Annotated in this window: 461 protein-coding genes, 5 pseudogenes and 2 riboswitches; of the genes and pseudogenes, 328 read left to right on the top strand and 138 right to left on the bottom strand. The window is 38.0% G+C overall.

Features of this window, described 5'->3' with window-relative positions; all coding sequences use genetic code 11:
- The first annotated feature begins 1 nt into the window (after nt 1).
- Both ACY9Z2_RS03575 and ACY9Z2_RS03570 read left to right on the top strand, forming a co-directional pair.
- A complete protein-coding gene (locus tag ACY9Z2_RS03575) occupies nt 2-553 on the top strand; it encodes a matrixin family metalloprotease (RefSeq protein ID WP_463608226.1) in 552 nt (183 codons plus the stop codon).
- Between the two features lie 23 nt (nt 554-576).
- Nucleotides 577-1,182, top strand: coding sequence for a hypothetical protein (locus ACY9Z2_RS03570; protein WP_463608225.1), 606 nt, complete (start codon nt 577-579; stop codon nt 1,180-1,182).
- 271 nt (nt 1,183-1,453) lie between these two features.
- Here ACY9Z2_RS03570 and ACY9Z2_RS03565 read toward each other — a convergent pair whose 3' ends face one another.
- The 4 genes from ACY9Z2_RS03565 to ACY9Z2_RS03550 are packed head-to-tail and all read right to left on the bottom strand — an operon-like array spanning nt 1,454 to nt 4,050.
- Nucleotides 1,454-2,068, bottom strand: coding sequence for an ATP-binding cassette domain-containing protein (locus ACY9Z2_RS03565; RefSeq protein WP_463608224.1), 615 nt, complete (start codon nt 2,066-2,068; stop codon nt 1,454-1,456).
- A gap of 16 nt (nt 2,069-2,084) precedes the next feature.
- Nucleotides 2,085-2,762, bottom strand: a complete 678-nt coding sequence (gene modB, locus ACY9Z2_RS03560; RefSeq protein WP_463608223.1) for a molybdate ABC transporter permease subunit — start codon at nt 2,760-2,762, stop codon at nt 2,085-2,087.
- A gap of 18 nt (nt 2,763-2,780) precedes the next feature.
- Nucleotides 2,781-3,548, bottom strand: coding sequence for a molybdate ABC transporter substrate-binding protein (gene modA / locus ACY9Z2_RS03555; RefSeq protein WP_463608222.1), 768 nt, complete (start codon nt 3,546-3,548; stop codon nt 2,781-2,783).
- Nucleotides 3,549-3,558: 10 nt separating this feature from the next.
- Nucleotides 3,559-4,050 (bottom strand): hypothetical protein, encoded by a 492-nt coding sequence (locus ACY9Z2_RS03550; protein WP_463608221.1) that lies wholly within the window; start codon nt 4,048-4,050, stop codon nt 3,559-3,561.
- A 281-nt stretch (nt 4,051-4,331) separates the two neighbouring features.
- On the opposite strand from ACY9Z2_RS03550, the gene ACY9Z2_RS03545 reads away from it, so the two are divergent.
- The 12 genes from ACY9Z2_RS03545 (at nt 4,332) to ACY9Z2_RS03490 (ending at nt 19,854) form a co-directional block, all read left to right on the top strand.
- Nucleotides 4,332-5,279 (top strand): YybS family protein, encoded by a 948-nt coding sequence (locus ACY9Z2_RS03545; protein ID WP_463608220.1) that lies wholly within the window; start codon nt 4,332-4,334, stop codon nt 5,277-5,279.
- Between the two features lie 28 nt (nt 5,280-5,307).
- Nucleotides 5,308-7,281 (top strand): DHH family phosphoesterase, encoded by a 1,974-nt coding sequence (locus tag ACY9Z2_RS03540; protein WP_463608219.1) that lies wholly within the window; start codon nt 5,308-5,310, stop codon nt 7,279-7,281.
- On the top strand, nt 7,278-7,724 hold the full coding sequence (rplI, locus tag ACY9Z2_RS03535; RefSeq protein ID WP_463608218.1) for a 50S ribosomal protein L9: 447 nt from the start codon (nt 7,278-7,280) through the stop codon (nt 7,722-7,724). Before ACY9Z2_RS03540 ends, rplI begins: the two co-directional genes overlap by 4 nt.
- 359 nt (nt 7,725-8,083) lie before the next feature.
- Nucleotides 8,084-9,454, top strand: a complete 1,371-nt coding sequence (gene dnaB, locus ACY9Z2_RS03530) for a replicative DNA helicase (RefSeq protein WP_463608217.1) — start codon at nt 8,084-8,086, stop codon at nt 9,452-9,454.
- 176 nt (nt 9,455-9,630) lie between these two features.
- Nucleotides 9,631-10,920, top strand: a complete 1,290-nt coding sequence (locus tag ACY9Z2_RS03525) for an adenylosuccinate synthase (RefSeq protein ID WP_463608216.1) — start codon at nt 9,631-9,633, stop codon at nt 10,918-10,920.
- A 517-nt stretch (nt 10,921-11,437) separates the two neighbouring features.
- Nucleotides 11,438-12,874, top strand: coding sequence for a LysM peptidoglycan-binding domain-containing M23 family metallopeptidase (locus ACY9Z2_RS03520; protein WP_463608215.1), 1,437 nt, complete (start codon nt 11,438-11,440; stop codon nt 12,872-12,874).
- Nucleotides 12,875-13,032: 158 nt separating this feature from the next.
- Nucleotides 13,033-13,737: a response regulator YycF gene (yycF, locus tag ACY9Z2_RS03515; RefSeq protein ID WP_463608214.1), complete on the top strand. Its 705-nt coding sequence runs from the start codon at nt 13,033-13,035 to the stop codon at nt 13,735-13,737.
- A gap of 6 nt (nt 13,738-13,743) precedes the next feature.
- A complete protein-coding gene (gene walK, locus ACY9Z2_RS03510; RefSeq protein ID WP_463608213.1) occupies nt 13,744-15,576 on the top strand; it encodes a cell wall metabolism sensor histidine kinase WalK in 1,833 nt (610 codons plus the stop codon).
- Complete coding sequence (locus tag ACY9Z2_RS03505; RefSeq protein WP_463608212.1) at nt 15,573-16,901, top strand: YycH family regulatory protein; 1,329 nt, start codon at nt 15,573-15,575, stop codon at nt 16,899-16,901. The genes walK and ACY9Z2_RS03505 overlap by 4 nt, the downstream gene beginning before the upstream one ends.
- A complete protein-coding gene (locus ACY9Z2_RS03500) occupies nt 16,882-17,823 on the top strand; it encodes a two-component system regulatory protein YycI (RefSeq protein WP_463608211.1) in 942 nt (313 codons plus the stop codon). The genes ACY9Z2_RS03505 and ACY9Z2_RS03500 overlap by 20 nt, the downstream gene beginning before the upstream one ends.
- Nucleotides 17,820-18,617 carry an MBL fold metallo-hydrolase gene (locus ACY9Z2_RS03495; RefSeq protein WP_463608210.1) on the top strand — a complete coding sequence of 266 codons (798 nt, stop codon included), beginning with the start codon at nt 17,820-17,822 and terminating at the stop codon, nt 18,615-18,617. The genes ACY9Z2_RS03500 and ACY9Z2_RS03495 overlap by 4 nt, the downstream gene beginning before the upstream one ends.
- 28 nt (nt 18,618-18,645) lie before the next feature.
- Nucleotides 18,646-19,854, top strand: a complete 1,209-nt coding sequence (locus tag ACY9Z2_RS03490) for a S1C family serine protease (protein WP_463608209.1) — start codon at nt 18,646-18,648, stop codon at nt 19,852-19,854.
- A 131-nt stretch (nt 19,855-19,985) separates the two neighbouring features.
- On the opposite strand, the gene ACY9Z2_RS03485 is transcribed toward ACY9Z2_RS03490, so the two are convergent.
- The 3 genes from ACY9Z2_RS03485 to ACY9Z2_RS03475 form a co-directional block, all read right to left on the bottom strand.
- Nucleotides 19,986-20,804 (bottom strand): DUF2935 domain-containing protein, encoded by an 819-nt coding sequence (locus ACY9Z2_RS03485; RefSeq protein ID WP_463608208.1) that lies wholly within the window; start codon nt 20,802-20,804, stop codon nt 19,986-19,988.
- A 63-nt stretch (nt 20,805-20,867) separates the two neighbouring features.
- Nucleotides 20,868-21,242 (bottom strand): DoxX family protein, encoded by a 375-nt coding sequence (locus ACY9Z2_RS03480; RefSeq protein WP_463608207.1) that lies wholly within the window; start codon nt 21,240-21,242, stop codon nt 20,868-20,870.
- A gap of 159 nt (nt 21,243-21,401) precedes the next feature.
- Nucleotides 21,402-21,764: a c-type cytochrome gene (locus ACY9Z2_RS03475; protein ID WP_463608206.1), complete on the bottom strand. Its 363-nt coding sequence runs from the start codon at nt 21,762-21,764 to the stop codon at nt 21,402-21,404.
- A 179-nt stretch (nt 21,765-21,943) separates the two neighbouring features.
- Between ACY9Z2_RS03475 and ACY9Z2_RS03470 the strand changes: the two genes are divergently transcribed.
- From ACY9Z2_RS03470 to ACY9Z2_RS03265, 42 genes and pseudogenes are all read left to right on the top strand, one after another.
- Nucleotides 21,944-23,659: an ABC transporter ATP-binding protein gene (locus ACY9Z2_RS03470; RefSeq protein ID WP_463608205.1), complete on the top strand. Its 1,716-nt coding sequence runs from the start codon at nt 21,944-21,946 to the stop codon at nt 23,657-23,659.
- A gap of 288 nt (nt 23,660-23,947) precedes the next feature.
- Nucleotides 23,948-24,205, top strand: a complete 258-nt coding sequence (locus ACY9Z2_RS03465; protein ID WP_463608204.1) for a hypothetical protein — start codon at nt 23,948-23,950, stop codon at nt 24,203-24,205.
- A 20-nt stretch (nt 24,206-24,225) separates the two neighbouring features.
- Entirely contained in the window at nt 24,226-24,411 is a 186-nt protein-coding gene (locus tag ACY9Z2_RS03460) for a hypothetical protein (protein ID WP_463608203.1), read from the top strand.
- Nucleotide 24,412: 1 nt separating this feature from the next.
- Complete coding sequence (locus ACY9Z2_RS03455) at nt 24,413-24,841, top strand: NUDIX domain-containing protein (RefSeq protein ID WP_463608202.1); 429 nt, start codon at nt 24,413-24,415, stop codon at nt 24,839-24,841.
- Nucleotides 24,838-25,254 carry a GNAT family N-acetyltransferase gene (locus tag ACY9Z2_RS03450; protein ID WP_463608201.1) on the top strand — a complete coding sequence of 139 codons (417 nt, stop codon included), beginning with the start codon at nt 24,838-24,840 and terminating at the stop codon, nt 25,252-25,254. Before ACY9Z2_RS03455 ends, ACY9Z2_RS03450 begins: the two co-directional genes overlap by 4 nt.
- A gap of 96 nt (nt 25,255-25,350) precedes the next feature.
- A complete protein-coding gene (locus tag ACY9Z2_RS03445) occupies nt 25,351-25,557 on the top strand; it encodes an isochorismatase family protein (RefSeq protein ID WP_463608200.1) in 207 nt (68 codons plus the stop codon).
- 14 nt (nt 25,558-25,571) lie between these two features.
- Nucleotides 25,572-25,838 (top strand): hypothetical protein, encoded by a 267-nt coding sequence (locus ACY9Z2_RS03440; RefSeq protein WP_463608199.1) that lies wholly within the window; start codon nt 25,572-25,574, stop codon nt 25,836-25,838.
- A gap of 290 nt (nt 25,839-26,128) precedes the next feature.
- Nucleotides 26,129-26,770, top strand: a complete 642-nt coding sequence (locus ACY9Z2_RS03435; RefSeq protein WP_463608198.1) for a hypothetical protein — start codon at nt 26,129-26,131, stop codon at nt 26,768-26,770.
- Nucleotides 26,764-27,090, top strand: a complete 327-nt coding sequence (locus ACY9Z2_RS03430; protein WP_463608197.1) for a hypothetical protein — start codon at nt 26,764-26,766, stop codon at nt 27,088-27,090. Before ACY9Z2_RS03435 ends, ACY9Z2_RS03430 begins: the two co-directional genes overlap by 7 nt.
- Before the next feature lie 3 nt (nt 27,091-27,093).
- Nucleotides 27,094-27,519, top strand: a complete 426-nt coding sequence (locus ACY9Z2_RS03425; RefSeq protein ID WP_463608196.1) for an ester cyclase — start codon at nt 27,094-27,096, stop codon at nt 27,517-27,519.
- Between the two features lie 30 nt (nt 27,520-27,549).
- On the top strand, nt 27,550-28,149 hold the full coding sequence (locus ACY9Z2_RS03420) for a hypothetical protein (RefSeq protein WP_463608195.1): 600 nt from the start codon (nt 27,550-27,552) through the stop codon (nt 28,147-28,149).
- A gap of 21 nt (nt 28,150-28,170) precedes the next feature.
- The gene (locus ACY9Z2_RS03415) at nt 28,171-28,899 is read left to right on the top strand and encodes a metallophosphoesterase family protein (protein WP_463608194.1); all 729 of its coding nucleotides are present in this window, start codon (nt 28,171-28,173) and stop codon (nt 28,897-28,899) included.
- Nucleotides 28,900-29,116: 217 nt separating this feature from the next.
- Nucleotides 29,117-29,605, top strand: a pseudogene (locus ACY9Z2_RS03410) (sigma-70 family RNA polymerase sigma factor).
- Nucleotides 29,595-29,804 carry a hypothetical protein gene (locus tag ACY9Z2_RS03405; RefSeq protein WP_463608193.1) on the top strand — a complete coding sequence of 70 codons (210 nt, stop codon included), beginning with the start codon at nt 29,595-29,597 and terminating at the stop codon, nt 29,802-29,804. The pseudogene ACY9Z2_RS03410 and the gene ACY9Z2_RS03405 overlap by 11 nt, the downstream one beginning before the upstream one ends.
- A 156-nt stretch (nt 29,805-29,960) precedes the next feature.
- Entirely contained in the window at nt 29,961-30,503 is a 543-nt protein-coding gene (locus ACY9Z2_RS03400) for a hypothetical protein (RefSeq protein WP_463608192.1), read from the top strand.
- A 24-nt stretch (nt 30,504-30,527) separates the two neighbouring features.
- Complete coding sequence (locus tag ACY9Z2_RS03395; protein ID WP_463608191.1) at nt 30,528-30,812, top strand: hypothetical protein; 285 nt, start codon at nt 30,528-30,530, stop codon at nt 30,810-30,812.
- A gap of 42 nt (nt 30,813-30,854) precedes the next feature.
- A complete protein-coding gene (locus ACY9Z2_RS03390) occupies nt 30,855-31,061 on the top strand; it encodes a hypothetical protein (protein ID WP_463608190.1) in 207 nt (68 codons plus the stop codon).
- Between the two features lie 56 nt (nt 31,062-31,117).
- The gene (locus ACY9Z2_RS03385; RefSeq protein WP_463608189.1) at nt 31,118-31,462 is read left to right on the top strand and encodes a hypothetical protein; all 345 of its coding nucleotides are present in this window, start codon (nt 31,118-31,120) and stop codon (nt 31,460-31,462) included.
- A 46-nt stretch (nt 31,463-31,508) separates the two neighbouring features.
- The gene (locus tag ACY9Z2_RS03380) at nt 31,509-32,018 is read left to right on the top strand and encodes a hypothetical protein (RefSeq protein ID WP_463608279.1); all 510 of its coding nucleotides are present in this window, start codon (nt 31,509-31,511) and stop codon (nt 32,016-32,018) included.
- On the top strand, nt 31,909-32,295 hold the full coding sequence (locus ACY9Z2_RS03375) for a DinB family protein (protein WP_463608278.1): 387 nt from the start codon (nt 31,909-31,911) through the stop codon (nt 32,293-32,295). The genes ACY9Z2_RS03380 and ACY9Z2_RS03375 overlap by 110 nt, the downstream gene beginning before the upstream one ends.
- Complete coding sequence (locus ACY9Z2_RS03370) at nt 32,283-32,825, top strand: GNAT family N-acetyltransferase (RefSeq protein WP_463608188.1); 543 nt, start codon at nt 32,283-32,285, stop codon at nt 32,823-32,825. The genes ACY9Z2_RS03375 and ACY9Z2_RS03370 overlap by 13 nt, the downstream gene beginning before the upstream one ends.
- A gap of 121 nt (nt 32,826-32,946) precedes the next feature.
- Nucleotides 32,947-33,072 carry a hypothetical protein gene (locus ACY9Z2_RS03365; RefSeq protein ID WP_463608187.1) on the top strand — a complete coding sequence of 42 codons (126 nt, stop codon included), beginning with the start codon at nt 32,947-32,949 and terminating at the stop codon, nt 33,070-33,072.
- 32 nt (nt 33,073-33,104) lie between these two features.
- The gene (locus ACY9Z2_RS03360) at nt 33,105-33,485 is read left to right on the top strand and encodes a hypothetical protein (protein ID WP_463608186.1); all 381 of its coding nucleotides are present in this window, start codon (nt 33,105-33,107) and stop codon (nt 33,483-33,485) included.
- Nucleotides 33,486-33,501: 16 nt separating this feature from the next.
- Nucleotides 33,502-33,840, top strand: a complete 339-nt coding sequence (locus ACY9Z2_RS03355) for a hypothetical protein (protein ID WP_463608185.1) — start codon at nt 33,502-33,504, stop codon at nt 33,838-33,840.
- A gap of 12 nt (nt 33,841-33,852) precedes the next feature.
- Nucleotides 33,853-34,269, top strand: a complete 417-nt coding sequence (locus ACY9Z2_RS03350; RefSeq protein WP_463608184.1) for an NUDIX hydrolase — start codon at nt 33,853-33,855, stop codon at nt 34,267-34,269.
- Between the two features lie 20 nt (nt 34,270-34,289).
- Complete coding sequence (mntA, locus tag ACY9Z2_RS03345) at nt 34,290-34,694, top strand: type VII toxin-antitoxin system MntA family adenylyltransferase antitoxin (protein WP_463608183.1); 405 nt, start codon at nt 34,290-34,292, stop codon at nt 34,692-34,694.
- A gap of 103 nt (nt 34,695-34,797) precedes the next feature.
- Entirely contained in the window at nt 34,798-35,250 is a 453-nt protein-coding gene (locus ACY9Z2_RS03340; protein WP_463608182.1) for a GNAT family N-acetyltransferase, read from the top strand.
- Between the two features lie 68 nt (nt 35,251-35,318).
- Nucleotides 35,319-35,786, top strand: coding sequence for a GNAT family N-acetyltransferase (locus ACY9Z2_RS03335; protein WP_463608181.1), 468 nt, complete (start codon nt 35,319-35,321; stop codon nt 35,784-35,786).
- Nucleotides 35,779-36,669 carry a metallophosphoesterase gene (locus ACY9Z2_RS03330; protein ID WP_463608180.1) on the top strand — a complete coding sequence of 297 codons (891 nt, stop codon included), beginning with the start codon at nt 35,779-35,781 and terminating at the stop codon, nt 36,667-36,669. Before ACY9Z2_RS03335 ends, ACY9Z2_RS03330 begins: the two co-directional genes overlap by 8 nt.
- A 7-nt stretch (nt 36,670-36,676) precedes the next feature.
- Entirely contained in the window at nt 36,677-37,123 is a 447-nt protein-coding gene (locus tag ACY9Z2_RS03325; RefSeq protein ID WP_463608179.1) for a GNAT family N-acetyltransferase, read from the top strand.
- Between the two features lies 1 nt (nt 37,124).
- Entirely contained in the window at nt 37,125-37,391 is a 267-nt protein-coding gene (locus ACY9Z2_RS03320) for a hypothetical protein (RefSeq protein WP_463608178.1), read from the top strand.
- A 17-nt stretch (nt 37,392-37,408) separates the two neighbouring features.
- Nucleotides 37,409-38,134: a hypothetical protein gene (locus ACY9Z2_RS03315; protein WP_463608177.1), complete on the top strand. Its 726-nt coding sequence runs from the start codon at nt 37,409-37,411 to the stop codon at nt 38,132-38,134.
- Nucleotides 38,135-38,151: 17 nt separating this feature from the next.
- Nucleotides 38,152-38,859, top strand: coding sequence for a class I SAM-dependent methyltransferase (locus tag ACY9Z2_RS03310; protein WP_463608176.1), 708 nt, complete (start codon nt 38,152-38,154; stop codon nt 38,857-38,859).
- 359 nt (nt 38,860-39,218) lie between these two features.
- Complete coding sequence (locus ACY9Z2_RS03305) at nt 39,219-40,118, top strand: hypothetical protein (protein ID WP_463608175.1); 900 nt, start codon at nt 39,219-39,221, stop codon at nt 40,116-40,118.
- 15 nt (nt 40,119-40,133) lie between these two features.
- Nucleotides 40,134-40,340: a hypothetical protein gene (locus ACY9Z2_RS03300; protein ID WP_463608174.1), complete on the top strand. Its 207-nt coding sequence runs from the start codon at nt 40,134-40,136 to the stop codon at nt 40,338-40,340.
- Nucleotides 40,337-41,242 carry a hypothetical protein gene (locus ACY9Z2_RS03295; protein WP_463608173.1) on the top strand — a complete coding sequence of 302 codons (906 nt, stop codon included), beginning with the start codon at nt 40,337-40,339 and terminating at the stop codon, nt 41,240-41,242. Before ACY9Z2_RS03300 ends, ACY9Z2_RS03295 begins: the two co-directional genes overlap by 4 nt.
- A 174-nt stretch (nt 41,243-41,416) precedes the next feature.
- A complete protein-coding gene (locus tag ACY9Z2_RS03290; RefSeq protein ID WP_463608172.1) occupies nt 41,417-42,028 on the top strand; it encodes a class I SAM-dependent methyltransferase in 612 nt (203 codons plus the stop codon).
- Nucleotides 42,029-42,257: 229 nt separating this feature from the next.
- Nucleotides 42,258-43,091, top strand: coding sequence for a P-loop NTPase family protein (locus ACY9Z2_RS03285; RefSeq protein WP_463608171.1), 834 nt, complete (start codon nt 42,258-42,260; stop codon nt 43,089-43,091).
- 103 nt (nt 43,092-43,194) lie between these two features.
- Entirely contained in the window at nt 43,195-43,749 is a 555-nt protein-coding gene (locus tag ACY9Z2_RS03280) for a GNAT family N-acetyltransferase (protein WP_463608170.1), read from the top strand.
- A 14-nt stretch (nt 43,750-43,763) separates the two neighbouring features.
- Nucleotides 43,764-44,183, top strand: a complete 420-nt coding sequence (locus tag ACY9Z2_RS03275; protein ID WP_463608169.1) for a hypothetical protein — start codon at nt 43,764-43,766, stop codon at nt 44,181-44,183.
- 240 nt (nt 44,184-44,423) lie between these two features.
- Nucleotides 44,424-46,061 (top strand): GAF domain-containing sensor histidine kinase, encoded by a 1,638-nt coding sequence (locus tag ACY9Z2_RS03270; protein WP_463608168.1) that lies wholly within the window; start codon nt 44,424-44,426, stop codon nt 46,059-46,061.
- Between the two features lies 1 nt (nt 46,062).
- Entirely contained in the window at nt 46,063-46,713 is a 651-nt protein-coding gene (locus ACY9Z2_RS03265; RefSeq protein WP_463608167.1) for a response regulator, read from the top strand.
- Between the two features lie 48 nt (nt 46,714-46,761).
- Here ACY9Z2_RS03265 and ACY9Z2_RS03260 read toward each other — a convergent pair whose 3' ends face one another.
- Together ACY9Z2_RS03260 and ACY9Z2_RS03255 are read right to left on the bottom strand one after the other, a co-directional pair.
- Nucleotides 46,762-46,986 carry a hypothetical protein gene (locus ACY9Z2_RS03260; RefSeq protein ID WP_463608166.1) on the bottom strand — a complete coding sequence of 75 codons (225 nt, stop codon included), beginning with the start codon at nt 46,984-46,986 and terminating at the stop codon, nt 46,762-46,764.
- 274 nt (nt 46,987-47,260) lie between these two features.
- Complete coding sequence (locus ACY9Z2_RS03255; protein ID WP_463608165.1) at nt 47,261-47,419, bottom strand: hypothetical protein; 159 nt, start codon at nt 47,417-47,419, stop codon at nt 47,261-47,263.
- A gap of 222 nt (nt 47,420-47,641) precedes the next feature.
- Here ACY9Z2_RS03255 and ACY9Z2_RS03250 point away from each other — a divergent pair, with 222 nt between their 5' ends.
- The 8 genes from ACY9Z2_RS03250 (at nt 47,642) to arsC (ending at nt 52,089) form a co-directional block, all read left to right on the top strand.
- Nucleotides 47,642-47,827: a hypothetical protein gene (locus tag ACY9Z2_RS03250; protein ID WP_463608164.1), complete on the top strand. Its 186-nt coding sequence runs from the start codon at nt 47,642-47,644 to the stop codon at nt 47,825-47,827.
- Nucleotides 47,828-47,841: 14 nt separating this feature from the next.
- Nucleotides 47,842-48,309, top strand: coding sequence for a VOC family protein (locus tag ACY9Z2_RS03245; protein ID WP_463608163.1), 468 nt, complete (start codon nt 47,842-47,844; stop codon nt 48,307-48,309).
- Nucleotides 48,310-48,344: 35 nt separating this feature from the next.
- Nucleotides 48,345-48,704: a VOC family protein gene (locus ACY9Z2_RS03240; protein WP_463608162.1), complete on the top strand. Its 360-nt coding sequence runs from the start codon at nt 48,345-48,347 to the stop codon at nt 48,702-48,704.
- A gap of 15 nt (nt 48,705-48,719) precedes the next feature.
- Entirely contained in the window at nt 48,720-49,124 is a 405-nt protein-coding gene (locus tag ACY9Z2_RS03235) for a VOC family protein (protein WP_463608161.1), read from the top strand.
- 16 nt (nt 49,125-49,140) lie between these two features.
- The gene (locus ACY9Z2_RS03230; protein ID WP_463608160.1) at nt 49,141-49,821 is read left to right on the top strand and encodes a VOC family protein; all 681 of its coding nucleotides are present in this window, start codon (nt 49,141-49,143) and stop codon (nt 49,819-49,821) included.
- Nucleotides 49,822-49,995: 174 nt separating this feature from the next.
- Nucleotides 49,996-50,340 (top strand): ArsR/SmtB family transcription factor, encoded by a 345-nt coding sequence (locus tag ACY9Z2_RS03225; RefSeq protein WP_463608159.1) that lies wholly within the window; start codon nt 49,996-49,998, stop codon nt 50,338-50,340.
- 12 nt (nt 50,341-50,352) lie between these two features.
- On the top strand, nt 50,353-51,654 hold the full coding sequence (locus ACY9Z2_RS03220) for an arsenic transporter (protein WP_463608158.1): 1,302 nt from the start codon (nt 50,353-50,355) through the stop codon (nt 51,652-51,654).
- Nucleotides 51,655-51,669: 15 nt separating this feature from the next.
- Complete coding sequence (gene arsC / locus ACY9Z2_RS03215) at nt 51,670-52,089, top strand: arsenate reductase (thioredoxin) (RefSeq protein ID WP_463608157.1); 420 nt, start codon at nt 51,670-51,672, stop codon at nt 52,087-52,089.
- Between the two features lie 128 nt (nt 52,090-52,217).
- Here arsC and ACY9Z2_RS03210 read toward each other — a convergent pair whose 3' ends face one another.
- Together ACY9Z2_RS03210 and ACY9Z2_RS03205 are read right to left on the bottom strand one after the other, a co-directional pair.
- Entirely contained in the window at nt 52,218-53,519 is a 1,302-nt protein-coding gene (locus tag ACY9Z2_RS03210) for an NAD(P)-binding domain-containing protein (protein WP_463608156.1), read from the bottom strand.
- A gap of 52 nt (nt 53,520-53,571) precedes the next feature.
- Entirely contained in the window at nt 53,572-53,898 is a 327-nt protein-coding gene (locus ACY9Z2_RS03205) for an ArsR/SmtB family transcription factor (protein ID WP_463608155.1), read from the bottom strand.
- A 171-nt stretch (nt 53,899-54,069) separates the two neighbouring features.
- On the opposite strand from ACY9Z2_RS03205, the gene ACY9Z2_RS03200 reads away from it, so the two are divergent.
- Nucleotides 54,070-54,975, top strand: coding sequence for a hypothetical protein (locus ACY9Z2_RS03200; protein WP_463608154.1), 906 nt, complete (start codon nt 54,070-54,072; stop codon nt 54,973-54,975).
- 55 nt (nt 54,976-55,030) lie between these two features.
- The gene (locus ACY9Z2_RS03195) at nt 55,031-55,606 is read left to right on the top strand and encodes a hypothetical protein (RefSeq protein ID WP_463608153.1); all 576 of its coding nucleotides are present in this window, start codon (nt 55,031-55,033) and stop codon (nt 55,604-55,606) included.
- A 158-nt stretch (nt 55,607-55,764) separates the two neighbouring features.
- On the opposite strand, the gene ACY9Z2_RS03190 is transcribed toward ACY9Z2_RS03195, so the two are convergent.
- Together ACY9Z2_RS03190 and ACY9Z2_RS03185 are read right to left on the bottom strand one after the other, a co-directional pair.
- Entirely contained in the window at nt 55,765-55,968 is a 204-nt protein-coding gene (locus ACY9Z2_RS03190; protein WP_463608152.1) for a YczO family protein, read from the bottom strand.
- 65 nt (nt 55,969-56,033) lie between these two features.
- Nucleotides 56,034-57,482 carry a DUF2254 domain-containing protein gene (locus ACY9Z2_RS03185; RefSeq protein ID WP_463608151.1) on the bottom strand — a complete coding sequence of 483 codons (1,449 nt, stop codon included), beginning with the start codon at nt 57,480-57,482 and terminating at the stop codon, nt 56,034-56,036.
- A gap of 227 nt (nt 57,483-57,709) precedes the next feature.
- Here ACY9Z2_RS03185 and ACY9Z2_RS03180 point away from each other — a divergent pair, with 227 nt between their 5' ends.
- From ACY9Z2_RS03180 to ACY9Z2_RS03160, 5 genes are all read left to right on the top strand, one after another.
- Nucleotides 57,710-58,663 carry an ABC transporter permease gene (locus ACY9Z2_RS03180; protein ID WP_463608150.1) on the top strand — a complete coding sequence of 318 codons (954 nt, stop codon included), beginning with the start codon at nt 57,710-57,712 and terminating at the stop codon, nt 58,661-58,663.
- Entirely contained in the window at nt 58,653-59,603 is a 951-nt protein-coding gene (locus ACY9Z2_RS03175) for an iron chelate uptake ABC transporter family permease subunit (RefSeq protein WP_463608149.1), read from the top strand. Before ACY9Z2_RS03180 ends, ACY9Z2_RS03175 begins: the two co-directional genes overlap by 11 nt.
- The gene (locus ACY9Z2_RS03170; RefSeq protein WP_463608148.1) at nt 59,597-60,355 is read left to right on the top strand and encodes an iron ABC transporter ATP-binding protein; all 759 of its coding nucleotides are present in this window, start codon (nt 59,597-59,599) and stop codon (nt 60,353-60,355) included. Before ACY9Z2_RS03175 ends, ACY9Z2_RS03170 begins: the two co-directional genes overlap by 7 nt.
- A 212-nt stretch (nt 60,356-60,567) precedes the next feature.
- Nucleotides 60,568-61,500, top strand: coding sequence for a siderophore ABC transporter substrate-binding protein (locus ACY9Z2_RS03165; RefSeq protein WP_463608147.1), 933 nt, complete (start codon nt 60,568-60,570; stop codon nt 61,498-61,500).
- Between the two features lie 204 nt (nt 61,501-61,704).
- Nucleotides 61,705-61,998 carry a 4a-hydroxytetrahydrobiopterin dehydratase gene (locus ACY9Z2_RS03160; protein WP_463608146.1) on the top strand — a complete coding sequence of 98 codons (294 nt, stop codon included), beginning with the start codon at nt 61,705-61,707 and terminating at the stop codon, nt 61,996-61,998.
- Between the two features lie 51 nt (nt 61,999-62,049).
- Here ACY9Z2_RS03160 and ACY9Z2_RS03155 read toward each other — a convergent pair whose 3' ends face one another.
- The 4 genes from ACY9Z2_RS03155 to ACY9Z2_RS03140 all read right to left on the bottom strand — a co-directional run bounded on the left by ACY9Z2_RS03155 (nt 62,050) and on the right by ACY9Z2_RS03140 (nt 63,830).
- Nucleotides 62,050-62,427, bottom strand: coding sequence for a group-specific protein (locus ACY9Z2_RS03155; protein ID WP_463608145.1), 378 nt, complete (start codon nt 62,425-62,427; stop codon nt 62,050-62,052).
- Between the two features lie 6 nt (nt 62,428-62,433).
- On the bottom strand, nt 62,434-62,976 hold the full coding sequence (locus ACY9Z2_RS03150) for a GNAT family N-acetyltransferase (protein WP_463608144.1): 543 nt from the start codon (nt 62,974-62,976) through the stop codon (nt 62,434-62,436).
- 163 nt (nt 62,977-63,139) lie between these two features.
- Nucleotides 63,140-63,499: a Lin0512 family protein gene (locus ACY9Z2_RS03145; protein WP_463608143.1), complete on the bottom strand. Its 360-nt coding sequence runs from the start codon at nt 63,497-63,499 to the stop codon at nt 63,140-63,142.
- A gap of 88 nt (nt 63,500-63,587) precedes the next feature.
- Entirely contained in the window at nt 63,588-63,830 is a 243-nt protein-coding gene (locus ACY9Z2_RS03140; RefSeq protein WP_463608142.1) for an RNA polymerase sigma factor, read from the bottom strand.
- 98 nt (nt 63,831-63,928) lie between these two features.
- On the opposite strand from ACY9Z2_RS03140, the gene ACY9Z2_RS03135 reads away from it, so the two are divergent.
- Nucleotides 63,929-64,684: an AAA family ATPase gene (locus ACY9Z2_RS03135; RefSeq protein ID WP_463608141.1), complete on the top strand. Its 756-nt coding sequence runs from the start codon at nt 63,929-63,931 to the stop codon at nt 64,682-64,684.
- Nucleotides 64,685-64,790: 106 nt separating this feature from the next.
- On the opposite strand, the gene ACY9Z2_RS03130 is transcribed toward ACY9Z2_RS03135, so the two are convergent.
- The gene (locus tag ACY9Z2_RS03130; protein WP_463608140.1) at nt 64,791-65,207 is read right to left on the bottom strand and encodes a YuzC family spore coat inner layer protein; all 417 of its coding nucleotides are present in this window, start codon (nt 65,205-65,207) and stop codon (nt 64,791-64,793) included.
- 112 nt (nt 65,208-65,319) lie between these two features.
- Here ACY9Z2_RS03130 and rlmH point away from each other — a divergent pair, with 112 nt between their 5' ends.
- The 4 genes from rlmH to ACY9Z2_RS03110 all read left to right on the top strand — a co-directional run bounded on the left by rlmH (nt 65,320) and on the right by ACY9Z2_RS03110 (nt 70,495).
- A complete protein-coding gene (rlmH, locus tag ACY9Z2_RS03125; protein ID WP_463608139.1) occupies nt 65,320-65,799 on the top strand; it encodes a 23S rRNA (pseudouridine(1915)-N(3))-methyltransferase RlmH in 480 nt (159 codons plus the stop codon).
- A gap of 247 nt (nt 65,800-66,046) precedes the next feature.
- A complete protein-coding gene (locus ACY9Z2_RS03120; RefSeq protein ID WP_463608138.1) occupies nt 66,047-67,042 on the top strand; it encodes a virulence RhuM family protein in 996 nt (331 codons plus the stop codon).
- Between the two features lie 666 nt (nt 67,043-67,708).
- Nucleotides 67,709-67,879, top strand: coding sequence for a hypothetical protein (locus tag ACY9Z2_RS03115; RefSeq protein WP_463608137.1), 171 nt, complete (start codon nt 67,709-67,711; stop codon nt 67,877-67,879).
- Between the two features lie 522 nt (nt 67,880-68,401).
- Entirely contained in the window at nt 68,402-70,495 is a 2,094-nt protein-coding gene (locus ACY9Z2_RS03110; protein WP_463608136.1) for a tetratricopeptide repeat protein, read from the top strand.
- A 133-nt stretch (nt 70,496-70,628) separates the two neighbouring features.
- Here the strand turns inward: ACY9Z2_RS03110 and ACY9Z2_RS03105 are convergent, their stop codons facing one another.
- Nucleotides 70,629-71,036, bottom strand: coding sequence for a MerR family transcriptional regulator (locus ACY9Z2_RS03105; RefSeq protein WP_463608135.1), 408 nt, complete (start codon nt 71,034-71,036; stop codon nt 70,629-70,631).
- Between the two features lie 262 nt (nt 71,037-71,298).
- On the opposite strand from ACY9Z2_RS03105, the gene ACY9Z2_RS03100 reads away from it, so the two are divergent.
- Nucleotides 71,299-72,339 (top strand): NAD(P)-dependent alcohol dehydrogenase, encoded by a 1,041-nt coding sequence (locus tag ACY9Z2_RS03100; protein WP_463608134.1) that lies wholly within the window; start codon nt 71,299-71,301, stop codon nt 72,337-72,339.
- A 72-nt stretch (nt 72,340-72,411) separates the two neighbouring features.
- Here the strand turns inward: ACY9Z2_RS03100 and ACY9Z2_RS03095 are convergent, their stop codons facing one another.
- Nucleotides 72,412-72,999: a DUF1062 domain-containing protein gene (locus ACY9Z2_RS03095; RefSeq protein ID WP_463608133.1), complete on the bottom strand. Its 588-nt coding sequence runs from the start codon at nt 72,997-72,999 to the stop codon at nt 72,412-72,414.
- A gap of 532 nt (nt 73,000-73,531) precedes the next feature.
- Between ACY9Z2_RS03095 and ACY9Z2_RS03090 the strand changes: the two genes are divergently transcribed.
- Nucleotides 73,532-74,293 carry a MerR family transcriptional regulator gene (locus tag ACY9Z2_RS03090; protein WP_463608132.1) on the top strand — a complete coding sequence of 254 codons (762 nt, stop codon included), beginning with the start codon at nt 73,532-73,534 and terminating at the stop codon, nt 74,291-74,293.
- Nucleotides 74,286-74,771 carry a hypothetical protein gene (locus ACY9Z2_RS03085; RefSeq protein WP_463608131.1) on the top strand — a complete coding sequence of 162 codons (486 nt, stop codon included), beginning with the start codon at nt 74,286-74,288 and terminating at the stop codon, nt 74,769-74,771. Before ACY9Z2_RS03090 ends, ACY9Z2_RS03085 begins: the two co-directional genes overlap by 8 nt.
- Before the next feature lie 247 nt (nt 74,772-75,018).
- Here the strand turns inward: ACY9Z2_RS03085 and betA are convergent, their stop codons facing one another.
- Complete coding sequence (betA, locus tag ACY9Z2_RS03080) at nt 75,019-76,701, bottom strand: choline dehydrogenase (protein ID WP_463608130.1); 1,683 nt, start codon at nt 76,699-76,701, stop codon at nt 75,019-75,021.
- Between the two features lie 286 nt (nt 76,702-76,987).
- The gene (betB, locus tag ACY9Z2_RS03075; RefSeq protein ID WP_463608277.1) at nt 76,988-78,445 is read right to left on the bottom strand and encodes a betaine-aldehyde dehydrogenase; all 1,458 of its coding nucleotides are present in this window, start codon (nt 78,443-78,445) and stop codon (nt 76,988-76,990) included.
- Between the two features lie 583 nt (nt 78,446-79,028).
- On the opposite strand from betB, the gene ACY9Z2_RS03070 reads away from it, so the two are divergent.
- From ACY9Z2_RS03070 to dptH, 5 genes are all read left to right on the top strand, one after another.
- A complete protein-coding gene (locus ACY9Z2_RS03070) occupies nt 79,029-79,928 on the top strand; it encodes a glycine betaine ABC transporter substrate-binding protein (protein ID WP_463608129.1) in 900 nt (299 codons plus the stop codon).
- Nucleotides 79,929-80,138: 210 nt separating this feature from the next.
- Nucleotides 80,139-80,717 carry a choline uptake/conversion transcriptional regulator CudC gene (cudC, locus tag ACY9Z2_RS03065; protein ID WP_463608128.1) on the top strand — a complete coding sequence of 193 codons (579 nt, stop codon included), beginning with the start codon at nt 80,139-80,141 and terminating at the stop codon, nt 80,715-80,717.
- Between the two features lie 446 nt (nt 80,718-81,163).
- Nucleotides 81,164-83,434: a DNA phosphorothioation-dependent restriction protein DptF gene (dptF, locus tag ACY9Z2_RS03060; RefSeq protein ID WP_463608127.1), complete on the top strand. Its 2,271-nt coding sequence runs from the start codon at nt 81,164-81,166 to the stop codon at nt 83,432-83,434.
- On the top strand, nt 83,431-84,837 hold the full coding sequence (dptG, locus tag ACY9Z2_RS03055) for a DNA phosphorothioation-dependent restriction protein DptG (protein WP_463608126.1): 1,407 nt from the start codon (nt 83,431-83,433) through the stop codon (nt 84,835-84,837). Before dptF ends, dptG begins: the two co-directional genes overlap by 4 nt.
- Nucleotides 84,818-90,076 (top strand): DNA phosphorothioation-dependent restriction protein DptH, encoded by a 5,259-nt coding sequence (gene dptH / locus ACY9Z2_RS03050; protein WP_463608125.1) that lies wholly within the window; start codon nt 84,818-84,820, stop codon nt 90,074-90,076. Before dptG ends, dptH begins: the two co-directional genes overlap by 20 nt.
- A gap of 32 nt (nt 90,077-90,108) precedes the next feature.
- Here dptH and ACY9Z2_RS03045 read toward each other — a convergent pair whose 3' ends face one another.
- The 8 genes from ACY9Z2_RS03045 to dndB form a co-directional block, all read right to left on the bottom strand.
- Nucleotides 90,109-90,474 carry a hypothetical protein gene (locus ACY9Z2_RS03045; protein WP_463608124.1) on the bottom strand — a complete coding sequence of 122 codons (366 nt, stop codon included), beginning with the start codon at nt 90,472-90,474 and terminating at the stop codon, nt 90,109-90,111.
- Nucleotides 90,475-90,486: 12 nt separating this feature from the next.
- Nucleotides 90,487-92,487: a DNA sulfur modification protein DndD gene (dndD, locus tag ACY9Z2_RS03040; protein WP_463608123.1), complete on the bottom strand. Its 2,001-nt coding sequence runs from the start codon at nt 92,485-92,487 to the stop codon at nt 90,487-90,489.
- The gene (locus ACY9Z2_RS03035) at nt 92,488-92,682 is read right to left on the bottom strand and encodes a DNA modification system-associated small protein (protein ID WP_463608122.1); all 195 of its coding nucleotides are present in this window, start codon (nt 92,680-92,682) and stop codon (nt 92,488-92,490) included.
- A 70-nt stretch (nt 92,683-92,752) separates the two neighbouring features.
- Nucleotides 92,753-93,871 carry a cysteine desulfurase family protein gene (locus ACY9Z2_RS03030; RefSeq protein ID WP_463608121.1) on the bottom strand — a complete coding sequence of 373 codons (1,119 nt, stop codon included), beginning with the start codon at nt 93,869-93,871 and terminating at the stop codon, nt 92,753-92,755.
- Nucleotides 93,872-93,873: 2 nt separating this feature from the next.
- Nucleotides 93,874-94,266, bottom strand: a complete 393-nt coding sequence (dndE, locus tag ACY9Z2_RS03025; RefSeq protein WP_463608120.1) for a DNA sulfur modification protein DndE — start codon at nt 94,264-94,266, stop codon at nt 93,874-93,876.
- A complete protein-coding gene (gene dndD / locus ACY9Z2_RS03020) occupies nt 94,263-96,254 on the bottom strand; it encodes a DNA sulfur modification protein DndD (protein ID WP_463608119.1) in 1,992 nt (663 codons plus the stop codon). Before dndD (ACY9Z2_RS03020) ends, dndE begins: the two co-directional genes overlap by 4 nt.
- A gap of 14 nt (nt 96,255-96,268) precedes the next feature.
- The gene (dndC, locus tag ACY9Z2_RS03015) at nt 96,269-97,831 is read right to left on the bottom strand and encodes a DNA phosphorothioation system sulfurtransferase DndC (RefSeq protein ID WP_463608118.1); all 1,563 of its coding nucleotides are present in this window, start codon (nt 97,829-97,831) and stop codon (nt 96,269-96,271) included.
- A gap of 3 nt (nt 97,832-97,834) precedes the next feature.
- Nucleotides 97,835-98,923 carry a DNA sulfur modification protein DndB gene (dndB, locus tag ACY9Z2_RS03010; RefSeq protein WP_463608117.1) on the bottom strand — a complete coding sequence of 363 codons (1,089 nt, stop codon included), beginning with the start codon at nt 98,921-98,923 and terminating at the stop codon, nt 97,835-97,837.
- 266 nt (nt 98,924-99,189) lie between these two features.
- Between dndB and ACY9Z2_RS03005 the strand changes: the two genes are divergently transcribed.
- From ACY9Z2_RS03005 to ACY9Z2_RS02910, 20 genes and pseudogenes are all read left to right on the top strand, one after another.
- The gene (locus ACY9Z2_RS03005) at nt 99,190-99,426 is read left to right on the top strand and encodes a M48 metallopeptidase family protein (protein WP_463608116.1); all 237 of its coding nucleotides are present in this window, start codon (nt 99,190-99,192) and stop codon (nt 99,424-99,426) included.
- A gap of 114 nt (nt 99,427-99,540) precedes the next feature.
- A complete protein-coding gene (locus ACY9Z2_RS03000) occupies nt 99,541-100,662 on the top strand; it encodes a DUF4917 family protein (protein WP_463608115.1) in 1,122 nt (373 codons plus the stop codon).
- Between the two features lie 344 nt (nt 100,663-101,006).
- Nucleotides 101,007-101,210, top strand: coding sequence for a hypothetical protein (locus ACY9Z2_RS02995; protein WP_463608114.1), 204 nt, complete (start codon nt 101,007-101,009; stop codon nt 101,208-101,210).
- Nucleotides 101,211-101,290: 80 nt separating this feature from the next.
- Nucleotides 101,291-101,467: a hypothetical protein gene (locus tag ACY9Z2_RS02990; protein WP_463608113.1), complete on the top strand. Its 177-nt coding sequence runs from the start codon at nt 101,291-101,293 to the stop codon at nt 101,465-101,467.
- A 12-nt stretch (nt 101,468-101,479) separates the two neighbouring features.
- Nucleotides 101,480-101,731 (top strand): annotated as a pseudogene (locus tag ACY9Z2_RS02985) (DnaD domain-containing protein); the annotation flags it as partial.
- Entirely contained in the window at nt 101,721-101,855 is a 135-nt protein-coding gene (locus tag ACY9Z2_RS02980; protein ID WP_463608112.1) for a hypothetical protein, read from the top strand. The pseudogene ACY9Z2_RS02985 and the gene ACY9Z2_RS02980, both read left to right, overlap by 11 nt.
- Before the next feature lie 203 nt (nt 101,856-102,058).
- Nucleotides 102,059-102,397 (top strand): PadR family transcriptional regulator, encoded by a 339-nt coding sequence (locus ACY9Z2_RS02975; RefSeq protein ID WP_463608276.1) that lies wholly within the window; start codon nt 102,059-102,061, stop codon nt 102,395-102,397.
- A 1-nt stretch (nt 102,398) separates the two neighbouring features.
- On the top strand, nt 102,399-102,737 hold the full coding sequence (locus ACY9Z2_RS02970) for a DUF1048 domain-containing protein (RefSeq protein WP_463608111.1): 339 nt from the start codon (nt 102,399-102,401) through the stop codon (nt 102,735-102,737).
- Between the two features lie 382 nt (nt 102,738-103,119).
- Nucleotides 103,120-103,893, top strand: a complete 774-nt coding sequence (locus tag ACY9Z2_RS02965; RefSeq protein WP_463608110.1) for an ABC transporter ATP-binding protein — start codon at nt 103,120-103,122, stop codon at nt 103,891-103,893.
- Complete coding sequence (locus ACY9Z2_RS02960) at nt 103,883-104,632, top strand: ABC transporter permease (RefSeq protein ID WP_463608109.1); 750 nt, start codon at nt 103,883-103,885, stop codon at nt 104,630-104,632. Before ACY9Z2_RS02965 ends, ACY9Z2_RS02960 begins: the two co-directional genes overlap by 11 nt.
- Nucleotides 104,633-104,974: 342 nt before the next feature.
- On the top strand, nt 104,975-105,148 hold the full coding sequence (locus ACY9Z2_RS02955; RefSeq protein WP_463608108.1) for a hypothetical protein: 174 nt from the start codon (nt 104,975-104,977) through the stop codon (nt 105,146-105,148).
- A gap of 97 nt (nt 105,149-105,245) precedes the next feature.
- Nucleotides 105,246-105,725, top strand: coding sequence for a hypothetical protein (locus tag ACY9Z2_RS02950; protein WP_463608107.1), 480 nt, complete (start codon nt 105,246-105,248; stop codon nt 105,723-105,725).
- A 94-nt stretch (nt 105,726-105,819) separates the two neighbouring features.
- Nucleotides 105,820-105,954, top strand: coding sequence for a hypothetical protein (locus ACY9Z2_RS02945; RefSeq protein WP_463608106.1), 135 nt, complete (start codon nt 105,820-105,822; stop codon nt 105,952-105,954).
- A 107-nt stretch (nt 105,955-106,061) separates the two neighbouring features.
- Nucleotides 106,062-106,724, top strand: coding sequence for a hypothetical protein (locus ACY9Z2_RS02940; protein WP_463608105.1), 663 nt, complete (start codon nt 106,062-106,064; stop codon nt 106,722-106,724).
- Between the two features lie 163 nt (nt 106,725-106,887).
- A complete protein-coding gene (locus ACY9Z2_RS02935; RefSeq protein WP_463608104.1) occupies nt 106,888-107,310 on the top strand; it encodes a VOC family protein in 423 nt (140 codons plus the stop codon).
- Nucleotides 107,311-107,316: 6 nt separating this feature from the next.
- Nucleotides 107,317-108,099 carry a DNA alkylation repair protein gene (locus ACY9Z2_RS02930; protein WP_463608103.1) on the top strand — a complete coding sequence of 261 codons (783 nt, stop codon included), beginning with the start codon at nt 107,317-107,319 and terminating at the stop codon, nt 108,097-108,099.
- 13 nt (nt 108,100-108,112) lie between these two features.
- Nucleotides 108,113-108,700, top strand: a complete 588-nt coding sequence (locus tag ACY9Z2_RS02925; protein ID WP_463608102.1) for a TetR/AcrR family transcriptional regulator — start codon at nt 108,113-108,115, stop codon at nt 108,698-108,700.
- Between the two features lie 155 nt (nt 108,701-108,855).
- The gene (locus tag ACY9Z2_RS02920) at nt 108,856-109,287 is read left to right on the top strand and encodes an SRPBCC family protein (RefSeq protein ID WP_463608101.1); all 432 of its coding nucleotides are present in this window, start codon (nt 108,856-108,858) and stop codon (nt 109,285-109,287) included.
- A gap of 242 nt (nt 109,288-109,529) precedes the next feature.
- Complete coding sequence (locus tag ACY9Z2_RS02915; protein ID WP_463608100.1) at nt 109,530-110,648, top strand: RNA-guided endonuclease TnpB family protein; 1,119 nt, start codon at nt 109,530-109,532, stop codon at nt 110,646-110,648.
- A 127-nt stretch (nt 110,649-110,775) separates the two neighbouring features.
- Nucleotides 110,776-111,000 (top strand): annotated as a pseudogene (locus ACY9Z2_RS02910) (VOC family protein); the annotation flags it as partial.
- A gap of 181 nt (nt 111,001-111,181) precedes the next feature.
- Here the strand turns inward: ACY9Z2_RS02910 and ACY9Z2_RS02905 are convergent.
- The 3 genes from ACY9Z2_RS02905 to ACY9Z2_RS02895 are packed head-to-tail and all read right to left on the bottom strand — an operon-like array spanning nt 111,182 to nt 112,621.
- On the bottom strand, nt 111,182-111,532 hold the full coding sequence (locus tag ACY9Z2_RS02905; protein ID WP_463608099.1) for a DUF2200 domain-containing protein: 351 nt from the start codon (nt 111,530-111,532) through the stop codon (nt 111,182-111,184).
- 58 nt (nt 111,533-111,590) lie between these two features.
- A complete protein-coding gene (locus tag ACY9Z2_RS02900) occupies nt 111,591-111,965 on the bottom strand; it encodes a DoxX family protein (RefSeq protein ID WP_463608098.1) in 375 nt (124 codons plus the stop codon).
- Between the two features lie 29 nt (nt 111,966-111,994).
- A complete protein-coding gene (locus ACY9Z2_RS02895; RefSeq protein WP_463608097.1) occupies nt 111,995-112,621 on the bottom strand; it encodes a class I SAM-dependent methyltransferase in 627 nt (208 codons plus the stop codon).
- Nucleotides 112,622-112,771: 150 nt separating this feature from the next.
- Between ACY9Z2_RS02895 and ACY9Z2_RS02890 the strand changes: the two genes are divergently transcribed.
- Nucleotides 112,772-113,524: a PRC-barrel domain containing protein gene (locus ACY9Z2_RS02890; protein ID WP_463608096.1), complete on the top strand. Its 753-nt coding sequence runs from the start codon at nt 112,772-112,774 to the stop codon at nt 113,522-113,524.
- 121 nt (nt 113,525-113,645) lie between these two features.
- Here the strand turns inward: ACY9Z2_RS02890 and ACY9Z2_RS02885 are convergent, their stop codons facing one another.
- From ACY9Z2_RS02885 to ACY9Z2_RS02875, 3 genes are all read right to left on the bottom strand, one after another.
- Nucleotides 113,646-113,972 (bottom strand): YflT domain-containing protein, encoded by a 327-nt coding sequence (locus ACY9Z2_RS02885; protein WP_463608095.1) that lies wholly within the window; start codon nt 113,970-113,972, stop codon nt 113,646-113,648.
- A gap of 105 nt (nt 113,973-114,077) precedes the next feature.
- Entirely contained in the window at nt 114,078-114,281 is a 204-nt protein-coding gene (locus ACY9Z2_RS02880; RefSeq protein WP_463608094.1) for a DUF2188 domain-containing protein, read from the bottom strand.
- A gap of 100 nt (nt 114,282-114,381) precedes the next feature.
- Nucleotides 114,382-114,930, bottom strand: coding sequence for a DUF488 domain-containing protein (locus tag ACY9Z2_RS02875; protein ID WP_463608093.1), 549 nt, complete (start codon nt 114,928-114,930; stop codon nt 114,382-114,384).
- Between the two features lie 316 nt (nt 114,931-115,246).
- Here ACY9Z2_RS02875 and ACY9Z2_RS02870 point away from each other — a divergent pair, with 316 nt between their 5' ends.
- Nucleotides 115,247-116,701, top strand: a complete 1,455-nt coding sequence (locus tag ACY9Z2_RS02870) for an RNA-guided endonuclease InsQ/TnpB family protein (protein ID WP_463608092.1) — start codon at nt 115,247-115,249, stop codon at nt 116,699-116,701.
- A gap of 118 nt (nt 116,702-116,819) precedes the next feature.
- Here the strand turns inward: ACY9Z2_RS02870 and ACY9Z2_RS02865 are convergent, their stop codons facing one another.
- Entirely contained in the window at nt 116,820-118,007 is a 1,188-nt protein-coding gene (locus ACY9Z2_RS02865; RefSeq protein ID WP_463608091.1) for a spr1629 family repressor/antitoxin, read from the bottom strand.
- Between the two features lie 27 nt (nt 118,008-118,034).
- Nucleotides 118,035-118,784 (bottom strand): spr1630 family ClpXP-sensitive toxin, encoded by a 750-nt coding sequence (locus tag ACY9Z2_RS02860; protein ID WP_463608090.1) that lies wholly within the window; start codon nt 118,782-118,784, stop codon nt 118,035-118,037.
- 461 nt (nt 118,785-119,245) lie between these two features.
- On the opposite strand from ACY9Z2_RS02860, the gene csaA reads away from it, so the two are divergent.
- Nucleotides 119,246-119,578, top strand: coding sequence for a chaperone CsaA (gene csaA / locus ACY9Z2_RS02855; protein WP_463608089.1), 333 nt, complete (start codon nt 119,246-119,248; stop codon nt 119,576-119,578).
- 60 nt (nt 119,579-119,638) lie between these two features.
- On the opposite strand, the gene ACY9Z2_RS02850 is transcribed toward csaA, so the two are convergent.
- On the bottom strand, nt 119,639-119,764 hold the full coding sequence (locus tag ACY9Z2_RS02850; RefSeq protein ID WP_463608088.1) for a DUF6254 family protein: 126 nt from the start codon (nt 119,762-119,764) through the stop codon (nt 119,639-119,641).
- 8 nt (nt 119,765-119,772) lie between these two features.
- Nucleotides 119,773-119,949 (bottom strand): hypothetical protein, encoded by a 177-nt coding sequence (locus ACY9Z2_RS02845; protein ID WP_463608087.1) that lies wholly within the window; start codon nt 119,947-119,949, stop codon nt 119,773-119,775.
- Between the two features lie 273 nt (nt 119,950-120,222).
- Between ACY9Z2_RS02845 and ACY9Z2_RS02840 the strand changes: the two genes are divergently transcribed.
- From ACY9Z2_RS02840 to ACY9Z2_RS02815, 6 genes are all read left to right on the top strand, one after another.
- Complete coding sequence (locus tag ACY9Z2_RS02840; protein ID WP_463608086.1) at nt 120,223-121,725, top strand: malate:quinone oxidoreductase; 1,503 nt, start codon at nt 120,223-120,225, stop codon at nt 121,723-121,725.
- A 152-nt stretch (nt 121,726-121,877) separates the two neighbouring features.
- Complete coding sequence (locus tag ACY9Z2_RS02835) at nt 121,878-122,024, top strand: hypothetical protein (RefSeq protein ID WP_463608085.1); 147 nt, start codon at nt 121,878-121,880, stop codon at nt 122,022-122,024.
- 333 nt (nt 122,025-122,357) lie between these two features.
- A complete protein-coding gene (locus ACY9Z2_RS02830) occupies nt 122,358-122,891 on the top strand; it encodes a glycerol-3-phosphate responsive antiterminator (protein WP_463608084.1) in 534 nt (177 codons plus the stop codon).
- A 252-nt stretch (nt 122,892-123,143) separates the two neighbouring features.
- The gene (locus tag ACY9Z2_RS02825) at nt 123,144-125,162 is read left to right on the top strand and encodes an alpha/beta fold hydrolase (protein ID WP_463608083.1); all 2,019 of its coding nucleotides are present in this window, start codon (nt 123,144-123,146) and stop codon (nt 125,160-125,162) included.
- A 122-nt stretch (nt 125,163-125,284) separates the two neighbouring features.
- The gene (glpK, locus tag ACY9Z2_RS02820; RefSeq protein WP_463608082.1) at nt 125,285-126,775 is read left to right on the top strand and encodes a glycerol kinase GlpK; all 1,491 of its coding nucleotides are present in this window, start codon (nt 125,285-125,287) and stop codon (nt 126,773-126,775) included.
- An 89-nt stretch (nt 126,776-126,864) separates the two neighbouring features.
- Complete coding sequence (locus ACY9Z2_RS02815) at nt 126,865-128,418, top strand: GNAT family N-acetyltransferase (RefSeq protein WP_463608081.1); 1,554 nt, start codon at nt 126,865-126,867, stop codon at nt 128,416-128,418.
- A gap of 430 nt (nt 128,419-128,848) precedes the next feature.
- Here ACY9Z2_RS02815 and ACY9Z2_RS02810 read toward each other — a convergent pair whose 3' ends face one another.
- Nucleotides 128,849-129,523, bottom strand: coding sequence for a RibD family protein (locus ACY9Z2_RS02810; RefSeq protein ID WP_463608080.1), 675 nt, complete (start codon nt 129,521-129,523; stop codon nt 128,849-128,851).
- A gap of 18 nt (nt 129,524-129,541) precedes the next feature.
- Entirely contained in the window at nt 129,542-129,850 is a 309-nt protein-coding gene (locus ACY9Z2_RS02805) for a hypothetical protein (protein WP_463608079.1), read from the bottom strand.
- Between the two features lie 274 nt (nt 129,851-130,124).
- Here ACY9Z2_RS02805 and ACY9Z2_RS02800 point away from each other — a divergent pair, with 274 nt between their 5' ends.
- The gene (locus tag ACY9Z2_RS02800; RefSeq protein WP_463608078.1) at nt 130,125-131,420 is read left to right on the top strand and encodes a Na+/H+ antiporter NhaC family protein; all 1,296 of its coding nucleotides are present in this window, start codon (nt 130,125-130,127) and stop codon (nt 131,418-131,420) included.
- Nucleotides 131,421-131,519: 99 nt separating this feature from the next.
- A complete protein-coding gene (locus tag ACY9Z2_RS02795) occupies nt 131,520-132,287 on the top strand; it encodes a tyrosine-protein phosphatase (RefSeq protein WP_463608077.1) in 768 nt (255 codons plus the stop codon).
- 159 nt (nt 132,288-132,446) lie between these two features.
- Here ACY9Z2_RS02795 and ACY9Z2_RS02790 read toward each other — a convergent pair whose 3' ends face one another.
- Nucleotides 132,447-133,001, bottom strand: coding sequence for a flavodoxin family protein (locus tag ACY9Z2_RS02790; protein WP_463608076.1), 555 nt, complete (start codon nt 132,999-133,001; stop codon nt 132,447-132,449).
- 126 nt (nt 133,002-133,127) lie between these two features.
- Between ACY9Z2_RS02790 and ACY9Z2_RS02785 the strand changes: the two genes are divergently transcribed.
- Both ACY9Z2_RS02785 and ACY9Z2_RS02780 read left to right on the top strand, forming a co-directional pair.
- Nucleotides 133,128-133,985, top strand: coding sequence for a LysR family transcriptional regulator (locus tag ACY9Z2_RS02785; RefSeq protein ID WP_463608075.1), 858 nt, complete (start codon nt 133,128-133,130; stop codon nt 133,983-133,985).
- 25 nt (nt 133,986-134,010) lie between these two features.
- Complete coding sequence (locus ACY9Z2_RS02780; protein WP_463608074.1) at nt 134,011-134,904, top strand: GNAT family N-acetyltransferase; 894 nt, start codon at nt 134,011-134,013, stop codon at nt 134,902-134,904.
- 264 nt (nt 134,905-135,168) lie between these two features.
- Here the strand turns inward: ACY9Z2_RS02780 and ACY9Z2_RS02775 are convergent, their stop codons facing one another.
- The 6 genes from ACY9Z2_RS02775 to ACY9Z2_RS02750 are packed head-to-tail and all read right to left on the bottom strand — an operon-like array spanning nt 135,169 to nt 139,576.
- Complete coding sequence (locus ACY9Z2_RS02775) at nt 135,169-135,669, bottom strand: hypothetical protein (protein WP_463608073.1); 501 nt, start codon at nt 135,667-135,669, stop codon at nt 135,169-135,171.
- A 47-nt stretch (nt 135,670-135,716) separates the two neighbouring features.
- On the bottom strand, nt 135,717-136,067 hold the full coding sequence (locus tag ACY9Z2_RS02770) for a MaoC family dehydratase (RefSeq protein ID WP_463608072.1): 351 nt from the start codon (nt 136,065-136,067) through the stop codon (nt 135,717-135,719).
- Nucleotides 136,064-136,459, bottom strand: a complete 396-nt coding sequence (locus ACY9Z2_RS02765; protein ID WP_463608071.1) for an FAS1-like dehydratase domain-containing protein — start codon at nt 136,457-136,459, stop codon at nt 136,064-136,066. Before ACY9Z2_RS02765 ends, ACY9Z2_RS02770 begins: the two co-directional genes overlap by 4 nt.
- Nucleotides 136,456-137,553 (bottom strand): acetyl-CoA C-acyltransferase, encoded by a 1,098-nt coding sequence (locus ACY9Z2_RS02760; protein ID WP_463608070.1) that lies wholly within the window; start codon nt 137,551-137,553, stop codon nt 136,456-136,458. The genes ACY9Z2_RS02765 and ACY9Z2_RS02760 overlap by 4 nt, the downstream gene beginning before the upstream one ends.
- Nucleotides 137,507-139,012: an AMP-binding protein gene (locus ACY9Z2_RS02755; RefSeq protein ID WP_463608069.1), complete on the bottom strand. Its 1,506-nt coding sequence runs from the start codon at nt 139,010-139,012 to the stop codon at nt 137,507-137,509. The genes ACY9Z2_RS02760 and ACY9Z2_RS02755 overlap by 47 nt, the downstream gene beginning before the upstream one ends.
- A gap of 12 nt (nt 139,013-139,024) precedes the next feature.
- Complete coding sequence (locus ACY9Z2_RS02750) at nt 139,025-139,576, bottom strand: biotin transporter BioY (RefSeq protein ID WP_463608068.1); 552 nt, start codon at nt 139,574-139,576, stop codon at nt 139,025-139,027.
- Nucleotides 139,577-139,866: 290 nt separating this feature from the next.
- On the opposite strand from ACY9Z2_RS02750, the gene ACY9Z2_RS02745 reads away from it, so the two are divergent.
- Nucleotides 139,867-141,621: a methyl-accepting chemotaxis protein gene (locus ACY9Z2_RS02745; protein ID WP_463608067.1), complete on the top strand. Its 1,755-nt coding sequence runs from the start codon at nt 139,867-139,869 to the stop codon at nt 141,619-141,621.
- Between the two features lie 292 nt (nt 141,622-141,913).
- On the opposite strand, the gene ACY9Z2_RS02740 is transcribed toward ACY9Z2_RS02745, so the two are convergent.
- The 4 genes from ACY9Z2_RS02740 to ACY9Z2_RS02725 all read right to left on the bottom strand — a co-directional run bounded on the left by ACY9Z2_RS02740 (nt 141,914) and on the right by ACY9Z2_RS02725 (nt 149,219).
- On the bottom strand, nt 141,914-143,137 hold the full coding sequence (locus tag ACY9Z2_RS02740) for a hypothetical protein (RefSeq protein ID WP_463608066.1): 1,224 nt from the start codon (nt 143,135-143,137) through the stop codon (nt 141,914-141,916).
- Between the two features lie 295 nt (nt 143,138-143,432).
- Nucleotides 143,433-146,618 (bottom strand): SNF2 helicase associated domain-containing protein, encoded by a 3,186-nt coding sequence (locus tag ACY9Z2_RS02735; RefSeq protein WP_463608065.1) that lies wholly within the window; start codon nt 146,616-146,618, stop codon nt 143,433-143,435.
- Between the two features lie 256 nt (nt 146,619-146,874).
- Nucleotides 146,875-148,101 (bottom strand): zinc-dependent alcohol dehydrogenase, encoded by a 1,227-nt coding sequence (locus tag ACY9Z2_RS02730; protein ID WP_463608064.1) that lies wholly within the window; start codon nt 148,099-148,101, stop codon nt 146,875-146,877.
- Nucleotides 148,101-149,219, bottom strand: coding sequence for an MBL fold metallo-hydrolase (locus tag ACY9Z2_RS02725; protein ID WP_463608063.1), 1,119 nt, complete (start codon nt 149,217-149,219; stop codon nt 148,101-148,103). Before ACY9Z2_RS02725 ends, ACY9Z2_RS02730 begins: the two co-directional genes overlap by 1 nt.
- A gap of 142 nt (nt 149,220-149,361) precedes the next feature.
- Between ACY9Z2_RS02725 and ACY9Z2_RS02720 the strand changes: the two genes are divergently transcribed.
- Nucleotides 149,362-150,279 (top strand): LysR family transcriptional regulator, encoded by a 918-nt coding sequence (locus tag ACY9Z2_RS02720; RefSeq protein WP_463608062.1) that lies wholly within the window; start codon nt 149,362-149,364, stop codon nt 150,277-150,279.
- Nucleotides 150,280-150,467: 188 nt separating this feature from the next.
- On the opposite strand, the gene ACY9Z2_RS02715 is transcribed toward ACY9Z2_RS02720, so the two are convergent.
- Nucleotides 150,468-151,661, bottom strand: a complete 1,194-nt coding sequence (locus tag ACY9Z2_RS02715; RefSeq protein ID WP_463608061.1) for a PLL family lectin — start codon at nt 151,659-151,661, stop codon at nt 150,468-150,470.
- Nucleotides 151,662-151,807: 146 nt separating this feature from the next.
- Between ACY9Z2_RS02715 and ACY9Z2_RS02710 the strand changes: the two genes are divergently transcribed.
- A complete protein-coding gene (locus tag ACY9Z2_RS02710; RefSeq protein ID WP_463608060.1) occupies nt 151,808-152,431 on the top strand; it encodes an NUDIX hydrolase in 624 nt (207 codons plus the stop codon).
- Between the two features lie 103 nt (nt 152,432-152,534).
- On the opposite strand, the gene brfA is transcribed toward ACY9Z2_RS02710, so the two are convergent.
- Nucleotides 152,535-152,780, bottom strand: coding sequence for a ribosome rescue factor BrfA (brfA, locus tag ACY9Z2_RS02705; protein WP_463608059.1), 246 nt, complete (start codon nt 152,778-152,780; stop codon nt 152,535-152,537).
- Between the two features lie 124 nt (nt 152,781-152,904).
- Here brfA and ACY9Z2_RS02700 point away from each other — a divergent pair, with 124 nt between their 5' ends.
- From ACY9Z2_RS02700 to ACY9Z2_RS02665, 8 genes are all read left to right on the top strand, one after another.
- Complete coding sequence (locus tag ACY9Z2_RS02700; protein ID WP_463608058.1) at nt 152,905-153,177, top strand: helix-turn-helix transcriptional regulator; 273 nt, start codon at nt 152,905-152,907, stop codon at nt 153,175-153,177.
- Nucleotides 153,113-153,646, top strand: a complete 534-nt coding sequence (locus tag ACY9Z2_RS02695) for a C45 family autoproteolytic acyltransferase/hydrolase (protein WP_463608057.1) — start codon at nt 153,113-153,115, stop codon at nt 153,644-153,646. The genes ACY9Z2_RS02700 and ACY9Z2_RS02695 overlap by 65 nt, the downstream gene beginning before the upstream one ends.
- Nucleotides 153,647-153,805: 159 nt before the next feature.
- Nucleotides 153,806-154,072: a Sec-independent protein translocase family protein gene (locus ACY9Z2_RS02690; protein WP_463608056.1), complete on the top strand. Its 267-nt coding sequence runs from the start codon at nt 153,806-153,808 to the stop codon at nt 154,070-154,072.
- Nucleotides 154,024-154,488, top strand: a complete 465-nt coding sequence (locus ACY9Z2_RS02685; RefSeq protein ID WP_463608055.1) for a TMEM164 family acyltransferase — start codon at nt 154,024-154,026, stop codon at nt 154,486-154,488. The genes ACY9Z2_RS02690 and ACY9Z2_RS02685 overlap by 49 nt, the downstream gene beginning before the upstream one ends.
- Before the next feature lie 4 nt (nt 154,489-154,492).
- Entirely contained in the window at nt 154,493-155,089 is a 597-nt protein-coding gene (locus ACY9Z2_RS02680; RefSeq protein WP_463608054.1) for a class I SAM-dependent methyltransferase, read from the top strand.
- 23 nt (nt 155,090-155,112) lie between these two features.
- Nucleotides 155,113-156,024, top strand: a complete 912-nt coding sequence (locus ACY9Z2_RS02675; protein ID WP_463608053.1) for an aminoglycoside phosphotransferase family protein — start codon at nt 155,113-155,115, stop codon at nt 156,022-156,024.
- Nucleotides 156,025-156,054: 30 nt separating this feature from the next.
- Nucleotides 156,055-156,660 carry a class I SAM-dependent methyltransferase gene (locus tag ACY9Z2_RS02670; RefSeq protein ID WP_463608052.1) on the top strand — a complete coding sequence of 202 codons (606 nt, stop codon included), beginning with the start codon at nt 156,055-156,057 and terminating at the stop codon, nt 156,658-156,660.
- A gap of 474 nt (nt 156,661-157,134) precedes the next feature.
- Entirely contained in the window at nt 157,135-157,452 is a 318-nt protein-coding gene (locus ACY9Z2_RS02665; protein ID WP_463608051.1) for an RNHCP domain-containing protein, read from the top strand.
- 39 nt (nt 157,453-157,491) lie between these two features.
- On the opposite strand, the gene ACY9Z2_RS02660 is transcribed toward ACY9Z2_RS02665, so the two are convergent.
- The 5 genes from ACY9Z2_RS02660 to ACY9Z2_RS02640 are packed head-to-tail and all read right to left on the bottom strand — an operon-like array spanning nt 157,492 to nt 161,690.
- Entirely contained in the window at nt 157,492-158,073 is a 582-nt protein-coding gene (locus tag ACY9Z2_RS02660; RefSeq protein WP_463608050.1) for an LOG family protein, read from the bottom strand.
- A 13-nt stretch (nt 158,074-158,086) separates the two neighbouring features.
- Complete coding sequence (locus ACY9Z2_RS02655; protein WP_463608049.1) at nt 158,087-158,839, bottom strand: energy-coupling factor transporter transmembrane component T family protein; 753 nt, start codon at nt 158,837-158,839, stop codon at nt 158,087-158,089.
- 7 nt (nt 158,840-158,846) lie between these two features.
- On the bottom strand, nt 158,847-160,511 hold the full coding sequence (locus ACY9Z2_RS02650) for an ABC transporter ATP-binding protein (protein WP_463608048.1): 1,665 nt from the start codon (nt 160,509-160,511) through the stop codon (nt 158,847-158,849).
- Entirely contained in the window at nt 160,508-161,089 is a 582-nt protein-coding gene (locus tag ACY9Z2_RS02645; RefSeq protein WP_463608047.1) for an ECF transporter S component, read from the bottom strand. The genes ACY9Z2_RS02650 and ACY9Z2_RS02645 overlap by 4 nt, the downstream gene beginning before the upstream one ends.
- On the bottom strand, nt 161,082-161,690 hold the full coding sequence (locus ACY9Z2_RS02640; protein ID WP_463608046.1) for a YkoF family thiamine/hydroxymethylpyrimidine-binding protein: 609 nt from the start codon (nt 161,688-161,690) through the stop codon (nt 161,082-161,084). Before ACY9Z2_RS02640 ends, ACY9Z2_RS02645 begins: the two co-directional genes overlap by 8 nt.
- A gap of 92 nt (nt 161,691-161,782) precedes the next feature.
- A riboswitch (TPP riboswitch) is annotated at nt 161,783-161,889 on the bottom strand.
- A gap of 417 nt (nt 161,890-162,306) precedes the next feature.
- Here ACY9Z2_RS02640 and ACY9Z2_RS02635 point away from each other — a divergent pair.
- The 5 genes from ACY9Z2_RS02635 to ACY9Z2_RS02615 all read left to right on the top strand — a co-directional run bounded on the left by ACY9Z2_RS02635 (nt 162,307) and on the right by ACY9Z2_RS02615 (nt 166,621).
- Nucleotides 162,307-163,128 carry an ABC transporter permease gene (locus ACY9Z2_RS02635; protein WP_463608045.1) on the top strand — a complete coding sequence of 274 codons (822 nt, stop codon included), beginning with the start codon at nt 162,307-162,309 and terminating at the stop codon, nt 163,126-163,128.
- Between the two features lie 20 nt (nt 163,129-163,148).
- Nucleotides 163,149-163,928, top strand: coding sequence for an ABC transporter ATP-binding protein (locus ACY9Z2_RS02630; RefSeq protein WP_463608044.1), 780 nt, complete (start codon nt 163,149-163,151; stop codon nt 163,926-163,928).
- A 20-nt stretch (nt 163,929-163,948) separates the two neighbouring features.
- Nucleotides 163,949-165,049, top strand: a complete 1,101-nt coding sequence (locus tag ACY9Z2_RS02625; RefSeq protein ID WP_463608043.1) for an ABC transporter substrate-binding protein — start codon at nt 163,949-163,951, stop codon at nt 165,047-165,049.
- 93 nt (nt 165,050-165,142) lie between these two features.
- Nucleotides 165,143-166,309, top strand: coding sequence for a TraB/GumN family protein (locus ACY9Z2_RS02620; protein ID WP_463608042.1), 1,167 nt, complete (start codon nt 165,143-165,145; stop codon nt 166,307-166,309).
- A 24-nt stretch (nt 166,310-166,333) separates the two neighbouring features.
- Complete coding sequence (locus ACY9Z2_RS02615) at nt 166,334-166,621, top strand: hypothetical protein (RefSeq protein WP_463608041.1); 288 nt, start codon at nt 166,334-166,336, stop codon at nt 166,619-166,621.
- A gap of 91 nt (nt 166,622-166,712) precedes the next feature.
- On the opposite strand, the gene ACY9Z2_RS02610 is transcribed toward ACY9Z2_RS02615, so the two are convergent.
- The gene (locus ACY9Z2_RS02610) at nt 166,713-167,273 is read right to left on the bottom strand and encodes a sugar O-acetyltransferase (protein WP_463608040.1); all 561 of its coding nucleotides are present in this window, start codon (nt 167,271-167,273) and stop codon (nt 166,713-166,715) included.
- A 240-nt stretch (nt 167,274-167,513) separates the two neighbouring features.
- Here ACY9Z2_RS02610 and ACY9Z2_RS02605 point away from each other — a divergent pair, with 240 nt between their 5' ends.
- Both ACY9Z2_RS02605 and yhbH read left to right on the top strand, forming a co-directional pair.
- On the top strand, nt 167,514-169,409 hold the full coding sequence (locus ACY9Z2_RS02605; RefSeq protein WP_463608039.1) for a PrkA family serine protein kinase: 1,896 nt from the start codon (nt 167,514-167,516) through the stop codon (nt 169,407-169,409).
- Between the two features lie 370 nt (nt 169,410-169,779).
- Nucleotides 169,780-170,949 carry a sporulation protein YhbH gene (gene yhbH, locus ACY9Z2_RS02600; RefSeq protein WP_463608038.1) on the top strand — a complete coding sequence of 390 codons (1,170 nt, stop codon included), beginning with the start codon at nt 169,780-169,782 and terminating at the stop codon, nt 170,947-170,949.
- 267 nt (nt 170,950-171,216) lie between these two features.
- On the opposite strand, the gene ymzB is transcribed toward yhbH, so the two are convergent.
- Nucleotides 171,217-171,570, bottom strand: coding sequence for a protein YmzB (gene ymzB, locus ACY9Z2_RS02595; protein ID WP_463608275.1), 354 nt, complete (start codon nt 171,568-171,570; stop codon nt 171,217-171,219).
- Nucleotides 171,571-171,899: 329 nt separating this feature from the next.
- Between ymzB and ACY9Z2_RS02590 the strand changes: the two genes are divergently transcribed.
- Entirely contained in the window at nt 171,900-173,294 is a 1,395-nt protein-coding gene (locus ACY9Z2_RS02590) for a SpoVR family protein (protein WP_463608274.1), read from the top strand.
- Between the two features lie 132 nt (nt 173,295-173,426).
- Here the strand turns inward: ACY9Z2_RS02590 and ACY9Z2_RS02585 are convergent, their stop codons facing one another.
- The 5 genes from ACY9Z2_RS02585 to ACY9Z2_RS02565 form a co-directional block, all read right to left on the bottom strand.
- Nucleotides 173,427-174,119, bottom strand: coding sequence for an ABC transporter permease (locus ACY9Z2_RS02585; RefSeq protein WP_463608037.1), 693 nt, complete (start codon nt 174,117-174,119; stop codon nt 173,427-173,429).
- Nucleotides 174,119-174,967 (bottom strand): ABC transporter ATP-binding protein, encoded by an 849-nt coding sequence (locus ACY9Z2_RS02580; RefSeq protein WP_463608036.1) that lies wholly within the window; start codon nt 174,965-174,967, stop codon nt 174,119-174,121. The genes ACY9Z2_RS02585 and ACY9Z2_RS02580 overlap by 1 nt, the downstream gene beginning before the upstream one ends.
- A gap of 101 nt (nt 174,968-175,068) precedes the next feature.
- Complete coding sequence (locus ACY9Z2_RS02575; protein WP_463608035.1) at nt 175,069-176,010, bottom strand: LytTR family transcriptional regulator DNA-binding domain-containing protein; 942 nt, start codon at nt 176,008-176,010, stop codon at nt 175,069-175,071.
- A 71-nt stretch (nt 176,011-176,081) separates the two neighbouring features.
- Nucleotides 176,082-176,501 carry a DUF2569 family protein gene (locus ACY9Z2_RS02570; protein ID WP_463608034.1) on the bottom strand — a complete coding sequence of 140 codons (420 nt, stop codon included), beginning with the start codon at nt 176,499-176,501 and terminating at the stop codon, nt 176,082-176,084.
- A gap of 132 nt (nt 176,502-176,633) precedes the next feature.
- Nucleotides 176,634-176,789 (bottom strand): hypothetical protein, encoded by a 156-nt coding sequence (locus ACY9Z2_RS02565; RefSeq protein ID WP_463608033.1) that lies wholly within the window; start codon nt 176,787-176,789, stop codon nt 176,634-176,636.
- Between the two features lie 119 nt (nt 176,790-176,908).
- On the opposite strand from ACY9Z2_RS02565, the gene ACY9Z2_RS02560 reads away from it, so the two are divergent.
- Nucleotides 176,909-177,628: a hypothetical protein gene (locus ACY9Z2_RS02560; RefSeq protein ID WP_463608032.1), complete on the top strand. Its 720-nt coding sequence runs from the start codon at nt 176,909-176,911 to the stop codon at nt 177,626-177,628.
- Between the two features lie 361 nt (nt 177,629-177,989).
- On the opposite strand, the gene ACY9Z2_RS02555 is transcribed toward ACY9Z2_RS02560, so the two are convergent.
- The 4 genes and pseudogenes from ACY9Z2_RS02555 to ACY9Z2_RS02540 form a co-directional block, all read right to left on the bottom strand.
- Nucleotides 177,990-178,193, bottom strand: a complete 204-nt coding sequence (locus tag ACY9Z2_RS02555) for a hypothetical protein (RefSeq protein WP_463608031.1) — start codon at nt 178,191-178,193, stop codon at nt 177,990-177,992.
- Nucleotides 178,194-178,215: 22 nt separating this feature from the next.
- The gene (locus tag ACY9Z2_RS02550) at nt 178,216-179,058 is read right to left on the bottom strand and encodes a VanW family protein (RefSeq protein ID WP_463608030.1); all 843 of its coding nucleotides are present in this window, start codon (nt 179,056-179,058) and stop codon (nt 178,216-178,218) included.
- A gap of 28 nt (nt 179,059-179,086) precedes the next feature.
- Nucleotides 179,087-179,623, bottom strand: coding sequence for a hypothetical protein (locus tag ACY9Z2_RS02545; protein ID WP_463608029.1), 537 nt, complete (start codon nt 179,621-179,623; stop codon nt 179,087-179,089).
- A 468-nt stretch (nt 179,624-180,091) separates the two neighbouring features.
- Nucleotides 180,092-180,472, bottom strand: a pseudogene (locus ACY9Z2_RS02540) (CAP domain-containing protein); the annotation flags it as partial.
- Nucleotides 180,473-180,988: 516 nt separating this feature from the next.
- Between ACY9Z2_RS02540 and ACY9Z2_RS02535 the strand changes: the two are divergent.
- Both ACY9Z2_RS02535 and ACY9Z2_RS02530 read left to right on the top strand, forming a co-directional pair.
- On the top strand, nt 180,989-182,098 hold the full coding sequence (locus ACY9Z2_RS02535; protein WP_463608028.1) for a GGDEF domain-containing protein: 1,110 nt from the start codon (nt 180,989-180,991) through the stop codon (nt 182,096-182,098).
- 14 nt (nt 182,099-182,112) lie between these two features.
- On the top strand, nt 182,113-182,460 hold the full coding sequence (locus tag ACY9Z2_RS02530; protein WP_463608027.1) for a DUF4260 domain-containing protein: 348 nt from the start codon (nt 182,113-182,115) through the stop codon (nt 182,458-182,460).
- Between the two features lie 268 nt (nt 182,461-182,728).
- On the opposite strand, the gene ACY9Z2_RS02525 is transcribed toward ACY9Z2_RS02530, so the two are convergent.
- Nucleotides 182,729-183,199: a DinB family protein gene (locus tag ACY9Z2_RS02525; RefSeq protein WP_463608026.1), complete on the bottom strand. Its 471-nt coding sequence runs from the start codon at nt 183,197-183,199 to the stop codon at nt 182,729-182,731.
- Nucleotides 183,200-183,331: 132 nt separating this feature from the next.
- Here ACY9Z2_RS02525 and ACY9Z2_RS02520 point away from each other — a divergent pair, with 132 nt between their 5' ends.
- Nucleotides 183,332-183,958 carry a CGNR zinc finger domain-containing protein gene (locus tag ACY9Z2_RS02520; RefSeq protein ID WP_463608025.1) on the top strand — a complete coding sequence of 209 codons (627 nt, stop codon included), beginning with the start codon at nt 183,332-183,334 and terminating at the stop codon, nt 183,956-183,958.
- A 99-nt stretch (nt 183,959-184,057) separates the two neighbouring features.
- Complete coding sequence (locus ACY9Z2_RS02515) at nt 184,058-184,636, top strand: YpjP family protein (protein WP_463608024.1); 579 nt, start codon at nt 184,058-184,060, stop codon at nt 184,634-184,636.
- 170 nt (nt 184,637-184,806) lie between these two features.
- On the opposite strand, the gene ACY9Z2_RS02510 is transcribed toward ACY9Z2_RS02515, so the two are convergent.
- Nucleotides 184,807-185,586: a GNAT family N-acetyltransferase gene (locus tag ACY9Z2_RS02510; protein ID WP_463608023.1), complete on the bottom strand. Its 780-nt coding sequence runs from the start codon at nt 185,584-185,586 to the stop codon at nt 184,807-184,809.
- 146 nt (nt 185,587-185,732) lie between these two features.
- Here ACY9Z2_RS02510 and ACY9Z2_RS02505 point away from each other — a divergent pair, with 146 nt between their 5' ends.
- A complete protein-coding gene (locus ACY9Z2_RS02505; protein WP_463608273.1) occupies nt 185,733-185,819 on the top strand; it encodes a putative holin-like toxin in 87 nt (28 codons plus the stop codon).
- Nucleotides 185,820-185,988: 169 nt separating this feature from the next.
- On the opposite strand, the gene ACY9Z2_RS02500 is transcribed toward ACY9Z2_RS02505, so the two are convergent.
- On the bottom strand, nt 185,989-186,951 hold the full coding sequence (locus ACY9Z2_RS02500; protein WP_463608022.1) for a phosphotransferase family protein: 963 nt from the start codon (nt 186,949-186,951) through the stop codon (nt 185,989-185,991).
- A gap of 108 nt (nt 186,952-187,059) precedes the next feature.
- Between ACY9Z2_RS02500 and ACY9Z2_RS02495 the strand changes: the two genes are divergently transcribed.
- From ACY9Z2_RS02495 to pruA, 3 genes are all read left to right on the top strand, one after another.
- Entirely contained in the window at nt 187,060-188,172 is a 1,113-nt protein-coding gene (locus ACY9Z2_RS02495) for a metallophosphoesterase (RefSeq protein WP_463608021.1), read from the top strand.
- Nucleotides 188,173-188,178: 6 nt separating this feature from the next.
- A riboswitch (SAM riboswitch) is annotated at nt 188,179-188,280 on the top strand.
- Between the two features lie 72 nt (nt 188,281-188,352).
- The gene (locus ACY9Z2_RS02490) at nt 188,353-188,556 is read left to right on the top strand and encodes a hypothetical protein (RefSeq protein WP_463608020.1); all 204 of its coding nucleotides are present in this window, start codon (nt 188,353-188,355) and stop codon (nt 188,554-188,556) included.
- Between the two features lie 235 nt (nt 188,557-188,791).
- On the top strand, nt 188,792-190,339 hold the full coding sequence (pruA, locus tag ACY9Z2_RS02485) for an L-glutamate gamma-semialdehyde dehydrogenase (protein ID WP_463608019.1): 1,548 nt from the start codon (nt 188,792-188,794) through the stop codon (nt 190,337-190,339).
- A 46-nt stretch (nt 190,340-190,385) separates the two neighbouring features.
- On the opposite strand, the gene ACY9Z2_RS02480 is transcribed toward pruA, so the two are convergent.
- Complete coding sequence (locus tag ACY9Z2_RS02480) at nt 190,386-191,135, bottom strand: GDSL-type esterase/lipase family protein (protein WP_463608018.1); 750 nt, start codon at nt 191,133-191,135, stop codon at nt 190,386-190,388.
- Nucleotides 191,136-191,404: 269 nt separating this feature from the next.
- On the opposite strand from ACY9Z2_RS02480, the gene ACY9Z2_RS02475 reads away from it, so the two are divergent.
- The 5 genes from ACY9Z2_RS02475 (at nt 191,405) to ACY9Z2_RS02455 (ending at nt 193,690) form a co-directional block, all read left to right on the top strand.
- On the top strand, nt 191,405-191,956 hold the full coding sequence (locus tag ACY9Z2_RS02475; RefSeq protein ID WP_463608017.1) for a GNAT family N-acetyltransferase: 552 nt from the start codon (nt 191,405-191,407) through the stop codon (nt 191,954-191,956).
- A 5-nt stretch (nt 191,957-191,961) separates the two neighbouring features.
- On the top strand, nt 191,962-192,621 hold the full coding sequence (locus tag ACY9Z2_RS02470; protein WP_463608016.1) for a Type 1 glutamine amidotransferase-like domain-containing protein: 660 nt from the start codon (nt 191,962-191,964) through the stop codon (nt 192,619-192,621).
- A 100-nt stretch (nt 192,622-192,721) separates the two neighbouring features.
- The gene (locus ACY9Z2_RS02465; protein ID WP_463608272.1) at nt 192,722-192,802 is read left to right on the top strand and encodes a putative holin-like toxin; all 81 of its coding nucleotides are present in this window, start codon (nt 192,722-192,724) and stop codon (nt 192,800-192,802) included.
- A gap of 183 nt (nt 192,803-192,985) precedes the next feature.
- Nucleotides 192,986-193,330 carry an NIPSNAP family protein gene (locus ACY9Z2_RS02460; RefSeq protein ID WP_463608015.1) on the top strand — a complete coding sequence of 115 codons (345 nt, stop codon included), beginning with the start codon at nt 192,986-192,988 and terminating at the stop codon, nt 193,328-193,330.
- 87 nt (nt 193,331-193,417) lie between these two features.
- On the top strand, nt 193,418-193,690 hold the full coding sequence (locus tag ACY9Z2_RS02455) for a hypothetical protein (RefSeq protein ID WP_463608014.1): 273 nt from the start codon (nt 193,418-193,420) through the stop codon (nt 193,688-193,690).
- A gap of 117 nt (nt 193,691-193,807) precedes the next feature.
- On the opposite strand, the gene ACY9Z2_RS02450 is transcribed toward ACY9Z2_RS02455, so the two are convergent.
- Nucleotides 193,808-194,611 carry a TerC family protein gene (locus tag ACY9Z2_RS02450; protein WP_463608013.1) on the bottom strand — a complete coding sequence of 268 codons (804 nt, stop codon included), beginning with the start codon at nt 194,609-194,611 and terminating at the stop codon, nt 193,808-193,810.
- Between the two features lie 150 nt (nt 194,612-194,761).
- On the opposite strand from ACY9Z2_RS02450, the gene ACY9Z2_RS02445 reads away from it, so the two are divergent.
- The 3 genes from ACY9Z2_RS02445 to ACY9Z2_RS02435 all read left to right on the top strand — a co-directional run bounded on the left by ACY9Z2_RS02445 (nt 194,762) and on the right by ACY9Z2_RS02435 (nt 196,665).
- Nucleotides 194,762-195,172, top strand: coding sequence for a hypothetical protein (locus ACY9Z2_RS02445; protein WP_463608012.1), 411 nt, complete (start codon nt 194,762-194,764; stop codon nt 195,170-195,172).
- Complete coding sequence (locus tag ACY9Z2_RS02440) at nt 195,162-195,737, top strand: GNAT family N-acetyltransferase (protein ID WP_463608011.1); 576 nt, start codon at nt 195,162-195,164, stop codon at nt 195,735-195,737. The genes ACY9Z2_RS02445 and ACY9Z2_RS02440 overlap by 11 nt, the downstream gene beginning before the upstream one ends.
- A 196-nt stretch (nt 195,738-195,933) precedes the next feature.
- Complete coding sequence (locus ACY9Z2_RS02435) at nt 195,934-196,665, top strand: hypothetical protein (RefSeq protein WP_463608010.1); 732 nt, start codon at nt 195,934-195,936, stop codon at nt 196,663-196,665.
- A 113-nt stretch (nt 196,666-196,778) separates the two neighbouring features.
- On the opposite strand, the gene ACY9Z2_RS02430 is transcribed toward ACY9Z2_RS02435, so the two are convergent.
- The 4 genes from ACY9Z2_RS02430 to ACY9Z2_RS02415 are packed head-to-tail and all read right to left on the bottom strand — an operon-like array spanning nt 196,779 to nt 199,743.
- Nucleotides 196,779-197,255: a thioesterase family protein gene (locus ACY9Z2_RS02430; RefSeq protein ID WP_463608009.1), complete on the bottom strand. Its 477-nt coding sequence runs from the start codon at nt 197,253-197,255 to the stop codon at nt 196,779-196,781.
- A 40-nt stretch (nt 197,256-197,295) separates the two neighbouring features.
- Complete coding sequence (locus tag ACY9Z2_RS02425; RefSeq protein ID WP_463608008.1) at nt 197,296-198,264, bottom strand: L-carnitine dehydrogenase; 969 nt, start codon at nt 198,262-198,264, stop codon at nt 197,296-197,298.
- A gap of 2 nt (nt 198,265-198,266) precedes the next feature.
- Entirely contained in the window at nt 198,267-199,160 is an 894-nt protein-coding gene (locus ACY9Z2_RS02420) for a beta-keto acid cleavage family enzyme (RefSeq protein ID WP_463608007.1), read from the bottom strand.
- A gap of 28 nt (nt 199,161-199,188) precedes the next feature.
- On the bottom strand, nt 199,189-199,743 hold the full coding sequence (locus ACY9Z2_RS02415; protein WP_463608006.1) for a GbsR/MarR family transcriptional regulator: 555 nt from the start codon (nt 199,741-199,743) through the stop codon (nt 199,189-199,191).
- A gap of 272 nt (nt 199,744-200,015) precedes the next feature.
- Between ACY9Z2_RS02415 and ACY9Z2_RS02410 the strand changes: the two genes are divergently transcribed.
- From ACY9Z2_RS02410 to ACY9Z2_RS02390, 5 genes are all read left to right on the top strand, one after another.
- Complete coding sequence (locus ACY9Z2_RS02410; RefSeq protein ID WP_463608005.1) at nt 200,016-201,161, top strand: betaine/proline/choline family ABC transporter ATP-binding protein; 1,146 nt, start codon at nt 200,016-200,018, stop codon at nt 201,159-201,161.
- A gap of 15 nt (nt 201,162-201,176) precedes the next feature.
- Nucleotides 201,177-201,830 carry an ABC transporter permease gene (locus ACY9Z2_RS02405; protein ID WP_463608004.1) on the top strand — a complete coding sequence of 218 codons (654 nt, stop codon included), beginning with the start codon at nt 201,177-201,179 and terminating at the stop codon, nt 201,828-201,830.
- Nucleotides 201,831-201,849: 19 nt separating this feature from the next.
- Entirely contained in the window at nt 201,850-202,764 is a 915-nt protein-coding gene (locus ACY9Z2_RS02400; protein ID WP_463608003.1) for an osmoprotectant ABC transporter substrate-binding protein, read from the top strand.
- Between the two features lie 21 nt (nt 202,765-202,785).
- Nucleotides 202,786-203,463 carry an ABC transporter permease gene (locus ACY9Z2_RS02395; RefSeq protein ID WP_463608002.1) on the top strand — a complete coding sequence of 226 codons (678 nt, stop codon included), beginning with the start codon at nt 202,786-202,788 and terminating at the stop codon, nt 203,461-203,463.
- A gap of 99 nt (nt 203,464-203,562) precedes the next feature.
- Nucleotides 203,563-205,311, top strand: a complete 1,749-nt coding sequence (locus ACY9Z2_RS02390) for a CocE/NonD family hydrolase (RefSeq protein WP_463608001.1) — start codon at nt 203,563-203,565, stop codon at nt 205,309-205,311.
- Between the two features lie 213 nt (nt 205,312-205,524).
- Here the strand turns inward: ACY9Z2_RS02390 and ACY9Z2_RS02385 are convergent, their stop codons facing one another.
- Nucleotides 205,525-205,881: a hypothetical protein gene (locus tag ACY9Z2_RS02385; RefSeq protein WP_463608000.1), complete on the bottom strand. Its 357-nt coding sequence runs from the start codon at nt 205,879-205,881 to the stop codon at nt 205,525-205,527.
- Nucleotides 205,882-206,015: 134 nt separating this feature from the next.
- On the opposite strand from ACY9Z2_RS02385, the gene ACY9Z2_RS02380 reads away from it, so the two are divergent.
- From ACY9Z2_RS02380 to ACY9Z2_RS02360, 5 genes and pseudogenes are all read left to right on the top strand, one after another.
- On the top strand, nt 206,016-207,470 hold the full coding sequence (locus tag ACY9Z2_RS02380) for an RNA-guided endonuclease InsQ/TnpB family protein (protein ID WP_463607999.1): 1,455 nt from the start codon (nt 206,016-206,018) through the stop codon (nt 207,468-207,470).
- 114 nt (nt 207,471-207,584) lie between these two features.
- Nucleotides 207,585-207,995: pseudogene (locus tag ACY9Z2_RS02375) on the top strand (MFS transporter); the annotation flags it as partial.
- A 259-nt stretch (nt 207,996-208,254) separates the two neighbouring features.
- The gene (gene cbpA, locus ACY9Z2_RS02370; RefSeq protein WP_463607998.1) at nt 208,255-208,884 is read left to right on the top strand and encodes a cyclic di-AMP binding protein CbpA; all 630 of its coding nucleotides are present in this window, start codon (nt 208,255-208,257) and stop codon (nt 208,882-208,884) included.
- Between the two features lie 139 nt (nt 208,885-209,023).
- Entirely contained in the window at nt 209,024-209,881 is an 858-nt protein-coding gene (locus ACY9Z2_RS02365; RefSeq protein ID WP_463607997.1) for a DUF1028 domain-containing protein, read from the top strand.
- Entirely contained in the window at nt 209,874-210,074 is a 201-nt protein-coding gene (locus ACY9Z2_RS02360; protein WP_463607996.1) for a CDGSH iron-sulfur domain-containing protein, read from the top strand. The genes ACY9Z2_RS02365 and ACY9Z2_RS02360 overlap by 8 nt, the downstream gene beginning before the upstream one ends.
- A gap of 53 nt (nt 210,075-210,127) precedes the next feature.
- On the opposite strand, the gene ACY9Z2_RS02355 is transcribed toward ACY9Z2_RS02360, so the two are convergent.
- Genes ACY9Z2_RS02355 through ACY9Z2_RS02345 form a run of 3 tightly spaced genes read right to left on the bottom strand, consistent with a single transcriptional unit; the run spans nt 210,128 to nt 212,378 of the window.
- Nucleotides 210,128-210,631: a hypothetical protein gene (locus tag ACY9Z2_RS02355; RefSeq protein WP_463607995.1), complete on the bottom strand. Its 504-nt coding sequence runs from the start codon at nt 210,629-210,631 to the stop codon at nt 210,128-210,130.
- 21 nt (nt 210,632-210,652) lie between these two features.
- The gene (locus tag ACY9Z2_RS02350; RefSeq protein ID WP_463607994.1) at nt 210,653-211,795 is read right to left on the bottom strand and encodes a hypothetical protein; all 1,143 of its coding nucleotides are present in this window, start codon (nt 211,793-211,795) and stop codon (nt 210,653-210,655) included.
- Nucleotides 211,788-212,378 carry a sigma-70 family RNA polymerase sigma factor gene (locus ACY9Z2_RS02345; protein ID WP_463607993.1) on the bottom strand — a complete coding sequence of 197 codons (591 nt, stop codon included), beginning with the start codon at nt 212,376-212,378 and terminating at the stop codon, nt 211,788-211,790. Before ACY9Z2_RS02345 ends, ACY9Z2_RS02350 begins: the two co-directional genes overlap by 8 nt.
- A gap of 204 nt (nt 212,379-212,582) precedes the next feature.
- Here ACY9Z2_RS02345 and ACY9Z2_RS02340 point away from each other — a divergent pair, with 204 nt between their 5' ends.
- The 3 genes from ACY9Z2_RS02340 to ACY9Z2_RS02330 all read left to right on the top strand — a co-directional run bounded on the left by ACY9Z2_RS02340 (nt 212,583) and on the right by ACY9Z2_RS02330 (nt 217,658).
- Nucleotides 212,583-214,853 carry a putative bifunctional diguanylate cyclase/phosphodiesterase gene (locus ACY9Z2_RS02340; protein WP_463607992.1) on the top strand — a complete coding sequence of 757 codons (2,271 nt, stop codon included), beginning with the start codon at nt 212,583-212,585 and terminating at the stop codon, nt 214,851-214,853.
- Between the two features lie 164 nt (nt 214,854-215,017).
- Nucleotides 215,018-215,992 carry a 2-hydroxyacid dehydrogenase gene (locus tag ACY9Z2_RS02335; RefSeq protein ID WP_463607991.1) on the top strand — a complete coding sequence of 325 codons (975 nt, stop codon included), beginning with the start codon at nt 215,018-215,020 and terminating at the stop codon, nt 215,990-215,992.
- 13 nt (nt 215,993-216,005) lie between these two features.
- A complete protein-coding gene (locus tag ACY9Z2_RS02330; RefSeq protein WP_463607990.1) occupies nt 216,006-217,658 on the top strand; it encodes an FAD-binding dehydrogenase in 1,653 nt (550 codons plus the stop codon).
- Nucleotides 217,659-218,114: 456 nt separating this feature from the next.
- On the opposite strand, the gene ACY9Z2_RS02325 is transcribed toward ACY9Z2_RS02330, so the two are convergent.
- The 3 genes from ACY9Z2_RS02325 to ACY9Z2_RS02315 form a co-directional block, all read right to left on the bottom strand.
- Entirely contained in the window at nt 218,115-220,505 is a 2,391-nt protein-coding gene (locus ACY9Z2_RS02325; protein ID WP_463607989.1) for an immune inhibitor A domain-containing protein, read from the bottom strand.
- 298 nt (nt 220,506-220,803) lie between these two features.
- Complete coding sequence (locus ACY9Z2_RS02320; protein WP_463607988.1) at nt 220,804-221,712, bottom strand: YitT family protein; 909 nt, start codon at nt 221,710-221,712, stop codon at nt 220,804-220,806.
- Between the two features lie 131 nt (nt 221,713-221,843).
- On the bottom strand, nt 221,844-223,061 hold the full coding sequence (locus tag ACY9Z2_RS02315; RefSeq protein WP_463607987.1) for a dicarboxylate/amino acid:cation symporter: 1,218 nt from the start codon (nt 223,059-223,061) through the stop codon (nt 221,844-221,846).
- 215 nt (nt 223,062-223,276) lie between these two features.
- Between ACY9Z2_RS02315 and ACY9Z2_RS02310 the strand changes: the two genes are divergently transcribed.
- From ACY9Z2_RS02310 to ACY9Z2_RS02290, 5 genes are all read left to right on the top strand, one after another.
- Entirely contained in the window at nt 223,277-223,711 is a 435-nt protein-coding gene (locus ACY9Z2_RS02310) for a CBS domain-containing protein (RefSeq protein WP_463607986.1), read from the top strand.
- Nucleotides 223,712-223,789: 78 nt separating this feature from the next.
- The gene (locus tag ACY9Z2_RS02305) at nt 223,790-224,344 is read left to right on the top strand and encodes a CBO0543 family protein (protein WP_463607985.1); all 555 of its coding nucleotides are present in this window, start codon (nt 223,790-223,792) and stop codon (nt 224,342-224,344) included.
- A gap of 266 nt (nt 224,345-224,610) precedes the next feature.
- Nucleotides 224,611-224,760: a hypothetical protein gene (locus tag ACY9Z2_RS02300; protein WP_463607984.1), complete on the top strand. Its 150-nt coding sequence runs from the start codon at nt 224,611-224,613 to the stop codon at nt 224,758-224,760.
- Nucleotides 224,761-224,918: 158 nt separating this feature from the next.
- Nucleotides 224,919-225,707 carry an ABC transporter ATP-binding protein gene (locus ACY9Z2_RS02295; RefSeq protein ID WP_463607983.1) on the top strand — a complete coding sequence of 263 codons (789 nt, stop codon included), beginning with the start codon at nt 224,919-224,921 and terminating at the stop codon, nt 225,705-225,707.
- Nucleotides 225,700-227,325 carry a hypothetical protein gene (locus ACY9Z2_RS02290; RefSeq protein ID WP_463607982.1) on the top strand — a complete coding sequence of 542 codons (1,626 nt, stop codon included), beginning with the start codon at nt 225,700-225,702 and terminating at the stop codon, nt 227,323-227,325. Before ACY9Z2_RS02295 ends, ACY9Z2_RS02290 begins: the two co-directional genes overlap by 8 nt.
- Before the next feature lie 21 nt (nt 227,326-227,346).
- Here ACY9Z2_RS02290 and ACY9Z2_RS02285 read toward each other — a convergent pair whose 3' ends face one another.
- A complete protein-coding gene (locus ACY9Z2_RS02285; protein ID WP_463607981.1) occupies nt 227,347-227,619 on the bottom strand; it encodes a phospholipase in 273 nt (90 codons plus the stop codon).
- A gap of 404 nt (nt 227,620-228,023) precedes the next feature.
- Nucleotides 228,024-229,085 (bottom strand): NAD(P)/FAD-dependent oxidoreductase, encoded by a 1,062-nt coding sequence (locus tag ACY9Z2_RS02280; RefSeq protein WP_463607980.1) that lies wholly within the window; start codon nt 229,083-229,085, stop codon nt 228,024-228,026.
- 272 nt (nt 229,086-229,357) lie between these two features.
- Here ACY9Z2_RS02280 and ACY9Z2_RS02275 point away from each other — a divergent pair, with 272 nt between their 5' ends.
- From ACY9Z2_RS02275 to cypC, 5 genes are all read left to right on the top strand, one after another.
- Nucleotides 229,358-229,837: a PaaI family thioesterase gene (locus ACY9Z2_RS02275; protein WP_463607979.1), complete on the top strand. Its 480-nt coding sequence runs from the start codon at nt 229,358-229,360 to the stop codon at nt 229,835-229,837.
- Between the two features lie 261 nt (nt 229,838-230,098).
- The gene (desA, locus tag ACY9Z2_RS02270) at nt 230,099-231,151 is read left to right on the top strand and encodes a Delta(5) desaturase DesA (RefSeq protein WP_463607978.1); all 1,053 of its coding nucleotides are present in this window, start codon (nt 230,099-230,101) and stop codon (nt 231,149-231,151) included.
- A gap of 161 nt (nt 231,152-231,312) precedes the next feature.
- Nucleotides 231,313-232,446 (top strand): sensor histidine kinase, encoded by a 1,134-nt coding sequence (locus ACY9Z2_RS02265; RefSeq protein ID WP_463607977.1) that lies wholly within the window; start codon nt 231,313-231,315, stop codon nt 232,444-232,446.
- Entirely contained in the window at nt 232,443-233,042 is a 600-nt protein-coding gene (locus ACY9Z2_RS02260) for a response regulator (protein WP_463607976.1), read from the top strand. The genes ACY9Z2_RS02265 and ACY9Z2_RS02260 overlap by 4 nt, the downstream gene beginning before the upstream one ends.
- Nucleotides 233,043-233,489: 447 nt before the next feature.
- Nucleotides 233,490-234,752 (top strand): CYP152 family fatty-acid peroxygenase CypC, encoded by a 1,263-nt coding sequence (gene cypC / locus ACY9Z2_RS02255; protein WP_491737600.1) that lies wholly within the window; start codon nt 233,490-233,492, stop codon nt 234,750-234,752.
- A gap of 112 nt (nt 234,753-234,864) precedes the next feature.
- On the opposite strand, the gene ACY9Z2_RS02250 is transcribed toward cypC, so the two are convergent.
- The 3 genes from ACY9Z2_RS02250 to ACY9Z2_RS02240 form a co-directional block, all read right to left on the bottom strand.
- Nucleotides 234,865-235,836, bottom strand: a complete 972-nt coding sequence (locus ACY9Z2_RS02250) for an LLM class flavin-dependent oxidoreductase (protein WP_463608271.1) — start codon at nt 235,834-235,836, stop codon at nt 234,865-234,867.
- A 183-nt stretch (nt 235,837-236,019) separates the two neighbouring features.
- Complete coding sequence (locus ACY9Z2_RS02245) at nt 236,020-236,259, bottom strand: hypothetical protein (RefSeq protein ID WP_463607974.1); 240 nt, start codon at nt 236,257-236,259, stop codon at nt 236,020-236,022.
- A 151-nt stretch (nt 236,260-236,410) separates the two neighbouring features.
- A complete protein-coding gene (locus tag ACY9Z2_RS02240; protein ID WP_463607973.1) occupies nt 236,411-237,652 on the bottom strand; it encodes a GGDEF domain-containing protein in 1,242 nt (413 codons plus the stop codon).
- A gap of 268 nt (nt 237,653-237,920) precedes the next feature.
- Between ACY9Z2_RS02240 and wrbA the strand changes: the two genes are divergently transcribed.
- The 3 genes from wrbA (at nt 237,921) to ACY9Z2_RS02225 (ending at nt 239,605) form a co-directional block, all read left to right on the top strand.
- Nucleotides 237,921-238,526 carry an NAD(P)H:quinone oxidoreductase gene (wrbA, locus tag ACY9Z2_RS02235; protein WP_463607972.1) on the top strand — a complete coding sequence of 202 codons (606 nt, stop codon included), beginning with the start codon at nt 237,921-237,923 and terminating at the stop codon, nt 238,524-238,526.
- 358 nt (nt 238,527-238,884) lie between these two features.
- The gene (locus ACY9Z2_RS02230; RefSeq protein WP_463607971.1) at nt 238,885-239,421 is read left to right on the top strand and encodes a DUF6773 family protein; all 537 of its coding nucleotides are present in this window, start codon (nt 238,885-238,887) and stop codon (nt 239,419-239,421) included.
- Nucleotides 239,408-239,605, top strand: a complete 198-nt coding sequence (locus ACY9Z2_RS02225) for a helix-turn-helix transcriptional regulator (RefSeq protein ID WP_463607970.1) — start codon at nt 239,408-239,410, stop codon at nt 239,603-239,605. The genes ACY9Z2_RS02230 and ACY9Z2_RS02225 overlap by 14 nt, the downstream gene beginning before the upstream one ends.
- 39 nt (nt 239,606-239,644) lie before the next feature.
- Here ACY9Z2_RS02225 and ACY9Z2_RS02220 read toward each other — a convergent pair whose 3' ends face one another.
- On the bottom strand, nt 239,645-240,202 hold the full coding sequence (locus ACY9Z2_RS02220) for a DJ-1/PfpI family protein (RefSeq protein ID WP_463607969.1): 558 nt from the start codon (nt 240,200-240,202) through the stop codon (nt 239,645-239,647).
- Between the two features lie 287 nt (nt 240,203-240,489).
- Here ACY9Z2_RS02220 and gltB point away from each other — a divergent pair, with 287 nt between their 5' ends.
- The 5 genes from gltB to ACY9Z2_RS02195 all read left to right on the top strand — a co-directional run bounded on the left by gltB (nt 240,490) and on the right by ACY9Z2_RS02195 (nt 249,599).
- Nucleotides 240,490-245,052 carry a glutamate synthase large subunit gene (gltB, locus tag ACY9Z2_RS02215; protein WP_463607968.1) on the top strand — a complete coding sequence of 1,521 codons (4,563 nt, stop codon included), beginning with the start codon at nt 240,490-240,492 and terminating at the stop codon, nt 245,050-245,052.
- Between the two features lie 75 nt (nt 245,053-245,127).
- Nucleotides 245,128-246,615 carry a glutamate synthase subunit beta gene (locus ACY9Z2_RS02210; RefSeq protein WP_463607967.1) on the top strand — a complete coding sequence of 496 codons (1,488 nt, stop codon included), beginning with the start codon at nt 245,128-245,130 and terminating at the stop codon, nt 246,613-246,615.
- Between the two features lie 90 nt (nt 246,616-246,705).
- Nucleotides 246,706-247,611, top strand: coding sequence for a DUF4097 family beta strand repeat-containing protein (locus ACY9Z2_RS02205; protein ID WP_463607966.1), 906 nt, complete (start codon nt 246,706-246,708; stop codon nt 247,609-247,611).
- Nucleotides 247,612-248,055: 444 nt separating this feature from the next.
- Entirely contained in the window at nt 248,056-248,574 is a 519-nt protein-coding gene (locus ACY9Z2_RS02200) for a sigma-70 family RNA polymerase sigma factor (protein ID WP_463607965.1), read from the top strand.
- The gene (locus ACY9Z2_RS02195) at nt 248,571-249,599 is read left to right on the top strand and encodes a DUF4030 domain-containing protein (protein ID WP_463607964.1); all 1,029 of its coding nucleotides are present in this window, start codon (nt 248,571-248,573) and stop codon (nt 249,597-249,599) included. The genes ACY9Z2_RS02200 and ACY9Z2_RS02195 overlap by 4 nt, the downstream gene beginning before the upstream one ends.
- 94 nt (nt 249,600-249,693) lie before the next feature.
- On the opposite strand, the gene ACY9Z2_RS02190 is transcribed toward ACY9Z2_RS02195, so the two are convergent.
- Both ACY9Z2_RS02190 and ACY9Z2_RS02185 read right to left on the bottom strand, forming a co-directional pair.
- A complete protein-coding gene (locus ACY9Z2_RS02190) occupies nt 249,694-251,736 on the bottom strand; it encodes an ABC transporter permease subunit (protein ID WP_463607963.1) in 2,043 nt (680 codons plus the stop codon).
- A gap of 9 nt (nt 251,737-251,745) precedes the next feature.
- Nucleotides 251,746-252,204 carry a hypothetical protein gene (locus tag ACY9Z2_RS02185; protein WP_463607962.1) on the bottom strand — a complete coding sequence of 153 codons (459 nt, stop codon included), beginning with the start codon at nt 252,202-252,204 and terminating at the stop codon, nt 251,746-251,748.
- A gap of 446 nt (nt 252,205-252,650) precedes the next feature.
- Here ACY9Z2_RS02185 and rlmN point away from each other — a divergent pair, with 446 nt between their 5' ends.
- Nucleotides 252,651-253,721, top strand: coding sequence for a dual-specificity RNA methyltransferase RlmN (rlmN, locus tag ACY9Z2_RS02180; RefSeq protein ID WP_463607961.1), 1,071 nt, complete (start codon nt 252,651-252,653; stop codon nt 253,719-253,721).
- A gap of 233 nt (nt 253,722-253,954) precedes the next feature.
- Complete coding sequence (locus ACY9Z2_RS02175; RefSeq protein ID WP_463607960.1) at nt 253,955-254,560, top strand: DUF421 domain-containing protein; 606 nt, start codon at nt 253,955-253,957, stop codon at nt 254,558-254,560.
- Between the two features lie 12 nt (nt 254,561-254,572).
- Here the strand turns inward: ACY9Z2_RS02175 and ACY9Z2_RS02170 are convergent, their stop codons facing one another.
- The 4 genes from ACY9Z2_RS02170 to ACY9Z2_RS02155 all read right to left on the bottom strand — a co-directional run bounded on the left by ACY9Z2_RS02170 (nt 254,573) and on the right by ACY9Z2_RS02155 (nt 256,277).
- The gene (locus ACY9Z2_RS02170) at nt 254,573-254,944 is read right to left on the bottom strand and encodes a VOC family protein (RefSeq protein WP_463607959.1); all 372 of its coding nucleotides are present in this window, start codon (nt 254,942-254,944) and stop codon (nt 254,573-254,575) included.
- Nucleotides 254,945-255,008: 64 nt separating this feature from the next.
- Nucleotides 255,009-255,320 carry a DMT family transporter gene (locus ACY9Z2_RS02165; RefSeq protein WP_463607958.1) on the bottom strand — a complete coding sequence of 104 codons (312 nt, stop codon included), beginning with the start codon at nt 255,318-255,320 and terminating at the stop codon, nt 255,009-255,011.
- Nucleotides 255,320-255,637, bottom strand: a complete 318-nt coding sequence (locus tag ACY9Z2_RS02160) for a DMT family transporter (RefSeq protein ID WP_463607957.1) — start codon at nt 255,635-255,637, stop codon at nt 255,320-255,322. The genes ACY9Z2_RS02165 and ACY9Z2_RS02160 overlap by 1 nt, the downstream gene beginning before the upstream one ends.
- 55 nt (nt 255,638-255,692) lie before the next feature.
- Entirely contained in the window at nt 255,693-256,277 is a 585-nt protein-coding gene (locus ACY9Z2_RS02155; RefSeq protein WP_463607956.1) for a TetR/AcrR family transcriptional regulator, read from the bottom strand.
- Between the two features lie 137 nt (nt 256,278-256,414).
- Here ACY9Z2_RS02155 and ACY9Z2_RS02150 point away from each other — a divergent pair, with 137 nt between their 5' ends.
- Nucleotides 256,415-258,451, top strand: coding sequence for a catalase (locus ACY9Z2_RS02150; RefSeq protein ID WP_463607955.1), 2,037 nt, complete (start codon nt 256,415-256,417; stop codon nt 258,449-258,451).
- Nucleotides 258,452-258,733: 282 nt separating this feature from the next.
- On the opposite strand, the gene ACY9Z2_RS02145 is transcribed toward ACY9Z2_RS02150, so the two are convergent.
- The 6 genes from ACY9Z2_RS02145 to ACY9Z2_RS02120 all read right to left on the bottom strand — a co-directional run bounded on the left by ACY9Z2_RS02145 (nt 258,734) and on the right by ACY9Z2_RS02120 (nt 265,698).
- A complete protein-coding gene (locus ACY9Z2_RS02145) occupies nt 258,734-259,177 on the bottom strand; it encodes a DinB family protein (protein WP_463607954.1) in 444 nt (147 codons plus the stop codon).
- A gap of 338 nt (nt 259,178-259,515) precedes the next feature.
- A complete protein-coding gene (locus ACY9Z2_RS02140; protein ID WP_463607953.1) occupies nt 259,516-260,772 on the bottom strand; it encodes a GGDEF domain-containing protein in 1,257 nt (418 codons plus the stop codon).
- Nucleotides 260,773-260,907: 135 nt separating this feature from the next.
- Nucleotides 260,908-262,320: an alanine/glycine:cation symporter family protein gene (locus ACY9Z2_RS02135; protein WP_463607952.1), complete on the bottom strand. Its 1,413-nt coding sequence runs from the start codon at nt 262,318-262,320 to the stop codon at nt 260,908-260,910.
- A gap of 80 nt (nt 262,321-262,400) precedes the next feature.
- On the bottom strand, nt 262,401-264,203 hold the full coding sequence (locus tag ACY9Z2_RS02130) for an adenylate/guanylate cyclase domain-containing protein (protein ID WP_463607951.1): 1,803 nt from the start codon (nt 264,201-264,203) through the stop codon (nt 262,401-262,403).
- 12 nt (nt 264,204-264,215) lie between these two features.
- Nucleotides 264,216-264,560 carry a DUF3307 domain-containing protein gene (locus tag ACY9Z2_RS02125; RefSeq protein WP_463607950.1) on the bottom strand — a complete coding sequence of 115 codons (345 nt, stop codon included), beginning with the start codon at nt 264,558-264,560 and terminating at the stop codon, nt 264,216-264,218.
- Nucleotides 264,547-265,698 carry an HD domain-containing phosphohydrolase gene (locus tag ACY9Z2_RS02120; RefSeq protein WP_463607949.1) on the bottom strand — a complete coding sequence of 384 codons (1,152 nt, stop codon included), beginning with the start codon at nt 265,696-265,698 and terminating at the stop codon, nt 264,547-264,549. The genes ACY9Z2_RS02125 and ACY9Z2_RS02120 overlap by 14 nt, the downstream gene beginning before the upstream one ends.
- 392 nt (nt 265,699-266,090) lie before the next feature.
- Between ACY9Z2_RS02120 and ACY9Z2_RS02115 the strand changes: the two genes are divergently transcribed.
- The 4 genes from ACY9Z2_RS02115 (at nt 266,091) to ACY9Z2_RS02100 (ending at nt 269,685) form a co-directional block, all read left to right on the top strand.
- The gene (locus tag ACY9Z2_RS02115; protein WP_463607948.1) at nt 266,091-267,263 is read left to right on the top strand and encodes an Alp7A family actin-like protein; all 1,173 of its coding nucleotides are present in this window, start codon (nt 266,091-266,093) and stop codon (nt 267,261-267,263) included.
- Between the two features lie 9 nt (nt 267,264-267,272).
- Nucleotides 267,273-267,812: a hypothetical protein gene (locus ACY9Z2_RS02110; RefSeq protein WP_463607947.1), complete on the top strand. Its 540-nt coding sequence runs from the start codon at nt 267,273-267,275 to the stop codon at nt 267,810-267,812.
- A 266-nt stretch (nt 267,813-268,078) separates the two neighbouring features.
- Entirely contained in the window at nt 268,079-269,116 is a 1,038-nt protein-coding gene (locus ACY9Z2_RS02105) for a methyltransferase domain-containing protein (protein WP_463607946.1), read from the top strand.
- Nucleotides 269,116-269,685: a GNAT family N-acetyltransferase gene (locus tag ACY9Z2_RS02100; RefSeq protein WP_463607945.1), complete on the top strand. Its 570-nt coding sequence runs from the start codon at nt 269,116-269,118 to the stop codon at nt 269,683-269,685. Before ACY9Z2_RS02105 ends, ACY9Z2_RS02100 begins: the two co-directional genes overlap by 1 nt.
- Nucleotides 269,686-269,930: 245 nt before the next feature.
- On the opposite strand, the gene ACY9Z2_RS02095 is transcribed toward ACY9Z2_RS02100, so the two are convergent.
- Nucleotides 269,931-271,355: a Na+/H+ antiporter NhaC family protein gene (locus ACY9Z2_RS02095; protein WP_463607944.1), complete on the bottom strand. Its 1,425-nt coding sequence runs from the start codon at nt 271,353-271,355 to the stop codon at nt 269,931-269,933.
- Between the two features lie 125 nt (nt 271,356-271,480).
- Between ACY9Z2_RS02095 and ACY9Z2_RS02090 the strand changes: the two genes are divergently transcribed.
- From ACY9Z2_RS02090 to ACY9Z2_RS02070, 5 genes are all read left to right on the top strand, one after another.
- Nucleotides 271,481-272,548 (top strand): AI-2E family transporter, encoded by a 1,068-nt coding sequence (locus tag ACY9Z2_RS02090; RefSeq protein ID WP_463607943.1) that lies wholly within the window; start codon nt 271,481-271,483, stop codon nt 272,546-272,548.
- 364 nt (nt 272,549-272,912) lie between these two features.
- Nucleotides 272,913-274,133 carry a carboxylate--amine ligase gene (locus tag ACY9Z2_RS02085; protein ID WP_463607942.1) on the top strand — a complete coding sequence of 407 codons (1,221 nt, stop codon included), beginning with the start codon at nt 272,913-272,915 and terminating at the stop codon, nt 274,131-274,133.
- A 47-nt stretch (nt 274,134-274,180) separates the two neighbouring features.
- On the top strand, nt 274,181-275,665 hold the full coding sequence (locus ACY9Z2_RS02080) for a UDP-N-acetylmuramoyl-L-alanyl-D-glutamate--2,6-diaminopimelate ligase (RefSeq protein WP_463607941.1): 1,485 nt from the start codon (nt 274,181-274,183) through the stop codon (nt 275,663-275,665).
- 252 nt (nt 275,666-275,917) lie between these two features.
- The gene (gene cuyB, locus ACY9Z2_RS02075; protein WP_463607940.1) at nt 275,918-276,640 is read left to right on the top strand and encodes a cysteate racemase; all 723 of its coding nucleotides are present in this window, start codon (nt 275,918-275,920) and stop codon (nt 276,638-276,640) included.
- 104 nt (nt 276,641-276,744) lie between these two features.
- A complete protein-coding gene (locus tag ACY9Z2_RS02070; protein ID WP_463607939.1) occupies nt 276,745-276,945 on the top strand; it encodes a hypothetical protein in 201 nt (66 codons plus the stop codon).
- 397 nt (nt 276,946-277,342) lie between these two features.
- On the opposite strand, the gene ACY9Z2_RS02065 is transcribed toward ACY9Z2_RS02070, so the two are convergent.
- A complete protein-coding gene (locus ACY9Z2_RS02065; protein WP_463607938.1) occupies nt 277,343-278,980 on the bottom strand; it encodes a BCCT family transporter in 1,638 nt (545 codons plus the stop codon).
- Between the two features lie 236 nt (nt 278,981-279,216).
- Between ACY9Z2_RS02065 and ACY9Z2_RS02060 the strand changes: the two genes are divergently transcribed.
- Nucleotides 279,217-280,545, top strand: a complete 1,329-nt coding sequence (locus tag ACY9Z2_RS02060; RefSeq protein WP_463607937.1) for a phenylacetate--CoA ligase family protein — start codon at nt 279,217-279,219, stop codon at nt 280,543-280,545.
- A gap of 11 nt (nt 280,546-280,556) precedes the next feature.
- Nucleotides 280,557-281,075 (top strand): gamma carbonic anhydrase family protein, encoded by a 519-nt coding sequence (locus ACY9Z2_RS02055; protein WP_463607936.1) that lies wholly within the window; start codon nt 280,557-280,559, stop codon nt 281,073-281,075.
- Nucleotides 281,076-281,303: 228 nt separating this feature from the next.
- On the opposite strand, the gene paaX is transcribed toward ACY9Z2_RS02055, so the two are convergent.
- Nucleotides 281,304-282,143 (bottom strand): phenylacetic acid degradation operon negative regulatory protein PaaX, encoded by an 840-nt coding sequence (paaX, locus tag ACY9Z2_RS02050; protein ID WP_463607935.1) that lies wholly within the window; start codon nt 282,141-282,143, stop codon nt 281,304-281,306.
- 159 nt (nt 282,144-282,302) lie between these two features.
- Between paaX and paaA the strand changes: the two genes are divergently transcribed.
- The 16 genes from paaA to ACY9Z2_RS01970 all read left to right on the top strand — a co-directional run bounded on the left by paaA (nt 282,303) and on the right by ACY9Z2_RS01970 (nt 296,071).
- Nucleotides 282,303-283,289, top strand: a complete 987-nt coding sequence (gene paaA / locus ACY9Z2_RS02045; protein ID WP_463607934.1) for a 1,2-phenylacetyl-CoA epoxidase subunit PaaA — start codon at nt 282,303-282,305, stop codon at nt 283,287-283,289.
- Nucleotides 283,290-283,313: 24 nt separating this feature from the next.
- Nucleotides 283,314-283,673 carry a 1,2-phenylacetyl-CoA epoxidase subunit PaaB gene (gene paaB / locus ACY9Z2_RS02040; RefSeq protein ID WP_463607933.1) on the top strand — a complete coding sequence of 120 codons (360 nt, stop codon included), beginning with the start codon at nt 283,314-283,316 and terminating at the stop codon, nt 283,671-283,673.
- The gene (paaC, locus tag ACY9Z2_RS02035) at nt 283,670-284,485 is read left to right on the top strand and encodes a 1,2-phenylacetyl-CoA epoxidase subunit PaaC (protein WP_463607932.1); all 816 of its coding nucleotides are present in this window, start codon (nt 283,670-283,672) and stop codon (nt 284,483-284,485) included. The genes paaB and paaC overlap by 4 nt, the downstream gene beginning before the upstream one ends.
- A 199-nt stretch (nt 284,486-284,684) precedes the next feature.
- A complete protein-coding gene (paaD, locus tag ACY9Z2_RS02030) occupies nt 284,685-285,191 on the top strand; it encodes a 1,2-phenylacetyl-CoA epoxidase subunit PaaD (protein ID WP_463607931.1) in 507 nt (168 codons plus the stop codon).
- Nucleotides 285,192-285,580: 389 nt separating this feature from the next.
- A complete protein-coding gene (locus ACY9Z2_RS02025; protein ID WP_463607930.1) occupies nt 285,581-285,886 on the top strand; it encodes an EthD family reductase in 306 nt (101 codons plus the stop codon).
- Entirely contained in the window at nt 285,879-286,652 is a 774-nt protein-coding gene (locus tag ACY9Z2_RS02020) for an enoyl-CoA hydratase-related protein (protein WP_463607929.1), read from the top strand. The genes ACY9Z2_RS02025 and ACY9Z2_RS02020 overlap by 8 nt, the downstream gene beginning before the upstream one ends.
- A gap of 3 nt (nt 286,653-286,655) precedes the next feature.
- Nucleotides 286,656-287,432 (top strand): enoyl-CoA hydratase/isomerase family protein, encoded by a 777-nt coding sequence (locus ACY9Z2_RS02015; RefSeq protein WP_463607928.1) that lies wholly within the window; start codon nt 286,656-286,658, stop codon nt 287,430-287,432.
- 18 nt (nt 287,433-287,450) lie between these two features.
- Nucleotides 287,451-288,326 carry a 3-hydroxyacyl-CoA dehydrogenase gene (locus ACY9Z2_RS02010; RefSeq protein ID WP_463607927.1) on the top strand — a complete coding sequence of 292 codons (876 nt, stop codon included), beginning with the start codon at nt 287,451-287,453 and terminating at the stop codon, nt 288,324-288,326.
- The gene (locus ACY9Z2_RS02005; protein WP_463607926.1) at nt 288,323-289,528 is read left to right on the top strand and encodes an acetyl-CoA C-acyltransferase; all 1,206 of its coding nucleotides are present in this window, start codon (nt 288,323-288,325) and stop codon (nt 289,526-289,528) included. The genes ACY9Z2_RS02010 and ACY9Z2_RS02005 overlap by 4 nt, the downstream gene beginning before the upstream one ends.
- Before the next feature lie 11 nt (nt 289,529-289,539).
- Nucleotides 289,540-290,316: an enoyl-CoA hydratase-related protein gene (locus tag ACY9Z2_RS02000; RefSeq protein WP_463607925.1), complete on the top strand. Its 777-nt coding sequence runs from the start codon at nt 289,540-289,542 to the stop codon at nt 290,314-290,316.
- A 22-nt stretch (nt 290,317-290,338) separates the two neighbouring features.
- On the top strand, nt 290,339-291,307 hold the full coding sequence (locus ACY9Z2_RS01995; RefSeq protein ID WP_463607924.1) for an NAD(P)H-dependent flavin oxidoreductase: 969 nt from the start codon (nt 290,339-290,341) through the stop codon (nt 291,305-291,307).
- Nucleotides 291,304-291,702 (top strand): thioesterase family protein, encoded by a 399-nt coding sequence (locus ACY9Z2_RS01990; RefSeq protein ID WP_463607923.1) that lies wholly within the window; start codon nt 291,304-291,306, stop codon nt 291,700-291,702. Before ACY9Z2_RS01995 ends, ACY9Z2_RS01990 begins: the two co-directional genes overlap by 4 nt.
- Nucleotides 291,703-292,020: 318 nt before the next feature.
- Nucleotides 292,021-293,163, top strand: a complete 1,143-nt coding sequence (locus tag ACY9Z2_RS01985; RefSeq protein ID WP_463607922.1) for a Leu/Phe/Val dehydrogenase — start codon at nt 292,021-292,023, stop codon at nt 293,161-293,163.
- A gap of 103 nt (nt 293,164-293,266) precedes the next feature.
- Complete coding sequence (locus tag ACY9Z2_RS01980; RefSeq protein WP_463607921.1) at nt 293,267-294,262, top strand: ABC transporter substrate-binding protein; 996 nt, start codon at nt 293,267-293,269, stop codon at nt 294,260-294,262.
- Nucleotides 294,263-294,300: 38 nt separating this feature from the next.
- Nucleotides 294,301-295,275 carry an ABC transporter permease gene (locus tag ACY9Z2_RS01975; RefSeq protein WP_463607920.1) on the top strand — a complete coding sequence of 325 codons (975 nt, stop codon included), beginning with the start codon at nt 294,301-294,303 and terminating at the stop codon, nt 295,273-295,275.
- 1 nt (nt 295,276) lies between these two features.
- Nucleotides 295,277-296,071 carry an ABC transporter ATP-binding protein gene (locus tag ACY9Z2_RS01970; protein ID WP_463607919.1) on the top strand — a complete coding sequence of 265 codons (795 nt, stop codon included), beginning with the start codon at nt 295,277-295,279 and terminating at the stop codon, nt 296,069-296,071.
- A gap of 175 nt (nt 296,072-296,246) precedes the next feature.
- On the opposite strand, the gene ACY9Z2_RS01965 is transcribed toward ACY9Z2_RS01970, so the two are convergent.
- Entirely contained in the window at nt 296,247-297,329 is a 1,083-nt protein-coding gene (locus ACY9Z2_RS01965; RefSeq protein WP_463607918.1) for an N-acetylmuramoyl-L-alanine amidase family protein, read from the bottom strand.
- Nucleotides 297,330-297,538: 209 nt separating this feature from the next.
- On the opposite strand from ACY9Z2_RS01965, the gene ACY9Z2_RS01960 reads away from it, so the two are divergent.
- The 7 genes from ACY9Z2_RS01960 (at nt 297,539) to ACY9Z2_RS01930 (ending at nt 308,128) form a co-directional block, all read left to right on the top strand.
- Entirely contained in the window at nt 297,539-298,951 is a 1,413-nt protein-coding gene (locus ACY9Z2_RS01960) for an amidase (protein WP_463607917.1), read from the top strand.
- A gap of 189 nt (nt 298,952-299,140) precedes the next feature.
- On the top strand, nt 299,141-299,857 hold the full coding sequence (locus ACY9Z2_RS01955) for a sulfite exporter TauE/SafE family protein (RefSeq protein ID WP_463607916.1): 717 nt from the start codon (nt 299,141-299,143) through the stop codon (nt 299,855-299,857).
- 122 nt (nt 299,858-299,979) lie between these two features.
- Entirely contained in the window at nt 299,980-300,075 is a 96-nt protein-coding gene (locus tag ACY9Z2_RS01950; RefSeq protein ID WP_463607915.1) for a putative holin-like toxin, read from the top strand.
- Between the two features lie 283 nt (nt 300,076-300,358).
- Nucleotides 300,359-301,567: an MFS transporter gene (locus tag ACY9Z2_RS01945; protein WP_463607914.1), complete on the top strand. Its 1,209-nt coding sequence runs from the start codon at nt 300,359-300,361 to the stop codon at nt 301,565-301,567.
- 189 nt (nt 301,568-301,756) lie between these two features.
- Entirely contained in the window at nt 301,757-303,784 is a 2,028-nt protein-coding gene (locus ACY9Z2_RS01940) for an ABC transporter permease subunit (RefSeq protein WP_463607913.1), read from the top strand.
- A 667-nt stretch (nt 303,785-304,451) separates the two neighbouring features.
- Nucleotides 304,452-307,598: a DEAD/DEAH box helicase gene (locus ACY9Z2_RS01935; protein ID WP_463607912.1), complete on the top strand. Its 3,147-nt coding sequence runs from the start codon at nt 304,452-304,454 to the stop codon at nt 307,596-307,598.
- A gap of 380 nt (nt 307,599-307,978) precedes the next feature.
- A complete protein-coding gene (locus ACY9Z2_RS01930; RefSeq protein ID WP_463607911.1) occupies nt 307,979-308,128 on the top strand; it encodes a hypothetical protein in 150 nt (49 codons plus the stop codon).
- A 653-nt stretch (nt 308,129-308,781) separates the two neighbouring features.
- On the opposite strand, the gene ACY9Z2_RS01925 is transcribed toward ACY9Z2_RS01930, so the two are convergent.
- Entirely contained in the window at nt 308,782-310,074 is a 1,293-nt protein-coding gene (locus tag ACY9Z2_RS01925; protein WP_463607910.1) for a hypothetical protein, read from the bottom strand.
- Between the two features lie 66 nt (nt 310,075-310,140).
- Nucleotides 310,141-310,920 carry a serine hydrolase gene (locus ACY9Z2_RS01920; RefSeq protein WP_463607909.1) on the bottom strand — a complete coding sequence of 260 codons (780 nt, stop codon included), beginning with the start codon at nt 310,918-310,920 and terminating at the stop codon, nt 310,141-310,143.
- 312 nt (nt 310,921-311,232) lie between these two features.
- On the opposite strand from ACY9Z2_RS01920, the gene ACY9Z2_RS01915 reads away from it, so the two are divergent.
- The 4 genes from ACY9Z2_RS01915 (at nt 311,233) to ACY9Z2_RS01900 (ending at nt 314,794) form a co-directional block, all read left to right on the top strand.
- Nucleotides 311,233-312,315: an NAD(P)H-dependent flavin oxidoreductase gene (locus ACY9Z2_RS01915; protein ID WP_463607908.1), complete on the top strand. Its 1,083-nt coding sequence runs from the start codon at nt 311,233-311,235 to the stop codon at nt 312,313-312,315.
- A 186-nt stretch (nt 312,316-312,501) separates the two neighbouring features.
- On the top strand, nt 312,502-313,101 hold the full coding sequence (locus ACY9Z2_RS01910; RefSeq protein ID WP_463607907.1) for a lysozyme family protein: 600 nt from the start codon (nt 312,502-312,504) through the stop codon (nt 313,099-313,101).
- Between the two features lie 132 nt (nt 313,102-313,233).
- Nucleotides 313,234-313,611 (top strand): RidA family protein, encoded by a 378-nt coding sequence (locus ACY9Z2_RS01905; RefSeq protein ID WP_463607906.1) that lies wholly within the window; start codon nt 313,234-313,236, stop codon nt 313,609-313,611.
- 16 nt (nt 313,612-313,627) lie between these two features.
- Entirely contained in the window at nt 313,628-314,794 is a 1,167-nt protein-coding gene (locus ACY9Z2_RS01900; protein ID WP_463607905.1) for an iron-containing alcohol dehydrogenase, read from the top strand.
- A 29-nt stretch (nt 314,795-314,823) separates the two neighbouring features.
- Here the strand turns inward: ACY9Z2_RS01900 and ACY9Z2_RS01895 are convergent, their stop codons facing one another.
- Entirely contained in the window at nt 314,824-315,069 is a 246-nt protein-coding gene (locus ACY9Z2_RS01895) for a YuzB family protein (protein WP_463607904.1), read from the bottom strand.
- 264 nt (nt 315,070-315,333) lie between these two features.
- Nucleotides 315,334-316,536, bottom strand: a complete 1,203-nt coding sequence (locus ACY9Z2_RS01890) for an MFS transporter (RefSeq protein WP_463607903.1) — start codon at nt 316,534-316,536, stop codon at nt 315,334-315,336.
- A gap of 174 nt (nt 316,537-316,710) precedes the next feature.
- Between ACY9Z2_RS01890 and ACY9Z2_RS01885 the strand changes: the two genes are divergently transcribed.
- Nucleotides 316,711-317,616, top strand: coding sequence for a DUF1002 domain-containing protein (locus ACY9Z2_RS01885; protein WP_463607902.1), 906 nt, complete (start codon nt 316,711-316,713; stop codon nt 317,614-317,616).
- 543 nt (nt 317,617-318,159) lie between these two features.
- Nucleotides 318,160-319,689, top strand: coding sequence for an MFS transporter (locus ACY9Z2_RS01880; protein WP_463607901.1), 1,530 nt, complete (start codon nt 318,160-318,162; stop codon nt 319,687-319,689).
- Here the strand turns inward: ACY9Z2_RS01880 and ACY9Z2_RS01875 are convergent.
- Complete coding sequence (locus ACY9Z2_RS01875) at nt 319,655-320,026, bottom strand: DUF3899 domain-containing protein (protein ID WP_463607900.1); 372 nt, start codon at nt 320,024-320,026, stop codon at nt 319,655-319,657. The two genes, ACY9Z2_RS01880 and ACY9Z2_RS01875, sit on opposite strands and share 35 nt — an antisense overlap.
- A 298-nt stretch (nt 320,027-320,324) precedes the next feature.
- On the opposite strand from ACY9Z2_RS01875, the gene ACY9Z2_RS01870 reads away from it, so the two are divergent.
- From ACY9Z2_RS01870 to ACY9Z2_RS01845, 6 genes are all read left to right on the top strand, one after another.
- The gene (locus ACY9Z2_RS01870) at nt 320,325-322,007 is read left to right on the top strand and encodes a peptide ABC transporter substrate-binding protein (RefSeq protein ID WP_463607899.1); all 1,683 of its coding nucleotides are present in this window, start codon (nt 320,325-320,327) and stop codon (nt 322,005-322,007) included.
- 174 nt (nt 322,008-322,181) lie between these two features.
- Nucleotides 322,182-323,111 (top strand): oligopeptide ABC transporter permease, encoded by a 930-nt coding sequence (opp3b, locus tag ACY9Z2_RS01865; RefSeq protein ID WP_463607898.1) that lies wholly within the window; start codon nt 322,182-322,184, stop codon nt 323,109-323,111.
- Nucleotides 323,112-323,113: 2 nt separating this feature from the next.
- Nucleotides 323,114-324,259: an oligopeptide ABC transporter permease gene (gene opp3C, locus ACY9Z2_RS01860; RefSeq protein WP_463607897.1), complete on the top strand. Its 1,146-nt coding sequence runs from the start codon at nt 323,114-323,116 to the stop codon at nt 324,257-324,259.
- Nucleotides 324,260-324,277: 18 nt separating this feature from the next.
- On the top strand, nt 324,278-325,351 hold the full coding sequence (locus tag ACY9Z2_RS01855; protein ID WP_463607896.1) for an ABC transporter ATP-binding protein: 1,074 nt from the start codon (nt 324,278-324,280) through the stop codon (nt 325,349-325,351).
- Nucleotides 325,341-326,282, top strand: coding sequence for an ABC transporter ATP-binding protein (locus tag ACY9Z2_RS01850; RefSeq protein ID WP_463607895.1), 942 nt, complete (start codon nt 325,341-325,343; stop codon nt 326,280-326,282). The genes ACY9Z2_RS01855 and ACY9Z2_RS01850 overlap by 11 nt, the downstream gene beginning before the upstream one ends.
- 482 nt (nt 326,283-326,764) lie before the next feature.
- A complete protein-coding gene (locus ACY9Z2_RS01845) occupies nt 326,765-327,532 on the top strand; it encodes a LysM peptidoglycan-binding domain-containing protein (RefSeq protein ID WP_463607894.1) in 768 nt (255 codons plus the stop codon).
- Between the two features lie 85 nt (nt 327,533-327,617).
- Here ACY9Z2_RS01845 and ACY9Z2_RS01840 read toward each other — a convergent pair whose 3' ends face one another.
- Nucleotides 327,618-327,746 (bottom strand): hypothetical protein, encoded by a 129-nt coding sequence (locus ACY9Z2_RS01840; protein WP_463607893.1) that lies wholly within the window; start codon nt 327,744-327,746, stop codon nt 327,618-327,620.
- A gap of 252 nt (nt 327,747-327,998) precedes the next feature.
- Here ACY9Z2_RS01840 and ACY9Z2_RS01835 point away from each other — a divergent pair, with 252 nt between their 5' ends.
- From ACY9Z2_RS01835 to ACY9Z2_RS01825, 3 genes are all read left to right on the top strand, one after another.
- On the top strand, nt 327,999-329,192 hold the full coding sequence (locus tag ACY9Z2_RS01835) for a glycine C-acetyltransferase (RefSeq protein WP_463607892.1): 1,194 nt from the start codon (nt 327,999-328,001) through the stop codon (nt 329,190-329,192).
- Nucleotides 329,193-329,606: 414 nt separating this feature from the next.
- Nucleotides 329,607-330,563, top strand: coding sequence for an L-threonine 3-dehydrogenase (locus ACY9Z2_RS01830; RefSeq protein ID WP_463607891.1), 957 nt, complete (start codon nt 329,607-329,609; stop codon nt 330,561-330,563).
- Nucleotides 330,564-330,879: 316 nt separating this feature from the next.
- Nucleotides 330,880-332,559 carry a M4 family metallopeptidase gene (locus ACY9Z2_RS01825; RefSeq protein ID WP_463607890.1) on the top strand — a complete coding sequence of 560 codons (1,680 nt, stop codon included), beginning with the start codon at nt 330,880-330,882 and terminating at the stop codon, nt 332,557-332,559.
- A gap of 109 nt (nt 332,560-332,668) precedes the next feature.
- Here the strand turns inward: ACY9Z2_RS01825 and ACY9Z2_RS01820 are convergent, their stop codons facing one another.
- Complete coding sequence (locus ACY9Z2_RS01820) at nt 332,669-334,291, bottom strand: ABC-F family ATP-binding cassette domain-containing protein (RefSeq protein WP_463607889.1); 1,623 nt, start codon at nt 334,289-334,291, stop codon at nt 332,669-332,671.
- 257 nt (nt 334,292-334,548) lie between these two features.
- Between ACY9Z2_RS01820 and ACY9Z2_RS01815 the strand changes: the two genes are divergently transcribed.
- The 3 genes from ACY9Z2_RS01815 to ACY9Z2_RS01805 are packed head-to-tail and all read left to right on the top strand — an operon-like array spanning nt 334,549 to nt 336,672.
- A complete protein-coding gene (locus ACY9Z2_RS01815; RefSeq protein ID WP_463607888.1) occupies nt 334,549-335,172 on the top strand; it encodes a hypothetical protein in 624 nt (207 codons plus the stop codon).
- A 60-nt stretch (nt 335,173-335,232) separates the two neighbouring features.
- Nucleotides 335,233-336,228, top strand: coding sequence for a helix-turn-helix transcriptional regulator (locus ACY9Z2_RS01810; RefSeq protein WP_463607887.1), 996 nt, complete (start codon nt 335,233-335,235; stop codon nt 336,226-336,228).
- Between the two features lie 21 nt (nt 336,229-336,249).
- On the top strand, nt 336,250-336,672 hold the full coding sequence (locus ACY9Z2_RS01805) for a hypothetical protein (protein ID WP_463607886.1): 423 nt from the start codon (nt 336,250-336,252) through the stop codon (nt 336,670-336,672).
- Nucleotides 336,673-336,993: 321 nt separating this feature from the next.
- Here the strand turns inward: ACY9Z2_RS01805 and ACY9Z2_RS01800 are convergent, their stop codons facing one another.
- The 3 genes from ACY9Z2_RS01800 to rarD all read right to left on the bottom strand — a co-directional run bounded on the left by ACY9Z2_RS01800 (nt 336,994) and on the right by rarD (nt 339,696).
- Nucleotides 336,994-337,620: a YpmS family protein gene (locus ACY9Z2_RS01800; RefSeq protein WP_463607885.1), complete on the bottom strand. Its 627-nt coding sequence runs from the start codon at nt 337,618-337,620 to the stop codon at nt 336,994-336,996.
- 163 nt (nt 337,621-337,783) lie between these two features.
- Complete coding sequence (locus ACY9Z2_RS01795; RefSeq protein WP_463607884.1) at nt 337,784-338,695, bottom strand: GDSL-type esterase/lipase family protein; 912 nt, start codon at nt 338,693-338,695, stop codon at nt 337,784-337,786.
- Nucleotides 338,696-338,790: 95 nt separating this feature from the next.
- Nucleotides 338,791-339,696: an EamA family transporter RarD gene (rarD, locus tag ACY9Z2_RS01790; protein WP_463607883.1), complete on the bottom strand. Its 906-nt coding sequence runs from the start codon at nt 339,694-339,696 to the stop codon at nt 338,791-338,793.
- A 277-nt stretch (nt 339,697-339,973) separates the two neighbouring features.
- Here rarD and megL point away from each other — a divergent pair, with 277 nt between their 5' ends.
- Nucleotides 339,974-341,206 (top strand): methionine gamma-lyase, encoded by a 1,233-nt coding sequence (gene megL, locus ACY9Z2_RS01785; RefSeq protein ID WP_463607882.1) that lies wholly within the window; start codon nt 339,974-339,976, stop codon nt 341,204-341,206.
- Here the strand turns inward: megL and ACY9Z2_RS01780 are convergent.
- Nucleotides 341,155-341,706 (bottom strand): Rossmann-fold NAD(P)-binding domain-containing protein, encoded by a 552-nt coding sequence (locus tag ACY9Z2_RS01780; RefSeq protein WP_463607881.1) that lies wholly within the window; start codon nt 341,704-341,706, stop codon nt 341,155-341,157. The two genes, megL and ACY9Z2_RS01780, sit on opposite strands and share 52 nt — an antisense overlap.
- A gap of 181 nt (nt 341,707-341,887) precedes the next feature.
- Here ACY9Z2_RS01780 and cls point away from each other — a divergent pair, with 181 nt between their 5' ends.
- The 7 genes from cls (at nt 341,888) to hutG (ending at nt 351,915) form a co-directional block, all read left to right on the top strand.
- Nucleotides 341,888-343,321 carry a cardiolipin synthase gene (gene cls, locus ACY9Z2_RS01775; RefSeq protein ID WP_463608270.1) on the top strand — a complete coding sequence of 478 codons (1,434 nt, stop codon included), beginning with the start codon at nt 341,888-341,890 and terminating at the stop codon, nt 343,319-343,321.
- A gap of 19 nt (nt 343,322-343,340) precedes the next feature.
- Nucleotides 343,341-343,859: an acyl-CoA thioesterase gene (locus tag ACY9Z2_RS01770; RefSeq protein WP_463607880.1), complete on the top strand. Its 519-nt coding sequence runs from the start codon at nt 343,341-343,343 to the stop codon at nt 343,857-343,859.
- A 340-nt stretch (nt 343,860-344,199) separates the two neighbouring features.
- Complete coding sequence (locus ACY9Z2_RS01765) at nt 344,200-345,624, top strand: alanine/glycine:cation symporter family protein (RefSeq protein WP_463607879.1); 1,425 nt, start codon at nt 344,200-344,202, stop codon at nt 345,622-345,624.
- Between the two features lie 672 nt (nt 345,625-346,296).
- Nucleotides 346,297-347,826, top strand: a complete 1,530-nt coding sequence (gene hutH, locus ACY9Z2_RS01760; RefSeq protein ID WP_463607878.1) for a histidine ammonia-lyase — start codon at nt 346,297-346,299, stop codon at nt 347,824-347,826.
- A 226-nt stretch (nt 347,827-348,052) separates the two neighbouring features.
- Nucleotides 348,053-349,705 (top strand): urocanate hydratase, encoded by a 1,653-nt coding sequence (gene hutU / locus ACY9Z2_RS01755; RefSeq protein WP_463607877.1) that lies wholly within the window; start codon nt 348,053-348,055, stop codon nt 349,703-349,705.
- Nucleotides 349,706-349,720: 15 nt separating this feature from the next.
- Nucleotides 349,721-350,974, top strand: coding sequence for an imidazolonepropionase (gene hutI, locus ACY9Z2_RS01750; RefSeq protein ID WP_463607876.1), 1,254 nt, complete (start codon nt 349,721-349,723; stop codon nt 350,972-350,974).
- The gene (gene hutG, locus ACY9Z2_RS01745) at nt 350,971-351,915 is read left to right on the top strand and encodes a formimidoylglutamase (RefSeq protein WP_463607875.1); all 945 of its coding nucleotides are present in this window, start codon (nt 350,971-350,973) and stop codon (nt 351,913-351,915) included. The genes hutI and hutG overlap by 4 nt, the downstream gene beginning before the upstream one ends.
- 270 nt (nt 351,916-352,185) lie before the next feature.
- Here hutG and ACY9Z2_RS01740 read toward each other — a convergent pair whose 3' ends face one another.
- On the bottom strand, nt 352,186-352,515 hold the full coding sequence (locus ACY9Z2_RS01740) for a winged helix-turn-helix transcriptional regulator (RefSeq protein WP_463607874.1): 330 nt from the start codon (nt 352,513-352,515) through the stop codon (nt 352,186-352,188).
- A 238-nt stretch (nt 352,516-352,753) separates the two neighbouring features.
- Between ACY9Z2_RS01740 and ACY9Z2_RS01735 the strand changes: the two genes are divergently transcribed.
- On the top strand, nt 352,754-353,992 hold the full coding sequence (locus ACY9Z2_RS01735) for an aminopeptidase (protein ID WP_463607873.1): 1,239 nt from the start codon (nt 352,754-352,756) through the stop codon (nt 353,990-353,992).
- A 390-nt stretch (nt 353,993-354,382) separates the two neighbouring features.
- Nucleotides 354,383-355,621, top strand: a complete 1,239-nt coding sequence (locus tag ACY9Z2_RS01730) for an aminopeptidase (RefSeq protein ID WP_463607872.1) — start codon at nt 354,383-354,385, stop codon at nt 355,619-355,621.
- 437 nt (nt 355,622-356,058) lie between these two features.
- Here the strand turns inward: ACY9Z2_RS01730 and recQ are convergent, their stop codons facing one another.
- Nucleotides 356,059-358,200 (bottom strand): DNA helicase RecQ, encoded by a 2,142-nt coding sequence (recQ, locus tag ACY9Z2_RS01725; protein WP_463607871.1) that lies wholly within the window; start codon nt 358,198-358,200, stop codon nt 356,059-356,061.
- Between the two features lie 240 nt (nt 358,201-358,440).
- Complete coding sequence (gene brnQ / locus ACY9Z2_RS01720) at nt 358,441-359,739, bottom strand: branched-chain amino acid transport system II carrier protein (protein ID WP_463607870.1); 1,299 nt, start codon at nt 359,737-359,739, stop codon at nt 358,441-358,443.
- Between the two features lie 310 nt (nt 359,740-360,049).
- Here brnQ and ACY9Z2_RS01715 point away from each other — a divergent pair, with 310 nt between their 5' ends.
- On the top strand, nt 360,050-361,891 hold the full coding sequence (locus ACY9Z2_RS01715; protein WP_463607869.1) for a cation:proton antiporter: 1,842 nt from the start codon (nt 360,050-360,052) through the stop codon (nt 361,889-361,891).
- A 102-nt stretch (nt 361,892-361,993) separates the two neighbouring features.
- Here the strand turns inward: ACY9Z2_RS01715 and ACY9Z2_RS01710 are convergent, their stop codons facing one another.
- Nucleotides 361,994-362,182, bottom strand: coding sequence for an SE1832 family protein (locus ACY9Z2_RS01710; protein ID WP_463607868.1), 189 nt, complete (start codon nt 362,180-362,182; stop codon nt 361,994-361,996).
- An 81-nt stretch (nt 362,183-362,263) separates the two neighbouring features.
- On the opposite strand from ACY9Z2_RS01710, the gene ACY9Z2_RS01705 reads away from it, so the two are divergent.
- On the top strand, nt 362,264-363,130 hold the full coding sequence (locus ACY9Z2_RS01705; RefSeq protein WP_463607867.1) for a GNAT family N-acetyltransferase: 867 nt from the start codon (nt 362,264-362,266) through the stop codon (nt 363,128-363,130).
- Nucleotides 363,131-363,440: 310 nt separating this feature from the next.
- Here the strand turns inward: ACY9Z2_RS01705 and ACY9Z2_RS01700 are convergent, their stop codons facing one another.
- Complete coding sequence (locus tag ACY9Z2_RS01700; protein ID WP_463607866.1) at nt 363,441-364,529, bottom strand: AI-2E family transporter; 1,089 nt, start codon at nt 364,527-364,529, stop codon at nt 363,441-363,443.
- 189 nt (nt 364,530-364,718) lie between these two features.
- Here ACY9Z2_RS01700 and ACY9Z2_RS01695 point away from each other — a divergent pair, with 189 nt between their 5' ends.
- Together ACY9Z2_RS01695 and ACY9Z2_RS01690 are read left to right on the top strand one after the other, a co-directional pair.
- Entirely contained in the window at nt 364,719-366,461 is a 1,743-nt protein-coding gene (locus ACY9Z2_RS01695; protein ID WP_463607865.1) for a phospho-sugar mutase, read from the top strand.
- 614 nt (nt 366,462-367,075) lie between these two features.
- The gene (locus tag ACY9Z2_RS01690) at nt 367,076-367,438 is read left to right on the top strand and encodes a DUF488 domain-containing protein (protein ID WP_463607864.1); all 363 of its coding nucleotides are present in this window, start codon (nt 367,076-367,078) and stop codon (nt 367,436-367,438) included.
- A gap of 110 nt (nt 367,439-367,548) precedes the next feature.
- Here ACY9Z2_RS01690 and ACY9Z2_RS01685 read toward each other — a convergent pair whose 3' ends face one another.
- Both ACY9Z2_RS01685 and ACY9Z2_RS01680 read right to left on the bottom strand, forming a co-directional pair.
- Complete coding sequence (locus tag ACY9Z2_RS01685) at nt 367,549-367,722, bottom strand: hypothetical protein (protein ID WP_463607863.1); 174 nt, start codon at nt 367,720-367,722, stop codon at nt 367,549-367,551.
- 111 nt (nt 367,723-367,833) lie between these two features.
- Nucleotides 367,834-368,523 (bottom strand): Na-translocating system protein MpsC family protein, encoded by a 690-nt coding sequence (locus ACY9Z2_RS01680; protein WP_463607862.1) that lies wholly within the window; start codon nt 368,521-368,523, stop codon nt 367,834-367,836.
- Between the two features lie 267 nt (nt 368,524-368,790).
- On the opposite strand from ACY9Z2_RS01680, the gene ACY9Z2_RS01675 reads away from it, so the two are divergent.
- From ACY9Z2_RS01675 to ACY9Z2_RS01660, 4 genes are all read left to right on the top strand, one after another.
- Nucleotides 368,791-369,228: an OsmC family protein gene (locus tag ACY9Z2_RS01675; RefSeq protein ID WP_463607861.1), complete on the top strand. Its 438-nt coding sequence runs from the start codon at nt 368,791-368,793 to the stop codon at nt 369,226-369,228.
- A gap of 61 nt (nt 369,229-369,289) precedes the next feature.
- Nucleotides 369,290-369,892, top strand: a complete 603-nt coding sequence (locus tag ACY9Z2_RS01670; RefSeq protein ID WP_463607860.1) for a flavin reductase family protein — start codon at nt 369,290-369,292, stop codon at nt 369,890-369,892.
- Between the two features lie 333 nt (nt 369,893-370,225).
- Nucleotides 370,226-371,251, top strand: a complete 1,026-nt coding sequence (locus tag ACY9Z2_RS01665) for an acyltransferase family protein (RefSeq protein ID WP_463607859.1) — start codon at nt 370,226-370,228, stop codon at nt 371,249-371,251.
- Between the two features lie 28 nt (nt 371,252-371,279).
- Entirely contained in the window at nt 371,280-372,107 is an 828-nt protein-coding gene (locus ACY9Z2_RS01660; RefSeq protein WP_463607858.1) for a sugar nucleotide-binding protein, read from the top strand.
- A 46-nt stretch (nt 372,108-372,153) separates the two neighbouring features.
- Here ACY9Z2_RS01660 and ACY9Z2_RS01655 read toward each other — a convergent pair whose 3' ends face one another.
- The 3 genes from ACY9Z2_RS01655 to ACY9Z2_RS01645 form a co-directional block, all read right to left on the bottom strand.
- Nucleotides 372,154-373,503: a YjiH family protein gene (locus ACY9Z2_RS01655; RefSeq protein WP_463607857.1), complete on the bottom strand. Its 1,350-nt coding sequence runs from the start codon at nt 373,501-373,503 to the stop codon at nt 372,154-372,156.
- A gap of 417 nt (nt 373,504-373,920) precedes the next feature.
- Nucleotides 373,921-374,646: a choice-of-anchor J domain-containing protein gene (locus tag ACY9Z2_RS01650; RefSeq protein WP_463608269.1), complete on the bottom strand. Its 726-nt coding sequence runs from the start codon at nt 374,644-374,646 to the stop codon at nt 373,921-373,923.
- A 68-nt stretch (nt 374,647-374,714) separates the two neighbouring features.
- Nucleotides 374,715-376,043 (bottom strand): hypothetical protein, encoded by a 1,329-nt coding sequence (locus tag ACY9Z2_RS01645; protein WP_463607856.1) that lies wholly within the window; start codon nt 376,041-376,043, stop codon nt 374,715-374,717.
- A 236-nt stretch (nt 376,044-376,279) separates the two neighbouring features.
- Between ACY9Z2_RS01645 and ACY9Z2_RS01640 the strand changes: the two genes are divergently transcribed.
- The 9 genes from ACY9Z2_RS01640 to ACY9Z2_RS01600 all read left to right on the top strand — a co-directional run bounded on the left by ACY9Z2_RS01640 (nt 376,280) and on the right by ACY9Z2_RS01600 (nt 385,119).
- Nucleotides 376,280-377,884, top strand: coding sequence for an ABC1 kinase family protein (locus tag ACY9Z2_RS01640; protein WP_463607855.1), 1,605 nt, complete (start codon nt 376,280-376,282; stop codon nt 377,882-377,884).
- 18 nt (nt 377,885-377,902) lie between these two features.
- Entirely contained in the window at nt 377,903-378,205 is a 303-nt protein-coding gene (locus ACY9Z2_RS01635; RefSeq protein ID WP_463607854.1) for a phasin family protein, read from the top strand.
- 176 nt (nt 378,206-378,381) lie between these two features.
- A complete protein-coding gene (gene coxB / locus ACY9Z2_RS01630; RefSeq protein ID WP_463607853.1) occupies nt 378,382-379,068 on the top strand; it encodes a cytochrome c oxidase subunit II in 687 nt (228 codons plus the stop codon).
- Nucleotides 379,069-379,103: 35 nt separating this feature from the next.
- Nucleotides 379,104-381,026, top strand: coding sequence for a cytochrome c oxidase subunit I (gene ctaD / locus ACY9Z2_RS01625; protein ID WP_463607852.1), 1,923 nt, complete (start codon nt 379,104-379,106; stop codon nt 381,024-381,026).
- The gene (locus ACY9Z2_RS01620) at nt 381,019-381,594 is read left to right on the top strand and encodes a cytochrome c oxidase subunit 3 (RefSeq protein WP_463607851.1); all 576 of its coding nucleotides are present in this window, start codon (nt 381,019-381,021) and stop codon (nt 381,592-381,594) included. The genes ctaD and ACY9Z2_RS01620 overlap by 8 nt, the downstream gene beginning before the upstream one ends.
- Before the next feature lie 856 nt (nt 381,595-382,450).
- The gene (locus tag ACY9Z2_RS01615) at nt 382,451-384,025 is read left to right on the top strand and encodes an FMN-binding glutamate synthase family protein (protein WP_463607850.1); all 1,575 of its coding nucleotides are present in this window, start codon (nt 382,451-382,453) and stop codon (nt 384,023-384,025) included.
- 135 nt (nt 384,026-384,160) lie between these two features.
- On the top strand, nt 384,161-384,304 hold the full coding sequence (locus ACY9Z2_RS01610; protein WP_463607849.1) for a hypothetical protein: 144 nt from the start codon (nt 384,161-384,163) through the stop codon (nt 384,302-384,304).
- 117 nt (nt 384,305-384,421) lie between these two features.
- The gene (locus tag ACY9Z2_RS01605) at nt 384,422-384,724 is read left to right on the top strand and encodes a DUF5327 family protein (protein WP_463607848.1); all 303 of its coding nucleotides are present in this window, start codon (nt 384,422-384,424) and stop codon (nt 384,722-384,724) included.
- Between the two features lie 26 nt (nt 384,725-384,750).
- On the top strand, nt 384,751-385,119 hold the full coding sequence (locus ACY9Z2_RS01600) for a DUF423 domain-containing protein (RefSeq protein ID WP_463607847.1): 369 nt from the start codon (nt 384,751-384,753) through the stop codon (nt 385,117-385,119).
- On the opposite strand, the gene ACY9Z2_RS01595 is transcribed toward ACY9Z2_RS01600, so the two are convergent.
- The 4 genes from ACY9Z2_RS01595 to hemQ form a co-directional block, all read right to left on the bottom strand.
- Complete coding sequence (locus tag ACY9Z2_RS01595; protein WP_463607846.1) at nt 385,114-385,365, bottom strand: hypothetical protein; 252 nt, start codon at nt 385,363-385,365, stop codon at nt 385,114-385,116. The genes ACY9Z2_RS01600 and ACY9Z2_RS01595 overlap by 6 nt on opposite strands.
- A gap of 280 nt (nt 385,366-385,645) precedes the next feature.
- Entirely contained in the window at nt 385,646-386,065 is a 420-nt protein-coding gene (gene gerQ, locus ACY9Z2_RS01590) for a spore coat protein GerQ (protein WP_463607845.1), read from the bottom strand.
- A gap of 32 nt (nt 386,066-386,097) precedes the next feature.
- Nucleotides 386,098-386,520, bottom strand: a complete 423-nt coding sequence (locus tag ACY9Z2_RS01585) for a cell wall hydrolase (protein ID WP_463607844.1) — start codon at nt 386,518-386,520, stop codon at nt 386,098-386,100.
- Between the two features lie 299 nt (nt 386,521-386,819).
- On the bottom strand, nt 386,820-387,572 hold the full coding sequence (gene hemQ, locus ACY9Z2_RS01580; RefSeq protein WP_463607843.1) for a hydrogen peroxide-dependent heme synthase: 753 nt from the start codon (nt 387,570-387,572) through the stop codon (nt 386,820-386,822).
- A 184-nt stretch (nt 387,573-387,756) separates the two neighbouring features.
- Between hemQ and pta the strand changes: the two genes are divergently transcribed.
- Entirely contained in the window at nt 387,757-388,728 is a 972-nt protein-coding gene (gene pta, locus ACY9Z2_RS01575; RefSeq protein WP_463607842.1) for a phosphate acetyltransferase, read from the top strand.
- A 359-nt stretch (nt 388,729-389,087) separates the two neighbouring features.
- Here pta and ACY9Z2_RS01570 read toward each other — a convergent pair whose 3' ends face one another.
- A complete protein-coding gene (locus ACY9Z2_RS01570) occupies nt 389,088-389,945 on the bottom strand; it encodes a lipoate--protein ligase family protein (RefSeq protein WP_463607841.1) in 858 nt (285 codons plus the stop codon).
- A gap of 86 nt (nt 389,946-390,031) precedes the next feature.
- Here ACY9Z2_RS01570 and ACY9Z2_RS01565 point away from each other — a divergent pair, with 86 nt between their 5' ends.
- The 3 genes from ACY9Z2_RS01565 to ACY9Z2_RS01555 all read left to right on the top strand — a co-directional run bounded on the left by ACY9Z2_RS01565 (nt 390,032) and on the right by ACY9Z2_RS01555 (nt 392,487).
- Nucleotides 390,032-391,339, top strand: coding sequence for an HD domain-containing protein (locus ACY9Z2_RS01565; protein WP_463607840.1), 1,308 nt, complete (start codon nt 390,032-390,034; stop codon nt 391,337-391,339).
- Nucleotides 391,339-391,836: a YwgA family protein gene (locus ACY9Z2_RS01560; protein ID WP_463607839.1), complete on the top strand. Its 498-nt coding sequence runs from the start codon at nt 391,339-391,341 to the stop codon at nt 391,834-391,836. The genes ACY9Z2_RS01565 and ACY9Z2_RS01560 overlap by 1 nt, the downstream gene beginning before the upstream one ends.
- 135 nt (nt 391,837-391,971) lie before the next feature.
- Nucleotides 391,972-392,487 (top strand): YwhD family protein, encoded by a 516-nt coding sequence (locus tag ACY9Z2_RS01555; protein WP_463607838.1) that lies wholly within the window; start codon nt 391,972-391,974, stop codon nt 392,485-392,487.
- A 507-nt stretch (nt 392,488-392,994) separates the two neighbouring features.
- Here ACY9Z2_RS01555 and ACY9Z2_RS01550 read toward each other — a convergent pair.
- Nucleotides 392,995-395,040, bottom strand: a complete 2,046-nt coding sequence (locus tag ACY9Z2_RS01550; protein WP_463607837.1) for a transglycosylase domain-containing protein — start codon at nt 395,038-395,040, stop codon at nt 392,995-392,997.
- 157 nt (nt 395,041-395,197) lie between these two features.
- On the opposite strand from ACY9Z2_RS01550, the gene speE reads away from it, so the two are divergent.
- From speE to ACY9Z2_RS01405, 29 genes are all read left to right on the top strand, one after another.
- Nucleotides 395,198-396,025, top strand: a complete 828-nt coding sequence (gene speE / locus ACY9Z2_RS01545) for a spermidine synthase (protein ID WP_463607836.1) — start codon at nt 395,198-395,200, stop codon at nt 396,023-396,025.
- 11 nt (nt 396,026-396,036) lie between these two features.
- A complete protein-coding gene (gene speB, locus ACY9Z2_RS01540; RefSeq protein ID WP_463607835.1) occupies nt 396,037-396,909 on the top strand; it encodes an agmatinase in 873 nt (290 codons plus the stop codon).
- A 126-nt stretch (nt 396,910-397,035) separates the two neighbouring features.
- Entirely contained in the window at nt 397,036-397,473 is a 438-nt protein-coding gene (locus ACY9Z2_RS01535; protein WP_463607834.1) for a YwiB family protein, read from the top strand.
- Nucleotides 397,470-399,137 carry an arginine--tRNA ligase gene (argS, locus tag ACY9Z2_RS01530; RefSeq protein WP_463607833.1) on the top strand — a complete coding sequence of 556 codons (1,668 nt, stop codon included), beginning with the start codon at nt 397,470-397,472 and terminating at the stop codon, nt 399,135-399,137. The genes ACY9Z2_RS01535 and argS overlap by 4 nt, the downstream gene beginning before the upstream one ends.
- Nucleotides 399,138-399,596: 459 nt before the next feature.
- Nucleotides 399,597-401,702: a (Fe-S)-binding protein gene (locus ACY9Z2_RS01525; RefSeq protein WP_463607832.1), complete on the top strand. Its 2,106-nt coding sequence runs from the start codon at nt 399,597-399,599 to the stop codon at nt 401,700-401,702.
- 159 nt (nt 401,703-401,861) lie between these two features.
- Nucleotides 401,862-403,049, top strand: a complete 1,188-nt coding sequence (locus ACY9Z2_RS01520; RefSeq protein ID WP_463607831.1) for an acetyl-CoA C-acetyltransferase — start codon at nt 401,862-401,864, stop codon at nt 403,047-403,049.
- Between the two features lie 178 nt (nt 403,050-403,227).
- Nucleotides 403,228-404,079, top strand: a complete 852-nt coding sequence (locus ACY9Z2_RS01515; RefSeq protein ID WP_463607830.1) for a 3-hydroxybutyryl-CoA dehydrogenase — start codon at nt 403,228-403,230, stop codon at nt 404,077-404,079.
- Between the two features lie 239 nt (nt 404,080-404,318).
- The gene (locus ACY9Z2_RS01510; RefSeq protein ID WP_463607829.1) at nt 404,319-405,461 is read left to right on the top strand and encodes an acyl-CoA dehydrogenase; all 1,143 of its coding nucleotides are present in this window, start codon (nt 404,319-404,321) and stop codon (nt 405,459-405,461) included.
- A gap of 15 nt (nt 405,462-405,476) precedes the next feature.
- Nucleotides 405,477-406,616, top strand: a complete 1,140-nt coding sequence (locus tag ACY9Z2_RS01505; protein WP_463607828.1) for an acyl-CoA dehydrogenase — start codon at nt 405,477-405,479, stop codon at nt 406,614-406,616.
- A 346-nt stretch (nt 406,617-406,962) separates the two neighbouring features.
- Nucleotides 406,963-407,898 carry a methylmalonyl Co-A mutase-associated GTPase MeaB gene (gene meaB / locus ACY9Z2_RS01500; RefSeq protein WP_463607827.1) on the top strand — a complete coding sequence of 312 codons (936 nt, stop codon included), beginning with the start codon at nt 406,963-406,965 and terminating at the stop codon, nt 407,896-407,898.
- Nucleotides 407,899-408,534, top strand: coding sequence for a TetR/AcrR family transcriptional regulator (locus ACY9Z2_RS01495; protein WP_463607826.1), 636 nt, complete (start codon nt 407,899-407,901; stop codon nt 408,532-408,534).
- Nucleotides 408,535-408,549: 15 nt separating this feature from the next.
- Nucleotides 408,550-411,792 (top strand): fused isobutyryl-CoA mutase/GTPase IcmF, encoded by a 3,243-nt coding sequence (icmF, locus tag ACY9Z2_RS01490; RefSeq protein ID WP_463607825.1) that lies wholly within the window; start codon nt 408,550-408,552, stop codon nt 411,790-411,792.
- Between the two features lie 528 nt (nt 411,793-412,320).
- Nucleotides 412,321-412,842, top strand: a complete 522-nt coding sequence (gene rpoE, locus ACY9Z2_RS01485; RefSeq protein WP_463607824.1) for a DNA-directed RNA polymerase subunit delta — start codon at nt 412,321-412,323, stop codon at nt 412,840-412,842.
- 213 nt (nt 412,843-413,055) lie between these two features.
- On the top strand, nt 413,056-414,657 hold the full coding sequence (pyrG, locus tag ACY9Z2_RS01480; protein ID WP_463607823.1) for a CTP synthase: 1,602 nt from the start codon (nt 413,056-413,058) through the stop codon (nt 414,655-414,657).
- Between the two features lie 176 nt (nt 414,658-414,833).
- Nucleotides 414,834-415,199 (top strand): response regulator, encoded by a 366-nt coding sequence (locus ACY9Z2_RS01475; protein ID WP_463607822.1) that lies wholly within the window; start codon nt 414,834-414,836, stop codon nt 415,197-415,199.
- A gap of 117 nt (nt 415,200-415,316) precedes the next feature.
- Entirely contained in the window at nt 415,317-416,180 is an 864-nt protein-coding gene (gene fba / locus ACY9Z2_RS01470; protein WP_463607821.1) for a class II fructose-1,6-bisphosphate aldolase, read from the top strand.
- Between the two features lie 315 nt (nt 416,181-416,495).
- Nucleotides 416,496-417,131 (top strand): fructose-6-phosphate aldolase, encoded by a 636-nt coding sequence (fsa, locus tag ACY9Z2_RS01465; RefSeq protein ID WP_463607820.1) that lies wholly within the window; start codon nt 416,496-416,498, stop codon nt 417,129-417,131.
- Between the two features lie 274 nt (nt 417,132-417,405).
- Complete coding sequence (gene murA / locus ACY9Z2_RS01460) at nt 417,406-418,692, top strand: UDP-N-acetylglucosamine 1-carboxyvinyltransferase (protein ID WP_463607819.1); 1,287 nt, start codon at nt 417,406-417,408, stop codon at nt 418,690-418,692.
- Nucleotides 418,693-418,975: 283 nt separating this feature from the next.
- On the top strand, nt 418,976-419,944 hold the full coding sequence (glpX, locus tag ACY9Z2_RS01455) for a class II fructose-bisphosphatase (protein ID WP_463607818.1): 969 nt from the start codon (nt 418,976-418,978) through the stop codon (nt 419,942-419,944).
- A gap of 405 nt (nt 419,945-420,349) precedes the next feature.
- Nucleotides 420,350-421,630: a transcription termination factor Rho gene (gene rho, locus ACY9Z2_RS01450; protein ID WP_463607817.1), complete on the top strand. Its 1,281-nt coding sequence runs from the start codon at nt 420,350-420,352 to the stop codon at nt 421,628-421,630.
- 158 nt (nt 421,631-421,788) lie between these two features.
- A complete protein-coding gene (locus ACY9Z2_RS01445; RefSeq protein WP_463607816.1) occupies nt 421,789-422,034 on the top strand; it encodes a type B 50S ribosomal protein L31 in 246 nt (81 codons plus the stop codon).
- Between the two features lie 538 nt (nt 422,035-422,572).
- A complete protein-coding gene (locus tag ACY9Z2_RS01440; RefSeq protein WP_463607815.1) occupies nt 422,573-423,193 on the top strand; it encodes a thymidine kinase in 621 nt (206 codons plus the stop codon).
- A gap of 94 nt (nt 423,194-423,287) precedes the next feature.
- Nucleotides 423,288-424,859: an FMN-binding glutamate synthase family protein gene (locus tag ACY9Z2_RS01435; RefSeq protein ID WP_463607814.1), complete on the top strand. Its 1,572-nt coding sequence runs from the start codon at nt 423,288-423,290 to the stop codon at nt 424,857-424,859.
- 415 nt (nt 424,860-425,274) lie between these two features.
- A complete protein-coding gene (locus ACY9Z2_RS01430; protein ID WP_463607813.1) occupies nt 425,275-425,535 on the top strand; it encodes a hypothetical protein in 261 nt (86 codons plus the stop codon).
- Nucleotides 425,536-425,745: 210 nt separating this feature from the next.
- The gene (gene prfA, locus ACY9Z2_RS01425) at nt 425,746-426,816 is read left to right on the top strand and encodes a peptide chain release factor 1 (RefSeq protein WP_463607812.1); all 1,071 of its coding nucleotides are present in this window, start codon (nt 425,746-425,748) and stop codon (nt 426,814-426,816) included.
- Nucleotide 426,817: 1 nt separating this feature from the next.
- Complete coding sequence (gene prmC, locus ACY9Z2_RS01420) at nt 426,818-427,657, top strand: peptide chain release factor N(5)-glutamine methyltransferase (protein WP_463607811.1); 840 nt, start codon at nt 426,818-426,820, stop codon at nt 427,655-427,657.
- A gap of 260 nt (nt 427,658-427,917) precedes the next feature.
- Nucleotides 427,918-428,520, top strand: coding sequence for a stage II sporulation protein R (spoIIR, locus tag ACY9Z2_RS01415; protein WP_463607810.1), 603 nt, complete (start codon nt 427,918-427,920; stop codon nt 428,518-428,520).
- Between the two features lie 53 nt (nt 428,521-428,573).
- Nucleotides 428,574-428,978 carry a GNAT family N-acetyltransferase gene (locus ACY9Z2_RS01410; RefSeq protein WP_463607809.1) on the top strand — a complete coding sequence of 135 codons (405 nt, stop codon included), beginning with the start codon at nt 428,574-428,576 and terminating at the stop codon, nt 428,976-428,978.
- 164 nt (nt 428,979-429,142) lie between these two features.
- A complete protein-coding gene (locus tag ACY9Z2_RS01405) occupies nt 429,143-430,171 on the top strand; it encodes an L-threonylcarbamoyladenylate synthase (RefSeq protein ID WP_463607808.1) in 1,029 nt (342 codons plus the stop codon).
- A gap of 59 nt (nt 430,172-430,230) precedes the next feature.
- On the opposite strand, the gene ACY9Z2_RS01400 is transcribed toward ACY9Z2_RS01405, so the two are convergent.
- Nucleotides 430,231-430,626 (bottom strand): hypothetical protein, encoded by a 396-nt coding sequence (locus tag ACY9Z2_RS01400; RefSeq protein ID WP_463607807.1) that lies wholly within the window; start codon nt 430,624-430,626, stop codon nt 430,231-430,233.
- Between the two features lie 246 nt (nt 430,627-430,872).
- Between ACY9Z2_RS01400 and ACY9Z2_RS01395 the strand changes: the two genes are divergently transcribed.
- The 29 genes from ACY9Z2_RS01395 (at nt 430,873) to spoIIID (ending at nt 459,704) form a co-directional block, all read left to right on the top strand.
- On the top strand, nt 430,873-431,427 hold the full coding sequence (locus tag ACY9Z2_RS01395) for a manganese efflux pump MntP (protein WP_463607806.1): 555 nt from the start codon (nt 430,873-430,875) through the stop codon (nt 431,425-431,427).
- 102 nt (nt 431,428-431,529) lie between these two features.
- On the top strand, nt 431,530-432,135 hold the full coding sequence (locus ACY9Z2_RS01390; protein WP_463607805.1) for a low molecular weight protein arginine phosphatase: 606 nt from the start codon (nt 431,530-431,532) through the stop codon (nt 432,133-432,135).
- Nucleotides 432,136-432,189: 54 nt separating this feature from the next.
- A complete protein-coding gene (gene rpiB, locus ACY9Z2_RS01385) occupies nt 432,190-432,630 on the top strand; it encodes a ribose 5-phosphate isomerase B (protein ID WP_463607804.1) in 441 nt (146 codons plus the stop codon).
- A gap of 31 nt (nt 432,631-432,661) precedes the next feature.
- Nucleotides 432,662-433,237, top strand: a complete 576-nt coding sequence (locus tag ACY9Z2_RS01380; protein WP_463607803.1) for a TIGR01440 family protein — start codon at nt 432,662-432,664, stop codon at nt 433,235-433,237.
- 62 nt (nt 433,238-433,299) lie between these two features.
- Complete coding sequence (gene glyA / locus ACY9Z2_RS01375) at nt 433,300-434,535, top strand: serine hydroxymethyltransferase (protein WP_463607802.1); 1,236 nt, start codon at nt 433,300-433,302, stop codon at nt 434,533-434,535.
- A 442-nt stretch (nt 434,536-434,977) separates the two neighbouring features.
- On the top strand, nt 434,978-435,607 hold the full coding sequence (upp, locus tag ACY9Z2_RS01370; RefSeq protein WP_463607801.1) for a uracil phosphoribosyltransferase: 630 nt from the start codon (nt 434,978-434,980) through the stop codon (nt 435,605-435,607).
- Nucleotides 435,608-435,624: 17 nt separating this feature from the next.
- A complete protein-coding gene (gene wecB / locus ACY9Z2_RS01365) occupies nt 435,625-436,743 on the top strand; it encodes a non-hydrolyzing UDP-N-acetylglucosamine 2-epimerase (RefSeq protein WP_463607800.1) in 1,119 nt (372 codons plus the stop codon).
- A gap of 534 nt (nt 436,744-437,277) precedes the next feature.
- Entirely contained in the window at nt 437,278-439,464 is a 2,187-nt protein-coding gene (locus tag ACY9Z2_RS01360; protein WP_463607799.1) for a S8 family serine peptidase, read from the top strand.
- Nucleotides 439,465-439,945: 481 nt separating this feature from the next.
- A complete protein-coding gene (locus ACY9Z2_RS01355) occupies nt 439,946-440,314 on the top strand; it encodes an ATP synthase subunit I (protein ID WP_463607798.1) in 369 nt (122 codons plus the stop codon).
- A 24-nt stretch (nt 440,315-440,338) separates the two neighbouring features.
- Complete coding sequence (gene atpB, locus ACY9Z2_RS01350) at nt 440,339-441,061, top strand: F0F1 ATP synthase subunit A (RefSeq protein ID WP_463607797.1); 723 nt, start codon at nt 440,339-440,341, stop codon at nt 441,059-441,061.
- Nucleotides 441,062-441,157: 96 nt separating this feature from the next.
- A complete protein-coding gene (gene atpE, locus ACY9Z2_RS01345) occupies nt 441,158-441,364 on the top strand; it encodes a F0F1 ATP synthase subunit C (RefSeq protein ID WP_089530638.1) in 207 nt (68 codons plus the stop codon).
- A gap of 305 nt (nt 441,365-441,669) precedes the next feature.
- Nucleotides 441,670-442,197, top strand: coding sequence for a F0F1 ATP synthase subunit B (atpF, locus tag ACY9Z2_RS01340; protein ID WP_463607796.1), 528 nt, complete (start codon nt 441,670-441,672; stop codon nt 442,195-442,197).
- Complete coding sequence (locus ACY9Z2_RS01335; RefSeq protein WP_463607795.1) at nt 442,194-442,739, top strand: F0F1 ATP synthase subunit delta; 546 nt, start codon at nt 442,194-442,196, stop codon at nt 442,737-442,739. Before atpF ends, ACY9Z2_RS01335 begins: the two co-directional genes overlap by 4 nt.
- Before the next feature lie 18 nt (nt 442,740-442,757).
- Entirely contained in the window at nt 442,758-444,266 is a 1,509-nt protein-coding gene (atpA, locus tag ACY9Z2_RS01330) for a F0F1 ATP synthase subunit alpha (protein ID WP_463607794.1), read from the top strand.
- A gap of 100 nt (nt 444,267-444,366) precedes the next feature.
- Nucleotides 444,367-445,227 (top strand): ATP synthase F1 subunit gamma, encoded by an 861-nt coding sequence (gene atpG / locus ACY9Z2_RS01325; RefSeq protein WP_463607793.1) that lies wholly within the window; start codon nt 444,367-444,369, stop codon nt 445,225-445,227.
- Between the two features lie 39 nt (nt 445,228-445,266).
- Nucleotides 445,267-446,676 (top strand): F0F1 ATP synthase subunit beta, encoded by a 1,410-nt coding sequence (atpD, locus tag ACY9Z2_RS01320; protein WP_463607792.1) that lies wholly within the window; start codon nt 445,267-445,269, stop codon nt 446,674-446,676.
- Between the two features lie 104 nt (nt 446,677-446,780).
- Nucleotides 446,781-447,176: a F0F1 ATP synthase subunit epsilon gene (locus ACY9Z2_RS01315; RefSeq protein WP_463607791.1), complete on the top strand. Its 396-nt coding sequence runs from the start codon at nt 446,781-446,783 to the stop codon at nt 447,174-447,176.
- 77 nt (nt 447,177-447,253) lie between these two features.
- Nucleotides 447,254-447,457 carry a hypothetical protein gene (locus tag ACY9Z2_RS01310; RefSeq protein ID WP_463607790.1) on the top strand — a complete coding sequence of 68 codons (204 nt, stop codon included), beginning with the start codon at nt 447,254-447,256 and terminating at the stop codon, nt 447,455-447,457.
- Between the two features lie 211 nt (nt 447,458-447,668).
- Complete coding sequence (locus tag ACY9Z2_RS01305) at nt 447,669-447,902, top strand: DUF1146 family protein (RefSeq protein WP_463607789.1); 234 nt, start codon at nt 447,669-447,671, stop codon at nt 447,900-447,902.
- A 143-nt stretch (nt 447,903-448,045) separates the two neighbouring features.
- On the top strand, nt 448,046-448,765 hold the full coding sequence (locus tag ACY9Z2_RS01300) for a YwmB family TATA-box binding protein (RefSeq protein ID WP_463607788.1): 720 nt from the start codon (nt 448,046-448,048) through the stop codon (nt 448,763-448,765).
- 33 nt (nt 448,766-448,798) lie between these two features.
- Nucleotides 448,799-450,127: a UDP-N-acetylglucosamine 1-carboxyvinyltransferase gene (gene murA, locus ACY9Z2_RS01295; protein WP_463607787.1), complete on the top strand. Its 1,329-nt coding sequence runs from the start codon at nt 448,799-448,801 to the stop codon at nt 450,125-450,127.
- A 452-nt stretch (nt 450,128-450,579) separates the two neighbouring features.
- A complete protein-coding gene (dppA, locus tag ACY9Z2_RS01290) occupies nt 450,580-451,404 on the top strand; it encodes a D-aminopeptidase DppA (RefSeq protein ID WP_463607786.1) in 825 nt (274 codons plus the stop codon).
- Nucleotides 451,405-451,446: 42 nt separating this feature from the next.
- Entirely contained in the window at nt 451,447-452,370 is a 924-nt protein-coding gene (locus tag ACY9Z2_RS01285) for a S66 peptidase family protein (protein ID WP_463607785.1), read from the top strand.
- 25 nt (nt 452,371-452,395) lie between these two features.
- Complete coding sequence (locus ACY9Z2_RS01280) at nt 452,396-453,499, top strand: dipeptide epimerase (protein ID WP_463607784.1); 1,104 nt, start codon at nt 452,396-452,398, stop codon at nt 453,497-453,499.
- 3 nt (nt 453,500-453,502) lie between these two features.
- Nucleotides 453,503-454,423 (top strand): C40 family peptidase, encoded by a 921-nt coding sequence (locus ACY9Z2_RS01275; RefSeq protein WP_463607783.1) that lies wholly within the window; start codon nt 453,503-453,505, stop codon nt 454,421-454,423.
- 775 nt (nt 454,424-455,198) lie between these two features.
- Complete coding sequence (spoIID, locus tag ACY9Z2_RS01270; RefSeq protein ID WP_463607782.1) at nt 455,199-456,326, top strand: stage II sporulation protein D; 1,128 nt, start codon at nt 455,199-455,201, stop codon at nt 456,324-456,326.
- 120 nt (nt 456,327-456,446) lie between these two features.
- The gene (gene spoIIQ / locus ACY9Z2_RS01265; protein WP_463607781.1) at nt 456,447-457,391 is read left to right on the top strand and encodes a stage II sporulation protein SpoIIQ; all 945 of its coding nucleotides are present in this window, start codon (nt 456,447-456,449) and stop codon (nt 457,389-457,391) included.
- 240 nt (nt 457,392-457,631) lie between these two features.
- Nucleotides 457,632-458,660: an AimR family lysis-lysogeny pheromone receptor gene (locus ACY9Z2_RS01260; RefSeq protein ID WP_463607780.1), complete on the top strand. Its 1,029-nt coding sequence runs from the start codon at nt 457,632-457,634 to the stop codon at nt 458,658-458,660.
- A 732-nt stretch (nt 458,661-459,392) separates the two neighbouring features.
- A complete protein-coding gene (gene spoIIID, locus ACY9Z2_RS01255) occupies nt 459,393-459,704 on the top strand; it encodes a sporulation transcriptional regulator SpoIIID (protein WP_463607779.1) in 312 nt (103 codons plus the stop codon).
- Nucleotides 459,705-459,984: 280 nt separating this feature from the next.
- Here the strand turns inward: spoIIID and ACY9Z2_RS01250 are convergent, their stop codons facing one another.
- Entirely contained in the window at nt 459,985-461,010 is a 1,026-nt protein-coding gene (locus ACY9Z2_RS01250; protein ID WP_463607778.1) for a nuclease-related domain-containing protein, read from the bottom strand.
- Between the last annotated feature and the right edge of the window lie 363 nt (nt 461,011-461,373).

The following is a 461,373-nucleotide window of genomic DNA, read 5'->3' as shown; positions in this document are numbered from 1 at the left end:
AATGAAAAAATTGAGAGTATCATTATTATGTTCACTTATATTATTTGTATCAGCATTTTTTTCATATAGTGTCAGTGCAGCAATTACTCCTTGGAGTTGGCCATCTGGAAAGTATATATTAATTGACAATGTTACTTCTACAACATCCTATAATACAGCAATTGACAATGCTGCAGATAGATGGAGAGCTGTTAGTGGTGCAGCAATTTATCCAATCTTCAAATCAAATTACAGCCAATATAATGAGGTACATGTAAGTCATGCTCCTTCTGACATAAATGGTTTTTACGGATACGCATTAACATATGATTCAAACGGTAACTTTTTAGAAGATAATGCTAGCGGAAGAGCAGCATCTGGTAAAATTAGAGTATACTCTTCTAAAGTGGATAATTTAACCACAAATCAAAAAACATCTGTCTTTTTACATGAAATGGGGCACATATTAGGTTTACTACATACCTCAAGAGCCTCAGTAATGAATAAATCAACAACTTTAGATTATGTGTATCCTACATCATATGATAAATCGGAATTAGCGCGTAAATACTAAAAGATAAGGAGATGCAAGTTAAAATGAGAAAAACAACAAAAATTTTACTTTTATCCTTCACTGTAATTATTGGTTGTATAGCCGGAATAGCCTATTTTAACCATTCGCAACAACCAGTAAGTCAAAGTACAAATGATAGTACAGACTCTGGGGTTGGCCTTAAAGTTTCTGCAGAAAAAGACTTTAAATCGCTAAAGAAAAATTCAGATTTGATTGTAAATGCGACAGTTGATGAAAACTTCGATACTGATATGGTAGTTGAAGATAAAGAGTTTGATTTATATCTTGTCCGTAGAATTTTCACAGGGACTGTGAATAAAAATTTCAAAGACTCAAATGGTACCAAATATAAAAAGGGAGATGAAATTAAATTTGTTTATCCAGTAGGTTTTCAACAGATTAAAGACGGACAACTCGTTGATGAGTTAGCCCCACTGGATGAGGTTATTTCATTTGAATCTGGTGAATATTTACTATTTTTGGATGAAATCAATGGTCAGTTTTATTTTTCTAATATTAACCACGTCTATAAAAAACAAAATACAAAGAAAAATGGGAATCAAGAATATTATAATAATATAGCTACTGATTCTATACCAACTCTAACTGAAGATGCCTTAGACAATTAAATTAGAGCAATTACAGAAGGCCGCTTATCAACCTTTTGTAGTTGCCCTTTTTTGTTAAAGTCTACGAATAATCTGTTCTCCGTTTAGGTGAGATTTGAGGTATTATATACTCCAATTGCTATAATACTCAATCATGGTCAATTAGAACGGATTGTCACAAGGCGTCTGCATATACCTGTTCGTGCAAGGTAAAAAAATTCAAATACTATCAACACTTACTACTGAATTTATGATTGGAACATTAAAAGACATAACATCCGTTAGTTATTCCTTATCTTAATTTTCCATTTTCTATCAACAGCATTTGATCCCCAACTTTTTTAGCTTCTGCATGATCATGCGTGACCAAAATAACAGGAATTTCCCATAATTGGTGTAATCGCACTAATTCATTATGGCATTCATTTCGTGTTTTTCCATCTAAGGATGAAAATGGTTCATCGAGTAATAGAGCATTTGGTTTTGAAGCTAGTGCACGAACCAATGCAACTCGTTGCTTCTCTCCACCAGAAATATGCTTCGGATAATGATCCATTAAATTTTTAATTCCGACAGCATCTACTAATATATCCACTAATGGCTCATCTTTTATGCCGTAGCGAATATTTTTTTCAACGGTCATATGTGGGAAGAGAGCATAATCTTGAAATACGTATCCAATTTCACGCCTTTGTATAGGTAAAGGTTTTTCGTCCTCCTGAAAAAGAATGCTATTGTTCAATGTAATCTTGCCTTTATCTGGTTTGGTAAGACCAGCGATACAGTTTAAAACAGTTGTTTTACCAGAACCAGAGGGACCGAACAAGACAGCAATTTCGTTATCTACGTGAAATGCCATTTCTAATGTGAAATTTTTCAACTTTTTACTTATTGCTACTTGAAGCATCCCGTATACCTCCACATTATTTATCACTTGTAAATCGCAATATGTTTTTCCCGCTCCACCAGTTAAGCCATAGAATGGCAGAAAACCCGATAATAATCATACTGATAACCCAAAATACAGCCATATCTGTGTTGCCAGATTCAACAGCGAAGTAAATAGCTAACGGAATCGTATTGGTTTTACCTGGAATAAATCCCGCAATCATTAGTGTAGCGCCAAATTCACCAAGCGCTCGAGCAAAGGTTAATACAACTCCTGCTAATAGCCCTGGCCATGCGAGTGGAAAGGATACCGTCCAAAACACACGCCATTTAGATGCGCCAAGTGTATAGGCTGCATTTTCTATAGAAGGATCATATGTATGAAATGCTGCGGATGCACTTTGATACATTAAAGGAAACGCTACGACAGTTGCAGCTATTACAGCTCCTATCCAAGTGAAGACTACTTGAAAATGAAAAGCACTTTGAAAAAAGCCACCAATCGGTCCGTTATTTCCAAACAGATACAATAAGCCAAAACCAACAACAGTAGGTGGCAGCACTAATGGAAGCATTAACAACGATTCGATAATGCGCTTACCAGCAAATTGGGCGCGTGCAAGTATTCGAGCAAAAAGAATTCCGAATACAAATACGATGCTAGTAGCAATACCAGCAATTTTTAATGATAAAAGAAGCGGAGTAAAGTCCATTAATGGTGCACCTCCCGTCTAGTTACTAAAGCCATATTTTTCGAGAACAACTTGTGCCGAATCTGTTTTTAAGTATTCTATAAATCGTTTTGCTACTTCTGGGTGGTCACTATTTGATGTTACTGCAGCTGGATAGACAATTGGTTTATATAGGTCAGAATCAATTGTTGTAACAACTTTGACTCTACTTGCACGCTTAAGGTCACTCTTATAAACAAACCCAAGTTCGACATTACCAGATTCTACATATGTAAGTACCTGCCGGACATCTTTAGCATATACAAAGTGCTCTGTGAGCTCGTCCCATATACCTGCATGAGTCATTGCTTCTTTTGCATAGCTACCTGCCGGAACGCTTTCAGGATTTCCAATTGCTATTTTATCAACCATCGAAGGGTTAATGGTATTTAAAGAATTTGCTTTAAGTGTAGCGTCTTCCTGTGTAATCAAGACAAGCTTATTTTTTATAAAATTCGTTCGTGTGTCAGCTAGTAAGAGGTCATTCTGTTCAAGAACATTCATCCAATGTTGATCTGCCGATAAAAATAAATCAACTGGGGCTCCCTGTTGAATTTGTTGTGCCAACTTTCCTGATCCACTAAAATTTAGTGTAATACTGACATCTTGGTACTTCGTCTCAAAGTCCTTACTAATTTCCTTGAGTGCACCAGATAAACTAGCTGCAGCTGAGATAAAAATTTCGGTATTTGTTTTTGTCTCAGATTCATTATTACAGGCTACTAATGATAAAAGAAGAATTCCTATCATTAACAATTGCTTTAACATATTAGACTCCTTACGCACTTCTTTTTCTTCGTTTTGGATAAACAGTAATTATTTTTAGTAATACGACCAAAGAATAAATGAAGAATACCCACAACAAGCTATCATATATCGTAAATAAGAGAGCGATAATCGTGTAAATCAAAAAAGGCAATGTTGTTGTATAAGCGGACATTTTCCATAATAGAGGAAATCGCACCTTCCGCTTGAGACTTTTAGCAATCCAAGTAAATACATAGGCAACTCCAGATAATACAACAAAAACAATTATGGTTAAAGGTAAATAATAAAACATAAAAAAATAGATTAGCATAAAGAAAAATGCCATGTCAGATCCGGGACCATTCGTATTGGCCAACCGATCTACCAATGCAGGCAAGGCAACAATCGTCATTAGTATAAACATATAGACCACTGTGACGTCCATCCCGATTCTGTTTAGTTGAAAAACGGCGTTCTTGCTTGGTAATTTAATACTATGTAAAAAGGCTTTTAGAAAAGTCATGAATTGTCATCCTTCAAAAATTTTATAGCATCCCCATCTATTATAGTAAAAAAAGCAAACAAAGTCGCACGCCGATGTTGAAAAAATGATGACAATTTGATTTCCTCGATGGAATTCGACAATTATTGCCCGGGAAATAATTGGGCAATATCGAAATCATTCACATCTGACCTAAAAATCGTGTTATCATATGTTAATGACACTAAAAAAAGAGTATGCGATGAAGCTAATAAACGCAAGAAATCGCTGGAACATAATTTACTAATGAGGTGCAAAAATAAATGAATCGATCCAAATTAATAACAGATGGTGCACTTCTTACGGCAATCTATATTGTCCTATTGTTGATAGCAGTGTTTGTACCTATCATAGAATTAGTTGCCATATTTTTATTACCCATTCCTTTTATTATATTTGCACACAAGTATGACTGGAAACCTTCTTTCGTTATGTTTGTCACTGCTATCATACTTACATCGTTATTTGCTACCTTCCTTTCTATACCAGTTACCGTTTTAATGGGCTTAGGTGGAATAATGATAGGTAGTGCAATGCATAAAAAGCTTTCACCATATGAAACATGGGCTAGAGGAACACTTGGATTTATCGTTGGTTTATTATTTGTTTTTCTGATAAGTCAGGTGTTATTTGATGTAAATTGGATAGAGGAAATTGACCGTTCAATAGACCAGTCTATGGAAATGAGTAAGGATTTAGCCGAACAAGTTGGCATGGGTGAGCAGATGGATGAGCAGCTTGAGTTAGTTGAGCAGCAGATGAATATGCTTAAGGATCTACTCCCTGTCGTTATTGCATTTATCGCCATACTTTTGGCGTTTGTTAGCCAATGGGTTGGTTATAAAGTAATAAATCGTTTAGAAAAGAAAAAATTTGCATTTCCGCCATTTCGAAATGTGCGCTTTCCTGTATCCATTGTTTGGATTTACTTTTTTGCATTAATGCTAACACTATTTGATCTTGATCCTTCCAGTCTTTTTTATCACGCTATTAATAATGTACTTGTTTTAGCGGGAATGTTAATGACAATCCAAGGGTTTTCATTTATTTTTTTCTATGCACATATAAAAAATAAGTCAAAAGCATTTCCAATTGGGATTGTTATTGTGACATTATTACTTCCATTTCTTTTACTTTATCTTGTTCGTATCTTAGGTATAATAGATATAGGATTTCGACTACGTGATCGTTTGACAGAAGGTAAAAAATAGCAGGATTAAGGTGTAGGAGTTGAATTCCATGCCAGATTTACAAAATAAGCCAACCCTTAGTGGGCATTTATGGATGATTTATCTGTTATCCATTATATTGTTAGGATTTATTTGGTATTTTCAATGGATAATAGGTCTTATTATGACGGTTATTTTGTTTGGATCCTTTTACTATAGTATCCAAAAAGAAAAGTCGTTAATGAATGAGACAGAAGAATATATATCTACGCTCTCTCATCGTGTTCGTAAAGTTGGCGAAGAGGCGTTGTTAGAAATGCCAATCGGAATTGTTCTTTTCAATGAGGATTATTTTATCGAATGGGCAAATCCTTATATGAATCGTTTCGCAGAAGAAGATACGCTAGTTGGCAAATCGTTGAATTTGTTGTCGGAAGAATTAGTTCCGATGATTAAAGAAAATAAAAATGAGATTTGGTTTGAATTAGAAGGCTATCAATTTCAGACCTCGATTAAAAAAGAAGAGCGATTATTATATTTATTTGATCGTACTACTCAAACGGAAATTCAACAGCTTTATCATAACGAACAAACGACTCTTTCGATTATTTTCTTAGACAACTATGAGGAAATCACACAAAACATGGATGACACAATCAAGAGTCAGTTGAACTCAAAGGTTACATCTGTTTTGAATAATTGGGCACATGAAAATGGTATGTATCTTAAACGAACTTCGCAGGATCGCTTTATTGCGGTTGGTACGAAGGAGATTCTAGAACAACTGGAAAAATCTAAATTTGATATATTGGATGAAGTAAGAGAACTTAACGCTGAACAAAACATTCCTATTACACTCAGTATCGGAATTGGTCTTGGAGGGGTAGATTTACCTTCACTTGGTGAGCTTGCCCAATCGAGTCTTGATTTAGCATTGGGTCGAGGTGGAGACCAAGTAGCAATTAAAGATGACACAGGTAAAGTTCGTTTTTATGGTGGTAAAACAAATCCAATGGAAAAACGCACACGAGTTAGAGCACGAGTTATTTCACACGCATTAAAACAGCTCGTTAAAGAAAGTGACAATGTTATTATTATGGGCCATAAGGCGCCAGACATGGATTCAATTGGTGCTGCAATTGGAATTCTAAACATCGCAAAAACAAATGGTGTTGAAGGTTATATCGTTTTTGATCAGAATGATGTAACTACCGGTGTGCATCGTTTAGTAGATGCAATTCAAGAAGAAGAAACCTTATGGCAGCACTTTATTGACCCAGAATCAGCTGAAGATATCATTTCTAACCGAAGTCTGATTGTTGTAGTGGATACGCATAAACCTGCACTAGTTTCGAATGAACGTTTATTAAACAAAACGGAGTATAAAGTGGTTATTGATCATCATCGTCGGGCAGAGGAATTTATTGAAAATCCAACGCTTGTTTATATGGAACCATATGCATCTTCCACTGCAGAACTAGTGACAGAATTATTGGAATATCAACCGAAATCATTAAAGCTGAAAATGCTTGAAGCAACAGCACTTCTGGCTGGAATTATTGTTGATACGAAAAGCTTTACATTGCGTACCGGTTCACGTACATTTGATGCTGCTTCGTATTTGCGCTCAAAAGGTGCAGACACCATTCTTGTACAACAATTCTTAAAAGAAGATTTAGATGTTTATATAAAACGAAGTAAGCTTATTGAACGAGCAGAAGTATATCGTGACTCCATTGCTATTTCAAAAGGAGACCATGGGGAAGTCTTCGGCGCTGTACTAATCGCACAAGCTGCTGATACACTTTTAACAATGAGTGGAATAAATGCTTCGTTTGTTATCTCTGAACGCAGTGATGGCAAAATCGGAATAAGCGCTAGATCGTTAGGTGATGTCAATGTTCAGGTTATCATGGAAAAAATGAATGGCGGTGGCCATCTGACAAATGCAGCAACACAAATTGAAGATACAACGATTGATGATGCAGAAGCATTACTAAAAGATATATTAGAGGAATATTTTGAAGGAGGAGACGTACAGTGAAAGTAATTTTTCTAAAAGATGTTAAAGGTAAAGGCAAAAAGGGCGAAGTGAAAAATGTCTCTGACGGATATGCACGAAACTACCTATTAAAAAATAACATCGCTGAAGAAGCAAATGCCGGCAACATGAAGGCTTTAGAAGCGAAGCAGCGCAAGGAAGATCAACTAGAACAACAAGAAAAAGAAGAAGCAATTGACTTAAAAGATAAATTAGCGGATTTAACAGTAGAATTGAAAGCAAAGTCAGGTGATGGCGGCCGTTTATTTGGCTCGATTACGAGTAAACAAATTGCAGAAGCATTAGAGAAAGAACATGGATATAAAATTGATAAGCGTAAAATAGAACTCGATCAACCAATTCGGGCATTGGGGTATACGACTGTACCAGTGAAACTGCATCCTGAAGTTTCGGGTTCTGTAAAAGTACACGTTTCTGAAAAATAATACGCAGTAAATGGATGGCTCTTATCACTTTTTAGTGTGAGCCTTTCTTATTACTTTCTGTTATTGAGAAGAATTTATTGGAAAAATTGAAATCAGCGGACAGAGGATACCTTATTCGGGCAAAATTGAGGCAAATTTGTCTGTTAGCGGACAGAGGATACCTTATTTAGTGAAAAAAGCCTGATTTCATCCCGATATTACCCAAATAAGGTATCCTGAGTCCGCTTCACCCATAAAACAGGTGTAAAAAGTAAAAATAAGGGCTTCTGTGTCCGATGCTAAGTAGCATCGGACTCTAACCTTGGACTAGTTCGTCGAAAAACGCATGTAAATATACCTCTAAGTGAGGGGGAATTAGAATGAATGATACATGGACTGATCGTACACCACCACATAATATTGAAGCGGAGCAGGCAGTAATTGGAGCCATTTTTTTAGAGCCGGAAGCATTTTCGACTGCCTCTGAATTGCTACTACCAGAAGATTTTTACCGTGCAAGTCACCAACGCATTTATGAAACGATGCTAAAGCTGTCTGATAAAGGTGAACCAATTGATTTAGTGACGGTTACGACCGCTTTATCAAATGCAAAAACGTTAGACGAGGTTGGCGGTGTTTCGTATTTAACGGATGTTGCTGGTAGTGTACCTACTGCTGCAAATATTGGTTACTACAGTAAAATCGTTGAAGAAAAATCAGTGCTACGACGCTTAATCCGGACAGCGACAGATATTGTAACAAACAGTTTTTCAAAGGAAGACAATATTGAGGATGCGTTAAACGAAGCTGAGAAAAATATACTTGAGGTCTCACATCGCAAAAATTCTGGTGCATTTAAAGCCATTAAAGATGTACTAATTGATGTGTACGATAATATTGAAAGCTTACATCACCAAAATGCAGATTTAACTGGTGTTCCTACTGGTTTCCGCGATTTGGATCGTATTACTTCTGGCTTCCAAGCAAACGATTTAATTATTATTGCAGCACGACCTTCCGTTGGTAAGACGGCTTTTGCCTTAAATGTTGCGCAGAACGTAGCGATTAATACCGATGAAAATGTTGCTATTTTTAGTTTGGAGATGGGTGCAGAACAGCTTGTCTCAAGGATGCTATGTGCTGAAGGAAACATTGATGCGCAAAGACTACGTACGGGAAGTCTTGAAGCAGAGGATTGGAGTAAACTGACCATGGCAATGGGAAGTTTATCGAACGCTGGTATTTATATTGATGATACACCTGGTATTCGTGTCAGTGAAATTCGCTCCAAGTGTCGTCGGTTAAAACAAGAACACGGACTTGGGATGATTCTGATTGACTACTTGCAATTAATTCAAGGTAGTGCCAATTCAAAAGAAAACCGACAGCAAGAGGTTTCTGAAATATCTCGTTCATTAAAAGGATTAGCACGTGAACTAAATGTTCCGTTAATAGCATTATCACAGCTTTCTCGTGGTGTTGAATCTCGTCAGGACAAGCGTCCAATGATGTCTGATTTACGTGAATCGGGTAGTATTGAGCAGGATGCCGATATCGTAGGATTCTTATACCGAGACGACTATTATGATTCGGAATCAGAGAAACAAAACATTATTGAAATTATTATTTCAAAACAACGTAATGGCCCTGTTGGAACAGTTGAGCTAGCGTTTGTTAAAGAATATAACAAATTCGTCGATCTTGATCATCGTTATCAGGAAAGCGATATTCCGCCAGCAGTACAGGCATAGAAAAGTACGTCTCAGCTTAAGAGGCGTACTTTTTTTATCACATATAAATTTTTAACGAACATTATATCAAATTAAATAGCTATCGTTCGTGTTTCAACTTGACTAAATCCTTCTCTACTGATAAAATTACGCTGTTAGTTATTAAAATACAAATGATTATGTAGTGGAGGTGCACTATGTCCTCAGTAGTAGTAGTTGGAACACAGTGGGGAGATGAAGGAAAAGGAAAGATTACTGATTTCCTTTCACAGAATGCAGAAGTAGTTGCTAGATACCAGGGTGGTAATAACGCTGGACATACAATTAAGTTTGATGGCATTACGTACAAATTGCATCTAATCCCATCTGGAATTTTCTTTTCGGATAAAACATGTGTATTAGGAAATGGAATGGTAATTGATCCAAAGGCGTTTGTTGAGGAATTAGCTTATCTACATGAGCGAAACGTTAACACGGATAATTTGCGTGTAAGTAATCGGGCACATATCATTCTGCCATATCATTTAAAATTAGATATTTTACAAGAAGAAGAAAAAGGAATTAATAAAATCGGAACGACAAAAAAAGGAATTGGACCTGCATATATGGACAAAGCTGCTCGTGTGGGGATCCGAATTGCTGATCTTTTAGATAAAGAAACGTTCCGTGCAAAAGTTGAACAAAATGTAAATGAGAAAAACCGTTTATTTGAAAAGGTATATGAGGTTGAGCCAGTTAATGTTGAAGAGATCGTAGAAGAATACTACGAATATGGTCAACAAATTGCGAAATATGTGGTGGATACATCAGTAGTTCTGAATGATGCGTTAGATGATGGTCGTCGCGTTTTATTTGAAGGTGCTCAAGGCGTAATGCTCGATATTGACCAAGGCACATATCCATTTGTTACATCCTCTAACCCAATTGCTGGTGGGGTAACAATTGGTTCCGGAGTTGGCCCGACAAAAATTAATCACGTTGTTGGTGTATCAAAAGCATATACAACACGCGTCGGTGATGGCCCATTCCCAACAGAATTACATGACGCTGTTGGCGATCAGATCCGTGAGGTTGGCCGTGAATATGGTACAACAACTGGAAGACCGCGTCGAGTTGGCTGGTTTGACAGTGTCGTTGTGCGTCATGCTAGAAGAGTAAGTGGTATTACGGATTTATCACTTAATTCCTTAGATGTTTTAACAGGAATTGAAACATTGAAAATCTGTGTATCCTATAAATATAAAGGTGAAATCATGAATGAGTTTCCTGCTAGCTTAAAGGTATTAGCAGAATGTGAACCAGTTTATGAAGAAATGCCTGGCTGGACAGAAGATATTACGGGTGTGAAAAGTCTTCATGATTTACCTGCAAATGCTCGTCATTATTTAGAGAGAATTTCCCAGTTAACGGAAATTCCATTATCCATTTTTTCGGTAGGACCTGACAGAACACAAACAAATGTAGTTCGAAGTGTATACAGCTCATAACAAAAAGGGTAACTCTTCCTTGTCTTTGGACAAGACAGGGTTATCTTTTTTTATACTGATAGCAAAGTATACGTTTTTATGGATATCAGTATAAGGGCAACTAAGGCTTTCGCCATTAAAACTTGGCGATAAGCCAAGTTTTCCAATAACATCAGAGAGTATAAATTATGGTAGACCTTATAAGAAAAACTTCGGCATTCGCTATTAAGGACGAGGCGGATGCCGACAATTCTAACAATCGACAGGATTCTGGGTATTTCGTCACGAATCTAGTGCCTGTTTTGTAATAGAAATGTAATGTATGTCGATACAAATTCTACTAAAATAGTATTTTTAAACAAAAAGTGTATTTTTACACTAACATTTGTGTAAAAAATTGTAAGAAATTATACAGTTGCTTTACAGTTCTTTATACCCTATTACTTATTTCCTAAACCTATGGTAGATTGAGAAAGGACATCGTGGAAGTCGACCTTATTAAGAGAAAGTGTTTAGGGAATCAGGGGGAACGATCATCGTGTTAAATCATTTACAAGTTTTAAGAAATATTTCATTTGTCATTTTTATCGTTTTTAGTTTAACTTTTGCTACTACTGTATCAGCTGAATCTAATGAATTAGAAATGGTCTACCACGTCTATCTTGATGGAGAACACATTGGAAAAGTAGATAACAAGGAAGTTGTACAGAAAATAGTAGACGAAAAAATAGCAAAAGGAAAAAAGAAATACAGTACATACACAATCGTACCAGGTAAAACAGTTTCATATATTCAAGAAAAAGTTTTCAATCCTACATATAACAATGTAAAAGTTATCGAAGCTGTTACAAACGGGGTTTCTATCAAGGCAGAAGCGATGGAACTTAGAATTGCCGATGAAACGGTTGGTTTTTTTACAGATAAAAATACAATTCAACAAGTACTATATACATATAAAAACAAATTTGTAAGCAAAGAAACGTTAGATAAATTAAATAGGTCTAGTGAACCGAAATCAAACGGATCTCTTCGGATTAGTGGTGACGAACCCTCTCTTTCCGTTGGAGATTCAAATGTTATCGAAGTGTCTTTATCTAAAGAAATAGCTACTGTAGCAACAAAAGTAGACCCTGAGAAGATTCTGACTGTAAAACAAGGTGTCAAAATGCTGGAAAAAGGCACATTGGAAGAAAAAAAGCATACGGTGGATGAGGGTGAAGTTCTAGGCGAAATTGCAAGTATGTATGATATGTCTACAGAAAAACTGCTGCAATTAAATCCAAATCTAACCGAAGAATCTATTCTTAACATCGGCGAAAAGTTACAAGTAACAGAATATGCACCTTTTGTAAATGTAATCGTTAAGAAGGAAGCGTTAGTCGAAGAAACAATTGAGCATAAGAAAGAAGTTATTGAATCGGACGATTTATACAAAGGTGAAGAAAAGGTAAAGCAAGAAGGATCTGATGGAAAGAAAAAAGTACATTATACAATTGAATTGATTAACGGTAAGCAAACATCTAAGAAAATAATCGAAGAAACAGTAATAGATGAACCCGAAAAGGAAATTGTCATAGAAGGTACAAAGGTAATTTCATCACGTGGAACAGGAAATCTTCATTGGCCGACTATTGGTGGTTATGTTTCTAGTGGAGTTGGAATGCGCTGGGGCAGAATGCATAAAGGTATGGATATTGCCCGCCCAAGTAATAGAGCTATTTTAGCAGCAGACAATGGTGTTGTTGTAGAAGCTGGATACGATGGCAGCTTTGGTAATAAAATTGTTATAAATCATAACAATGGAATGAAGACAATCTACGCGCATTTATCTTCTATTCATGTTCGCCCAGGACAAACGGTAGAACGTGGTAGCCAAATAGGAGTCATGGGAACGACAGGAAGATCAACCGGCGTTCACCTACACTTTGAAGTTTACGTGAACGGGGTATTAAAAACTCCTGCTAGCTATTTTTAATAAAAACAGAAGGTTAACTCAATCGAGTTGGCCTTTTTTCGTATAGAAAAAGACATTTAAGGGAAAGTACGATAAAATAGAGAATAAGAATGTCTTAAAAATGTGTGTTCAAAAATGGTAATTTGCCTTTTTGAACATCGTAAAAGGATGTGGCGGATTTGAGTCAAAAAATATTAGTTGTAGATGATGAACAACCAATTGCAGATATATTGAAATTCAACTTAGAAAAAGAAGGTTATCAAGTAGTTTGTGCGTATGATGGTGACGAAGCAATTGAACTTGCGGAAACAGAAAAACCAGATTTGGTTTTATTAGACATCATGTTACCTGGTAAAGACGGAAATGAAGTATGTAGAGAAATTCGTAAAACACAATCAATGCCAATTATCATGCTTACTGCTAAGGATTCAGAAATTGATAAGGTTTTAGGGCTTGAGCTTGGAGCGGATGATTATGTGACAAAGCCTTTTAGCAACCGTGAACTTGTAGCACGTGTGAAAGCTAATTTGCGTCGTCAACAAAACGTTCCAGACGACTCGGTGAAAACAACAAAAGATATTGTAATCGGAAGTTTAGTCATTCACCCTGATGCTTATGCGGTAACACGTGATGGTGACCAGGTGGAACTAACACACCGTGAATTCGAGCTTCTACATTATTTAGCTAGACATATTGGTCAAGTCATGACCCGTGAACATTTACTAGAAACGGTTTGGGGCTATGACTATTATGGTGATGTCCGAACAGTAGACGTAACCGTGCGTCGTTTACGCGAAAAAATTGAAGAAAGTCCAAGTAATCCAAGTTGGATCGTAACACGTCGAGGTGTTGGGTATTATTTACGTAATCCTGAGCAGGAGTAGGTTTTTATGAAAAAAGTAGGCTTTTTCCGGTCAATACAATTAAAGTTTATAATAATCTTTATTCTACTGTTGCTAGTGGCGATTCAAGTTATTGGATCTTATTTCGTGGACAATTTAGAACAAAAGCTAACGGAAAGTTTCAAGGATTCAGTGGAGGACCGGGTAGGCTATTTAAAGGTCAATCTTGAACAAATTTTTATGAAAGAGAGAATTGAAGGCGAAGGGGAAATGACTCTTCAAGAAGAAGTGAATAATTTTGTACAAGATGTTGATACCGATGATATTACAAGTATACAAGTAGTTGATCTACAAGGTCGTATACTTGGGACAAATGACTTTAGACTGTACGACAGGATTGGAAAGAAGTCATCCGAAGATCTTATATCTAAGGTCTTATTATTTGCTGGAAGTGCTGATTATGATAAACGTTTAAGTGCAGATAATACGCGATATTATATAGGAGCAGTGGCACTGAAGGATAGCGCGGGAGAAACGATGGGTGCGATTTACATTGAGTCTTCCATGGAGGATGTTTACAATCAGCTGAAGGAAATCAACAAAATCTTTTTACAAGGATCGATTTGGGCAGTTTCCGTTTCTGCGTTAATCGGTGTATTAATTGCCCGAACAATTACCAAGCCAATCAAAGAAATGCGTAGACAAGCTCAAACAATGGCAAGAGGAGACTTTTCTCAGAAAGTTAACGTTTATAGCACTGATGAGATTGGGAATCTTGCTGAAACGTTCAATGATCTAAACGATAAATTGAGACATTCTCAAGCCACTACTGAAGAAGAACGGCGAAAGTTAAGCTCTGTTCTTTCGAATATGTCAGATGGGGTTATCGCTACAGATAGTAAAGGTGCGGTAACACTGATGAATGACGCTGCTGCAGTGCTTATTGGACAAGACCCAGACGATATTAGGGGAAGTTTCCTACTAGATGTCCTACAGTTAAGTGATAAAGTAGTAGATATTTCAGAGCTGCAGGATACTGGATCATTAATTATTGATTTTAGTGAGGATGATGAGATCTTCCTGATTCGGGCTAACTTTTCGATTATTTTAGATGAGTATGAGGAAATTAGTGGATTTATTACGGTTATTAGTGATGTAACCGAACAAGAAAAAGTAGAGCAAGAGCGACGTGAATTTGTTTCGAATGTATCACATGAGCTCAGAACACCATTAACAACAATGCGCAGTTATATAGAAGCACTGACAGAAGGTGCGTGGGAAAACAAAGATATTGCACCTAAATTCTTAAGTGTTACCCAAAATGAAACAGAGCGCATGATTCGAATGGTTAATGATTTGTTGCAACTATCGAAAATGGATCATAAGGATTATGGGTTGCATAAAGAACGGACTGATTTTATCGGATATATGCACCATATTGTTGATCGTTTTGATATGAACGTATCTGAGAAAATCAATTTGATTCGTGATCTTCCCACAGGTCAATATTTTGTATACTTAGATAAAGATAAAATGACGCAAGTGTTGGATAACATCATATCGAACGCAGTTAAATATTCGCCAAATGGCGGTTCTATTCGGTTTAAGGTAGAAAAACAAAAATATCAACTAATTGTTAGTATTCAGGATGAGGGTCCTGGCATTGCATATGAAAAATTAGATAAAATTTTTGAACGTTTTTACCGTGCGGATAAAGCCCGTAATCGCAAGGTTGGTGGCACTGGTCTCGGACTGGCTATTGCAAAAGAATTGGTTGAGGCTCATCACGGTAAAATATGGGCGAAAAGCAAAGAAGGTAAAGGGACTACTATTCTCTTTACACTTCCGCTAATGAATAAGAAGCGGAGGAATGCATCGTGAAGTTTGAATCTGTTAAATCCTTAACATTAGCATTCTTAGTAGGTGTAAGCCTGCTGCTCACATTTGGTCTTTGGGATTACGAATATAATTCAACAGCTTTGGATAATAAACCAAAAAAAACTGTGGATATAGGTGGACAGGCCATCGATAATGTTCGAGAATTAATCCAACCTGGCGAAATTAAGTTTCATATTGGGGATGAACATTATCAGCCTGAAAGACCGGCTCAACAAGAGACCTACTTTTTAGATACACTGTACCAAGATATGAGTTCATGGAAGCTCTATGACTTTCAACAGGTGGAAAAGCAAAATGATTTTAGTAATAACTTTATTCATGCGACGATAACCTTTCCGGAATCAATTCCAGTCGACTTGCTACCATCGTTGTTCAGGTTTACCAATTTTGAAACTGAAGTACCACAAAGTTGGTTTTTTAACAACATTACGTTAACGTTTAATGAGAAATTTAAAGAAATGAAACTGTGGTTTATTTTGGATAACCAACAACAAGCTGTTGCAACTGTAAACAATGAAAGTAAATATAACTTGGTAATGAACTTTATTTCGAATGAAAAAAATCTTCAACCACTCGTTTTATTTGAAAAAGGGCAAGAACCGATTTATATTCCGGCGAACAGTGAAATGCTCGAAACACACCGGACAGTTGAGCGAATAGAGACTGATAAGATAGTAGATGCATTGTTCCCCACAATCGTCGACAGGGCAGGAAACCATTTTAATGACGGCATCAGAACAATGGAATTATTAGACGAAGGACAGAGCATACGCTTTATTAATCCATCACAAACGGATACCGTTTCTATTAATAAACAACAGCTAGTGGAATGGAGCATGAGTAACATTAGTGATCACCAAGGATGGACCGATGATTACCACCTCTTTAATATTGATCTTAATTCCAATTCAATTCAGTATCGCATGTATTATAAAGGATACCCTGTATTTGGTGATGATTCGCTAACAACCATTTATCAACAATGGCGTAGTATAACACAACTTTATGAGTATCGACGACCGTTAGTTAATCTAATGAGTGATATAAGTAAAGAAAAAGTTGAATTAAAATCAGCAGAGGAGCTAATTTCATATCTGACTACAGAATTCGCAAAAGAAAACAAACTAGAAGACATTCAAGATATTAAATTAGGCTATCGATACTATAATAAGAACGAAGATACCTCTTTTTCGGTAGCATTGGAACCATCATGGTATGTACAGGTGGACAATGAATGGAATCGTATTGACTTCATGCCAATAGAACAAGAGATAGGAGGGGCAAAGGATGCAATGGACGCAAATTAAAACACTATTTATTCTTTGCTTCCTTATCTTAGATATCTATTTACTCGTTCAATTTGTTCAAAAACAGGATGAGGAAAATATACGAACCCTAAATGAAGGGCAGGAGCTGTCCATTGAACAAAATCTTAAAGCAGAAAATATAACGATAACTGCTGAGGATCCTCCAAAGGTAAAATTAAATGAAGCGTATATTTCTGTAAAACAACAGATTTATACAGAGGATAGTATTGCAATGGTTATGGGTGCAGAAAATCAAGAAACTGCTGTAATCGATAAGGAATTTGTTATTTCTAGGTTAAAGGAAACCATCCAAATACCAGAGGATGCAAAAGACGGTGAAATTGAGACATTGGTAAAAAGTAAATTAAAAATCATTTCACCGGGTGATTACAAGTTCTGGGATTGGAACAAGGAATTCAATATTTTGGTTTTCTTTCAGGAAAAGTATGATTTACCAATCTATTATAACCAGAATGGCTTAATTCTCGTTTTTTTAAACGATGAAAATGAAATCAGTTTTTATACGCAATCCATGCTTGGTGATGTAACAAATACAGTATCTATGGATAATTTGTCGCAAGCGATACAAGCAATTAATAAGCTATATCAGGAGAACGAATTGAACCCAGATGAAGAAGTGACAAATGTTGATCTAGGCTACTACACACGAATTACGCTGGAGGATGCAAAACAGGTATTTGCTCAAACGTGGAAGATAACGATAGATGACAAGCAGAGCTACTTTGTTAATGCGCTTGAAGCATATATTTTTCCAAGTAACGACAAGGCATTTTTGCAGGAAACAATCGAGAGTATTATAGAAAAAGTTAACACCATTTCAGGTAATAAGGATTTGAAAGAGTACTTTTTAAGTCTTTTAACCAAACGAACGGAAGCAGCGAATCGGAGTGAAACAGAATGACGTTACGTTTTAGTGTATTAGCATCGGGCAGTACGGGGAATGCTTTTTATATTGAATCAGAAAAAGAAAAGCTTTTAGTCGATGCAGGTTTAAGCGGTAAACAAATGGACAGGCTATTAGGAGAAGTGCGTGTTGATCCTACTAAATTGACTGGCATATTGGTTACGCACGAGCATAGTGATCATATAAAAGGTCTAGGAATCATTGCGCGTAAATATAATTTACCTATCTACGCAAATGAAAAAACGTGGAAAGCAATGGAAGGGTCTATCGGTACGATTTCTTTAGATCAGAAATTTCATTTTGGTATGGAAGAAGTAAAAACGTTTAGCGATATGGATGTAGAGTCGTTTGGTGTTTCGCACGATGCAGCCGAACCGATGTTTTATACATTCCATCATGACAATAAAAAAGTTGCATTAGTAACGGACCTTGGTTATGTGTCGGATCGCATTAAAAAAACTGTGGAGGATGCAGATGCGTATATCTTTGAGGCAAATCATGATGTAGGTATGCTTCAAATGGGGAGGTACCCATGGAATGTAAAGCGTCGTATTCTTGGAGACTCAGGGCATGTTTCGAATGAAGATTGTGGCTTAGCGCTTTATGATATTATTGGAAATCGCACAAAACGTATTTATTTGGCGCATTTAAGTCAAGATAATAATATGAAAGACCTAGCCCGGATGTCGGTTAGCAATATGCTGGAGGAACGTGGTGTGCAGGTTGGTAAAACCGTAAATATTATGGATACTGACCCTAAAACTGCTACTGATCTATACGAGGTGGGCTAGGCGCTGTAAAAACGAAAGGAATGATCGGATGGACGATTTTTATAATCAATATCCACCACCAGAACGACGACCTAAGCGTAAAAAGAATTGGTTAGTGCCTGTTCTTATAGGTGTTGTTATTGGTGTCCTAGTCGTGATTATTGCCATGCCTTCATTATTGCAATCAAATATGCTTCCACAGACATGGATGAACGGAAATGAGAACCAGGATAATTTTATTCGTCAGGAATCAGGAAACAGTTATGTGAATGTGGATGTGTCCACCCAGGTTACAGATGTAGTTGATAAGGTGGCTCCGGCAGTCGTTGGTGTTATCAATATTCAACAACAGATGGAGTATTGGCAGGAACAAGAAAGTGAAGTCGGTACTGGTTCCGGAGTTATTTATAAAAAGGAAGACGGCTATGCATACGTGATTACCAATCATCATGTAGTCCAAGGTGCCGATACAGTGGAAGTTGTCTTATCCGATGATACGCACATAGAAGCAGAAATACTGGGTAGCGATTTATTTTCTGATCTTGCTGTTTTACGGATGGATGGCGAGCATGTTACACAGGTAATTGAAATGGGATCGTCTGAGAGTGTCAAAGTAGGTGAACCTGCAATTGCAATTGGAAATCCTTTGGGAATGCGGTTTTCTGGTTCCGTTACACAAGGAGTAATAAGTGGTAAGCAACGAACTGTTCCACAAGATTTTAATCAGGATGGGCGTGCAGATTGGCAAGCGGAAGTAATTCAAACGGATGCAGCCATTAACCCTGGTAACAGTGGTGGTGCTCTTATCAACATAAAAGGGCAGTTAATCGGAATTAATTCAATGAAAATTAACGAAACAGCTGTTGAAGGAATCGGGTTCGCCATTCCTATTGATATTGCAAGACCACTCATACATGAATTAGAAACACAGGGAGAAATTACTCGACCATATTTAGGTGTAGAAATCTACTCGCTGGAGGAAGTACCACAATCAGAGTGGGATAGTACATTAAATCTTCCTGAAGGTGTAGAAGGCGGTGTCTACATCTGGAGTGTAGAAAAGTTATCCCCAGCTGACCAAGCAGGATTGGAACGTTTAGACGTTATTACACATGTGGACGGTCAAAAAATAATGAATATGATTGATTTGCGAAAAGTTCTTTATCAAGAAAAAGAAGTTGGAGATAATTTGAAAGTTACCTTCTATCGCAATGGTAAACAACAACAAACAACGATACGATTAGGTCAGCAACGTTAGTTTTTCAAACCACTTCCATACGGAGGTGGTTTTTTCATGAGAAAAATACGAACACTTGTGCATATGTGAATAAGTCTGTGGATAACTAAAAAAGAATGCAATACCAGCACGTTGGTATCACATTCCGTAATTTAGTAAGTTGGCTTTGTTAGGTTGCACGAAGGGAAGGTTATTTGCGGGACATAATTATTAAGTTTTTTGAGAAAATAACAGGCTTCAGGTAAATGGTGTTCTAAAAATCGAAGGGTAGTTTGATTAAGGACAGTATCATTTTTGTACATCGTAATAACGTCCTTAACAATTTGATTGAAGGCATTTACACTAACCGAAACTTCCCTAGCAAAATGCTCTTGTGCAGGAAAGCCAGGATATTTGAATCGCAAATAACCTTTCATTGCTTCATTTTTAACCATGTGTGCCTGAAATAAACTTTTTATTTTTCGTAGCTCCTCAACAAGAATCGTTTCAATGAGATCAAGCGCCTCTATTAGCAAAGCCGCGTGACCTAACTGATCCTCCAACCATAAATCAAGTAAATCGACTAAATGAAGTAGTGGTGGCTTTTCTCCTTTTACATAGTAACTTAGTTGGCGAAGGTATTCCTCGTTTTCATTTAAAGTACCGTTAAAATATGTTGGTGATAAATGAATAACTACCTCATTTGAAATCCGCAAACTTTGAATGTGACCTTCTAATGTGTAATAGCCGTGTGCAACTGGATATGCTTGTTGCGCGAATTGGATTGCGATATCTGACCCTGCATCAATTTGAGGATCTATTGTCGTTAATGTATTTCTTAATTGCTGAAACAGTTCGATGTATTTATTCGCTTCATTAAGTAACTGATCTTCCTCCGCCCCAAGAAAGTTACGAACAAATACTGCATGATCTTGTAATATTTCTAGCAAAAATTGATGTTCCTCCCAGACAGATATCTCCTTATTTCCCATAGCCTTCACTCCTTTTAACTCGTTAGTAAAAGATATGAGAAGAAGATCCTGAATAGTAGTATCCTACTTAAACTTTCTACCTCGCACATGATTAAATAGTAAAAGTAATAAGATCAACAATACAATATCAAGTCGAGCTTCATACAAAAATTGAAAAACTCCACTTGCTGTAAGAATAGGCAGCTTGGTAATAATAATGGCTGCAGCAATGATTACAATAAGCGGGATCGATGCTTCCTTTACATAAAATCCTCCAGCAATTAGCGCACCACAAACGATTTCTGTAACCGCCACAAGTAGAAGCAATGTAGCTGGAAAAGGCAAATCCAAGTTGCTAAATATCGTCTGAAATTGATCAAATAATAATTTTACAAGTCCGGTAATGATGAAGACATAGCCTACCGTGTAGCAAAGCCAGTTTGTTATTGGCATTCTCATGCATGTACACCTCCAGGTCATTTTGATTCATGTATATGCATAGGTTGGCCAAACATTCACAACTATTTTGGACAGGTAGTTGATTGGGAAGTTGAACTAGAATTGCTGAATTCCATCAAAAAAGCTATCCCCTTAACGCATTCAGAGGATAGCTCAAAATTACTTTGCAATTTCATCAATAATATACTGTGCTACAGCATCAATTTCTTCTTCTGATAATTGACCTTCAAAAGCTGGCATACCGCCGCCACCTTTTTTAATTTGTTCTACTACAGCAGCTTTATCTGTACTACTTTGAAGGCTTGGACCACTACCGCCAGCACCATTAGCTGCGTGACAGGACATACAGTTATTCTCATAAATTGCTTTACCATCTACAGCTTCTGTAGCAGTACCGCCTTCTTCTTGACCTGCTTGCTCATCGGTAGCTTCTTCATTTCCACCACCGCCACCACAAGCTGTAACCACTACAATTAATAGCAGTAACATAAAGGTGAGAAGGAATCCCTTTTTACTTTTCAATGGTATCACTCCTTTTTCATAATTGTTATTAATTAGGTATTACCCCATTACTATTATTTCTAAAAGCGTTTTTGCCTATCCATTTATTTTCGAATTAGTCGGAAAGCCTTCCTGTTGCCATTCGACAGAATTAGACTTATAATTTGCTTTATGAAACAAAAGAAAAGGAAGTGCACCACGTGATTAAACGTTTTTTCTCGTATTATAAACCGCATAAGCGACTGTTTATTATAGATTTTAGCTGCGCAGTAGTTGTTGCACTGCTTGAATTAGCCTTTCCAGTTGCTGTACAAAAATTTATCGATAAGCTTTTGCCGAGTAGTAACTGGGATGTCATCGTACTTGTTAGTGTTGGGCTTTTATTGATCTACCTACTCAGTACTTTTTTACAATATATTGTTACATATTGGGGTCACAAGTTAGGTGTTAACATCGAGACGGACATGCGCCAACACCTATTTAATCATGTTCAGTTACAATCATTTCGATTTTTTGATAATACGAAAACCGGACATATTATGAGCCGGATTACGAATGACCTATTTGATATTGGCGAACTTGCCCATCATGGGCCAGAGGACTTTTTCATCGCTATCATGACATTTATTGGTGCGTTTTGGATTATGTTCACCGTTAATGTGAAGCTAACATTAATTATATTAATCGTTGTGCCAATTTTAATTTGGTTGATCACGTTTAGTAATATAAAGATGAACGCTGCGTGGAAGCGGATGTACAAGGATATTGCAGAGGTTAACGCACGTGTGGAGGATGCTGTTTCAGGTGTACGAGTTGTGCAATCTTTTACAAATGAAAAGCACGAAATGGCACGTTTTACAAAAGACAACTATAGCTTCCGAGCTGCTAAAATTACGGCGTATAGAGTGATGGCTTTCGTACATTCTAATATTTATATGATGATGCGTTTAATTGTCTTAGTTGTACTTGTAGTTGGTTCGTGGTTAAATTTCCAGGGTGAAATTTCAAATGGTGACTTGGTTGCCTTTATTTTATATACGAATGTACTTTTTAAACCGATTGAAAAAATTAGTGCACTACTTGAGTTATATCCAAAAGGAATGGCCGGATTCAAGCGCTTCACTGACTTATTAGATGTTGCGCCGGAAGTAGTAAATCGCGAGGGTGCAGAAGAAATCAAATCGCTACGAGGCGATATTACGTTTGACCATGTCACTTTCGGTTATGAAAAAACACAAGCACCAGTTTTAAACGACTTGAGTTTTTCAGTAAATGCTGGTGAAACGATAGCCTTCGTTGGACCATCCGGGGCTGGTAAAACAACCATTTGCTCATTAATCCCAAGATTTTATGATGTAGAGGAAGGTAGCATTAAGATTGATGGTATCGATCTGCGTGACATGACAAAGGAATCACTGCGCCACCAAATCGGAATTGTGCAGCAGGATGTTTTCCTATTTACTGGTACGCTACGTGAGAACATTGCATACGGTCGACTGGATGCAACAGATGAAGAAATCAAACAAGCTGCTAAAGCGGCACATATGGAAGAATTCATAAAAGAATTGCCGCATGGCTATGAAACGCAAGTTGGTGAGCGAGGACTGAAACTTTCTGGTGGTCAAAAACAACGGATCGCAATTGCACGGATGTTTTTGAAAAACCCTCCAATTTTGATTTTGGACGAAGCAACATCAGCACTTGATACAGAAACAGAAATGATTATTCAAAAAGCGTTAACAGAGCTAGCAAAAGACCGTACAACTTTGGTCATCGCCCATCGTTTGGCGACTATCAAGAACGCTGATCGCATCATGGTAGTGACCAAGGAAGGCATTGCAGAACAAGGAAACCATGATGAATTGATTGAAAAAGACGGCATATTTGCTAATCTGCATAAGGTACAGATGACGTAGAACTCAGCTTAGTGGCTGGGTTCTTTTTTTGTGTAAAGTGCTAAGAAAATCCTGATAAAATTGTGGTTTTTCCTGATAAACGAAAAAAGTTCCCGATAAATATGTCAAAGTTCCCGAGAAATGTAAAGAAGTTGCTGATAAATATAAGAAACCTACTGATAAATTATCCCTACCCCGTTAAACAGGTCTATGTCAGACGATAAATAATCCGAAATATTATAATAATCAAGTTAAATTCATGTTAAAATAGAATTAATATAAAACGCACGTATAAGGAGGATCGCATCAATGAATAACTTCAACTTTTTCTCGTTTGTATTATTTCTTTTATTTGTTGTATTGTTCGTTCTAATGGGAAGCGGCTTTACGTTTTGGTCACTTGGAAAAGTCGTTATTATTGTGATGGCCATTTTCCCGATTATTGGGTTTCTTTTAGCCCTTAAGGGTTCAGGATGGACAAAATGGTTACTTATGTTACTAAACCTGGTTGCATTCGGATCGATTGTATATATTTTATTACTTGCGTTTGGAATCGGTGAGGCATAACAGATAATGGAGGAATTCTGATGGACGATAAAACGAAAATCTATATTGGTTTATTCGGCTCATTATTACTAGTTCTTGTCGGGCTATACCGCCTCTTGTTTGAGGAGTTAAACATAACTGCCACTGTCGTTTCTGTTATTTTTTTCCTATCTGGAATGATTGGTGCTATTGGAAACACATATAAATTAAGAAAGGCAGATTCCTAATATGATATTTGGAGAAAAAATCAAGGGATTGAATTATCGCGTTAGAAAAGGGGTTTATGCTGTAATTCTTGATTCATCAAAGGATAATGTAGCTATAATTCGTGGTTCAAGAGGTAAATATTTTTTACCTGGTGGTGGAATGGAACAAAACGAAGAACATCCAGAGTGCCTAGAAAGAGAGCTACTAGAGGAGACAGGATACGAAATAGAAATGGGTACATATATAGGGCGTGCACAGCGTTACTTACTACATTCTACTACACAAGAACCGATCTTAATTGATGGGTACTTCTATTTTGCACAGCTTAAAGGTAAAATTCAAGAGCCTGTTGAGGATGATCACTTTTTGGAATGGCACACTGTAGAAAAAGCTTTGCAGTTACTTGAAAATGACAATCAAGTATGGGCAGTGAAAGAAGGATCATCGTGATTGTAGAAGTTGATGTAGACAAAAACTGCGACGCTTTAATTCAGCTTTTATCCTACGCAACGTCTAATCCAGAACAAGCATATTCCGAATACAAAAAGTCTAAACATATGAATCTATTTTCTTATCAACAAGACGGTAATGCAATAGGATGTATCGGGATTGAATGGGAAAGCGATACGGAATGCGTAATTAAGCATATTGCTGTTTCACGTGAAACACGGGGGACAGGTATTGGGAGGAAGTTGTTTCAGTTTCTTTGCGAGCGCTATTCCCCTGATAAAATTACTGCGGAAACAGATAAAGATGCCGTGGATTTTTACCAGACACTTGGATTCAGAATTACAACGTTAGGTGAAAAATACCCTGGTGTGGAACGATTTCGATGTGAATACTTGGATGAAGGTGGTGACTAGATGGAAATTGAATTTGTATTAATTGCCATGGCTGTCGCATTGATAATTGCGTATTTGCTGCATCAGTTTCATAAAACAACATGGTAACACATCTTGGTGACAAGATTTTCACATACATTTCAATCGTATCCATCATATTGTTTCATCTCCAAAACTACCCCAAGCTCCTTCCACAACACAGAACTCACAAACACAATAAATGAAAAGAAGAACATTAATCATTTATTTATAACTGGCTTAAGTACAGAATACTGCTGCTTATTTATCGCAATTGCAGCATATGATCGAGGCTATAACATTTAAAAAGGAGGAGTTTTTTGATACCAATCATACTAACTAGTGTACTTCTCATTCTATTGATTATTTCGGTTTCAGTAACAATCAAAAAATATAAAAGTACTAATGTAACAGGAATAAAAAGCGTTTTAACCACAATGTGCTTTTACCTAGTTGGGTTAATTAATCTTGTGGGATACTGGTTTAACTTTTTTGGGTTAGTAACTTGGACTTTGTCAGTTGCGCTTATTTTAGTTGGTACCTATTTTACGAAGTATTTACCAAAGAAAAACGTAACTACTGAATAAAAAGGAGTGGTTATATGTACAAAAATAGTTTAAAAGTAAACTTAATTATTATGAGTGTATTGCTAATTGGGAGTGTAATAACGGCCATTATGAGCATCGAAAATAGACGAGGCATAATAGCTTGTTTTATCGGGTTATGGTGCATCTATTTGATTTATGGAATAATCGGGAACATCGTGGCTCATGTGAAGGAAAGGAAATATACTGGGACCAATAACTAGACTGACAGACTAGGTTTATCGATATAAATAAAAGAAATAAACCTGTTAATTTTTATAGGGGGAAGAATTTTGAAAAACAATTATCACTGGATCATTCCCATTTGTATCCTGTTATTTGGAATGATTTTCATGTACAAATTTACCGATGATGATGTAGCTAAATTTAGTGAAAGCGAAGGTGCAATCATAACGATTGAAGCAAAACCCAATTCTGAATATATGCATGCCTTTAAAAGTTTAGGATTGGGTACATTGTTTGACTTCTCTATTAACCTTCCTCAATCAAATAAATACTGGTTAACGATGTGGGTTGAAGGTTATAAGGATGGAGAGGAAATAGAACCAATTTTATTTAAAAGTGCTGGGGAAGTAAATCTTAAAAGTGAAGAAGATGTACATTTAGGATTCGGTATTTTAGATGTCGGAAAAAATGAACACGAATTACTCATGTATAGCCCAAGTGGAAGTAGTAGGCAATTCAGTACAGAGAGAAGTTTTTTGAATTCTAAAGGTGGTAGTACATGGGATTACGCAATAGGTAATGAAAAAGTCAGACTGAAACTGGGTGAATCTAAACTATTAGCCATATACAGGCAAGTGGGAAATTCCTTTAGAACATACAACCCACAAGACATAGAACAATTAAAGAAAATGATAGAGGAAGATGAAGCGGTTCTATTGTTCAAGATTAAGGTGGAAAGTAATTGGTGAAGTGGGATAATGAAAAGGAGGAATTGACACAGCCAGAGTGGTTTTGGTGGATAATTGGTACGTATCTTGTGGTGGAGTATGGTGCATTAATAACTTTAGCTTTGTTAGGGCATTCTCCAGCTAATTTACTAGATTTTGCAATGTCTATTATTTTTATTTATCCATTCTTTTTCTTTACGATGTTATGGATTTTACCTAAAAAAGATAAGTTCAACCTAACCACTATATTTTACTTACTTATCCCATTTTTATTATATATGCCAAATTTAATTTTGCTTTCGGAAATAGGGAATGAAATTTTTCAGTATTTGGGGGAATAAAACATGCCAACTCACGAAAAAGAAACAATCGTTAAAAAGTGGTTTGATGATATTTTTACACAGGGAGATTTGCAGGTCGTTGATGAAATTGCTGCTGAAGATATGGTGACATTCTCACAAGGTCATGATGAAGGCTTTGTTGGTAGGGATAATTTTAAAAATTGGTTGACTTGGTACCGAAATGCTTTTGTTGATAGCGAATGGATTGTAAATGACATGGTTGAAGAAGGAAATAAGATAGTTGCTAGGTACACCGGTTTCAGTACATACAAAGGCGGAATGCTTAAGATTCCATCTAAAAATCAACGAATTAAAGAAACTGGAATTATTATTTTTGAAATCGAGAACGGGAAAGTAGTTAAACAATGGTGTGAGATGAGTGATCTTCAGGTTGTTCAGCAACTAGGTGTGGAGTTTGGGGTTGAATGATTCTAGTAGTGTGAGGAGGAGTTTTAGGTTGTGACTAGATTATCTAATAGTAAGGATAGGAAATTCAAATGGCGTTATTTATTCTTGTTATTACTAGCATTAGTAATGTTCTACCTCATTCCAACACTAGCAAGTAATTATTCTTTTGATGAACGAAAAGCTGTAATGGAATCATTTCCGTACACAACGGGAGAAATAGTGTATGAACGAGAATATGGTGATAAAAGCGTATATATTTTAGAAACGGAGAATAGAAGCTATGTAAAGTTAATTGATCGTGTGTGGGGAGTAGTCTATAGGGCTAGTAGTGTTTCTGCTCTTGAAGCTGTGTCCGACGATAAAAAAATGCATTTATCCTGGAATGCTACACAACGAGATGATGGAGGGTATGATGTCTTATTCGCTGCTGAAATAATAGACGATGACATTGTAACGGTAGTTGTTAGTAATGATAAAAACTCTAAAAAAAGCAAAGAAATTTCCAAAGTAAAGCAGACTTCCTCGGTATTTATTCAGATGGAGGTTGTAGATGGGTATGCTGCTAATTATAGTAGGTTAGGTAATTCTAATATTGGTAACTTTGTTTTTCGTGGTATTAATTCCAAGGGAAAAGTTATTTCAATAGATTAATGTATTAGGTGGGTTGAAATTATGTACCGAATAGCAATCATTACCGATATTCATGGCAATATACATGCCTTGAAAGCAGTCATTAAGGACCTAAGAAATAAATCAATTGATCATATTTATTGTCTAGGGGATATGATTGGCATTGGTCCATTTTCAAATGAAGTATTTGAAGCATTATTGGAATTTGATAATATTTCTATGATTACCGGAAACCACGACGAAGCTGTTCTTACTGTAGTGAATAATGAACCCTATCCTCCAAGTAGACAGAATGTGATGCCGCACCATGAGTGGATAGCAGAACGAATGGAAAGGAAATATATTACGTATTTAAGCAATCTGCCGCGCATCATCAATAAAAACATTAATGGAGTAAAGCTTCACCTAATTCATTACCCAATGAGCCCTCTTTTACATAATGCACACCTATGCGAAGATCCTTTCGATCAATCGGGAATGCCTTCAGAAGAAAATTTCTCCTGTATCAGTGGCTTGGATGCGTATTCGTTAATTTCTTTTGGCCACGATCATAGTGAACATTATTTTACTTGTGATACAAAGACATTCTATAATCCAGGATCCCTTGGCTGCTTTAATCAACCATACGCTCGGTATGGAATAATTGATATAGATTACAATGGTTTTAAAGTAAACCAAAACTATGTGCCATATGATTTTGATTCGTTTGTAAAAGGTTTAAAAGAAACGGATATACCGAGGAAGGAAAGTGTGTTGGATATTTTTTATTAATAGAGATAACGATGTAAGCGGAACATTAAATAAATTACCAGTCGGAATAAGAATATATATAATTGATTGAAGGATAATCCATGTAAAATTTTTAGTAAAACGGGACTTTTCCAACGCTTAAACCGTCTAAAGATTACTAAACAAAAAAAGTAGGTGTTTATTATTGCTGCAACAAGAGAGAGATAGTGAAATCTTAGAAAAAACCACAGAAGAAATAATGCATTTTATTATGGATGCTTATGGGGAGGAAATCAAGAGATTAATTTTCACCTACGTGAAAAACCATGCGCAGACGGACGATATTTTTCAAGAATTCCTCATTAAAACTTTTAAAAGTCTAGAAAGCTTTCAAGCAAATTCCACCTTGAAAACTTGGCTATACAGAATCGCTATTAACAAGTGTAAAGATTATTTGCGTTCTCCGATCCACCGAATTATTCAGCTTAACGAACAGGCAAAAACCTCTAGAAGATAACATTCCATTGAACAAACCTCGTTAGAAAAGGAAAGGCAGGAAACAATTGCAAATGCTGTATTTGTCTTACCGATAAAATATCGTGAAGTAATTGTATTAAAGTTTTACAAAGATTTCAGTATCAGGGAAATTAGCCAATCACTAAATGTGAACGAATCTACAGTTAAAACAAGAATCATGCGTGGGAAAAGTAAGCTAAAAACGCTGTTGGAGGGTTACGATGTTGAATAAAAAAAATAAAAGTCTCGAAAAAGAAATTGACAACTACATTGGAAATGACCCTTTGCTAACGAAAAATGACAAAGATAAATTTTTTCAATGGTTTCAACAACAAAATGCAAATACGCTTCGTGGTAAATTATTCTATAGACTACTATCAATCATTATATTAATCGGCTTTGTAGCCATTCTGTATATAATTCTTGTATAGAACAATAAGTATTGATCAGCATTATTTTTATTACCACTCCAAACTTTTACTATTAATAAATTCTGACAATTTAATCTTATCTGAAACTTTTTGTTGTTTAAAACGTATATATTTTATATAAAGCTATCTTCGAAAAATAATGAGAGGATTGATTTTATGTTTTATATCTTTGTCGGTTTTGCTATTATTCTCGTTATTGCTGTCCTATGGTTCATCGATCGATACGCGAGTGCCTCTGAAATGATGAGTAATTTCTCAAATAGTGCATTTAAAAAACTAATGATTGGACTTTCCATTGCGGCTGTATTGTCCTTTGGATACGGAATTTATGCCAAGATCACGTACCAACCACCTTTCTTAGACATTAGTGTAAATGGTGGAGAATATACCGTTTTTGGTGATATTGGTTATATTGGCTATTATGCAGATGACCTCGTGTATAAAGGTGAAAAAACAACAATACGCATCGTAACATGGGAAGAATTAAACCTTAATGAAAAAACGGAAATAATGATTAGCTACCCTTCTGGAAAAGAGGTACTTTGGAAACCAAGCGTATCTAAGGTAGACGTTAAAATTAATGAAATTGCAGGGATTTATAAACTTTCTCCTTATACGTTTGAAGAAACAGGAAACGTTGAGTTAACGATAAGAGGAACGGAATTGAATTTTACAATTGACGTGAAGGGAAAGGAATAGTTCATTTTAGTAGGAGGAGAGGCGATGCTTAGACTATTTATCTATGTAAATTTCCCTTTTATTATATTTATTATGCTAGTCATGATCTTAAGCGGGGTAGTAAGTTTTTTATTACCCCGCTTTTTCTCCTACTTGGTGATAATTGTAAGTGGAGTAGCGGGATATGCATTAGCAATTTACGCCGGTTTCAAAGAATTGGCAGTCTCCACGTCTATAACTACGGTTGTTTTTTCATCAATAGTTGTTGGTCTAATTAAGTATTCGTTATATCTAGGAAAAAAAGCTGATGAATTAGAGGAAATTGAATAAGTTAGGAATAATCTTTTAGCTATACACTTTTGAGGTGAAGTCATGAAGAAGAAAAAAGTAATTGAATTTAAAGATATTCATAAATCTGTCGTAATTACACTTTGGTTTTATCAAATCGCATTATTAGCGCATTCAATTTATACAGTCATCACCACGGGTGAGATAGGGATAACATTTATCATTTTAAATGCTGGTCTCTTATTATTTTGGTTTACTCAGTTTGGTGGAAAGAATAAAAAAGCAGAGTAGGAAGATGTATAAGTTTTTAAATAGGTAGATGTCTAGATTTATAAGGGGGGAGGAAAATGAGAAAACTTCTATTGCTTTTATTGATAGGAATTTTCTTAGCTGGATGCTCGGATCAAAGTCTAGAATCACGTAAATATAAGAATCTTTTGTCTGAGGATGAAGGTGGTTACTCGATTTACATGGTTGCTAGCAAAGAGTCAACTCTTACTTTCGAAGAATTAGAAAAGCATAATTTGTCGGGAGATGTCAGTTCTATTGTTCATGAGATGTCTGTTGAAAGTGCAAGGCTAGATGTAGAAGAAATCCCTGTCTTTATGGTATTTGATACAGAGAAAAAAATTTATGAAACGAACGAAAGAGAAAAGCTGATAACCTTTTTAAAAGAAAATAAAATAGAATGAACTATAAACAGGAATAAGCTTGAATTGACGGTAAGGAGTTGATTCCATGAAGTCACTTTATATTCTAATAACCTTTTTAATAATCGCTACTTTTCTTATAAGCTGTTCGCCGGGTCATGGTTATGGTGGTGAGTTGAACAAAGAGCAAGTATTGGAGTTAAATTCTGATGCAAATCTCTTTGAGTTTGAAGGACGTGTTTATAGTACTGGTGTAGACTGGATTGAGGATAAACAGTTGACTAAGGATGAAAAGCTTGGCCAAATAACCGAGGGTATGGCAAACAGACTTCCATTAGGGGCAGAAATTTTTTCAACAGAGGAACTTGAAGCTATTTTGATTGTGGAATATGGCGGTATTCAAAAAAAGATATTTAGTACAGCTAGGAGAGTGAATAACTTTTATGAATATAGACGGCTTTATTTATGCAGCAACACTGACAAATCAGTTGGCGGAGGAGGTTTCAGAAAAACACTGGGATCAAAAGCTAATTGCGGAGTTGGGTACCCTGAGGAAGTTGTTTCTTCATATGGTAAGAGTACGGGATATTTATTGTGATGCTTTGCATACTGGAGTTGTAAATTTTCCAGGAGAATTTGTCGCATCTGATTCCGATATTATTACCGAATTAAGAAGAAGCAGTACTAATTTAACACGTATGTTCAGTGAAACAAAGATTGTAAAAGTGAAAATTGGAGCAGAAAATTTAACAGTTGAAGAGTTATTACATACAGCAATTCATCACGAAGGAATCCATCAGGGGCAATATTATGTTGCTTTTAAACAAGCGGGAATAGATCTTCCAAGACAATGGCAAGTCGATTGGAATATGTAGTGTTATTAGAGGTGAATACATTGGATATTGTTATTCGTAAAGCAAGAGAAGAAGATGCAGAAGGTATTGCAAAAGTGAGTGTAAGTAGTTGGAAGTCTGCCTACAAAGGAATTTTATCTGAGGATTTTTTAGCTTCTTTACACTACCAATCTAGAATAAAAAAGTGGCAAACTATCATAGCGAATAACAAGAACAATTTCATTTTTATAGTAGAAAATCAACTCGGTCAGATTGTTGGTTTTATTCATGGTGGTAGAGAACGAACTAAAAAATATAAATATAAGGGTGAGCTTTATGCAATATACCTACTCGAGAGCTACCAAAGTACCGGGGTAGGAACCAAATTAGTTTCAACTCTAGTTAGAAGTTTAGAAGAAAGTAATATTCATTCCATCATGGTCTGGGTTTTAAAGGACAACAAGTATCGACGTTTTTATGAAAAACTTAAATGGAATTTAATAGACGAAAAGCAGATCAATATTGGAGACAGTGAGCTAATAGAAGTTGCATACGGATGGGAAGAAAGTTAGGTGATATAGGGTGCATATGAAGAACTTTATTTTACACGGAGATATTTTAATAGTTGAAGCGAAAATAAATGAAGAGGATTATATAATTGGCGTGAGATGGTAGAAACCTAATAAACCATACGTGGATACGTGGAAACTTGAATCGTTTGCCAATAAAGAGACTGGAGAAAAGAACATATCAAAGCAAGAAATTGATGAATTTATGGAAACAATCAATGCAAACTGGAATTGGCGTATGAGTAAATAGGTTACCAACAGGAAAACTTGAGGAGGGTTTGTATGGGCAGGTATTTAATCATCATTTTCTTTATTCTCACCTTAGTAGTTGCAGCATGCGGTAAACATGCTACCAACAATCCATCAAGTCCTGAACTTAATACCCAAACTGTACCCACGACTCTCTCTCCAAGTAGCGCACATTTTCAAGGCATCATTCTCGAAATTAACAATGGGAGTATCATGGTAGGTACAGATGATGTGGACCCTGAAGCATCGTACCCAGCTTATGAGATCTTAATTGATGATAATACTGAAATCAAGGGGAGTGTGCATACTTTCAAAGAGTTAATAGTGAATCAAAAGGTGAAAATTTGGGTTAACGATCTTGGACCAAATAATGAAATTGATAATAAGGTGGCTAAAAAAATTCAAGTGCAATAAAAATGGAGGGTTAGGTGTGAAGGCAGGAAAAATTGTAGGTTTAGTTGCTGGCGTTTCTAGCATTTTTCTATGGATAGTTCTTAACTATGCAAATCCCTATAACAATGTAGGTGATCTGGATGTGGTCATTAATACGTTCTTTATGCTACTCCTCCCTGCCTGTCTAGCTATAGTTGCATCTTTATCATCAAGATATCAATTGATGATAATAGCGTTTTTGTGGTCGTTACCTATTAGCTTATATCTTGCACTGACACCTAGTATATTTAAACTTTTTATAGTCACCAGTTCGCTTTATCTTATTAGTTCAATAATTTTATATAACAAAACGGAAAAAATAGAAAAGCATTATTAAATGGAGGTTCTTATGGAAAAGTGGTATGGTGCAGCAGGAATTTGTGTAAACGAAGAAAATAAAATTCTCATGGTCAAGCAAGGGCTACCGGAAGAAAAGAAGCTTTGGACTATTCCATCTGGCGGCAAGGAAGAAAATGAGACGTATGAGGATTGTTGTATGAGAGAAATATGGGAAGAAACAGGATACAATGTAGATATCGTAAAACACTTGTTCAAAAAAGAAGGAACATCGTTTGGTATTCCTGTAGAAGTTCATTATTATGAGGTAAAGTTACATAGTGGCGAGGCAAAAATCCAGGATCCGGATGAACTAATTTATGAAATTGCGTGGAAATCCGCTGATGAAATAGAAAATCTGGAACTTTCTTTTCCAGATGATAAGGAATTGCTGATAGAGTATGCTACGGGTGCCAAGGTTCACAAATGAAGTAGAGATGAGGCGAGTTAATGAAGAAAGAGACAGAACAACTTATTAATATGTTGACTGAAAAGCTTTCTCCATATGTTATCTATGTGTTTGGATCAACTGTTGATGGTACAGACCGACCGGATAGTGACATTGACATTGCCTTTGTAGGAGATGGCAAACCAATCGATAAGTATGACCTTTTTATAATTGCTCAGGAATTGGCAAGTAAGTTAGATCAGGATGTGGATTTAATTGATCTGAATGATTCCAGTACGGTTTTTCAAGCACAGGTTGTTCATACAGGAAAAGCTATTTATTGTTCAGATGATAATAAAAAAACTATTTTTGAAATAAAAACATATAAAATGTACGCTAGGTTAAACGAAGAACGAGCACAAATTATTAAAGAAGTTTCTGAAAGAGGGAAAATCTATGGAGAATGATATTGTATTAAGAGGGAGGCGATAATGTTTATGCAATTAATCATTCTAGTGGTAGGAGTCATTGCAACAGCAGGTTTTCTATATTATTGGGGGAAGCCAGACAATGAATAAGAAACCTACCATTACCCCAATTACCAATCTATTTGAAAAACACCTAGAAAATCTAGTAACGCAAAGTAAAAAGGAAGGCTTCCGGTTTCTAGAAAGGCTGGTAAATGATTATAAGACTGGAACAAATACTTTCAGTCGCCCAGGAGAAGCTTTGTACGGAGTTTATTCCGAAAGCGGAGAAATAATTGCTTTAGGTGGATTGAATATTAATCCCTATTCAAATGACAACAAGATAGGTAGACTAAGACGGTTTTATGTAGCAAAAAATCAACGAAGAAATGGGATTGGAAAAGCTTTAGTCGAAAAGCTGCTAAGCCATGCGAAATGCAATTTTACCACAGTAGTGCTAAATAGTACCCCGGAAGCGGATGATTTTTACGTTGCCATGGGATTTATAAAAGATACGAAATATCCTAATTCCACACACTTTAAACAGTTAGAATAGAAGGTGGATTTTTTTGTTGGAGGAAATAGGAAACTTGTGGTATCGATTTCTAATTAAGGATGATCAATATGCAGTTTAAAAAGATAAACATCAAAACCGATTGCCATACAATTACAAATTTCCGTCGTGATTCATTCCTCGTTAGTTTTGGCGAAACTACTAATTTCAATGAAACAGAATACATAGATTGGATAAAGAAAAAAGCAAGTGAGTTTCCTGAAGGATTCGTGATAATTGAGGAAAGTGGAAAGCCAATAGGACAACTGGAACTATCGATTCGAGAATATGAAGGAAAGAAGATTGGATATGTTCATTTGTATTACCTAAATCCTGAATCTAGAGGTAAAGGGAAAAGTCAGAAGTTACATGATTATGCGATGAAATTTTTTGTTCAGAATGGTGTGAGTGAATACCATCTTAGAGTGGCTCCGAGAAATAAACGGGCAATTGCTTTTTACAATAAAAACGGTATGGAAGCGGTTGGAAGAGAAATAGATGGAAAAGTAATTCGGATGCGAGGGAATGTTCATGGCTGAGGAAAAAGAAAAATCCGATACAAACGATCGCATATCTAAGTTCTTTAGTAAGAAATGGTTTATTATTAGCTTAATAAGTATAGTACTCGGTGTCAGTTTTTCCTATTACCAAAATAACTTTTTAATGACTACTAAAATACAAGTAAGTTCAGATTCTATCCCAAAAGGGTTTGACAGTTTTAAAATTGTTCATTTATCTGATTTGCATAGTAAATGGTTTGGGGAAAATCAAGAAAGGCTTATAGATAGGGTAGAAAATGAAAAGCCAGATATAATTGTTTTTACAGGCGACTTAATTGATGGTAAAAACCCAAAACTAGAACCTGCTGTAAATTTAATGACTCAACTTGAGGACTTAGCACCTACTTATTTTGTAACAGGGAATCATGAATGGTGGTCACAAGAATTAAATAGTTTAGAAAAAAAATTAAAAGAAATCGGGATAAGTGTTCTCAGAAATTCAAGTGAAGTTCTTACAAGGGGTAATGACGAAATAACAATTATAGGAATCGATGATCCTGCTAATATAGAAGAGTCCTATGCTGAAAATGATGTTGTTCGCCAATCCTTAAAACAAACTATGGAAAATAGTACTAAGACCGATTTCACTATTCTCTTGTCACATAGACCAGAAATGTTTTCTTTGTATCAGGAATTCGATGTTGACCTTACTTTTTCTGGTCATGCTCATGGTGGTCAATTTAGACTTCCTTTTATAGGTGGTTTGATTGCACCAAATCAAGGACTACTTCCTAAATATACCGCTGGCAAATATACAGAAAACGGCTCAACAATGGTTGTAAGTAGGGGTTTAGGAAATAGCGTTATTTCCCAGCGAATCTTTAATCGGCCGGAAGTGGTCAGTGTAACTTTAGAAAGGTAGTGTGATAATGACTTTTAATAGTGTTATAGAATTAAAAACTGATGAGGAAGTAATGAAGGCATTTCCTGTTATTAACCAACTTAGAACTCACCTATATGAAAGAACCTACCTAGATTTAGTAACAGAGGCTAGAGAAAAAGATATGTACCGATTATTTGCGCTCTACGACAATAACAAAATTGTTGCAGTTGTCGGTTTTAAACCGATGGTTACCCTGTATTATGGTCGTTTTGTCTGGGTGTGTGACCTCGTAACAGATAAACGGATTCGGTCAAAGGGTTACGGTGAAAAGCTTCTCTTTTTCGTGCACGATTGGGCACGGCAAAACGGGTATGATTCGGTAGCATTGTCATCAGGTTTACAGCGTACAGATGCACACCGTTTTTACGAAGATAAAATGAATTATGATAAAGTTAGTTATGTGTTTAAGAAAAATCTAGATGGAGATGTTTGAGTTGTTATTTATCTTATGTACAATTTTAGGCGTGCTTGCGGGCTTATCGGTAATCAAATTAACCCGACAATTTCGTGAAGCAAATAAATCAAGAATAATCATTTTCCTACCATCGAGTATAGCCATTATAAGTGCCGTTATTTTGATGTACATCGGAAATGTGAAAATAGAAGGAATTGACGGTGCAGCGTATATGCTTCTATCCATGATTATCTTTGTATTCGGTGGAACAGTTTTGTATCTAACTGACAAAAAAATGAGTAAGTAGCTAGGGAGGCTCATTCAGTGTGGGGATTAAGTATAAACGAATGGATCCAAGTTGTCTCTGCTATTGGAACACTTGGTGCAGGAGTAGCAGCTTGGATGTCAGCTCATGCAGCAAATAAGTCTGCAATAAGTTCTTCTGCTCAATTAAAAGAAATGAAACAACAGCGAATTTCCCAAAGCAGACCGGATATTTATATTACTAACGAAAAGATTCGTTTAAAGTATAATCCCAATAAAGGATATGGAAATTTTATAGAACAGGGTCGAATGCCTGCTTTAAATGTTATCAATGCAGGTGAAGGCCATGCCAAAAATGTGGATATTAATTGGTATTTTGATATAGATAATTTCATCAGGATTATTCAGCGTTTTGATATCGGCAAATACATTTATGAATTTGTCGAGGGAAAACAACTGCATACGGAGAATGGGGTTACCTTTTTAGATAAAGATGTATCGGGATATGTTCCAGTTTTATTGAAAGATTCAACGACTAAAATTAATATACCTTTTTCCTATCTAGAGACGTTGTCTTTCTTGTTTCATTTGTATGTAGAAGATCACTATGAACCAGCAGAAATCCCTTCTATCCAACTGACAATAAACTATAAGGATATATACAGTAACGTAACTAAAAAAGAGATTTTAGTAACTCCCAAGATAATTAATCAAAAAGCGAGTTTTAGCGATAAGAAAGTTTCCGATTACGATATAGAAATTTTATTTACAATTGATGAGAATTGAGCGAAGGAGGTACTACATTGAATAAATCAACCAAAGAAACATACAACGATTTAGCAAAAACATATGAAGAGAATGTAGATCATGCTAGTCCGTACAATACAGATTATGAACGGCCAGCTATGATGAATCAGATTCCAGACAATTTAGATGGATTAAAGGTTCTGGATGCTGGATGCGCAGCTGGTTGGTATTCGGAAGCGTTGGTTCAGCGAGGTGCAACGGTTACTGGTATAGATTTGAGCGCAGAAATGGTTGAGGCTGCTAAACGGAGGCTAAAGGATAAAGCAACTATCTTTTGCCATGACTTACAAGAAAAGCTTCCTTTCCCAAATGAAGAGTTTGATATCATTATCAGCTCATTAACCATGCACTACTTAAAGGATTGGGAGTTGACCTTTGAAGAATTTAGTAGAGTGCTAAAGCCGGGTGGGACATTTTTATTTTCAACACATCACCCATTTATGGATTTCACTCGATATGATGAAGTGGAGAATTATTTTGAGAAGAGACTTCTAACGGAAACCTGGCATAAGCCAACTATAAGCATCGATGTAAGCTTCTATAGAAGATCAATGCAGGACATCATCGCAAGCACTACAAAATTCTTTACGTTAACATCATTAATTGAACCAAAACCTCTAGAAACGATGAAGGATAAGAAATCTGATTCCTACAACTATCTGATGAAAAATCCACACTTTTTACTTATCAAGGGAAAAAACTAAATTGACGTTCATTCAACTAGATGATACAATTTTCTTACAATTACGGAGGGGAGTGAGACACGGCTTTATGGAAAAATTCACAAAGATAACCTTGAAGAATAAATTAATTGCCGCTCACTCATACGGACAGAAGTAATACATATTTTTGACGAAATGAAATGGGCCTAGGTATGGCATAGGCTTGTTCAGCTGGAATGAAACGATCGTAAGCTACAGGGTTATGCTATATAATTCTGTAGCTTTTTCTATGCCAATTTAGTCTTCAATTGTTAAGTATCCAAAGTGGCTACAGGAATTAAGTGAGGAACTCATAACAAGCTAGATCACTATAGAAAATCATTATGAGGAGGAGCGCATTGATGGCAAACTTATCGACGGAACGTTTTGAAAAGGCAAGAGATTTCTTAAGGTCAAACGGGAGAGGGTTAGAAAGGGCTATTTTCGAATATGAGTTTGAATCAGGGAGCCGAGAAGCCGTTTTACATGAACTAGCAAAATTTCAAAATGAAGATGGTGGCTTTGGAAATGCCTTAGAACCAGACTTCCGTTGTGCAGCCTCATCAGCTATAGCCACATCAATTGGATTAAAGCTATTGTCACAGGTAAAGGCGGATGCGCAGAATGAAATGGTGCAAAAAGCTATCAACTACCTTATTGATACATTCGAGGAGAATTCAATGGGTTGGAAACAGGTACCAAGAGAGGTGGAGTCAGCTCCACGCTCTCCTTGGTGGAATTACAAAGAGACCCGCGAGGACTGGGGAAATCCGAATGCAGAGTTGCTAGGTTTTTTCTATGAGTATCATTCGCTGGTGCCAGAACAACTAATTCGTGATATAGCAAAAGTTGCGACAGAACATTTAGATGACTTAACGGAGTATGAATTCCATGAATTGCTGTCTTACTTGCGGTTGGAAGAAAGAATGCCTAAACAGGAAGCAGCGTCTATTTCGAAAAAACTGAACGAAATTGTTTTGGAATGTGTGGAGATTAATCCAGAAAAATGGCAATCGTATTGCCTACAACCGATTCAAGTAGTGACATCGCCAGCATCTCGTTACTACAGACTTTTTTCAGATGTTATACCTACTAATCTGGACTATTTATTAGAAAAACAGCTGGAAGACGGAAGCTGGGAACCAACATGGACATGGGGACAATACGAGAATGTTTGGAAACGGGCAAAAGTAGAATGGCAGGGTGTGCTGACATTGGATTATTTGCTGTTGTTCAAAGCGTTTGATCGAATTGAAAAATAACAAGGTGGTGGTGAAGTGAATGTATTTGGTGAGGTAAGAAAATGGTTTAGTCCGAAGTGGATAAAGGTGATCAGTATCATAGTCAAAACATTCCTCGCCTTAGCGGTATTTGCCGTGTTTCTTTTTTGTGCAATTATGATCTATTTACTAATTCAGGATTACTTTCATGATGGTAGTGATTTTCAAGAAAGTAATGATGTGAAAGTGGAGATTAGTAGATGAAGCGAGTACGAGGTTGTAGGATATCAGAAAAGACGTTGAAAAGCTGGGATGAAAAATTAGTACCAGCTTTCGATCTATTTTACTTTAAAGAAAAACCTGATTACATAAAAATAGAAGAAATAGATGAAACACGTAATAATTTTAATTTAGATACTCGTACTTCTTTTGAAACATGGTCAGTAAGCGAGGATGCCAACTATATGAGTATCTTGAGCAATGAGGATTTTCTAAGATTAGACCAAGAACACCAAGAAGAAATCGTTCATCAACAATGGCTGTTGAAACGAGGTATGGTATTCGGAAAGCGATTGTTTCGAGAGTTACTTGGTGAGTATCACGAATCTGTCGATAACTTCCTTTCTACTAGGTTGAAGACAGAAGAGGAAATTCTACTATTGCAAAAATATGCTTGGAAGCAGTTATCAATAGAAGTAAGAACTACCTTTCTATTAAACTATGCAGCTTTATGGACAGACGAAATTGCTTCAGTCGGACAGGAACAGTTTGTAGAAACCACATTTCCATATTTGGCTTCTTTTGTGAATCATTTTCCTTCAATTAACGGACCTAACTGTTTTGCGGCCGTTGCTACAGCAGTGACAAAGAATATGGACTATATTGTAGAGTGGATGCAAACGGACGCGTTTTTACATGTATTACGCGAAAATGATTTTGTCCAAATGGAAGTAGCGGAAATGACAAAACAGGATGTTTTAGTCTGGTTTACTAACCAAGGAGCTCCAGTACATGCAGCGTTTATGTTAGACGATGAATTAGTTTTCAATAAACATGGTCAAACAATGTTTAACCCATGGCAGATAGTCGATATAACCGATTTATTAGCTGTATGGAGTGACGAGGATTTTCAGTTAAGAATTTATCGAAAAATGGATGTGGTTTAATTTGTGGTTTTTAGTTTTAGTTATGGCATGTATTACATTTTGTATCAATTTAGTATCCATAATGAAAAAAATCAGATATGAGTAGATACGAAAAATAACACCATTTTTTTAACTATCTCATTTACTTTTATTATCTTATTTTTATCTTTAGGGGTACTTTTGGGAGGTTAACCTATGACAAACAAAACAAACATAATCAATTCATACAACAAAACTGCGAAAGACCGTGATTCATCGCAGCAACAACAATGGAAAATAGATGTGCGGGATACGTTTTTTGCTTTATTAAAAAAGGAAAAGAAGCAAAGTATATTAGAGGTTGGTGCAGGGCCAGGTAAAGATAGTTTATTTTTCCATCATGAAGGATTGAATACATATAGTACAGACATATCGCCAGAGATGGTAAATCTGTGTAGGGAAAAAGGGCTTAAAGCAGATGTGATGAGCTTCGAAAAGCTAGATTTTCCGGATAACCATTTTGATGCAATTTGGGCAATGAACTGTTTGCTGCATGTACCAAAGGATGAAATTAGGGATGTGTTAACAGAGATTAAACGTGTATTAAAGCTATCAGGGTTATTTTTCATGGGCGTTTATGGAGGTAAGGATCAGGAGGGCGTTTGGGAAGACGACTTTTACGAGCCGAAGCGGTTTTTTTCTTTTTATGAAGATGAAGCGATTCAAGCGTTACTATCTGAATTTTTCACAGTGGAAAGCTTTGAGGTCGTGCCTGCTGATGTGGTTGGAGGAACGTTTGCTTTCCAGTCGATCTTGTTGCGAAAGTAAACTCGGGGAAAATTTTTATCAGCGAGTTTTGGCGATTTATCAGTCAGTTCCACGGGATATCAGGAACTTCCGAGGATTTATCAGCGACTTCAGAGTGGTTATCAGTCAGTTTCATGGATTTATCAGGATTTGAGTAAATCATGCTGCGAAAATACAACAGTGGAGGTGATCCGAATGATTGATATTACAAATAAACTACCAGATTAAAATACAAGGAGAAAAATAATAGATGAACACGAAATTACTATTAATTGAAGGTCTACCTGGGTTTGGCAAAACCACTACTGCTCAACTTATTCGTGAAATTTTAACAGAGAAAAAGGTTAACGTGGATCTTTTTCTTGAAGGAAACTTGGATCATCCTGCCGATTATGACGGTGTAGCGTATTTTACACAGGTTGAATTTGATGAATTGTTAGCCATGAGTGGTGAGTTCAAACAATTATTAATGAACAAGGCATATTTTAAAAATGAAGGCTATATTTTACCTTACCAAAAGATGATTGAAGAGCTTGATCCGAAGCTACCTGACAATTTGATTCAGACTTTCTATGAGAAAGATATTTATGAATTGCCACTAGGAAAACATATGGAGCTTATAACCAACAGATGGCGGGAGTTTGGACGGAAGGCACAGATGGAGGATAAAACGTACATTTTCGAATGTTGTTTTATTCAAAACCCTGTTACCATTGGAATGATTAAGTTTAATGCGGATAAACAAATCATCATAGATTATGTTAAGCAACTGACAGATAGTATTAAAGATCTGAACCCCATTCTAGTATACGTGGAGCAAGATAGTGTAGAGCGTTCCTTTAAAAAAGCAGTTAAAGAGCGTTCCAAGCAGTGGTCTGAAGGATTTATACACTACTATACTAGCCAGGGTTATGGTGAAGCGCATGGATTAAGCGGATTGAATGGAACAATTCAAGTGCTAAAGGATAGATTTGAGCTTGAAAATGAAATAATAGAGTCGCTCGGGATCCAAACTATTCATATAAATAATACGTGGTATGACAGGCTTGGACATAAATCTGAGTTGACGAAGTACCTAAAATAAAACCAAGGGGACTGGAAAGCTTCCGGTCCCTTTATACCGCCTTAACGGGCAGTAAAACTCCACTGAATGTAGTTTCACTTTATAACGAGAGGCGGACAATTTCATGAGAAAAGAGTTTCCAATCATTGAAACTAGTAGGTTAATCCTTAGACAGGTAAGAAAAGATGATGCAAAAGATATGTTAGTCTACCTTTCTGATCAAGCTGTTGTAGCACATATGGGGTTAGAACCTTTTCAATCGATAGAAGATGCAATAGACGAAATTGAATGGTACAACTCCATTTATGACAAAGATTCTGGAATTAGATGGGGAATTACATTGAAGGAGTCAGATAAGGTTATTGGAAGTTGTGGATTTTTGAATAGGAGCTCCAAACATTATCGAACCGAGATTGGGTACGAATTAAGCAATAGCTACTGGGGAAAAGGGATAGCCAGTGAAGCGCTAGAAGCAGTTGTTGCATACGGTTTTGACTACTTTCAACTTGAACGAATTGAGGCGTTAATCGAACCAGCCAATCTTCCCTCATTAAAGCTCGTTGAAAAACAAGGCTTTCAACGAGAAGGTTTACTGCGGCATTACGAGTATACATGTGGAAAGTTCGATGACTTGTACATGTATTCGATTTTAAAAGATGAATATAAGAAAAATGTGTAAAGGGGGCATTTGTATTGAAATACGTTTTAGGAATTGTATTGATTTTAGCGTATGCTATAGCTTTCTCTGTAAATTTGATACCATCTATAAAATATCCAGACGGAGAGTTGAATTTTTCCAACCTGATTGCTAGTATCCTATTTTTAATAGTTTTTGTAGGGATTTCTATGAAAGGAAATAAAAAAGGCTTGCTAGTACTAACTGGCGGAGGGATTATAGCTGGAATTATTGTGTATATAACAAAAGTATTTGAAGAAATTATTATGAATAATGCTTTGTTGGATGCAATCGCTTCGGTGCAATATCCTCTATATTTGATCTTTATTACGCCCTTATTTGGAGGAAATAGTTTACTAGCTCTAGGTTATGGTACATATGCGTTAATCATGTCAATTGTATATTTGGGGCTGTTTATTTTGGTGAAGGTAAAATAGTCTTTTCCGTGTTCTTGATTTGGCTTGTATTTTCAAAATATGGCCAGTATTTCTTGAGAACTGGCTTGTATTTTTTCAATCTCGCCAGTATCTTTAAACAATTGGCCAGTATTTTCGGAATCCAGCCAGTATCTCATTTTCGTTCCCCAATTCGACACGTATAAACGATACACTAGACCTAACCTTTACAATGATTGATAATATACATACAAGTTTTTTCGGAATAAGTAGGTGGAGAAAGTGTCTGTGAATGCGAATGAAAACGATTTAAACGTGTTAAAGATTATTGCCGAAACGTTAAACCGTTCAAATAATTTGGATAAAATGCTTCAGTCCGTGCTTGCTGAGTTGTTAAAGGTAACCGGTTTGACAACGGGCTGGATTTTTTTAGTGGATGATGAAAAACCGTACTATAACTTTGTGGCGAGTCACAATCTTCCTCCAGCATTATCATGGGAAAATAATAAACCAATGTGTAAGGGCACTTGTTTTTGCTTGAATAAATACTGGGATGAGAAGCTTACCAAACCAGTTAACATAATTGAATGCAAACGGTTGGAAGATGCCAACAAGTATTCATGGGGAGAAACGAATGGGCTGACACATCATGCGACCGTTCCGTTATCTGCTGGTGAAGAACGTTTTGGTATTTTAAATGTTGCTGCCCCTGATAAACAGCATTTTACGGAGGAAGAGCTTACCTTACTACAGTCGGTAGCTTATCAAATTGGAACAGCCATTAAGCGAACCAAACTTTACCAATCGCAAAAACAACGAGCGGAGAATTTTGCATTACTAGACGAGGTTGTTCGTTTCACATGGGGAATATCTGATTTGAAAAAGCTTCCGCAAGAGGTTGTACAAAAATGTTCGGATATTTTTAGCTGGCCGCTTGTTGCTTTTTACATACGAGAAGGCAACAGACTTCGGCTAAAGGCAATCAACAACGGTCAATCAATTTCCGATGTTAACCCAATTTTTTTGGATAGCGAAAATGATGCCGCGAAAGCCTTATCGGAAAATAAACTTATCGTGAATCGGTCTGCTCGCCATCAGTTACAGGCGTTAGGCGTTACACCATATCAATCGTCTATTACGGTGCCGCTAGTGTCTTTGAACGGTGATCGATATGGTGTAATCATGGTTGCTGATAACGGGTATAATGTTTTTTCTGAAAGTGATAGGGAAGTGTTGAAGGCACTTGCTGATCACATTACATTAACCATTGAGAGTATTCATGTTACCGAAAAGCGTGAGGAGTTTTTAGTTTACGATGAACGAAATCGACTTGCGAGGGATTTACATGATTCTGTTAATCAAAAGCTATTCTCGTTGTCCTTAACAAGTAAAGGTATGAAAGAAATGCTCCCGCAAGATGATGAAGCGCTCCAAAACGCACTTGATAGTATGAAAGATTTAGCACAGCGTGCACTTGCAGAAATGAAATCATTGATTTGGCAATTAAGACCTGTAGGATTGGAAGAAGGCTTAATTACTGCATTGAAAACATACGGGGATACGCTTCGATTAACCGTTTTAGATGATGTTTCTGGCGTTCATAATTTGCCACGTGCTGTTGAAGAAACGTTATGGCGTATTGGACAGGAAGCATTCAACAATGTGACTAAGCACGCTGCCACGAATAAGGTATCTGTAAAACTTCAAACGAACGACGATAGCGTATACTTTGAGGTTTCAGATGATGGCAAAGGTTGCGACCTCGCTACGAAAAAGAATAGTGGATCACTCGGATTAGTTACAATGCGAGAACGCGCAGAGTTGCTAGGAGGTACATTTTCCATAAAAAGCAATCCCAATAACGGAACGACGATAAGCGTATTTCTTCCTATAGGAAACAAAGAAGCGGGTGAACAGTGAAATGGCAATTAACGTGTTGCTAGTAGATGATCATTTGGTTGTTTTACATGGATTACGATTTTTCCTGAATACACAGGATGACATCGAAATTGTAGGTGAGGCAAGTAATGGTCAAGAAGCACTTGAAGCAATAGAAAAAGTAAAACCTGATGTAGTATTAATGGATCTGATGATGCCTGTTATGGACGGTGTGGAAGCGACTAAACAGATAGCTTCCAAGTATCCGAAGGTCAAAGTAATTGTGTTAACTAGCTTTTCCGATCAGGATCATGTTCTGCCTGCACTTAGAGCGGGGGCTGTTGGTTATCAGCTGAAAGATATTGAGCCGGAGGAACTCGTTAAAACCATCTATGCTGCATGTAAAGGGCAGAAGCAGTTGCATCCTTCAGCTACTGATCTTTTATTGACTCATATGTCGACAGAGGATAAAACAAATGAGGTTGAGGCTAACATTTCTGGATTAACGAAGCGGGAAAAGGATGTATTGTATCAACTGACGCTTGGTAAAAGTAATAAGGAAATTTCATCAGAATTATATATTACCGAAAAAACGGTAAAAACGCATGTTAGTAGCATCTTAAGCAAGCTTGATTTACATGATCGAACACAGGCAGCAATTTTTGCGGTAAAAAATAAACTGTTTGAGGACTAGAAGACGATTAAACCACTACATTTCCCGTAGTGGTTTATAACTAGCATTCTACTGATTCTTATTTCTTTTTTTCTGTTTAACTTGTTCAAGCCATTCGTCGAGTTGTTCTTTTGTCCAGCCTGCTTTGTCTCCAATCATAACTGTTGGTTCGGGTAATTGGCCCCTCCCTTTGTATACGGACAATTGCCGTGTGCTGTAGGCGATTCCTTCTTCTTTGGCAAGATCGGATAGTTCCTTTAGTCCGTAATACTGTACAGGCTTTTTGGAAATCATAACACTTACCTCCATTTTTAATTATTTCTTCTTTTGGCAGATAAGAAAGCATAAATTCTTTCTTACTGCATAAGTGCAACTAAGGCTTTGGCGATAAGCCAAGTTTCTAATACTTGGATAGAATGGCAAATGTGATACGACTTATCACTATTGAGGCAATACTAATAATGAAAGTGGCAGTTTGCAATGAGTCCAGCTTCTTGACAAAAATAGAATAGTAAGGATATTATATGAATATAATAGTGGATGAGGAAAGGGGTTTCCCCCTTAAACCTCAGTGGTGTTTTTTAGAATCCTTATCCGGTTGGCTCGGAGAAGGATTCTTTTCTTTTCGGCTACGTAAATCGCGGTACGTTGTTACAATAGACGTAACAAGTCCAACTACTGCCGTAACGAGACCGATCATGGCCGTTAGAAGTAATATCATATCCACTATCATCACCCCCTTCCAAAAGGGGTAGGGCATTTTCATACCCTTATGTAAAATATATTGCATACTGTTGAATAAGTCAACTTTATATATCAGACCAAAGTCGTAGAAACCCTTACTAGTAAAGTAGGGGTTTTTTTAATGCAAAATTCATTCCATTTCCCGACGACTAAGGTGGAAATAACTCGTATGATAATCGTAGAAGTACTAAGGGAGGAACGCACAATGACTTTTAACGAATACGCATTTAACTTTGAAGTTGCAGAACGAAAAGTCCAGCTTGAAAAGGTCAGCTGTATGGAAGAGTTGAAGATTGAAAAACTAAATGAGAAAGCTCGATATAAGAAGGATAAAACCATGCTTTCTGCTATTCCATTTTTACAATTTAAAAACAGATGTTGCTGTATATAAAGGAGTTGGAACGAGTGATTGAAGGATTATACGAAGCGCATTTACCAGTTAAGAATCTAGAAAAATCTATCCAATTTTATGAAAAGTTAGGTCTGGAACAGGCATGGCAAAATAATGGTTCTGTTTTTTTCTGGATAGAAAAAGGTAAGTCATGGCTTGGTCTTTGGGAAGGGGACCAATACAAAATAGAATATCATCCTTCCTTGCGTCATATAGCTTTCCGGGTATCCTATCAAAACTTAAAAGAATCCTTGTCATGGTTGGAATCATTGGATATTGAACCAGTACCATTTGGTAGTAGAAAATCAGTTGAACCGTTTATTAGACCATATCAAAGCAATGGTTCTGTTTATTTTAAGGATCCGGACGGTAATAGTTTGGAATTAATGTGTTATGTCGATGTACCAGAAGGGTTAAAGCAGATAAAGGAAAAATTGTGGATTGGCGAGTGGGAAGAGTTACTATCGCAGTATTCGCTTTAAATGGATCCTATTAAAAGGAGAGGAGGAGTAACCATATGATTTATCAAGAATTTGGTGTCATTCTATTCGTAGAACGTTATGATGAATGTGTTGATTTTTACAAAAATAAATTGCAGTTGCCAGTAAGAAAGGTAAAAGATGATCTCGTTACGTTTAATGTCGGCAATGGTTACTTTATGGTGGAACGGGATGGATTTGGATTAGACGGAGAAAAAAACAGAAAACAAAACCCTACAGTAATTCGGTTTAATTCTAATTCACTACGAGATTCGGTTAGTGAGTTAAAGGAACAGGGTGTAAGGTTTATTGAAGAAGAGCTAGCCTTCGACTGGGGTACGATTGCCGTTTTCGTAGATCCAGATGGAAATAGAATTGAGATAAATAGCATTGATTAGGAAGGAAGAATGATCATGAAGTTTACTAATTTCACAGCAGCACAATTTAGGATAGCAAGACCTACGGACAAATTTGAAGAAGTTATCGATTTCTATGAAAATGGACTTGGTTTGAACCGACTGGGTGATTTTTCTGGGCATCGTGGATATACAGGTTTGATCTATGGATTACCTGACCTACCGTATCATTTAGAATTTACAAAACATGTTGATGGAAGTCCGTGTCCAGCACCAACCAAAGACAATTTACTAGTCTTTTATATTCCTGAAAAACAGGAGATTAACAGTGTGTACAAAAGGCTTCAACAAATGGGTTATGAAGCAACAGAGCCTGAAAATGAATATTGGCAGGAAAAAGGTATAACGATTGAGGATCCAGACGGTTGGAGGATCGTTCTCATGAATACGGAAGGGATATAGTAAAGGGGAAAAGCGTATGTTCATTAATAAAGTAATATTATATAGCAATGCCTTAGATGAATTAAAAGATTTTTACGTTACAAAACTAGGATTTAATCTATTAGAAGCTGTTGGGGAAGCTTTTACCATTCAAGTGGGTGATAGCGAACTTACTTTCCAAAAGAGTGCTCCACAGGAAGATCCTTTCTATCATTTCGCTTTTAACATTCCGCAAAATCTATTTGAAGAAGCGAAGGAATGGGCGAAAAGTAAGGTCATGTTAAATCGAGAGGATGGTTACGACGAGGTTTACTTTGAGCATATGGATGGTTATTCTTTTTATTTTTTAGATCCCGCTAACAATGTTGTAGAGTTTGTTGCTAGAAACACGAATCCAGAAGATAAAACGAATATCTTTTCAACGCAATCCATCCTAAACATAAGTGAAATAAATATTACGACGGATAAGGTTTATGCGGTAGGAAATCAACTAATGAAATTCGGAATCCCTGTTAGAGACAACGAACCCTTAGAAGAAAGTGGATTGAATTTTATGGGAGAGCGACAGGATGGTGCATTCATTTTGCTTGGGCCGCGAAATCGTCGTTGGTACTTCTCGGATTTATTGGCGGAGTCGTATCCTCTTTCGATTCAGATTGATAAGGAAAAGAACATCATAATGAACAGAAACGGTAAAGTGACTACTTATAAGGACTAGATTATTCTGGTTCTTTTTTTACACTGATAGGAAAATATAAATTTTATGGATATCAGTATAAGGGCAACGAAGGCTTTCGCCATTAAAGCTTCATGGAAGCCAAATTTTCTAATTGCAATATATAAGTAAATTGTTATATAATAATATACGCATGATAAAGGAGGTCTATATAAGATGTTACAAACAATCATGGATACAGAAAAAGCAGCGCTAACCTTAAAATTGTTGGGTGATAAAACCCGGTTAACAATGGTAGGGCTGTTAAAAGATAATGAATGCTGTGTGTGTGAATTTGTAGAGGTATTTCAAATGAGCCAGCCTTCCATCAGTCAGCATTTACGAAAGCTTCGAGATGCTGGAATTGTAAAAGAACGAAGGAGTGGACAGTGGATATTTTACGCGTTGAATAAAGAGAGTGAAAGCTATCCATTAATTATGTCTGTACTAAATCATATACCAGATCAGAAAGAAAAACTGGATTGCCTTGAGGAAGAGGGCAAGAGGATTTGTTGCAACTAGGGAGGAATTGAATTGGATTTATCGGTTTACTTAGCCATTGGGATTTTTATCATCACGTTGGTATTGGTCATATGGCAACCAAAGGGATTAGGCATAGGATGGAGCGCGTGTGGAGGTGCAATTTTAGCATTAATTGTCGGTGTCGTCACATGGGGTGATGTCATTACGGTAACAGGAATTGTGTGGAATGCTACGTTAACGTTTGTTGCAGTTATCTTAATATCACTAATTTTAGATGAGATCGGATTTTTTGAATGGGCTGCACTGCACATGGCGCGGGTTGCGAAAGGTAATGGCGTTAGAATGTTCATTTACATTATTTTATTGGGTGCGATTGTAGCAGCATTTTTCGCCAATGATGGTGCTGCATTGATATTAACTCCTATCGTGCTTGCGATGGTACGAAATTTGAACTTTAAGGAAAAAATGATTTTGCCATTCATTATGGCTAGTGGGTTTATCGCTGATACGACATCGTTGCCGTTCGTAGTCAGTAATCTCGTAAACATTGTTTCTGCCGACTTCTTTGATATTGGGTTTGTTGAATATGCTTCACGCATGGTTATGCCGAACTTATTTTCTATTGTTGCAAGTATTTTGGTATTGTATTTATTTTTCCGAAAAAGTATTCCAAAAAGCTATGACTTATCACAATTAAAGAAACCAAAGGAAGCGATTAAGGATCAGAGGATGTTTAAGCTATCTTGGTTTGTATTAGCTGCATTGTTGGTCGGATATTTTGGAAGTGAATTTTTATCGATTCCAGTGTCCATAATAGCTGGAATTATTGCGATATTATTTTTAATCATGGCTAATCGGAGCCCTGCAGTTCATACTTCGCAGGTTGTAAAAGGAGCTCCATGGGCGATTGTTTTCTTTTCACTAGGAATGTATGTTGTCGTTTATGGACTACAGAATGCTGGATTAACAAGTGTATTAGCAGTACTTATTCAGTGGACAGCTGATCAAGGGTTATATGTAGCAACGATCGGCATGGGTTTTATTGCTGCTATTCTTTCATCGATTATGAACAATATGCCAACTGTTATGATTGACGCTCTCGCAATTTCAGAGGTGCAAACGACACCAATGATTAAAGAGGCGCTAATTTATGCGAATGTCATTGGATCAGATTTAGGTCCAAAGTTAACGCCAATTGGTTCATTAGCCACGTTATTATGGCTACATGTATTGTCACTAAAAGGGTTTAAAATTTCATGGGGATACTATTTCAAAGTAGGCGTTGTTTTAACTATCCCGACGTTGTTCATAACATTGTCTGGATTGGCGTTATGGCTTTGGATAATTCTATAGAGGAGCGTGTAATTTATGTCTAAAAAAACAATTTACTTTTTATGTACTGGTAACTCCTGTAGAAGCCAGATGGCTGAAGGTTGGGCAAAAAAATATTTAAACGACGATTGGAATGTGAAAAGTGCAGGAATTGAGGCACATGGATTAAATCCAAAAGCAATAGAGGCAATGCAAGAGGTAGGGATTGATATTTCTAATCAACAATCAGAAATCATTGATTCAGAAGTCTTAAATAACGCTACGTTAGCTATTACATTGTGTGGGGATGCGGCTGACAAATGTCCAATGACGCCTCCACATGTGAAACGCGAACACTGGGGATTTGACGACCCAGCAAAAGCAGAAGGAACTGATGCAGAAAAGTGGCAGGTTTTTCAGCGCGTTCGCGATGAAATTGGAGCTAGAATTAAACAGTTTGCGGAGACTGGCGAGTAATAGAGTTAGAACGTTAATAGAATTCATCATTCAATTAATCATCGAAACAATGAAGAACCAAACACAGAGAAAAAGAGATAATCTAGGTCGAATCTAGACCCAGGTTATCTCTTTTTGTATAAAAACTTTTAACAACAATTATTTCCGCCACAGGCACTGCCTGAGTTCTCCCCAATAATTTGTAATTGTTTCGGTGTTGGATTAACTCGGCAAACTCCTGTTTCTGGAAGCTTTAATTTAACTTTCTCCGCTCCCTCGATATCCCCTGAGAGATAAGCAACAATGGAGCGGACCTGTTCATAACCAGTAGTCATTAAAAATGTTGGTGCACGGCCATAACTTTTTACCCCTGCAATATAGAAACCTGGCTCGGGTTGACGTAATTCTTTTACACCATGTGGTCGAACAGTACCACAGCTATGAAGATTCGGATTAATTAATGGAGCAAGCGCTTTTGTGCTCTCTACAACCGGATCAACGTCCAGCCTTAATTCGTTTAAAAATGAAAAATTAGGTCTTGCACCTGTGTTGACAACGACTTCATCCACGTTATTTATGGAAACGCCGTCGCTACTATGAATACTGAACGATCCTTTTAGCTCGCTTATATCTTCCACGTAAAATCTAGAATGAACAGTTACCAGTCCATTGTCAACCACTCGGTGCGTCTTTGACCCAAGTTCACCCCTAGCCGCAAGCTCATCGTTTTCTTCTCCACCGAAGGCTTCTTGTGCATGTTGTTTACGCACAATCCATGAGATTATAGTTTTTGGGTACTGTGTTTTTAACTCTGCTAAATCATTCAATGTATTCAATGCGGAATGCCCACTACCGATTACAGCGATGTGCTTGTTTTTAAAGGTATCAGCTTCTTTTTCAATGTCTGGAATAGACGTATGCAATCGTTTTTTTAGATCTTCATTTCGCCAAACACCATCAGCAAACGGAGGGTTCGGTGTATTCCAAGTTCCAGTTGCATCAATCACAGCACGTGCTTCTATTTTTCTCATCTTCCCATTTATGTTTACATAAAGCACAAAAGGTAGTTGTTCACGGGAGTTAGACTTCATTTTATCGATATTTTTCTTTGTAATAGATAAAACTTCCGCACGGTAACGCACATTTTCTTTGATTTGCGGATGGTTTGCTAAAGGTTCCAAATACTGTGTGACTAATTCATTTCCAGTGGGTAATGTATTTGCTTCTGGCTCTACCCAATCTGTTTGTACTAATAGCTTCTTTGCTGCTTGATCTACGTTAAATTCCCATGGCGAAAATAATGCCACGTGTCCCCACTCTAAAATGTTGCTTCCAGCCGATTCGCCTTTTTCAAGAATTAAAAATGGCAGGTTGTATTCGTGTAAATGTGCAGCAGCTGCAAGCCCAATGGGACCTGCTCCAATAATAACAATGGGTAAATTGGTTAACATGTTAATCACTCCTTACTATTAATCAAAAAAAGTTGATTTATTGAATAAAATTTTAGCAGCCAGGTGGAACGAACAGACAGCAAAGTTCCTCACTAAGTAGATGTCTTATTTCTTCTCTATTTAAACTGTAGTAGCTCCAGGTTCCGCGAGTATCTTTTGTGATAATATCTGCATTAAGTAAAATTTTTAGATGATACGAAAGCTTTGATTGCGTCATACCCATTAAAGGCTCAATATCACAAACACACATTTCTCCGTTATTTGTAAGCAGGTTCATGATTTTTAGGCGTTTTTTGTCAGCAATCGCTTTATACTTTAATTCGTATTTTTCAAAGGTCTGTTCAAGGTTTTCATTTTGTAGTATGTTAAATTCCTTCACGTCTGCACCTCTTCATCAACTTTTGTTGATTTAATCATATACTACCATTTTATGGTCGTCAACTAATAAATCAAAAAAATTTGATGTACAAGGAGCCGCCTTTTAAGACAGGTCTACATCATAAAGACGAGCATACGATACTAACAAGGATAATTCGCTGGAGGCGGTTAGATGAATAAAAAATTGTTGGTTTATTCTATAGTGATTGTCGCTTGTATTCTTGTGTACCCATTGATTATAGCTGGTTTCTCTGAGGATGAGTTGACACTTATGGAAAGTATGAAAGAAACGGAACAAGAGCGAGCAAAGGTGAGCCAGTTTTTAGAAAAAGCAACTACGGCATTTCGCAAAAAGTTTGATTTTAATGCATCTATTGGTTATGAAAATAATAATGAAGTATTTGTTCTAGTAGATTCAAATCAGCTCGTACAAGAGAAAGAGGATGAGATGAGATCCCTAATCCATGACATCGCAACTCAGCTTGAACTTGATGATATTACGATAAAAATAGAAACTAATAACTACGAACCGAGTGCGCAACAAAAATATCACGACGAACTTTTTGAAGAAGTAGCTCAACTAACGAATAAAGCATTAAAGCAAACGGATTTAGAATTAGATAGTCTATTGATTACACCTAATAATTCAGCATTTAACCTTACTATCACCCTTCCGCATGATTCGGTTGTGAGTGACCTGAAAAAAACAGAGGAACTTGTTAGAAAACAACTTTTGGAGAAAACGAATGAGGAGTTTGAAGTTACAATAAAGAAAAAGACGAAAACACAAGAAATGGATGAAACGTGGGGTCCAATATTCAACGCAATTACAGTAGAAACAGAAAAGAAATTTGAGGAGTACAGAGGATTTGCATACTCCTTTCATCCAATGCCATTGCAAATTATTATTAAAACAGAATTAAAGGAATCTAATTGGTTGGTACCCACAGATAATAAAGTACAACAAATTGTGGCGTATGTTAAAGAAATTATCCAAATAAAGAGAGAAGAAATAGGTATCAAAAATATCCCATATAAGATTATCATCAGAGGCGAAAATAACAAACAATTAAACTAATTAGTAACCTTTTCCATTAATCCATCGTCTAATTTAATAAAGGGGATTGTTGTGAATGAAATGGATTGCGAAAGTTTTAGTAGTAGTGTTGCTGTTGACCGTAACCTCTCTATATATTCCTACGAAAAACTCCGCTTGTTCTTGTGCTAAACCAGAACCGGTCGCGAGTCAATTAGACGATAAAAATACGGCAATTTTCTCAGGTAAGGTAATTAAAAAATCTGACCCCAATTTTCTGGATAACATTCAATCATCGGCAGATCCAATTTCTTATTTATTTGAGGTTGATAAAACGTGGAAAAAAGTTGATCATTCTCAGGTAATTGTTACATCTGTTCGTTATTCTGCCAGCTGTGGTTATGAGTTTGAGGTAAACAAGGAATACCTTGTATATGCATTTGAACGTGGCGGCGATTTAGAAGTAAGCTTGTGCTCTAGAACTGTAGAATTATCAGCTGCTCAAGCTGATTTAAAGCAATTAGGAGCAGGTGCAGAGCCAATGAAAAAAGTTGATCTTTCTGATTCGATGGAGGGTATGGGGATACTGTCGATAGGTATTTGGACAGTAGTTGGCATAGTAGTGGTTGGTGGTGTTTTAGTATTTCGGGCAAGAAAGGGCAAATCAAAATAATCATTTTACAAAAAACTACACTTTAGAAGCGGCTCATATGCTCTCGTGCTTCTAAAGTGTAGTTAGTTTTAAGACGAAAAATTGCCTGAAGTATTCAGGTTGTCCGTTTATCCCGCGCCTTAACGGGCCCTAAAACCCCTACTGAATGAAGTTTCACTTTATTTTTTGTCTTTGTGATGCTCTTTTTCACTCTGTGACTCATTCTTTGATTTGGATTTCTTCTTCTCATCTCTTTGATCTATTTTCAAATCTTCCAACGGGATATCATCTACCAATTGTTGTTCTTTGAAATCGTCTAGTTTGGGCTTTTTTTCAACATGCTTACCCTTTTTATCTGAGGATCTTTTTTCATTTGGTTTCATGATTTCACTCCTCCATTCACGTAGTGCATATCTTTATCCTATTTCTGATTACAATAAACATCAATTTATCGATTAGTGTTTGCTAATGCCCAGGCATGTTCGTTTATCGAAGATTCATTCCACTCCGCGTATGAATGATCTGCCTGTTTTGTTATTTTTTTAATAAGGCTCTTGTATTCCTCTTCATTATCCGTTACTTTTGCGATGTTAAAGAGAGCATGGTAAAACTTTCGTTTATCTAATTCCTGCATATATTTATATTCAAATCCACTTGCTGTATAAACGGCAAATTCCCATACGGGTTGGGAATTTCGTTTGCTTACTCCTTGTGCAATTGCCTGAAGAACTTTCAATAGCTCAACGGTAATGACCACGTTATCCCTTGAGTAGTGCTTTATAGAAGCGAATCCGATATATAAATAATCATCAAAGGTAAGGTTTTGCAAAATAAGACGGAGATTATAGTCTTTATCCGTTAAATAAGGAGTAAATTTTGCCTTCTGAGAAATGTTTATCAGTAAATCTCCAATCTCATAAATGGTGCCCGTTGCCGTTTTAGGGTCATCATTACCCAATGCCCGAATGGCAATCTCAACAAATTTATTGATACTGAATTCAATATCTTGAATTTCCGTTTGACTATTTCCCATATGAAACATGTTTTTATATTTAAATTCATCAATAGTCGCATTTTCTTGCTTCCAATAGGTTAACAATGGCGTTGATCCAAATACAAAATTTCCTACTTTATACTCTAACCGAATGATGAGATCATCCTTACATGCTTCCTCGATTAATGGAATAAAATCAATGGTCTGTAAATAACCCGAATCATCAACCCATATTTGTTGCCCTTCACATTCCGGAATTTGTCCATTTATTCTTCCTACATCATCTACCCTGTAAGGCTCAAGTTCACTAAGCAAAGAATTATCAATGATATCAAGGGATTCTCTTTTCATATCACCCGTCATATTCGATACTTGTAACCACGTGACAATGTGATTTATAAAAAAAGCAAATGTACCTAAGCATAAAGCTGTCAATAGTGTAGCTGTTATCGGTATTAGGGAATACTGGGAGGCTTTTTCTCCATTAAGAAATAATAAACAAAGCAATACATATAAGAAGCTCCCATTAAAGATTCCTAGTGTTCGCTGCGTAGCCTTGGTCATCATAAAATTTTTGAGTATTCTGGGTGAAAATTGACCAGCGAAAGTAGTTAAAGCGGTTAATACACCATAAAAGGTAAAGGCATTTAATGATAGCAGTCCTGCTGTGATCGTACTTAAAATCGTTTTCGTTAATTCAAAGTTTGCACTAAGAACGGAAGGAATCATGTTACCAAATTCCATCTGAAGATCTGCCCATACGGTTACAATAAAAAGCATTAAAGATAACCCCGCATACATAATAGGTGTCACCCAAAGGTTTGAATAAATCTGGTGCCATTTCTCGCGTTTGGACATGTTTTTGTACTTCTTAATTTTCTTTTGGAATTTATTCAAGTTCATTTCGACACCTCGATTGTTTATGATATATCTTCCTGTACCCCTTTTCAGATGTTCATTAATCTTAATTAGAAAAAGTTTTGGCTCTCCCCTATTTAATTAGACATCCAATAAATGTTCACAAAAATTTGTTGAACTTACATTTTATTATGCTATAATCAAATTGTGTTTCTAATTGATAATGAATTTCATTACCAATTAATAATACAATCTAGATAAGAAGGTTCAGTATGAAAATTATTTATCTATTCATTACGGTTACGGTGTTAGCGGTTATTTCTCTATTCATTGGAGTATCGGATATTAGGCCGTGGGATATTTTTAGCCTCTCGAAGGACCAACTGGATATATTGATGATCAGTAGGGTCCCTAGACTAATTAGTATCTTAATCGCAGGAATGAGTATGAGTATTTGTGGGTTAATCATGCAGCAGCTCAGTCGTAACAAGTTTGTATCGCCAACAACGGCAGGTACACTTGATTCCGCTAGGCTGGGGATTTTAGTAGCATTAATGGTTTTCACTTCAGCTAGTCCATTGCAAAAAATGCTCGTATCATTTGTGCTCGCATTAATTGGGACGTTCATCTTCATGAAAATTTTAGAGAAGATTAAGTTCAAGGATGCCATCTTCATTCCGCTAGTTGGTTTAATGTTTGGGAATATTATCAGTTCAAGTGCTACATTTTTTGCTTACAAAAATGATCTAATCCAGAATATGTCTTCCTGGATGCAGGGCGACTTTTCCATGATTATGAGTGGGAATTATGAACTGATGTATGTCAGTATCCCAATTCTTATCATTGCCTATTTGTACGCAAATAAATTCACGATAGCGGGTATGGGGGAGGACTTTTCCAAAAACCTTGGGCTGAACTATCGTCAGGTCGTCAACATTGGACTTGTAATTGTTGCGTTGGTAACCGCATCGGTTGTGCTGTCTGTTGGCGTGATTCCGTTTTTGGGCCTTATTATTCCGAATATCGTTACCATCTATCAAGGCGATCATTTGAAAAAAAGCATCTTACATACAGCGTTGCTAGGAGCAATTTTCGTATTGTTTTGCGATATCATCGGTCGCATCATTATTTATCCGTATGAAATCCCAATTAGCCTTACCGTTGGCGTAATAGGAAGCGGAATATTTATTTACCTGCTTGTAAGGAGACGGAAATATGGGCTATAAGAAAAAAACAATCATCCTAGCAGTTATTGCAGTGATCATCACCGCGCTTTATATTCTTTACGATCTAAATGGTAACATCGGATACATTTTACCGAGGCGAATCATGAAGGTTGTCGCAATTATTATAACTGGTATAGCAATCGCCTTTTCAACAACTGTGTTTATGACAATCACCAATAACCGAATTTTAACACCGAACATCTTGGGATTAGATTCACTATATCTCCTCCTACAAACATTTATCGTATTTGTTTTCGGATCACATTCATTAGTCATGATGAGCAGCAGTATTAACTACTTTCTCTCACTTGGCGTGATGATCCTATTTTCACTAGCACTTTATCGATTCTTGTTTCGAGGGGAACAAAACAATATTTACTTTTTATTACTCATTGGAATGATACTCGGAACATTTTTTGGTAGCTTCACATCCTTTATGCAGGTTTTGATTGATCCAAATGAATTTATGATTGTGCGGGATCGCATGTTTGCGAGTATTAACAACGTCAATGAAAACTTGGTCTATCTTTCTCTTGGAATGATGGTTCTCATAACCTTGTACTTTATGAAATTTTACAAATACTTGGATGTGCTTGCTCTCGGTAAGCATCAAGCAATCAATCTAGGTGTCCCCTACGATTATGTTGTAAAACGACTACTCATTATTGTTGCGATTCTCATTTCGATTGCGACAGCGTTAGTCGGGCCGATAACATTTCTCGGTTTGCTAGTGGTCAACCTAGCGTATGAGTTTTTGAAAACGTTTCGCCATTTTTACCTGATTGTCGGTTCATCCTTAATTGGTATTATCGCCTTACTCGGCGGTCAGTTCATCGTGGAGGAAGTGTTCACGTTTCAGACGACGGTTAGTGTGATTATTAACTTTGTGGGTGGCATTTACTTTCTTTATCTTTTGTTAAAGGAGAATAAGTCATGGTAGATCTTAAGAATGTGTTTAAAAAATACAATCAAAAAAGTGTCATAGATGATGTTTCATTAACAATCGAAAAAGGCACCATCACGTCCTTTATCGGACCAAATGGCGCTGGTAAAAGTACGTTAGTTTCCATGATTAGTAGATTAATTACGAAAGACGATGGAATGATTACGATTGATGGAATCGATATTACGAAGGCAAAAAATACGGAGTTAGCCAAAAAAATCTCGATTTTAAAGCAATCCAACAACATCAATCTAAAGCTTACCATTCGCGAGCTCGTTTCGTTTGGTAGATTTCCTTATTCGCAAGGAAAGCTGACGAAGGACGACTGGGATAAAGTAGATGAAGCAATCACATACATGGAGCTTGGAGACATGCAAGAAAAGTATCTGGATGAACTAAGCGGTGGACAGCGCCAGCGCGCATATATTGCGATGGTTATTGCACAGGATACGGAATACATATTACTTGATGAACCGTTAAACAACCTGGATATGCGCCATTCCGTTCAAATTATGAAAACGTTGCGTAGATTGGTAGACGAACTGGGCAAAACAATCTTAATTGTCATTCACGATATTAACTTTGCATCGTGCTACTCGGATCAAATTGTTGCGTTAAAGGATGGGCAAATTGTCAAGCATGGCCGCACTTGTGATGTTATTGATGAGTGTGTGTTGAAGGATATTTATGATATGGATATTAATATAAAAAATATAAACGATAATCGAATTTGTGTTTATTTTGCATAGACTCAAATGGTTAGTATTGTTACATGCCGCAGGGGAAATATACTCGCTTTCCGCGGGCAAGTGACAAGCCTCCTCAGCTCGTTCCGAGCCTGCGGGGTCTTGTCTATCTTGTTCTTCCCGCAGGAGTCTCGCATATTCCCCCTGCTGGTGAGATTAAATTCCCAATTATTTAATAAACAGCCAAATTTATTATAAAAGAGAGGTTGGATGAAATGAAAAGGTTATTATTCGTTATGTTATTAGTTGCATTGTCTGTTATTGCTACTGCTTGTGGGGGTTCGGATGCTAGTGGAAGCTCTGAAAATGCAGAAACTATTACGATTAAACATGAGCTTGGGGAAACAGAAGTTAGCAAAAATCCAGAAAAAGTTGTTGTGTTTGATTATGGAACGCTTGATACGTTAGATAAACTTGGAATTGATGTTGCAGGTGTGCCTCATGGAAGTATTCCTTCTTACCTTGAGAAATACGAAAGTGACGACTATGCAAATGTAGGTAGCCTAAAGGAACCTGACTTTGAAAAGCTTTCAGAAATCGCTCCAGATTTAATCATTATTTCTGGACGCCAATCATCACTATATGATCAGCTAACGGAGATTGCGCCTACTATCTTTTTAGGTGTGGACACGACTCGCTACATGGAATCATTTAAAGAGAACCTACAAACTATCGGTAAAATTTTTGACAAACAAGAAGCAATCGATAAAGAACTAGCGAAAATCGAGGATTCCATTGCAACATTACAGGAAAAAGCATCAAGCAGTGATAATAAGGCACTTATTATTCTTGCTAATGATGATAAGATTAGTGCTTATGGACCAAGTTCTCGTTTTGGAATAATCCATGATGTGTTTGGTGTAGCACCTGTGGATGAAAATATTGAAGTATCTACACATGGTATGAACGTAACATTTGAGTATGTTGTAGAACAAAATCCAGACTTACTATATGTGATTGACCGCGGTGCAGTGGTTGGAAGTGAGTCCTCGGCTAAGCAAGTTGTGGAAAATGAACTGACGAAAAAGACGAACGCGTACAAAAATGACAACATTGTATACTTAGATCCAGATTATTGGTACTTATCTGGTGGTGGATTGTTGTCAGTGCAAGCAATGGTTGATGAAATCGCGAAAAGCTTGAAGTAAATAATCGTCGTTAGAAGGTGACTGTTATCGGTCGCCTTCTTTTTGTTTTACGTCTTATCAACAGGGAATAGGATAATAAACAACATATTCACAGACTAAAAACATATTTTCCACATAGTTATCCACCATTTTCTGTGGATAACGTGTGTATAAACGTTATTTTATCCAGAATTTTACGTAATTCTGTTGAAAGGAGGAAAAATGATGAATCGTTTAACATCGGAACAAATCAGGGATTCTTTGACTAATTCACCGAATTGGGAGCTTGTTGATGGGAAGATTGTAGGCGAGTATCGTTTTGAAAAGTATTTGAACGGAATCAAATTTGTGGATAAAGTGGCACAAGATGCTGAGAACAAACAGCACCATCCGTTAATCTCGATCAACTACAAAAAAGTCAACGTAACGTTCTACTCTTGGCAGGAGAAGGGATTGACAGAATTGGATTTTGAAATGGCAAAACGGGTTGATGAAGTGTATGAAGTTGTGGATAAGTAATGAAAGGACATCATTCGTTTAATTAGGAGCGAATGCTGTCCTTTCTTTAGTTTACACAACGCCAATCAAATCAATAAAACTATCAATATCTCCAGTAATACGATGAACACCATCAACATAATAAAAAGTTGACGCGTTTTCCATATTAATTTCTTCGGCTGAATAAATATACACCTGTTTGCCCAACCCTAGGGCAATGCCTAACTCAACGTGACTACTTTTGCCAGCTGGGTGTAGCATAATGAAACTATCACAGCTACTAACCGCCCGTTTTTCTTGTTCACCAATTGCTCTAAGTGTAGTAGGATCCACAGCTCGCTGATTTATTGTCCAGTCGTATGTATGAGTGAATCCTCTAGAAATTAGTTTTTGCGAAACATAACGAACCGTATGTTGATTCTGAAAACTAGAAGCTATATAAAATCGCATGCGCCCCTACTCCTTCCACTCACTTGCGAGCATTCCATAAACAACATGGTCAACGTAGTGATCATACAACCATTCAGCTTGTCTGATTTGTCCTTCTTTTACAAATCCAAGACGTTCTGGTATTGCGCGACTTTTTTTGTTACCATATGCTGCGCGAATGTCTACTCGATTTAATTCAAGTTCGGTAAACGCATAGTCTGTTAATGTCCGGGTCACACGCGTCATTATTCCATTACCTTGGTAGTTTTGGCCAAGCCAATAGCCAATATATGCTACCTTATTCGTCCAATCCAAATTGTTGTAGCCAGCAGTGCCAACAAGTTCACCTTTAAAACGTATTGCAAGAGCCATACTTTTTTTATCCTCAAAGCTTCGTACCGTATGCTCGATAAAGCTACGTGAATCGTCTACCGTTTTCGTACCATCTACCCAAGGTAACCATTCACGCAAATATTCCCTTGAGGCATCTGTTTGTGCAAATAATTCCTCAGCATCATCTATATCCATTAATTTTAAAGAAAGATCATCGTCAATTTCGCGGAAAAACATGTCAAACGCCCCTTATGTGTGTAAGTATAGACACTATCATAACATAGATATAGTCGGAAAATAACAACTTTATTTGCTGAAACAATGCCACCTAACGGCCATTTGATTCGATTAGTATAGGTAATAGGAAAAAAAGAGAATGATGAGCTATAAGCACATCATTCTAGTATCCAACTTCCACCGCCGCATTTACAATATACATTAAATCATTCTTATCCTGTTTATCTTCTAATAAGATGCCGCTAGTCGTAGCCATCCCACCAGTAACAACCTCCACGTTTACGTCACCATATGGAATCATGTCCTTGACCGCTTCAACGTCTAACTTATCATGGTCAAGTGGAAGTGCTAGTTTTACATTTACTTTCATATTTTCCAGTCGTTGATCGGGAAGGCTCTTTTCAATTCCAGGCATTGAATTATAGTGAATCGCATCCTGTATGGCGCGTGTTGAAGCTTTTGTAATGTTTTGTCCGTGTACATCTATTCCTGTTCCAGTTTGGATAAATAGTATTTGTTGCATGATATCGTTCCTCCTTGAATGAGTTTGTAATCATGTTACCCGTCCAAGAAGCAGTACAAACCCAGCTGCGATTTTGGTAAACTATGTATTAGATATGCTTCATGCAATATTTGGTAAGGGAAATGGAGACATACTTCTCCTGCAGAAAATAATGAGGATGATGCCAGATTTCTTGAAATAGTTGTTTGATTAACCTGATGACTTTCTTCGCGTCATTGATTTTACGTTTGATAAGATTATATAAATAAGTGCTGTATCGATTATATAGCTCCTCTAGCGCTTTCGACTCACCTTCTTGTATTCGCCTAACTAATACCTGATCGGTATGCATAACAAAAACTCCTCATGTTGCGCTACTTTCTGCAACATAATTGTAATACCCTTGTAACAAAATGTTCAAACACTTAATTTAGTGGGAAGTGGTTATCGATGAAGTTAGATCAGACGTCACAGTTTGTGAAAAATGTTGATATAAAAAGAGACACAGTTCCGTCGTATGAAGTGTTTCCATTCAATTTGCCAGTAATAGAAAACTTTAAGCCAATTGCTTTTCACCCTAATGTAACGTATATCGTTGGGGAAAACGGGATGGGTAAGTCTACTTTATTGGAAGGAATCGCGGTTGCACTTGGGTTTAACCCAGAAGGTGGAACGCGTAATTTCAATTTTTCTAGTTATGACTCCCATTCGGAGTTGGATCGGTACTTGCGGATTGCAAAAGGTGCACAAAGAGCAAGAGATAGCTTTTTCTTTCGTGCAGAAACGTTTTACAATGTATCGACGAATATTGAGGAACTAGATCGTGAACCATCATTTGGACCAAAGATTATCGAGTCGTTTGGTGGAAAGTCATTGCATGAGCAATCTCACGGCGAAGCATTCTTTTCAGCGTTTATGAATCGGTTTTCAGGTGACGGGGTATATATTTTGGATGAACCAGAAGCGGCATTGTCCCCGTTACGGCAAATGTCGATGCTGGCACGCATTCATGAATTGGTAAACGCTGGGTCACAGTTCATTATTTCCACCCATTCACCAATCATCATGGCATATGAACATGCCAAAATTATTCAGCTTACTGAGGAAGGAATAGCCGAAGTTAGCCTAGAGGAAACAAGTCAATATACGATTATGAAACAGTTTTTTGAGGATAAGGATCGGTTGTTGCATCATTTGTTCCGCTAATAGGAAATGGATAGAAGTATATGTACCGCTAGTAAAAAATCTGAGATAAGCAGGTTTTCTAACAATAAAAAACGGCTATTCTGATGGAAGTAGCCGTTTCTGTTCATTAACGCCATCGGAGTGCCATGGTTAGCTTACAGCATTCTGTATCTTCTACCTCAGATTGCATGGATAAGTTAATACCATCTGGATTATAGCTAACCTCCACATCAGCAGGAATTCCAGTTGACTTAATAAGTTCCTTCACTTTTTCAGTTTGACCCTGCTGGGCAGCATCCATGATTTTATAAGCAAACTCCTCCGAATCAGAAAGCTTATCAAGCACAATAGATGCATCGTCCAGTAACTTTCTAAACGCAGTAGCCGATTGATTAAAAAGCGTCGGATCCACTTCTGGATACGTTTCGGGTCTAACATTTCCATAGTAATATGCGTAAGGATCTGGATGCCAATAGTGCTGTTGCTCGTATAGCCGGCTATACGGGTATCCATAGACAGGATAAGGCTGCTTAGGGTAATACATCGTAAAAAATACCTCCTTGACTAAACTCCCTACAGTCTATTCCTAGGACTAGGCTCACGTGCCAGTTGTTTGGTAAACTTAAATCATCAATCAAAAGAGGACGGAATCGTACATGAATATTAAAATAATTGCAGTCGGGAAATTGAAGGAAAAATACTTAAAACAGGGTATTCAGGAATATTTGAAACGGTTATCTGCCTATGCAAAGGTTGAAATCATTGAAGTAGCCGATGAAAAAGCCCCAGAAAATATGAGTGAAGCGGAAATGCTGGAAGTGAAACAGAAGGAAGGCGAGCGGATCTTAGGGAATATCGGAGCGGATACATACGTGATTACACTAGAAATAGGCGGAAAAATGCTAAGCTCGGAGCAGCTAGCAGCTAAAATGGATGAGCTTGCGACGTATGGAAAGAGTAAGATTGCATTTGTGATTGGCGGATCGCTTGGAATTAGTGAAGCGGTACAGAAGCGAAGTGACTTGGCGTTGTCTTTTTCTAAGATGACGTTTCCGCATCAGTTGATGCGCTTGGTTTTGGTGGAGCAGGTTTATCGGAGTTACAGGATTATTAGGAATGAACCGTACCATAAATAGTGGTAAAGCAAAGGGTAGAAATAGAATTAAGTAAAACTTTATTAGAACAAAAAATAATAGGATTCAGCTCCTATGAACTCTTGAACAAGTTTGAAGGGGTTATTTTTTATACCAAAATATAAAATTACAATTATGGGAATAAATGTTCCTCTTTAATTAAGTTATCCAATGTTCTAATGGTATAATAGTACATACAAGAAGGTTTAGAAGGTGGTAAATTAAATTCTATTAAAAGGGAGTGAAGATAATGCAAAATGAAACTGACATCCTAATCTATCAAACAGAGGATGGAAACACCAAAATAGATGTTAGGTTGGAAAACGAGACAGTTTGGATGACACAAAAAGCAATTGCGGAATTGTACCAAAAAGGAGTAAATACAATTAATGAGCATATTAAGAATATATATACAGAAGGGGAACTTCGAGAATCGGCAACTATTCGGAAAAGCCGAATAGTTCAATTTGAAGGAAAGAGAGAGGTTGAACGTGAAATAGCATTCTATAATCTTGAAATGATTATCGCAATCGGATACCGAGTTCGCTCCCATCGAGGTACACAGTTCCGGAAATGGGCAACAGAACGTTTGAACGAATATCTCGTTAAAGGATTCACAATGGATGATGTCCGTCTGAAGGAAATGCGTAACTTCGGACAAGATTACTTCGATGAATTACTTGAAAGAATCCGTGATATTCGTGCTTCAGAGAAACGATTTTATCAAAAGATTACAGATATTTATGCAACATCGGTTGATTATGATTCAAGGGCATATATCACCCAAGAGTTTTTTGCAACGGTTCAGAATACACTTCACTTTGCAATTCATGGTCAAACTGCTACTGAACTCATAGTAAATAGAGCAGATGCAAAAAGTAAAAATATGGGGATTACCTCATGCAAAGGTGATAAAGTACGTAAGCGAGATGTGACAATTGCTAAAAATTACTTAAATGAAAAAGAATTAAGAGCACTTAATCGGATCGTTACTAGGTATTTGGATTATGCAGAAGACCAAGCAGAAAGAAAAAGACCGATGTATATGAAGGATTGGAAAGGAAGATTAGATGCTTTCCTAGAGTTTGATGAGCGCGAAATTCTTCATGATGCTGGAAAGGTAGCAAAGGCTGTAGCAGACAAAATAGCCATTGAAGCATATGAAAAATTTAATCAACATCGAATTGAGCAGAGTTCTTCTAATGATTTTGATCAGTTTATTGAGAATAATAATTTGAAAAAGTAACTTCATCAGTATTAGGATCTGAACTCAAAAAATGGCAAAGCAGAAAATTAAAATAATCCGTCAGCAAAGGTAGGCTAAACAAAGTTTAATTAGGATGCTCCAGTGTGCGTTGATATCTATGAAATTATTATCTGTAAAGAATTAGTAGTGTAGGAAAGTTCTAACTCTTCTTCAATTAAAACCAATAGAACAACCCCTACTCTTCCAACTATTATAATTGATCTTATTCGGTCTTATCGGTGTGCCGCACCTTCTTAACAAGTTTGAGAAGTTTTATTATTAACTAGAAAGATAAATAACCGACTAAATTCTCTCTGAAATGATGTTCTTAAATTAACGAGTGCGTTACTTTAAGAAGGATTAAATGGAATTTGGACAACTATGTTATTTTAAAAAGAGATATTGAAGGATAAAATGAAGTTTTTCATAAATTTGTTGCCTTTGATTTTGGTATTTTCGGGGTTCTAAATTATGTGTCTTTTGCTAAAGACATTGTTTCAACAGTTGTACTTTTATCTCTTAGTGTTATGGTTTCGATATTTAATCTGATAAGAAAGAAAAATATGATTGCTTTATTAAGCATTGCAATTATAATATGTTTAAAGGAACAATGTCATTATTCTTAAAGAAAGACTATTAAAATAAAAGAATGGGAGGATGGATGAAATGACTAGAGAATGTCATGAGTGCGGGAACACAAACGAGGAAGAGATTGAGTATAAGACGGTAACTACTGACGAAGGTGACGGGAACGAAAAAAAGATAAAACTTTGGTTATGCATAGATAACGATGATTGTGAAATGAGAGTGTATAACAAGTACTACGCTAATAAGTAAAGTAACAATTTGAGCAAGACCACAGTGGAAGAAGTATAATTTTGATTTGTGAGTCGTTCTCTTGCAGAAACCTGTAAAGCATAAGGTGGAAAATAAGATTAGAAAAGGTATTTTCATGGTTAATACCAGTTAGATAATTTAAAAACCTTTTGAACTTCTTAACAAGTTTGAGAGGTTTTAAAATTAACTAAGAAGATAAATAACTGAATAAATGTTCTCTTATTAAGATTCCCAACAATTCTAAGGACTCCCATTTTCTACAAAAGTCTTTTCAATCAAATTCAACTTTCCACCCTCGCTCCAATTCTTCTCCATAGTCCCCTATTTATTATAAAAATTCTTTTGTCCCATAAAATTGAGGTTTAATCCGAATACAATAAGTAGCTGTAGTTTTTTAGTGAAACGTATGTAAATACTTTTAGTTTGTGAATGGTACAAGAAAGGTATGAATAGGAATAGATATGTATGTTAGAAAACCAAGATTAAAGAATCATAATGAAACTAACGATTTGAGGGATTAGCGTGACAACGGAGAATAAATTCATTAATAAATCCTATTATGAAGCGATCATAGATGAAAACAAACATGGCCATCCTATCAGGGTACTGGGTGAGATGTATACGGAGGAAATGCAAAAACCACGGCCAAATTTATCTTTTATTCGCTTTGCACAAGGGGAAGTTTATTTCCTGAATAATGATTATGAAGCAGCAATTTACAAATGGGAACATCCTTTAGAGGAGGAATTCATCCCATGGGCACAGAAAAACATAGCGGATGCACACTTAGAAATGGGATTATTGAAGGATGCAGAAAAATTTTATAAGCAGGTTGATTCTACATCACTTGTATTGCAATCGGAAATCCTCTTGCAACTGTTTTCGTTGTATCTACAACAGGATGATCAAGAAAAGGCTGTTGATACAATTAAGGATGCTGTTGAGCTTAATCCGGATTATTCCGATGTAACGGAAATAGCCCAAAACTATTTAGAGGAAATAAATGATTGGGATAATGCGGTTGAACTAGCGATTGGTGAGGCAATAAGAACGAAGTCACTTTCTTGGTTTGATGTTTTAGCAGGCTATGTCAAGCAAGGTAGAACGTCTAACTATAAACCAACCTATTTTAACGAAGTGCTAGTGACTTTACTGCAACTGGATCAGAATCGATTTGAGCGTTTTACGGAAGTATTGGGGAACAGCTATAGCCAAAGCGATTTTTATATTGAGTGGCTAGAATTGATTAACCGGCTACTTTGGAATAATAGCAATGAAAATTCGTATGATTGGGAGAGACTCCCCATCGTATTTAAAGAGGCATATTACGAATTAATTGGTGGAAAGTTTCTAATCAAGGACATTTCAGGATTAATGCAGCGCCACTTACCAAACTGGTTAAACGTTTCTTCTGAATCGGATCTTTTCATTCCCGCTACTGCCACCCTTGCATGGAATGAAACGTTTCCTTCCCAACTGGATGCAGTATTGATTCGTGAAGCGGAATCCCACTTTGAAAATGCAAATCCGAATCAAGATGGTAGAAAAGATGGTATAGAGTTATTTGATTCCATCAAGATATGGGCAGAAGGAGAAGGTTTGGCAGATGATTTGTCTCAAATGACAAAGCCAATGGTAGAGGAATCCAATATTAATGTGGCAAGTCCGTCAAAAATCAGGGATTTGGTTAAAGACTCGATCGGTTTTCTGCTGGAACAAAGAGTAGCATTGGAAAATGCTGAACAGGAAAAAATAATTCGAAATGAAGGGTTACTCACAAACCTGCATGATGCCCATCAGCAGATAAGTGAAATGGAGAAAGAGATGACGAATGACATAACGGATTCGTTTCGTATAGTAAAAGAATCTACCATGCAACAGGTTATTCGTGAGCTGCCTAAACGATTACAAAATTGTTCTGAACTTGTTCGGGAAGACAGTGACTTTTCAAAGCTCCATGTAGACCTAAATGAAGAAATGAATAGACAGATTGCCGATTATCTCAAAAGTTTTGTCTTGAATGATCTGAATCGTACTGTTCGGAAGTGGATCGAGGATTGCAAAAAGGGCTTCCAAGACAGTCAAATTACGTGTAATGAACTAAGCGAGAATATGAATCAAAACGATGATGAGAACATTGTATTACAGGGTGATTTTAAGGTGCTAGATGATTGGCAGCGGGACCTAGAACGGATATCCCGTGGCTTGCTACGTCTAGAAAATGTAAATGTTTTGTTACGTAATACTCCTTCCCAATTATTTTTGAAAGGGGCGGGAAAACTATCAGGGTCTATTTTTAAAAATAATGAAATTCTCTATAGTAAATACAAAAACTACATTGAAAATGCAGATTATAGTCAAATAGCAAACGATATCATCACCCCGTTCGTGCAACAATTGGAATTGTTCGAAGGGTCAATAGAGTGGGACGTTAGCAGGTTTTTCCAAGATCCACTAGATGAACTAGGGCGTAAAATGGATGAAGTACAGGTGAATATTGAAAGGCATGAGGATTCGTTAAATAAATTGCGTGATAAACCTGAAATCTATCGTGATCCACTCATTTTGTTCGAGCTAAGACTTCGGCAGTATGAGTTGATGAATACGATAAGTTGAATCTGATTGGTAAATTGCATAAAGCCTTTTGTCCGACTTAAGGACGAAAGGCTTTTTATTGTTATGAAGGATGATTAAGTTTCTTGCCAATGGTTGTGCCAATTATAAAAGTGCCAACCTTTTTATCTAATAATCACGTAATCTCTATCCTATCACCTTTATGAACATCCTCTGTTCCAGCATCCAACGCAGTTTTGTAATAGAAACATTTATGTTCAATAAGTTCCATTGTCTTTTTTAATTCTTCCATCTGTGCTTCTACTGTAGCTTTCCTTTCTAAAAACATATCATATCTTTGTTGCAATGAGGTATCCCCTTCTGAACACCAATCAATAAAATTCTTTATTTCCTTAATTGGCATCCCGGTTGCTTTTAAACATTCAATGACTTTTAACGCCTCAATATCCGACTCTTTAAATACTCTTGTACCACTATCTGTACGTTCTACAAATGGCAGCAGTCCTTCTTTGTCATAGTATCGTAACGTGTAGACGGTAAGATCCAACGCTTTTGCAACCTGGCTAATGGAATATTTTTTCATCTTGTATCTTCCTCCTAAAGGTATAAACCTCGAGTTAACTTGAAGTTTGAAGCGAATTTTACCATGGCCGATGAGGGTTGTCAAAACTCCTTATGAATCTATCATAGTAAAAATTGAGTTTTCTACTTGACCTAGAGTTAACTCTAAACATTAACATGTGTTCAAAGAGAATAATCGATAAATGAAAATATCTTTTAACTAAGCAATTCATTTGTCTAAAAAAGCATGTTCTCTTAAAAAATACGTCATAGGAGGAATTTATATGGTAATTGCTAAAGCAAGAGCTGTTGACGGACCGGATAAATCATTCCGATCAGCTGAAATTCAACGACGTGAGTTAGATTCAAAGGATATTTTAATCGAGATAAAATATGCAGGGATATGTCATTCAGATATTCATACTGCAAAAGCTGAGTGGGGAGAAGTAAACTACCCACTTGTTCCTGGACATGAGATTGCAGGTATTGTGACAGGTGTTGGCCCTGAAGTAACCAAATACAAAGAAGGCGATCGCGTTGGTGTAGGTTGCATGGTCGATTCTTGTGGTGAATGTGAGAATTGCCGTAAAGGTGAGGAACAATACTGTTTAAAAGGGAATGTCCCAACATACAATGGCGTTGATAAATACGGTGAGCCAACACAAGGTGGCTATTCTACCCATATCGTTGTTACAGAGGATTTCGTATTAAGCATTCCAGATGATATTGAATTGGATGCTGCAGCACCGTTACTTTGTGCAGGTATTACGACGTTTTCTCCATTAAACCACTGGAATGCTGGACCTGGAAAGAAAGTCGCTGTCGTTGGCATGGGAGGCCTTGGGCACGTGGCTGTTAAAATTGCGCATGCGATGGGTGCAGACGTTACCGTGTTGTCACGGACGTTAAATAAAAAGGAAGATGGATTAGAGTTTGGAGCGAGTGCATATCATGCCACAAGTGACCCAGCTACATTTGAGAAACTAGCTGGAACATTTGACCTGATTATTAATACAGTAAGTGCAAAGATCGATGTAGATGCATTTCTCTCCTTGTTAACATTAGATGGTACGCTTGTGAATGTTGGTGCGCCAGCAGAACCATTGTCAGTAAATGCATTTTCGTTAATTGGTCGTCGTCGTTCGTATGCAGGATCGTTAATTGGAGGTATTCGGGAAACACAGGAAATGCTAAATTTCTGTGCAGAACATAACATTGCTCCTAATATTGAGGTCATCTCTGCAGATCAAATTGATGAAGCGTATGAACGCGTTTTGGGATCCGATGTGAAGTATCGATTTGTCATTGACATCAGTACTATGTAATGAAGTAAATGATTTGTTAATAAAATAGAGTGTCTTTAAAGCATTGCTTTTTAGACACTCCATTTTAATTTATCACTGATCAATTTTGTACCAGTCACCTATGACCGTGATTTGTAGATTATCGATAACCTTGTTCTTCTTATTCATGTTTGGACTTAGTAAAATAGCTTCTTTTTGAAACATTTTATTTATTTTTGACCTTGAAATGCCAAAGATTTCTGCGAGTAATTTATCTATTCGCAGACCAAAATCATATTTATAGCAAAGTCTGATCGTGACTTCCTCGGATAGTGAATCCGGTTTATCTTTTCTTAACTCGTAACGGATATCTGTATTCACATTGTTACATAGCTTTCTTAGTTTATTGATTTGAAAGGCATAGTACCAGATTGTCTCTCGATCATTATTCATAAACTTTTGAATGAGCATAGCGTCAATTTTACTAATATTTACCCTCGATAAAATCGGGTAATTCCAAGTTCCTTCACAATGTATACAGCTATAAATAAGCCAAATATCAACTAGTTTCTGATTCGCATTTACCCTAAACTTCTCACTACAATAAAATTCTGTGTTCATTTTACACTTACTGCAGTTTCGATTTATATGAGGTGTTTCCTGAGCAATGATCTCATACGTAAATAGATTAGTTAAATCCATAAAGTGGTTCCTCCTATTTTGCAGAGGAACGCAAAAAACGATTGAATGGAGAAAATTTCCCACTAAAAAAGCGGAATACCTTATAGGTACCCCGCTGGAATTGAAATACAACTGAATATCCTGCGCTCCCTGTAATGGTTAAAAATAGGCACACTTCTCCCGTCGTTGAACAACAGTGTTCAAAAATAGAAATGTACTATGCTGCTACGAAACCATTACAAGTATGTTGGCAAACCAATTCCACCTTCCGTACTTCTCCTGTATGTGTAGTATACCAGTTTTATCCTTTAAATCAATATTGTTTAATTACTCCATTGGTATTCTATCAAACATATTTGTCGCATAGCTTCATAGAGGAATGGAAAAACAACCAAAACTAATAATATGTTTGTTTACAATTGTTTTATACGTTCACGAATATGTATTTTACTTCTGGATATAATAATTAATGATTATATATAAATCGTTAATTAGTAAAAATAGACATTTCGTTAACTATAAGCTATAATGGAGGTGGAAGAGGGTGAAGATGATGACCACAACAATATTCGAAGAAACTGAAAAAGATATTGAAAACGCTTATAAGTTACAAAGTAAGTCAAAGATGGAAAAAGAGACAAGCTATGTGTTGAGCCAAATTATCGTCATCATGTTAGGAACTTTTAAGGATCGCCTAAAGGAAATCACCTTTGATACTTTCTACCTTCATTTCAATGAGCAATATATTTTATCGGATAAAAACCGTCTGGCGTTATTAGATTGGTTAAAAAGGTTAATGATTCTTAGTTCGCCAATTAGTGATTTAGAGTTTGGAAAACTTAAGTTGGATTTAGAGGATTGGTATTACAAAATTAGTGGTCAAGCTATTGAATTTGAATATCGAGAGGACTACTTGATTAAACCAAAACAAGCAGCAGAACTTCTAGGTGTATCTAACGTAACATTGAATAAATATATGAAACAGGGATTTGAACATATAGATACGTCTTCTCATAATAAGATTCCGATACATGCGGTAGAACTCTGGAAAGACCCCGTGTATTGCATTAAAATGCAATATCTTTTTCAAGAGAAGAAGCGATTACGTCAAACTCCTGAAGAACGGTTGAGTGAAGTTTACGAAGAATTGATGCACTATAAGAAAAAATACAAAACTCCTTACTTTGAAAACGCCTTTAAAGGAGTAGATATTGATGCAATGGATGATCCATCTGATTACTATGAATGGCGTGATCTTCTTGAAGAGGAAGAGGAGTTAACCATTCAAGTTATAGGAGAGAAGGATTTTGACTAGAGATACTGAAAAAACCCTTCTTCCCGCTGACATCCCAGAGATACTAGGGAAATATGGTGACTTGTTATGTAATTATCCTCAATTGCCACCAAATGATTCGATATATGGTAAATATAAGCGAACGAATAAAAAGTTATCTGTATTATTTCCACTGATTGAGCACCCTGTTCATGGAAAGACTGGATTACATGCAACAGAAAAATATCAAGAGGGCGTTGTTATAGAGTACCATTACCAATGGAAAATTATTGTCCCAAAAATGGGCAAGCTATATCATCATATTTCGGCTTGGGAAAATGAATCACATGATGCGCCAGGAACCCCAGAGAAATACAGGATTAAATCAGAACCTCACCACCATCATCATGTACCCGGTGACAGGAAGCAGCGAAAGGAAAACTGGGACATTTTAACTTTAGATGAAGCTTTTTCATTTGTAGCCTATTACCTACGTAGCGGTGAAGAGTATAAGCTGTAGAGAACACCAAACCTCTTTTTACCTACATAGCACTTACTTCAACTGGGAATAGGGTTGGAATCCTCCAATAACATTAGAAATTATAAAATGATTGTAGATCATATAAAAAATTCGGCATTCACTATTAAGGGCGAATGCCGAATTTTTTATTCTAGCTATGCAGTGAGCATCATAATTAAGGTGTTTGCAAAAAACTACCGCAACTTAGTACGGGAGGTAATGGCACCCCAACAAACCGCCCCTATTACTACTTAACCGTACCCGCATCCGCCGCATGAACGCCATGACGGTAAAACTCCTTATACTCAGGCTTCATTGGTCTTTGACCACGGATAATATCTGCTGCTTTCTCTGCCAGCATTAACACTGGTGCGTGGATATTTCCGTTTGTTGTATGTGGCATAGCAGATGCATCAACAACCCGTACATTTTCCAGGCCATGGACTTTCATGGTTTCTGGATCTACAACTGCCATCGGGTCGGAAGCTGGACCCATTTTTGCCGTACAAGATGGGTGAAGTGCTGTTTCTGCATCTTTCTTAACCCATTCTAGAATTTCCTCATCCGTTTGAACAGATGGCCCAGGTGAAATTTCACCGGTGCTGTATGGTGCTAATGCTGGTTGCGATAGGATGTCCCGAGTAACGCGTATTGCTTCAATCCATTCTTGTCGATCCTCTTCGGTAGATAGATAGTTACATACAATACTTGGGTACTCGAAAGGGTTACGTGAACGGATTTTCAGGCTACCTCTGGAGTTGGAGTACATCGGTCCAACGTGTACCTGGAAGCCGTGATCAGTATCTGCTTTTTGCCCATCATATCGAACCGCAAGCGGTAGGAAATGGAACATAAGATTTGGATAATCAACTTCATCATTTGAACGGACGAATGCGCCACCTTCGAAATGGTTTGATGCCGCGGGTCCTTTACGTCCAAGTAACCATTGCAAGCCAATCCACGGCATTTTCGCTTTATTTAAGCTAGGCTGCATGGATACTGGCTGTGGACAAGCGTGCTGAATATATACTTCAAGATGATCCTCTAGATTTTCGCCTACACCTGGCAAATGAAGCACCGGATCAATACCAAGTGAACGTAAATGCTCTTCGTCACCCACACCAGACAGTTGTAATAATTGCGGCGTGTTGAATGCTCCTCCAGAAAGAATGACTTCGCCTGCGTTAACCGTATAGGTTTTTCCATTTTGTTGATAGGTTACACCTTGTGCTTTTTTGCCATCAAAATTGATACTCGTAACAAAAGCACGTGTTTCTACGGTAAGGTTTTTGCGCTTCATTGCAGGACGTAAATATGCTCGTGACGCAGAAACGCGTCTGCCGTTGTGCACTTGACTGTCAAATGGACCAAAGCCTTCCTGGCGAAAACCGTTTACATCTGGTGTTTTGGAGTATCCAGCCTCAACACCGGCATCGAAAAAGGCTTGAAATAAAGGATTCGTTGCTGGTCCACGCTTTAATTTAACAGGACCATGATGCCCACGATATTCATCATCTGGATCTGCACCAAAGGTTGTTTCCAGTCGTTTAAAATATGGTAGACAATGTGCATAATCCCAGTTTTCCATACCTTCTTCGGCGCCCCATTTATCATAGTCCATCGGGTTACCACGTTGATAGATCATGCCATTAATTGAACTTGATCCTCCAAGTACCTTCCCGCGTGCATGCGCAACACGACGTCCATCCATATAAGGTTCAGGGTCGGTAGAATAGATCCAGTCATAGAGTTTGTTGCCTGATGGAAACATCAACGCTGCTGGCATTTGAATAAATAAATCCCAAAAATAATCATTACGGCCAGCTTCTAGAACAAGCACACTTTTATTTTTATCTATACTTAGACGGTTACCGAGTACAGAACCTGCACTACCACCGCCAACAATTACATAATCGTATGTTTTATTCATTTAAATTACCTCCTTGAGAATGGTTACTGCTTGCAAGGAAGATGAAGTCATTTACCCTAAAATATTGTGCTGAACGAATCTAACACTCCAGTTCATCTTCTTGTTTTTATTATTTTATTTAGTTTGTTAAATATATTTTTAACGTATCAAACAATATTAATATAACACGTTATGGATAACTTGTAAAACATCGGCTAGTTTTTTAGGTAAAACAAGGTATACCGTGCTATAAACGTAATATAGCTCCAAGCCTTATTGGAAAAAGGCTTGGAGCTATTGATTGTGTTTACTTAAACCAGTTAACCGGTTCAGGTCGCTTGTTACGATAAATATGCTTCACTTCGGTATATTCATCCATGCCTTCTCGACCAAGTTCACGGCCAATACCTGATTGCTTGTAACCGCCCCACGGTGCTTGTGCAAAGTAAGGGTGGAAGTCATTAATCCACACGGTACCCATTCGTAAGCGCGCTGCAACAAATTCTGCTTTACTCAAATCTTCTGTCCAGACGGCTCCAGCTAAGCCATAAATCGTATCGTTCGCCAACTTGACAGCTTCCTCTTTCGTTTTGAACGTTTCTATTGTCAATACCGGGCCGAATACTTCTTCCTGAACAATTCGCATATCGTTTGTACAGTTTGTAAAAATGGTAGGTAAATAGAAAAAGCCGTTCTGTAATGAAGGACCATCCGGGCGTTTTCCGCCTACAGCTAGCTTAGCTCCTTCGTTCTTACCGATTTCCACATAGTTTTCCACCTTTGCGCGGTGTTCTGCCGAAATCATCGGGCCACTTTCTGTATTTTCGTCAAAACCATTGCCTAGTTTGATACGTTTTGTGCGTTCAACAAGTGCTTCAACAAATTCATCGTGGATGCTTTCTTCAACTAACAGTCTAGAACCTGCAGAACAAACTTGACCTGCATGGAAAAATACAGCATTTAACGCCTGATCAACCGCTGTTTCAACGTCAGCATCGGCAAAAACGATATTCGGGTTCTTTCCGCCAAGCTCAAGTGCAATTTTTTTCACATTATGACTGGCTGCCTGCATGATGGTTTTACCGGTTTCAATGCCACCGGTGAATGAAATTAAATCAACTTCATTACTAGTAGCAAGTTCAGCACCAACAGATGCCCCGGAACCAAGTACTAAGTTGGCTACACCCTTTGGTACGCCAACCTCTTCAATTAGTTTAAAGACTTTAACGGTTGTTAAAGGTGTGATCTCACTCGGTTTCATCACAATGGTGTTACCTGCTGCTAAAGCCGGTGCAATTTTCCATGCCGCCTGCAATAAAGGATAATTCCAAGGTGTGATTTGGCCGCAGACACCAACCGGTTCGCGAACCACTTTACTTTCACTGTTTGGGATTGGCGAGGCAATGACTTCACCACCATCTTTATCGGCTAATCCACCGAAGTAAAAGAACACGTTCGCGATGTCAGCCATATCAGCACGGCTTTCTTCGACTGTTTTACCTGTATCCAATGTTTCTAATTTAGCTAGTTCTTCCAAGTCACGCTTGATTAAAGTGCCTATTTTGTAAACCAGCTCACCACGTTCACTAGCAGGTAAAGTGCTCCAGCCGCCTTTATCAAATGCTAACCTTGCTGCTTGAATAGCTGCTCGCGTATCTTCCGCATTTCCTTCTGCAGCGGTCGCGATGACTTCTTGATTGTACGGGTTAATGATTTCACGTGTTTCCCCAGATTTGGCGTTAACCCACTCACCATTTATATACATTCTTTGTAAGCTCACATTCTCACTCCTTTATGGAATTATGTTAAATTTGTTAAATAAAAATTAAATATTGTTAATGGTTTTATCCTAACAGTATGTTTCATCACTTGTCAAACAAGACTCCGTTTAGGTAGTACTACCTGAAATTCAAGGTGGGTTTGAAGAGAGCGGACACACAGTTCCTTATTTGTGAATAATAGGGGTGAATCCGGTTGTTCGCGGACTGAGGATCCCTTATTTAGGTGAAAGTAGGTGGAAATTGTACATTGCATACTGAATAAGGAATCCTGTGTCCTTTAATCTTCAAAAACACACTCAAAATGCAAAATAAGAGATTCTCTGTCCGTTACTGTATATAAAAAGGCATAACAGCACCATAGCAAGACAAAATGAACCGTTTCAATTTGACAAAACGAAATCTTTCGTTAACCTATTAGGTAGAGTAAAAACATTCAAAAAAAATTAAATGAATTTATTTTATTTAATAAAAAGGGGGACGTAATTAGATTGAAGAGCACTTCTGGCAAAGGTGTATGTTTTTACTAAATGTTTGCCACTATAAAAAATAGAAAGGGTTTGACAATCAATGAATTTCCGTAGAATTACGCAATTAATATTATTTACAATACTTCTCTTTGGACTAGCAGCTTGCGGTTCAACTAGTGAAAGTGAAGAATCAGGTAGTGCAACCGGTGACTCAAGTGAAAGCAAAGGGACAATCACGATTGGTCAGATTAATTGGCCAGAAAATATTGCAGTTACAAATTTGTGGAAGGCCATTTTAGAAGATAAAGGCTATAGTGTAGAGTTTAAGCTTCTGGACATGGGTCCTCAGATGGCTGCTTTGGCTTCAGGAGATTTGGATGTGGCACCGGAAATTTGGTTGCCTGTACAGGATAAGACTTACTATGAACAGTATAAAGACGAAGTTAATTTTTTCGAAAATCCGTGGTATGAAAATGGGAAGGTTGGATTGGCCGTTCCAACGTATATGGAAAATGTAAACAGCATTAAGGATTTAAATGAATACAAAGAGAAATTTAACGGCGAAATAATTGGCTTTGAATCTGGCGCAGGAACAATGCTAGTAACACAAGATGTAATTAAGGAATACGGTCTTGATTATGAATTGGTAGCGAGCAGTACTGCAGCAATGATCGCATCCATTAAGGATGCGGTGAAAAATAAGGAACCAATCGTTGCACCGCTATGGAAACCACATTATATCTTTTCTGAAGTGGACTTAAAATTCTTAGAAGATCCGAAGAAAACCTTTGGTGGAGTAGAAAAAATCTATATGGCAACTCGTGATGGATTTGCCGAAGACAATGAAAAAGTGAGTAAGTGGTTGAAAAACTTTAAACTAAGCGACAAGCAACTTGGTGAATTAATGATTAGTATTAAAGATAATAGAGACAACCCGCTTAAAGGCGCGCAAAAATGGGTGGAAGAAAATCAAGATTTAGTTGAAAAATGGATGAAGTAAGATAGTGAAAAGAGACGGTACTCGATAGGAGAATCGTCTCTTTTTCTTCAAGAATGAAACTTTTTTGCTAGGAATTTTATAGGAAAACTATTGCTGAACTTGAGTTGCATCTTCGTATTATTAACTATAAAATGAAAGAAACATTTAATTTATTATTAATCAATTTAACAATGAAAATGTTCTTATTTACCACAAAAAAGAGGTGCCACAATGGAAGGAAAGCAAAACAATTTTACGAATGAAAAAGCCAAAGAAAAAATTGACCAAGCTGAAGGTATGATGGTAAATACGATTTCAGAGACGATGGACCTTTATGGTATTACCCCTTCAGTTGGACGTCTATACGCAACCATGTATTTTAAGCATCAACCAATTACCCTGGATGAAATGAAAGATGCACTCGGGATGAGTAAACCAAGCATGAGTACATCGGTTAGAAAACTTCAGGAAATTAATATTGTTCAGAAGGTATGGCAAAAGGGTTCCAGAAAAGATACCTTCATGGCAGAAAAAAACTTTTTCAATTATTTCTCACAGTTCTTTGGTACGAAATGGGAACGGGAAGTAAGTATGTTTATGGTTAGTATTAAGAAGTCTCAAGAACAACTCAAAGAGGTAATGGAAGATAGTGAAACAGATGAAACATTACGAGAAAAAGCTAAGTTGCATTATCAACAGCTCGATGAAGCCTTAGTCTATTATCGTTGGTTGGATAAGCTTACGAAGCTTACTAAGTCAGGTGAGATATATGATTATATACCTGTGGAAGATGCTGGGAAGAGAGGTTAGTTAGAATAAGGATATTTCTGAGCCGTGAAAATAACCATCATGAAAAGGGTCAGTGCCTCAATGCGCTAAAGTGTAAGCGTTGTGGGGCTGACCCTTTAATTCACAGAATAATTTTAAGAACTAGCTAGTATTGATGATTAATATGTAATGGATAGCAAGTATTCGAAATGTGAGTGTGAATAATCATATTAATAGGCTCGTCCAAACGTCCAGTTAACAAAAAGGAACACAAGGCGCTTATAAATAAATAACAATTGTAACACAATAAGTCAGCTACCCTTTTGGTATCAGCCTCTTGGTACCTCGATACAACTGGTAATGTTAAATTCCTCAATCATTATAACAGCCCCTACGCCTATTAAATTAAGGTTTTATATGATAAAATTACAAATATGTTACAATTAAAAATAATTTAAATTAATAGTCGGGAAATAGGAGCGATACCTATGAGTGAATTAGTAGAATTTATTAATAAATTTAATAATCAGGCTGCTAGAGAAGTTAAATATATGGAAGAAACTATTTTTGATTACCCAAGTAATTCAATTGTCAACGCAAGGAAATTTGCTGAAATTATAATCGATAGGGTTATGGAAAAGGAAGGTATGTACATAGAATATGCAAAACTATATGAGAAAATATCTAAATTAAGTCGTGAGGATCTTCTTAATAAAGAAATTCAAAAATCATTTTACACCATACGAATTGCAGGTAATAAAGGAGCACACGTTGGTAATGAAGTAGAACTTGCTGAAGCTTTTAAAGTTCATAAAGAAATATATAAAATTGCTGTATGGTATGCAGAGTTATATTTATATGAAGAAATTATTCCACCAGTTTATTCTGCACCAAAAAACAATTCGGAAGAAAAAATGGAAGCAATTATTCAGCGGAAATTGCAAGAAATGATGAAGAAAAATAATTTACCTAAACGCAATGTTGAAGGTTCAAAGTCAGGATCCACAAATAAAGAAGAAAAGACACCGAAGCAAGTTATTGAAAAAAATTTGGAACCAAATCAAAGCTATTTATTAAGGGAAATTATGCGTTTAAAAGATTCGTCAAAAGAAGCAATTGAGAACCCACGCCAATTTAGTAAGTTTAAAAAGTATCTACATGTAGATCGAAAGATACAATTAGACCTCGAAGAAGCCTTGGAAAAACATAGTGGAGAGTCTAGACATTTGATTTTATTATGCGGGAATGTGGGGGACGGTAAATCCCACCTTTTATCTTATCTAAAAGAAAGAAGACCAGATTTGGTAAAAGACTATGATTTCCATAATGATGCTACAGAGAGTTTTTCACCTGAAAAGACAGCAATTGAAACTTTAGATGAAGCTCTAGTTGACTTTTCTGACCGATGTGCTAATCAACCCAGTAAAAAGCTTATTCTTGCTATTAATATGGGTGTGCTAAATAATTTTATGAATCAGGAGCATATTGAGGATAAATATAACAATTTAAAACAATTTGTTATAGACAGCAAACTGTTTACCGAAGAAATAACAACTTTCTATGAAGAAGGCAACATGACGTTACTAAGTTTTGGTGACTATCATTCTTATGAGCTAACTGAAAATGGAGCGGTTTCTAGTTTTTACGAGGGCTTATTGGGAAAAATTACTAAAGTAGATGTTAAAAATCCCTTCCATGCCGCATATGAAGAAGACATTAAAAACAGTAAGATTACTATGTTACATGATAATTATCAGTTCCTTAGAAATAAAAATGTACAAAGGATGGTTGTTAGTTTAATTTTGCAGGCAATTATAAAGAAGAAATTGATTATTTCTGCTAGAGCATTTTTAAACTTTATTTCAGACATCCTAATACCTAGAAAACAAGAAGATACTAGTCACTTATCTGAATTTGAGATTCTGGATAATGCACTTCCGAATCTGCTGTTCACTAAGCCAGACCGTTCGGAAATCAATGCAGCTATTCAGGAATCTGATCCGATCCATTATCGGATCAGTTATATTGATAGCCTTATCATGCAGTTGAATGTATTAGACAACTGGAAGTCACTTAAGCTTCATTTAAAGGATGAATTAGCTGTAAAATGGTTATCCCCTTTTATAGAATTAGATGATCTAGAAGGAAATGTTTTAAACTTTTTTACAGAATCATATATACGCTTGATCTACCTTTCAAATGAAGTATTTGAAAAGGAAATGATCGACAATTCCTACAAAAGTTACTTAAGGTTTTTATATGCATTCAATACTGATAATAAAGAAAAAATTAGAAAGTTTTATGATTCTGTAAAGACTACAATTTTTAAGTGGAGAGGTTCACCAAAAAAAGACTATATCTTCATTAACCATCCGGATGAAAATTATAGGTTAGCCCAGAAAATAAAATTAAAACCCTTTCTTCAGAGAATAAACACTCATAAAGATCCAACTTTACTAAATTCCTTTAAGGATTATATTTATTTCTGTTATCAAGATGAGAATACTAAAGAAATAGCTAGTTTAGAGATTGACTATATTTTATACGAGTTACTTCGGGACGTTGAAAATGGATATCGTCCAAACAAGCGGGATGAGGAAGAAGCGATTAAGTTTGTAGAGTTTATTGACAAAATTTCTGCATGGGGAAATAAAAAAGAGGAAATATTGATCTATCATAAAAATTCACAGGAAATGTTTACGTTACTTAAAGATGATTTTGGCAGTGATTTCATATTAGAAAAGGAAGATAAAACATGAGTAAGGTTTTATATTGGGACTGGTTAAAAGAACAGTTTGAAAAGAAAAACAAACATGATGACAGCTTTGCCCTAGATACTGTTCCTTTTTTAACAAAACGACCTGGAGGTGTTAAAAAAAATTTCAAAGGTGTTATTGGGGAGTACGTTAGAAATGTTTGTAATTACGAAGTTGATTCCGGAAAGCTTAAGCAACAGGTATATTCTTATGAAGGTAATGAACATCCTTTTACACACTGCGTAGCTGATAGTATTAAGTTTAATAATGAAGATGATAAGTATGCCTTTGTAAAATTTCTCAATGAATATATATTTAATGGAACTAATATAAAACTCATTCATCCGCATCTTTTCAATTATGTCATGACTGGAAAAAACCACAATGAATTTAGAAAGTATGGAAAGTTTCTTAGTGAATTATTCGTAGATGGAAAAGAAGATGAAATTGCAAGGATTTTTAATAATAAGCAGTCAAATGATATTTTAACGGAATTGATTCTTACTAAGCTGGATGTTTTGAAGGCGAAAAAGAAGCTAAATAGAGAGTACCAAATATTATTACCGAAAATCCCAGACCTTTATCAGGAAGATCTTCTGTATCTACAAAATTATAAAGAAAGCTTTATTCAGTGGTTCCCTTTATTAACACAGTATTATACATTCATGTATATAAATCAATTAATTCTACAGTTGGAAAAGTTCGAGGAAGGTAAATATAATGACCTCGAGCCGCTATACTTCACACTTGAATGGGAATCGCTGACAAAAAGAAGAAAGGCATATAATGATTTAGCAAGCTATAAAACAATAAAATCTTACCATGAAAATCTATTTCCACATCTCCATACGTTGGCGCATCTAAGCTATAATACGTTGAACGATTCAAATATTAGTCAAAATGAAAAAATAAGGTTATTTACTTATAGGGATATTCTAAATCATATCAATAGCGGTGAATTAGATGAGGAAAAATATTTAGATGACTTAAACAAATGGTTACTCGAATATAATAATCTACATAATCTAGAGCTTCATTCTGAGTTTTCAAGTGTAACAGAAGCAATGAAGGCATTGTTTACTTCATTAAAAAAGGGTACTAGTAGACGAGTAGCACAAAGATTTGGAGAAAATCAGGAAGACCTTGGTGCAGGTGAATTTTTAAAGAATAGAGGTAGTTTAGGTGGTGTTTTTAATATGAAATATGATTTCTTATTATTGATCACCGCTGTTAGTGTGAAAGATAGAAGAATACCTTTAAATGATTTATTCAAAGAGTTTGAACGAAGAGGTATAGCAGTAGACCGCTATACCAAAAAAGAAATTATTACATTATTTAATAAGCTGAATATTATTGATAAAAAAAGTGATAGTGGTGATGCCCAATATGTTAAACCAATTCTATAACTACATTACGAATATTTTAACAGAATATTTTATTTCAAATTCACCTTCTCCAGGGGATCGATTTTATATTTCTATGGATTCCGAGAAAGAAGTGGAGAACTTGGTGAACTCTTTTAGGGAAACGAAAGATGTTGAAACTTTTTCTTATAAGCATAGCCAAGGTAACGAATATAAAACATTTGGAATTTCTTTTAAAGATTCTTTTCTGATTATTTCTAGCAATTCTGCAGAAGTTAAAGCTGATTATTTAGTAACTCTACGAAACATGGTTGGTGAACAAACCAATAAGTTTGAAAACACATCTATTTTATTTATCGTTTCCGAAGACTTGGATTCTGTAAAGGGCGGGAGTAGCAATCTTGAGCATGAAGGTATGCCGTTGCACACAGAGTCTTTATATCAGACGATGAAAAAAGATATTGAATATAGTAATTTGAAAAAGGTAGAAAAAATCATTCTACAAGATCACCTAAATAATATTATGAGAGACCAGTTTTACAAGAATATCTCAATCTTCGAATTTGAAAGTATCTTTAAGACTCTTGAACAAGGTCGGATTGATGATAGGGAATATGCAGAATTAGGGTTATTCAAAGACCCTGATCTTGACAGATTTAAGGGCAGTGAATTACGAAATAGGTTGGAGGAAAATAGTAAATTATTTGAACAAGTATATAAGGCTCATCAATATGGCCATGGAAAATATGAATTAGAGAAATTGTTTTCCCCAACCGGTGCTAATGAGTTAATTAAAGATAATTGGGAATCGACTTTGTTTACAGACGTATTTAAATATCGAGAGGATTACACTAAAAAATATGAAAGAAAAACAGTAAAATTTCATAAAATAGACCCTTTAACGGATCAGAAGATATGGGAGAGGCCTTTAAGTGAAAGGGCTGCAGGCAAGAGAAAAAGGCAAGTTGTTTTTTTTAACGCTCAACATGAGAAGGAACTAAAATTCCAGGTTCAATTTGAGCTTTCATCAAATGTAAAGCTATCACGTGAATTCTTTAAAGTCACAAGCAATAACATAAATGAAAAGCAAGTTTTATTTAATATCCAAAAAGAAAAATTAGTCATAACAATTAATTTAGAAGGCACTGATTGGGATAGGAGAGCTAAGTTTTTCAAGTTAAATTATAAACACGATAATGAAAATACACTCGGTACAGAATTGCACTGCGTGGTATTACCGATAGAACCACTAAAACTTGAAAGTATTAAATCAAATTACATTGTTAATACAAATAAAAACTTTCTTGAAGTGAAGATTAATGATACCAATATATTAACAATCGGGGACGGTTATGAAAAGAAAGAAATTGAACTGGCAGACGGAATCGACCTTCATTTTACTGAAGGTCTGCAATTAAACCTTGTTACAACAATAGATTCTTTCAATGACAATGATGAATCTAAATTCTATCTTTACTTTGAACATTTTGGATTACCAATACTGATAAAAAATGAAAACTATGTAGCTACACCAATTACCGGAAAGAAAATTTGGACATTAATTAGAGAATTATCCAGTGATATGCTGTGGGATAAGAACAATAATAGACTACAAATTGAAAATAGAGAATTCTATGTTCAGCAAGATTATCAGAAATTTTTCAAGTGGGAAGACCAATTTTTGAGTGAGAATTTAAAATGCGCTGAAATTGTTTCTGATAAGTTAGTTGCGGTTGACATCAATTTAAGCGTTGAACTGATGGAAAGCTATAGTAGGTTGATGAATTACTTCAAAAGTAATGCAACTATTCCTAGTCTATCGTATGTAACTAAGAAATATAAAGAGTTGGCATTGGAATACATCAAAGCATATATAGATGAAATTAAATCTTTTACAGATGGCAATCCTGCCGGTCTAAAAGGAACTGATCTATTTAAACTTGGTCGAGTTTATTCTCAAAATGAATCCTATTTAACTCCTTTTCATCCACTTATTGTTTCATATAAGCTGAAGTTATATGAAATGTTAGAGGATAGAGAAATTGATTCAAACATTTTAAACCGTTTAACACCTGAAGGACTTTTACCTTTTATTTATGATGAATATGGGAAACTTTTAAAGCCTGAATTTGAATACACTGTAATGGAATGGCTTCCATATAAACCTGTAAATCAAGTTTCTGTTGCTGATGCAGACAATTATTTGTCTAATGTAGTGGAAGATAAATTAACTCAGTTTAGTAAACACTTTCAATATTTGTTTTTAACCAATTCCAATGCGCCAATAAAAATAAATGTTATTAATATTAATAATGATAAAGAAATTTTAAAGGGTGTTTTGAAGTGGATGAACAAGCAGTTAAAAACCAAAGGTGAGGATGGATTAATTCCAGTAGAAATCTCTTTATTTAGAGATGAATCTTTAGAAAGCGCATTTGATTATTTTTCTCAAGTTGAATCTTCTGATGAATTCTTTAAAGAATATGAATTAAGTAAAGAAGTAAAAGATTACAATGAGGAGGATGTTATTAGAATCTTGAAAGAAAAACTATTCTTTTATAAACAGGATTCTTTTGGAAAGCAACATTATGCGCATATCAGTTTCTATAATATGAAGGCGCGGGAAAATATAGCAATTCTTCCAATGGATGAGATGCGTTCTGGCGTATCTTTGGAAGGGTTAAGTTCTTCTTTGCCTTCGATGAAAGATGAATTAAGTTACAGAAGTGGATTTGGTACTAGAACCTATCATGTAGATGACGGAAACTATGTAACAAGCACTGCCTATTATTTGAACGAGTTAGCTGCAAATTTAAGAAATGATGGTAATGATAGTTATCATAAGAATTCCGGAATTTACTCAAGAACTACACAAATGGACCAAGAAGAATTGGAAGAAATTTATAAATCATCATATTGGGTCACTTTTGTTGATCCGAATGTAGATTTAGATTTTTTTAATAATCAATACGATGACCTAATTGTTATTCATTATAGTGACCAGTATTCATCCTCTAGTCGTTATGATGCAATTACCGTGACGAATAAATCAGACCAATACCGATATGTTATCAAGGAATTCTTAGAAAAAAAGGGTGTAGAAAGTACTGCGGGTAATATCAATAATGCCATACAGGCATTTAATAGTTTCAATGGTGAGTGGTTATTAAGAATCATTGGTTCTAAGGGGCATATGGATCGAGAAAAATTAAGTATTATCTCTGGAATAAAATATTCACTAGCATATTTGGACCACCCGGATATCTTATGGGTTCCAATCTCTTTAGAGGAAATCCTACGAGTTGCTGGAGCGGTTAATTTAACCCGTGGAAATGGTGTTTTTAGTGCAAAAAATTTAGGCTCTAAAGGAGCACACAGTGATGATTTACTTCTAATAGGTATTAACCAAATTAATAAAGAACTTTATTTTTATCCTGTTGAAGTTAAAATCGGGGTCAATCAAAGTTCTGTCATTGAAAAAGCAAAGATCCAAGTTGAAAAAACAGCGAAATTATTAAGCGAAACATTAACAAAAGAAATAGATGATTTATTTGTTACTAAATTTTATAGGAATTTCTTTATCGATCTAATTATTTCAAATGCAAATAAATTACATCAAAATGAATTTTGGAATGAAAAAGGTTACGAATTATCCAATAAGGTCTTAGAGGATTTGCTAAAGGATCGATATACGATTTCATATGTAATAGAACCTTACATTGGAAAAGGGGCGGTTTTATCCTTTAGTAAGGGAGTTTTTCATAGGAGTGCTAAAAAGGAGGATTCCGTTCTTAATCTGAATTTGACTGAATTGGATGGTTATGAAGGGGTATCGCAAAATATAGTTGATATTCATGATTGGATTCAACATCAACCAAATGATTTCATCGCAGATCAATTTCTTTCTAATAATTACGTGGTTGAAAAGAAAGATGAAGAGCATTTTAATAATGAATTGGTGAAAGGCGACAAAGATTCAAACAATGAAGAGCTGTCAATCAAAAGTAATATCGATGAAACCAATCATAAGGAAAAAACGACTAATTCGGATGAGGGAGTAAGTAATCCAAATTCCTCTATCTCCAAAAATGAGGAAGTTAAGCATGAAAATGAAAAAAGTAGATCTCCAAGTGAACTGAATGCGAAATTCAAACAATCACTAGAAGATATTCGCTTACCAATTGGAAAAATTGATGGTTCGAATAAAAAAATATATTGGGAATACGGTAACAAGGGGTTAGCAAATCGCCATTTATTAATATCTGGAAAGTCAGGACAGGGTAAAACTTATTTTATGCAGTGTTTGCTCCTTGAAAAAGCTAAGCAAAATATTTCAAGTATAGTAATTGACTACACAGAGGGTTTCCTTCCAAATCAATTAGAACCTGAGTTCAAGGAATACATGGGAAATAAGCTTAAGCAACAAATTGTATATAGTGATCAATTTCCGATCAATCCATTTAGTAAGAATGAGAGAGATATAGGTGGTATTCGAATTCCAGAGTCAAATACAGATGTAGCTGAAAGAGTTCAAAGTGTTTTCAAATCTGTTTACGCCTCATTAGGTATCCAACAATTGAATGCTATCTATGAAGCCACAATCAATGGCTTGGAGCAGTACGATAAAGAAATGAATTTATCAAAGTTAAAAGAAGTGTTAGAAAATGATGGTTCAAATTATGCTAAAACTGCTCTTTCACAAATTAGACCATTAATTGACCGTAATCCATTTAGCCATGAAGATACAATTAGCTGGGAAAAGATTATTGATGGTGAGGGAGAAGTATTCATCATACAATTAACAGGGTTTCCAAGAAACGTGCAGTTAATTATAACGGAGTTTATCCTTTGGGATCTCTGGAACTATTCGGTTAGAAACGGTAATAAATATAAGCCAATGCCAGTTATAATGGATGAGGCTCAAAACCTTGACCATACAGAGAAGTCGCCTTCTGCGAAGATTCTAACAGAAGGTAGAAAATTTGGATGGTCGGGATGGTATGCTACACAATTTTTACGTTCACAATTAGATAAAGGCGAATTAGCTCGTTTACAAAATTCTTCTCAGAAAATTTACTTTGCCCCACCTGAACAAGAATTATCTAATATTGCAGCAAGTTTAACGAACGATCCTTCTGAAAAAAAAGTGTGGGAAGAAAAGTTACTTAGTCTAAAAAAAGGGCAATGCATTGTTCATGGCCCTACTATAGACCAAAAAGATAATCTAACAAATCCAATTGCAAATGTTGTAAATATTACCTCATTATCTGAAAGAATATAAAAATGCTTCCCTTCTTAATAAGGGAGCATTTTTTATATTATAGCAAGTCTACTATCCTCTAATGATGTTTTCTCCTGGCTTATTTTAAGAAGGATTCTCAGTCCCTCCTCAATAAAATACTCAAAATACCTTTGAACTTCTTGGTCATTAAGATGTTTTTGGATTTCTTCAATAGTAAGGTGCTTAAAAAGTAAATACTCACTGTCTTTTATAATCCCATCTGGAACAGTCCATCCTTTGTCATAGTCTTTAAATTTAATTTCAGCAGAATTATTTTCCGCAATCCCTTTAGCTAGAGCAACTTTTAATAATTCAGGTCTAACCATATCTAAAATATCAACTTGTCTATCTAATATTTCTTTACCTACTTTCGAAAGGTTAAGTTTTCGGTTACTCACATTTATCACACCTTATACAAAATTGAAGTATCCCTCTCTGATTATTGTATATTTTTTTTCTTCGTTATAGTCCAGCATATACTGTTTATAAGAGTTTTCCTTCATCAATCCAACATATTCACTAGTTACTTCTGTATCGGTCGATAGTATAATAACTTGCTCACTGAGGTACTTATAGTAATAATTAATTAAGTGATTACGATGGAAACTGTCAAGTCTACCTAGTGGTGTGTCAACAACAATAGGCAAGCTTAAATCAGAGACCCTTGTCAGTGCCCAAATAAGTGCAGAAGAGATCATTTGCATTTCTCCAGCTGAGCGATCATTTACACTGATCTCCTGTCCATGATCATTGAAAAGTTTAATGGTAAATGTTTCGATATCAAACCTGATCTCACCGAACTCATCTTTTTTACGAATGAGTTTATTTAACATTTTTGAAAACTCTTTTTGAATTTCATTAGCCTTTAGAAGGGTAACTTTTTCAATATATTCTTTCAACATTTTTATGGTAGGTTCAAGTAATTTTTTTTGTTGCATTAATTCATCTATATTTCCTGATTTATCCTGTAACCGGGTAAGTTTATTTAGGATATTCTTTTTCTCTATACTAAATGAGTGGTGTTTTTTCCTGAGTTTAGACAGTCTTGATTCAATTTGGCCAATATCCTTATTTAATCCATCTATTTTATTGTTTTCTTCATCAATACTTTCTTCGGTTGGAGCGTTTCTAATCTCTTCTTCTACATTTAAAATTTCAGACTTTAATTGATCAATTTTCTTTACCATAGAGATTACGTCTTCTTTATTACCTATTTTGAAATTATTTAACGTCTGTTGTTCTCTGGAAGGAAGATCATGGATAATTGGCATCTCTTCTTTAAGTTCAATATTAGACATTTTTGCCCACAATTGATTCCCGATTTTTTCAATTTGTTCAAATTGAACTTGTGATAGAGGAGGTGTAATCTGTTTAGTTGATAACTGCTCAATAAAATCATTAAATGGTTTTAATTTTGTTTCACGTATGATCTGTTGTTTTTTTGATGTCTCTTCATTTGAAATACTACTTCTTAACTTTTTATATTTAGTAGAAAGAATAATGTTTACTATATTTTGTTTATAATAGTTGTTATATTCTTTTGTTTTCATTTCCACTTCAGTTTCTAATCGTGATAGCTTCTTAATAATAACTTCTCTAGATTTGTTATTCGACGTAAGTTTTTCATTTCTTATAGCTTTTATTTTTGATAATTCATTTATTAGCTTCCGTAACTTATTACTATCTTTATCAATTATTCTGTCGTATTTTGTTATATTTAGATCTATATCTTCTAATTCATTATTTAGGTTGTTTAATTGAGACTGGCTAACAGCTGAGGTAATTTTTCTGTCAATATTTCTCTTCAAGTATTCTAGGTCAGTTACTAAAATGGAATAAGAATTCATTCCAGATATCTTATGAATGGCTTGTTTCATTTCAGAGCTATTTTGTCGTAATATAATTTCTTTTACCTCTTCGCCGTCAAAAATAAAAAAAGGTGCAGCGTGGTAAGGAATTATCTTATCAATAAATTGATTATATATGTCAATATTATTAATATTAACTTGTTTCTTAATCTTAGAGCCGATAGGCAGTATTGATATCTTTCTTTCCTCATGGGTAATTTTTTTATTTCGGTCGAAGTAAAATTTAACAGTCAGCGTCCATTCTTCTTTTGTATCCGTTTCTAATATTAATGTAATTGAACAGTTTTTCCCACCTTCATCAAAATAATAGTTGTTAATAGCATTTGAAAACATCTGAGTGTATTCTTGTTTTGAAATACCACGCTTACCGAATAGTACATATAAGATAGCCTTTAAAATAGTGGTTTTTCCCGCTCCGTTTAGCCCACCTATTAAAATGATATTTTTGTATTCACTTCGGACGTTTTCAGGAATATATAAATTTACTTCCTGTATACCATAATACGTTTTATAATTATCGAATGTAAGTTTCTTAAGAAGCATTTAATCACCTTTTCTATTCTTACTGTGAAACTTCAATAATTTTTCATATTCTGCAGCTCTATTTTTCTGAGTGAAATTCTCATATGCAAAACGTTTTGATTCTTTTAATAGGTCTTTTGCAAATTTAAGGGGAATATCCTTGTCATAACACAGACTTGCCAAAACTTCTATCTCCTGTTGCTTTGCCTTATTCATAAGGTAATACACTCCAATAATTTAATATAGTCATATAGATACAAAGTATGTGGCATTTTTGTATATTATTTTATAAGGATTCTAGTATATCAATATCTTTTTGATCTAAATAGGGTGAAAGTGAAAATCGAACCGATTCTCTTACGTGTTTCAAGTCATATCCCATTGCTTGCAATACATGTGATGGTTTCGAACTACTGCAAGCTGAACCACTTGATGCAGCTATTACAGGAGCTAATTTTTTGAGTAATATTTCGTTATTTAATCCATAAAACCTTACATTTAAGATGCCGGGTATTTTAGTTGTTTTTGGTGAATTAAAGTAAACTTTCTTCCCGAACTTTTTAATAAGAATTTCTTTCGTTGATTCTTCTAATTTTTGAAGATTGTTGCTGTTTTCTTCTAATCTATTCTTTGCAATTTTTGCCGCTTCTCCAAATCCTACAATATTATGCACAGCATAGGTCCCACTTCTAATGCTTCCTTCTTGTCCACCGCCATGTAACAACGGGGTAATAGGGGTAAGTTTACCATATTCATCGCTCTTTATGTAAGTTACCCCAACGCCTTTTGGTCCATGTACTTTATGTGCCGAACAAGACAGAAAGGTAATTCCACTGATAGAAGATAAATTGATAGAGATTTTACCAAGTAATTGTGTTCCATCGGTATGGAAGAATATATTATTACTCTCACATATTTCGGCAATTTCTTGTATAGGATTTAATGTACCTACTTCATTATTTCCCCAGATCAAGCTTACTAGAATAGTATTTTCTTGAATAGCTTGCTTTAACTCCTCAGTGTTTATTTTTCCTTCCTGATCAACATCAAGGTAAGTTACAGTAAAACCTTCTTTTTCGAGAAATGAGAATACATCTAGAACAGAGTTATGCTCTGCCTTTGAGGTGATTAAATGTTTCCCTTTCTTTTTATAATAATGCGCTACTCCTTTAATGATCATATTGTTACTTTCCGTCGCCCCGCTTGTAAAAACGATTTCCGATTCATGGCAACCAAGTAGAGTGGCAATATTAGCCCGACCTTCTTCTATCGCTATCTTTGACTGGGTCGCTTTTTGGTAATATTTACCTGAAGGGTTCCCGTATTCTTCAGTCAGATATTTATACATTTTATTGGCTACCTCAGGTAGGACTGGGGTCGTTGCACTATTGTCTAGGTAGAGCATGTTTAAGCCTCCTTGATATGATCCTCAGCTAATCCAATTAAATTATTTAATAGCTTATTATAGTTGCCTGCATGCTTGTACTCTTGTTCTAAAAGCTTAACGCCTCTTTCTAAATGAGAATTAAATAATGAAGGAAAGTACTCTGTCTCTTCAACAGTTTTTCCAGCATGTTCAGTTATTAAAGCTTTGTAGATATAATCCTGATTTCCTGTAAGTGTATTCCGATTAAATTCCAATCCTTGACTATCTGTGGTCACATTAGCAGGTAGAGTGGGATCGGCTAAAGACAGTGATATAGATAAGCGTGCAAGAATATTCGGCGTTAGACCTGTTGAACTATACAGGTTTTTTAAAATTTCACCTGTGTTTTTAGAGGTTTTCAAACGGAAATTCATGATTGTACAACCCCTTCATTTTTGTATTCAAAGAAACGATTTTCAATGTTAGTTCTATTTTCTTCATTATTGTAATTTAGTGTAAATTCATTTGATAAATTATAAGTTAATTCCGTATAAAGTTGTTGGTCAATTTCAGAATCAGTAGATAAGATAATTGTTTGATTACTAAAATATGGAACTAGATGTTTGATAATTGAAGCTTTATGCTCCACATCTAATCTACCTAGCAGCGTATCTAAGACAAAAGGAATTTGTTTTTTTGAAGAAGAAATAGTACCCCAAATTATTGATAGTACCAATAATTCTTTTTCGCCGGCAGATAAAATTTCCTTGCTTATATTATTATTTTTACGATCGGTTAGCTTGATACTAAAATTGTCTTTATCAATGACTATTTTCTCTATAAAGTCTTTTTTACGCATTAAAGATTTCAACATTTTTGTTGAAAAATATTCAACATCAGCTATTTTCTTATTCAATTGTTTCTTTTGAAACCTACGACTAATATTAATTATTTTTTCAGCCTCTTTGAAGGAAGAGTTGTTTTTGTAGGAATTATATAATTCTTTTTTAACTTTCTCATATAATAGAGTTAACTGATTTACTTCTTTATTTATTTCACCAATATATGATTTTAAGTTTTGAATTCTACGATCGGAATTGTCTATCTCTTGTCTATAATTTTCCATTTGATGGATCATCGTAGAGAATTCAGAGGTATTCTCGTTATTTTTCAATTGTTTTTTGTATAGTTTTAGAGTCTCTAACTTTTCTCTGTTCATAGCAAGAATTACTTTTTTTTCTTTTAAATTTTCAACAGTAATACTATTCTTCAAGTTATAAACTTGATTTGCTTCGGATCCAGAAGCGTTATGCTTTATTTCAACTTCCTTGGTTGGTGCTAGCTGATTTGTAAGCTTTTCCTTAATTTCTCTTTCCTGGTCTTCTGACAAGGATTCAATGAAACTTCCCAGCAGGTTCTGAATAGATAATTCCTTAATATTTTGATTTATAAATTGGGATATCTTTTGATTTTCTTCATCTTTTAACTGTGTTATTAACCTCTTTAATAAAGGAGAAACAAGAAAAAGCGGTAGCTCTGTAGCGATAAACTCTTTAATTCTATCGCCTTGTTGTTTTCGGCTCGCTTCAGTGTGCGCGATTTTTTCATGAAGTTTTTGTCTTTCCTCATGAATTAGCCCGCCATGTAAAGAGAAATACCTTTTAATTTTTTCATATTCTTTTTTTTGATTTGAAAGGTTTGTCAATTCTTCCTCTAGATTTTCATTTTGAAGTTTTAATTGAGCAATTTTATTTGTAAGCTCCATTTTCTTTTCTTTATTATCTATTTCCAGTTGATCTTGTATTTCGGTTGTGGAACCCTGTGATAAGTATTTCAAAATGTCGTTTTCCAGGCTTGAAAATAGATCTAAATTAAAGAGTTTAGCTGATAAAGATTGAATATACATAGATAAATTATTCTCATTACTAAGTTTTGCAATGTCTTCACCATCGAAAAAGCATAACTCTAAGAGAGATGGGGGAAAGTCATTTCGCAAATGCTCGTAAAACTCTTCCTTTTCCAGTTCACTTAAATGAACATTATTTTTAATGATTTCTACTCTTTCATTTAGTTTTGCTTGATTCTTTTGCTGCCAAATGCGTGTAATTTTATATGTGTTTTCTCTTAAATTATCATTATTTGTAAAAGTAATTTGGATAAAAAATTTACTAGTTTGAGTTTCTTTGCTTTTTGAGTTTAATAACTTTTCAACCTTATTAAGGTACTCTTTAGTCTGTGTTTTAAATCCATAGGCAAGAGAGCCATATAAGGCTAAGCGGATTCCATTTAAAAGAGTCGTTTTTCCTGCTCCATTTTTCCCTCCAATTAGCACAGTGTTCTTTCCTTTAATATTATTGAATTTAAATGTATTCGTCCCTTGATAGGGGCCAATATTGTTAAGGGTTAATTCTGTAAATATCATTAGTCACATACCTCTTATAAATGTAAGTAGTCTTGTTTTAAAGCAGAAGACAACTGTTCCATTAATCCTCTCTTAACTTTATAACCTGAATATTCTTTTTCAATTAATAACAGTTTTTTCATTAGTCTGAAATCTAAATCCTCTTCTTCACATAATAACTGTAACTGTGAAAGGTCTTCATTTTCAAACATTAGCCTTTCATCCTTTTCCCAGTTAAGTTCGTAACCAAATATGTCAAGGTGTATTTTAGGAAGACTATCCTCAAAGTCACCGTCATTAAACCAAATTTTTCGTATTTCTTTTAATTCATCCTCTTGTATTAATTCATAATTTTCATCGCTTGGATGTTTAAGGTTTTTTTGTACCTTTAAGAGACGTTCCAAGATTTCTTTACGTGCCTCTAAAGTAAAACCACCAAGACCCAATCGGCAGTATTGCCCCTTATCATTGATAATTAATACATCTGGGTCATCGGAAGAAGCAAGATCAATATTATTATTTTTAACATAGTCCTTCAGTTCAGAGTGATGTATAGTATCAAATTGTTCAAGTGGGTAGTACTTTTTTTCACGGCTACCCTTTTTAGGAATTAGTATATGATCCCCATCATCCCTTTTCACAATTTGAACAGGAAGAAAATATACTTGACCGTTCATTCTGTATTTCATTCTCATTGATCGATCATCTCGAATAGAAGTTAGCCAATTACGAAAGTTTAATAAAGGTTTCATCCAATCATGCCCATTATTAATAAAGCCAGTTAATGCTTTGTCTTCATTTACAACTGTGCATACCCAGCATCCAAAGCGAGAGTTTCCACAGGATCCGGCTGATTCCTTTACTGTTTTATCTACTACAAGTGGACACTCTCCACTACTAGAATCACTATATAAACGATACAGCTCATTATTATCGTCACCCCACGGGGAGTCGTAGGATAACAGGTAATTCCATACGTCATCTACATCAAACTTTTTAATAGGAGCAAATACATAGGCGTTCGATAGAGTAGAATGCCTCATTAATACTTTTCCTTCTGTTGAGTGCGATTTAATAACGTTTGCTCTCGTTTTACTTTCTTTTTCTCTGACACCTAGTAACATGATTACCTCTCCGAATGAATTAACCTTTTCCTTTATAAATCTATTTGCTGGGTCAATCTTCATGCGATCTGTACACCATCTAAATTGTTGGTTTGGAGAGGGGTAACCTTTACCAATAATATTAGTCCAAAAAGATTCTTCGATCATTGGTTTAACCTTATAAGTTTCAATTGGTAAGCCTAATTCAATGGCTTTTGTTTCAATCCTTCTAAGTGTTGTATTAATAGATTGTATAATTAAAGGTGTTTCTACCAAAGTATCTGAAGAAATAACGTACACTTTTTTATTTAATTCAACTGGATCAAGTTCTTTCAAAGATTCAAAGACAAGTTGAACGACTACTGTTGAATCTTTACCACCACTGTATCCAATAACCCAGGGTCTTTTATCTTTCTTATAAACTGTTTTGATTTCTTCTTTTGCTTCATTAAACAGAGTGTTTTTTGTGTTATATAAGTCGGAAATGATAGACATAAATTACCCTCCAAATACGGATTTTTCTAGCTCAACCTCACTATTGGTGAGAGGGAGTTTCAGTTGTTGTTTGATTTGTATTGCAGTCAGTTTAATCGTTTGGGCATTTTTTTGAGCGCGGCCATTTTTAATTGCTCTTCCTTCCCAGAGAGAAGTATTATCACGTGACCAGTCAACTTGTTTCAAGTTTTTAATGTAAAATTGCCAGTCTACCGGATTATTATTTCTTAAATAATTTCCAACTACCCCCAAAGCTTCTAGGAATATACCGTGACCCACAATGAAATTCATTCGCAACTCTTTTGGTGATAACTCCTTGTTAAGAACCTGTTGCCATTCATCTATAGATTGTGTAAGCAGCTGCCAGAATTCTATTAAAAATTCTTCATCGTTTTGATTGATAGTGTCCCCTTTAGAAACTCCCACTAATTTTAAATTAGTATTAAAAATATGATTTAGGGCAATAATTTTCGGTGAATTCTTAGATAACGAAACTTTTTCCCTGTCTGTATATCTTTTAAGAAATGGTATAGATTCCGTAAGGTTCTTCGTTAAAATTGCTAGCTTATCCCTATGATCATATAGAATTCCAATAGAAGAAGTAGTATTGACCGCGTGTCTATTGAGATCTGAAAATATCTGTTGGGAATTCTTTAAACCTTCATCAACAAAGAAAACGACAGAGATCGTTTCAGATCCTAGTTCTGGATTAATTCGTAAAGCTTCTTCAATTGCTGCTCTTCTATGTTGTCCATCATTAATTAAAAATTTTGCATCCAATGCGATGCTTAATGTACCGACGTCACTAAAAGCGGGTTCTTCAGAAACAGAATTAAATTCTAAATCACCATCAATGGATGCTGTAAGAGATGAAAACACATAGTCATCGGGGTTGTTAACTATATAATTGGTTATTTCAGGTATTCTGTTTTTGTTTATAATGCGCTGTGAACGAAATTCCGGTGGCACCTCTTCTTCATCAAATAGAAATATTTTTGGAATAATCCTCAAAGGGCACATTGCTATAAAATAATCCTTTCCAGCTTGTTGTCCTTTAATAGAAGGAAAGTTATAAGTGAAACCATTTTCCATGTAATCCTTCCCCTTTACGTACGTAATATGATAATATTATTATGAATAATATCGACATTATTTTCAAGTATTAGATGCTGATTTAAATGAATTATTATTTTAACCATTCGGAATGGGTTTCTGGTTATTTAATGAAGGGAAGTTATCTGGAAACCTGAATGATGGTAGAGTAATCAACTGAGGGGGTTCTATTGTCTTTTACCGAACTGTGCCAGGCACTGTTCAAGTAATATCCATTAGTTGAAAAGTACAGGCCGGCAGTTGATATGAAAATAATGAAGGCACGTTGGGGTTCATCATTACTAGAGACCAATACGGTTTTACTGAACTTTAAATTTATTAAAGCATCAAAACATTGCATTGAATATGTCGTTTTACTTGAGTTAATTCATTTTAAGTATAATGTTCATAGTGAGAAATTTTATAACATGCTATATTCCCTTATGCCCGATTGGGAAAAGAGAAAGGCAATCTTGGATGAAGTAGTAGTAAAGGAATTGTAGTGATGAACTCGATAGAATTTTGACAACATAATTTTACATTGACAGGTAGTTCATAAAGATTGAACTGCCTTTTGTATATTCTCTTGTGTTTAAAAAATAATTAGGAGTGGTTTTTTGAAAAAAGTAATACTAACTGGTAATGGTCTTTCTGTTGGGTTGAATGAAGCATTCTCGTTAAAAAATATAACTCAAATTTTTTATGATCGCTTATCCCAAGAACATAAGAAATTTGTTGAACATCATATGAAGAGGATCCAAAAAGATGAATATATTCAAGTTGATTTTGAAGAGGCTATAGCAAGCGTGGAACAAGTTCACGATTCTTTGGACAGTTACGTTAATTTTTTATTAAAGGAGGAAGAAGGCAGGAGGTATCTTGAAAAAGAAAATCTATCAGCCGAGGAAATACAGAAGCATTTAAGTAAAATAAAAGAAATCATTTTGACTTATACTACATCAATTGTAGAAATAATTGATGGGAATATTCATTGGGATCAAATTGATGATCAATTATCAGGGTTTATAAATTGGTTAGAAGCACAATTTGAAGACAACCAAGGTGTAGATATCTTCACATTGAACTTTGATCTTTTGCTTGAAACTATACTTTTAGAATTAGTAGGTGCAGATAGGCTCACTGACTTTCATGTTAAAAGGGGTACGTGGAAAGGTAACGATAAGTTTAATTTTGATCCTCAGCAGACTTTGTTAGATTTCGGAAAAAGGGATGTTCGCTTGCATCATCTGCATGGTTCACTTTCTTCATTTAAAAGGCTCTCTGATGGTAGGGTTTTTAAATTAAGAACTGAGGATATTAGATTAACAAACATGTACAAAAATATAGATGCAGATGAAATTTTCCCTGCTATCATAACGGGGGGGTTTAAGAGTAGAAAGGTTCAAACCTTACCTTTCAGCTACTATTATTCTAAATTTAAAGAGAAAATGGTCGATCCAGACAATCTTTGCGAGGAACTTTATATCATCGGGTATAGTTTTAGAGACCAGCACATCAATGAGGCTATCATTGAAAGGCTAAAACTGACAAGATCAAAAAAGAATCCCAAACTATTAAAAAAGTTCATAATTGTAGATTATAAGTCTAATGAAGAGCAGGACAAGTTTGTGGAGGAAGTAAATCAATCCTTGGGTTTAAAAAGAAATAAATTGAAAAAAGAAGAACATTTTATTTTTAATGGTGCAAATTCGATTGAGGATATTCTTCAAGATGCATAAAAAAGTTTTGAAGACATTTGCTAATAATTAGCGATAGATTATAAGAGGGCGGAACTTTTGGGAAATGCGGTAAACCAATGGGGTATCATCTCTATTTGCTGTTACCTTTAAATTAATACAGAGAACCGTGCCATAAGGAATTAGATATTCGTGGGCGACTGTTTCACTCCCCTGCATTGTGTAGGCTAAAACTATTAATAAGAGATTAATACGTCTTTTGAATAATCAAGAGTCTTTTTCCATGAAATGAAGTTTTTAATTATTTTATTGCCCATGCCATCTAACCCCAACTTCCAACGATTATAAATATAGAAAACTATATTTTATTCCAAGGGTGGCAGACAATGAACTACGTTAAACAATTAAACGAATTTCATTTTAAGATTAATTTAGAGCCAATTTCTGTGTATGCGCGATCGCTTTGGTATACGTTGATAGATATTAATAATAGACTTAGCTGGCGAGAGGAATTTACGGTTGCAGCGTCTAAATTGATTGAGAAGGTTGGATTATCGGATAGTAGTTTAAACGTGCGCGTAAGGAATTAGAGGATAATGGGTATATTCAGGTAACATCTAGAAGCGGGAATCGGGCTGCGTTATATAAGATGATTTGCTTGTACTAGAATGTGGGTCATCATACATGTGCTTCAACCCTGCAAAAAGACCAAAATCTGCACCCTTTAATTAAACAGAAACAAGAAACGAAACAAAACAATAAAACAACAACTACGACGGACGCGATTGCATTTTTTCAGGATAATTTTGGTGCAATGATACCTTATGTTGCGAATGATATGATTTAGTGGGTTACGGATTTAGGTAAGCAACTAGTTTTGCATGCGATGAAGCGGGCTTTGGATCAAGGTAAAAGTAATTGGGGGTATGTGAAAGGTATACTGCAAGCATGGGCGAAAAAAGGAATTACGGAGGTTGATGCTGCTAATGCGGAAGCAAGAGATTATCAGACTGTTACTGAGAGAAAGGTACAATCTTATGATAGAGGAAGGTCGGATGAGGTTGTACCGGATTGGTTCAGAGCAGAAGCGCAAGAAGAAATTGAAGCGTGAACAGGCGGGATTAGTGAAAGAGGTTGTGGATCCTGCTATAGAAAAACAAGAAATGGAAGAGGCTCTTGCAAGAATAAGAAAAAAATCAGAAGGATATGCTACTATGGCTTATCAAAAGTTATAAGTAAGGGTATGAGTAATAAAAAAATATTTGGGTCGATTCTTGAAAATACGCTGTGGCCAGGTTTTTTGGAGAAAAATTTATTCTTGACTGGATTAACTACTCCGTGATACTATATACTGGTATTAAGTAATACTAAATAGTTGAAACATAAAATACCTGTGTTACAGCGTACTGAAAAAATATATACAAATGAGGGAGAAAAAGTGGAAAATATCACAGAAATGCTGAAAGGGGTGCTTGAGGGTTGTGTGCTTGAGATTATCAGTCGTGGCGAAACGTACGGTTATGAAATCACACAACAGTTGCGGGGACTTGGCTTCACGGATGTGGTGGAAGGTACAGTTTATACAATTGCCATGCGGCTTGAGAAAAACAATTTGGTAGACATCAAGAAAAAGTCATCTACTAAAGGACCACCGAGAAAATTTTACACACTTACCGCAGCAGGAGAAGAGCAACTTGAAGTTTTTTGGGAAAAATGGGAATTTGTATCAAGCAAAATTAACGAACTCAAAACGAAAAAAATTCAAAAGGAGGATTAGTATGCGTATTTTTGAAAAAATTATCGGAAGTCTGGATGACAAGCGTGAATGGAAGGCGATGGAGGCACGTGCTAAGGCACTTCCAAGTGATTACCACAACGCTTATAATGCGATTAAAAAATATATGTGGACCTCTGGTGGTCTTACCGATTGGAAGGAAATCAGCCGTATCTTTAACTGCATTCTCGATCTTTTTGAGGAAGGGGCAGCGGAAGATAGAAAAGTCACTGACCTTACGGGTGATGATGTGGCTGCTTTTTGCGACGAACTAATGAAGGATACGAAAACCTGGATGGACAAATATCGTGCGAAATTGAACGATACGATTGGTCGAGGTTAAGGCGTATTCATAGTGAAAATTGCCTTACAGCGATATTAACGACAGAACACTTAAATTCATTTTGGATAGATTGGTGTAAATCCGAGTCAGCGTGTCATGAAGTAAATGTAAAAATTGGAAATTTAATAGATATTAGCGACTGAATAGTTGGTTACAAATAGAAATTGCTACCTTCACTGTTCAGTTATATTTTTAACTTAGTAGTAAGTGACACTGATTACCAGTCAGACTAAGTAGTGAATTATAGGCTATCAAGCATTGCAAGGCGTTTGACGGGATATTTCTCCACTTGTTTGTGTGCAATCGGCTTGCACCAAACGAAACTTACTCATTTCCGAATCTCGCAGGCGTCCTTGTTACATTTTTATAAGGAGGAAAAAATATGAGCAATGGAGCGATTTCTGTAAAAGGGTTAAAAAAATCCTTTAAAGAAAAGGAAGTTTTAAAGGGAGTAGATGTTGAGGTGCGGCGTGGTGAGATTTTTGCTTTGCTGGGCTCAAATGGGGCGGGTAAGACTACAATGGTTAACATTCTCTCGACACTGATGAAACCTGATGGTGGTGAAGCAAGGATTTGTGGCTTTGACGTCCAGCGTCAACCAGATCATGTTCGCCAAAGTATTAGCTTGACAGGGCAGTTCGCAGCATTAGACGGTATGCTTACCGGCCGGGAAAACTTGATGATGATCGCCAAGTTGCGCGGAGTTTCTAATCCTGCACAAGTTGCTGACGATCTGCTAACTAAGTTCAGTTTGAATGAAGCAGCCAACCTTCGTGCTGACAAGTATTCCGGTGGAATGAAGCGTCGAGTTGACATCGCCATGAGTCTAATCGGAACACCAGCAGTCATCTTTCTTGATGAACCGACGACTGGTCTTGATCCTGAGGTGCGTATTGAGGTCTGGGATACCATCAAGGAGCTTGCTGGTGGGGGCACGACCATCTTTCTGACCACGCAATATTTGGAGGAAGCCGAACAACTTGCCGATCGTATTGCTATCCTGCATGGAGGAAAGATCATCACGACAGGTACACTTGCGGAGCTCAAAGAAATGTTTCCGCCGGCTAAAGTGGAGTATATCGAGAAGCAGCCGACACTGGAAGAAATTTTTCTCGAAATTATCGGCAAAAAAGGAGGAGATGTAATTGAAAAGTAAAACTGGTGTATTACTAGGACGATTAATGCGAACAATCATGCGTAGCCCGGATACAATTATTACAGTGGCAATTACGCCGATTATGATGATGTTGCTTTTTGTTTACGTGTTTGGCGGTGCCATTGAAACCGGCACTGACAACTACGTCAATTATTTATTGCCGGGAATCCTGCTGATGGCAATCGCATCCGGTATTGCCTACACTTCCTTGCGACTGTTTACCGATGTAAAAAGTGGGCTAATGGCTCGTTTCGTCACGATGCCTATCAAGCGTTCGTCGATATTGTGGGCTCACGTGTTGACCTCTCTTGTTTCTAATGCACTTACTGTCGTGGTGGTTGTCCTAATTGCGCTCTTGATGGGATTCCGTTCCAACGCTGATATCTTAGATTGGCTCATGGTAGCCGGGATACTCGGTCTGTTTACGCTAGCTCTAACATGGGTGGCGATTATTCCTGGATTGACAGCGGGATCTATGGAAGGGGCCACGGCATATTCGTACCCGCTGATTTTCCTACCGTTTATCAGTTCGGCTTTTGTCCCCACGGAAACCATGCCTGACGTTGTTCGTGTGTTCGCTGAGAACCAGCCTGTTACTTCGATTGTGAACGCGATTCGTGCCCTATTATATGAAGGGTCTGTTGGCAGTGATATCTGGACCGCGCTAGCTTGGTGCGTCGGCATTATGGTCGTTGCTTACTTCTTCGCAATTAAAAAATTTAAACGACAGTCAGGATAGGTGCATCATGATGGTGTAGTCATTTCGATATCCAATTACTCCAGTGAGTGTAGTTGCTAGAACATCTCTAGAGAATATCATTAATAAACAAGGCTTTTTACGATAAAAATCTTGTAACAAACAAGGATATTAAACCAAAGTCAGTCCATCATTTAGAAAAAATACGTTGATCAAGTGTATATATGGTTCTTTTGTATATTTATATACGGAACTAGGTTGGTATCGCGAGTCAACTCGTCCTTAGATTAGGGGCGAGTTTTTTGTTTATCAAACCTCGCCTTGTCTTACTGATACGGGGAGCCTAAAGACTCCGATACGCAGTTCATCGTTCTAATTCCTTTAATGCTGATGGTAGTTTGTGGAATTGGATTGTGCTTTGGTATGATGGGAGTATCAACCCTTCGAATTTTTACAAATGTAATCCAAGCAGGTCAGAATTCCGGGGTATTCAGCAACCATTCTGATGGTGAACAGATTTCTCGGTCTATTATTACATTCAATGATGGTCTTCACTAGATGATATAACCTTGCCGGACGGAGTCATTCCATTAGATGAACAATCTAAGCTGTTGGTTATTTGAAGACGACTAGGTGTATGAAAGGGGGGAGAGGTTTGAACTATAGTACAGTATTATCGAGAAAAGTTATAACAGCCGCGTTTTCAAGTATATTATTCGCTGTTCTATTAGCTCTAATTGAACCTAATCCCTTTGGGCAAAGACCGAACGCATTGGGAGATTTCCTTCAGACATTCGCAATTGCTGTTCCTGGATACCTTTTATATATCTATCCAGTTATTTTAGTATACGGGACAATAACTTCTACAATTAGTGATTTTGTAGCTTTTTCTGTATCAAACTATACAAAAAAACCAATTGAATTTTATGTCTCAATCGTTCTCCATTTAATTTTTGGCTTGATACTACTATGGTATAGTTTATCGGCATGCGTTATTTTTCTAGTGATTGATAAAATGTTAAGTAAAAAAAGAAGTTATGAATGGATCGATGCATTGAAAAGTGTAGGGGTACCTGTTTTAGTTTATATTGCGTTTATGTTTGCTGTTAATGTCCTGGATATTTTTCTTAGATAAAGAGTTGCAAACTTGAAGATATTTTTAATCAATAGCAAAGGGGTTTCAAGTGAGTCGAAAATCTGCATAATATGAGCAAATTGGAGGGTCTTAAATGAAGAAGCAGACTTTATTATTATTTGGTATTGTATTTTTCGCTGCAGGTATTTTAGATATCAAATATAAGGGACAGTTGTTTCAAGCACTACCGAAATCTGTCCAAGCATACTTATCTGATAGGTTGAACTAGCTGAGAGCAAGCAGTTGAGCGTACTGACTCAAGAGCTAATCGTCATTTCTAAGGAAGGTTAATACATTTTGAGTTAAATTTAGTCTTACTTGTTTAGGAGAGGTTATATGCAAAAGTTATACTTGTCAGTAATAGCGTTATTGATGCTTGCCTTGTGTGTGACATTTATTAATTCAAATAACGAGAAAAATTATGATGAATTACAAAACGAAGAAAGTCAGGAATCGCAAAGCAAAGAAAACCAGGACTCTACAGAAGTATTCAAATCATCTAAAACCTATGGAATCACAATTAACACAAGTGAATTTAAGAATTACTTTTCAGGTGTGGAAGCGAAGAAAAATATATTAGAAGGTCAAAAAGGTGTGGCTATAAAGACCGAAAGTATACCCCCAGAAAGTCGAAAAGAAGTGGCGTTAGGGTTACTTCTGGAATCAAGAAAGTCTATAAGCGTAACGGGAGAATTGAGAATACCCAAACGTGAAAATCAAGAAGCTTTTTTCCAGCCTTCTGATAGCCAATTAAGAGAGTTGATAAAGTTAAGACATAATAAACTAGCGACTAATATTGTTCAAAGAACTGTAATATTAAGAGATGCAAATGATTTAATTGATAATGATGTCATTAATAAACAAATAAAATCCGTAACGGAAAGATTAAAGCGAATAAAAATTTATGAAAAGGACACCTTCTACAAATTCAGTCTAGCATACAATGAATATAAGGAGTGTATGTTACTAATTTTAAAAATGACACGAGAAATTGGATAATTAAAGACGACAAGGTTACTAACTATAAATGTATAAAGTTAGGTGTTTCAGTGGAAACAGTTTAGGAAGAGTTTAATTGGAAAGACACAGTAGCATATGCATATTTACATACATACTGAATGTATGTTAAAATAACGTTACTTATAATAAGGGAGTGAAGAAATTGAAGCTTAGCAGTTTTTATCCAGTATTGATGACAAATAAAGTAAAGGAAACAAGTGCATTCTACCAACAGAATTTTGGGTTCTCAGTTGTTTTTGATGCGGATTGGTACGTGAGTTTGAAGCAAGAAGTGACAGGTGATGAATTGGCAATCCTGCAGGCTACTCATGAAACCGTGCCCAGTTCTTTTGGGAAGTCTGTCCAGGGATTGATACTTAATTTTGAAGTAGAAAATGTAGATGAAATGTATCAACAATTGATTAAGGAAAAGCAACTTTCCTTACATCTCGATTTACGTAACGAGGCATTTGGTCAAAGACATTTTATTACAAGCGATCCTAATGGTGTGTTAATTGATGTCATTACAGTTATTCCGCCTGATGAGTTCTTTCAAGAGCAATATAAAGACGAAGTGTGGGATTAGGATCACATGAGTGAGTATGTACCTTTAAAATATTATTTTGATCGGAAATTGGCACTTCGACTATCAGATTTAATCCATCCGCATTATTGTCGTTTTAACAATAAGTCTTTTGTAGAATCTGTAACTAGAGAAGTAGAAAATAAAGAGTTGAAGGCTCGCGTTGGGGTGATATCGAACGCATTAAAACAACACCTCCCAACTGATTATGAGGAATCCTTAGCTATCTTGCTAAAGATTTTAGGGCCAGAAAATAAAACAGAAAAAGGTATGTTTACCAATGGCTATTTTCTCATGCCGGTCGCTTTGTTTGTCGAAAGGTATGGACTGGATCACGTTGATTTATCTTTACATGCAATGTATGAAATTACAAAACGACATACATCAGAGTATGCTATCCGTCCTTATTTAATAGCAAATATCGATCGCTGTATGGCATGTTTTCACTATTGGATAAAAGATCCTAACCCACACGTTAGGCGATTAGTGAGTGAAGGAACTCGACCAAGACTCCCGTGGGCTAAAAAGATCTCTCCATTAAAGGATAATGTACAAAACAATTTACATTTACTGGAGAAATTAATGCATGACCGCTCCCGCTATGTTCAAAAGTCTGTAGCCAACCATATTAATGATTTAACAAAAGAAAATCCCATCATGGTACTTAATTGGATGCATCAATATATAGTAGAAAATAATAATATAAATCCTAAAATCATAAAAAATGGATTAAGATCTTTGATAAAATCAAAGGATGAACAAGCAGTGGAGTTATTGCATCAATTAGATTGAGGAGTGTAACAGCATGAGAAAAAATAAATTAGAAACAGAGAAAACTATACAAGACTTAACGGAAATAGCACGAAAACATTTTACTGAGTATGGGTATGCGAACGTTGCCTTAGATGAGGTCGCAAAAGAAGCAGGTTTAACAAGGGGTGCTTTATATCACCATTTTAAAAACAAAAAAGGGCTTTTTCTCGTCGTATTTGAAGCGGTTCAAAAAGAAGTAGGGGATAATGTAGAAGCGGCTGCAGCAAAAAGTAATAGTAGCTGGCAGCAATTAATCAACGGGTGTCGAGCTTTTCTCGAAGGGGCAGTAGAATCCCATAATCAACGAATCCTTTTGATTGACGGACCAGCTGTATTAGGTTGGGATACCTTTCGAAAAATGGATGAAAAATATTCGATGAATTCACTAAAGGAACAATTACTGTTGATGCAGAGGGAGAATCTAATAAAGCCTATTTCTGTAGATGCAATGACGCGTTGTCTTTCTGGTGCAATGAATGAAGCAATATTATGGATTGCTGATCACCATGATCAGAAAGACGTAATAGAAGAAGCGATGATTGTTTTACAGAACTTGTTAGAAGGTTTGAAAAATAAGTAAGACAATATAGTTGGGAGAACGACTTCGAAAAATTAAAAGGAAACCATTTATAATTGTAGCTTTTTTATGTAAAACAATGATCTACATATTTATATTGAATATTACAACATCTACATATATGATTAACTTAAATCTAAAATAGCGAGGTGTTAACAATGGAAACAGGTAAGAAAGAAACAATAACGGTTGAAGCCACAGTTCATGCACCAGTTGAAAGGGTATGGGAATATTGGACGGAACCAGAACACATAAAGCAATGGTCTAATGCTTCTGATGACTGGCATGCTCCAGTTGCAGAGAACGATTTACGTGTTGGCGGTAAATTTCTGACACGAATGGAAGCGAAGGACGGTAGCTTCGGGTTCGATTTTTCTGGCGTTTATGATGATGTGAGACAGCATGCGTTTATTTCTTATACGATGGGGGACGGAAGAAAGGTTGAAATTGCCTTTGTTGGTCAGGACAATGACACAAAGGTAGTGGAAACTTTCGAAGCGGAAGACACCAATTCCATTGAGATGCAGCAAACGGGCTGGCAGTCTATCTTGGACAATTTTAAAAAATATAGTGAAACACAAGAAGGTTAGTGTCTATTTTACACGGACAGGAAAGCATAAGTTTTTATGGTCAGTATAAGGGCAACTAATTTAGTTTTGGAAAACGATAGAATAGCAGTCTTCCTCTTCAATCGAGTGAAAGGCGTAGACCAACGATAAGGGGGAGATGAATTTCAGTTGGCGTAGCCAAAATGTATTGCAGCCCCCTAAGTTACGTAGTATAATTAAATAACAGAACATACATTCCCCTTAGTGAGATTTGGTGATTTGATATGGTAAAACAAAATAAAGCGTATAAATTTCGTTTGTACCCAACGGAAGAACAAGCTTTTTTGATTCGCAAAACTTTTGGATGTGTACGATTTGTTTATAACAAAATGTTAGCAGAACGAATAGAAATTTATGAAGCATTTAAAGAAGATAAAGAACAACTAAAAAAACAAAAGTTCCCGACACCTGCTAAATACAAAAATGAATTTGAATGGCTGAAAGAAGTGGACTCTTTAGCGTTAGCTAATGCGCAAATGCACCTTCAATCAGCTTACCAAAATTTCTTCAAAGGCAGTGCGAAATTTCCAAAGTTCAAATGTAAGCGTCATCAACAAAAATACACAACAAATGTAGTAAATGGAAACATTGCATTATCGAAGGATCATATCAAGTTACCTAAACTAAAAAAAGTTAAGTTAAAACAGCATCGTGAAATCCCGGCTGAATATATCATTAAATCGTGTACGATTTCTGTAAATGCCTCAGGAAAGTATTATATATCTATTTTGACTGAATACGAAAAGGATGTTATACAAAAACAAGTAAAAACGATTGTCGGACTAGATTTTTCGATGGATGGGCTATTCGTTGACAGTGAAACAGGTAAGAAAGCCAATTACCCACGTTTCTATCGTCAAATGTTAGATAAATTAGCAAAGGAACAACGAAAATTCTCCCGTAAAAAAAAGGGTTCTTCAAATTGGAATAAACAACGAGTTAAGGTGGCTAGACTACAAGAAAAAGTAGCAAACCAACGAAAAAATTATCTCCATCATAGGTCCAAGGATTTGGTGTCAAGTTATGATGCAATTGTAATTGAAGATTTGGACATGAAAGGTATGTCACAAGCTCTAAAGTTTGGTAAAAGTGTGGCAGACAATGGTTGGGGAATGTTCACTTCCTTCCTACATTACAAGCTAAAAGAACAAGGAAAACAACTGATCAAAATAGATAAATGGTTTCCGTCTACGAAAACATGTTCAGGTTGTGGAAGTGTGCAAGACATAGCATTGTCCGAACGTACCTATCAATGTGCTTGTGGTAACAAAATGGATAGGGATTACAATGCAGCACGCAATATAAAAAAAGAAGGAATTCGCTTGTTAGCATTATACGAATGAAACAACTCTTGGAACAAGAGGGTTAGCTTGGTCAATTTAGTCAGCTATCAAAAGTGGCTATTATCCAAGAAGCCCCCACTTCAATCAGATCGTTAGGTCGATAAGTGGTGGGTAGTTCACTGAAGCATTTTCTTTCATTGTAAATTGTAAGAATCAAGAAGAGATTGATTCTTACTGGGACAAGCTTTCTGCCGTGCCTGAAGCGAAACAATGTGGTTGGGTGAAGGATAAGTTTGGTGTATCATGGCAAATCGTTCCGGATAACATGGAAGAGGTTTTGTTTAAGGGGCCAAAGGATGAAGCGCGTCGAGCATCTGAAGCAATGCTGAAAATGAAGAAAATTGCGATATAGGTGCTTTGGAGAGGGCGCGTTTGGGAAGTTGATTTGACCATATTGTTGGTTAACCTTGATTACTGTACATGGAAAAGGCTAGCTTCTCAGGAAAAGAACTGAGGAACTAGCCCTTCGTTATTCATATCGCATTACTATTTCGAGTTTAAAAATGGAATCAGTTTTTCTCCGTATTTAACTATTATTTCCGCAAAATCTTCTCCATCTTTTTTCCTTTTGCTAACTCATCAATTAGCTTATCTAAATAGCGAATTTCCTGCATGGTTGGTTCTTCAATATCTTCTACTCGAATGCCACAGATTACCCCTTTGATCAAATCACGCGCGGGATTCATTTGGGGAGCTTCCGCAAAGAAGGTCTCAAAGTCTGTTTGTTTTTCCAGTTGTGCTTCTAACTCTTCTTGGCTATATCCGGTCAACCAACGGATGATTTCATCGACTTCTGATTTTGTACGCCCTTTTTTCTCTGCTTTCGTAATATAGTGGGGATAGACACTTGCAACACTCATTGTATAAATTTTATGTTTCGGCATAATACACACTCCTTCATTTTTCCATTAGCTTATTTAGAGAACACTAAACCTTAACTGCCTATTCGTTATCTGTTCTTCCAAGCTTTAACGCCCCAATTATCAGTGGAAGTTGTAACGGTAAACGCAACCATAGAATCCAAGGATTTGCTTGTTTTCCCGGCTGGAATGATATTCTTTTCACAGCCATATATACATTACCTGGAAAAACAGCGACCATAAAAAATGCTAATAGTTTCCCTGTGAGTTCCTGTCCTTTTTTCACCCAAAGCAAGACAGAAAAGGCCATTTCAAAAGCTCCTGTGACTAGAACGATGGCCCGCCTAAAGGGAAGTGCTTTTGGGACAATCCTACGGAAGCTTTGTTCATGGACAAAATGCAAGACACCAGCTCCGAATAAGATAATTGAATAGAGTATGCGGAAAAACAATCTCATATGTATGCCCCCTTTTGTAATTCCTCTTACTATGATTCTTTCTTACATTTTACAAGTATAAAGTTTATTGGAGGTTTATTTTTCTTGTCCTTATTTGGCTCGTCAATTTCTGTAAATTCCACCAATCCATATTCTCCAAATTCTTGTTTTATGGAATTTGCATCATAAAAGAACATTTTTACGCCTTCCATAATTTCAAAATAGTCCTTATCTAATTGTTTACCCTTCCCAAACATTGGAGCCTTTTGGGAAACCGTTGTAAAAATCATATAACCATTCGGCTTTAATTGATTATAGCATTTTTTAATAAACTGCTCTCTCTCACGATTATCCAATAAATGAATTAGTGCATGGCAAAATATACCGTCATAAAGTTTGTTATCAAAAGGCATATTTGTTACGGAACCATGAAAAATATCAATACCTAGACCATTTTCTCTCGCTAAATCAATCGCTGTTTTTGAAATTTCAATACCTGTAACATCTATTCCGTTTTCAATAAAAATCTTTGCATTTCTTCCATATCCGATCCCTGGTAGGAGTATGTCTTTCACATTCTCTTTAAGGAAAAAATCCTTTGTTAAAATTGCAGAATCTGTAGGTTCAAAACCCCACATCGTTTGTTTTTCAATAAAACTTGATTCCCAGAATTCCATGTTAAGTCTCCTTTTGTCTATATTGTATCAATCCTACACTAGTAAAATTTCCTTATTCAACTAATCTGATTCGTTACTAGTAAAACGTTTATCATTCTATAAACCGGGAAGCGTCAAATATATTCGGATTATTACAAGGAGGTAACATTAATGTTTCACAATGAAAAGAAAATTCATGGATACAAAATAAATGCTAGTGATGGGGAATTAGGGAAAACGCATGCTTTTTTATTTGATGATGAGAAATGGTCTATTCGCTACCTTGTGGCTGATACGCGTAAATGGCTCCCGGGTCGGAAGGTGTTGATCTCACCAATATCTGTCAATGCGGTCAATCATGAAGAAGAGCATGTCTCTGTTAATCTAACAAAAGATCAAGTAAAAGATAGTCCTGATATCGATACGGATAAACCGGTTTCTAGAGAACAGGAGTTAAGATTAAACCAATTCTACGGTTGGGGAAATTATTGGGCTGGTCAAGGTACTTGGGGACCAGGCATGTATCCGCCTCATTTACTGAGGGAAGAACTGCCGCAACTTACCCCAGAGCAAAATGAGGATTTGGAAAGCTCCCATTTAAGAAGTACTTCCGAGATAAAGGGATATGAAATCCAGGCATCAGATGGAGGAATCGGCCACGTTGAAAGTTTCCTAATAGATGATGAAACATGGAACATTCGCTATATTATCGTTGACACAAAAAACTGGCGGTCTGGAAAAAAAGTACTTGTTTCTCCGGCCTGGATAACTAGTGTAAGATGGAACGACAGTACAGTTCACGTTTCTCTCGATCAGAATTCGGTTAAAAATGCTCCAGAATATGATCCTGATGCACCGATCACAAGGGTCTACGAAGAAAATCTCTACAGCAATTATGGAAAATCACCTTATTGGGATAAGTAGATAATGAGCGGTAATAGTTTCTGTAAGAAGAAAAAGCGATTCATATTGAAATAGTATTGTTTCAATATGAATCGCTTTAGTATTTGAATTCTTTTATAGTTTTTGTTCAGTAACCACTACATTATTTATCGTCAATTAACAATAATATTTTTCCGTGGTCTAGCTTTTCTTCTAAATCATTAGCTTCAGCTTGATCGAACCCAAGTTCTTTAAATTTGGCGCGCAACTCATCACCTTTTTTACGAAAGATATTGCTGACAGCAGATCCTAATCCTTCTTCATTAACACCAACCGTATTTGCCTCCACATTATCTGCTACTCTATCGGTACGATCGTCATCATGAGAAATGACATACAAGTTTTCTTTCATAACACCCTTAGCAGATTGTGTTTTAACTTCTTGCATTAATGCTGTGTCATCTTGAAATTCCTTAACCATTGGTTTCATTGGATCGTCCTCCTTGTGTAAAAATAATGTGGTGTTCCTTCGTAATGAATGTTCCCGCATGTTCAGACTTCAAACTTAAAACCAAACTTAATCCTTCTTTTTTACTTAATCCTCAAATTTCCGTGTTTCTTCCTCTTCATGGTATTTGTTTAATATAGTTAGTTTACTTGGCTTGTGTTCCTCTGCAATACGTTCCCCAGCTTCAATTGCCTCATCTAAATTATCATATTCTTCCGCTACGGCAACATCCTCGAGTTTGATAAACCATGCTGTCGCATCTTTATTTGGTGCTATACTGTAATTTTTCATCATGAAAACTCCTTTTTGTTTTTAAGTGGAATTAATTGTTTCATAAAAAATTATTCCCCATAAAATTAACGTCGCAAACATGCTATTAATCTTATCGGGTTTAAAGTTTTGGGTAGACAACAGTTCCATTTTTTTCGATAATTGGCATGGCTCCCCACTTTCCAAGTTCATGATTAATTACGTCAATTTGATTATTGCTTTGGTCTATGATGTGTTTTACGTTCCACCCATTTGCTGTGAGCCAGTTACTAATGATCAAACGATGGCAACGTGCTGGATGTCGCTCAGCACAAAAAATGGCGGTGCTATTTTTTGAGGTATATTCACTGAGTATGTTGATCCCTTCCTGGAAAGGCTTTGTGAGGGTGTAATCAGCATAATTATGAAACGACTGGTTATTCCAGCCATCATTTAAATTTACACCGATTTCTTCTGATTTATTTCTACGGCCACCCAGCTTCGGTATATGTTGATATTCCACTCCAGCCTTGTGTAACCAATCTGGCATTGCATTCTGGGAAAATTGCGGAAACTTACGACTGCCTGGAAATGTACGAACATCAATTAGAACATCAAGATTCACATATTCGAGCATTTTTAAAAATGTTTCTTTTGTATGGGATGAGTGACCAATTGTGTAGAGTTGCATTTCCTTTCACCTCTTAACTATCCAATTACCCGACGAATAGCATTAAGAAACAGTTGATGTACCAATCAGGTAATAGGAATACATGTAATTTACCTGGTGTGTTTTAGTGGTTTTGAATGTGAAATTCCCACCCTTTTTAGACTCTTGCTAACTCCAAAAAGGGTGGGAATTGTATTTAAACTTTTGTCAAAAATGGCGTAAAACCCCTGCATTTATGTATGGGGATAGAAGCCGTGATGGTTTAAACTAGCTTTCGATTCTTGTATGAGGTATACTTGCATAAAAGGGAACAAACGTTCTTTGATGGGGTGATATCATGTATAGTGCCTATAAGATCGAAATCCACGAAAACCATGAGCTCTTTTCCTATTTTGATTCGCTGTGCTTTCAAGCGAAAAACTTGTACAATACGACGAACTTCTACTATCGACAGGTGTTCACTGCTATGCGAAACAGGACATCAAATGCCAATCAGCAAGAGGTCATGGATGCTATCACTTACCATCTTCCGTTGATGAATGCGATAAAACAGGCGAATTTCGAGAAAAGGAAAGCGAAGAGTCCAGACGATGAATCAGTAAAGCTTCATTTGTTTACCCCACCATCCGAAGTGAAAAAGACACTTGGCTACGGTCTTTTGGACGGGCTTTTCAAAGCCATGAAACAATCGGACTACCGGGCGCTCTCAGCACAAACGAATCAGCACGTCATCAAAAAGGTATTGGAAGACTGGTCCTCGTTCTATGAAGCGATCAAGGATTACAACTTGCATCCGGAGAAGTACACAGGACGACCAAAAATTCCTCGCTATAAGAAGAAAGACGGACGGACGGTGTGCGTTCTGACTAACCAGACAGCTAGAATAGCATCCAATCACACATTGAAGTTGCCGAAGACCAAAAAACGGCTCCATATCGGAAAACTAGCTGAAACGAAAGGTCGTTTGCAGCAAGTACGCATCGTGCCGTTTTACGGACGCTATGTGGTCGAATTGATTTTCAAGAAAACCGACGAAAAGGCATTGGTGCGGCCGAAAGATAACAAGAACGATTTTCTCTTTGCTCCGAAACGGATCATGGGAGTGGATATTGGTGTTGATAACCTTGCAGCCATTGCAGATAATACAGGCGGTCAGCCTGTCATTGTCAAGGGCAAGGTGTTGAAATCCATCAATCACCGGTACAACAAAGAACGGGCGGGAATGGTTCGAATCTTACGGAACGGACTGCAGGAAAAAGAAGGGCAATACATTTCAAGGAAACTGATAAACTTAGATCGCAAACGAGCGTACCGCGTCACCGACTACATGCATAAAGCAAGCCGTGCGATTGTCGACATAGCAATCGAACGAGGAATCGACACGATTATCATTGGAAAGAACGACAAATGGAAGGCGAAGGTCAAGATGCGGAAAGCTGACAAGCAGACATTCATTCAACTTCCATTCACGAAGCTGATCACGATGATCACGTATAAAGCGGAATCGGTTGGCATTCAAGTCGTGACGCGGGAAGAAAGCTACACGTCGAAAGCGTGTTTCTTAAGTGTGGACCCAATTCCCGTCTATAACGGTGAGAAGAACGGAATAATCTTTTCTGGACGCCGTATTTGTCGCGCCTTTTATCGGGTGAAAGGAACGAAGGTTCAAATCAATGCGGATATCAACGCTGCGTTTAATATCCTGCGGAAGCATTGCGGCATTGATAGCCCATTCGGCACATTAGGACGGAAAGATTTCCTTCTGTCACCAAAACGAGTACGCATCCAATAAGCAAAGCTGAAGGCTATCTAGCCTGATGTGTAAGGGGGCTTGTGGTCGCCCCTCAGTCGGACAATGCAGTATTTTATCTGTATTCCACTGAAACCCCTGGATTTATCCATGGGGAGTATCATTTGCTAATATCCTTAACATTAACTAGCTCAAAATCTTGTTCAATCACCATGTAGTTTTTAAGAAAACCCAAATCAATACCTGTTATTTGATGAAAAAAAGGTACCTCAACCATCCAATCGTTTTCAATCATTTGACGAATATCAATCATACTTTTTTTGGCAACTAAGTCAATAATTGATTTTACCTTTTGCGGTTTTTGGATAGGTAATGTTTCGTCTAATGGTTCTCTTTTTAGATAGCCTTTTCGATGTAGGGCGGCGTAAAAATTGCGATGATTTTTTGCATCTAATATACCTAAATTAGCTGCGCGATACCCTAATACTTGCAATGATGTTTTCCATTTTAACTTTAGATCAATATAAGCATCTGGATTTGTCACATGAATAACCGTTTGCATATCCTCTATAAATGATTTATCAGGTAAAAGAAATGCTCCAGCAAACAGATTTGCTTCCTTCTCAATTGCTTTATGCTCTTTTCGGTCTAAATTAGTAAATTCAACTTTGTAGTGAAGGAGCAAATGACCAAGTTCATGTGCTATATCAAAATTTCTACGAACAGCTGAACGTTTTAAATTGCCTAAGATAACAAATGGTCGATCTTGATTTGTCCATAAACTATACGCATCAATTTCTTCTCCGATAGCTTTTTCAAAAATAAATACACCACTTTTTTCAACTAAAAACATTAAATTATCATTTGTATTATTGCCAAGCCCTAGTTCTTTACGTGCAACCTTGGCAATGTTATAAATTTGTACTGACCTGTCTTCAACAGAAGAATTTAAGTAATCAATTACTTTGTTTCTCAAATGAATAATTTTTTGTGTAGGATAAGATATTTTGGCAGTTAAATAGTTAACAAAGCTGTCTAAGAATTCAATATGCTTAGCTTCAGCCTGTGTTTTGGATATTACATTCAATACTTTTGAACGGTATGCAATGTTCATAACTGGAATATTTTCTGGTTTATAGTACCGATTAAGTACATCTGTTTTATAAAAATATTTACTCTTGACATGAAAAATAGCTTTTAAATCATTTACAATCTGCATCTTAGGTGAGGTATAATTATTCTCGTATTGCCAAACTGCTTGTTCTGTTATATTTAAAACATCAGAGAGCTGTTTTCGTGAATACCCATGCAAAATACGGAGGTTCGTTAAATTTTCACCAATAAACATTATGCTCCCCCTTATCTATCAAAAGATCTAATTACTTTCTTCTTCATCATCAAAGATCCCTATATCAAATGCCGCAGGATCGATTATCTCATTTTCTTGTTCTGGAGCAATTACTTCTCGTTCTTCATCAGTTAATTCGGAACCAGAAATGTATTGTGATAGATCTTCTATTTTATATGCTATATTATCTTCCGGGTTAGGTAAATAATGCATGACCTCGGAAATTTGATAAGCTTCATCAATTCTGTAGGTAAGAATATGAAATTCATTAAAGGATGATTGAATTTCTTCAAGTTCATCTTTTACTTGGTTCTCTGGAACAAACCACGAAAGTTGCTCACTTTGTTTAAACGAATCCTCTTGGCGATGAACAAAATTTGCAAATTCAATGTGTTGATTTATTTTTGAGAGTTCATGAAGATAAGTGCGTTTAGGTCCCCGCTTTTTATTTTTATTGGGTAAAACAGCTTGTGAGAAACTATTTTCATTAAAATAAGCAGCATTTTTGATAAGGAATAGTTTCTTAGTTTCACCATGAATAAATTGCAAGTAATCCCATGTTAACCCTGCCTTTGCCTTCTTGTAAAATAAATTAAGATCATCACTATTATCAGCAATTTTGCTTTCAATAAAATTTCCTTTAGTCCAAGCAAAGGCAGAGCTGATTTTCATGTTATTATGACGATCCTTACGATGATCCACATAATCTCTATACCCTTCAACGATGGAGTTAACAATAACTTTGCTATCTATTGCATCAAATTTGTACTGTTCCATTAACCACCAACTCCTAAAATTTATCTTACATATTATTTTAATTCAAATAGAATCAAAAAGATATGATTTTTTTTCATATTCTTAAAGTATTGGTGATAAATTGACATTTTTTTATAGTTTTATTTGTTTTTCTTACTTCTTTTCTCAAATCCTTTATTACAGCTTTGCTTCGAATTATAATGTATATAAAAGTTTGTTAATTGGGAAGGAATGTTTCCACAAAAGTATAGAAATCTTAATAATGGATAAAAAGGATAGTAAACTTGGTAAAGAAGATCCTCGAGAATTTTTTTAACCGATAGGAACCATAAGTTTTGTGGGTATTAGTATAATGACAATTAAGGCTTTCGCCATTAAAGCGTGGCGATAAGCCAAGTTTGTTAGTTATTCTTTTTATCTGTCACAAACGTGAACTTAGGAAGATTTAGCGGGCAAAAATTGTACAAAGGTGGTTAAATTAAATGGCTGAGATTGAAGACTTTCAAAATCTAGATATTCGTATTGGCACAATCATAAATGCAACACCTTTTCCTGAAGCGAGAAAGCCAGCTATAAAATTAGAAATCGATTTTGGAGAAGAGATTGGCATCAAATATTCATCTGCTCAAATTACACGTAGATATGATCCGGAACAACTTTCTGGACGTCAGGTGGTAGGCGTTGTTAATTTTCCACCAATGCGAATTGCCGGTTTTAAATCGGAGGTATTGGTAATAGGTGGGGTTCCTGAAGATGGAGATGTCGTTCTCTTGAAGCCTGATGAACACGTTAAGAATGGAACAAGCGTATCGTAATATATTGTAAGTAAAGCAGTGGTGTGCGCCTCCACTGCTTTCTTTTGAATTATTTTATGATTACTTGTTTTCATCCCTCTTTTTTTCATCAGCTAGCTGCTCAAAAGATTTTACTTTTCCGTGTGGGTTTTGTGATTCTTTTCTACCTCTCCATTGTCGTTCTTGTTGTCGTTTCGGTTTAGACATATTTACAACTACTCCTTTTCGTTAGCTTTTTGCTTTGAAGCTCTTTCTTTTTTTGCTCTATTTTTGTGTGCCCGATTTGCATTTGCACTACCAAATTCATTAGAGAATTCCGAATCCGTTTTACTGGAATCAAAACCTTTTTTATTCTTTTGCTGTGGGTCATTTTTCTTTGTACGTTTAGCCATAAATCTTCCTCCTTTTTTGCTTTAGTATAGGACAAGGGACATGAAATATTCGTACATAGTGATCATATCTAGATGGAATTGATGGCTCTAATGTGAACATTATCCAGGGTGACAATTTTTTTCTCCATTTTTACAGCACAAATATCAACTTTTATTAAGCCATACTTAAAAAAATTGTGATACACTATAAAGAGGAGTATAATGGATACGGTGTAAGACTAGCTTACGCCTACACCTTTTTGGTAAATTAAATGTTTTAAGGATGGTTAATATATGAGCAAGTTACCTAGAGAAACAGACGTTATCTTAATTGGTGCTGGAGTTATGAGTGCGACTTTGGGATCATTGTTGAAGGAATTAGCACCAGACTGGGACATTACTGTGTTTGAGAAACTCGATAGAGCAGGGGAAGAAAGCTCGAACGAGTGGAATAACGCAGGTACTGGCCATTCTGCATTGTGTGAGTTGAACTATACATCGCAAAAACCTGATGGGTCTATTGATTGTAACAAAGCAATAAAAGTTAATGAACAATTTCAGCTTTCTAGACAGTTTTGGGCTCACCTTGTAAACAGCAAGCTGATGGATAACCCACAAGACTTTATTATGCCGTTACCTCACATCAGTATGGTGCAAGGCGCGGACAATGTAGCATACTTGAAAAAACGTTTTGAGGCATTATCTAACAATCCTTTATTTGAAGGGATGGAATTTTCCGATGATCCGGAAACACTGAAGGAATGGATTCCGCTCATTATGGAAGGCCGTACATCAGTTGAGCCGATAGCTGCTACAAAAATCGATTCTGGTACAGATGTGAATTTCGGTGCGTTGACGCGCAAGATGTTTGATCACTTGGAGAATGAAAATGTCGAAGTAAACTACAAGCATAGTGTTGAGAATATTAAACGTACAAGTGACGGAAAATGGGAAATTAAAGTACATGATATCGATGGCGGTAAAATCGAATACCATACTACAAAATTCCTCTTTATCGGAGCTGGTGGAGGCGCACTACCTTTACTACAAAAAACCGGTATTCCTGAATCAAAGCATTATGGCGGATTTCCGGTAAGCGGACTATTCATGGTATGTAACAATCAAGAGGTTATCGAACAACATTTTGGAAAAGTATATGGTAAAGCTAAAGTTGGAGCTCCACCAATGTCTGTTCCACATCTTGATACACGATACATCGATGGCAAACAATCATTATTATTCGGACCATTTGCTGGCTTCTCGCCGAAGTTCCTAAAAACTGGCTCTTATTTCGATTTAATAGGTTCAGTAAAGCCCGATAACCTTGTAACGATGTTAGCTGCAGGTGCTAAAGAAATGGGATTAACAAAGTATCTGGTTCAGCAGGTTATGTTGTCGAATGAAAAGCGAATGGATGACCTACGCGAGTTTATTCCGACTGCTAAGAGCGAGGATTGGGATGTCGTGGTAGCAGGTCAACGTGTCCAAGTTATCAAGGATACTGAAGCAGGCGGTAAAGGCACGCTTCAATTTGGTACGGAACTTGTCAGTGCAGAAGACGGATCGATTGCTGCATTACTTGGTGCATCTCCTGGTGCGTCCACTGCCGTACATGTAATGCTTGAGATTTTTGCAAAATGCTTCCCAGAGCAATTGAAAGAATGGGAGCCAAAAATAAAGGAAATGATCCCTTCTTACGGTAAGTCATTAGTAGACAATCCAGAGTTGTTTAAAGAGATTCATGCGTCTACTGCGAAGGCACTTGGTTTGAGTGAGAAGGAAGTTGTATCTAATTAAGAATAAAAATAAACAAACCCCTTTGAACTATAATAGGTTCGAAGGGGTTTTAGTTTGGTTGAAAAACACCTGTCACAACGATCCTCTTTCTTCAAAAAATTACATATTACAAATATAGCTGGGAAATTACTAAGGAAAAGGAGGTTCAAAAAATGAAAAAGTTATTATTAATGTTTGTTTTAACCTTTTCCGTTTTCTCGTTAGCGGGTTGTGGAGAAGAAGCGCCGGATGAGGGAGAACAAATAGAAGATATTGAAGAAGAGGACGAACTTGGTGACGGCGAAGTAAATGATGAATAAATGTTAACATAAAGGCACTTGGATTAAATCCGGGTGTTTTTATGTGTATTATTAAATTTCGCTTACTGGATAACGCTTTTTTGACGTCTATTTTTAAACCACAAGAATGTTGAACCTAAAATTCATCAAAGTCGATTTATCGAGTTTTGAAAGAAAACTTGAGGTAAGCAATATAAAAAAGAAGATATTAAATAGCTTTTAGTTAGTATATCATTTAAAATAATAAAACCTTCAACCTATTTATTGAAGATTTTTTCTCAAAGTGCGCAAGTAATTCTTAGATTTAACTATCTATGGCAAAGTAATATAATAGATCTATTCTGGGGTGATTATTTGTTTAGTAGCGTAATACCGGCAGTTCGTAATATGAAGGATTTCGAGGCAGTTCTTGAGACAGATCATAAATATGTCATTTTTTTAGAGACACGCCTTTCTCAGGTTGAAAGTATGGTTAAGTATGCCAAGCAACATAAGAAAAAGGTGTTAATACATGCAGATCTTGTACAAGGGTTAAAAGTAGACGATTACGGAATTGAATATTTGATTAATAATGTAAAAGTAGATGGGATTATTTCAACAAGGGTAAAGGTTGTTGGGACTGCTAAAAAAAATCATAAAATTGGCATTCTACGTTTATTTGCACTAGATAGTCATGCACTTGATCATAATTTAAAGGTTTGTAGAAGAATTCAACCGGACTACATCGAGGTTTTACCTGGTATCGTTCCAGAGATTATGAAAGAAATTCATGATGAGACTGATATTCCTGTTATTGCTGGTGGATTAATCCGTTCAAAAGAGGACGTAGTAAAAGCGTTTAAAGGTGGAGCTTTTGCGGTTACAACCTCAAATAGAGAACTTTGGTAATTATCTAACGATTTGATAACATCATATATTGACAACGTTTTCAATAACTATTATACTAATTTTAAAGTTAATAATTTTGTGAAGAGACTTAGGAGACACATTGGGGTCCTTGGATTATTGTATTCAAGGGTATTTCATGTGTCTTTTTTTATGAATTTAATAGACGATTATAGTAGTGCCTTCATGTCTATTATTGGTAATAGAACCTATATGGTTTATGCACAAAATTTATTAATGAAAAAGGGGGATAATATGAAAAGTCTAAAGAATCCAGTCGTATGGGTAGTGATTTCTTTACTGTTAATTTTGGTAGGAAGTGTATCTGCATATCAATTTAACAGTTCTAGTGGGGAAGTGGACGTTTCACGAATTTATTTTGATACGCCTAGGGGTGAACTTTCTGGTCTGTTGTATAAACCAGATGGTGCTGATCAAGAACCGAGGCCAACTCTCGTAACAACACATGGGTATCTTAACTCTGCTGAGATGCAGGATGCTCAGGCTATAGAGATGTCAAAAAGAGGATTTGTGGTTTTAGCATTGGATCAATATGCACATGGTCATTCAACAGGCACAATGGAGAAAAAAGTGCCATTCCTATCTTTTTGGCCACATTCCATCTATGATGCTGTTCAATATATGTATGAACAAGACTATGTGTTGAAGGATGAAAATGGCAACGGAATTATTGCTGTTTCGGGACACTCAATGGGCGGTTTTTCTTCAACTCATGCAGTCATGTTAGATGAAAAAGACTTTCAAAAAACGGGTATTAGAAAAATACACGCTTCATTGACTATGGGATCCGATTATTCATGGTTGAATACGATTGGATACAGCGATGAGGATATTAATAATTCTTATGGGCCAAGATTTTCCGGAAAAGTTGCCGGTCAATATGATGAATTTTTCTTTGATGCAGAAGCAAGTGCTACTGGAGCAACGGTTGTGAAGAAAAATTACGTTGGCACAGAAGAAGGACAAGGTTTTTTAGGTAATCCAGAAAATCCAGAAGCTGGAGAAGTTTATGAGGTTGATGGTGGAAAAAGGATAATCTATCAGCCTAATGAGATTCACCCGTGGAATCACTTTTCAACAGAATCTACAGGCTATGCAATTGATTTTTATGGTATGGCATTTGCTAATTATAGTGACGTTGTGTCACTTGATGAAAAAGGTCAAACATGGATGTATAAAGAGTACTCCGAGTTTGTTGCTTTAATTGGATTCTTTTTACTCTTTATTCCACTTATTCTATTATTATCGAAGTTACCATTTTTTAAGAACATTTATACGAAAAAACCAGAACCACTACCAACACCGAAAACAAATGGTGGTAAGTTAGCAAATTATATTTTGATTATTATTGGTGGTTTGTTCCCTGCGTTATTTTTTGCTGCATTGTATAGTGGAGACGTTACCGGAATGAGGTTATTAAGACAAATTAGCATGATATTGATTGCCTCATCAGCTATTTTCTTGATCTACTCCTATTTAAAGAAAACTGATAAAACGATTAAAGCATGCTCGATGATTATGCTAATTTTAAGTCTGATTCAATATATATTCTTAAGATTTCAGGATAAATTCATTGCTACAACAGAGTTTTTTGCATCACCAACAACCAATCCAATTGCCTACTGGGCCATTAATGTAGCAATCGTAATAGTAATGATGCTGGTCTGCAATCACTATGTTTCTAAAAAAACAGAAGGGGCAACAATTGCTAATTATGGTGTGAAGGCAAGTGCGAAGAGTGTTTTTGCATCCCTCATCGTGGCTGTCGTATCAATTGTAATTGGATATGCAATCCTTTATATCGTTGATGCTGTTTTCGCAACAGATTTCCGTATTTGGACAATCGCTGTAAAGACATTTGAAGAACAACATCTGATAGCTTTACTAAAATATGCACCGTTATTCTATATTTTCTACTTTACCATCGGTATTTCGGCCAATATGAATACTACTGGAGCTAAGTACGAAGGGATTAAGGGATATATAATTTCTATTTTTCATTTCGTAGGTGGTTTAATCCTTTACCTGGGTTATCACTATGGATTATTGTTTATAACTGGAACAGCAGGATATCCTGAACAGGCTCTGTCTTCCATTCTTGTGATTGCTCTCGTACCACTGTTGACAGTTGCCGCTATCTATAATAGATTCCTATATAGAAAAACTGGAAACGTTTATGTTGCAGCTTTCCTAAATACTCTACTTATAACATTAATAACATTAGCAAATTCAGCGCTTTATACAAATTTTTAATCGTTTTTAACTTGTAATAGAAGCCAATAAAAAGAGCAAGGGTAAAGGCCCTTGACTCTTTTTTATGGTTTCTTTTATACCGACTATTCATGTTACAAACTTTTTTTGGAGATGAAAGCTGTATGGAAAAATTTATCTTAGCTCTTGACCAAGGTACAACAAGTTCTCGTGCTATTTTATTCAATCAGAAAGGAGAGGTCGTAGAAACTGCACAGCAAGAATTCGAGCAGTTCTTCTCAAAGCCAGGTTGGGTGGAGCACGATGCAAATGAAATCTGGACTTCTATTCTTGCCTGTATTGCCGAAGTTCTACGCAAGGCAGATATTACGCCAGAGAATATAGTTAGTATAGGAATTACAAATCAACGTGAAACAACGGTTGTTTGGGAAAAAAACAGTGGAAAACCAATTTACAAAGCAATTGTCTGGCAATCCCGACAAACAGAAGATATTTGCCGTGAATTAAGAGAAAAGGGTTACAATGACTTATTTAATAAAAAAACTGGACTGCTTTTGGATCCATACTTTTCTGGTACTAAGGTAAAGTGGATCCTTGACCATGTGGAGGGTGCTAGAGAAAAGGCAAATAACAATAACTTACTATTCGGTACAATCGATACCTGGTTAGTCTACAAGTTATCGGGTGGAAAGGCTCATGTAACCGATTATTCAAATGCCTCCCGTACATTAATGTTCAATATTTATGATTTGAAATGGGATGATGAACTACTTGAAATTTTAACGGTTCCAAAAAGTATGCTTCCTGAAGTACGTCAATCATCAGAAGTATATGCAAATACGGTAGATTATCATTTCTTTGGTTACAACGTCCCAATTGCGGGGATTGCGGGCGATCAACAGGCAGCTTTATTTGGACAAGCGTGCTTTGAAAAGGGAATGGTTAAAAGTACTTACGGAACTGGTAGTTTTATGTTAATGAATACTGGTGATGAAGGTGTTAAATCGAAACATGGTTTACTTACTACTTTAGCTTGGGGGATAAATGGGAAGGTAGAATACGCTTTAGAGGGAAGCGTTTTTGTAGCTGGTTCTGCAATTCAATGGTTACGCGATGGTTTACGAATTATTAATAATGCACCAGAAAGTGAAAGATATGCTATAAAAATTGATTCTTCGGAAGGTGTATATTTTGTTCCAGCATTTGTTGGTTTGGGAACGCCGTATTGGGACAGTGATGCTCGAGGGGCTGTGTTCGGCTTAACCCGTGGAACAACAAAAGAAGTTTTCATTCGTGCAACACTTGAATCATTGGCATATCAAACAAGGGACGTTTTGGATGCAATGGTTGCAGACTCGGGAATTAACTTGAAATCTCTTCGCGTGGACGGTGGAGTAGTTAAAAATAATTTCTTAATGCAATTTCAGAGTGATATTTTAGGTGTTCCAGTTGATCTTCCTGTTGTTAATGAAACAACAGCGGCAGGTGCTGCATTCCTTGCTGGGCTAGCGGTAGGATACTGGTCGAATATAGAAGAGATTACTGAAAATTGGAAAGGGGGACGTACATTCTCAAGAAAAATCTCTAAAGTTAAAAGTGAGGAACTATACAATGGCTGGAAGAAAGCAGTTGCTGCAACAAGAGAATATAAATGATCTTTTGTATTCCATTTGTCCAACCACCTTTCATCAAGTAAAATTGAGGTTGAGCAAGTTACTCAATTACCCGAAAGGACAGAATTTCTATGTCTACTAAATTGGACTTATCGAACTTTGAAAAGAAAATGGAAGTTAGAAATATACAGAATGAAGATATCGACCAAATTTTAGAACTACAAAAGGTCTGCTTTCACAACATGGATCCTTGGAAGCGTGAACAATTGGAAAGTCATTTAGAAACCTTTCCAGAAGGTCAATTTTGTGTAGAATATGACGGTAAAATTATCGGAAGCTGCTCGAGCTTAATTGTTAACTTTGATGAATACGATGATCGCCACACATGGGATGACATCACGGATGAAGGATATATTACCAACCACGATCCAGAAGGCTATAATCTGTATGGAATAGAGGTTATGGTTGACCCAGAATTTCGGGGGATGAAGATTGGCAGAAGGCTTTACGAAGCAAGAAAGGATTTAGCTAGAGAGCTGAATTTAAAAAGTATTATTATTGGTGGACGAATTCCGAATTACCACAAATATAAGGATCAATATTCACCAAGGGAATATGTGGAAGAGGTTGGCTATCAAAACATCTATGATCCGGTGTTAACGTTCCAAATCATGAATGGATTTAATGTGATGCGGATTAACCCTGGTTATTTACCAGATGATGAAAAGTCGCTGCAATATGCGACGTTAATGGAATGGAATAATATTGAGTATCGGGCAAAAACGAAGCGTCATTTTAAGACTGCCTATCCAGTTCGAATAACTGTTATTCAATATATGATGAAGACGATTGAGTCGTTTGAGGAATTTGCCAAGCAAGTCGAGTATTACGTTGATGTTGCGTATGACTTTGGATCGGACTTTGCTGTTTTCCCGGAAATATTTACGACGCAGTTGATGTCATTCTTAGAGGAAAAAGTTCCATCGAAGGCTGTTCGTAAGCTAACGGAATACACCGAGGATTACATTGAACTTTTTACTAACTTAGCAGTAAAGTACAATGTAAATATCATTGGTGGATCACACTTTGTAGAAGAAGATGACCACGTTTATAACATTTCTTATCTGTTCCGACGAGATGGAACGATTGAGAAGCAATATAAGATTCACGTAACGCCAAACGAGAAAAAATGGTGGGGAATCAAACCGGGTGATGCAGTTAAAGTGTTTGATACAGATTGTGGTAAAATTGCCATTCAGATTTGCTATGATATCCAATTCCCAGAGCTTACACGGTATGCAGTTGACCAAGGTGCTAACATCATTTTCGTTCCGTTTTGTACCGATGATCGTCAAGGATATTTACGCGTGCGTTACTGTGCACAGGCTCGTGCTGTAGAAAACCAAGTATACACGGTGATCGCGGGTACTGCCGGTAACTTAACGCAAGTGGAAAATATGGATATTCAGTATGCGCAGTCTGGCATCTTTACACCTTCCGATTTTGAGTTTGCTCGTGATGGAATTATCGGTGAATGTAACCCAAATATCGAAGCGGTTGTTGTGGGGGATGTAGATTTAGAGATTTTGCGGAGACAACGAAAGTCTGGTACAGTGAGACAATTGCGTGATCGACGTCGGGATCTATTTGAAGTGAAGTATAAAAAGAATGATACGGTGTTGTAGGTTATGGAACGCTCATTTGCTGTTTAGTAGGTGAGCGTTTTTTTTGTATTAAAATAAGATTTCTATAAATATGTAAAAAAGGAGAGGCCGGGACAAAACTATTTTTATCAATGAAAATCTGAACATAAGATAATTAGTGCAAATAACTCGCTCCGGAAATATACTCGCGCACCTTAGGGCGGCTGGTGAGCCTACTCGTGCTTACGCACTGTGGGGTCTCACCGATGCCTGTCTTCCCGCAGGAGTCTACGTATATTTCCGGAGCTAATACAATTCATTGTTCGTATTTAAATTGGTAGTATTAGTTTTGTCTCAGCCTCGTTCGTGCAATTACGAAACAATCCAATAATTAAAATTGGTGATTTACTGACTTAAGAGGAAGCCATAACTATTGTATTGTTATAGTTATGGCTATATTTATCTATCTGAATTATTCATTAACCTTATAATGAACCCAAACAGAACCCTCTCCTACAACCTTCGTATCCAGCAATTTCAAGGCAGTTACCCCTTCCAGGCCCTTCAAATCTTCACAATCGAACACAGTAGGGGTAGTCTTTCCGCCAACTGCTAAAGGAGCGAGAACCAGACTAACTTCATCTATCAATCCTTGGCGTAAAAATGCGCCATTAATCGATGCTCCACCACTTAGACCAAGTGTGCAGAATCCTAGTTCGAATAATTTTTGTAAGGCTAGGTGTAAGTCTATGTATTCACCACTACCTGCTTGAATATAGTTGATTCCCTTGCTCTCTAATTGGTTAATATAATCTACAGATACATTTTCCTTGGTAACGACAAGCAATCCCTCTGTTTGATGCCAGTCAATTTTTCCTTTTCCGTCAAAAACAATGTATGCTTTTGACTTCGTTGGTTCGTAGAGGGGTTTCGGTAGATCTATCCAATGATTGCCGTACACCATCAATGTTTCGCTACCTGAAATTAGCCCATCACATTCCAAATCATCGTATAGTCGATTGGCTATTTCATGGGCTTCTCCGTCAATTCCTGCAGCTGTCCATTCCGATACATTCCTGTTTGGTCCTGTGGTGATTCTTCCATCTACTGAAGAGAAAATGTTAAGAATTACGTTAGGCTTTGCCAAATTAATCGCTCCTTTAGTTTATGTGATGAATAATGCTACCAACGCGCCAAGAGTATACAAAACAGCTACATACAAACTCGTTTTCGGGGAATTGTTTCCATCGTAGTCATTGTTATTAGGTGGAGCAACATAACTCATGGTTTGTGGGTCAACATTGTTACTTGCTCCACCAGAATAAGAGGTTGTAAACGCTATGCTGATTGTAGCTAGACCGCCAACTAGTATAGCGAAGTCCACAAAACGACCATTAAAAAGGGCAGCAATACCAGCTGTTATTACTAACAAAATTAGTAATGTAATGCCTGCTTTTACTAACTGCTTTTTCAATGAATCTCCTCCTAAACAAATTGTCTTAGTCAATTTTCAACTAACAATTGAAATTTTTGGAAACTTCTACCTGTATTTTATCACAACTAGTAAAAGCTGTGTCATCGCCTATGCCTTGAGAAAAGAAGTGAAATATTGTATTCTTGTTTTATTTTCAATATATGCTTTGTCGAAATGGATGTATAGTTTTTCTTGCAAAAACTGATTTACAAGACCTCTTCTCATTGTTTGATACAAGAGGTCTTTCCAAGTGGAAAGAAGAAGGGTGTTTTTTATGAATAGAGATAGAAAAGGGAATCCATGGGCATTAGTCCCATTTGTGGTGTTTTTACTATTATTTATTGGATCAGGTGTTATAACAGGAGATTTTTATACATTTCCAGTGATTGTGGCTATCGCGATTGCGGCTGTCGTTGCGTTAGCTATGAATCGAAAAGAGCGGTTTGATCAAAAAGTTGAAGTTTTTTGTAAGGGTGCTGGAGACAGGAATATTATGTTAATGGTCCTCATTTTCCTTTTAGCAGGGGCTTTTTCCGAAGTAGCAAAAGGGATGGGTGCGGTTGATTCTACGGTGAATCTTGCACTATCAATTGTTCCGCAAAATTTATTGATGGTTGGTATATTTATTATTGCTTGCTTCATTTCTTTAGCTATGGGGACTAGTATGGGCACAATTGTAGCACTAGCACCAATAGGGGTAGGAATTAGTGATCAAACGGAGATTTCGTTAGTGCTTTCAATGGCAACCATTATTGGTGGGGCAATGTTTGGGGATAATTTGTCCTTCATTTCAGACACGACAATTGCGGCAGTGAGAACACAAGGTACAAAAATGAAAGATAAGTTTAAAGTGAATTTTTTCATTGTATTACCAGCGGCGATAATCACATGTATCATTCTTATGTTTTTAACAATGGGTGAAGAAACGTCTATCACACAACAATCTTATAGTTGGATTATGGTTTTGCCATATATATGTGTACTTATCACCGCACTAGTAGGGGTCAATGTTTTTCTTGTTCTTTCAATTGGAATTGCGTTTGCAGGAATTATCGGGCTAGTAGATGGCAGCTATCAGTTAATGACTATCATCCAAAAAATTGGTGAAGGGATGGCTGGGATGTATGAAATTTCGTTCCTTGCTATTTTAATTGCTGGTATGGTGGCAATCATCAATCATAATGGTGGTATCGACTATCTGCTATATCGGTTAACGCGCAATATAAAATCAAAAAAAGGCGCTGAATTCAGTATTGCAGGTCTTGTGGGATTGACGGATTTATCGACAGCAAATAATACAATATCGATTATCACTACTGGTCCACTTGCCAAAACCATTGCTGATAATTATGGAATTGATTCGCGTAAATCGGCAAGCTTGCTTGATGTATTTTCATGCTGTGTTCAAGGTTTAATACCGTATGGAGCGCAATTGCTTGTTGCGGCAGGGGTTGCAAAAATATCGCCAGTGAGCATTCTGCAATATTCGTTTTATCCAGTATTAATTGGTATATGTGGAATAATAGCTATTTTGATTGGCTATCCACATTTCAAGAAGGAAAAGGTTTAGTTAGCGCTATATCTTATTTAAAAAGGTAGTATGGTTTTATCTCATTTGCTTTTTCCTCTTGTATAATAAAACTAATTAGAATTGTAGGGGGATCCTTTCATGCAACAGAATAGACGGGAAATTACACTTGAAGGAAGTTTTAACTTCCGCGACCTAGGTGGGTATCAGACGGAAGATGGCCGAATAGTAAAGTGGGGTAAACTTTTTCGATCGGGAAATTTAAGTCAATTGACAGAAGCGGATATAGAAGTGATTCGTCAACTTGGCATTAAGAAAATTTGTGATCTTCGTGGAGTTGATGAGATTGAAAAGTTTCCGGATCCTCTTTTAGGCGATGCTTTATGGATTCATACACCAATTGTTTCAGATGTAAAAACAGTACGACAGGTTGGCGATGTTCATTCAGTAACACTTGAAAACAGTAAGCCTGGAGAATTGTTGATATCCTTGAATCGGAACATGGTGGGCTACACAAGCGCATTTAAAAAAGTATTTGATGTTTTATTAGATGAACCTGATAAACCAATGCTTTTCCATTGTATGGCTGGAAAAGATCGAACAGGTGCAGTATCTGCGTTAATATTAAGTGTACTCGGAGTCCCACGGGAAGTCATTGATCAGGACTATATGTATACAAATAATGCTGTTGAGAAAATGAAAGCAAACTTTGATGCATTAGGCGTAACCAAAAATCCAAATGTTGAGCAGGCTGTTATGGATGCGATGGTTGAGGCGCGTGCTGAATACATCAATACATTCTTTGATGAATTGGAAAACAAATATGGAACTGTGGAAGCGTACATGAAGAATTCAATTGGATTAACTGATGATGATATACAGGTTCTGAAAAACAATTTGTTGGATTAAAAGCGAATTTTGTTTTGATATAGAAGGTCGGGGATATTGATCATCTCCGACCATTTTTATAACGTCAGAAAGCATAAGTTATGGTAGACCTTATAAGAAAAACTTCGGCATTCGCTATTAAGGACGAGGCGAATGCCGAGTTTTTCTAATAATTTTTTTCTATCTAACCGTCATTTTGTTAAGGTTTTCATTCCACAAGTCAATCTTCGTTAGTGCAACTGGGTCATTTAGAACCTCATTTGGTTTGTTTCCTTTTCCAATTATATAGTCAGTAAAATCCATTCCTACATATTCGAAGATGTGATTAAATTGCTGAATAACTGGTAATGCAGCAATCTTCGGATCTGGATTTTCACCGGTTACTATTACATAAGCACTTTTTTTACTCAATTCTTCTTTTAGATTAAATCGATCGTCCTTTAAATATTGACTCCAACGGTCAAAGAATATTTTCAACTGTCCCGACATGCCAAACCAATATAAAGGCGAGCCAAAGATGATAATATCTTGCTTCAAAAACTCGAAAAATAGCTTTTCATAATCATCATCTACATAGCTAAAACCTTCTTCTGTATGTCGTTTATCAACGATAGGATCTACCTTATGGTCCAATAGATAAACCGTCTGGTGTTCGATGCCTTGAAGCCCCCTTTTGATGAGGTATTCCGTATTTCCATCTCTTCTTGAACTTCCTAATAGTGCCATAATTTTCATATAAGCTCACTCCTTATTAACTTGAATTACGTGTACTTACAGTGTAAAGTACTTATTGGGTTCAGTAAAATAGATATTTTAGATAATTTGATTCAGTAAAAATGATAATGGGGAGGAGTATGTGATATGGAGCTTCGTCACCTTATTACATTCAGAACAATTGTTGATGTAGGAGGGTTTAAAAAAGCAGCGGATGAGTTGGGGTACGCACAGTCTTCGATTACCGGTCATATGAAAGAACTGGAAAAGGAATTGGGGCAACCTCTTTTTGATCGTCTAGGTAAACAAATAACCTTAACGCAAGCTGGTAGAAATTTTCTTCCCTATGCATTAGATATTATAAAACTCTATTCCAGATCGAAAGAGGTCATCAACATTGCAGATGAACCAGCTGGTCAACTAACTATCGGTGCAAGTGAATCGTTGATGATTTATTGGTTACCAACAATTATTATGAATTTCATGGAAGAATTCCCTAATATTGAGTTGACGCTCAAGTCGCTTAATTATGATGACCTATCAAGTCAGTTAAAAAAGGGTGATATTGACGTTGCCATCATTGTGGAGCAGTCAGAATGGTATGCAAGGGATCTAACAATTGAAAAATTACGAGATGAAAAGCTATCATTGGTCCATTCTGTTAAAAATTTAGATAATGTTCGGACAGAAACCATGCTTGTTACCGAATATTCCTGTAGCTGGCGTCAAGCTGTCGAGGAACATATAAAAAAAGAAGGAAAACCTGCAATTTCAAGAGTAGAATTACCAAGTGTAGAAGCAATTAAACAATGTGTTCTGTGTGGACTTGGAAAATCCATGCTCCCACAGTTTGTTGTGAAAGATGAAATTGATCAAGGTAACTTAAAAGAAACTCCAACAGGTGAGGAAGGGTATGGTCTTGGAATATATTCAGCCATTCATAAAGATAAGTGGTTATCGGTTAATTTGGAAGTGTTTCTTAATTTATTGAAGAATACAGGTTAGAAAATATAATATGGAGGTCATCCCAATGAAAGCTGAACAATTAACGAAAGAAAAAGTAGAAGATTTTATTACCTATTGTAAGAAACACAAATACAAAGTGGATGATTCCTTTCTGTACGATGAGGACCTAAGAGATTTTGAACCAAATGAAGAAAACCCCACCTATATTAGTAGAAATCAAGAAGGAGAGATTGTAGCGGCTGCATCTCTAATACTTGATGATTATGCGAAACGAGGCAAGAAAGCCCGATTTCGAATTTTTCATTCAGAAGTAGGTGATCAGGAACACTACCAGTTGTTGATGGAAGCTATTTTAAAGCATGCAGAGGGGCTTGATTCTATTTTCGTATTTGTCCCGGTTATGAACGAGGAATTGGATCAATCGATTAAGCGGTTAAATTTTGCGTTAGACCGATACGCATTTCTGCTCGTGCGCGATGACTTGGTTGTTCCTAATTTTCATTTCCCTAAGGATTATGAACTTCGGCTATTTCGACTAGGAACCGATGAAGAAGCATGGTGTGAAGTTAGGAATGCAAGTTTTGCAACGCTTAAAGGAAGTGAGACACCGCAAACTGTGGAAATGATTACGAAAATGATGACGGCAGAGGAGTCAATTGAAGGTGGGGCAAGAATTCTCTACCACGGGGAGCGACCAGTTGGCGTAATCAAATGCTCAGATGATGAGTATGAAAATGAACCTATTATGGATATTGGTCCGATCGCATTATTACCTGAGTATCAAGGCAAGGGCCTAGGAAGAAATATGTTGCGTGCAATGCTACACTTTGCTAAAGAAAAATCGTATGATCGAACCGTTCTGTGTGTGAATGCTGATAATCAAGGGGCAAAATCACTGTATTTGCAAGAAGGATTTAAGCAAGTAGAAGCAGTAGCTTGTTATCATTATTATTTATAGTAGTGACCTGGAAGGGAGGGGTATGCGGACACAGAATCCGTTATTTAGCATAAAACAGGTGAATTTTTGATTTACCGGACTTAGGATTCGCTATGTCATGATTTGATGGTTGGTTTAACACAATTTTTATGAAATAGGGTCTCTGGTGTCCGGTAACGTGCCAAAAAGGAAGTGTTAGGAGCAAATAGCGGATTGTGTGTCCGCGAAACTCCCTTATGGGTGAAGCGGGCTACTTTTAATTTTTAACAAGGCATGAGCTGTAACTTATGTAGCTGCGCTGCTCTGTTTGCGTTTTTCAATTGCATTAACTCCCATAACAACGATTATCAGTTCTTCAGTGGGCATTGGATTGCCGTAATTATTAAGTTCATATGCCGAGGAAGAGAAAAAACTGCTAGTTCGTTTAAACGTTGCTACCTCATTTGACCGATCATCATGGATTGTAAAATCTTTTGAAAATGCGGGGGATGAAATTTTGTAACTACTACCGTTTGCTTTCGTGTATGTATATTTTTTTGAAAATGCAAACCAACTTGTTTTTAACACGCCAAGTTCTACGTTGTTCTTATCACTTACAATCCACTGATTGGAAAAGGTTTTAAATCCTCCAGAAGTCAATAAAGACTTATCTTCTCCATAAAAAGAAACTCCTGATGAGAAAGCACTTTTCAAGTCAAGGTAACCGATTTCCCGGTTGTCTGGATTCTTAACAATTGTTTCGCCTGCTGAGAAAAAGTTGTCTGAAACATAAACGGTATTTTCCATTTGAGTGACCTCCTTAACTATAATACGTATAAGTTGGTATTTTTGTTTCATCGATTCATTTGAATGAACCCTTTTGCCAAAACTTTATCCTCACACGTGGCATTGAATAGAAGTTTGTCTTTCTGGAATGTAATTTTTAACGTAATCAAATCACCTGGATAGACTGGTGCTGAAAATGACAGTTCATATGTAGATGGAAAATCGTTTGGGTGAACTAGATTGGATGAGGAAAGTACCGACCAAATTTTTGCCATTGTTAACATGCCGTGAGCTATCTTCCCAGAGAAACCATGCGTTTTTGCATACTTGTCGTCAAGGTGTACGGGATTAACGTCGCCAGAAATCTGTGCGTACGTGTTAATATCCTGTTCTGTGATAAAAAACTGTAATTTTTTCATCGTATATCACCTGAGACAATGTGAGAAATTCCACTGAAACAGACGGTGTTTGTATCATCATACAAGTAAAGGGTCTGTTTACTAAACGTATTGTCGTTCCTTTTGCGAATATCAGATAATATGACAAAGCCTTCGTAGCGTTCATCAATGAACATCTGTTGATGAATTTTACATTGTTGTTTTCGATGAATAATTGGTGCTTCCATTGACCACGGTATGTCAAAAGATTGATAGACAATCATGGGCATTGTCGGTGGAACTGGTATGTTTCGGAAGCCTAAGCTTTTTGCGTTATTGATGTTTTCGTATATTGGGTTTCGGTCTCCGAGAACATCAACAAATTGCTTCACTTGTTCCTTCGTAAAAATGAACGTTTGTTTCTCCGTTTTCATGTTATCACCTCAAAAAGAACTGCCAGTCCAACGCCACCACCACTGCCAATGGCAGCAATCACATATTTTGCATCTTTTCTTCTTTGAGCCTCATAAAATAATCGGTTCACCAAAATGGCACCTGATGCTGCATATGGGTGGCCGATCGTTAATGCGCCACCAGAGACATTCAATTTTTCATAAGGAATGGAGAGCTCCTGTGCGCATGCTACAACTTTGGAAGCAAACGCTTCGTTAATCTCAAATAAATCAATTTCGTCAACTGATAACTCGTTCCGCTTCAACAATTCTCTAACTGTTGGTACAGGTGATATCCCAGGATAATTAGGGTGGACACCACTTGCCACGCTGTCAATGAACCGGAGAATCGGCTTTTTATTAAGTTTTGTTGCTAAGCCTTCTTCCATCACCACGACGGCAGCGGCACCATCATGAATCCCACAGCTATTAGCTGCGGTTACTGATCCATTTTCTGGAACAAAAATTGGTCTAGCCCGTCTTAATAATGTCTCCATATTGCGCATTTTATGAAAACCTTCATCTGTTTGTATGCCTTCAATCGCTACTAATTCTTGATCATAATAACCTTTATTAAAAGCGTTCCAGCTACGTTGATAGCTTAATAGAGCATATTCATCCTGCATACCTCTTGAAATGCCATATTTGCGGGCGACGTTTTCAGCTGCCATTCCCATATCGGGATCGCCTATTGAATCAGGTGAAAAACGTGCACGCTCTGGATATGGCGAGGTACTTGTACTTTCTATTCCGCCAGCAACATATAAATTACCAGCATCCCCTTGAATGAAATGACATGCTGTACGTATTGCTTCAAGCCCTGCACTACACTGTCGATCAATAGTCATTCCGGGGATTGATAATGGTAATCCAGCTTCTAAAGCAGTTAGGCGGGCAAGATTGCCTCCTGGTGCGACCGTATTTCCAATAATAACTTCATTTATTTCTGTTTCTAGACCTTTTGCCAACTGCTGGATTATAGGTGCCGCTAGTACATGTGGCTCCATTTGTTTGAAAATCCCATTTCTTTTACCGATAGGTGTTCGCTTTGCGTTTACGATTACTGCTCTGTTCATGTACGTTCACCTCGGGTTTGATTAATTCTTTTACAGCTGTTCGGGCTATTTTGCCGGTTGTTGTGTGTGGTATTTCATTCACAAAATGCCACTTTCTAGGTAGTTTGTAAGCTGAAAGATTTTTCTTGCAATGTTTTTTCAACTGACGTGTAGAGGGAGTTCCTTTAATGACGGCAACAGGTATTTGGCCCCAATAATCATGTTGGATACCAATGACAGCTACCTCTTCAACATCTGGATGATCCATTAAAACAGACTCAATTTCTTCTGGGAAAACATTGACACCGCCGTATAAAATCATATTTTTTTCACGGCCATTGATGTATAAATAGCCGTCATGATCAAGGTAGCCCATATCATCTACTGTAGCCCACCCGTTTTCATCAATAATCGAATGAATGTCATGAATGTTTTCATGAATGTATCCAGAAATAATCATATTACTTCGGACAAAAATCTTACCTGTCTTTCCAAGCTTAGCTTTATCTCCATTTTCAAGTCGTATTTCGATTTCAACATTATGAAAGGATTTACCGACCGAACCTGGTTTTGCTTGGTGATCCTCATCACGTAAAAGCGACACGTAGCTTAGTTCGCTTGCTCCATAAAATTCGAATAGGGTTACATTTAAAAACTGTTCCCGAAGCTTTTCTTTGGAGGTTGTCTCCCATTTTGCACCGGACGAAATAATTTTTAATGGCTTATGTATCGTGTGTTTTTCTATTAACATTGCCTCGATCATAGTGGGAACGACGTATAACACTGTTATAGGGAAATCTTCTAGAAGATTTAGCGCGTTTGTAGGTGAGAATTTGTCCATCAAATAGATTGTTCCACCTAAATACAACGTACTGACTGCCCCGTATAGAAAATGAGAGTGGATGAGCGAACCTGGAATTAATACGTGATCAATTTCAACCATGTGAAAGTCACTGCGGTTGCACGCAAAGCTCGAGATCCAAGATTTATGATCGCGGACAAAAGCTTTTGGCTTACCAGTGGATCCAGAAGTGAATCCCATGTAAAATAACGTGTCTTCACTAACATTCTCGTTCCAAGTAGCATCACAATCTTTCATTTGTATTGTGGCATCTTCCCAATATACGATTGTTGAATCTGTATCAAGGCGAGTAGCTAGTTTTTTCGTTGTAATGATTATAGATGGTGAAGAAACAGCGATGCGCCCGTAAAGTTCTATTCGTTTCCACTTTGCGTCAAACGTGGCAGCTATACAGCCGGCCATTGCTGCGCCAGCAAAAAGCTGTAAATAAGCAATTCCGTTCGGCATAAAGATCCCAATTGTTTTTTCTGAACCAACGTTTGTGCGCAACCAGCTAGCTGTTTTACAAACCATGCTATACCAATCACTGTAACTAACCGTTTCAGTAGCAGTTCGAATCGCAGTTTTATCAGGGTTTTTTAAAGCATGATGGGCGTATGAACCTGTAATTGTTGACACGTGCATTCTCCTTTAATTCGCAATCGGTCTCCTTTTAAAGACGGAGTAATGTTGAAGTTTATAGATTAAAAAAGATGCAATTGTTGCTTTCAAGGCATCTCCTGGTAAGTATACTAGACTCATCTTGGCAGCTGTTAAAAGATCGATGTTCATCATAAATGCTTGTACAGGAACACCAATTAAATAGATTAAGAAAATTCCTATCGTTAGGTTGATTAGTAGAATGTTAGCTAATCGTAGGTTTTTAAAGTGAGATTGGATGTAACCTAGTACGTAAGCCGTTATTGGATAGGATAGCAAATAACCTGCGCTAGGTCCAAAAAACACTCCCAGCCCACCGCGGCCACCTGAAAGAAGTGGAAGACCTGCTGCAACAAGTGCCAAGAAAACAAGCATACTCATACCACCTAAACGGGCACCGAGAAGTCCACCTGCCAGAAGCACACCTAGCGTTTGCATTGTGATTGGTACGGGTGTAAAAGCAAGGAAAATTGGAGGAATAAAGCCAAGCGCCCCCATAATTGCCGCAAATAAAGCAACATATGTAATTTCACGTATGTTCATAACGAATCTCCTATTCTATGTTAGTAGGTTGCATACCTATTAATGTAATGTGATTTACCCTTTATGTCAACCAATTATTTCACTAAGTTAACATAAACAGTTTGTACCATTGGAATGATACAAACTGTGACTAATTTCCATTTTAAATAATATACAGGTTTGATTACATAATCTGAGTAAATCATCCGGATTTAGTAGGGTGTAAAGATTGTGTAAAGTTACGTTTAATCCTCTTCTTCTGGGTTACTAGTTTATGTATGATAAATGTATAGGTCTAAAGGAGGGTGCGTATGAAAAAGGGGTCCGTATTAAAGAGAGTAGCAAAGAAAATAAATACCTTATCTATACGATCACGTGTAATAGCGAGTTTTTCTGCCGTACTTTTATTACTGATCGTAATGAGTAGTATTATCTATTATTTCATGCATACCATTTCTAATAATGATAAAGAGATTGACCAATTGGCATTACCAATCATGATGGAAGCAACTAGTATAAATAATGATATGTTGAAAATAAATAAATATTTGAATGAGATATCTAGCACGACCTTAACCGTTTCTATTAAAAAATTAGAGAGTGATATACATACTACGATAAAAAACTTAGAAGCAAGTAGAAAGAGGATTGAGCCTTTAATTGTTAAATTAGGTGATAGCAGTGTGAAAAATTCATATAAAGATTTTATAAAGCAGTGGGATAGCTATAAGGAGTTAACGAATAATGCTGTTAGCAACTCATTAAATGGAGAGCATAATGTAGCAAAAAATGATGCGTTTAAGAGTATAGCATATTTTGATCGGGCAAATATCTCGATATCATCTATTGTCGATACTGCTAAACAAAGAATAGCTGATAGAGTGGAATATTCCGTTCAATTAAGCAAGGCTGGTATAACATGGGTCCTAATTATTTGTGTTAGTTCAATTATTATAACAATCGTTCTTGTGTACATAACGTTACTGCTAATCACAAAGCCACTAGCAAGAATTTCTTATCAGGTCGAAAGAGTAGCTTCTGGTGACTTTACTGTACCATCTTTAGAGGTAAAGACGAAGGATGAACTTGGCAAACTAACGAGTAATTTTAACGAGATGACTAAATCGCTGAGGTCTATTTTCAAGGATGTTAAGAATAATATTAAACATGTTAATCATACTGCAGAACAGCTTTCTATTAATACTGTAGAGACAAAGGCTGGTATCAATCAAGTAGCTGTTTCAATTGATGAGGTATCTTCTGAGACAATTCAACAGTTTGACAGTATGGCGCTAATGGAAAATTACATGAATGATATTGCGAAGGAGGTTGAGGATGTAGAGGGAAATATTAAGACCGTCATGGATCTCTCAACTATTGCAACCAACAAGGCCAATGTAGGTAAAACAGATATAAATGTGATTGTCTCTAAATTTAACGAGATTGAATCAAACGTAAAAAAATCCGTACATAAGATTGATGTACTTGGAGAAAAAACAGGTGAAATCGATACGATAGTAGCTGTCATTAGCGATTTAGCTAGTCAAACAAATTTGTTAGCGTTGAACGCGACTATAGAGGCGGCAAGAGCTGGTGAAGCAGGTAAAGGGTTTGCTGTAGTAGCTGATGAGGTAAGGAAATTAGCTAGTCAATCATCTGAGGCTACAGTTAATATAAGCTCTATTATTGAAGCTATTCAGCGGGAAACAAAAGAAGTAATAAACGTGATGAGGAAGACAAATGATTCGACTGATAACAGTAAAGAAATCATTATGAAAACAGGTAGTAATTTTGGCGAAATTGTTGACGCCACAACGAATGTTTCGACTAACGTAAGTAGAGTTTTAGACAACATGGAGAAGGTAACGAAGAGAACGAAAGAAATATCATCTATGATTAACCAAATGGGAATAGCCGCAAAACTGAGTTCCTCTAATGCAGAAACAGTTGCTGGTATTTCTGAAGAAGTAAATGCGTCATTTGAAGATGTATCGAATAAATTAGAAACGTTAACAGCTATGAGTAATAGGCTAAATAAGAAAGTTGATACGTATGTGACTGAATAATATGTATTCAATATAATACGAGGCTGAGACATAAGTATTTTTATCAAAGTAAATTCGAACAATAATATAAATTGCGTAATAAAACCGCTCCGGAAATATACTTCGCGCACCTTAGGGAGACTAACCGATGCCTTTCCTCCCGCAGGACAAGGAATGCTTCCCTAAAAAGCATCGCACGCAGAAAAAGTGATTTTCTTTTTCAAGGAGTCTGCGTATATTTCCGGAGCTAATATAACTCATTGTTCGTGATTTTACTTGATTGATTTCTTTTGTCCCAGCCTCGTCTTACTATTTATTTAGTACTGTTTTTATAAAATTTTTCATACCCCTCAGAAATTTGCTCCAAAGATCCATAATGTTTTTCAATCGTTTTAAGTAATATTTCTTCCATTTGCTCTGTTTTATGGGCTATTCGTTTATCGATATAAGGATAATTCTTTAAATCTGATAGCATCCCCATAAACTTTTCCATCGAGTGTTCCTGTACTAAGTAGTTAATGAAGAGGTATCCGTACACATCAAGATACTTTTCCTCGCTTATAGCGGAAATCTTAGGGAACGATACTTTGCCTTCCAGTCGATCAAGCATGGTTTGTGATGCCTTGTTGCTTTTGTTTAAATCAAATGAAAACATACCGCCTGACTCTTTAAGTCCTTCTGGTAAGAAGTTTGCAAAGCCTTCTTGGAACCATATTGGGGAATTATCGTTTGTTAAATCGGATAAAAGCTGATGCGCAATTTCATGAGCTAAAATGTACTGGGTAGCTTCTTCATTGTCATTAACTACTACTTTTATCGCTTCGTGGTATTCATTCCAGCCCAGAGCTTTATCCGTCCAGAAGGGAATCGTTGCGACTAGCTCATTACTATTTTTGAAAAGTTTTACGTCAACTCGCTCTACCTGCCATTTAAAACTATTTTTATATGCCCCAACCACTTTTTTTGCATGATCTAGTACGTTAGTAGCCGTCTCCTTTTGTGATTCCAAATAATTAACAGTAAAAATTCCATCTTTTATTTCCCTAAATGGCATGCCGTATATTTTCCACTCGTCTGTATCATTAATCGCGGTAGAAATGCCGTAAGTAACAGAAGCATTTAATGTTTCTCCAGTTGGTCGTTCGATGTAAACGGTGAAACTAACCTGCCCTTTTTCAGAAGATGTTAGTGTAATATCTTTTATACTTGCTTCGATTTTATAACCGTCATATAACAAATAAACATATTCTTCAAACCATCTTTCTTGTTCTTTATAAAACAATTCATCACGTTTACTGAAAAGTTGAAGGAAAGCTTCTTTGTCTTGGTTTTTTAGGCCAGACTCTAATCCTTTAGTTAATTGTATATCAACTTGTTTCTCAGCCTTTTCTAATGTAATTTTTTCATTCTCTTTAGGATTGTCTTGTGTGGTTTGTTCGGTTTTCTCATTTTTCTCTTCGTCCGCTTTTGGTTCATTCGAACAGCCGTATAGAATTAGTGCGAGGGCAATACCAATAAATAGAACATATCTGTTCACTGCACTTCACTCCCTAAAATGGATTTCGATCCTGGTGGGGAATCATTGGAGGTTTTGTAGTGTAGGTTTCTCATTAAGGATATGTTTATATGAATTTTGCAAAAATTACACCTTAACTATATCACAATCTATTCAGTAATGATAATTAAAAAATAATCTAATCATTGGATCAGAATTATTTTAATTATAACGTCAGAAAGTCTAAGTTAGGATAGACATTCTAAAAAATTCGGCATTAGCTACTGAGTGCCAATTGAATGCCGAATTTTTCTAATGAGTGATCTGTAAAAGGAAGCTATACATTCAATATTTCTCGAATGTCTTCTTCCGTAAGCATAGCAGCAGACTTATCTTCAGGATCAATAACCTCTGCTATTAAATGCTTCTTCTTTTCCTGTAGTGTGTTCATTTTTTCTTCAATAGTACCGCGTGCAACCAGTTTAATGACCTGAACAGCATTTGTTTGGCCGATGCGATAGGCACGGTCAGCAGCTTGTTCTTCAACTGCGGGATTCCACCAGAGATCGTACAGGATGACAGTGTCTGCCCCGGTAAGATTTAGTCCTGTACCGCCTGCTTTTAAGGAAATAAGGAAAATTTTTCGTTCTCCGGAATTGAATCGGTTGCTAATTTCTACGCGTTCCTTTGAAGGAGTTTGTCCGTCGAGGTAAAGGTAGGATTGACCTTGTCTGGATAGATTTCTGCCGATCAGTTCAAGCATTTTGGTGAATTGGGAAAATATCAAAATTCTTCTACCTGCAAGTCTTGATTCTTCTATGATTTGCATCAACTGTTCAAATTTCGCTGAGCTTCCGTTATAGCCATCGACAAACAATGCTGGGTGGCAACAGATTTGTCTTAGTCGGGTTATGCCAGCAAGTATTTTGATACGGTTTTTTCGAAGCGTATTCTTGTCCAAATGCTTCAATGTGTCTTGTCTTAGTTTCGCTAAATATGCGCCGTACAGTTTTTTCTGATCTGGTAATAACTCTGCTGTTTCAATTGATTCCATTTTTTCTGGGAGCTCTAATAGTACATCTTTTTTCAATCTCCGAAGTAAAAATGGACGGATTCTACGAGAAATTTTCTTTTTTGTAAGATTGCTGAATTCTTTTAATCCCTGAAATAATTCCGGAAAAACTACGTGAAAAATCGACCATAATTCTTCTAGAGAATTTTCAACAGGTGTACCAGTTAGGGCAAAACGATAGTCCGCCCGAAGTTTCTTTACTGCTCTGGCAGTTTGGGTTACTGGATTTTTAAATGCTTGAGCCTCATCAAAAAAGATTGTGTGAAAGATTTGTTTCTTGTACCAATTGATGTCTGAACGAAGAAGCGGATAAGAAGTAATTACTACATCGCTATCCTCCATAACATCCATCTGTTTCGCAACTCGCTCTCGTATACTTCCATCCATCACTTTTGCATTTATTTGTGGCGCAAATTTTTTCATTTCGCTGAGCCAGTTATACGTCAATGATGATGGACAAATAATAAGGACGGGTTGCTTCTTTTTTCGGACTTCCAGTAGCTCCGATAAAATAAACGCGATACTTTGCAAGGTTTTGCCTAGCCCCATATCATCAGCCAATATGCCACCGAATCCGAAGCTGGAAATTTTTTTCATCCAGCGATATCCATGTGCTTGATAGTCTCTTAATACGGGTTGCAGACTGTCCGGTACTTTGTATTCTGAAGGATTAGGATTCTGGATACTTTCTATAAACTTTTGGAAAGACTCTTCGAATGTGAATATATCGTGCTTATTGGTAGTGTCGAGAAGCCGAAGACCTTGAACAATTGGCACATTCAAGCGGCTTTCCAAGTCCTCTTCCTGCACTGGAGCTGCATGTAAAAAACGTTTGATTTCTTCAAATTCACGCGTTTCAAGAGATAAAAGCGACCCACTTTTTAACCGATAATATTTTCGTTTTTCCTCTAATGCAGCTAATATTTCTCGAATATGTTTTTCATGGATGCCTTCCATTTCAAATGTAAACTCCAGCCAATTCGTGCGTTCTTTATTTACTTTGACCTTAATCTGTGGATGCTCGTTTTTTTTGATAATCCGGTTTCGGACCGCTGTGGTTGCGTAAATCGTAACGTGTTTTTCGAGTTTCGGAACGATATGGTACAAAAATGCGTACTCCAATGCTTCATTATGTAGAAAATAGCCTCCCTCTGTTTTGGAGAATGAAGCGTCTTCCATCAATTCTAGAATTGTTTCTTCTTTTTCGACGTCACGAATAACGTAGGAATTGGAAGGAAGTTCTCTACTTTCTAAAGGATTGGTCATTGTTTGATCATAATGAAATTCGAGTCCCGCGAGCAGTCGGTTTTTGACCCGATCCAAATATAGTTTAGCAACTAAAGGAGTCTTTTTAAGCTTTGTTGCGATGGCGTCAGAAATACGGATTTCGCCTAATCTTTTTAATCCAGCAAACACTTTTTCTAAAAATAAATTTAGTTGTTCTTGACGTATTGGTATATCAGTCGTACCCGAGGAATCCAACATCTGTTTTAATTCGAAAAGTCTTTTACAATCTTCGCTTTTCAGTGAGATTAATTTGTTATCAACTAAAACAGATTGATAGGCATTTAAAATAACTATTCGATCTAACCCTTTTGTTTGCAGTTGATAGTCTGTGTTATCGCCTTGTGTAAAGTAAAACTGTAAAGGAAGTCGCTCGTTTGTTACGTTAAGCCCGTCAAATATATTTCCGTTATACGATAGCTTTACTAAGGGTGCTTGTGGAAGCGTTGTTACAAGCCTTGCCCATGAAGATGGTGGGATAAGTAAAGTCTGATTACCAATTGGAAGGTCTGATTTGTCTGATAGCCCGTCTATATACACGCTTTCATCATGTACTACATGAATAAGTTGCTGCATGATGTTGTCCGTTTCTTTTTGAAAGCAATGAAGGCTTGGATCGTAAACAAATGAGGGAGTTACTGAATTTTTACCTTGTTTCAGTTGGATCAAAAAGTCTCGAATATTTACCACATCTGTTTGATCAACTTTTATTTCGATGCCAATAAGCTGTTCGCCTTTCGATACAGTTACTGGTTTGCACCTGAAAATTACATCTAGTATTTCCCTGTTTTCAAAGTGTGTCTGGTGCCTTCTTGGTCTGATTGGCTGGTCGTTAAAAAGAGCTAATAGATTATCCGTTATGGCCTGATTGGAGTCTGGCCTACGCCCCTGTTGTCCCCAAATGGAAAGTAAAACCGCTGCAATATGCTGGCATTTGGTTTTTAGTGAAGGGAGTGTTGGGCAACTGCATTCTGCGCGAAAGTCTTCGTCTTTATCCTTTTCCACAATGACATGAAAGTCTTCCGTTCCTGAAACGGTCGCTTCGCATTTTTCCGAACTGTAATTAGTAAATGTTACTTTATTATTTCGATAAAAATTTTCTCCGCTTTTAAAAGAAATAGGGCCGCACATTTTTTTAATTGTTTTTTCGTCCAGTCGTATGTTCAATTGCCCTGCTCCTTTCATTATGACTTCGTTACATCTAGTTAGGATGATTGTATCACAATGCTCGTGTATATCAGAAGGAGGAAGAAGTTTTGAGATGATGGCTCCAATGAAAGGCAAATCTAGTGGAATAGTCGATTATTAACACGATGAAGATGAAAATGTAAAAGCATGTATCCCTATATAACATACTAAGATTAGTGGGTAAAATCATCCGTCGATGATTTTACCCACTAATCTTATGTTTATAAAACTATTCTTAAATCCGAAATAATGTTTTAATAGACTTGTACTTTCCACGTTCTACATTAGCAATGATCGCTTGCTGGTACTGATCAAGTGTATATTCATGTGTGGCTAAAGGTTCTAGCGGATAGCTAGGATGCCGTTCAATTAATTCCGTTAAAAGTGAGTGGGTAGAAATTTCTTTTCCTTCCCACAATTCCTTCTTTGAATACGCGTGTGTTCCTAAAACGGAAAGTTCATTTGCCCAAACAAATGTCCAATCTAATTGCTTGATCTCACCTGCACATCCAACAAGTGTTACCTTTCCACGCTCACGAGCCATTCGGAGTGTATCATCCAGGCTTTCCTTACTGCCGATACAATCGTATACCGCATCAAATCCTCCGACAAAGACATCCCGACCGATAGCGGGTTTATGCCTGGTGGTCTCAGGAATTTTTAACATCGTAGCCTCTAATTCCTGATTACTTGTCAAAGCTTCATCAACACCAAGTTTAAGACCCATTTCTTTCTGATAGTCGAGTAAACTGATATGCGTAATATGACAGTCAATTTCAAGCATGCGAATGGCTGCAATTACCGTGTACGCGATCATACCACCACCAATGACTAGAACACTTTCGCCCTTTTTAGGTGGTTGTCGTAGTACTGCATGTAATCCTACACTTAGCGGTTCATACATTGCAGCTACTGTATCTGTAACGGTATCTGGAATAGGGATAATCATCGATTCATGTACAACAAGTGACTCACTCCATCCTCCGGGTAAATCCTTACAAAATCCAAGGATCATCCCGGGACCGAACGTATCGGCTCCGCTTTTATACCGACATAGGCTGTGCATCCCCTTTTTACAAGCCGGACAAAGTTCTTCTCGTCCACGGACTTCACACGTGATATAGGGGTCAACGGAAATGCGTTGCCCAACCTCTATGCCTCGAACATTATTCCCGACCTTGGTAACTATTCCAACAACTTCATGGCCCAAAACAGATGGGAATGAGTTGAAGGGTGTGAGTGCTGGAGAAGTTTTATAAAATATTGCCCCCATATCTGACCCGCAAACACCTGCATAGATTGGTTTTACTTTTACCCAGTTTTCGTTCGGTAAGGTAGGTTCATCCACCTCTTGCATGGATAGCGCAGATGGCTTCCCATAATACAACGATGGAAAACGTTTCCCAAGTGCTTTTGCTGCAATATACCTTGGTACGGAAAAGTCGTAAACAATAGCCTTCATTATTTTCCACTTCCTGGTCGTTGAATAACTCCAAATGCCACCTTTTTATGCATGAAAGAAGGCTTTGTCCCAATAGAAAAACGACTTGGGGTTAGCTCTGAACTTGGGAAAAACTGTGGTATTTTCGGATTCCTCTTGCATGGATCGGCCATTAGTTTTTCCTGTACCATCGAATTGTATTGTCTTGCTGTTCCCTCAAGCGTATTACCGTTAATGACAACCTCGAATCCAGTGTGTTTTGCATATTTTTTCAAGCCAGGTATTCCACTTTCCTCTGGTACAAAACATTCAGCTGCAATGCCATTTTCACTACTTACCCAAATTCCAGAATTCGTATTTACAACTAGCGAGTGGTTTCCTTGTGTGTGTCCTGGGGTCCATATTAAGGAAACACCAGGTCCCAACAGCACATCACCTTCTATAAACAATACGCGATCCATCGGGATGTCAGCGTATTTTTCAGGTTGGTACCATTGCGTTTGCATTGGATGCAAGCAAGGTAAAATATCCCACTCTTTTTGCTGAACAATTAGCTTTGCATTTGGAAAATAGGCTTCCACTGCAGAATTCGGACTTATATCAGCTTGTGGTTTTGTCGTTCCTAGCCACCGACGTACATCCTGAGTGTGAAGATGATCATAAGTGATAAAATCGATGTCTTCTGGTTTCAATCCGACTTCTTTTAAATAACCTTCCACTGTTCCATAGCGCTTCGTTAGTACACTTTTACTTAAAAAATCCCCATAGTTTTCGATTAAGGAGCTATAAAAAGGAGTTCCTTCCGCTAATTCTGTTTCAGAGGGTTCATTAAGTAGTGTCCATGTTCGTCCTTCTGCTTGCCATTGAACGATAAACATGCGGTTTGTGAACCATAAAAATGGTGACAAACTACTTCCTGCCCGCCATAGACCGTATTTGGTTGGATATGGTACTTTAATTAAATCAAATGAATGAAATGCTGAAGCCATGCCTGTTGATTTAAACCATTCTTTAAACGCTGGAACAGTTTCTTTAATCTTTTGTAGCTGGCGTCCTGGATTATTATCAATATGCACCTCATCAAAGTGCGTTATTTTTTGAAAAGTAGTTTCTGATATTACAGTTTCCATCGTTTTCATTCAAATACGCCTCCTCATTTAAATAATCTAAGCATTAATATTTCGGAACTTTCTAATTTAATTATACAAATCGTTGGATATAAAGTATATTTAAATATAATAATATTTACTTAAGCTAAATTAATAATAAAGGAGTAATTTTGTGAAATTAGATCAGCTTGAATATGTTGTGGAAGTTGCTAAATATGGTTCGATATCAGTTGCCTCTAAGAATTTACATGTGACACAGTCAGCGATTAGCCAATCAATTACCAATCTAGAAAAGGAATTGGGGGTAAAACTTTTTGAGCGGTCACGACTTGGAGCCACACCAACAGAAAGAGGAAGTAAAATTATTAAAAAGGCATTAGAAACATTAACGAAGCTTCAAGAATTAAAGGTCGAAGCGGATTCTAGTGTGAAAGCAATGCACGGTAAATTACGGATAGGTACCATTCCTAGCCCATTGATGTACTTACCGCGAACGCTTTCCGTTTTTAAAAAGGATTATCCAAACGTTGAGCTGGAGACTTCGGAAAAAGCTTCTCAGGATATAATTGATTCGATCAAGCAAGATAAACTTGACCTTGGAATTATTGGTTTGACAAGACGTGGAAATGAGTTGAAAGATAAAAAAATTGCGACAGAAATCATTCTCCGTGGAGAAATGATCGTTGCTGCAAGTAAACAGTCTTCTTTGAGTCTCACTGAATCTGCAACACCCGAGGAATTAAAAGAATATGATTTTGTTATTTACAATGATGATCGAATGTGGGAGTTCGTGGATTACTTTGTATCCCAATTTGGTCCGATAAACATCTTATTTTCTACGAATAATTTGGATGCGATTCGTAATGCCCTCCTGGAAAACATAGCAATTACAATTGGTCCTGATTACACGGTGAAAAATGATCCTTGTGTAAAAACAGGTCAGGTAGTACCTGTGACAATTGCTAACCTGGAACAGGATTATCCTGGCATGGCCCTAGCGTGGTCAAAAGAGAAGCAAAGCACAAGCCTTATCAATGATTTTGTCTCAAGGCTTAAGCTTGATATGATTAAATTGAAGGAATCTACTTGATGTTTTATAAAAAGGGAGAAAGTTATACAACTAGTAAGCTTACATGTCAGTGGAAAGAGGCTACATCGTAGCTGATCAACACTTGCTTCAATCGAAACAACTTGGAAGAAACAGAGTAACAGCTAGTATGGAAAAATAGGTTCCTGACACTTTTCTAAGCTTTCTAGAAAAAGTGTCAGGCAATGTTTTTAGCGGTAGATGTGTATGAGGCTATTGTCTTGCCCACGCGCGAAAACGTCGATTCGATTTGGCCCCCATGATACGGCAGCTGGCTCTGAAGTGAGTGTTCCGTTAAGATTTTGCCAACCAGACCAGCGCGATCCATTCCACGTTTTTACATATAAATCATTACCCGTTCCACGCACAAATACTTGCAGTTGGTTTGAGCGGGTAGATGAAACTGCTGGTGCTGAGGTGAGAATACCGCCGAGTGATTCCCAGTTACTCCAGCTTGATCCGTTCCACCATTTATGAATTAAGTCACGATTTTGTCCTTGAGCAAAGACATCGATTCGGTTAGGTCCCCACGAAACAGCTGCTGGTGCTGATGCTAGGTTACCACCGAGGTCTTCCCAGTCTTCCCAGTTAGAGCCGTTCCATGTTTTCTTATACAATCGATTATTTGTTCCTCTAACAAAAACATCGAGTTGATTGGATTTGCGTGATGAAACTGCTGGTGCACTTGTTAGCACGCCACCAAGGCTCTCCCAATCACTCCAGTTGGATCCGTTCCACCATTTGTGATATAAGCTGTTGTCGGTTCCTCGAACGAATACATCAATACGGTTTGGCCCCCACGAGACAGCTGCTGGTGAGGAAGTCAATACACCACCAAGACTTTCCCAATTGCTCCATTGTCGACCATTCCACCAAATATGATATAGTGCTTGGTCTGTTCCTCTAGCAAAAACATCCAGGCGATTTGGTTGCCAAGAAGCGGCAGCTGGCCCTGATGTCAGTACTCCACCTAAGCTTTCCCAATTTGACCAATCATTATCTGGTTGGCCGCCGTCACCATCTGTGATTAAATTTAATACGATTTCAATAATGGTAAGAAAAGTACGATCTACCACGTTTTGTGGAATGTTAAATCTACCGAGGAAAAAGTTAATCCATGGAACTTGGCTTTGAAACTGATTGTATATACGGTTTGCGGATTGGTTTGTATTCGCTTGATTAAGTGTGAACCTAACTACTAGTGAGAAAATGTAATCGGTAATAGCTCGGTTCATTCCTGCTTGCTCAAACGTTGTATATAAATTGCCATGACCAGTACGAAGCATTTGCATGACTTCTTGAACGCTTGGCTGTTGGCGGAAAAGTTCCTGTGACTGCTGTTCGTTGTAATTTCCCATTGGTATAAATTTTGGTTTTCTAAACATCTAGATACCTCCCGAATTTTTCACGGTCAGTATATGCGAACATGGGCAATTTGGATAACGAACAAGTAGTTAATTCTAGTAGTCTCTGCATTTTAATTTTGCCTAATTTTCGCTATACTAGTAGGAATAGACTGGAGTGAACGCTCATGGACAAAAAAAGCCTTTTAGATAAAGTTAACAATCATATACCTTCTATTCTTGGAAGTGAACAATTTTCGAAGTATGCTATTTTGCTCCCACTTGTGCAACAGGACGATGGTATCCATGTACTATTTGAAGTACGTTCTCGTAATTTACGCCGACAACCAGGCGATATTTGTTTTCCAGGTGGAAAAATGGATAAACGTGATCAATCAGAAAAAGCTACTGCACTTCGTGAAACGGAAGAAGAATTAGGGATTAGTAGGGAAAACATTTCGGACGTCTCTCCACTAGATTACTTCGTCTCTCCATTTGGCATGTTTATTTATCCGTATGTGGGGTTCGTTCATTCCCCAGAACTAATAAAGCCGAATCCTACTGAGGTGGAAGATACATTTAGCGTTCCGTTATCCTTTTTCTTAGAAGAAAAGCCGCAAATCCACCGCGTTCATTTGGATGTACAACCAGAAGAAGATTTTCCATATGAACTGATTGCGGGAGGGGAGAATTATAACTGGCGCACAAGACACATTGATGAATATTTTTACGTTTACGAGGACCGGGCTATTTGGGGATTAACGGCTAAAATTTTATCCCATTTTGTAGAGGTAATAGACGATAAGGCATAGATCGAAAGGTGGGATGATGAATGGATGCGTAATTTGTATGATGAGGTAACGGATGAAAAAGTGAAGGATCAGGCATTGGGATTAATTGACCTAGAGAAAGATCCTAAATATCAAAAGAAGTATCGAACGGTTTGGAAAAACACATTGAATAAACAAAAACACAAGAATCGTCTTCCCATTGTTTTGGATTACGGTTCTTGTGTTTGTTTCGGTATAGTAGATCCTTTTTTGTTTTTGTGCGCTGTGTTCGTAAATCTAGCTGAGCAAACGGACTTCTGCTTTTCTCCGGATTGCGCCTTCCTTCACGAATTAGTTTCTCGCGTTTTTTCCGCGCGTTCGATTTTGCCATGAATATCACTCTCCAATTTGGATTTGTTTTTTATTATACATAAACTAAAAAATTTATAAAGAGATAAAAGAGCAAAATTAATCAAGTACAATCATTTCCATTATGACATAATGAAATTGGGTGATTGTTTAAAAAATCCACTGGTGAAACCTTTCAACGATTTATGGATGACCAACGACTCTCCTATTCCGCTAATGAATTGACCACCACAGGAAAGCGAATTATTGATATTGCATTGGACTATAACTTTGGTTCGCATGAAGTGTATACACGTTTATTTAAGAAAAATTTCAATGTATCACCGTCCGCGATTAGGAATAAACAAGAGATCTATGCCTATTTTGAACCAATCTGGTCTTGTCGTAGGACTTCATTTTGTCAGTTACGCTGTATATAAAAAGGGACTCTTATGTAGTACAATTGTCCGGTTGCTACTAGAAATGTGCGAGAATACTAGTCAAGCAATTGAATTATTAAAAAAAGTACCTCATGCAGCTAGTTACAATTATTCACTTCTTGATAAAAATGGAAACATGGCAGTATTTGAGGCGACTCCAAAAAGTTATTCCGTTCGTATAGGTCAGAAAAAAATGGCATGTGTTAATTCCTTTGAATCAGATGCATTGAAAGTCTTTAATCGTTCAGAAACTACGTCAAATGAACGCTTGCAAGCATTAGAACAAGTTGATGTGAGGAAATCGGAAGTAAGAAGTATTCATCAACATTTTAGTGACGAGAGGTCTCCGTTATTTTACACCGATTACGACAACCTCTTTGGAACGCTTCACACAGTTTCGTACATTCCTAAAGATAGAAAAGTTTTACTTACCGCGGCAGGGAACGAAATGGAAGAGTTGTATATTTGAATATAAGCACACGTAACTAATTACGTAGATCTTATAAGAAAAATTCGGCATTCGCTATAAGACGAGGCGAATGCTGAATTTTTCTAATCTAAATAGAGCGAATACTACTATTATTTTGATATAATAAGCTTAACAGATTTGATGAAGGGATCTAGGCTTATGATTAGCTGGTGGAGTGAGGAAGCGGAATTTATTCAGCCATTTGATTGGCATCATTTCATTTATATTTTGATAGTGGTTGTGGCGTTGGCCATGCTTCTGTTGAATCGCAGTAAGGTTAAGGCGAACCGTAAGAAAGTCGGAGATACTATTTTAGTAGTGTTGATTTTTCAACAACTTCTACTTTACGCGTGGTATTTTTTGAGACTGGCTTCAACATGGCTGAATCGCTTCCGCTTCACATTTGTCGCATATCTAGCTTGTTAGGTATATATTTTCTTATTACGAAGAATACAAAAGTACTTGAGATTATCTTTTATTTTGGGCTTTTCGCATACGGTTCGTTTTTGTATCCACAACGCATTTATCCGATTGACCATGTGATTGGAATTTCGTTCGTTATCAATCACGCAGTTACCATACTGATGCCCTATTTCGCCTATATTGCCTATGATTGGCGACCAGAATTCAAGAGTGTGTTGAGAACATATAGTTACTTTCTCGTCTATTTCGCGTTCGTCTATTATGTCAATCCACTAATTAAGGGCAATTATTTTTACCTAAAGTATCGACCGTTTTTACATGACTGGTCTGAAGCAGTTTACATAGCAGGTGTTCTTGCTGTCACATTTGTTGGATTTATGGTGGCATATTGGGTTATCAAAACAATAAGTAGAAGGTGAATGGATGAAGGAGTATTATTACGACAAATTGCTAAACATCAACACGGGTGGTTATCAAAAGGAAACCCGTAAGTCTTTTCACTATCATCCGTACGAACCAACGCAGTATAGTGCACTCGAGACTTTGTTTGAAGCGTACGAAGTAAAGAGCAGTGACCGTGTAGTGGATTTTGGTTGTGGAAAAGGGCGGCTGAATTTTTACATCAATTATTTTTTTGATGCATCCGTCGTTGGAATTGAGATGAATGAGGTCTTCTACCAAATTGCTCTTGAAAATCAGCTTAGTTATCTTCAAAAACATAGACGGAGCAATATCTATTTTCATTGTGGGTTAGCTGAATCATACGAGATTGATCCACGCGATAATCGGTTTTATTTTTTCAATCCGTTTTCTAAAGAAATATTTATTGGTGTTGTGAACAGGATTTTGCGTTCGGTGGAGGAAACGGAACGACAAGTGGACATTATTCTATACTATCCACCGGATGATTATATTTTTTTCTTAGAAAATGATACTGCATTTGAATTAAAAAAAGAGATTCAGTTGGATACTTATGATAACGATATGTATGAGCGGTTTTTGGTGTATGGGTTGGGTTAATAGATAAGAAGAGGAGTTTTTACATGAACATTCCATGTGCTTTTAAAGAAAAAATAATTGGCTGTTTTGGTGATGAAGGGAAGTCCTGGTTACATACACTTGAGGAACAGGTACAAACCTATCTGAAGAAGTGGAACCTGACATTAGTTGGCCCTGTTTCCAACTTATCGTATAACTATGTGGTACGAGTACTAGATTCAAAGGAGAAACCATGTATATTAAAATTAGGCGTCCCTGGTTTCGATTTTAAAAATGAAGTTCGAACGGTTCAACTTTATAATGGTGAAGGCTGTGCAAACGTTTTGAAGGCAGACCCTGAGCAAGGTGTGATGTTGCTTGAACAGCTTGTCCCGGGAAATATGCTTTCTGATGAAAAGGATGAAGCAACAGTTATTGAGCATTACGTTAAGGTTTGGAAGGCTATTCGACGTCCATTGCCTGAGGACAATTTGACTCCGATGATGAGTAATTGGGTGAATAGTCTTGGTAAGTATCGTGATAGCTATAAAATTGATGACGGGCCAATCCCCCATAAGCAAGTGATTCGTGCTGAGGAGTTTTTTCAGGAATTAATTAAGACATCCGAGCCGGAACTTCTACACGGTGATTTACATCATGAAAACATTTTGTATTCCGCGGAGCATGGCTGGATGGCCATCGACCCAAAAGGTGTTGGCGGCGATCCATATTTTGATTTGATTTCATTTTTGTTTAATCATTTGCATGAAAAAGATGATCCGAAAGCATTGCTGAAATATCGGATTGATGCTTTTTGTGAGAAATTAGAGCTTGATCGTGATAGGTTGCTGAAAGCTGCCATTGCAATGTCTATGCTTTCTGCTTGTTGGGGCATTGAGGATAACGATCCAGATTGGGAACAAACGTATCTGTGCGTCGAGTGGTTGGCGGAGATTTTGGGTGAAGAAGTAGCATAAAGTATCTTGTTGCTCGATAGGAGTGTTTGAATGGAAAACGAAAAGTTAATCCGGAAGTTTAACAAACAAGCTCTAAAAGATGACAAAAAGAGAACGCTCCAATCGAACAACAAATGGCGGAAGAAAATCTTTAAGTCAGTTAATGGTAAGACACTTGAAGTGGCAGTTGGTGCGGGTATGAATTATGCTTTTTTTCCACCATCAATTGAATATACTGGAGTCGATTTTAGCCCAGTCATGTTGGAGAAGGCTAAGGAAGCAGCAAGAAACTATCACTTCAAATCAGAATTTATCTTATCAGACGTTGAGGCATTGTCTTTTACGGAAAATACGTTTGACACGATTGTTTCATCAGGAACATTGTGTGGTTATGGAAATCCAGTTGAGACACTGAATTTGTTTAATTCGTGGTGTAAAAACGATGGACAAATTTTACTGTTAGAGCATGGGTTGTTTGAAAATAAAATTTTGAAAGGTCTTCAACGGGTAATAGATCCATTTGCTCACAAAGTGATTGGATGCCATCAGAATAGAGATATATATGATATAGTCAATCAATCAGAACTTGAAATTGTTACATGTGAACGTGGGATTTTAGGTTCGTTGTATTTAATATGGGCGAAGTCAACAGAATAAATTAAGTGACACAGTTTTATTTTAACAGGTGTTTGATTATAGACAGAAGTAAATACGTATAAATAGTCATAAAATCGATTGATTCTTCTACTAAAATCAATCGATCTTTACGTTTTTTAGTCAGATTCTAGTATAATTATTTCTACCAAGGAGGTGCACGAATCCAATGAACAATCGTCTTACTGCTCACGCCTAATTGGGGACGATGCCAAAGCCAGTGCGGTGATACTACACTTACCGATGGAAGGTGGGGAAGCCCGTCTTACAGTGGCCGTGATAAATAAACAAACTCGGTCGTGGTCCGGATTCAATGATGAAAGATGCGTTGATGAAGATGGAACCGGAAGTAATCGCTGACCCTAAAGGAACGGCGGTGAATCTGTCACTAGTTCAACCAAGCCTGGAAACTTAAGTGGAAGAGTATACGGAACCCGCTTCCTAAATTGATGAAATTCAATTTTAGGAGGTAGGATCGTGAGCAAGAAAACAAAAGAAAATAATGGCTTTATCTGTGGGTATTGTCAAGGAGAAATTATGCCACTGACAAATGGCAGTTATCGAAATCACTGTCCATTTTGTTTACATTCCAAACACATGGATATCAAACCAGGAGATCGTTTGAATGATTGCCAAGGTATAATGAAACCCATTGGTATGAAATATAAATCAGGTAAAGGGCATCAGATTATTCACCAATGTATGAAGTGTAAAATGATCACGGTGAATAAAGTTGCCCAGGATACGGAACAGCCTGATGATGTTGATGAATTAATTTTGTTACAAAATGTATAGTTGAACCAAAAATGCAGCGTGTGCGTCACGCTGCATTTTTCAAGTTTCTTCCTTATCCATCCATTTCGTCACGTGTGGTGCTTCATACTGTGAAAACCTAGCTAGAAGCTGTTTTGGTTCATCTTCTGTTAGCACCATTTCACGATACTGATTCTTCATAAATCCCTGTTCAATCATATGGTCAAACAGTGATAGAAGTGGTGTGTAATAGCCATTAACATTCAGTAGCCCACAAGGCTTTTGATGTTCTCCTAACTGTGCCCATGTGAAAATTTCAAAGAATTCTTCTAACGTTCCTGGACCACCTGGTAAAGCAACAAATCCATCAGCCAGTTCAGACATTAATTTTTTCCGCTCGTGCATCGATCCGACAACGTGAAGCTCGGTTAGTCCGGTATGGGCAATTTCACGATCCTGAAGCATTTTTGGAATAACACCAATAACTTTTCCACCAGCTTCAAGTACCGCATCTGCAACGGCTCCCATTGTGCCGACACTTGCTCCTCCATATACTAAGGTTAGGTTTTCCTCTGCTAATGTACGTCCAAGTTTCCGAGCGCTCTCCTTGTATGTTGGACTAGCACCCATACTCGATCCGCAAAATACACAAATATGTTTCATGTTATCTCTCCTTTTATAACTGTCCACTGTACCACTTGAAATAACCTAAGTACCACGATACATATACAATGGCAAGAAAAGCAACAATCATAATGCCGAAAAATACCCAATCTTTTATGGAGGTAGAAAAAGTACGGTAAAACGTTCGATTCTTTTCTCCAGTAAACCCTTTAGATTCCATTGCCATTGCGGTACGCTCCGCTTTTCGAATGGCACTCGCTAATAATGGTATCGAAAATTTTTTGTATTGATTCCATTTCTCGCGTAACGTTTTTGCTTGGTTCATTCCGCGAACACGGTGGGCGGAACGAATCAGGAATAATTCATCTTTCATCATTGGCAAAAAACGATAGCCTGCAAGAACCCCGTATGCGATTTTCGGTGATACGTTTAATTGCTGGATTAAGCTTAAAATAAAATCCACTTTGTTTGTGGTAAAAATGAATAACAGTGATAGTGCTGCAACGCTCATGACTCGTAAAGCGAGCGCAAGTGCTGTTAAAAATGATTCCTCCGGAAAGGTCATACCTACTATAGTAATGACATTGCTGGGATCGGTAGGTTGATCAGCAAATGCAATTGTCGTCCAAAGCATGCCAAAAGCGATGATGGTAAAAGGTAAAAAGTACAGGCAATATTTTTTTATACTAACCTTACCACCAATAAATGTTAGTGCGATTGTCCAAACCAAAAATAAAAATGGTGTGATCGGATCAAAAATTAGTGCAAGCAAAATCATGATGACACTTATTGTTAACCCCTTCATGCTTGGATTAAGATGATGTAGGAACATAGCGATTTTTCCTTTCTGCTATCTCTTTCATTTGAACCTGTACCGGTGTTTCCAGTTGCCAAGCGTTAAGTGTACTTGTTGGTTTTTTCCAAAGCTCAGCAGGATGATCATCAAACGCGATCGTTCCTTGATTCATTACAATGACACGATTGGCATAGTCATCAACGATCTCCATGTCGTGCGTAATCATGACGACTGTGGTGCCATCTTCGTGGCGCTCTTGGAGCAAATCCATTAATCCCTCGGTTGAGTTTGCATCCTGTCCAAATGTCGGTTCATCTAGCAAAAGGATTTGCTGGTTATCAACAATCATTGTCGCGACACTAAGACGTCGTTTTTGACCCTGACTTAGGGTGAAGGGGTGTTCGTTTTCGAGTTGTTCTAGGTTACATATAGATAGGATTACATCTACCTTTGCACGAATCTCTGCTTCTGCCACGCCGCGTAGTCGCATGCCAAAAGCTATCTCGTCAAACACCGTATGCATGATGAACTGATGCTCTGGATTTTGAAAGACATATCCAATTTCATCGCGTAGATATGCTTCCTTCCATTGCGTCAACGGCCTTCCTTTAACATCAATACTTCCGCTAATAGGCTTTTGAATGCCAGCTAGAATTCTAGATAACGAGGTTTTCCCGCTCCCATTTGCCCCGACTATAGCCACAAATTCTTGTTCATATAGATTTAATGATACATGTTGAATGATTTGTTTATTACCTTTTGACCAGATTAGATCGTTTGCTTTAATAAGAATTTTTGTATCTATGTTAGGTGACTGGGCATAATTACCGTTCAAGGGAGTCCAATCCTCAGTCCCTTGCTCAAATTCCTTCATCGTTAATGGAATAAAAGTTGAATTTAATTGCTGTTCTAGTACGAATTGTGTTATTTTTGGTAGCCAAATTCCTTGTGACGTTAGCTCTGGCAAAATTTTTGCAATTCCTTCTCGTAATGAACCATCATAGAAAACTTCGCCGTTGCGATTTAAGAGTAAGCTCCGATCACATAGATCCATCCAACCATCTAGCTGATGTTCAATTACAATCATGGAAAAGTTTTTTTGCTCTTTCAATCGTTGAATAGTTTTGATTAATTCTTTTGATGCGATAGGATCTAAATTGGCAGTCGGTTCATCAAGGATAAGTAAATCCGGCTCCAGTGCGAGAATGCAGGCAAGTGCCAGTTTTTGCTTTTGACCGCCGGAAAGGGAAGCAATTTCCGTTGTACGAAATGCTGTTAAACCGACTAACGCCAATGCATCTGAAATTTTTTCATCCATTTCCTGACGAGGTATACATAAGTTTTCCAAGCCGAATGCTATTTCATCCTCCACTGTCAGCATACAGAATTGCGTTTCTGGATCTTGAAAGACTACACCTACATGCTTGCTTAATTCGCCGGGTTTGTAGTCAGTAGATTTTTTTCCGTTGATTAGGATGGTCCCTTGCATGGTGCCATCCAGTTCACGGGGGTACAACCCGTTCAAACAAAAAGTCAGTGTACTTTTGCCACAACCACTTGGGCCAAGTAATAAAAGTGTTTCCCCTTTGTCTAATTCAAAGGCGATAGTTGAGAGTGTCTCTTTATCTAGTTGACTTTCAAATTGCAAGCTTACGTTTTGAACAGATAATAGGTTAGTCATGCTGCTTGCTTTTTCCTTCTATATTGCTTTCCTAATGCATAGCTAGATAGGACACCAGTTTGTGCTAGACCATCACTAAGCGCTTTACCAAGTAAACCAGCAATTAATGCACCACTAATCATGCGGGTAACAAACATTCCGATTACATATGGAGTCGATAGTGCGGCAAATCCTCCAAGGAAGTAGCCGTAAATGAAGCTTGTTATCGCGGATCCAACCCCTGCCATCATTAACACCCACGTGGAATAATTTTTCCAACGGGTTGCTGCAAAAGCGGCTTCCGCTCCAATTCCTTGAATCATCCCAGATACGATTAGCATCGGTCCGACAGCATTCCCGAGTAATACCTCCACCATTGCAGCGATTGTTTCAGAAATAAATGCTGCACCAGGCTTTTGAATAATGTAGGCTGCGATGATCGAGACGATAAACCATATTCCGAAAATAAGGTCATAACCAATTGGCCCGAAGAAGCCGGTCAGAAGCTTTCCAACTGGTAAAAACGCTAAATATACGACAGCAAAGACAACTGCCAATGCAGACATGACAACGATTTCCTTGAAACGCCAATTATTCATGGTTGTTAGCTCCTTTATGTGATGGGCTATTTGCCGAGATGGAAACAGTCATAACAGTATGACTGGAGCCGCCGTCTACGGTTGCATTGAAAACCTGTTCTAATCCGTCAAAAATGGCAACTGATTCCCCGTCAAGTCGTGTCGCATAGTGTGCGTGTGATACGTCCACGTGCTGTTTCATCGCTTCAATCTGCTCCATAATTACGTCCATATAGTTTCCGCCCCCAAGTGGATAGAGTGAAAATTTTGCCGCGACGGGTTGATGAATGTCATTTACTTTCTTTTTGTTCACAGGAATATCATCCTCTGCCATATAAACATCGCCTGCGGAATCACCTGGACATCCTAGTGACAATGTTCCTTCAAATGCAACATGTGCACCCGTTTTTGCTGCATGGATAAAGATTGCTTTTGTCACATCAAATACGTGCGTTAATCTTCCTCGTACCGTAGTCGTTACATCATCTGTGTGCATCCAAACCTTTGATGTATCTACATTTTCTAGTGCGCTTGTGATAATTTTAATGAAATCATCACGCATCGGGTGAATGGAAAAGCTGCACCCCGCAATTCCCGTTCCTAAACACTGTTGATTTGTCATAACTAATTCCTCCCTAAATTTTAAATTCCATTAAAAAAACTGCATCCGTGTGGAATGCAGTCTGTTTGTAAGTATTTGCGCGCATAAAAATGCATGCTTCGACTACACTTCCCCACGCTAGTATTATCTAGTTCGGGTTCAAAGGGTCAGAACAAGCATGTTCTTCTCAGCCGCTTACACAGCTCCCCTAGTGATAAACGTACTATGCAGTTTTCTATGTTTATCTTAACGAGTCTCAATTATTTTGTAAAGCCAATTGTTATTTCAGATAAAAAACATTCGTTTACATTAATATTCTGCACTGTGCTAGGTAGCGGACAGAGGATCTCTTATTTTCCTTTTTCTGCGTGATTTTGAAGATTAACGGACACAGGATGTCTTATTCAGTGAAAAAAGCATGATTTCCACCTGTTTTAACCCAAATAAGGTATTCTCTGTCCGCAAGCTGCCTCGTTTGCCATTGTTTTTCAAGGATAAGGTATCGTGTGTCCGCAAGCTCCCCATGCAATCACTTTGGTACCTGAAAAAACGATTCACTGCTTAACACACAATATTCTTTTTACCCTTTCACACATCTAGGCAGATGCACATATTATTTGATTAGGGGTGGTGAAGGATGAACAAATCAAACGATAATGTAGAACGCGATCCTGTTGCTATAGAGCAAGAAGAATGGAGAAAAAGGCAAAAAAGAAATCAATTTAAACAATTACTTACGATATCATCTCCTATTCTTATCTTAGTTTTATGGGAATTTTTATCTAGAACTGGTCTAGTGGATGCACGATTTTTTCCTGCACCAACGGAAATAATCGCAACACTTTTTACGATGGGAGCAGAGGGAGAATTATTCAGCCATGTTGGCATATCACTTTTTAGAATATTTGCCGGGTTTTTACTAGGTGTAATACCAGCTGTTGTACTTGGTTTATTAATGGGATTGTATTCACCACTACGGCATTTCTTTTCTCCATTGATAATGGCACTTATGCCAATACCAACGCTCGCCTTGTTACCGATTATTTTAATGATATTTGGCATCGGGGAAGTATCGAAAATCGTAACGATCGCTGGAAGTGTATTTTTCCCGGTAATCATTAATACGGTAGCGGGTGTTGTTAATATCGATAAAACGTACTTGGATGTCGCGAAAAACTACGGGGCTAATTCGAAGGACTTTTTCTTTAAAATTGCTTTACCTGGCTCCCTTCCAGTCATGTTAGAAGGAATTCAGATGGGGCAGGCGATCGCGTTATTAACAATTGTCGCAGCAGAAATGATGGGTGCAAACTCTGGTATTGGTTATTTAATATGGACCTCCTATAGTGCATTTTTACTAAATGAGATGTATGTGGGTCTTGTATTAATATCGTTTTTTGGCTACATGTTCTCGCTTATTTTACGAGGATTTCAGAAAAAGTTATTGCCATGGAAATAGGTTAGTAGAGAGGTGATAAGGTGACAAAAAATACGAAGATTTCCATCAACAATCTTACAAAAGTATTTTATAAGAAGGATAGAAATGTAACAGCGGTTGAGGATATTTCCATAGACATTAAAGATGGTGAATTTGTTTGCTTAATTGGACCGAGTGGTTGTGGGAAAACCACGTTACTGCGCATTCTAGCTGGGCTTGAGAAGCCGAGTGTCGGTGAGTTTACCATAGAACAGGCTAAAAAAGATCGGCCATTACAATCAATGGTTTTTCAGGAACAGGGGGTCATCCCATGGTTAACGGTTGAAGAGAATGTTGCGTTTGGGCTCAACATGCGTCATTTGCCTAAAAAAGTAGTAAACGAAAGTACGTCTTATTATTTAAAAAAAGTTGGGCTAGAGAATTTTAAAAAGCATTATCCAAAGGATTTATCGGGTGGTATGAAGCAACGCGTCAGTATTGCACGTGCATTTGCAAATGATCCAGAAATTTTATTAATGGATGAACCGTTTGCTGCGTTAGATGAGCAGAACAAATTTATTTTGCAGGAAGAATTATTAACCATTTGGGCAGAAATGAAAAAGACGGTTTTGTTTATTACACATAGCATCGATGAAGCGCTGTTACTTAGTGACAGAATCCTACTCATGAGTTCGCAGCCAGGCAAGATTATTGATCAAAAGGTTATCGATTTGCCTAGACCGAGAAATATGGAACAGGTACGTGCTAATAAAGAGATGGCAACTAGTTTTGTTGAGATATGGAATCATTTACATGATGAAGTACAAGGGTCAAGAATTTAGATTAGGGGAGGAAAGTTAACGTGAGAAAATGTAAGTTTCTGTTTTTCATTCCATTGTTTTTTATTGCACTGCTCATTAGCGGTTGCTCTTCCGGTTCAGAGGATAAGACCGGCCAGGACGAGAAATTGAATGTCGAAGTAAGCAAGGATAACCCTTCTGGCGATTTAGCTCCGCTTGAGGAAACGGCAACAGTTGTAATTGCTGAGGATGGATCGGCTTCAGGCGCAGGCTTCTATATTGCTAAAGAAAAGGGCTATTTTAAGGATTACAACATTGAGGTAGAGTTCGCCAAATTTGCTAACAGCGATGATATGTTGCCAGCTTTAGCGTCAGGTGAAGTAGATATTGCTGGAGGAATCTCGTCCGCATCATTTTTTAATGCAATTGCTCAAGGAATAAACGTTAAAATTATTGCCGATAAAGGGCATAATATTAAAGGAGACTCTTACTTTTCGTTTGTAATCGATAAAGATTTGCAAGATGAGATGGATGAGTACGCCGATTTTAAAGGAAAGCGGATTGCCGTTTCCACTAAAAACGCGGTGGATGATTATATTTTTCATAAAATGATAGAACATGCTGGGTTAACCGAGGATGATGTAGAATTTGTACTTATGTCGGACTTTGGGAACATGCTTGCATCCATTCAAAATGGTTCGATTGACGCTGCACTTCAAATAGAACCGCTCCTTACACAAGGAATTGAAGAAGGAATCCATGTGCGCTTTGGTGATACAACTGATTATGCGCCAGAGGCTCAAATTGCGATGGTTTTAGGTTCACCCAAATTTATAAATGAGGAAAAGAATGTTGCCTTACGATTCATGGCTGCTTATTTAAAAGGTGTTCGTGATTATAATGATGCTTTCATAAAGGGCGAAGGAACCGATGAGATAATTAAAATTATGACGGAGCATACACCGTTAAGTGATCCGGAAATATGGGAAAAGGTTGCTGTTACAGGGCTGAATCCGAATGGTGAAATGTTTGTTGATGATATTAAGAGCCAATATAAAATGTACCAAGAAAATGGTGCTATTCGTGGCGAGCTAGATTTTGATAAAGCTATTGACACATCTATCACGGAAAAAGCGGTAGAGATTATTGGAGTGTATGAATAAGAATTTTTCGATTACAGTAAGAGAGAATTAGTTCTCTTTTACTGTAATCTAGTTTATTATTTTAGATAGGACTTTATAGAAAGTTGGTCGTTTATGTCGGAAGAAAACATTACCAGAATCCAAATGAATGGAAAAGAAATCATTTTAATTGGAACTGCACACGTTTCCAAACATAGTGCAGAACAAGTAAAAGAAGTAATTGAAGCAGAACAACCAGACACCGTATGTATTGAGTTGGACGAGCAACGTCATCAATCAATTACAGATGAAAATAAATGGCGCGAAATGGATATTTTTAAAGTTGTAAAGGAAAAGAAATCATCACTATTGCTGATGAATCTAGCCATTTCTTCTTTTCAAAAACGAATGGCCAAACAGCTTGGAATTAATGCTGGTCAAGAAATGATTCAAGGAATGGAATCGGCTGAGGAGATTGGTGCCGAACTAGTACTTGCCGATCGAAATATCCAGACAACCTTTTCCCGTATTTGGAAAGGAATTGGACTGTGGGGAAAAACTACCTTGCTAACATCGGTCATTATGAGTATTTTTAATAAGGAAAGCGTGACGGAGGAAGAGCTTGAGCGAATGAAATCGGAGGATATGCTGAACTCGATGCTACATGACTTCACTGAGAATTTTCCAAAGTTGAAAAAACCATTAATTGACGAACGTGATCAATATTTGGCTCAAAAAATCAAAGAGGCACCAGGTGATAAAGTTGTTGCGGTACTAGGGGCGGCACATGTTCCAGGGATTAAGGAAGAAATACATAAGGAACATGATTTAGAAAAGCTTAATGAAGTTCCACCAAAGTCGAAATTACCGAAGATTATCGGATGGGCGATTCCAATTTTCCTTATTAGTGTAGTGGTATACACATTTATGTCAAACCCTGAAGCTGCATTACAACAAACGATTAGCTGGGTTCTGTGGAATGGTTCGCTGTCTGCGCTTGGCGTCATACTCGCCTTCGGACATCCATTAGCAGTTGTTACGGCGTTTGTTGCAGCACCGATTACATCGCTCGATCCGATTACTGCTGCTGGCTGGTTCGCGGGCTTTGTACAAGCTTACTTTGCTCGACCAAACGTTTCTGATTTCGAAAGTCTTTCTGATGATGTAACATCATTAAAAGGATTTTGGAATAACAAGGTAACACGTGTTTTACTTGTAGTAGTATTTGCGAATCTCGGAAGCTCGCTCGGTACCCTTATTGGCGGGGTTGATGTCATTCGTTTATTTTTCGAAAATTTGTAAGCGTGAAAGTTTTGGAGGGTTACCATGCAATTGTTAGCCAAACAGCCTTATATTAAAGTTGAGCGAGAGGTAAACAGTATAGAGCAACGAAAAATTGTTGATGAACGGATTATCTATTTGTACGACGAAAAGATCGTTACTAGGCATCGAGAGTTTCAATTAAGTGAGATTTTGGATATTTCTTTCCGGACGTTTGGTGCAGAAGGTGGTCTCTTATATATTCATACAAAAGGTGGTCAATTCACATACACAGTTGAATCCTCGCCAAAAGCGTTTATTGAAGTATATGAGGCGCATATCGGAAAAAGATAGCAGGATTGTAGGTTGGAACAAATAAGAAAACGCACCATACTATGGCGCGTTTTCTTTATTTAGATAAAACCTAGCACGATAAGAAAATAAATTAAACTTCAATTTGTTTGATTATTTTAGCCGGATTACCGCCAACTACTACGTTATCTGGTACATCCTTCGTGACTACTGCACCTGATGTGATAACAACATTATCTCCTACAGTTACTCCAGGATTTATGACTGCACTTCCACCGATCCATACGTTATTGCCAAAAGTAATTGGTTTTCCATACTCTTTCCCAGAGTTACGTTCAATTGGATTGAGGGGATGTGTTGCAGTGTAAATGTGTACGCTAGGGCCAAGCATACAATTATCGCCAAAACGCACCTCACAAACATCTAGGATGGTACAATCAAAGTTTGCAAAAAATTTTTCTCCTACATAGGTGTTATAACCATAATCAAATCGTACATTAGGTTCCATATATACGTCTTCTCCAGTGGAACCGAGTAATTCCTCTAATAACTTTGTACGTTTCTCTCCTTCATATTCAAAAGTTTGATTATAGACGCTAACTTTACGTCTTGCTTCCTCGCGTTCTCTTAGTAATTCTGGGTCAGCAGGATTATACATTTCTCCAGCCAGCATTTTTTCTTTTTCCGTTTTCATTTAAATGACCTACTTTCCACGAATCTAATAAATATACGTTCAATATACTTGTATATACAAATATATTTCAAGTTTAATTGTTTTTCTAGTCGTTATATAAGTTTTTTAATCTTCCTATTTTATTTCTTATCCTGCCTAACTCAAAAACTAATCAGTTTGTCCTACAAACTTCTCGGTATCATGACGTGTACCCATGCATAAGCTATATAAACCCTGACATAGATGGAGGGAGTTAGGAGCATGGATATACTAAATAAGGTAAGGAATTACAGGGACGAAGAAAGACGGCTACAGTGGGAAGGAACATTTGCGGAGTATTTAGAGATTGTGAAGGAGAAGCCTGAGGTTGCTCAGACTGCCCATTCACGCGTTTATAATATGATAAAAAGTTCTGGATTAACCGAACGAGATGGACGAAAAATGTATCAGTTTTTCGGAGAGGAAATTTTTGGACTAGAGGATGCGATTGAACGATTGGTTGAAGAATATTTTCATCCAGCTGCGAAACGTCTCGATGTCCGGAAGCGGATTCTACTGTTAATGGGTCCAGTAAGTGGTGGTAAATCTACCATTGTGACCATGCTAAAGCGTGGACTAGAACAGTATTCCAGAACGGAAGAAGGTGCAGTATACGCGATTAAGGGGTGTCCAATGCACGAGGATCCACTTCACATTATTCCGCATCATCTTCGGGAAGACTTTTACGAGGAGTATGGGATTCGAATCGAGGGAAGCTTATCGCCGCTAAACCGGATGCGACTGGAACAGGAATATGACGGTAAAATTGAAGATGTAATGGTCGAACGAATCTTTTTCGATGAGGATAAACGAGTGGGAATTGGAACATTTAGCCCATCAGATCCAAAGTCACAGGATATCGCTGATTTAACTGGTAGTATTGATTTTTCTACGATTGCGGAATATGGGTCAGAATCCGATCCACGGGCGTATCGCTTTGATGGAGAATTGAATAAAGCCAACCGTGGAATGATGGAATTCCAGGAAATTTTAAAATGTGATGAAAAATTTCTATGGCACTTATTGTCACTAACACAGGAAGGGAATTTCAAGGCAGGTCGGTTTGCACTGATAAGTGCGGATGAGCTTATTATCGCACATACGAACGAAGCAGAGTATCGATCGTTTATTTCGAATAAGAAGAACGAGGCATTGCATTCGCGAATTATCGTAATGCCAATACCATACAACTTACGCGTTAGCCAGGAAGAACGAATCTATGAAAAAATGATTAATGAAAGTGATATGGCCCATGTGCACATTGCGCCACACGCGTTACGGGTAGCAGCGATATTTTCTATCTTAACAAGATTAAAAGCATCGAAAAAACAGAGTGTTGACCTTGTGAAAAAAATGAGGCTGTATGACGGGGAAAGTGTAGAAGGCTATAACCAGGTGGATGTCGACGAATTGCGAAAAGAGTATACGGATGAAGGGATGGAAGGTATCGATCCTCGTTACGTGATTAACCGAATTTCGTCTACAATTATTCGCAAGGAAGTACCAGCAATTAACGCGCTGGACGTTCTGCGGTCATTGAAAGATGGATTGGATCAGCACGCGTCGATTTCACAAGAGGATAAAGAAGATTTCATGAACTACATCGCAGTAGCGCGTAAGGAATATGATGACATTGCCAAGAAGGAAGTACAAAAAGCATTTGTGTATTCGTATGAGGAATCAGCGAAAACATTGATGAATAACTATCTTGATAATGTTGAAGCGTACTGCAATAAAAATAGATTACGAGACCCTCTAACTGGTGAGGAAATGAATCCAGACGAGAAGCTAATGCGATCGATTGAAGAGCAAATTGGTATTTCGGAAAATGCAAAAAAAGCATTTCGTGAGGAAATTTTGATTCGTATTTCGGCTTATGCTAGAAAAGGTAAACGGTTTGATTATACGTCGCATGAACGCTTGCGAGAGGCAATACAGAAGAAGTTGTTTGCTGACTTAAAGGATGTTGTAAAAATTACCACGTCAACGAAGACTCCAGATGAGTCACAGCTTAAAAAGGTGAACGAAGTAATTGCGCGGTTAATTGATGAATATGGCTATAATTCTATTTCCGCGAATGAGTTATTGCGTTATGTTGGTAGTTTGTTGAATCGATAGAGTTGAAAAAATAACAAGACTGATGTGCAGCTGGTCTTGTTATTTTTTTACCCTTTTGTATGAGGGGTAGGAAACCCATGTGCGGACTCAGGGTTCGTTATTTGATCGAAATTGGCATTTTTGGAGGTGTTCGTGGACATAGGATACCTTATTCACTAGTTTGGAGTAGATTTTAATACGATTTTTAGTGAATAAGGAATCTGGTGTCCGATTGGCACCAGAAAATAGGGTGTTTTGTGAAAATAATGGAATGTGTGTCCGCCCAATCAGTATGAAAGGCTAATTTTATTTAAAAAGGAATATAGATTAGCCGACAACAACTTGTTTGCTGTTGCATAAGCTAAAAAAAGCATAGATAGGAGAGGATGGTATGCAAGAAGAGCGCAAGAACAATTTTGTCGTCTCCAAGGAAAACTGGTCCCTCCATCGCAAAGGCTTTCAAGATCAACAGCGCCATATGGATAAAGTAAAGGAAGCGATAAAAAATAATTTACCCGATCTCATTAGTGAGGAAAGGATTATTATGTCAAATGGTCGAGATGTCATTAAAATACCGATTCGGTCATTGGACGAATATAAAATTCGATACAACTATGATAAATCAAAGCATGTTGGTCAAGGCGATGGTGATAGTCAGGTTGGAGATGTAATTGCTCGTGATCCGAGTGGTGGTGACGGTAAAAGCGGTGCAGGAAAAGGAAAACAGGCTGGTGATCAACCTGGATCTGACTACTATGAAGCAGAGGTATCACTCGCTGAATTAGAGCAAGCTCTATTCAAAGAGCTGGAACTTCCAAACCTACAACAGAAGGAACAAGCTGAGATTAAAAATGAAAAAATAGAGTTTAACGATGTTCGTAAAAAAGGGTTAATGGGCAATGTAGATAAGAAGCGAACAATTTTAACCGCGTTAAAGCGAAATGCTCGCGAAGGGAATCCTGGAATCACACCTATTTATAATGACGATTTACGATTCAAAACCTGGAATGACGTAACAAAACCAGAATCAAAAGCAGTTGTGCTTGCGATGATGGATACGAGTGGTTCAATGGGTAATTTCGAAAAGTATATCGCCAGAAGCTTCTTCTTTTGGATGACGAAGTTTTTGCGAACAAAGTATCAGACAGTGGAAATTGAATTTATTGCGCATCATACCGAGGCAAAGGTTGTTACGGAGGAATCATTTTTCTCCAAAGGTGAAAGTGGCGGAACGATTTGTTCGTCTGCATATAACAAGGCGCTTGAACTAATCGGAGAGAAGTATCAACCTTCACGCTATAATATTTATCCGTTTCATCTGTCGGACGGTGATAATATCGCATCCGATAATGCACGTTGTATCAAGTTGGTGGATGAAATGATGGAAGTGTCCAATATGTTTGGCTATGGTGAAATCAATGAACGAAGTCGCAATACGACGCTCATGAATGCATTTCGCTCCGTTGATAATCCGAAGTTCCGTCATTATGTTTTTAAAGATAAACGAGATGTGTACCACGCAATGAAAAGCTTCTTCCGGAAAGAAGAAGCGTTGGTTTAGTAAAAAAGCACCTAGGTTGGTGCTTTTCTACTGTGTTGGATTTGTGCTGCGCCAGGCAGTCATTTTTGGGTCTGAGCTGCTTATCTTCAATTTCAACTGTTGCAGAAAAACGTGATTTCGCCGTTGATTGGAAGCATACCGCCGATGGCAACGTAATTTTCGCTGATAAATTTGTCAAACCCGCCGATGTTTTACTGCAGACCGCCGTTGATTCAATAAAAATCGCCGATACCCTCTGGCACATCCGTAATTCGCGAGCATCCTCACTTAATCTACCAACTCAATCGTATACGCACCGCGATCGGTATTTAGTGCAAATCGTGCACCATCATATTGATATTCCGTAGAATCCTCAAGTGGTATTTCATAAGTCGACAGTGGAAGAGGACTAAAATTGTTATCCTCGTTTTCAATTTTTCCAGAGCCGTTTAACTTAAGGGAATGCATCGCCTCGTAATCATCTATACGGCGTGTGTCGGTCGAGTAGGTTATGTCCTCTAATTTCATCATCATTTCGTCATTATCGCGTAACTCATGCTTGGAAATTTTGATGTTTTTACCTGTCCATTTGTGTAGCATTTCATTAAATTCTTCAACTGATAATTGATTCAAGTTTATCACCTCTACCATATAGCGTTTCCTGGATGGCTAAAAACATACGAATGGAAAACCGCGTGCTCCAATATAAACATGCGGCGAATAAATAATCTTTTACAGCACAAACCTTGAGAAAACGTTCAAGATTTCAGAATAGTATCATAAACTATAAAGTAAAACTTCATTCAGTGTGGGTGTTCCTTCCCGCTGAATGTTAGTTGAACAGAATCGGACCTTTACGGTCAGTTGAACCCCTATTCACCGTACCCTATTTTTGTCAACTTGAAGTGGGGGTTTTACTGCCCGTTAAGGCGGGATAAAAAGTACTTCTTGGAGGGATCACGTTGACAGAAATGAAGGCACTCCAATACGCGATTGATGAGATTACGGAAATTGCTACCGACTTTGGACTTGATTTCTATCCAATGCGGTATGAAATTTGCCCTGCAGAGATCATTTATACATTTGGTGCATATGGTATGCCGACAAGGTTTACTCATTGGAGCTTTGGAAAACAGTTTCACAAGATGAAGCTGCAGTATGATTTAGGTTTGAGTCAAATATACGAGCTCGTTATAAACTCTGATCCATGCTACGCATTTTTACTTGATACGAATAGTTTGATTCAAAACAAGTTAATTATTGCCCACGTACTGGCACATTGCGATTTTTTCAAAAATAATGTGCGTTTTTCTAATACGCGGCGTGATATGGTTGAAAGTATGACCGCGACAGCTGAGCGAATTGCAGATTATGAAATGATTCATGGCAAGGACGAAGTAGAAAAGTTTCTAGATGCGGTGTTATCGATTCAAGAACATATTGATCCATCGATTGTTCGACCAAATTTATCAACACATAATTCGGAATATGAAAAAGAAATGGAGCGACCTGCGACTCCTTATGACGATCTTTGGAGCTTGGATGGAGACAATTCAAGGAAAAAGCCACTAGAAACTAAAAAGAATAAGTTTCCGCCTAGTCCAGAAAAAGACTTGCTACTTTTCATCGAGGAACATAGCCGGGAACTGGAGAACTGGCAGCGTGATATTTTAACAATGATGCGTGAGGAAATGCAGTATTTCTGGCCGCAGCTGGAGACGAAAATTATGAACGAAGGCTGGGCTTCATACTGGCATCAACGTATATTAAGAGAAATGGATTTAACGTCTGATGAAGCAGTCGAATTTGCTACATTGAATGCCAATGTTGTGCAGCCATCTAGGCAGCAAATTAATCCGTATTATCTCGGAATAAAAATTTACGAGGATATTGAGAAGCGCTATAATAATCCAACGAAAGAAATGCGCGAACTCGGTGTGGAACCAGATTCTGGTCGCGAGAAAATATTCGAAGTACGCGAAATCGAATCCGATATTTCGTTCATTCGTAATTACTTGACGAAGGACCTTGTTCAACGGGAAGATTTATACCTTTTTGAAAAACAAGGGCGGGATTACCGCATTACCGATAAAGATTACGAGCAAGTAAGAGATCAACTTATTTCGATGCGAGTAAATGGAGGGTTTCCGTTTATTTCTGTTGACGACGGTGACTATATGAAAAATGGTGAACTGTATTTAGTACACGGTTATGAGGGAATTGAGCTTAATTTACCTTATCTAGAAAACGTCCTTCCATACATTTATCAGCTATGGGGACGCATCGTCCATATGGAAACATTCGTGGAAGAGAAAAGAGTGCTCTACACGTATGATGGTAAACGTGTTAGTCGGAAATATATGTAGCAGAAAAGGTGCCTGGTTCCTGTCTAGAACCTGGCACCTTTCTTAATAACGTCAGAAATTATAAGTTATGGTAGACCTTATAAGAAAAACTTCGGCACTCGCCATTAAGGACGAGGCGAATGCTGAGTTTTTCTAATCTTTCGTTACTTTTTTAAAACACACGTACATAAACACTCCTGCTGCAATTACCCAAATTAAAACGACACCTAATGGAAGCCAGGAACCGGAGTCGTGCATTCCGATCAACACCATAATTGGGAAAGTATCAAAAATTTTCATTACCAAACTGTCCTCACCAAGCCTTAGAAAGTCGACCATTGGTGTAAATCCGAATAAAAACATAATCGGCATTAAATATGCTGACGTTGCGGCAACAGTCTTGATGAAAAGTCCAAGGCCGATCCCGAGAAATAAAAAGAACAAAAATAGTAATAGTAATCCGATAAGTGGTCGTACAGCTAAGAACGGATCAATGCTGATAATGATAAGGGAAATAACTAACGTAATCACGGTCATAAGTCCAGCCACGAGGCTTTTTCCCACGATAATGTCCGCCATCGAAGCAGGTGACAAAATTAGTCCGCGTAATGTTTTCTTTTCGTTTTCTTCAGCCATCATCGTCATGATACAGCTAGTCGTAACCGAGGAGAAGGTAACACCTACGATTAGATAAATCATTTCAATTGGCATTTCCTCACCGTCGCCTAACCTGCTATACAAGATTGCTAGAATGATAGGAATAATCGGCATCATTAATAGCATCATATTTTTCATAAAATCTTTTATATCTTTTTCAAAAATGGCACCAATACGTTGCGTATTCATTATACTAACTCCTTCCCAGTTACGCTTAAAAAGATTTGGCCAAGCGTCGGATTGTCTGTATGCATCGATTTGACTCGCCCAGCTGCGATTAATTCTTTTATTTTATCCGCATTTCCAGGCTCATTTTCAATAACGATTTGTTGCCCGTCGATGGTCTCAATGTGAAATGCGTGAGTGGAATGTTTGTAGCGCAAAGAATTTGGATTATCTAATTCTTGTAATTTACCATTATTCAAAAATGCTACTCGATCACATAGATCAGTTGCTTCTTCCATGTTATGTGTGGTTAGGAAAATCGTTGTCCCAGCTTCGTTTAACTTCTGCAACCCGCGGTGAATGTGTGCAACATTTCCAGGGTCTAACGCAGATGTCGGTTCGTCTAAAAAGACAAGCTTTGGCTTATGGATTAATGCTTTCGCAAGTAGTACACGTTGTTTCATTCCTTTTGAAAGCTTTGATACCACTTTATTTCTTGCATCCTGCAAATTTACTTCTTCGAGCATCACATCAATTTGTTCAAGTGGCGCACTGTATAACTTACAAAATAATTTTAAATTATCGTAAACAGTTAGGCGCTCATACAACGCACTATTATCCGATAAAATACCAATTTGTGATTTGAAATCGGCTGATTTGAAGGCATTTGATTGATAACCTAGTACCGTTGCTTCACCATCCGTTTTTTCTAATTCACCAGTCAAAATCTTAATCGTGGTTGTTTTACCAGACCCACTAGGACCTAAAAACCCAAAAATTTCACCCTTTTTCACATCAAAACTTATACCGTTAATCGCTGTAGTTTGATCAAAAATTTTACGTAATCCACGTACTTCAATCGCATTTTCCAATAAAATAACCTCCCCTGATGATCTACACCAATTCTATAACTTATTTCTCGTAAATGCAGTCATATCAAGGTGAGTTGTAACAAAGAGAGGCTAAAATGTACCTATTTCAAGTTGAAAATATCCTGTATATCTTGTAATTTTGTTCGTGATAATGGGATTGTCGATTGGATTTTATTATCCAATTTAAGCGAGTATGTATTTTTTGACCACGTAATGATTTCCCGTACCTTTTGCAAATTCACAATGTAGGAGCGATGACATCGGTAGAATCCGTAAACCTCCAATTTTTTCTCGATTTCTGCAAGTGTAGAGTCCATTGCGAACGATTCATCATTAATAACGATTTTTGATTTTCCGTCTTGACTTTCAATGTAATCAATTTCTGGAGGATCGAAAAGAATAACTTTATCCTCTATCTTCGCAGGAATTTTAAATAAATTGGCTATTGTAGGTGATGATTCCGCTATTTTAGTTGTACTTTCTTCTTCTGTTTCAATTTCAATCTGATTTGCCCCTTTTTGGTGAAGCCTGTAAGCAACATCGCCAAGCAATAAGGCATGTTCCATGTTCGATACAAGGACAAGCACGGGAATTTGTTCCTCGGTCAACTTCTTTAACATCTCGATAAATGTATTGATGGTTAAAATGTCGATGCCATGAATTGGTTCCAGAAAAACAGAAGGATTTCCGCCCGTCATGAAGTGCTTTGCGTAATGAACTCGAGCAAATTCTGAAACCGAGCAATTCTTCAGCGGTTTTTCAGCACAATTATGTAAATTAAACAGTACAAGAATTTCAGATAGTGTTCGTTTACAACCAAACCACTTACGATAAAAAGCAACATTCTCTTTAATTGTTAACCGGTCATACAAGCCGTCTTGGCGATCACAGATAGCTATTGTTTTTCGTAGTTCTTTCACTAGTTCCGCTTGCATGTCTACATCACTATAAATCGCAGTTGTATGTGAATCATTTACCACAATTGAGAACTCAGGGAATATTTCACTTTTTACAATTTCGTTATCTATTTTATAATTAGCCATAATAAAAACTCCATTCCATTAAGTGAGAAAAAAATGAACCGAACAGCGTTTAGCTTCTCGATTCATTGTACTTAATTTATTGAATTTGTGAAAGTGGCTTTTACACGTTCTGACTTGAGAAAATATCCGATCCAAATGAAATTAAAGAGGATGTTCAACCAATTTACCTCTTGCATCTCTGATTGGTAAATAATAAACAACCCAAAGATAATGTTTGATATGTAGTTTATTATCATCAATGTGGGCAGTACTTTTTTTCGCTTGACCCAAAAGTAAAGAATAAACAAGTAAAATACAAAGTACAATGCATTGAAATAGTAATCAAAAGGATAAGCAGTAGGATCAGCATAGATAATGAGTATCAACGAAGCAAGTAAAGAGAAAAAGACTCCAATTGCAGGAAGGAGAAGCCAACCAGCGATGATAGCATAGCGACTTTCGGTATCGAACTTCGGCTCAATAGAAACAGCCATTTGCTTGTTTTTCTGCATTCTAAATCCCCCATGAATTTTTTTAAAAACGTCAGAAACTATGGTAGACCTTATAAGTAAAACTATAACATAACTGTCAGATATTTCTATACAATAAAAAAATGCCCCTGTTCATGCACAGGAGCAATTAATTTACTTTCGTTTTCGTTTATTTCGTTTACCATCTAAGTTTAAGAATTCACTCTCATCTTCTCTAGAAAATTCAACATCACCACGAGTTTTATCGTGCTTGTTTTTGTTGTTTTGCCTTCCCTTATCCTTGTTACGGTTTTTATTTTGTTCAGACATATCATCCCTCCTGCCATTAGTTTGACCCTTTTTGAAAAAATTATTTAGAGTGAGTGCTGGGTGAGACGCTTTTGACATTTGACTACCGGAAAATTACTATGTAGTAGAGGTGAAGTTCAATGGGACTAAATAGAATTTTGATTGTGCTGAGTATATTGTTAATAGTTCTTAGTGGATGTGGTGGAGAAGATCAGACTACAGAAACGAATGAGAATAAGGATAAACAAGAAGTAACACAGAAAGAAAATGGTTCCACTGGCGACCAAGAGAATACCGAATCTTCCGCTAAACAGGAGAAGGAAGTGGAGGAAGCAGATGATCTCTCACTTGCTCAGTATGCACCAAGAGAAAATATCGTTAAGCAATTCAAAGGTACAGGTAATGAATTTGCTACGTATAAAGTCGAAACCTACACACAACAAGGCGATCTATTTGGTGTGGTACAGTATTCTGGTACAAATATGTTAAAGATCTATCAAGTTAAACCAGAGAGCATTACGTTATTACATATGGAGCCAGGGTTTGATCAGGAAAAACTCCCTGAATTAGCTAAGCTTGTTCAGAAAGATCAACGAAAGGACGAGATTATGCTGGCAGCCCCAATTAAAAAAGGTGCGTCATTTGGTAAATGGACTATCCAGGAAACAGAAGCTACTGTTGAACTGCCCTACAAGACACTTGAAGATGTAATCGTCGTAAAAAACGAGTCCAATGGATCAACTGTGACCTATTACTGGGCAAAAGACTTAGGTATTGTAAAAACTGAGTATTCGGATGAAACGCCAGATGGTCAGCTTTTTCAAGTAATCTCGGAGTTAGAAGCAGTGAAGGAAAAATAGCTTTCTATCAAGGTACAAACACGTTCCTAGGAGTGGAAGTTGGGCGAGAGGAGGCTGACGGGCTTCAGCAGCGGACACAGAAGCCGTTATTTTACGTAAATCACCCTTTTTTTAGCACGAAGCGGACAGACGATATGCTATTTGCGTAAAAACACATTAAAAACACTGTAGTTTAATAAAATAAAGGCTCTGATGTCCGCAAGCAACCATAATTGGCCAGTTTTTATATTAATAAGGTACCTGATGTCCGCCAATCATAAAGAAGGATTCTAGAGATTGCCGATACTGGGAACTCACTGAAGAATTTATTTCAGGAATGGGTTCTTAAAAAGAAAGTGAACGTAAAGCAATTCGAAAAAAATTAAAAGCCACCTCCACCGATACCTCCAGGTGGCCCATTTCGTCGCGATTTCTCTTTTTCAATTGCAATTTCCAATTCTTTTTCTTGTTGGGTTTTCTCCAGGTATGGATTATTAATTCGCTTTTTCTTTTTTCGTTTGTCGCGGTAAACCAACAGCACAATAAATATCAATAGAAATAATCCCCATAATATATTTGTAAGCAATTTATCAACTCCTTTGTAAAAATTAATTAGCTTTATTTTCATTCTCAAGAAGCGGATTGTACATCATAATCGCATGATTTTCCGTAACATATTGATCGTCTATCATTTCATTTCGGCCATTGTAAACCCTACGATATATAGTATTATGCCGCATATATCCTCCCCAGCTTTCGGAAGTTATTTTATGTTCTTTTTCATATACTTCATAGGACATAATCTCTGGATTTATAGCACGCCACTCTCCTATTAGGTGTTTATCAGTTAAATAAAGGCAAAGCTGAAAAGTATTGGCGGAGTTATTCAAAATTTGAAGATCTAAATAATTGTAGTAGCAGGTTGCTCCACTACCAAAAGGTTGTGTGCGTTTCGAGTCCGGAAAAACATCATAGCTATGTCGGTGGCGTTCTGTAATAGACAGAGGTGTATGTAAGGTAATCCAATAAATGAGGTTTGAAAGTTGGCAAAGCCCACCACCTATTCCTGGTTTGAAGCCACCATAATGAAGAATCATTCCTTCTATGTAACCCTTTCTTTTCGTTGGATTTCCAATAAGCTTCCAATAGGAAAAAGTCTCGCCTGGTTTAATGATGACGCCGTTCAGTTTTTCCAAAGCAATTTTTAAATTACTAATTTTATTTTCCTGATACCACATATCCACATCCTTAAGTTGTCTTCGTAAAAGGGTTTGATGCCTTTTGACTTCAAATGGATAAAGCGTTTTGTCCTTATCTTTAACGTAGATTTTTTTATCTGTATACCATTCGATTGATCTTTTGAGACGATAATAGCTCGTTCCAAGGTAGATTCTAATTTTACTTCTGTTTTTCGGCTTAAATTTTTGTGATTGAAGCCAGTTCCATTGCATAGGAAATATCCCCTCTTATAATAATTGTTCAAAGATCTGTGAACCCAAAAAATTCTTGTTCTGGTTTCATCAATTTCGTAGTACAAGTTGTAACAGTTGAATCGTTGTAAATGCAAATGATCTCTGGAGGATTATTAATCCATGTTGTTGACGTATGAACAGGCCTTCGATCAAACATAACTCTAGTTTGTTCCTCAATTTGATCATAATGTGATGAAATCCACAATTCAAAGTCCATCGTATCTTTTTCCCAACGGGACATAAAGCCGCTCCAATCGTTTTCCATGTCATCATCGTCCAGTGCCGAACCCTCATACTCAACTTCCCAACCATACTTCGGTAACTCGTTTATATAAAATTTATAAATATCCTTCCAATGATCACCTTTGATAATATAATCATACTCAGTTGGTTCCAAACCATTATACAGTGGTATATCATCATGCTGTTCAGGTATAATCGTCATTCCTTCATATGTAGTATCAGTTAGTTTTTGATAAATAAGCCAACTGCCAGAAAGTAAGATAATTGCTAAAGCGGAAATCAACCATTTTCTTTTTGTCATCCAATCAACTCCTTTATAAAGGATCAACAAAGTCACCATGAATATATTTTTAAAAATTAAAAACAATAATTCCGAAACCACATTGTTTGGCCAAACGAAAAGCTTTCTTCCTTAATGGTTATGAAAGATAATACAAATATAAAAAGATTTTGATAAGGGGATATTTGGTGGTGGTGGATTTTTCGAACCAGGTGCTGAAAGACATTTTCATGCGGAATATCAAATAAAAGAAAGTGCTGATTTTGACAAAGTAAAAAAGCGAGCGTTTGATTCGACGTTGCTTATTATAGATGGGATAACTGTTTCTAAGGAATTTCCATTAAAGAAATTTAGCACTAAAAATTGAACGTTTAACCACTATGACATTTCCATAGTGGTTTCTTCTTGCTTGATAATAACATAAGATTAAAAATATTTATATAACTTTTTACATTAAAAAAGGGATGCGAGTTGCATCCCTTTAGTCAGCTATTTCTCAATAAACATCTGCGTCCAATAGTCGCCATTTTGCACGTATCCAACGCCTATGTGCGTGAAGTCGTTGTTTAGTATGTTTGCACGGTGGCCTTCACTACCCATCCAAGCGTTTACTACTTGCTCAGGTGTTTGTTGGCCATAAGCAATATTCTCACCAGCAGATTGATAGGCAATACCAAATTCACTCATCATATCGAACGGGGAACCATACGTAGGGCTTGTGTGTGAAAAATAATCATTACTTACCATATCCCTTGATTTTAATTCTGCAACTCTGCTTAAGGAAGTGTGCGCCTGTAGTGCTGGTAATCCTGCTTTTTCTCTTTCAGCATTTGTTAGCTCGATTACTTCCGTTTCAAATTCATTTAACTGTTCAGCAGAAAGTGGTTGGCTATCACCATTGTCATTTGTTTGGCGTTGCCGTGGTTGTTCTCCATTCTGTTCAGTGGCATAATCTTGTCTCGTTTGGCCCCTGTCTTCGTTATTTTGCCTTTCCCACTCCGGGCTTTTTTCATTATCATTGTTGGGTTGCTCATTGGGTTGTCCAGGAAAACCTTCGTCCAAGTTGAATTCAAAGTCATTGGGGAAATGGACCTGCTCCATGTTGGAAAGCTGAGCATCATTTGAAGATCCTGTAAATATACTCGAAATATTACCATCGTTTGCAGGTTGATCATCTGGATGTTCTAACGCATTTTCATTGTTAGCACATGCCACAAGTACAAATAATAGAAAACCAATAATACTAATTCGCATCTACTTATCTCCTTTGCATATTTTCTTTTATCTTTGCTTAATTTTAAAAAAATATACCACTTCAAAATACCTACAAAAACGTAGCGATATAACCGATAAGTAATTTATAGGCAAGCAAAGGGAAGCATCGAGATGACAGACAAAACAAAGGTTATGGACACAACGAATTTAAATCGTAAAATTCTCAATGGCTGTTGGTGGCTGACGCTCATTGTCATCGTTATTTCCATATCCGGCATTCTTTTTTCTCTTACAAAAAACAGTTCAGCAATTGCATGGGCAAGATTCATTACATTCGTTTTAATCCCACAATCTACAATTATTATCGTGCTATTCTTGATGGAATTCCTAACGAAAAAGCTCAAAAGCATGAGCGATTATATTATCATTTTTGGGATATTTTCTATGTTGCATGTGCATATATTTATGGCACCAACTGTCGAGGGTATCCAATATATCCTCTTCGTTCCAATTCTTGTTTCAGCGTTGTATTTTCATAATGCAATTGTATACATTACCGGATCAGCATGTCTTATTTCGCTTATAAGCCTTTACTATTTTTATACACCATTAGCTAGCCAAGTTTCGATTAGGGAAGTGCTTGCAAGTATTGGGGTTTTTGTATGTTGTACCTTTATATCGGGAGGTATTATAAAACGGGGTCAGTATTTACTTGAGCATTTAGAGGAATCGATTAGAAACCAAAAAGATTTACTAGTTCAAAATATTATGATGGATAAAGCAAGTAAGCTGGATCCATTAACCAATCTATACAACCACAAGACTTTCCATGAGTATTTAGAAAAGTTAATTGAACAGAGTGAAAGCACGCACTTTCCTTTACAATTAGCTATTATCGACATCGATAATTTCAAGCGGGTCAATGATAATTATGGGCATTGGGTGGGTGATATTATTCTGAAGCGTGTCGGTGAGAATATTCAATCACACATGACTTCAGACGATTTCGCTTCACGTTATGGTGGGGAGGAATTTGCTGTTATTTTGAAGGATAAAGACGCTGAAGAATCCTATGAGTTCATTGAAAAAATGCGGGTTAGTGTCAGCATTATGAATCATGAAGAACTAAATGATCAGCCAGTCACAATCAGTATAGGAATGTGCAATTATAGCAGGGACCTTGGTAAAGAACAGTTTTTCAAGTCCGCTGATGAAAGTCTTTATCAGGCAAAACGTAATGGAAAAAATCAAACCATGGTTGCAAAAAATATTAGCTACTAGTTTGGAGGAATCTTATGAATAAAGTTGTCTTGCATGTAGAAGGGTTAGCAATTTTGGTGTTAAGTATATATTTTTATGCAAGTCTCGATTACAGTAGGACATTGTTTTTCATTCTATTTTTAGCCCCGGATTTAGCTATGCTAGGATATTTAAAGAACAGCCAAGTTGGTGCTGTCGTATATAATCTTTTTCACACATATAGTGTGCCGATTGCAATTATTATGCTGGGACTCTTATTGCAAGATCAGGTCATGCTAGCTGTTGGTCTGATATGGATTGCTCATATTGGGATGGATCGTATGGTTGGATATGGATTGAAGTATCCGACTGAGTTTAAGGATACGCATTTAAATCGAGTGTGAACATGACGTATCATAATTTATGTTCTAAATTTTATGCCATCCTTTGTTAATTTGATATTACTAAATTTATGGAACAGTAAAACGAGATTAGACCTTTCATGGTCCAATCTCGTTTTTTTTAAGAGCAAAGAAAGTATAAACGAAAAGCTGTCTAACTACATCGCCCAGAAGCTGCCGTCATAAGCAATGGACACTTCGAACGCTAAACCCATGCGTTCTACGGTCCCTTGCTTATGCGTCCGCTTCTAAAAGGGCGCTTGCGCTTTTCTTATCTATTTTGCGGCCATGATCCTTGTTGTTTACGTAGCAGGACGATTTGCCCAGTGTGATAGGCGTCGTGCATCATCCATCTTGGAAGCACCTCAGTTAATGACAATCGATCTAATTCATCATCATTTAACTTTTCTAATGCAGATCGAAGTTCATCTTCAATTTTACGAGTTCGTTCAACAGTATCTTCCCAGCATTCTGTGTCGTCAGGATTTCCAGGTTTACCAAATGTAGCATCGTTTGATATGTCTGATTCCTGTGGATTCCCGTTCAAAGCGGAAAGCACCATTTCGTTCCAATAGTTTAAATGATTTACCGTTTGCCATATTGTGTTACCACCTTTTTCAGGTTGCCAAGCAGCTTCAGCAGAACGTAATCCTTCTAACGCATCAGCTAGTGGCACGAACCAGCCTTCTTTTTCCCAACTGTACACTCGTTGAAAACGCAAAAGTTCCACTTTACTTTGCATAGTTGTTACCTCCTCTTGGTAAATTGACATAACAATTATAACCGTCTAAACTCATGTTAGTGGTTATAGTATAAACTTATGCTTTCTAACTGTCAATATTCATTTAGAGGGTTATATTTTAGAAAGGGTGAGATGGTGCAAAGACAAGAGAAGTACACTTTTTACCGACTCAATGAGAATATATGCTTAGATTTTATTAACACTGTCGGATACCATTTCAATGAAAACCCTAATGAATGGCTAACTAGTTATGAAAAGTTAGTAAGATGGGGATTTGAAGTGGATGCTTTGCAGGGAGATAATCAGATTGAATCGCTAGAAAGATTGGCAGCAGTCCATGATAAGAGAGCCGAGCATGTTTTGAAACGTGCCATTGAATTAAGAGAAGCGTTATTCCGAATTTTTTGTGCAAAGATACAAGGAACGGAAGTCAGTTCAAAAGATCTGTTCATTTTAAATAAGCATTTGCGAAGGGCGAATAAATTTTTGGAAGTTAAATGTAACAATGAAAACGAGTTTACTCTAGATTTTCGTCCAAACAGTTCGGATCTTGATTACATGCTGTGGCCCGTAGCAAAATCTGCTGTCAATTTATTAGTTTCTAAAGAAATTAATCGCGTAAAGGTATGCGAAGGTGGTACTTGTGGCTGGTTGTTTCTAGATACGAGCCGTAATCGCAGTCGCCGCTGGTGTTCAATGGACGATTGCGGAAATAAGGCAAAAGCTAAACGACACTACCAAAATAAGAAAAAACTGTAAAAATATTTTTACAAATTTGTTAAATAGTAAAAGTATTATAGACAATTCTCTGTAAAGTGATAAAATAATAGCTAAGTATATTTGCGGGGAGAAATTGTTATGAAGCTCTGGTTGAGAAAAATATCCGTAATCCTAATCACATTTATGACACTTGGAGTCTATATCCCACCGACGTATTTAAATGCGGAGGAAAATACCGAAACGGTTACTTCGGAAGTAGCGACTGAAACTCCAACTGCAGAAAATAGTGAAGAGGATAGGCTAGAAGAATCTGAAGAAGTTGACATAATACATGCATTAACGGAACAGGCTAAGGCTCAAACTTTAACCAAACTAGGGCCAAAAATCATGCATCAAGTGGAAGATGATTTTACAAATACGATTTTACCGAATATGGAACTCGTCCTTCAGAGTATACTAGAGGAAGCGGGAAAAGAATCACCGTATCTTGCCATTACTGAAATGCCAGCCCGAGGCTATGGAGAAAAAATCTTTACCATTTATGACTATCAAACGAAAGAGGATATTGTACGATTTGACGTCCGTCGTGATAAACGTCCGAAAGAAGGGTACTGGTTTAATTTCCATTATCACGTAAACAAAGATAGCTTTGAGGAGCACCACAATATTGGTGAAATCTACTGGGATAAAAATGTTCCGCTGAAGTGGATGTCTTAACTAACCATTGAATTTGATGGTTAGTTTTTTAGTTTTGAGACGGTTCCAGTCGGGAGTTAATTGGAAATACTGGCCAAATTTTTAAAATACAAGCCATGTAGGAAAAATACAGGCTGAATTTCACAAAATACAAGCCGAATTAGAGAAATACGAGCCACCACAAAATATACCTATTTACTAAATGAGGGTGACTGGCATCCGTATGAATACCCAAGAAATGTAAAACCGCAGCGCTCTAAGATTGGTCTGCTCATCGGGCTTGCATCAACGGTTAGAAAAGGATGCCCCTTTTCAAACGCTCTACTCGCGCGGGTAGCTAGTATTGCACGATAGAAGCCTTTTCCACGATATTCTGGAAGTGTTGAGCCACCCCATAAACTCGTAAAGGAAGAGTTTGGCTCGATGTACATCCAGGCAGCACTTACTAGCTTTTCCTTATCATACATGCCGTAAAGATATAACGACTCAGGATCGCTCTGTTTATCGCGCCATAGTCTCTTGCCAAGTTCTGCATGTGACTCATTCCAAATAGTGTCCTCGAGTTGGACAATATCCTGAATGCCCATTTCGTCGGTGATTTTTGTTACATTTTGCCCTCCTGAATGGTGAAGCAAAGAATGTGATTCATCCAGTTTCATAACCATCAGGGCTTCGGGATCATCAATTGTAAATCCCTTTTGGGAAAGCAACTCAGTTAAATTTGCAGGCTGGTCGTAGCTATACACTTTCCATTCAAATTCCTGTTTACGATCCCGGAAATAGGCTAGTTCCGCTTCTATTACTTTCTTTGCATTTGCGTCCGTCAAACTAGATGCAATAATGAAGTTTTTCTCGCCACCTTGTGATAGATGGCGCACCACATAATCCGTCTCTTTCCGTTCGTATCCGAGTGTTTTGGCATTTTGACGTAGTTCTTCATGGAAAGTCGCTAGTAACTCGTTTTTGTACATATAAATTTCTCCTTATAACTAACAAAATAATAGGAACGTTCGTTCGAATATGCTATAATAGATTAATCAATAGACTAGCTTCATATGAGGGATTTTGGCATACGCTTTACCTTCAGGGCTTTTGTCCATGAAGGGAGGTGCTGCCTATGGATATAAAAGATGTATTAACGCTAATGATTTCATTCGGCATGTTAATAGCGTTTATTATGTCCGAAAAAAGTAATAAAAAATAATCCCTCATATGCTTTAGCGAGACAGTGAGGGATTATTTCCAGAGCTGTGCCACCCCTCTTGATGGGGTTGGACTATTGTAACCGTATCATGTGATTAGCATGGTACGGTTTTTACTATATTATGAACTTCTGTATTTATTATACCATGAATTGGAGTTTTGTACACATTTCAATAATCATCCCAGTTATCGATCGTTTGCATGACTAATCGTTTAACGTCGCTAACCTTGTTGACTCCTCCATGTTTATTATTTAGCAGATCACATAAAGCAATTAAATCAACTAACTTTGCGAGCTTCTTCCAATCTTTCTGCAACATGACGCCACCAGATTGTAAGCCGTCAATAAAAGCTTTCTCGAAATCAGTAATAGAGGAGAAGTTTTCATAACGCAACATATTTCCAATGTCTACATGAACTGGACCAGCAAAAGCAAATTCCCAGTCGATAATACCAGTAACTTCTTTTTCCGCAACCACTATATTCAAGCCGTTGTAATCACTATGTACAAGTGCAGGTGTCGGATCAATATCTTTTAAAAGGTGACTGTTCATTCGTGTGAAATTCCACAGTTTTTCAGTTAGCTCTTCCCCTAGCCAGTGACCCGTATGGCCGTCTATTAAAAATTCTTCCATAAACGAAAGAAACGTGTCAGGCGTTACCTTCATCGGTACGGTCACTTCTAAATTTTCATTGAAAAGTCCTGCTTGAGTAAATGTATTTTTTCTCATTTGAGCAAGCCAATAGCCTGTAGAATAGGCTGCTTTTTTCAAAAAAAGAGTATCGTTACTATACATCGTATCCTTCAGGTGTATCCCCTCTTTCCATTCCATGATGGAAAAGGATGCATTTCCTTGATAGTGACTATAATAGATTTCTGGAACAGGCAGTGACTCGTGCAACTTGGTGTGTAGTGCGCTCTCGAACCTACACTTCTTTTCATCACTAATTCGCAATACCAATGGTTTTTCACTAGAATTAATTTTTACTTTGTAATTTGTATTACTAAATCCCCCACTTAATAATTGAACAGATTCTAATTGCATGCCTGGCGAAAAATGGTGGATCATTTCTTCAAGTTCATGATTCGGAAGTGAATAAAGCGGTTTTACTCGTTCCCAGTTTTCCTTCATATTTCTCCTCCTCATTGGACTCAACCCTAAGTCTATCACTATTTCACTTTGCGGAATAGTGCGAAAGTATAGTAACCTATTGATAGATAATTAAAAGGGGAAATGACAGTGAAAAAAATCAATCAACTATCCATACCAACTAACGCAAGGGTAATCGTGATTTCGGATATTCACGGGGAGTTGGAGCTATTCAAAAGGCTATTAACAAAAGTAAATTTCAGCGAAGAAGATTACCTAATTATTAACGGTGATCTTTGTGAAAAGGGTCGTGACAGTATTGGGGTTGTAAATTATGTAATGGCACTGCAAGCTTCCAATGCTAACGTACATGTGACAGAGGGAAACTGTGATTCGATTGTTGAAAATCTACTAGTAGAGGATCCAAGGCTCATCCATTATGTTTTGAAACGTAGATCAATTATAGGCGAGTGGGCAGAAAAGATTGGTTTTGAAATCAATGAAGATACAGATGTTAAAGAACTAAAGGTAATTTTGCTGGAGCATTTCGGAAAAGAAATCACTTGGCTTATGGAACTTCCAACTGCAATTGAAACGCCAAACTATATCTTTGTTCACGCAGGAATTGAGGATGTGGAAGATTGGAAGGACACAGAGCGTGATTTAGCTATAGCGATGCCGACGTTTTTAGAAAAAACCCACCGCGCAGACAAATACGTAATTGTGGGCCACTGGCCAGTGGCAAATTATGCAACAGACGCACCAGCAAATAATCCAATTATCGATACCGATAAAAAAATCATTGCAATCGATGGCGGGAATGTGATTAAACCAACAGGACAATTAAACGCGTTTATTATCAAAACTGCTACAAACGGAGATGCATTTTCGAATACATATATGGACCATTTCCAAACACGTGAAGTGCAGGAAGATTTTCGTACCGAATCGGAAATGACGGGTGCCATTACGTATCCGCACTATGAAATTGTTCCTATTGAAACGGGCGATAGTTTTTCGCTTTGTAAGCAATTAGGGACAAATAAGCATTTTTACGTAAAAAACGAATATGTTAAACAACAGGAAGATGGAAACTATACCGTCAAAACAGACGTATCGTGTACGCAACTCCATGTCAAAAAAGGTGATATCGTTTCGATCGTGGATGATAGCTGTGAGGATTACACGTTGATAAAAAAAGATGGAAAAGAAGGTTGGGTTCGAAAAGACATTTTAGCGAATTTGTTGTATACTACAAATTAAGTGAATAGGTTATCAAGAGTGACTGAGAGATCTGGCTCAACGACGTCACAGCAACCTGCTTAAGCAAGGTGCTAACACCAGCAAAGTGTATGCTTTGGATGATAAGTCGGTAGGAGACCCCTTTATGCAATCCAAGCATAAAGGGGTTTTTATATATTTTTTTAAAAGGAGATGATTTTGGTGAAGCGAATTTTTGTGGAAAATGGAAAGGTAAGAGAATTAAGTGAGGAAGAGTTTGAAAAATTGCCTCCATCAACATCGGTGTCTGATATCGTAAAGGAAATGACTCCAGAAGAGATTGAAGCGTTTCATTGGGAACGATATGAAAGGTTTATTAAACCATTGATGGAACATAACCAGCGTGAGTTGAAGCGATTAAAATAATTCGCGCATTGTTATGGTCAAAACGCGCAGCAAACAAAATAAATCGATCAATAATCCATAGAAAACGCGCGACAGCACAATTGCTGCGCGTTTTCAATCTGTTCATGCGCGGTTATAACGCAGGTTCGATCGTTCTACTTTACATTATGCTCGATTTGCTAACTCTTCTATGTTTAATACATCCCAGAACGTGAAACACCTATTATAGAGTAACCATTTCAAGGAGGTAATCGAGTTGGTAGTACCGTTTAAACATGAACCGTTTACTGATTTTACAAATGAAGAAAATCGAAAAGCATATAAGATTGCATTGCGTGAGGTGGAGAACCGTTTAGGTAAGGATTATCCACTTGTAATTGGAGGAGAACGTGTTTTTACCGAAGACAAAATGACATCGGTAAATCCGTCAAATAAAGAACAAGTAATCGGATATGCTTCAAAGGCAACAAAGAAGCATGTAGATCAAGCGATGGAAAAAGCCCAGGAAGCTTTCAAGAAATGGCGAGGATTTACTCCAGAGGAACGAGCTGAGGTATTGTTCAAGGCAGCAGGAATTGTCCGACGCCGAAAACATGAGTTTTCAGCGACGATGTCTTTTGAAGCCGGGAAGCCATGGGGGCAAGCTGATGCCGATACCGCGGAAGGAATTGACTTTCTTGAGTATTATGGCAGACAAATAATTGAACTTGGTAAAGGTAAGGAAATTAACGATCGAGAAAATGAAAACAATACTTATTTCTATCAACCGATGGGGCCAGGTGTCGTAATCCCACCATGGAACTTTGCGTTTGCGATAGTTTGCGGGACAACTGTAGGGCCGGTTGTAGCAGGTAACCCTGTTCTGTTGAAGCCAGCTGAGGATACGCCAGTTATTGCATATATGCTAGTGGAAGCTTTAGAAGAAGCGGGCTTACCAAAAGGCGTAGTAAACTTTCTTACTGGCGATCCAAAAGAAATCGGTGATTATTTGGTTGACCACCCTGAAACCCATTTCATCAACTTTACAGGTTCACGTGGAACAGGAACACGTATTTATAAGCGTGCTGCTGAAGTCCAAGAAGGGCAAAACTTCTTAAAGCGAGCTGTTATAGAGATGGGTGGTAAGGATACGATTATCGTTGACGATAATGCTGATTTGGACTTGGCGGCTGAATCAATTGTCAACTCCGCATTTGGATTCCAGGGCCAGAAATGTTCGGCTTGTTCGCGAGCGGTGATTCACAAAGATGTTTATGACGAAGTGCTTGAAAAGTCAATCCAGCTTGCTAAGGACGTAACAGTTGGGAATCCAACGGAAGAAGATCCGTATATGAGTGCGGTTATTAACCAGAAGCAATTTGATAGAATTAAAGGATATATCGATACAGGAAAAGATGAGGGAAAGCTCGTATTTGGTGGTGAAACCGACGATTCGAAAGGGTACTTCGTCTACCCAACGATTTTCGCTGATGTTGATCCAAAAGCAACTATTATGCAGGAAGAAATTTTTGGACCAGTCGTTGGTTTTACTAAAGCAAAAGATTTTGATGAAATGTTAGATATCGCAAATAATACAGACTACGGATTGACTGGTGCAGTGATTTCGAATAACCGTGAGCATTTAAATAGAGCGCGGTATGAATTCCAAGTTGGAAATCTATATTTCAATCGTGGCTGCACAGCGGCTATTGTAGGATACCATCCGTTTGGCGGATTCAAAATGTCCGGCACCGACGCAAAAGCTGGTGGACCAGATTATTTATTAAACTTCCTTGAAGCGAAAACTGTATCGGAAATGATGTAAAAGAAATGGCAGCCTAGCTTAGCTGGGCTGCTTGATTTATGGGCAGTTACTCTAGCCCCAATACTTCCAAACCAATCTCAGCAAGCTTCATTTGCCCTTTGATAGTTGGATGGATGTCACCTTGAATTACATAAGCTGCTTGGTTTTGACCAAATGCGGTATAGGCATCAGCCAGTAATACATCATCGTAAGTTGCATTGTAATAAGCGGTTAGTCCAGCAAAATGATGATTTATACTAGGTAGAATCTGTATTCCAACCGTATGCAATGGATCCTCCACCTGGAATGGATTATAAACGTTGTACATAACAATCGGTGCATCTGTAAGTGTCCGCGTTTCCGCAATGATTTTGCCGATATTACCGAACAAATTACTGCTTTGAATTTGTTGCTGTAGTGACTGCATAAATAATTCCGGATTGCCGTTACTCGAATCCTGAGCAGCCCTTAACGCCTGTAGTAAGTCATTATTTCCGATCGTTAACGCAATATAATCTGCATGTCTAACAGCTTGCCGATATTTTTGATCAGATTTTAAAGCAATCAACATTTGCTCGGTTTGCCAGCCAGGAACGCCAAGATTCCGAACACGAAGTTCAGCATTTTCTCCAATCAAAAATGGATAGGCATACTTGGAAGGATGATGGTTGTTTTGCCCTAGGTTATACCCGAAAGGAATCGAGTCGCCTAAAGCTACAAGTGATTCTTTAGCCTGGTCACTTTTTGCAAAAGCAGTTGATGAAAACAGTAAACTTAAGATTAAAAACAATGCCAACAACTTAACGATTATCTTCAATGGAAACACTCCCTTTTTATGTAGCATGTCTTCATTATAATTGAGCTTTGAGGAATAGTATGTCGAAATAACGAACACAAGAAATGTTTATTATGGTATGTAATCCATTAGTTTCGCTTTAAACATCTTATCCTTATGAAAGAACAAGTACTTTATTCGTTTTCATTGGTTAAAAGAAATTAAAGGCTAATATTATGATAAAATAAATTTATTAAAATCATTTTGAAAATGAATGTTTTTATTATTTAAATAAGAAATGAGTGATTAACGTGAACATTTCCCCAACCATAAAAGGTAAATCCGTGCTACTTCGAAAGCCTATGGACAGTGATGTTCATGATCGTTTTAAATGTGGACGGAGTGTAGAACTTATCAGATTGTACGGTGGCAATACTAAAAATTTAAAACCTTTCACGATGGAAGGTGCACAGTATTTTGTAGATCAAATTTTGTCACAAAAATTAAATTGGTGTGTGGAATACCAGGGTAGATGTATAGGCGAAGCTAGATTAACTGTTTCTGATGAGGATAATCGAGCAAGATACGCTATTGGCCTGTTTGATACTACAGTTTGGGGAAAAGGATTGGGTACTGAAATAACACAATTAATTTTGCAGTATGCTTTTGATGAACTTAAACTTCACCGAGTTGATTTGCGGGTATTAGAGTACAATCAACGAGCGATTGCTTGTTACGAAAAGTGCGGTTTCATAAAAGAAGGATTCGAACGTGAAGGTGCGTTAATCGAAGGCAAATATGAGACCGATGTCATGATGAGTATTTTAGATAGGGAGTATGCAATACTTAAGGATAATGGGTGATACGAATGAACAAACATTTATTTTTGTTCGGTGGTGGCCTGCCGTTTACACCAAGACTAGCAAGGGAATTTAGTTTGATTGTGCAAAAAAGCAATAAACCTGTTTCGATCTTGTTTATCGAACGTGATGGCTGGGAGGAATACATATCCCGGGTTCAAAGTGATTTAATGGAATTTGGGTTAACAAATTTTCATGCTATTCCTCTTCCATCGACTCCTCACGAGGATGCTGTTCAGAGGATACAAAACAGTTCTGGCATTATCATTCTTGGTGGTAACACAAATTTGTATGCCGATTACATCGTTGACACTCCTATTTCACAAGCAATTAAAGCTGCCTATGATGATGGAGTACCTGTAACAGGTTTTTCAGCTGGCGCACTTATTAGCCCGGAAACGTGTATCATTTCAGCTAAAGATAATGATCAGCAGGAATACCAGGAGCGGATAGGCTTAGGGTTGATTTCTAATGTCATCATTGCCGTACATTTTTCTCAATGGGGCGATGAAGGTCATATACGGCAGGCAGTCAGCAAACATCCAAACTATATAAACTATGGAATTGATGAGGATACTGGTATTTATCTGAAAAATAACCGCCTTATGGACATGGAAGGTTATGGTGTATACAGCATAGAAAACGGTGAATTAATAGGCATAAAGTAATACAGAATACCCGAACACTTTTTGTTAAAATTAAATACAGGTGCAAGAAGGCTTTCATGGGTGGTGGCTCATTCCCTTTTTGAAAGGGGGTGATGCCTGGATGACAGTATTTGAGACTATTTTTTTGATGATTTCGTTCGGAACTCTAGTCGTTGCGATTCTGTCAAACAAAAACAAATAACCACCCTAGCCTGGTGAGCAAGTAGGTGGTTATTTTCCACTTTGTGAGCCGCCGCTTTTGAAGGGCTATTGCACTCGGCCGTATGGTGTAACAGCACCATGCGGTCTTTTGTATAGCATATGATTTTCTATTTATAGTATACCTCATTTGTATGTAATGTTAAACCTGAATGGAGTTGAAGCTATGTTTTATCGGAGAAAATTTTATATTGTGAGAAATGAATTTGTAGAGGTTTTCAACGAGCATTTCAATAAAACCAACCTGCCTAATCAATTAAAACATGGAACGAGGTTGATCGGTCGGTGGATGAAACCGAACGATGATGATACGGTTGAGATATTTGCCATTTGGGAGTACGACAGCTATGAGGACTACATTGAAATTGAGTCTAAGATTAGAAATGATGAGGATCATTTGCAGCGAATAAAAGCGTGGTATGAAAAGTATGGGGGAAAAGAATATATTACTAAGAACTACATACTCGAAATAAGGAATGAGGAATTAGAATCCACTGTAACAAAAGTGTAAAGTTTATGTTTCTTCTTTTATGGGAATTTCTCCTATAGCAGGATGCATGCTGTGATAGAAAAATCAAAACATCTAGGAGAAGAAAACATGAAAAATATATTATCATTCAAAGTCCAATCTAACTCGTTAACCACTTCTGATACATTAAGTTTTTATCAACTGTGTAAAACGTCTAATTGTATTATTTATCTGCTAAGAAACGGTATTTCGTGTCGCGTTGAAAATATCCCAAATCTGATGTCTTTCATTTTAACACAAAGGGAACAAGACTTACTTGTTGTAATCGAGGGGAATGATGCGAAATCGTTAAAAGAACGACTTTCTGCGTTTTTCAATCGACAAAAAATTCTAATCGGTTAATATAAAGATGAGCCCTTGAATAAATAGATCATATTAAAAACCTACGCAACTTACGATAGATGCGTAGGTTTTATCATGTTCTATAAACAAAAAAAGAGCAAAATTGGTGTTTACTTACTAGTTATTATTTGTAGATAGGGAAGCATCATCACGATCATCATTGTCTGTATCTGGACCTTTCATTTTTGCCAGAATGATTGAGACTGCTACAATCAACAACATTACACCCCAGAAGGTAACCTTCCACCAAATGCTATGCGTGAATTCTTCCGTTATTAATCCAAGCTTAACATCTGGGTGAGCTAATGTATGCATCGCTAGTTTTACACCTACCCATGCAACGATAATGAATGCCGCTTTTTCGAGTACTGGATATTTTTTCATGAATTTTACAACATAGTTTGCTGCAATTCGGATGAACGCGATTCCGATCAACATACCGATGAAGACAACAGCAAATTTTCCACCATCCATGCCCCCGATCGTTGGAAAACCGGTATTTGGTAGAGCGACTGCAATTGCAACTGCTGCTAAAATCGAGTCGATTGCGAATGCGATATCGGTAAGTTCAACTTTTAAAATGGCTTTCCATAAACTTTGATCACCGTCGATCGACGAATTAGACGAATTAGATTTTGACTCTTTTTTCTTCTTAACAATGCTTTTTACCCCTAAGTAAATTAAGTAAGCAGCACCGATTGCTTGAATTTGCCATATGTTCACGACAAATGAGATCGCGAATAAAGCAGCGAATCGAAAAATGAATGCTCCGACTATGCCATAAAACAATGCTTTTTTGCGCTTTTTTTCTGGTAAGTTTTTAACGATCACACCCATGACAAGTGCATTGTCAGCGGAGAGTAAACCTTCTAGGCCAATAATGACAAGTAATGCCCAGCCATATTCGAGCCATAATCCCACTAAAAATCACCTTTCTTTCTTTGCTGATTGTATGTTCCCTCATTCGATTTAAGGTAAACGTACTAGCGTTATCGTGTTAAACTGTATGTAATGTTCTGAAAAGTGAAGGGTGAGACGATGGGATTTAAGTATCGTTATCAGAGTATGTGGATGAAGAAGGGGTTTGGGTCTTTTGTCGGTGCAATTATTGCATTGGGGATGTGTGCTTTCTCCATTTATACAATGGAGGGAGCGCCAGGAATTGCTGTATATGTATTTACTGGTATTGCTTGTGTAATTGAAATGTTGTGGGGTATTTATTATATAAACTTACCGGATAAGGATTACATACTACTTGAAGATCGTGCGCTTACAATCTATCAAGGCTTGATTTTTCCTAGGAAGAGAATTGGCTTTGAATCGATTGAAAAAGCAATTGAAATAAATACGATCATTGAACTGAAACTAAAGGATGATGACGAGCAAGTGTTATATATGGAATGGCTTGATAAAAAAGATGAAAAAGAACTAAAAAAGAGACTTAAGGAAAAAGTAAATTGGAGGACTGCCGATGTCAGTTGAGGCGATTTTCACTAAAGTTCCATTACTAGAAACGGATAGATTTTTGCTACGAGGGTTAACATTGCATGACAGTGCTGCGTTATTTGAGTTTATGCAGGATAAAGAAACGATGAAATTTATCACACCTCACCCAGTTGAGACGTTGTCAGCTATGAAGGACAAAGTTCAAGATCAATTGTATCGTTATGGGAAACGAAAGGAAATTCCATGGGTAATTATGGATAAGGAAAATGAAGCAATTGTTGGCGATTTCCACTTACATAAAATTCATTTGTGGCATATGAAGGCGGAAATGGGTGTAGTCATTAAGAAAGAATACCAAGGCAAGGGAGTCATGAGTGAGATCATGGAGAAAGTTCTTGACTTTGGATTTAATGAACTTGGTTTAAATCGGATTGTTGGAGACATTTTTGCAGGAAATGTTCGTTCTGAAAAAATTTTACTAAAGTATGGTTTCAAGAAGGAAGGAGTTCTTCGGCAGACGGATTTTGATGGGAAACGGTTCCATGATACGGTTGTTTTTTCGATGATGCGTGATGAGTATGAGAAGTTGTATTTTAAATAGACAGATACTGGTGGCAGGTTGATTACGGTCCGGTATATCTATTTTGTAAATTAATCCTCGTTTGTTTGTCTAAATTGTCTTTCAAGGGATAGTAAAAGTTCTAGTTAATAGTTCTTATTTTTTATTCATTTAATTCCTGGATTGGGAAATACTACGTAATAGAACGTAATTTCTACATCAGGAAGGATGAAACAACATGAAAAAGAGTTTAATTTATTCACTAATACTCGTTCTAACACTAGGAATAGGAGCACCCTCCGTAATGGCTGCTTCTGATGACGCCTCTAGTATGGAGCGTGGTATTATTAGTGAAACGCATAGGAAAAATGCCATGTTAAATAGACATAAGGCAATGATCATTATTCAGGCAAAGGAACTGGGAATTGAAACGAGTGGAAAAGAACTTAATGTACTGGCAAAGGAAGTAAAAGAGGCACGGATAAAACGAGCGGCAGAAGAACTTAGCATTGATACGAAAGGGAAATCGTACGAGGAACTTGCCAAAGAGGTACATCATGCACGTGTAAAGGAAAAGGCAAAAGAGCTCGGAATTAGCATTGAAGGTAAAGACCCGAAAGAGCTAGCAAAAGAGGTTTATGAAACAATGCTAAAGCAACAGGCAGATGAATTAGGTATTCAAGCTAAGGGTAAAGAATTCAAGGAATTACAGAAGGAAGTATCCGAGCGTATGATAAAAGATGAAGCAGATGCTCTCGGAATCAAAACGAAAGGAAAAAGCACACATGAGTTAATGAAGGAAATTCATGAGAAGAAAATCTTCCAATCTGCTGAAAGACTAGGCATTGAAACGAAAAATAAGGATGCTCGGCAGTTAGTTGAAGAGATTATTAAAAATCATTATGAAGAAGCTAAAGAACGTAAACTTTATCCATTTGGTGAAAAGAAAAAAGGGCATATGAATTGGTAAATTCAATTCATATGACGCAAATGATTAGTAATTATAGTGAGATGCCTCCATTTACGTCGGAATAATAAAAGGTACGCGATAACTGGTCACTTTAAAACCATTATCGCGTACCTTTATTTTTTTCTGATGCCAATTTGTCGGCCGACTTCATTGGGGATTGGGTACGTCTGATGCAGCTTCGCCATATCGATTATATTTGCATCAATGGTGTCTGGAAAAGGCGCCGGTCGACCGCTTTCCATATTCATACCCATAAGCATTTGCTCGCTTGTAGCAAGACGTTCTCCTGCCTCATTTTCCATCACGAAAAATGTGTGTAATCGTTTTGCATCATTGTCTAATAGTTGAACCGATACGTTAATTGATTCATTAATATGGGCCTCTGCCAAGTAGCATACGTGTGTTTCCAAGGTGAAAATAGAATAATTTTCTCGCTCGCGGAACTTTTCGTCTATGCCAATTTCGATCATAAACTGGTCAACCGCCATGCTAAAAACACGTGAATATTCAGCATCGTTCATATGTCCATTATAGTCAACCCATTCAGGGCGTACCTGTTCTTCTAATAAAGTGTGCTTATTCAGAGTCATTGATGTACTCCTTTCCAGCTGTTTTCTGTATACTGCTGAACTATATCTTTCCGTTTAAATTTGCTGCTGGCCAATACTTTTCGAGCAGTTGTTGAAGTTCTATTAAAAAATCATCACGGCGCTGTTCCAGTTCGGTAATGGAATGCCCCTCTGTTTGTTGTTCACAACCTTCTACAACACGTTCTGTTAGTTCATCAGTTAACTCAGGTGCAACAAGTTTAGTCCATGGTAATTTCAATGCTGGCCCAAACTGTTCAAGCATATGACGCATACCCTGCTCTCCACCTGCTAAATGTAAGGTTAAAAAAGGTCCCATCAGTGCCCACCGTAAGCCAGGTCCGTAGACGATTGATGCATCAATTTCTTCCGTTGTCGCGATGCCGTCATTCACAAGGTGCAGAGACTCACGCCAAATAGCTTCCATCAATCTGTCTGCAACATGACCGTCAATTTCTTTGGAAAGGACGAGCGGCTTCATGTTTATGGATGTATAAAAAGCTTCAGCCCTTTTTATATTCTTGGGATCCGTATCCTTTCCCCCAACCAATTCAACAAGCGGCACAAGATATACTGGATTAAATGGGTGTGCAACGATCACCCGCTCGGGGAACTTGCAATCTGCCTGCAAGGTACTTGGCATAATACCAGAAGTGCTGGATGCAATGATGGCATCAGGTTTAGCTAAGCGATCGATATCAGCTAAAAGCTTTCGTTTCAAATCTTCTCGTTCTGGTGCATTTTCCTGTATCAAGTCAGCTTTTGCTACGGCACTCTCAAGGTTTGCGTCAAAATGTAGGCGATCTCGTGATGCTCCATCAACTAAACCGTGCTTTTCTAAAGCTGGCCATGCATTATCAATTGATGCTCGCATTTTTGCTTCGGCGCCAGGTGCTGGATCGGTTGCGGTTACGTCATATCCTTGTGAAAGGAAACGGCCAATCCAGCCATTCCCTATAACACCTGTACCTACTACGGTTACATGCTTGATGGTATTTTTGATTTCGTTCATTATTATTCAGCCTTTCTTTGTGAAATTCTTAACCCTAGCTGCTCGCGCGCTTCTTTTGGTGTCATTGGTTCAGAACCTAGGCTTTCCATGATGGATACAGCTTTCTCAACTAGCTGGCCATTTGTCGCAAGTACTCCTTTTTTCAAATATAGGTTATCTTCTAACCCTACGCGGACATGACCACCAAGTAGAATGGATTGTGCAACCATTGGCATTTGCATACGTCCAATTCCAAACGCTGCCCAGTGTGCATTTGCTGGAAGTTTATCACGCATGTAAAGCATGGTCTCTGTATCAGCATCGGCTCCCCATGGGATCCCTAAGCAAAATTGAAACATTGGATCTCCGTCAATGAGGCCTTCATTGATTAGCTGTTTTGCGAAGCGAATGTGTCCAGTGTCAAAACATTCTAGTTCTGGCTTTACACCACTTTGCTGAATTAATTGAGCTTGTTTACGTAACCAATCAGTAGGGCTAATATATAGCTGATCACCAAAGTTAACGCTACCGCAGTCTAGTGTACAAATTTCAGGTAAAAATTTCCCAACGGGTTCATGGCGTTGTTCTGGAGTCTGAATATCTGTACCTTCTCCACCTTTAGTGGGGTCTTCTTCACTAGGAATCCAGTCACCTCCACCCCCGGCTGTAATGTTAAGGACAACATCTGTTTCAGATGCGCGGACTCTTTCCACGACTTCGCGGAATAACTCAGGGTCATGGCTAAGCTCTCCAGTTTTTGGGTCACGCACGTGAATGTGGGCAATCGTAGCCCCTGCTATAGCTGCTTCAATTGCTGAATCTGCTATCTCTTTCGGTGTTACCGGTACATGTGGGCTTTTTTCAGTAGTAGCTCCAGCACCTGTTATTGCACATGATAGAATGACTTTTCTTGGCATGATAATTCCTCCTAGCATTTGACTAACGTTATTTTTCTTCGCGAATAGGCACGTGTTTAAAGACCTCGCCACTTTCAAAAAACTCTGTAAGGCGATCAATCCAGTCATAGTAATCGAGCCATATACGCGTTTCCTTCAATAATTCATTAACTTTTTGTTCGGTTTCTTCATCTAAGGCTTCATTTTTCTCTATATTTGCAAGCTCTCTTTGAAGCTTCTGTTCGAACATTTTGCTTTTATTTATAGCTTTGCGCCAGTTAGACGTAAATAGAGATATAAAGGTCTGATAATAATCACGCTCAACATTGTAAAGGTCTTTTCTTATCCCTTTTTCGAATACCTTTTCGGCAATGTTCAGGTCTAACATTTCTCGTACAACTTGACTCATTCGAGTTTTGCTCATTCCAATGCTTTCTGATAATTCATCTAGGGTCATTGGTTTTCTATTCATATAAATAGTTCCAAGAACTCGTCCAACGGTTGATGAGATCCCGAATGTATGCATATTTTCAGCAATTTTTTCTACAAACTGCTCTTCAATTTTAATCGTTTTGTCGAACGGTTTTTCTTCCACGCTCTTCATCCTCTCGACTGCCTAATGTATATAAGATAATGTAACATACCTGGTTAAAAAATGGAAAATGAGCATTTTAGAGTATTTTGAAGTAAATTTACGTAATTCTACGCAAAACCACTTATAAACTTTATGCAATAAAAAGTTTATAAACTTTATAAATTATACGTACAATAAATAAGGTTTTTATTTTATGAACTATCCTTTATACTTATTATTGTCAAATTAGTATGACCGAAAACAGCTAAACTAGATAAAAATTATTTGGAGGTGTCTTTCACTTGCTGAAATTCAATCACGTGTCAAAAACATACGATGGAGGAAAGAAAGCGGTTGATGGTATGACCCTAGAGGTAGATAGAGGGGAATTTATTGTTTTTATCGGACCAAGTGGTTGTGGGAAAACAACAACTATGAAAATGATTAACCGTTTAATCGAACCTTCTGAAGGAAGCATTCACATAGAAGGAGAAAACATTTTGGAAAAAGATTTGGTCCAGCTTCGACGAGAAATAGGTTATGTCATTCAACAAATTGGACTATTTCCACATATGACAATTGAGGAAAACATTTCTCTTGTTCCAAAACTATTAAAGTGGCCAGAGGATAAACGACGGGCTCGTGCAGAAGAGCTATTGCAGCTGGTGGGCATGGAGAAAGCTTATCTAGATCGCTATCCACATGAACTTAGTGGCGGACAGCAACAGCGTATTGGTGTGTTACGTGCACTGGCGGCAGATCCTCCCCTTATCTTAATGGATGAGCCATTCGGTGCTTTAGATCCAATAACGAGAGATGCATTACAAGAAGAATTTAAAAAACTACAACAATCATTAGGGAAGACAATCGTTTTTGTCACGCACGATATGGATGAGGCATTAAAGCTTGCTGACCGAATTGTGATAATGCGTGATGGGGAATTAGTACAAGTTGGAACGCCTGACGAAATACTACGTAACCCAGCCGACGATTTTGTAGAAGAATTTATTGGTAAGGAACGATTAGTACAAGCACGACCAAACATTCAAACTGTTGAACAGATTATGAATGCAGATCCAGCGACGGTAACTGTCGACAAAACATTGTCAGATGCAATTCAAATTATGAAGCAACGTAGAGTTGATTCATTACTTGTTGTGGACGAGCATGGTCAATTAAAAGGATATATTGACATCGAAATTATCGATCAAAATCGCAAAAAGGCTACACTTGTCGGTGATGTATTAGAAATGGAATTATATACAGTTCCAGAAGGTACGTTACTCCGTGATACGATTCATAAAATTTTAAGAAGAGGTATGAAGTATGTACCAGTAGTAGATGAAAATCAGCGACTTAAAGGTATAGTAACGAGAGCAAACCTTGCGGATGTAGTTTACGACTCTATCTGGGGTGAAGAAGACAATCTTCATACATCGAATGTATAGAAAGGAGGAAAGGATATGGATCAATTAGTGGAGTTTTTGGCCAACAACAGCGGTCAATTATTAGTGAAAACATGGGAACATTTTTATATTTCCCTTATTGCAGTTGTTCTTGGTGTAGTCGTAGCAATACCACTTGGCGTGGCACTTACACGTGTCCCTAAAATAGCTGGGTTTGTAATTGGTACGGTCGGAGTTGTTCAAACCTTTCCAAGCCTTGCAATTCTCGCCTTTTTCATTCCAATACTTGGTGTAGGGAAAATTCCAGCGATTGCTGCATTATTCTTCTATTCCATGCTACCGATGTTGCGAAACACATATATCGGTGTAAAAGGTATCGATAAAAATTTATTAGAAGCAGGGCGCGGTATGGGAATGAGCACATGGCAGCGTATCCGTAGTGTTGAATTGCCATTAGCCGTTCCTGTAATTATGGCGGGAATTCGTGTATCAACCGTTTATTTAATTGGTTGGGCAACACTCGCTTCCTTTATTGGAGCAGGTGGGTTAGGTGATTATATATTTAATGGCCTTAATCTATACCGACCAGATCTTATTATTGCAGGCGCTGTACCTGTTACATTACTAGCGTTAATTACAGATTTTCTTCTTGGGCGCTTAGAAGGAAAGGCAACGCCAAATGGCATAAAAGGTTCAGAGGAAGCCATTTAGAGAGGGGGATGATTAGAAGATGTTCACGAGAAAAAAGAAGTCAATTCTCGCATTAATACTTACTTCAGTATTACTCAGTGGTTGTTCATTGCCTGGATTAAGTGGACCTGCTGAGAAAACAGTTACGATTGGGACGCTTGGCACAGCTGAATCAGCAATCATGGGCAACATGGTGCGCCTGATGATTGATCATTATACAGATCTCCAAACAGAAATGATTACGAACATGGGATCATCTACCGTGCAACACAAGGCGATGATGGCTGGTGAAGTAGATATAACGGCAACTAGATATACTGGTACGGATTTAGTAGGAGCGCTTGGGATGGAACCCATCACTGATCCAGAGAAAGCTCTTAAAACCGTGAAAAGAGAATTTGAGGAACAGTTTAATCAGACTTGGTTTGATTCATACGGTTTTGCCAATTCATATGCTTTTACGGTAACTAGTGAACTAGCTGAAAAGGAAAATTTAAAAACTGTTTCAGATCTTGAGCCTATTGCTTCCGACCTGAGGTTAGGTGTAGACAGTGCATGGATACGCCGTCCAGCTGTAGGATATGAATCATTCAAAAAAACATATGGATTTGAATTTGGACGAGTTTTTCCAATGAATATTGGTTTGGTTTATAAAGCAGTGGAGAGCGGAGAAATGGATGTTGTACTCGCCTATACAACGGACGGACGCTTAGAAGCATTTGACTTGGTAACATTGAAAGACAATAAGCATTTGTTTCCACCATATGATAGTTCTCCTGTAGCTCGAAATGAAGTATTAAAGAAACACCCAGAGTTACGTGAAATTCTTCAAAAGCTAGCAGGGAAAATTTCAACGGAAAAAATGAGGGAAATGAATTATTTAGCTAATGTAAAAATGAAGGAGCCACGAATTGTGGCAGAGGAATTTTTAGAGGCACATAACTACTTTGAATAAACACTTTCAGGAGGTGAGAAAATGGTAGAGATACTGGCAGATTTAGGAGTGTATTATTCACAGAATATAGCGTATGTATGGGAACAATTTGTCCGGCATTTCTTGATGTCTGCATATGGGGTGCTGTTTGCGGCAATTGTTGCGATACCAGTAGGAATAGTAATTGCTCGCCACGCTAAGCTTAGTGCTTGGGTTATTTCGTTAACAAATGTCATTCAAACGATACCAGCACTAGCGATGCTAGCAGTGCTAATGCTAGTTATGGGACTCGGTGCTAATACAGTGGTGTTTGCGTTGTTTTTGTACTCATTATTACCGATTCTCAAAAATACGTATACCGGAATTCGCGGAGTTGACAATGCATTACTTGAATCCGGTCGTGGTATGGGAATGACCAAATTTCAATTATTGCGGATGGTAGAACTACCACTTGCATTGTCTGTGATTATGGCTGGACTTAGAACGGCTCTCGTCATAGCAATTGGAATTGCCACAATCGGTACATTTATTGGTGCAGGAGGATTAGGGGATATTATTATCCGCGGAACGAATGCGACCAATGGAACAGCAATCATTCTAGCTGGTGCCATACCAACTGCATTGATGGCAGTTATTGCAGACGTAGCAATGGGCTGGATGGAACGCATGCTTTCACCTATTAAAAACAAAAGTACACAGAAATCAGAAGCAACCTCATAAATAGAAGTTCCCAATCCGAAGATGGTTGGGGACTTTCTGCATGGGTGAAAAAAGTAGTAACTGGAACATAACTACTTTTAATCAAAGGAGGAACCAGAGATGGAGATAATCGTTGAGAAAAATGTTGCATGTACAATGCGTGACGGTTGTGTCCTGTATGCGGATATCTATCGTCCTAGCGAAAGTGGAACATTCCCAGTATTATTAACACGACTTCCTTATAGTAAAGATTTGCCCTTATATTCTCATCGTTATCTGGATACACACCGGATTGTACAAAGTGGATATGTAGTAATAGTTCAAGATGTGCGAGGAAGATTTCAATCTGAGGGAGAGTTTGAACCGTTTGTTCATGAAGCAAATGACGGTTATGATACTGTCGAATGGGCTGCATCTTTACCATATTCCACTGGTAAGGTGGGAATGTTTGGGCTTTCCTATTATGGATTCACCCAATTATTAGCAGCTTCCAAACGACCACCTAACCTTCATGCTATTTTTCCAGCACAAACGCTTAGTGATCAACGACATGGTAATTTCTATTACAATGGAGCGTTAGGGTTAGGTGGAACGGAAACATGGGTGTTAGAATCCATTGTACCAGACCTTTTAAAGAGGAAATACACAGATACTGGAGAGTATGCGGACCTAATGGAAAAATGGGCGGACAGTGTAGACCAAATCGAATCTTGGTATCGGCATACACCGATTGATGAATATCCACCAGTAAAAGAACTCGGTATCGCTACATATTTCTTTGACCAGCTGGGGCGAGAAATGACAGATGAGAGTTGGCTGGATACGAGCATCACGAACAAATATGTTCAGATGAATGTTCCGGCATATCATGTGGCTGGTTGGTATGATAGTTTACTAGGTTCTACAATAGAAAATTATGTAGGAATGAAGGCAAAAGCTGATGGTGTCAGGGCTAGAGAAAATCAGAAGCTTATTATTGGACCATGGGCACATGGGAATTTTGGATCAGTGATTGGCGAGCGGAAGTTTGGAGTACATGCCTCAGAAGACTGGATTAATCATAAAGAAGATCTAACAAACTTGCATATACGCTGGTTTGATTACTGGTTGAAAGAGAAAAATACCGGTATTGTCGAAGAGGCGCCTGTTAAAATTTTCGTAATGGGAATTAATGAGTGGCGTGATGAACAGGAATGGCCACTAGCGCGTGCAAAAGAAGTACCTTTTTATTTACACAGTGAAGGAAATGCGAATACGAGGTACGGCGGTGGTACGTTATCTGTAAAAAAACCAGGTGATGAACCAGAAGACAACTATAGCTATGATCCTAAAAACCCAGTGGCAACAAATGGTGGGGGAACTTTGTATGATGGCGTCAATACCACTGGCCCTCACGATCAACGTAACGTTGAGGAAAGGGAGGATGTATTGGTTTATTCGTCAGCCCCCCTAAAAGAAAATTTGGAAGTAACTGGATATATTAAAGTTAGGTTGTGGGCTTCAAGTGATGCGAAAGATACTGACTTTACCGCGAAACTGATTGATGTTTTACCTGACGGGACAGCATATAATTTAACTGATGGAATTATACGAGCGAAATATCGGAATGGATTCGATCCTGAAGATGAACTGAGTGGTGAAGTAGTAGAATATGAGATTGACCTTTGGGCAACGAGCAATGTATTTCTAGCGGGACATCAGATACGGGTTGAAGTTTCTTCTAGTAATTTTCCAAGGTTTGATACGAATCCTAATACGGGTCAATCCTTAATTAGCACTACTGAAGTCAAAACAGCCATTCAAACAATCTATCACAATCAAGCATATCCATCACATATTATACTTCCCATCATTCCAGTAAAAAACTAAATGAGAAAAATAGAAAAAGGTACCGTGTAATTAGTTACTATTGGTAATCAAATACATGGTACCTTTTTTAAAAGAAAAGAATGTATAAAATCTGTCTAGCGCAAGCGGACTAGACACTCGAGACATAAGCGATCCACTTCCGTGTGGCAAAAATCACCGCACTGCAGCGTTCTGCTTATGCTTGTCGTGTCTTGTAAGGCGCTTGCGCTTTTCTTAGTACTCTAGCTTCCATATCAGGTTTATAATTTGCTGGATTTCATGTTGGAACGTTGATTTCTCAAATGCTTGTTCTAAGGACATTAGAACGCTCTCTATTAAAAAGGAGCGTGGACTGTCTGATTGAAGTTCAACTAACAAAAACTCGATATAGTTCTTACGTTTAGACTCATTTTCCTTGCCGAGTTTTTGGACGATTTCCTTTAACTCTAACTTCCAAACATGTCCCAAATGATGCGCGATGCCAATGAGCATTACAGCATGGTCTAGTGTATACGGCTTAGCCTCAACAGGATAAATTTCGTCAAGTCGTTTTGCAATCCATTGAATTTCAGTTTGGTGTTGTTTCTTCATGAAAGTCTTTAATTCTAAAACCCCTGCATTCATTTATGGGGATATAAACCGTGGTGGTTTAAACTAGCTTTCGATTCTTGTAAGAGGTATAATAATATTGATATAGAACAAATGTTCTAATGCGAGGTGATACCATGTATAGTGCCTATAAAATCGAAATCCATGAAAACCATGAGCTCTTTTCCTATTTTGATGCATTGTGCTTTCAAGCGAAAAATTTGTACAACACGACGAATTTCTACTATCGACAGGTGTTCACAGCCATGCGAAACGGGACATCGAATGCCAATCAAAAAGAAGTCATGGATGCGATCAACCACCATCTTCCGTCGATGAATGCGATAAAGCAGGCGAATTTCGAGATAAGGAAAGCGAAAAGCCCAAACGATGAATCAGTAAAGCTTCATTTGTTTACCCCACCATCCGAGGAGAAGAAGTCGCTCGGCTACGGATTTCTGGACGGGCTTTTCAAAGCCATGAAACAACCTGACTACCGGGCGCTCTCAGCACAAACGAATCAGCACGTCATCAAAAAGGTATTGGAAGACTGGTCCTCGTTCTATGAAGCGATCAAGGATTACAACTTGCATCCGGAGAAGTACACAGGACGACCAAAAATTCCTCGCTATAAGAAGAAAGACGGACGGACGGTGTGCGTTCTGACTAACCAGACAGCTAGAATAGCATCCAATCACACATTGAAGTTGCCGAAGACCAAAAAACGGCTCCATATCGGAAAACTAGCTGAAACGAAAGGTCGTTTGCAGCAAGTACGCATCGTGCCGTTTTACGGACGCTATGTGGTCGAATTGATTTTCAAGAAAACCGACGAAAAGGCATTGGTGCGGCCGAAAGATAACAAGAACGATTTTCTCTTTACCCCGAAACGGATCATGGGAGTGGATATTGGCGTTGATAACCTTGCAGCCATTGCAGATAATACAGGCGGTCAGCCTGTCATCGTCAAGGGCAAGGTGTTGAAGTCCATCAATCAGCGGTACAACAAAGAACGGGCAGGAATGGTTCGAATCTTACGGAACGGACTGCAGGAAAAAGAAGGGCAATACATTTCAAGGAAACTGATAAACTTAGATCGCAAACGAGCGTACCGCGTCACCGACTACATGCATAAAGCAAGCCGTGCGATTGTCAATATCGCAATCGAACGAGGAATCGACACGATTATCATCGGCAAGAGCGGCAAATGGAAGGAAAAGGTCAAAATGCGTAAAGCTGACAAGCAGACGTTCATCCAGCTTCCATTCATGAAGCTGATTGCAATGATTACGTATAAAGCGGAATCGGTTGGCATTCAAGTTGTGACGCGGGAAGAAAGCTACACGTCGAAAGCCTGTTTCTTAAGCCTTGACCCGATTCCCGTCTATAGCGGCGAGAAAAACAAATTTATTTTTTCTGGAAAGCGTATTTGTCGCGCTTTCTATCGGGTAAAAGGAACGAACATTCAGATCAATGCGGATGTTAACGCTGCGTTTAATATCCTGCGGAAGCATTGCGGCATTAACAACCCATTTGGCACATTAGGACGGAAAGATTTCCTTCTGTCACCAAAACGAGTACGCATCCAATAAGCAAAGCTGAAGGCTATACAGCCTGATGTGTAAGGGGGCTTGTGGTCGCCCCTCAGTCGGACAATGCAGGACATTATCTGTATTCCACTGAAACCCCTGGATTTATCCATGGGGAGTATCATGATGCCAGTAATGACAAATGGTTTAAATCAGTTGTCGCCGAAAAATAACCCACACGGTACTGCGATGAATAGTACGTTGCAACAAGTTTCTGGTGCAATCGGGTCTGCGTTGCTCATTACAGTGATGAATAACCGTACGGAAGCAGAGGCTAAAGACTTAACTGCCGATGCAATGGCAAATATGGCTGCAACACAACCCTCTGCACAGGCTGCCGCTGAAGTGAAACAAGAGATTATGAACCAAGCAATGCTTCATGGTATTAATTTCACCTTTTTCGTTTCAACATTGATTGCGTGTGTAGCGTTAATTCTTGCCTTTTTCATAAAACGCGTAAAGCCCCACCAGCAAGATAAAACAGGTGAAGAAGTTGTTGTAAATTCGAATAATACAGTGACAGAATAAAAAAACGGATGATGCCTAGTTGGTATCATCCGTTTTTTTCTCAATTGCTTTCGTAATCATACCAACCGTTCCAGCAAGAATATTACGTTCTTGTAGAAGGAAAAATCAAAGAAATGTCGAATGGATATAATATGCGCTCATTTTAGTGGTTCGTACAATTGGTTTAAACACTGCAATTGAGTGTATAATAAATAAACATCATGAGCTATCATATTTAGGATTTAATATGAATAACTTAGACCCTGGGAGGTATGTGAAAATGCTTGTGAAAAATGATTACGTGGAATTTCAGAATGTAATAAATGTAAAAGAAAGTGACGACCTTAAAAATGCACTAGGTAAGCTTGAGGAATCTGGATATCGTTGTATACCAGTACTCGATGAATCAGGAAAAAAGTTTTTAGGTAATATTTACAAGGTTCATATTTTGGAACATGAAAAAAACGAGGGGTCATTAAGTGACTCTGTTAAAGAACTTGTGCAAGACCAAGAGGGCTCTGTACGAGAAGATGATTCTTTCTTTAAAGTCTTTACGAGTATTAAAAAACTTCCATATTTAGCAATTGTGAATGCTGATGATGATTTCTTAGGAATATTAACACATGCAAATGTCATAACTGTTCTTGAAAACGCTTGGGGTGTAAATAACGGCGGATATTCCTTAACGATTGGTACGGTTGAATTCGCTGGTGCACTACAAAAGATGTTAAAAACAATTAATAAGCATTGCAACGTGCAAAGTGTCATTTCACTCAATAACAATTCCAAGTACGCACGTCGTGTGTTAATCGTTTTACCAAAAGAAGTTGACCTAGATGAAGTTGAAACAATTAAGAAAGAGTTGTATAAGAAAAACTTTATCGTAACTGATGTGGAAAAATTAAATTAAAAATTTGGGCCCTAAGTGGGTCCTTTTTTATTTCAGTAACGAATATTTAAACTGAAATATTACTGGAAACAAAGGAATCCCAAGCAGTCCTGTCGAAAATAAATAATATAGATTTTGTACAACGAAGGGGAGTATTTGGATGACATTTTCAATTGTAGGTTTTGATCCAGAGACGAAAGAGCTTGGTGTGGCTGTCCAATCAAAGTTTTTAGGTGTCGGGTCCGTAGTTCCATGGGCGGAAGCTGGAGTTGGAGCTGTCGCAACGCAAGCTTTTGCGAATCCCGCATATGGTCCTGATGGACTGAAGCTTATGAGTGAAGGAAAGACGGCACAGGAAACGGTAGATATTTTGACTGAACAGGACGAAGGAAAAGCTGATCGACAAGTTGGAATCGTTGATGCAAACGGAAATTCAGCATCCTTCACAGGGGAGAAATGTTACGACTGGGCTGGTGGAAGGGCTGGTAAACATTATGCTGCCCAAGGAAATATCTTAGTGGGCAAAGAGACTGTTGGTGCAATGGCAGAAACGTTTGAGCAGGCAAAAGGAACATTGGCAGATCGTTTATTGCAAGCACTGGACGCTGGGCAGGCGGCTGGTGGTGATAGTCGCGGAAAGCAATCGGCTGCAATTTATATTGTGAAAGAAAAAGGTGGGTACTTAGAAGCCAGTGACCGATACATCGATTTGCGTGTCGATGATCATCCAGATCCATTTAAGGAATTGATGCGTATTTATCAACTGCAACAGCTATATTTTGGTACCACGAAGGAAGAAAATATTCTGGAAATAAAGGGACTAGTTCGCGAAGAGGTTGAATTGCAATTAAATAAATTGGGCTTTCTCGACGACGAGAACGTTGATAACGAAACACTTTTAAATGCCCTAACTTCATTTCTCCATGTAGAAAACTTTGAGGAACGCGAATTGGAAAAAGGGAAAATTGATAAGGAAGTGTTAGATTTTATGATAAACAAGGGGGATGCACATGAGTGATAAATTGCAAATAAAAGTGAATGACAATGGATCGCTACGAGTATCTGGTGACATCGAGTTAGTGGACGGCGAAGGAAATGCATACACAACAAAGCGAATCTTTTCACTGTGCAGGTGTGGGCAATCATCAACAAAACCATTTTGTGATGGTACGCATAAGAAAATTGATTTTGAGAGTAGGGTAAGGGTTTAGTTATAGGTTAAGGCACCTGTGTGAAAAAATTAGACAGGTGCCATGCCCTTAAGTTATTTAAATGACTTTGCTGTTTCGATTAAATCCTCTTTTGTTACTTTCACATCAGACCTTACTTGAAAAAACTTCAATCTATAATGGATGTTTTCTTCCTTCCAAGCTAGTTCTTTAATTTTCATTTCAGCTTCTTTCTCGAAGTATTTCCCATCTAAATTGCCGATTTTAACATGTTCGTAATCAATGGAAGAACGAACTGTCCCGCCGTTTGTAATACTCATCGCTATGTGTGCACCTTTTTCACCGTAGAAACTTACAACGAACGTATCGATTGGCCTATGTGGTGGCGGAGTAAAATCTGTTTCTTCAACCTCAAATGGCATTGTTGTTGGTAATTTCGGGTTATAGTCTAAGTTTAAATCTTTAATTTCTTTTTTCCAAGCTGTGTTTTCCAATTTATTTTCATTTTGCTTTTCTGCGCTTTCACTATCTGTTTTCTGGTTACTGCAAGCTACCATCACTAATGTCAATAGAAATAATAATAAGATTGTTTTTTTCAAAATAAACGCTCCTTTATTGATTTATTGATAAGGCATGTAATTAACTTTCCAAACATTTTTAGTACTATTTTTAGTAAGACTGAAGTAGATTTCGCTCCCCCTGCCAGCATCAAGTATGAAGCTTATGTTTGCTTGATTCTCACCATAAGAGGTTTCAAGTGACTTTAAATTCTGCAGGTCTTTATAGAAAATTTTTTTATTAGGAGCAGCGTATTCATTCTCTGATTTTATAAAGAAAGTATCAGTGAAAAATCTCTCTTTTGTAGGTGTTCGTGTGCCCATATCTTTTTTGGTGTACAATGCGTATTCAACCTCTCGATTTCCATTATTAATGGCATGAAAATACAATTTAAATACTTCTATTGGGGTTAGACTACGTAATAGATCATCATCAAAAGAAATAGAATAATCCTCGTAAATAGTTTGTAATTTGTCAGAGAGTCCTAGTAAGGTATTTGAAATGGAATAGTTTTTTTCCTTATTTAGCGTAAGATTAATTTGTGAACCATTTGGTAGAAAAGTATACTGAATTTGTTGGACCATACTTTTTGTATATTTTGCATAAAAGGACCCGCGCACTTCCTCTACCCCAAAATAGGATTCTATTTCTTTATTAACATGAAAAAAGAATGGAATTTTTTTGCCTATGTCACTTTCTGCAAAGGGAATGCTTTTTAATGATTGATCATCGGGCATCATCATTAATCTATCATCTTTGAATACTACACCTGTCATTTCAAACTCTCCATTGAACGTTATAATAGTGCTTTGGCCATCTCGTTGGACATCCACTACCTTCATCTCAGCAACAACATCACCAACCGCTATTGACTGAGGGTTAAACGTTTGATAAGGGACATCGTCAGCTTCAATTAACGTACTATACTCCTTATCATCTGGAATAGAGGATGTATGGTTTGAATCAGAACTTTTTCTACCACTATTCATGAATCCAAATTCGTCACTCATAACATTAAACCCTACAAATAAAAGAGCTGTAACAACAATAGCGGACATTGCTTTTGGAAAAAAATGAGAAACCCTATTATTCTTTGGCTTCCTTGCTTTTATTTTTCTTCGGATTGATTGTCTGTCTTTTTCCGTAAAAGTTGTAGGAGATTCTTTCTCAAATTGATCCTTTAACGCTTTTAGCTGTTCATCCATGGTTCACACCTCTTTCTGTTGCTAAGAGTTGTTTTAGTTTTTCTCTACCTCGAGTTAATCTTGTTCGGACAGTGGCTTCATTTAGCCGGATGAGTTCACTGACTTCTTTCGTCGTAAACTCCTTAAAGTAATAAAGAATAATTATTTCACGATACTTAAGAGGCAGTTCCATGACTTGTTGCAATAGCTCATTTGATTCCGCTTGATGAATGGATACATCTTCAGGTGTAACGCTCGCCGTTTCATTAACGTGTACAGCTTGCATTAGTTTCTCTTTCAATCTTCTGTTTCTCGACTGCCAGCTTCTTAGATAGTCCTTACATTTGTTAATTGCAATGGAATAAATCCAGCTTTTAAGTGAGGAATTGCCCTTAAATGTATGTAGCTTTTGATATACAGTTACGAAGACTTCCTGTGTCACATCATCTGTATCTGCATTGTTTTTAACGTATGTATACACAAGTCGCTTAATTTCCTCACCGTATACGTCCATAATCCTTTCAATCGATTCATCAGGGTTCATCTGAATGGTTGAGATATCGAGATTAGTGGGTGGTGGATGTAATGATTCGGAAAATTCCATGCTTTTCTCCCCCTTTGCAAGGCAGTCATATGTAAGACGTAACGACTTTATAAAATGCTTCATTTCTGAAAAAATATCTTTATTTACTATTAGTTTACCTGATAGTAAAGGGAATTAGCACTATTCGCTAAAGAACTTGTCTCTTTTTGTCGATAAAAAAGTATACTAGCATAAAGAGAGTTTATTTGGTGTGGGGTGGAATTTGTGAAAGCAGTCAGGCATCCAGCTACTTTATTTGTTATCATCTATACTGCGGTTTATTATTTGTGGATACTTATATTTAGAGGGAACGATAATTTATTAAATATAGGATTTTTGCTATTTTCTATACTAGCTGGGGGCGTTAGCTTTTACTGGTTGAATAAGTCTTATCGCGTTATTCAGTCAAAACAACGCTATTTTTGGCTATGGATGAGTTTTGGTGTGTTGGCATATTCGATTGCTAATATAGCGTGGTATTTTGAATATGGCTTGTTTGATACTAATAATATAAATATAAGCTCTGCTGATTATTTTTGGCTTGTTTCTTATGTTTTTTTTATCATAGCGTTTTTCTACCAAGCAAAACGTCTGGTGAATGGGGCATCCATTATTCCAGTTATTTTTAATATCGTTATTTTTCTAACGGTGGTTTATTCAATTAATGCATATTATATAATGCAACCTATTATTGAGTACACGTCCCTACTAGAAGAAAGCACTTCGATGAACCTAGCATATCCAATTTATAATTTAGGTTTTCTGTTTGCGACAATTAGTATTTATTTTTTATCGTATGGAACGGAACGAAAGTTTATCTCGTATATAATTACTGCGCTAATCATACAAAGTTTTGCTGACCTATTATATGCATATTCCATGTTAACGGGAAGCTATCATGCAGGTAGTCTTGTCGATCCATTATGGCAACTTGTTATCCTTGTATTTGGGCTAGGGGGGATATCGGATCGAAATAGAAAAGTTGACCAACCGCCTAGACTTCAAGATATTCAAAAGGCACAGGGTAGTCTTATTCCCTATATAGGTGTGTTAGTTCTCTTTGCTCTTGTAATTATTAATCACAGAGATGATATAAACGCTCTAAATGTCGGTCTTAGTATCTCGTTTATTTTAATTATAGCGAGGCAGGTTTATGTACTAAAGTCGAATGCCAAATTGCTAAGAGAGTACAGGGATTTAGCGCATATTGATACATTAACTGGATTAAATAATCGATGGAAGTTTGAAGAGGATATGTCTAAAAATATTGCTACGGCAAAAGCTGTAGACAATACAGAAACACTCATGCTTTTAGATATTGATCGATTTAAATATATCAATGATACGCTTGGACATAGCACAGGAGACCACATCCTTGTTGAATATGGATACCGATTACGCAAAATTATAGGAAATACAGGAAATATGTACCGGGTAGGTGGAGATGAATTCGTTCTAACCTTTACTAATCTACCACCGAACGAAGGGGTTTGTTTGGTTCAAAATTTGGTGAAAGAACTTAAACTACCATTTATTGTTGATGAAAGTGAGATCGTAGTTACACCTAGTATTGGAATCAGTATGTTTCCTGAAGATGGTTCAACCATCCAAGATTTGATGGATAAAGCTGATGCAGCTATGTATTTTTCTAAAGAAGAAGGTAAGGAAAGCTATCAATACTACAATGAGGAATTGAATAATCGAATTGCTAGAAAACGAATGATAGAGAACAGTATTAAGGATGCACGAATGAATGGTGAGCTGGAACTTTTTTACCAACCACAAATAGAACTAGAAACGAATAAACTGATAGGTATGGAAGCTTTATTACGTTGGAATCATCCTGTATTAGGTTTGATTCCACCTAATGAATTTATTCCACTAGCTGAAAAGACGGGTCATATTGTTTCGATGGGTGAGTGGGTTATAGAAGAAGCGTGCAGACAAAATATGCGATGGCAAAATGCTGGGCATACGGATCTTTGTGTATCTGTTAATGTGTCAGCAAGACAGTTTAGACATAACAATTTCGTACAAGCTGTTAAGCGAACTTTGGAACAATCTGGTTTAAACCCAAAGCTACTCGAGCTCGAAATAACGGAAAGCGTCATGCAGGACGTGGATGAGTCTATTATGATTCTTAGCCGTTTACGAGAACTTGGAATTACAGTATCAATTGATGATTTTGGCACAGGTTATTCATCACTATATATGTTACGACAGTTGCCAATTGATACGATTAAAATTGATAAGTCGTTTATCGATAACATTATTGACTTCACTAACCAATCTATTGTAAAGACAATTATCGATATTGGAGATAGTCTAACATTAAAGGTTATAGCTGAAGGAATTGAAACGGTTGATCAGGTTGATGTACTGAAGCACCACGGATGTACTCTTGGACAAGGATATTTGTTTAGTAAGCCACTACCGGCTAGAGGTTTTGAAGAAATTCTACAAGAGAAACGTAATGATTTGTCGCCTATATCTTAGATGTTTATGAAAGAGTGCCGAGAATTCACGTTGGTGAAACGGTGCTCTTTTTCTGTTCGTTGCTGTATAATAGAATGAATAAATTGAAAATTATAAAAGGACAACTACCAATGACTTAGAATTGATTGGAATGTTAAGTAAAAATATAGGAGGGTTTATTGATTATGCAAAAACCAAAAGTAATTGCTTATCATGGCTTGCCAGCTGTAGCTATTGAAAAGCTACAGGAGTATGTTGATCTTGTACAATTCGAGAATGTTACAGAGCATTATGGAAGTTTTTTAGATGAACTAAAAGACTGCCAAGGATTGATCGGTATGGGATTGCCGATTAATATGGAACTTTTAGAGCATGCCTCTGCCCTGAAAATCGTTAGCAATATCTCGGTTGGGTATGACAATTTAAATTTAGCAGAAATGACAAAGCATGGCGTTATGGGAACGAATACACCCGATGTGCTTGATGATACAACAGCTGACGCAATGATGGCACTAATACTTGCTGCAGCAAGACGAATACCAGAGCTTGACCAATATGTGAAAGATAAAAAGTGGTCAGATATGATTGGTATCGAACATTATGGTGTAGACGTTCACCACAAAAAGCTAGGGATTATTGGTATGGGACGGATTGGAGCAGCGGTTGCAAAACGAGCACATTTCGGATTTGATATGGAAATTTTGTATCATAATCGAACACGAAACGATGAAGTAGCTGCGGATTTTAATGCACAGTATTGCGAGTTTGATGAACTGTTAACTGAGGCAGATTATGTCTTGTTAATGGTACCGGCAAATGCAGAGACGAAGCACATAATAGGCACCACGGAATTTTCCAAAATGAAACAATCTGCCATTTTTGTGAATGGGTCACGTGGGGAGAATGTTGACGAAAAAGCGTTAGTAACAGCACTGAAAGCGGGTGAAATTCGTGCAGCTGCATTGGATGTATTTGAAAAAGAACCGATCCCGGTCGAACATCCATTGTTGGGGTTGTCAAATGTGATTACTGTTCCTCATATTGGATCAGCAACGTTTGAAACACGCATGAAAATGTTTGAGCTGGCTATGAAAAACTTAATTCAAGGATTGAACGGACAGGAGCCTGTAAATCTTTTAAATAAAGAATTATTTAAATAAGGGGGATGTATAAATGGATGTAGACGTAATCGTAGTAGGTGCTGGACTTGCGGGATTAGTTGCGTCGGCTGAGCTAGCGGATGGGGGTAAGAAAGTATTACTTCTTGATCAAGAACCTGAAGCCTCGTTTGGGGGACAAGCATGGTGGTCATTTGGAGGGTTATTTTTAATAGATTCGCCAGAGCAACGTCGAATGGGAATAAAGGATTCAAAAGAATTAGCGTGGCAGGATTGGGTTGGAACTGCAGGTTACGATAGCGAGGACGAGGATTACTGGGGAAAGAAGTGGGCAGAAGCGTACGTAAATTTTGCAGCAGGTGAGAAACGTAAATGGTTACGCGAGATGGGTGTGAAATTTTTTCCGGTAGTTGGTTGGGCAGAACGTGGTGGTTACCTTGCTGAAGGTCATGGAAATTCGGTACCGCGCTTTCATATCGTCTGGGGCACTGGTCCTGGAATAGTGGCTCCTTTTGAAGCCCGTGTGCGTGAGCATATGAAGAATGGCAAGATTGTCTATAAGCCACGTCATCAGGTCGATGAGTTGATTTCCGAAAATGGAGCGATTGTTGGAGTGACTGGATCAGTTTTAGCTAAAAGCCTAGCAGCTCGAGGTGAGGAAAATACGCGCGAGGTAATTGGTGATTTTGATTATCGAGCAGAAGCGGTATTAGTATCGAGTGGTGGTATTGGAGCTAACCATGAGTTGATTCGAAAAAACTGGCCGAAGCGGTTGGGTGATGCGCCGAAACATATGATATCTGGCGTTCCAGCGCATGTCGACGGACGTATGCTTGCAATCACGGAAGCTGCTGGAGGGCGAATCGTGAATCGTGACCGGATGTGGCATTACACAGAAGGTATTAAAAACTGGAATCCAGTTTGGCCAGCGCATGGTATTCGAATTTTACCTGGTCCATCGTCACTATGGTTAGATGCGGAGGGGAATCGTTTTCCAGCACCTAATTTCCCTGGGTTCGACACGTTAGGGACGTTAGAAACCATTCAAAAGACTGGCTATGATTATTCGTGGTTTATTTTGACACAAAAAATTATTGAACGTGAATTTGCGTTATCGGGATCCGAGCAAAATCCAGATTTAACTGGTAAAAGTATTAAGAAGGTATTAAGCAGGGTAATGCCTGGTCCGACATCGCCAGTTAAGACATTCATGGATAAGGGCGAGGACTTTGTAGTAGCAGATAATATTGATAACCTTGTAATTGGTATGAATAAATTGACTGGAGCGGGGTTGTTGGATCGTGAGCAAATTTTACGTCAAATAGAGGCACGTGACCGCGAAATAGACAACGCGTATACAAAGGATTTGCAAATCACGGCAATACGTGGGGCGCGTAACTATTTGGGTGACAAGCTAATCCGTGTCGCGTCCCCACATAAAATTCTTGATCCGAAAAATGGCCCACTCATTGCAGTACGGTTAAATATTGTCAGTAGAAAAACGCTAGGTGGACTTCAAACCAATTTGGAAGGACAAGTATTAAATGATGCAGGAGAGGCTGTTCCTGGGCTTTATGCAGCAGGAGAGGTGTCAGGCTTCGGCGGCGGAGGATTACACGGCTATCGAGCGTTGGAAGGTACATTCCTAGGAGGATGTCTTTTTACTGGACGAGAAGCAGGAAGAGCAATTGTAAAAAAATTAACCTAAAAAAAGCGTAAGCGCCCTTACAGGCTAAAAACGCGACGTCCTCGAAAATACAAAGCAATTTTCATCGTGCGATGTTCATTCAAAGGAGTTTTCCTTATCCTGTCGCAACGCCTGTACTAGCACGTCCTGTGCGTCGTAGCAACGTACAAACTGCGCCCACGCAACGTGGGTGGTTCGATGTTGCACGCAAAGTGCGGTTTTAATCGAACTTCCTTTTTGTACGAACCGGTGTTGACTTTCACCGCAAGGGTATAAGTGCGACTAAGCCTCTGGTTTTACCAATCGGCAAGTCTTCTAATCGCAGTGGAGGAGTGTGAAGTTTGGGGCTGCGCTAAATGCTCGCCCCACCAAAACATCTGATAGTTGCTGGGCGCTGGAGCTAGACAGATTTTATATATTTTTATCTTTTAAAAAAGATGACCAAGGCTACATAAGCCTTGGTCATCTTAATTGTACTTATTTGTAAATCAATACCTTACCAACAGTTTCGTCAGCGCTTTGACCTACAACACGGAACTTCAATCCGTATTCAGGTACATTACGTCCAGCGTCAACTAAACTTGGGTTACTCCAGTCAGCGCTGTCGTCAAACAATGGAATACGCTTCGTAAAGTTGTCTTTCATAGTAAGACCTAAAAGATCTGTGTAATCAATGAACATTTTTTCTTTCTTATCTAGGCTAAATGCAGCATCGTGGACTTGATAACGAGTAGATGCTACTGAGCCATCACTCCATTTTACCGCATGTTGATCAGCGTCAACTACGCCTAGGAATCCATCACCAGGGTGAACACCTGTCCAGTTGTTGTCGTATGATTCATCTACATACCATACTACTAAACCTGGATCAAAACTCATTAAACTGTCTCCACGACGGATGTGAGCAAGCCCTTCGTCAATACCATTATGTGTTCTCCACTCAAGTAGGTAATAATGATCTGTCTTATATTTACCGTCATGCTTTTCAAAACCGTTTAGGTCAAACTTAAGATCTCCTTCAGCTCCATCAAAGAATACTTCGTTACCATCAGCAGTAACTGTAATATTGTCAGCGAAGAATCCATCTAAGTTTGTTGCCCAGTCAGTCATAGAACGGAATTGAAGCAGAATTTCTTGACCAGCATATTCGCTTATGTCAATAGTTTCATGTACCCATCCATCACTTGAACCAGTATAGCCAGGTAAATTTTCCTTTATCGCAGGGTATCCATTTGGATCAAGTTGTGTTTGTGTACGCTCACTTGATAGTGATGTCCAAGTAGCACCATTGTCTGTTGAAACTTGAACCATTGCATAATCCCAATATTGCTCGATATTATACCATGCATCGAAATCAAGCGTTGCATTTGTTGCATTTGTTAAATCGATGGATGTTACCATTTTGTGGTCAACTTCATCGCCTTTTCCACCATAGTATTCAAATTCTCCAGCTGCTGGAGTGTTTAGTATGTTAACCTTTTTCGGTAAATCAACGCGTACTGCGTCATTGTTTGTTCCTTTTGTGATGGCTTGGTCGAGAAGAACCGATGTTCCTTCACTTGTAATTTCAGAAGAATTCAGGGTAGTTCCGCTTAACCAGTTACCACCGTGATTAGTTTGTAACATTTGTCTTGCATATGGGCTAAATCCAGTAGGTTCTGTTCCAGGTACTTTACCAGCCCAGCTTCCGCTTGACATGATTGACCAGTAAGATACCGGTTCGCCAGCACCACTGTAAACGGTGTCATATTCATCTGGAAGACCTAAATCATGACCATATTCGTGAATGAATACACCAGCAGCTCCGTCTTCAGGCTCAATTGTGTAATCTAATGCTGCTAATTGCCCGTTGAAGCGGTCACTATCAGATGTACCACCAGGAACTGCAATAAGACCACCTAAGTTCCAACGGTGTGACCATATCGCATCACCGCCAAGTGATCCACCGCCAGCCTCTTCACCGACACCTGCGTGAATTACCATTAAGTGATCAATTACACCATCTGGCTCAGCTTTTACGCCGTCACCATCATAATCATAACGGTCCCAAACATCGTACTCACTTAAGTCAACATTCGGATCTGCACCAGCTTTTGATAGTGCTTCAAATACCAATTGACGCGGACGTGCATCACTGCCATCTGGAGCTGGGTAATTTCCGCCATAGTAAGCAGCTGGATGATCTGCCGTATACCAACCAGCAACCGTTCCATCTACCGTATAGCTACCGCCAGATTGTTTTTCGTAGTATTGTTTCATCGAAATAAGGTTTTTACCGTTTGGTCCTTCATATCCGTTTTCACCAAAAATCATATCTTGGAAATGAGATAGTGGATAATTTTCATACCACATATCTGTTTCCTCTTTTGTGATTGAACTATGTTTGTAGTCAGGGAATTCGATTGCAAGAACTAATACTTTATCAGAGCGAACTTCACCATTCCAATCTTCTTCCACTACAGAATCTGGTTTGTTTTTCTTAGCATGGCCAAGTTTATTACCTTTGCCATTTGTTAAAGCGTTGTTGTGCTTCTTATCTTTACCTGCTAAATCAGCATCAAGACCTTTCGGAAGCTTGTCCCTCGTCTTTTTCGCATTTTCAGCTTTGCCTTTTAGGTATTTTTTTAACGCTTTATTCGCCTCTTTAGGCGTAGCATCCTTTGCGATTGTGCCGTTCTCTTTCAGCATCTCTATTAATTTCTCATCGTTTGCAATGCCTAAATCTACTGGTGAACTAACCGAATGTGGTACTTTTGCCGTTAGGTCATTAGATTCAGAAACACTTGCTGTCGCTGCACTAATATTTGTTGCCCCTAAACCTAGCGTAAGTGCTAGAGTTGTAGAGAGAATAAATCCCTTTTTCAACATAAGTTTCGTTTCCTCCTGTTTTTTTAGATTTAACTGCCCTTAAATCGTATGTAAACCCCCTCTATAGATTAATAGTTTAGTTGTTTACCTTTAACCTCTTAATTAAAGAAGTTTGGTAACAATCTAATAATAAAGTCTAGGCTAAATATTGTAAATATTTTCGACGGAAAAGGACAAAAATAGTCCTAATTTACTGAAAATAAATTAAGTAATTTGACCTATTTATACATGTTTATACATAAAAAGACTCACATAGATATGTGAGTCAATCATTATTACTAGTTTTACTATTGTAAGTTTAATGAATAGCTCTTTTCTTAAAACGCCCACCTTTTACATCATGAATATCACCGACAGCTAGAAAGGCTGATTCATCTTTTTCTTCAACGATGCTTTTTACTTTGGCTTCTTCAAGACGTGTTATGACAGTGAAAATTACTTTTTTATCATCGCCAGAGTATGCCCCTTCACCATTGAGATAGGTCACGCCACGACCAAGCCTAGCATTTATGGCATCACCAATTTCTTCGTGTTGATCACTGATAATCCACACTGACTTCGATTGGTCAAGCCCTTCAATAGTGAGGTCGATTGTTTTAAACGCAATGAAGTATGCAATTAAGGAATACATGGCACGATCCCATCCGAACACGAAACCGGCACTTCCTAAAATAAAGATATTGATAAACATAACAACTTCACCGACCGAAAAGGGAGTTGCCTTGTTGAATAAAATTGCCATTATTTCTGTTCCGTCTAATGATCCACCATGACGTATAACTAAACCTACACCTACCCCTAGACAAATTCCACCGAAAACAGATGCAAGTAGAAGATCTTCTGTTATTTCTGGAACGTGATGAAGAACTGCCACACCAATTCCGAGAATGATATCGCCTATAACTGTAGTAATTGCAAAGGTTTTCCCGATTTGTTTATATCCAATTAAAATGAAGGGAAGATTGAAGAGGACCAATAAAAGTCCTAGGTTAAAGTCGGTTAAATAGGATGTGAGGATGGAGATTCCGATGATGCCTCCATCGATGATGTTATTTGGTACTAGAAAGATTTCTAGCCCAACTGCTACTAACATAGCACCTAATGGAACAAAAATCATGCGCAGTAACAGCTTTTTTTTAGTTAGTCTTTTTTGCCGATTAGCCTTTTGGATGCTTTCGAAATTCTCCGGAATAGTTTCATCTTGCATAGTTTTCCCCCTATATATTCATCCACAACGATTGAATGTCCATTATCTATTATAACACTAATTTGGAAAACTCTGTATAAATAAGGTGTCTGGTATGTTGTTTTAGTGTAACCAACTACCAGACACCTTATCTAAGCCTTTTTTTCTTCTGATTTATTGATAATACTTGTTCCGACTAAATCGCCAGTTACGTTTAACGCTGTACAACCCATACCTACTAAAGCATCAATTGCAGTTAGAAGACCGACAGCTTCCATCGGGAGCCCAAGTTGTGCGAAAACGGTGGCAATCATGATAATTCCTGCCCCTGGCACACCAGCAGTTCCTACTGAAGCCAATGTTCCTACCAATACAACCTGAAGCATTTCTGTAAAACTTAAGGGGTCTCCGATAATATTCGCAGCAAACACTGCTGATACAGCGATACGGATTGCAGCTCCGTCCATGTTAATTGTCGCCCCAAGCGGTAAACTGAATCCATATAAACTTCTTGATAAACCAAGATTTTTTGCTGCATCTAAGGTGAGTGGTAAAGTGCCTGAGCTACTTTGCGTAACAAATGCTGTAATCATTGGTGTCCGAGCGTGTGAAAAGAACGTTGATGGTTTTATTTTGGATAAAAGCATGAAAATAATATAGATACCAACCTGGACAATCAACGCTACATAAAGAACCATTATCATATTACCGAGTGAAATTAGTGTATCTGCACCCTGATTCCCGACAGTTTTTGCTATAATGGCAAAAATCCCAATCGGAACATATTGCAGAATAACTTTCATAATGGCTAGTGTTGCTTCATTTAATCCGTTTACAACCTTGTAAACACTTTCTCCGAGTTCAGCATGTTCTTTTGACGAACGTAAGGATGAAATAGCAATACCAAACACAATTGCCGTAAAAATTATACCTAGTAAATTTAGCTCACTAAATGCGGTAATAATATTATCTGGAATAATACTAAGTATTACACTTATTGCACCTGGGTCTTCTGGTACTTCGAACTTTTCATTCGTATCCAACGTCATACCTGTGCCAGGATCGAATAAGCTCGCGACAGCTATCCCTACAATTATTGCTAAAGCAGAAGTGACTAGATAATAAGCAAATACTTTTCCGCCCATACGTCCTAGATTACCAATTCGTGTTTGATTAACCCCAACAATTAACGTGAATAGGATCAGTGGGATGATTAAAAATTTAAGCAAACGAATTAACAAGTCACCAAATGGGGCTAATACGGCTGCATCTTTTCCAAAAATTACGCCAACAATAATACCAAGAATGAGTGCAACAGTAATTTTTAAAATGAGAGATGCATCACGGTACCCTCTCCATATCGCTTTCATATTGAAACCTCCTTCAAAACTACTATTCCCTATTGAGAAAAGAATAAGTGTTCAAGTTAAAATATTGTATTCATATAAAAATACTACGAATTTCACTTTCATAAACTACATCACTGGAAGAAAAGAGTCAAAACAACTGCTTAAGAATTTGCAGAAAATCCCTAACATAAAATTTCAAAAATTAACCACCCTATATAAAGTAGGGAGGTGATGGAATGCAACAAATTCGAGAAATTATGACGGAGAACGTATACACAGTAAATGAAACACAGTCAATTCAAGAAGCAAGTTCCTTAATGAGTCAGTATAATATCGGTTCGATTCCGGTGGTTAATAATAATGGTGAAATGGTTGGTATGATTACTGACCGAGATATCACGCTTCGTTCAACTGCTCAAGGTGAGGGTACACAAACACCGGTTTCTGAAGTTATGACCGCACAACGAATTGTACAAGCAACTCCAGAAATGGATGTTCATGAAGCTGCTCATTTAATGGCTGAACAACAGGTTCGTCGGTTACCTGTTGTGGAGAACGGACAAATAGTAGGAATGATCGCGTTAGGTGATTTGGCGACACAAAATCAGTTAACCAATGACGCAGAAGAAGCACTTTCAAACATTTCTACACCATCTGACCCGCAGAAATAAAATGTAAAGCATAGAAGTAGAATGGATATGACCTTCTATTTCTATGCTTTTTAAACACGCTAAATCGAGGTGCAAAAAATGAAAGAAGAAAAGGTAGAACAGGTGGAAGGGTATTATGATGCGTTCCACCGTGTACATAATGAATTCGGTAATTATTGGCTTGATGAAACGTTTCTCCAATGGGATTGGTGGTTAGCCATTTTGGTGGGAGTGGGAGCTTGGATTATTTGGATTTTTTATCGAAAAAAAGATAGCACCCATCGACTGTTATACGCAGGGTTGTTTTCCATCTTGGTTGGAGTCTGCCTCGATTACATTGGGGCTGCGCTTGGTCTTTGGTATTACACAGGAAAACCAATGCCAACTTTCCCAGCATGGGCGCCATTCCACTTTTGTATGTTACCTGTTGCTATTATGTTTTTTATTCAAACAAAGCCACATACCGCTCCATGGAAAAAGGGATTAGTTTTCGGATTAATAACAGGATTTATAGCAGAACCGATTCTTGTATGGACAGATTATTATGTACTTACTGGATGGCAATATATTTATTCGGTGCCCATTTATATGGTTATTTATATAATTTGCGATTGGCTGGCGAATCGAGATACGTTAGAGAAGGTAGGAGTGTAATGGAAATCGGAAATGAATTCGAGTGTGCGGACACACGATCCTTTATTTTAACAAAATAAGCATGATTTTGGGATGACGCGGACACAGGAGACCTTATTCGGCGAAAAGTCAGTCCTATTCTCTAAATTGTGGGACGATAACGCATCCTGTGTCCGCTTGGACCTTGAAAATACCTCTTTTAATGGAAATAAGGTACCTGGTGTCCGTAAATAATGAATAATGTAAAGCTTTTTTCAAAAACTATTCAGTAGGAAGGGGGCATTATCATGGTCAACAAGGAGAAGGAATTTAATAATCAATTTAAAGAAAATAAGAACAATGGCGAGCATCGAAACGGGCGGAAGAGTCAATACAAAAATTACAATGCACACGAAAGTGAAGCACCAAATGAATATAATAGTAAAAAGGAAGATTAATTGGAAACCCCGCTGATTTTACAGCGGGGTTTTATTAATAACGTCAGAAAGTTATGGTAGACCTTATAAGAAAAACTTACGACTAACCATCTTATACTAAATACCAAAATATGTTAGAATTATTATAAAATTATGTACTAAGGGTGGTTAGGGTTGAAGTGGAAAAAGTATTATCAATAAAGGATTTGACCAAACATTTTGGAGGAACATCTGTATTGAATGGAGTAAACCTGGATGTGTATAAAGGACAGATAATTGGTTACATTGGCCCAAACGGAGCCGGTAAAAGCACAACAGTTAAGATTATGCTTGGTTTAATCGAGAATTATAGTGGCACGGTAGAAATTTTTGACCAGGATATAGCTACTGGCGATCATACATATAAAAAAAGAATCGGTTACGTTCCAGAAAGTGCAGACGTATATGATAACCTAACAGCAAGCGAATATCTTACGTTCATGGGTGAGCTGTATGGAATGGATAAAGAGGAAGCAAGTTTAAAAGCAAGTCAATTAATGAATCAATTTGAAATGGACGACGTTTTCCATACACGAATCTCTTCATTTTCAAAAGGTATGAAGCAAAAGGTTTTAATTATTTCGAGTCTATTGCATGATCCTGATCTGTTATTTTTGGATGAACCATTAAACGGATTGGATGCAAATAGTGTGATGATCATTAAAGAGGTTCTCGCCCAACTATCGAAACAGGGAAAAACGATATTTTATTCCTCACATATCATGGATGTCGTGGAAAAGATCAGCAATCGGATTGTTTTACTCGTCGATGGAAGAATTGCCGCAGATGGCACCTTTGAAGAGCTAAGGAAGCAAAGCAAGGAAGGTACACTAGAAGAGATATTCAACCAGTTGACTGGGTTTGATGAGCATAAGGATATCGCTGAAAAGTTTGTTGGAATTGTTAACCGAGGTAATCATCATGAGTGATTTTCAATCGTTAAAAATTGTTGATGCCTTTAAATTTCTTTTCAAGAAGCTTGGTGTCGATTACGAAGCAATGCGAAAGATTCTTGAGTTAAAGTTAATAATGGACGGGCGGCGAGCCCCAACAGTTTTTGAAGCATCTAATTCTAAGAAAAAGAAGGAAGGGAATCAATTTTTAAAATCATTATGGCTGTATGCGCTATATGGACTGATTATAATTCCTTTTCTATTTCTTGGTGACAATTATATTTTTCAAATGAGTATTGTGTTCGGAATCATTATGTTTATCTTGATGACCTCGATGATTTCAGACTTCTCATCGGTATTATTAGATGTTCGGGATAAAAGCATCCTTGGTACGAAGCCAATTCATAGGCGGACAATAAGTGCAGCAAAAATGGTGCACGTTATCATCTATATGACACTGTTAACTGGCGCTTTTATCGGTGTTCCGTTTATCGTTATGCTTGCGACAAAGGGTACTGCATTTTCGTTATTATTTTTAGCTGTATTATTCGTTAACGTGTTATTCGCTGTTGCATTGACTGCATTGATTTACATCATAACATTACATTTCTTCAGCGGGGAACGACTAAAAGACATCATTAATTATGTACAAATCTTATTATCGATAGCAATCTTTGTTGGGTACCAAGTGTTAGTGAGGTCGTTTGAATTTGTTGATCTAACTATTTCTTATACTTTTAGCTGGTGGCATGTTTTTATTCCGCCTATTTGGTTTGGTGGACCATTTGAGCTGTTGCTCAACCAAAATTACTCCGGTGTAATCGTTGGATTTTCTCTTCTTGCGTTGATCATTCCAATTTTATCGATTCTAATTTATTACAGGTTGATGCCTTCCTTTGAACGGAATCTGCAGAAGCTATTAAATGATACTGGAAGAGGGAAGAAAAAATCTGGTAAATGGAATGAAATTTTGGCACGAATGGTTTGCTTTAATCGAGAAGAACGTGCGTTTTTCCAATTTGCGGCGTTATCAATGAAGAGAGAACGCCAATTTAAGTTGAAGGTATATCCTTCGTTAGGATTTGCATTCATTATTCCATTTATTTTTCTACTAAACAGTGTACGCGATGGTTCATTTGCTGAAATTGGTGAAAGTAACATGTACTTTTCTATTTATTTCAGTAGCATTATGATTCCTATGGTTGTGCATATGCTTAAATTCTCGGAGAATAGTGATGGAAGCTGGTTATTTCATGTAACACCTATTACGGATTTGTCAGCGTTGAATCGTGGTACTATCAAGGCTTTTATCATTAAAATCTACTTACCAATCTTTTTGATTTTAAGTGCAATTTTCGTTGGGTTTTTCTCGGTGAAAATTATACCTGACTTGTTTATTGTTTTTTTAGCGGGGTGCCTGCATACGATTATAGCTTTTAAACTGTTAAACGATGAAGTGCTGCCTTTTTCGCAGTCGTTTGAATTTGCTCAGGATATGAATACGGCAAAAAATATATTGCTAACCTTATTCGCTGGATTTTTCTGGTTAGCACATTATTTAATGTCTATGGTTGACTACGGAATTATTATCTATATGGTCATACTTGGAATCGCAAACGTCGTTGGCTGGAAGCGAACAATGACATCCCGCTAGGTACTGAATTGTAATCGTAGGTTAGAAGCCACAAGTAAAAAGCGCTTGGGCACGCATGTACTGATAGAGAATGTTTGCTTGTCGTCCTTCTTTTGTGTGCGGATTACGGCATGCTTGCAATCGTCGGATAAATTCAACGTCACATTTACAGCGTGGCTCGTTTCTGCGATAGCAATAATCATGTTCTTTGCAGGCCGCATCTACCCTGTTTATTGGTGCACCTGGGCCGCTGCATCCTGGTCCACACCAGTTGTAGCCTGGAAAAATGCAAAAACGTGGGAATGAACGGTTCATGCGATCGAACCTCCTCGTACTAGAATAGTACATAATATGCTTTTTCTAGTAGAAATGGGAGGTCAAATGCCTAGGAATGACTTGGAGATTTCTAGCTCTGTTTTTCTATCACAGTGGAATGGAACTTCAGTCTAGTTGTTGTGTAACTATGGTTATTTCATATATTTTTACGGAAAAAAGGCGTTAGCTACTGTTCGAGATGTAGCTGACGCCTTATGTTATTAGGATTTGTCTAGCTATCTATTTGTACGCCGCTAAGCAGTCGCCTACGCTTTTCTTTTGTCTAGCTACGGCTCCTAGCGCCTAGCAAATAGGTAGTCAGGATGAACGTATGGAAAGGGCACCCTACGATTCACCTGCCTAACTATTTGTACGGCACTAAGCAGTCGCCTGCGCTTTTCTTTTTAATGTCGTTTATTCAGCCAAAGGACACCGGATTTTGCTAATCGTGGCAATAACCCTGTTGCAGGCTTCTGGAACATGTTGCCGAAGCCATCTGATTTACCAAGCGAACCTAGCGTTCCTTTTAATTTAATTTCCTTTGGTTGTTTCACCGTCTCATTTTTAAATACAGAAGCCAGGATGTCAGCTATTTGCTCACCTTGTAGTCTAGCTAATTGAGCACTTGGTGAATGTTCGGATGATGCGCAGTCACCGACAACATATACATTCGTATTCGTCGGTACCTGATAAAAGTCATTCACAATAATTTTTTCTTGTTCGTCTTTTTCAAAATCCAATTCGCGCACTAGATAGTTTGGCCGTACACCTGCTGTCCAAACGGTTACATCATTTACATAGCACACGCCATTATTGCAGACGCCGTCTTTTTCTACATAATCGACATTTGCGTTATGCAATACTTGTACATCATTTTTTACGAACCAGTCTTCAACATATTCCTGTATTTTCGAATCAAAAGGTCGTAATACAGTTTCTCCTCGATCAAGCAGTCGTATATTTAGATCGGGTCTACTTTCACGAACCTCAGACGCTACTTCAATTCCACTTAATCCTGCTCCTACTACGGTAACTTTTCCGTATGCCTTTAAGTTATTTATCGCAAGTCCTGCATTCCGAGAGTTGGAGAAAGTTTGCACGCTCTTCGTGAATTCACTTGCTCCTGGAACACCATGGTAATTATCCTCACAGCCAAGCGCTATTACTAAATAATCATAACTAACAAATTTACTGGAATCTAGGAATGAAATTTGCTGATTTTCGGTATCAATTTTTGCAACTTCACCAAATTCATATTCCACTTGATTATGTTCGGGAAAGTCGATACGTACATCACGATCGGACTTTGTCCCTGCAGCTATGGCGTAATATTCCGTTTTTAACGAATGATAGGGATTACGATCTACTACTGTAATATGTATATCCTCGGGTAGGTTGCTGTCTAGCAGATTCGATAATATTCGTATACCACCATATCCGCCACCTAAAATGACTAATCGTTTCATGAAAAACCCTCATCTCTGTTAATAAAAGTGCTTCTACCATACAGATTACCAAAAAAATAAAAAGAAGACTAGAAAATCAATGCTTTTGTATAGTTTTGCAGAAATTAATTTATTTTATCCGCAAAAACAGTTGCATTAAAAATGTATAATAGGAGTAACATTAGAAAATTTAGTTTTAATCGTCAAGTCTTTATGACGAAAGCCTAAGTTGCACTTATGCAGTAAGAAAGGATTTATAGTTTCTTACCTGCCAAAAAAGGAGAGGGAAATTTATGACGGAAAAATTGCTACATGCTATTCAGGATGAATATCCAGAAGACTTTGCTTGGTGCTATGGATGTGGGAGAATGAACGAAAGTGGTCATCATTTTCGTACAGGCTGGCAAGGGGACAAAACGGTCACTACATATACACCACAAAAAGAACATACTGCGATTCCTGGGTTTGTTTACGGTGGTCTAATTGCATCACTGATCGATTGCCATGGAACAGGATCAGCTTCGCTTGCACTACACAGAGAAAATGGTCACGAACCAGGTGATGGAGTTGAACCACCACGTTTTGTTACTGGATCGTTACACGTTGACTTTATGAAGCCGACGCCACAAGATATACCATTACAAGCTATTGGTACAATTGAAAAAGTACATCCGAAAAAGTGGAAGGTACACACAGAAGTTTTTGCTGGCGATACACTTTGTGCCAAAGGTGAAGTTGTCGCGGTTGTAATGCCTGATACATTTGCGAAGTAGTTCTGCAAACGGAGACAGTGCGTGTTGATTTTCATTCACTCATCAAGTCAATGTAAGCCAAAAAATTGCGGGAACCTGAAAAAATTTTTGGTGTGGTATGCTAGTCATAATTTACCGCCACTACGGCATTGTACTTACAAAAAATCGTAGCATACATGACATTTGTCATGTATGCTACTTGACGTTTATGACTTCTTCCATGAATGGATTTTCTTTATTATAGATAATACTATAACTATATCCTTTTCATAGGAGGAAATGATGAGTAAACAAAAACAAGCACAATTACGAAAAGACGTTGCACAATTTGAAAAAGCAGATATGAAAGCAAGTATAAAACAATTAATTAATACAATATTACCGTTCATTGCTCTTTGGTTTCTTGCCTATCAGAGCTTAGCGGTTTCTGTTTGGTTAACATTGGCACTAGCCGTTGTTGCTGCAGGATTCGTTGTTCGAATCTTTATCATTTTTCATGATTGCACACACATGTCCTTCTTTAAAAATAAAAAAGCGAATCGTGTTGTCGGAACCATTACTGGTATCATTACCCTGTTCGCATTTGAAAAATGGAAACGGAACCACGCGATTCACCACGCAACGAGTAGTAATCTAGATAAACGTGGAACTGGAGATGTCTGGGTAATGACAGTGGACGAGTATGTTGCTGCATCGTTTTGGGGGAGATTGGCTTATAGATTATACAGAAATCCGTTTGTGATGTTCGGGTTAGGACCTTTTTATCTATTTTTAGTTTCCAATCGATTTAACCGTAAAGGTGCTAAAAAGAAAGAACGCTTTAACACCTATTTAATAAATGTATCGATAGTCGTTTTGTACACGCTGATGATACTTGCGATTGGCTGGCAAGCATTCTTAATCATTCAGCTTCCGATTCTTTTCGTGGCAGGATCAGCAGGTATCTGGTTATTTTACGTACAACATCAATTTGAGGATTCCTATTTTGAAAACGAAGATGAATGGGATTATGTAAAAGCTGCGGTAGATGGTAGTTCGTATTATAAATTGCCAAAAGTAATGCAATGGTTGACTGGTAGCATCGGATTTCATCATGTTCATCATTTAAGTCCAAGAGTACCAAACTATCATTTGGAAAAGGCGCATGAATCAACACCACCACTGCAAAAGGCAACCACAATTACATTTATGTCTAGTTTACAATCGATTCGTTTTCGTTTGTACGACGAGGCAAGTAAATCGTTTAAAACTTTTAAAGAAGTGAAGGAATTAATGAAAAAACCTTCAGCACGTGTGAATTTGAATCCTACTAGGTCTAGCGTGCAGGAAAAATAGATTTAATTATCCGATTGCCCTTCTGTTATTAATAGGAGGGCTTTTGTTGGTATAATAAGTATAGAAAGTATAAGCGCCTTGCAAGACGGGAAGAGCATAGAAGTGCGAGTTGCCTTCTAAGCGCTATCACTAGACAACGTTGAAACAAAGGAGGGTTTTACATGCAAAATTGGTTTCATATTATCCCCAAAAATACAGGGCTCAGTGCGTATGCTTGGATTATATTTTGTGTATTACCCTTCTATTTTGTATTTCGTTCGTCATCTACACTGGAGATCATTATAGGGATCTTTATGATTCTAATCTTTTTTGCCACGTATCGTTTATCTTTCATTTCACAAGGGTGGACGGTATATCTATCCGTTGGAATAGAAATGACAATTAGTATTGTGATGACGCTGTTTTTAGGATATGTGTATTTTTCATTATTTCTAGCATTTTATATAGGTAATATACAAAATAAAGCTGGTTTTATTTCGCTTTATGTTGTTCATCTCGTAACCACAATTGCGGCAGTAAGCATAGGCTTTTTTACACATACTGAAGCTTTCTTTATGCAGTTACCATTCATCATTATGTGTATTGTAGGAGTTATCTTGCTTCCTGCAAATATGTACAATCGAAACAAACAGGAGAAATTAGAGGGGCAATTGAAAGACGCCAACAAACGAATTTCCCAGTTGGTTGTAATCGAAGAGCGCCAACGAATTGCGCGTGACTTACATGATACGTTAGGTCAGAAGCTTTCGTTAATTGGATTAAAAAGCGATCTTGCTGGTAAGCTCATTAACTTAAATCCCGAAAATGCGAAGGCGGAAATGAATGATATCCATCAAACAGCAAGAACTGCATTAAAGGAAGTGCGGGAAATGGTTTCTGATATGAAAGGAACAAGACTTCAGGATGAAATTATTCGTATTAAACAAATGTTAACTGCAGCACAAATCAATGTTGAAATAGAAGGTAGTCCGAGTCTAACAAACACTCCTTTATTGGTCGAAAATGTTATCAGCATGAGTTTGAAGGAATCTGTTACGAATATTGTGAAGCATAGTCAGGCGGAGAATTGCTTTATTCTGATTGAGCAACTACCAAAAGAAATGCGTGTTACGGTAAAGGACGATGGTATTGGTCTATCTGAAAATGCGGCTTATAAAGGACATGGGCTACAAGGGATGCGTGAGCGACTTGAATTTGTAAACGGTAAGCTTGAACTTGAGTCTAGGAATGGAACCACGCTTATCATTCGGGTTCCAAATGTTATTAAAGAATCAGATGAGGAGGGGTTGTTGTGATTCGTATTGTTATTGCGGAGGATCAGCGCATGTTACTCGGGGCGCTTGCATCATTATTGGATTTAGAGGAAGACATGCAAGTAGTTGGAAAGGCTAAGAACGGGGAAGAAGCGTTGGCACTTGTCCACCAGCATGACCCAGACATCTGTATAATGGATATTGAAATGCCCTTGAAGACAGGACTCGATGTAGCAGAGGAATTGAAGGATCACCCATGCAAAGTGATTGTATTAACAACATTTGCCCGTGCAGGTTATTTCGAACGCGCACGAAATGCCGAGGTAAGCGGCTATTTGCTAAAAGACAGCCCAAGTGAGGATTTGGCCAATTCAATCCGTACGATTATGGATGGCCGTAAAATATATGCACCCGAATTAGTAGATATGGCGTATAGCTCGGGAAGCCCGCTAACTGAGCGCGAAGAACAAGTCATCCAATTAATTGCTAACGGGAAAAACACAAAAGAAATTGCGAACCAGCTGTTTATCACAACAGGTACAGTCCGAAATTACGTATCTGTTATCTTAGACAAACTTGACGTGACCAACCGAATTGAAGCAATCTCGCGGTTTAAGGAAAAAGGTTGGTTTAAGTGAATAAATAAATCCAGGAAGATCTGACCACTAATGGCAGGTCTTTTTTTACTGTGCATATTAGCGCTTTTTAGAAACCGAAGCTAGTAGAGAAAAGTGGTAATTGAGGTCTGGCCGGTAATATACGGACTCAGAATCCCTTATTTCACGTAAATTGATCTTTTTCAAGCCTGAAGCGGACACCAAAGACGTTATTTACGTAAAAAAGCCTTTGAATCACTGATTTATAACAAAATAGCGTCTCTGGAGTCCGATAGGCAACCAAAATTAGCCCATTTTATACCAATAGGGAATCTGATGTCCGCCAATCGTAACTTAAGTACCATTCGTTGCAGTAAATTTATAACGGAACTAGAAACATGCCGGTTTTCCTTTTCTTGTTTGATGCAACTATTTTCGGGAAACATAAAAAGACGATTTGCTAAACAAGGAGGAATTGTACAAATGGGTATTAGAAACCGTATTCCCCGTGATAAAAAGCTAGATAATAGTCTTGCTCTCCTCTCAGAAGGCTTCTTATTTTTACCGAATAGATTTCGCAGATTCGATACGAACATTTTTCAAACACGTCTCCTAGGTGGTCAAAAAATAATCTGTATTAACGGCAAGGAAGCAGCCAGTATCTTTTATGACAATGAAAAATTTCAACGGAAAGGTTCAGCACCAAAACGTGTTCAGAAAACGTTATTTGGTGAAAATGGTGTGCAAACGATGGACGGTATTGCACATAAGCATCGTAAGGAATTATTTATGAAGTTGATGACACGAGAAAGTGTAGCGCGGATTGCTGAACTTACGAAAGAACAATGGAATTTGGCACTGAATAAGTGGGAAACGAAAAATAGCATTGTCTTATTCGATGAAGCAAAAGAAATCATGTGTCGGGTTGCATGTAAATGGGCTGGGGTCCCGTTAAAGGAAAAAGAAGTTACAGAACATGCCAACGATCTAAGTGCGATGATTGATGCATTTGGAGCTATTGGTCCAAGACATTGGCATGGAAGACAAGCCCGCAAACGATCAGAAAAGTGGATTCGTGGTATTGTTGAACAGGCACGTGCAGGGAAAATAGAAGCCTGTGACGGTTCCCCATTATTCGAAGTTATTTGGCATCGTGATTTAGATGATAAGCTTTTGGATACACAAATGGCAGCAGTTGAACTGCTAAACATTGTGCGGCCGATTGTAGCAATCACACGGTATGTAACGTTTGGAGCTTTAGCAATTCATGAGCATCCTGAAACGAAAATGAAGCTACAACGTAATGAAGATAATTATCGTCAATTATTTGTACAGGAAGTTCGCCGTTATTACCCATTTGGTCCATTTTTAGGTGCCCGAGTGCGTAGAGATTTTATTTGGAAGGAATGTAAATTTAGGAAAGGTAATCTGGTGTTATTAGATGTTTATGGAACGAATCACAGTCTAGAACTTTGGAAAGATCCTGACGAATTTAATCCAGAAAGATTTAAGCATTGGAAAGGTAGCCCGTTCGACTTCATACCACAGGGCGGTGGTGACTACAAAAATGGTCATCGTTGTGCTGGAGAATGGCTCACAATTGAAGCAATGAAAGCTAGTTTGGCGTTTTTAACAATTCAAATGAATTACGAAGTGCCCGAACAGGACTTAACGATTAATTTGGCGCGGATGCCCACTATTCCTAAAAGTAGATTTATTATGGATGGGGTTAGAAGAAAAAGTAACTACTAAAAACGCCCTTCATACGAAAACTCGTTTAGGGCGATGAAATTTATGTGTCAAAACCACCATGAAAAAAAGGATGTCACATTTGGTTCACCTTTACCTAATGTGACATCTGCATTTATTTCATCAGTTCGGAAACAATTTCATATGAATGTAATCTTGCTTTTTGATCATAGATTTGCGCATTAATAATCAGTTCGTCTGCTTCCGTTTTCTCAATAAAGCTTTCTAACTTTTGCTTCACGGTTTCGGGACCACCAATAATAGTTGCTCCTGCATCTAGTGTTTTTTCAACAGTTGCTCGTTCCATTTCCGTCCACACCTCATCTATGTTATCGATAGGAGGTTGTAATTTGGTAGGCTTTCCTCTCCGAATGCTTAAGAATTGTAGTTGTTGTGAAGTAGCTAATCTTTTTGCTTCTTCATCTGTGTCAGCCGCAATTACATTAACCCCAAGCATCGCGTGTGGTTTTTCCAATGCACTTGATGGTTTAAAGTTGTCTCGATAAAGATTTAAAGCCGGAATGGTATAGTCAGGCGCAAAATGACTAGCAAAAGAAAAAGGTAGTCCTTTATGTGCAGCGAGCTGTGCACTAAATCCGCTCGAACCTAATAGCCAAAGTGGAATATCTAGCCCTTCACCAGGGACAGCACGAACACGTGCCTCTCCTGCAAAATATTCTTGAAGCTCGTCAACCTGTAGCGGAAAATCCTCTACACGCATATTTAACGTACGTCGCAGTGCATAAGCGGTTGCTTGATCACTACCTGGCGCTCGTCCAAGACCAAGGTCGATTCGTCCTGGGTAAATTGTTTCGAGCGTCCCAAATTGCTCAGCAATTACGAGTGTTGCATGATTCGGTAGCATAATGCCACCTGCACCTACTCGGATTTTACTAGTTGCACCAGCGATATGGCCGATGATTACCGAGGTTGCTGAACTTGCAATTCCAGGCATGTTGTGATGTTCAGCTAGCCAATATCGGTTAAAACCCCATTTTTCTACATGCTGTGCTAATTCTACGCTATTACGAAACGACTGTGCGGCGTTCCCACCTTCTATGATAGGGGCGAGATCCAAAACAGACATTGGTATATGATTAAACTGTTTACAATTTGTTCGCGCTAAAGACACATTACATCACTCCTTGATAAGAAATGATACGCCCCAACTAAAAAACCGTCCAGTCATCTGCTCCATGGAAAATGGGGATAATAAAAAATCCAAGGAGTGAACATAACTTAGTTCATTTCTTGGATTTTGAATGTATAGTTAATCCTTTTTTCTAGAAAACTTTCCTTTTGCACTTTTGAAAGCTTTTGAAGAAGTATCTGATGCTTTACCAATGACGCTGTTACCAGTATTCGAAACCCCTTTTATTACATTAGATGAAGCATCGGATGCCTTACCTACAAGGCCGCCTCTACCAGATACTGATTTAACAAAATCATTAGCAGTATCTACTGTTTTGTGCACTAAGTCATTCGCATCATTTGAAGTATTCTTAACCAAATTTTCTTTGTTGCGCTTATTCTTGTTGCTTTCTTCAGAAATAAGAATCTCCTCCTTAAAGGTTATACTTATTACTTATGATTCGGTATTGTGGAAAATACCAATTGTCCTTAAAAAGACAGGCATTCTCCGGAATTTTATATGTTTTCCACTAGTTGATTGTACCGTTTCTAACTGAGATTCGATTTCTTCCATGTCTCTTCGATTGTAGTAATAGTTGATCTGCTTGGATGTAGCCTTTTTCCATAGAAACGTGTTCATTTGCGACAAAATAGTACAGACCAAATGACGCAGTAAAAGAAATAGATACTGTTTGTTCATTATATTCCGCGCTCACAGAACTAGTTTCTGTATGATGCTTAACTTTTTTCACAAAGTCAACAGTCTCCTTAAAATTTCTCTTTCTAAGGAACAGTGTGAATTCTTCCCCGCCACTTCGGAATACATAATCGTCCTTATTCAAAAAGTCTTTAAGTGTTGATGCAAATTGTTTAATGACATGATCACCTATTGCATGGTTATACGTATCATTGATTTTTTTAAACATATCAATGTCCGCAACAACAATACCTAATGGTTCATTTGAATGATCTAATTCGTTCATTTTCAGATCCATATATGCACGGTTATGTAAATTTGTTAAAAAATCGCTATAGGCCATCATTTCAAATTTGTCCCGTTCAATTTTGTTTTGCATACTTTGCGACTTGTCCAAAAAAGAACGACTAACAAGATAGTTTAAAATAAGCAAACTAATAATTATTTCCCATTGTTGCTCTTGAAGAAAAAGCAGTAATAAACCATTCGTAAATGAAATTTTGCCCATATCAAGGATGGATCGCGTTTTAATAAAATCAACTGCTTCTTTCATTGTATTCATTTCGCCAAGAAGCTTAAAAACGATAATAATGAAAATATCAGATAGGAGTGACATGACACCTATAATAAGAAACAATAAAATCCAAAATCCGAATGGAATCGTTTGAAAATATGGATGAAGCCAATAGAATATGTAATAGCCTAAAGTTCCATTAAAGGTAAAGGAACCAATGTTATAAATGGTATGCCGTATTTCATCTGGTTCGGCAGTATTCGTTCGTTTTTTATTAACAAACTCGGTAAATCGCAATATCGTTTCATAGATAAGCAGACCAATTGGTCCGGAAAATAGTGCAATTGCAAGGCTATAATTAATCCCGTAATCGATGTATGCACCTTCACCTTTTTTGCTTGTAACAACTAACTTGAAATGATCGTAAAGACTTGAAAAAAGCCATAATAATCCAAAAGCTATAAGATACGTTTTCCAATCAGCGATGGGTTCCTTGGATGTTATAGCAAATACTGCAGCAACGATAAATAAACCATATATAAAATTTCTAGCCTCGTGCATAACAACTACTTCTCCCCTTTAATACCCTTACTAATTATTTTACACGACAAATTAAAGTATTAGTAGAAATATTTTAAAAATTATTGGATTAATTTTCCTAAATAACTTACTTGACAATATTATGTTATATAAATATACTTAATTACGTAAAGTAACCTGTGTTATATACTTTATCTTAATAAAAGTCGACTAATTGGTAAAAATAAAAGGAGTGTAATTCATGGGTTTTTTCACTAAAATGTTTAAAAATAAAAAGGAGATAGAGACTATGTCAAATGTTAAATTAGCGGTTATTTACTATAGTTCAACAGGTACGAACTATCAAATGGCAAAATGGGCAGAGGAAAGTGCAAAGGAACAAGGTGCAGAAGTTCGCGTATTAAAAGTAAATGAACTAGCTCCAGATGCAGCAATTGATTCTAATCCTGCATGGAGAGCACATGTTGACGCAACAAAAGATGTTCCAGTGGCATCATCTGACGATTTAGATTGGGCAGATGCAGTAATCTTCAGTATGCCAACTCGTTTCGGTAACCTTCCATCTCAAATGAAGCAATTCCTTGATTTACAAGGTGGATTATGGGCAACAGGTAAAACAGTTAATAAAGTAGTAAGTGGAATGACTTCTGCTCAAAATCCACACGGTGGTCAAGAAGCTACATTACTATCTCTTTACACATCCATGTTCCACTGGGGTGCGATTATTGCATCACCTGGATACACAGATCCAGTATTATTCGGCGCTGGCGGTAACCCATATGGAACTAGTGTATCTGTAGACCAAGACGGAAATATGGTTGAAGATGTTCAAGGTGCGGTTAAGCATCAAGCAAAACGTACAATTGAAGTAGCTGCAATGGTGAAAAACGGCTAATAATATAGTTGAAAGATAAATCAGATCTTCGCATGTAATGTGAGGATCTGATTTTTTTATTTGCGGGGTGAAAATTGCGTCCAATACAGCTTTCGTTTAGGCCGGTTTATTGAAATACGATCGAGATTTCAACATTTACGATCCTAATTTTAAAAATACGATCCGAATCAGATGAAATACGATCCAAGCACAAAATACGGTGCTACCTCAATCCATAAATTAATTACACCTCAAATACATCTTCTACTACTACAAATGGTCTAATGATTTTTTTATTGTTCAAAATGTAATATATATATTGCAAAAAGTAATAAATAGTATATAATAGGATTACAAGATAAAATTGGAGGTATGCTTAATGAATTATTTGAGGTTTACTAACAAGGTAAAAGATGAACGTCTAACACAAATGCAAAACAAAATTTATCGTGAAATGTACGTTTTAGTAGTAATTATTTGTACCCTATCCTTAATCGTAAAATCGATTGTCTATGGGGTGGAGATCGAAAATGTTGCAACTGAGCTAATCATCTTGTTCGTTCAGGGAGTATACTATGTGTTTCGGTCAAGTAACATGGGACTCTTTTCAGCAGAAACAGAACTGCATGATCAGCAACACAAGACGTCTCTTTCTAAAAAGAATGTGATAGGAGGCATTGTACTAGGTATTGTATTTGCGGTTATGATGGGCTTACACAGTGCAAGATATGCTGAAGCGATTGATACAGCTGTCACTTATTTTATCATTACGTTTTTGGTTTCACTTATGATTTATATTCCATTCTTCTTACTATTTTTCGGCGGTAGCTTTGCCTTTTTCAATAGCCGTAGTGAGCACGTAAATGAAAAAGAACTAAACGAAGATGAATTTGGTGACGACGATGAAAAATATTAAAATGAAAATGGCGCGTGTGGAAAAGGACTTGTCACAAGAAGAACTAGCTAAGCGAGTAGGTGTTACGAGGCAAACGATTGGTCTCATAGAGCTTGGTAAATATAACCCAAGTATCAGTTTGTGTATTGCTATATGTAAGAATCTTTCGAGAACGCTAGATGATTTGTTTTGGGAGGAACAATAAAAACAGGCCAGCCAGCACGAAGCTGGTTGGCCTGTTTGTTTAGTCTCGTAATTGGTTTTTGAAAAACAATACCGTTTCTAATACGTCTTCTCTGTCTTCAAAAATGGAAAGCTTTTTACCAACAGAAATTGCAAATTCGATATATGCATTTCCTTCAGCTGTAATTAAATTTTCGCAGATTGTTACGTCCGCATCACGTTTGTATTCCCTATTAAAATACTCCGGAAATTCATGTTCTTCCATTGACGTGGAGTAGTTTCTTTCCCGTAAAACACCAGCGGCAGCAAGAAATGTTGGCCCACCACAAATTGCTGCAATGAACTTTCCTTTTTCATCGAATGATCGAATGAGATCAAGCAATCGTTTTTCTTCCACTAGAGGTTCAGGGTTTCCGCCTGGAATAATTAACATATCATAAGCTTCTGGATCACATTTTTCAACCTGTTTATCAACCATAACCTTGAAATTTCCTTCGTGTGTCACTACCTCAGTTAACGCTGTTGTCTCGATTTCAATATCGGAAATGTTCAACATGTACGATAAAGGGCTGATTTCCCAATCGACATAACCATCGTATAAAAAGAATAATACTTTCAATTGTCCAACTCCTTTATTTGTTTAGACTACCAACAGAACAACTAAACTTTACCACCTTTTTCTTGAATATCATGCAAACCAACCCCTTTCCGATCGTTTTGAAAATTCTATAAATGATTATACCACAGTAAAATTTTTATTAAAATGAGATTGGCTATATTAGAACTTTTGGTAACGCTTCCATAAATTTTTCAAAAGAAATAACAGTCAGAATTTTATGTTAACATTAATTTTATGCTATACTATTAGTTACTAGAATTTTTTGATAATAGAAAGGGGTTGTTGTGATGACAAGAAACGGATTCCCTGCATTGCAGGGCCTGTATGATCCTGCCAATGAACACGAGGCATGTGGAATTGGTATGATTGCAAATATAAATGGAGAAAAAACACATAACATCGTGCAAAATGCGATTAACATTTTATGTAATTTAGAGCACCGAGGTGGTCAATCGGCAGATACCAGTACGGGAGATGGTGCTGGCATCCTTACGCAGATTCCACATCGTTTTTTTAAAAAGCAGTGTGAAAAGGAAAATATCGCGTTACCCAACGCAGGAGAGTATGGAGTTGGTATGGTATTTTTACCTACTGCTCACGAAACAAGGATTCAAAGCAAGGATCTCTTTGAACAGATAATTCTTGAAGAAGGACAGACCTTCCTCGGTTGGCGCCCTGTGCCAATTAATGATTCTTTCATCGGAAAAGTAGCCTCTAAAAGTAAACCCGTAATTCGTCAGGTTTTCATTAAAAAGTCAGACGATCTCCCTGATCAAATGGCGTTCGAACGCAAGCTATATGTCATACGAAAACGCGTGGAAAAGGAAATGGCAAAGAATCCCGCGTTTGATGATGTTTATATTAGTAGCCTATCAACACGAACAATTGTATATAAAGGCATGTTGATTCCGGAACAACTGGATTCATTCTATATCGACTTAAATCATCCAGATTTTCAATCGGCACTTGCGCTGGTACATTCTCGCTTTAGTACAAACACATTTCCTAGCTGGAAGCGATCGCATCCGAACCGCTATACGATTCATAATGGTGAATTTAATACGTTGCGTGGAAATGTTAATTGGATGCGTGCGCGAGAGCAGCTTTGCGCATCTGAAAATTTTCCTCGGGAAGATTTGCAAAAAGTTCTTCCAGTTATTGATGACGATGGTAGTGACTCGTCCATGTTTGATAACTGTTTCGAGTTTCTTCATCTCTCTGGTAGGTCACTTGCACATACAGCAATGATGATGATTCCAGAGCCTTGGGCAAATGATAAAACCATCGCACAGGAGAAGCGCGATTTTTATGATTATCATAGTTCACTAATGGAGCCGTGGGACGGACCAGCGGCATTGGTGTTTACAGATGGTAAGCAAATTGGTGCATGTCTCGATCGTAATGGGCTTAGACCTGCCCGTTATTATGTAACGAAAAGTGGCATGATTGTACTCGGTTCTGAGGTCGGGGCTCTGGATATTTTTGCGGATGATATTGCCTATAAAGACCGATTGCAGCCAGGCAAAATGCTGTTAGTTGATTTAGAGAAAGGCGTCATTATACCAGATGATGAGATTAAGTTGCAGATTGCTTCAGAGGAGCCGTATAAAGAATGGTTGAATCATAAGATTGACCTCGACGCTATCCCAGAGGTGTTACATGAGAAAAAAGCTATTGAAGGAGAAGAGTTACGAAAGCAACAGCTTGCGTTTGGCTATACAAAGGAAGAATTAAATAAAATTATTAAGCCACTCGTTTTAGATGGAAAAGATCCAATTGGTTCGATGGGCTATGATTCTCCGCTAGCTGTTCTGTCGAAACAACCACAGCTTTTGTACAACTATTTTAAACAGCTTTTTGCCCAAGTAACGAATCCACCAATAGACGCAATTCGAGAAAAGATAATCACGATGGTAGAAACGACAATAGGTAAAGAAGGTAATCTCGTAAATCCAACACCCGAAAGTGCTAGACACATTCGACTGAAAACACCGGTGATAACGAATAATCAACTGGAAAAACTTCGCGTGGAACAGGTAGATAACTTTGATGTGGAGGAACTTTCTATTCTTTTTGATTCAGACGAAGAAGGTGCAATGGAAAGAGCGTTAGAAAAGATGTTTATAGAGGCGGACGCAGCCATTAATCAGGGCGTAACCCTTCTTATTTTGTCTGATCGTGGTACAGGCAAGGGGCGTGCCGCAATTCCAGCGTTACTAGCAGTGTCTGGTCTACACCATCATCTTATTCGTAAGCGGACACGTACCACTGTTAGTATATTGCTAGAATCGGCTGAACCACGAGAGGTACACCACTTTGCTGCGCTTTTAGGGTACGGAGCAGAAGCGATTAATCCGTATCTCGTATTTGATACGATTGGTGATTTGGTTGAAAGAAAAGAAATGGAACCATTTAATAAAAGTAAAGCCGTTGAGCGATATATTCAATCTGTTACGGATGGAATCATTAAGATTCTATCAAAGATGGGAATTTCAACTATTCAGAGCTATCGAGGTGCACAGATTTTTGAAGCGGTTGGTATTCATCAACGTGTAATCGATAAATATTTTACCCGGACATCATCACGTCTTGGAGGCATCGGGATTGATATTATCGAAAAAGAGGCAAGAATGCGACATACACGAGGGTTTGGCGATACACGTGGCGACTTGCCCCGTTTAGCGGCAGGAGATGAATTTCAATACCGAGAAGACGGGGAGGATCATCAATATAATCCACGTACCATTCATCTTTTGCAACATGCTTGTCGGACAAATGATTATGCCCTTTTCAACGAATATACAAATCTATTAACCGATGAAACGAATAATCTCCAGTCACTCCGAGGGCTGTTAAAGTTTAAAAAACAAGCGTCTGTACCTTTGGAAGAAGTAGAATCAGTCGAATCGATTTGTCAGCGTTTTAAAACAGGTGCGATGTCTTATGGTTCTATCAGTAAAGAAGCACACGAAGCACTTGCTATTGCTATGAATCGCGTTGGCGGATCAAGTAATACAGGTGAAGGTGGGGAGGATCCGGATCGTTTTTCTATGGATACGAATGGCGATCTAAGACGTAGCTCGATTAAGCAGGTTGCATCTGGACGCTTCGGTGTAACAAGTCATTACTTAGTGAATGCCGATGAAATACAAATTAAAATTGCACAAGGTGCCAAACCTGGTGAAGGTGGTCATTTGCCTGGTAAAAAGGTGTATCCATGGATTGCAGAGGTACGTGGGTCGACGCCAGGAGTAGAGTTGATTTCACCACCGCCTCATCATGATATCTATTCAATAGAAGATTTGGCTGAGTTAATTCATAACTTGAAAAACACAAACCCAAAGGCGCGAATTAGTGTAAAACTAGTTTCAGCAGTAGGTGTCGGTACCATTGCAGCTGGTGTTGCTAAAGGGCGCGCTGACCTTGTGTTGATTAGTGGGTATGACGGTGGAACTGGTGCAGCACCACGTACAAGTTTAAAACACACCGGACTTCCGTGGGAAGTTGGACTTGCGGAAACACATCAAACATTACTTTTAAACGGATTACGAGACCGTATTATCGTTGAAACCGATGGGAAAATGATGACAGGAAAGGACGTCGTAATGGCTGCACTTCTAGGTGCAGAGGAATATGGCTTTTCAACGGCTCCTTTAGTTGTACTGGGCTGTGTTATGATGCGCGTTTGCCATCTGAATACGTGTCCTGTTGGTATTGCAACACAGGATCCAGAGCTTCGCAAAAAATTTATGGGCGACCCAGAGCATGTGGTAAACTTCATGCGATTTATTGCTAGACAAACACGTGAATTAATGGCCGAGCTTGGTTTCCGTACGATTAATGAAATGATCGGTCGTACCGATGTTTTGGAAACAAATGAAGAAATGAATCACTGGAAGGCAAAAGGAATTGATCTAACACAATTGTTATACCAGCCGAATTTACCGGCGAAAGTTGGTAGATTTGCGTCGGTCAAACAAGATCATGGAATTGAAAAGTCGCTTGATTATCAAGAATTAATACCAAACTGTCAGCGAGCATTGGACTACCAAGAACCAGTTGAATTTACAACGGCGATTCGAAATATTAACCGCGTGACTGGAGCGTTGCTTGGAAATGAAATAACACGCCGCTATGGTTTGGAGGGCTTGCCAGAAAACACAATTCGATTAACATTGAAGGGTTCGGCTGGTCAAAGCTTCGGCGCATTTATTCCCCGGGGAATAACGCTACGTTTAGTTGGTGACTCCAATGACTTCGTTGGTAAGGGCTTGTCAGGAGGAAAGATCATTGTTCATCCAGATCCAGTAAGCACGTTTCAACCTGAGAAAAATATAATCATCGGAAATGTTGCTTTTTACGGTGCATCATCTGGTGAAGCGTATATTCGGGGTATTGCCGGTGAACGTTTCGCCGTCCGAAATAGCGGTGCAAGCATTGTTGTAGAAGGTATCGGTGATCATGGGTGTGAATATATGACAGGTGGAACAGTTGTGATTCTTGGATCAACAGGTCGAAATTTTGCTGCAGGAATGTCTGGTGGTGTAGCGTATATTTACGATGAGGACCAAACGTTTCGGGAAAAAGTAAATGAAGAGTTGGTTTTTGTGGAATCATTCCTTGATGAAGCAGAACGACAGGTGGTCTATGATCTGATATTCAAACACATTAAATATACAGATAGCGCCCATGCAGAACGCATTTTAGCATACTGGGAAACGCATATTGAAAAGTTCATCCGTGTTATACCGAAATCATACGTGAAAATGCAAGGGCGAATTCAGGCATTAAAGGATAGTGGTCTTGAGAAATTTGATGCCGAAATGCAGGCGTTTGAAGAAAGCATTTAAAGTATGGAAAGCCGTTCTAAGCTTATAATCCTGGGACGGCTGTTATCTTAGTTCGAATGTATAAGGAGGAGTTCAATGGGAAAGATTACGGGCTTCATGGAGTATGAGCGACAATCACAACGCGAGCGGGATCCGATACAACGAATTAAAGACTGGATTGACTATACAGAGCCTATGCTTGAAGAGGAAATTCAAGTACAAGGTGCACGTTGTATGGATTGTGGTGTGCCAACGTGCCATGCTGGAATGGAGATAAACGGTTCAACATCTGGTTGTCCAGTTAATCATCTCATCCCCGAATGGAACCAGCTCGCTTATGAAGGGAAATGGAAAGAAGCACTAGCACTCGAACATGAAAAAAATAATTTTCCAGAATTCACGGGAATTGCTTGTCCAGCACCATGTGAAGGTGCGTGTGTACTCGGTATCAACGAAGATCCAGTGGCAATTCGCACAATCGAGCGTTCGATTATTGAAAAGGGCTTCGATGAAGGCTGGGTTGTGCCAGAACCTCCAACTGAACGTACTGGAAAAAAAGTAGCTGTAGTTGGATCAGGACCAGCCGGACTTGCAGCTGCTGCACAATTAAATAAAGCTGGTCATTCCGTTACTGTTTTTGAACGAGATGACCGTGTCGGAGGACTGCTAACGTATGGTATTCCAGAAATGAAGTTGTCCTATTCAATCGTTCAACGACGAGTAGAAATACTAGAAGCAGAAGGGATTGAATTTGTTACCAATACGGAGGTCGGCAAAGACTATTCCATCGGACAATTGAATAATGATTTTGATGCGACTATTTTGTGTGGTGGCGCAACGGTACACCGCGACATTGAAGTGGAAGGTAGTAAGTTAAAAGGTGTACATCACGCCATGGACTTTTTGCACGCTAATACAAAAAGCTTGCTCGATTCCAATCACAAGGATGGGAACTACCTATCTGCTGAGGGGAAGGACGTTATTGTAATAGGTGGTGGTGACACTGGAACAGATTGTCTCGCAACCGCTGTGCGCCATAATTGCAGAAGCCTTACTCAATTTGATATTTATGATAAAAAAGGATCTACGCGAGATGATCTAGGTAATCCATGGCCGCAATATCCAATTATTCATCGAGTTGAGTATGGACAAAAAGAAGCGGCAAGTAAGTTTGGTCAGGATCCACGTGCTTATGCAGTAATGACCAAAAAAATCGTCGGTGATACAGAAGGAAATGTAAAAGAGGTTCACACTATTAATGTAAAGCTCGTCTTTGATAAAAATGGAAATCGAGAGCGGGTTGAGATTCCAGGAACGGAAAAGGTATGGAAAGCAGATCTTGTATTAATTGCAATTGGATTTAAAGGTCCGGAGCAAGAACTTTTAAACCAGCTAGAAATTGAAACTACTGATAGATCAACCGTTGATGCGCCATATGGGAAGTATACTACAAACCGTAATGGAATTTTTGCAGCAGGCGATATGCGACGTGGACAAAGCTTAATTGTTTGGGCAATTAATGAAGGACGCGAAGCAGCGCGTGAATGTGATCGCTACTTGATGGGAAGCACCATACTACCATAGAAAAAATCCTACCGAAGTCCAGCACTTCTCCGTCTCTAGACAGAGTACACGGTTTTCAGTTGCTGTTACAATTAAGACAAGAATTCGAAGATGGGAGAAGTGATACGGATGGCGTTGTTTGGATTAAACAAAAAGGTAGTAGACATACATCAACAGGAAGCGGTGGATGGCAAGAAAATCGATACATTGCATATTTCCACTTCATCTACCGATATTGAAATTTTGCGTGCAACGGGTGATGAAATTGGAATTTTGCTAGAAGGAGAAATGAGTGAAAATCTAGCAGAAAACTATGAGTTTAAAATTATTCAACGGGAAAACAAGCTAGAAATTAGTTTTAAAATAAATACAGGTTTTCAATTTGGTACAACGTTTAGTGACATGAACCTGCACGTATCATTACCCGCAAAAATGTACGAGGATTTGCATGTTGAAACGTCCTCGGGGGACAGTATCATTAACAATGTAACTTCCAAGTCTTACACTGGTATTTCGTCATCAGGTAGCCAGATTATATCTGGATTAGAAATTTCAAGTCGTTTATTTTTGAAGGCATCAAGCGGTGATATTGTAACGAATAATAACCGTGCTAGTTCGGTAATGATGAAGGCGAGTAGCGGAACGATAAATGTTAGAGGGATCTCGTCTCAGGAAGTAAAATTGGAAACCTCGTCAGGTGATGTAGTTTTGCATAACGAATCATTCGACGGATACTTAAAATGTAGGGCATCAAGTGGTGATATTCGAATTCAAAACGACTCCTTTACTGGATCTATAGACTGTACTGCTACAAGTGGTGACGTAGACATCCGTACGAAGCACTATCCTGATTCGTTAACGCTTGATTGTGAAGTGACTTCAGGGGATATTGAATTCCGTGTAGATGGGGTAAACTACAAAGAAAAATCTGAGCGTAAAATAGTTGGCTTTAAGGGTGATTCAGGTAAAAATACCATTAATGCGAAAACAACTTCTGGTGATATAACGGTTTACTAACTAGACTAACGTCTGGTGTCCGTAAGTGGACTCAGAATACCTTATTTCACATATTTTACCCATTTTTAGATATGAAGCGGACAGACGATACGCTATTTAGGTAAAAACACTATGTAATTAATGAATTATAACAAAATAAGGGCTTTGGTGTCCGCAAGCAACTAAAATTAGGTCATTTTTATACAAATAAGGTATCTTCTGTCCGCCAACCGGTATGCTAATTCGTAGTGCTCTGTCTATTGTCCGGGCGCACAAGGAAATAACACTACAAACGAAAGAGTGATAGCTAATTGAACCTAGTGCCAACTAGGTTTTTTTAGCGTCTAACGAGAAACTTAAATGAGTTATATACATAAATAAAGGATCCTTTTATACAAATTTTTAATTAAACGAAACGTTTTAGGTAAGTCGCCAGTCTAACAAATGAATGGAAGGAGGGTGCATATGTCATTTGAAAAAACAATAAAAAAAGCAAAACTTGGAAATAAGAAAGCTTTTCAAGAGTTGATAAAACAAGAAAAACATAAATTGTATCGCATGGCTTACCTATACGTAAAAAATGAAAATGACGCATTAGATATTGTCCAGGAAACCATTTATAAAGCATACATATCCCTGAAAAATCTAAACGAAACAAATCATTTTTCCAGTTGGCTTACCCGTATTCTAATCAATAATGCACTAGACTTTATCAGAATAAGTAAGCGAATAGTTCCTTTTGAAGAGATAGGTGATTTTCAAAAACAGGAAAAACAACCTGTAGAAGAGCGAATGGATGTAATGAACGCTATTGATCGGTTAGATGAACGGTACAAAACGGTTGTAATTCTTAGGTACTACAATGATTACACGCTAAAGCAAATCGCTGATGTATTGGAATGTCCAGAAGGTACGATAAAAACGCAGTTGCATCGAGCAAACCAGAAACTAAAGTCGGATCTAAGGGAGGAGTATATGCGATGAAAGATTCTTTTCCTGAGTTAAAAAGGGAAATCAATTCAATTGATGTCCCAGAAGAAAAGTTAGAAAATGCGATTATAAATGGAATGAATAAAGGGAAAAAGAAGTGGTCGTCTGGAAAAAAATTCACTTACTCACTTTCAGCTGTTATTGTTTTCCTCGCCCTATTGATTGGGTCTGCCTTTGTATCCCCAACCGTAGCGAATGTATTAGCGAAAGTACCGTTTTTAAGTACCATTTTTGAATCGGATCCAGCAGTAAGTGGAATAGTTGAACAGTTGGATAATAAAGGGTATGACATACAAGGAGCAAGCTTTCGCGTCAAAGGGAAGGAACTAAGCATATCAGTCGGAGGTTCTGATGAATACTTTAACGATGTGAAAGGTGAGATTGAAGAAATTGCCCGTGATATGTTGGAAGCTAAAGGGTATGATGCGTATACGCTTAAGGTTGAAAAATATGAGCCATTCGTGCCAGATGTGAGTGAAGAAACAAAAGCATATATGCAAGAAACCGAAAAATTAATGGCTGCAATTGATAAAAACTTAGATACACAAACATTCAAAGATATAAATCTTGGCATTAGAAACAACAAAATTGAGAGTTTCATTTCATTGGCTATTCCAGATACCTATACGGAAAAACAAATTGCTGAAATAAAAAGTAAAATAAACAAAGGTATCCGAGAAGCAGATGTTGGGGAATTTCCAATCAAAGTAGACACAATCAATATGAAGATAAAAGCACAAGAACAACGTTGGATGCCTGTAATAAATACAGTATTCGAAGGTCTGTTAGCTAAAAAAGAGTATAAAGTTACGGGAGTAGGGTATTCTTTCCATCCATTACCGCTACGTCTAGAAATTCGCACTTCCGTAAAGTCGACACATCCAGAAGCAAAAGAACTGGGTAAAAAGATAGAAGATACAATCCGTAACTTCATCGAATCAGACGAGGTAGAAGATAATGTGAAAAATGACCCGTATCGTATTGAAGTAATGAGTAAAGATAAGAAAAAAATTAACTAGATTTGAATGGCGTTACCACTTTAGGTAGCGCCTTTTATAGGAATCATCAATTTTTCTCCCTTCCTTAAATTATATTCTTCTTGAACCATTTAATTTAATTGTTCCTTCTAATCATCTCAAAATCACTCGCAGTAGGTTTAAATTCCTTTACGTTTTCCTCTGTTTCACGCAATCTTCTTTTCTGAAATTTATAAAGTACCCCAACCTTAACCTGTTGCACTTCCTTAATGCCTTTAATAATGAATTGCATCGCAAATATACTTAACATGAAGGCTAGTAGTGGATAAACAAGTAACCATAACTGTACATCTCCGCCTTCTAGTTCATTTTTTGCACCCCCGATTAATCCAGACCACTCATTGGTCACCGAACGATCAGGACCGTCATCCACCCGAATAGTACCCCCAAAGTAAAACTCTAGAACGCCCAAATGAATTAAGACGTACAAAACTTGAATGAACTGTTGACCGAAAAGTATCGCTAACCTAGGTCCGATATGGGGGAATATGTGTCGACGTAAAATGTGTAGTCGATTACCGCCTAATACCTTGGCGCTCATGATAAATTCATTTTGCAATACATGTTTAATATCCTTGCCCACTACCACGGTGGTTAACGGGAGGACGAGTATCGTTAGAATGAAAATCTCTAACATAATTCGTTGGGAAAAAGGATAGTCAAAACCATTTATACTCCCGAGTAAAATGGGGCGAAGCAGTACATAAGCTATTAAAGTAAGTGGTAGAAAGTGTATCGAATCTACTAGATTTTCTAGAAACCTCTGTGCCTTTGCTTTAATGGTAAAGACATACACGATGCCACCTAATAATCCGATAAGTACCCTGAGTAGAGCTATTAGTAGGGTAAAAATTAGCGTATACTTTGCACCGATGATGAGTTGATCCAAGAAATCAAACCCATGTTCATCCGAACCAATGATGAATGGCTCCCCGGGTGGATGTGGGGGCATGCTTTTAATGGTAACACCGTCTTCTTCATAGATAATGTTCTTTCGATCAACATGGTTATCTGTCGTAATTGAGTACGTAAGACTAATCGCAATAACAACAAGAAAAAATAAACTACCTATCGCAAACTTCGGATTTTTCATGTGCGTTCCAAATACGTTCAGGATATAAACAAAAGGCTGCCATGGTCGAATCTTTTTCCAGTTAATCCGTTTTGTACTGTTTATCCAATTTTTAATCGACTCAATTGGTGCAAAGGATTTCTCTCTAGATAGTGTTACAATTTCACTATGCGCAGGACTATCGTAAAACCACATATCCATCACTTGGAAAAAGATAAAAAATGGCGTGAAGATCATAATCAGTGCCACTGCAATTGTCATCGGTGTAAAGCTATTAATTATAGCAAATGTAATTCCATCTACGTTGAATAAGTACTCAATCACGAATTGGCTTGATAACGTGCCCCAAATAATGATTTTTGCATGCGGCAAAATTGTAACTAGAACGTTTTTACTTACGTGTCTGGCTAAAATGCTGAACTTATGAATGCCTTTACTCTTCAAAAATATGGCATAATCCTTTAAAAACTCTTCATCAATCCGGAACAATAAAATTTTAAAAAGCGATATGGCAGGTAAGATAGCTAATGCTAAAATTGGTGCAAACAGAACCTTCTGATCCATATATCCTGCTACTCGGAAAAGGTCCACACCCCATGCTTTATATGCATATATCGTGATAGCTTGTAACAGTACAGCAATGATGACATCTGGAATTGCCTCCAAAAAGTTTAATACTCGTTTTAATCCATTAGACAAAGGCAATGGTAAAAAAACAGCAATGAATGCTAAGATAATAGCAATGAAAAAGCCTAGTGATATTGCCCCAAAGAATATTTGCATGGAATAGATAAAGGAATCCCAAAGTTTTTCAAAAAGAGGGATTTCGGCAATTAATTCAGATTCTTGATATCTATTTGGAAAACTGAATACACGGAAATTCCAAGCGTCACTGTCAAATAGATTAACGAAAAAAGCACCAAGGTAATCAACGTAACGCAGTGGGTTAGCCAACCCTTCCTCTTTAAAATACTGAGGGAACACACTTACACAGCAAATTCCAATGATTCCCATCAGATAATAGATGACTAGTTTTACAGCTTTCATATTTTCACCTTACTTTCTAGTCAAGGTAAATCTATCTGTTGTAGGATTTAACTTGACATCTAATTCTCTATCTTTCATTCGCATTTTACGATACCTATAAAGCCCCTCAACCTTAATCTGCTGTACTTCCTTAACACCTTTGATGATGAATTGCATTGCGAATATACTTAACATGAAGGCGAGTAATGGAAATAATAGAACCCAGAAGTGCATACCACCATGAATTTCCTCTTTAGAAGCTGCGACTAACCCGGACCATTCGTTGGTAACGGAAATGTCGGGGTACCCTGGTTTTGTTATAATAATTGTTCCACCGAAAAAAAGCTCCACAACTCCTAAATGAATAAAAAGAAACAATACTTGAATAAATTGTTGACCAAAGAAAATGGCCATTCTTGGTCCAATGTGCGGGAAGATGTGTATAAGTAGAATATGTAGCCTGTTTCCACCTAATACTTTTGCGCTCATAATAAACTCTTTCTTTAGAAGCAACTTTATGTCATTACCAACCAAAACAGTAGTTAAAGGTACTACAAGTACAGTTAATATGACAACCTCAATAATTACCCGATCAGCCGTTGAATAGTCGCCTGTCCCAACTGGTAAAAAATAATCTTTATTACTTTCATCGTATTTCCCCCCAAAAAAACAACTTATCTAAATCTGTATAGTTATAGAGTAAGTTTACTACCAATTCACAATTTTTACCACCCAATTTACAAATAAATCTGTCTTTTCAAAATCCTATACATAAATTCATCTCGATCTAGAGTTAGGTCTTATTAACTTGACTATCGGAAAGCAAAGTTCGGTAAGGATCTAGCAATTTTCCACCAGAAACCATTTGATTCCTTTACCTTTTTTCAGTAGTATAGGAAGGTGAAGGAATTTGTACGTGGGAAAGAAGGTTAAAAATGAGTAAAACATCCATTTATGGACTAACTTTTGATCAGTTAACAGACTGGTTGGTGGATCATGGAGAAAAGAAATTCCGGGCGCAACAGGTTTGGAATTGGTTATATAAAAAGCGTGTAACAGCGTTCTCTGAAATGAACAATGTAAACAAAGAATGCATTGCGTTATTGGAAGAAAATTTTGTGTTGCACACGCTTGGAGAAGAGATTAAGCAAGAGTCGAAGGACGGCACAATTAAGTTTTTATTCCGACTGGCAGACGGAAACTTGATTGAGACTGTACTAATGCGATTTAACTATGGACTTTCGGTTTGTGTGACAACGCAGGTTGGCTGCAATATCGGTTGTACATTTTGTGCTAGTGGATTATTGAAGAAAAGCCGTGATTTATCAAGTGGCGAAATCGTTGAGCAAATTATGAATGTGCAGAAACATCTAGATGCACAAGGTAAAGAAGAGCGTGTAAGTCATATCGTTGTAATGGGAATCGGTGAGCCATTCGATAACTTTACGAACTTAATTGACTTCATCCGTGTTGTTAACGATGATAAAGGACTATGTATTGGTGCACGCCATATTACTGTTTCAACAAGTGGGCTTGCGCACAAAATTTATGAGTTTGCTGATACAGGGATACAAGTTAACCTTGCAATCTCGTTACATGCACCGAATAATGAGCTTAGGACGCGCATTATGAAAATTAATAAAGCCTTCCCGATTGAGAAATTGATGAAGGCGGTTGATTACTATCTAGAGAAGGTTAACCGGCGAATAACGTATGAATATATCATGTTGAAGGACGTAAATGACCATAAGGAAGAGGCGGAACAGCTCGCTAGATTGCTTAAGGATAAGCGCCACCTAACTTATGTAAACTTAATTCCGTATAATTCAGTTGATGAGCATAACCAATATCAACGAAGCGATTCAACGTCCATTCAAACATTCTTTGAAACGTTAAAAGCGAACGGTATTAACTGTGGTGTGCGTTGGGAAAATGGAGCAGACATTGACGCTGCATGTGGCCAGTTACGAAGCAAGCAAATGAAGAAAAAAGAAAAGATAGGATAGATTATAATTACCTGATACCCTATTATTTTTTGAACGGGGTATTAGGTAATTTTTGTTATCGCCCTATACGTCCATACGAACATGTTTGTGTGTTTAGGGGAAGTGCGTATACCCTTATGCCATGTTTAATCAGAAAATGGGCATAGAGCATGTTTATTCATCGATTTAAAGTTAACTCACGGTATAGTATCAGATTTTAATGCCAAACTACAATTGAAAGGAGTTTGGTAGGAATGGAATTTGATTGGATTTGGAAAGCAATTATTATTGTAGTAGGTGGAACGCTCTTATTAAGATTAGCAGGTAGAAAGTCCATTTCTCAAATGACGCTTGTGCAAACAGTAATCATGATTGCTATTGGATCATTACTTGTTCAACCAGTTGCGGACAAAAACCTTTGGGTAACGCTTGGAGTTGGATCTATCCTTGTACTCACGTTAATCGCCATGGAATACCTCCAGGTAAAAGGCGATATCTTTGAAAGGTTTATAACTGGTACGTCAAAAGTTCTTATTGAAGATGGCAAAATTAATGAAAAAAACTTAAAAAAGCTACGGTTTACAGTTGATCAGCTAGAAATGAATTTAAGGCAAAAAAATGTTTCAAAATTAAGCGATGTTAAGTGGGCTACCCTTGAGCCGAACGGACAGCTTGGTTTTATGTTAAAGGATGAGGCACAGCCAGTTACAAAGAGGGAATTCAATGAGCTTTCCCAACAATTAAGCTATGTATTAAAGCAATTAAACACTGAAAACCAGGATAAAAGTAACAATCAAGATATGTTTTCAGAAGTTGAAAGAGAAGATCATTACCCTACACCACCTGAACGGCTTATGTAGGGTATATGATTCCTACTTTTCCGTAACTTCAACTTCACTTGTTAATGCATGCGTATTATCTTCTGAATCCTTAAAAAATACCATCCATGTTTCTGTATTACCCATTTTTGTAATCATATGTGGCTCATCGATAAATGGAATGCCCTTGTCGGTAAGGTCTGCGTAGGATTCTTGAATATCTTCAACGTTAAAATAGATAACGGAACTTGCATGGGCAAACGCTTCTTTTTCTGGAAGGGTTAACATGAGCCTTATGTCATTACAATCGAAAAAGGCCATTGTTTCCGTATTAAAAAGCATTGGTATTCCTAATAAATCCTGATAGAAATGAATTGCGCGTTTAATATCTTTTACTGGAACTCCTATTTGACTAATCTTATTCATCGTTTCACTCCTACATTGGTTTTCTCTATAAACTATTCCCTGTAAGAGACTAGAAATCCTGCCATTAATTCAACTTTAATCCAATGATTCCAATAATTATTAACGTTAAACAAGCTAGTTGCTTCCAGTTAATTTTTTCCTTGAACCAGAAGTAACTGACTAACGTAATACCAACGCTTCCCATTCCTGTCCACACAGCATAGGCAACCCCTGGTGTAATGCTTTTCATTGCAACAGCCATACACACAAACGAAAGTCCATATCCCGCGAAGATCACAATGAATGGCCATTTTTTCTTGTATTCATGGACATACTTTAACAAGCTCACCGCTAAAACTTCCTCCATACCTGCTACCATCAAAAATACCCATGCCATTAGTTTTCACCTTCCTTTGTGGTAAATTTCATACCTAAAACCCCGATTACTAAAATTAAAAAGAAAAATAGTTGTTTCATCGAAAAGGCTTCACCAGTTACGATCCCAACGAGGTAAATTCCGATGGTGCCAATACCGACGAACACCGTATACGCTACTGCAACCGATATCGTGCGAAACGTAAGCGTTAATAGTCCAAAACTAATGATAATAAGCAACCCAACTACAATCCACTCGCTAATTGAATTGGCATATTTCAAATAAGAAGCCCAAACAACCTCTAAAGCACCAGCGAAAATAAGTAATATCCACATCATGATGATCACCTCAAATTAATTAATGAATGACTGTCATTCATTTTAGGATTAAAAATTAAACCAATGCCCGTTTTACGAAATTAAAAACTTCTTGTTTAAGGTCGTCAATGCTCTCTACACCAGTGATACTGTTAGAAAGATACATGCGATCCGCAGTCTGCTCAATCATGTTTATAATAACGCGAACGCAAAATTCGACATTTATTTCCCGGGAAATTTCTTGTTGTTGAATAGCCTGATTTAGTTGTTGTTCCATCCAGTTATAGTAGGGGATATACATTTCTTCCCACAACTCAAACGAATGTCCATAGGCAAGGCCCGAGTAACATAACACAATTATTTCTTTGTATTTTTCCGTGTTTTCAAATGTAACATCTATAATTTCTCTAAGTTTCTGGTCAAAAGTCATTGATTCTGTTACACGTTCTAAAGTCATGTCGTACGTTTTAGATAATAATGCTTCTGCAATAGCAGGAACTAAATCATTCTTTGACTTAAAGTAAATATAAAATGTGCCTTGTGCTACGTTTGCTTGCTTTACGATGTCAGAGATGGAAGTGTTCTCAAAGCCTTGTTCTTCAATAACGTTGAATGCTGCTTCTAAAATTGCATCGTATTTTTCCTGCTTTTTTACACGCATATAATCACCTCGATTTATAATGAATGAATATCAGTCATTTTAGCACATCGTGAAAATAGATGCAAGTAGATATTGTTTTATAAATGGCTTATCAGGGAAGGAAAACTATACCTATCTAATAAGGAGGAACAATCCAAATGAGTAACAAACATACAAATAAAAATGAACAACTGGAAAAGTTTCGAGTGAAAGATAGAAATAAAAAAATGACCACAAATCAAGGTGTTAAAGTGTCGGAAGATGAATTTTCACTAAAAGCAGGAGAACGTGGACCAACACTTATGGAGGATTTTCATTTTCGTGAAAAAATGACGCATTTTGACCATGAGCGTATACCAGAACGGATTGTTCATGCTAGAGGATTTGCGGCACATGGAGAATTTGAACTTTATGATTCAATGAAAGAGTATACGAAAGCCAGTTTCTTACAAGACTCGGGAACAAAAACACCTGTATTTGTTCGTTTTTCAACAGTGGCAGGTTCAAAAGGGTCTGGTGAGCTCGCTCGCGATGCACGTGGTTTTGCTACGAAGTTTTACACAGAAGAAGGTAATTACGATCTAGTCGGTAATAATATTCCAGTATTTTTCATCCAAGATGCGATGAAATTTCCTGATTTAGTACATGCTTTAAAGCCAGAACCACATAATGGTGTGCCACAAGCTGCCTCCGCACACGATACGTTCTGGGATTTTGTTGCGAACAATCAGGAGTCAGCACATATGGTCATGTGGGCGATGTCAGACCGGGCGATTCCAAGAAGTTTCCGTATGATGGAAGGTTTCGGTGTTCACACTTTCCGATTTGTAAATGAACAGGGAAAGGCACATTTTGTAAAGTTCCATTGGAAACCTGTTTTAGGCACACATTCCGTGGTTTGGGACGAAGCACAAAAAATAAACGGGAAAAACCCAGATTTTCACCGCGCAGACTTGTTTGAAGCGATTGAAAATGGAAATTATCCTGAGTATGAATTAGGCGTTCAGATAATAGATGAAGATGATGAGTTCAAGTTTGATTTTGATATATTAGATCCAACAAAGTTATGGCCAGAAGAAGATGTTCCCGTGAAAATCGTTGGTAAAATGACATTGAACCAAAATGTTGATAATGTGTTTGCTGAAACGGAACAGGTAGCATTTCACCCTGGGCATGTTGTTCCAGGCATTGATTTTACCAATGATCCGTTATTACAAGGTCGTTTATTTTCTTATACGGATACACAATTAAGTAGGTTAGGTGGACCAAATTTTCACGAGCTTCCAATTAATCGACCAGTATGTCCATTTCATAATAATCAACGAGATGGAATGGCAAGACAAACGATCAATCAAGGGCAAGTAAGCTATCATAATAACTCGTTAGCTGAAAATACCCCAGAGCCAGCTAGTGAGGAAGAGGGTGGCTATGTTCATTATCAGGAAAAGGTAGAAGGTCGTAAAGTTCGTGCACGCAGTGAAAGCTTTAAGGATCATTTTTCACAGGCTGCACTTTTCTGGAACAGTATGAGCAAGCCAGAACAAGAACATATAAAGCAGGCATTTAGTTTCGAACTTGGTAAAGTGGAGAGTGAATCTGTAAGAAGACAGGTAGTGGATATGTTTGCGAATGTAAGCATGGAACTGGCAAATGAAGTAGCGGTAGCTATTGGTATCGCAAAACCTGACAGTGGTGGCTCAGATGTAACGAAAGCTTCACCAGCACTTAGTCAGGAAAACACGACCAAAAAAGCTACTACTCGTAAGGTTGCGGTATTACTAGGTGACGGTTTTAATGGTAAGGAAGTATCCATTGTATTGAATACATTAAAAACGGATGGTGCAGAACCAGAAATTATTAGTGAGAATCTAGGGAAAGTAGAAGGTGAAGATGGCACAATGCTTGAAGCAGACCACACTTTCTTAACGGGTGAATCCGTGTTGTTTGATGCACTGTATGTAGTAGGTGGCAAGGATGTAAGTGGTAAATTTCATGAGGATGCAGCTTACTTTATCAATGAAGCATTTGCTCATTTTAAACCGATTGGCGGTACCCATGAAGGTAAACAATGGTTAGAAGCAAGTGGTAAAGCTAAAAGCGTTGGTGTTGTTGTGAATGATGATATGGAAAAATTCAGTTCAGACTTTATTAATGCTATTCGTGCACACCGTCATTGGGAGCGAAATGTTGGATAATCAAGTAAAAAGTGACCGAACTAGAATTGGAAGTAAAGGAAGCTGGGACAAAAGTATTTTCTCAAAGAATATCCGAACTAAAATATAGACTGATGTAATAAAACCGCTCCGGAAATATACTTCGCTTTCCGCGGGTGGCTGGTGAGCCTCCTCGTGCTTTGCACTCCGGGGTCTCACCGATGCCATTCCTCCCGCAGGAGTCTACGTACATTTCCTGAGCTAATATAGTTTATTGTTCGTCATTATATATTTGATAGTATTGTTTATGTCGCAGCCCCCTTTCTATACTAATCCCCTACGAATAAGATTTGCTGATATAGGTTTTATGTCTAATTCCCGAATCCATACAGATAACTGACCAATATGGTGAATTTCATGCGCAATCACATGTCTGATTACTTCACCGTAGGTAAAAACGTCAAAATCCTTTTCTTCCCGCTCTACGTTCCATGCAGTCACAAATGCCTCAAGCTCCGGTCGGAAGGAATCTGAAAGTTTTTTTACGTCTTTCAACGTTTGGTAGTCTTGAAAATCATAGTGATTTTCAGGTTCTCCTTTTAATCCTTTGATCCACGCTTGTTCCACATCGACTATGTGGAATAATGTCTTCAATATACCTCCTAGTCCACCAGTTCGCTGGCATAAGAGTTCTTCAGAAGGGACCTGTTCCAACAACGTAAACCATTCATCTCGTACTTGCCAGTTGTACCGAAAAAATGTAATCACATGACATTCTCCTTTAGAAATCTTTTTCTACCAATTCGACACGAACAGTTGACTCTCCTTTATTTCGCAGGACGTAGCTGAAAATCAGTCTGAAGGTGGAGAGGATTTCAGGCTGTTAGCTGTTATGGAAAAATTGATTCCTGCCTATACTAAGAGTAGTAAATAGAAAGGGAGGAATTATCATGTTTAATTTGTATGAAATTGAAATTTTGGCTGAAAGCCGCCGTTCAAAATAATAATTTAAAAAAGGAGTGCTACTATTGATAAATTTAGGCGGCTTTTAAAACCTCTTCCTGATAGATGTTAGGAGGGGGTTTCATTGTTTTAGAGTACGAAGCTCACGCATCATATCTACTTGATAACGGTACATCGATCATGCCATTTTTTACAGTAACTCGGTTTCGACCAATTTTTTTTGCATCAAGTAATAGGTTGTCCGCATATATATGTGCTTTTTCTAATGTTAAATTCCTATTTATTTTGTAATAATAGAGGCCGAATGACGCTGTAAATCGGATGAGTACTGGCATATTCTTAAATGTAGCATCAACAATACTTCGCTCTACACCTTCACGCAATTTTTCTACAAGCTGAACTGTATCATCATACTTCCGATTACGAATAAATACAGTGAATTCTTCACCGCCACTACGAAATATGTAATCATCTTCACCGATATTATTACGGATAAATAAAGCAAAGTGTTGAATAACTAAATCACCAACCGCGTGATTATATGTGTCATTGATGGATTTAAAATGATCAATATCAGCTACGATCACACCAATGTATTCTCCGGAATCTTGTAGGTTTTTCATCGTTTTGTCCATAAACGCGCGGTTTGGTACACCTGTGAGGAAATCCGTGTATGCCATTTGTTCAAATTTATCACGTTCAGCACGGTCTTGAAGACTTTGAGATTTTACAATTAATGAACGGCTTACTAAATAATTTAAGATAAAGAATGAAACGATTACTTCCCATTTGCCCTGCGTTAGAAAAATAAAGAGTAATCCATTCGTAAGCGTGCCACGTCCAGTATCGAGTAGACTTCTACGGTTATAAAACTGTATGATGTCTTTTCTCGTTTTAAAGTCACCTTCTGCAAAATAGATAATCACGAGGAATGTATCAGTCAAGAGCAATGATCCAAAGACTAATACGAATAAGAGTAACCAATACATAACTGGTTCGTTCTCAATTGCAGGAAATAAAAAAGCAAATAGGTAATATGCTAATGAGTTTGCTAGAACAAAGGCTCCTATGTTGTAAAAAAGGTGAGTAAATTCTTCAGGACTAGCTGTTTTCGTTCTTTTTTTATAAATATATAGAGCTACACGGTGAATCACTTCATAAATTAACAACCCTAATGGCCCAGTGAAAAGAACAAACGACATGTCATATGATGTACCATGATTTAGGTTTAGTTTACCTTTTTTATACGTGCGAAGATTAAAGAATAGTAGACTGAAAAATAAATATAATCCTAATGCCAGTAAGAAAGAATTTGTATCAACTAACAATCTATTAAAAGGGATGGAAATAGCAATGGAAGCAATAAAGATAACTGCTATTATCAATTTTACAATGCGCATATCCCGTCCCTCCTTTTTTCGTTAATTGTATACTATATTTTGAAAAAATTCTATATCTTTTTTCATAGTCTATAATACCTATAAAATTACATAGAACACGGGCTGTTAGCATTTAAGTCAAACAGCCCGGACAAGCTACTTGTAATTCTTATTATCGGTTTTTGATGTAAATAATGTAATCGATGGTTCGCCGCCGTTTCCGTGGTATAGCCGATGAATATAATCTTCGGTGATTAGTTTCACTTCTTTACTTAAAAATATCATCGGAATGACGTTGCATAAGACAACGAATGCTAGCATTAGATCAAGAAATTGCCAGACAAATTTAAGACCGCCAATTGCACCAATATAAACAGAAACAATATACACAATTCGCATGAACCTTGCAGTTTTAATACCATACAAATATTCTGCTTGTTTTTCACCATAGAATACGAGAATTCCAATCGTTGTAAAGACAAAGAAGAAAAGGAAAATAGCGATAAATGTACCCCCAAAAGCCTCGCCGTATAACGACGAAAAGCCTACTGTAATCATACTTGAAGCTTCTCCTGGTCCGACCATTTTCCATGCACCAGTCACTAACACGACTAATCCTGAGACCGTGCAGATGACGATTGTATCGACAAATACACTAAAGATACCCCAAAATGCTTGTTTTGACGGATGATCTGTTTGAGCAGCTGAATGTGCTATTGGTCCCGTACCAATTCCTGCCTCATTTGAATATAAACCGCGAGCCACTCCCCAGCGAATAGCCTGCGCAATACCTGCACCAGCGAATCCTCCTGCTGCGGATATTGGAGTAAATGCATTTGTGAAAATAAGACTAAAAACGTGTGGTAATTGTTCTGCATTTACTACGATAATAATCATCCCAAATAGTAGGTACGTAATGACCATAAATGGAACGAACTTATCTGTCACTTTAGCAATTCGTTTAATTCCGCCAAATACGATTAGTGCGATGAACACCGCCATAATAGCTCCTGTTAATTCAACTGGCCAGCCAAACGCACCTTCAACTTGAGTAGTAATAGAATTCGATTGCACCATGGCGCTAGGGATTAATTCTAGCATTAGGAAAAATGCGAATAGGGCTGCCACCTTATCCCATCCGAGAGCTTTCTTAATATAGTATTGAGGTCCGCCTACCCAAATGCCATTTTCGTTTTCTTCTCGATATTTCATACCAAGTACAATTTCACCATACTTGGTTGCCATACCAAAGAGAGCAACTGCCCACATCCAAAATAGGGCACCAGGTCCACCTAATGCAATTGCTACTGGTACACCAACAATATTTGTTGCTCCTGCAGTAGATGCAAGTGCTGAGGTAAACGCTTGAAAGGGTGTAATTGTTCCTTCATGTTTGTTTTTTGAAAAGATTTTTCCGATTGTATTATGTAAAACATGTCCAAAAAACCGAAATTGGAAAAACTTCAGACGTATGGTATAAAGTAATCCAGTAAAAATGAGTAGAATAGATAGTAAATACGTCCAAAAGAAGTTTGATATATTTGCTATTATTGATTCAAAAAATGCCAAATGACTCAGTCCTATCTCGTTGTATTTTTAATCTAAATACCCAATTTGTGGATATTTCAATCAATAGGCCGAGTCATTTATTATTTTTTGTTCACTATTCGTACTAATTCCATTTCATCTTCAATTCCTTTGAGAAGGGCTGTAAATGAATGCTGGACAATCTTCTTTTGCTCGAGTAGTAGTCGAATCGTTTCATTTTCTAAATAGGAACGATGTACTACAATATCCGCACCGATACTTTTATTCTGTATCCGTGCTGCAATGTTAACTGTCCGACCGAAGTAATCTAATCGATCATTCGAGTTCACAACGATAGCGGGTCCGCTATGGATACCTATTTTCAATACGATAGAATCACCGTTACTTTTGTTAAATTCGTTAATGTGCTGTTGTATAGAAACTGCTGCTTTTATACCATCCTCTGGTCTATAAAATACAGCCATTACCGCATCACCAATTGTTTTCACGATACTACCATTATTTTTCGATATCCACTCTGTTAAATAGTCAAAATGGCGACGGACTTTGCCATACGCATTGGCATCACCAACCTCTTCATATAAAGAAGTTGACCCTTCAAGGTCACTAAATAAAATGGTTACATTTTCGATTCCAACCTGTTGGCCAGGCGCCAATACCTCTGACGAGAATAAGTCTCTGAACTCTTGCATAGCTGTTACTTCAGCAGCTGTTGTTGCCTCATCATTCCAATTTGTTCTTTCAATTACTGCAACAATTTCTCGACAGCTTGCGTTTTTTACTGTAAGTATATCTTTACTGGTCTGATGGGATATAGTAAATCCGTCATTTGTGTACGTAAGTCCGTTAGTTGAACCGTCCGAGTTAATTGTAATGTCCTGTTTATGGTTCGCTTGTAACACCCGTATCTGTAATTTCTCTTGGGCAGGGGAAAGTGGTAGTTGGACAGTTTCTCCAGCTTTAATCACATGTTGAACGATAATGTGTGGTGTTATCATAGGTCCGCCAACACAGTAGGATTGGTCATAAGCTTTACGAATAGATGGATGTACGGAAAACTTTAACTCCACATAGTTCTCAAAGTTAGCATTGTAATCTACACCACATAAATCACAGTGAAAATTATTACTTACGTTTGATAATGATGTATATTCATCTTTAGAAACGCGACAGTTTGGGCAAATAAGGTTCCAGCTTAATGATAGGATTCCTGCCTTCGTAGCGAATAGAAACAATCGTAAAACCTCATCACTTGCTCTGTTCCACCTATTTGCAATGCTTTTTGCACGCATATTAATAACTTCTTGGTCTGGACGAGAGGTGATGTGTTGATGAAGTAGTTCAATGAGTTCAACCTCCGCTATCATAGCTTTTAACTTTTCTTCTAATCTATTCAGTTCTGCCTCTGCAATGTTATGATTCTTGTTTTTTTGTGGGGAATAGTTTTTCTCTGGATTGCGTACAAATTCATCCATATACTTCAACGTGTTTCGCATTGATTGTAGTCCTGTTACTGGAATAGCTCCGATCCCAAGTATATTACGTGGTGTGAATTCACCTAAGAGCCTTACCTTTGTTCCACCTTCCGAGGTATCTGTTAATTCGATACCACCTACAAAGTGTTTTAGTGGACCACTTAAATATCTACGTTCTACCGAATAATAATCGTTTTCAACCCACTGAAAGGGCATTTCTTCCCATTTTAGTGGGATTGCGCCAGCGACCTTTGCATTTGCTTCCCGGTAGAATACATGAAACGTTTTATTTTTTGCAGGTGTAAACGTAACAGGAAATAGGCCGATAAATCGGTTTAAGCTATCTGTATCACTCAAAAGCCGCCAGACTGTCTCTCGAGAGATTGGATACTCTTTTTCAAGTACATATTTTTTTGCTTTAAAATCCATTGAAATTCCCCCTTAGGACAGATAGATTGCAGCTGCTAATAGGATGATATGAAAAATTTGATCCGTCATGATGGATAGCCATCGCCGATTTGGTTCTGTTGCTGTTTGTACATGGGTAACCCATATTCTTACAAATGTGCCACGGTCAAGAATTATATGTCCGATAAAAATTAATAAGATTCCAATAGAGGATAAACCGCCCTCTAGTAAAGAAACGAGTAGAATGACAATTGTGTATACTGTTGAATGAACGAGTAGGGGAGTCCACTTTGTTGCTTTATATGTTGCCATCCAGTTTGTTTGAAATAGGAAATCTCCTATAAAATGGCCAATTAATAGAATGCTAAATATGTTCAAATGGATTATCCCCTTTCGTGTTTTTATCAATTGTGTAGTTACATCGTTCTAATATGCTAATGAAAGTATCTACAATTTCGCCATCATAAAGGGTATCCTTGCAACGAATTAGTTCCTCTGCTCCCTCTCGAATTGTAAAACCTTTACTATATGGTCGTACAGTAGTCATTGCATCAAAGGAATCAGCAATACCTACGATTCTTGCAAAAAGGGGAATATCATTCTCCTTTAACCTATCCGGATAACCACTCCCGTTTACTCGTTCATGATGCCAACGAGCTGTGGTAATTGCGTTCTCCATAATGTTCTTTGGTTCCATGTTTGATAGAATATTAGCCCCAATAGTTGTATGACTCTTTATTGTATCGAATTCTTCATCTGACAGTCTGGTAGTCTTTCTTAATATATCGTCAGGAATTCCTATTTTACCTATGTCATGTAATAAAGCAGCCTTGTATAGGTCATCTAACGTATCTTGGTTTAGTCCGAGTTCCTTACCTATCCATAGCGAATAGGTAGCCACTCGTTCTGAATGACCCGCAGTGTATGGATCCCGGGCATCAAGTGTCATAGCCAGTGTTTTAATCATGCTCATAAACATTTTGTACAAATCGTCATACATTTGACTATTGTGTAGGGCAAGTGTTGAGTGATTGGCAAATGTTTCTGCGAGTTTAACATCAGCCTCTGAAAAATAGGTGCAATCCTTCTTGTTTAGCATTTGAAGTGCACCAATTGTTGTCCCTTTTGCAATGAGTGGAACAGTAATCATGGATTTAGTGATAAAGCCACTCTTTTTGTCTACACGTTTTGCCCAATCCTTTTCTTTTGTTACATCTTCTATGTAGTGTGTCTTACCTGTACGAATAACTTGACCTACAATGCCTTCGTTTTTATTTAATTTTAAGTTCTGTATAGATGAGGCAGATGGGCCATATGCAGCTGTTGCTTCGATTAATTCCTGTTCGTGGTGGACAACCCATAGTGTTGCTGCTTCTGCACCAACTACTTGTACCATTTGTAGTAGTATATTTTGAAAAACCTCTTGTATTTCGATATGAGCATTCATTTCTTTAAAAGCTTCCAGTAATCCAAGTAATTCATCCACTTTTTTCTCTAATGCTTGGATTTGATCCATCTTTACATTCCTCTTTTCAGTAAATTCAGATCTAACTCTATCAATTTATTATCGGCTAAAACACCTAGATTGTGTACTTTTTTATTTCACTGATAAGAAATTATATTTTTTATGGATATCAGTATAAGGGCAACTAAGACTTTCGCCATTAAAGCTTGGCGATAAGCCTAGTTTTCTAATGTATACAAATGCGTTTACGTGTAAACAAAATGTTTTCTTAAAGTTTGCAATACCGTATACATGTAAACAAACACGCACGCATGTTGGTTTATAGGTGTTTGCGATAATGTATACAAGTACACAAAAAAGAATACGAGAAAAGTCTGATTGCCTAATCTAGCAAGATAAACTATTATTATAATGTAAGAACTTTGAGAGGAGATTGATAGAATATGACTAAATCTAGAATTGCAGCCGTTGATGTTGGAAATGACGCACTGAAAGCAAACTTTGGAAAACTAGAAAATGAATTGTATATACCGAATGTAATTGCACGTGATATGGAAGATCGTCCAGTAATCGGAATTGAGGAGCTTGATGAGAAGGACCCGCTAGATAATATACATATTAGAGTCCACTCCCCTGCCCTAGAAGAAAATAACGCAGTATATAGAGTAGGAAACTTAGCTACAAAGACCAATAACTCAACTGAGCTTGATCCTGGTAGCAGTAAATCAGAAGAGGATCAAACAATCGTTATGTTGATTGCATCTCTTGCATTAGATGCGGTAAGCAGCGGAGAATTTAAAGCTGGTAAGAATGATGTAATTGATGCTACGTATACGCTTGGTACAGGATTACCGCTTCGTGAAGTGAAGGAAGGAAAAGATGTAGGGTATCGATCACAATTGTTAGGATCCGTACATCAAGTGGAATTTTTAGTTACACCGAAGTACCAAGGAAAAAAAGTAAATATTAAATTTGATGAAGTGAAAGTATACCCTGAAGGCTTCGCGGCATACGTGAACTTAATAATGGATAATGATTTAAAGGTAATTAACAAGGAATTGATCGATAAGCAAATATTGATCCAAGATATCGGTGGACTTTCAACGGATATAGCAGTAATCCGTAACCGTAATGTGGATGACGATAAAGCACAAGGCTTTAACTTAGGAGTTGCTGAATCATTAGAAGAAATTCGCGAAGAAATTCGCACGAAGCATGGTGTGGAACTAGATAGTCGACGTGATGTAGTTGACATTATTACGAGAAAAAATGACCGTCATCACATTATGGTAAAAGGAAGCCGTACGAACGTTCATGACATTACAGATAGAATATTGCTTGAGCTTGCTAAGAAGGAATATCGTTATTTACGTAATGTTTGGGCGAAAAACTCACAGTCAGAAATCTGCTATTTTGTTGGTGGTGGATCAGCTGTATTGAAGGATTACTTGAAGGCGCTAAATAATAAATTAGACGGCTTCAACATTGAGTTTTTTGAAGACGAAAATGAAAGTATTTGGATGATGGCAAACGCCTATTATAAATTAATTTCCGATTTCGTTGCTAAATCAACAAAAGATACAAAGGAAGAAAAAACTGCAGAAAAAGCAAAGTAGGGTGATGGTATGTCAGATACGAAAAAAAGTATAGAGCGCGGGCAATCGATAACGTTCCGCGTTCCTTCAGATACGCCAGACCATATTTTAAAGCTACTGCAAAAGCTAAAAGAAACAGAACGCAGAAACTTTTCCAGTAAAATTGCTCAGTATGTGCTAAAAGGGGTAAATGAAACGTATACACGAGAACGAGAAACCTTAACAATCCCACTACCGAAGCAATTATCAAAAGAGCAAAAAAGCTGGATAAAACACGAGCATTCGGAGGCATTGATTGGGAGTATTGTTTATCAATTATTAAGTGATCCGTTGCGCGCCACATCGTTAATGGCATCGTTAAGTGGTATGCAAAGTAACTTTGAAGAAGAAGATTTTTTCGAAGAGGACTTTTATCAAAAAAACGATGAGGTTGCAGCTTCAACGGAGGATCGGCTTGGAGATATCGACCTTGACGATATGCAACAGGATATACACGAGCAAAAAGAAGAAAAAGAAATTGAGCTTGATGATGACCCATTAAGTGACTTTTTCTCTAGTATGAATAAATGAACAGTGAGGTGTAGCCATATTTGTGGACTACACCTCATTTTTATGAGAATTGCTCGGACAGTAAATTTAAATATTTGGCCAGTAAATATGTTATTCGGCTTGTATTTTTTCTAATCTGGCAAGTAAAAGTATAAATTTGGCCTGTTATTCAGAGAATCGGCCAGTAAAATAAACTTTTACGGAAACCATTGCACGAAAAAAATTAAAAAAACACTTTACCTTGACGTTACGTTAACCTTTATAGTGAATGCAAGGAGTTGATAAACATGCATATAAAAGAAGTAGCAAAACGATTAAATACGACATCAAGAGCAATACGTTTTTATGAAGAGAAAGGGTTAATAACACCAAAAAAAGATACAGAAAATGACTATCGGTCGTTTACTGACAGCGATATTGTTCGGCTGAGTACGATACTCACAATGAGGGAGATTGGTGTAACAGTTAATGACATTGGGAAAATTTTAAGCAATCCAGAACTGGGTAGGAAAGAATATTTAAACATTCAGCGTTCGGTTTTATTCGAAAAGTGGATTGAGATGAAAGACATGATCGAAACCATTGATGAAATGATGGAAAGAACAACCTATACCAATGAAGAACTTTTCGAATTGGCGCAGCACTTGAAAGGTATGAAAAATGCTAGAAAGAACTGGCATGATAAATGGAATTTTGACAACCAAGCTGCTGATTATGATCAAAACATTAAAATGCACGGATATCGATTCAATGTACATCAAGATTATGAAAAAGCACTTTCAATGGTTACTGAAAAAGTTGATGTTCAACCTGAACATGTATGCGTTGATATTGGGGTTGGAACAGGTAATCTTGGTGCGAAATTTCTAACAAAAAAATGTAAGGTAATCGGTATTGATCAATCAGAAAAAATGTTACAAATGTGCGAAGAGAAGCACCCGGCAATCGAAACAAGAAAAGGGCATTTTCTAGCATTACCAATTCTGGATAACCAAGTAAATAGCGTTGTATCAAGCTATGCACTTCATCACCTACCAGACGAAGAAAAACTTCTAGCGCTAAAGGAGATGGATCGTGTACTAAAACAGGGTGGCCAAATATGTATTGTTGATTTGATGTTTTTGAATGAAGAAAATCGCAAAATAGTAATAGAAAACTTTCGAAAAAACGGAAACACAGAAGCGATTGCCGCGATAGAAGATGAATTTTACGCAAATAGATCTCTCTTAACTGACTGGCTAACTCGTAACGGATACCGCGTTGAAACGCATCATTTTAATGATATCTTGAGTTTGGTTTATGCACGAAAAGAGGTGGTGATGTAATGGAGATTAGAGGAGAAAGAGTGACGCTACGTGATATAACTCGGGAAGACGTTGAGCGAATTTATTATTGGAAGTATGAAGCAAATGACCGAGAGCATTTAAACTGGAATGCACCATACAACCCACCACAATCCATGACGCTTGATGAATTTTTTGTAGGAAAAATAGCTGAAAACGTGAAAATGGCAGGGACAGAAGAAGTTCGCTCCGAGTTAGTTATTGAAGCTGATGGCAAGTTAATAGGTACAGTAGGATGGTACTGGGTCGATGAACAAACAAACTGGCTAAATAATGGAATTGTCATTTTTGATTCGAACTATTGGTCTGGAGGATTTGGAACAGAGGCATTTAAACTGTGGACTCATTATATTTTTGAGAAAACGAATGTGGTTAGGGTTGGGATATCGACATGGTCTGGCAATGAACGGATGATGAGGCTTGCTAGAAAAACAGGTATGATCGAAGAAGGTCGGATTCGTAATGCCCGTATTGTGAATGGTGAATATTACGACTCTGTCAAGATGGGAATGCTTCGTGAAGAATGGGAAGCGATGAAGATTAGAGCATGATAGTAGACCATGGTGGACAGTAGATTCCTTAATTGCGAAAAAAGGGGCTAATTCTTTGCGTTTGCGGACACAGATGACGTTATTTAGTGAAAAGACAGTGATTTCATTGTGATTTTAGTCAATTAGCGTACTCTGTGTCTGTATAGTGGCTAAATCTAACCATTTTATACAAATAGCGGATTCTCTGTCCGTATAAAAATTAACGCTCAAAGAGAAAATCGTTTGAGCGTTAATTTACTTTGATGTCAAGTAAAGAAAAATCCGATTGCCAAATATAACGCAATTGCAATTCCAGCACCAACGGAAGCTAGCTTCAACTTATATCGTGCGTACTCAACAAGATCCATTTCTAGAATAGATGCGGTTGTAATCGTTGTGTCACCAAGCGGGGAAGTCAATGCACCAAATGAACCGCTAGCGAATACTGCACCGACTGTAATTGGTAATGAGGCTCCAGTTGCTGTCGCAAGTGTAAAGCCGAGAGGCATGAACAAGCCCCATGTACCCCAAGATGAACCGATAAAATAGGCAACTATCGCACCAATTGTAAAAATGATGGCTGGAATTGTAAAACTAGGTAAAAACGTTCCAAGTGTTGAACTGATAAAGCTAGAAAAACCTAAGTCCTCCGCAACCAACGAAAGCGACCAAACAAGTATTAGCAGAATAATTGCTTGCATTAACTGGTTACCACCTTCGAAAAAGTGATAAATGGTTTCATCGATTGATTGTCGGCGAATCATGTAAAAAATAAACGTTATAATAAGTGTTATAAAAATGGCAAGAACCATAACATAGGTAGCATCAGCCATCGAGAACGCCTCGAAAAAAGTTTGTGCCCCTTTATTCATTCCATCAAGCCACAATAAATAGAGAGACAATCCCAATAAGAGAAACAGGGGAACGATTAAATTCCAAGGCTGCGCTTTAACCATGGACAGTTCTTTTTTTCGCCCGAGTGTATGGAAATCATGCCCTTTCTCTTCGTTGTCCGGTTTTTTCTCAGCTGCATTTTTTCTTTTCTTACCTGAACTCCAGAACGTGCGAATGAGCCCGATAACCAGCATGGTAATGGCGAATAAATTAAATGGAATACTAAGTAAGAAAATTTCATATGAAGATGCGGCTAACTGTTGTTTTTGAATACCACTTTCAACTAATGAAATCATGAATCCAACGAAAGCAGTGGCAACTGGAAGTAATACGATAACCGAAACCGTCGAAACATCCATGGTAAAGCCAACTTTTTGTTTGGATAGCTTCATTTTTTCCATTATCGATTTAATGACTGGTCCAATCATCATGATCCGGAACATCGGCATCATAAATGTAAATGGAAGTGTCAGCCAGATTAATGTTAGTAATCCACGCTGTGAATCAATCTTTTTGCCAATCCATTCAGCAAAACCCTTAATCCCACCAGAAATTGTCATCATACCAACTAAGCCGCCAAAAAGATATAAAAATCCAATGATTTTAATATTGGTTTCATCCGATAATGTAGTAATTATGTATGTAATAGTTCGTTTTATTCCATCCAAAAGATCCATTTCAACGAGTAGCGATCCAACTAACAAGCCAAGTACGAGACCAGGTAAAATCTTTCTCAACCATATAGACATACCGATAACGATTAAAAAAGGGATTAACGACACCCAGGTTTGATCCATGTTATCAACTCCTTCCACTGATACTCTGTCCTAATTCAAGAATTTCATTCATGTATTTTGGTTTAGTAACATAACAAAAAAGGTACAGAATAAAGATAATACATACCCGTAGAGAAGGTGTTCACATGTGGATTAAACATCCTTTTTTTAAATATGCAATAGGTACGCTAATCGTTTTATTGTGTATATATTTTTTGGGAAAAGTTGATTTTTTCTTAGATCCATTCCAAAAATTAATCGCGATTTTGTTTTTCCCAATTATAATTTCTGGGTTATTTTATTACATATTGCGTCCAGTAGTTCGTTTGTTTTCTAAATCAGCATATATGAATCGATCAGTTGCAATTCTCACAGTTTATGCGCTAGTTACAGTTTTAATTGTTTTATTTGTGCGTTTTGTTGGTGGTAATATCGTTGACCAAGCGCAGCAGTTGAGTGAGGAGTTACCATCAAAAATAGAGGCGACTGTCGAGAAAACGAAAACAATCATTGAGAAAAATGATTTTGGAATGTTTTCATATGAACAGTTAAAGCAAAAAGCTATTACGTTTTTAAGCGATCTAGCCCAAACGATTGGAGATAATATAACAGCAATTATAGGTGCGATTACAAGTGTTGCTACGGTGCTCATATTAGTTCCGTTTATCCTCTTTTATTTTTTAAAGGATGGAGAGAAACTTTTACCGTATTTGCTTAACTTTATTCCGAAAAAACATACCGTAGAAGGGAAACGGATTTTAAGTGATATTGACCGTACATTAGCATCCTATATTCTTGGACAGCTAACAGTTGGTTTGGTAGATGGAACGTTGATGTATATCGGTTATTTAGTTATCGACTTGAATTACGCGCTTGTACTCGCATTGTTTGTGATAATCACGGCGGTTGTGCCGTTAGTTGGACCAGCACTTGGTGTGTTACCAGCTATTTTAATTGCGTTAATTCAAGATCCGATTATGGTTGTGTACGTACTATTTATTCTATTAATCGTACAACAACTTGAGGGCAACCTTGTTTCACCGGCTGTTTTTGGGAAGCGACTACAATTACATCCACTAACAATCATCTTGTTACTCGTTGTCGCTGGTTCTCTCTATGGATTTGTTGGAATACTAATTGCAATCCCGCTTTACGCTGTATTAAAAGTTACCATCAAGAATTTTTATAAATTCTATAAGTTGCGTAAAACATAAGGGTGTGATTTCTTCAAATGTTAGCCCACTTGTAACAAAGTGGAAATTAGCGGACACCAGAGCCCTTATTTGGGCAAAATTAGGGTGAATCTGTTTGTTAACGGACACAGAAGACCTTATTTCGTAAAAAAGACTGATTTCAACCTGTTTTTACCTAAATAAGGCATACTGAGTCCGCTTAGCCCATAAAACATGCCCGAAAAGTTAAAATAAGGGCTTCTGTGTCCGATACGGAGCAGTGCCTGGTCACTGTTGATTGGTTCGCCGTTTCCGGATCAATGGAAACAACAACCGATAGAATCCAGTCGGCAACCAAAACAAGTCAAATTCACCAGAGGCTATCATATTCATTAAACGAAATTTCATGTATAATGGAATTAAACGTAACGTAGATAATCAAGGAGTAGATCGTATGCAGAACAAAGCAGTCATTCTAGGAAATAACTATTATATTGGGTTAAGTACAATTCGTTGTTTGGGAGTCCATGGAATCCACACAGTTGCAATAGACTATACAGAAGAAAATCGATACGGTGCGGAATCAAAATATTGTTCGGAAAAACTGATCGCACCACATTACAAAGATGATTCGGAAGCTTTTCTTGATTTTTTAATTGATTATGCAAAAAAACAGGATGAAAAACCAGTCCTAATCCCTTGTCACGATTCGTATCTTGAGGTAATTGACACGAAGTTGGACGAGCTTAAAAACTATTATCTTATTCCACAAACTGAGCAAGGACTTTATACAAAGGTTATGAACAAAGACACGTTACATCAATTGGCTCTAGAAAAAGGTATCAAGGTACCAGAGACTGTACAAGTAACTGATCCTGATTTTTATCAAAAAATAGAATCAACTATTCAGTTTCCTTGTCTAGTAAAGCCAACAGATTCACCAAGTTTCGTTGCTAAGTTTAGACGTAAATTGTTTAAGGTTCATACGCGAGAAGAATTAGACGAGGCGATACAAAAAGCAAAGGACGCCAATTTAGAAGTAATTGTGCAACGAATTATTCCTGGTTTTGATAATCATATGTATACATTCGATGCGTATTTGAACCAAGACGCTAAAGTAACCCATTGGGCGACTTGTCAAAAACATCGTCAGTATCCAATTAATTTTGGAGCATCTGTTTATACTGTGCAAAAACATGTTCCAGAACTGTATAAGCTTGGATCGAAGTTTTTGGAAGCAACCGGCTTCAAAGGCTTTGCTGAAATTGAATTTAAAAAAGATGCTCAGACTGGTGATTATTACTTGATCGAAATCAATGCTCGGATTACTAATTTTAATCACATGTTAGCTAAAATTGGCATGAATGTGCCTTACATCACATATATGGAGCTAATAGGGAAACCTTTAGAACCAAAAGCTATTCAATCAGATACCAATACAGCATTTTGGTATGGGTATGAAGATATGTTAGCGGTGAAAGACTACGTAAAAACGAAACAGTTATCTATTGGCACAGTATTGCTGTCGTTAGTGCGACCTAAGGTTAATGCAATATGGGATATTAATGATCCTAAGCCTGGTATAGCGTTTGCAAAGTCAAAGGTTAGTAAACTTATTTCTAGGTAAATATAAGCGAAGATAGCGGTGATAACCGCAAGTGAGGAGCTGAGACGATGTTATTATCCTCTGTAGTGAACGGTCTTGAATATACAATTGTAAAAGGTGAGTTAGACAAAGATATCCATGCAATTACCTATGATTCTAGGGAAACCACAACCAACGATATATTTGTGGCTATTTCAGGGTTTGCACTTGATGGCCACAAGTTTATTGAAAAAGCTATTAAACAGGGTGCATCCACGATTATTTTGGAAAAAGATATGCCAATTGATGAAGATGTTACCGTTTTAAAAGTAGCTAACTCACGCGACGCTCTAGCACGAATTTCAGCGAACGTATATCACAATCCAACTGAGCAGCTCAACCTCATTGGAATAACTGGAACAAATGGAAAAACATCTACGACATACTTTATTAAATCTATTTTTGATCAAGCAAAAAAATCCATGGGTTTAATCGGAACAACTGGAACGGTAATTGGTAACGAGGTTATCCCGACCAAAAACACGACCCCTGAATCGTTAAATTTGCAGCAATTTTTTGCGAAAATGGTCGAGAAGGAAACGGACAACTGTATTATCGAAGTTTCTTCCCATGCATTGAACTTGAATCGGGTTGCGTATAGTCAGTTCAACACTGGGATTTTTACTAACTTATCTCCGGATCATTTGGAATTGCATAAGGACATGGATGAGTATTTTCAGGCGAAAGCAAAGCTGTTTAACCTGACAAATGAGTTTAATATAATCAATGCGGATGATTCGTATGGAAGAAAACTGATTAATCAGGTCAAGGAATATGACACCGTACTTATTACGTATGGAATCGAAGAAAAAGCAGATATTTATCCAACGAATATCCGTTACACGTTTGACGGAACAACATACACGGTGAATACGCCATCGGGAAGCATGGAGATTACAGTTAACTTGCCAGGCATGATTTATGTTTATAATAGTTTAGCTGCAATTGCTTGTGCTTATTGCAACAACATTCCACTAGATGTAATCAAACATGGTGTCCAGAATGTGAAGGCAATAAAGGGTAGAATGGAAACTGTTTATAAAGAAGATGCCTATAAGGTGATTGTTGATTTTTCCCATACAGAAGACGCATTGGAGAAAGCTTTGACCACCATTCGACCGTATGTAAAAGGAAAACTAATATTAGTATTCGGTGTCTATGCTGATGATAGTGATATGGGGAAAGAAAAGCGGATTGGTATGAGTCGAACAGCTTCACAGTTTGCTGATTTCTCTGTAGTTACATCAGATAATCCGAAACATCATGATCCAGTCGTGATTCTTAATGAAATATCCGATGCAATGAATCAATTTGATGGCAAATTCAAGGCAATCCTTGACCGTGAAACAGCCATACAATACGCGATTGAAATTAGTGAGAAAAATGATGTTATATTAATCGCTGGTAAAGGTCATGAAACGACCCAAATTGTCGGAGATAAAGAAATACCGTTCAATGAACGAGAAATCGTTTTAGAAGCGTTAAAGAGAAAGAAACAATTTGTACAGTTATAGAATGTATAACCACCCAAAAGCAATTGTTTCTAACGAATGACATATAGTATGTGTTCAATAAAACGAATAAGAAGGACCTAAGATCTCAGGTGTACATGAAAATGCAAAGCAACTTTCTTCGTTGTGATAAACTTCTTTGCCTGTTGCGAGATTAAATTTTCGCCTTCCAATGCGTGGTTGTTCGCCGCATTTTATCGAACATGTTGAACATCTACATATATGTATGAACTTGATAAAGCAGGTGGTTTACCAATGGAACAAAAAAAATTAGGCGTACTCGGTGGTATGGGGCCAATGGCTACATCGTTGTTTTTCGAAAAAGTCATTGAGCATACATTAGCAAAAAAGGACCAGGACCACTTAGACATGATTATTCTTAACCATGCAACAATACCTGACCGTACCGATGCAATTTTAAACGAAAATGAACAAGCCTTTTTACATGCTGTAAAAAAAGACTTTGAGCTCTTTGAAAAAACGGATGTAGCTAATATTGCGATACCCTGTAACACGTCCCATTATTTTTATGATACTATGCAGGCGATGACCAGCATAAACATAATTAATATGATCGATGAAACGTCAAAATACATTTATCAGAACTATGGAAAAGGCGCTAAGGTAGGGATTTTAGCAACAAACGGGACGATAAATACTGGTATTTATCAACAAGGGTGCCAAAAGTTTGGGATGGATGCAGTTGTTCCGAGCAAGCAAATACAAGATAACGTAATGCAAATTATTTATCGGTTTAAGGCAGACGAATCAATTGATCCAAGTGAGTTAGATAGGATTATAAACGAGCTTGTATTTCGTGAAGGCTGTACGTGTATAATTCTAGGATGTACGGAACTGTCCTGTATTCCAGTTAGTGACGAAGCGCGTAGGTACACCGTCGACGCAATGCAGGTATTGGTGGAACAGTCTATTATTCAATCAGGAAAACAGGTAAAAGAAAGTACGAAAGTCCTTTAAATGCGTGTTCATTAAGCCGGGAAAATTGAGGAACGAAGATATCCGCAGTTTATCATTTGATGGCTTTTTGAACAACTTCTTTAAATTGATTAGGAGGAATGATGATGAACCATCAGAAGGATAAGAAATTTGATGAGTTTTTGTCAGAGTCGTTTAAGGACGGAGCATGTGTGAGGGAGTTACGGTTATCAACCAAAGAGTTAAAGTATATTCAACTTAAATTTCCGAAATCGCAAGTTACTAAGTTATCTGATCCCAGCAATCAAGCCCCAAAGAAAGTATGGTATGAAGTAAGAATAAAATAAAAATGTGCCTGGCGTCTTTTCCGGATTCAAGGAAATGATGCCAGGCACTACTTTTTTTAGCAACGTCAGAAAGTATAAAATTCCTTAAAAGAAAAACTTCGGCATTCGCTATTAAGGACGAGGCGAATGCCGATTTTTCTAAAAAGATAATGTATAAAATCTGTCTAGCTCCAGCGTCCAGAAGCTGCCGTCATAAGCAATGGACATTTCTGCCCCACAGGACGTGGGGTAGTTCGATGTTGCCACAGGACAAGGATAGCTCCCTGAAATACATCGCACGAAGAAAAAGTGATTGTCTTTTTCGAGGATGTGGCGTTTTTAGTCGAACTTCCTTAAATCCATGCGTTCTATGGTCCCTTGCTTATGCGTTCGCGTCTAAACAGGTGCTTGCGCTTTTCTAATCGTCAATTTGTTTGTCTTCTAATGCTTCCAAAGCTGACCTTCTTTTTTCTCGCTTTCTTATCCGCTCAACAATTTCTTTTCGATTGATATGAATCGTCGGTGATTCGTAGCCTTTTGATTCTTTTATATCTGTATTTGATGCTTTCATAAATGACCAAGCTAGTAATAGCATAATAAAAATAACCGGGAAACCTGCGACAATACTAGCAGTTTGCAACGTCTCTAGATCGCCAATATACATTAATACGAGTGGTAATAAGCATAATGTGAATGCCCAGAATAAACGATTCCATCGTAATGGCTCAGACTGAACTTCTTTTTGTACAACAGCAGCCAGTATATAGGATGACGAGTCGAATGTTGTTGCTAGGAAAATAATTGCTAATACAGTAAATGCTGCAACCATCACATTAGCCATCGGAAGTTGGTGCAGAATGGCAATGATTGCCGCTGGTGCTCCAAATTCATTCATGAATCCAATGACATCAAAGGATCCTGAAAGCTGTAAATAAAGTCCAAAGTTACCCATGATACCAAAGAATAAAATACAACCGATTGTACCATATATCATGGTCCCAAGAATCATTTCCTTTATTGTTCTACCACGCGAAATACGTGCTACGAAAAGCCCAACAAATGGTGCATATACTACCCACCAAGCCCAGTAAAATACAGTCCAAGCTTCTGGGAATCCAGTTTCACTAAATCCTGCCAAATTTTGAAATGGTTCGAGCCAAGTTGCCATTCGGAAAAAGTTATCCATAATAATTCCGAGACTGCTAATAGTTGTTTCGCTAATAAATAAAGTTGGTCCGAAAACAAAGATAAATACTAATACAAAAACAGCAAGCCAAAGGTTGATATCACTTAGAACTTTTATTCCACGGCGTAGCCCAGAATATGCGCTTACTGCAAAGATTGCCGTACATAGTAACATAATTACCGTTTTCATTCCCAGTGTTACCGGTATGCCAGTAATATCGTGTACACCTTGAGCAATCATCGGCGTACCAAGTGCCAAAGTTGTACCAGCTCCGCCCATTAATCCGAACATGAATAAAATATCGACGATAACACCTATAGGGCCGTCAACTAAATTTCCTAAGACTGGTCGTACTGCTTCACTAATTTTGAGTACAGGTTTTTTTCGAACGTAATAAAAGTATGCAATTGGTAAGGCAGGTAAAGTGTAAATTGCCCACGCAATTGGTCCCCAATGAAAAATACCATATGCAGTAGACCATTGAATGGCCTCATTTGTCCCCCCTTTAATTCCAAAGGGTGGTCCTTGATAATAATAAGCCCATTCAATCATTCCCCAATATAAAATACTTGATCCAATTCCAGCAGCAAACAACATTGCTGCCCATGATGCTGTATTGAATTCCTTTTTATCTTCCGCATTTCCAAGCTTAATTTGTCCATTTTTACTGAATGCAACATAAATCAAAAATGCAAAAGCTGCAAGCCCAACTAGTAAATAGAGCATACCAAAGTTACCTGTTACAAAGTCATTTGCCTTACTAACAACTGTCGCTCCACCTTCCGGAAACAATATTAGTGGAATGGATACTGCCAACAGTAAAAATAAGGCGCCAATAAAAGTTGGCCAATCAATAACACTTTTCTTCATCTTGTATCAACCTTTCCTTATACAACACTCTATTATACATTATCTTTTGCGGAGGACAAAAATCCATACATTTCAAATGGATGATGTACATTACGTTATTGACTATAATATTCTAAATTAAATTGACATTCAGATATGTAGGCGCTATTATTTTCATAACGATTTTATTACGATATGGGCTAGTGGCGTTATGTAGTTGGGTGAACCTATAAAACTGTGTGCAAGGGGGATTCAGAATGATTTTTAATGAAAAGATGGAAACGTTAGAACGAGATGAAATGAAGGCACTCCAATTGAAAAGACTGCAACAAACTGTTCGACGAGTGGATAATCACGTTGCATTTTATCGAGAAAAGTTTAGCGATTTAGGTATTGAACCTGAAGCTATTCAATCACTTGAAGACATTAAAAAGCTTCCTTTTACAGAAAAAAAGGATCTACGTGACCATTATCCATACGGGCTTTTTGCTTCGCCAATGGAAGATATTATTCGATTACATGCCTCATCTGGGACAAGTGGAAAACCAACTGTTGTCGGGTACACAAAAAACGATATCAATGTTTGGGCCGAAATTGTAGCTAGATCGATTGCAGCTGCAGGTGGAACAGCAAATGATGTGATGCATAACGCGTACGGATATGGGCTGTTCACAGGTGGTTTAGGGCTTCATCATGGTGGGGAAAAGCTAGGGATCACTACTGTTCCAGTATCTGGCGGTAATACGAAACGACAAGTCATGATAATCGAAGACTTTAAACCGAAAGTCATTTGCTCGACACCTTCTTACGCACTGCGGATTGCAGAGCAGATGGAGGCAGATGGTAAGGACCCGCGTTCGACAAGCTTGCAATATGGAATTTTCGGCGCTGAACCTTGGTCCGAAAAAATGCGTGCGAAGTTAGAAGAAAGACTGGATATTAAAGCGGTGGATATATATGGATTAAGTGAAATCATTGGTCCAGGAGTTTCCATTGAGTGTCATGAACAGCAAGATGGTTTACACATTCAAGAAGACCATTTTTTTGTAGAAGTAATTGATCCGAATACGCTAGAGGCTGTACCGAACGGTGAATACGGTGAGCTAGTTTTTACTAGTTTAACGAAAGAAGCTTTTCCAATCATTCGCTATCGTACTGGTGATATCGCATCAATAAATAGAAGTGTGTGTAAATGTGGGCGGACGACAACACGGATGTCGCGGATTAAGGGTCGAATTGGGGATATGATGATTATTCGAGGAGTGAATGTTTTTCCTTCCGAAATGGAGCGTTCATTATTACAAGTAAAAGAATTAGCTCCACATTACCAAGTATATTTGAAAAAAGATGGGTATATGGATACAGTAGAATTACGTGTGGAATTGTCTGATGAAGCATTTTTACAGTGTGAAGGTAATCCAGAACATATAAAGATAGTAGAATTAAAAGAACGAATACAAACAGTGATCAAGCAAGAATGCCTTGTGACAATTGACGTTAATGTCCTGTCACCAAAGTCAATTCCTAGATCAGAAGGGAAGGCAGTTCGTGTGGTTGATCAGCGCGAGAAACAAACCGTGAATTAAGGAGGATAAACATGTTATATCGATATAAGGAGCAGTCGCCACGTATTCATGAAACAGCTTATGTGGCAGATAATGCGACAGTGATTGGTGATGTAGAAGTAGGTGCATATTCCACCATCCTGTTTAATGTTGTCATTAGAGGCGATGAAGGTCCAATTCGCATTGGTGAACGCTGCAATATTCAAGATAATTCAACGTGCCATCTTTATGAAAAGTTTCCGTTAATAGTAGAGGATGAGGTGTCTGTTGGGCATAATGCGATCATCCATGGATGTACATTACGTAGAGGTGCATTAGTTGGCATGGGTGCAACTGTACTAGATGGAGCTGAAATAGGTGAGTATTCAATTGTTGGAGCCAATAGCCTTGTTCCTTCAGGGAAAAAAATACCACCTCGCTCACTCGTGTTAGGTTCTCCTGGAAAGGTAGTCAGAACGTTGACAGACAAAGATATGGAAATGATTGAAGAAACGATTAATACGTATGCAGAAAAAGGACAGGAGTTTAAGAATCTTGAGCCGATAAAATAAGGAACCCAGTACTCGGTAGCTTCTTAACCGAGTGCTGGGTTCTTGTTGATGATGTGACGTGCAAGATGACGGATGGTAAATATAGGTAAAAATGTCAGTTAAATATTAATACTGGCCAAAGGAACGAAAATACTGGCTAATTTTTTTAAATACGAGCCGATTTTCAATAATACGAGCCAAATCAAACAAAATACAAGCTGATTTTCAAGAATACAAGCCAAACTACCATTATGATTCATGATCAATTTTCTCAAAGACAGATTCAAAAAAGCGTGTTGCTGGCTTTTCAAGAATGCGATAATAGTCCGCAAATAAATCAGCCGCAGCGTCCCCAATCCATTTCCCGGGTAATAATTCTTTCGGTAAACTAGGGTCAATGAATAAAAACTTCCGGTACTGATGGACAAGCAATGATCGTTTTACAAAACAACTCCCATCACTCATTTCACCGTTTTCGATCAACTTCTTATCCTCAACATAGTCTAGTTTGTATTCCTCAATAAACTCGGAGTACCTTTCATCTATTGCATCCAAATCCCAGCACTTTTTCACCAAATCCTTATAATTTCCCATTCCTTCATGGGTAGCACGGAAAAAAGTAACGTACGGTTCTACTCCATATTTCTCAATCATACTCTCCATTTGTTTCTCCATTGGGTTTGGTGTGATCCAACAGCTAGTTGATAAAGCACCGAAACCACTCCAAATCAATTCCTGTCTTAATTCATCACGTAGACGGCGCTTTTCCTCAGGAATTGTATAGATAAGCATTCGCCACTCCCCGTCCCACTCTGGGGATTCTAATTTATATATTCGCTTAGAAGCTTCTTCCATGCGCGCTCTCCCGCGTTCGGTTAACGAATAGTAACTTTTGTTACCTATTTTTTCTGATTGAACCCAGCCTTGTTTATTCATACGCGAAATTGCAGCACGTACAGATTGTTCGTTATGCCCAAACTCCTGAAGCAAGCGAATCAAGCTTCCAATCCAAATATCATTTCCATAACGGCTTATATAATCGCCATATAGTGTAAAAATCATTGAACGAGTATTAAATAATTTTTCCATGTTACTTCCTTCCCATTAACGCTGTAAACGGTAATAAAATAATCTGCTTAACATTGTACCACATTCCTTTTGTAGAAAAATAACGAAAATTTAGTTATTGATAACAATATGACACTTTGGTATACTGACGTTATATAAACGTGATAAGGAGTTGGTATGATGTACAACTATGTGGAAGATGGAGATTCCGTTTCAAATGCGTATGTTGATGACGAAGAAAAGTACGCTGCGTTTATGGCTCGAATCGAAGCAGGAGAAAAGATAGAAGCAGATGATTGGATGCCTGAAGAGTATCGAAAATCACTTATTAAACTTATTTCCATGCATGGAATTAGTGAAATAATGGGGGCACTTCCTGAAAAGGAATGGACACCGAAAGCACCTACGTTAAAAAGAAAATTAGGTATTATGGCAAAAGTACAGGATGAAATGGGACACGGGCAGCTATTATTACGTGTGACGGAAGATTTAATGCGACCTTACGGAAGAACGAGAGAAGATTTAATGCAAGACTTATTAACAGGAGATTTGAAATTCCATAATGTTTTTCATATGCCAACGAAGACGTGGGCGGATGCTGGAATGGTTGGTTGGCTCGTTGATGGGGCTGCAATCATTTCCCAAACAAATATGTTAGACGCATCGTATGGTCCTTATCAGCGAGCACTACAACGTATATGTAAAGAAGAAGTTTTTCATGCGCAACATGGTGAATCTATTATTATGGCACTTGCAGAAGGCACGGAAGAACAACGTGCTATATTACAAGATTCATTGAATCGTTGGTGGGAGCCAATCTTAATGTTCTTCGGACCTAGTTCAGCCGCAACTACAGGTTCATCAAAGCAGGACATTATGCAAAAATATAAAATCAGAAAAAGTTCAAACGAAGAACTGCGCCAAGCATTTTTGGATAAATATTTGCCGCGTGTGTTTTCACTAGGGCTTACCATCCCGGATGAAACCATTCACTATGATGAAGAAAAAGAGGAATGGGTTTATCAGCAGCCAGACTGGAACAAATTCAAACAAATCATTAAGAATAATGGGCCGAAATCACAGGATCGATTGAAGCTACGGAAAATTGCTTATGAAAATAACCAGTGGGTACGTCAAGCACTAGCACAAGAGCCTGTTGGATCATAAGCAGGCAGATAGGAGGCATACATTATGGGAGAGAGCAGTGAATCTAATTTTTACAAAGAATATGAAGTATTTAGTAAAAAAAGCGTTAAGTCACCGATCCAGCATCAATTTAGTTTATTAGCACCAAATGAGGAAATGGCGTTAAACATGGCCTTAGAAAATTTCATGCGCCGCGAAGATATTTTAGATGTATGGGTAGTTGAGCGTAGAAATATCCGTTCGCTTTCAAGTGAAGAACGTAGGCAGTGGACAAATCGTTTAGATAATAAAGATTATCGGACAACAAAAGGCTACGGCTACTTAAGACAAAAGTGGAAGGAAAAAGAGCAAGGAATGTTAGATGAAAATGAAATCATGTCTTGGAAAGAGGTGAAAAAGCGATGACACATATCGAAACAGCAGAACAAGCAAAACAGGATCCAGCTTACGTAAAAGCGTTAACAGAACTACTTTACCAATTAGCAGATGATGATTTTATTATCTCATTTCGTGGATCAGAGTGGTTAGGCCTTGCTCCACATGTAGAAGAAGATGTTGCTTTTTCATCGATTACACAAAATACAATGGGGCACGCGACACTATTCTATAATCTATTAGAAGAACTAGGTGAGGGAGATGCCGACGCACTGGCTCATGACCGACCTCCACATGACCGAAAAAATGCGATTTATTTTGAAAAGAAAAATGGTGATGGTTCGTATCTAGACGATCCTTATTATGACTGGGCATTAACAGTGGTCAGACAATACTTTTATGAGACGTTTAAAAAAGTGAAAATGGAAGCGCTTTCGACAAGCTCGTATGAACCACTTGCGAATGCTGCGAAAAAAGTATTGATGGAGCAGCCATATCATCTGGCACATTGGAAAATTTGGATGAAGCAGCTACAAGGATCTACAGAAGACGCAAAAACACGCCTACAATTCCGAATAGAAGAAGCGTGGAATGAATTCCAAGATGTACTGGAATTAGGTGCCCATGCACTGGAAATGGAAAAGCATGGGTTAATCGACGGAGAAGCATCTTTGAAAGAACGCTGGATGGAAGAAGTAAAGGCAACTTTAGTTGAAATCCCAGAATTTGATATTGGAAAAAGATCTGGCTCTGGTCGAGGTGGAGAGCATTCCACCGATTTGAATCAGGCATTGGCAATACTTTCAGAAGTATATGTAACGGATAAAAAAGCAGTTTGGTAGATTTTAACCCTGTTAATCGCGCAATAAATGCGTGAAGTCGCGCGATAAAACAGTCGAATCGCACAATCGAGCAATGTTTTCGCGCAACAACGAATAAATTGCGCGATTATCAGATATTATTGCGCGATAGTAACAATAAGATGCGCGATTTACTCGTGATACCGGTCGATTTAGTAAAGGTCATAAAGGGGGTTGTCAGATGGATGGTACAAACAAACAAGAAGAAATCTACGCTGTTATGAAAACAGTTGATGATCCAGAACTTCCTTCCGTAAGTGTATACGATCTTGGAATGGTTCATGACATTTTGGTTATGCAAAATAATGTCTTTATTTCGATGGTTCCAACGTTTGCAGGGTGTCCTGCGCTTGATTTTATTGAAGCTAATGTAAAAAAAGCCGTTGAAGCAGTAGGGTGGGTTAACGAATGTCATGTAGAGTTTTCCTATAAACATATGTGGTCTACTGACGCGATAACGGAGGTAGGACGAGTGCAATTGAGGAAACACGGTGTCTCACCGCCGCCTGAAGATTATCGGCCAGGTGATGAATGGACGGTTGATTGTCCATTCTGCGGATCTGACTATACATCAATGGATAACGTCTTTGGCCCAACTGCATGCCGCAGCATCCTATACTGCAAGTCTTGTAAAAACCCATTCGAAGCAATGAAACCAGTAGTAGTTAGTGAACAAAGATTAGGATAATTCGGTTTTAATACTTTCTACCAGCCGTAGTCGTATATACTACGTTTTCAGACGAGAGACAACTGAAAAAGTGATGGATTTTAAGACTTTTTCTTTCACCTTAACTTAGCATCTTGAATATACGGAGACTCCTTGAAAAAGAAAACCGCTTTTTCTGCGTGCGATGCTTTCTCAGGGAAGCTTTCCTTGTCCTGCGGGAAGTAAGAGATCGGCGAGACCCCGCAGGACGGCAGTCCGAGGAGGCTCGACACTCGCCCGCGGAAAGCGCAGTATATTCAAAGATGCGATGGTAGATCCACATATTTTATCTACATATTTAGTATGTAGTAATTTTTAGATATATCATCAGCCGTTAAGAAAAAAATCCAAATAAAAAGGAGTTTTTAATTATGGTAAAACTTATTGCGTTGTATAAACAACCCGAGGACAAAGAAGCTTTTGATGAGCATTATTTCAATACACATACACCAATTACAAAAAAGATACCTGGTTTACGAGATATGAAGGTAACGAAGATAGTAGGTTCGCCAATGGGAAAAAGTGAGTATTACTTGTTGTGTGAAATGTTTTACGATGACCATGAGTCGTTACAAAAGGCGATGAAAACAGATGAAGGAAAGGCTTCCGGAAAAGATGTAATGAAGTTTGCAGGTGACATCGTAACCTTAATGATTGGTGAAGAGATTGATGAGTAATTCACTGATTAAGGTAACACGTGAAGATGAGGTCGGTATAATTCAGCTCAACCGGCCTCAAGTGTTAAATGCCTTGAACCGACAACTAGTAGAAGAAGTTGTCAATCAAATGGAGGATTTTGATAAAGATGACGCCATTCGAGTAATCGTTGTAAAGGGCAATGAACGAGCATTTGCCGCTGGTGCTGACATTGCGGAAATGCAGGATGAAACTGCCTTATCTTTGGAAAAGGCAAATCCATTCGCGGATTGGGATCGTATGATGTTAATTAAAAAGCCGATCATCGCTTCTGTTAACGGATTTGCTCTAGGTGGAGGATTTGAGTTGGCACTTCATTGCGACCTGATTGTTGCAGCTGAAAACGCAAAGTTTGGTTTTCCAGAAGTAACACTTGGCGTATTACCTGGTGCAGGTGGAACACAGTATTTAACAAAAGCGATGGGCCGTGCTAAAGCACTTGAGTGGATTTGGTTAGGTGAACCGATGAGTGCCCAGCATGCACTTGACTACGGTGTAATCAATCGAGTGGTAGCACCAGAATTAGTAGAAGAAGAAACGTTGCGTCTTGCAAAGAAACTGGCCAACCGGGCACCGATTGCTTTGCGGTTGATTAAAGAAGCGGTCTATGCAGCTGATGATTTATCATTAGCCGAAGGTATGCGCGTCGAACGGAAAAATTTTTACGTAGCATTTGCTTCTGAGGATCAAAAAGAAGGAATGAAGGCGTTTATAGAAAAACGCAAGCCTTCGTTTAAGGGGGAGTAACAAATGGACTATCAAACGATTGCATATGAAAAAAATGCTCAGGTTGCTTCCATCGTTTTAAACAGACCTTCTTCCTTTAATGCATTTACGGAAGCAATGAATAAGGAAATTATCCATGCATTGAAACAAGCGAGCAAGGATGAGGAAATCCGCTGTATCGTCTTTACTGGGGATGGAAAAGCTTTTTGCGCTGGGGAAGATTTAGCTGGCGTCGATGAAAATACGGACCACGGTGAATTTCTACGTAGTCGCTATCATCCAATGATGAAAGCTATTAAGGAAACACCTAAACCGATTGTTGCGGCAGTTAATGGGATTGCTGCAGGGGCTGGAATGAGTCTGGCGTTAGCCGCGGATTTTCGATTAGTAAAACCTGATTCTAAATTTGTAAGTGCCTTTATGAACATTGGTCTTATTCCTGATTCGGGCTTTTTGTATGTTTTACCTCGCCTAATTGGTTATGCCAAAGCACTTGAAATATCGGTGCTAGGTAAGCCCATTACTGGCGATGAAGCATTTGAACTAGGGCTTGCAACGGAAGTGATTCCAGCGGATGAATGGGATGAAAAAGTTTCTGACTTCGCTAATTCGCTTGCGACAATGCCAACCAAAGCCTTTTCATTAATTAAGCGAACAATGATGGATAGCATGCACCAACCGTTCGACGAAATGCTAGAAAAAGAGGCACAGGCACAGCGAATAGCTGGTAATACAATCGATCATCAGGAAGGGTTACAGGCATTTAAGGAAAAACGTCGACCGAATTTTTTAGGTAAGTAACAGAAAGGAAGGCTAACGATGACAATACAAAACGTTACGATAATGGGAGCTGGTGTCATGGGGCGGGGCATCGCATATGTTTCTGCTCTAGCTGGTTTTCATACGACATTAGTAGATATAGCAGAAGAACAGTTACGTGAAGCGTATGAACATGCAGAGAAGACAACGAGGAAAGGGATTAAACGAGAAAAATTAACAGAGGAAGAGGCACAAAGTCTGTTAGAAAATCTACACACCTCCCTAGATTTCCAAGCTACGATGAAAACTACTGATCTATTAATTGAAGCGGTTCCGGAAAAATGTGAAATAAAAAAGAAGGTTATGGAAATTGCTGAAGATCACGCTCCTAAACATACTATTTTTGCTTCCAACACCTCGACCATTAGTCCGACAGAATTAGCGTCTTACTCAAAACGTCCAGAGCAAGTGGCTGTCATGCATTTCTTCAATCCTGTTCATCTAATGCCGCTAGTTGAGATTGTGAGAGGTTTAGAGACTAGTGATCAAACGGTTACTGCAATTCGTGAAACAGCTGAAAAAATGAGAAAAGAGACGGTTGAAGTCAATGAATTTCCTGGTTTCGTTACAAGTCGTATAAGTGCACTTGTCGGAAATGAGGCATTTCATATGCTACAAGAAGGTGTAGCGACAGCAGAGGATATTGATAAAGCAATTCGCCTCGGATTAAATTACCCAATGGGACCGTTTGAGCTTGGGGATTTAGTTGGATTAGATGCACGACTGAACAATTTGCGTTATTTACATGAAACGTTAGGCGAGAAATATCGACCTGCACCACTATTGGAACAATACGTTAAAGCTGGTCGCCTCGGACGGAAATCCGGGAAAGGTGTATATGACTACACAAGTAAAGACGAGTTGGTTCAAAAATGAGAGAAGTAGTTATTGTTGATGCTGTACGAACACCTATTGGAAGATATAAAGGAGCTTTAAAAACAATTCGCCCAGATGACCTTGGTGCGATAGTAATTAAAGCCTTAATCGAGAGAAATCCCGAATTGCCAGCAGAACAGATTGAGGAAGTCATATTAGGAAACGCCAATCAAGCTGGTGAAGACAACCGAAATGTCGCTAGAATGTCTGCGTTATTAGCGGGATTGCCAGTTAGTGTCGGGGGTTCGACGATTAATCGCCTTTGTGGATCTGGTCTTGATGCTGTCATGTCAGCTGCTCGAGCAATTGCTGTTGGCGAGGGTGATATTTACATAGCTGGTGGTACCGAAAGCATGTCTCGTGCACCACTTGTAATGGCAAAGCCTGAAAAAGAATTCCCACGTGGTAACATGGAGCTTTTTGATACCACAATTGGATGGCGTTTCATCAATAAAAAGCTAGAAAATATGTATGGTACCGATTCTATGCCACAAACAGCAGAGAACGTAGCTGAACAGTTTACTATTTCGCGCGCGGAACAAGACCAATTTGCCATTACAAGTCAGCAACGCGCTAAAAAAGCAATCGAGGAAAATTGTTTTAAAGAGGAAATTATTCCAGTTACATATAACGACCGAAAAGGTAATGAAATAGTGGTGGATACAGATGAGCATCCGCGGCCAGAAACAACGATTGAAAAACTAGCGAAACTAAAACCGTTGTTTGATGATGGAACGATTACAGCAGGAAACGCATCAGGTGTTAACGATGGGGCTTCTGCTTTACTCGTTATGAGTGCAGAGAAGGCAAAAGAACTTGGCCTTAAACCGTTAGTAAAATATGTGGTTAGTGCTACGGCAGGGATAGAGCCCTCTGTTATGGGACTTGGACCAATTTACGCATCAAAAAAAGCAATTGGTCGAACGAAGCTATCGATGAACGAAATTGGACTTGTCGAATTGAATGAGGCTTTTGCTTCTCAATCCATAGCATGTATAAACCAATTAGAGCTAGACCCAAGCAAGGTGAATGTAAATGGTGGAGCAATTGCGTTCGGGCATCCGTTGGGTGCTAGTGGTGCACGTATATTGACCACGTTAATTCATCAAATGAAAAAACAGAAAACACAATTTGGTCTTGCAACGATGTGTGTTGGAGTAGGGCAAGGAATCGCAACCATTGTTGAAAATGTATCAGAATAGCAGGTGAAAAAATGAAAACGGTATTACTGGAAATTAAAAATAATCTAGCGTACGTTACCATTAACCGAGAAGAAGCATTGAACTGTTTTAATTACGAAACACTTCATCAGCTTCAAGAAATAGTTGATACGATTCACCTTGATCCGGAAATCAAGGTGGTAATTTTTACTGGTGCTGGAGAAAAAGCGTTTAGTGCTGGCGCAGATTTAAAGGAAAGAAAAAATCTATCGGATAAAGAAGTGCGGCGTAATGTTAAAGCAATCCGAGATGTTTTCAATAGCATTGCTGAATTGCCTCAACCAACCATTGCAGCAGTTAATGGCTACGCTTTCGGTGGTGGATTTGAATTGATGATTGCTTGTGACTTTTCTATAGCGGTTGAAAGTACCAAGATGGGGCTGACAGAAACAAGCTGGGCAATTATTCCTGGAGCAGGTGGGACACAACGTCTTCCACGCTTAGTAGGAGAAATGAGAGCGAAAGAATTAATTTTTACTGCTAAAAAACTGACAGCAGACGAAGCATTTGATTTGGGCATTGTTTTAAAAGTAGTAAAAAAGGAAGAACTGATAAACGCGTGTGAGCAATTGGCTTCAGCAATCATGAATAACGGACCAGTTGCGGTTAAACAAGCAAAGTATGCGATATCACAGGGAATGAATACCGACTTGCAGACAGGATTGGCAATCGAAGCAAAGGCATATGAGTTAACCATTCCTACTGAAGATCGTCTTGAAGCTCTGCATGCATTTAATGAAAAGAGAAGCCCTCAATTTAAAGGGAAATAGCCAGATGGAGGGAAGGACAACCATGAATCCAGTATGTGAAATCCTACAAATTAAATACCCAATCATCCAAGGCGGAATGGGAAATATAAGTAACGCGCAGCTAGCAACAGCTGTATCCGAGGCTGGTGGACTTGGAACAATTGGGTGTGGAACATTGCACCCAGATGAAGTGGAAAAGATGATCGTAGAAACGAAGCAGAAAACGGATAAACCATATGCGATAAATATTGCGGTGAGTGTAACACCACACGTAAAGGAATTAATTCAATTAGTAATTAAATATAATGTTCCAATTGTTACACTATCAGCTGGTAATCCAGCACCATACATTCCACTACTACACGAGCATAATATTAAGGTCGTTGCAGTTATAGCATCCGTTAAACATGCGAAAAAGGCGGAAGAAGCTAATGCTGACATGCTAGTAGCAGAAGGTTTTGAAGCGGCGGGGATCAATTCTAGTCTTGAGCTGACTACATTTACATTAATACCGCAAATCGTTCAGAACGTCTCGATTCCTGTATTGGCAGCAGGAGGTATTGGTGATGGCAAAGGCTTGGCAGCAGCATTGACGCTTGGTGCTATGGGCGTCCAAATTGGCACGCGATTTATCGCAACTACTGAAGCACCATTTCACCCCGATTATAAAAAGCGAATTATTGATGCAGAAGATACGGGAACGACTGTTATTGGTCGACCGGTTGGACGGGTAAGGCGAATACTTAAGAACCCGTATGCTAAACAATTAGTAGACATAGAAAAACAAGGCATATCACTTGAACAATATGCAAAATTAACGTCAGAAACGCAACACGTACTAGGTGCGATTCAAGGCGACATGGAAAAAGGGTTTATGAACAGTGGCCAAGTCGCTGGTTTGATTCATAACATTCCAACGGTAAAAGAGTTATTGGATGGAATGATGATAGAAGCAAAGGAACAAATGAACCGAACTGCAAATTTATTAATGAGCGAGGAGGGAATTCGATGAAACCAGGAATGGAAGTAGGCAGAACCGAAACAATCGAAATCGAAGTGACAGAAGATATGTTTGCCAGCTTTGAAGGGAACGTTGTGCATCCAGTCTATTCTACCGTGGCAATGGTTTATCACATGGAATGGGTTTCAAGAAAGATCATTCTCCCTTTTCTAGAAGAACATGAGGAAGGCATGGGTGGTGCTGTTAAAATGAAGCATATCAATGCCTCTCCTTTGCATTCCAAGGTTAAATTAACAGCTACCTTAACCGAGTATAAAAATAATATTGTAATTACAGAGGTTGAAGCATCTAATGAAAAGGGTCTAATCGGAAAAGGCGAAGTGAAGCAAGTAATTATGCCAAAAGAAATGATTAATGAGAAGTATTCATCATCAGAAACGTACTAAATTAGTTGCAACAAGTTGAAGAAACTGACTTGTTGTTGTTAGTATGCGGACTCAGAATACCTTATTTCACTGAATTTGCCTGTATTTACGTATGAAGCGGACTCCTGATACCTTATTTACATGAAAACACAATAAAATCACTGTTTTTTTCAAAATAACGGCTCTGGTGTCCGCGAGTATTAAAATTTCACTCATTTTTATTCAAATAGCGTATCTGATGTCCGCATAGAGCAAACTAAAAGAATGAAGGATACAACTAAATTGCGAATTATTTTAAGTTCGTAATTTGAAACCGCTTACAAAAAAGGAGGCGTTAAGATGAGCTTAATAACGGAATCAACCACACATGATGATTTTGCTTTATTGGATAAATTTGCAGAGCATGAACAAGTAGTCTTTTGTAATGACAAAAGTACTGGGCTACGGGCAATCATTGCTATACATAATACAACACTTGGCCCGGCACTTGGTGGCTGTAGGATGCAACCATATAAAAACTTAGACGCTGCACTTAATGATGTTCTTCGTTTATCAAAAGGAATGAGCTATAAATGTGCAGCTGCAGATGTGGATTTTGGTGGCGGTAAAGCCGTTATAATCGGAGATCCAAAAACAGATAAAACACCCGAACTTTTTCGGGCATTCGGTCAATTTGTCGAATCACTAAACGGACGTTTTTACACTGGCACGGATATGGGAACTACAATGGATGATTTTATCTATGCAAAAAAGGAAACGAATCACATTGTGGGAGTCCCAGAAGCATATGGTGGTAGTGGAGATTCTTCCATTCCTACAGCGATGGGTGTTATCCGTGGGCTTCAAGCAACCAATAACGTATTATTTGGAAAAGACAGTCTTGACGGTGTTACTTATGCGATACAAGGGCTAGGCAAGGTAGGGTTTAAGGTCGCTGAACGTTTACTAGAGAATGGTGCTAATCTTTACGTAACAGACATTAATGAAGAAAATATTACATCACTTCAAGAAAAAGCGAAAACATTGTCTGGTTCGGTAAAGGTTGTTGATAGTAATGCTATTTATTCCCAAGAAGCAGATATATTTGTTCCATGTGCGTTAGGGGGTGTGATAAACGATAAAACAATTGATTTGCTAAAGGTAAGGGCAGTTGCTGGATCGGCTAACAATCAATTACTAACAGAGGAACATGGGGTACGCTTATCTGAAAAAGGAATTTTATATGCACCAGATTATATTATTAATTCTGGAGGGTTAATTCAAGTAGCGGATGAACTATACGAGCCAAATAAGGAAAGGGTGTTAATGAAGACGAAGGAAATCTATTCTATTATTCTTAATATCTACCATGAGGCTGAACTTCATAACATAACCACAGTAGAGGCAGCCAATCATATATGTGAGAAAGTCATAGAAAACAGGGGGAACAGAAATAACTTTTTTACACCATCAATTAAACCCAAATGGAATATTCGAGGGTAGTGAAAATCTCCAATATTCAATAAACGCTTGACTCAACTTCAGGTTCTGCTATAATGTTAGAAATTATTCTAAAAATTATAAAATTTATTTAGGGGGAAGCGGAATGAAAAAAGGTCTACTATTACTTGTCTTAGCACTAATTAGTATGATGGTTTTAGCAGCATGTGGGACAGATGATTCTTCTGAAACAAGTGGAGATGGTGAAGGAAAAACGTATACCATTGGGGCCACTCAAATTGTTGAGCATCCTTCATTAGATGCAGCATATAAAGGATTTCAAGACGCGTTAAAGGATGCTGGATTAAATGTGGAATATAACTTCCAGAACGCACAAAATGATCAAAATAATGTTGCTTTAATTTCTGATAACTTTGTTGCAGATCAGGTAGACTTAATTTTTGCAAACTCTACACCTAGTGCACTTGGGGCAGCACAGGCAACAGATGAGATTCCAATCGTATTCACATCAGTAACAGATGCGGTAGGTGCAGGATTGGTGAAGTCATTAGATGAACCAGGTAAAAATATAACCGGTGTTCAAGATCTTCATCCAGATGCTATCGCTAAAACGGTAGAGTTTATTGATAAAACATTTGAGGGAGCAAATGTTGGTTTAATTTACAATGCCGGCGAGCAAAACTCAGTTAGTCAAATTAAAGACGTGAAAAAAGCGGCGGAAGGAACTAGTCTTACTCTTTCAGAGCGCACAGTATCGACTTCAGCAGAGGTTAGTCAGGCTGCGACTACATTAGCTGGAGAAGTAGATGTTTTTTATATCATTACAGATAACACAGTAGTTTCAGCATTGGACAGTGTAATAGGTGTTGCAAATGAACAGGACATTCCACTAATCGTTGGTGAGCCAAATTCATTGAAAAAAGGTGGATTTGCGACATTTGGTATTGACTATCATACAATTGGGTATCGTGCCGGAGAAATGGCAGCTGCTATTTTAACTGGTGAAAAAACAATTCAGGATTTTCCAGTAGAACATCCACAGGAAATTCAATTATTTATTAATAAAGAGGCTGCAGATAAGCAAGGTGTTGAATGGAATAAAGAATGGGATGAAAAAGCAAAGATTGTAGAACAAGAGTAATTACATTGCAACTTTGTTAGACGCGGGGGGATTACAATATGTTTTATTCATTATTTGGAGCTGTCGAATCAGGAGTAATCTATGCAATTATGGCATTGGGCGTTTATTTAACATTCCGCGTCTTAGATTTTCCTGATTTAACGGTAGATGGAAGCTTTGTGACAGGGGCAGCTGTTGCTGCAATCACGATGATGAATGGTGTACCACCAGCCATTGCAACATTGCTAGCAGCAGTTGCTGGATTTTTGGCAGGTTGTGTAACAGGTGTACTTCATACAAAGGGTAAAATTAATGCATTATTAGCAGGGATTATTATGATGATTGCCTTGTACTCTATTAACCTACGAATCATGGGACAACCTACATTATCACTTTTACGAGAATCAACCATTTTTAAACAACTAGAATCAGTTTGGGCAGCAACTGGAATTGATGCATTTTTAAATGGAATTGTGCAATTTTTTGGTGTAGAACAGCTTCCTGGAACGTGGGCAATTGTTATACTCATGATCATCGTGACATTAGCAATTAAGTTAATAACTGATTATTTCCTGAAAACAGAAGTGGGACTAGCGATCCGCGCTACTGGTGATAACCAAAAAATGATTAGAAGTCTCTCAGGTAATACTGATTGGCTTATTATCTTCGGGGTCGGGATATCAAACGCGCTAGTTGCTTTCTCAGGGGCATTAATTGCCCAACATGGTGGATTTGCAGATGTTGGAATGGGAATCGGGATGATTATAATCGGACTCGCTTCCGTAATCATAGGTGAAGCATTGTTTGGAACGAAAACGATTGCCAGAACGACACTAGCTGTAATCCTTGGTGCAATTGTCTACCGAATTGTAGTTACGTTAGCATTACAGGTTGAATTTTTAAAAGCAGGTGATATGAAAGCAATTACAGCCATTTTAGTAATTGCGGCGCTAGTAGCACCTAAACTATTGTCAGCTCGAAAAGAGAAAAAACGACGGTTGCGAAAACAAGCACATTTAAAAATGGAGGTGTAGCATGCTTCGTCTACAAAATATCTCAATCACATTTAACGAAGACACCCCCGATGAAAAAAGGGCTTTACAATCAATAAATTTGTCATTGAATAAAGGGGATTTTGTTACGGTAATCGGTAGTAACGGTGCTGGAAAGTCGACTCTCATGAACGTTATCTCGGGAAACCTAAGCCCGGACATTGGCGATGTTTTCATTGATGATAAACAAGTCGTTCACATGCCGGAATACAAGCGTTCGGCATTTGTTGGAAGAGTGTTCCAGGACCCTATGTCCGGAACTTCTCCATCAATGACTATTGAGGAAAATCTGGCAATGGCGTATGCGAGGGATAAAAAAAGAAGGCTTAAACCTGGCGTGACAGCGAAGAGAAAGGTCATGTTCAAGGAATACCTGAATACGTTGAATCTAGGACTAGAAAACCGATTGAACGCAAGAGTTGGTTTGCTATCAGGTGGAGAACGACAAGCGCTTTCGTTGTTGATGGCGACGTTCACAGAGCCTGAGATCTTATTACTAGATGAGCACACTGCTGCTTTGGATCCTGCGCGAGCGGAACTGATCACAACATTAACGAGAGATGTAGTAGAGAAGTTTGAACTGACTACACTAATGGTTACCCACAATATGCAACAAGCGTTAGATTTGGGGAATCGATTAATTATGATGGATAAGGGACAAATAATTTTTGATGTAAAAGGCTCTGAAAAACAACAATTGACAATCGAAAAGTTGTTACATGAGTTCAAACGGATTCGTGGAGAACAATTTGAAAGTGATCGAGCAGTGTTAGGATAAAGAAAAGGCTGGGGCAAAAGAAATCTTATCAAGTAAAATCATGAACAATGAGCTATATTTCCGGAGCGGTTTTATTACGCAATTTATATTGCTCGAATTTACTTTGATAAAAATACTTATGTCTCAGCCTCTATTCTTTCGTTTGGAACCAATAACAGTGACAAACCTCGTTAATTTATCTCAGAAAATAATTTTTCACACCAGCGGTAATCGCCTGTGCTACATTGTTTTGGTATTGACTTGTTTGAATGATAAATAAGTCATTTGGATTTGTGATAAACCCAAGCTCGATTAGAACCGACAAGTCACTGTTTTCGCGTAATACATGATAATTACCATAATGAATTCCTCGGTTATTTAGTGAAACACGCTCGGCAATCTCCTGTTGAATGGAACGAGCAAGACCTTCTCCACTGTTATAGTAGTAAGTGCCAACACCATTTACGGCCATAAATGGATAGGCATTGTAATGTAAACTGATGAATGCGTCTGTCGCAAATTGGTTGCTAAACTGCACCCGCTCTTCTAAAGACAAATAGTAATCGTTTTCGCGTGTAACTTTTACTGTTGCACCAGCCTCACGTAAATAAGATGCAACAATTTCGGTAGTTGAAAGCGTTAAATTTTTCTCCATAATTCCATTGAAACCAATTGCTCCAGGGTCCTTACCCCCATGGCCGGGATCTAGTACGATATTGTACCCGTCTAATGAACCATTTGTTGATTTATTTGATTGCAGTACCATTTTTTCATTGTTGTTATCTGGTGTTGGTGTATTTGTTAGCCATGCTGCAATCCACCCTGTCGACCCATCCTGTAACATTACCTTATGCCAGTCATTTTTTGTTTCTATTTTCGTGTATGTATCTCCTGTTGTAGTGAAGCCTTTAATAGAATAATCCGTCCCTGGGCCGGTTCGTATATGAACTCCTGCAACATTTACCGTTATGGTCTCATCTAGGCTCATGTTAGGGCTATCCGATTGCTTTGTAGGGTACAGAAATTGTGATGCAACCCATGCAACCTGGCCATCATAATAAGTTTGAATCCAACCATAGCGCTCCTCAAAAGCTACAACTTGATCACCTGGTTGTAAACTACCGATGATGGTAGCATCATGTGATGGAGCACTCCTTACATTTAGGGAGGATGTTCCTACTTCATACGTGTTTCCATTGTGTGCGTAAATAGTCGGTGAAATAATAAAAAATAATAGCAAAAATGCCATGCCAAATAATAAATACCTTAAGTCTTTCATTGTGTCCTCCTTTCATAAATTGGTAAAAACATGTAATAAATTATTACCTATTATACAACCTTCCAAACGATTTGTGGGAAAAATCATGCTATTTTACTAGTTTTTTTAACAGTAGGTCCTAGTATGTACGCACAATCGTTTGAATTCCTTTATAAATGGTAAAAATGATACAATTGATATTGTCGAAAAAAGGGAAATGAGGTGCACAAATGGATAAAAATTACACCGTAGAAAAAATAGCACAAGACATACGTACAAATAAAATTTCACCAGTTGAAGTAATGGATTTTTACATAAATCAAATTGAAAAAGAAAACAAGAACGTAAATGCATTTGTTACGCTAAATTCTCATGCAATGGATGAAGCGAAGAAGGCTGAAGAGGCAGTTTTCCAAGGGAAAGGATTAGGACCGCTACACGGAGTACCTGTTGGCATTAAGGATTTAACTCCTACAAAAGGCTTGAAAACATCATTTGGAACAAAGGTTTTTGCCGATCATGTGCCTGATCGTGATGCGACATTAGTCAAGCGTTTAAAAGCAGCTGGGGCAATTATCATCGGAAAAACAAATACACCCGATTTTGGTCATAAAGGAACAACAGATAATCTACTATATGGCGCAACAAAGAATCCTTGGAATGTAGAGAAAACTGCAGGTGGATCTAGTGGCGGATCAGCAGCCGCAGTGGCTGCCAATATGGTTCCGTTTGCAGAAGGAAGCGATGGTGGTGGATCCGTGCGTATTCCGGCAAGCTTTTGTGGTGTTTACGGCTTTAAACCATCATATGGTAGAATCCCAATGGATAATAGTCTAGTAAACGCATTTGGTTCAAATAATCCATTTGTTAATCATGGACCACTAACACGAACAGTACGAGATGCAGCACTTTTTGTAGATGTAACACAAGGACCATCAACTACAGATCCATTTTCGCTCCCACGTTTTGATAAAGACTTACTAGAACAAGTGGAAGGTGACTTAGCGGGAGTTAAAATTGCGTATACAAGGGATTTTGGGATGTACACGGTTGATAATGAGATACTTGAAGTAATTGATCAGCAAATACAATTATGGAAAAAGCTAGGTGCAGAGGTAGAAGAAGTTTCTATGGACTTTGGAATGACGCTACACCAGTTCCTTGGTTTTTTCAAAAATACGTGGTATGCAGCAGCGGCTGCGGGTGGAGCAACCATGCTACGCGATACACCTGAATTGTTAACGCCATCCTACCACACGATGATTGAACGCGGATTTGACGTCTCAACAAGTGAATATATCGGCTATCAGCAAAAGCGGACGACAGTGTGGAGAGAACTTCAGAAGCATTTTGAGAAATACGATTTGGTGTTATCACCGACTCTCGCTGTTCCAGCTTTTAATTACAATCTGCTTGGACCTGAAGAAATCGAAGGTAAAAAAATTGAAGCTGATTCTGATTGGATGATGACACATATATACAATATGACTGGACTACCTGCCGCATCAATACCAGCAGGTTTTACGAAAAATAGGTTGCCAATTGGCATGCAGCTTGCAGGTAATCGATTTAATGATGGACTAGTATTACGAGCAAGTCACGCGTACGAAAAGTTAATTGAAGGATTTAAGACGATAGACTGACGAAAGCGCTACGAAACCGTAGCGCTTTTTGACTGTTATTGAAGTAGATAGATTGATAGTTGATATTAACTCCTAAGTGCCACATAGAATAGACATAGTGGCTAAAACCGCTTACTTCATCTCAAAATAAAAATGTTCTTATGATAAACTAGTAACAAGATTCAATTCAGATAGATTGCAGGTGTTTTCTTGGATACGTTAATAATCTTTTCTATCATTATATTAATAGCTTCGATTCTTCAAACTAGCACTGGATTTGGTTTTTCTATCATGGCTACACCTTTTTTATTACTATTGTTTGAACCACGAGAAGCCATACAAATCAATTTAATTTTATCGTTAATTATTTCTATCGCCTTGATTGCCAAAATTAAACAAGATATTGATTACGGGATTATGAAACGTTTTATAATGGGGAGTTTACTAGGGCTACCAATTGGAATTACGGTTTTCAGTTTACTGGATATGACGTTTTTAAAAATATGTGTAAGTGTGCTTATATTAATGTTAACTACTCTGTTGGTCCTTAACTATCGAATCAAACAAACAATCAATCGTGACTTCATGATTGGTGGATTTTCAGGTGCTTTTACAACGAGTATTGGGATGCCTGGGCCACCAATTTTACTTTATTTTTCTGGAACGAATACGTCAAAAAATACACTTCGGGCAACTACTCTAGCCTTTTATTTGTTTATCTACTTAATAAGCTTAGTCATTCAGATTATCGTTGCAGGTACTTCTCAACTAATCTGGGTTTCAAGTGCAAAAGGTTTGCCATTGGTAATCGTTGGTTTAATTGTTGGCCAACTTCTATTTAAACGGATTAATCAACAACTATTCCGGATTATTACGTACATTCTACTATTTTTCACGGGATTGTATTTGCTCATACAGCAATTGTAAAAATGGACATGCATTCTGTGTGAATGTACGTTTCCGATTAAGAACTTGATTAATATACTACTAGTAGATAATGTTTCCTTAGGGAAGTCAGGCTAGCCTTCCGAAATAGGAGGTGGTGCCTCATGAGTTTATACGAAGTATTGATGGTACTAATTGGATTTGGTTCCTTGTTGATTACTCTCCTCGCGTTCGTAATAGCCTTGATCAATAGAAAATAGACCTCCATAACACCTTTCTTAACTAATGGAGGTCTATCGCATAGAAAGCTGACTCCCTCGTGGGAACCGCTTATCTAAAGACCACAGTTTTTAGGCTGTGGTCTTATTATATATAGTAATGAAGTGGGTCAAATATACCACCTATTCCATCCAATTTTGAACCGCTATCCCCTCGCTATCTCGGTAAAATGTCCACCTAGTTTTATCGCTCAATACATTTCTTTTCCTTCAGAACTCGTGTATACTTATATTTCGAGTATCGAAAGAAAAAGGGGGATAAACCATGAGCATGCAAAATACTGCGACAAGAAATACTCCTTTGCCTGATAAAATTTGGACACGGGATTTCGTTCTCGTTTGTTTGGCGAATTTCTTTATATTTCTTGGATTTCAAATGACACTTCCGACTATTCCGTTATTTGTAAAAGAGCTTGGTGGAAGTGATCAGTTAATCGGTATTATAACCGGAATATTTACTTTTTCAGCATTATTGTTACGACCGTACGCCGGACATGCACTTGAATCAAAAGGTAGACGGTATGTATATATGATCGGACTGGCTATATTTGTTTTATCAGTTGGGACATATGCATTTGTTGCAAGTATACTCTTTTTATTTTTGATGCGGATTGTGCAAGGTGTCGGATGGGGCTTTTCAACAACTGCCACCGGTACGGTTGCTACTGATTTAATTCCACCTAATAGAAGAGGAGAAGGAATGGGCTACTTTGGTTTGTCCGGTAACATCGCTCTGGCATTCGGCCCTTCACTTGGATTAACGCTCGTTGGCATTATGTCTTTCCGTGAGTTGTTTTTAATATGTGCAGCACTCGGTTTAACAGCATTTTTATTATCATCAAAGATTCGATATAAAAAAGTGGAACAGTCTCCCAATAAAACGACTACGGTTAAGTTTGATATTTTTGAAAAAACTGCTATCCAACCATCGTTACTGTTATTCTTTATTACCGTTTCATTTGGTGGAATTGCATCATTTCTTCCACTCTATGCGGCAGAAAAAAATATTGATGGTATCGAGTCTTATTTTCTAGTATTTGCGATCTTTCTAATGATTTCCCGGACATTTGCTGGGAAAATTTATGATACAAAAGGGCATTTTTATGTATTTGTTCCAGGTACTCTATTAATTTTTGGAGCAATGTGTTTGCTTTCTTGGCTACCAAGTACACTAGTTATGCTTATTGCTGGAGGAATGTACGGTCTTGGCTTTGGTAGTGTTCAGCCAGCACTTCAAGCATGGGCTGTTGATAAGGCTGCAGACAATCGAAAAGGTATGGCAAATGCAACATTTTTCTCCTTTTTTGATTTAGGGGTTGGAATTGGTGCAATAACCTTTGGGCAGCTTGCCTTCATGTATGATTATAGTGTGATTTATATTACCTCAGCCGGATCGGTAATGCTTTCTATCATTCTTTATATTTATCTATTAATACGAACAAAAAAAATCATGGGTGGTCAGAATAGTCGATAAGTAGTAGACTAGTCTTACCGAAATTTTTAAATAAATAGATAAAATGTCTAGCTTTAGCGCCTAGACACTCGAGTTATAAGTAGTTCGTTGCCGTGTAGAAAAACCATCTACACAGCACCACTCTGCTTATGCATGGCTTGTCTGTCCAGGCGCTTACGCTGTTCTAACAATTTTGGTTGGGGGGAGTCTATGCGTTTCGTAAAAATAGGGGTTTTTTATTTGCTTGGAGTTTTCGGAATACTTTGTATAAGTGTATTTCCGCGATTTTTTGCTACAAAGGGAATATCAGATCCGTTAGCTTACTTTTCTGATTTAGGATCGTTTCTTGTAACGTTTATACAACCGGATTCATGGCTTTATCAAGTACCCCTTTCACCAGGGAAATTTTCACTTATCGGTACGTTATGGGATCCATTTATATACTCAATGGAAATCTTAATTGGTGCATTATTACTCGGTTTTTCTTTAGCATTTATTTTTGCTTTTCTAGCAAATTTTCTTCCAAAAAAGATATTACAGAGTATAAAAAGTAGTTTAGACTTTTTGGAATCTATTCCAGACATTGTGATCGCTGCTATTTTACAAATTATCGTAATCTGGGCGTATCAAACGTATGGTGTAGATTTATTTAGAGTTGCATCATATATGGACAAACAAGCTTATCTTGGTCCAATTATCACATTAGCAATTTTACCGATGGTATCGTTATTTAAGATTCTACTCCTTACAATTGAAGAGGAATTTTTAAAAGACTATGTAGGATTTTTAAAAAGTAAAGGGATTAAGAAAGCAGGAATTTTGGTTCGGCACGTTTTGAGAAATATACTGCCAACAGCATTTCAACATTCAAAAGTAATTATTTGGGCGACATTATCAAGTCAATTTATTATAGAGCGAATGTTTAATGTTCATGGTTTAACCTATTATATAGTAGAGAGCTTTACACCAATGACAATCGCTGCCGCATTGATCTTGTTGTTTACACCATTCTTTTTAATCTTTCAAGTGGTTGATTTTTGGACTGATCAAAATACAATAACTGAGAATCAATTAAGGATGAAAAAGAAATATTCTTATAACCCAATACTATGGGTGAAAAACTTAATTCAGGAATTCAAACAAATCAACTGGAAAAAAGTGAAACCGTGGAAACCATTTACAGATACAGTAATTACGTTTGTTAGACATATGAAAAATGTAAAGTTTGCGATTGGTAGTATATTTTTCATTGGTTTAATAAGCTATAGTTTGATTTACTCGATGACTACCAATAATCATATTGATCAGGCAGGAATTATTTACGAAGACGATGGGGTAACGATTAAAAGTTCCCCCCCACATGACCCACCTGTTCCCTTCTTGTTGGGTACAGACGGTGCCGGATTTAGTATTTTTGACATGCTAGTTATTGGTGCAAAATATACACTATTTTTCGCACTATTAATAGCTTTGTTACGTGTGTTTATTGGGTTAATTGGTGGAGTATTTTTCGCATTTTCACTAGGGCCAAAACGTCAAAGTTGGCTGGAAAAATTAGTCGATTCCATTCACTTTCTCCCATTAAGTGTTATTGCATATTTATTGCTTTCACCGATTCTGCTCGAACAGCTTAATGGATTCGCATATTCATTTACAGAGCGGATTTTACTGGAAATTTTAATTCTTACCATTTTAGTTGTTCCGTTAACCACAGTGTTATTAGGTAATGAAATGAAGCGGGTATTGAACTATGAGTTTATTTTGAGTGCAAAAGTACTTGGTGGGAGCAAATTCCACATCTTTTGGCGACACGTGCTTCCTCATATTGGAGCGAGGATGACTATTCTCTTTGGTCAACAATTCATCCAAGTGTTATTAATCTTTATGCACTTAGGTATCTTTAACTTTTTCTTTGGTGGGACAAATGTAAGCTTTGGACTAGTACAAGATCCACCTAGGTCAATAACGTATGAATGGTCAGGAATGATTGGTTCCACGATGTATGCAATATCAACAGGACAATACTGGTTGATTGCTTCTGTACTTCTTGCGTTTATGGTAAGCATTTTTGCGATGCAACTAATTATACAAGGAGTAAAAGAAATGCAACAAATTAAGGTCGGCGTTATTTTTAAGCTTCGTAAATCGAAGCAGAACAAGGTAATCAATGATGACAGCTCATCAAATTATCAGCCGACCGCGGAAAGCTTTGAGCGAATTGAACCAAATAATCAATAATAGTAAATTCCTTTTAGCGCCTACATTCGTAAGGCAAACTTCTATGTGAGCTTATAGCCACTGAAGTTTAGTTGTGTATCGGCCAACCAGAATGCAGTTAGTGGAGAAATTATATTAAGCGGACTCCAGAGCCCTTATTTGAGTAAAATCAGGTCAAAACTGTATGTTAGCGGACACAGGATGCTCTATTTAGTGAAAAAAGCATGATTTCAATCTGTTTTTATCTAAATAAGGTATCCTGAGTCCGCTTAACGTTTAAAACAGGTGTGAAAAGTAAAAATAACGACTTCTGTGTCCGATACTGCGCAATCTTTGGGTTCTAATAACTCCAGATGGATTATCTCGCAGTTTATGAAGCATGTGTTAACTAGGTTTTTCTAACAAGCAAAGAAAGTATAAACGAAAAGCTGTCTAGCTCCAGCGCCCAGCAACTAGCAAACTTCACACTTCTCCACTGCGATAAGTCAACATCGGCTCGTACCTCACCGTGTTTCCTTTATCTCATTTCGGAGTGCTCTAGTTTGTACGTTGCTAAACGGGCGCTTGCGCTTTTCTAACAAAATAGGCAGTCATTTGTTTCAAAAGTTTCGCATCTCATATACAATAGAAGGATACTGTATACAAGAAGGTAGGGTCACCTGAATTGAAAAGCTACGATATTTTCCATATGCAACGTTTGTTTCCTTCCCAAGTATATGAACGTGGATTAGAGTATTTTCATCAGGGAAGAGTAACCGAATTATTATACGATATTAATTTTCATGTCTGGACCGCAACGGTTTACGGTAGTGAAAATTATTTTGTTGAAGTAAATACGAAACGAATGCCACATGAGCTATCAGATGCCTATTGTGATTGTCCTGCATTTAAAACCTACAATCAATGTAAGCACGTTGTAGCGGTTTTGTTTGCAATTGGTAGAAGACACCGTGAACAGGGTGTTGGACGACATGTTGATAAGTTTCGGACAACAAAGGATTTTATCCAATCAATCTCTGACATTCAACAACAAAAACGAGCGTCAAGCCTAAGTATCAATCGCCAGTTATTGCAGGTAGAGTATATTTGTAAATGGGCTTATGGTGATACACTTTTTCTTGAAATGAAGGTTGGAGAGAACCGACGACTAGTCGTAAAAGATATTTACAGCTTTTTGCAGGATGTGTTTCAAGAACGGGAGCATTATTTTACCAAAACATTCACTTACAATCCTGAACTGCACTATTTTGCACCTGAGGATTTAGATTTGTTTGAACAAATCATGGCAATTGTACAGAATGAGCGGTTATATGAAGGCCACTCGTTATATCGTTACCAGTCACATATATCAGAAGGTCGCTCGATCTCCATTTCTCCATTATTAGCGAAAGATTTACTGAAAAAATTGGTCGAACATGATTTTATTGTCGACACCAATCGGAATATTTACCAAAACATTTCCGTCGAGGAAAACGACCTTCCATTTGAATTTAAATTAGAAAAAAATAATGGAAATGAACTAGCACTTGCCATAAAAGGGATGGAGGATGCTATTTATTTTGGCAATTATCAACTCTTATTTAATAAAGGAACTTTTTATTTCCCGGGAAAAGATCAAGTGCCACTGCTGGAACAGGTAAGTAAGCTTGTAAATAATAACACGAGCTTGCCCATTCCTAAGGATCAAGCGGATGTGTTTCTTTCCGAGGTTGTTCCTTCCTTGAAAAAGGTAGGCGAGATGCAAATAGATGAAAATGTTGCATCAGAAATCATACAAGTTCCTTTGAAGGCAAAACTATACATTGATTTGAAATCCGATTTGGTTACAGGTAAATTGGAATACCATTACGGTACTTATCAACTTGATCCGTTTAACGGTAAAAAGGAAGAAGACGTCCTCATTATTCGTGATATAGAAAAAGAGCAACAGATTATGCAATTAATCGAACATGCAAATTTTCATTTTAATGGTAAAGAATTGTATATTGGTGCAGACGAAGAAACCCTTTATGAATTTTTATATGATGTACTACCGCTGTTTGAGTCATATGTCGAGCTATTTTTAACCTCTGACATTCGTAGATTTTATGTGGAAAATGAACCAATTCCGAGTACGAGTGTGAGGTTGGAATCCTCGAACAATTTGCTAGAAATAGGCTTTAGCATGGATGGAATTAATGATAATGAAATTAATGACATTCTCCGCGCGGTATTGGAAAAAAAGCGCTATTATCGCATGGATAGTGGAGCGTTGATGTCGCTTGAGGGCGATGAATTTACTTCCATCCAAGAGTTGATGACTGAACTCGACCTAAAAAAAGATGACTTACAAGACGGAAATGTTCAACTGCCAGCATTTAGAGGTGCTCAGGTTGATCAATTAATTGGAACAAAGAAAAACTATGATCCAACATTTCGCAAGCTTTTACATCATTTGAAATCTCCAGAAGAACAGGTGTATGAAATCCCTAATAATTTGAACGCATCACTACGCAATTATCAGGAAACAGGATTTCAGTGGTTTAAGTCATTAAGCCATTATCGCTTAGGTGGCATTTTAGCGGATGATATGGGGTTAGGGAAAACAATTCAAAGCATTGCTTATTTACTATCTTTAGAGCAGGAACTGCCACACCTAATTGTCGCTCCATCATCAGTATTGTATAACTGGAAAAATGAATGTGAAAAATTTGCACCAGATCTGCGTGTCCGTGTCATCGCGGGAAATCCGCAAGAACGAATGGCAATGATTGATCCAACTGTTGGAGATGACGTATGGATTACATCTTACGCAACATTAAGACAGGATATTGAATTATATCAGGATATAACGTTCCATTCACTGATTTTGGATGAAGCGCAATATATTAAAAACTATGCGACGAAAACATCGCGTGCAATTCGTGAAATAAAGGCAGGACATCGATTTGCGTTAAGCGGAACGCCAATTGAAAATTCTATTGATGAACTGTGGGCAATTTTCCAAGTCATATTACCTGGACTAATGCCTAGCCAACGTGATTTCAAGCAGCTATCAAATGAGAAAATTGCAATGCTGACAAAACCGTTTATTTTAAGACGATTGAAATCGGAAGTATTAAAGGAACTACCGGAAAAAATCGAAACCGTTCATGTGTCTGATTTAACGAAACAGCAAAAAGAACTTTACCTTGGATACTTGCGGGAACTCCAACAGGAAACCGCACAAAGCTTAAATAACCAAGACTTTCATAAAAATCGTATGAAAATATTGGCGGGGCTTACCAGACTGCGACAAATTTGCTGTCATCCTTCCTTGTTTATCGAGAACTATACAGGAAAGTCAGGAAAATTAGAGCAGCTTATGCAAACGGTAAATAATGCGGTAGAGAACGGAAAGCGTATGCTGATCTTCTCTCAATTCACGAGCATGCATGAAATTATTAAAGGAAAGCTAGATGATGATGGAATTGAGTATTTTTATTTACATGGCCAAACACCATCGCAGGAACGAGTTCAGATGAGTGAACGCTTTAATAATGGAGAAAAAAGCGTCTTTCTGATTTCCTTAAAGGCAGGCGGTACTGGTTTAAATTTAACGGGTGCTGATACCGTAATACTATATGACCTTTGGTGGAATCCTGCGGTCGAGGATCAGGCTACCGGTCGTGCTCATCGATTTGGACAGAAGAATGTCGTTCAGGTCATTCGCATGGTTACGGAAGGTACGATTGAAGATAAAATATATGCACTCCAACAAAAGAAGCGTGAATTAATCGACCAAGTTATCCAACCAGGCGAACAAATGCTATCTAGTCTAAGTGAAGAGGATATTAGAGAATTGTTGAGTATATAAAAGAGCGTCTAGCATGTGGCTAGGCGCCTTTTTGGGCAGGTAAGAAAGTATAAATCCTTTCTTACTGCATAAGTGAAACTAAGGCTTTCGCCATAAAGAAAGGCTTGGCGACAAGCCAAGTTTTCTAATGAATTTCCACCAATGTAGGAGTACTATTATCTTGAAGAGACCGGCTACACTGAACTTTTTTAATGCACTCAAAAAAACACCTGAAATATTTTCGGTATGGTGATAAAATGAATATACCTTTTTAAAAAGGAGGCAACGTCAACATTAAAAGAACCAATGCGTATGATGGTAAATAGCAAGGTAATCTTTTCGGCAATGTGTTTCATGCGAAGGAATAACGGGAATATATAAGTACAAAGGGGATGGAACTAATGAAAAAAATCGCTCAAGGATTTACGAAGTTCTTAGTTGCTAATCTTGCAGTAATACTTGCAATTCTATTATTACCAATCTTTTTAGTGACAGATGATGTTGCATTATTTGAACAAATTATGAGTTATTTGTTTAATGATAAAGGATAAAGCAGATACCCGTAATTGGGTATTTTTTTGTTTGTAGCAAAGAAAGTATAAACGAAAAGCTGTCTAGCTCCAGCGCCCAGCAACTAGCAAACTTCACACTCCTCCACTGCGATAAGTCAACATGGGTTCGTACCTCACCGTGTTTCCTTTATCTCATTTCGAAGTGCTCCAGTTTGTACGTTGCTAAACGGGCGCTTGCGCTTTTCTAAGTAAAATCCCCTGGTTGTTTTTGGACAAAAAGTTAAGGCGCAATGTTGATTTTTTCTTACCGAGCAACGCTGTAACTTCGGGATCGATCTAATTGGCCGCGGTGAAATCCCAACACGGGACGAAATAGAAAAGGTATTTGCGATTGGCGGACATCAGGTACGCTATTTGGATAAAAATGGGCAAATTCTGGATGGATGAGGACACAGGAGACCTTATTTTGCTAAAAAGCAGTGATTTCCCTGTCTTTTCGATGAATAGCGAACCTGGTGTCCGCTTCGCGCTTAAAAAGCGGGTATTTAAGTAAAATAACGGCTTCTGAGTCCGCTTACTGACGCCAGCAACCAAAGCGTCCACTTGAAGTGATGAAAACAGCGTACATAATGGCGAAGAGACTTATTTTACAGGTTAAAAAAGAAGCTAGGTGGAGTACCTAGCTTCTTACCTTATAACGTTAATTCAAATAATTTCCGTGGGCGACCTTTGACGTAAGGTTTTTCCTCACCTACAACACGGATCACTTTGCCAGCTAGAAGCTTATGGATTGTCCGTTCAGCACTGCGCTTCGTAACCTGGTAATAATTTGCGATATCGTTGGCAGAAAAAGCTTCATTGTTCCGTAAGTTAATAAAATCAATAAAATTATAGGATAGCTCATTGTTTAATTTGGCACGATGAATAAGTGCATGGTAAAGCTGAGAAGTATCCACATGCTTTGTTACGCCAAGCGGTCCAATTGTTTCTCTTCGTTCATTTACAATAAAGCAGCTGCTTTCCTCTGAGTGATTGCATGTTTCCAGTGCAACTTTTGCATTGTCTTCTGCTTGTCTAGCAGTAAGTCCCAATCCAAAGCCAATATCTACAGGGACACCTAAAGATCGAGCAATTTCCTGTAGTAATGGGAAATCTCGATAATGATTGGTAATGTGGTCTAATACACCTCGTGTACCGAATATAGCAAATTGATTTGTTCCATTAGATAAAACAGATGCGTATGTTTGATGACCAAATTTTAATAAGATTTGACGAAGTTTAACCTGCATTTCTTGTGCCAAAAGATCTCCCTTTTGCGAAGAAATTTTATCAAAGTCTTTAATTTGGACAAAACCTGATACAATCTGTGCACTTTTACTCTTATTTAATGTAGCAATTGACTTTGCTTGTTCAACTGCACGCTCTATGTTTAGTGTAGGAATAATCATGCAGCTAGTAGGAATTCCTTCATCCTTTAATCGTTGTTCAACTTCTTCAATTGAGGTTAAAACATAATCGATTTTTCCTGCCTCGTAAAGATCCTTATGATAATGAAAGATTTTCCCAATATCTAATACCGTGTCATCTCCATAGCTGTACGCATATATTTCATGTTCTTCCATTTTTAGCTCGGTAATTACCTCGTTCACGTATTGCTTGTCAAGTACATCAACAGAAATACGGTTTAATGCTTGGTTATGATAGTTTTTTAAACGATAGAATGATGTCAACACCATATATTCATCAAAAGCAACCTGCACTGCTGGTAAGCGCTTTCGATCAATTTTTTCTTTTGCGTATAGATAAGGAAGGGAACCACCAAATAAATAAACGTCACACATAAATGCTTTTTCGATTAAATCAATGTTTTCAACTGCTTTTGTATAAATAAAAGGAATGATTTCAATATCATCTTCATCGCTCACATAATGCTTCAATCTTTCTACTAATTCTTCCCTACCAAATACTGCAATTTTAATTTTCATTTGTAAACCTCCGTATTTATTGTCTAGCTATGCCACCGGGCAGTCGCCTTCGCATTTTGTTACTTATTAGCTTCTTATGTATTCCATTACAGCTTTGCCAATAGCTGCTAAATAATCTCTTCCAATTCCGTTATTTGCCCAGCCTTCAGATAATAGAGCCATATAAACTTCTTGCTCATGGTATGTCATGATTGCAACATCATGTTCAGCCCCTATTAATTCGCCAGATTTATGGTAAATTAACAGGTTGTCATCTTCCTCAGCATAATATGGAATCTTATCTTTAAGTTGTTGATGGAGTAAAATTTCTTTAATTTCTCTTTTACTAACATCTGATAATATGGTGCTATCAACGTGCAAGAGTTTTAGAAACTTCACCATATCGTGAGCGCTCGTGTAATTATCTACAGGTGAATCTAGTTCCATAAACCTACGTCCTAGCTTGGTTTGACTGCACCCAATTTCTCTTGCTAATTCATTCACAGTATACTTACCAATTTTGTCAAGTATAATATTCGAAGCGGTATTATCAGAAACAATGATCATGAGTTCTAATAAATTTTTGTAGCTATATACATTTGAGTTTGTTAAAAAATTTATAACGCCAGAACCGCCAGTTTTCATATCATTTTCAATGTAAACTAACGCATCCTGTTGTAAAGATTTTGTCTCAATTTGACGGAATGCTTCGATTAGAATTGGTAGTTTTATTGTGCTTGCTGCTCGTTTTGGTTCATGAGCATTAATAGAGATTTCACCGTCTTTTGTTTGGATATAGATTGAAAAATGGTCGAGTTTGTCTTGAAGAAGTTCGTAAATAGTTGATTTCAATTGTTGGAAATCCATTACTATATCCGCCTCCATATTTAATTTTAAATGTGCAAATAATAGTAAAAAATTACTGTTATGAAACATGTTGGAATTAACGAAATATTTAACGACACATTACACTAATCTCTATTATAGTACGGAATTTTCTTAATATTGTCAAGAAGGAAAGTTAGGAAAGTTGACAAAAAAGTTGATATGTGGCCAATTGAACAAATATGTTATTTTTGTGACACATAATTACAGTGGATTAATTGGTAATTTGATACAATATATATATAAGAATTTATTATCATGTTATGGTTAAATCGTAAAATTGGAGGGAAAAGCATGGGCAAATTATTAGAAGCTATTAATCTACATATACCAATTATTCAGGCGGGAATGGCTGGAGGTATTACAACGCCTAAATTAGTCGCTTCGGTTGCAAATGCTGGAGCACTTGGAACAATCGGTGCAGGTTATATGAGTGACAGTGCTTTACGCGATGAAATCCAGCAGGTGAAAAAGTTAACCGATAAACCATTTGCTGTAAATTTGTTCGCTACAAACTTAGAGGCTTTTTCGAGTGATATTGAGCCTATGCAGAATGTACTGAACAAATTCCGAACAGAACTTGGTATTGATTTAGGGACAGATTCAGTAAAAACATATGATTATTTACAGGAAAAAATTTATGTCATCATTGATGAGAATATACCTGTTGTCAGTACTGCATTTGGTGTGTTGTCTTCTGTTTTAGTTGATCGTTTGAAGAAAAATGATGTTACCTTAATAGGAATGGCAACAAATCTGGAGGAAGCAAAGCAATTAGTTGATGCGGGGTATGACATTATCGTTGCCCAAGGATTTGAGGCAGGTGGGCACAGAGGAACGTTTGATGTAACGAAGCACCCAAATGGCAGCGGTATTGGATTACTTTCCTTAGTTCAGGAATATTTGGAAAATCTGGAAGTACCTATTGTAGCAGCGGGTGGAATAACGAACAAAAAGCAAATAGATGCTTTAATGGATGTAGGTGTTGCAGGGGTTCAGCTTGGGACCAGATTTTTGGTGGCAAAAGAAGCTGGAACAAATAGCGCGTATCGACATGCATTAATCAAGGCTTCTGCTGATAACACAACTATTACCCGGGCATTTTCTGGAAGACCGGCACGAGCAATCAGAAATCGATTCATTCATGAGTTAGAACCAAGTGATTGCGCGTTATTACCATTTCCAATTCAAAATCAGTTGACCAAGGATATTCGGGCTGCTGGGAAGGAATATGGTAATTCTGATTTTCAATCACTTTGGGCGGGGCAAGGTGTTGGTTCGGTTGTTAAAGAGGAAGCTGTTGTGGATATTTTAGCAACGTTGATTGACGATACGGAGAAGGACACGAAACAAATGGAAATGGATTTTGAGAGATAGATTTCGGCTTGTGGACATTCTATGAAACTTATACACACCCTGTGGACAAACCTGAGGATAACCTCTATATTTTGTGTAGAACGTAAATTCTAATACGAAATACGGTGAAATACACACATTTTTTACTAAACCACTGGGGATAAACCTGTGAAAAACTAGAAACACGAATAAGAGGGTTGATACAACTTGAGACGTAAAACAAAGCAGGCAGTGCGTAATACGTTCATCATTGCCGGTTTGCTTATCGGTTTGTTAGTAATAATATCACTAATAACACAGCCAAATTTTAACGTAGATGAACACGTTTTGAGCGATAAGGTAATAGAATACAGACCAATTGTTGAAAAGTACGCTGAAAAATATGGGGTTGCTAAACATGTGGATACCTTACTTGCGATGATGATGCAAGAATCAGCCGGCCGTGGAACCGATCCGATGCAGGCTTCAGAGAGTTATTGTGGTGAACGAAACTGTATCAAGGACCCGGAACTTTCTATTAAACAAGGAGTCTATTATTTTTCTAAGAATTTAGAGGCGGCCAATGGGGAAGTAGAACTAGCAATCCAGTCGTACAATTTTGGTAGGGGCTTCATTGAGTATGCGCTAGAGAATAAAGGTAGATATACACAGGAGGTAGCCATTAATTTTTCGCAAAAGATGTATAAAAATGATTCAAATAAAGCAAAATATCGCTGCCCTCGTAAGGGTGCGAGGGAAATAAATGCGTGCTATGGTGACATTTATTATGTAAGAGATGTACTAGCTATGCGCGAACAGATAAAGTGAAACTCGATTCAGTGGGGGTATTATTGCCCGTCAAACTGTGATAATCGAGAATTAATTCAAGTTACTTCGCTTTTATTAAATCAAGGATTATAATGGTATTAATATAGGAAGAAACTAGGGAGGTTTTTTAAAATGGTCAAGGAAATTTACACGAAAAATGCCCCTGAAGCAATTGGGCCATATTCACAAGCAATCCAAGCAGGTGATTTTTTATATGTATCAGGACAAATTGGAATCAATCCAGCTACAGGTGAAGTAGTAGATGGAATAGAATCTCAGACAAAACAAGTAATGGATAACTTGCAAGCAATCTTAACAGAGGCAGGAGCAAGTTTTTCGCAAGTTGTTAAGTTTACCATCTTCCTTAATGACATGAACAATTTTGCTACAGTAAATGAATTGTATGGATCATACTTAGAAAAACCTTATCCGGCAAGAGCGACAGTTGAGGTAAGTAGACTCCCAAAAGATGTATTAGTAGAAATGGATGTAGTTGTCTATACAAAATAGTGAACGGAGGCAAATGATGAATAATTTCACTTATTACAATCCAACAAAATTAATTTTTGGTAAAGGTCAATTGGATGCACTAGCTGAAGAAGTGCCACAGTATGGTAAAAAAGTGTTAATGGTATACGGTGGTGGAAGCATTAAACGGAATGGCATCTATGATAATGTGATGAAAAAGTTAAACGAATTAGGGGCAGAAGTACATGAATTGTCGGGTGTTGAACCAAATCCTCGTGTAACGACTGCTCGAAAAGGAATTGAAATATGTAAAAAAGAAGGTATCGAATTTTTACTTGCAGTCGGTGGCGGAAGTACAATTGATTGTACGAAAGCAATTGCTGCAGGTTCGAAGTCCGAAGCAGATATTTGGGACATCGTTACGAAAAAGGTAGAGGCAACTGATGCGCTGCCATTCGGAACAGTGCTAACCCTTGCTGCTACTGGGTCCGAAATGAACCGTGGTTCGGTAATTACAAACTGGGAACTAAATGAAAAGCATGGCTGGGGTTCTCCACATACATGGCCAAAGTTCTCTATCCTAGACCCATCACATACAATGTCCGTTCCACGTGATCAAACAATATATGGAATGGTAGACATTATGTCACATGTGCTGGAACACTATTTCCATCAAACTTCCAACACGCCAATTCAGGATCGTTTTTGTGAAGGGATTTTGCGGACTGTTATGGAAACTGCACCAAAACTACTTGATGATCTAGAAAATTACGAGTACCGCGAAACGATTATGTTGAGTGGGACACTTGCGTTAAACGACATGCTAAACATGGGATACCAAGGTGATTGGGCAACACATAATTTAGAACATGCCGTATCAGCAGTACACGACATTCCACATGGCGGCGGTCTTGCGATTCTATTCCCGAACTGGATGTACCATGTACTAGATGAAAATGTAGGTCGTTTTAAACAGCTTGCAGTACGCGTCTTTGATGTTGACCCTAGTGGGAAGTCAGATCGAGACGTTGCCGAAGAAGGGGTTGCTAAGCTCCGTGAATTCTGGAATAGTATTGGCGCACCGAATCGATTGATCGATTATGATATTGATGACAGTACAGTCGAAACAATGGCGGATAAAACAGTTCAGGTTCGTGCTGAGTATGGTAATTTTAAAAAGTTGAATAAAGAAGATTCAATGAAGATTTACCAGGAGAGTTTATAATAGTAGAAAGAAGAAAAAAGAACTAGCTGTCACTCGTAAACAGCTAGTTCTTTTTTTATAGATTCTCGTATTTTATCTAAGCATTCCTCAGGTGTGTTGCCAGAAACCCGTTTGCCATTAACTAGTGCATAAGGTTTCAATCGGCACAACCCGCAAAATGAAAGGCATTCATTCATAAGTACTGCAACTTCAGGAAATTCTTTTTCTAAAATTTCCTCTATATTAATAGTAGTGATCGCATTTCCGTCGCAGACATCGACTATGACTATACCCATTGCTATCACTTTCTTCCTATATATTATTCCTATTAGTTGTAGCACATACAAGCAACAATTTCAATGATAATGCAAAAAAGTCACCATACATTAGGATAATGGATCGTAGCGGCATGAAATCCTTTAATTTTATAACGTCAGAAAGTAAAAGTTATGGTAGACCTTATAAGAAAAACTTCGGCATTCGCTATTAAGGACGAGGCGAATGCCGAGTTTTTCTAAGGAAATGCCCCTGATATCAAAGTTAAGAGAACACAGGACTACTTAATTTCGATTCCAAGAGAACGCATGTTGGTGCTTTCCTTCATATTCATGACGATACCACGCAATCAGCATGATGAATCCACTCAATACTAATAAACTACTAGTCACAAAGAATACAGCAGAAAATCCATAGAAACCAGCTAGCATTCCGCCAAGTGCAGGCCCTAGCACATTCCCCAAAAATCGTAAGCTCGTATTATACCCGAGAACTTCTCCTTGCATAGACAATGGTGCAACCTGTCGGATGTAAGCGATTCGTACTGGAATGATTCCACCTATCGAAATCCCTAGCAAGAAACGCAAAACAACTAACTGCCAAATGTTTGTAACGAACGCACCAGGGAAATAGACAATTCCAGCCATAAATAATAAGAAGATCATAATTTTAACGTAACCAACGCGGTCACCAATGCCGCCCCAGCGTTTTGCCATTAGTAAGTTACCGAGTCCAGCGGCAGAGAAAGCCATTCCAGAAAATAAAGCGATACTTTCTGGACCGTGAATTTCAGCGACATATAAGGATAAAATTGGTTGTATACTAAAATGAGCGACTTGTACAAGCATGGATATTAACATTACGATAAGCAATACAGGGTGCCGGACAATATGTGATAGAACTTGTTTGCTCGTATATGCTTTATGCTCTTCGTCGTCTGAGAAACTAACACGTAGTTCCCTAATCCCAACTAGAACGATAATGGCAGATAAAAAGATTGTAATAGAAGTAAATTTAAATGTTGTTGAATAGCCAAAGATGTCTGCCAGAGCTCCGCCAAGAAGGGGGCCGGCTAATGAACCTGTAATACTACCAGTTTGTAATGTACCGAGCACACTTCCAGCAATTTTTTTAGGTGTCTGCGTTGCAATCATTGCCTGTGAAGTTGGGATAAATCCAGTGAAAACACCCATAAATAAACGCAAGAAAAATAACTGCCATACAGAAGTGGCGAATCCCATAAGTAATACTGACAATCCTAAACCCGTTCCGGATATAATGAGAATTTTTTTGCGCCCAAATTTATCGCCAATTCTTCCCCACATTGGTGAGAAGATAAAGGCAGAAACAAATGTTACACCGAATATCCAACCCGACCAACTTTGTACATAGGAATCAGAAAAGTGCCCAAATGTTTCTATATACAGTGATATAAATGGAAGTATCATCGTCATACTTCCAGCAATAAAAAAGTTGGCAAACCACATAATTATTAAATTCCGTTTTACATCAGGGTGTTGATCAATGATGACAAAGACCTTCCTTCTAATATTTCGGTACCCTAAATATATATAAACCCGAAATAAAATTAAAGTTATATGCTCAAATGGAAACGTGTATTTTTATGGTAAAATGAACAATAAAAGGAGTGACAATTCTAGATGAAAAAGTTAACAAAAATTACAATGATAATCAGTGTTTTTGCATTAATAATAGGCTTAACCCAACCCGCATTTGCTTCTACCAGCATAAATGAAAAGTTAGGTGTTCCAATTGTTGTACTTGGTGCCAATTTATCAGACGCTCAAAAAGAGGAAGTTAGAGAATTACTAGAGGTTAAAGATGACCAAGAAGTGGAAGAATATACGATAACTGGTGAAGATGCAGCAACCTATATTAACGGAAATCCAAATGCGCGCATGTTTTCTTCAGCAAAAATTGTCCGCCAAGAAGAGGGGGCAGGACTTACGATTAATATCGTAACACCTGAAAATATTACGGAAGTAACTAGCGAAATGTACGCGAATGCATTGTTAACTGCTGGTGTGGAAAATGCAACAGTTGATGTAGCTTCTCCGGTCAAAGTTAGCGGACATTCCGCGTTAACTGGTATATATAAAGCGTACGATGTTCAAGGTGTAGAACTTGACAAAGAACGGATGGAATTGGCAAATGAAGAATTAGGCGTCGCTACCGAGCTAGCACAAAAAGAAGGATTGAGTCAAGAAAAAGTTAGTCAACTTTTAACAGAAATTAAAAAGGCTATTGCTGAACAAAACCCTGCGACAAAAGAGGAAGTCGAACAAATTGTGAAGGATCAGTTAAGTAACCTCAATATTTCATTAAGTGAAGCGGATCGTCAAATGCTAATCGATCTATTTAATAAGATGCGTGATTTAAACATTAATTTTGATAATGTAAAGAATCAATTAGAAGATTTAACAAATACCATTAAAGATAAAGTAGACGAGCTAGGCTTAGATGAAGGCTTCTGGGATAAAGTAGCAAACTTCTTTAGCGAGTTCTTCCAGGCGCTAAGTAATTTCTTTAAAGGATTGTTTAACTAAGGGTAAGGGGGAGGCGGGACAAAACTATTCTTAGCAAAGAAAATCCGAACATAAGATAATTAGTGCAAATAACTCGCTCCGGAAATATACTTCGCTTTCCGCGGGCGGCTGGTGAGCCTCCTCGTGCTTACGCACTGTGGGGTCACACCGATGCCTTTCCTCCCGCAGGAGTCTACGTATATTTCCGGAGCTAATACAATTCATTGTTCGTTGTTTAAATTGGTAGTTTTAGTTTTGTCTCATCCTCATTTTAAAAGTCAGAAAATATAAACGAAAAATTGTCTAGCTCCAGCGCCCAGCCCCTAGCAAATAGTTAGTCAAGATGAACGTAGGTGAAAAGCGCCCTACTTTTCACTTGCCTATCTATTTGTGCGGTGCTGATCGGGCGCTTGCGCTTTTCGTGTCTAGCTCCAGCGCCCAGCCCCTAGCAAATAGATAGTCAAGATGAACATAGGGGAAAAGCACCCTACTTTTCACTTGCCTATCTATTTGTACGGTGCTGATCGGGCGCTTATGCTTTTCTTAATTGATGGAGGTGAATAGATGGCCAGACAAAGTGACCAATCACAAAAATGGGCAATAACACTTTTCACTATCGGTGTATTTATGGCTGGATTAGATAATGGAATTATTAGTACAGCACTAACAACCATAAATGACTCATTTAATGTATCTCCGTCGTGGGGAGCGTGGAGCATAACCATTTATACACTTGGTATTGCGGTAAGTGTACCGATTATTGGTAAGTTATCGGATCGATTTGGCCGTAAGCGGCTTTTTATTATAGAAATAAGTTTGTTCGCGCTTGGATCCTTATTAGTAGCTTTAAGTCCTTCCTTTACTTTTCTTATAATTGCACGTTTAATCCAATCCATTGGTGGAGGTGGAATATTTATAATAGGTAGTTCCTATATTCTTGCAACACTACCAAAAGAAAAACAAGGGCGTGCACTTGGATTATTGGGTGGTATGAATGGTATAGCAGCAGTAATCGGTCCCAACTTAGGTGCGGTTATTCTAGATTTAACTGGATCATGGCATTGGTTATTCCTGATTAACCTTCCAATTGCATTATTTTTAATCGTCGCTGGTATTACTAAACTTGAAGAAACATTTCCAGGGGACTCAAAAGCACTCGACTTTGTTGGGAGTGTTCTATTAGCTGGAGCGATTCTTTCATTTATGTATGGAATTACAAGTTTGGGTGGACAAAACCTTATACTGACAAGTGGAATTTTTATTGTACTTGGAATAGTACTATTTGTGTTTTTTCTATTATATGAACGAAAACTAGAATTAGGTGGGGGAGACCCAATAATTGCATTTTCGTTAGTTAAAAGAAACTTGTTTCAGATGACTTTGTTACTAGGATTATTATCAGGTGGATTTCTTGCAGGAATTATTTTTATTCCGGCTTATGTGCAACAAGTTTTAAATGTGCCAGTAGAAAATGCGGGTTACTGGCTAACCCCGCTTGCATTGGCATCAGGAATTGGAGCTGGTCTTGGTGGTTATTTAACAGATAAGCGAGGTGCTGCGCAAGCTATTATCTATTCTGGAATATTAGGTATTATTGGATTTTTTATGTTTCCGTTATGGGTTAATGGTTTAGGCTCATTTATTGTTGCAAGTATTTTCGCTGGAGTTGGATTAGGAGTATTACTTGGTGCACCACTCAATGTTCTTGTTGGAGAAAGTGCTAAACAATCAGAACAAGGTTCAGCACTAGGGACATTATCGTTGATTCGTCAAATCGGACTTACTATATTTCCAGCTATTTATGCTGGATACATTACAACAAGCTTGACTAGTATTGAACCAGTAATTTCTGAGAAATTCGGAGAAGATGTCCTCAAGCTTGAATCTGCAAACCATGTAAACTATAGCGATATCAAAGGAAATATTGAACAAGCATCCAGTAATACCGTACAGGAACAACTTAATTCTATCGTAACGACTATAATGCAAGATGGATTCGATTACCTTTTCATTACCGCTGGATCAATGGCTGTGTTTGTAGTCTTAATCGGACTTTATGTTACAAGAAATAATAAAGAGAAAGTAGCAAAATAATAGCTACAATCAAAGCGGCAGTTTGAAATGCAATAAAACGATAAAAAGTTAAGCTAATCCGAGTAGAAGGTGGTGGAGACCCTTCCATTTCAGCAAGATAATCTCTGTTTTTTGACATAACTTGACGGAAACGGCGAAAGCTCCACGTTATCCCATCAAAGAATCTTCCCTTAATAACGAATAGAAAGAGCATTAATATGACATAGGTTAACGATACGTAAAATAACGAATCTATAAAATACTTTAATGTATAGTCTGGGGCAGAGGATAAAAATATAATGATGCTTAGCAATATGTTTAATGAGAAAAAGATCCATTTGTTCAGTAAGTTTTTCATAAGCGTACACCTTTCTAATGAAATATCTACCATTATAGCAAATATGATTACCATAATGTAATGAAAACTGGGATTAAAGAATAATGTATTATGAACCGAATAATGAAAAAAGTAAGTAAAATTATATAGGTAAAAAGACCTATTTTTTGTAACCAAAATGTTACTCTAGTAGAGTTTTATAAATTTTTGTTAAAAAAAGTAATGCAAAATAGTTTGAAAAATTGTATAATGCTAATTGTAGATAATTTGTCTACAAAACTACTAGTTAGAAAACACATAAAGGGGAGGTCAACATACCATGAAATTGTCTAAATTTTCATTACTCTTAGCACTAGGATTATTGCTAAGTATATTCATGGTTGCATGCTCTGGTGGAGACGAGGGCGGCACAAGTTCAGATGACGGTAATAAGTCAGCTGACGGCGGAGAAGAAGTAGAACAGGTTCTTAACCTGATTAATGGAGATACAATTCCTACAATGGATGCTTCATTAGCTACTGACGAGTACGCTTTTCAATTTTTAGGAACTACTATGGAAGGTCTATATCGTCTAGGTGAAGGCGCAGAGTTAACACCTGGTATCGCTACTGAGCATTCAGTTAGTGATGACGCATTAACTTGGACGTTCACATTACGTGAAGATGCAGTTTGGGAAAACGGAGATCCTGTAACAGCACATGACTTCGTTTACGCTTGGCAACGTGCAGTAAATCCTGACACTGGTTCTGAGTATGGCCCATACATGATGGGTGGCGTACTTAAAAACGCTACAGCAATTGCAAATGGCGAAAAGCCAGTTGAAGATTTAGGTGTAAAGGCTGAAGGAGATTACACTCTAGTTGTTACACTTGAAAAACCAACACCTTACTTTGAATCATTAACAGCTTTCGGTACTTTCTTACCGTTAAACCAAAAGTTTGTTGAAGAGCAAGGCGATCAATATGCTACTAGCTCTGAGACTTTATTAGCTAACGGACCATTCTTACTAGATGCTTGGAAGAGTACTTCACAAAACTGGAATCTAGTTAAGAACGAAAAGTATTGGGATGCTGAAACTGTACAATTAGAAAAAATGACGTATGATGTTGTAAAAGATCCACAAGTTGGAGTAGATTTATACGAAAAAGGCGAAGTAGACCGTGCAGGTATCTCTTCTGACCTAGTTGATCAATACTCTTCACATGAAGACTTTACAATTACAGAAGAAGCAACATTATTCTATCTGAAGTTTAACCAAACTACTTCTGATGCACTTGCTAACGTGAATATCCGTAAGGCACTTAGCATGTCTATCAACAAGCAAGCTCTTGTAGATGAAGTAATCAATAACGGTTCTGTAGTTTCTAATGGATATGTACCAAAGAACTTTTCATTCCATCCTGAAACTGGTGAAGATTTCCGTGAAATCAACGGACCTCTTGTAGAATTTAACAAAGAAAAAGCACAAGAACTTTGGAAAAAAGGTCTTGAAGAAATCGGTAAAACAGAAGTTAGCCTTGAGTTCCTTGGTGGAGACGGCGAAACTACTAAATTGATGAACGAATTCCTTGCTAACCAAATGGAAACAAACCTTCCAGGGTTAGAAGTTACATTAAAGCAAGTTCCATTCGAACAACGTTTAGAACTTGATACAAACATGGACTATCAAATTCAATTCTCTGGTTGGGGTCCTGACTATCTTGATCCATACACTTGGTTGAACCTATGGTTGACTGACGGTGGAAATAACAAGATGGGTTACTCAAATCCTGAGTATGATAAACTAGTTCAAAGCACTGTAAACGAATTAGCTCTTGAGCCAGTTAAGCGTTTTGAAGCATTCTTAGAAGCTGAAAAGATTTTAGCTGAAGATGCAGCAGTTGCTCCATTGTATCAAAGTGCTCGTGCTCAATTGATCTCACCTAAAATTCAAGGTGTAGTTCACAACCCAATGGGTGCTACGTATGAGTACAAGTGGGCTAGCGTTGGATCAGCTGAATAACCAAGTTTTATATTCTATAATATAATTTGAATATGCTGGGTTATAAAATGGTAAAAGAGAGTATATTCCATTGTGGCATATACTCTCTTTTCCAATGGTCATAAAGAGTCTTATAATTATAAACAATCGAAGTTTTTCAACATGAATCGACAAAATTCCTTGGGAGGTGCAAGTATGACACGATATATATTAAAACGCGTTATGTATATGGCGATCACGTTATTTTTAATTGCTACAATTTCGTTCTTCCTTATGAAACTATTACCAGGAAGTCCACTAGCAGCTGAAAACAAACTATCTGAAGAACAAGCAGCTATTGTGTTAGAAAAATACGGGCTGAATGATCCAGTCCCAATTCAATACTTGAATTATATGGCAGGACTTGTACAAGGTGATTTAGGAATATCATTTGCTTTCTCTAACACACCAGTTACAGAAATAATTATGGATCGAATTCCACCTTCACTACAGATAGGTTTTCAAGCAATGTTAGTTGGTACATTACTAGGAATTCTTCTTGGTCTAATAGCCTCTGTATTCCATAATGGTTTTCTCGACTATAGTTCCACAATATTGGCAGTACTAGGTACATCGATACCTTCGTTCGTATTTGCAGGACTTTTACAGTGGGTATTTGCGGTAAAACTAGGGTGGTTCCCTGTAGCCCTCTGGGAAGGATTCGAGTATTCGATTCTACCAACGGTTGCATTATTAATCTTCCCGATGGCCGTTGCAGCACGTTTTACCCGTACGGAAATGCTTGAAGTATTAGGGTCTGACTTCATTTTAACAGCCCGAGCAAAAGGGGTTACTGAAACAGGGATAGTATTTAAACATGGACTTCGTAATGCGTTAATTCCATTGGTAACGGTAATGGGACCAATGGCGGTTGGTTTAATGACAGGTACACTAGTTATTGAACAAATCTTTGCAATTCCAGGACTTGGTGAACAGTTCGTTTCATCCGTTATGGTAAATGATTATCCAACAATTATGGGAACTACATTACTCTTTGCATTTTTATTTATAGTAATTATTTTAGTAGTCGACCTTCTTTACGGAGTAATCGACCCTAGAATTAGAGTTTCAGGAGGGGAGAAATAAACATGGATCAGAATAAAATACCTAAAGAACTGTTTGAACCCCTCAAAAGAGAAGAAGATGCAAGTGAAAAGATAGAGAAACCGAGTAGAACTTTTTTGCAGGATGCGACGAGAACATTTTTGAAAAACAAACTAGCTATTGTTTCAGTAGTTGTCCTTTTAATTATAATGTTCTTTAGTTTTTTCGGGCCAGGTATGAACAAATGGGGTTATAATGACCAGGATGTTACTCGTGGAACTATGCCTCCACGTGTAAGTTGGTTAGACCATATTGAATGGTTAGGATTCGACGGTACCCTAAGTACAGAATACTCTGGGGATACTGTGGAAGATGCAACACAAAAAGCATATATGCGTTATGACAACAACAAAGAATATATTGATATTGAAGTACAAGATCAAGGTGATGGATCGAATAACTCTGCGACAGTTGAGGCAACGTATCACGTTTATCAAGCAAAAAATCTGGATGATACTTATTTTTGGTTAGGAACAGATAACCTTGGGCGTGACCAATGGACGAGGTTGTGGAAAGGTACACGTATCTCGCTTTATATTGCCTTTTTAGCAGCAGCAATTGACCTTATTATTGGTGTAGCGTATGGTGGAATTTCAGGATATGCTGGTGGTCGTGTTGATAATATTATGCAACGAATTATTGAAGTACTTGTTGGTATACCAAACCTCGTTGTAATTCTATTGATGATTATCGTACTGCAACCAGGTATTATTTCCATAACGATAGCTCTGACAATAACCGGTTGGATTGGAATGGCCAGGATTGTCCGAGGGGAAGTACTAAAAATAAAGAATATGGAATATGTATTAGCATCACGAACACTTGGTACAAAGGCATCTAAGATAATTACCAAACATTTAATGCCTAATATAAGTGGTGTAATTATTATTAATACGATGTTTACAATTCCAAATGCGATATTCTTCGAAGCTTTCTTAAGTTTTATCGGCCTTGGAATAGTGCCTCCAGAGGCATCATTAGGAACGTTAATTGATAGTGGATTTGATTATATTCGAATTTACCCATTCTTACTGTTATATCCAGCTATTGTGATTTCCTTAATCATGATTGCATTTAACATTATTGCAGATGGTTTACGCGATGCATTTGATCCAAAAATGCACAAATAATAAGGCAGGTGTATATAAATGAGTAAATTATTAGAGGTAAATGATCTAAACGTATCATTTAACACCTTTGGTGGCGAAGTACAGGCGGTACGAGGCGTATCCTTTGATATTAAAAAAGGTGAAACGCTTGCTATTGTTGGTGAATCTGGATCAGGTAAGTCTGTAACTACAAAAGCAATTATGCGCCTACTTCCAAAACCACAAGGTGTTATTAAAGAAGGGTCAATACTTTTTGAAGGTGATGACCTAGTAAAGAAGACAGAAAAAGAAATGCAAAAAATTCGCGGTAAAGATATTTCCATGATTTTTCAGGATCCAATGTCTTCATTGAACCCTACAATGAAAATTGGAAACCAAATTATGGAAGGCTTAATGAAGCACCAAAAAATGAATAAAAAAGATGCAAGTGAACGGGCAGTTGAGTTATTGAAGCTTGTAGGAATACCACAGGCTGAAAAACGCTTACATCAGTATCCACACCAATTTTCTGGTGGTATGCGTCAGCGTGTTGTTGTAGCGATTGCACTTGCTTGTAATCCAAAGCTATTAATCGCTGATGAACCAACAACAGCGTTAGACGTAACAATTCAGGCTCAAATCTTAGAGTTAATGAAGGATATTCAAAAAGAAACAGATAGTGCTATTGTTTTTATTACACATGACCTTGGTGTTGTAGCAAACGTAGCAGACCGAGTTGCGGTTATGTATGCAGGAAGAATTGTTGAAATCGGAACGACCGAAGAAATATTCTATAATCCAAAACATCCATATACATGGGGATTGTTAGGTTCTATGCCTACACTAGATAATAGTACAGAGGACTTAATTGCCATTCCTGGTAGTCCTCCAGACATGACAAATCCACCTAAAGGTGATGCATTTGCACCGAGAAATGAATATGCACTAAAAATCGATGAAGAAATGCAACCACCTATGTTCAAGGTGTCAGAAACGCATTCAGCTGCGACTTGGTTATTGCATGAAGATGCACCTAAAATTGAACCTCCTGCAGCAGTGCAAAAGCGTATACAGGGAATTTCATCAACCGGTGAAACTCCAGATGTGAAGGACGGTGAAATTCATGGCAGCTGAACAGGAAAAGTTACTAGAGGTTAGTAACCTGAAGCGTCATTTTAAAATTGGAAGAAAAGGTATCGTCAAAGCTGTTGACGGTCTTAACTTTGATATATATAAAGGTGAAACATTTGGATTAGTTGGTGAATCTGGTTGTGGTAAGTCAACAACTGGAAGAACAATTATTAAGTTATATGAAGCAACTGATGGAAGTGTAAAGTTTAAGGGCGAAGACGTTCATGGTAAAAAATCAACCGAAGAAATGAAGAAATTCAATCGTAAAATGCAAATGATTTTCCAGGATCCTTCTTCTTCTCTAAACCCTAGAATGACTGTTATGGACATCATTGCAGAAGGAATTGATGTTCACGGCTTAGCTAAAAATGATAAAGAACGTAAAAAGCGCGTGGAAGAACTACTTGAAACTGTTGGTTTGAATAAAGAACACGCTACTCGTTTCCCGCATGAATTTAGTGGTGGACAGCGTCAACGTATTGGTATTGCTCGCGCACTAGCTGTAGAGCCAGAATTTATCATTGCCGATGAACCCATTTCTGCACTTGACGTGTCGATTCAGGCACAGGTAGTAAACTTATTGAAAAAATTACAACGCGACTACGGACTAACTTACTTATTTATCGCCCATGATTTATCCATGGTAAAATATTTAAGTGACCGTATTGGTGTTATGTACTATGGTAATATGGTAGAGCTTGCCGATAGTGATGAATTATATAAGAATCCAATACATCCTTATACAAAGTCATTGCTTTCTGCGATTCCATTACCAGATCCAGATTATGAACGTAACCGTAAACGAATCGAATACGATCCGACTATTCATAATGTGGATGAAGAAATGGAGTTTAGAGAAGTTGCGCCACGACATTGGGTTCGTTGCACACCTTCAGAATTTGAGAAATATAAAAAAGAATTAGCTTCAAAATAATAAAAAAGTCTTGCTATTTTACTAGATAGCAAGACTTTTTTTGTAACGTCAAAAAGTATAAATTATGGTAGATCTTATAAGAATGTATAAAATCTGTCCAGCGTAAGCGGACTAGACACTCGAGACATAAGCAGTCCACTTCCGTGTGGTAAAAACCACCATACGGAAGTGTTCTGCTTATACTTGCGCTTTTCTTATGCCTAACATATAAAATACCCGTTATATTCAATAAAAAACATTACAGGAAGTAGCAAAAAAATAGTGATATTTTGTGTAAAAATTCATGGTAATTACATAAATTATAGGTCTAAACACCTAATAGATTGTAATACAAGACGACTTTGTTACCAATCTATCACATTTGTAATATTCCAAGGCTATTTTAGTAATTCTTGTAATAGACTCTTAACTTCCTTGTAACTGCATTGGTTATCCCCCTGTGATAGTATAGGCAATGTCAGAAATTTGAGGAGGGACAACCTATGAAGAAGTTAGTAGCAAGTATAGCTACGGGTATCATTATTGCTGGCGCAGGAATGACAAGTGTCTCAGCTGAGGAGTATCAAGTAGAAAAAGGAGATAGCCTCTGGGACATTGCAAATGAATACAACACTACCGTTGAAAATTTAATTGATATAAACGCATTAAAAACTACTGTGATTCAACCAAAACAAAAATTATTCATAAATGAAACATATAAGGTTGAGGAAGGCGATACATTAATTGGTATTGGCGAAAAATTTGATGTTAATCCAGAAGACATCAAAGAATGGAACGATTTAGATTCTAACTTAATTGTTATTGGCCAAGAACTTACTATTAATGGTGTCAACATAGATCAAGATCAGGATAATCAGCCAGCGAAAGCAGTAGAAACAAAGACTGTAGAAAAACCTGAACCTAAAACAGAATCTATTGAAGTAGAAAATACTAGCAATGAAGAAGATAATAGCCCTGAAGGCAAAACAATAACAGTAGAAGCAACTGCATATACAGCTGATTGTGCAGGATGCTCTGGTGTAACTGCAACAGGAATTGACTTAAATGCTAATCCAAATGCAAAAGTAATAGCTGTGGATCCAAATGTTATTCCATTAGGATCTAAAGTATATGTTGAAGGTTATGGCCGTGCTGTAGCTGGAGACATCGGTGGTGGAATTAACGGGAATGAGATTGATATCCATGTACAAACGAAAGATGAAGCATATGCATGGGGTAGAAAATCAGTTGAAGTAACAATATTAGATTAATAAAAACTAAATATAGCGTCAGCAAAAAATATGAAAGGAAAGCAATCTATAGTAAGTTGCTTTCCTTTTTTATATAAACTAAAACTTAAAGTTTAATTGATGTGTTTGAAGTATCTTTTTCAATTGTTTGATTTGGATCATCTGATTGTGTGTAGCCCATAACTCCAAATCCAATAATCAGCATAAGAAATACGGCAACTAAAACTCTTTTCATGACTTTCCCCCCATCCAATTTATCTTATGGATTTAGTATAATAAAAATATTCTTGGTTTACTATGGTTTTTTGTGACAATTTTAGACGAATTTCTTACAAAATTGAAAGGTTTTTTCTAAGATGTACATACTATTGGTTAAACCTGCTCTCATTAAACATAACTAGTGAAATATGATAAACTATAAAAGGAAATATACGGGCACATTTGTGTTTGTTGAATAGAGCGCTTACATAGAAGGAGGAAATTTTAGATGTCAAGTAAAATATTAGATTCATTTTTAGATGAAAACATTGCCGAATTAAAGGAAAAAGGACTTTACAATGATATTGAACCAGTGCAGGGTCCAAATGGTCCAATCATTACGTTAGACGGGAAAAAACTGATAAATTTATCTTCAAACAATTATTTAGGATTGGCTACAGATGATCGCTTGAAAAAGATTGCGAAAGAGGCGGTTGATTCGCATGGTGTCGGTGCTGGCGCTGTTCGTACTATTAACGGAACACTAGACCTACATGTTGAGCTTGAGAAAAAGCTTGCGGAATTCAAAGGTACAGAATCTGCTATTGCGTATCAGTCAGGATTCAATTGTAATATGGCCGCGATTTCAGCAGTAATGGATAAGAACGATGCCATTCTTTCTGACGAATTGAATCACGCTTCTATCATCGATGGTTGCCGTTTATCTAAAGCAAAAATTATTCGCGTGAATCATTCAGATATGGATGACTTGCGTAAAAAGGCAAAAGAAGCCGTGGAATCAGGTCAGTACAATAAAGTAATGGTTATAACTGATGGTGTATTTTCCATGGATGGGGATGTTGCAAAGCTTCCAGAAATCGTGGACATTGCTGAAGAATTTGACTTGATTACTTATGTAGACGATGCACACGGGTCAGGTGTCCTTGGAAAAGGTGCTGGAACGGTGAAGCATTTCGGTTTACAAGACCGTGTCGATTTTCAAATGGGAACACTTTCTAAAGCAATTGGTGTCGTAGGTGGATATGTTGCAGGTAAAGCGAATTTAATCGATTGGTTAAAGGTTCGTTCACGTCCATTCTTATTCTCAACTGCGGTTACTCCAGCTGATGCTGCTGCAAGCACAAAAGCAATTGAATTGTTAATGGAAAGCACAGAACTGAATGAGAAGCTTTGGGAAAATAGTGAATACCTGAAAGAAGGCTTGAAAAACTTAGGCTTTGACATTGGAAATAGTGAAACACCAATTACACCATGTATTATTGGTGATGAAGTAGCAACGCAAAAATTCAGTAAAAAGCTTTACGAAGAAGGGGTATATGCAAAATCAATCGTATTCCCAACGGTACCACGAGGGACTGGCCGAGTACGTAATATGCCAAGTGCTGCACATACAAAGGAAATGCTTGATGACGCAATTCGCATCTATGAAAAAGTCGGGAAAGAGCTTGGGATTATTTCGTAAGGTGTTTTAATTATTGTTTTGACACAAAATTTATATAATGCGAAGTAATTTTCGAGCGTACTGGAATGAATGCGATTGAGTGCAGGATGGCGGCTAGCGGACACACGATTCCTTATTTGTGATAAAGAAGGGTAAATTCGGTTGTTATCGGACTCAGGATTCTTTATTGGGCTAAAAACAGTTGAAAGTCATGTTTTATAGCTGAATAAGGCATCGTGTGTCCGTTAATCCTTAAAATGAACCAAAATAAGGTAAATAAGACATCCTCAGTCCGGTACCATCAGTGTTCTTGACGTACATGCACCAAACTAGTTCGCATTATAGATCAATTACGACGATTAAAAACAAGTTTTACAAAGTGAGACGAATGAAAACAAAACAGCTAGCAGATAGAACAGTCGGAGGTAAAAACGGATGAAAAAGATTTTGGTAACAGGGGCTTTGGGGCAAATCGGCTCTGAGCTTGTCACGAAATTACGAGAAACGTACGGTAAAGAAAATGTAGTAGCTTCAGATATACGTAAAAAAGAAGATCATAATGATGCAGAAGGTCCATTTGAAATTGTTGATGTAACTGATTATGACCGATTATTGGAAGTTTGTAAACAATATGATGTTGACACATTGATGCATTTAGCAGCATTACTATCAGCAAAGGCAGAAGCAATGCCTAAAAAAGCATGGGATTTAAATATGGGTGGCTTAGTAAATGCACTTGAAGTTGCACGTGAATTGCAACTACAATTTTTCACACCAAGTTCAATTGGGGCATTTGGACCAGAAACACCAAAAGACGATACACCTCAAGATACAGTGCAACGTCCAACAACGATGTACGGTGTAAACAAAGTATCTGGTGAATTGTTATGTGATTATTATTATTCACGGTTTGGCGTAGATACACGTGGTGTGCGTTTTCCTGGCCTAATTTCTTATGTTACACCACCAGGTGGAGGGACGACAGATTATTCGGTTGAGATCTATTACGAAGCAGTGAAAAATAAATCATATACCTCCTATATTGGAGAAGGTACATATATGGATATGATGTACATGCCTGATGCACTAAACGCGATTATTCAGCTTATGGAAGCAGATGCAAGTAAATTGAAGCACCGAAACGCATTCAATATTTCTGCTATCTCCGCTGAACCAGAAGATTTTGCAAAAGCGATTCAAAAACATATTCCAGAATTTAAGTTGGATTATGATGTTGACCCCGTTCGTCAGAGTATAGCAGAAAGCTGGCCGAACCGTATCGATTCTTCTGCTGCAGCAGAAGAGTGGGGATTTAAAGCAGAGTATGATATTGATAAGATGACAAAGGATATGTTGGAAAAGATTGAGGCGAAATTAAATAAGCGTGTTTAATGAATGGAGAAGCTCAGTTGCGAAAAACTGGGCTCCTTTTTTATAACGTCAAAAAAAATAACGTTCTTTGCTTCTGAGGAGTCTGAAGCGTTGTCCGGAGTGGAAATCAATAGTAGCAACTAGTTTTTTAACCATTATTTTGCAAGGTGTAAACCTTATCGTTCCTGTTAAATTAAGTAGTTTTATACTCTTCATAAAATAAAAATCTAGTAATTCAGCAGGATAATAGAACCAATTTTCAAATAGTTCATATTAATCATGTAAATTTAGTAGATTCTCTTTATAATAGTCTTATACTATTTTGGGAGGCGTTTATTTGAAAAAAAGGTATGTAATTCCAGTTGTATTATCATCAACACTTTTGGCAGGTTCATTTACTAGTAATTTGCTTGCAGTTGAAAAGAGTAATGTTATTTCTAGTAATGTACAAGCCCAAAAAGTTTGGAATGAAAATGCGAATGTTCCTCTATTCGTAAAAGTAAAGTTTGCGGAAAAGCAATCCGCGGGGACTAGCGATCGTGCAGTACAGGTTTTAGAGAAGTACGATAAAAAGTTAGGGATTAAAGACCCTAAGCAAAACTTTAAAAAGAAAAGTGTTCAAAAAGATGATTTGGGAATGACTCATGTTCGTTTGCAACAGGTGAAAAATGGTGTGCCTGTCGTGGGTTCGGAGGTAATCGTTCATTACAACAAAGAAAATCAGCCTTTTTTAGTAAATGGTTCACATAATAAAGAGGTAGAAGGAGAATCGATCGATACGAATCCCTCTATCAGCTCGGAGCAAGCATTAGATACAGCTAAAGCAAAAGTAGAGGCACCAAAAGAACTACCTTATGAGCCTACTACGGAATTAGTTATCTATCCTTTTGAAGGAAAAAACAATCTTGCCTATAAGGTTAATGTCAATTTTCTTGGTGAGGAACCAGGGAATTGGATCGTGTTTGTCGATGCGAAAACAGGAGAAGTAATCGACTACTATAATAAGATAATGGATGCTTTTGAAGAAAAGTCACAAATTGGCGCTGGAACGGGTGTATTAGGAGACAAACGACAATTACATGTGACGAAGAAAAAGGCAGATCAGGGTGTAGTGTTTGAGCTTGCCGATGAATCACATGAGGGGCTTGACGGAATTTACACGTATGACGCAGGTAACTCGTGGTCATTCAGAGGACTACCTGGAAACCTTTTTGAAGATAAGGATGCTTCTTGGAAGGATGAGTATCAGAGAGCAGCAGTTGATGCGCATTATAATTCAGAAGAAGTATATGAATATTTTTTGAATGAACATGATCGAAATTCAATCGATGGTGAAGGCGGAGCGATTATTTCTTCCGTTCACTTTGGCGAAAATTATGCAAATGCTTTTTGGAATGGTGAGCAAATGACTTACGGTGATGGGGACGGTGAATTTTTCATACCGCTCTCTGCTGGTCTTGACGTTGCAGCACACGAAATGACCCATGGAGTGACCACACACACAGCTGGATTGCAATACAGATTCCAATCAGGGGCCATTAATGAAGCATTTTCTGATATTTTCGGAGCGCTAATTGATGAAGGTGACTGGGAGATTGGTGAAGACATTATGGCTGAAGGAGCAATTGAGTCTGGAAGGACGTCTCTACGTAGCCTAAGTAACCCAAGTAAATATTCAGTGGGTTCAACATACGCACCTTATGGAAATGGTGAAGGTAAGTATCCATCACATATGGATGAGTATTATGATTTACCACTTCATCTCGATAATGGTGGTGTTCACATCAACTCTTCCATTATTAATCATGCAGCATACTTAACGGGAGTGCAAATCGGAAAAGATAAGCTTGGTAAAATATATTACCGTGCACTAACAACCTATTTGACACCAACATCAAACTTTGTTGATGCACGAAAGGCAGTTGTCCAATCGGCAATTGATATATATGGTGAAGGAAGTGCTGAAGCAATAGCAGCTGCCGACGGATACGATGGAGTTGGAATTTACGCGGATTAATAAAAAAGTGAAACAGGCTTATTCACACATGAAATTCCGTACCGAGTAATATAACATTCAACAGAAAAGCGTCGCAAGAGTATAAACTCTTCCGACGCTTTTATAAATTCTAGACAGCATACATTTTTTCTATATTTTTTTGTAAACCTTTATCCTGCACATATTCATCGTACGTCATTTCTTTATCGACAATACCGCTTGGTGTGATTTCAATCAAGCGATTTGCGATACTATGAACAAACTGATGGTCATGTGATGTGAATAAAATAGATCCTTTAAACTTCATTAATCCATTGTTCAATGCAGTAATCGATTCTAAGTCTAAATGGTTCGTTGGTTCATCAAGCACGAGCACATTTGCATGGCTAAGCATCATTTTTGCTAGCATACAACGCACTTTTTCTCCACCGGAAAGTACATTTGCCTTTTTTAGTGCTTCTTCTCCAGAGAAGAGCATTCTTCCTAGGAATCCACGTAAAAAGGTTTCTGTTTGATCCTCAGGGGAGTATTGACGTAACCAGTCAACTAATGGTAGTTGGTTATCCTCAAAGTATTTCGCGTTATCCTTCGGGAAATAGGATTGAGAGGTAGTAACCCCCCATTTATACGTTCCCGCATCTGGTTCCATATCACCCATAATGATTTTGAACAACGTGGTTTTTGCTATTTCATCACGCCCGATAAATGCAACTTTATCATCTTTGTTAATCGTAAAGCTAACATTATCAAGAATCTTTTTCCCGTCTATCGTTTTGGTCAGCCCTTCAACACGAAGTAAATCATTACCGATTTCGCGTTCAGGTGTGAAGCCAACGTATGGATAACGGCGTGAAGATGGTTTGATGTCATCAAGCGTAATGTTATCTAACAACTTTTTACGTGAAGTTGCCTGCTTTGATTTAGAAGCATTTGCGCTAAATCGTGCGATAAACGTTTGTAACTCTTTAATCTTATCTTCTTTTTTCTTATTTTCTTCCTGAGCCATTTTTAATGCCAATTGGCTTGACTCATACCAGAAATCATAGTTTCCGATATAAATTTGGATTTTTCCATAGTCTACGTCTGCAATATGTGTGCAGACCTTGTTTAAGAAGTGACGGTCATGCGAAACAACGATTACGGTGTTTTCAAAGTTAATTAAGAACTCTTCTAACCACTGAATCGCTTGAATATCTAATCCGTTTGTCGGCTCATCTAGAAGTAGAATATCAGGATTACCAAACAAAGCTTGCGCAAGTAATACTTTTACCTTTTGAGAACCAGTTAAATCAGCCATTTTTACATTGTGTAAATTTTCTTCGATACCTAGACCTTTTAGCAAAACAGCGGCATCTGATTCAGCTTCCCAACCGTTCATTTCGGCAAATTCGCCTTCAAGTTCAGCTGCACGCATACCATCTTCTTCAGAGAAGTCAGCCTTCATGTAGATAGCATCTTTTTCTTGCTTTACCTTATATAATCGTTCATGACCGATTAAAACAGTATCCAGCACTTCCTTATCTTCATAAGCAAAGTGATCCTGCTTTAACACAGCGATACGTTCTCCTGGTGAAAGCGAAACATTTCCACTTTGCGGCTCTACTTCCCCTGATAGCACCTTTAAAAAGGTTGATTTTCCAGCACCGTTCGCCCCAATTAATCCATAGCAATTTCCTGGGGTGAATTTTATATTTACATCCTCGAATAATTTTTTGTCGCCAAATCGTAAACTTACGTTTGAAACATTAATCATATAATCATTTCCTCCATTAAAAAAACATTGCATCAACGCTAGATTACGGGATTTAGACCAATTAGTCAATCTAAATTAATTTTTTCCAAAAAATTGTAGAAAAAGCGGTCGAAATTTCATATAGTAAGAGTAAGAAATCGTATTGTAAAATTATTTTTTATTTTTCAAAAAAGACTATATTTTTTTAAGTAAATGTGTAACAATTAATCAACACTACAAATAAATAAAAAGCATACCGTCATACGGAGGGGAATGCCATGGGGGAAAGAACACTTTACTTTCTCTTTACGGATACCGGAACTTATTTATCGCGTGCGATTAATTACTGTACGAAGGAAGGCTTGAATCATGTATCCATTGCATTTGATGATGGGCTGCAGGAAGTCTACAGTTTTGGTAGGAAAAATCCGAGAAATCCATTTATTGGGGGATTCGTGAAGGAAAATATTCAAAGTGAGTTCTTAAAAAATTCATCATGTGCAATTTATGCATATCATTTACCAGAAGAAGAGTTTCAAAAGGTGAAGATGAAAATTCGTGAAATAGAGCAACAAGCAGGCAATTATAAATATAATTTTTTAGGGCTATTTGGTGTCATGTTGCAAATTGAAATTAACCGAGAACACGCAATGTTCTGCTCGCAATTTGTTGCGACCGTTTTACGAGAAGTGGAAGGATTTAAGCTATCGAAACCAGAATGCTTTACTACACCTGCCGATATTAGAGGATTATCTGGCTTACAATTAGTGTATCAAGGAAAGCTTGGAGAATATAAGAAGGTAGAACCACAAGTAATTAGTGGTGATACTGTTATACGGAAACAATCATTTACATTTTTGGTATCCAAATTATCAAAAGTAAAACGATTCGTGATCAGGTAAGAGAGCCATATGCACATTGTATGGCTCTTTTTATTAGTAAACAAAAGGAGGTCATTTTAAATGGATCGTGGAAGCAATTATCGACTACTAAAGGTGAAAGAGATTTTATTTAATGAGACAGATGACTTTCATGAGGTTGGAATTGATGAACTAAGTGAAAAATTACATAATGTTTCCGGTGAACCAATACCTGTCGATCCGCGCACACTTAAACGCGACTTGGAAATATTAGATGAGCTTGATTTTGAAATTGTAAAAAACAAAGGTAAATTTGGAAAGATATATTACAGTCATCAAACTAGATTGTTTGAAACCTATCAATTGCGACTAATGGTAGATGCAATTTTGTCGGCACGATTTATTACGACGAACGAAAAGAAAAAACTGATTAATAAAATGAAGCAGCTTACAAGTAAATACATAGGAAAAACCTTGCCGGAGCCAATTTTATTTAGTCCCACGACAAACATGGATTACGACCTTGTAAAGCTTAACATCGATTGCGTTCACCGTGCTATATCGGACAAAAAAGTGTTGACGTACAAATATGGTAAATATAACGTGCAGAAGAAATTCGAGTTTCACAGAAACGGAGATCATTATCAAGTTGAGCCATATGCACTGATTTGGCAAAATGATTTCTACTATTTAATTGGTCGTTTCAAAGAAACAAACGAAATTAGACATTATCGATTAGATCGAATTCGAGACATTGATGTGAGCGATCAATCCTTCGTGAAGGACAAGCATTTCCACTTACAGGAATATATTAATCAAAGCTTTCACATGTTTGCTGGTGAAGAAATTTGGATAAAAATTCGTTTTCATTTGGATTTAGTTAATGTGGTTCTCGATCGTTTTGGTAAGGAAGCGGATATTAAAAAGCTAGATGAAGAACATTTCGTATTATCAACAAAAGCAAAGCTATCGGATGGGTTAGTCAACTGGATTTTGACATGGGGAAGTAATGCGAAGGTACTTTCACCAGATTATTTGGTGGATAGAATGAAAGAAAAGATTAAACAGATGCGTGATGTGTATGAAGAAGAGGAATAAACCGTTGGAGGATTACACAACATGAAGAAAATAGCTCTTTATCTTATAACACCTATTATTTCATTTCTTGCGGGTTTTTGTATGTATGTCTTAACAATTAAATTTTTGCTAGGTGGAAAAATCGGTGGCGATGTGGACGCCGTTTTATTCTGGGGTGGCCAAGCATATTTTATTTGTGGAGTACCTTTGTATTTTTTAATCATTTATTATATTGATAATAAATTCACTAACTACAAGTTTTTTCTTTACCCATTTGGATGTATGTTAGGCTTTTTAATCCCTGTCTTAGCTTTCATGATGACTTGGGGATTTGAAGAGTTTTTATCTTTGGATATACTGCCCTTCTATTCATTTTTCATAACATCAGGATTGATTTTTGGAATACTTAATTGGATCTTCAGGAGGGGGCAAAAAAAAGAATTTCCTTTGCAACAAAATGAATAGTTTTATTATTATTCTTAAAAATCATGTTGGGACATAACTAGTCCTATCAATTGAAATGAGGAACAGTGATCTATATGAGCTCCGGAAATATACGTAGACTCCTGCGGGAGGAATGGCATAGGTGAGACCCCGGAGTGCGTCTAGTAAGGAAGGCCGACTAAAACCGTCCTTTGCGGACAACGTCGGAATACCTCTTGCCGGGGCAAGGAGGCTCACCAGCCACCCGCGGAAAGCGAAGTATATTTTCGGAGCGGCTTTTTACACCATTTTATAGTATAGTTTGGATTCTTTTGATAAAATTACTTTTATTCCAACCTCAATTTAGTTACTCGGATTAATTCCTAACGTCTGGTAAGGAACGTGAATTTTAAATGCAAGATTATTTTCTTCTAAATTAAAATGCACGATGCTTACTTTAAAATTACTGCGAATATCCATGTTGGTTACAGCAACATAGATTTCTTCTTCCTTCGGGTTAACGGTAACCCATTCAGGCATTGGTAAATACTTTTTCATATACTCCATTATCTTTTGATTAGGGAGCTCTAGTAATCCAAGCGAAATAGATTTCTGCTTTAGAATTACGTCGCCATTTTCCTGTACTTTGGGTTCAAAATGAACAGAAAGTGGAATCGTCGTCGAGAATACAGGAAGTTCACCAATTAAATGTACATCGTCCTTTAATATAATACTATAGTGATGGCTAGAATTATCTAGTAATTTATCCAGATAGGCATTTACTAAATCATTTAAATTTTGTTTTGATGTTCGTACAATAAATTGTGAGCTTTTTTGTTCATCAACTTCCTCTACAGAAGGAATAGTTGAGCTGGAAACTGGCCAGAAAATTAATAGTATAATACCTAGTAAAAATAAAAAGTTTGCTGTGAGCAAGATATAAAAATATTTCTTCCACTTAGACTTCACTTGTTTGTCACGTCTTTTCATAGCTGCCCACCTTTCGCTTACTTCTTTGTAACGTATTTCCGCAATTCTTTACGATATACGCCACTATAAAATTATAGCCGCTGTTACGCAAAAATAATCATCAAAAATAAATTTATCGCTTAATAAAAATCAAAATCGCTTCTTTTTACATCAAACGTATATTTCAATCTTCATGCAAGTATTCAAGAACTCTTTCCGCAATTCGGTGGTACCCTTTATAGTTCGGGTGAAAATTATCGTGCCAGAACAAATCCACAGTTGTATCACTGAATAAATCGATCGTTGGTATAAATGTTGCGTTGTCATATTTCTCTGTTACTTTTTTTCCCGTTTCGTTCCAATTCTCAACGATTAATCCTAACTCTTTAATTTTAGGAAAATATCTTCCAAACGGGTCATAAAAACCTAGTAAATACACTTCTGTATTCGGATTTATGGCATAAATTTTTTCGAATATTTTTTTCAAACGATCTTCATACTCGACTCGCGCTTCTTGAAAGTCATCTAGCGTAATGTTTGCAAAGTTTTCTTTTAAAACCTGAATGATATCATTTGCTCCAATTGTAATCAGTACTATATCAGATTCGGAAATAGCCGTCTCAACTTTAGGGTCTTCGAGATATTTTAAGAGTTGGTCTGAGCGTCGACCACGCTTTCCGAGGTTAGTAAATGTAACTTCTGTTTCATCTGTATTTAGTGCTTCTTTTAGCATGCCAACGTAACCACCGCCGCCAGTTTCATCACCAACACCTTGCGTAAGTGAATCACCAATGGCTACCACATGCGCTTCATTGTTTGAGAAAAATTCAATCGTTTCTTGAACTGCGCCTGTCACTAGGTTCTTTACTTTTCCAGTTACATTTTCTTCGTCTTCAGCTTCAGCATTTTCAGATTGTGAATCTTCCTCATTTGATTTTTCTTCTTCTGTTTTTTTATCAACAGGATCTATTTTTTCTTCAATTTTCGCTTTCTTAATTGCCTTTTCAATTGGTGAATTTATATTTGTCACAATTAAAAAAATCGACAGTCCTACTAAAAGAATGGATATAGAAATGATCGTTATTTTTTTCTTCATGATGTATCACCTATGGTCATAAATTTTCTCTCTTATTATAGGATATTTGTCTCCCCTTATCCTATATACCCATTTTCTTCGGAACTATCACCTGTCTAAACATTGCGTTTACGTTTAGAAGGCCTCCGATGTGCTGATCCCATATAAATGATCAAAGCAATCCAAATTAACGAAAAGGATACGAGGTGTGATGAAGAAAATGTCTCATCGTAGACAAATACACCTAAAACTAACATGATGGTTGGTGCAATATATTGTAAAAACCCTACCATTGAAAGTGGGATTTTTTTTGCACCGCTTGCAAATAATAATAATGGAATTGCCGTTGCGATTCCAGCCCCAATTAAAAATAAATTTGTATCTGAGAATAGATCATTTTGAATAAATACATTTTCTGTAAAAATAGGTACATAAATAAGTGCTAATGGTGTGACAATCATCGTCTCAATAGCGAGACCGAACATAGCTCCTACATCAACCATTTTTTTCAAAAGTCCATAGAAACCAAAGCTAAACGCAAGTAGAAGTGAAACCCATGGAAATACACCGTAGCTTACGGTTAAGTAAGTTACACCGATGCCTGCTAGAATAAATGATACTAGTTGTCGTCGTGTCAAAGATTCGTTCAGTACAATGATGCCAAGTAAAATACTAACTAGAGGATTAATATAATAGCCAAGACTTGCTTGAATGACATGATCACTATTGACAGCCCAAATATATGTAAGCCAATTCAAACTAATCATTACGGATGCAAGGGAAATTCCAATCAGTTTCTGTTTATCCTTAATAATTAGTTTGCATTCCTTGATAAATAATCGCCATTTACGTGAAAATAGTATAACCAAGACCATAAATAAAAATGACCAAATTATGCGGTGTGCTAATATTTCACCTGCTGGAACCTCTTGAATAAGCTTCCAATACATCGGAAGGAATCCCCAAAGTAAATAAGCACTTGCTGTATAAATAATTCCGATCTTTTCTTCTGATTGTTCCATCCTTAACACTTCCAATCTATCTAACTAGCATTGATTAGTAAGTGACTGTCCGCTGCGGAAATCAACGGTCGGAGTACTTACATCGAAGCTTACTTCTTTCGTTTCAACAACATCGATTTTTTTAAACATAGCCATAAATAAGATAAGTTTAGAGTTTTATAAACAAAAAAGCAATCCTCGCGTACTATATAATAATGTAAGAAAACGCTTTCAAAACAGTCGGTAATGCTCTATGATAGAAATAGAGATACTTGAAAATCTTATGGGGGAGAAAAAAATGACAACAAATTCGAAGCGTTTTGAGACAACAGTCATACATGAGGGATATGACGCAAAGGACATGTTAGGTAGTTTAGCTACACCACTTTTTCAGACTTCTACATTTACATTCGATACGGCAGAACAAGGTGAGCGCAGGTTTGCTGGTGAAGAAGAGGGATACATTTATTCAAGGCTAGGTAATCCAACTGTAGCGGTGTTAGAAGAGCGTATTGCTGCATTGGAAAAAGGTGAACGGGGATTAGCATTTGGTTCAGGTATGGCAGCTGTTTCAGCCGTGTTACTTGCCCTAACAAAAGCAAACGACCATATTTTATGTTCATCAGGATTATACGGATGTACATTTGGTTTACTAACGATGATGAAGGAAAAATATAATATTTCGCACGACTTTTCTGGAATGGAATCTGAAGAGGCAATTCGTCATCTTATTCGTCCAGAGACGACGTGTATTTACGTAGAAACTCCAATCAATCCTACTATGAAACTAATTGATCTAGAAATGGTTGCACGCGTAGCAAAAGAATACGACATTCCTGTGGTGGTAGACAATACGTTTTCGTCACCATATTTACAACAGCCACTCGAACTTGGCTGCGATGTTGTTCTTCATAGTGCAACAAAATATATTGGTGGACATGGTGATGTAGTGGCTGGCCTAGTAGTTGGCAAAAAAGAATTTCTCGATTCTGTTGCGATGACAACACAGAAGGATATTGGGGGAATTATATCACCATTTGATGCATGGCTTTTACTAAGAGGATTAAAAACATTGCCGGTGCGATTAGACCGCCATTCTGATAATGCAGAGAAGATTTTTGAAAAACTAAAAACCCATCCTGCTGTAGATGAAGTTTTCTACCCGAGTGATAAGGATCATCGCAATTACTCGATTTATACAAAACAAATGAAGCGTGGTGGAGGACTCATATCGTTTACGATTAAGGGCTCCAAACAGGATGCACAGGCTCTTTTAAATAAGCTATCGTTTATTAAAATTGCTGTTAGTCTTGGAGACGCTGAAACCCTTATTCAGCATCCTGCAACGATGACACATGCAGTTATACCAGAGGAATCTCGTAAAGAAATGGGTATTACTGACCAACTCATTCGTCTTTCTGCAGGACTTGAAGCCTGGGAAGATATCTGGGCTGATCTAGAACAGGCACTAAACCAACTTCAAGGCCGTCTGTCCCAAGGTTCTAGTGTTCCGACAATGGATTCTGTTTGATCCGTATCGATAGCATGGAGAACACCTGTGGATATTTCGTCGTGTGTTAGCCAACGGGAAAATGAACCTTCCATAATAAATCCTAAATAAACACGTCTGTACAAGCAATTTGTGGGTACAGGCGTGTTTTCTTTTTCAAAAAATCGGGAACTACCTTGAACATGAAACAGGCGCCATGGTTTCGTACTATTCATTTTTTCAACTTCATCTATAACTGACTTCAATGCATGTGGTGCTGACTCGTGAATCCAGCTCACAACTAAATCGGGTGCTCCATTTTCTTGAAAGTTTTTCTTTAATTCTTCACGAAACTTTTCATCCTGATGGTAATCAACTTCGATTGAATGAATGTGATTTGGTTTTTTACTTGAATCTTTTAGGCGTTTATGTCGTATAGTATTACGACCGATAACTGAGACATAATAATGATAGTCATGAACAAGTGTATGACAGACGTTGATAAGCATTCCTGTGCCACCGATTATAAGTGCGTGCTTCATTTTTATTCCACCTTTTTAATTTTCTGGCTGCGGTTCTAGAGCCTATATTGCTGTCGCTAAACAGTCCCCTTCGCTTTTCTAATTACATAGTAACTTGTTCTTTAGAAATATGCTATATTATGGATATTACGAAAAGATTCTATTTAGAGAGGAGTGAACTGCCTTGGAACTAACGGTACTTATGCCTTATTTTCTAGCATTCATCATTATATCTAACATCGGACTCGCATTAACCATTATCTTTTTGGAACGAAAGGATGCCACTTCAACATGGGCATGGCTAATGGTACTATTATTTATTCCAATTGCAGGCTTCTTCCTTTATCTAATTTTTGGGAAAAAAATTAGTAATAAACGAATATTTACGTGGGAAACCAAGAGTAAATTAGGGGTGAAGCGTTCGGTACAATCACAGCTTCGAGCGATAGAAGAGGATACATTTGTTTTCAAGCATCAAGAGCTTAAAGAATATAAAGATTTGTACTATATGCATTTACGAAATAATGATGCGATTTTTACACAAGATAATAAGGTAGATATTTATACCGACGGTGAGAAAAAATTTAAAGCACTGATGCAAGACTTACAAAAGGCAACTGACCATATTCATTTGCTTTATTACATTATTCGGTATGATGGACTAGGAAAACAAATTGCTGATATCTTAGTAAAGAAAGCAAACGAAGGTGTGGAAGTACGCGTTTTATACGATGATATGGGATCACGTACTTTAAATAGGAAGTTTATTAAACGAATTCGTCATGCTGGAGGGGAAGTAGAGGCATTTTTCCCACCAAAAATCCCTAAAATTAATATGAAAATTAATTTCCGTAACCATCGTAAGCTTGCAATCATAGATGGGAAAATAGGTTACATAGGCGGATTCAACATAGGCGATGAATATTTGGGGAAAAATAAAATCTTCGGTTATTGGCGTGACACGCATTTACGCGTAATTGGTGATGCGGTTCATCATATGCAGACCCGTTTCATCTTAGATTGGAATCAAGCCTCCCGTCATGATATTTTATACGACGATAGGTTTTATGCTGCAGTGCCCGCGGGAGATGTTGGTATGCAGATTGTAACGAGTGGACCAGATTCGGAATGGCAACAAATCAAAAATGGGTATATTAAAATGATATCATCGGCTAAGAAGTATATTTATATCCAAACACCGTATTTCATTCCAGATGAAAGTCTAGCTGATGCATTGCGGATAGCATGCCTATCAGGTATCGATGTGAAAATTATGATACCAAATAAACCAGATCACCCCTTTGTCTATTGGGCAACACTGTCTTACATCGGTGACCTATTAAAGGCGGGGGCAGATGTGTATATTTATCAAAATGGGTTTCTACACGCCAAAACTATTATTGTCGATGGGAAAATAGCTTCAGTTGGGACAGCTAATATTGATGTGCGAAGTTTTCGGTTAAACTTTGAAGGTAATGCATTTTTATATGACAGTGCAACTACTGGTGAACTCGTTGAAAGTTTCATGGAGGATATTAGTCTATCTACACAAATGACCAAAAAGTTATATGAAAAACGTTCGCTAGGTATTCGCTTTAAGGAGTCTATTTCACGTCTTCTCTCACCAATTTTATAAACTACAGGAGGAAATTTAAATGGAAACTAGAACATGCCGCAATTCATTAACAGTTAAAACGTCACACGTACTACCACCAGACACGAATACACATGGAACATTATTTGGTGGAAAGCTAATGGCGCATATTGACGACGTAGCGGCTATTGCAGCAGCTCGTCATGCTAGAGAAACGGTTGTTACAGCATCCACTGACTCTGTTGACTTTCTCGCACCAGTGAAAGAAGGAGATTCCATCTGTGTCGAAGCATTTGTGACTTGGACACACAACACATCGATGGAAGTTTTTGTGAAAGCTGTAACGGAGAATTTACTAACTGGAGAACGGATGGTTTGTACAACTGCATTTTTAACATTTGTGGCCGTTAATGCGAACGGTAAACCAATTCCAGTTGTATCAGTGGTCCCAGAAACTGATTTTGAAAAGGAACTTCATGAAAAGGCTCCAATTCGTGCAAAACATCGGAAGGAACGTCGTGCAAACTCGAAACAGCTTTCAGCTATATCGGGTACGAGTTTTCCTTGGGATCATGCGTAAAGTGTAAAAGAAATCCGCCTCCATTAAGGAAGCGGATTTTCATTTGCATTTATCATCAATATAAGTACACGAAGATTTCAACAAAAAAGCATAATATAGTAGACAGATTTGTTTTTGTTACTTTCGATTCGATTATGTAACTTTTACGTAAATATGATAAAATGACAAAAGTCACTTAAAGGTGGATTAAGAGTGATTGTAGACGGGTATACAAAATGAAAGTACTTATTAATTTATATTTGCACTATATTAACACAGTGGTAGTGCAACGATGACTTTAGCTGCTATAGCTTGGTAAATAAGTCATCGTTATATAAAACACGCGGAGGGAAGACATAATATGAGTTTCATCGAAAACATTGTAGATTGGGTTAACGGCCTATTGTGGGATTATTTACTAATCTTCGTGCTAATCGGGCTAGGACTGTGGTTTACAATCAAAACTAAGTTTGTACAATTTCGTTATCTCCCAGAAATGTTTCGAGTTTTATTTGATAAACGAACAATTAGTGCTGAAGGAAAAAAGGGAACTTCATCATTCCAGGCATTTGCAATTAGTGCAGCATCCCGTGTCGGCACAGGTAACCTTGCAGGGGTAGCTTCTGCGGTTGCAATCGGTGGACCTGGTGCGATTTTTTGGATGTGGGTAATTGCACTCCTAGGGTCAGCAACAGCATTTGTTGAGAGTACACTTGCGCAGGTATACAAAATACCTGAGAAAGACCAATATCGTGGTGGTCCGGCGTATTACATGGAAAAAGGCTTAAAGAAACGCTGGCTTGGAATCCTTTTTGCGATAACGATTACATTTACGTACGGACTTGTATTTAATTCCGTGCAGTCCAATACAATTAGTTTAGCGTTTGCTAATGAATTTGATTTTAGTAAAAACATAATGGCAGTAGTTCTTGTTATTTTAACGGCTATGGTTATTTTCGGAGGATTAAAATCCATTGCGAATGTAACACAATACATAGTTCCGATTATGGCAATTCTATACATTTTTCTTGCAATCTACGTATTAATTGTGAACATTGCCGCTGTGCCTGATCTGATTTCATTAATTTTCGCCAACGCATTTGGTATTCGGGAAGTTGCTGGTGGTGGATTTGGTGCCGCAATTTCAATGGGTATTAAACGCGGATTATTCTCGAACGAAGCTGGTATGGGTAGTGCTCCAAACGCTGCGGCCACTGCAGAGGTTACGCACCCGGCCAAGCAGGGATTAATTCAAGCACTAGGTGTATTTTTTGATACCATTCTTATTTGTAGTGCAACTGGCTTTATTATTACATCTGCAGGAAACTATGCTGGAACAGATTTAGATGGAATTCAGCTAACACAGCAAGCATTCCAATTCCACATTGGTGACTGGGCATCAATCTTTATCGCTGTAGCTATTTTCTTATTTGCATATAGCTCGATTCTTGGAAATTACTATTACGGTGAAAATAACATTGGATATATCAAGGAAAGTAAGGTTGGCTTGTTTATTTATCGTATCGCAGTGCTTGCAATGGTCATCTTTGGTGCAATTGCAACATTCGACTTAGTATGGGCACTTGCAGACATGTCGATGGCAATTATGGCGTTAATCAACTTGTATGCTATTACGAAATTGTACAAAATTGCGGAACCTGTTTTAAAAGATTATCAGCGTCAACGTAAAGAAGGAAAAGATCCTGTGTTTTACCGTGATGTATTAGATAATCAAGATGGAATCGAATTCTGGGACCGCAAAACAGCAAAGCATGAAAGAGACTAAAATGAAAAGCTAGCCACTAAATAGTGAGAGAAAACCTAATTAGCTAACGCCCAGAGAGCGGATTCTCTGGGCGTTAGCTTTTGTGGCTTCTGAAGATATGATTTGTTTTGAAGGAAACCTACGAAGTAGTCAATCCCCGGGACAGAATCTGCTCAGTACGCGGACACAGAATCCGTTATTTTTACTTTTTGGACCTGTTTTATGGGTTATGAGGACACAGGATTCTTTATTTACGTAAAAACACCATGAGATCACTATTATTTCACTTCATAAGGAATCGTGTGTCCACAAACAGAAGCATTTGCCTCAATTTTGTACGAATAACGAATCTAGTGTCCGCTTATTACATTCGCTTTTATCAGGAAATCAAAAATCAATTTAAAGCACATTAAAATAATTCCACATTTAAAAAAAGAAATTGCATGCAGTCAAGTTTAATAGGGGGTTCTTCATTTCACTAAAAGTATCTACACTAGAATGGTTGCAAAACTACAGGAAAACGCTTACAATTAATTGTAAGAACGTTTCAGAATATTGAGGTGCTTTCAATGAAAAGCAACAAAAAACAATTACATCAATTAAATTTTTCAAAGAGGCTCGGTTTTTAACCGCAGCCTCTTTTTACGTTTATTGCTTTATCATGGTAAAGCAATGCGATAAGGGAGGAGTATTATGGTAATTTTAACTGGAAAGACATTATCGTTTGATGAATTAAAACGTGTAGTTTTTGACAACGAGAAAGTCAAATTGGCAAATGAAACGTGCATTGCGATTGAAGCTAATCGGGAAACTGTTGATCAGCTTATCGTGGATAAAAAAACAATGTATGGCATTAACACAGGATTTGGAAAGTTTAGTGATGTTGTTATCAATGATACGGATCTAGAGGATCTACAATTAAACCTTATTCATTCCCATGCATGTGGGGTGGGTGACCCGTTTTCTGAGCCAATTACTCGAGCGATGCTTCTTCTACGAGCAAATGCTTTGTCCCAAGGGTATTCCGGTGTAAGGCTTGTATTGGTAAAACAACTTTTAAAGCTTTTAAATGCTAGGATTCATCCGATTGTTCCCCAACAAGGTTCACTTGGAGCAAGCGGGGATCTCGCGCCACTCTCACATCTTGCGCTTGGGTTGATGGGAGAAGGGCAAGTTATGTATCGTGGTGAAAAAATAGATGCGATTACCGCACTCACAAAGGAAGGAATTGAACCCCTAACATTAAAGGCAAAAGAAGGTCTTGCATTAATTAACGGGACACAAGCTATGACTGCGGTTGGTGTAGTGACTTATTTAGAGGCTGAGAAATTGCTTCATCAAAGCGAGTTAACTGCAGCGATGACAATAGAAGGATTACAAGGAATTATTGATGCTTTTGATGGCGATTTACATGCTGCCCGAGGACACCAAGAGCAGATGGATGTGGCGGAGCGAATTCGAGCGATATTAGACGATAGTAAGCTAACGACAAAACAAGGTGAACTTCGTGTGCAGGACGCTTATTCACTACGGTGTATTCCGCAAGTTCTCGGAGCTTGCTGGCAGTCCGTAAACTATGCAAAGGAAAAGCTGTTAGTAGAAATGAACGCTGTAACGGATAACCCGTTAATTTTTTCCGATCAAAATAAGGTGATTTCTGGTGGGAATTTCCACGGTGAACCAATAGCATTTGCGATGGATTTTATGAAACTTGGAATCGCGGAGACTGCGAATATGGCAGAGCGCCGGATTGAACGCCTTGTAAACCCACAATTAAATGATTTACCAGCGTTCCTAAGCCCGAACCCAGGGCTTGAATCCGGAGCAATGATTATGCAATATAGTGCAGCGTCGCTCGTTTCAGAAAATAAAACACTTGCGCATCCAGCGAGTGTCGACTCTATTCCATCATCTGCTAATCAAGAGGACCATGTCAGTATGGGGACAATCGCAGCAAGGCATGCGATGCAAATGCTAGAAAATGCGCGACATGTGGTGGCGATTGAATTGATTTGTGCGATGCAAGCTGTGGAATACCGAGGTATCAATCAAATGAGCGCGGTGACAAAGGAGTTTTATGAAAAGGCAAGAAAGGTTGTTCCAAGCATTACAGCTGATCGTATTTTTGCAACAGACATTACAAATCTAGCAAATTGGTTGAAAGATAATACAGATTCATATGTTAAGAAAAGCGGAAGCGACTGTTCAGCTTCGTACAAATAGATAGGCAGGTGAAAAGTAGGGTGTACTATCCCTACGTTCATCCTGACTACCTATTTGCTAGTCGCTAGGAGCTGTAGCTAGACAAAGAAAAGCGGAAGCGACTGTTCAGCGACGTACAAATAGATAGGCAGGTGAAAAGTAGACGTACTATCCCTACGTTCATCCTGACTACCTATTTGCTAGCCGCAGAGACGTATTCAAATAAAGCTACAAGGAGGAATTTTTCATGAATAAAGTTGATGTTCGTGCAAAAAAAGGAATGGAACTTGAGTGTAAGGGTTGGGAACAGGAAGCGGCATTACGCATGCTGTATAACAATTTAGATCCAGAGGTTGCAGAAAACCCAGAAGAGCTTGTTGTATATGGTGGAATTGGTAAAGCTGCACGTAACTGGGATGCTTTTCATGCAATTGTTAAAACACTTCAGAACTTAGAAAATGACGAAACGATGCTCATTCAATCTGGAAAACCAGTTGGAGTGTTCAAAACACATAAGCACGCACCTCGAGTGTTGTTATCTAATTCTGTTTTAGTACCAGAATGGGCGAATTGGGATCATTTTCATGAACTAGATCAAAAAGGATTAATGATGTATGGCCAAATGACGGCAGGTAGTTGGATTTACATCGGAACACAAGGAATTTTACAAGGAACGTATGAAACGTTTTCTTCACTTGCGAAAAAACATTACGATGGATCGTTAAAAGGGACTATTACATTAACTGCCGGTCTTGGTGGCATGGGTGGTGCTCAACCACTTGCGGTCACAATGAATGAGGGAGTTGTCATTGCAGTTGAAGTGGATAAGAGTCGCATTGAAAAACGTCTCAAAACCAAGTATTGTGATGTGATGACGGAAAGCATTGATGAAGCGATAGCGATGGCGAAGGAAGCGAAAGAGGCTGGTAAGCCATTATCAATTGCGCTTCTTGGAAATGCGGCAGAGGTTCATCATGAACTATTAAATCGTGACATTAAAATTGACATTGTGACAGACCAAACTTCTGCTCACGATCCATTGAATGGATATGTACCAGTCGGATTTACCATTGAAGAAGCAGAAGTTTTACGAAAAAACGATCCTGCTGCCTATACGGTTAAATCAAAAGCAAGCATGGCTAAACATGTAGAGGCAATGCTTTTACACAAGGATAAAGGTTCAATTGTATTTGACTATGGAAACAACATTCGTCAGGTAGCACTTGATGAAGGTGTGGAAAAAGCATTTGATTTCCCTGGCTTCGTTCCAGCGTATATCCGTCCGCTATTCTGTGAAGGTAAAGGACCATTCCGTTGGGCAGCTTTGTCAGGTGATCCAGAAGATATTTATCGTACAGATCAGTTAATTAAGGAACTTTTCCCAGAAAATGAAGCGCTAATTCGTTGGATTGATATGGCTCAGGACCAAATCGCATTCCAAGGGTTGCCTTCTCGTATTTGCTGGTTAGGCTATGGCGAGCGCGTGAAAATGGGTCTTGCGATCAACGAACTTGTTCGAAAAGGCGAATTGAAAGCACCAGTTGTAATTGGTCGTGATCATTTGGATTGCGGATCTGTTGCTTCACCGAACCGAGAAACAGAGGGAATGAAAGATGGCAGTGATGCAGTAGGCGACTGGGCAGTATTGAATGCACTAATTAACACTGCTGCTGGTGGTTCATGGATTTCCTTCCATCATGGTGGCGGTGTAGGCATGGGCTACTCGTTACACGCTGGAATGGTTGCGGTTGCGGATGGTACAGATTTAGCACATGAACGATTAGAGCGCGTACTGACGACTGACCCTGGGATGGGCATTATTCGTCATGCGGATGCAGGCTATGATTCAGCTATCGATTTTGCTGAAGAAAATAACATAACAATCCCAACTAAGAAATAGAAAGGAATCGATATGATGCAAGTAGATGTACTTATTACCAATATTGGACAGTTATTAACAATGGATAAAAAAGGGCCTGTGAAAGGTGCAGACATGAGCGATTTGCAAGTTTTGGAAGATGCAGCAGTTGCGATTCGTGATGGAAAAGTAGAATGGATCGGGTCAGCGGAAAAAGCTGCAGGCATTCAAGCAGAACGAACAATCGATGCTGAAGGGAAGCTTGTCACACCTGGATTGGTTGAGCCGCACACACATCTAGTGTTTGGTGGATCACGTGAAAAAGAAATGGCATTGAAACAACAAGGTGTTCCATATTTGGAAATTTTGAAGCAAGGTGGGGGAATCTTATCAACGGTTAATTCCACTCGTGAAACGTCATACGATGACTTGTTAGAAAAAGCCTTATTTCATCTTGATCGCATGGCCATGCATGGCATTACGACAGTTGAAGCGAAGAGTGGATATGGACTCGATAAAGAAACCGAGCTTAAACAGTTACAGGTGGCAAAAGAAGCTAATGTGAAGCATCCATTGGATATCGTCTCTACCTTTCTTGGCGCACATGCCATTCCGCCTGAATATAAAGAGAATCCGGATGCATTTTTGGATGAAATGGCCGATATGTTCGATGAAATAAAAGAGAAAAATTTAGCTGAATTCGTTGATATTTTTACCGAAACGGGCGTTTTTACCGTTGAGCAATCAAGGAAGTATTTGCTTAAGGCCAAGGAAAAAGGCTTTGGTGTAAAAATTCATGCGGATGAAATTGATCCCTTAGGTGGAACTGAGCTTGCAGTGGAAGTAGGCGCAATTAGTGGTGACCACTTGGCTGTAGCTTCAGACGAAGGAATTAAGCAATTGGCAGCGTCTGAGACCATTGGTGTAATTTTACCAGGAACAAGCTTTTATTTAGGAAAAGATACGTATTCACCGGCACGGAAGATGGTCGATGCAGGAGCAGCTATATCCATTTCGACCGATTTTAACCCAGGAAGCTCAGTGACGGAGAACTTACAGCTTATTATGTCGATTGCGGCGTTGAAACTTAAACTTTCACCAGAAGAAATTTGGCATGCGGTAACAGTGAATGCTGCACATGCGATTGGCCGTGGAGCAGAAGCGGGGACAATTGCTGTAGGGCGTAAAGCAGATATCGTGTTATGGGATGCACCAAATTACATGTACATTCCATACCATTATGGTGTAAATCATGTGAACACAGTTGTGAAAAATGGTGCAGTATTATATGAGAGGAAGGCGATACGATGACGCAGTTGCGACACGTAAAGCCTGCAGGAACCGCATTTAAAGATAGGTATACAACAAAAGTGCGTGAGCTTTTAATACCGTGGGAAGACGGGAAAAAAACGGAATTCGCGATAGCTGGTGCACCACTTTCGAAACCATCGATTAGTCACTCTGGGGCGTCTTTTGCCCCTGGTGCTATTCGATCTGCACTGCAAAGCTATACGACATTTTCCGGAGACACTGGCGTTGATTTCACCGAATCGATTATCGATTTTGGTGATGTATATATGGATCCGACTGATGTTGTTGGGAACCAGCAGCGGTTACATGAGGGATTGTCTGATATTTATGCGACAGAAGCGGCTGACTATTGGATGATACTAGGTGGGGATCACTCAATCAGTCATTCATCGATCAAGGCCTATGCGGAGCGGAATCAATCAGTCGGCGTTATTCAGTTTGATGCACACCATGATTTACGCAATGTAGAGGATGGTGGACCAACGAATGGCACTCCTTTTCGTAGGCTTATCGAAGATGGTATTTTGCAAGGGGAAAATTTAGTTCAAATTGGTATTCGTGATTTTACCAATGCCAAGGCATATGATGATTACGCAAAAGAAAAAGGCGTTGTCGTTTATACTATGCAAGATTTATACCGCGAATCGGTTGAAAAAATTATTGAGCGAGAAGTGAAGAGACTTTCGGATCGGGTAGATGTGATTTACCTATCCGTTGATATGGACGTTTTGGATCAAGCATACGCACCGGGGTGTCCGGCAATTGGTCCTGGTGGGATGACAAGTCGTGAGCTTTTATCTGGAGTTCATTTAGCTGGACAGCATGCAAAAGTTAAAGCGATGGATATCGTGGAGATTGACCCAACGATTGATATTCGAAACATGACGAGTAGAGTAGCAGCGAATGTGATGATGGAGTTTATGTTGGGGAAGAGGCTGTAAGAATATATTCTATCCATAAGCGGACACAGGAGACGCTATTATTCCAAAATAACGCAATATAGCAATTCAAACGGACAGAGGATTCGTTATTTGCTGTCTTGCATGCTATTTTAGATGAATTTTTGGTAAATAAGGTACCTGGTGTCCGTAAGTAGATGAAAGTGGCTGTTTTTTGCCAAATAAGGAATTGTGTGTCCGCACCATGCGGTCCATATGTAAATTAGTGTTTTTAGGCAATAAAAATAGGCTGTCTACCTGACAGCCTATCATCTATTTCACTTGTTCATTTTGGTCTTCTAATGAAACCCAGTCTTCGGCCCAGTTCTGTATTTCGCGGATTACGGGTTCTAATGCTTTTCCTTTATCAGACAATGAATACTCAATACGGACAGGGAATTCAGAATAAATATTGCGTTCGACGATTCCTTCCTGTTCTAACATTTTTAATCGATCAGAGAGCAACCTTCCGCTAATTGGCAAGTCAGCTTCCATCTCAGAAAAACGTTTTGTTCCTTCTAAAAGGTCAAATAATATTAGCCCAACCCAACGTTTGCTGAGAAGTTGCATGGCATTTTCAAATCGCGGACATAATTCCTGCATGAAGATCACCTCTTCTTATTTATTAGTAAAATCATTAATAGTAATTACGAAAAGTAACTTAATAACAGTATAACACAATACTTCTGCTGCGTAAATTGGATATAACCCGAATTAGTTGAAAAAGGAAAAAATTAACATAAACATTTTCGCATAATTGAAACAATTGCTTGGTAATTTTATACGATTTATGAAATAATAACGGTACACGAAATAAATGAATATCCACGGAGGGAATACAATGGTCAGTCAACAGACACAAGAAAAATATGCAGAACTTGCATTACGCACAGGGGTCAATCTACAAAAAAATCAAGCACTTATGATCAACGCCCCAATTGAAGGATCAGATTTTACAAAAATAGTTGTTCGTAAAGCATATGAATTAGGCGCAAAAGATGTACATATTAACTGGGTGGACGATGAGTTAACTTTATTAAAATATGAAAACGCTCCAGATGAGGTTATTGCTGATTTTCCAGAATGGCGAGTAAAACTGCATGATATGTATGCAGAGGATGGAGCGGCAGTTTTATCTATCCGCTCAACGAATCCAGACTTATTAAAAGATATTGATTCAGGACGAGTTGCTAAAGCAAATAAAGCTGCGGCACAGGCAATGAAGAACTTCCGTAAGTATACGATGAATGACTTGATTACCTGGTCAATCATTTCCATTCCAACTGGTGATTGGGTGCAAAAGATTTTTCCTGACAAGTCTAAAGAGGATGCAATGGAAAGTCTCTGGGATGCGATTGTTAAAATTGTTCGCGTTGATCAAGATGATCCAGTCGCAGCATGGGACGCACATAATGCAACACTACGTACTGCACGTGAACTCATGAATAAGAAAAACTATAAAAAATTGGTTTTCAAAGCACCTGGAACCGACCTTGAATTAGAGTTGCCAGAAGGTCATATTTGGAAAGGTGGATCTGCTGATTCGGCAAAAGGTATTACGTTTAATCCGAATATGCCAACAGAAGAAGTATTTTCAATGCCGCATAAATATGGTGTAAACGGCACCGTTTCGAGCACCAAGCCATTAAACTATGGTGGTAGCTTAATTGATAATTTCACATTAACATTTAAAGACGGAAAAGTAGTTGATTTCAAGGCTGAGCAAGGGGAAGATGTACTAAAGCATTTATTAGATACAGATGATGGTGCGAGCCGTTTAGGTGAAGTTGCATTAGTTCCACACGAATCACCAGTATCGCAATCAGGTTTGATTTTTTATAACACATTATTTGACGAAAATGCGTCGTGCCATATCGCGCTTGGAAAAGCATATCCAACAAACCTTGAGGGTGGAGCGGATATGAATGAAGAGGAATTAGATAAACACGGTGTGAATGATAGTCTAACACACGTTGACTTTATGATCGGTTCCGAAAAACTAGACATTGATGGTGTGTTACAAGATGGAACGTCAGAAGCCGTTTTCCGTAATGGAACATGGGCATTTGACATAAAATAAACTGTTAAGATTAAACCCTTCCCTCTGCATTAGTCAGGGGGAATAGTTTTAATTAAGAATGAGATTGCAATTGCGATTTTCGTGCGGGATGCAGGAGGACAGCTAACGGACACACGATCCCTTATTTATGTGAAATGAGGGTAAATGCGGGTGTGATCGGACTCAGGATTCCTTAATCGGATAAAAACAGTTGAAAATCATGTTTTTTAACTGAATAAGGCATCGTGTGTCCGTTAATCCGCAAAATACAGTTAAAAAAGGCAAATAAGGCATCGTCAGTCCGATATCAAAGCATTGTTCTTGACGTACACGCACCAGATTACGTTGCAATTTACACCAACATTTTTGAAAACAACTTTTAAAAAATTTTATGTAACAGGAGGAAATGGAATGGTTAGTCAAAAGACGCTAGAAAAATATGCGGAACTTGTGTTGCGAAAAGGAGTTAATCTCCAAAACGATCAGGCACTAATGATCAGTGCACCAATTGAAGGGGCAGATTTTACCAAAGCAGTTGCACGTAAAGCTTACGAAATGGGTGCAAAAGATGTACATATTAATTGGAGTGACGATGAGCTTACCCTATTAAAATACGAAAATGCACCAGATGAAGTACTAGCTAATTTTCCTGAATGGCGTGTGCAATTAGCTGAGTCATACGCTGAAGATGGTGCAGCGGTGCTTTCCATCTATTCATCGAATCCGGATTTGTTAAAGGATATTGACCCTGAACGTGTTGCGAAGGCAAATAAAGCATCTGCTGAAGCTATGGTTAATTTTAGTAAACGCATGATGAATGATGAAATACCTTGGTGTGTAATTTCCATCCCAACTGGTGATTGGGCACAGAAAATTTTCCCTGATCAATCGAAGCAAGAGGCAGTCGAAAGTCTTTGGGAAGCTATTGTTAAAATTGTACGCGTAGACAAAGATGATCCTATTGCTGCATGGGATGACCATAACGATACATTGCACACTGTACAGGACATCCTGAACAATAAAAAATATAAAAAACTAATTTATAAAGCCCCAGGGACCGATCTTGAGTTGGAATTACCAGACGGTCATATTTGGAAAGGTGGAGCTTCAGACACTCCTAAAGGTGTTATGTTTAATCCGAACATGCCAACTGAGGAAGTGTTCTCGTTGCCAGATAAATATGGTGTTAATGGTACGGTTTCAAGCACAATGCCGTTAAATTATGGTGGCAGCTTGATCGATAATTTCACGTTAACATTTAAAGATGGAAAAGTAGTTGATTTCAAGGCTGAGCAAGGTGAAGAAGTACTGAAACATTTATTAGATACAGACGAAGGTGCAAGACGTCTAGGTGAGGTTGCTTTAGTACCGCATGAATCACCTATATCGCAATCGGGATTGATATTTTATAACACATTATTTGATGAAAATGCATCCTGTCATCTTGCGCTTGGAAAGGCATATCCAACTAACCTTGAAGGTGGAGCAAAAATGAGCGACGAAGAATTAGATAAACACGGTGTAAATGATAGCCTTACCCATGTTGATTTTATGATTGGCTCTGAAAATCTTGATATTGACGGTGTTCTACCAGATGGAACCACTGAAGCTGTGTTCCGTAATGGTACATGGGCATTCAAACTTAGCTAAATAGGTTGATACATGAACCGCTCCTTTTAAGAGGGAGCGGTTTTATTTATAACATCAGAAAGCATAAGGTCTGGTAGACCCAATAAGAAAACCTCGGCATTAGTCGGATCGAGAAGGTAAAGAGGACTGGTGTTAGTTAGCGGACTCAGAATACCTTACTTACATTATATTACCCATTTTTAAGTACGAAGTGGACACCAGGTGCGCTATTTACGTTAAAACACCCTGGCATCACTAGTTTATAACAAAATAAGGTATCTGATGTCCGCTAACAAACAAAATTCACCCATAATTAGAGAATTAAGGTATTCTGAGTCCGCTAAGCACAAATAAGAAAGTAATTACCTATGCCTTTCCCTGAACAACAAAGCTAAGGCAAGAACGTTCATCACCTTTCCCATAAAAAAGCACCCCTTACCAAGAGGTGCTCCTACAATCTACATATAGTCGTTCTTGACTAAAACGGCTTTAATTTTTGTATAGCTATAGCTATCTGGAAGCTTTTCTTTCAGTGGTTTTAGTTTTGCTTCATCCATATCATTACGGATTTCTAGAATTTTTCTTTCTTCCTCATCATTAAAAAAGATTCCCCAAGCAATTGGATAGCCCATTTTTGTTGCTTTGAAAATATGTCCTTCAATGGTCTGCTGTGACATATCTCTAATGACAGCAATGTCTTTAATAGATTTACCACGTTGGAACATCTGGTAGCTAACTAGATAGCTAGGCTCGTCCGTTGTTTTTTCCTTTGGCTTAGCTGGTGCACTATCTGAAATTCTAACTTTGGTTTTAACATCAGGATTCCGTTCTCGCCAAGTCTGTATTACCTCCAGGAAAGGTTCGCCATATTGCTCGTATTTCTTCTCACCAATTCCTTTAATGGTCAGCATATCATCCTTTGAATCTGGAAAATATCTGCTCAGCTCTTTTAAGGTAGCGTCGGAGAACAATACGTATGGTGGTACATTTTGTTCGTCGGCAATTCTTTTACGTAATTGTCGTAACTCCTCAAAAAGATCTTCTTGATAATCTGCGCTTTCGCCGGTTGGAATAACAGCTGAATACATAAATACGGTACGCTTTCCGATTAATACATCTACTGATTGCTGATTCAGTTTTAACGTCGGGTAACGGCCTTCCTCTGTCGCAAGAATGTTTTCAGCAATTAGAAAATGAATCCATTCAGTTAATGCTTTCTCGGTATAATTAGACAAAATTCCGTATGTTGAAATCAAATGCAATTTAAAATCTTTTATTTTCTTGTCCTTCGATCCTTTTAAAACCTTTGCGGTCATGCTTACTCCGAATCGTTCACCCATTCGCTTTACACAGGAAAGAATCATTTGCGATTCTTTTGTCATATCGATTTGGTCGGTTCGGTGCATACAATTGCTGCACCGGTCACAAGAATTCTTGTCATCACGGTCATTAAAGTAATTTAATATAAAGGAAGTTAAACAACTATGTGTATGACAGTAATTGATCATAGCCTGTAGCTTCCGGTACTCTGCACGTTTGGCATCATCGTCCATGAAGGACTGTTCGATTAGGAACTTTTGCAATTGGATATCTTGTGGAGAAAATAGCAAGATGCAATCACTCGGCTCCCCGTCTCGACCAGCACGTCCAGCCTCCTGATAGTAGGACTCAATGGTCATTGGCATGGCGTAGTGTATGACATATCGAACGTTGGATTTATCGATTCCCATACCAAACGCGTTTGTTGCGATCATTACTTGGATTTCATCCTGTATAAATGCAGCTTGTGCAGCTTTCCGCTCATCCTCCGAGAGACCAGCATGATATTTTGCAACAGAAAAGCCTCTTGTTGTTAACTGCTCATGTAAGGTATCAGCTTGCTTCCGTGTTGCTGTATAAATGATACCTGATTCATTTTTTCGTTCAGAAAGAAAGGAGCGAACATAAGTGGACTTGTCTTTCCCTTTGACAATATGAAATGCTAGGTTATCTCGTTCGAATCCTGTGTTAACAACATGATCATCGCTTATATGAAGTAGCGTTTGAATATCTGAAATAACTTCTCCAGTAGCAGTTGCAGTTAGTGCAACATAAACTGGGATGTTAGAAAGAGCCTTCAAATTAGGAACAATGGAACGGTAACTTGGCCTAAAGTCATGTCCCCATTGGGAGATACAATGCGCCTCATCAAACGCTACCAGCGCAATCCGCAATCGTTTAACAACCTGAATAAAATAGGAGGACTCAAATCTCTCTGGTGCCACATAAACGAATTTATAGTGTCCAGCCTCTAAATCGTAGAGTCGTTGTTGTTGCTCACTAGTTGATAACGAACTATTTATATATGTAGCTGCGATACCAAGTGAATTTAATGCATCAACTTGGTCCTTCATTAGGGAAATAAGTGGTGAAATAATTATGGCTACACCGTCCAGTGCCATTCCTGGAATTTGATAACAAATAGACTTACCGCCTCCAGTAGGCATAACGGCTAATGTGTTTTTATGTTGAAGAATAGTTGAAATGGTTTCCTGCTGTCCAGGTCTGAAAGCTGGAAAGCCATAATAGGTTTGTAGGATTTTTTCTGCTTCAGCGATCATGATGATCCTCCTTTACACTACTAATCCTACCATATTTTCCATGAAAAAAAGAGCTGGAAATTTCAGCTCTTTGTTATAACGTCAGAAATTATAAGTTATGGTAGACCTTATAAGAAAAACTTCGACATTCGCTATTAAGGACAAGGCGAATGCCGAGTATTTCTAATAAATTCATAGTAGTCCTTATATAAAACTTCTTCGGCATTCGAGGTCAATGCCAAAGTTTTTCTACACGAAAGTTTATTTTGCATAACTTGGATGAGCAATTTTTTCTACAATAAACCCAATGATTCCACCAATTAACGCTGGTACAATCCATCCGAGTCCTAGATTGAAAAATGGTAACATTTCCATATACGGTGTGATAGTTGATAAATCCACACCAAATGCAATTAATCCGTCATATAAACTTGTGATAGCTGTTAATAAAATCGCACCTTGATACACTCGGCGTTCGCCTTGAAATAGTTTTTGCATGAAGGTTAATGCAATGAGCACGATTGCGATTGGATAAATAAATACAAGAACGGGAACGGAATAACTGATAATGGTGTTCAGCCCTTGATTGGCAATTAAAAAGCTCACAATGGTTGTTAATATGATAATTCGATTGTAGTTTAGGCTTGTGACTTTTGAAAAAAATTGGCCACATGCGACAACTAGTCCAACACACGTAGTGAAGCATGCTAGTGTTACGATTATACCTAACAATAAGGCTCCAAAGCTGCCAAACATCATATTTGCTGCGCTAGACAAGATGTCGCCCCCGTTTTCAAAAGAGCCAACAGTAGCCATTTTCGTACCAATCCAACCGATGGAACCATAAACCAGAATCAATCCGGCTCCTGTTATCGCACCAGCTTTAAGGGTAGATTTAATCAATTCACGTTGTGTTGAAACGCCTCGTTCCTTAAAAGCATTCACTACAATGATTCCAAAAGCAAATGCCGCAATCGCATCCATCGTTAAATATCCTTCGATGAATCCTGTGAAGAATGGATTACTTGCATATTTCTCGGTTGGAGGGGTCGTTGGATTGTCTAATAACAGAAACCCAGCAATGCTAAGTGCGACGATGGCTAGTAGCAAGATGGGTGTTAAATACTGTCCAATGCGATCCACTATTTTAGATGGATTTAAACTCACTAGATAAACGAGCACGAAAAATACAATGGTAAAAAATAGTAAAACCATTGATGATCCACTAGAGATAAATGGCTCTACACTCATTTCATAAGCAACAGATGCAGCTCGTGGAATCGCAAAGAATGGCCCAATCACTAGGTAAACAATTGATGTGAAGATTAGACCAAATACTGGATTAACCCTGTCAGCTATATCTCTTGCGTCATTTTTTGCGAAAGAAATTGCGGTCACTGTAATAATAGGAAGGCCAACACCAGTAATGACAAATCCGGCAATAGCTGCCCAATAGGAAGTTCCTGAATTAATACCTAAGGTTGGTGGGTATATTAAGTTACCAGCACCGAAAAATAATGCGAAAAGCATAAAGCCAATGATAAATGTATCCTTTTTCATATGAGAGCACCTTCTAAGTAGTTTATTTGAATATATAACTCGTAATCGCTTACAAATATTGTAAAAAAGATTCTTTTTTCGTATTTATCTGATAATAAAATGTGAAAAAATTTCGAGTTATGCACAAAGCAACAACAATAGTAACAACTTGGCTATTAGCTTGTCAACATTCAATTGAAAACAGTTCTAACAGTTGTGTGACAGGCATAATGAATATTTTTAATTTAAAAAAACATAAATTGTTTACATTGGTACCCTACACATATAAAATGTTTTTATACAAAAGTTTGGGATGTTTAGGAGGTTTGATATGGTTCCATCAATTTTATTTGAAATTATGCTCATAGGTCTTTTAGGGATTGGCTCGCAATGGTTATCTTGGCGCTATCGCATGCCAGCCATTGTCGTTATGTCGGTTGCTGGCTTATTAATTGGGCCGATATTTGGCTTGATGAATCCTGAGGAAGACTTTGGTGATTTATATAAACCGATAATTACGGTTGCCGTTGCTATTATCTTATTTGAAGGTAGCTTAAACTTAAGTTTTAAAGAATTACGTGGTTTGGGTAAACCAGTATTCCGAATCTCAACAGTAGGGGCATTTATTGCTTGGATATTGGGATCGTTAACCGCGCATTACATAGCTGGTCTTTCTTGGACAGTAGCATTTGTAATTGGTGGTTTGTTCATTGTAACTGGACCGACAGTAATTTTACCGTTATTACGTCAATCAAAATTGAAGCCTCGTCCAGCGAAAATATTGAAATGGGAAGGTATTATTGTTGACCCAATTGGGGCACTACTTGCTGTATTTGCATTTGAGATTATCGCGTATTTTTCAGCCAACAACCCTGATGGTTCGGCGCTTCTCCTATTCTTCGCTGCTTCCATATTTGCGGCTATATTAGGATGGGCATGTGGACGTGGTATTGGTTGGATGTTTGAAACTGGAAATATTCCAGAGTATTTGAAATCTCCCGCAGTGTTTGTTGTCGTAATCCTGTGCTTTACTGTCGCAGATGAAATTATGCATGAAACAGGGTTATTAGCTGTAACGGCAATGGGTATGACACTAGCTAATATGGGTATTAGCTCAGTGGCTGACATGAGACACTTCAAAGAAAATATGTCGATGCTCTTGATTTCAGCAATTTTCATAATGCTTACTGCTTCATTACAAGTTGAGACGTTATTAAAAATATTCCAGCCTGAAATTATTGGGTATGTGTTGCTAATGATGTTTGCAGTACGACCGCTTTCTATCTTTTTATCAACAATTGGAACAGATCTTTCACTAAATGAAAAATTATTAACAGGATGGATTGCGCCACGAGGGATTGTAGCGCTTACTGTTTCTAGTTATTTCGCATCTATTTTAAGTGAAGCGGGGTATGAGGATGCCTCGATTATTACGACACTAACGTTTGGACTTGTATTTTTCACGGTAATTGCTCATGGATTTACCATTGGTCCATTGTCTAAGAAACTTCACTTATCGATGGAAGGTCAACCGGGTACAATTATTGTTGGTAGTAATCAATTTACCGTGGAATTGGCTAAATCATTAATGAAGGTGAAAGCACCAGTAATAATTGTGGATTCATCGTGGGAACGATTACGTAGAACACGTGAAGCCGGTGTACCGTTTTACCATGGTGAAGTGTTATCAGAACAAACGGAATATCACTTGGATACAACACCATACGAATATTTGATTGCCGCAACAGATTTTCATTCATATAATGCGCTTGTATGTACAACATTCATGCCAGAATACGGCAGAACGAATGTGTATAAATCAAGTCCATACACATTGGTTGATAATATGAACGAAGTGGTAGACAAAATTGGTGGAAGAATTTTATTTAAAGACGACATTTCGATGGAGGATTTAAGTAAAAAGATTCAGGGTGGCTATGTATTCCGACAAACTACAATTACCGATCAGTACAATTACAAACGTTATTTAGACGAACGTGATGAAGAAACAGTGCTATTATACGTACTGAAACCATCAGGGAAAATGTATTACTACTCAGAAGAATTGAAAGTTACACCTGAATCCGGGGATATCGTAGTTAGTTTAGCACCACCAAGTAAAGAACATAAACGAATCCAAGAAAAATTAGAAAACCAACGTAATAACCAATAAACAAAAGAGGAGACCTTCGAAGCTGAAGGTCTCCTCTTTTATCATACCAAGATGCGAAAGTAAGCTCGCTCAGTAGACGATTTCGGAACACGTCACGATTATTTATTTTTCCAATTCCTCTAATTGCTTATTCAGTTCAGCAATATCCTTTTCCAGTTGTGTAAGCTGACGTTCTTCAATGTCTGTTCGTTTTCCGACCGCTTCCACTTTATCCATATCACCCATAATTCGGGCGTAATCTGCTTTTAATTCCACTAATTTTGCTTCTATATCACTTTCTTTTAATTTCATTTTTTCACCCCTAAATGGTCTAGTATTCTGTTAATAATAGTGTATACTATATGATTAATATAAACAAAGGGGGAAAATCTGGTGCAACTTTACTTTGAAAAAAATATACATGCTTATGTTGAGAAAATTGAGCCATTGTTACGTAAAAAAGAAGCATGCAACAATTTAATGCTAGGCCTTGTAAAACGTACGGCCGAAGGAGACTCTCGATATAAGGAAATTCATTTAGGATATGTAGAGGATAAGGGTGAAGTTATCTATGCCTTTATGCAAACACCCCCTAATAATTGGATATTCCCTGATGTAGTGGATCTTGAAGCTAGTATTCCGATAACAATCGCAACGTTTTTATGTGAACATGATATGGATGTACCAGGAGTACTTGGTCCAGATTATGTAGTGAAGCCGTTTGTGGACAAGTGGGAAGGATTGCAGCAAGTTGATTCCACCATTCATATGAAGCAATTTATCTATCAGCTTGACGAAGTTAATAATGTACCAGTAGCTGAAGGTAAGTTAGTAGAGGCGGAGAATCACAATCATCAACTAATTACCGAGTGGCTTGTTCAGTTTGGTGTGGAGGCAAACGAACCTACATCAAAGGAAGATGCAGAAAAGCTTGCAACGCAATTTTTAAAAAATCGCTCAGTATACTTATGGCAAGTGAATGGAACCCCTGTATCAATGGTTAATCAATCTAGAAGTACGAAAAATGGTGCCACGATAAACGCAGTGTTTACGCCAGATGAACATAAACGTAAAGGATATGCAACGAGTTCAGTTGCAGCATTGACAAGTAAGCTGTTAGCAGAAGGTTATAAATTTTGCAGTCTATATACAGATGCGGATTATCCAACGTCAAACCGTATATATAAAAAAATTGGTTATTATGAAGTCGGCACTTCTGTCGTATATGAATTCATTAGAAAAGCGCAAGCGCCCGTTTAGAAGTGGACGCATAAGCAAGGGACCGTAGAACGCATGGGTTTAGCGTTCGAAGTGTCCATTGCTTATGACGGCAGCTTCTGGGCGCTGGAGCTAGACATTAGAAAAGCGTAATCGCCCGTTTAGCAACGTACAAACTGGAGCACTCCGAAATGAGATAAAGGAAACACGGTGAGGTACGAGCCGATGTTGACTTATCGCAGTGGAGGTGTGTGAAGTTTGCTAGTTGCTGGGCGCTGGAGCTAGACAGCTTTTCGTTTATACTTTCTTTGCTTATTAAAAAAGCTTAGATGCACTCGCATCTAAGCTTTTTTTAAATCAATGCATCATCACTGTTTTCCTTACCATCCACATACGTATGATAAAAATGAACGATTATTGTTTTGACAACTGCGTAGATTGGAACTGCAAACAAGATACCTAAGAATCCTGCAATACTACCAGCGGCAAGAATTATCGTAATAACCGTTAATGGATGAATTTGTAAAGCTCGCCCCATAACGTTTGGTGAAATCAAGTTTCCTTCGATTTGCTGTGCAACAATCATGACCACACCTACCCAAACCGCCATCATCGGGTCTTCAAATAGTCCAACAATAATTGCTGGTACAACAGAAATAAATGGCCCGATGAATGGGATAACACACATGAGCATTCCGAATAAAGCTAATGTTAAGGCATATGGTAAGTCAATAATTAAATATCCAATGAACAGCAGTACACCAATTGCAAAGCTCACAATAAGCTGCCCTTGAATATACGATGTAAGTGTTTCATCAATTTTTTGAAAAAGGCTTTTTAAGTTGGCCGCCTTTTTCTTTGAAAAGATTTGGGTAACGAATGGGATAAACCGTTCGCCATCCTTCAGCATGAAAAATAAGAAGAATGGAACTAGAACTAATGCAAAGACGAATCCAATTAATTGTCCAATGAATCCGAACAGGAAGGACATAATTGTTTCGATGTATGTTTGTAAATTAGATGTTATGTCATTTATTGTACTTTCTACCTCAGCAGGCAGTACATCTTGATTTGACTGCCAATACGTAATAAGGTCTTGAGCTGCTTCGACCATTTTTGGTATGTTATCAATCAAGTTAGCGAACTGCTTTTGCGCAATTGGCGCGATGTATGTAGCGATTAAGTAAATCACTAACGCTATTAAAAGAAATACGATAATAATGGAAAAAACGCGGTGTACTTTGTATTTATCTAAAATGCGCACAACAGGTTTTGTTAAATAAAATAGGACGCCTGCGCCAATGATAGGAACGGCCACAGCACCTATGTATTTGAATATCGGGTCAAAAATAAAATTAGTTGCAGAGACTAATAGAATTAAAAGAAAAATCATGATGAATAGCGTAAGTGTTTGGAACCAGCGTTTCTTTATCAAAATCAATCACAACTTTCTCCATTAAGTATGATATCTTTCATTTTACCTGTTTCTGGGTATAATAGGAAGAGTATTCTTGATAGTTTTTACCAATCATTCCTACGAATAAACCAGCTATAGGTAAATAGAATTATTTTATATAATATGCTAAAATTTGTAGAAACAATAGTAGGGCGTAACAGGGGGATATCTTACATGCAAAACTGGGAAAAGGCTTACGAAAAATGGCAATCATTTCATAATTTAGATCCTTCTCTGAAGAAGGACTTAACAAAGATAAAAGACGATAAAACAGCTTTAGAAGATGCTTTTTACAAAGAATTAAGTTTTGGAACAGGCGGAATGCGTGGAGTTCTAGGTCCTGGTACGAACCGGATGAATGTATATACAGTTAGAAAAGCTGTTAATGGATTAGCTAACTATTTACTGGAGAATTGCGTGAACGTAAAGGATCGCGGTGTAGCAGTTGCATATGATTCCCGTTATATGTCAAAAGAATTTGCACTGGAAACAGCTAAAGTTCTTGGTTCCTATGACATTAAAGCATACGTGTTTAGTGAACTACATCCGACACCAGTATTATCGTTTGCTGTTCGTTATTTAGGTGCTGTAGCGGGGGTTATGATCACTGCGAGTCATAATCCACCAGAATATAACGGATTTAAAGTCTACAATGAAGATGGTGGACAAATTGTTCCTGCGGAAGCTACTGCAATTATTTCGAATGTTGAAAAAACAGAGAATGAATTAACGGTCCCATTTGTAGAACAAGCAGAACTCGAAGAAAAGGACTTATTAAACTGGGTAGGCAATGAAATTGATAATGCGTACTTAGAACAATTAAGACAAATCTCAAAGCTCGCAAAAGAAGATTTGGAGAAGGAAAAAGATTTAGGAATCGTATTTACGCCGCTTCATGGAACTTCACATGACTTAGTTTTAAAAGGGCTAAAACAGCTTTCTTTCCCAGATGTTCATGTGGTGGAAGAACAAGCGAAACCCGATCCGGAATTTTCAACCGTGGCTTCTCCAAATCCGGAAGAACATCAAGCATTTACGCTAGCAATTGAAAAAGGTAATACGGTTCATGCAGATATTTTAATCGGGACAGATCCAGATGCTGACCGATTAGGTGTGGCTGTTAGAGATGTTGATGGAAGCTTTACGGTACTGACAGGCAATCAACTTGGCGCATTGTTGCTTGATTATATTTTATCGCACAGTGAACAAGCGATGCTTACAAACGCACGTGTATTGAAAACAATTGTAACGACAGAATTAGGTAGAGCGATTGCGACTCATTACGGCGCTGAAACGATTGACACGTTAACTGGATTCAAATATATTGGTGAAAAAATTCATCAATTTGATAGTACAGGAGAAACATTTGTCTTTGGATTTGAGGAAAGTTACGGATATTTGATTAGCAGTTTTGCCCGTGATAAAGACGCTGTTCAGGCCACAATGATGGCATGTGAAATGGCGTATTATTGGAAGGAACAAGGAAAAACACTCCTTGAAGCATTGAATGGTATTTATGATAAACATGGCTATTTCTTGGAAGGGATGTCCTCTTTAACGTTAAAAGGAAAAGAAGGCTCCGACAAAATCGCCATGATTATGAAAGATGTGCGGAACAATCCACTTGATGAAATTGCAGGGTATAAGGTTAAAGCATTTGAAGATTATGCTACAGGTATACGTACACTGTTTGGTGAAACGAATCAACAAGAAAAAATGGAACTACCAAATGAAAATGCCCTGAAGTTTATTCTAGAAAAAAATAGTTGGGTATGTCTTCGTCCATCTGGAACTGAACCGAAAATTAAATGTTATTATGGTGTATGCCAAGAGTCAAAAGAGGCAAGCCAAAAAAGCTTGGAATCATTAAAAGACGCAATGGATCATGTGATTAATCGTGTAATCCAACATAATTAAATCGAAGGCTGTTTTCAAGGAAGCTCTCCTTGTCCTGCGAGAAAAGCAAGACATTTCATACGAGGAGTGCTGCTTCATTGAATTAACGTGCAACACGACGATGCCGAGTCTGAAGACCCCGCAGAGTGGTTATAATGAAGGCCGTGCCCTAAGGTGCGCGACTGCCGGCAGCGTAAACGAAACATTCTGAATGAATAGTACGCCAAGGACACTGCTTGGTATCGGACTGAGGATGCCTTATTGACCTTTTTTACCTTAATTTTGAGGATTAACGGACACACGATGTCTTATTTAGCTAAAAAACATATTTTTCAACTGTTTTTACTCAAATAAGGGATTCTGAGTCCGTTAACAACCGCATTTACCCTTATTTTTCACAAATAAGGAATCGTGTGTCCGTTAACTCCGCTAGCTGACATCCTGCACGCAATCATTCCAGTTCGCTCGGAAAAGTTACTTGACTAGCCCTGTCCGCACAGCGTAAATCAACATAGCAGTTATGTCGCAGTTTACTTCAAATACGCCTTAATAAAACAAGCAATCGTTGTCATTTTGATAATGATTGCTTATTTTTATACAGAACTGGGTATACACGATTGTAGGAGGGATTAAATATGCCAGTTGAATTGAAACGAATTTATGAAGATAAATCTCAACATGATGGTGTTCGTGTACTCGTTGATCGCGTGTGGCCACGGGGAATGTCCAAGGAAGATGCAAATTTGGATCATTGGTTAAAAGAGATAGGACCATCCAGTGAGTTGCGAAAATGGTTCGGTCATGATCCTGATAAATTTAAGGAGTTTAAAAAGAAATACAAAGAAGAGTTAGAAAACGGCGATCAAAAGGAAGCACTTAATGAGCTGAAGGATATTACAAAAAAACATAATAAAAACGTGACACTGTTATACGCATCTAAGGAAGAAAAATATAATCAAGCGAGTGTGCTAAAAGAAATAGTCGATCAACAAAAATAACCGCCATAATTTGATGGCGGTTATTACTATAGTTTTCAAGAGGTTTTTCTTCTCTATTATTTAGCGAAGAAACTCACTATTTTAAGTCATCGTACTATGTACATCTGAAATCAATCGTTTACTTTCTCCACAACTAAGCGATAGCCATCAGGTAATTCCCCTTCACGGGTTATTTTTGCAATAAAATTTCTTGCGTCTTCCTCGGATGGAAAGGTGATGGGTTCTTTTTGGTTTGCTAGTTCGATTCGGATGTCATTTTTACCTATGCCTATTATTTTGTACATTTTTCCACTCCTCCATAATTGATTCTTTTTCGGCCATAAAAAAACCGAAAAGGGGTTTGTCCTTTTCGGCTTATGTCTTAGCTCTATTGTCCAGACATTTCCACCAACTGTTTAATTTGCCTTTAGAATTAAAATAAGAAAGCCTTTGTCTAATGAAAAATCCCATGCGACAAATACGTCCTCAATTTCTGCTTCCAATATGGATTCAAGATATTCCACATTTAAAATATCCTTCTCCAAGCCTCGTTTGGAAAGCTTTAATTGTTCAGTAAAGCCGGATTTGATTAATTCTACCTCTATACGAACAAAAATATCTTCTCTAACGGAAACCAATGTACGGTCATTCAACATATAAGATTCAACATTTTTTGGTTCTTTTTGGGCCTTCTTTGTAAATCTCGCAATTTCAGCATGAACTTTTTCTTTCGCAGGATAACTGAGATAGTTTTCGTCTGCATTAATATGATCGGTATCCATTATAGCTAAAATAAGACCAGTTTTATTGCTGAGCGACCAGTCATAGTATATGTTTTGTACGCCTAAACCAATAATGGATGATAGATGTTTTTTAATTTCAGGAATTGTTTCTTGCATAAGAATATCCCTAGTCTCTTGGACTTTTAGTTCATCATTTCGATTAAGTAGTACTCTCTCCATTGGTGCTAGAAAATCACGTAGATGAATAGTAATAAATGGTTTCGCTATGGAAACATAGATGGACCCGGGTCCTTTTCCAAAGTTGTCGCGAAACAATTTACCGGTGTAGCTCGCTATTTCCGCTTCCATTGTTTTTGTATTCAATTATTTCATTCCTTCAACATGACAATTTATAGAGGAGAGCACTTTATGTTGCTTTCCCTGTGTATAGTATACCATTCTACTAATTATTGAAAAGTATTTTTTTGCGTATTAGAAAGTATACGTTAGAACTTGCGGCCAAGGCTTTCGAGAGAAAGATGAAAGGAAGATTCATATCTTAGATATGCGGACCCCAGTTCCTTGCTCTATATTTATCATTTAAGTTTCGCCAGACATTGCGATAGAATAATAATAGAAAGAAGGGATACGATGGCAGAACATCTTTTTGAATTAAAAGCTAGCTGGCCGGGTGGTCGGAATAGTGAAGGCTATATTGAAGCTGGAAATTTACAAACGAAAATTTCCATACCAACTGAAATGGACGGTCCAGGTATTGGAACGAACCCAGATGAAATGTTGTTAGGTGCGGCTGCAACTTGTTATTTGATTACGTTGGCAGCCATGATTGAACGTGCAGACCTGCCGTTAAAGGAAATGGCGGTAGATTCTGATGGGATTGTCGATGTTACGAATGGTGTATTCACGTACAAAAAAATTATTCATAAGCCATATGTTGCACTGGAAGGTGCTACAGAAGCAGACTATGGCAAGCTGAAAAAATTGATTGAAAAGGCCGAGAAAAGCTGTATGATTTCACGGGCCATTCAAGGAAACGTTGAAATGGAGTTACAACCAACCATAAAATAATAATGGACATGTACATTCGCCTCCTATATGGGGGCGAATGTTGTATGAAGGAGGAGTAAGCTTGATTATTAATCATACAGAGTTTGGGAACCGAAATATGAGCAAGTTGATCAAAGGAGCAGTAGTACCGCGGCCAATCGCTTGGGTTTCATCCATAGATTCCAACGGGACTGCAAATTTAGCACCATTCAGTTTTTTCACCGTTGCTTCCATGAATCCAATAACCATGTGTATTTCAATAGGTGATGGAAAAAATAAACACGGAGAAAAAGATACCCTTACAAACATTTGTGAAACTGGCGAGTTTGTTATTAACGTTGTCAGTGAAACGGAAGCAAATCAAATGTATGAAACAAGCAAGCATTACCAGCCTGACGAGGATGAATTTACCATTGCAGGTCTAGAAAAGGGTAAAAGTAGACAGGTTGCAGCTCCGAGGGTGGCTAAAGCACCAGTAAATTTAGAATGTGAACTGGATCAAATAATCAAGGTAGGAACAAGTAGTCTCGTACTAGGACGTCTCGTTTGCTACCATCTTCGTGATGAATTATATATGCAAACAGATAAAATAGATCCAAGTAAATTAAAGCCTGTTGGACGAATGGCAGGGGACTATACGTTTATTCGAGAGTTTTATGAACTTCCTAATTTTGATTTTGATTAAACCACCAAAATATCATCGGTGGAATCCTAAGTTGTACTTGCAAAGGTTTGCTAATTAATAAATTTTTTAGTATAAAAGCTAGTAAATAATAAAATCACGTATCAATACATTTCTCGTGTTGATACGTGATTTCTACGTTTTACCTTTCCAAACAGTATTTTCCTCACTTGCCATTCCTTAAATATTTCTTTTTTTACATGCTAGTTTCTTTATTTCATTCCATTTACATTTTTCTAACAACCACATGAAATCGACATTTTTCTCACGTATTTTTTGGTAGAAGTGGGTATAGTAGTGATACGAATCAAGATTAACATAAAAGGAATGAGTTAAATGGGAAGAACTGCGTATTTTGATAATGCTAAGCTAGCGCTTATATTTTTGGTAGTATTTGGTCATATGATTCAACCGTTCACAGATGGGTCACATGGCATTAATACGTTATATATGTGGATTTATACCTTTCATATGCCAGCATTTATTTTTCTAGCTGGTTTTTTCGCAAAAGGGTTAGGAAATAAAGATTATCTTATGAATTTAGCAAAAAAATTGTTGTTACCATATTTAATTTTCCAAGCTTTATATTCAGGTTATTACTTTTTATTAGGTCAAGGTGATTGGCAAACAGGAGTGTTTTATCCACACTGGTCGTTATGGTTCTTGTTCAGCTTATTCAGCTGGCATGTTTTACTTTATTTTTTCAAAAAAATGCCACCATTAGTAAGTATGACAATCGCTGTGTCTATTGGTTTGGTTGTCGGTTATTTCGGTGAAATAGGACACACATTTAGTTTGTCTAGAACCTTTGTTTTCTTTCCGTTCTTTTTAGTAGGGTATTGGTTAACGAAGGATCATGTCATGCTATTAAAACGTAATAGTGTGAAGTTTGTTTCTATAATCATTATGGCGACAGTAGCCGTTGCTATTTATTTTGCACCTGATTTTAATTCAGGTTGGTTGTTAGCTTCTAAATCGTATATCGATCTAGGTTTACCAGAATTTGGTGTGTTGGCACGAATTCTTGTATATTTAACTGCAGCTTTAATGGCAATGAGTGTATTGGCATGGATTCCTTCAAAAGAAACGGTGTTAACAAAGCTAGGAACTCGTACACTATATGTCTATTTACTACACGGATTCTTCGTACAATTTTTCCGTGAAACGAATTTATTCGAGGTCAATGGTGTGGTTGATCTTGCCGGATTGGCAGTAATAGCTGCGTCTATTGTACTATTTTTATCTAGTAAACCGATTCAGGTGGTTTCACAACCTATCATTGAAGGGAAAACATCTATTATGCGAAGTGTATTTGGAAACTCTAATAAAAAGAGTCGGCACAACCAAAACCTTCACACGTAAAAAATAAAAGAAGAGGAAGGTGGTCAAGATGAAGATTTGTGTGTTTGGCGCAAGTGGTTATGTAGGAGCTTCAATTTATGATAAATTGAAGCATATGCCAGAAACGGATGTCGTTGGAACGTATTTAGATGAGCCGGCCATGTTTGATGATCTTCACAAGCTAGACGTAAACGAACCCGAATCGTTCTCTAATTTTTTCAAACACGAGAAACCAGATGTTGTTGTGTGGGCAGTTATGAGTGGTCCAAATGAGCACAAGCTGACAGATCAAGGATTGATGCATCTACTAACACATCTAACACCACACACAAAATTGGTTTATATTTCATCTGATTTTGTATTTTCTCACGGTGAAGGACCGTATAGTGAAGAGGATCCATTGTCAAGCCTTCCTGATGATCATAGTTTCAGCAATTATGTAAACGGAAAGGTTAAGGCTGAAAGGTTGATTAACAAAGAGTTTTCCAACTACGTTATTTTACGAGCCGGCCCAATTTATGGTGAAAATGCTGTAGGAAAGGTAGATGAACGTACTGACCGACTTTCCTATCATCTACGTTCAGATCAGCCGATTGATTTTCGAGATGATTTAATAAGAACCTTTGTGCATATCGATGATTTAACAAATGTGCTCGAGAAAATGGTATTGAATGATGTAACTGGGGTATACCACGTCGGGCCATCTAATCAACAAAGTTTTTACGAATTTATGCGGGCGACCGCTCGCCAATTGGGCTATGATGAATCACTCGTAATTAAAGGCTCGGAAAAAGAAGCAGTTGATACAGAAATACCCAAAAATACGTCATTAAATACGGATAAGATTAAGCAAGCAATAGATGTACAGTTTAGATAAAAGAAAGCCACAACGACCCTTCGTTGTGGCTTTCTTATGTTCATTTTTAAAATAACATGTGCGCAACTAATGTAATAATTGGCAACGTTATGAGGGTTCGCAGTAGGAAGATTATAAATAGTTCAAAGAAGTTTACAGGTATTTTTGTACCTAGTAAAAGTCCACCAACCTCTGACATGTAAATCAACTGTGTAACGGATAATGCAGCAATTATAAATCGAGTGATTTCCGCATCGATTGACTCAGCTAAGATAGATGGTAAAAACATATCCGCAAAACCTATTAATATTGTCTCAGATGCTGCTTGTGCATATGGAATATTTAATAGTTCTAGTAATGGGATGAATGGTTTCCCAAGCCATTGGAATGTAGGTGTAAATTCTGCAATCATTAAAGCAATTAAACCAATTGCCATAACAATCGGTGCAACCCCCATCCACATGTCTAGAATGTTTTGTCCGCCTTCTTTGAAAAACTTTAGTACACTCGTTTCTTTCTTTGCACGGTCTAATGCTTTTGTATATCCAAAGGTAAGCATGTTATGACCTTCTGGAGCACTTTCGTCTATTTCTTCGTCTGATTCATTTATATACGTATTTGCCTTTTTTGATAATGGAGGAATACGTGGCATGATTAATGCCGCTACTAATCCTGCCCCTATAACTGTTAAATAGAATGGTACAAACATATACCCTAAGTTAACCTGTTTAATAACAACTAGTGTGAAAGTAATGGAAACAACAGAGAAGGTTGTTCCGATTACTGCAGCATCGCGTTTTGTATAATAGCCATCTTCATATTGTTTACTTGTTAATAGGACACCAATCGTACCATCTCCGACCCATGAAGCTAGAGAGTCAATTGAAGATCGCCCAGGTAGTCGAAATAACGGTCGCATAACCTTGGTCATTAGTGTTCCGAACAAATCAAGTAATCCATAATTCATTAATAATGGCAAAAACAATCCAGCAAACAAGAACACTGCAAACAAGATGTGCAAAAGACTTCCTAAAAGTAGTTGGCCAGTTGTTTCACCATAAATAACCACTGAACCTAGTTTGTAATAAACCATAATTGCAAAAACGGCAGCAACCACACGTGTAATAGCCCAAAATGGAGTAACATTAAATAATTGCTTGAAAAATGGTGTGCGATTAAGTTTGTGTCCGCCAATTAGCTTAACAATTACAGTTCCTAAAGCAGTTATAATAATAATCCACATCATAATGAATGATAAATGCCCAGCAAGTTTTTCTTGTACCCACCCTGCCATTATGGCAATTGGGATAGTCAAGCCGCCATCGGATGGAACCGGTGTCATAAATAAGAAGATACCTAGTAACGATGGAATAATGAATTTTAGATGATCTGATAGTTTGTACTGTTGCTTTTCCATAGTTTTCCCCCAGACTCTTTTCTGTTTTTTATCCATTATACGAGAAATTATGAAAATAGCAAAACTATTTTTGAGAGAATAAATGGATGTAACGTTATTGCAAAAAAAGTGGCCGAGACAAAACTATTTTTATCAAAGAAATCCGAACATAGATAATTAGTGCAAATAACTCGCTCCGGAAATATACTTCGCTTTCCGCGGGCGGCTGGTGAGCCTCCTCGTGCTTACGCACTGTGGGGTCACACCGATGCCTTTCCTCCCGCAGGACAAGGAAAGCTTCCCTGAAAAAGCATCGCACGCAGAAAAAGCGATTTTCTTTTTCAAGGAGTCTACGTATATTTCCGGAGCTAATACAATTCATTGTTCGTTGTTTAAATTGATAGTTTTAGTTTTATCTCAGCCTCTTTTAGCTTTCTCTTATTTCTTTTTCCCTTTTTTCTTTCCGTTATTATCTTTCAACTCGATACTATATTCGAATGGAACAGGATTAACTTGATCCTGTGGAGCTGCATACCAAGTTGTCATGTAATTCGTACCTTTTTTGAACAACTGGCGCAACTGTAGTGCATCCTCTTCCGTTACGTTGAATGGATCAACGTGCATTACTTTGTATTTACCATGTTTATCTTTATTCACAAATGTAACGGAATAATTTACATACTCCTCAAGAAGTTCTGATTTTGACATAAATGGATCTGTGCTTGTTCCGTCGAAAGAAAGTCCAACTTCTGGAATTTCAATATTATCGACGAACCAGCCTGTGTCATTGTAACCCCAGTCAGTTAGGTAACGGAACGAAATATACACTTCTTGACCAGCGTATTCTGATAAGTCAAAGCTTTCTTCCATCCAGCCTTCAGAGTGACCTGTAAAGCCTGGAACATTTTCTTTAATTTTAGGATATCCTTGTTCCACTACGTCAGAGCGAGTGTTTTCATTTTCAAGACTAGTCCAAGTTTGACCGTCAGTTGAAACTTGTACTACCCCAAAATCCCATTGTTCTTCAATGTCTAAAAAGTGATCAAATGTAAGAGTAGCATCTGTTACATTTGTTAGGTCGGCCTTGAAAATCAAGTTGTTATCAACTTCATCTCCTTCGCCACCCCATAGTACTTGATTTGATTCATTTAATGGATCTGTAATTGATTGCCATTTTACCGGCTGGAAGTCAATACCGTCAAAGGTAATGCTTTCAATTTTACCATCAAAGTCTAATACTTTATAATCTGCGCCCCATGCAGGAACACCATCTTTTTCATAAAGCTTTGCTTGTTCAAAATTAACCGTTGTTCCACGAACATCACCTTCATCATTGACTGGGAGTCGCGTAAATCGATTAATTCGAAATCATATAGACCTTTTTTACCTTTAACATTGTCGCTATCAATTAATACAGCAGTTACGAACTTTTCATAAACGCTCTGGAACGTTTCGTCAATGCCGTTTTCTTTATATGCTTGATTGTAACTGTCAATTGAATTTAATGGACTTTTCGCTACATCAAGGATGAAGTCTTGGCCAAACTGCTCGTAATTATATAGTGTAAACAGATAAACTAAACCATAGTCTGCAATTGTTTCAGGACCAGTTTCAGCATCTACATGCTCGTCCCAGTTGGTTAGTGAATTTTCCGGGTGATCTAGTAGGAAGTTTATCGAACCAGTACTGTGACCATACCCACCTAAATACTCAGAGAAAGTGGAGAATCCTTCATTTAACCATGTAGTCTCATCTCCATCATTATCTGCATGGATCAGGTGTTGCATCTCATGGATAGTAGTGCTGTAGAACGTATTTTCTAGACGCTCTTCCCAATTATTTGAATCGATTGAGATAATGTTTCTGTCCATGTAGTTTTCCATTGTTTGCCAGAAAAATCCTGCAACAAAAAATGGATAAGACGGGTCGTTGTAGTTTTCATCTGGTATGTTACTAACTAACATCTGTATTTTGTCGTTCCCAGTTTCATAGTAATCATCTGGCAATCCCACGATTTCTGTTACAGTTGCGTTACTACCATCTAATGAATCAGGTGTACCGAAAAAGTCAGTCACTGTAGGATAAATATTTGAGTCAAATTCAGCAGCCAGTTTGTCCACTTGTTCTTGTGTAACAACTTGAGGTGGTCGAGGGTCACCTTCAGGGAAGCTTAGATCATTTGCTACCCAGATTTCCACGTGTTCACCGACGCTACGTAGCGTATACTCCTGAAAAGCCAAATTTCTGTTTAGAAAAAGCTTTGTGCCACCGTCAAACGTGAAGTGTTCATCATTCGCCGCGGTAGCCTGTCCGTCAGTTTGCCCATCGTTTAGTTTTTCCGCAGCTTCCTTAATCTTTTGCTTTGCTTCTTTCTGAAAATCTTCATCCTCTGAAAGTTTGTTTAGTTGAGAAGTGATATCTTTCACATCACCATATCTTTCCACATCCCAGTTTTTTACCGTGTCACCTGGAGCACTAGTTGCTGCTAAACTAGCACTAGGTAAAACTAACGATAAAGCTAAACCGATTGTAGATGTTATTGCTATTAGCTTTTTCTTCATAACGAACCTCCCCTGTTTTTTTATGTAACGATTATGAAGCGCTACAGCTACTAGTATAACAAAAGTTGAATAATATTCAAAAAATTAAGAATAGTAAATAAGGACTATTTCCTCGACATCATACTTGTTTCATTAGGTCTAAAGCACTATTATTTCGACAACCACTAACTTTGTTGAAAAGTGATAGAAGTTTCAATGAACGCATATTATGGGTAAAGGTAGGAGAGGTGTTGTATGTGGAAAATCGGTTGAAATTCAATGTTATATATCGTTGTACCGTTATTGTTTGGATGACGTTTAAATTCATATTTCAAATCTCTTTCTTCCACGTTCGGCATCATATATGGGATGAACGAACAAGACGAAAGTGGAACGCATTGCTAAAGAGGCAAGCGAAAGAATATAGGGAAACTGCCGTAAAACTTGGTGGAGTCTTAATAAAAGTAGGGCAATTTTTAAGCACTCGAGCTGATTTTATGCCAGAGGTATTTATTCAAGAATTATCAGGATTGGTCGATCATGTTCCACCGTCATCCTTTTCTTATGCGAGATCGTTAATGGAGAAAGAATGGGGCGGAACTATTGATCGTTATTTAGTTGAATTAAAAGAAGAACCAATAGCTTCGGCTTCAATCGGACAAGTATATAAAGGAAAGCTACACAATGGAACAGAAGTTGCAATCAAAGTTCAACGCTATCGTGTACGAGATATCTTTCACATGGACTTCAAAGCAATGAAATTAGTGTTTTGGATGATTACAGTCTTGACAAACTTTGGGAAAAAAGCGGACTTAAACGCTTTATACCATGAGTTAATCTATGTGATGGATCGTGAATTAGATTTTGAACAAGAGCTAGCATACGGAAAGTATTTCAAAAATCGTTATGAGAGTTATAGCTCGATTCATATACCAAGTTATTTTGAGGAACTATGTACAAAAGAAGTTATCGTTATGGAATGGGTAGATGGGGCAAAAATAACAGATTTAGCCTATATGCATAAACATCAAATTAATGTCATGCAAACAGCAAAAACACTTTTTGACTTTTATTTGGATCAATTTTTACACGCTGGCAATTTTCATGCTGATCCACATGCAGGAAATATTATGATTCGAGCTGATGGCACAATTGTTATCATTGACTTCGGTATGGTTGGGGAAGTACAAACACAAGATACGCACTACTTTAAGCAGTTAATTCAAGGTCTTATCATGGATGATTATGATAAAGTGGTGAACACATTAGATGATATGAATTTTGTTCTCCCAAATGCAAACCGCGCAAAACTGAAAAAAATGATTAAGAAAACAATTGAAATGTATCAAAAAGGATCATTTACAAAGATGGACACACATACAATGGAAATGATTAAGGATGACATCCGGTTATTTATTAGCGATCAACCAATTCAATTATCTGCAGATTATGCCTATTTGGGACGAGCTCTATCCATTGTTTTTGGATTACTTGTAAGTATTTATCCGGATGTTGATATTGAAAAATGGGCAACGCCAAAAATTAAAGAGTGGATCGGAGGAAAAGGCTTTACTGATTCTATTTATAAGCAGGTTGCAAAGGATGCAACGAAGCCAATTCTATCATTTCCAAAGGCAATGTTAAGCTGGCTAGAAAATGGGGAAAAGAATAGAGAATGGGAAAAGGAAAAACAGCAAGCTAAGCACCTGCATCAATTTTTTATCCTAACAGAGCTAATGAGCTTTAGTATAGCTATTGGAGGAATCTATGTTCACAACGTAATTGGATATAGTATAGCAAGTGTTTTTTCTATTACATTAGTATATCTATTAACAAAGCACTATCGAATGATACGTTCATAAAAATAGGAGGGTATGACAATGAGTGACTTTTTGAAAAAAGGATTTTTATTAGGACTTGGCGCAGCAGTAAGCAGCAAAGAAAAATTTGATCGAAAGCTAAAGGAAATGGTCGATAAAAATGAATTAACGCGCGATCAGGCTAGAACAGTCATGCAAAATTTCCTCGATAAAGGGGAATCCACAAAGGATGAGTGGAGCGCGAAACAATACGAACAGACACAAGCAATGGCTAAAGATTTAGGACTTGCTACGAAAGAAGATGTTAACGAACTTCGAGCTAGAATTACAGAGTTGGAAACGAAATTAAAATTAGATGAATGATTAAGGGGCTGTCCAATAGAAGGGCAGTCTTTTCTTTTGATAAAAAACCTTATGGCAGGAAAACTCCCTTTCTTTTTAGTCTGGAAGCAACCTATTAATTAATCGTTAAGTTTACTAGACAACATAAACGGTAATAGCCTTATTACTATCCCACGAAAAAAGGCTGATGATTACCAATGAAAAAATATCTTATGTTACTTGCGTTATTGCTGTTAACAGGGTGTGATATCACCGTCTTGAATCCAAAGAGTGAAACAGGTGAAGCTCAAGCATTTTTGGTTTGGTTTAGTTTTGGTCTCATGATGATTGTGTTAATCATTGTATTTATTTTGCTGGCTCGTTTTATATGGAAATATCGTGAAACGAAAGAAAATAAAGAAACCTTGCCAAAAGATGTGAAAGGCAATAAAAAGCTTGAGATTACGTGGACAACACTCGCCATTCTATTGCTTGTCGTGCTTGCAGTTCCAACTATTGCCATTACATATAACCAATCGGCAGTAAGGTCTTCTCAAGCAGTTAAGGACGAGGCTGTCCATGTACACGTAACGGGTCAACAGTTCTATTGGGAATTCGAATACGAGAATGGGAAAAAGACAAAAAACAAGCTGGTTATTCCGGAAAATAAAACCATCGTGTTTCATTTGTTATCAAAGGACGTAATTCATTCATTTTGGATCCCTCAGTTAGCGGGGAAGACGGATGTACTACCTGGTAAAGAGTTAATCTACAAAATAGTAGATCCTGAAAAAGGTACGTATGAAGGAAAATGTGCTGAGTTTTGTGGTGTACAACATACAAAAATGCAGTTCACGACTGAGGTTGTCTCAAACGAGGCATATGAGGAATGGTTAACAAACTAATTTTCTAGCAATCTTACAAACAGAAGGTGATTACAATGACGATACCATTTTTCGGAAAAACGATGTTTATCCCTTCGGATGTTGTAGCGGCATGGGGACTGACGATCGTTCTAGGAATACTTCTTGTGATCTATGTATTAAAAAAACAAAAACTACCGCTTATTTGGAGTTACATGCGTACAACGAATCATCGGAAAATAGGAACGTTGTATGTGCTATTTGGTGTATTGTTTTTTCTTCGTGCTGGGATTGATGCGTTATTAATTAGACTACAACTAGCGCAACCACACAATGAATTTTGGGTATTCCAGCAAGATAAATATAATGAATTATTTACGACACATGGAACGATGATGATTTTCTTCGTAGCAATGCCTTTGTTAATTGGTCTAATGAATATTGCGGTACCGCTGCAAATCGGAGCACGCGACCTAGCGTTTCCATTTTTAAATGCAGTTAGTTTTTGGTTGTTTTTAGCAGGTGCTATCTTGTTCAATTTGGCATTTTTCTTAAATAGTGCACCAAATGCAGGATGGACGGGCTATGCTCCGCTATCCACCGATACGTTTACCCCAAGTGTAGGAAATGACTACTATGTGTTTAGTCTTCAAGTTTCCGGTCTTGGTACGATTTTTACGGCTATTAATATGATCGTTACGATTATTAGACATCGTGCACCTGGAATGAAGCTAACGAGAATGCCGTTATTCCCATGGTCAACACTGATTACTTCGTTTTTAATTTTAGTTGCATTCCCGGTGTTATCGATGGGGCTTTACTTATTAATGTTTGATCGTATGTTTGGAACAGGATTCTTCTCCGGAGATGTGGGAAGTCCGCTGTTCTGGCAACATCTATTCTGGATTTTTGGTCACCCGGAGGTATATATACTAGCACTCCCGGCATTTGGAATATTTTCTGATATCATTACAACATTTTCCAAAAAACGTATTTTCGGCTATCCCATGATGGTAGTATCATTGGCATTAATAGGTTTTCTAGGATTTATGGTTTGGGTCCATCACATGTTTACCGTTGGGCTTGGCCCTTTAGCTAATACTTTCTTTGCGATTACGACAATGTTAATCGCGGTACCAACTGGAATTAAAGTGTTTAATTGGTTGTTTACGATGCGCGGTGGTGTAATTCGAATAACAACTCCGATGCTGTTTTCGTTAGGGTTTATTCCTACCTTTGTTATGGGTGGGGTTACCGGTGTTATGCTTTCTGTTGCTGCAGCAGATTTTCAATACCATGATACACACTTTGTTGTCGCGCATTTCCATTACACAATAATCGGATCAACGATATTAGGGATTTTTGCTGGTTTGTACTATTGGTATCCGAAATTTACAGGAAAAATGCTAGATGAAAAGTTAGGCAAATGGCATTTTTGGCTGTTTCTTATTGGATTTCATATGACATTTCTACCAATGCATATTACTGGTTTACAAGGAATGCCAAGACGTGTTTATACGTACGGCTATGGCGACTGGCTTTACGCCCTAAATTTAACGAGTACAATCGGTGCTTTCTTAATGGGGAGCAGTATGCTATTCGTCGCATGGAACGTGTACAAAACACATAAACATGGCAAGAAAGTTGGCAATGATCCGTGGGACGGTCGAACGTTAGAATGGACCGTTCAATCACCTTCCGAAGAGCATACGTTTGAGCCGATGCCAGTAGTTAAGGAAATGGATCCGCTTTGGTATGCAAAAATGGACAATAGGAAGCTAGAAACCGCTACGGACACTCGCCCAGCACCAATTGATGTGGTTACAATTAAACCGTTATTAATAGCTGTAACGATGTCTATATTTAGTATCGGAATGATTTACAAATGGTATTGGCTAGCTATCTTAAGTGGGATTGTAGTCTTTGCGTTATTTATTATCCGTTCGGTAACAGATGAACGTATTAATGATTATCGAGAGGAGGCGGAAACGAATGAATAACCATCAGGAAGCGTTATTCAGAGACAAACGACTTGGCTTTTTTATCTATTTATTTGTGGAAAGTGTCATGTTTGGAACACTGTTTGCAACGTATTTAATTTTTACTCCGCCTCCAAATATTCCAAAGCCAAACGAGTTATTTGAAGCAAAAAGTGTAATCTTGTCATCAGTTTTCTTATTATCAAGCAGTGGGACATTGCTTCTGGCTGAAAAAGGATTGGATAAACGACATACGTATAAAATTGTTATTGGACTTGGTGTAACGTTACTGTTTGGCCTTACCTTTTTAGGGCTAGAAATACATGAATTCTATAAATACGTAATGGAGGGCAACGGATTAACAGCCAATGTCTTCATGTCTTCATTTTACGTACTTGTTGGATTACATGCCTCCCACGTCACTTTTGGTATTGGTTGGATGATTCTATTACTCATTCAGTTTAAACGAATGACTATCCCCTATGCTTTATACATCGAAAAGCAGCGGATTTTTCAATATTACTGGCACTTTGTCGATGTGATTTGGGTATTTATTATTTTGATAGTGTACCTACCATATTTAATATAGGTCGTGTTCGTATTGCTGTGGGGCGCAGTTGAAGTAAATTGCGAACTAGTGATAATTCCATTGCGGGCAAGTCTAGTAAAGTAACATTTTCTAGCGTACTGGAAAGATTGCATGAAGGATGTCAGCTAGCGGACACACGATTCCTTATTTGTGAAAAATAAGGGTAGATGCGGTTGTTATCGGACTCAGGATTCCTTATTTGGGTAAAAACAGTTGAAAATCATGTTTTTTAGTCGAATAAGGCATCGTATGTCCGTTAACCCTCAAAATAAAAGTAAATAAGGTAAATAAGGCATCCTCAGTCCGATACCAAGCAGTGTCCTTGGCGTACTATCCGTTCAGAATGTTTCGTTTACAATTGAAGTAAATTGCGAACTACTCAGATAGAAGATAACCTACCGCTACGGAAAAACATTTCGCTTTCCGCGGGCAACGCTTCAGCCTCCTCGGAAGAAAACCACTTCCTGTGGGGTCTTCAGCTGTTGCTCGTCGTGTTGCAAGTGAATTCGGAGATGCTTCACTCCTCGCATGAAAACATTGCTTTTCCCGCAGGAGTCTTCATGTTTTTCCTTAGCTGGAATTGCGCCCTCTTATTTCATTTGTACGATATTTGACAAAAACCAAAACATAATTATCTTCTATTTTAGTAGTTAATTGGAGCGGAGGGTAGTCAATTCCTCGAAAAAGAAAATCACTTTTTCTTCGTTCGATGCCTTTTCAGGGAAGCTTTCCTTGTCCAGCGGGATTAAAAGACATGAATTTTCTTTAGTTCGCAGTTTACGTCTAACATGCATTAAACAGCTTTAAAACAACAAGTTTACTAAAAAAGAAATTTAAAAAGTGAGGAGTGAATAGAGTGGAAATTGGATTATTGATTAGTATAATCGCGATTATAGCCCTGGTTGTACTTATACCATTATTCTTTATTTTGCGTGTATATGTACATGACTCAAAGCAGCAAGAACATTCCGTACTACGAAATTACCCGATACTTGGGAAAGTCAGATATATGATTGAGAAAATTGGCCCCGAGCTTCGTCAATATCTATTCAATAATGATAACGAAGGAAAACCATTCAACAGAAGAGAATTTGAATTTGTATATAAATCAGCAAAATATAATAATCGAATGATTGGTTATGGATCGGAACGTAATTTTAATGAAGAAGGCTTTTACATGGTTAATCATATGTTTCCCAAGCAAAGGGAGGAGTTAAGAATTGACCAAGAACCTAAAATTAAAACACGTCTCTATACCATCGATAATGAAAAATTGTTTAGTAGAAAAGAACATCACGCAGAGGATGTGCTCAATCCGTTTTACCTTACCGACGACGATGCAATTATCCTTGGAAAAGACACCGTACGACAACCGTTTAAAATAAAAGGACTAATTGGTCAATCTGCGATGAGTTTTGGTTCATTAGGAGATCACGCAATTACGGCATTATCAAAAGGACTCGGCATGGCAGGTGGAACGTGGATGAATACAGGAGAAGGAAGTATTTCCCCATACCATCAAAAAGGCGATGTTGATATTGTTATGCAGATTAGTGCGGGGTTATTTGGGGTGCGCACCAAAGATGGCGAGTTTTCTTGGGAGCTTTTCAAGAAAAAAAGTGAAATTGATCAGGTGAAAGCATTTGAGATAAAACTAGCTCAAGGGGCCAAACAACGTGGTGGACATGTGGAAGGAAAAAAAGTTACGGAAGAAATTGCAGAAATTCGTAACGTAGAACCATGGGAAACAATTAATAGTCCAAATAGATTTAAAGAATTCGATGATGCAAAAGGATTACTAGAGTTTGTCGATAGAATGCGAGACGTTGGCGGAAAGCCAGTTGGAACGAAAATTGTAATCGGTGATGAAAGCCAAGCAGAGAGCTATGTAAAGGCAATGAAGGAACTTGATATCGTACCAGACTTCATTACAATCGATGGTGGAAATGGTGGTTCTGGAGCTACTTACTACGAATTAGCAGAATCTGTCGGTCTACCAACTTATGCAGCACTACCGTTACTTGATGATTTGTTGAAAAAATACGGACTACGGGAACGGACTAAAATTATCGCTTCTGGACAGCTCGTTACTCCAGATAAAATTGTCATGGCACTTGCACTTGGAGCAGATTTAATCAATATAGCACGAGGGTTTATGCTTTCTGTTGGCTGTATAATGGCACAGGTATGTCATACAAACAACTGTCCTGTTGGAGTAACGACTACTGATCCCGACTTGCAAAAAGCGTTAAGCATTGAAGAGAAAAAATACCGCGTTTGTAACTATCTATTGTCGCTACGAGAAGGCATATTTGAATTGTCTGCCGTTGCTGGAATTGATAGTCCGACAAAGTTTAAACGCGAACATATTGCGTATAAGGATCGACTAAATAAGGCGTATAAAGTGATGAATTATTCCCATTCTAGCTAGTAAATTTTGTCGATATATATTGTTTTCTGTAAATTTGGCAAATTATTAATATTTTATATTGATTCCTTTCTAATTTCCATGTACAATGAAAAAAGATTATAGTTTCGCTAATGGCAAATTAGGGGGATAAGTAGCGTGATGGAGAGCTTTTTAACTGTATTAGAGGATACGAAAGAAGAGCTTGGACGGCCACTTCAGGAAAAGGAACTTAACTTCCTGTATTGGATGTATGAGCGCTATCAAGAGGAACAAAATCAAAATGAACGCATAAATGCATAATAATAACGAATGAAAAAAGTCTTGGACAAAATCCAGGGCTTTTTTGGTTTCATTTGTTCGTAATATTTTATGGGCCAGATCCATGTTATACTAATGGAAGATAGAGGAGGGCTTTTGATGGCGGTTCCGAATGAAACGATATTGAAAAAAATGATGGACGAGCTAAAACAGGCGCAACAAAATCATGAAAATTACCAGCAAATGGTGAAACATATAGAGCATGTGCGACTATTAAGTGATCTGATAGTAGAGGGAAAACAGGATTACCCGAAAAAGGATTCTACTAAAATAGAAGATATTTCGGATGACGAGATGAAAGCAATGCTAGGTAATACGAAAACAACCGATAACCATCATCGTCGAGATGAATCTAGTATTGATCATGATGATGCAAATGGCAAATCTATTTTTGATTTTTAATCTTATTTGATACGAGAGGTGTAAAGATGAAATTATTTTTAATTCTTGGAGTAATTAACGGATTTTTAGCAGTAGCTTTAGGAGCGTTCGGTGCACATGGTTTAGAAGGTAAACTTTCAGAGAAAATGTTAGGTATTTGGGAAAAGGCAGTAACGTATCAGATGTTCCATACGATGGCTTTATTTGTTACTGGACTATTGCTGGCAAAGTTTCAAAGTGGTGGAATGCTCTGGGCAGGATGGCTGTTTTTCATAGGGATTGTCTTATTTTCAGGAAGCTTGTACGTTTATTCAACGACAGGAGTAAAAACTTTTGCGATGATTACTCCAATCGGCGGGGTAGCATTTTTAATTGGTTGGATTTTACTAGGTTATGGTGTTGTAAAATATTTATAATTGGAACACGATATAACTCATAAACACAAGCAGTAATATAGCTTGTAAAAAATGCTTAAACGCTTTATTGCGGTTGTGCGTGTTTATTTCAATCATTGCCTCAAAGCAGAGACCAAACGCGACTAAATAGACGATAAGGATAGCTAAAAAAATAAACCCTTTTACTATTACAACTATCCCTGCTATTACTGCAAGGATCAACGAAATTAATTCTAATCGGATGAATTTTTCATATGGATGTCTCATCGGAATCCTCCTAATTAAGAAAAGCGAAGGCGACTGCCAAGCGACGTACAAATAGATAGGTAGGTGAAACGTGGAGTGTACTCTCCCTACATTCATCCTGACTACCTATTTGCTAGACGCTAGGAGCCGCAGCTAGCCAAAGAAAAGCGAAGGCGACTGCCAAGCGACGTACAATTAGATAGATTGGGAATTCGCTAGGAGTCATTGCTAGACAGACCATAGATAAAAGAAGGATGACACATAGTTGGAAAGATTCCGTATGGGTCATCCTTTTGTCCTTTTACCTCGGTGGATAGGAAGTCATTTCACCTGATTGGTACGGATAGTTATAATTTATTTCTCCTTCAAATGTAATGTAATCTAAATAGATCATTAATAATAAATACCGCTTTCCTGTTTGAGGATCACTTAAAATGATGTGATCTCTTCCAGCAGCTTCGATTATTCCTTTAAATACTTGTGCATTCCATTCTTGATTATTCTCAAATGTCATGTAAACAGTAGCTTTTTTTCCTTTGTTTAAACGAAGGATATTTTCGATGTAGGATTCTTCAATTGGCAACATACCGCTTGGATCTGGAACTGGCATCTGTGCTGGTTGAAAATTTTGTACCTCATTAAATTGGCGGTAATCATACTGTGGATAATAAGCTGGAGACATTTGCGGATAATAATAGTAAGGGTATTGATTTTCACTCATGTGTAAAACCTCCTGATGTATAATTAGCGGTATTAATAAACCGCTGGACAGACTGATGATAACGGAGCATAAAAGCAATGTGACTTAAATCGACCAGCATTCCATTGATCAAACCATTGCGCAGGGCAACTTCCTTCAGGTCTAAAAAACCAAAGTGCATATGACGCTGGATGGTAGCGTCCGCCTTTAATTACCTTTTGTGCAAGGTTTTTATCCATCTCACGAGCACGTTGATAAAAATAGCCCTTTTGTGTAGCTTCAAACCCACCTGGGCTCTGAAAAACCATGTCGCGTATGGTGGATAATTGCGTGAAATCTAAGCAATTGGAGACAACTCGGTTGATTCCAACATTTCCAACCATTAGCATTCCTAACTTCCCATCACCCTCCGCCTCAGCACGCATTAACCGTGCTAGAAGCGCCACTCCCTTATCTGTAGCAGCAACTCTCGGCATCTGGGTCACCTCATTTCTCAATACTATTTCATTATATGCTCGATATTCTATGTTAGAACATGGGCAGATGTGACAAACCTTAGAAAAACTCGTATTCGCCTCCCATTAGTAGCGAATGCCCGAAGTTTTTCTTATAAGATCTACCATCATCTTTATTTTCTGACGTTATTAGAAAACTTGGCTTATCGCCAAGCCCTTATGGCGAAAGCCTTAGTTGCACTTATGTAGTAAGAAAGATTTTATCCTTACTTACCTGCCAAAATAAAACCGTATCCAGCATAGTGGATACGGTTTATCTTTTATACGTGAAGATATGCAGCAATTTTTTCATTCGGTAAGTGGTTTCCAACAAAGAATTCCCCAAACTCACCGTATTTCGCGCTAACTTCATCAAAGCGCATTTCGTAAACAATTCGTTTTAGCTGTAAAGCGTCATGAGCGAACAGTGTTACGCCCCATTCCCAATCATCAAATCCGAAAGAGCCTGTAATAATTTGTTTTATCCGACCTGCGTATTTGCGGCCAGTTTTACTGTGCTCGTACAGAAGTTTAGCGCGATTTTTGAAATCTAACGAATACCAATTTTCCTCACCCGCTCGACGCTTGTCCATCGGATAGAACGAAATATGCTCCCATTTAGGTAAAATCGGCTTTAAACGTGCCTGTGTTTCTGGAAGTGTTTCCGGGTCAACATCCTTTTTCTGCGGGAAATATTTAGAAAGCTCTACAACAGATACATAGGAATGTGCTGGTTGTAGGAACTCAGCGAACTTTGTCTTATTAAATGCAGTTTCCACTTCATTCAGTTCATTCATTGTTGGACGAAGAATCATGAGCATAATGTCTGCTTTTTGACCAACAATCGTATAAACAACATGGCTTCCTTCCTTAGCTTCTTCCACGGTGTCCCATTTTTCCAATAGTGCATGAAATTCATCGATCGCGGCTTGACGCTCCTCACTAGATGCTAACTTCCATGAAGTCCAGTCCATGCTACGCATATCATGTAAGCAATACCAGCCATCCATGGTTTCTACTGCTTCAGCTGCCATTCGTTATCGCTCCCTTAATTCAAAAAAATAGTATTATATGGCTTTACTATACCATAATCGGGGAATATTAATCATGGATAAGGGTTTTATTAAAGCTGATTTCACGAATTTGTCATAGCTTGGGTGAAATGCTTTTCATAGGTAATCGGTTAACGTATCATTACGAATAGAAAGGAGTTTGGTCATGAGTAATTTTTTCGAAGAATTAAAAGGAAAATTAGCAGGAACAAATAGATTTATTGTTTTTCCAGAAGGTACGGACGAACGAATTTTAACAGCAACTAGCCAATTAAGCGCTGCAGGTATTTTAACACCGATTTTAATTGGTACAAAAAGTGATATTAAGAGACAAGCCGAGCAAGTGGGCGTAGATATTTCATCGTGTAAGATTATGGACCCAACTGAATTTGAAGAGTTTGATTTAATGGTGGAAACGTTTGTAGAGCGTCGGAAAGGAAAAGTAACCGAAGCGGAAGCCCGTAAAATTTTGCTTGATGAAAATTATTTTGGCACGATGCTCGTTTATCTGAATCAAGCAGATGGGCTAGTTAGTGGTGCTGCTCATTCAACTGCAGATACCGTCCGACCAGCGTTACAAATTATAAAAACGAAGGAAGGCATTAAAAAAACTTCCGGCGTATTCGTGATGGTGCGTGGTGAGGAAAAATACGTTTTCGCTGATTGTGCGATCAATATCGCACCAGATAGTCAAGATCTAGCGGAAATTGCAGTGGAGAGTGCGGTAACAGCTGAACTATTTGGTGTTGATCCTCGTGTGGCAATGCTCAGTTTCTCAACAAAAGGCTCAGCAAAATCTGCTGAAACTGACCGTGTAACAGAGGCATTACAAATTGCAAAGGAAAAAAATCCATCCTTAGTGATTGATGGTGAATTCCAGTTTGATGCAGCCTTTGTACCAAATGTTGCGGTGAAAAAAGCTCCTGATTCACCACTGAAAGGTGATGCGAATGTGTTCATTTTTCCGAGTCTTGAGGCAGGAAATATAGGATACAAGATCGCACAACGTCTCGGTGAATTTGACGCAGTTGGTCCTGTGCTACAAGGCTTGAATCGACCAGTTAACGACTTGTCGCGTGGTTGTAGTTCGGAGGACGTTTATAATTTAGCGTTAATTACAGCAGTACAAGCTGGATAGTAGTGGCTTGCAGGGGCATGTGCCCACAAAGCTTATTTGGCAGGTAAGAAAGCATAAATCCTTTCTTACTGCATAAGTGCAGCTACGGATTTCGCCATAAAGGCTTGGCGATTAGCCAAGTATTCTAAGCATTTGATACAAATCTACGCCATGACTATCTCAAAAATATTTATCGCGGACAGAGGATTCCTTATTTGGCCAATATTAACCAAATAGCGGAATCAAACGGACTCACGATTCCTTATTTGCTGTTTTCACCCCTGTTTCACATTGATTTTCATCAAATAAGAGATCTGGTGTCCGCTAAGTTGAAAATATGGGGAGGAATCGTGAAATAGAGGAACGTGAGTCCGATAAAATTATCGCTTCAACATCGCTGCTATTTTTTCATTACGTTTTTTCATTTGCTCCAATCGCTTCTGGAAAACTTCTTGTTCTTTTTCGGAAAAGTCATCTGTAACAATCGTCTCACTTAATTCTTCCAACGTCGTATAAACACGTTGTTTCATCTCGTCCAACGTAATTTTTCTTGGTAATAGTTCAGACAGGGAAGCCATGGTTTCCGGTACTACGCTTGGAAACGAAAAGTTTGTTTCGGTTCCCTTTAAACCAACCTCATAAAAGTCTCGAATTAAAGCAGCGCGTTCCCGGCCCAGACCTTCAACATCTAAATAAATCTGAATAGCAGCGCCATCCTTCACTCGTCGTTGTGATATTCCAGCGAACTTTTTTCCTCCGATACTCAAATCATAGTCACCAGGACAATAGGAGCCGACAATTTCATATGCTTCAATTTCGTCGGTCAAATCAGCTAGCATGTATTGTACAAAACTAACCATCGCTTCGTAACACGCATAGATTGATATATTTTTTACATCCGGTAACACGAGCGAAATATTTAGGACGCCTTCATCAAGTGCTACCGCAAGTCCGCCTGAATTTCGAACAATTGCATGATATCCACGGCTCGATAAAAGCTCGACACCTTCCTCAATAAACGGTAACCGAGCGTCTGGAATCCCGAGAACTACCGTTTTTGGATGTACCCATAATCGAATTGCTGGTGCCGAGTCACCATCCCCAACGGAAAGTGCTAACGTATCATCAATTGCGAAGGATGTTAACGCACTTATCGGTTCATTTATAAAAATTTTATCATCCGACTGATCCATATAGCGGAACGTCGGATGGTGAATGATTTCTTTCCAAGATTGCATGATTTTCTCCCTTTTAGTGCTTTTTAACTTTGCCTATCTATTATATAATATAACAAAATTGTCGAATAGAAACGGGTTGTGAAAAAATGGCGTACAAAGATGAACAATTATATGAAGAAAAAGTATTTAAAGATCCGGTTCACCGCTACATTCACGTAAAGGATCAAGTAATTTGGGATTTAATTGCTACTCCCGAATTTCAGCGATTACGTCGGATCAAACAGCTCGGAACAACAAATTTAACCTTTCACGGAGCAGAACATAGTCGTTTCAACCATTCGCTTGGTGTATATGAAATTGTCCGCCGCATTCTTACGAACTTTGACGGAAAAGAACACTGGAATACAGATCAACGGTTGTTATGTTTATGTGCGGCACTTTTGCATGACCTAGGGCACGGACCATTTTCCCATTCATTCGAAAAAGTGTTCAAGCTTGATCATGAGTATTTTACCCAACAAATCTTGATTGGTGATACAGAAGTACATAAAATTTTGGAACGTGTTTCAAAAGGTTTTTCACAAAAAGTTGCAGACGTCATCGCAAAAACATACGAAGATAAACTAGTCGTCAGCCTTATTTCAAGTCAAATCGACGCGGATCGTATGGATTACCTGCAACGCGATGCGTATTTTACAGGCGTAAGCTACGGCCATTTTGATATGGAGCGAATTCTTCGAGTTATGCGTCCAATTGATGATCAAGTCGTTATTAAATCAAGTGGTATGCACGCAGTAGAAGATTATATCATGAGTCGCTATCAAATGTATTGGCAGGTTTACTTTCATCCTGTCACCCGAAGTGCTGAAGTTATTTTGTCCAAAATTCTTCACCGGGCAAAATTTTTATACGAGTCAGATTATACATTCAAGCTAGAGCCATTGCACTTCATTTCATTCTTTAAAGAGAAGGTAGACCTATCTGCCTATTTAAAGCTTGATGAATCTGTTGTATCGTATTATTTCCAATTGTGGCAGGAAGAAGACGATTTTATTTTACGAGATTTATGCGAGCGATTTATGAATCGCCGGTTGTTTAAATATATTGAATTTAATCCGAATAAACAGATGACAGAATGGATGGAGCTGTACAAACTGTTCCAAGAAGTTGAAATTGATCCGGAGTACTATCTTGAGGTGGATTCTTCTTCTGACCTCCCGTATGATTTTTACCGCCCAGGAGAGGAAGAAGAACGATTACCAATTCATTTATTAATGCCAAGTGGTGAACTAAAAGAGTTATCACGTCATTCTGATATTGTAGAATCAATTTCAGGAAAAAAACGCACCGATCATAAGCTATATTTCCCGGCCGATATGATTAAAGAACTTGAGGAAAGCACGACTAAAAGAAGAATAATGGAACTATTGAAGACGCAAGGAGCGGATAAATAATGTTGACCAATCATGCGAAACTAATGCATTTTTTTGACGTTGCAAAAGAAGTTACTGGACGAAAAAAACTACAAAAAATGATCTATATTTTACAAAAATGTAAGGTGCCATTTGAAGAAAAATATCAATTCCATTTTTATGGACCGTATTCAGAAGAGCTTACGCTTCGGATGGAAGAGCTCTGTAATCTTGGCTTTGTTGCTGAAGTGAAAGAGGATAAAAGCAATTATTATCAATATAATTATGCGATTACGGAAAACGGACAAAACTTTTTACAACAATTTACACTTGATATGCCAGATATGCATGAACAAGTTGAGTTGTTAAAAGGAAAGAGTTCACGCTTTTTGGAGTTAGTGTCGACGATGTTGTATTTCGATGGGTTATCTCAAGTGGAGATTGTTGAAAAAATACATACCGTTAAGCCCAAACAAAACTTTAGCGAAGAAGAAATCGCCGAGGCTTGGGAATTTATTGATCAAATGAAACGAAACTAGAAGAAAATTCGTCCGGATGGGCGAACTTTTTTAATAATATCCAATTGTCAACCTAATTTAAAAGGGCATTTCTTGAATGGAATAACAAAAGAACTTATACTACAATAGACAGAAAGCGTTAAGGAGGTTCTTACGATGAGTGATGATAAACCGAAAAAAAATACAAATCCATTTACAATAATTAAAGACGATTCAACTGACGGCCATGGTGGATATGGTGTTGGGGCGATTAGTCTTGAAAATATGTCTCCTGTAATAATTGACCCAAATGAGGACCGTGCATTTGTTGATATGGGAGCGATGCACGCGCGTAGTGAAGTGGAGCGTCGTGTGAAGTTCTTGCCAGATAAAGATGCTGTTCCAAATGGTAAGCTGTATTGGATCGTTTGGGTAACCGTTGAAAAGGGAGAAAACGGCCCATATTATGCAGGTGTATGTGGCAGTGAAATTCGTGTTGACCGTGAAATCAAGCGTGCCTATAAGTCGATGCCTGAACACGTTACACACATGGACAAGTCGCTAAAGGGTAAAATTATGCTTGAGCATATGGACGATCATTCAAAGAAATTGTTAAAGGATTTTCTGGTCGATTTTAACGAAGAAATGTGGAACAACTCGAGTGATGAACTTAAAGAGGTTCTACCAAAATAATGAACAAATTGTGAACGAACCATGAACATTAGTTGAAATTCTTGTACTTTTTGACAAGAATTTGTAAAATATGTGTACATGGACTTTCACATGTATTACTAGGACAAAAAAGTAGCCGACCTCGTGGTAAGACGGACCTTACCAGAGCGTCGGCTATTTTTTTATAACGTCAGAAAGAAATTATGGAATATATGTTGCGATAGATCTAGATGATAATAAACTTAGGCGACAGAATTCTGAACTCGGTCCAATAGTCCATGAGCTTGGGCGATAACGTGACTGAGTCGGGCCACAAGCCACCGACTCAGGAGAAAGCGAGATTAAGTCGGGCCACAAGCCACTAAACTCGGGAGACATCGAGACTAACTTGGGCCACAAGTCACTGAACTCAGGAGGCATCGAATCTAAGTCGGGCCAAAAGTCACTAAACTCAGGCGACAATGTGATTCAAGATCAAGTAGGGCCCACCTCATAATAGTCACGACACATTCCTTCAACTATCTCAACTTAAAACAAGTAATCAAATATTTTTTCAAATACGCCTTTTTTATGCTCGTCTTTTGGCGGATTTCTTTCTACATTTCTTTCACTAGGGTCAATATCCTTTTCACACTTTTTTAATGGAACATTTCCTTTTTCAAAATACATTAGTGTCCCATTTGGACAGGCTGAGGTTGCTACTCCTCCTGACACAGGATCGATCCATGCTCCAACAACACCAGCTGGTGCATCTGCATCTACACGTGGCAGCTCCTGATGGGCGGCTTCCATGAATCCAGCCCAAATATCTTTCGCGTATCCATTTTCAGCTGCCTTGTCTATTTCTCGATTGTCATCGTAACCAATCCAAACGCCAGTTGCGATATGTGGACTGAATCCGATCATCCAGCTGTCGGAAGCGGTTGTACCAGATTTACCAGCGTAATCTCGCGTTAATTGGTTAGCTACAGGTGACCCGGTCACAGACATATATCCATCAAGTGAATGATCAAACATACCTTTCATCATATCGGTTAAAATAAATGCCTTTTGTTTATCCAACACTTGTTTGCCATTTTCCTTCGGTGCCTCGAAAACTACATTCCCATTCCGATCCACAATTTTTCGAATGGTATGGGCGTTAATTTTTTCGCCTCCATTGGCTAATATCCCGTATCCGTTAACCATATCTTTTACAGTCACAGTAGCTGTTCCAAGTGCAAGCGATGGGACTGGCGGAAGCTTTGTGTCAATTCCAAAGGTGCGAGCAGATTCTATCAGTTTTTCAACGCCTAGAAACAAGTTAGTTTTAACCGCATAAACATTGTCAGATAGTGCTAATGCTTGCGCTAATGTAATAGGTTTGTACGCGTAGTATCCATTGTAATTGCTTGGCTGATAAACCTTTCCATTAGCTAATGTAAAAGAAGTTGGTTTACTCATTAGCATGGTTGCGGGTGTAAAGCCATGGGTAAGAGCAGCGTAATACAAAAATGGCTTAAAAGATGATCCCGCCATTCGTTTCGCCTGCGTAGCTCGATTAAACGTACTTTTACTATAATCTCTTCCACCTACTAGCGCGCGAATTGCCCCGTTTTCAGGGTCAAGCGCCACACTCCCAACCTGAATATCACTTCCATCTCGAATCGTTTCATGTACATTTTCTTCAAGCTTTTGCTGCATTCCTACATCTAAGGTGGTATATATTTTATACCCACCAGAACGAATTTTTTCCCGGTCAAGATCTAATTTCCGTGAAGCCTCAAGCAAGACGGTGTCCTGAAAATATGGGGCAACAGCTTTTTTCACATGCTCACTTTGCTTTTGAAAATCCAACTGTGCTCGTGTTGCTAAATAGTAGTCTTGTTCCGAAATCATTCCTTGCTGTTTCATTGCTTCTAGGATATTCTGTTGTCGCCTTGTAGCATTTTCCAGACTATTAAAAGGTGAATAGTACGTCGGTCCTTTTGGAATTGCTGCAAGCATCGTCGCTTCAGCAAGAGTCAACGCATCCGCAGATTTGCCAAAAAAGTATCGGCTTGCTGCTTCAATACCATACGCACCGTGACCATAGTAAATCGTGTTTAGATAGCCTTCTAAGATTTCATCCTTTGTATAATACATTTCTAAACGGACGGTATAGAATGCTTCCTTGATTTTCCTTGTCCACGTTTTTTCAAAGGATAAAAATAAATTTCTAGCGTATTGTTGGGTTAGTGTACTCGCTCCTTCTGATAAGGACATATTTTTAATGTTTTGTACAATGGCACCAGCAATACGTGAATAATCAAAGCCATTGTGCTCGTAAAATTCTTGATCCTCAATTGCAAGTGTCGCTTTTTTTACATAAGGTGATATCTCATCAAGCCCAACCCAATACCGGCTTTCAACACCTTTTTCCTCACCAATTATCTTTCCGGCGGTACTATAATAGATTGTGTTTTGCTCGGTTTTAAGCGGTGGTGGACCAAGTAAAAAGCTTGCGAAATAAACTCCGCCAATACTTGTGAAGAACAATAAAAACGCTCCAATGAGAACACTTATAAGTTTATATTTTAAAATGAATTGCTTCATAGGCATTAACTCCAATTTAATGTGTACATTATTCTTATTATGGGAAAAGATAGAACGAAATAAACTTCTTTAAAAAAATTAGCCAAAAGTGCTTGCTTTTTTGCAGAAATTAACTATAATTTTATTGTTTTATGGAAGAGAAAAAGGAGATGTATCGATGGCAATTTGGTTCACAGAAAAACAAACAGCTAACTTTGGAATAACTGCAAAAATTAACGAGACGTTAGCAGCTTTAAAAACAGATTTTCAAGATTTACAGATGCTAAATACAGAAGAATGGGGCAATATGCTCGTTTTAGATGATATGGTCATGACGACGGAAAAAGATGAATTTGTGTATCATGAAATGGTTGCACACGTACCTTTATTCACCCATCCTAATCCGAAAAGAGTATTGGTTGTCGGAGGCGGAGACGGTGGTGTGATTCGTGAAGTAATGAAACATGATTCTGTTGAGAAGGCAACACTAGTTGATATCGACGGGAAGGTTATCGAATACTCGAAAAAATTCCTACCATCTATAGCAGGTTCACTTGATGACCCTCGTGTAGAAGTATTGGTGGATGATGGATTTATGTACATTGCAAAAAGTGAACGTGAATTTGATGTAATTATGGTTGATTCTACTGAGCCAGTAGGACCAGCAGTAAATTTATTTTCCCAAGGTTTTTACGCAGGGATTTCTCGTGCGCTAAAGGATGATGGGATTTTTGTGGCACAAACAGATAACCCTTGGTTCAAGGCTGATCTAATTCATCAGGTGTATCATGATGTGAAGGAAATTTTCCCAGTAACAAAGCTCTATACAGCAAACATCCCAACGTATCCAAGTGGATTATGGACGTTTACGATGGGTAGTAAGATTCATAATCCGTTAAAAGTGAAGGAAGAGCGTTTCACGGAGATTGAAACAAAGTATTATACACCAGAGCTTCATTTTGCTGCATTTGCACTACCGAAGTTCGTAAAAGATTTGACCGAATAGGAGGGGTGACCATGCGATTTGATGAAGCATATTCAGGAAAAGTTTTTATCATGTCACGTGACAATTTTGACGAAGCAAAGGCGGTAATTTACGGAATGCCGATGGATTGGACCGTGAGCTTTCGACCTGGATCACGTTTTGGACCAGGAAGAATTCGCGAAGCATCGATTGGACTAGAGGAATATAGCCCATATATGGACAAGCATTTGGAAGAGGTTTCGTATTTTGATGCAGGTGATATTCCATTGCCATTTGGAAATGCCGAACGTAGCCTTGGAATGATTGAAGAATATATTGATAAGCTATTAGACGATGGAAAATTTCCGCTTGGGCTTGGTGGGGAGCATTTAGTAACATGGCCAGTTATCCAAGCGATGCACCGGAAATATCCAGATATGGCATTTATCCATATTGACGCACACGCTGATTTACGTGAGGAATATGAGGGGGAAGTTTTATCCCATTCAACACCTGTACGTAAAGTTTGTGATTTAATTGGTGCTGGAAACGTGTACTCTTTCGGAATTCGTTCCGGTATGCGAGAAGAATTTCAATTTGCTAAGGAAAGCGGTATGCACATGTCTAAATTTCATGTTGCCGAACCGTTAAGAAAAGTGTTACCTAAGTTAGCTGGCCGCAAGGTGTATGTGACGATTGATATCGATGTCTTAGATCCAGCCTTCGCTCCTGGTACAGGTACGGCAGAAGCGGGTGGTATATCCTCAGGCGAACTATTGGAGGCAATTCAATTAATTGCACAATCAGACATTGACGTCATTGGGGCTGATCTAGTAGAAGTCGCACCCGCTTATGACCCATCCGACCAAACAGCAATCGCAGCAAGTAAATTTGTTCGGGAGATGTTGTTGGGCTGGGTGAAATAAATGTTTGATCACTCACCTTTCACAAGGTGGGTGATTTTTTTACAGGAAAAATTCATCCTTTTATTGATATCCCCCTTCATTCAACGGTATAATAGGAAATTATACAAATGATTCAGAGGCGATATAATGGAAACAAACCACCAGTCAGTATCAGGGACACTGGAAATGGAAATTATGGATGATGGGGAAACGGAACAAACAGTCACGCACTATAAGGGTGATTTTTTTAATCGAAAAAACATACACGTGATTACATTTCAGGAAGAAAACGAAGAGGGACTTTCGATTAAAACGTTAATCACGATTCAAGACGAAAAAGTAAGCATTAAACGTACTGGTGATATCGCAATGCACCAACAGTTCCGATTGAATCGAACAACAGAAAATGTTTATAAGCACCCACATGTGAACATACATATGGAAACATACACACACAAGCTTGCATACCAAGCGTTAACAAGCTCTAGCATGGGACAGTTGGCCATTACATATTCAGTAAAATTAAACGGCCAAGACGAACGCAACCATCAATTAACGCTAACAATTAAGGAGGACTCCGAATGAATATACTTGCACAAACTGAAGAAACGTTAAAACAGGAAATAGCAGATGCCGTTATCAAGGCTGAACTTGCGTCTGAAAGTGAACTGCCTGCCATCATTTTGGAAAAACCAAAGGATAAAGCCCATGGTGATTTTGCCTCAAATATTGCGATGCAACTTGCCCGCATTGCGAAAAAGGCACCACGTCAAATAGCTGACGACATTGTTGCAAACCTTGACAATACGAAAGCATCGATTGAAAAAGTTGAAATTGCAGGACCTGGATTCATTAATTTTTTCATGAAAAATGACTATTTAGGTGAGCTCGTTTCAACGATCTTGGATGCTGGTGTTGATTACGGAAAAACAGAAACTGGTAAAGGTGAAAAAATTCAGGTAGAGTTCGTTTCCGTAAATCCAACAGGCGACTTGCATTTAGGTCATGCTCGCGGAGCTGCATTCGGAGATGTGCTTTGTAATGTTTTTGATGCTGCGGGATTTGCTGTCGAACGGGAATATTATATTAATGATGCTGGAAACCAAATTAATAACCTAGCGATTTCTATTGAAACACGGTACTTACAGGCGCTTGGTAAAGATGTCGAAATGCCTGAAGATGCTTATCATGGGGCAGATATTATCGGAATTGGTAAGAAATTAGCTGAGGAAACTGGCGATAAATGGGCGAACGTTGAACGCGAGGAACGTCTTTCTTACTTTAAGAAATACGGTCTTGATTACGAAATTGGCAAAATTAAAGAAGACCTCGCTGATTTCCGTGTTGAATTCGATAACTGGTTCTCGGAAACGTCATTATACACAGAAAACAAGGTAGAAAAAGCACTGGAAATTTTGAAAGAAGCGGGTTACACCTATGAAAAAGATGGGGCAACGTGGTTCCGTTCAACCAATTTTGGTGACGATAAAGATCGCGTAATCATTAAACAGGATGGTAGCTTCACATACTTGACGCCAGATATCGCTTATCACAAAGATAAATTTGATCGCGGGTACGACAAAGTAATTAACGTGTGGGGCGCTGATCACCATGGTTACATTCCGCGAATGCAAGCAGCAATTCAAGCACTTGGCTACAACAAGAATGATTTTGAAGTGAAAACAATTCAAATGGTAGCCCTTTTTGAAAATGGCGAAAAAGTCAAAATGAGCAAACGTACAGGTAAAGCAGTTGCATTGCGTGAGCTGATGGAGGAAGTTGGCAAAGATGCAGTGCGTTACTTTTTCGTAACACGGTCGAACGATTCGCAATTAGACTTTGATATGGATCTTGCGCGTTCAGAGTCAAATGAAAATCCAGTTTACTACGTTCAATATGCGCACGCACGGATTTGTACGATGCTGAAGCAAGCAGAAGAAAAAGGAATGGCGATTGGAGAAGGCTTCGATGCTACATTATTAGTTGCTGAAAAAGAAGCGGATCTATTGAAGAAACTAGGTGAATTCCCGCAAACAGTCGCAGATGCAGCGGTGAAACGTACACCGCATAAAGTGACCCAATACGTTTTTGATTTAGCCTCATTACTGCATAGCTTTTATAACGCGGAGAAAGTGTTTAGCGATGATCAAGAATTAACGAAAGCACGGCTAGCATTGATGGAAGCAGTTAAAACTACAATTGCAAACGGTTTAAAATTGATTGGCGTAACTGCGCCGGAGAAAATGTAGTGGATTTGAGAAGGGCACTCGTTGTGGTGCCCTTTTAAATTCACCTATAACGAAATGATATCTGAATTGATTTATCGGACACAGGATCCTCTATTCACTTAAAAAACAGCATTTTGAGCACTCTATCGGACTCCAGGTACCTTATTTCACAGAAATCACATAAAATAACCGCGATCCAGCCAAATAAGGGATCTCCTGTCCGCTAAATCCATAAATACTTGTAATAATGGCAAATAGCGGATCCTGTGTCCGCAATCATATTCAACCAACCAAATTCCCGGGAATTAGTCGTGGAAATTAGTACAATTCTACATATTTCGCTAAAATTTTGTTGACTGAATGATCATTCATGTTTAAACTAAAACATATAGTTCTATAAAAGTAGGATTCATTTCATTCTATAAATTAATGCAATCGCTATCATTTTTCAGTATACTAGACTTAAAGGGGGAGCGGATAGTGGATACATTTTTACTTATTAATTTGGTTGCTTTTATAGCAATTGTCATCTATGGCCTGTATTTATTCGCTAGAGTAGTAGCTACACGTGTAGCATACATTAAGCTTGGAAAGAAGTCGGAGTTTGATCGAGACTTTAAAGAACGCTTTCGACGGATCGGAAAAATTGTTTTCGGCCAATCGAAGCTTTTAAAGGATAAAAAATCTGGAACCATTCATGTAATGATGTTCTACGGTTTCTTACTCGTCCAATTTGGTGCAATAGACATGTTTGTGAAAGGGCTTGCACCGGGGAATCACTTGCCATTTGGACCTTTATATTCGGCATTCACATTCTTCCAGGAATTAGTGACATTAATGATTCTCGTTGCAGTAGTATGGGCGTTTCATCGCCGCTACGTGGAAAAAATCGTTCGATTAAAACGAGGATTTAAAGCTGGATTAGTGTTAATTTTTATTGGTACATTAATGCTTTCGGTATTATTCGGAAACGGAATGGCGCTCATTTGGCATGGCGAAGAGCTTGGATGGAGTGAGCCAGTTGCAAGTCTTATTGCGGCAGCATTCAGTTGGCTAAGCCCGACAGTCGCAATGGTATTATTCTACGTATTTTGGTGGATACACACGATTACGATTCTGTCGTTTTTAGTATACGTACCACAATCCAAACACGCGCATTTAATTGCAGCTCCTATTAACGTATTTTTGAGCAAACGTGTTCCTGGTAAATTGAAGAAACTAGGTTTTGAGATTGATGAAGATGGGGAAGAAGAAGAAGAGGACATTTCATTCGGAGTCGGAAAAGTAGAAGACTTTGAGCAACATCAGATGATCGATTTCTACGCATGTGTAGAATGTGGTCGTTGTACAGATGTTTGTCCTGCGTCAGGTTCAGGTAAAATGTTGTCACCAATGGATATCATGGTTAAAGTTCGTGATCATTTAACAGCAAAAGGTGCAGCAATCACTGGGAAATCCCCATGGGTTCCGTCGTATGCATTTGCGGGAACAGCTGGTAATCAGCTTGCAAGTAGCGGGCAGGAAAATTACGTGGACCAGGTGAGCCTAATCGGCGATGTAATTACAGAAGAAGAATTAGGCGGATGTACAACTTGCCGTAACTGTGAGGAAGCTTGTCCAGTTATGAACGAACATGTTGGAACAATTATTGATATGCGCCGTTATTTAGTAATGACAGAAGGTAAAATGGATCAAGATCAACAGCGCGCTGTTATGAACATTGAACGTCAAGGTAACCCTTGGGGATTATCGAAAAAAGACCGTATCAAGTGGCGTGAGTTGGATGAATCTGCTTACATTCCTACTGTTAAAGAATTGAAAAAAGAAGATAAAGAGTTTGATTATCTATTCTGGGTAAGTTCAATGGGTGCATATGATAACCGAAGCCAGAAAATTGCCTTGGCATTTGCGAAGCTAATGAATCAAGCTGGAATAAGCTTTGCGATCTTAGGAAATAAAGAAGCAAACTCAGGAGATACGGCTCGTCGTATCGGGAATGAATTTTTATTCCAGGAAATTGCCGAAAAGAACATTAAAGAATTTGAAAAAAATGGTGTAACAAAGATCGTAACAATCGATCCGCACGCATACAACATTTTCAAAAACGAATATCCTGATTTTGGTTATGAAGCAGAAGTGTATCACCACACGCAAATGTTGTATGACTTAGTAATGAGTGGGCGATTGAAGCCACAAGGTCAGATTAACGAACGCTTAACATACCACGATTCTTGTTATTTAGGTCGGTACAATGGCGTTTATGATCCACCGCGTGAAATCCTTAGAGCGATACCAGGCCTCGAATTAGTCGAGATGGATCGTAGCCGCGAAAACGGCATGTGCTGTGGTGCCGGTGGAGGACTAATGTGGTCTGAGGAAACAACTGGTAACCGTATTAACGTGGCACGTACCGAACAGGCAATGAAGGTTGAACCAACAATGATCTCTAGTGCTTGTCCGTATTGCTTAACCATGATAAGTGATGGTACAAAAGCAAAAGAAGTGGAAGAAGATATCAGTACAATGGACGTGGCTGAAATTCTAGCATTGTCAGTCCTAGTTGAAGAACAAGAGAAAACCGCTTAAAATGATAGAGAGGTAGATTTTACCTCTCTATATTTTAGAATAAAGATTGAGCGAGCGTTCAATCGTGAGAAACCTTGGATTCCACTGGTATGTTTTATTTTTACTAGTGAAAAAAGAAAGCGTTATCAAACTTTTACACATAGAAGGGATGGAGTTTTAATGAGAAAAACTGTTATTGTTTCCGGGGCACGTACACCATTTGGGAAATTCGGTGGAGGATTAAAGCCATTTACTGCTTCACAGCTAGGTGGAAAAGCAATCCGTGCAGCACTTGATCGTGCAGGATTAGATGAAAAAGAAATTGATGAAGTAATTATGGGAACTGTTTTGCAAGGTGGTCAAGGACAAATTCCTTCACGTCAAGCTGCGCGTGAAGCTGGAATTCCTTGGACAGTAAAAACTGAAACAATCAACAAGGTTTGTGCATCTGGATTACGTAGTGTAACACTTGCAGATCAGCTAATTCGTCTAGGTGAAGAAGATGTCATTGTTGCTGGTGGAATGGAAAGCATGAGCAATGCACCATATTTCTTACCAGATGCTCGTTGGGGCAACCGCATGGGCGATAAATCAGTAAAAGATATGATGATTCATGACGGTTTAACGTGCTCATTCCAAGGAGTGCATATGGGTAACTATGGTAACAGCACTGCAACGAAACACGAGCTAACACGTGAGGCACAGGACGAGTGGTCATATCGTTCACATCAACGTGCTGTAAAAGCAATTGAAGAAGGTAAGTTTGCAGAAGAAATCGTTGCACTTGAAGTTCCACAACGTAAAGGAGATCCAATCGTTGTCGATACAGATGAAGCACCTCGAAAAGATACTACCGTCGAGAAGCTGGCAAAATTACGTCCTGCCTTTGACAAAGATGGAACAATCACAGCTGGTAATGCGCCAGGAGTAAACGATGGAGCAGCAGCATTCGTTGTGATGTCTGATGAAAAAGCGGAACAATTAGGTAAAACACCAATGGCTACAGTACTTGGTCATGCTGAAGTAGCAGTTGAAGCACATGACTTTCCTGAAACACCAGGACTTGTTATTAATAAATTGCTAGAAAAAACTGGCTACTCGAAGGATGATATTGATTTATACGAGATCAATGAGGCATTCGCTGCAGTATCACTAGCAAGCGGTAAAATTGCTGACATCGATCCTGAAAAAGTTAATGTTAATGGTGGTGCAGTTGCACTTGGTCATCCTATCGGAGCAAGTGGCGCACGCATTATTTTAACATTAATCCATGAATTAAAACGTCGCGGAGGTGGCCTAGGTATTGCTGCAATTTGTAGTGGTGGCGGTCAAGGTGACGCGGTATTGATTGAAGTTCCAAAGAATTAATATATGTTTTGAACTGGAATGCTGAAATGCCGAACCAGGACAGAAAAATACTGAACAACGCATCAAAAATACCGAACCAAGCATTAAAAATCCTGGACTCAGCATTAAGTTTACTGGACAAGAGACAGCGAACATCAACCCAAATACTAGCAAACTATCAAAATAGGAGGCTTACATCGTGGAAATAAAAAAGGTAATGGTCATTGGCGCAGGTCAAATGGGTGGCGGAATTGCTCAAGTTTGTGCCCAAGCAGGGTTTGACGTGCTATTAAACGATATGAATGAAGAAGCACTAGATACAGGTATGAAACGAATTGAGAAATTACTTACTCGTGCTGTAGAAAAAGAACGTATCAGCGAATCAGATAAAACCGATACATTAAATCGCTTAACACCATCTAGTCATTTAAAGGATGCACATGATTGTGATCTTGTTATCGAAGCGGTTGTCGAAAACATGGATGTGAAAGAAAAAGTGTTTAGCGACTTAGACACTTTTGCGCCGAAGCATGCCATTTTGGCTTCGAATACATCTTCTCTTCCGATAACAGAAATTGCTGCTGTAACAAATCGTCCTGATCAAGTAATCGGCATGCATTTTATGAATCCAGTTCCGGTTATGAAGCTTGTTGAAATCATTCGTGGATTGCAAACGAGCGATGAAACATATCAAGCAATTGAAGATATGACGAAAAAGTTAAGCAAAGTGCCTGTTGAAGTTGAAGATTTTCCAGGCTTTGTTTCCAACCGGATTTTAATGCCAATGATTAACGAAGCGATTTATACGGTTTATGAAGGTGTTTCGTCCGTTGAAGACGTTGATACCGTTATGAAGCTTGGTATGAACCATCCAATGGGGCCACTAACATTAGCTGACTTTATTGGACTTGATACGTGTCTATATATTATGGAAGTTCTTCATGAAGGATTTGGCGACAGTAAATATCGCCCATGCCCACTATTGCGTAAATACGTTAAAGCTGGGTGGCTAGGTAAGAAGAGCGGACGCGGATTTTACCAGTACGACTAAAGCAACTATCATGGGTGGGAAATCGCGCAATAGTTTGTTCGAATCGCGCAACGTATTGCCATATTAGCGCAATAAACAGTTTGTAGCGTGATTTTAAAAAGATATCGCGCTACCTCAATACAATACCGCGCGATATCTACTAGTTAATGCGCGATTTCAATTTGAAGTTGTGCGATTGTGTACAACAATCACCTAAATAACCCAAAAAACGACAACACAACCAGAAAGGAGGCGCATACATGAACATGCATTTTACCGAAGAACAAGAAATGATGCGCAAAATGGTTCGAGATTTTGCACAAAAGGAAGTAGCAAAAGAAGTAGAGCGAATGGAAAATGAGGATCGTCATCCAAAGGAGCTTATTCAAAAAATGGGCGAGCTCGGTTTGATGGGTATTCCTATTTCTGAAGAATACGGTGGAAGCGGGATGGATTTTACATCCTATATCATAGCTATCCATGAAATTTCTAAAGTAAGCGCCGCACTTGGTGTTATTCTATCTGTCCACACTTCTGTTGGGACGAATCCAATTCTTTATTTTGGAACGGAAGAACAGAAAAAGAAGTACTTACCAAAACTCGCATCTGGTGAATATTTAGGTGCGTTTGCATTGACTGAATCTAGTGCTGGCTCTGACGCTGGTAGCTTGAAAACACGAGCGAAGAAAGATGGAGATCATTATATTCTAAATGGTTCAAAAGTATTTATTACAAACGGTGGCGTAGCAGATACATATGTCACCTTTGCGCGTACGAGTGATGAAAAAGGTTCAAAAGGTGTTAGTGCATTTATTATTGAAAAAGATACACCTGGACTTGTAATCGGCAAAACGGAAAAGAAAATGGGGTTACACGGTACAAAAACGGTTGAATTAAATTTTGATCAGTGCAAAATACCGAAAGAACAGCTTCTTGGAAAAGAAGGAGAAGGTTTTAAAATTGCAATGGCTAACTTGAATTTCGGGCGAATCGGTATTGCGGCTCAAGCGTTAGGAATTGGTGAAGCAGCACTCGAGCATGCGCTAAGCTATGCAAAGGAGCGCGAGCAATTTGGCAAACCGATTGCACATAATCAAGGAATATCGTTTAAGCTTGCTAATATGGCAACAGATGTTGAGGCATCCAAATTACTAGTCTATCAAGCGGCTGCGATGGTGCAAGCAAATATTCCTTGCCACAAGCAAGCATCTATGGCTAAACTATATGCTTCGAAAACAGCACGCAAAACGGCAATAGAAGCTGTTCAAGTATATGGTGGATATGGCTACACAGAAGATTACCCGGCAGAGCGCTTTTTCCGTGATGCAAAAATCACTGAGATATATGAAGGAACAAGTGAAATCCAACACATTGTTATAGCAAAAAGTCTTTTAAAAGATTAGGGAGGCAACATTAACATGAATTTTCAACTAACAGAAGAACAAGAAATGCTACGTAAAATGGTCCGTGACTTTACAAAAAAAGAAGTAGAACCTACTGCAGCAGAACGTGATGAAGAAGAACGTTTTGACCGCGAAATTTTTGATAAAATGGCGGAGCTTGGTCTAACTGGTATTCCATGGCCAGAAGAATATGGCGGAATTGGCTCAGATTATGTCAGCTACGTAATCGCTGTTGAAGAACTTTCACGCCTTTGTGCATCAACAGGAGTTACGCTTTCTGCACATATTTCCCTTTGTAGCTGGCCGATTTTCACATACGGTAACGAGGAACAAAAGAAAAATTTCCTAACGCGTTTAGCAACTGGTGAGGCACTTGGCGCGTATGCTTTGTCTGAACCAGGAGCAGGTAGTGACGTAGCTTCCATGCGCACAACTGCTAAAAAAGATGGCGATGACTACATCCTAAACGGAAGTAAAGTTTGGATCACAAACGGTGGCGTAGGTGATATCTATTTAGTTTTTGCAAAAACAGATGTGGACGCGAAGCACAAAGGAATTAGTGCGTTTATCGTAGAAAAAGGGACAGAAGGATTCACGTTTGGTAAAAAAGAAAAGAAACTAGGCATTCGTTCATCCCCTACTACAGAATTAATTTTTGAAAACTGCCGTGTACCGAAAGAAAATATGTTAGGTGCAGAAGGCGAAGGATTTAAAATTGCGATGACGACACTTGACGGTGGGCGTAATGGTATCGCTGCACAAGCACTAGGTATTGCACAAGGTGCTCTAGATGCTGCAGTTGATTATGCAAAAGAGCGTGAGCAATTTGGTAAACCAATTGCACATAACCAAGGAATTTCGTTCAAGCTAGCAGATATGGCGACAGATGTGGAAGCTGCACGTCTATTAACCTATCAAGCAGCATGGTTAGAATCGAATGGCCTTCCATACGGTAAACAATCTGCAATGTCTAAGCTTTTCGCTGGGGACGCAGCTATGCGGATTACCGTTGAAGCGGTTCAAGTATTTGGTGGATATGGATACACGAAAGATTATCCAGTAGAACGCTACATGCGTGATGCAAAAATTACCCAAATCTACGAAGGAACAAACGAAGTTCAACGATTAGTTATTGGAAGAATGCTGACGAAGTAGTTGTAAGAAAAACTGCTGAGAATCTGGCCACCTATATTTAATAGAGCAAGGTGCAGAGTAGTAGTAGTGGACACAGGATCTCTTATTTTTACTTATTAGCCGTATTTCGAGGTTGATAGGACACAGGATGCGTTATCTAGTAGAAAAAGTGTAATTTCGTACTGTTTTTACCCAAATAAGGAATCCTCTGTCCGCGAGTAGACGCATTTGCCTTCATATTGAATGAATAAGGTATCTGGTGTCCGCTTATTTCAACATTCATGACTTTTCCCGCTGAATTTAGCATTTTGCACCTCGAAAATTAGCAAAAAAAGTGTCACTCACGTAGCAAGAAAGGATGTACCCTATGCACAATCTAGTAGAACGGATGAAGCAACAGGATATTCGCGCGCTCGCAAAAGCTATCACCTTGGTAGAAAATGATGATTCAGAAAAATTATCCCTTCTAAGTGATATTTTTGCGATGGAAAAGCATGCGCTTCATGTTGGGATTACCGGTTCCCCCGGTGCTGGAAAAAGCTCACTGGTAAATCGATTAATCTCGCATATCCGAGCAGAAGGGAAAACGGTTGCTGTAATCGCAGTCGATCCGACTAGTCCGTTCTCTGGAGGTGCGTTACTCGGGGATCGTGTTCGCATGAATGAGCACTTTACCGATGAGGGCGTTTATATCAGGAGTATGGCGACGCGTGGCAGCTTAGGTGGTCTTTCTCGTGCTACAAAAGATGCACTTCGAATTTGTGACGCATATGGTTTTGATGTGGTAATCGTAGAAACTGTAGGTGTCGGTCAATCAGAACTCGATATTATGAAGGTTGTCGACTCAACTGCGCTTGTGCTTACACCAAATAGCGGCGACGTCCTGCAAATTTTCAAGGCTGGCATTATGGAAATTGCTGATTTGTTTGTTATTAACAAGGGGGATCTACCTGGTTACGGCAAGCTAAAAGCCCTACTAAAAGAACTTGTCATGATGACGGCAACACATAATCATGAAACAGCAATTATTAAAACGATCAGTACCGAAAATAAAGGCATTGATAAGCTATGGAAAAAGATCAATGAACACCACGAATTTTTATATGAAACAGACGAAGGTATAAAACGACGCACAGAACAACAAAAGCTAGAAGTATATGAACTCGTCCGTGAGGAAATTTGGCGAGATGTAAAAGGGTTTATCGATGAGCATGCTGAAACCGCACCAATTCAAGCGGATAGTGATCCATACCAGCAGGCAATCGAGTGGTTTCAAAAATGGAAAAAGGAAGGGGTACACTAAATGACCCAAAAACAAGTCCTTTCTTCTGTGAAAGATCAAAGCTTAGTTGAAAAAAGGCGAAACCAAATGATTAAAGGCGCAATTTCCTTGTTTAAAGAAAAAGGGTTTCACCGGACGACGACCCGTGAAATTGCTAAGGAATCCGGCTTTAGTATTGGTACGCTTTATGAATATATTCGGACCAAGGAGGATGTCCTCTTTCTTGTCTGTGATGCGATTTATCACCAAGTACGCGAGCGACTTGAAGCGACGATTGACCTGGATGATCCATCTATTGACAGCTTCATTAATGTGGTGAAGTCCTATTTTCAATTGATGGATGAAATGCAGGAAGAGGTTGTCATCATGTATCAAGAAGTGAAATCGCTTGAAAAAGATACAAAAGAATATGTTTTGCAAAAGGAACGCGATATGGTTGGAATGCTTGAACGCGTAATCGTTACGTGTTTGCCGCAGTCCGTATCGGAGCAAGATGCAAAACTTTTAGCAAATAACATATTTATTCAAGGACAAATGTGGGGTTTCAGACGTTGGATGCTTCAGAAGCAATTTACATTAAATGAATATGTTGATCGTCAAATACATTACCTGTTGCAAGGTCTTAACGTAACGAACAAAGTTATTCCGAATAATTAGTTAGGAGGCTTGATGATGGAACAAGTAGAAGTTTATAAACCGACTAATCCCGTGCGATTTGTCACAGCATCTAGTCTGTTTGATGGCCATGATGCATCTATTAACATCATGCGAAGAATTTTACAGGCAAGCGGTGCTGAGGTTATCCATTTAGGTCATAACCGTTCTGTTGAAGAAGTGGTGCATGCAGCTATTCAAGAGGATGCACAAGGAATTGCTATTTCATCTTACCAAGGTGGACACGTTGAATATTTTAAATACATGGTCGATTTACTAAAAGAACTCGGTGCTGACCATATTAATGTCTATGGTGGCGGTGGTGGGGTAATTATCCCGCGTGAAATAAAAGAACTTCACGAATACGGTGTTGCTTGGATTTTTTCACCAGAAGATGGGCGTAAATACGGACTGCAAGGCATGATTAATCGCATGCTGGAACAGTGCGATTTCATTCCACCAATTGATGTGAAAAAAGATCAAGAAAACCTAATTAACGGTGAGCGTCAGGCGATGGCGCGTTTTATCACATACATGGAAAACACGGAAGTAAGTGACGAAGACAAACAAAAAGTTCTTACATCCCTTAAAGAGAAAACGTCGTTTAATACGCCTGTTTTAGGTATTACCGGTACTGGTGGAGCTGGTAAAAGCTCGCTAACGGATGAATTGATTCGTCGCTTTATTAATGAAATTCCGGAGAAAAAAATTGCGGTCATTTCAATTGATCCAACCAAAAAGAAAACCGGTGGAGCATTACTAGGTGATCGTATTCGCATGAATGCAATTTTCACAGACCGTGTGTACATGCGCTCACTTGCAACGCGTGATTCAAGAAGCGAGCTATCAAAAGCGATACAGGATGTTATTTCTGTTGTTCGTGCTTCCGGATATGACTTCATTATTGTAGAAACAAGTGGAATCGGGCAAGGTGATGCAGCAATTACGGAAATCACGGACCTGTCCATGTATGTCATGACAGCAGAATTTGGTGCTCCGTCACAGCTTGAAAAAATCGATATGATTGATTTTGCTGATTTCATCGTTATTAATAAATTTGAACAAAAAGGATCTGAGGATGCATTAAATCAGGTGCGTAAGCAATATGAGCGTAGCCATATGCTATTCCATCAGGATAAAACCAAGTTCCCTATTTTTGGAACAATTGCGAGCCAATTTAACGATGCTGGGACAAATGCTCTTTTTGCATCTTTAATCGATACATTGGATGAGAAGTTTGACTGGAGCAATGAAATTGGGTTTGACCGTAATATTATTGCTGAAAAACAAAATATGATCATCACAAACGAACGCCGTCATTATTTACGTGAAATTGGTACGTATGTCCGCAATTATCATGAAAAGGCTGAGAAGCAAGGTGAGATTGCCCGTAAATTGTATCAATTAAACGGTGTAAAAGAGACAATTGGCGATGAAAGCGTAGTTAAAACGATTGATGAAACAATTGAATCTTACGAAGAGAAGCTTGATCCTGCATCGAAAAAATTGCTTGATAAATGGGATGAGACAAAGGAAAGTTATGCTCAAGATACGATGACCTTTAAAGTTCGAGACAAAGAAATTAAAATGGATATTTCGACTGAATCACTTTCAGGTCTAAAGATTCCAAAGGTCGCATTCCCACGTTTCACTGACTGGGGCGAGCGCATTACTTGGATGATGAAGGAAAACGTTCCTGGCGCATTTCCATTTACAGCTGGAGTTTTCCCGTTTAAGCGTAAAGGGGAAGATCCGACACGTATGTTTGCTGGTGAAGGAACTCCAGAACGGACGAATCGTCGCTTCCATTATCTTTCTAAAGATAGCGATGCGAAACGTTTATCCACTGCTTTCGACTCGGTGACATTATATGGGGAAGATCCAGCACACCGTCCAGATATTTACGGTAAGGTTGGAGAGAGTGGTGTGAGCATTTGTACGCTTGAGGATATGAAAAAGCTGTACGATGGCTTTGATTTAACCAACCCGATGACATCGGTATCGATGACGATTAACGGCCCAGCGCCAATTATTTTGGCAATGTTTTTCAACACGGCGATTGACCAGCAAATTGAAAAATTCATCAAAGAAAATGATCGTGAACCTAATGTAGAAGAATACGAGCAATTAAAAGATGAAACATTAAAAGTTGTTCGCGGTACAGTTCAAGCGGATATTTTAAAAGAAGATCAAGGGCAAAACACTTGTATTTTCTCAACCGAATTTGCGCTACGTATGATGGGGGATATTCAACAATACTTCATCGACAAAGAAGTGCGTAACTACTATTCGGTATCCATTTCTGGTTATCATATTGCAGAAGCTGGTGCAAACCCAATTACCCAGCTGGCATTTACACTAGCGAACGGCTTCACTTATGTAGAATACTACTTGAGCCGTGGCATGGATATTAACAAATTTGCGCCAAACTTATCGTTCTTCTTCTCTAATGGACTGGATCCAGAATATACGGTAATTGGTCGTGTAGCACGCCGTATTTGGGCGATTACCATGCGTGATAAGTATGGTGCAAACGAACGAAGCCAGAAGTTGAAGTATCATATTCAAACGTCTGGACGTTCCTTACACGCACAGGAAATTGATTTTAACGATATTCGTACAACATTGCAGGCATTACTTGCGATTCAAGATAACTGTAATTCATTGCATACGAACTCGTACGATGAAGCAATTACAACTCCGACAGAAGAATCTGTACGACGCGCTATGGCAATTCAAATGATCATTAACAAAGAATTCGGTTTGACAAAAAATGAGAATTCCCTACAAGGATCATTTATTGTCGATGAGTTAACAGATCTTGTCGAAGAAGCAGTACTACAGGAATTCGAAAAAATGAACGACCGTGGTGGCGTACTTGGTGCAATGGAACGTCAATACCAACGCGGAAAAATTCAAGAAGAATCACTTTACTATGAAGGCAAGAAACACTCTGGTGAACTGCCAATTATTGGGGTAAATACGTACTTGAATCCAAAACCAGCTTCAGAAGATGATATCGACTCGATGGAACTAGCTCGTGCATCAAAAGAAGAAAAAGAACATCAAATTAGCGAATTGCACAAGTTCCAAGAGAAAAATGAGGCAGATACAGAAGCAGCTTTAACTCGCTTGAAAGAAGTTGCTGCAAGCGGCGGTAATATATTTGTAGAATTAATGGAGACCGTAAAAGTAGCAAGCCTTGGCCAAATTACCAACGCACTCTACGAAGTCGGCGGACAGTATAGAAGGAATATGTAGGTAGAAAAGCGGAGGCGACTGGTTATCGTCGTACAGATAGATGGGCAGGTGAAAAGTAGGGTGAACTTTCCCTACGTTCATCCTGACCAACTATCTGATAGGCGATAGGAGCAGCAGCTAGACAAAGGAAAACGAAGTGTGCTGATCAGCGGAGGCGACTACTCAACGCACTATGTGTTGGTAATCGCTGATATATTATTTGTTTTCACTGATAAAATAGAAAAACCGCTGATAAAAACAAAAAAGTTGCTGATAAAACAAAAAAGTCACTGATATCTAGAGATAATCGCTGATATTCCATGACATTACGCCATTCTCGAAGCTTGTCAGCAGACATGAGTAATAGCAAAATCTGAAAAGTTGAGAAAATCATATGTATTTTCTCAACTTTTTTGTTGATTATGCTAGCATATTTGCTATAGATTTGTTTATAATGTATGGTATGTTATTGGCGTTAAGGAAATTTTTATATAAAGGGAGTGCATTACCGTGAGCTTGAAAAAATACAGCCACGAGGAAATCTCGAGAATGTCTATGATTGAAATTGCTAATGTAATTTTAGAAGACAGTAAGAAAGCAATTGATTTTCGGGAAATATTCCAACAAATTGCTGAGATAAAAGGATTTTCGGACGAAGAGAAAGAGAAATATATTACACAGTTCTATACAGATTTAAATATTGATGGTCGTTTTATGACTACCGGTTCTAACCTTTGGGGATTAAAGCGCTGGTATCCAGTTGAACAGCGTGATGAGGAAATTACAAACACTCCAAAGAAGAAGAAAAAGACGAAGAAAAAAGCAACGAAAAAAGATGATTTCGATGACGAAGAAGATGATAATGAAGATGAACTGGATATTGTTGACGATGATATCGACGAACTAGCTGATGATTTGGATAATGATGATGACGAAGACTACGACATCGATGACGATGATGATTATAGTGACGATGACGATTATGATGACGAAGATGATGATGACTTTGACGACGAAGATGACGAGTCGTTAGATGATGAAGAAGACAGTGACGACGAAGATCAAAAGTAACGAAAAGTAGCTTGACTTTTTCAGCCCGTATGCTAATATTTTTATTGGGCTCTTTAAATTTACATTTACAAAGCGTTCCCCCTAATCAGTGGGGGAGCGCTTTTCTTATTTTCTGAGAAGGATTCTAGCAAAAATTATTCTTACGATAAGAGCTTATAAGAAATAATATCTCCAATTTATGAAATGATAAGGATATAGAAAGAGGGATGCAACGTGACAAAGTACATTTTTGTAACAGGCGGTGTGGTGTCATCGCTAGGCAAAGGAATTACAGCAGCTTCTTTAGGCCGCCTACTAAAAAACCGCGGACTAAAGGTAACAATTCAAAAATTTGATCCATACATTAACGTTGACCCTGGAACGATGAGTCCGTATCAACATGGTGAAGTTTTTGTAACGGAAGATGGAGCTGAAACAGACCTTGACCTAGGTCATTATGAACGTTTCATCGACATCAATTTAAATAAGTACAGCAATATTACAACTGGTAAAGTATATTCCAGTGTAATTAAAAAAGAGCGTCGCGGCGATTATTTAGGAGGAACTGTTCAGGTTATTCCTCATATTACGAATGAAATTAAAGAGCAAGTTTATCGCGCGGGCCAAGCAACGAAAGCTGACGTCGTGATCACAGAAATTGGTGGTACAGTTGGTGATATCGAATCACTTCCATTTTTAGAAGCAATTCGTCAAATTAAAAGTGATATCGGGCGAGAACATGTTATGTACATTCACTGTACGCTTGTTCCATACATCAAAGCTGCTGGTGAAATGAAAACAAAGCCGACCCAGCACAGTGTGAAGGAATTGCGTTCACTTGGTATTCAGCCTGATGCGATTGTATTACGAACAGAATTGCCAATTAGTAAAGATATGAAGGAAAAAATTGCGTTATTCTGTGATATTAATGAAAAAGCAGTTATTGAAATGCGCGATGCAGACGTTCTGTATCAGGTGCCAATTGCATTGCAGGAGCAGAATCTTGATCAACTAGCTTGTGACCATTTCGGCTTATCTTGTGATACAGCAGATATGGAAGAGTGGAAACTGTTGGTAAATAAAGTTCGTCATTTATCAAAAACAGTTACGATTGGTCTAGTTGGAAAATATGTAGAATTACCTGACGCATATTTATCTGTTGTCGAAGCCTTAAAACACGCTGGTTATCCGTATGACACGGATGTCACTGTTCACTGGATTAATGCAGAAAAACTAGATAAAGAAACGATTAAGCATGAACTGTCACGTGTTGATGGGATCCTAGTACCAGGTGGATTTGGAGATCGCGGAATTGAAGGAAAGATTGAAGCAATTCGTTATGCTCGTGAAAATAAAATACCTTTCTTTGGTATCTGTTTAGGAATGCAGCTTGCAACAGTTGAATTTGCGAGAAACGTGCTTCAATTAGAAGGCGCACATTCTGCTGAAATTGATCCAAGCACGCCATATCCAATTATTGATTTACTACCTGAACAAAAAAATATATCTGATCTCGGTGGTACGTTACGACTGGGTATTTATCCTTGTAAATTACAAGATGGAACAAAAACAAAAGAAGCGTATGATAACGAAGAGTTGGTTTATGAACGACATCGTCATCGCTTTGAATTCAACAACGAATATCGGGAGCAAATGGAGAATAACGGGTTTATTTTTTCTGGTACTAGCCCAGATGGTCGCTTAATTGAAACAATTGAAATTACGGATCACCCGTGGTTTATTGCTTGCCAATTTCATCCAGAATTCAAATCACGCCCAACCAATCCACAAGCCTTATTTAAAGGTTTTATAGGGGCTGTAGTCGGGAATAAGTAAAAAGTGCAACAAAAAAACCCGCATTTTAGATGCGGGTTTTTGTCAAATAATGCTGTCGATAAAAATAACCCTTGATTTTTAAGCGGAAAAGCAGGAATAATTGTATAATAGAGAGAAAATTGATGGTAATAGGGACATAGTTTAAAAGAGAATGAGGGAAGGTTAAGGGTATACAGATGAAAAAGCATATTTTAGTTGTAGATGATCAACCTGGTATTCGTTTTTTACTAGATGAGGTGTTCACAAATGAAGGGTATCAAGTAACAACAGCTACTACCGGAAAAGAAGCTTTAGATCATGTTCATACTTCTACATTTGACTTAATTATGTTGGATTACAAGCTGCCGATCATAGATGGCGTGAGTGTGCTGCATCAATTAATAAGTGAAAATAGGATGGTTCCTGCGATATTAATGAGTGGACTTGCAGAAGAGCTTATGAAAGAAAGTGAATCGTGTTCTTTGATCAAGCATATTCTGGCAAAACCATTTAATATTATGGAAGTATGCACAATTGTAAAAGATATTATAGAAACGGACTAATAAGCATTTTATCAGGTGAGTATCGCTCACCACTACATATTCCACAATTGTTGCGACTTGATACGCTAATTGGTATTCTTATATTAAGTGAACGACCCATCTAGAGGAGGATAATTGATGCCATTAGTTTCAATGAAAGAAATGCTCGAAAAAGGAAAAGAAAATGGTTATGCTGTAGGGCAATTTAATTTAAATAATATGGAATATGCACAAGCGATTCTACAAGCTGCTGAAGAAGAGAAATCGCCAGTAATCTTGGGAGTCTCTGAAGGTGCAGGGAGATATATGGGAGGATTCAAGGTTGTCGTAGCAATGGTTAAGGCTTTAATGGAAGAATACGGAACAACCGTACCAGTTGCTATTCATCTTGATCACGGCTCAAGCTTTCAAAAATGCGCGGAAGCGATCCATGCAGGGTTTACTTCCGTTATGATCGATGCATCTAGTCTTCCATTAGATGATAATATTGCAGTTACGAAGAAAGTAGTAGAACTTGCACATATTCACGGTATTTCAGTTGAGGCAGAGCTAGGTCGTGTTGGTGGACAAGAAGATGACGTTATTGTTGAGGATGCAGAAGCGGCATACGCAATCCCAGCAGAATGCGAACGCCTTGTAAAGGAAACAAACGTTGATTGCTTTGCACCAGCATTAGGCTCCGTACATGGACCATACAAAGGTGAACCTAACTTAGGATTCGATCGTATGGAAGAGGTTATGAACCTAACGAACGTTCCACTTGTTTTACATGGAGGAACTGGTATTCCAACGAAAGATATTAAGCGTGCTATCTCACTTGGATCAGCTAAAATTAATGTGAATACGGAAAACCAAATCGCACAAGCGAAAAAGGTTCGTGAAATTTTAGCAGAACAACCAGAACAATATGATCCAAGAAAATACTTAGGGCCAAGCCGTGACGCAATTAAAGAAACAGTTATCGGTAAAATGCGCGAATTCGAATCATCGAATCAAGCGTAAGTAAGAAAAGCGGAGGCGACTGGTCAGAAGCGGACGCAACTGCAGAATTTATCGGACACACGATCCGTTATTTTTGAAAAACAGGCCATTTTTCTGAGTTATAGGACACCAGGTTCCTTATTTAGGGAAAAACGCTACAAATCAACCATAAAATTACCAAATAAGGAATCGTAAGTCCGATAAACCCCAAAATAACGCTATTTTTGCGAAATAGCGGATCCTGTGTCCGCTAACTTGTAACTAGCTAAAACAGCTAATAAAGAAGTGAATGCTTTTTTAAATAACGGCATCGTATGAAAGTGAGGACATAATGTTATGAAATTTTTTATTGATACAGCGAACATTGAGGAAATACGTTCTGCAAATGCACTAGGAATTCTGGCTGGAGTAACAACAAACCCTAGCTTAGTTGCAAAAGAGGACATATCGTTTCATGATCGACTTAAAGAAATTACAGAAGAAGTTTCTGGGTCAGTAAGCGCAGAAGTAATTGCTGAAGATGCTGAAGGTATGATTGAAGAAGGAAAAGAGTTAGCAGCAATTGCCCCAAATATTACAGTAAAGGTTCCGATGACATTAGAAGGACTTAAAGCTGTAAAAGCGTTCAGTGACTTAAATATTAAAACGAATGTAACGTTAATTTTTAATGCTAACCAAGCATTACTAGCAGCTCGTGCAGGTGCTTCCTATGTTTCACCGTTTTTAGGACGTCTTGATGACATTGGACATGATGGAATGGACTTGATTGCAACAATCGCTGGAATTTTTGACCGTCATGGAATTGATACGGAAATCATTGCGGCATCAATTAGACATCCATTACATGTAAGTGACGCAGCATTAAATGGTGCACACATTGCTACGATTCCATATAAAGTTCTTTCCCAATTAGTTAAACATCCACTAACAGATCAAGGCATTGAAAAGTTTTTGGCAGATTGGAATAAGTAATTAGAAAAGCGAAGGCGACTGGTTAGCGGCGTACAAATAGATAGGCAGGTGAAAAGTAGGGTGATCTTTCCCTACGTTCCCTGACTACCTATTTGCTAGACGCTAGGAGCCATAGCTAGCCCAAAGAAAAGCGAAGGCGACTGGTTAGAAGCGGTGATAGATTTCTTTTCCAATAAATAGGAATGAAATTGGAAAAATTGTACAACCTAAGATCAACAAATCTACTTGAGTGTTCAAAGATAATTTGAGCAGCCTCGAAAAGAGGGGTATTTACATGCAAAAAATGTTAGTTGAAGGCGGAAATCTTTTAAAAGGAAAAGTTCGAGTTAGCGGGGCGAAAAATAGTGCTGTTGCATTGTTACCTGCTGCCATCTTAGCTGATTCAAACGTAACAATTGAGGGGTTACCAGAAATCTCTGACGTTTATACCCTTGGTGATTTACTTGAAGAAATCGGTGGGAAGGTTGAATGGGATGGGCAAAATGTTCATATTGATCCCGAACACATGATTTCGATGCCGTTGCCAAATGGTAAAGTTAAAAAGTTACGCGCATCCTATTATTTCATGGGCGCGATGCTTGGAAAATTCAAGCAGGCTGTCATCGGCTTACCAGGTGGTTGTCATTTAGGTCCTAGACCAATTGATCAACACATTAAAGGCTTTGAAGCACTTGGTGCAGAAGTAACGAATGAACAGGGAGCAATTTATATTCGTGCAAAGGAACTAGTCGGAGCGCGAATCTATCTGGACGTTTCCAGTGTTGGTGCAACGATCAATATTATGCTTGCAGCAGTTAAAGCAAAAGGAAAAACAGTTATTGAAAATGCGGCAAAAGAGCCGGAAATCATTGATGTTGCAACGTTATTAACCAACATGGGTGCTAAGATCAAAGGTGTTGGTACCGATGTTATTCGTATCGAGGGTGTGCCAACATTACACGGATGTACGCATACAATCATTCCTGATCGAATCGAGGCAGGTACGTATGCAATCGCGGCAGCGGCAGCAGGTGAAGAGGTCATCATCGATAACGTTATTCCGCAGCATTTGGAATCTGTTTTGGCAAAACTTCGCGAAATGGGAGTTACTGTAGAAGAAAGTGATGAGCAACTATTAATTGCAACACGTGGCCCATTAAAAAGTGTTGATATAAAAACGCTTGTATACCCTGGGTTCCCAACTGATTTACAGCAACCGTTTACAACGTTGTTAACAAAAGCAGTCAATACAGGTGTTGTAACCGATACCATATATTCTGCCCGCCTGAAGCATATTGATGAATTGCGAAGAATGAATGCAATCATTAAAGTAGAAGGTGGATCAGCGATTGTATCAGGTCCAGTCCAATTGGAAGGTGCGCGGGTTAAAGCATCCGACTTACGGGCTGGAGCTGCGTTGATTATTGCAGGCTTAATGGCCAACGGAATTACCGAAATTACCGGTCTAGAACACATTGACCGAGGCTATGAAAAAATTACCGACAAATTAATCAGCCTTGGAGCAAAAGTATGGCGTGAAGAAATGTCTGATCATGAAGTAGAACAATTTCAGAATTCATAAGAACTTATCCCTGACTTCCTGTCAGGGAAATGTTCATGTAGTAAAGAAAAGCGAAGGCGACTGGTCAGAAGTGGACGCGTAAGCAAAGAACCGTAAAACGCTGGGTCTTGAGGAAGTTCGACTAAGACCGCCACATCCTGTGGCACATCGAACTACCCCACGTCCTGTGGGGCAGAAGTGTTCATTGCTTATGACGGCAGCTTCTAGGAGCCGCAGTTGGACATTTTTTTGCTTACACAGTTTGATCTTTTAAAATACATAATAAAAGGGAGAGAATTCAATCATGGAAAGAAGCTTGACCATGGAAATAGTTCGCGTAACGGAGGCTGCAGCATTGTCCTCAGCTCGTTGGATGGGAAGAGGAAAAAAGGACGAAGCTGATGATGCAGCAACTTCTGCGATGCGTGATGTTTTTGATACAATCCCGATGCAAGGTACGGTTGTTATTGGAGAAGGTGAAATGGACGAGGCACCAATGCTTTATATTGGTGAAAAACTAGGTACGGGCACTGGTCCTAAAGTAGATGTAGCTGTTGACCCACTAGAAGGAACAAATATTGTTGCTCAAGGAACATGGAATGCACTTGCTGTAATTGCAATTGCTGATGACAATACACTATTACATGCGCCAGATATGTATATGGAGAAGCTTGCGGTTGGACCGGATGCAGTTGGCAAAGTAAGTATTAATTATTCTGTTAAGAAAAATTTAGAAATCGTTGCTGAAGCTAAAGGAAAAGATATTGAAGACGTGGTTGCTACAATTCTAGACCGTCCACGCCACCAAAAAATTATTGATGAAATTCGTGACGCTGGAGCACGAATTAAATTAATCTCTGATGGTGACGTTGCTGCTGCAATGAATACTGCTTTTGACGATACAGGTGTTGATATTTTATTTGGAATTGGTGGAGCTCCTGAAGGTGTATTAGCTGCTGTTGCATTAAAATGCCTTGGTGGAGAACTTCAAGGAAAATTAATTCCATCCAACGATGAGGAACGTAAACGTTGCGAGAAAATGGGCATAAAAGATTTTGATAAAGTCTTAACAATGCGTGACTTCTGTGGTGGCGATGATGCAATTTTCGCTGCAACCGGAGTAACGGATGGTGAGTTGTTAAAAGGTGTACAATTTAAAGGCACTAAAGCAACAACGCAAACCGTGGTAATGCGAGCTAAAAGTGGTACAGTACGTTTCATCGATGGTGAGCATAGCCTGCAAAAGAAACCAAATCTTGTAATGGAACCATAACAACATACTTGACATAGGAAGCCATAAAACGTGGCTTCCTTCTCTATTAAACATAACTTCTTAAAAATCGACAAAAAATAGAGTTGAATCTTACTAGCGAAACAGGTAATATTGTAGATGTTTAATAATAGTAAAGAATGGTTACGATATAAAGAAACTCCTACACTTGCTTCCGACAAATGCTTCCTATCTTCATGAACTTGCCTTCATAATAGAAGAGGAAAAATCTCATCAAAACTTATGATCCACTGTTCCAAAGATACAGTGATATCAGTATAAGTACAACTAAGGCTTTCGTCATAATAGCTTTGTGATTAGCCAAGTTTTTTAAAGTCGGTTAATTTATAGATTATAAAATAGATAGTTTCTAAACAGAATGCAAAAATAAATAGGCGTGGTGATTTTATGGCAGAAGTATCAATTTCGCACTTAGAAACGTTAACATTAAAAGAGATTTACGCTTTGGCAAAAGAATATAAAGTCTCTTATTATGCGAAACTAACAAAACGTGAACTTATTTTTTCAATTTTAAAAGCACAAGCGGAAAAAGACGGCTATCTATTCATGAACGGAATTTTGGAAATAATTCCGTCTGAAGGCTTCGGATTTTTACGCCCAATTAATTATTCTCCAAGTGCAGAGGACATTTACATTTCTGCATCACAAATTCGTCGTTTTGATTTACGTAATGGCGATCGTGTATCGGGAAAGGTTCGTCCTCCTAAGGAAAATGAACGCTATTATGGACTTTTACACGTAGATGCGGTTAATGGTGATGACCCAGAAAGCGCGAAAGAACGTGTGCATTTTCCAGCCTTAACTGCACTTTATCCTGATCGATTGATGAAGCTAGAGTTGGAAACAAATAAATTATCAACACGAATCATCGACATGATGACACCAGTTGGATTCGGACAGCGTGGATTAATCGTTGCCCCACCAAAAGCTGGTAAAACGATGTTATTAAAAGAAATAGCAAATAGTATATCAAAGAATCATCCACAAGCAAAACTAATAATTTTACTAGTGGACGAGCGTCCAGAGGAAGTAACTGATATTGAACGTTCGGTACATCCAGATGTGGACGTCGTAAGTTCGACATTTGACGAAGTACCTGAAAGTCATATTAAAGTCTCTGAATTAGTTTTAGAGCGCGCTATGCGTTTAGTTGAGCATAAGCGTGATGTTATCGTTCTCATGGATAGTATTACAAGACTTGCGCGTGCTTACAACTTAGTTATTCCACCAAGTGGCCGAACACTTTCTGGTGGTATTGACCCTGCTGCATTCCACCGTCCAAAACGGTTCTTCGGTGCAGCACGAAATATCGAAGAAGGTGGAAGCTTTACAATATTAGCAACCGCACTTGTAGACACCGGATCACGGATGGATGATGTAATCTATGAAGAATTCAAGGGTACTGGAAATATGGAGCTACACTTAGACCGTAGTCTAGCAGAGCGCCGAATCTTTCCTGCAATTGATGTATTACGTTCAGGCACACGAAAAGAAGAGTTATTGGTACCTAAATCACATCTGGACAAAATATGGGCAATTCGCAAAACAATGCAAGATTCCCAAGGATTTATCGACCGATTCCTTCGTCGCCTAAAAAGTTCGAAGACTAATGATGAATTTTTCCAACAAATGGACGAAGAAATGACAAGAAAAGGTACAAAGCGCTAATCTAATAATTTTACCTATCATGTGCTAGTATCTTATTGCAATCAGCACTTGAGACTGGTATAATCTTTTTATGTGAGTTTCGATAAGGTAAAAACCTATGATGGCTCTTACAATAACTCTGTTTCTAAAGGACTCAGGGCAAAAAGGAGTGTAATGACATGAAAAAGGATATTCATCCGGAGTACAGAAAAGTAGTATTTCTTGATACAAGCTCAGACTTTAAGTTTCTAAGCGGATCAACTCAAAGCTCAGAGGAAACAATTGAGTGGGAAGACGGTAACTCGTATCCGTTAATCCGTGTAGAAATCAGCTCAGATTCACACCCATTCTACACAGGTAAACAAAAAGCTGACAAAGTCGGTGGCCGCGTAGACCGATTCAAGAAGAAATATAATATGAAATAAAAAGCGGAACGGGCCTGCTCAGCGACGAAAAGCATAGACAAGAGACCGTAGAGCACACGAACTTTTGTGCTCGGAGTGTCTATTGTTATGTCTCGAGTCGCTAGACCGTGCAGCTGGATTAATAAAAAGCGAAGGCGACTGGTTAGAAGCCTTCACTAGAGAATAATAGGAAGAACAGGCAAAGTGTCTATATTTTGCCTGTTTTTTACTTTTTCACCTTCATAATGTTACTCGTATCCTATTAAGCGGACACAGAAGCCGCTATTAGGTCCAAAAAGGTGAAATAGTTGAGGTAAGCGGACACAGGATCCGCTATTTTGCTCTTTATAGGGTGTTTTGCAACGATTTTTGCTGAATAAGGGATCTGGTGTCCGATAAATTGCAAAAACAAGTCAATTTATTAAAATAAGGGATTCTGAGTCCGATAAGTATGCAATCATCTGAGTAACCAAAAATAAGCTATAATTACCACTACATAATTCAACAATTAATGATAAAATAAAGATAATGTGAACTGTCAGTGAAAGGAGCTCTGCTCATGTATGTAATGAAGCAAAGTGGTTGGGTAGAAGTAATTTGCGGTAGTATGTTTTCTGGTAAATCTGAGGAATTAATCCGTCGGGTTCGCCGCGCTACTTATGGAAATTTATCTGTACGAGTTTTTAAACCAGCGATAGATAACCGTTATTCCGAGGATTCTGTTGTTTCACATAATGGCACCTCAACAATTGCAAGACCTGTGAGCAACTCGCAGGAAATTTTGGATAACATGGATGCGGATGTCGATGTGATAGGCATTGACGAGGTTCAATTTTTTGACGAAAGCATTGTTGATGTTGCGGACGAGCTTGCTAATAAAGGTATCCGTGTAATTATTGCAGGTCTTGATACCGATTTTCGCGGAGAACCGTTTGGGCCGATGCCAAAACTAATGGCATTAAGCGAATCAGTGACTAAACTAAATGCGATATGTCCAGTTTGCGGATCGCCAGCAAGTCGGACACAGCGTTTAATTAATGGAAAACCAGCATTGTATGACGATCCCATTATCATGGTCGGAGCATCCGAATCCTATGAGCCAAGATGCCGTCATCATCATGAAGTTCCAAATAAACCCAGTAATCCGATTTTAAAAACGTTAGCAAACATAGTGAAGTAAAGAGTGCCGTGTGCACTCTTTTTTTGTATAGATTTCGTTCAATGTAACATCCTAACCTTATCTGACAATCGATTATGGAAGGTAGGATGAAAGAATGAATATAGCTGACATCATGACGATAATTGGCTTTGTAGTAGTCGCAGTAATTGTAATTGTAGTAGTTATCATAGCTTGCTACTTGTTCTTTATAGACCGGACACAAGATCAGCATCCAGTGCTTCGAAATTATCCTGTGGTAGGTAGAGCTCGTTACTTTTTTGAAAAAATTGGCCCAGAGCTTCGCCAATATTTTTTCAACAATGATAATGAGGGTAAACCATTATCAAGAAGGGACTTCCAGCATATTGTTAAAAAGGCAAAATATAAGCGTGATGTAATAGGATTCGGTTCACAACGAGATTTCGAGGAGCCTGGTTACTATATACGAAATTCTATGTTTCCCAAACTAACAGAGGAACTTAAAATGGATCTACGAACAACGGTAACAACAGATCGTTACTTGTTAATAAAAGATCCCCTATTTACGGCACGAAAAGAAAAGATTGAAAAACATGAATCAGGTGCATATTTATTATCAGAAGAAGATGCGATTGTCATTGGTCCGAATACGAAATATCCATTTAAGGTGAGAGGACATATTGGAATGTCTGCAATGAGTTATGGATCGTTAGGAGATCGAGCAATTACAGCACTCTCTGAAGGTCTCGGCATTGCGAAAGGCACGTGGATGAACACGGGTGAAGGTGGATTATCTGAATACCACTTAAAAGGTGGTGTCGACATTATGATGCAGATTGGTCCAGGGTTATTCGGTGTGCGCGATCCAGAAGGGAATATTGACTGGGATGAATTGTTAGCCAAAAGCAAAATTCCAGAAGTTAAAGCATTCGAAGTAAAGTTAGCCCAAGGTGCTAAAACGCGTGGAGGTCATATCGATGCAGAAAAAGTTACCGAAGAAATTGCCAGAATCCGGAAAGTAGAACCGTTTAAAGCAATTGATAGTCCAAACAGATTCAAGGATTTTGCCGACATACCGTCCTTATTCGCCTTCATTAATAAAATTCGTGAACATACAGGTAAACCAGTAGGAATGAAAATTGTTATTGGTAGCATTCACGAAGCGGAAGAATTGGCTAAACACATACGCGATTTAGATCAAAGTCCTGACTTTATTACTGTTGACGGTGGTGAAGGTGGAACCGGTGCATCGTATCAAGAACTGACGGACACCGTCGGCCTGCCGATTAAATCTGCTTTACCATTGGTACATCGCGCATTGATAAAATACGGTGTGCGTGATCGTGTCAAACTAATCGCTTCGGGAAAATTATTTTCACCAGACAGAGTTGCAATCGCTCTCGGAATGGGAGCAGATTTGGTCAATATCGCACGTGCTTTCATGATAACAGTAGGTTGTATCCAAACATTAAAATGTGAATCCAATGTTTGTCCAGTCGGAGTTGCAACGACTGACCCAGAGCTACAGAGAGCACTTGTCATTGAAGAAAAAAAATGGCGGGTAGCGAACTACGTCATAACGATGCGAAAAGGGTTGTTCCGCGTAGCCGCAGCAACTGGGGTAGATTCCCCGACCAAGATTAAGGCGGAACATATCGTTTATAAGGATGAAAAAGGTACTGTTTTTCCAATTGAAGAAAAGATATGATGTATAGTCCCGAGCTGGGCGTGGCTCGGGATCGTTTATTTTGGATAGAAGCTGGACTGGTTAGAAAAGAAAAATCATCAGACTAAGCATGGTATAAACTAACGCATGCCAGAAAATAACTGACTCAAACAATAATACCGAACATGAGCAAAGAATAGCCGGAGTACGTATCAAAAATTTCCTGAAGCACAATAAATATTGAACTACCAATAAAAATACCGAATCCCCACCAATAACTTCATATCTATCTTCACCAACACTTTGACCTCCAACCGTTCGTATACTATAATTATTTAAAAGTGGCTTAAAACCCTAGTATTCATGTATGGTATTCGTTTAAACTAGCTTTTGATTTTTGTATGAGGTATACTATTAACATAACATGAGAACGAGTGTTCGAATGTGAGGCGAAACCATGTATAGTGCCTATAAGACCGAAATCCATGAACAACATGAACTTTTTGCCTATTTCGATGCGTTGTTCTGTCATGCGAAAAATATGTACAACACGACGAATTTTTACTATCGACAGGTGGTCACTGCCGAGCGAAACGGACATCGAATGATAATCAGAAATAAGTCATGGCTGATCATCCACCATCTTCGGTCGATGAATGTGATAAAACGGGCTATTTCGAGAAAAGGAAATCCAATTGCCCAAACGATGAATCATTAAATCTGGCAAATTAAGACGGAAAGAATTTCTTCTGTCACCAAAGCGAGTGCGAATCCAATAAGCAAAGCTGAAGGCTATATTGCCTGATGTGTAAGGGGGCTTGTGGTCGCCCCTCAGTCGGACAATGCAGGAAACTAACTGTATTCCACTGAAACCCCTAGATTTATCCATGGGGAGTATCATACTGTTAATGAGAAAGAGGTGGCCAGATTGTTAGAACGTTTACAATCATTAGAAGATCGATATGATAAATTAAATGAATTGTTAAGTGACCCAGAAGTAATTAATGACACAAATAAATTACGTGAGTATTCAAAAGAGCAGGCTGGGCTTGAGGATGTAGTTCAGGTTTATCGTGAATATAAAGAGGTTCGTGAACAATTAGACGATGCGAAAGTTATGCTTGAGGATAAGCTTGACGATGAAATGCACGAAATGGTTAAGCTTGAAATCTCCGAGCTGTCTGAGAAGCAGGAAGAATTGGAAGAAAAGATGAAAATTCTTCTATTACCGAAGGATCCAAACGACGATAAGAACGTTATTATGGAAATTCGCGGAGCAGCTGGTGGTGATGAAGCGGCGCTATTTGCTGGAGATCTGTATCGCATGTACAGCCGATATGCGGAAGTGCAGGGCTGGAAGACAGAAGTTATTGAGGCGAGCTCAACAGGTGTTGGCGGGTACAAAGAGATTATTTTCATGATTAATGGTAGTGGTGCATATTCCACGTTGAAATATGAGAATGGTGCACACCGCGTACAACGTGTTCCAGAGACAGAATCTGGTGGACGGATTCATACTTCAACTGCTACTGTCGCAGTTTTACCGGAAACGGAAGAAGTGGAAGTGGAGATCAACGACAATGACATTCGTGTTGATACGTTTGCCTCAAGTGGACCAGGTGGACAAAGTGTTAATACAACCATGTCTGCAGTTCGTCTAACACATGAGCCGACAGGTGTTGTTGTATCCTGTCAAGATGAAAAATCACAGATTAAAAATAAGGAAAAAGCGATGAAAGTTTTGCGTGCACGGATCTATGATAAATTCCAACGAGAAGCACAAGCTGAATACGATGAAACACGTAAATCAGCAGTTGGTACTGGTGATCGTTCAGAGCGCATTCGCACATACAATTTTCCACAAAACCGTGTAACTGATCACCGTATTAATTTAACGATTCAGAAGCTGGATCAAATTTTAACTGGAAAATTAGACGAGTTTGTTGATGCGTTACAAATGGAAGAACAAACGAAAAAACTAGAGCAAATCGGTGAATAACATGGAAAAACAATACGAAGTCCTTCAATGGGCTTCTCTTTTTTTAGAAAAACATAATAGAGAACCGCATGTCGCAGAAATTCTGCTTCAGCACTTTTTACAAACCTCACGTTCCGCATTTTTTGCCAACATGCGCGAAGCGGTTCCTGCAACCATTGTGGATAAGTTTAAACAGGCTGTTATGCTGCATGCGGAGACAGGAATTCCTATTCAACATATCACAGGTGTAGAAGCCTTTTATGGTCGAACGTTTAAGGTGAGTAAGGATGTGTTAATTCCTCGGCCAGAAACGGAAGAACTAATTGAGTATGTGCTGGAAAATACATCAGGAAAACCTCTGACAATTGTGGATATCGGAACAGGTAGCGGGATTATCGCGATAACGTTGGCATTAGAATTATCCAATGCAACCGTATATGCTACCGATATTTCGACAGATGCGCTTGCGGTGGCGAGATACAACGCTGATAAACTACTAGCCAATGTGACGTTTCTACAGGGTGATTTTTTACAACCAGTAATCGATCAAGCGATTCAACCAGACATCATCGTCTCTAATCCACCGTACATTGCTCGAACCGATGAACCGACTCTATCTGATACGGTAAAAAACTTTGACCCACATCTGGCACTCTTTGCCGAGGATAACGGACTTGCTGCGTATAAAAAAATTATCCACAGCATACCTGAAAGTGTAAAACAGGTGTTTTTTGAAATTGGTTTTGATCAGGGCGAAGCAGTTTCGCAGTTATTTAAAAATTACTACCCAAACGTGGAGGTCTCCGTTATAAAAGATATAAACGGTCACGATCGAATTGTTTCTGCAAGACTACAATGTTAAATGAATACTACCACACCAAAAATCGCGCGAAAGATACTTTTTCGCGCATTAATTAAACCAAATCACGCAACCCCCGTGTGAAATCGCGTACTGCCAACGTTGGTGCGCGATTTCGCATGGAGATTGCGCGAAATCGGACCACAACTGCGCGATTCAGAGCTACTCACGTGAGAATTTAAAATTTTTACTAGTTTACTAGTTTAAAATTTTTCTAGCCTGCCCATACTGTTATCAAACAAACAGTTAGGGAGGAAATAGTGATGAAGAAAGTTTTATTTATTGCAATTATATTTTTTATTATATTCTTATCAATGCCTCTACAAGGTGCGAGTAAATCTAGTGACGATAAAATGGGGTATCAAGTAATACCTGATGAAGCTATTCGATTACGAATTCTAGCAAATAGCAATAGTGATCGTGATCAAGAAGTAAAACGAGCAGTGCGAGATGCGGTGAACGCAAATATATCTAGATGGGTAAAAGATATTACAGATATTGATGAAGCGAGAAAGCTTATTCAAGCAAAACTTCCAAAAATAAAGTCAATCATCGCAGATACATTAGAAAAAGAAGGAGTACCACAAGTGTTCGAGGCGAAATACGGAAAGAACGTTACATTTCCGACCAAGCTATATGGTTCTTATATTTATCCAGCAGGTGAATATGAAGCAGTGTTAATTACGTTAGGTGATGGAGAGGGTGCGAATTGGTGGTGTGTTCTATTTCCACCACTATGCTTCTTAGATTTTGCAAACGGAACATCGGTTGCTAGTGTCAAAGCTAGTGAAAAAGAACCGACAGTAGAAAAGGAAGAAGAGGTCGAAAAAAAGTTTTTCTTATTCGAATGGTTAGGCCTGTCATAATGCAACTACCTCGCGCATAAGCTAGTTTTAATAGATTTAATGGAGAGGTGAAAATGATGGAACTAATTCTAGCAAAAGATGTGTCGCATGCGAGATTGGATCAATTTTTAGCAAATAACTTAGATGTGGATAAGTCGTTGCTTGTGGAAAAAGGATACGTTGTACAGATTGATGAACAAATTGAAGGGTGTTTTGTTGTCGATGAGATGGACAATGGTGTACATTGGCTAAAAAAATTACACGTAACAAAGCGCGCTGCACAAGGATTGCCCGTAATTATCGAGTCCATTCTAGCTATTGCAAAAGAAAATCAAGCAACATGCGTTTATGTGCACAGTCAACAGCCATTAGTGGATATTTTATTAGAATCGTTACAATTTCGTCCAGAAAAAAATTCTAGCACAGTAAATATACCTGTTCATGATACGGGAAATTGGTGGGCATACGACGTTTCCTAGTGGATAACGATAGATATACACATAAAGTTGTTAATAACAGGTGGGTAATCTGGGGATAAATTAAATGTTATGCACATTTTGTCCACAAAATGTGTGTGAAAGTCCTTGCTTTTGCGAAATATAGAATCATCGTCTAAAATGAGGGTAGAAATGAGGGAGCGACGATGGTTCATACTGTACGATGGAATTTACACGATAATGAAGCGATTAACAATAAAGAAATACAAGTAGCAGCAGAGTTCCTTAAAAGCGGAATGACTGTTGCTTTTCCTACTGAAACGGTTTATGGGTTAGGCGCAGACGCCACAAGTGAGGAAGCGGTTGAACAAATTTTTGTTGCTAAAGGACGACCAGCTGACAATCCATTAATTGCGCATGTTGCTTCAAAAAAGCAACTAATCGAACTTGTGGATAACCTAAACGAAACAGCGGAAAAACTGATTGATAGATTTTCCCCAGGTCCTATAACGTACGTGCTACCTAGCAATGAAACGTGTGCGAAAAATGTAACAGCTGGATTATCTACAATCGGTGTAAGGATCCCTGATCACCCAGTAGCATTGCAATTGTTAAGGGAAGCGAACATTCCAGTTGCAGCACCAAGTGCGAATATTTCTGGCAAACCTAGTCCTACTACGGCCGATCATGTGTGGACAGATTTAAACGAAAAAATTAACGGTTTAATTGATGGTGGTCCAACTGGGGTTGGTTTGGAATCTACCGTACTTGATTGTACCGGCAAAATTCCGATCATCCTTCGTCCGGGTGGCATTACAAAAGAACAGATTGAAGCAGTTATTGGAACGGTAATTGTAGATCCTGTATTAGCAGGAACAGAGGAAAAACCAAAAGCGCCAGGAATGAAATATACACACTACGCACCTGAAGCACCGTTATGGTTAGTTGATGGAGCTGTGGATAAAGTAAAACAGATCATCTCAGAGGAACAAAAAAACGGTAAAAAAGTTGGCTTGATGGCAAGTAATGAAACGGCGGACCAATTACAAGCAGATCAAGTTATTCGTCTCGGGTCACGAGATAACCTGATGGAGATTGCGATTAATCTCTACAAGGCATTGCGCAGGTTTAAGCAAGCTGATGTCGATTTGATCATTTGTGAGGCATTTCCAGAAAAGGACATTGGTCAAGCTATCATGAATCGATTGAAAAAGGCTGCCATGAAAACTGTATAGTTTCAATAAATAAAATAAGGAGAAGGCAAATCACGCCTTCTCCTAACTAATTTTTAATTTTAAAGAATGTCACTTAAGATACCTTCATCTGATTCCTCTTCATCATCAGATTCAAGGATATTATCAAGGTTTACATCAAGGCCAAGTCCTGCACCTAGATTGGCGCTAGTAGAATCCGCTTCATCTTCACTATCCACAGATCCTTCAATGCCTGTACCAACTTCTACACCAGTATTGCTTGTCCCTTCTTCGTCAAAGTCCAATACATCATCTAAATTTACATCCAAACCTAATGCTGAGCCAAAGTCAAAGCTTGAGGAATCTCCTTCACTTTCTATACTAGTATTGACATCTGCATTAGCATCGACTGTTTCCTCTGCTGATACTGTACCAGCTGTTGCGATCCCTAGCCCTAATGTTAAGGCTAATCCTGTTGTAGTGACTTTCTTAATCATGAAAAATTCCTCCTTTATATTATTATCTTTCACTAAGCTTACGTAACGGATCACCGACTTGGATCATCATTTTTTGAGATTGAGAATAAAGGCTCAATTGATGGTAGAAAAGTAGATCAAACCTAACAGGAATCGGTGCCTAATTCCTCAAAAAATTCGCTTTTAAAGCTCCCAACATGTACAAGCAATCATATCTCACCATGGACGAGCATACATTTTAGGAGTGAGTCTTGGGGGGATTGTCAAATGGTTCAGGAGCACGTTAGCGAATTAGTTTCATTGGTATTTATGGCATTTGCGTTAGGGATGGATGCATTCTCCGTTAGTTTAGGCATGGGAATGCAATTGATTCGTTTAAAACGTATCGCGTACATAGGAGTTGTAATTGGTATTTTCCATATGATTATGCCATTTATTGGAATTGTGCTAGGAAAGGCAATTTCAGGACAGGTTGGCGATGTAACTGTCGTTATCGGAAGTCTTTTATTGTTTGTTATTGGTGCACAAATGTTTTTCTCAGCATTTAATCATGAGGCACGGAAAATCATTCAACCAACCGGAATTGGACTTATTCTATTCGCATTAAGTGTGAGCCTTGACAGCTTCTCTGTTGGACTAAGTCTTGGGATGTCTGGTGTTAAGACGTTTATAGCGCTATTATTATTTGGTGGTGCTAGCATGGTACTCACTTGGATTGGGATGATTGTCGGAAAAAAAGTCCATGGTTTCCTTGGGGTTTACAGCGAAATGCTAGGTGGAAGTATTTTATGTGTGTTCGGTCTTTTATTACTTTTCCAATAGGTGATCAGCAGTAGAAGTTGTTCTTAACATTCAATTTTTCTTACATGAACGTTCCTTCTATGATATAGTTTGAGGTGAGCTATGTGATGGAGGTTTTGTTCAATGAACATTTTGTTTATTTGTACTGGAAATACGTGTCGTAGTCCAATGGCAGAAGCCTTAATCGTTCATAAATTACCGCATTCTACTGTACAGTCTGCGGGAATTTTTGCTGGAAAAAATCAGCGGGCAAATCAAACGGCAATTGAAGCGATGAAGCTAGAAGGGATTACGTTAGATCATGCATCACAGCCCGTAACGGAAAAGCTATTAAATTGGGCTGATTTAGTGCTAACGATGACTACGCAGCACAAGCAATCGCTTATTTTAGAGCATCCAAACTTTCAAGAAAAATATTATACATTAAAAGAATACGTATCTGAAACAGACAAAAAACAATGGCAAGAATTAAAATCGGCATATGCCGATTACCAAGAAAAACGTGCTAGATACATTCAAGCTAATCAGCACAAAATTGATCAAATGACATTGGAACGAAACCTGATGGAACACCTTCGTGAGGATTTACAAAAAATCCAACGACTGGAATCAAGCTTAATTAATTATGATATTTCGGATCCATTTGGTGGCGATTTATCTGTTTACCAAGCGACATTAAAAGAATTAGACACGTTTATTGATCAGCTAGTTAAAAAAATCGAAAAATAAACGAAAATGATGCATAATAGAAATATAGGATCAGTAGAAAAGGAGTGTGCAATCATGAAGGTAATTTTAACAGCAGATCATGCAGGAATGATCATTCGAAATGAAGTAATTGATCTTCTCAACGAATTAGGTATAGAGTATGAAGATACAGGCTGTGATTGTAAGAGTTCTGTTGACTATCCGGATTACGCATTACCCGCTGCAGAACGGGTAGCAAATGGAGAATTTGATCGCGGAATCTTTATATGTGGAACTGGAATCGGTATGTCGATTGCAGCAAATAAAGTAAAAGGCATTCGTTGCGCGCTCGTACATGATGTGTATAGTGCTAAATTAACGCGTCAACACAATGACTCAAATGTAATTGCAATGGGAGAGCGTGTCATTGGCCCAGGTCCAGCACGTGAAATTGCGAGAATTTGGCTTGAAACTGAATTTGACGGTGGCCGTCACGCTAATCGTATTGGAAAAGTTTCCGCATACGAAGAGAAGTAACAGCCATTATTCAAGGAACAGGTGATTGCAAATGACTGATCTACAAACACAGGTGAAAAACAACATGGATGCAATCGTCAACGAGTGGATATCCCGTGGTGATTTGCTTCCTAATGATTTTTTTGTAATCGGTTGCTCAACTAGTGAAGTCATAGGTGAGCATATTGGTACATCTGGAAGCGAGGATGTTGCTGCAACTATTTTTTCAAGCCTAAAAGATTTACAAAAATCAACAGGGGTGAACCTCGTTTTTCAGTGCTGCGAGCACTTAAATCGGGCACTTGTAATCGAACGACAAGCCTTTGATCCACGAATCCATGAAGAGGTGTCAGTTATTCCAGCACCACGGGCAGGTGGATCGATGGCTACGTATGCATTTAAACAAATGAACAATCCTGTCGTTGTAGAATCGATTCAAGCACACGCTGGTATAGATATTGGTGATACGATGATTGGCATGCACCTGAAGCACGTCGCAATTCCGCTTCGTTTTTCGCAAAAAATGATCGGACATGCCCGTGTAACTGGCGCGAAAACACGTCCAAAACTAGTTGGCGGAGAACGAGCAGTTTATGCAGATAAAATAGATAATAAAAGATGTACGTAAAAAACAATGCAGGCTGTCGCCATTCGTTTGGCGACAAGCCAAGTTTTAGGAGGAATACATAAATGGAACACGTAAAACAAAACGATACAGAATTATACGAAGCAATTCAGAACGAAAAAAAACGCCAGCATGACAAAATTGAACTAATCGCCTCAGAAAACTTTGTCTCAGAAGCGGTTATGGAAGCAATGGGATCGGTGTTGACGAATAAATACGCAGAAGGCTATCCAGGAAAGCGTTACTATGGCGGCTGTGAGCATGTCGATGTAGTTGAAAATCTAGCACGTGATCGCGCGAAGCAATTATTCGGTGCAGAGCACGCAAACGTTCAACCACACTCTGGTGCACAAGCAAATATGGCTGTATATTTCACTGTGCTTGAACCGGGCGATACAGTATTAGGCATGAACTTAAATCATGGCGGACACTTAACACATGGTAGCCCAGTTAACTTTAGTGGAACATTATATAATTTTGTTGATTATGGTGTGGAAAAAGATACCGAACAGCTTGACTATGATGTCGTGTTGAAAAAAGCTCAAGAAGTAAAACCGAAGCTAATCGTAGCGGGAGCAAGCGCATATTCTCGTCACATTGATTTTGCCAAATTCCGTGAAATTGCGGATGAAGTTGGAGCTTATTTAATGGTGGATATGGCACACATCGCCGGACTTGTTGCTACTGGCTTACATCAAAACCCAGTAGAGTACGCTGACTTTGTTACAACAACTACACACAAAACATTGCGTGGACCACGTGGCGGAATGATTCTTTGTAAAGAAGAATTCGCGAAAAAGATTGATAAATCGGTGTTCCCTGGGATGCAAGGTGGCCCATTGATGCACGTAATCGCGGCTAAAGCAACGTCATTCAAAGAAGCACTTTCCGATGACTTTAAAGAATACACGAAACAAATCATTGAAAATGCAAAAACATTAGGGGAAGCATTAACGAAAGAAGGCGTTCGTATCGTATCAGGTGGTACAGATAATCATCTATTACTACTTGACGTGAAAACACTTGGCCTTACCGGTAAAGTTGCAGAAAAAGTGCTCGACGATATCGGAATTACAACGAATAAAAATACCATTCCGTTTGATGTGGAAAGCCCATTTGTAACAAGCGGAGTTCGTATCGGAACTGCAGCAGTAACAACACGTGGATTTGGAAAAAATGAAATGGAAGAAATTGCATCAATTATTTCATTCACGTTGAAAAATCACGAAGACGAAGCGAAGCTAAAAGAAGCTGAAGAACGTGTTTACGCACTAACAAACAAGTATCCTTTATATGCATAATGATGAAGCGTCTCCTAAGGGGACGCTTTTTTGTGATCAGTTAGAGGAAATCCATGATAAGACAGAGATTGTCGAGTAGTATACAAGATAGGACGAGAGCACCGAATTTTATTTTCGGAGAAACTTATCGGACTCAAGATTCGTTATTTTGTAAAAAAAACGATATTTAGCTAGTTATCGGACACCAGGTACCTTATTGAACGAAAATCATACAGAAATCACCTTCAGATGGCAAATAACGAATCCTGTGTCCGCTAAACTCCAAAAAACAGGTGATATTGACCAAATAGCGAACCCTGTGTCCGCCACGGACCAACGCTTTTCCTTGGATGCGTAAAATTCGTAAACTGGCTCTTCGCATTTTTTGGCATTTACTTGAATCCCTGTCGTTTTTTCAGTACAATTTTAAAGATGCAAGAAATTTGAAGGAGTGATCAGCGAAATGGGAAAAGTACTTGTACTAGATCATCCGTTAATTCAACACAAATTAACGTACATACGAGATAAAAATACGGGAACAAAAGAGTTTAGAGAACTAGTTGATGAAGTAGCAATGTTAATGGCGTTTGAAATTACGCGCGATCTGCCATTATTAGATAAAACAATCGAGACGCCTGTGATGGAAGCAAACACAAAGGTTCTTGCAGGTAAAAAAATTGGCTTAATTCCAATCCTGCGCGCAGGTCTTGGGATGCTTGACGGAATGCTGAAGTTAATTCCAGCTGCACGAGTTGGCCATGTAGGTTTATACCGCGATCCGGAAACACTACAGCCAGTTGAATATTATGTAAAACTTCCTTCAGATATTGAAGAACGTGAATTAATTGTAATTGATCCAATGCTTGCAACTGGTGGATCAGCTTGTGATGCTATTCACGCCTTGAAAAAACGTGGCGCGAAGCAAATTCGCTTCATGTGTCTAATTGCTGCACCAGAAGGCGTAGAAAAATTGAAAGAAGAACATCCAGATGTTGATATTTACATTGCTGCACTTGATGAAAAATTGGACGAGCATGCATATATCATCCCTGGGCTTGGTGATGCTGGAGACCGCTTGTACGGTACTAAATAATTGGAGTGACAAATCAAATGAGCAGACCTATAAAGGTTATGACAATTTTTGGAACAAGACCGGAAGCAATCAAGATGGCACCGCTTGTTTTAGAACTAAAAAAACGTGAGCGTGAGTTCGAGCCAATTGTCACGGTTACCGCACAACACCGTGAAATGTTGGATCAGGTTCTAGAAATTTTTGATATTACACCAGATTATGATTTAGACATCATGAAACAACGTCAAACATTAGCACAAATTACGACTCGTGCGCTTGAAGGACTTGACGATGTTATGAAAAAAACACAGCCAGATATCGTGCTTGTTCATGGTGACACGACAACGACTTTTGCGGCTTCACTAGCAGCCTACTACAATCAAATTGCAGTTGGGCATGTGGAAGCGGGACTTCGGACGTGGAATAAATACTCTCCATATCCAGAGGAAATGAATCGTCAATTGACTGGTGTCATGGCAGATTTGCATTTTTCTCCTACAGAAAAATCAAAGCAGAATTTGCTGAACGAAAACAAAGCAGAAGATAAAATTTATGTAACAGGGAATACCGCAATTGATGCGCTGAAAACAACAGTTGATGCATCATATGAAAGTCCAATTCTTGATCAACTCGGAGACAAGCGTCTCGTTTTAATGACTGCACATCGTCGCGAAAACCTCGGTAGCAACATGGAGCAAATGTTCCGTGCAATCAAGCGACTAGTTGAAACACATGATGATGTTCAAGTTATTTACCCGGTGCATTTGAATCCAGTTGTTCAAGAGACCGCGGCAAAAATTCTTGGTGACGATGATCGAATTAAATTAATTGAACCACTTGGTGTAGTTGATTTTCACAATTTCGCATCACGTGCCCATTTAATTTTGACCGACTCCGGTGGCGTTCAAGAAGAGGCGCCATCACTTGGTGTGCCGGTGTTAGTGCTTCGGAATACAACCGAACGTCCAGAAGGAATCGACGCTGGAACATTGAAGCTTGCCGGTACGGACGAAGATACAATTTTCAATCTGGCAAACGAGCTTTTGTCGGATGACAAAGCACATGAAAAAATGGCAAAAGCTTCGAATCCATACGGAGATGGAAAAGCATCCGAACGTATTGCCGACGCGATTCTAGAATATTTTAACAAAGACTAGAAAGATATAGATAGAAATAGCATGCCAACCGTTTGGGTGGTGTGCTATTTTTTTATAACGTCAGAATGTATAAGTTATGGTAGACCTTATAAGAAAAACTTCGCCATTCGCTATTAAGGACGAGGCGAATGGCGAGTTTTTCTAAAAAATAAAATGCATGGTTAATGTTGACCTTAAGCATTTGCTTCAGTGTTATCATTCAAGTTTTATTGCTAGTAAAAGAAATTAGCGGACACCAGATACCTTATTCAAGCAAATTTGATGAAAATATGTATGTTCGCGGACACAGGATACCCTATTTAGTAAAAAAAGACTGATTTCATCCTGTTTCATCTAAATAAGGCATCCTGTGTCCTCTTAACCCATAAAACACGCCCGAAAAGTAAAAATAGAGGATTCTGTGTCCGCTACCAAGGCATTGACCTGCGCTATCACTCCCAGTAGTATGTCACTAAATAGGTGAAATCCCTCAGACTCCATGTATGTTTTCCCCTTATCCTTCTAAAACTATAATTTAGAAAGGGGACGACGACAATGCGAATAATCATCAACCTAACAATCATTGTACTACTAATCTTAACAACACAACCTATCCAGACCAAAGCGCTAGAAGACGATCAAGTTTCAATTATCATAGAGGTTGAAGGTGACCCCGAAAAGCGAGAGGAGTATTTTCATACATATTTTCCATACGTTGAAGTTGTGGAAACGTTCGATACACTTTTCAATGGATTGGCACTGAAGTCATCGCCACGGAACCTAACTGAAATGGGTTCACTTGATTTTGTAAAAGCAATCCACCCTGTTCGTAAGTACGAAGCAACCGATACATCGATTATCGAGCCAAATGCGTTACCAGCAGATGAGTCAATTATTACGCCAAACGACCTTAACGATACAAAATATACCGGGGACGACGTAAAGGTTGGGGTAATTGATACAGGTATCGATTACGACCATCCAGCACTCGGCATGAATTATGTTGATGGTTATGACCTGGTTGATCTTGATGATAACCCAATGGAAACACTACAAAAACAAGGGATTCCGACACTTCATGGCACACATGTTTCGGGAATAATTGGCGCGGACGGCGAATTCAAAGGTGTTGCTCCAGACGTCGAACTATATGCGTATCGTGCGCTCGGTCCCGGTGGAAGTGGTACATCGATTCAAGTAATTGCTGCGATGGAACAGGCAATTGACGATGGGGTTGATATTATCAATCTATCCCTCGGTAATACCGTAAACGGTCCAGACTTTCCGACAAGTGTTGCAGTTAACCGTGCTGTTGAGCTAGGAGTAGCAGTGGTAATTGCAAATGGAAATGCAGGTCCGGCTAAATGGACAGTTGGATCGCCAGCCACCGCGTCAAAAGCATTGTCAGTAGGGGCGTCAACCTATCCTAAAAAAGTTCCATACTTATATGAATCGCTAGAAGACAAGGCTATACCGATTAACGAGATGGTTGGGGCACCTTCTTGGGACTTTACAAGAGATTACCCGATTGCATCGATTACCGAAAATAACCTCCGTGGAAAAATTGCTATCGTACAACGCGGGAAAGACATACCATTTTACGTAAATGCAAAAGAAGCTCAAGAAAAAGGTGCAGAAGCGGTGATTATTTACAACAACGAGAAAGGAAGTTTCAATGGTTCCGTCGCAAACCCTGAGAATCCCATCCAAATTCCTACTGCTTCTGTTTCAAAAAAAGCAGGTAATTGGATTATCAATCATATGCAGCATAACGGTCTCTACTTAGAAACGAAATACAAGGAAATTCCGAAAACAATCGCATCGTTTAGTTCACGTGGCCCTGTTACAGTAAACTGGGACATTAAGCCAGAAGTAGTGGCTCCTGGTGCCAACATATTAAGCACAGTGCCGTCCGGATTCGCTGTTTTACAAGGAACGAGCATGGCAGCACCACATGTTGCGGGAGCACTAGCATTAGTAAAAGAGGCACATCCAGACTGGACAGTAGAACAGCTGACGAATGCATTGAAAACGACCGCCCAGCCTTTGTACGGAGAAAACGGTGAAATCCTAGCTCCAATTGTCCAAGGGATGGGATTGATACAGCCAAGCGCAGCAATTCAAACGAATACCATTTTGCATGAGCCATTGCTTTCGTTTGGAAAAATTGACGAGCATAAAGTAAAGAAAACAGTAGAATTGACGGTTGAAAATACGACAGATAATGTGCAAACCTATTACTTTGATATACCAAACCAACAACAAGGGCTAAGGTGGCATCTACCGCAGGAATTTAAGGTTGAAGCAAATAGTAAAAAGACAATAAAAGTAGCCCTTGACGTTACATCCAATCGATTACCAAAAGGTATCCATCAAGGCTATCTCACATTAAACAGTGAGTCGGCGGACTACCAGTTGCCGTATTTGTTTTTAAATCAAACAGGTGATTATCAAAAAGCGATGGGTCTTGAGTTCTCGCTCAAACCGTTTTCTGATGACACGTATATGTATCGCTTGTATGTGACTGACGAAGTAGAACACATTACGGTTGAGCTATATAATCCAGACACGCTTGTTCACAAGAAAACACTATTTAAAATTGATGATCCCGTAGTGGGAATGAATGAAGGATTTTTAGATGAAAAAGAAGTAGCCATTTCAGGGAAATTTAAAGTGGTTGTATCGCTGAAATTGAGTGATGGAAGCTATGACAGCTATGTAACCGAGATGATGTTACAGTAATAGGTAACATCGTTCACAAAACCGTCACGCAATTGCTAACAATTATCCTTTATACTATTGGTAGAGTGTTATGGGGAAGTGTATATGCGCACATAAATTTGTCGAAATACACTTCCTTACGTGTGAATAAATTGCCTATTTTTACTATATGTATTTTATCTCACAAACTAATTGACAACACTCTACCGCTATTGTACACTTGCCTAGTGTGGAATGATAAGGTTTTCATTATACTGCAATAATTATGTTTTTCTGTCGTTTTGCTCAAGCAAATGTATAGGAAAAATCATTCTGCAAATGTACTTAATTTTCTTGCATTCATAACATATGAGCAAGAATCTTGCAATTAGCCAACATGGTTAATTGTTCCGGGATTATAATGGTAGCAAAAATTTCTCGGACAAATTGTTACAATGTTCATCAAAAGAACCTACTATTTAAAGGTAGAATTCAAGGCTATCTTTGACGGGGGCAAAAAATCATGAATCAATACGAAAATATGATACCCCGACAACGCAAGTGGATGCTCTACCTTCTCGCAATATTGGTACTTGGAGCTGGGTTCACACCCTATCTTAGTATCTTCCTCGGACTTCTTTTAGGATCTGTAGTTAGCTTTTATAATTTATGGATTTTGCAAAAGAAGATTTACGACTTTGGAGAGGCCGTAGCAAATAAGCAATCCGCAAAAGGAATTGGTACTGTATCGCGATTGGCTGCCGTCGCATTTGCAGTTATCATAACACTTCGCTTTGAAGATTATTTCCACACCATAGCCGTAATAATTGGTCTAATGACATCCTATATTGTCATTGTGATAGATTTTATGGTATTCAGATCTAAAGATTAATGCTCGAGAGAGGGGTGATTAAACGTGAACCATACAGCACCAATAGTTGAAGATGTACTTGGTATATCTTGGCTCGATTTTAACCTTTCCAATGTCTTAATGATCGCGGTTGCTTCCGCAATTGTATTCATTCTTTCAGTTTTAGGTGCCAAAAGTCTCCAAATGAAACCTAGTGGAACGCAGAATTTTATGGAGTGGGTAGTGGACTTCGTAAAAAGTATTATTAACGACACAATGGATTGGAAGACAGGTAAGATTTTCTTGCCGCTAGGATTAACACTTATCACATACATTTTGGTTAGTAATTTATTAGGAGTAGCATTTATGGCGGTGTTTGGACATGATCTATGGTGGAAATCACCTACATCTGATCCAGGAGTAACACTTTCACTAGCAGCAATGGTAATCCTATTAACACATTTTTATGGAATTAAACTAAAAGGTGGAAAAGAGTATGCTAAAGATTTCTTGAAACCTTTCCCTGTATTCTTACCTATTAAAATAATTGAAGAATTTGCAAATACGCTAACGCTTGGTCTTCGTCTATTTGGTAATATTTATGCAGGTGAAGTTTTACTAAGCTTACTAGCAGGATTAACTGCTTCAGGTATCTTAGGCTTCCTTGGTGGTGCAATACCGATGTTAGCATGGCAAGGGTTTAGTCTGTTCATTGGTGGAATTCAAGCATTTATTTTCACCATGTTGACTATGGTTTACATGTCTCACAAAGTAAGTAATGATCATTAAGATCAAGTAAAAATTGTGTATCAAACCCGCTTAGCAGTTTGACTGTAGAAGCAGGAATTAAAAATATTAAAACATACTTCGAGGAGGATTTATATTATGGGTTCATTAGCAGCAGCAATAGCAGTAGGACTAGCAGCACTAGGTGCTGGTGTAGGTAACGGTATGATCGTATCACGTACAGTTGAGGGGATTGCTCGTCAACCAGAACTAAAAAGCCAACTTCAAACAACAATGTTTATTGGTGTAGGTCTAGTTGAGGCAATGCCGATCATAGCAGTAGTTATCGCTTTACTAGTAATGTAATAAAAAAACGTAAGTGCCCGAGTCTGCCATTCTATAAGCGATTCGATGTCGACTTATGTAAAAGACTAGGCAAAGGGCGAGCTAGAGTTTAATAAACGGCGGAGAATGTCTACCAACAGAATCTTCGCCCTTATTTTTACACTGATAGGAAAATAAGTATCTACGGGTATCATTTTAAATGCAACAAAGACTTCCGCGATTAAAGCTTGGCATATCGCCATGTTTTTTAATACCACAATTAAATTGAAATTAAACATTTAGTAAAAATATAACGCCCATAAAGTAAGATGAAAGGAGTGAATTCTGTGCAAGCATTCACTGGGTTTTCTACACTAAACGCTGCAATAGGAGGACTTCATGTCGGTGACATGCTGACCCAATTATTCTTCTTTATCGTTTTGTTATTCTTAGTTAAAAAATATGCATGGGGCCCTGTAATGGGAATGATGCAAAAGCGTGAAGAATATGTAGCAAATGAAATTGAAATTGCAGAGCAAAATCGTGCTGAAGCAGAGCGAGCGTCTAAAGCGGCGGCTGAGCAGCTTCGTGAAACAAAAGAAGAAGCACAGAAAATAGTTGAAGATGCGAAAAACATCGGTATAAAGCGAGAACAAGAAATTATCGAATCTGCGCGTCAAGAAGCAGAACGTATCAAACTTTCAGCTCAAGAAGAAATTCGGAATGAAAAAGAGAGAGCCATTCAAGCATTACAGGATAAAGTGGCGTCATTATCAGTACTTATAGCAAGTAAGGTAATTGAAAAAGAAATTGATGCGAAAGATCAAGAGAAGCTGATCAATGATTATATTCAAGAGGTAGGAGAAGAGCGATGAGTGAAGCAGTAGTTGCTAAACGTTACGCAGAGGCTCTTTTTCAACTTGGTTCAGAAAAAGCAACACTAGCTACTTTCGAAGAAGAAGCTAGTGTCTTGCAAGAAGTTTTTGGTCAAAATAAAGAAGTACTGACTTTCCTTTCACACCCACGTGTGGAAAATGATAAGAAAAAACAATTCATAAGTGAAGTGTTTCAAGGGTTATCAGCTGATATGTTAAATACGATGAAGTTACTTGTAGGACGTAATCGCATTAATCTAATGCCGCTTGTCTTGGAACATTTCATTCGATTAACGGATGAGGCAAACGGAATCTCTAAAGCTACAGTTTATTCAGTGCGAGCGCTATCTGATATTGAGATTCAAAAGCTTAGCGAAACCTTCGCAAAACGTTTTAATAAGAAGGAAATTAAGATTGAAAATAAAGTTGACTCTTCGATTATTGGTGGTTTAAAACTTCGTATAGGAAACACCATTTATGATGGTTCCCTTAGCGGAAAGCTTAAACGCATCGAACGGAGCATCGTAACTGCAAACAAATGATGATAGGGGTGAAATGGTATGAGCATCAAAGCTGAAGAAATCAGTTCACTGATAAAACAGCAAATCGAAAATTTCGATTCTGATATTGAAGTAAGTGACGTCGGAACCGTTATTGAAATTGGTGACGGTATCGCGCGTGCTCACGGTCTTGACAATGTTATGGCTGGAGAGCTTGTTGAATTTTCTAACGGTGTTATGGGACTTGCGCAAAACCTTGAAGAAAGCAATGTCGGTATAGTAATTCTTGGACCATACACAGAAATTAAAGAAGGCGATGAAGTTCGTCGTACAGGACGTATTATGCAAGTACCTGTTGGAGAGGAATTACTTGGTCGTGTTGTTAACCCGCTAGGACAACCAATTGATGGAAAAGGTCCAATTGAAACAACAAAAACTCGTCCAATCGAATCTGAAGCTCCAGGAGTAATGGATCGTAAATCAGTTGATGAACCATTACAAACAGGAATTAAAGCGATTGATGCAATTGTGCCAATCGGGCGTGGACAGCGTGAGTTAATCATCGGTGACCGTCAAACAGGTAAAACAACTGTTGCAGTTGACGCAATCATTAATCAAAAAGACCAAGACATGATTTGTATCTATGTTGCAATTGGTCAAAAAGAATCTACCGTTCGCGGAACAGTTGAAACACTACGCCGCTACGGAGCATTAGATTATACAATCGTTGTAACTGCAGGTGCATCTGATCCTGCTCCACTATTATACCTAGCACCTTATGCTGGTGTATCAATGGGTGAAGAATTCATGTACAACGGTAAACACGTACTAGTTGTATATGATGACTTATCAAAGCAAGCGGTAGCTTATCGTGAGCTTTCACTACTATTACGTCGTCCACCAGGTCGTGAAGCATTCCCAGGTGACGTATTCTACTTGCATTCACGTCTATTAGAGCGTGCTGCAAAGCTTAGTGATGCAAAAGGTGGCGGTTCATTAACTGCACTACCATTTGTTGAAACACAAGCAGGCGATATTTCTGCTTATATTCCAACCAACGTAATTTCGATTACTGATGGACAAATTTTCTTGCAGTCAGATTTATTCTTCTCAGGTGTTCGTCCAGCAATCAACGCCGGATTATCGGTATCACGTGTTGGTGGTTCTGCACAAATTAAAGCAATGAAAAAAGTTGCTGGTACACTACGTCTAGACCTTGCGTCTTACCGTGAGCTAGAAGCTTTCGCACAGTTTGGTTCTGACCTTGATAAAGCTACACAAGCGAAACTAAACCGTGGTGAGCGTACAGTAGAAGTACTAAAACAGGGCTTACACAAACCACTTGTAGTTGAAAAACAAGTAATGATTATCTATGCATTAACAAAAGGATTCTTAGATGATATCCCTGTAGAGGACATCACTCGCTTCGAGGAAGAATTCCACTTATGGCTTGATGAAAATGGTAAGGAACTACTTGCGACAATTCGTGAAACAGGAAAATTACCAGAAGCAGAAGACATGAATAATGCAATTGAAACGTTTAAAAAATCATTTTTACCTAGTAATTAATAGCAAAGTAGATAGAGCGGCCGAATAGAGTTTCAGTCGCTTTCTACAAGCTAACAAGATAAATGCAAGCAACCTTTGAATGAAAGGGTGGTGAAACAGCTTGGCATCACTTAGAGATATTAAAAGTAGGATCGATTCAACAAAGAAAACGAAACAGATTACAAAGGCAATGCAAATGGTTTCTGCTTCGAAATTGAATCGTGCAGAGCAAAATGCTAAATCATTTGTACCTTATAGTGAAAAGATACAAGAGGTCGTTGCGAATATTGCACAAAATAACGCTAGTGCTAATCATCCAATGCTTGAAGCACGTGAGGTGAAAAAAACAGGTTATCTTGTTATAACATCTGACCGTGGTCTTGCTGGTGCTTACAACAGTAGTGTTCTTCGAAAGCTACATCAGACAATAACTGCTAATCACAAGTCTAAAGATGAGTACACGATTATTGCTATTGGTCGTGTGGGCTATGAGTTTTTCAAGAAACGTAATATGCCAATTACGAAACATATTATCGGTATTGCTGATCAGCCAGATTTTGCAGATATTAAAGAATTAGCTTTTGAAACGGTGCAACTATTTATTAATGAAGATATTGACGAACTACACATTTTCTACAACCACTTTGTGAGTGTTATTACACAAGAGGTTACGTCGAAAAAAGCACTTCCACTAACATCGTTTGGAGAAGAAAGCAGTAGTATTAGTCAATATGAATATGAGCCAGATCAAGAAAAGATTTTAGAAGTGCTTTTACCACAGTATGCAGAGAGCTTAATTTATGGAGCATTACTTGACGGAAAAGCAAGTGAACACGCAGCACGTATGACTGCAATGCGTAGTGCATCAGATAATGCTGATGAACTTATTGGAGATTTATCATTATCTTATAACCGTGCACGCCAAGCAGCTATTACGCAAGAAATTACTGAAATTATTGGTGGGGTAGCTGCGTTAGAATAGCTCTTTGACCAATTGATAAGTTAGTAAGGAGGGAAATCGATGAGCAAAGGACAGGTTACACAAGTCATGGGACCGGTTATCGATGTTAAATTCGAAGACGGAAATCTCCCTGATATTTATAATGCATTAACAATTAAACTTGCTGCTAAAGATGATGCAAGTGTGAACGTATTGACACTAGAAGTTGCGCTTCATCTTGGTGACAATGCTGTTCGTACCATTGCCATGCAATCAACAGACGGTGTTATGCGCGGAATGGAAGTAAACAACTTAGGTAGACCAATTACTGTGCCAGTTGGTGAAGAAACGTTAGGACGTGTATTTAACGTACTAGGTGACAACATCGATCTAGATGAACCAATGGATACTGGCGTTCGTCGCGATCCAATTCACCGTGAGGCACCAGAATTCGAAAACTTGGCTACAGAAACACAAATCCTAGAAACTGGAATTAAGGTAGTAGACCTTCTAGCACCATACATTAAAGGTGGTAAAATCGGTTTATTTGGTGGAGCCGGTGTAGGTAAAACCGTACTAATCCAGGAGCTTATCAACAATATCGCGCAAGAGCATGGTGGTATTTCCGTGTTCGCAGGTGTTGGTGAACGTACACGTGAAGGTAACGACCTTTACTTTGAAATGAGCGACTCAGGTGTTATTAAGAAAACAGCTATGGTATTCGGACAAATGAACGAGCCACCAGGAGCGCGTATGCGTGTTGCATTGACAGGACTTACGATGGCTGAATATTTCCGTGATGAGCAAGGACAAGACGTATTGTTCTTCATCGATAACATTTTCCGTTTTACACAAGCAGGTTCAGAGGTATCCGCACTACTTGGACGTATGCCTTCTGCCGTTGGTTACCAACCAACACTTGCTACAGAAATGGGACAATTACAAGAACGTATTACATCAACTGATAAAGGGTCTGTTACATCAATCCAGGCTATCTATGTACCTGCCGATGACTACACTGACCCTGCACCAGCGACAACGTTCGCCCATTTAGATGCAACAACTAACTTGGATCGTAAATTATCCGAGCAAGGTATCTACCCTGCGGTGGATCCACTAGCATCAACTTCTCGTGCACTTGACCCAGAAGTTGTTGGAAATGAACATTATGAAGTGGCAACAGAAGTTCAACGTACACTTCAAAAATATAAAGAACTTCAAGATATTATCGCAATCCTAGGTATGGATGAGCTTTCAGAAGAAGATAAATTGACGGTATCTCGTGCACGTCGTATTCAATTCTTCTTATCTCAAAACTTCCACGTAGCTGAACAGTTCACTGGTCAAAAAGGTTCATATGTTCCTTTAGCAGAAACTGTAAAAGGCTTCAGAGAAATTTTGGACGGTAAACATGACGATTTACCAGAGGATTCATTCCGCCTAGTTGGACGTATTGAAGAAGTAGTTGAAAAAGCAAAAGGAATGGAATAAAACGACAAGTTCGCATTTGTGTAGAGGCTTTATTGCCAAACGGACAAAGTCCCGCCTGATCGGATTTTGTCCCGCACACATGCCAGTCGCTAGGAGGGGTTGCATTGAAAACACTAACTGTGAGTGTTGTTACTCCTGATGGTCCAGTATTGGAAGATAGTTTTGAAATGGTCAGCTGTAAAGCAGAATATGGGGAGCTTGGAATTCTTCCAGGACATATCCCATTAGTAGCTCCACTAACGATAAGCGCTGTACGATTAAAGCGCGGAAATGATGTGGAACGAATTGCTGTCAGTGGAGGATTTTTAGAAGTACGCCCAGATAAAGTTACAATACTAGCTCAATCTGCGGAGAAACCTTCTGAAATTGACGTGGCACGTGCAGAACAATCAAAAACACGTGCAGAACAACGCCTTCAAACCAAGCAAGACAACACCGACTTCCAACGGGCAGAATTAGCACTCAAACGAGCAATGAACCGCTTGGACGTTGCTCGCTAACGAATTAAAACCTCTCACTATTTGTGGGAGGTTTTTAATTTTTCTGTTGTATGAGTGGGGAGAATGCTGAAGTCTAAATGTTTAACGGAGGTAGAAATGCCGGACCAGCAACCGTAATTGCCGAAGTTGTAACCAAAAAAACCGGACCGCTATTCAAAAAAGCCGAAGTTGCAACTAAAAAAACCGGACCACTATTCGAAAATGCTGAACCATGCCCCAGAAATGCTGAATCAGCTCTAAAGACCGCAAGACCTTCAACAGCTTATTCTTCTCCAGGTTAAAACTTAATTAAACATTCAGATGTCGATATTATTCAACCTTTGACATTATTATTCGTTTATTGCCCGGGAAATATCGACATTATTTTCCTCGATATTCGCATTCGAACTATCTTCATACAGTCCCTATCGTTGACATAATAAAGTTTTAATGGCAAAGTAGCTAATGGACATGCATAAGATCGGTTTTTACCAAAAAATAAGGAGCGAAACGATGTTATCTTCTATTGGACAAGATGCACTAATCAGTATACTATCTCATTTCATTTTTATTGCGATTACATGGCGAGTGATGCAAACCGTAAATTTTGATCCGTTAATTCGAAAAGGACGTATTACAGAGGCTAGAATATTGCTCTTATTTATTTCCATAGCCGTAGGATCTGGAGTAAGCCGATTCTTCCTCGAGATTCTAGCTTGGTCACGTAATTTAACGTTTTTGTTTTAAGGTTTTTAAACCTCTCAGACTCGTACGTAAAGCATGTTGTATTTCTGTAAAAGCGTTTTTGAAGTATTGTTTAAATAATAACCGTATGAATTTCATCCCTCTTGTTAATACTAGAAACATAGATTAATAAGGGGGATATTTTCATGAAAAAAATTGCATTCATTTTTATACTTATTTTACTAATTGCCAATCATGTTTCAGCCAATAATAAAATACCTTCAAGCGATGAGATGACACAGTTAGCCGGTATAACAACGGAATCCAATCTCCAGATTGACAAGTGGCAGGTTACGTTCAAAGAAAACATGGCAAAGGATAGATTACTAGAATTGGTCGACCAATGGAAAAATAGTTATTTAGACTCTTATTCGGAAGATGAAAATGTTATAAAATACTCTTTTAGGAACGTACAAAAAAAGACAGGAATTGTCGAAAATTATAACGTAATAATTCCAAAAAATAGTAACTATCGTCCAGAGTTGGTAGCTGTACTATCTGGTCAAAAATGGAATAAATCCGTTAAAAAGAAGTACTTATTCCTACAAAATTCGATTTTTCATCAATATTTCACTAAAAATGTCACAAAATTTGCTTGTCTGACAACTAAGAGTGATGATACAATTAAAGGTGTTTATTTGGTCGATTTGTTAAAGGATCGTTTGCAACTTCAACAGATCACGACACAAATTGACAACGTTGAAAAATCAATGAATAAAAAAATGGTTTACGGGTATACACCTCTATGGCAACAGAAATTTATTATTTTGGATAAGCCCGTGAATGTAAATATTGCAATTACAGATACTACAACTGGGAAAACAAAATTGACGATAGGAACACCTATCCTGATTACTGAATATTAATATAGTGAAATTGGAACATAAGGAGATTGGATTATGGAAAAAATCATCGTACGCGGTGGGAATCAACTAAATGGTACTGTTAAGGTTGAAGGTGCCAAGAATGCGGTCCTTCCTGTTATCGCCGCAAGTATTTTAGCAAGTGAAGGAAAGAGCGTTATTACAGATGTTCCGACGCTCGCTGATGTTTACACGATTAATGAAGTGTTACGAAATATGAATGCTGATGTACAGTTTGAAAATAATACAGTGACAGTGGATGCATCAAAAACATTAAAAACAGAGGCGCCATTTGAGTATGTTCGTAAAATGCGTGCGTCTGTATTAGTGTTAGGTCCATTGCTTGCGCGTTATGGCCATGCAAAGGTTGCAATGCCTGGTGGATGTGCAATTGGTTCACGTCCAATTGATCTGCATTTAAAAGGTTTTGAGGCTATGGGTGCAGAAGTGCATGTCGGCAATGGTTTTGTTGAAGCAAATGTAAAAGGTCGCTTACAAGGCGCAAAGATTTATTTAGATGTACCTAGTGTTGGTGCAACAGAAAATATTATGATGGCTGCTGCACTTGCTGAAGGTAAAACAATATTGGAAAACTGTGCAAAAGAACCTGAAATAGTGGATCTTGCTAATTATTTGAACAAAATGGGCGCAAACATTGTTGGTGCTGGTACAGAAACCATTCGCATCGAGGGTGTTGAGTACTTACGTGGTACCGAACATCCGATTATTCCAGATCGTGTAGAAGCTGGTTCATTTATGGTAGCAGCAGCTGTTACCGGCGGAAATGTTTTAATCGAGAATGCAGTGAGTGAGCATTTGCGTTCCGTAATTTCCAAGCTTGAAGAAATGAATGTTACTGTTCAAGAAGAAAAGGATGGTATTCGAGTAATCGGACCAGAGGTATTAAAATCTACAGACATTAAAACATTACCACATCCAGGTTTTCCAACAGATATGCAGTCGCAGATGATGGCACTTATGCTATGCGCAGAAGGTACAAGTGTTATTACGGAAACAGTTTTTGAAAATCGTTTCATGCATGTTGAAGAATTTCGTCGAATGAATGCGAAAATGAAGATTGAAGGTCGCAGTGTTATTATTGATGGCTCAACAGACTTACAAGGTGCTGAAGTAGCAGCTACTGATCTTCGTGCTGCAGCAGCATTAATTATTGCTGGATTACGAGCAGAAGGTTTTACACGCGTAACCGAATTAAAGCATCTTGATCGTGGCTATGTAGATTTTGCAGGCAAGCTAGCATCACTTGGTGCCGACATCGAGCGTGTCGACGAAAACGGTGATGTAGTAAATTCGTATCAAGAACAAAGTAGTGATCATAGTTCAATGGTTGCTAAGTTATCTTAAATTTAAATTTGTCATTACAACAGGTGAAGCTAGTATATGCTTCATCTGTTTTTTTGTATCCTAGGTTTTTATCCCGCCTTTTATGGGTACTGAATGAAGTTTCATTTTATAGGATACAGCGTACGCTATTTTACTAAAAACCTTCTTTTTACTTGTGTTAGTGAACACAGATGCCGTTATTTAACTAAAATCGTGGAAAATTACACCTCATTTAATGCAATAAGGAATCCTGAGTCCGGATAAGTTCTATTATCCCGGAATTTCCCTACATTTAAGAGCTCTTGTGTCCGCGAATGAAAGGTAAGGAACAAATTAGATTATAGAAAATATTATCATTAGTTTAACCAAATTGTTATAATAACATTCATAATCCAAAAAGTTTTTTCAAAATAAAAAGTTTTTACACATGAACTTCGTATACCAATCAATATTCTAAGGAGGAATCACCCCAAATGAAATTGTATGTATCCGTTGATATGGAAGGAATAACAGGTTTGCCAGACTATACATATGTTGACTCGTCTGAGCATAACTATGAGCGAGCACGAAAGATTATGACGGACGAAACGAACTACGTTATTGATGCTGCGTATAAATTTGGTTGCGCAGAAATACTCATTAATGATAGCCATTCAAAAATGAATAACTTACTTATCGATCAACTTCATCCTGATGCGCTACTAATTACTGGCGATGTTAAGCCCTTTTCCATGGTCCAAGGACTGGATAGCTCGTATGAGGGCGTGATGTTTGTTGGATACCATGCACGTGCTGGTCAATTCGGTGTCATGTCGCACGCAATGATTCATGCTGTAAGAAATTTTTATATAAATGATCAAGTAATTGGTGAACTAGGATTCAATGCATATGTTGCCGGCCATTTCGGTGTTCCAGTACTGATGGTAGCTGGTGACGATCAAGCGGCTAAAGAAGCAGAGGAGCTAATCCCAAACATTACAACTGCTGCTGTTAAACAGACTATTTCACGGTCAGCTGTTAAAAGTTTAACGCCTAAAAAGGCTGGTGAGTTGTTAACGGAAAGAGTGACAAAAGCGCTAGCAAACCGGCATAATGTCAAACCGCTCACACCACCGGAAAATCCAACATTAAAAATCGAATTCGCGAACTATGGTCAAGCAGAATGGGCCAATCTAATGCCCGGTACAATGATTGTGCCTGGTACGACAACAGTTCTATTTGAAGCGAAGGATATTTTAGAAGCGTATCAAGCGATGCTTGTGATGACAGAGCTTGCCATGCGTACGTCCTTTTCATAGGTTGGGAGACGTACGGCAAGGAATCCAAAAAGGAGGCTTAGCATGCTACGTCCACAACGACTTCAACCTGGTGACACAATTGGTGTTATCGCACCAGCAAGCCCACCAAATCAAGTGAACTTAAGAAAAGCAATTCCGATTATGAAAAGAATGGGGTTACGCTTGAAGCTTGGCGATCACATCGACCAAGTTCATGGTTATTTGGCTGGAACGGATGAACAACGACTGCGTGACTTACATGATATGTTTGCTGATCCATCGATTAAAGGCATTATTTTTGCATGTGGGGGGTACGGAACAGGGAGAATTGCCCCGTATATTGATTATGACCTTATTAGAAATAACCCGAAAATCGTGTGGGGCTACAGCGATATTACCTTTTTACACACGGCAATTCATCAAGCAACAGGGCTCGTAACCTTCCATGGACCAATGATGGCTTCAGACATTGGCAAGGACACTTTTCATGAGAAGTCCTTACGCCTTTTCAATCAACTGTTTCAACCGACTACGCTAATCTATTCACAGATTGCCTCTAATTTAACGGTTATTAAGCCTTTTAGGGATACTACCGCACCAATTGTTGGAGGAAATTTAACATTATTAGCGAGTACACTAGGGACATCATTTGAGATAGATACAAAGGGTAAATTTTTATTAATCGAGGATGTCGATGAAGAACCATACCGAATTGATGGTATGCTCAATCAGCTAAAACAAGCAGGTAAACTTACGGATACATCAGGCATTCTTGTCGGTGATTTTGCGAAAGCAGAGCCAAAAGACGAAAAGCCATCTCTTTCATTGGAACAGGTTTTTCATCATTATTTGGGTGATTTACAAGGTCCAGTTATGGCTGGGTTTAAAATTGGACATTGCCAACCACACTTTGCAATTCCGCTTGGAGTAATGGCCACAATGTCGACAAACGATAAAATGGTGAAAATCGAACCAGGAGTATACTAGATTTTGAACTGGAGGGTAAAGCCTAATGAATATAGAAAGAATCGAAACAGTAAAGGTTGCAGTACCGCTTCATACGCCTTTTAAAACAGCATTAAGAACCGTCACAGTCGCTGAATCAATCGTCGTAAAAGTTACCTGTGATAATGGGATAACAGGATACGGAGAAGCACCACCAACCCACGTAATTACAGGAGATAGTCTTGCGAGCGTGGATTATGCGATATCAACAATTTTAGCTCCACAATTAATTGGTCAATCATTACTGCATCGGGAAAAGATTTTTGAAAAATTACATACTGTACTAGTTGGAAATAGTAGTGCAAAAGCAGCGGTTGACATTGCGTTACACGATTGTATTGCACAACTGGTCAACCTTCCATTAGCGCAATTCTTAGGTGGTTACCATGAGGCAATTGAAACAGATTATACAGTAAGCGTCAACGACCCGGATCAAATGGCTTCCGATGCACAGCAATATTGTACGAATGGATTTACTGTATTAAAAGTAAAAGTTGGTAAAGATGAAATCGCAACAGATATTAAGCGTATTGCAGCAATTCGGGAAAAAATAGGTGATGGTGTGCTGATTCGGCTGGATGCAAACCAAGGCTGGAAACCAAAAGAAGCAGTTCATGCTATCAATGAGATGGAATCGCGCGGACTAGCGATTGAGTTAGTGGAACAGCCAGTAAAGGTACATGATATCGAAGGATTGAAGTATGTAACGGATAATACGGAGACCCTAATAATGGCCGATGAAAGTGTCTTTTCTGCCCGAGATGCACGGCGTATTTTGGAAACGCGGAGTGCAGATCTAATCAATATTAAATTGATGAAGGCTGGCGGGATTCACGAAGCGCTTAAGATTGCTAAACTTGCGGCTGTTTATGGGGTAGAATGCATGGTTGGCAGTATGATAGAAACGAAGATTGGTATAACAGCTGCAGCTAATTTTGCGGCAAGTCAATCAAATGTCACTCGTTTTGATTTTGATGCCCCACTCATGCTTACTGGTGATGTAATCGATGGTGGCATTACATATAGCGGAAAAAATATCGAACTAAACAGAGCCTCAGGACTTGGCATTAAACAATTACACGATCAATTCGTCGTACAAAAAGGAGAATAATCAATGACTAATGAGAAAGATACACTATGGGTTACTGCAGTACAGGTTGCAACCGTATGGACGTCGAAAGAATCTGCCCGTGGGATAGACGAACCCGGGCTGACAAACCCAACTGATATCGATGATTGGGTATCAAAACTATCGGTCGAACAAAAGACAGCATTATGCGATGAAAATCGCGTGCAGTCCCAGCTATTATATGGGGAAGCGGTTGAAATTATTGAAACGGATGGGGATTGGGCCCATGTCGTTGTTCCAACCCAGCCTTCAAAAAAAGACGACCGGGGCTATCCTGGTTGGGTACCGTTAAATCAACTACAAGAAGTTGAAAAACGCTATTGGAATCAGTCAAAGACCGCCGCAGTTATCGATAAGAAAACATGGCTTGAAGCGGACCAAGGCGAAAAAATTATGCGATTAAGCTATATGACATGTTTACCTGTATTAAACGAGCATCCCAAAAAAGTAGAAGTCGTTACACCACATGGTACGAAAATTTTACCAAATGAAGCGGTGCAAATTTTTGATACCAAGCAAGGAATAGAAAAGAAGGACGGAAATGCGATTGTCGAAGCGGCTGAGCAATTCGTAGATCTTCCGTATTTCTGGGGCGGTATGAGCGCGTTTGGCTATGATTGCTCTGGTTTCAGCTATGCAACACATAAAGCATGTGGCTACCAAATCCCGCGTGATGCTGATGACCAAGCGGAAGTCGGTAAACCTGTCGAGAAGGCTGATCTTTTACCAGGTGACCTATTATTTTTCGCCTATGAAGAAGGAAAGGGAAATCTACACCACGTAGGCATCTATTATGGAGATGGAAAAATGATTCATTCCCGTACAAATGGAAAATGGGTCGAAATTACCGAACTAGCTGGTACGATTTATGAAAAAGAACTATGTGCAATGAGAAGGTATTGGTAGCATTATTGCAAGGATTGAAAAGGATCAAATCGAAACTGATTTGGTCCTTTTTTGACAACGTTAGAAAAGTTAAGGTCTACCTTATAAGAAAAACTTCGGCACTCGCTATTAAGGACTAGGCGAATGCTGAGTTTTTCCGAGATAAAGCTGTCCAGCTCCAGTGCCCAGTAACTATCAAAGGTTTTGGTGGGGTGAGATGTAGCACACTTCACACACTCCACTGCGATAAGAAAGACTAGAAATGCAGAAGGGATTGAAGTTATCGGACACACGGTTCCTTATTAGGTGAAAATTGAAGGTAATGCGCCAGTTATCGGACACAGGATTTCTTATTAAGGTAAAAACTGTTGGAAATTACGTTTTTTTACTGAATAAGGAATCCTGTGTCCTTTAATCCTCTAAAACACGTCAAAAAAGGAAAATAAGGAATCCTCTGTCCGATCTGTCATCAAATAAAGAATAAATGATACATATTAATGCGTGTTCAAAAAGGATAAAACGAATCGAGAAGTTCGAAGCAGACTAGTTTTAGGTGCCGGAATGTATGCCTTTAATACGTGAGGAAACACTCTTGTACGAATTTCCGCATAAACATCGCTTGTAAAGGGTGAATCATAAAAGCTTGTCTAGTAAATGCACTTTAAAATTCATATCTTTTAGTTCTATTGTTTTCAAAAAATGTATACGTTTAATAGTAGATATACTAGAAGGAGATTGCTATTTTTTCTCAATCAATCCATCTTACATCAACCACTAACACAAAAGGAGGCAATCAATGAAAAAGTCATCACATAAGCGCAAGTCTAATACGTATGCTTATATTAAAAAGAAAAAGCAACAACGGTATAAGCATATCGTAAATCAATCACATCCCATCAAAGGCGCTGGCAAATTGTCTTTTGTAAAAAATCCGGGTTTCTTAATGCTGGCAGGTTTAATTGCGATCATTCTAGTTATGCCGACGTTAGTCGTCGTGCCATTTATTCAGATGGATGGTCAGGAAACCGTAACAGATGAGTTGAAGCAAGTGAGTAAACAATACCATCTGGAGGAATCACCATTTTCTGTAGCGGTGATGCGAGTAAGCTCAGATCAGGTTCAAGATATTCCACTAGAAGAGTATGTTGCTGGGGTAGTTGCGTCTGAAATGCCGGCTGAATTTGAGCTTGAAGCATTAAAGGCACAGTCACTAGCAGCGCGTACGTATGTTGTTACACATATGCTTAACAAGGCTAAGGATTCAAAGGCTGCTGTTACCGATACGACACAGCATCAAGTATATAAGGATGAAAGGGAACTACGTCGTATTTGGGGCACTGATTATGAGTGGAAAATGAATAAAATTAATCAAGCAGTTGCAGCAACGCAGGGAGAAATCCTTACGTATAAGAAGGAACCGATTTCGCCATTATTTTTTTCAACAAGTAATGGGTACACGGAAAATTCTGAGGACTATTATAAAAACAAATATCCTTACTTAAGAAGTGTGAAGAGTCCGTGGGACAAAAATTCGCCTAAGTTTTTAGGGCAAAAAACGATCCCTATTAAAGAGGTAGAGAAAAAGCTTGAAATAGATATTGCTAAAGATGAACAGCTCCAAATAAAAGTTTCCCATACAGAAGGAAAACGAGTGGATCAAATTCAAATTGGTGGAAAAACGTTATCAGGGCGAGACGTCCGTGGCGCATTAAAATTAAAATCAAGCGATTTCACCATAGAAAAAAAGAATGACTACCTTATTTTCACGACCCAAGGCTACGGTCATGGCGTGGGAATGAGCCAATACGGTGCTAATGGAATGGCGAAAGAAGGAAAAAATTATAAAGAAATTCTGAAACATTACTATCAAGGAGTAGAGATTAGTAAGGTTACAGAAACCGCGCCAACATTGGTTTCTAGATAGGAGTTAAGCACTTATGTTGTGCAATGTCGACCGTTAATATGCATTTTTGCTGAAATTTTTTTCGTGACATGTATATAATTTCCTTTTTCTGATCAGAATGGTTGTTGAGGTGATGATCATATGAAAGAGGAAAAAAACGGCGGTTCAAAAAACAATTGGAGTCGCATTTTTCGAAAGAAGTGGTTTTTCCCAGCAGTATATTTAACGGTTGCGGCACTTCTCTTAACGTTTGTTGTATGGTATCAGAATTTAGGAACTCCTGAAGTCCAAAATGATCAGGATCAAACTGAAACTGCAACAGACCCATATGGTGAAGAAGCACAACCAGTATTAGAGCAACAAGAGGTAGTTAAAATGCCTGTAAGTATTCAAGATCAAGCAGAAATCGTAACTAAATTCTATGACTATAGCGCAGACGAAAAAACGAAAGAAAGTGCGCTTGTTCTGCACAACAATCGATACTATCAATCTACAGGTATTGACATCGCAGCAGCAAGTGGAGAGTCCTTTGATGTAACTGCATCATTAAGTGGTACAGTTGAAAACGTGAAGGAAGATCCATTGCTAGGAAATGTCGTAACACTATCACATGGTGAAGATGTTAAAACGTATTATGCTAGTCTTGGAGAAGTATCTGTAAAAGAAGGCACAGAAGTTAAACAAGGTGAGGTAATCGGGACAGCTGGTCAAAATTTATTTGGTAAAGAAGATGGCGTACATGTTCATTTCGAAATCCGTAAAAATGGTGAGCCAGTTAACCCAGAACAATACTTTAACCAACCAGTAAGCTCTATTACGGTAAAAGATACTGCTGAAACAGAAGGTACTGAAGAAAGTACGACTAAACCGGAAGAAGCTGGTGTACAGCCTGCTCCAACTGAGGAAGAACCAAGCGTTACAGAAGACGGTACTACTGAGGATGAAGCTACAAATCCAGATGAAAACACTGGTACCGAAGATGACTCTATGAATTCAGAAGATGATATGACAGACGATTCAACAAACCAAGAAGATGGAATGTCGAATGAAGGAACAGAATCATCTGCATCGTCAGCAAGTGCGTAAACAAATTAGAAAAAATAGCCTTTTACACGCTAAAAGGCTATTTTTTTTGTGGCTTTTGTGGTAATTTATGGATATAAAAGTATATTCAACCAGTGCTATTGCCACTATAGGTTGGCGATAAGCAATTTTTTTGCAAATCATGCAAATATTGTCGAACAATGGGGTCTTTATACCTATATAATATATGATAAAATATATCAAGGTCTGAGAAAAGCTACGACAGTAAGGAGAAAAGACTAAATGACTGACGAAACAGTAACCAATTCTATACTTTCGATCTCAAACGATGGAAAGTTGTCGCTGGAACACGTGATCTCGATGCTATCGACCCAACATGACGACAAGACTGTACTAGATTTGGTTCGTAAACTATGTCTACAAAACAGTAGAGATGAGTTTATGAAAAAAGGCATGGAATTTTTATATATGAATGGATTTTATGACGACTTAAAAGTACTTATAGAAAAAAATAAAAAATCCACAAATGTGTTCAATAATAATTGGGCAGATGTCTATCAACTTTCCTTGGAACGCAAACTATCAATTAAATCACCACTCGAAGTCTTACACCACGCAGAATCTCTTCACAGTAATGAACCTGAATTAAAATGGTTATTAGAGTTTGTAAAACTATCAGCGTACTATGATTTACGCGATTTTGCCAAGATAGGCGATTTTTTAGACAGACAAGCCCACTTATTTGATGTAATCCACGATCCATTTTTACTCTCGTATTTTAATGTTCGTATTGACCAATATATGTTCATTTATTACTGGGTTCGAAACGAGTTGATTATTGCAAGAAAACATGCATTCCGAGTGCTTAATCAAACACATAATCCGGGCACAGCGGCTTCGATCAATATTAATTTGGGATTAACCTATACGTTTGATACGTATCAACAAGGTATCCACCATATTAACAAAGCAATCAAAGTATCTAAAGAAAATGGGCTAGTTAATTATGTAAAGGCATTTACCAACCATGACTTGCCGTTTTTTTCCGCACATTTTAGACGAACGGAAGGAATTACGACGACTGATATTAGTGAGCAAGCACATCTTGAGATTGCTAGAGGCAACCATAAGAATGCAGAGAAAATTTTACGGAAATTACCGTATCATACACCATTTCAGTTGTACTACCTTGGAGTTGCTGCGAACGACAAGTATTTATTGCATCAAGCGCATCAACAATTTATTGAAAAACGCAGTGACTATTTCTTTGCAAGACTGCCAATCTTGGCATTGCAGGAAATGGGTGCATAGTTTTAGAAAACATATAACGCTATAAGCACTAATTTTGTGCTTGTAGCGTTTTTTGCAAATGAGGCGGTACGCAGTTAACGCGTATTATGGTATGTATAGAACTCGGGAGACGGGACGCCGATGCGGACACCAGATCCCTTATTATTGCAAAATCGCGGTGTTTAGCCAGTAAGCGGACACAGGGTTCTTTATTAATAAAAATACCACAGTGAAATACCTTCTTTTTACTGAAATAGCGAATCCTGAGTCCAGAAACATAAGAATTTAGCCCATTTTTCGGTGAATAAGGTATCTGGAGTCCGCTCAACACGCATCACCTCTCCTGTCCAATCCGAACAGCTCATCTCTCCAACTCCTCCACAACAATTTCACACGCCATCCACCCATCAAAAACAACTTTTTCCCACTTTTCCGAAAAATATATCTTGTCCCCATCGGAAAAGCATTAAAAATAATCATAAACGGCACTTTCATGTAATAAAATGTTACAAACCAAGCATTCAGAAATGTCTGAGGTGAGAGCTTGTGTGGCATAAAAAGTAACTGTAGCAGCAAACCTCCTATACATATAGTTTATACGTTCATGAAAGTGTGCTGGACCTTCAAATGAAATTTTTCACATGTGTATACATGTTTTCAGTACATTGCAAAAAGAGAGAGTAGGGACCATACAACTGAATCACCTTGTCTCATTCCACACCTCGGAATTATCAACTTAGGGAGGCGAATGGTGTGCACGATTACATCAAAGAAAGGACAATCAGGATAGGCAATCACATCGTGGAGACGAGGAAGACCGTCCGAATGATAGCAAAGGAATTTGGTGTATCCAAAAGCACAGTCCACAAAGACTTAACCGAACGATTACCGGAAATCAATCCAAAGCTAGCGAATCAAGTGAAAGATATTCTTGAATATCACAAAGCAATCCGACATCTCCGCGGCGGTGAAGCAACCAGGAAAAAATACAAACTAAAGCCTGGAAGCACCGCACCAATCAAAATAGACGCCACAAAAGCAACCCACATTAAACCGGTAAGTTAACGTGGACACGCAAAGACCCCAACCTGATTAAGGCTGGGGTCTTTGTTAGGGATTAAGGGTATACTGGATGGCATTAAAACAGTGAGTGAGGGACAGCGTAGTAGCTTCACGCTATTATCGACCGATTCAATGGGATATCAACCGATATTTTAATATATCAACTGATATAAAGGAATAAACACCGATATCGGGATATATCGACCAAGTTGGCCGATATATCAACCAATCTAGTCAAGATATCGACCATTCGCAAATCTACACCTCTGTAATGTAGGCTCATCTACTTCCAAATATAATTGTTGTAATTTCCTTGTGGCACAACTGATTTTTGTGGGTAATCTTCTAGATCAGGCGCAAAATAAATTCTTCCTTTTTTATCACCATGAAACTTCAAATTCATTGAGGTTAAGAGCGAGTAAGAAATTCTAGGGGAAGTTAGCTGTAAGGTGCGACGACAATCTTGGTTGGTAATTATATTGTTGTGCAATAGGAAGTAGTCAAATATTGTTTGAAGATGCGCATCTTTACTAATTGCCGAGCACCTTTGGCAAAACCATTTTTGATTTTTCCGCATCATCGGGTAATGCTGGCACTCTACACATGTAACTCCGGTGATAAGATGTTGATCAGTTACTTGATATTTTTTTAAAAGTTGTGGTTGATGAGGAGATTGATTATTCAATAAATATTGATGTACCTTTTTCAAGGTGGAGTTTATTAACACCTCATTTTCATATTGAGCAAAAAGCTTATCCAAATGGATGTGGAGGCTTTCCGCATGAATCATTTTTTCAAAAACCTCTTGATTCTGTTGTTTACATGTAAGAATTGTCTTTGGATCACTGATGACGACCAGATATTCAATTGAAATATCGTATCGACCCATTTCATGAAAGAAAGTTTCCAAATTTCGTTTTTGCGCTTCCGCTTGATAGATCGGGTTTTTAATTCCCTTTTTCACGGATCCTGTTTTTTGTATTAGCTGATTGAAATTTGAATCATATTCCAACTCACCTTTAATATTTTTCACTTCCAGTATAATGAAAAGACTTTTGGTAAGAATTAGGGTGTCAATTTGGAAAAAGTGGTGTTCATTTTGTAGACGAAGTCCTTGTATTACGTGGGAATTACGCAGTGGATAAAGCGAAAGTTTATAGTCGACGTCGCGTTCACCTTTGTAGCCAGCGAGTTCGGCTAGGTAATTGCCGATAATAATATCATTGTTTCGGTACTGAGGCTTTAAGCGTCTTATTAATGATTCATGAGTCAGTACAGCATACGGTTTTGTTCTAAAATTAATTTTCAAACATGTCACTCCTTTACATTAGTTAATGATATAAATTCAACAAGAAAAGCTATATTCCTGCTTTAAGAAAAGTGAATCGCGAGTTGTTTGCGATTTTTTTTCGAGCGATAAATTGAGATATCAACCAATTTACGTGGATAACAACTGATAAAACGATGTTTCAACCAATTTAAAAATATATCATCCGATTTTTAAATATATCAACCGAAATAAAAATATATCAACCAAAATGAAATTATATCAACCAATCATGCCTGCCCCCATACCGACCACCAAAAATCCGACATAATTTTTGTTTTTTTGCATTATTTTACGACACTTTGTGGTAAAATAAACTATTAGTAGCATTGTGTTCGTTGACAA

This window comes from Virgibacillus sp. GM2-2 (genome assembly GCF_055329585.1).
This window is presented reverse-complemented; position numbering and strand designations above follow the sequence as displayed.

Coding starts and splice junctions, on each gene's coding strand:
- ACY9Z2_RS03575 (WP_463608226.1), top strand. CDS start 2: ATGAAAAAATTGAGAGTATCATTATTATGTTCACTTATATTATTTGTA.
- ACY9Z2_RS03570 (WP_463608225.1), top strand. CDS start 577: ATGAGAAAAACAACAAAAATTTTACTTTTATCCTTCACTGTAATTATT.
- ACY9Z2_RS03565 (WP_463608224.1), bottom strand. CDS start 2,068: ATGCTTCAAGTAGCAATAAGTAAAAAGTTGAAAAATTTCACATTAGAA.
- modB (WP_463608223.1), bottom strand. CDS start 2,762: ATGGACTTTACTCCGCTTCTTTTATCATTAAAAATTGCTGGTATTGCT.
- modA (WP_463608222.1), bottom strand. CDS start 3,548: ATGTTAAAGCAATTGTTAATGATAGGAATTCTTCTTTTATCATTAGTA.
- ACY9Z2_RS03550 (WP_463608221.1), bottom strand. CDS start 4,050: ATGACTTTTCTAAAAGCCTTTTTACATAGTATTAAATTACCAAGCAAG.
- ACY9Z2_RS03545 (WP_463608220.1), top strand. CDS start 4,332: ATGAATCGATCCAAATTAATAACAGATGGTGCACTTCTTACGGCAATC.
- ACY9Z2_RS03540 (WP_463608219.1), top strand. CDS start 5,308: ATGCCAGATTTACAAAATAAGCCAACCCTTAGTGGGCATTTATGGATG.
- dnaB (WP_463608217.1), top strand. CDS start 8,084: ATGAATGATACATGGACTGATCGTACACCACCACATAATATTGAAGCG.
- ACY9Z2_RS03525 (WP_463608216.1), top strand. CDS start 9,631: ATGTCCTCAGTAGTAGTAGTTGGAACACAGTGGGGAGATGAAGGAAAA.
- walK (WP_463608213.1), top strand. CDS start 13,744: ATGAAAAAAGTAGGCTTTTTCCGGTCAATACAATTAAAGTTTATAATA.
- ACY9Z2_RS03500 (WP_463608211.1), top strand. CDS start 16,882: ATGCAATGGACGCAAATTAAAACACTATTTATTCTTTGCTTCCTTATC.
- ACY9Z2_RS03495 (WP_463608210.1), top strand. CDS start 17,820: ATGACGTTACGTTTTAGTGTATTAGCATCGGGCAGTACGGGGAATGCT.
- ACY9Z2_RS03490 (WP_463608209.1), top strand. CDS start 18,646: ATGGACGATTTTTATAATCAATATCCACCACCAGAACGACGACCTAAG.
- ACY9Z2_RS03485 (WP_463608208.1), bottom strand. CDS start 20,804: ATGGGAAATAAGGAGATATCTGTCTGGGAGGAACATCAATTTTTGCTA.
- ACY9Z2_RS03480 (WP_463608207.1), bottom strand. CDS start 21,242: ATGAGAATGCCAATAACAAACTGGCTTTGCTACACGGTAGGCTATGTC.
- ACY9Z2_RS03465 (WP_463608204.1), top strand. CDS start 23,948: ATGAATAACTTCAACTTTTTCTCGTTTGTATTATTTCTTTTATTTGTT.
- ACY9Z2_RS03460 (WP_463608203.1), top strand. CDS start 24,226: ATGGACGATAAAACGAAAATCTATATTGGTTTATTCGGCTCATTATTA.
- ACY9Z2_RS03455 (WP_463608202.1), top strand. CDS start 24,413: ATGATATTTGGAGAAAAAATCAAGGGATTGAATTATCGCGTTAGAAAA.
- ACY9Z2_RS03425 (WP_463608196.1), top strand. CDS start 27,094: ATGCCAACTCACGAAAAAGAAACAATCGTTAAAAAGTGGTTTGATGAT.
- ACY9Z2_RS03415 (WP_463608194.1), top strand. CDS start 28,171: ATGTACCGAATAGCAATCATTACCGATATTCATGGCAATATACATGCC.
- ACY9Z2_RS03405 (WP_463608193.1), top strand. CDS start 29,595: ATGTTGAATAAAAAAAATAAAAGTCTCGAAAAAGAAATTGACAACTAC.
- ACY9Z2_RS03400 (WP_463608192.1), top strand. CDS start 29,961: ATGTTTTATATCTTTGTCGGTTTTGCTATTATTCTCGTTATTGCTGTC.
- ACY9Z2_RS03395 (WP_463608191.1), top strand. CDS start 30,528: ATGCTTAGACTATTTATCTATGTAAATTTCCCTTTTATTATATTTATT.
- ACY9Z2_RS03390 (WP_463608190.1), top strand. CDS start 30,855: ATGAAGAAGAAAAAAGTAATTGAATTTAAAGATATTCATAAATCTGTC.
- ACY9Z2_RS03385 (WP_463608189.1), top strand. CDS start 31,118: ATGAGAAAACTTCTATTGCTTTTATTGATAGGAATTTTCTTAGCTGGA.
- ACY9Z2_RS03380 (WP_463608279.1), top strand. CDS start 31,509: ATGAAGTCACTTTATATTCTAATAACCTTTTTAATAATCGCTACTTTT.
- ACY9Z2_RS03360 (WP_463608186.1), top strand. CDS start 33,105: ATGGGCAGGTATTTAATCATCATTTTCTTTATTCTCACCTTAGTAGTT.
- ACY9Z2_RS03350 (WP_463608184.1), top strand. CDS start 33,853: ATGGAAAAGTGGTATGGTGCAGCAGGAATTTGTGTAAACGAAGAAAAT.
- mntA (WP_463608183.1), top strand. CDS start 34,290: ATGAAGAAAGAGACAGAACAACTTATTAATATGTTGACTGAAAAGCTT.
- ACY9Z2_RS03340 (WP_463608182.1), top strand. CDS start 34,798: ATGAATAAGAAACCTACCATTACCCCAATTACCAATCTATTTGAAAAA.
- ACY9Z2_RS03335 (WP_463608181.1), top strand. CDS start 35,319: ATGCAGTTTAAAAAGATAAACATCAAAACCGATTGCCATACAATTACA.
- ACY9Z2_RS03330 (WP_463608180.1), top strand. CDS start 35,779: ATGGCTGAGGAAAAAGAAAAATCCGATACAAACGATCGCATATCTAAG.
- ACY9Z2_RS03325 (WP_463608179.1), top strand. CDS start 36,677: ATGACTTTTAATAGTGTTATAGAATTAAAAACTGATGAGGAAGTAATG.
- ACY9Z2_RS03305 (WP_463608175.1), top strand. CDS start 39,219: ATGGCAAACTTATCGACGGAACGTTTTGAAAAGGCAAGAGATTTCTTA.
- ACY9Z2_RS03295 (WP_463608173.1), top strand. CDS start 40,337: ATGAAGCGAGTACGAGGTTGTAGGATATCAGAAAAGACGTTGAAAAGC.
- ACY9Z2_RS03290 (WP_463608172.1), top strand. CDS start 41,417: ATGACAAACAAAACAAACATAATCAATTCATACAACAAAACTGCGAAA.
- ACY9Z2_RS03285 (WP_463608171.1), top strand. CDS start 42,258: ATGAACACGAAATTACTATTAATTGAAGGTCTACCTGGGTTTGGCAAA.
- ACY9Z2_RS03280 (WP_463608170.1), top strand. CDS start 43,195: ATGAGAAAAGAGTTTCCAATCATTGAAACTAGTAGGTTAATCCTTAGA.
- ACY9Z2_RS03265 (WP_463608167.1), top strand. CDS start 46,063: ATGGCAATTAACGTGTTGCTAGTAGATGATCATTTGGTTGTTTTACAT.
- ACY9Z2_RS03260 (WP_463608166.1), bottom strand. CDS start 46,986: ATGATTTCCAAAAAGCCTGTACAGTATTACGGACTAAAGGAACTATCC.
- ACY9Z2_RS03250 (WP_463608164.1), top strand. CDS start 47,642: ATGACTTTTAACGAATACGCATTTAACTTTGAAGTTGCAGAACGAAAA.
- ACY9Z2_RS03240 (WP_463608162.1), top strand. CDS start 48,345: ATGATTTATCAAGAATTTGGTGTCATTCTATTCGTAGAACGTTATGAT.
- ACY9Z2_RS03235 (WP_463608161.1), top strand. CDS start 48,720: ATGAAGTTTACTAATTTCACAGCAGCACAATTTAGGATAGCAAGACCT.
- ACY9Z2_RS03230 (WP_463608160.1), top strand. CDS start 49,141: ATGTTCATTAATAAAGTAATATTATATAGCAATGCCTTAGATGAATTA.
- ACY9Z2_RS03225 (WP_463608159.1), top strand. CDS start 49,996: ATGTTACAAACAATCATGGATACAGAAAAAGCAGCGCTAACCTTAAAA.
- arsC (WP_463608157.1), top strand. CDS start 51,670: ATGTCTAAAAAAACAATTTACTTTTTATGTACTGGTAACTCCTGTAGA.
- ACY9Z2_RS03210 (WP_463608156.1), bottom strand. CDS start 53,519: ATGTTAACCAATTTACCCATTGTTATTATTGGAGCAGGTCCCATTGGG.
- ACY9Z2_RS03200 (WP_463608154.1), top strand. CDS start 54,070: ATGAATAAAAAATTGTTGGTTTATTCTATAGTGATTGTCGCTTGTATT.
- ACY9Z2_RS03195 (WP_463608153.1), top strand. CDS start 55,031: ATGAAATGGATTGCGAAAGTTTTAGTAGTAGTGTTGCTGTTGACCGTA.
- ACY9Z2_RS03190 (WP_463608152.1), bottom strand. CDS start 55,968: ATGAAACCAAATGAAAAAAGATCCTCAGATAAAAAGGGTAAGCATGTT.
- ACY9Z2_RS03185 (WP_463608151.1), bottom strand. CDS start 57,482: ATGAACTTGAATAAATTCCAAAAGAAAATTAAGAAGTACAAAAACATG.
- ACY9Z2_RS03180 (WP_463608150.1), top strand. CDS start 57,710: ATGAAAATTATTTATCTATTCATTACGGTTACGGTGTTAGCGGTTATT.
- ACY9Z2_RS03175 (WP_463608149.1), top strand. CDS start 58,653: ATGGGCTATAAGAAAAAAACAATCATCCTAGCAGTTATTGCAGTGATC.
- ACY9Z2_RS03170 (WP_463608148.1), top strand. CDS start 59,597: ATGGTAGATCTTAAGAATGTGTTTAAAAAATACAATCAAAAAAGTGTC.
- ACY9Z2_RS03165 (WP_463608147.1), top strand. CDS start 60,568: ATGAAAAGGTTATTATTCGTTATGTTATTAGTTGCATTGTCTGTTATT.
- ACY9Z2_RS03160 (WP_463608146.1), top strand. CDS start 61,705: ATGAATCGTTTAACATCGGAACAAATCAGGGATTCTTTGACTAATTCA.
- ACY9Z2_RS03155 (WP_463608145.1), bottom strand. CDS start 62,427: ATGCGATTTTATATAGCTTCTAGTTTTCAGAATCAACATACGGTTCGT.
- ACY9Z2_RS03150 (WP_463608144.1), bottom strand. CDS start 62,976: ATGTTTTTCCGCGAAATTGACGATGATCTTTCTTTAAAATTAATGGAT.
- ACY9Z2_RS03145 (WP_463608143.1), bottom strand. CDS start 63,499: ATGCAACAAATACTATTTATCCAAACTGGAACAGGAATAGATGTACAC.
- ACY9Z2_RS03140 (WP_463608142.1), bottom strand. CDS start 63,830: ATGCATACCGATCAGGTATTAGTTAGGCGAATACAAGAAGGTGAGTCG.
- ACY9Z2_RS03135 (WP_463608141.1), top strand. CDS start 63,929: ATGAAGTTAGATCAGACGTCACAGTTTGTGAAAAATGTTGATATAAAA.
- ACY9Z2_RS03130 (WP_463608140.1), bottom strand. CDS start 65,207: ATGTATTACCCTAAGCAGCCTTATCCTGTCTATGGATACCCGTATAGC.
- rlmH (WP_463608139.1), top strand. CDS start 65,320: ATGAATATTAAAATAATTGCAGTCGGGAAATTGAAGGAAAAATACTTA.
- ACY9Z2_RS03120 (WP_463608138.1), top strand. CDS start 66,047: ATGCAAAATGAAACTGACATCCTAATCTATCAAACAGAGGATGGAAAC.
- ACY9Z2_RS03115 (WP_463608137.1), top strand. CDS start 67,709: ATGACTAGAGAATGTCATGAGTGCGGGAACACAAACGAGGAAGAGATT.
- ACY9Z2_RS03105 (WP_463608135.1), bottom strand. CDS start 71,036: ATGAAAAAATATTCCATTAGCCAGGTTGCAAAAGCGTTGGATCTTACC.
- ACY9Z2_RS03100 (WP_463608134.1), top strand. CDS start 71,299: ATGGTAATTGCTAAAGCAAGAGCTGTTGACGGACCGGATAAATCATTC.
- ACY9Z2_RS03095 (WP_463608133.1), bottom strand. CDS start 72,999: ATGGATTTAACTAATCTATTTACGTATGAGATCATTGCTCAGGAAACA.
- ACY9Z2_RS03090 (WP_463608132.1), top strand. CDS start 73,532: ATGACCACAACAATATTCGAAGAAACTGAAAAAGATATTGAAAACGCT.
- betA (WP_463608130.1), bottom strand. CDS start 76,701: ATGAATAAAACATACGATTATGTAATTGTTGGCGGTGGTAGTGCAGGT.
- betB (WP_463608277.1), bottom strand. CDS start 78,445: ATGTATATAAATGGTGAGTGGGTTAACGCCAAATCTGGGGAAACACGT.
- ACY9Z2_RS03070 (WP_463608129.1), top strand. CDS start 79,029: ATGAATTTCCGTAGAATTACGCAATTAATATTATTTACAATACTTCTC.
- cudC (WP_463608128.1), top strand. CDS start 80,139: ATGGAAGGAAAGCAAAACAATTTTACGAATGAAAAAGCCAAAGAAAAA.
- dptF (WP_463608127.1), top strand. CDS start 81,164: ATGAGTGAATTAGTAGAATTTATTAATAAATTTAATAATCAGGCTGCT.
- dptG (WP_463608126.1), top strand. CDS start 83,431: ATGAGTAAGGTTTTATATTGGGACTGGTTAAAAGAACAGTTTGAAAAG.
- dptH (WP_463608125.1), top strand. CDS start 84,818: ATGTTAAACCAATTCTATAACTACATTACGAATATTTTAACAGAATAT.
- dndD (WP_463608123.1), bottom strand. CDS start 92,487: ATGCTTCTTAAGAAACTTACATTCGATAATTATAAAACGTATTATGGT.
- ACY9Z2_RS03035 (WP_463608122.1), bottom strand. CDS start 92,682: ATGAATAAGGCAAAGCAACAGGAGATAGAAGTTTTGGCAAGTCTGTGT.
- ACY9Z2_RS03030 (WP_463608121.1), bottom strand. CDS start 93,871: ATGCTCTACCTAGACAATAGTGCAACGACCCCAGTCCTACCTGAGGTA.
- dndE (WP_463608120.1), bottom strand. CDS start 94,266: ATGAATTTCCGTTTGAAAACCTCTAAAAACACAGGTGAAATTTTAAAA.
- dndD (WP_463608119.1), bottom strand. CDS start 96,254: ATGATATTTACAGAATTAACCCTTAACAATATTGGCCCCTATCAAGGG.
- dndC (WP_463608118.1), bottom strand. CDS start 97,831: ATGTCTATCATTTCCGACTTATATAACACAAAAAACACTCTGTTTAAT.
- dndB (WP_463608117.1), bottom strand. CDS start 98,923: ATGGAAAATGGTTTCACTTATAACTTTCCTTCTATTAAAGGACAACAA.
- ACY9Z2_RS03005 (WP_463608116.1), top strand. CDS start 99,190: ATGAAAATAATGAAGGCACGTTGGGGTTCATCATTACTAGAGACCAAT.
- ACY9Z2_RS02995 (WP_463608114.1), top strand. CDS start 101,007: ATGAACTACGTTAAACAATTAAACGAATTTCATTTTAAGATTAATTTA.
- ACY9Z2_RS02970 (WP_463608111.1), top strand. CDS start 102,399: ATGCGTATTTTTGAAAAAATTATCGGAAGTCTGGATGACAAGCGTGAA.
- ACY9Z2_RS02965 (WP_463608110.1), top strand. CDS start 103,120: ATGAGCAATGGAGCGATTTCTGTAAAAGGGTTAAAAAAATCCTTTAAA.
- ACY9Z2_RS02955 (WP_463608108.1), top strand. CDS start 104,975: ATGCTGATGGTAGTTTGTGGAATTGGATTGTGCTTTGGTATGATGGGA.
- ACY9Z2_RS02945 (WP_463608106.1), top strand. CDS start 105,820: ATGAAGAAGCAGACTTTATTATTATTTGGTATTGTATTTTTCGCTGCA.
- ACY9Z2_RS02940 (WP_463608105.1), top strand. CDS start 106,062: ATGCAAAAGTTATACTTGTCAGTAATAGCGTTATTGATGCTTGCCTTG.
- ACY9Z2_RS02930 (WP_463608103.1), top strand. CDS start 107,317: ATGAGTGAGTATGTACCTTTAAAATATTATTTTGATCGGAAATTGGCA.
- ACY9Z2_RS02925 (WP_463608102.1), top strand. CDS start 108,113: ATGAGAAAAAATAAATTAGAAACAGAGAAAACTATACAAGACTTAACG.
- ACY9Z2_RS02920 (WP_463608101.1), top strand. CDS start 108,856: ATGGAAACAGGTAAGAAAGAAACAATAACGGTTGAAGCCACAGTTCAT.
- ACY9Z2_RS02915 (WP_463608100.1), top strand. CDS start 109,530: ATGGTAAAACAAAATAAAGCGTATAAATTTCGTTTGTACCCAACGGAA.
- ACY9Z2_RS02905 (WP_463608099.1), bottom strand. CDS start 111,532: ATGCCGAAACATAAAATTTATACAATGAGTGTTGCAAGTGTCTATCCC.
- ACY9Z2_RS02900 (WP_463608098.1), bottom strand. CDS start 111,965: ATGAGATTGTTTTTCCGCATACTCTATTCAATTATCTTATTCGGAGCT.
- ACY9Z2_RS02895 (WP_463608097.1), bottom strand. CDS start 112,621: ATGGAATTCTGGGAATCAAGTTTTATTGAAAAACAAACGATGTGGGGT.
- ACY9Z2_RS02890 (WP_463608096.1), top strand. CDS start 112,772: ATGTTTCACAATGAAAAGAAAATTCATGGATACAAAATAAATGCTAGT.
- ACY9Z2_RS02885 (WP_463608095.1), bottom strand. CDS start 113,972: ATGAAACCAATGGTTAAGGAATTTCAAGATGACACAGCATTAATGCAA.
- ACY9Z2_RS02880 (WP_463608094.1), bottom strand. CDS start 114,281: ATGAAAAATTACAGTATAGCACCAAATAAAGATGCGACAGCATGGTTT.
- ACY9Z2_RS02875 (WP_463608093.1), bottom strand. CDS start 114,930: ATGCAACTCTACACAATTGGTCACTCATCCCATACAAAAGAAACATTT.
- ACY9Z2_RS02870 (WP_463608092.1), top strand. CDS start 115,247: ATGTATAGTGCCTATAAGATCGAAATCCACGAAAACCATGAGCTCTTT.
- ACY9Z2_RS02865 (WP_463608091.1), bottom strand. CDS start 118,007: ATGTTTATTGGTGAAAATTTAACGAACCTCCGTATTTTGCATGGGTAT.
- ACY9Z2_RS02860 (WP_463608090.1), bottom strand. CDS start 118,784: ATGGAACAGTACAAATTTGATGCAATAGATAGCAAAGTTATTGTTAAC.
- csaA (WP_463608089.1), top strand. CDS start 119,246: ATGGCTGAGATTGAAGACTTTCAAAATCTAGATATTCGTATTGGCACA.
- ACY9Z2_RS02850 (WP_463608088.1), bottom strand. CDS start 119,764: ATGTCTAAACCGAAACGACAACAAGAACGACAATGGAGAGGTAGAAAA.
- ACY9Z2_RS02845 (WP_463608087.1), bottom strand. CDS start 119,949: ATGGCTAAACGTACAAAGAAAAATGACCCACAGCAAAAGAATAAAAAA.
- ACY9Z2_RS02840 (WP_463608086.1), top strand. CDS start 120,223: ATGAGCAAGTTACCTAGAGAAACAGACGTTATCTTAATTGGTGCTGGA.
- ACY9Z2_RS02835 (WP_463608085.1), top strand. CDS start 121,878: ATGAAAAAGTTATTATTAATGTTTGTTTTAACCTTTTCCGTTTTCTCG.
- ACY9Z2_RS02825 (WP_463608083.1), top strand. CDS start 123,144: ATGAAAAGTCTAAAGAATCCAGTCGTATGGGTAGTGATTTCTTTACTG.
- glpK (WP_463608082.1), top strand. CDS start 125,285: ATGGAAAAATTTATCTTAGCTCTTGACCAAGGTACAACAAGTTCTCGT.
- ACY9Z2_RS02815 (WP_463608081.1), top strand. CDS start 126,865: ATGTCTACTAAATTGGACTTATCGAACTTTGAAAAGAAAATGGAAGTT.
- ACY9Z2_RS02800 (WP_463608078.1), top strand. CDS start 130,125: ATGAATAGAGATAGAAAAGGGAATCCATGGGCATTAGTCCCATTTGTG.
- ACY9Z2_RS02795 (WP_463608077.1), top strand. CDS start 131,520: ATGCAACAGAATAGACGGGAAATTACACTTGAAGGAAGTTTTAACTTC.
- ACY9Z2_RS02790 (WP_463608076.1), bottom strand. CDS start 133,001: ATGAAAATTATGGCACTATTAGGAAGTTCAAGAAGAGATGGAAATACG.
- ACY9Z2_RS02785 (WP_463608075.1), top strand. CDS start 133,128: ATGGAGCTTCGTCACCTTATTACATTCAGAACAATTGTTGATGTAGGA.
- ACY9Z2_RS02780 (WP_463608074.1), top strand. CDS start 134,011: ATGAAAGCTGAACAATTAACGAAAGAAAAAGTAGAAGATTTTATTACC.
- ACY9Z2_RS02775 (WP_463608073.1), bottom strand. CDS start 135,669: ATGGAAAATACCGTTTATGTTTCAGACAACTTTTTCTCAGCAGGCGAA.
- ACY9Z2_RS02770 (WP_463608072.1), bottom strand. CDS start 136,067: ATGAAAAAATTACAGTTTTTTATCACAGAACAGGATATTAACACGTAC.
- ACY9Z2_RS02765 (WP_463608071.1), bottom strand. CDS start 136,459: ATGAAAACGGAGAAACAAACGTTCATTTTTACGAAGGAACAAGTGAAG.
- ACY9Z2_RS02760 (WP_463608070.1), bottom strand. CDS start 137,553: ATGAACAGAGCAGTAATCGTAAACGCAAAGCGAACACCTATCGGTAAA.
- ACY9Z2_RS02750 (WP_463608068.1), bottom strand. CDS start 139,576: ATGAACATACGTGAAATTACATATGTTGCTTTATTTGCGGCAATTATG.
- ACY9Z2_RS02745 (WP_463608067.1), top strand. CDS start 139,867: ATGAAAAAGGGGTCCGTATTAAAGAGAGTAGCAAAGAAAATAAATACC.
- ACY9Z2_RS02730 (WP_463608064.1), bottom strand. CDS start 148,101: ATGAAGGCTATTGTTTACGACTTTTCCGTACCAAGGTATATTGCAGCA.
- ACY9Z2_RS02725 (WP_463608063.1), bottom strand. CDS start 149,219: ATGAAAACGATGGAAACTGTAATATCAGAAACTACTTTTCAAAAAATA.
- ACY9Z2_RS02715 (WP_463608061.1), bottom strand. CDS start 151,661: ATGTTTAGAAAACCAAAATTTATACCAATGGGAAATTACAACGAACAG.
- ACY9Z2_RS02710 (WP_463608060.1), top strand. CDS start 151,808: ATGGACAAAAAAAGCCTTTTAGATAAAGTTAACAATCATATACCTTCT.
- brfA (WP_463608059.1), bottom strand. CDS start 152,780: ATGGCAAAATCGAACGCGCGGAAAAAACGCGAGAAACTAATTCGTGAA.
- ACY9Z2_RS02695 (WP_463608057.1), top strand. CDS start 153,113: ATGCCTATTTTGAACCAATCTGGTCTTGTCGTAGGACTTCATTTTGTC.
- ACY9Z2_RS02690 (WP_463608056.1), top strand. CDS start 153,806: ATGATTAGCTGGTGGAGTGAGGAAGCGGAATTTATTCAGCCATTTGAT.
- ACY9Z2_RS02685 (WP_463608055.1), top strand. CDS start 154,024: ATGGCTGAATCGCTTCCGCTTCACATTTGTCGCATATCTAGCTTGTTA.
- ACY9Z2_RS02680 (WP_463608054.1), top strand. CDS start 154,493: ATGAAGGAGTATTATTACGACAAATTGCTAAACATCAACACGGGTGGT.
- ACY9Z2_RS02675 (WP_463608053.1), top strand. CDS start 155,113: ATGAACATTCCATGTGCTTTTAAAGAAAAAATAATTGGCTGTTTTGGT.
- ACY9Z2_RS02670 (WP_463608052.1), top strand. CDS start 156,055: ATGGAAAACGAAAAGTTAATCCGGAAGTTTAACAAACAAGCTCTAAAA.
- ACY9Z2_RS02660 (WP_463608050.1), bottom strand. CDS start 158,073: ATGAAACATATTTGTGTATTTTGCGGATCGAGTATGGGTGCTAGTCCA.
- ACY9Z2_RS02655 (WP_463608049.1), bottom strand. CDS start 158,839: ATGAAGGGGTTAACAATAAGTGTCATCATGATTTTGCTTGCACTAATT.
- ACY9Z2_RS02650 (WP_463608048.1), bottom strand. CDS start 160,511: ATGACTAACCTATTATCTGTTCAAAACGTAAGCTTGCAATTTGAAAGT.
- ACY9Z2_RS02645 (WP_463608047.1), bottom strand. CDS start 161,089: ATGAATAATTGGCGTTTCAAGGAAATCGTTGTCATGTCTGCATTGGCA.
- ACY9Z2_RS02640 (WP_463608046.1), bottom strand. CDS start 161,690: ATGACAAATCAACAGTGTTTAGGAACGGGAATTGCGGGGTGCAGCTTT.
- ACY9Z2_RS02635 (WP_463608045.1), top strand. CDS start 162,307: ATGAACAAATCAAACGATAATGTAGAACGCGATCCTGTTGCTATAGAG.
- ACY9Z2_RS02620 (WP_463608042.1), top strand. CDS start 165,143: ATGTCGGAAGAAAACATTACCAGAATCCAAATGAATGGAAAAGAAATC.
- ACY9Z2_RS02615 (WP_463608041.1), top strand. CDS start 166,334: ATGCAATTGTTAGCCAAACAGCCTTATATTAAAGTTGAGCGAGAGGTA.
- ACY9Z2_RS02610 (WP_463608040.1), bottom strand. CDS start 167,273: ATGAAAACGGAAAAAGAAAAAATGCTGGCTGGAGAAATGTATAATCCT.
- ACY9Z2_RS02605 (WP_463608039.1), top strand. CDS start 167,514: ATGGATATACTAAATAAGGTAAGGAATTACAGGGACGAAGAAAGACGG.
- yhbH (WP_463608038.1), top strand. CDS start 169,780: ATGCAAGAAGAGCGCAAGAACAATTTTGTCGTCTCCAAGGAAAACTGG.
- ACY9Z2_RS02590 (WP_463608274.1), top strand. CDS start 171,900: ATGAAGGCACTCCAATACGCGATTGATGAGATTACGGAAATTGCTACC.
- ACY9Z2_RS02585 (WP_463608037.1), bottom strand. CDS start 174,119: ATGAATACGCAACGTATTGGTGCCATTTTTGAAAAAGATATAAAAGAT.
- ACY9Z2_RS02575 (WP_463608035.1), bottom strand. CDS start 176,010: ATGGCTAATTATAAAATAGATAACGAAATTGTAAAAAGTGAAATATTC.
- ACY9Z2_RS02570 (WP_463608034.1), bottom strand. CDS start 176,501: ATGCAGAAAAACAAGCAAATGGCTGTTTCTATTGAGCCGAAGTTCGAT.
- ACY9Z2_RS02565 (WP_463608033.1), bottom strand. CDS start 176,789: ATGTCTGAACAAAATAAAAACCGTAACAAGGATAAGGGAAGGCAAAAC.
- ACY9Z2_RS02560 (WP_463608032.1), top strand. CDS start 176,909: ATGGGACTAAATAGAATTTTGATTGTGCTGAGTATATTGTTAATAGTT.
- ACY9Z2_RS02550 (WP_463608030.1), bottom strand. CDS start 179,058: ATGCAATGGAACTGGCTTCAATCACAAAAATTTAAGCCGAAAAACAGA.
- ACY9Z2_RS02545 (WP_463608029.1), bottom strand. CDS start 179,623: ATGACAAAAAGAAAATGGTTGATTTCCGCTTTAGCAATTATCTTACTT.
- ACY9Z2_RS02535 (WP_463608028.1), top strand. CDS start 180,989: ATGACAGACAAAACAAAGGTTATGGACACAACGAATTTAAATCGTAAA.
- ACY9Z2_RS02530 (WP_463608027.1), top strand. CDS start 182,113: ATGAATAAAGTTGTCTTGCATGTAGAAGGGTTAGCAATTTTGGTGTTA.
- ACY9Z2_RS02525 (WP_463608026.1), bottom strand. CDS start 183,199: ATGCAAAGTAAAGTGGAACTTTTGCGTTTTCAACGAGTGTACAGTTGG.
- ACY9Z2_RS02520 (WP_463608025.1), top strand. CDS start 183,332: ATGGTGCAAAGACAAGAGAAGTACACTTTTTACCGACTCAATGAGAAT.
- ACY9Z2_RS02515 (WP_463608024.1), top strand. CDS start 184,058: ATGAAGCTCTGGTTGAGAAAAATATCCGTAATCCTAATCACATTTATG.
- ACY9Z2_RS02510 (WP_463608023.1), bottom strand. CDS start 185,586: ATGTACAAAAACGAGTTACTAGCGACTTTCCATGAAGAACTACGTCAA.
- ACY9Z2_RS02505 (WP_463608273.1), top strand. CDS start 185,733: ATGGATATAAAAGATGTATTAACGCTAATGATTTCATTCGGCATGTTA.
- ACY9Z2_RS02500 (WP_463608022.1), bottom strand. CDS start 186,951: ATGAAGGAAAACTGGGAACGAGTAAAACCGCTTTATTCACTTCCGAAT.
- ACY9Z2_RS02470 (WP_463608016.1), top strand. CDS start 191,962: ATGAACAAACATTTATTTTTGTTCGGTGGTGGCCTGCCGTTTACACCA.
- ACY9Z2_RS02465 (WP_463608272.1), top strand. CDS start 192,722: ATGACAGTATTTGAGACTATTTTTTTGATGATTTCGTTCGGAACTCTA.
- ACY9Z2_RS02460 (WP_463608015.1), top strand. CDS start 192,986: ATGTTTTATCGGAGAAAATTTTATATTGTGAGAAATGAATTTGTAGAG.
- ACY9Z2_RS02455 (WP_463608014.1), top strand. CDS start 193,418: ATGAAAAATATATTATCATTCAAAGTCCAATCTAACTCGTTAACCACT.
- ACY9Z2_RS02445 (WP_463608012.1), top strand. CDS start 194,762: ATGAAGAAGGGGTTTGGGTCTTTTGTCGGTGCAATTATTGCATTGGGG.
- ACY9Z2_RS02440 (WP_463608011.1), top strand. CDS start 195,162: ATGTCAGTTGAGGCGATTTTCACTAAAGTTCCATTACTAGAAACGGAT.
- ACY9Z2_RS02435 (WP_463608010.1), top strand. CDS start 195,934: ATGAAAAAGAGTTTAATTTATTCACTAATACTCGTTCTAACACTAGGA.
- ACY9Z2_RS02430 (WP_463608009.1), bottom strand. CDS start 197,255: ATGACTCTGAATAAGCACACTTTATTAGAAGAACAGGTACGCCCTGAA.
- ACY9Z2_RS02425 (WP_463608008.1), bottom strand. CDS start 198,264: ATGAACGAAATCAAAAATACCATCAAGCATGTAACCGTAGTAGGTACA.
- ACY9Z2_RS02420 (WP_463608007.1), bottom strand. CDS start 199,160: ATGCCAAGAAAAGTCATTCTATCATGTGCAATAACAGGTGCTGGAGCT.
- ACY9Z2_RS02415 (WP_463608006.1), bottom strand. CDS start 199,743: ATGAAGAGCGTGGAAGAAAAACCGTTCGACAAAACGATTAAAATTGAA.
- ACY9Z2_RS02405 (WP_463608004.1), top strand. CDS start 201,177: ATGGATCAATTAGTGGAGTTTTTGGCCAACAACAGCGGTCAATTATTA.
- ACY9Z2_RS02400 (WP_463608003.1), top strand. CDS start 201,850: ATGTTCACGAGAAAAAAGAAGTCAATTCTCGCATTAATACTTACTTCA.
- ACY9Z2_RS02395 (WP_463608002.1), top strand. CDS start 202,786: ATGGTAGAGATACTGGCAGATTTAGGAGTGTATTATTCACAGAATATA.
- ACY9Z2_RS02390 (WP_463608001.1), top strand. CDS start 203,563: ATGGAGATAATCGTTGAGAAAAATGTTGCATGTACAATGCGTGACGGT.
- ACY9Z2_RS02385 (WP_463608000.1), bottom strand. CDS start 205,881: ATGAAGAAACAACACCAAACTGAAATTCAATGGATTGCAAAACGACTT.
- ACY9Z2_RS02380 (WP_463607999.1), top strand. CDS start 206,016: ATGTATAGTGCCTATAAAATCGAAATCCATGAAAACCATGAGCTCTTT.
- cbpA (WP_463607998.1), top strand. CDS start 208,255: ATGCTTGTGAAAAATGATTACGTGGAATTTCAGAATGTAATAAATGTA.
- ACY9Z2_RS02365 (WP_463607997.1), top strand. CDS start 209,024: ATGACATTTTCAATTGTAGGTTTTGATCCAGAGACGAAAGAGCTTGGT.
- ACY9Z2_RS02360 (WP_463607996.1), top strand. CDS start 209,874: ATGAGTGATAAATTGCAAATAAAAGTGAATGACAATGGATCGCTACGA.
- ACY9Z2_RS02350 (WP_463607994.1), bottom strand. CDS start 211,795: ATGGATGAACAGCTAAAAGCGTTAAAGGATCAATTTGAGAAAGAATCT.
- ACY9Z2_RS02345 (WP_463607993.1), bottom strand. CDS start 212,378: ATGGAATTTTCCGAATCATTACATCCACCACCCACTAATCTCGATATC.
- ACY9Z2_RS02335 (WP_463607991.1), top strand. CDS start 215,018: ATGCAAAAACCAAAAGTAATTGCTTATCATGGCTTGCCAGCTGTAGCT.
- ACY9Z2_RS02330 (WP_463607990.1), top strand. CDS start 216,006: ATGGATGTAGACGTAATCGTAGTAGGTGCTGGACTTGCGGGATTAGTT.
- ACY9Z2_RS02325 (WP_463607989.1), bottom strand. CDS start 220,505: ATGTTGAAAAAGGGATTTATTCTCTCTACAACTCTAGCACTTACGCTA.
- ACY9Z2_RS02320 (WP_463607988.1), bottom strand. CDS start 221,712: ATGCAAGATGAAACTATTCCGGAGAATTTCGAAAGCATCCAAAAGGCT.
- ACY9Z2_RS02315 (WP_463607987.1), bottom strand. CDS start 223,061: ATGAAAGCGATATGGAGAGGGTACCGTGATGCATCTCTCATTTTAAAA.
- ACY9Z2_RS02310 (WP_463607986.1), top strand. CDS start 223,277: ATGCAACAAATTCGAGAAATTATGACGGAGAACGTATACACAGTAAAT.
- ACY9Z2_RS02305 (WP_463607985.1), top strand. CDS start 223,790: ATGAAAGAAGAAAAGGTAGAACAGGTGGAAGGGTATTATGATGCGTTC.
- ACY9Z2_RS02300 (WP_463607984.1), top strand. CDS start 224,611: ATGGTCAACAAGGAGAAGGAATTTAATAATCAATTTAAAGAAAATAAG.
- ACY9Z2_RS02290 (WP_463607982.1), top strand. CDS start 225,700: ATGAGTGATTTTCAATCGTTAAAAATTGTTGATGCCTTTAAATTTCTT.
- ACY9Z2_RS02285 (WP_463607981.1), bottom strand. CDS start 227,619: ATGAACCGTTCATTCCCACGTTTTTGCATTTTTCCAGGCTACAACTGG.
- ACY9Z2_RS02280 (WP_463607980.1), bottom strand. CDS start 229,085: ATGAAACGATTAGTCATTTTAGGTGGCGGATATGGTGGTATACGAATA.
- ACY9Z2_RS02275 (WP_463607979.1), top strand. CDS start 229,358: ATGACGGAAAAATTGCTACATGCTATTCAGGATGAATATCCAGAAGAC.
- desA (WP_463607978.1), top strand. CDS start 230,099: ATGAGTAAACAAAAACAAGCACAATTACGAAAAGACGTTGCACAATTT.
- ACY9Z2_RS02265 (WP_463607977.1), top strand. CDS start 231,313: ATGCAAAATTGGTTTCATATTATCCCCAAAAATACAGGGCTCAGTGCG.
- ACY9Z2_RS02250 (WP_463608271.1), bottom strand. CDS start 235,836: ATGTCTGTTTTGGATCTCGCCCCTATCATAGAAGGTGGGAACGCCGCA.
- ACY9Z2_RS02240 (WP_463607973.1), bottom strand. CDS start 237,652: ATGCACGAGGCTAGAAATTTTATATATGGTTTATTTATCGTTGCTGCA.
- wrbA (WP_463607972.1), top strand. CDS start 237,921: ATGTCAAATGTTAAATTAGCGGTTATTTACTATAGTTCAACAGGTACG.
- ACY9Z2_RS02230 (WP_463607971.1), top strand. CDS start 238,885: ATGAATTATTTGAGGTTTACTAACAAGGTAAAAGATGAACGTCTAACA.
- ACY9Z2_RS02225 (WP_463607970.1), top strand. CDS start 239,408: ATGAAAAATATTAAAATGAAAATGGCGCGTGTGGAAAAGGACTTGTCA.
- gltB (WP_463607968.1), top strand. CDS start 240,490: ATGACAAGAAACGGATTCCCTGCATTGCAGGGCCTGTATGATCCTGCC.
- ACY9Z2_RS02210 (WP_463607967.1), top strand. CDS start 245,128: ATGGGAAAGATTACGGGCTTCATGGAGTATGAGCGACAATCACAACGC.
- ACY9Z2_RS02205 (WP_463607966.1), top strand. CDS start 246,706: ATGGGAGAAGTGATACGGATGGCGTTGTTTGGATTAAACAAAAAGGTA.
- ACY9Z2_RS02200 (WP_463607965.1), top strand. CDS start 248,056: ATGTCATTTGAAAAAACAATAAAAAAAGCAAAACTTGGAAATAAGAAA.
- ACY9Z2_RS02195 (WP_463607964.1), top strand. CDS start 248,571: ATGAAAGATTCTTTTCCTGAGTTAAAAAGGGAAATCAATTCAATTGAT.
- ACY9Z2_RS02190 (WP_463607963.1), bottom strand. CDS start 251,736: ATGAAAGCTGTAAAACTAGTCATCTATTATCTGATGGGAATCATTGGA.
- ACY9Z2_RS02185 (WP_463607962.1), bottom strand. CDS start 252,204: ATGAGCGCAAAAGTATTAGGTGGAAACAGGCTACATATTCTACTTATA.
- rlmN (WP_463607961.1), top strand. CDS start 252,651: ATGAGTAAAACATCCATTTATGGACTAACTTTTGATCAGTTAACAGAC.
- ACY9Z2_RS02175 (WP_463607960.1), top strand. CDS start 253,955: ATGGAATTTGATTGGATTTGGAAAGCAATTATTATTGTAGTAGGTGGA.
- ACY9Z2_RS02170 (WP_463607959.1), bottom strand. CDS start 254,944: ATGAATAAGATTAGTCAAATAGGAGTTCCAGTAAAAGATATTAAACGC.
- ACY9Z2_RS02165 (WP_463607958.1), bottom strand. CDS start 255,320: ATGGCATGGGTATTTTTGATGGTAGCAGGTATGGAGGAAGTTTTAGCG.
- ACY9Z2_RS02160 (WP_463607957.1), bottom strand. CDS start 255,637: ATGATGTGGATATTACTTATTTTCGCTGGTGCTTTAGAGGTTGTTTGG.
- ACY9Z2_RS02155 (WP_463607956.1), bottom strand. CDS start 256,277: ATGCGTGTAAAAAAGCAGGAAAAATACGATGCAATTTTAGAAGCAGCA.
- ACY9Z2_RS02150 (WP_463607955.1), top strand. CDS start 256,415: ATGAGTAACAAACATACAAATAAAAATGAACAACTGGAAAAGTTTCGA.
- ACY9Z2_RS02140 (WP_463607953.1), bottom strand. CDS start 260,772: ATGCGCATTGTAAAATTGATAATAGCAGTTATCTTTATTGCTTCCATT.
- ACY9Z2_RS02130 (WP_463607951.1), bottom strand. CDS start 264,203: ATGGATTTTAAAGCAAAAAAATATGTACTTGAAAAAGAGTATCCAATC.
- ACY9Z2_RS02120 (WP_463607949.1), bottom strand. CDS start 265,698: ATGGATCAAATCCAAGCATTAGAGAAAAAAGTGGATGAATTACTTGGA.
- ACY9Z2_RS02115 (WP_463607948.1), top strand. CDS start 266,091: ATGACTAAATCTAGAATTGCAGCCGTTGATGTTGGAAATGACGCACTG.
- ACY9Z2_RS02110 (WP_463607947.1), top strand. CDS start 267,273: ATGTCAGATACGAAAAAAAGTATAGAGCGCGGGCAATCGATAACGTTC.
- ACY9Z2_RS02105 (WP_463607946.1), top strand. CDS start 268,079: ATGCATATAAAAGAAGTAGCAAAACGATTAAATACGACATCAAGAGCA.
- ACY9Z2_RS02100 (WP_463607945.1), top strand. CDS start 269,116: ATGGAGATTAGAGGAGAAAGAGTGACGCTACGTGATATAACTCGGGAA.
- ACY9Z2_RS02095 (WP_463607944.1), bottom strand. CDS start 271,355: ATGGATCAAACCTGGGTGTCGTTAATCCCTTTTTTAATCGTTATCGGT.
- ACY9Z2_RS02090 (WP_463607943.1), top strand. CDS start 271,481: ATGTGGATTAAACATCCTTTTTTTAAATATGCAATAGGTACGCTAATC.
- ACY9Z2_RS02085 (WP_463607942.1), top strand. CDS start 272,913: ATGTATAATGGAATTAAACGTAACGTAGATAATCAAGGAGTAGATCGT.
- ACY9Z2_RS02080 (WP_463607941.1), top strand. CDS start 274,181: ATGTTATTATCCTCTGTAGTGAACGGTCTTGAATATACAATTGTAAAA.
- cuyB (WP_463607940.1), top strand. CDS start 275,918: ATGGAACAAAAAAAATTAGGCGTACTCGGTGGTATGGGGCCAATGGCT.
- ACY9Z2_RS02070 (WP_463607939.1), top strand. CDS start 276,745: ATGAACCATCAGAAGGATAAGAAATTTGATGAGTTTTTGTCAGAGTCG.
- ACY9Z2_RS02065 (WP_463607938.1), bottom strand. CDS start 278,980: ATGAAGAAAAGTGTTATTGATTGGCCAACTTTTATTGGCGCCTTATTT.
- ACY9Z2_RS02060 (WP_463607937.1), top strand. CDS start 279,217: ATGATTTTTAATGAAAAGATGGAAACGTTAGAACGAGATGAAATGAAG.
- ACY9Z2_RS02055 (WP_463607936.1), top strand. CDS start 280,557: ATGTTATATCGATATAAGGAGCAGTCGCCACGTATTCATGAAACAGCT.
- paaX (WP_463607935.1), bottom strand. CDS start 282,143: ATGGAAAAATTATTTAATACTCGTTCAATGATTTTTACACTATATGGC.
- paaA (WP_463607934.1), top strand. CDS start 282,303: ATGTACAACTATGTGGAAGATGGAGATTCCGTTTCAAATGCGTATGTT.
- paaB (WP_463607933.1), top strand. CDS start 283,314: ATGGGAGAGAGCAGTGAATCTAATTTTTACAAAGAATATGAAGTATTT.
- paaC (WP_463607932.1), top strand. CDS start 283,670: ATGACACATATCGAAACAGCAGAACAAGCAAAACAGGATCCAGCTTAC.
- paaD (WP_463607931.1), top strand. CDS start 284,685: ATGGATGGTACAAACAAACAAGAAGAAATCTACGCTGTTATGAAAACA.
- ACY9Z2_RS02025 (WP_463607930.1), top strand. CDS start 285,581: ATGGTAAAACTTATTGCGTTGTATAAACAACCCGAGGACAAAGAAGCT.
- ACY9Z2_RS02020 (WP_463607929.1), top strand. CDS start 285,879: ATGAGTAATTCACTGATTAAGGTAACACGTGAAGATGAGGTCGGTATA.
- ACY9Z2_RS02015 (WP_463607928.1), top strand. CDS start 286,656: ATGGACTATCAAACGATTGCATATGAAAAAAATGCTCAGGTTGCTTCC.
- ACY9Z2_RS02010 (WP_463607927.1), top strand. CDS start 287,451: ATGACAATACAAAACGTTACGATAATGGGAGCTGGTGTCATGGGGCGG.
- ACY9Z2_RS02005 (WP_463607926.1), top strand. CDS start 288,323: ATGAGAGAAGTAGTTATTGTTGATGCTGTACGAACACCTATTGGAAGA.
- ACY9Z2_RS02000 (WP_463607925.1), top strand. CDS start 289,540: ATGAAAACGGTATTACTGGAAATTAAAAATAATCTAGCGTACGTTACC.
- ACY9Z2_RS01995 (WP_463607924.1), top strand. CDS start 290,339: ATGAATCCAGTATGTGAAATCCTACAAATTAAATACCCAATCATCCAA.
- ACY9Z2_RS01990 (WP_463607923.1), top strand. CDS start 291,304: ATGAAACCAGGAATGGAAGTAGGCAGAACCGAAACAATCGAAATCGAA.
- ACY9Z2_RS01985 (WP_463607922.1), top strand. CDS start 292,021: ATGAGCTTAATAACGGAATCAACCACACATGATGATTTTGCTTTATTG.
- ACY9Z2_RS01980 (WP_463607921.1), top strand. CDS start 293,267: ATGAAAAAAGGTCTACTATTACTTGTCTTAGCACTAATTAGTATGATG.
- ACY9Z2_RS01975 (WP_463607920.1), top strand. CDS start 294,301: ATGTTTTATTCATTATTTGGAGCTGTCGAATCAGGAGTAATCTATGCA.
- ACY9Z2_RS01970 (WP_463607919.1), top strand. CDS start 295,277: ATGCTTCGTCTACAAAATATCTCAATCACATTTAACGAAGACACCCCC.
- ACY9Z2_RS01965 (WP_463607918.1), bottom strand. CDS start 297,329: ATGAAAGACTTAAGGTATTTATTATTTGGCATGGCATTTTTGCTATTA.
- ACY9Z2_RS01960 (WP_463607917.1), top strand. CDS start 297,539: ATGGATAAAAATTACACCGTAGAAAAAATAGCACAAGACATACGTACA.
- ACY9Z2_RS01950 (WP_463607915.1), top strand. CDS start 299,980: ATGAGTTTATACGAAGTATTGATGGTACTAATTGGATTTGGTTCCTTG.
- ACY9Z2_RS01945 (WP_463607914.1), top strand. CDS start 300,359: ATGAGCATGCAAAATACTGCGACAAGAAATACTCCTTTGCCTGATAAA.
- ACY9Z2_RS01940 (WP_463607913.1), top strand. CDS start 301,757: ATGCGTTTCGTAAAAATAGGGGTTTTTTATTTGCTTGGAGTTTTCGGA.
- ACY9Z2_RS01935 (WP_463607912.1), top strand. CDS start 304,452: ATGCAACGTTTGTTTCCTTCCCAAGTATATGAACGTGGATTAGAGTAT.
- ACY9Z2_RS01930 (WP_463607911.1), top strand. CDS start 307,979: ATGAAAAAAATCGCTCAAGGATTTACGAAGTTCTTAGTTGCTAATCTT.
- ACY9Z2_RS01925 (WP_463607910.1), bottom strand. CDS start 310,074: ATGAAAATTAAAATTGCAGTATTTGGTAGGGAAGAATTAGTAGAAAGA.
- ACY9Z2_RS01920 (WP_463607909.1), bottom strand. CDS start 310,920: ATGGATTTCCAACAATTGAAATCAACTATTTACGAACTTCTTCAAGAC.
- ACY9Z2_RS01915 (WP_463607908.1), top strand. CDS start 311,233: ATGGGCAAATTATTAGAAGCTATTAATCTACATATACCAATTATTCAG.
- ACY9Z2_RS01905 (WP_463607906.1), top strand. CDS start 313,234: ATGGTCAAGGAAATTTACACGAAAAATGCCCCTGAAGCAATTGGGCCA.
- ACY9Z2_RS01900 (WP_463607905.1), top strand. CDS start 313,628: ATGAATAATTTCACTTATTACAATCCAACAAAATTAATTTTTGGTAAA.
- ACY9Z2_RS01895 (WP_463607904.1), bottom strand. CDS start 315,069: ATGGGTATAGTCATAGTCGATGTCTGCGACGGAAATGCGATCACTACT.
- ACY9Z2_RS01890 (WP_463607903.1), bottom strand. CDS start 316,536: ATGTGGTTTGCCAACTTTTTTATTGCTGGAAGTATGACGATGATACTT.
- ACY9Z2_RS01885 (WP_463607902.1), top strand. CDS start 316,711: ATGAAAAAGTTAACAAAAATTACAATGATAATCAGTGTTTTTGCATTA.
- ACY9Z2_RS01880 (WP_463607901.1), top strand. CDS start 318,160: ATGGCCAGACAAAGTGACCAATCACAAAAATGGGCAATAACACTTTTC.
- ACY9Z2_RS01875 (WP_463607900.1), bottom strand. CDS start 320,026: ATGAAAAACTTACTGAACAAATGGATCTTTTTCTCATTAAACATATTG.
- ACY9Z2_RS01870 (WP_463607899.1), top strand. CDS start 320,325: ATGAAATTGTCTAAATTTTCATTACTCTTAGCACTAGGATTATTGCTA.
- opp3b (WP_463607898.1), top strand. CDS start 322,182: ATGACACGATATATATTAAAACGCGTTATGTATATGGCGATCACGTTA.
- opp3C (WP_463607897.1), top strand. CDS start 323,114: ATGGATCAGAATAAAATACCTAAAGAACTGTTTGAACCCCTCAAAAGA.
- ACY9Z2_RS01855 (WP_463607896.1), top strand. CDS start 324,278: ATGAGTAAATTATTAGAGGTAAATGATCTAAACGTATCATTTAACACC.
- ACY9Z2_RS01850 (WP_463607895.1), top strand. CDS start 325,341: ATGGCAGCTGAACAGGAAAAGTTACTAGAGGTTAGTAACCTGAAGCGT.
- ACY9Z2_RS01845 (WP_463607894.1), top strand. CDS start 326,765: ATGAAGAAGTTAGTAGCAAGTATAGCTACGGGTATCATTATTGCTGGC.
- ACY9Z2_RS01840 (WP_463607893.1), bottom strand. CDS start 327,746: ATGAAAAGAGTTTTAGTTGCCGTATTTCTTATGCTGATTATTGGATTT.
- ACY9Z2_RS01835 (WP_463607892.1), top strand. CDS start 327,999: ATGTCAAGTAAAATATTAGATTCATTTTTAGATGAAAACATTGCCGAA.
- ACY9Z2_RS01830 (WP_463607891.1), top strand. CDS start 329,607: ATGAAAAAGATTTTGGTAACAGGGGCTTTGGGGCAAATCGGCTCTGAG.
- ACY9Z2_RS01820 (WP_463607889.1), bottom strand. CDS start 334,291: ATGATTAATGTTTCAAACGTAAGTTTACGATTTGGCGACAAAAAATTA.
- ACY9Z2_RS01815 (WP_463607888.1), top strand. CDS start 334,549: ATGGGGGAAAGAACACTTTACTTTCTCTTTACGGATACCGGAACTTAT.
- ACY9Z2_RS01810 (WP_463607887.1), top strand. CDS start 335,233: ATGGATCGTGGAAGCAATTATCGACTACTAAAGGTGAAAGAGATTTTA.
- ACY9Z2_RS01805 (WP_463607886.1), top strand. CDS start 336,250: ATGAAGAAAATAGCTCTTTATCTTATAACACCTATTATTTCATTTCTT.
- ACY9Z2_RS01800 (WP_463607885.1), bottom strand. CDS start 337,620: ATGAAAAGACGTGACAAACAAGTGAAGTCTAAGTGGAAGAAATATTTT.
- ACY9Z2_RS01795 (WP_463607884.1), bottom strand. CDS start 338,695: ATGAAGAAAAAAATAACGATCATTTCTATATCCATTCTTTTAGTAGGA.
- rarD (WP_463607883.1), bottom strand. CDS start 339,696: ATGGAACAATCAGAAGAAAAGATCGGAATTATTTATACAGCAAGTGCT.
- megL (WP_463607882.1), top strand. CDS start 339,974: ATGACAACAAATTCGAAGCGTTTTGAGACAACAGTCATACATGAGGGA.
- ACY9Z2_RS01780 (WP_463607881.1), bottom strand. CDS start 341,706: ATGAAGCACGCACTTATAATCGGTGGCACAGGAATGCTTATCAACGTC.
- cls (WP_463608270.1), top strand. CDS start 341,888: ATGCCTTATTTTCTAGCATTCATCATTATATCTAACATCGGACTCGCA.
- ACY9Z2_RS01770 (WP_463607880.1), top strand. CDS start 343,341: ATGGAAACTAGAACATGCCGCAATTCATTAACAGTTAAAACGTCACAC.
- ACY9Z2_RS01765 (WP_463607879.1), top strand. CDS start 344,200: ATGAGTTTCATCGAAAACATTGTAGATTGGGTTAACGGCCTATTGTGG.
- hutH (WP_463607878.1), top strand. CDS start 346,297: ATGGTAATTTTAACTGGAAAGACATTATCGTTTGATGAATTAAAACGT.
- hutU (WP_463607877.1), top strand. CDS start 348,053: ATGAATAAAGTTGATGTTCGTGCAAAAAAAGGAATGGAACTTGAGTGT.
- hutI (WP_463607876.1), top strand. CDS start 349,721: ATGCAAGTAGATGTACTTATTACCAATATTGGACAGTTATTAACAATG.
- hutG (WP_463607875.1), top strand. CDS start 350,971: ATGACGCAGTTGCGACACGTAAAGCCTGCAGGAACCGCATTTAAAGAT.
- ACY9Z2_RS01740 (WP_463607874.1), bottom strand. CDS start 352,515: ATGCAGGAATTATGTCCGCGATTTGAAAATGCCATGCAACTTCTCAGC.
- ACY9Z2_RS01735 (WP_463607873.1), top strand. CDS start 352,754: ATGGTCAGTCAACAGACACAAGAAAAATATGCAGAACTTGCATTACGC.
- ACY9Z2_RS01730 (WP_463607872.1), top strand. CDS start 354,383: ATGGTTAGTCAAAAGACGCTAGAAAAATATGCGGAACTTGTGTTGCGA.
- recQ (WP_463607871.1), bottom strand. CDS start 358,200: ATGATCGCTGAAGCAGAAAAAATCCTACAAACCTATTATGGCTTTCCA.
- brnQ (WP_463607870.1), bottom strand. CDS start 359,739: ATGAAAAAGGATACATTTATCATTGGCTTTATGCTTTTCGCATTATTT.
- ACY9Z2_RS01715 (WP_463607869.1), top strand. CDS start 360,050: ATGGTTCCATCAATTTTATTTGAAATTATGCTCATAGGTCTTTTAGGG.
- ACY9Z2_RS01710 (WP_463607868.1), bottom strand. CDS start 362,182: ATGAAATTAAAAGAAAGTGATATAGAAGCAAAATTAGTGGAATTAAAA.
- ACY9Z2_RS01695 (WP_463607865.1), top strand. CDS start 364,719: ATGCAAAACTGGGAAAAGGCTTACGAAAAATGGCAATCATTTCATAAT.
- ACY9Z2_RS01690 (WP_463607864.1), top strand. CDS start 367,076: ATGCCAGTTGAATTGAAACGAATTTATGAAGATAAATCTCAACATGAT.
- ACY9Z2_RS01685 (WP_463607863.1), bottom strand. CDS start 367,722: ATGTACAAAATAATAGGCATAGGTAAAAATGACATCCGAATCGAACTA.
- ACY9Z2_RS01675 (WP_463607861.1), top strand. CDS start 368,791: ATGGCAGAACATCTTTTTGAATTAAAAGCTAGCTGGCCGGGTGGTCGG.
- ACY9Z2_RS01665 (WP_463607859.1), top strand. CDS start 370,226: ATGGGAAGAACTGCGTATTTTGATAATGCTAAGCTAGCGCTTATATTT.
- ACY9Z2_RS01660 (WP_463607858.1), top strand. CDS start 371,280: ATGAAGATTTGTGTGTTTGGCGCAAGTGGTTATGTAGGAGCTTCAATT.
- ACY9Z2_RS01655 (WP_463607857.1), bottom strand. CDS start 373,503: ATGGAAAAGCAACAGTACAAACTATCAGATCATCTAAAATTCATTATT.
- ACY9Z2_RS01645 (WP_463607856.1), bottom strand. CDS start 376,043: ATGAAGAAAAAGCTAATAGCAATAACATCTACAATCGGTTTAGCTTTA.
- ACY9Z2_RS01635 (WP_463607854.1), top strand. CDS start 377,903: ATGAGTGACTTTTTGAAAAAAGGATTTTTATTAGGACTTGGCGCAGCA.
- coxB (WP_463607853.1), top strand. CDS start 378,382: ATGAAAAAATATCTTATGTTACTTGCGTTATTGCTGTTAACAGGGTGT.
- ctaD (WP_463607852.1), top strand. CDS start 379,104: ATGACGATACCATTTTTCGGAAAAACGATGTTTATCCCTTCGGATGTT.
- ACY9Z2_RS01620 (WP_463607851.1), top strand. CDS start 381,019: ATGAATAACCATCAGGAAGCGTTATTCAGAGACAAACGACTTGGCTTT.
- ACY9Z2_RS01605 (WP_463607848.1), top strand. CDS start 384,422: ATGGCGGTTCCGAATGAAACGATATTGAAAAAAATGATGGACGAGCTA.
- ACY9Z2_RS01600 (WP_463607847.1), top strand. CDS start 384,751: ATGAAATTATTTTTAATTCTTGGAGTAATTAACGGATTTTTAGCAGTA.
- ACY9Z2_RS01595 (WP_463607846.1), bottom strand. CDS start 385,365: ATGAGACATCCATATGAAAAATTCATCCGATTAGAATTAATTTCGTTG.
- gerQ (WP_463607845.1), bottom strand. CDS start 386,065: ATGAGTGAAAATCAATACCCTTACTATTATTATCCGCAAATGTCTCCA.
- ACY9Z2_RS01585 (WP_463607844.1), bottom strand. CDS start 386,520: ATGCCGAGAGTTGCTGCTACAGATAAGGGAGTGGCGCTTCTAGCACGG.
- hemQ (WP_463607843.1), bottom strand. CDS start 387,572: ATGGCAGCTGAAGCAGTAGAAACCATGGATGGCTGGTATTGCTTACAT.
- pta (WP_463607842.1), top strand. CDS start 387,757: ATGAGTAATTTTTTCGAAGAATTAAAAGGAAAATTAGCAGGAACAAAT.
- ACY9Z2_RS01570 (WP_463607841.1), bottom strand. CDS start 389,945: ATGCAATCTTGGAAAGAAATCATTCACCATCCGACGTTCCGCTATATG.
- ACY9Z2_RS01565 (WP_463607840.1), top strand. CDS start 390,032: ATGGCGTACAAAGATGAACAATTATATGAAGAAAAAGTATTTAAAGAT.
- ACY9Z2_RS01560 (WP_463607839.1), top strand. CDS start 391,339: ATGTTGACCAATCATGCGAAACTAATGCATTTTTTTGACGTTGCAAAA.
- ACY9Z2_RS01555 (WP_463607838.1), top strand. CDS start 391,972: ATGAGTGATGATAAACCGAAAAAAAATACAAATCCATTTACAATAATT.
- ACY9Z2_RS01550 (WP_463607837.1), bottom strand. CDS start 395,040: ATGAAGCAATTCATTTTAAAATATAAACTTATAAGTGTTCTCATTGGA.
- speE (WP_463607836.1), top strand. CDS start 395,198: ATGGCAATTTGGTTCACAGAAAAACAAACAGCTAACTTTGGAATAACT.
- speB (WP_463607835.1), top strand. CDS start 396,037: ATGCGATTTGATGAAGCATATTCAGGAAAAGTTTTTATCATGTCACGT.
- ACY9Z2_RS01535 (WP_463607834.1), top strand. CDS start 397,036: ATGGAAACAAACCACCAGTCAGTATCAGGGACACTGGAAATGGAAATT.
- argS (WP_463607833.1), top strand. CDS start 397,470: ATGAATATACTTGCACAAACTGAAGAAACGTTAAAACAGGAAATAGCA.
- ACY9Z2_RS01520 (WP_463607831.1), top strand. CDS start 401,862: ATGAGAAAAACTGTTATTGTTTCCGGGGCACGTACACCATTTGGGAAA.
- ACY9Z2_RS01510 (WP_463607829.1), top strand. CDS start 404,319: ATGAACATGCATTTTACCGAAGAACAAGAAATGATGCGCAAAATGGTT.
- ACY9Z2_RS01505 (WP_463607828.1), top strand. CDS start 405,477: ATGAATTTTCAACTAACAGAAGAACAAGAAATGCTACGTAAAATGGTC.
- meaB (WP_463607827.1), top strand. CDS start 406,963: ATGCACAATCTAGTAGAACGGATGAAGCAACAGGATATTCGCGCGCTC.
- ACY9Z2_RS01495 (WP_463607826.1), top strand. CDS start 407,899: ATGACCCAAAAACAAGTCCTTTCTTCTGTGAAAGATCAAAGCTTAGTT.
- icmF (WP_463607825.1), top strand. CDS start 408,550: ATGGAACAAGTAGAAGTTTATAAACCGACTAATCCCGTGCGATTTGTC.
- rpoE (WP_463607824.1), top strand. CDS start 412,321: ATGTCTATGATTGAAATTGCTAATGTAATTTTAGAAGACAGTAAGAAA.
- ACY9Z2_RS01475 (WP_463607822.1), top strand. CDS start 414,834: ATGAAAAAGCATATTTTAGTTGTAGATGATCAACCTGGTATTCGTTTT.
- fba (WP_463607821.1), top strand. CDS start 415,317: ATGCCATTAGTTTCAATGAAAGAAATGCTCGAAAAAGGAAAAGAAAAT.
- fsa (WP_463607820.1), top strand. CDS start 416,496: ATGAAATTTTTTATTGATACAGCGAACATTGAGGAAATACGTTCTGCA.
- murA (WP_463607819.1), top strand. CDS start 417,406: ATGCAAAAAATGTTAGTTGAAGGCGGAAATCTTTTAAAAGGAAAAGTT.
- glpX (WP_463607818.1), top strand. CDS start 418,976: ATGGAAAGAAGCTTGACCATGGAAATAGTTCGCGTAACGGAGGCTGCA.
- rho (WP_463607817.1), top strand. CDS start 420,350: ATGGCAGAAGTATCAATTTCGCACTTAGAAACGTTAACATTAAAAGAG.
- ACY9Z2_RS01445 (WP_463607816.1), top strand. CDS start 421,789: ATGAAAAAGGATATTCATCCGGAGTACAGAAAAGTAGTATTTCTTGAT.
- ACY9Z2_RS01440 (WP_463607815.1), top strand. CDS start 422,573: ATGTATGTAATGAAGCAAAGTGGTTGGGTAGAAGTAATTTGCGGTAGT.
- ACY9Z2_RS01435 (WP_463607814.1), top strand. CDS start 423,288: ATGAATATAGCTGACATCATGACGATAATTGGCTTTGTAGTAGTCGCA.
- ACY9Z2_RS01430 (WP_463607813.1), top strand. CDS start 425,275: ATGTATAGTGCCTATAAGACCGAAATCCATGAACAACATGAACTTTTT.
- prmC (WP_463607811.1), top strand. CDS start 426,818: ATGGAAAAACAATACGAAGTCCTTCAATGGGCTTCTCTTTTTTTAGAA.
- spoIIR (WP_463607810.1), top strand. CDS start 427,918: ATGAAGAAAGTTTTATTTATTGCAATTATATTTTTTATTATATTCTTA.
- ACY9Z2_RS01410 (WP_463607809.1), top strand. CDS start 428,574: ATGATGGAACTAATTCTAGCAAAAGATGTGTCGCATGCGAGATTGGAT.
- ACY9Z2_RS01405 (WP_463607808.1), top strand. CDS start 429,143: ATGGTTCATACTGTACGATGGAATTTACACGATAATGAAGCGATTAAC.
- ACY9Z2_RS01400 (WP_463607807.1), bottom strand. CDS start 430,626: ATGATTAAGAAAGTCACTACAACAGGATTAGCCTTAACATTAGGGCTA.
- ACY9Z2_RS01395 (WP_463607806.1), top strand. CDS start 430,873: ATGGTTCAGGAGCACGTTAGCGAATTAGTTTCATTGGTATTTATGGCA.
- ACY9Z2_RS01390 (WP_463607805.1), top strand. CDS start 431,530: ATGAACATTTTGTTTATTTGTACTGGAAATACGTGTCGTAGTCCAATG.
- rpiB (WP_463607804.1), top strand. CDS start 432,190: ATGAAGGTAATTTTAACAGCAGATCATGCAGGAATGATCATTCGAAAT.
- ACY9Z2_RS01380 (WP_463607803.1), top strand. CDS start 432,662: ATGACTGATCTACAAACACAGGTGAAAAACAACATGGATGCAATCGTC.
- glyA (WP_463607802.1), top strand. CDS start 433,300: ATGGAACACGTAAAACAAAACGATACAGAATTATACGAAGCAATTCAG.
- upp (WP_463607801.1), top strand. CDS start 434,978: ATGGGAAAAGTACTTGTACTAGATCATCCGTTAATTCAACACAAATTA.
- wecB (WP_463607800.1), top strand. CDS start 435,625: ATGAGCAGACCTATAAAGGTTATGACAATTTTTGGAACAAGACCGGAA.
- ACY9Z2_RS01360 (WP_463607799.1), top strand. CDS start 437,278: ATGCGAATAATCATCAACCTAACAATCATTGTACTACTAATCTTAACA.
- ACY9Z2_RS01355 (WP_463607798.1), top strand. CDS start 439,946: ATGAATCAATACGAAAATATGATACCCCGACAACGCAAGTGGATGCTC.
- atpE (WP_089530638.1), top strand. CDS start 441,158: ATGGGTTCATTAGCAGCAGCAATAGCAGTAGGACTAGCAGCACTAGGT.
- ACY9Z2_RS01335 (WP_463607795.1), top strand. CDS start 442,194: ATGAGTGAAGCAGTAGTTGCTAAACGTTACGCAGAGGCTCTTTTTCAA.
- atpA (WP_463607794.1), top strand. CDS start 442,758: ATGAGCATCAAAGCTGAAGAAATCAGTTCACTGATAAAACAGCAAATC.
- atpD (WP_463607792.1), top strand. CDS start 445,267: ATGAGCAAAGGACAGGTTACACAAGTCATGGGACCGGTTATCGATGTT.
- ACY9Z2_RS01310 (WP_463607790.1), top strand. CDS start 447,254: ATGTTTAACGGAGGTAGAAATGCCGGACCAGCAACCGTAATTGCCGAA.
- ACY9Z2_RS01305 (WP_463607789.1), top strand. CDS start 447,669: ATGTTATCTTCTATTGGACAAGATGCACTAATCAGTATACTATCTCAT.
- ACY9Z2_RS01300 (WP_463607788.1), top strand. CDS start 448,046: ATGAAAAAAATTGCATTCATTTTTATACTTATTTTACTAATTGCCAAT.
- murA (WP_463607787.1), top strand. CDS start 448,799: ATGGAAAAAATCATCGTACGCGGTGGGAATCAACTAAATGGTACTGTT.
- dppA (WP_463607786.1), top strand. CDS start 450,580: ATGAAATTGTATGTATCCGTTGATATGGAAGGAATAACAGGTTTGCCA.
- ACY9Z2_RS01285 (WP_463607785.1), top strand. CDS start 451,447: ATGCTACGTCCACAACGACTTCAACCTGGTGACACAATTGGTGTTATC.
- ACY9Z2_RS01280 (WP_463607784.1), top strand. CDS start 452,396: ATGAATATAGAAAGAATCGAAACAGTAAAGGTTGCAGTACCGCTTCAT.
- ACY9Z2_RS01275 (WP_463607783.1), top strand. CDS start 453,503: ATGACTAATGAGAAAGATACACTATGGGTTACTGCAGTACAGGTTGCA.
- spoIID (WP_463607782.1), top strand. CDS start 455,199: ATGAAAAAGTCATCACATAAGCGCAAGTCTAATACGTATGCTTATATT.
- spoIIQ (WP_463607781.1), top strand. CDS start 456,447: ATGAAAGAGGAAAAAAACGGCGGTTCAAAAAACAATTGGAGTCGCATT.
- ACY9Z2_RS01260 (WP_463607780.1), top strand. CDS start 457,632: ATGACTGACGAAACAGTAACCAATTCTATACTTTCGATCTCAAACGAT.